The 445,689-nt window shown below is 75.3% G+C and carries 412 protein-coding genes, 6 tRNA genes and 1 pseudogene (2 of these 419 cut by a window edge); 135 read left to right on the top strand and 284 right to left on the bottom strand.

The features are described from left to right. The 3 genes from CSPHI_RS02825 to pgm form a co-directional block, all read right to left on the bottom strand. Positions 1–458: the 5' portion of a DsbA family protein gene (locus CSPHI_RS02825; protein ID WP_075691414.1), read on the bottom strand. 301 nt of this gene lie to the left of the window's left edge; only the first 458 of its 759 coding nucleotides appear in the window; the start codon lies at positions 456–458; its stop codon lies off the left edge, out of view. Positions 459–539: 81 nt separating this feature from the next. Next, positions 540–986 carry a MauE/DoxX family redox-associated membrane protein gene (locus CSPHI_RS02820; RefSeq protein ID WP_075691413.1) on the bottom strand — a complete coding sequence of 149 codons (447 nt, stop codon included), beginning with the start codon at positions 984–986 and terminating at the stop codon, positions 540–542. After that, positions 986–2,644, bottom strand: a complete 1,659-nt coding sequence (gene pgm, locus CSPHI_RS02815; protein ID WP_075691412.1) for a phosphoglucomutase (alpha-D-glucose-1,6-bisphosphate-dependent) — start codon at positions 2,642–2,644, stop codon at positions 986–988. Before pgm ends, CSPHI_RS02820 begins: the two co-directional genes overlap by 1 nt. Positions 2,645–2,815: 171 nt before the next feature. Between pgm and CSPHI_RS02810 the strand changes: the two genes are divergently transcribed. The 3 genes from CSPHI_RS02810 to CSPHI_RS02800 all read left to right on the top strand — a co-directional run bounded on the left by CSPHI_RS02810 (position 2,816) and on the right by CSPHI_RS02800 (position 5,097). Beyond that, a complete protein-coding gene (locus CSPHI_RS02810; protein ID WP_245803336.1) occupies positions 2,816–3,241 on the top strand; it encodes a fluoride efflux transporter FluC in 426 nt (141 codons plus the stop codon). Further along, positions 3,238–3,585, top strand: coding sequence for a CrcB family protein (locus CSPHI_RS02805; RefSeq protein ID WP_075691411.1), 348 nt, complete (start codon positions 3,238–3,240; stop codon positions 3,583–3,585). Before CSPHI_RS02810 ends, CSPHI_RS02805 begins: the two co-directional genes overlap by 4 nt. Before the next feature lie 93 nt (positions 3,586–3,678). Further along, positions 3,679–5,097 carry an alanine/glycine:cation symporter family protein gene (locus CSPHI_RS02800; protein WP_075691410.1) on the top strand — a complete coding sequence of 473 codons (1,419 nt, stop codon included), beginning with the start codon at positions 3,679–3,681 and terminating at the stop codon, positions 5,095–5,097. 80 nt (positions 5,098–5,177) lie between these two features. Here CSPHI_RS02800 and CSPHI_RS02795 read toward each other — a convergent pair whose 3' ends face one another. Then, a complete protein-coding gene (locus CSPHI_RS02795; RefSeq protein WP_075691409.1) occupies positions 5,178–6,206 on the bottom strand; it encodes a YlbL family protein in 1,029 nt (342 codons plus the stop codon). A 96-nt stretch (positions 6,207–6,302) separates the two neighbouring features. On the opposite strand from CSPHI_RS02795, the gene CSPHI_RS02790 reads away from it, so the two are divergent. Next, positions 6,303–7,748, top strand: coding sequence for a zinc-dependent metalloprotease (locus tag CSPHI_RS02790; protein ID WP_075691408.1), 1,446 nt, complete (start codon positions 6,303–6,305; stop codon positions 7,746–7,748). A 20-nt stretch (positions 7,749–7,768) separates the two neighbouring features. Here the strand turns inward: CSPHI_RS02790 and CSPHI_RS02785 are convergent, their stop codons facing one another. Further along, the gene (locus CSPHI_RS02785; protein ID WP_075691407.1) at positions 7,769–8,293 is read right to left on the bottom strand and encodes a M48 metallopeptidase family protein; all 525 of its coding nucleotides are present in this window, start codon (positions 8,291–8,293) and stop codon (positions 7,769–7,771) included. A gap of 97 nt (positions 8,294–8,390) precedes the next feature. On the opposite strand from CSPHI_RS02785, the gene CSPHI_RS02780 reads away from it, so the two are divergent. After that, positions 8,391–9,218: a TOMM precursor leader peptide-binding protein gene (locus CSPHI_RS02780; protein WP_075691406.1), complete on the top strand. Its 828-nt coding sequence runs from the start codon at positions 8,391–8,393 to the stop codon at positions 9,216–9,218. Positions 9,219–9,241: 23 nt separating this feature from the next. Next, complete coding sequence (locus CSPHI_RS02775; RefSeq protein WP_211274677.1) at positions 9,242–10,552, top strand: ABC1 kinase family protein; 1,311 nt, start codon at positions 9,242–9,244, stop codon at positions 10,550–10,552. A gap of 12 nt (positions 10,553–10,564) precedes the next feature. Here the strand turns inward: CSPHI_RS02775 and CSPHI_RS02770 are convergent, their stop codons facing one another. From CSPHI_RS02770 to CSPHI_RS02740, 7 genes are all read right to left on the bottom strand, one after another. Beyond that, positions 10,565–12,634, bottom strand: a complete 2,070-nt coding sequence (locus CSPHI_RS02770; RefSeq protein ID WP_075691404.1) for an ATP-dependent DNA helicase UvrD2 — start codon at positions 12,632–12,634, stop codon at positions 10,565–10,567. Next, positions 12,621–13,694 carry a potassium channel family protein gene (locus tag CSPHI_RS02765; RefSeq protein WP_075691403.1) on the bottom strand — a complete coding sequence of 358 codons (1,074 nt, stop codon included), beginning with the start codon at positions 13,692–13,694 and terminating at the stop codon, positions 12,621–12,623. The genes CSPHI_RS02770 and CSPHI_RS02765 overlap by 14 nt, the downstream gene beginning before the upstream one ends. Before the next feature lie 7 nt (positions 13,695–13,701). Next, positions 13,702–17,073, bottom strand: coding sequence for an ATP-dependent helicase (locus CSPHI_RS02760; RefSeq protein ID WP_075691402.1), 3,372 nt, complete (start codon positions 17,071–17,073; stop codon positions 13,702–13,704). Continuing rightward, positions 17,070–20,255, bottom strand: a complete 3,186-nt coding sequence (locus CSPHI_RS02755) for an ATP-dependent helicase (protein WP_245803335.1) — start codon at positions 20,253–20,255, stop codon at positions 17,070–17,072. Before CSPHI_RS02755 ends, CSPHI_RS02760 begins: the two co-directional genes overlap by 4 nt. A 75-nt stretch (positions 20,256–20,330) precedes the next feature. Continuing rightward, the gene (locus CSPHI_RS02750; RefSeq protein ID WP_075691400.1) at positions 20,331–21,173 is read right to left on the bottom strand and encodes a TIGR02569 family protein; all 843 of its coding nucleotides are present in this window, start codon (positions 21,171–21,173) and stop codon (positions 20,331–20,333) included. A 10-nt stretch (positions 21,174–21,183) separates the two neighbouring features. Next, complete coding sequence (locus CSPHI_RS02745) at positions 21,184–22,026, bottom strand: DUF3152 domain-containing protein (protein ID WP_245803334.1); 843 nt, start codon at positions 22,024–22,026, stop codon at positions 21,184–21,186. Between the two features lie 140 nt (positions 22,027–22,166). Beyond that, on the bottom strand, positions 22,167–22,391 hold the full coding sequence (locus CSPHI_RS02740; protein ID WP_075691399.1) for a DUF3107 domain-containing protein: 225 nt from the start codon (positions 22,389–22,391) through the stop codon (positions 22,167–22,169). Positions 22,392–22,478: 87 nt separating this feature from the next. Between CSPHI_RS02740 and CSPHI_RS02735 the strand changes: the two genes are divergently transcribed. Beyond that, positions 22,479–23,837 carry a DEAD/DEAH box helicase gene (locus CSPHI_RS02735; RefSeq protein ID WP_075691398.1) on the top strand — a complete coding sequence of 453 codons (1,359 nt, stop codon included), beginning with the start codon at positions 22,479–22,481 and terminating at the stop codon, positions 23,835–23,837. Between the two features lie 28 nt (positions 23,838–23,865). Continuing rightward, positions 23,866–25,077: an Rv3212 family protein gene (locus tag CSPHI_RS02730; protein WP_157118462.1), complete on the top strand. Its 1,212-nt coding sequence runs from the start codon at positions 23,866–23,868 to the stop codon at positions 25,075–25,077. 9 nt (positions 25,078–25,086) lie between these two features. Here the strand turns inward: CSPHI_RS02730 and CSPHI_RS02725 are convergent, their stop codons facing one another. After that, positions 25,087–25,506 (bottom strand): hypothetical protein, encoded by a 420-nt coding sequence (locus tag CSPHI_RS02725; RefSeq protein WP_075691397.1) that lies wholly within the window; start codon positions 25,504–25,506, stop codon positions 25,087–25,089. A gap of 45 nt (positions 25,507–25,551) precedes the next feature. Between CSPHI_RS02725 and CSPHI_RS02720 the strand changes: the two genes are divergently transcribed. The 3 genes from CSPHI_RS02720 to CSPHI_RS12755 all read left to right on the top strand — a co-directional run bounded on the left by CSPHI_RS02720 (position 25,552) and on the right by CSPHI_RS12755 (position 27,434). Continuing rightward, the gene (locus tag CSPHI_RS02720) at positions 25,552–26,628 is read left to right on the top strand and encodes a diacylglycerol/lipid kinase family protein (RefSeq protein ID WP_075691396.1); all 1,077 of its coding nucleotides are present in this window, start codon (positions 25,552–25,554) and stop codon (positions 26,626–26,628) included. A 415-nt stretch (positions 26,629–27,043) separates the two neighbouring features. After that, complete coding sequence (locus CSPHI_RS02715; RefSeq protein WP_075691395.1) at positions 27,044–27,307, top strand: WhiB family transcriptional regulator; 264 nt, start codon at positions 27,044–27,046, stop codon at positions 27,305–27,307. Positions 27,308–27,359: 52 nt separating this feature from the next. Continuing rightward, positions 27,360–27,434, top strand: coding sequence for a 50S ribosomal protein bL37 (locus CSPHI_RS12755; RefSeq protein ID WP_096877815.1), 75 nt, complete (start codon positions 27,360–27,362; stop codon positions 27,432–27,434). 111 nt (positions 27,435–27,545) lie between these two features. On the opposite strand, the gene rsrA is transcribed toward CSPHI_RS12755, so the two are convergent. Together rsrA and CSPHI_RS02705 are read right to left on the bottom strand one after the other, a co-directional pair. After that, positions 27,546–27,827 (bottom strand): mycothiol system anti-sigma-R factor, encoded by a 282-nt coding sequence (rsrA, locus tag CSPHI_RS02710; protein WP_084210197.1) that lies wholly within the window; start codon positions 27,825–27,827, stop codon positions 27,546–27,548. Further along, positions 27,824–28,462, bottom strand: a complete 639-nt coding sequence (locus CSPHI_RS02705; RefSeq protein ID WP_075691394.1) for a sigma-70 family RNA polymerase sigma factor — start codon at positions 28,460–28,462, stop codon at positions 27,824–27,826. The genes rsrA and CSPHI_RS02705 overlap by 4 nt, the downstream gene beginning before the upstream one ends. Before the next feature lie 55 nt (positions 28,463–28,517). On the opposite strand from CSPHI_RS02705, the gene CSPHI_RS02700 reads away from it, so the two are divergent. Beyond that, the gene (locus tag CSPHI_RS02700; protein WP_075691393.1) at positions 28,518–29,018 is read left to right on the top strand and encodes a YbaK/EbsC family protein; all 501 of its coding nucleotides are present in this window, start codon (positions 28,518–28,520) and stop codon (positions 29,016–29,018) included. Here the strand turns inward: CSPHI_RS02700 and CSPHI_RS02695 are convergent. After that, a complete protein-coding gene (locus CSPHI_RS02695; RefSeq protein WP_075691392.1) occupies positions 29,008–29,760 on the bottom strand; it encodes an SOS response-associated peptidase in 753 nt (250 codons plus the stop codon). The genes CSPHI_RS02700 and CSPHI_RS02695 overlap by 11 nt on opposite strands. Before the next feature lie 38 nt (positions 29,761–29,798). Here CSPHI_RS02695 and aroA point away from each other — a divergent pair, with 38 nt between their 5' ends. From aroA to CSPHI_RS02680, 3 genes are read left to right on the top strand one after another with little or no spacing between them, the layout of a single operon-like run. After that, positions 29,799–31,172: a 3-phosphoshikimate 1-carboxyvinyltransferase gene (aroA, locus tag CSPHI_RS12220; protein WP_075691391.1), complete on the top strand. Its 1,374-nt coding sequence runs from the start codon at positions 29,799–29,801 to the stop codon at positions 31,170–31,172. Then, positions 31,169–32,185 carry a ribosome small subunit-dependent GTPase A gene (rsgA, locus tag CSPHI_RS12215; RefSeq protein ID WP_075693650.1) on the top strand — a complete coding sequence of 339 codons (1,017 nt, stop codon included), beginning with the start codon at positions 31,169–31,171 and terminating at the stop codon, positions 32,183–32,185. Before aroA ends, rsgA begins: the two co-directional genes overlap by 4 nt. After that, positions 32,172–33,746 (top strand): chloride channel protein, encoded by a 1,575-nt coding sequence (locus CSPHI_RS02680; RefSeq protein WP_075691390.1) that lies wholly within the window; start codon positions 32,172–32,174, stop codon positions 33,744–33,746. Before rsgA ends, CSPHI_RS02680 begins: the two co-directional genes overlap by 14 nt. A gap of 15 nt (positions 33,747–33,761) precedes the next feature. On the opposite strand, the gene CSPHI_RS02675 is transcribed toward CSPHI_RS02680, so the two are convergent. The 4 genes from CSPHI_RS02675 to CSPHI_RS02660 form a co-directional block, all read right to left on the bottom strand. Beyond that, on the bottom strand, positions 33,762–35,072 hold the full coding sequence (locus CSPHI_RS02675) for a fatty acid desaturase family protein (protein ID WP_075691389.1): 1,311 nt from the start codon (positions 35,070–35,072) through the stop codon (positions 33,762–33,764). 78 nt (positions 35,073–35,150) lie between these two features. Further along, positions 35,151–36,209 (bottom strand): ferredoxin reductase, encoded by a 1,059-nt coding sequence (locus CSPHI_RS02670; protein WP_075691388.1) that lies wholly within the window; start codon positions 36,207–36,209, stop codon positions 35,151–35,153. A gap of 106 nt (positions 36,210–36,315) precedes the next feature. After that, on the bottom strand, positions 36,316–36,807 hold the full coding sequence (locus tag CSPHI_RS02665; RefSeq protein WP_075691387.1) for a DUF6912 family protein: 492 nt from the start codon (positions 36,805–36,807) through the stop codon (positions 36,316–36,318). After that, the gene (locus CSPHI_RS02660) at positions 36,807–37,217 is read right to left on the bottom strand and encodes an HAD family hydrolase (protein WP_075691386.1); all 411 of its coding nucleotides are present in this window, start codon (positions 37,215–37,217) and stop codon (positions 36,807–36,809) included. The genes CSPHI_RS02665 and CSPHI_RS02660 overlap by 1 nt, the downstream gene beginning before the upstream one ends. 93 nt (positions 37,218–37,310) lie before the next feature. Here CSPHI_RS02660 and CSPHI_RS02655 point away from each other — a divergent pair, with 93 nt between their 5' ends. Further along, positions 37,311–37,814 (top strand): Rv3235 family protein, encoded by a 504-nt coding sequence (locus tag CSPHI_RS02655; protein ID WP_075691385.1) that lies wholly within the window; start codon positions 37,311–37,313, stop codon positions 37,812–37,814. Positions 37,815–37,839: 25 nt separating this feature from the next. Here the strand turns inward: CSPHI_RS02655 and secA are convergent, their stop codons facing one another. From secA to mtrA, 6 genes are all read right to left on the bottom strand, one after another. After that, positions 37,840–40,545: a preprotein translocase subunit SecA gene (gene secA, locus CSPHI_RS02650; protein ID WP_075693649.1), complete on the bottom strand. Its 2,706-nt coding sequence runs from the start codon at positions 40,543–40,545 to the stop codon at positions 37,840–37,842. A gap of 137 nt (positions 40,546–40,682) precedes the next feature. Next, positions 40,683–41,339 carry a ribosome hibernation-promoting factor, HPF/YfiA family gene (gene hpf / locus CSPHI_RS02645; protein ID WP_075691384.1) on the bottom strand — a complete coding sequence of 219 codons (657 nt, stop codon included), beginning with the start codon at positions 41,337–41,339 and terminating at the stop codon, positions 40,683–40,685. A gap of 153 nt (positions 41,340–41,492) precedes the next feature. Then, on the bottom strand, positions 41,493–42,149 hold the full coding sequence (locus CSPHI_RS02640) for a ComF family protein (RefSeq protein ID WP_075691383.1): 657 nt from the start codon (positions 42,147–42,149) through the stop codon (positions 41,493–41,495). 29 nt (positions 42,150–42,178) lie between these two features. Continuing rightward, entirely contained in the window at positions 42,179–43,939 is a 1,761-nt protein-coding gene (locus CSPHI_RS02635; protein ID WP_084210196.1) for an LpqB family beta-propeller domain-containing protein, read from the bottom strand. Then, entirely contained in the window at positions 43,936–45,540 is a 1,605-nt protein-coding gene (gene mtrB / locus CSPHI_RS02630) for an MtrAB system histidine kinase MtrB (protein ID WP_084210422.1), read from the bottom strand. The genes CSPHI_RS02635 and mtrB overlap by 4 nt, the downstream gene beginning before the upstream one ends. Before the next feature lie 78 nt (positions 45,541–45,618). Next, positions 45,619–46,293, bottom strand: coding sequence for an MtrAB system response regulator MtrA (mtrA, locus tag CSPHI_RS02625; RefSeq protein ID WP_075691381.1), 675 nt, complete (start codon positions 46,291–46,293; stop codon positions 45,619–45,621). Positions 46,294–46,388: 95 nt separating this feature from the next. Here mtrA and CSPHI_RS02620 point away from each other — a divergent pair, with 95 nt between their 5' ends. Further along, positions 46,389–47,147 carry a 6-carboxyhexanoate--CoA ligase gene (locus CSPHI_RS02620; protein ID WP_075691380.1) on the top strand — a complete coding sequence of 253 codons (759 nt, stop codon included), beginning with the start codon at positions 46,389–46,391 and terminating at the stop codon, positions 47,145–47,147. Here CSPHI_RS02620 and CSPHI_RS02615 read toward each other — a convergent pair. From CSPHI_RS02615 to CSPHI_RS02605, 3 genes are all read right to left on the bottom strand, one after another. Next, complete coding sequence (locus CSPHI_RS02615; RefSeq protein ID WP_075691379.1) at positions 47,134–47,769, bottom strand: dTMP kinase; 636 nt, start codon at positions 47,767–47,769, stop codon at positions 47,134–47,136. The genes CSPHI_RS02620 and CSPHI_RS02615 overlap by 14 nt on opposite strands. A gap of 4 nt (positions 47,770–47,773) precedes the next feature. Next, on the bottom strand, positions 47,774–49,213 hold the full coding sequence (gene ahcY, locus CSPHI_RS02610; RefSeq protein ID WP_157118460.1) for an adenosylhomocysteinase: 1,440 nt from the start codon (positions 49,211–49,213) through the stop codon (positions 47,774–47,776). A gap of 79 nt (positions 49,214–49,292) precedes the next feature. Continuing rightward, positions 49,293–49,658: a DUF4259 domain-containing protein gene (locus CSPHI_RS02605; RefSeq protein WP_075691377.1), complete on the bottom strand. Its 366-nt coding sequence runs from the start codon at positions 49,656–49,658 to the stop codon at positions 49,293–49,295. 236 nt (positions 49,659–49,894) lie between these two features. Between CSPHI_RS02605 and CSPHI_RS02600 the strand changes: the two genes are divergently transcribed. After that, positions 49,895–50,539 carry a hypothetical protein gene (locus tag CSPHI_RS02600; RefSeq protein ID WP_075691376.1) on the top strand — a complete coding sequence of 215 codons (645 nt, stop codon included), beginning with the start codon at positions 49,895–49,897 and terminating at the stop codon, positions 50,537–50,539. Positions 50,540–50,561: 22 nt separating this feature from the next. On the opposite strand, the gene manA is transcribed toward CSPHI_RS02600, so the two are convergent. From manA to CSPHI_RS02580, 4 genes are all read right to left on the bottom strand, one after another. Beyond that, positions 50,562–51,743 (bottom strand): mannose-6-phosphate isomerase, class I, encoded by a 1,182-nt coding sequence (gene manA, locus CSPHI_RS02595; protein WP_075691375.1) that lies wholly within the window; start codon positions 51,741–51,743, stop codon positions 50,562–50,564. A 6-nt stretch (positions 51,744–51,749) separates the two neighbouring features. Beyond that, entirely contained in the window at positions 51,750–52,736 is a 987-nt protein-coding gene (locus CSPHI_RS02590) for a hypothetical protein (protein ID WP_075691374.1), read from the bottom strand. 46 nt (positions 52,737–52,782) lie between these two features. Then, complete coding sequence (locus tag CSPHI_RS02585) at positions 52,783–54,162, bottom strand: phosphomannomutase/phosphoglucomutase (protein ID WP_075691373.1); 1,380 nt, start codon at positions 54,160–54,162, stop codon at positions 52,783–52,785. Between the two features lie 98 nt (positions 54,163–54,260). After that, positions 54,261–54,644 carry a DUF3499 domain-containing protein gene (locus tag CSPHI_RS02580; protein ID WP_075691372.1) on the bottom strand — a complete coding sequence of 128 codons (384 nt, stop codon included), beginning with the start codon at positions 54,642–54,644 and terminating at the stop codon, positions 54,261–54,263. Between the two features lie 120 nt (positions 54,645–54,764). Here CSPHI_RS02580 and CSPHI_RS02575 point away from each other — a divergent pair, with 120 nt between their 5' ends. Further along, positions 54,765–55,226 carry a metallopeptidase family protein gene (locus CSPHI_RS02575; RefSeq protein WP_075691371.1) on the top strand — a complete coding sequence of 154 codons (462 nt, stop codon included), beginning with the start codon at positions 54,765–54,767 and terminating at the stop codon, positions 55,224–55,226. A 54-nt stretch (positions 55,227–55,280) separates the two neighbouring features. On the opposite strand, the gene CSPHI_RS02570 is transcribed toward CSPHI_RS02575, so the two are convergent. The 4 genes from CSPHI_RS02570 to rfbD form a co-directional block, all read right to left on the bottom strand. Then, entirely contained in the window at positions 55,281–55,640 is a 360-nt protein-coding gene (locus CSPHI_RS02570) for a WhiB family transcriptional regulator (RefSeq protein WP_075691370.1), read from the bottom strand. Positions 55,641–55,880: 240 nt separating this feature from the next. Continuing rightward, entirely contained in the window at positions 55,881–56,963 is a 1,083-nt protein-coding gene (gene manB, locus CSPHI_RS02565) for a mannose-1-phosphate guanylyltransferase (protein WP_075691369.1), read from the bottom strand. Between the two features lie 33 nt (positions 56,964–56,996). After that, the gene (locus tag CSPHI_RS02560) at positions 56,997–57,896 is read right to left on the bottom strand and encodes a glycosyltransferase family 2 protein (protein ID WP_075691368.1); all 900 of its coding nucleotides are present in this window, start codon (positions 57,894–57,896) and stop codon (positions 56,997–56,999) included. Position 57,897: 1 nt separating this feature from the next. Then, positions 57,898–58,755, bottom strand: a complete 858-nt coding sequence (gene rfbD / locus CSPHI_RS02555) for a dTDP-4-dehydrorhamnose reductase (protein ID WP_075691367.1) — start codon at positions 58,753–58,755, stop codon at positions 57,898–57,900. Between the two features lie 95 nt (positions 58,756–58,850). On the opposite strand from rfbD, the gene CSPHI_RS02550 reads away from it, so the two are divergent. Then, positions 58,851–60,425 (top strand): LCP family protein, encoded by a 1,575-nt coding sequence (locus tag CSPHI_RS02550; protein ID WP_075691366.1) that lies wholly within the window; start codon positions 58,851–58,853, stop codon positions 60,423–60,425. A 12-nt stretch (positions 60,426–60,437) separates the two neighbouring features. On the opposite strand, the gene CSPHI_RS02545 is transcribed toward CSPHI_RS02550, so the two are convergent. The 15 genes from CSPHI_RS02545 to CSPHI_RS12320 all read right to left on the bottom strand — a co-directional run bounded on the left by CSPHI_RS02545 (position 60,438) and on the right by CSPHI_RS12320 (position 78,249). After that, on the bottom strand, positions 60,438–61,295 hold the full coding sequence (locus tag CSPHI_RS02545) for an HpcH/HpaI aldolase/citrate lyase family protein (protein WP_075691365.1): 858 nt from the start codon (positions 61,293–61,295) through the stop codon (positions 60,438–60,440). A gap of 72 nt (positions 61,296–61,367) precedes the next feature. After that, positions 61,368–62,573, bottom strand: a complete 1,206-nt coding sequence (locus CSPHI_RS02540; protein ID WP_075691364.1) for an acetyl-CoA C-acetyltransferase — start codon at positions 62,571–62,573, stop codon at positions 61,368–61,370. Positions 62,574–62,579: 6 nt separating this feature from the next. Continuing rightward, positions 62,580–63,281 (bottom strand): 3-oxoacid CoA-transferase subunit B, encoded by a 702-nt coding sequence (locus CSPHI_RS02535; RefSeq protein WP_075691363.1) that lies wholly within the window; start codon positions 63,279–63,281, stop codon positions 62,580–62,582. Continuing rightward, on the bottom strand, positions 63,278–64,003 hold the full coding sequence (locus CSPHI_RS02530) for a CoA transferase subunit A (RefSeq protein WP_075691362.1): 726 nt from the start codon (positions 64,001–64,003) through the stop codon (positions 63,278–63,280). The genes CSPHI_RS02535 and CSPHI_RS02530 overlap by 4 nt, the downstream gene beginning before the upstream one ends. Positions 64,004–64,009: 6 nt before the next feature. Beyond that, positions 64,010–65,767, bottom strand: a complete 1,758-nt coding sequence (locus tag CSPHI_RS02525; protein WP_084210195.1) for an AMP-binding protein — start codon at positions 65,765–65,767, stop codon at positions 64,010–64,012. Beyond that, positions 65,764–66,624, bottom strand: a complete 861-nt coding sequence (locus CSPHI_RS02520; RefSeq protein ID WP_075691361.1) for an HpcH/HpaI aldolase/citrate lyase family protein — start codon at positions 66,622–66,624, stop codon at positions 65,764–65,766. The genes CSPHI_RS02525 and CSPHI_RS02520 overlap by 4 nt, the downstream gene beginning before the upstream one ends. Next, positions 66,621–67,145: a MaoC family dehydratase gene (locus CSPHI_RS02515; protein WP_075691360.1), complete on the bottom strand. Its 525-nt coding sequence runs from the start codon at positions 67,143–67,145 to the stop codon at positions 66,621–66,623. The genes CSPHI_RS02520 and CSPHI_RS02515 overlap by 4 nt, the downstream gene beginning before the upstream one ends. Continuing rightward, positions 67,142–68,314: an acyl-CoA dehydrogenase family protein gene (locus CSPHI_RS02510; RefSeq protein WP_075691359.1), complete on the bottom strand. Its 1,173-nt coding sequence runs from the start codon at positions 68,312–68,314 to the stop codon at positions 67,142–67,144. The genes CSPHI_RS02515 and CSPHI_RS02510 overlap by 4 nt, the downstream gene beginning before the upstream one ends. 5 nt (positions 68,315–68,319) lie before the next feature. After that, entirely contained in the window at positions 68,320–70,422 is a 2,103-nt protein-coding gene (locus CSPHI_RS02505; protein ID WP_075691358.1) for an acetyl/propionyl/methylcrotonyl-CoA carboxylase subunit alpha, read from the bottom strand. A 12-nt stretch (positions 70,423–70,434) separates the two neighbouring features. Then, positions 70,435–72,045, bottom strand: a complete 1,611-nt coding sequence (locus CSPHI_RS02500; protein ID WP_075691357.1) for a carboxyl transferase domain-containing protein — start codon at positions 72,043–72,045, stop codon at positions 70,435–70,437. Between the two features lie 261 nt (positions 72,046–72,306). Beyond that, positions 72,307–72,894, bottom strand: coding sequence for a TetR/AcrR family transcriptional regulator (locus CSPHI_RS02495; protein ID WP_075691356.1), 588 nt, complete (start codon positions 72,892–72,894; stop codon positions 72,307–72,309). Between the two features lie 21 nt (positions 72,895–72,915). Next, positions 72,916–74,190, bottom strand: coding sequence for a flavin-containing monooxygenase (locus CSPHI_RS02490; protein WP_075691355.1), 1,275 nt, complete (start codon positions 74,188–74,190; stop codon positions 72,916–72,918). Between the two features lie 73 nt (positions 74,191–74,263). Continuing rightward, positions 74,264–75,859, bottom strand: coding sequence for a bifunctional phosphoribosylaminoimidazolecarboxamide formyltransferase/IMP cyclohydrolase (gene purH / locus CSPHI_RS02485; protein WP_075691354.1), 1,596 nt, complete (start codon positions 75,857–75,859; stop codon positions 74,264–74,266). Beyond that, complete coding sequence (gene purN / locus CSPHI_RS02480; protein ID WP_075691353.1) at positions 75,856–76,488, bottom strand: phosphoribosylglycinamide formyltransferase; 633 nt, start codon at positions 76,486–76,488, stop codon at positions 75,856–75,858. The genes purH and purN overlap by 4 nt, the downstream gene beginning before the upstream one ends. Positions 76,489–76,500: 12 nt before the next feature. Continuing rightward, positions 76,501–78,249: a cell division protein PerM gene (locus CSPHI_RS12320; protein WP_075691352.1), complete on the bottom strand. Its 1,749-nt coding sequence runs from the start codon at positions 78,247–78,249 to the stop codon at positions 76,501–76,503. A gap of 324 nt (positions 78,250–78,573) precedes the next feature. On the opposite strand from CSPHI_RS12320, the gene CSPHI_RS12315 reads away from it, so the two are divergent. Beyond that, complete coding sequence (locus tag CSPHI_RS12315; protein WP_075691351.1) at positions 78,574–79,332, top strand: M23 family metallopeptidase; 759 nt, start codon at positions 78,574–78,576, stop codon at positions 79,330–79,332. A gap of 100 nt (positions 79,333–79,432) precedes the next feature. Further along, the gene (locus tag CSPHI_RS02465; protein WP_075691350.1) at positions 79,433–79,945 is read left to right on the top strand and encodes a hotdog fold domain-containing protein; all 513 of its coding nucleotides are present in this window, start codon (positions 79,433–79,435) and stop codon (positions 79,943–79,945) included. Here CSPHI_RS02465 and CSPHI_RS02460 read toward each other — a convergent pair. After that, complete coding sequence (locus tag CSPHI_RS02460) at positions 79,942–82,287, bottom strand: UvrD-helicase domain-containing protein (RefSeq protein WP_084210194.1); 2,346 nt, start codon at positions 82,285–82,287, stop codon at positions 79,942–79,944. The genes CSPHI_RS02465 and CSPHI_RS02460 overlap by 4 nt on opposite strands. Positions 82,288–82,374: 87 nt before the next feature. Here CSPHI_RS02460 and CSPHI_RS02455 point away from each other — a divergent pair, with 87 nt between their 5' ends. After that, a complete protein-coding gene (locus CSPHI_RS02455; RefSeq protein WP_075691349.1) occupies positions 82,375–82,692 on the top strand; it encodes a chorismate mutase in 318 nt (105 codons plus the stop codon). Further along, complete coding sequence (locus tag CSPHI_RS02450; RefSeq protein WP_075691348.1) at positions 82,689–83,996, top strand: MFS transporter; 1,308 nt, start codon at positions 82,689–82,691, stop codon at positions 83,994–83,996. The genes CSPHI_RS02455 and CSPHI_RS02450 overlap by 4 nt, the downstream gene beginning before the upstream one ends. On the opposite strand, the gene CSPHI_RS02445 is transcribed toward CSPHI_RS02450, so the two are convergent. Then, a complete protein-coding gene (locus tag CSPHI_RS02445) occupies positions 83,993–85,471 on the bottom strand; it encodes an NAD-dependent succinate-semialdehyde dehydrogenase (RefSeq protein ID WP_075691347.1) in 1,479 nt (492 codons plus the stop codon). The genes CSPHI_RS02450 and CSPHI_RS02445 overlap by 4 nt on opposite strands. Before the next feature lie 119 nt (positions 85,472–85,590). Between CSPHI_RS02445 and pgi the strand changes: the two genes are divergently transcribed. Together pgi and CSPHI_RS02435 are read left to right on the top strand one after the other, a co-directional pair. After that, complete coding sequence (pgi, locus tag CSPHI_RS02440) at positions 85,591–87,228, top strand: glucose-6-phosphate isomerase (protein WP_075691346.1); 1,638 nt, start codon at positions 85,591–85,593, stop codon at positions 87,226–87,228. 76 nt (positions 87,229–87,304) lie between these two features. Beyond that, entirely contained in the window at positions 87,305–88,546 is a 1,242-nt protein-coding gene (locus tag CSPHI_RS02435; protein WP_245803330.1) for an MFS transporter, read from the top strand. Positions 88,547–88,622: 76 nt separating this feature from the next. Here CSPHI_RS02435 and CSPHI_RS02430 read toward each other — a convergent pair whose 3' ends face one another. Together CSPHI_RS02430 and CSPHI_RS02425 are read right to left on the bottom strand one after the other, a co-directional pair. After that, entirely contained in the window at positions 88,623–89,171 is a 549-nt protein-coding gene (locus CSPHI_RS02430; RefSeq protein ID WP_075691345.1) for a lipoprotein LpqH, read from the bottom strand. Positions 89,172–89,312: 141 nt separating this feature from the next. Then, entirely contained in the window at positions 89,313–89,699 is a 387-nt protein-coding gene (locus CSPHI_RS02425; protein ID WP_075691344.1) for a YccF domain-containing protein, read from the bottom strand. 88 nt (positions 89,700–89,787) lie between these two features. Here CSPHI_RS02425 and CSPHI_RS02420 point away from each other — a divergent pair, with 88 nt between their 5' ends. The 4 genes from CSPHI_RS02420 to CSPHI_RS02405 all read left to right on the top strand — a co-directional run bounded on the left by CSPHI_RS02420 (position 89,788) and on the right by CSPHI_RS02405 (position 92,375). Further along, positions 89,788–90,546: a 3'(2'),5'-bisphosphate nucleotidase CysQ gene (locus CSPHI_RS02420; RefSeq protein ID WP_075691343.1), complete on the top strand. Its 759-nt coding sequence runs from the start codon at positions 89,788–89,790 to the stop codon at positions 90,544–90,546. A gap of 182 nt (positions 90,547–90,728) precedes the next feature. Continuing rightward, positions 90,729–91,547, top strand: coding sequence for a thymidylate synthase (locus tag CSPHI_RS02415; protein ID WP_075691342.1), 819 nt, complete (start codon positions 90,729–90,731; stop codon positions 91,545–91,547). Beyond that, positions 91,544–92,065 carry a dihydrofolate reductase gene (locus tag CSPHI_RS02410; protein ID WP_075691341.1) on the top strand — a complete coding sequence of 174 codons (522 nt, stop codon included), beginning with the start codon at positions 91,544–91,546 and terminating at the stop codon, positions 92,063–92,065. The genes CSPHI_RS02415 and CSPHI_RS02410 overlap by 4 nt, the downstream gene beginning before the upstream one ends. A 28-nt stretch (positions 92,066–92,093) precedes the next feature. Next, the gene (locus tag CSPHI_RS02405; RefSeq protein ID WP_075691340.1) at positions 92,094–92,375 is read left to right on the top strand and encodes a mycoredoxin; all 282 of its coding nucleotides are present in this window, start codon (positions 92,094–92,096) and stop codon (positions 92,373–92,375) included. A gap of 84 nt (positions 92,376–92,459) precedes the next feature. Here CSPHI_RS02405 and CSPHI_RS02400 read toward each other — a convergent pair whose 3' ends face one another. After that, entirely contained in the window at positions 92,460–93,869 is a 1,410-nt protein-coding gene (locus CSPHI_RS02400; protein ID WP_075691339.1) for an NAD(P)H-quinone dehydrogenase, read from the bottom strand. A gap of 83 nt (positions 93,870–93,952) precedes the next feature. Continuing rightward, positions 93,953–95,185: an amidohydrolase gene (locus tag CSPHI_RS02395; RefSeq protein ID WP_075691338.1), complete on the bottom strand. Its 1,233-nt coding sequence runs from the start codon at positions 95,183–95,185 to the stop codon at positions 93,953–93,955. A gap of 60 nt (positions 95,186–95,245) precedes the next feature. Here CSPHI_RS02395 and CSPHI_RS02390 point away from each other — a divergent pair, with 60 nt between their 5' ends. Then, on the top strand, positions 95,246–96,127 hold the full coding sequence (locus tag CSPHI_RS02390) for an N-acetylmuramoyl-L-alanine amidase (protein WP_075691337.1): 882 nt from the start codon (positions 95,246–95,248) through the stop codon (positions 96,125–96,127). Positions 96,128–96,254: 127 nt separating this feature from the next. Beyond that, positions 96,255–96,974: a hypothetical protein gene (locus tag CSPHI_RS02385; protein ID WP_075691336.1), complete on the top strand. Its 720-nt coding sequence runs from the start codon at positions 96,255–96,257 to the stop codon at positions 96,972–96,974. A 10-nt stretch (positions 96,975–96,984) separates the two neighbouring features. On the opposite strand, the gene upp is transcribed toward CSPHI_RS02385, so the two are convergent. Next, entirely contained in the window at positions 96,985–97,620 is a 636-nt protein-coding gene (upp, locus tag CSPHI_RS02380) for a uracil phosphoribosyltransferase (RefSeq protein WP_075691335.1), read from the bottom strand. Between the two features lie 98 nt (positions 97,621–97,718). On the opposite strand from upp, the gene CSPHI_RS12610 reads away from it, so the two are divergent. The 3 genes from CSPHI_RS12610 to CSPHI_RS02365 all read left to right on the top strand — a co-directional run bounded on the left by CSPHI_RS12610 (position 97,719) and on the right by CSPHI_RS02365 (position 100,335). Continuing rightward, a complete protein-coding gene (locus CSPHI_RS12610; protein WP_075691334.1) occupies positions 97,719–98,048 on the top strand; it encodes a hypothetical protein in 330 nt (109 codons plus the stop codon). Further along, on the top strand, positions 98,045–98,998 hold the full coding sequence (locus tag CSPHI_RS02370; RefSeq protein ID WP_075691333.1) for a C40 family peptidase: 954 nt from the start codon (positions 98,045–98,047) through the stop codon (positions 98,996–98,998). The genes CSPHI_RS12610 and CSPHI_RS02370 overlap by 4 nt, the downstream gene beginning before the upstream one ends. Positions 98,999–99,096: 98 nt before the next feature. After that, positions 99,097–100,335: a hypothetical protein gene (locus tag CSPHI_RS02365; protein WP_075691332.1), complete on the top strand. Its 1,239-nt coding sequence runs from the start codon at positions 99,097–99,099 to the stop codon at positions 100,333–100,335. Here CSPHI_RS02365 and CSPHI_RS02360 read toward each other — a convergent pair. The 4 genes from CSPHI_RS02360 to CSPHI_RS02345 form a co-directional block, all read right to left on the bottom strand. Then, positions 100,332–100,895: a hypothetical protein gene (locus CSPHI_RS02360; RefSeq protein ID WP_075691331.1), complete on the bottom strand. Its 564-nt coding sequence runs from the start codon at positions 100,893–100,895 to the stop codon at positions 100,332–100,334. The two genes, CSPHI_RS02365 and CSPHI_RS02360, sit on opposite strands and share 4 nt — an antisense overlap. Before the next feature lie 26 nt (positions 100,896–100,921). After that, positions 100,922–102,205 (bottom strand): hypothetical protein, encoded by a 1,284-nt coding sequence (locus CSPHI_RS02355; protein WP_157118459.1) that lies wholly within the window; start codon positions 102,203–102,205, stop codon positions 100,922–100,924. Then, positions 102,198–102,953: an ABC transporter ATP-binding protein gene (locus tag CSPHI_RS02350; RefSeq protein ID WP_075691329.1), complete on the bottom strand. Its 756-nt coding sequence runs from the start codon at positions 102,951–102,953 to the stop codon at positions 102,198–102,200. The genes CSPHI_RS02355 and CSPHI_RS02350 overlap by 8 nt, the downstream gene beginning before the upstream one ends. Before the next feature lie 314 nt (positions 102,954–103,267). Further along, on the bottom strand, positions 103,268–104,449 hold the full coding sequence (locus CSPHI_RS02345) for an adenosine deaminase (RefSeq protein WP_075691328.1): 1,182 nt from the start codon (positions 104,447–104,449) through the stop codon (positions 103,268–103,270). Positions 104,450–104,522: 73 nt separating this feature from the next. Here CSPHI_RS02345 and CSPHI_RS02340 point away from each other — a divergent pair, with 73 nt between their 5' ends. Further along, positions 104,523–105,866: a D-alanyl-D-alanine carboxypeptidase family protein gene (locus CSPHI_RS02340; protein WP_075691327.1), complete on the top strand. Its 1,344-nt coding sequence runs from the start codon at positions 104,523–104,525 to the stop codon at positions 105,864–105,866. 6 nt (positions 105,867–105,872) lie between these two features. Here the strand turns inward: CSPHI_RS02340 and CSPHI_RS02335 are convergent, their stop codons facing one another. The 5 genes from CSPHI_RS02335 to CSPHI_RS02315 all read right to left on the bottom strand — a co-directional run bounded on the left by CSPHI_RS02335 (position 105,873) and on the right by CSPHI_RS02315 (position 110,802). After that, positions 105,873–106,886 carry a YhjD/YihY/BrkB family envelope integrity protein gene (locus tag CSPHI_RS02335; protein ID WP_075691326.1) on the bottom strand — a complete coding sequence of 338 codons (1,014 nt, stop codon included), beginning with the start codon at positions 106,884–106,886 and terminating at the stop codon, positions 105,873–105,875. 82 nt (positions 106,887–106,968) lie between these two features. Beyond that, positions 106,969–108,024: a tryptophan--tRNA ligase gene (gene trpS, locus CSPHI_RS02330; protein ID WP_075691325.1), complete on the bottom strand. Its 1,056-nt coding sequence runs from the start codon at positions 108,022–108,024 to the stop codon at positions 106,969–106,971. 38 nt (positions 108,025–108,062) lie between these two features. Next, a complete protein-coding gene (locus tag CSPHI_RS02325; protein WP_075691324.1) occupies positions 108,063–108,458 on the bottom strand; it encodes a hypothetical protein in 396 nt (131 codons plus the stop codon). Positions 108,459–108,584: 126 nt separating this feature from the next. After that, positions 108,585–109,535, bottom strand: a complete 951-nt coding sequence (locus CSPHI_RS02320) for an exodeoxyribonuclease III (protein ID WP_075691323.1) — start codon at positions 109,533–109,535, stop codon at positions 108,585–108,587. 10 nt (positions 109,536–109,545) lie between these two features. Next, a complete protein-coding gene (locus tag CSPHI_RS02315) occupies positions 109,546–110,802 on the bottom strand; it encodes an MFS transporter (RefSeq protein ID WP_245803329.1) in 1,257 nt (418 codons plus the stop codon). Between the two features lie 300 nt (positions 110,803–111,102). On the opposite strand from CSPHI_RS02315, the gene CSPHI_RS02310 reads away from it, so the two are divergent. Next, positions 111,103–112,224, top strand: a complete 1,122-nt coding sequence (locus CSPHI_RS02310; RefSeq protein WP_075691322.1) for a hypothetical protein — start codon at positions 111,103–111,105, stop codon at positions 112,222–112,224. 235 nt (positions 112,225–112,459) lie between these two features. Further along, positions 112,460–114,703: an NADP-dependent isocitrate dehydrogenase gene (locus CSPHI_RS02305; protein ID WP_075691321.1), complete on the top strand. Its 2,244-nt coding sequence runs from the start codon at positions 112,460–112,462 to the stop codon at positions 114,701–114,703. 77 nt (positions 114,704–114,780) lie between these two features. On the opposite strand, the gene CSPHI_RS02300 is transcribed toward CSPHI_RS02305, so the two are convergent. Next, positions 114,781–116,355 (bottom strand): inorganic phosphate transporter, encoded by a 1,575-nt coding sequence (locus CSPHI_RS02300; protein WP_075691320.1) that lies wholly within the window; start codon positions 116,353–116,355, stop codon positions 114,781–114,783. Between the two features lie 278 nt (positions 116,356–116,633). Here CSPHI_RS02300 and CSPHI_RS02295 point away from each other — a divergent pair, with 278 nt between their 5' ends. Continuing rightward, positions 116,634–117,980, top strand: a complete 1,347-nt coding sequence (locus CSPHI_RS02295; RefSeq protein ID WP_075691319.1) for an O-acetylhomoserine/O-acetylserine sulfhydrylase — start codon at positions 116,634–116,636, stop codon at positions 117,978–117,980. Between the two features lie 116 nt (positions 117,981–118,096). Continuing rightward, a complete protein-coding gene (locus CSPHI_RS02290; protein ID WP_075691318.1) occupies positions 118,097–119,431 on the top strand; it encodes a PLP-dependent transferase in 1,335 nt (444 codons plus the stop codon). On the opposite strand, the gene CSPHI_RS02285 is transcribed toward CSPHI_RS02290, so the two are convergent. After that, positions 119,428–120,468, bottom strand: coding sequence for an esterase/lipase family protein (locus CSPHI_RS02285; RefSeq protein ID WP_075691317.1), 1,041 nt, complete (start codon positions 120,466–120,468; stop codon positions 119,428–119,430). The genes CSPHI_RS02290 and CSPHI_RS02285 overlap by 4 nt on opposite strands. Before the next feature lie 58 nt (positions 120,469–120,526). Here CSPHI_RS02285 and metX point away from each other — a divergent pair, with 58 nt between their 5' ends. After that, the gene (gene metX / locus CSPHI_RS02280; protein WP_075691316.1) at positions 120,527–121,642 is read left to right on the top strand and encodes a homoserine O-acetyltransferase MetX; all 1,116 of its coding nucleotides are present in this window, start codon (positions 120,527–120,529) and stop codon (positions 121,640–121,642) included. 80 nt (positions 121,643–121,722) lie between these two features. Here metX and CSPHI_RS02275 read toward each other — a convergent pair whose 3' ends face one another. The 3 genes from CSPHI_RS02275 to CSPHI_RS02265 form a co-directional block, all read right to left on the bottom strand. Then, entirely contained in the window at positions 121,723–122,082 is a 360-nt protein-coding gene (locus tag CSPHI_RS02275) for a DUF3017 domain-containing protein (protein WP_075691315.1), read from the bottom strand. A 10-nt stretch (positions 122,083–122,092) separates the two neighbouring features. Next, on the bottom strand, positions 122,093–122,947 hold the full coding sequence (locus CSPHI_RS02270; protein ID WP_075691314.1) for a bifunctional methylenetetrahydrofolate dehydrogenase/methenyltetrahydrofolate cyclohydrolase: 855 nt from the start codon (positions 122,945–122,947) through the stop codon (positions 122,093–122,095). Between the two features lie 469 nt (positions 122,948–123,416). Next, entirely contained in the window at positions 123,417–123,920 is a 504-nt protein-coding gene (locus CSPHI_RS02265; RefSeq protein ID WP_084210193.1) for a tRNA (cytidine(34)-2'-O)-methyltransferase, read from the bottom strand. Between the two features lie 33 nt (positions 123,921–123,953). Between CSPHI_RS02265 and CSPHI_RS02260 the strand changes: the two genes are divergently transcribed. Beyond that, positions 123,954–125,774, top strand: coding sequence for an alpha/beta hydrolase family protein (locus CSPHI_RS02260; RefSeq protein ID WP_075691313.1), 1,821 nt, complete (start codon positions 123,954–123,956; stop codon positions 125,772–125,774). 4 nt (positions 125,775–125,778) lie between these two features. On the opposite strand, the gene CSPHI_RS02255 is transcribed toward CSPHI_RS02260, so the two are convergent. From CSPHI_RS02255 to CSPHI_RS02230, 6 genes are all read right to left on the bottom strand, one after another. Further along, positions 125,779–126,696, bottom strand: a complete 918-nt coding sequence (locus CSPHI_RS02255; RefSeq protein ID WP_075691312.1) for a metal ABC transporter permease — start codon at positions 126,694–126,696, stop codon at positions 125,779–125,781. After that, the gene (locus CSPHI_RS02250; protein ID WP_245803370.1) at positions 126,693–127,556 is read right to left on the bottom strand and encodes a metal ABC transporter permease; all 864 of its coding nucleotides are present in this window, start codon (positions 127,554–127,556) and stop codon (positions 126,693–126,695) included. Before CSPHI_RS02250 ends, CSPHI_RS02255 begins: the two co-directional genes overlap by 4 nt. Before the next feature lie 34 nt (positions 127,557–127,590). After that, entirely contained in the window at positions 127,591–128,433 is an 843-nt protein-coding gene (locus CSPHI_RS02245) for a metal ABC transporter ATP-binding protein (RefSeq protein WP_084210192.1), read from the bottom strand. Positions 128,434–128,598: 165 nt separating this feature from the next. Further along, positions 128,599–129,780, bottom strand: coding sequence for a metal ABC transporter substrate-binding protein (locus CSPHI_RS02240; protein WP_075691311.1), 1,182 nt, complete (start codon positions 129,778–129,780; stop codon positions 128,599–128,601). Between the two features lie 142 nt (positions 129,781–129,922). Further along, positions 129,923–130,615, bottom strand: coding sequence for a CPBP family intramembrane glutamic endopeptidase (locus tag CSPHI_RS02235; protein WP_075691310.1), 693 nt, complete (start codon positions 130,613–130,615; stop codon positions 129,923–129,925). A 73-nt stretch (positions 130,616–130,688) separates the two neighbouring features. Further along, a complete protein-coding gene (locus CSPHI_RS02230; protein WP_075691309.1) occupies positions 130,689–131,054 on the bottom strand; it encodes a phosphoheptose isomerase family protein in 366 nt (121 codons plus the stop codon). On the opposite strand from CSPHI_RS02230, the gene CSPHI_RS02225 reads away from it, so the two are divergent. Further along, positions 131,017–131,220, top strand: a complete 204-nt coding sequence (locus tag CSPHI_RS02225) for a DeoR/GlpR family DNA-binding transcription regulator (protein ID WP_157118456.1) — start codon at positions 131,017–131,019, stop codon at positions 131,218–131,220. The two genes, CSPHI_RS02230 and CSPHI_RS02225, sit on opposite strands and share 38 nt — an antisense overlap. Here CSPHI_RS02225 and CSPHI_RS02220 read toward each other — a convergent pair whose 3' ends face one another. Next, positions 131,221–134,388 carry an error-prone DNA polymerase gene (locus tag CSPHI_RS02220; protein ID WP_075691307.1) on the bottom strand — a complete coding sequence of 1,056 codons (3,168 nt, stop codon included), beginning with the start codon at positions 134,386–134,388 and terminating at the stop codon, positions 131,221–131,223. A 159-nt stretch (positions 134,389–134,547) separates the two neighbouring features. On the opposite strand from CSPHI_RS02220, the gene CSPHI_RS02215 reads away from it, so the two are divergent. The 3 genes from CSPHI_RS02215 to CSPHI_RS02205 are packed head-to-tail and all read left to right on the top strand — an operon-like array spanning position 134,548 to position 137,163. Beyond that, complete coding sequence (locus CSPHI_RS02215; RefSeq protein WP_075691306.1) at positions 134,548–135,438, top strand: MetQ/NlpA family ABC transporter substrate-binding protein; 891 nt, start codon at positions 134,548–134,550, stop codon at positions 135,436–135,438. Next, positions 135,431–136,474 (top strand): methionine ABC transporter ATP-binding protein, encoded by a 1,044-nt coding sequence (locus tag CSPHI_RS02210; RefSeq protein ID WP_075691305.1) that lies wholly within the window; start codon positions 135,431–135,433, stop codon positions 136,472–136,474. The genes CSPHI_RS02215 and CSPHI_RS02210 overlap by 8 nt, the downstream gene beginning before the upstream one ends. Next, the gene (locus tag CSPHI_RS02205; RefSeq protein WP_075691304.1) at positions 136,471–137,163 is read left to right on the top strand and encodes a methionine ABC transporter permease; all 693 of its coding nucleotides are present in this window, start codon (positions 136,471–136,473) and stop codon (positions 137,161–137,163) included. The genes CSPHI_RS02210 and CSPHI_RS02205 overlap by 4 nt, the downstream gene beginning before the upstream one ends. Here CSPHI_RS02205 and CSPHI_RS02200 read toward each other — a convergent pair. Beyond that, positions 137,102–138,109, bottom strand: a complete 1,008-nt coding sequence (locus CSPHI_RS02200; protein WP_075691303.1) for a ferredoxin family protein — start codon at positions 138,107–138,109, stop codon at positions 137,102–137,104. The two genes, CSPHI_RS02205 and CSPHI_RS02200, sit on opposite strands and share 62 nt — an antisense overlap. Positions 138,110–138,217: 108 nt before the next feature. On the opposite strand from CSPHI_RS02200, the gene CSPHI_RS02195 reads away from it, so the two are divergent. After that, positions 138,218–138,931: an AMIN-like domain-containing (lipo)protein gene (locus CSPHI_RS02195; protein ID WP_075691302.1), complete on the top strand. Its 714-nt coding sequence runs from the start codon at positions 138,218–138,220 to the stop codon at positions 138,929–138,931. Here CSPHI_RS02195 and CSPHI_RS02190 read toward each other — a convergent pair. The 7 genes from CSPHI_RS02190 to guaB all read right to left on the bottom strand — a co-directional run bounded on the left by CSPHI_RS02190 (position 138,928) and on the right by guaB (position 147,301). After that, positions 138,928–140,472: a Y-family DNA polymerase gene (locus tag CSPHI_RS02190; protein ID WP_075691301.1), complete on the bottom strand. Its 1,545-nt coding sequence runs from the start codon at positions 140,470–140,472 to the stop codon at positions 138,928–138,930. The genes CSPHI_RS02195 and CSPHI_RS02190 overlap by 4 nt on opposite strands. Then, positions 140,469–141,161 carry a hypothetical protein gene (locus CSPHI_RS02185; RefSeq protein WP_075691300.1) on the bottom strand — a complete coding sequence of 231 codons (693 nt, stop codon included), beginning with the start codon at positions 141,159–141,161 and terminating at the stop codon, positions 140,469–140,471. Before CSPHI_RS02185 ends, CSPHI_RS02190 begins: the two co-directional genes overlap by 4 nt. Positions 141,162–141,278: 117 nt before the next feature. Beyond that, positions 141,279–141,587, bottom strand: a complete 309-nt coding sequence (locus tag CSPHI_RS02180) for an antibiotic biosynthesis monooxygenase family protein (protein WP_075691299.1) — start codon at positions 141,585–141,587, stop codon at positions 141,279–141,281. A gap of 23 nt (positions 141,588–141,610) precedes the next feature. Further along, positions 141,611–143,176 (bottom strand): glutamine-hydrolyzing GMP synthase, encoded by a 1,566-nt coding sequence (gene guaA, locus CSPHI_RS02175; RefSeq protein WP_075691298.1) that lies wholly within the window; start codon positions 143,174–143,176, stop codon positions 141,611–141,613. A 10-nt stretch (positions 143,177–143,186) separates the two neighbouring features. Further along, the gene (locus CSPHI_RS12305; protein WP_075691297.1) at positions 143,187–144,521 is read right to left on the bottom strand and encodes a PAS domain-containing protein; all 1,335 of its coding nucleotides are present in this window, start codon (positions 144,519–144,521) and stop codon (positions 143,187–143,189) included. Between the two features lie 85 nt (positions 144,522–144,606). Continuing rightward, positions 144,607–145,740: a GuaB3 family IMP dehydrogenase-related protein gene (locus tag CSPHI_RS02165; protein ID WP_075691296.1), complete on the bottom strand. Its 1,134-nt coding sequence runs from the start codon at positions 145,738–145,740 to the stop codon at positions 144,607–144,609. Between the two features lie 31 nt (positions 145,741–145,771). Continuing rightward, positions 145,772–147,301: an IMP dehydrogenase gene (gene guaB, locus CSPHI_RS02160; protein ID WP_075691295.1), complete on the bottom strand. Its 1,530-nt coding sequence runs from the start codon at positions 147,299–147,301 to the stop codon at positions 145,772–145,774. Positions 147,302–147,461: 160 nt separating this feature from the next. Here guaB and CSPHI_RS02155 point away from each other — a divergent pair, with 160 nt between their 5' ends. Beyond that, positions 147,462–147,845: a DUF5319 family protein gene (locus CSPHI_RS02155; RefSeq protein WP_084210190.1), complete on the top strand. Its 384-nt coding sequence runs from the start codon at positions 147,462–147,464 to the stop codon at positions 147,843–147,845. A 49-nt stretch (positions 147,846–147,894) separates the two neighbouring features. On the opposite strand, the gene CSPHI_RS02150 is transcribed toward CSPHI_RS02155, so the two are convergent. Beyond that, positions 147,895–148,800, bottom strand: a complete 906-nt coding sequence (locus tag CSPHI_RS02150) for a hypothetical protein (protein WP_075691294.1) — start codon at positions 148,798–148,800, stop codon at positions 147,895–147,897. Beyond that, entirely contained in the window at positions 148,797–149,399 is a 603-nt protein-coding gene (gene shbA, locus CSPHI_RS02145; RefSeq protein ID WP_084210189.1) for an RNA polymerase sigma factor ShbA, read from the bottom strand. The genes CSPHI_RS02150 and shbA overlap by 4 nt, the downstream gene beginning before the upstream one ends. A gap of 197 nt (positions 149,400–149,596) precedes the next feature. Between shbA and CSPHI_RS02140 the strand changes: the two genes are divergently transcribed. After that, positions 149,597–149,932 (top strand): WhiB family transcriptional regulator, encoded by a 336-nt coding sequence (locus CSPHI_RS02140; protein WP_075691292.1) that lies wholly within the window; start codon positions 149,597–149,599, stop codon positions 149,930–149,932. 61 nt (positions 149,933–149,993) lie between these two features. Here CSPHI_RS02140 and groL read toward each other — a convergent pair whose 3' ends face one another. The 3 genes from groL to tsaD form a co-directional block, all read right to left on the bottom strand. After that, positions 149,994–151,595, bottom strand: coding sequence for a chaperonin GroEL (gene groL, locus CSPHI_RS02135; protein WP_075691291.1), 1,602 nt, complete (start codon positions 151,593–151,595; stop codon positions 149,994–149,996). 13 nt (positions 151,596–151,608) lie between these two features. Beyond that, entirely contained in the window at positions 151,609–151,908 is a 300-nt protein-coding gene (gene groES, locus CSPHI_RS02130; protein ID WP_075693630.1) for a co-chaperone GroES, read from the bottom strand. Positions 151,909–152,055: 147 nt separating this feature from the next. Further along, complete coding sequence (tsaD, locus tag CSPHI_RS02125) at positions 152,056–153,135, bottom strand: tRNA (adenosine(37)-N6)-threonylcarbamoyltransferase complex transferase subunit TsaD (RefSeq protein WP_075693628.1); 1,080 nt, start codon at positions 153,133–153,135, stop codon at positions 152,056–152,058. 109 nt (positions 153,136–153,244) lie between these two features. Between tsaD and CSPHI_RS02120 the strand changes: the two genes are divergently transcribed. Beyond that, positions 153,245–153,931, top strand: a complete 687-nt coding sequence (locus CSPHI_RS02120) for a TetR/AcrR family transcriptional regulator (RefSeq protein ID WP_075691290.1) — start codon at positions 153,245–153,247, stop codon at positions 153,929–153,931. Here the strand turns inward: CSPHI_RS02120 and rimI are convergent. Genes rimI through CSPHI_RS02085 form a run of 7 tightly spaced genes read right to left on the bottom strand, consistent with a single transcriptional unit; the run spans position 153,928 to position 160,523 of the window. After that, on the bottom strand, positions 153,928–154,392 hold the full coding sequence (rimI, locus tag CSPHI_RS02115) for a ribosomal protein S18-alanine N-acetyltransferase (RefSeq protein WP_075691289.1): 465 nt from the start codon (positions 154,390–154,392) through the stop codon (positions 153,928–153,930). The two genes, CSPHI_RS02120 and rimI, sit on opposite strands and share 4 nt — an antisense overlap. Then, positions 154,389–155,063 carry a tRNA (adenosine(37)-N6)-threonylcarbamoyltransferase complex dimerization subunit type 1 TsaB gene (gene tsaB / locus CSPHI_RS02110; RefSeq protein ID WP_075691288.1) on the bottom strand — a complete coding sequence of 225 codons (675 nt, stop codon included), beginning with the start codon at positions 155,061–155,063 and terminating at the stop codon, positions 154,389–154,391. The genes rimI and tsaB overlap by 4 nt, the downstream gene beginning before the upstream one ends. Positions 155,064–155,069: 6 nt before the next feature. After that, complete coding sequence (gene tsaE, locus CSPHI_RS02105) at positions 155,070–155,546, bottom strand: tRNA (adenosine(37)-N6)-threonylcarbamoyltransferase complex ATPase subunit type 1 TsaE (RefSeq protein ID WP_075691287.1); 477 nt, start codon at positions 155,544–155,546, stop codon at positions 155,070–155,072. Positions 155,547–155,556: 10 nt separating this feature from the next. Further along, positions 155,557–156,612, bottom strand: a complete 1,056-nt coding sequence (locus CSPHI_RS02100; RefSeq protein ID WP_075691286.1) for an alpha/beta fold hydrolase — start codon at positions 156,610–156,612, stop codon at positions 155,557–155,559. 3 nt (positions 156,613–156,615) lie between these two features. Next, positions 156,616–157,740 carry an alanine racemase gene (alr, locus tag CSPHI_RS02095; RefSeq protein ID WP_245803328.1) on the bottom strand — a complete coding sequence of 375 codons (1,125 nt, stop codon included), beginning with the start codon at positions 157,738–157,740 and terminating at the stop codon, positions 156,616–156,618. 5 nt (positions 157,741–157,745) lie between these two features. Next, positions 157,746–159,329, bottom strand: coding sequence for an ATP-dependent (S)-NAD(P)H-hydrate dehydratase (locus tag CSPHI_RS02090; protein ID WP_075691284.1), 1,584 nt, complete (start codon positions 159,327–159,329; stop codon positions 157,746–157,748). Positions 159,330–159,338: 9 nt separating this feature from the next. After that, positions 159,339–160,523 (bottom strand): MFS transporter, encoded by a 1,185-nt coding sequence (locus CSPHI_RS02085; RefSeq protein WP_075691283.1) that lies wholly within the window; start codon positions 160,521–160,523, stop codon positions 159,339–159,341. A 217-nt stretch (positions 160,524–160,740) separates the two neighbouring features. Here CSPHI_RS02085 and CSPHI_RS02080 point away from each other — a divergent pair, with 217 nt between their 5' ends. From CSPHI_RS02080 to CSPHI_RS02050, 7 genes are all read left to right on the top strand, one after another. Beyond that, on the top strand, positions 160,741–161,571 hold the full coding sequence (locus CSPHI_RS02080) for a MerR family transcriptional regulator (RefSeq protein WP_075691282.1): 831 nt from the start codon (positions 160,741–160,743) through the stop codon (positions 161,569–161,571). Beyond that, positions 161,568–162,446 (top strand): ABC transporter ATP-binding protein, encoded by an 879-nt coding sequence (locus CSPHI_RS02075; RefSeq protein ID WP_075691281.1) that lies wholly within the window; start codon positions 161,568–161,570, stop codon positions 162,444–162,446. The genes CSPHI_RS02080 and CSPHI_RS02075 overlap by 4 nt, the downstream gene beginning before the upstream one ends. After that, a complete protein-coding gene (locus tag CSPHI_RS02070; protein ID WP_075691280.1) occupies positions 162,446–164,050 on the top strand; it encodes a hypothetical protein in 1,605 nt (534 codons plus the stop codon). The genes CSPHI_RS02075 and CSPHI_RS02070 overlap by 1 nt, the downstream gene beginning before the upstream one ends. A 118-nt stretch (positions 164,051–164,168) precedes the next feature. Continuing rightward, positions 164,169–164,819 carry an RDD family protein gene (locus CSPHI_RS02065; protein ID WP_075691279.1) on the top strand — a complete coding sequence of 217 codons (651 nt, stop codon included), beginning with the start codon at positions 164,169–164,171 and terminating at the stop codon, positions 164,817–164,819. A 73-nt stretch (positions 164,820–164,892) separates the two neighbouring features. After that, entirely contained in the window at positions 164,893–165,621 is a 729-nt protein-coding gene (locus tag CSPHI_RS02060; protein ID WP_075691278.1) for a hypothetical protein, read from the top strand. Continuing rightward, positions 165,602–166,171 (top strand): hypothetical protein, encoded by a 570-nt coding sequence (locus CSPHI_RS02055; protein ID WP_157118453.1) that lies wholly within the window; start codon positions 165,602–165,604, stop codon positions 166,169–166,171. Before CSPHI_RS02060 ends, CSPHI_RS02055 begins: the two co-directional genes overlap by 20 nt. Beyond that, the gene (locus CSPHI_RS02050) at positions 166,168–167,889 is read left to right on the top strand and encodes an Hsp70 family protein (RefSeq protein ID WP_075691276.1); all 1,722 of its coding nucleotides are present in this window, start codon (positions 166,168–166,170) and stop codon (positions 167,887–167,889) included. The genes CSPHI_RS02055 and CSPHI_RS02050 overlap by 4 nt, the downstream gene beginning before the upstream one ends. Before the next feature lie 7 nt (positions 167,890–167,896). On the opposite strand, the gene CSPHI_RS02045 is transcribed toward CSPHI_RS02050, so the two are convergent. The 4 genes from CSPHI_RS02045 to CSPHI_RS02030 are packed head-to-tail and all read right to left on the bottom strand — an operon-like array spanning position 167,897 to position 171,965. After that, positions 167,897–169,309: a GTPase gene (locus tag CSPHI_RS02045; RefSeq protein ID WP_075691275.1), complete on the bottom strand. Its 1,413-nt coding sequence runs from the start codon at positions 169,307–169,309 to the stop codon at positions 167,897–167,899. 39 nt (positions 169,310–169,348) lie between these two features. Next, positions 169,349–171,025, bottom strand: a complete 1,677-nt coding sequence (locus CSPHI_RS02040; RefSeq protein WP_075691274.1) for a P-loop NTPase family protein — start codon at positions 171,023–171,025, stop codon at positions 169,349–169,351. Positions 171,026–171,048: 23 nt separating this feature from the next. Next, the gene (locus CSPHI_RS02035) at positions 171,049–171,585 is read right to left on the bottom strand and encodes an RNA polymerase sigma factor (RefSeq protein ID WP_084210420.1); all 537 of its coding nucleotides are present in this window, start codon (positions 171,583–171,585) and stop codon (positions 171,049–171,051) included. Beyond that, the gene (locus CSPHI_RS02030; RefSeq protein WP_157118452.1) at positions 171,585–171,965 is read right to left on the bottom strand and encodes a hypothetical protein; all 381 of its coding nucleotides are present in this window, start codon (positions 171,963–171,965) and stop codon (positions 171,585–171,587) included. Before CSPHI_RS02030 ends, CSPHI_RS02035 begins: the two co-directional genes overlap by 1 nt. A 275-nt stretch (positions 171,966–172,240) precedes the next feature. Between CSPHI_RS02030 and CSPHI_RS02025 the strand changes: the two genes are divergently transcribed. Genes CSPHI_RS02025 through CSPHI_RS01985 form a run of 9 tightly spaced genes read left to right on the top strand, consistent with a single transcriptional unit; the run spans position 172,241 to position 179,561 of the window. After that, complete coding sequence (locus tag CSPHI_RS02025; protein WP_075691271.1) at positions 172,241–172,660, top strand: hypothetical protein; 420 nt, start codon at positions 172,241–172,243, stop codon at positions 172,658–172,660. Positions 172,661–172,692: 32 nt separating this feature from the next. Then, positions 172,693–173,061 (top strand): hypothetical protein, encoded by a 369-nt coding sequence (locus CSPHI_RS02020; RefSeq protein ID WP_075691270.1) that lies wholly within the window; start codon positions 172,693–172,695, stop codon positions 173,059–173,061. A gap of 34 nt (positions 173,062–173,095) precedes the next feature. Beyond that, positions 173,096–174,091 (top strand): RDD family protein, encoded by a 996-nt coding sequence (locus CSPHI_RS02015; RefSeq protein ID WP_157118451.1) that lies wholly within the window; start codon positions 173,096–173,098, stop codon positions 174,089–174,091. 48 nt (positions 174,092–174,139) lie between these two features. Next, a complete protein-coding gene (locus CSPHI_RS02010; RefSeq protein ID WP_075691268.1) occupies positions 174,140–174,817 on the top strand; it encodes a vWA domain-containing protein in 678 nt (225 codons plus the stop codon). A 4-nt stretch (positions 174,818–174,821) separates the two neighbouring features. Further along, a complete protein-coding gene (locus tag CSPHI_RS02005; RefSeq protein WP_075691267.1) occupies positions 174,822–176,024 on the top strand; it encodes a protein phosphatase 2C domain-containing protein in 1,203 nt (400 codons plus the stop codon). Positions 176,025–176,039: 15 nt separating this feature from the next. Further along, on the top strand, positions 176,040–177,338 hold the full coding sequence (locus tag CSPHI_RS11975) for a protein kinase family protein (protein ID WP_157118450.1): 1,299 nt from the start codon (positions 176,040–176,042) through the stop codon (positions 177,336–177,338). 33 nt (positions 177,339–177,371) lie between these two features. Next, on the top strand, positions 177,372–178,859 hold the full coding sequence (locus CSPHI_RS01995) for a protein kinase family protein (protein WP_075691265.1): 1,488 nt from the start codon (positions 177,372–177,374) through the stop codon (positions 178,857–178,859). Further along, positions 178,846–179,031, top strand: a complete 186-nt coding sequence (locus tag CSPHI_RS01990) for a hypothetical protein (protein WP_075691264.1) — start codon at positions 178,846–178,848, stop codon at positions 179,029–179,031. The genes CSPHI_RS01995 and CSPHI_RS01990 overlap by 14 nt, the downstream gene beginning before the upstream one ends. Continuing rightward, positions 179,025–179,561 carry a hypothetical protein gene (locus CSPHI_RS01985; protein ID WP_157118449.1) on the top strand — a complete coding sequence of 179 codons (537 nt, stop codon included), beginning with the start codon at positions 179,025–179,027 and terminating at the stop codon, positions 179,559–179,561. The genes CSPHI_RS01990 and CSPHI_RS01985 overlap by 7 nt, the downstream gene beginning before the upstream one ends. Here CSPHI_RS01985 and CSPHI_RS01980 read toward each other — a convergent pair. From CSPHI_RS01980 to glmS, 4 genes are all read right to left on the bottom strand, one after another. Beyond that, positions 179,503–180,042, bottom strand: coding sequence for an RNA polymerase sigma factor (locus CSPHI_RS01980; protein ID WP_211274674.1), 540 nt, complete (start codon positions 180,040–180,042; stop codon positions 179,503–179,505). The two genes, CSPHI_RS01985 and CSPHI_RS01980, sit on opposite strands and share 59 nt — an antisense overlap. Then, positions 180,039–180,434 (bottom strand): hypothetical protein, encoded by a 396-nt coding sequence (locus CSPHI_RS01975; RefSeq protein ID WP_075691261.1) that lies wholly within the window; start codon positions 180,432–180,434, stop codon positions 180,039–180,041. Before CSPHI_RS01975 ends, CSPHI_RS01980 begins: the two co-directional genes overlap by 4 nt. A 176-nt stretch (positions 180,435–180,610) precedes the next feature. Then, positions 180,611–181,156, bottom strand: a complete 546-nt coding sequence (locus CSPHI_RS01970) for a hypothetical protein (protein WP_157118448.1) — start codon at positions 181,154–181,156, stop codon at positions 180,611–180,613. Positions 181,157–181,296: 140 nt separating this feature from the next. Continuing rightward, the gene (gene glmS / locus CSPHI_RS01965) at positions 181,297–183,171 is read right to left on the bottom strand and encodes a glutamine--fructose-6-phosphate transaminase (isomerizing) (protein ID WP_075693627.1); all 1,875 of its coding nucleotides are present in this window, start codon (positions 183,169–183,171) and stop codon (positions 181,297–181,299) included. A gap of 107 nt (positions 183,172–183,278) precedes the next feature. On the opposite strand from glmS, the gene CSPHI_RS01960 reads away from it, so the two are divergent. Continuing rightward, the gene (locus tag CSPHI_RS01960) at positions 183,279–184,169 is read left to right on the top strand and encodes a dienelactone hydrolase family protein (protein ID WP_342743751.1); all 891 of its coding nucleotides are present in this window, start codon (positions 183,279–183,281) and stop codon (positions 184,167–184,169) included. A 76-nt stretch (positions 184,170–184,245) separates the two neighbouring features. On the opposite strand, the gene CSPHI_RS01955 is transcribed toward CSPHI_RS01960, so the two are convergent. The 3 genes from CSPHI_RS01955 to CSPHI_RS01945 are packed head-to-tail and all read right to left on the bottom strand — an operon-like array spanning position 184,246 to position 186,301. Then, positions 184,246–184,440: a hypothetical protein gene (locus CSPHI_RS01955; protein WP_075691258.1), complete on the bottom strand. Its 195-nt coding sequence runs from the start codon at positions 184,438–184,440 to the stop codon at positions 184,246–184,248. After that, a complete protein-coding gene (locus CSPHI_RS01950) occupies positions 184,437–185,987 on the bottom strand; it encodes a hypothetical protein (protein ID WP_075691257.1) in 1,551 nt (516 codons plus the stop codon). Before CSPHI_RS01950 ends, CSPHI_RS01955 begins: the two co-directional genes overlap by 4 nt. Beyond that, positions 185,987–186,301, bottom strand: a complete 315-nt coding sequence (locus tag CSPHI_RS01945; RefSeq protein ID WP_075691256.1) for a hypothetical protein — start codon at positions 186,299–186,301, stop codon at positions 185,987–185,989. The genes CSPHI_RS01950 and CSPHI_RS01945 overlap by 1 nt, the downstream gene beginning before the upstream one ends. Before the next feature lie 188 nt (positions 186,302–186,489). Here CSPHI_RS01945 and CSPHI_RS01940 point away from each other — a divergent pair, with 188 nt between their 5' ends. Further along, positions 186,490–188,532, top strand: a complete 2,043-nt coding sequence (locus tag CSPHI_RS01940) for an acyltransferase family protein (protein WP_084210186.1) — start codon at positions 186,490–186,492, stop codon at positions 188,530–188,532. Between the two features lie 118 nt (positions 188,533–188,650). Next, complete coding sequence (locus tag CSPHI_RS01935; RefSeq protein ID WP_075691254.1) at positions 188,651–189,091, top strand: hypothetical protein; 441 nt, start codon at positions 188,651–188,653, stop codon at positions 189,089–189,091. A gap of 63 nt (positions 189,092–189,154) precedes the next feature. Here CSPHI_RS01935 and CSPHI_RS01930 read toward each other — a convergent pair whose 3' ends face one another. From CSPHI_RS01930 to glmM, 9 genes are all read right to left on the bottom strand, one after another. After that, entirely contained in the window at positions 189,155–190,360 is a 1,206-nt protein-coding gene (locus CSPHI_RS01930; RefSeq protein WP_075691253.1) for a hydroxymethylglutaryl-CoA synthase, read from the bottom strand. A gap of 145 nt (positions 190,361–190,505) precedes the next feature. Then, positions 190,506–191,579: a hydroxymethylglutaryl-CoA reductase gene (locus CSPHI_RS01925; protein WP_245803327.1), complete on the bottom strand. Its 1,074-nt coding sequence runs from the start codon at positions 191,577–191,579 to the stop codon at positions 190,506–190,508. Positions 191,580–191,596: 17 nt separating this feature from the next. Beyond that, positions 191,597–192,691, bottom strand: coding sequence for a phosphomevalonate kinase (locus CSPHI_RS01920; RefSeq protein ID WP_075691251.1), 1,095 nt, complete (start codon positions 192,689–192,691; stop codon positions 191,597–191,599). Between the two features lies 1 nt (position 192,692). Further along, on the bottom strand, positions 192,693–193,754 hold the full coding sequence (mvaD, locus tag CSPHI_RS01915; RefSeq protein WP_075691250.1) for a diphosphomevalonate decarboxylase: 1,062 nt from the start codon (positions 193,752–193,754) through the stop codon (positions 192,693–192,695). After that, a complete protein-coding gene (gene mvk, locus CSPHI_RS01910; RefSeq protein WP_084210185.1) occupies positions 193,751–194,755 on the bottom strand; it encodes a mevalonate kinase in 1,005 nt (334 codons plus the stop codon). Before mvk ends, mvaD begins: the two co-directional genes overlap by 4 nt. Continuing rightward, complete coding sequence (gene idi, locus CSPHI_RS01905; RefSeq protein WP_075691249.1) at positions 194,752–195,438, bottom strand: isopentenyl-diphosphate Delta-isomerase; 687 nt, start codon at positions 195,436–195,438, stop codon at positions 194,752–194,754. Before idi ends, mvk begins: the two co-directional genes overlap by 4 nt. Before the next feature lie 181 nt (positions 195,439–195,619). Beyond that, on the bottom strand, positions 195,620–196,138 hold the full coding sequence (locus tag CSPHI_RS01900) for a hypothetical protein (RefSeq protein ID WP_075691248.1): 519 nt from the start codon (positions 196,136–196,138) through the stop codon (positions 195,620–195,622). Positions 196,139–196,220: 82 nt separating this feature from the next. Further along, complete coding sequence (locus tag CSPHI_RS01895) at positions 196,221–196,592, bottom strand: hypothetical protein (RefSeq protein ID WP_075691247.1); 372 nt, start codon at positions 196,590–196,592, stop codon at positions 196,221–196,223. A gap of 76 nt (positions 196,593–196,668) precedes the next feature. Continuing rightward, entirely contained in the window at positions 196,669–198,012 is a 1,344-nt protein-coding gene (glmM, locus tag CSPHI_RS01890) for a phosphoglucosamine mutase (protein WP_075691246.1), read from the bottom strand. A 381-nt stretch (positions 198,013–198,393) separates the two neighbouring features. Here glmM and CSPHI_RS01885 point away from each other — a divergent pair, with 381 nt between their 5' ends. Further along, complete coding sequence (locus CSPHI_RS01885) at positions 198,394–198,708, top strand: hypothetical protein (RefSeq protein ID WP_075691245.1); 315 nt, start codon at positions 198,394–198,396, stop codon at positions 198,706–198,708. Between the two features lie 112 nt (positions 198,709–198,820). Beyond that, positions 198,821–200,353 carry a CBS domain-containing protein gene (locus tag CSPHI_RS11970; RefSeq protein WP_211274673.1) on the top strand — a complete coding sequence of 511 codons (1,533 nt, stop codon included), beginning with the start codon at positions 198,821–198,823 and terminating at the stop codon, positions 200,351–200,353. Positions 200,354–200,388: 35 nt separating this feature from the next. Here the strand turns inward: CSPHI_RS11970 and CSPHI_RS01875 are convergent, their stop codons facing one another. Then, entirely contained in the window at positions 200,389–201,330 is a 942-nt protein-coding gene (locus tag CSPHI_RS01875; RefSeq protein WP_075691243.1) for a hypothetical protein, read from the bottom strand. A 62-nt stretch (positions 201,331–201,392) separates the two neighbouring features. On the opposite strand from CSPHI_RS01875, the gene CSPHI_RS01870 reads away from it, so the two are divergent. The 5 genes from CSPHI_RS01870 to CSPHI_RS01850 all read left to right on the top strand — a co-directional run bounded on the left by CSPHI_RS01870 (position 201,393) and on the right by CSPHI_RS01850 (position 208,437). Beyond that, complete coding sequence (locus tag CSPHI_RS01870; protein ID WP_075691242.1) at positions 201,393–203,078, top strand: ABC transporter substrate-binding protein; 1,686 nt, start codon at positions 201,393–201,395, stop codon at positions 203,076–203,078. Between the two features lie 130 nt (positions 203,079–203,208). Next, positions 203,209–204,882: a peptide ABC transporter substrate-binding protein gene (locus CSPHI_RS01865; RefSeq protein ID WP_084210184.1), complete on the top strand. Its 1,674-nt coding sequence runs from the start codon at positions 203,209–203,211 to the stop codon at positions 204,880–204,882. 6 nt (positions 204,883–204,888) lie between these two features. Beyond that, positions 204,889–205,815: an ABC transporter permease gene (locus CSPHI_RS01860; RefSeq protein WP_075691241.1), complete on the top strand. Its 927-nt coding sequence runs from the start codon at positions 204,889–204,891 to the stop codon at positions 205,813–205,815. Continuing rightward, a complete protein-coding gene (locus tag CSPHI_RS01855) occupies positions 205,808–206,758 on the top strand; it encodes an ABC transporter permease (RefSeq protein WP_084210183.1) in 951 nt (316 codons plus the stop codon). The genes CSPHI_RS01860 and CSPHI_RS01855 overlap by 8 nt, the downstream gene beginning before the upstream one ends. Beyond that, complete coding sequence (locus tag CSPHI_RS01850; RefSeq protein WP_075691240.1) at positions 206,755–208,437, top strand: dipeptide ABC transporter ATP-binding protein; 1,683 nt, start codon at positions 206,755–206,757, stop codon at positions 208,435–208,437. The genes CSPHI_RS01855 and CSPHI_RS01850 overlap by 4 nt, the downstream gene beginning before the upstream one ends. 50 nt (positions 208,438–208,487) lie before the next feature. Here CSPHI_RS01850 and CSPHI_RS12605 read toward each other — a convergent pair whose 3' ends face one another. The 7 genes from CSPHI_RS12605 to eccCa all read right to left on the bottom strand — a co-directional run bounded on the left by CSPHI_RS12605 (position 208,488) and on the right by eccCa (position 217,809). After that, positions 208,488–210,416, bottom strand: a complete 1,929-nt coding sequence (locus CSPHI_RS12605) for an acyltransferase family protein (protein WP_075691239.1) — start codon at positions 210,414–210,416, stop codon at positions 208,488–208,490. A gap of 138 nt (positions 210,417–210,554) precedes the next feature. After that, entirely contained in the window at positions 210,555–211,115 is a 561-nt protein-coding gene (rpsI, locus tag CSPHI_RS01840) for a 30S ribosomal protein S9 (protein WP_075691238.1), read from the bottom strand. Beyond that, positions 211,112–211,555: a 50S ribosomal protein L13 gene (gene rplM / locus CSPHI_RS01835; RefSeq protein ID WP_075691237.1), complete on the bottom strand. Its 444-nt coding sequence runs from the start codon at positions 211,553–211,555 to the stop codon at positions 211,112–211,114. The genes rpsI and rplM overlap by 4 nt, the downstream gene beginning before the upstream one ends. A 280-nt stretch (positions 211,556–211,835) precedes the next feature. Next, on the bottom strand, positions 211,836–212,126 hold the full coding sequence (locus CSPHI_RS01830) for a WXG100 family type VII secretion target (RefSeq protein ID WP_075691236.1): 291 nt from the start codon (positions 212,124–212,126) through the stop codon (positions 211,836–211,838). A gap of 43 nt (positions 212,127–212,169) precedes the next feature. Further along, positions 212,170–212,499, bottom strand: coding sequence for a WXG100 family type VII secretion target (locus CSPHI_RS01825; RefSeq protein WP_075691235.1), 330 nt, complete (start codon positions 212,497–212,499; stop codon positions 212,170–212,172). A 133-nt stretch (positions 212,500–212,632) separates the two neighbouring features. Beyond that, positions 212,633–213,970: a type VII secretion-associated protein gene (locus CSPHI_RS01820; protein WP_075691234.1), complete on the bottom strand. Its 1,338-nt coding sequence runs from the start codon at positions 213,968–213,970 to the stop codon at positions 212,633–212,635. Beyond that, positions 213,967–217,809 carry a type VII secretion protein EccCa gene (gene eccCa / locus CSPHI_RS01815; RefSeq protein WP_084210182.1) on the bottom strand — a complete coding sequence of 1,281 codons (3,843 nt, stop codon included), beginning with the start codon at positions 217,807–217,809 and terminating at the stop codon, positions 213,967–213,969. Before eccCa ends, CSPHI_RS01820 begins: the two co-directional genes overlap by 4 nt. A gap of 149 nt (positions 217,810–217,958) precedes the next feature. Between eccCa and eccD the strand changes: the two genes are divergently transcribed. Both eccD and mycP read left to right on the top strand, forming a co-directional pair. Further along, positions 217,959–219,335: a type VII secretion integral membrane protein EccD gene (gene eccD, locus CSPHI_RS01810; protein ID WP_075691233.1), complete on the top strand. Its 1,377-nt coding sequence runs from the start codon at positions 217,959–217,961 to the stop codon at positions 219,333–219,335. Beyond that, positions 219,332–220,588: a type VII secretion-associated serine protease mycosin gene (gene mycP, locus CSPHI_RS01805; RefSeq protein WP_075691232.1), complete on the top strand. Its 1,257-nt coding sequence runs from the start codon at positions 219,332–219,334 to the stop codon at positions 220,586–220,588. Before eccD ends, mycP begins: the two co-directional genes overlap by 4 nt. Here mycP and eccB read toward each other — a convergent pair. Next, positions 220,495–221,823, bottom strand: coding sequence for a type VII secretion protein EccB (eccB, locus tag CSPHI_RS01800; RefSeq protein WP_075691231.1), 1,329 nt, complete (start codon positions 221,821–221,823; stop codon positions 220,495–220,497). The two genes, mycP and eccB, sit on opposite strands and share 94 nt — an antisense overlap. 103 nt (positions 221,824–221,926) lie before the next feature. Between eccB and CSPHI_RS01795 the strand changes: the two genes are divergently transcribed. Next, a complete protein-coding gene (locus CSPHI_RS01795; RefSeq protein WP_075691230.1) occupies positions 221,927–222,862 on the top strand; it encodes a hypothetical protein in 936 nt (311 codons plus the stop codon). A 53-nt stretch (positions 222,863–222,915) separates the two neighbouring features. On the opposite strand, the gene CSPHI_RS01790 is transcribed toward CSPHI_RS01795, so the two are convergent. From CSPHI_RS01790 to CSPHI_RS01725, 14 genes are all read right to left on the bottom strand, one after another. Further along, the gene (locus CSPHI_RS01790) at positions 222,916–223,608 is read right to left on the bottom strand and encodes a hypothetical protein (RefSeq protein WP_075691229.1); all 693 of its coding nucleotides are present in this window, start codon (positions 223,606–223,608) and stop codon (positions 222,916–222,918) included. Positions 223,609–223,684: 76 nt separating this feature from the next. Beyond that, the gene (locus tag CSPHI_RS01785) at positions 223,685–226,015 is read right to left on the bottom strand and encodes a DUF6541 family protein (protein ID WP_075691228.1); all 2,331 of its coding nucleotides are present in this window, start codon (positions 226,013–226,015) and stop codon (positions 223,685–223,687) included. Continuing rightward, positions 226,012–226,866 carry a tRNA pseudouridine(38-40) synthase TruA gene (gene truA / locus CSPHI_RS01780; RefSeq protein WP_245803326.1) on the bottom strand — a complete coding sequence of 285 codons (855 nt, stop codon included), beginning with the start codon at positions 226,864–226,866 and terminating at the stop codon, positions 226,012–226,014. Before truA ends, CSPHI_RS01785 begins: the two co-directional genes overlap by 4 nt. 110 nt (positions 226,867–226,976) lie before the next feature. After that, positions 226,977–227,522, bottom strand: coding sequence for a 50S ribosomal protein L17 (gene rplQ, locus CSPHI_RS01775; RefSeq protein WP_075691227.1), 546 nt, complete (start codon positions 227,520–227,522; stop codon positions 226,977–226,979). A 93-nt stretch (positions 227,523–227,615) separates the two neighbouring features. Further along, a complete protein-coding gene (locus CSPHI_RS01770) occupies positions 227,616–228,626 on the bottom strand; it encodes a DNA-directed RNA polymerase subunit alpha (RefSeq protein ID WP_075691226.1) in 1,011 nt (336 codons plus the stop codon). 116 nt (positions 228,627–228,742) lie between these two features. Next, positions 228,743–229,348: a 30S ribosomal protein S4 gene (gene rpsD, locus CSPHI_RS01765; RefSeq protein WP_075691225.1), complete on the bottom strand. Its 606-nt coding sequence runs from the start codon at positions 229,346–229,348 to the stop codon at positions 228,743–228,745. Positions 229,349–229,369: 21 nt separating this feature from the next. After that, positions 229,370–229,777, bottom strand: coding sequence for a 30S ribosomal protein S11 (gene rpsK, locus CSPHI_RS01760; protein WP_075691224.1), 408 nt, complete (start codon positions 229,775–229,777; stop codon positions 229,370–229,372). A gap of 3 nt (positions 229,778–229,780) precedes the next feature. Then, positions 229,781–230,149 carry a 30S ribosomal protein S13 gene (gene rpsM / locus CSPHI_RS01755; RefSeq protein WP_075691223.1) on the bottom strand — a complete coding sequence of 123 codons (369 nt, stop codon included), beginning with the start codon at positions 230,147–230,149 and terminating at the stop codon, positions 229,781–229,783. 213 nt (positions 230,150–230,362) lie between these two features. Continuing rightward, positions 230,363–230,584, bottom strand: coding sequence for a translation initiation factor IF-1 (infA, locus tag CSPHI_RS01750; protein ID WP_016422077.1), 222 nt, complete (start codon positions 230,582–230,584; stop codon positions 230,363–230,365). A gap of 176 nt (positions 230,585–230,760) precedes the next feature. Beyond that, positions 230,761–231,966: a dicarboxylate/amino acid:cation symporter gene (locus CSPHI_RS01745; protein WP_075691222.1), complete on the bottom strand. Its 1,206-nt coding sequence runs from the start codon at positions 231,964–231,966 to the stop codon at positions 230,761–230,763. Between the two features lie 123 nt (positions 231,967–232,089). Next, entirely contained in the window at positions 232,090–232,887 is a 798-nt protein-coding gene (gene map, locus CSPHI_RS01740) for a type I methionyl aminopeptidase (protein ID WP_075693616.1), read from the bottom strand. 137 nt (positions 232,888–233,024) lie between these two features. After that, positions 233,025–233,579 carry an adenylate kinase gene (locus CSPHI_RS01735; RefSeq protein WP_075691221.1) on the bottom strand — a complete coding sequence of 185 codons (555 nt, stop codon included), beginning with the start codon at positions 233,577–233,579 and terminating at the stop codon, positions 233,025–233,027. Then, entirely contained in the window at positions 233,576–234,895 is a 1,320-nt protein-coding gene (gene secY / locus CSPHI_RS01730) for a preprotein translocase subunit SecY (RefSeq protein WP_425429735.1), read from the bottom strand. The genes CSPHI_RS01735 and secY overlap by 4 nt, the downstream gene beginning before the upstream one ends. Before the next feature lie 183 nt (positions 234,896–235,078). Then, positions 235,079–236,269 carry an MFS transporter gene (locus CSPHI_RS01725; protein WP_169840390.1) on the bottom strand — a complete coding sequence of 397 codons (1,191 nt, stop codon included), beginning with the start codon at positions 236,267–236,269 and terminating at the stop codon, positions 235,079–235,081. A gap of 368 nt (positions 236,270–236,637) precedes the next feature. On the opposite strand from CSPHI_RS01725, the gene CSPHI_RS01720 reads away from it, so the two are divergent. Then, complete coding sequence (locus CSPHI_RS01720) at positions 236,638–237,615, top strand: ABC transporter substrate-binding protein (RefSeq protein WP_169840389.1); 978 nt, start codon at positions 236,638–236,640, stop codon at positions 237,613–237,615. 184 nt (positions 237,616–237,799) lie between these two features. Continuing rightward, positions 237,800–238,588 carry an ABC transporter ATP-binding protein gene (locus tag CSPHI_RS01715; RefSeq protein ID WP_075691218.1) on the top strand — a complete coding sequence of 263 codons (789 nt, stop codon included), beginning with the start codon at positions 237,800–237,802 and terminating at the stop codon, positions 238,586–238,588. Here the strand turns inward: CSPHI_RS01715 and CSPHI_RS01710 are convergent. From CSPHI_RS01710 to CSPHI_RS01695, 4 genes are all read right to left on the bottom strand, one after another. Further along, entirely contained in the window at positions 238,563–240,323 is a 1,761-nt protein-coding gene (locus CSPHI_RS01710; RefSeq protein ID WP_075691217.1) for an ABC transporter ATP-binding protein, read from the bottom strand. The genes CSPHI_RS01715 and CSPHI_RS01710 overlap by 26 nt on opposite strands. After that, positions 240,320–242,089 (bottom strand): ABC transporter ATP-binding protein, encoded by a 1,770-nt coding sequence (locus tag CSPHI_RS01705; RefSeq protein WP_075691216.1) that lies wholly within the window; start codon positions 242,087–242,089, stop codon positions 240,320–240,322. Before CSPHI_RS01705 ends, CSPHI_RS01710 begins: the two co-directional genes overlap by 4 nt. 107 nt (positions 242,090–242,196) lie before the next feature. Next, positions 242,197–243,222, bottom strand: a complete 1,026-nt coding sequence (locus tag CSPHI_RS01700) for a FecCD family ABC transporter permease (RefSeq protein WP_169840388.1) — start codon at positions 243,220–243,222, stop codon at positions 242,197–242,199. Between the two features lie 62 nt (positions 243,223–243,284). Continuing rightward, the gene (locus tag CSPHI_RS01695; RefSeq protein ID WP_075691215.1) at positions 243,285–244,307 is read right to left on the bottom strand and encodes a FecCD family ABC transporter permease; all 1,023 of its coding nucleotides are present in this window, start codon (positions 244,305–244,307) and stop codon (positions 243,285–243,287) included. 255 nt (positions 244,308–244,562) lie between these two features. Here CSPHI_RS01695 and CSPHI_RS01690 point away from each other — a divergent pair, with 255 nt between their 5' ends. Further along, positions 244,563–245,045, top strand: coding sequence for a neocarzinostatin apoprotein domain-containing protein (locus CSPHI_RS01690; RefSeq protein ID WP_075691214.1), 483 nt, complete (start codon positions 244,563–244,565; stop codon positions 245,043–245,045). A 134-nt stretch (positions 245,046–245,179) separates the two neighbouring features. Here the strand turns inward: CSPHI_RS01690 and rplO are convergent, their stop codons facing one another. From rplO to rpsH, 6 genes are read right to left on the bottom strand one after another with little or no spacing between them, the layout of a single operon-like run. After that, entirely contained in the window at positions 245,180–245,626 is a 447-nt protein-coding gene (gene rplO / locus CSPHI_RS01685; protein ID WP_075691213.1) for a 50S ribosomal protein L15, read from the bottom strand. Between the two features lie 6 nt (positions 245,627–245,632). Next, positions 245,633–245,818, bottom strand: coding sequence for a 50S ribosomal protein L30 (gene rpmD, locus CSPHI_RS01680; RefSeq protein ID WP_075691212.1), 186 nt, complete (start codon positions 245,816–245,818; stop codon positions 245,633–245,635). 3 nt (positions 245,819–245,821) lie between these two features. After that, the gene (gene rpsE, locus CSPHI_RS01675; RefSeq protein ID WP_075691211.1) at positions 245,822–246,430 is read right to left on the bottom strand and encodes a 30S ribosomal protein S5; all 609 of its coding nucleotides are present in this window, start codon (positions 246,428–246,430) and stop codon (positions 245,822–245,824) included. 40 nt (positions 246,431–246,470) lie between these two features. Beyond that, positions 246,471–246,869: a 50S ribosomal protein L18 gene (rplR, locus tag CSPHI_RS01670; protein ID WP_075691210.1), complete on the bottom strand. Its 399-nt coding sequence runs from the start codon at positions 246,867–246,869 to the stop codon at positions 246,471–246,473. Beyond that, positions 246,869–247,405: a 50S ribosomal protein L6 gene (rplF, locus tag CSPHI_RS01665; protein WP_075691209.1), complete on the bottom strand. Its 537-nt coding sequence runs from the start codon at positions 247,403–247,405 to the stop codon at positions 246,869–246,871. Before rplF ends, rplR begins: the two co-directional genes overlap by 1 nt. Before the next feature lie 15 nt (positions 247,406–247,420). Next, positions 247,421–247,819 (bottom strand): 30S ribosomal protein S8, encoded by a 399-nt coding sequence (rpsH, locus tag CSPHI_RS01660; protein ID WP_075691208.1) that lies wholly within the window; start codon positions 247,817–247,819, stop codon positions 247,421–247,423. Positions 247,820–248,233: 414 nt separating this feature from the next. Here rpsH and CSPHI_RS01655 point away from each other — a divergent pair, with 414 nt between their 5' ends. Together CSPHI_RS01655 and CSPHI_RS01650 are read left to right on the top strand one after the other, a co-directional pair. Beyond that, complete coding sequence (locus CSPHI_RS01655) at positions 248,234–248,878, top strand: isochorismatase family protein (protein WP_075691207.1); 645 nt, start codon at positions 248,234–248,236, stop codon at positions 248,876–248,878. Beyond that, positions 248,875–249,963 (top strand): isochorismate synthase, encoded by a 1,089-nt coding sequence (locus CSPHI_RS01650; RefSeq protein WP_075691206.1) that lies wholly within the window; start codon positions 248,875–248,877, stop codon positions 249,961–249,963. The genes CSPHI_RS01655 and CSPHI_RS01650 overlap by 4 nt, the downstream gene beginning before the upstream one ends. Positions 249,964–250,040: 77 nt before the next feature. On the opposite strand, the gene CSPHI_RS01645 is transcribed toward CSPHI_RS01650, so the two are convergent. The 3 genes from CSPHI_RS01645 to CSPHI_RS01635 form a co-directional block, all read right to left on the bottom strand. Then, entirely contained in the window at positions 250,041–251,075 is a 1,035-nt protein-coding gene (locus CSPHI_RS01645; RefSeq protein ID WP_075691205.1) for a hypothetical protein, read from the bottom strand. 27 nt (positions 251,076–251,102) lie between these two features. Further along, positions 251,103–251,963 carry an MTB12 C-terminal domain-containing protein gene (locus CSPHI_RS01640; protein ID WP_075691204.1) on the bottom strand — a complete coding sequence of 287 codons (861 nt, stop codon included), beginning with the start codon at positions 251,961–251,963 and terminating at the stop codon, positions 251,103–251,105. Between the two features lie 130 nt (positions 251,964–252,093). Then, positions 252,094–253,071 carry an ABC transporter substrate-binding protein gene (locus tag CSPHI_RS01635; protein WP_075691203.1) on the bottom strand — a complete coding sequence of 326 codons (978 nt, stop codon included), beginning with the start codon at positions 253,069–253,071 and terminating at the stop codon, positions 252,094–252,096. Positions 253,072–253,369: 298 nt separating this feature from the next. Between CSPHI_RS01635 and CSPHI_RS01630 the strand changes: the two genes are divergently transcribed. Next, the gene (locus CSPHI_RS01630; protein ID WP_075691202.1) at positions 253,370–254,083 is read left to right on the top strand and encodes a GNAT family N-acetyltransferase; all 714 of its coding nucleotides are present in this window, start codon (positions 253,370–253,372) and stop codon (positions 254,081–254,083) included. Between the two features lie 32 nt (positions 254,084–254,115). Here the strand turns inward: CSPHI_RS01630 and CSPHI_RS01625 are convergent, their stop codons facing one another. Beyond that, positions 254,116–260,904, bottom strand: coding sequence for a condensation domain-containing protein (locus tag CSPHI_RS01625; RefSeq protein WP_075691201.1), 6,789 nt, complete (start codon positions 260,902–260,904; stop codon positions 254,116–254,118). A 147-nt stretch (positions 260,905–261,051) separates the two neighbouring features. Here CSPHI_RS01625 and CSPHI_RS01620 point away from each other — a divergent pair, with 147 nt between their 5' ends. Continuing rightward, positions 261,052–261,273 (top strand): phosphopantetheine-binding protein, encoded by a 222-nt coding sequence (locus tag CSPHI_RS01620; protein ID WP_084210177.1) that lies wholly within the window; start codon positions 261,052–261,054, stop codon positions 261,271–261,273. 11 nt (positions 261,274–261,284) lie between these two features. On the opposite strand, the gene CSPHI_RS01615 is transcribed toward CSPHI_RS01620, so the two are convergent. After that, entirely contained in the window at positions 261,285–262,898 is a 1,614-nt protein-coding gene (locus CSPHI_RS01615) for an amino acid adenylation domain-containing protein (RefSeq protein ID WP_075691199.1), read from the bottom strand. Between the two features lie 166 nt (positions 262,899–263,064). On the opposite strand from CSPHI_RS01615, the gene CSPHI_RS01610 reads away from it, so the two are divergent. From CSPHI_RS01610 to CSPHI_RS01600, 3 genes are read left to right on the top strand one after another with little or no spacing between them, the layout of a single operon-like run. Continuing rightward, on the top strand, positions 263,065–264,156 hold the full coding sequence (locus tag CSPHI_RS01610; protein ID WP_084210176.1) for a FecCD family ABC transporter permease: 1,092 nt from the start codon (positions 263,065–263,067) through the stop codon (positions 264,154–264,156). Next, entirely contained in the window at positions 264,153–265,229 is a 1,077-nt protein-coding gene (locus CSPHI_RS01605) for a FecCD family ABC transporter permease (protein WP_075691198.1), read from the top strand. The genes CSPHI_RS01610 and CSPHI_RS01605 overlap by 4 nt, the downstream gene beginning before the upstream one ends. After that, a complete protein-coding gene (locus CSPHI_RS01600) occupies positions 265,226–266,071 on the top strand; it encodes an ABC transporter ATP-binding protein (RefSeq protein WP_075691197.1) in 846 nt (281 codons plus the stop codon). Before CSPHI_RS01605 ends, CSPHI_RS01600 begins: the two co-directional genes overlap by 4 nt. Positions 266,072–266,081: 10 nt before the next feature. Here the strand turns inward: CSPHI_RS01600 and CSPHI_RS01595 are convergent, their stop codons facing one another. From CSPHI_RS01595 to CSPHI_RS01585, 3 genes are read right to left on the bottom strand one after another with little or no spacing between them, the layout of a single operon-like run. Beyond that, a complete protein-coding gene (locus tag CSPHI_RS01595) occupies positions 266,082–267,770 on the bottom strand; it encodes a (2,3-dihydroxybenzoyl)adenylate synthase (RefSeq protein WP_075691196.1) in 1,689 nt (562 codons plus the stop codon). Then, a complete protein-coding gene (locus tag CSPHI_RS01590; RefSeq protein ID WP_075691195.1) occupies positions 267,767–268,528 on the bottom strand; it encodes an SDR family oxidoreductase in 762 nt (253 codons plus the stop codon). Before CSPHI_RS01590 ends, CSPHI_RS01595 begins: the two co-directional genes overlap by 4 nt. Continuing rightward, complete coding sequence (locus tag CSPHI_RS01585) at positions 268,525–269,901, bottom strand: SidA/IucD/PvdA family monooxygenase (protein WP_169840387.1); 1,377 nt, start codon at positions 269,899–269,901, stop codon at positions 268,525–268,527. The genes CSPHI_RS01590 and CSPHI_RS01585 overlap by 4 nt, the downstream gene beginning before the upstream one ends. Before the next feature lie 133 nt (positions 269,902–270,034). Between CSPHI_RS01585 and CSPHI_RS01580 the strand changes: the two genes are divergently transcribed. The 5 genes from CSPHI_RS01580 (at position 270,035) to CSPHI_RS01560 (ending at position 275,796) form a co-directional block, all read left to right on the top strand. Next, the gene (locus CSPHI_RS01580; RefSeq protein WP_075691194.1) at positions 270,035–271,867 is read left to right on the top strand and encodes a siderophore-interacting protein; all 1,833 of its coding nucleotides are present in this window, start codon (positions 270,035–270,037) and stop codon (positions 271,865–271,867) included. Between the two features lie 84 nt (positions 271,868–271,951). Next, the gene (locus tag CSPHI_RS01575; RefSeq protein WP_075691193.1) at positions 271,952–272,920 is read left to right on the top strand and encodes an ATP-binding cassette domain-containing protein; all 969 of its coding nucleotides are present in this window, start codon (positions 271,952–271,954) and stop codon (positions 272,918–272,920) included. After that, the gene (locus CSPHI_RS01570; protein WP_084210174.1) at positions 272,920–273,702 is read left to right on the top strand and encodes an ABC transporter permease; all 783 of its coding nucleotides are present in this window, start codon (positions 272,920–272,922) and stop codon (positions 273,700–273,702) included. Before CSPHI_RS01575 ends, CSPHI_RS01570 begins: the two co-directional genes overlap by 1 nt. Further along, entirely contained in the window at positions 273,699–274,499 is an 801-nt protein-coding gene (locus CSPHI_RS01565) for an ABC transporter permease (protein WP_075691192.1), read from the top strand. The genes CSPHI_RS01570 and CSPHI_RS01565 overlap by 4 nt, the downstream gene beginning before the upstream one ends. Positions 274,500–274,587: 88 nt before the next feature. Beyond that, on the top strand, positions 274,588–275,796 hold the full coding sequence (locus CSPHI_RS01560) for an MFS transporter (protein ID WP_075691191.1): 1,209 nt from the start codon (positions 274,588–274,590) through the stop codon (positions 275,794–275,796). A gap of 82 nt (positions 275,797–275,878) precedes the next feature. On the opposite strand, the gene CSPHI_RS01555 is transcribed toward CSPHI_RS01560, so the two are convergent. The 19 genes from CSPHI_RS01555 to rpsJ form a co-directional block, all read right to left on the bottom strand. Next, positions 275,879–276,838: a GDSL-type esterase/lipase family protein gene (locus tag CSPHI_RS01555; protein WP_075691190.1), complete on the bottom strand. Its 960-nt coding sequence runs from the start codon at positions 276,836–276,838 to the stop codon at positions 275,879–275,881. A 376-nt stretch (positions 276,839–277,214) separates the two neighbouring features. Then, entirely contained in the window at positions 277,215–278,021 is an 807-nt protein-coding gene (locus CSPHI_RS01550) for an esterase/lipase family protein (RefSeq protein ID WP_075691189.1), read from the bottom strand. Between the two features lie 170 nt (positions 278,022–278,191). Further along, positions 278,192–278,761 carry a 50S ribosomal protein L5 gene (gene rplE / locus CSPHI_RS01545; protein ID WP_075691188.1) on the bottom strand — a complete coding sequence of 190 codons (570 nt, stop codon included), beginning with the start codon at positions 278,759–278,761 and terminating at the stop codon, positions 278,192–278,194. Between the two features lie 2 nt (positions 278,762–278,763). After that, positions 278,764–279,078: a 50S ribosomal protein L24 gene (gene rplX / locus CSPHI_RS01540; RefSeq protein WP_075691187.1), complete on the bottom strand. Its 315-nt coding sequence runs from the start codon at positions 279,076–279,078 to the stop codon at positions 278,764–278,766. Further along, entirely contained in the window at positions 279,079–279,447 is a 369-nt protein-coding gene (rplN, locus tag CSPHI_RS01535) for a 50S ribosomal protein L14 (protein ID WP_075691186.1), read from the bottom strand. 156 nt (positions 279,448–279,603) lie between these two features. Beyond that, entirely contained in the window at positions 279,604–280,842 is a 1,239-nt protein-coding gene (locus tag CSPHI_RS01530) for an MFS transporter (RefSeq protein WP_075691185.1), read from the bottom strand. A 64-nt stretch (positions 280,843–280,906) separates the two neighbouring features. Continuing rightward, a complete protein-coding gene (locus CSPHI_RS01525; protein WP_075691184.1) occupies positions 280,907–281,428 on the bottom strand; it encodes an NUDIX hydrolase in 522 nt (173 codons plus the stop codon). Between the two features lie 7 nt (positions 281,429–281,435). Beyond that, complete coding sequence (locus CSPHI_RS01520; RefSeq protein ID WP_075691183.1) at positions 281,436–282,110, bottom strand: class I SAM-dependent methyltransferase; 675 nt, start codon at positions 282,108–282,110, stop codon at positions 281,436–281,438. A gap of 101 nt (positions 282,111–282,211) precedes the next feature. Next, positions 282,212–282,490 (bottom strand): 30S ribosomal protein S17, encoded by a 279-nt coding sequence (gene rpsQ, locus CSPHI_RS01515; protein ID WP_075691182.1) that lies wholly within the window; start codon positions 282,488–282,490, stop codon positions 282,212–282,214. Continuing rightward, entirely contained in the window at positions 282,487–282,723 is a 237-nt protein-coding gene (rpmC, locus tag CSPHI_RS01510; protein WP_075691181.1) for a 50S ribosomal protein L29, read from the bottom strand. Before rpmC ends, rpsQ begins: the two co-directional genes overlap by 4 nt. Beyond that, entirely contained in the window at positions 282,723–283,139 is a 417-nt protein-coding gene (gene rplP / locus CSPHI_RS01505) for a 50S ribosomal protein L16 (RefSeq protein ID WP_075691180.1), read from the bottom strand. Before rplP ends, rpmC begins: the two co-directional genes overlap by 1 nt. Positions 283,140–283,143: 4 nt before the next feature. Next, positions 283,144–283,890 (bottom strand): 30S ribosomal protein S3, encoded by a 747-nt coding sequence (gene rpsC, locus CSPHI_RS01500; RefSeq protein ID WP_075691179.1) that lies wholly within the window; start codon positions 283,888–283,890, stop codon positions 283,144–283,146. Further along, positions 283,890–284,252 carry a 50S ribosomal protein L22 gene (rplV, locus tag CSPHI_RS01495; protein WP_075691178.1) on the bottom strand — a complete coding sequence of 121 codons (363 nt, stop codon included), beginning with the start codon at positions 284,250–284,252 and terminating at the stop codon, positions 283,890–283,892. Before rplV ends, rpsC begins: the two co-directional genes overlap by 1 nt. Positions 284,253–284,255: 3 nt before the next feature. Beyond that, on the bottom strand, positions 284,256–284,534 hold the full coding sequence (rpsS, locus tag CSPHI_RS01490; RefSeq protein ID WP_013241207.1) for a 30S ribosomal protein S19: 279 nt from the start codon (positions 284,532–284,534) through the stop codon (positions 284,256–284,258). 14 nt (positions 284,535–284,548) lie between these two features. Then, positions 284,549–285,391, bottom strand: coding sequence for a 50S ribosomal protein L2 (gene rplB / locus CSPHI_RS01485; protein WP_075691177.1), 843 nt, complete (start codon positions 285,389–285,391; stop codon positions 284,549–284,551). 33 nt (positions 285,392–285,424) lie between these two features. After that, entirely contained in the window at positions 285,425–285,730 is a 306-nt protein-coding gene (gene rplW / locus CSPHI_RS01480) for a 50S ribosomal protein L23 (RefSeq protein WP_075691176.1), read from the bottom strand. Continuing rightward, entirely contained in the window at positions 285,730–286,380 is a 651-nt protein-coding gene (rplD, locus tag CSPHI_RS01475; protein ID WP_075691175.1) for a 50S ribosomal protein L4, read from the bottom strand. Before rplD ends, rplW begins: the two co-directional genes overlap by 1 nt. Next, positions 286,377–287,033, bottom strand: a complete 657-nt coding sequence (rplC, locus tag CSPHI_RS01470; protein ID WP_075691174.1) for a 50S ribosomal protein L3 — start codon at positions 287,031–287,033, stop codon at positions 286,377–286,379. Before rplC ends, rplD begins: the two co-directional genes overlap by 4 nt. Positions 287,034–287,063: 30 nt before the next feature. Beyond that, a complete protein-coding gene (rpsJ, locus tag CSPHI_RS01465; RefSeq protein WP_003938093.1) occupies positions 287,064–287,369 on the bottom strand; it encodes a 30S ribosomal protein S10 in 306 nt (101 codons plus the stop codon). Between the two features lie 782 nt (positions 287,370–288,151). On the opposite strand from rpsJ, the gene CSPHI_RS01460 reads away from it, so the two are divergent. From CSPHI_RS01460 to CSPHI_RS01435, 6 genes are read left to right on the top strand one after another with little or no spacing between them, the layout of a single operon-like run. Then, entirely contained in the window at positions 288,152–288,610 is a 459-nt protein-coding gene (locus CSPHI_RS01460; protein WP_075691173.1) for an Asp23/Gls24 family envelope stress response protein, read from the top strand. Between the two features lie 2 nt (positions 288,611–288,612). Then, positions 288,613–288,963, top strand: coding sequence for a hypothetical protein (locus CSPHI_RS01455; RefSeq protein WP_075691172.1), 351 nt, complete (start codon positions 288,613–288,615; stop codon positions 288,961–288,963). Then, the gene (locus tag CSPHI_RS01450; protein ID WP_075691171.1) at positions 288,964–289,143 is read left to right on the top strand and encodes a DUF2273 domain-containing protein; all 180 of its coding nucleotides are present in this window, start codon (positions 288,964–288,966) and stop codon (positions 289,141–289,143) included. A gap of 3 nt (positions 289,144–289,146) precedes the next feature. Then, on the top strand, positions 289,147–290,055 hold the full coding sequence (locus tag CSPHI_RS01445) for an Asp23/Gls24 family envelope stress response protein (RefSeq protein ID WP_075691170.1): 909 nt from the start codon (positions 289,147–289,149) through the stop codon (positions 290,053–290,055). Further along, positions 290,052–290,735 carry a DUF6286 domain-containing protein gene (locus tag CSPHI_RS01440; protein WP_075691169.1) on the top strand — a complete coding sequence of 228 codons (684 nt, stop codon included), beginning with the start codon at positions 290,052–290,054 and terminating at the stop codon, positions 290,733–290,735. Before CSPHI_RS01445 ends, CSPHI_RS01440 begins: the two co-directional genes overlap by 4 nt. Continuing rightward, entirely contained in the window at positions 290,732–291,244 is a 513-nt protein-coding gene (locus CSPHI_RS01435; RefSeq protein ID WP_075691168.1) for a hypothetical protein, read from the top strand. The genes CSPHI_RS01440 and CSPHI_RS01435 overlap by 4 nt, the downstream gene beginning before the upstream one ends. 405 nt (positions 291,245–291,649) lie before the next feature. On the opposite strand, the gene tuf is transcribed toward CSPHI_RS01435, so the two are convergent. From tuf to rpsL, 4 genes are all read right to left on the bottom strand, one after another. Next, positions 291,650–292,840 carry an elongation factor Tu gene (gene tuf, locus CSPHI_RS01430; protein ID WP_075691167.1) on the bottom strand — a complete coding sequence of 397 codons (1,191 nt, stop codon included), beginning with the start codon at positions 292,838–292,840 and terminating at the stop codon, positions 291,650–291,652. 399 nt (positions 292,841–293,239) lie between these two features. Then, positions 293,240–295,372: an elongation factor G gene (gene fusA / locus CSPHI_RS01425; RefSeq protein ID WP_075691166.1), complete on the bottom strand. Its 2,133-nt coding sequence runs from the start codon at positions 295,370–295,372 to the stop codon at positions 293,240–293,242. Positions 295,373–295,558: 186 nt separating this feature from the next. Next, positions 295,559–296,029, bottom strand: coding sequence for a 30S ribosomal protein S7 (gene rpsG / locus CSPHI_RS01420; protein ID WP_075691165.1), 471 nt, complete (start codon positions 296,027–296,029; stop codon positions 295,559–295,561). Positions 296,030–296,032: 3 nt separating this feature from the next. Continuing rightward, positions 296,033–296,404, bottom strand: coding sequence for a 30S ribosomal protein S12 (rpsL, locus tag CSPHI_RS01415; protein ID WP_075691164.1), 372 nt, complete (start codon positions 296,402–296,404; stop codon positions 296,033–296,035). A gap of 359 nt (positions 296,405–296,763) precedes the next feature. Here rpsL and CSPHI_RS01410 point away from each other — a divergent pair, with 359 nt between their 5' ends. Then, positions 296,764–298,179 (top strand): hypothetical protein, encoded by a 1,416-nt coding sequence (locus tag CSPHI_RS01410; protein WP_075691163.1) that lies wholly within the window; start codon positions 296,764–296,766, stop codon positions 298,177–298,179. A gap of 27 nt (positions 298,180–298,206) precedes the next feature. On the opposite strand, the gene CSPHI_RS01405 is transcribed toward CSPHI_RS01410, so the two are convergent. From CSPHI_RS01405 to CSPHI_RS01300, 22 genes are all read right to left on the bottom strand, one after another. Further along, the gene (locus CSPHI_RS01405) at positions 298,207–299,205 is read right to left on the bottom strand and encodes a hypothetical protein (protein WP_075691162.1); all 999 of its coding nucleotides are present in this window, start codon (positions 299,203–299,205) and stop codon (positions 298,207–298,209) included. Next, positions 299,202–300,191 (bottom strand): hypothetical protein, encoded by a 990-nt coding sequence (locus CSPHI_RS01400; RefSeq protein WP_157118442.1) that lies wholly within the window; start codon positions 300,189–300,191, stop codon positions 299,202–299,204. The genes CSPHI_RS01405 and CSPHI_RS01400 overlap by 4 nt, the downstream gene beginning before the upstream one ends. Then, a complete protein-coding gene (locus tag CSPHI_RS01395; protein ID WP_075691160.1) occupies positions 300,188–302,566 on the bottom strand; it encodes a GAP1-N2 domain-containing protein in 2,379 nt (792 codons plus the stop codon). Before CSPHI_RS01395 ends, CSPHI_RS01400 begins: the two co-directional genes overlap by 4 nt. Continuing rightward, the gene (locus CSPHI_RS01390) at positions 302,566–304,773 is read right to left on the bottom strand and encodes a SaeA-related protein (RefSeq protein WP_075691159.1); all 2,208 of its coding nucleotides are present in this window, start codon (positions 304,771–304,773) and stop codon (positions 302,566–302,568) included. Before CSPHI_RS01390 ends, CSPHI_RS01395 begins: the two co-directional genes overlap by 1 nt. Before the next feature lie 43 nt (positions 304,774–304,816). Then, the gene (locus CSPHI_RS01385; protein ID WP_075691158.1) at positions 304,817–307,639 is read right to left on the bottom strand and encodes a hypothetical protein; all 2,823 of its coding nucleotides are present in this window, start codon (positions 307,637–307,639) and stop codon (positions 304,817–304,819) included. Beyond that, entirely contained in the window at positions 307,639–311,277 is a 3,639-nt protein-coding gene (locus CSPHI_RS01380) for a tubulin-like doman-containing protein (RefSeq protein ID WP_075691157.1), read from the bottom strand. Before CSPHI_RS01380 ends, CSPHI_RS01385 begins: the two co-directional genes overlap by 1 nt. A gap of 84 nt (positions 311,278–311,361) precedes the next feature. Next, the gene (locus CSPHI_RS01375; RefSeq protein ID WP_075691156.1) at positions 311,362–313,959 is read right to left on the bottom strand and encodes a vWA domain-containing protein; all 2,598 of its coding nucleotides are present in this window, start codon (positions 313,957–313,959) and stop codon (positions 311,362–311,364) included. Continuing rightward, on the bottom strand, positions 313,959–314,465 hold the full coding sequence (locus CSPHI_RS01370; RefSeq protein WP_084210173.1) for a hypothetical protein: 507 nt from the start codon (positions 314,463–314,465) through the stop codon (positions 313,959–313,961). Before CSPHI_RS01370 ends, CSPHI_RS01375 begins: the two co-directional genes overlap by 1 nt. 183 nt (positions 314,466–314,648) lie before the next feature. Next, on the bottom strand, positions 314,649–318,614 hold the full coding sequence (locus tag CSPHI_RS01365) for a DNA-directed RNA polymerase subunit beta' (RefSeq protein WP_075691155.1): 3,966 nt from the start codon (positions 318,612–318,614) through the stop codon (positions 314,649–314,651). Between the two features lie 117 nt (positions 318,615–318,731). Then, positions 318,732–322,220 carry a DNA-directed RNA polymerase subunit beta gene (gene rpoB / locus CSPHI_RS01360; RefSeq protein WP_075691154.1) on the bottom strand — a complete coding sequence of 1,163 codons (3,489 nt, stop codon included), beginning with the start codon at positions 322,218–322,220 and terminating at the stop codon, positions 318,732–318,734. 358 nt (positions 322,221–322,578) lie between these two features. Next, entirely contained in the window at positions 322,579–323,547 is a 969-nt protein-coding gene (gene pgfA / locus CSPHI_RS01355) for a cell envelope lipid trafficking protein PgfA (protein ID WP_075691153.1), read from the bottom strand. Between the two features lie 171 nt (positions 323,548–323,718). After that, on the bottom strand, positions 323,719–324,105 hold the full coding sequence (gene rplL / locus CSPHI_RS01350; RefSeq protein WP_075691152.1) for a 50S ribosomal protein L7/L12: 387 nt from the start codon (positions 324,103–324,105) through the stop codon (positions 323,719–323,721). A 93-nt stretch (positions 324,106–324,198) separates the two neighbouring features. Continuing rightward, the gene (gene rplJ / locus CSPHI_RS01345; protein WP_075691151.1) at positions 324,199–324,714 is read right to left on the bottom strand and encodes a 50S ribosomal protein L10; all 516 of its coding nucleotides are present in this window, start codon (positions 324,712–324,714) and stop codon (positions 324,199–324,201) included. Positions 324,715–325,010: 296 nt separating this feature from the next. Continuing rightward, entirely contained in the window at positions 325,011–325,727 is a 717-nt protein-coding gene (gene rplA / locus CSPHI_RS01340) for a 50S ribosomal protein L1 (RefSeq protein WP_075691150.1), read from the bottom strand. Positions 325,728–325,857: 130 nt separating this feature from the next. After that, on the bottom strand, positions 325,858–326,292 hold the full coding sequence (gene rplK, locus CSPHI_RS01335; protein ID WP_075691149.1) for a 50S ribosomal protein L11: 435 nt from the start codon (positions 326,290–326,292) through the stop codon (positions 325,858–325,860). Between the two features lie 284 nt (positions 326,293–326,576). After that, on the bottom strand, positions 326,577–327,353 hold the full coding sequence (gene nusG / locus CSPHI_RS01330) for a transcription termination/antitermination protein NusG (RefSeq protein WP_084210419.1): 777 nt from the start codon (positions 327,351–327,353) through the stop codon (positions 326,577–326,579). 185 nt (positions 327,354–327,538) lie between these two features. Beyond that, positions 327,539–327,850 (bottom strand): preprotein translocase subunit SecE, encoded by a 312-nt coding sequence (gene secE, locus CSPHI_RS01325; protein ID WP_075691147.1) that lies wholly within the window; start codon positions 327,848–327,850, stop codon positions 327,539–327,541. A gap of 35 nt (positions 327,851–327,885) precedes the next feature. Continuing rightward, positions 327,886–327,958 (bottom strand) — tRNA-Trp (locus tag CSPHI_RS01320). A gap of 70 nt (positions 327,959–328,028) precedes the next feature. Further along, positions 328,029–328,102 (bottom strand) — tRNA-Met (locus CSPHI_RS01315). Between the two features lie 68 nt (positions 328,103–328,170). Then, positions 328,171–328,243 (bottom strand) — tRNA-Thr (locus CSPHI_RS01310). 230 nt (positions 328,244–328,473) lie between these two features. Next, a tRNA-Tyr gene (locus CSPHI_RS01305) sits at positions 328,474–328,558 on the bottom strand. 110 nt (positions 328,559–328,668) lie between these two features. Continuing rightward, positions 328,669–329,709 (bottom strand): polyprenyl synthetase family protein, encoded by a 1,041-nt coding sequence (locus CSPHI_RS01300; RefSeq protein ID WP_075691146.1) that lies wholly within the window; start codon positions 329,707–329,709, stop codon positions 328,669–328,671. A 109-nt stretch (positions 329,710–329,818) separates the two neighbouring features. Here CSPHI_RS01300 and CSPHI_RS01295 point away from each other — a divergent pair, with 109 nt between their 5' ends. Further along, positions 329,819–331,174, top strand: a complete 1,356-nt coding sequence (locus CSPHI_RS01295) for a geranylgeranyl reductase family protein (RefSeq protein WP_084210171.1) — start codon at positions 329,819–329,821, stop codon at positions 331,172–331,174. 19 nt (positions 331,175–331,193) lie between these two features. Here CSPHI_RS01295 and CSPHI_RS01290 read toward each other — a convergent pair whose 3' ends face one another. From CSPHI_RS01290 to CSPHI_RS01270, 5 genes are read right to left on the bottom strand one after another with little or no spacing between them, the layout of a single operon-like run. Next, positions 331,194–331,883 carry a demethylmenaquinone methyltransferase gene (locus CSPHI_RS01290; protein ID WP_075691145.1) on the bottom strand — a complete coding sequence of 230 codons (690 nt, stop codon included), beginning with the start codon at positions 331,881–331,883 and terminating at the stop codon, positions 331,194–331,196. A gap of 10 nt (positions 331,884–331,893) precedes the next feature. Then, on the bottom strand, positions 331,894–333,081 hold the full coding sequence (locus CSPHI_RS01285) for a glycosyltransferase family 4 protein (protein ID WP_075691144.1): 1,188 nt from the start codon (positions 333,079–333,081) through the stop codon (positions 331,894–331,896). Between the two features lie 48 nt (positions 333,082–333,129). Next, positions 333,130–333,669, bottom strand: a complete 540-nt coding sequence (locus CSPHI_RS01280; RefSeq protein WP_084210170.1) for a DUF3592 domain-containing protein — start codon at positions 333,667–333,669, stop codon at positions 333,130–333,132. Positions 333,670–333,672: 3 nt separating this feature from the next. Beyond that, entirely contained in the window at positions 333,673–335,439 is a 1,767-nt protein-coding gene (gene menD / locus CSPHI_RS01275; protein ID WP_075691143.1) for a 2-succinyl-5-enolpyruvyl-6-hydroxy-3-cyclohexene-1-carboxylic-acid synthase, read from the bottom strand. A 10-nt stretch (positions 335,440–335,449) separates the two neighbouring features. Beyond that, entirely contained in the window at positions 335,450–336,490 is a 1,041-nt protein-coding gene (locus tag CSPHI_RS01270) for an o-succinylbenzoate synthase (protein WP_084210169.1), read from the bottom strand. 37 nt (positions 336,491–336,527) lie between these two features. Between CSPHI_RS01270 and CSPHI_RS01265 the strand changes: the two genes are divergently transcribed. Beyond that, positions 336,528–337,475: a 1,4-dihydroxy-2-naphthoyl-CoA synthase gene (locus CSPHI_RS01265; protein WP_084210168.1), complete on the top strand. Its 948-nt coding sequence runs from the start codon at positions 336,528–336,530 to the stop codon at positions 337,473–337,475. 86 nt (positions 337,476–337,561) lie between these two features. Here the strand turns inward: CSPHI_RS01265 and CSPHI_RS01260 are convergent, their stop codons facing one another. Next, on the bottom strand, positions 337,562–338,458 hold the full coding sequence (locus CSPHI_RS01260; protein WP_075691141.1) for a trypsin-like serine protease: 897 nt from the start codon (positions 338,456–338,458) through the stop codon (positions 337,562–337,564). A gap of 126 nt (positions 338,459–338,584) precedes the next feature. Further along, a complete protein-coding gene (locus CSPHI_RS01255) occupies positions 338,585–339,463 on the bottom strand; it encodes a S1 family peptidase (RefSeq protein ID WP_075691140.1) in 879 nt (292 codons plus the stop codon). 154 nt (positions 339,464–339,617) lie between these two features. Here CSPHI_RS01255 and menE point away from each other — a divergent pair, with 154 nt between their 5' ends. Beyond that, positions 339,618–340,802 carry an o-succinylbenzoate--CoA ligase gene (gene menE / locus CSPHI_RS01250; protein WP_075691139.1) on the top strand — a complete coding sequence of 395 codons (1,185 nt, stop codon included), beginning with the start codon at positions 339,618–339,620 and terminating at the stop codon, positions 340,800–340,802. Next, a complete protein-coding gene (locus CSPHI_RS01245) occupies positions 340,792–341,721 on the top strand; it encodes a 1,4-dihydroxy-2-naphthoate polyprenyltransferase (RefSeq protein ID WP_075691138.1) in 930 nt (309 codons plus the stop codon). The genes menE and CSPHI_RS01245 overlap by 11 nt, the downstream gene beginning before the upstream one ends. A gap of 11 nt (positions 341,722–341,732) precedes the next feature. Here CSPHI_RS01245 and CSPHI_RS01240 read toward each other — a convergent pair whose 3' ends face one another. Next, positions 341,733–342,077 carry a DUF4229 domain-containing protein gene (locus CSPHI_RS01240; RefSeq protein WP_075691137.1) on the bottom strand — a complete coding sequence of 115 codons (345 nt, stop codon included), beginning with the start codon at positions 342,075–342,077 and terminating at the stop codon, positions 341,733–341,735. 42 nt (positions 342,078–342,119) lie between these two features. On the opposite strand from CSPHI_RS01240, the gene CSPHI_RS01235 reads away from it, so the two are divergent. Beyond that, positions 342,120–342,401, top strand: a complete 282-nt coding sequence (locus CSPHI_RS01235) for a hypothetical protein (RefSeq protein WP_075691136.1) — start codon at positions 342,120–342,122, stop codon at positions 342,399–342,401. Here the strand turns inward: CSPHI_RS01235 and rfbA are convergent. The 18 genes from rfbA to CSPHI_RS01145 all read right to left on the bottom strand — a co-directional run bounded on the left by rfbA (position 342,398) and on the right by CSPHI_RS01145 (position 360,976). Then, a complete protein-coding gene (gene rfbA, locus CSPHI_RS01230) occupies positions 342,398–343,273 on the bottom strand; it encodes a glucose-1-phosphate thymidylyltransferase RfbA (RefSeq protein WP_075693599.1) in 876 nt (291 codons plus the stop codon). The two genes, CSPHI_RS01235 and rfbA, sit on opposite strands and share 4 nt — an antisense overlap. After that, the gene (locus CSPHI_RS01225) at positions 343,270–343,917 is read right to left on the bottom strand and encodes a dTDP-4-dehydrorhamnose 3,5-epimerase family protein (RefSeq protein WP_075691135.1); all 648 of its coding nucleotides are present in this window, start codon (positions 343,915–343,917) and stop codon (positions 343,270–343,272) included. The genes rfbA and CSPHI_RS01225 overlap by 4 nt, the downstream gene beginning before the upstream one ends. A 24-nt stretch (positions 343,918–343,941) precedes the next feature. Continuing rightward, entirely contained in the window at positions 343,942–344,949 is a 1,008-nt protein-coding gene (gene rfbB, locus CSPHI_RS01220; protein WP_075691134.1) for a dTDP-glucose 4,6-dehydratase, read from the bottom strand. A gap of 106 nt (positions 344,950–345,055) precedes the next feature. Continuing rightward, positions 345,056–345,427, bottom strand: a complete 372-nt coding sequence (locus tag CSPHI_RS01215; RefSeq protein ID WP_075691133.1) for a hypothetical protein — start codon at positions 345,425–345,427, stop codon at positions 345,056–345,058. After that, complete coding sequence (ccsB, locus tag CSPHI_RS01210) at positions 345,427–346,455, bottom strand: c-type cytochrome biogenesis protein CcsB (RefSeq protein WP_075693597.1); 1,029 nt, start codon at positions 346,453–346,455, stop codon at positions 345,427–345,429. The genes CSPHI_RS01215 and ccsB overlap by 1 nt, the downstream gene beginning before the upstream one ends. Before the next feature lie 120 nt (positions 346,456–346,575). Further along, entirely contained in the window at positions 346,576–348,213 is a 1,638-nt protein-coding gene (resB, locus tag CSPHI_RS01205; protein ID WP_075691132.1) for a cytochrome c biogenesis protein ResB, read from the bottom strand. Positions 348,214–348,277: 64 nt separating this feature from the next. After that, positions 348,278–349,084: a cytochrome c biogenesis CcdA family protein gene (locus tag CSPHI_RS01200; RefSeq protein ID WP_075691131.1), complete on the bottom strand. Its 807-nt coding sequence runs from the start codon at positions 349,082–349,084 to the stop codon at positions 348,278–348,280. Continuing rightward, complete coding sequence (locus CSPHI_RS01195; protein WP_425429731.1) at positions 349,081–349,689, bottom strand: TlpA disulfide reductase family protein; 609 nt, start codon at positions 349,687–349,689, stop codon at positions 349,081–349,083. The genes CSPHI_RS01200 and CSPHI_RS01195 overlap by 4 nt, the downstream gene beginning before the upstream one ends. A gap of 11 nt (positions 349,690–349,700) precedes the next feature. Beyond that, entirely contained in the window at positions 349,701–350,327 is a 627-nt protein-coding gene (locus CSPHI_RS01190; protein WP_075691130.1) for a histidine phosphatase family protein, read from the bottom strand. 1 nt (position 350,328) lies between these two features. Next, positions 350,329–351,663 carry a glutamate-1-semialdehyde 2,1-aminomutase gene (hemL, locus tag CSPHI_RS01185; protein WP_075691129.1) on the bottom strand — a complete coding sequence of 445 codons (1,335 nt, stop codon included), beginning with the start codon at positions 351,661–351,663 and terminating at the stop codon, positions 350,329–350,331. Beyond that, on the bottom strand, positions 351,651–354,275 hold the full coding sequence (locus CSPHI_RS01180; RefSeq protein ID WP_075691128.1) for a heavy metal translocating P-type ATPase: 2,625 nt from the start codon (positions 354,273–354,275) through the stop codon (positions 351,651–351,653). Before CSPHI_RS01180 ends, hemL begins: the two co-directional genes overlap by 13 nt. 3 nt (positions 354,276–354,278) lie before the next feature. After that, complete coding sequence (locus tag CSPHI_RS01175; RefSeq protein WP_157118441.1) at positions 354,279–354,647, bottom strand: hypothetical protein; 369 nt, start codon at positions 354,645–354,647, stop codon at positions 354,279–354,281. After that, entirely contained in the window at positions 354,644–355,255 is a 612-nt protein-coding gene (locus tag CSPHI_RS01170; RefSeq protein WP_075691126.1) for a hypothetical protein, read from the bottom strand. Before CSPHI_RS01170 ends, CSPHI_RS01175 begins: the two co-directional genes overlap by 4 nt. Continuing rightward, complete coding sequence (gene hemB / locus CSPHI_RS01165) at positions 355,252–356,277, bottom strand: porphobilinogen synthase (RefSeq protein ID WP_075691125.1); 1,026 nt, start codon at positions 356,275–356,277, stop codon at positions 355,252–355,254. Before hemB ends, CSPHI_RS01170 begins: the two co-directional genes overlap by 4 nt. 20 nt (positions 356,278–356,297) lie before the next feature. Further along, a complete protein-coding gene (locus CSPHI_RS01160; RefSeq protein WP_075691124.1) occupies positions 356,298–357,962 on the bottom strand; it encodes a bifunctional uroporphyrinogen-III C-methyltransferase/uroporphyrinogen-III synthase in 1,665 nt (554 codons plus the stop codon). A 77-nt stretch (positions 357,963–358,039) separates the two neighbouring features. Then, entirely contained in the window at positions 358,040–358,942 is a 903-nt protein-coding gene (gene hemC, locus CSPHI_RS01155; protein ID WP_075693593.1) for a hydroxymethylbilane synthase, read from the bottom strand. A 28-nt stretch (positions 358,943–358,970) separates the two neighbouring features. Next, complete coding sequence (locus CSPHI_RS01150; RefSeq protein WP_075691123.1) at positions 358,971–360,401, bottom strand: glutamyl-tRNA reductase; 1,431 nt, start codon at positions 360,399–360,401, stop codon at positions 358,971–358,973. 326 nt (positions 360,402–360,727) lie between these two features. Next, complete coding sequence (locus tag CSPHI_RS01145) at positions 360,728–360,976, bottom strand: glutaredoxin family protein (protein ID WP_075691122.1); 249 nt, start codon at positions 360,974–360,976, stop codon at positions 360,728–360,730. A 159-nt stretch (positions 360,977–361,135) separates the two neighbouring features. Here CSPHI_RS01145 and CSPHI_RS01140 point away from each other — a divergent pair, with 159 nt between their 5' ends. After that, positions 361,136–362,269 carry an HAD family hydrolase gene (locus CSPHI_RS01140; protein WP_075691121.1) on the top strand — a complete coding sequence of 378 codons (1,134 nt, stop codon included), beginning with the start codon at positions 361,136–361,138 and terminating at the stop codon, positions 362,267–362,269. A gap of 7 nt (positions 362,270–362,276) precedes the next feature. Here the strand turns inward: CSPHI_RS01140 and CSPHI_RS01135 are convergent, their stop codons facing one another. From CSPHI_RS01135 to CSPHI_RS01110, 6 genes are all read right to left on the bottom strand, one after another. Further along, positions 362,277–363,323, bottom strand: a complete 1,047-nt coding sequence (locus CSPHI_RS01135) for a lysophospholipid acyltransferase family protein (protein WP_075691120.1) — start codon at positions 363,321–363,323, stop codon at positions 362,277–362,279. 79 nt (positions 363,324–363,402) lie between these two features. Continuing rightward, entirely contained in the window at positions 363,403–363,504 is a 102-nt protein-coding gene (locus CSPHI_RS01130; RefSeq protein ID WP_003855542.1) for a 30S ribosomal protein bS22, read from the bottom strand. 173 nt (positions 363,505–363,677) lie between these two features. Further along, the gene (locus tag CSPHI_RS01125; RefSeq protein WP_075691119.1) at positions 363,678–363,869 is read right to left on the bottom strand and encodes a helix-turn-helix domain-containing protein; all 192 of its coding nucleotides are present in this window, start codon (positions 363,867–363,869) and stop codon (positions 363,678–363,680) included. Positions 363,870–364,052: 183 nt separating this feature from the next. Next, on the bottom strand, positions 364,053–364,868 hold the full coding sequence (proC, locus tag CSPHI_RS01120) for a pyrroline-5-carboxylate reductase (protein ID WP_075691118.1): 816 nt from the start codon (positions 364,866–364,868) through the stop codon (positions 364,053–364,055). Positions 364,869–364,942: 74 nt separating this feature from the next. Beyond that, positions 364,943–366,232 (bottom strand): hypothetical protein, encoded by a 1,290-nt coding sequence (locus CSPHI_RS01115; RefSeq protein ID WP_075691117.1) that lies wholly within the window; start codon positions 366,230–366,232, stop codon positions 364,943–364,945. Between the two features lies 1 nt (position 366,233). Then, positions 366,234–367,172, bottom strand: a complete 939-nt coding sequence (locus tag CSPHI_RS01110; protein WP_075691116.1) for a Ppx/GppA family phosphatase — start codon at positions 367,170–367,172, stop codon at positions 366,234–366,236. A gap of 34 nt (positions 367,173–367,206) precedes the next feature. Here CSPHI_RS01110 and CSPHI_RS01105 point away from each other — a divergent pair, with 34 nt between their 5' ends. After that, entirely contained in the window at positions 367,207–368,157 is a 951-nt protein-coding gene (locus CSPHI_RS01105; protein ID WP_075691115.1) for a DUF3109 family protein, read from the top strand. A 20-nt stretch (positions 368,158–368,177) separates the two neighbouring features. Here the strand turns inward: CSPHI_RS01105 and CSPHI_RS01100 are convergent, their stop codons facing one another. The 5 genes from CSPHI_RS01100 to mshA all read right to left on the bottom strand — a co-directional run bounded on the left by CSPHI_RS01100 (position 368,178) and on the right by mshA (position 372,801). Continuing rightward, positions 368,178–368,867: a response regulator transcription factor gene (locus CSPHI_RS01100; protein WP_075691114.1), complete on the bottom strand. Its 690-nt coding sequence runs from the start codon at positions 368,865–368,867 to the stop codon at positions 368,178–368,180. Next, positions 368,864–370,027 carry a sensor histidine kinase gene (locus CSPHI_RS01095; protein ID WP_075691113.1) on the bottom strand — a complete coding sequence of 388 codons (1,164 nt, stop codon included), beginning with the start codon at positions 370,025–370,027 and terminating at the stop codon, positions 368,864–368,866. Before CSPHI_RS01095 ends, CSPHI_RS01100 begins: the two co-directional genes overlap by 4 nt. 79 nt (positions 370,028–370,106) lie before the next feature. After that, complete coding sequence (locus tag CSPHI_RS01090) at positions 370,107–370,853, bottom strand: phosphoglyceromutase (protein ID WP_075691112.1); 747 nt, start codon at positions 370,851–370,853, stop codon at positions 370,107–370,109. Between the two features lie 36 nt (positions 370,854–370,889). Beyond that, complete coding sequence (locus CSPHI_RS01085; RefSeq protein WP_075691111.1) at positions 370,890–371,462, bottom strand: type III secretion system chaperone family protein; 573 nt, start codon at positions 371,460–371,462, stop codon at positions 370,890–370,892. 34 nt (positions 371,463–371,496) lie between these two features. Next, entirely contained in the window at positions 371,497–372,801 is a 1,305-nt protein-coding gene (gene mshA, locus CSPHI_RS01080; RefSeq protein WP_075691110.1) for a D-inositol-3-phosphate glycosyltransferase, read from the bottom strand. Positions 372,802–372,912: 111 nt separating this feature from the next. Here mshA and CSPHI_RS01075 point away from each other — a divergent pair, with 111 nt between their 5' ends. Next, entirely contained in the window at positions 372,913–374,649 is a 1,737-nt protein-coding gene (locus CSPHI_RS01075) for a long-chain-fatty-acid--CoA ligase (protein ID WP_075693592.1), read from the top strand. A 60-nt stretch (positions 374,650–374,709) separates the two neighbouring features. Here the strand turns inward: CSPHI_RS01075 and CSPHI_RS01070 are convergent, their stop codons facing one another. After that, positions 374,710–375,852, bottom strand: a complete 1,143-nt coding sequence (locus CSPHI_RS01070) for a UDP-N-acetylmuramate dehydrogenase (RefSeq protein WP_075691109.1) — start codon at positions 375,850–375,852, stop codon at positions 374,710–374,712. A 23-nt stretch (positions 375,853–375,875) separates the two neighbouring features. Between CSPHI_RS01070 and CSPHI_RS01065 the strand changes: the two genes are divergently transcribed. Both CSPHI_RS01065 and CSPHI_RS01060 read left to right on the top strand, forming a co-directional pair. After that, on the top strand, positions 375,876–376,376 hold the full coding sequence (locus CSPHI_RS01065; RefSeq protein WP_075691108.1) for a DUF2505 domain-containing protein: 501 nt from the start codon (positions 375,876–375,878) through the stop codon (positions 376,374–376,376). Between the two features lie 101 nt (positions 376,377–376,477). Then, positions 376,478–377,296 carry an LmeA family phospholipid-binding protein gene (locus CSPHI_RS01060; RefSeq protein ID WP_075691107.1) on the top strand — a complete coding sequence of 273 codons (819 nt, stop codon included), beginning with the start codon at positions 376,478–376,480 and terminating at the stop codon, positions 377,294–377,296. On the opposite strand, the gene CSPHI_RS01055 is transcribed toward CSPHI_RS01060, so the two are convergent. Then, on the bottom strand, positions 377,281–377,985 hold the full coding sequence (locus CSPHI_RS01055; RefSeq protein ID WP_075691106.1) for a beta/alpha barrel domain-containing protein: 705 nt from the start codon (positions 377,983–377,985) through the stop codon (positions 377,281–377,283). The genes CSPHI_RS01060 and CSPHI_RS01055 overlap by 16 nt on opposite strands. A 37-nt stretch (positions 377,986–378,022) precedes the next feature. On the opposite strand from CSPHI_RS01055, the gene purU reads away from it, so the two are divergent. Next, positions 378,023–378,937, top strand: a complete 915-nt coding sequence (gene purU, locus CSPHI_RS01050; protein WP_075691105.1) for a formyltetrahydrofolate deformylase — start codon at positions 378,023–378,025, stop codon at positions 378,935–378,937. Between the two features lie 25 nt (positions 378,938–378,962). On the opposite strand, the gene CSPHI_RS11965 is transcribed toward purU, so the two are convergent. The 11 genes from CSPHI_RS11965 to CSPHI_RS00995 all read right to left on the bottom strand — a co-directional run bounded on the left by CSPHI_RS11965 (position 378,963) and on the right by CSPHI_RS00995 (position 392,180). Beyond that, on the bottom strand, positions 378,963–379,175 hold the full coding sequence (locus CSPHI_RS11965; RefSeq protein WP_075691104.1) for a hypothetical protein: 213 nt from the start codon (positions 379,173–379,175) through the stop codon (positions 378,963–378,965). A gap of 95 nt (positions 379,176–379,270) precedes the next feature. Beyond that, a complete protein-coding gene (locus CSPHI_RS01040) occupies positions 379,271–379,615 on the bottom strand; it encodes a DUF2516 family protein (protein ID WP_075691103.1) in 345 nt (114 codons plus the stop codon). Beyond that, the gene (locus CSPHI_RS01035) at positions 379,612–380,625 is read right to left on the bottom strand and encodes a hypothetical protein (protein ID WP_075691102.1); all 1,014 of its coding nucleotides are present in this window, start codon (positions 380,623–380,625) and stop codon (positions 379,612–379,614) included. Before CSPHI_RS01035 ends, CSPHI_RS01040 begins: the two co-directional genes overlap by 4 nt. Positions 380,626–380,708: 83 nt before the next feature. Further along, positions 380,709–382,103, bottom strand: a complete 1,395-nt coding sequence (locus tag CSPHI_RS01030) for a DUF445 domain-containing protein (protein ID WP_084210163.1) — start codon at positions 382,101–382,103, stop codon at positions 380,709–380,711. Positions 382,104–382,291: 188 nt separating this feature from the next. Beyond that, positions 382,292–382,678, bottom strand: coding sequence for an LPXTG cell wall anchor domain-containing protein (locus tag CSPHI_RS01025; protein WP_075691101.1), 387 nt, complete (start codon positions 382,676–382,678; stop codon positions 382,292–382,294). A 43-nt stretch (positions 382,679–382,721) separates the two neighbouring features. Then, positions 382,722–383,471: a succinate dehydrogenase/fumarate reductase iron-sulfur subunit gene (locus CSPHI_RS01020; RefSeq protein WP_075691100.1), complete on the bottom strand. Its 750-nt coding sequence runs from the start codon at positions 383,469–383,471 to the stop codon at positions 382,722–382,724. Beyond that, positions 383,471–385,483, bottom strand: coding sequence for a fumarate reductase/succinate dehydrogenase flavoprotein subunit (locus CSPHI_RS01015; protein ID WP_075691099.1), 2,013 nt, complete (start codon positions 385,481–385,483; stop codon positions 383,471–383,473). Before CSPHI_RS01015 ends, CSPHI_RS01020 begins: the two co-directional genes overlap by 1 nt. 19 nt (positions 385,484–385,502) lie before the next feature. Then, entirely contained in the window at positions 385,503–386,315 is an 813-nt protein-coding gene (locus CSPHI_RS01010; protein WP_075691098.1) for a succinate dehydrogenase cytochrome b subunit, read from the bottom strand. A gap of 148 nt (positions 386,316–386,463) precedes the next feature. Continuing rightward, positions 386,464–389,079: a glycoside hydrolase family 65 protein gene (locus tag CSPHI_RS01005; RefSeq protein ID WP_084210162.1), complete on the bottom strand. Its 2,616-nt coding sequence runs from the start codon at positions 389,077–389,079 to the stop codon at positions 386,464–386,466. Continuing rightward, on the bottom strand, positions 389,076–389,786 hold the full coding sequence (locus CSPHI_RS01000) for an HAD family hydrolase (RefSeq protein WP_075691097.1): 711 nt from the start codon (positions 389,784–389,786) through the stop codon (positions 389,076–389,078). Before CSPHI_RS01000 ends, CSPHI_RS01005 begins: the two co-directional genes overlap by 4 nt. A 189-nt stretch (positions 389,787–389,975) precedes the next feature. Next, entirely contained in the window at positions 389,976–392,180 is a 2,205-nt protein-coding gene (locus CSPHI_RS00995) for a malate synthase G (protein ID WP_075691096.1), read from the bottom strand. A gap of 687 nt (positions 392,181–392,867) precedes the next feature. On the opposite strand from CSPHI_RS00995, the gene aceA reads away from it, so the two are divergent. Next, positions 392,868–394,163 carry an isocitrate lyase gene (gene aceA / locus CSPHI_RS00990; protein WP_075691095.1) on the top strand — a complete coding sequence of 432 codons (1,296 nt, stop codon included), beginning with the start codon at positions 392,868–392,870 and terminating at the stop codon, positions 394,161–394,163. A gap of 105 nt (positions 394,164–394,268) precedes the next feature. On the opposite strand, the gene merB is transcribed toward aceA, so the two are convergent. After that, a complete protein-coding gene (merB, locus tag CSPHI_RS00985; RefSeq protein ID WP_075691094.1) occupies positions 394,269–394,841 on the bottom strand; it encodes an organomercurial lyase in 573 nt (190 codons plus the stop codon). A gap of 182 nt (positions 394,842–395,023) precedes the next feature. Here merB and ramB point away from each other — a divergent pair, with 182 nt between their 5' ends. Beyond that, positions 395,024–396,454 (top strand): acetate metabolism transcriptional regulator RamB, encoded by a 1,431-nt coding sequence (gene ramB / locus CSPHI_RS00980; protein ID WP_075691093.1) that lies wholly within the window; start codon positions 395,024–395,026, stop codon positions 396,452–396,454. A gap of 10 nt (positions 396,455–396,464) precedes the next feature. Here ramB and CSPHI_RS00975 read toward each other — a convergent pair whose 3' ends face one another. Then, positions 396,465–396,719 carry a DUF6767 domain-containing protein gene (locus CSPHI_RS00975; RefSeq protein WP_075691092.1) on the bottom strand — a complete coding sequence of 85 codons (255 nt, stop codon included), beginning with the start codon at positions 396,717–396,719 and terminating at the stop codon, positions 396,465–396,467. A 4-nt stretch (positions 396,720–396,723) separates the two neighbouring features. Then, positions 396,724–398,145, bottom strand: coding sequence for a dihydrolipoyl dehydrogenase (gene lpdA / locus CSPHI_RS00970; RefSeq protein ID WP_075691091.1), 1,422 nt, complete (start codon positions 398,143–398,145; stop codon positions 396,724–396,726). Positions 398,146–398,321: 176 nt separating this feature from the next. On the opposite strand from lpdA, the gene CSPHI_RS00965 reads away from it, so the two are divergent. The 9 genes from CSPHI_RS00965 (at position 398,322) to CSPHI_RS00925 (ending at position 407,776) form a co-directional block, all read left to right on the top strand. Continuing rightward, the gene (locus tag CSPHI_RS00965) at positions 398,322–399,428 is read left to right on the top strand and encodes an alpha/beta hydrolase (protein WP_075691090.1); all 1,107 of its coding nucleotides are present in this window, start codon (positions 398,322–398,324) and stop codon (positions 399,426–399,428) included. Positions 399,429–399,513: 85 nt separating this feature from the next. Continuing rightward, positions 399,514–401,595, top strand: coding sequence for a prolyl oligopeptidase family serine peptidase (locus CSPHI_RS00960; RefSeq protein ID WP_075691089.1), 2,082 nt, complete (start codon positions 399,514–399,516; stop codon positions 401,593–401,595). Positions 401,596–401,714: 119 nt separating this feature from the next. Further along, positions 401,715–401,999, top strand: a complete 285-nt coding sequence (locus CSPHI_RS00955) for a hypothetical protein (RefSeq protein WP_075691088.1) — start codon at positions 401,715–401,717, stop codon at positions 401,997–401,999. Positions 402,000–402,045: 46 nt separating this feature from the next. After that, complete coding sequence (locus CSPHI_RS00950) at positions 402,046–403,467, top strand: M1 family metallopeptidase (RefSeq protein WP_075691087.1); 1,422 nt, start codon at positions 402,046–402,048, stop codon at positions 403,465–403,467. Beyond that, complete coding sequence (locus CSPHI_RS00945; RefSeq protein WP_075691086.1) at positions 403,464–404,735, top strand: hypothetical protein; 1,272 nt, start codon at positions 403,464–403,466, stop codon at positions 404,733–404,735. The genes CSPHI_RS00950 and CSPHI_RS00945 overlap by 4 nt, the downstream gene beginning before the upstream one ends. Further along, complete coding sequence (locus tag CSPHI_RS00940; protein WP_245803323.1) at positions 404,720–405,577, top strand: glycosyltransferase; 858 nt, start codon at positions 404,720–404,722, stop codon at positions 405,575–405,577. Before CSPHI_RS00945 ends, CSPHI_RS00940 begins: the two co-directional genes overlap by 16 nt. A 13-nt stretch (positions 405,578–405,590) precedes the next feature. Next, positions 405,591–406,313 carry a glycosyltransferase family 2 protein gene (locus CSPHI_RS00935; RefSeq protein WP_075691085.1) on the top strand — a complete coding sequence of 241 codons (723 nt, stop codon included), beginning with the start codon at positions 405,591–405,593 and terminating at the stop codon, positions 406,311–406,313. Next, the gene (locus tag CSPHI_RS00930) at positions 406,310–406,678 is read left to right on the top strand and encodes a DUF2304 domain-containing protein (RefSeq protein WP_075691084.1); all 369 of its coding nucleotides are present in this window, start codon (positions 406,310–406,312) and stop codon (positions 406,676–406,678) included. The genes CSPHI_RS00935 and CSPHI_RS00930 overlap by 4 nt, the downstream gene beginning before the upstream one ends. 33 nt (positions 406,679–406,711) lie before the next feature. Beyond that, entirely contained in the window at positions 406,712–407,776 is a 1,065-nt protein-coding gene (locus tag CSPHI_RS00925; RefSeq protein WP_084210160.1) for a DsbA family protein, read from the top strand. 17 nt (positions 407,777–407,793) lie between these two features. Here the strand turns inward: CSPHI_RS00925 and CSPHI_RS00920 are convergent, their stop codons facing one another. From CSPHI_RS00920 to CSPHI_RS00905, 4 genes are all read right to left on the bottom strand, one after another. Beyond that, positions 407,794–408,732 (bottom strand): NAD-dependent epimerase/dehydratase family protein, encoded by a 939-nt coding sequence (locus tag CSPHI_RS00920; RefSeq protein ID WP_075691083.1) that lies wholly within the window; start codon positions 408,730–408,732, stop codon positions 407,794–407,796. Between the two features lie 49 nt (positions 408,733–408,781). Then, positions 408,782–410,029 (bottom strand): MFS transporter, encoded by a 1,248-nt coding sequence (locus CSPHI_RS00915; RefSeq protein WP_075691082.1) that lies wholly within the window; start codon positions 410,027–410,029, stop codon positions 408,782–408,784. 97 nt (positions 410,030–410,126) lie between these two features. Next, positions 410,127–410,202 (bottom strand) — tRNA-Thr (locus tag CSPHI_RS00910). 79 nt (positions 410,203–410,281) lie between these two features. After that, complete coding sequence (locus CSPHI_RS00905) at positions 410,282–411,517, bottom strand: DNA polymerase III subunit delta' (RefSeq protein ID WP_075691081.1); 1,236 nt, start codon at positions 411,515–411,517, stop codon at positions 410,282–410,284. Between the two features lie 74 nt (positions 411,518–411,591). Here CSPHI_RS00905 and CSPHI_RS00900 point away from each other — a divergent pair, with 74 nt between their 5' ends. Next, a complete protein-coding gene (locus tag CSPHI_RS00900; RefSeq protein WP_075691080.1) occupies positions 411,592–413,115 on the top strand; it encodes an adenylate/guanylate cyclase domain-containing protein in 1,524 nt (507 codons plus the stop codon). Positions 413,116–413,156: 41 nt separating this feature from the next. Here the strand turns inward: CSPHI_RS00900 and topA are convergent, their stop codons facing one another. Both topA and CSPHI_RS00890 read right to left on the bottom strand, forming a co-directional pair. Further along, positions 413,157–416,129: a type I DNA topoisomerase gene (topA, locus tag CSPHI_RS00895; protein ID WP_075691079.1), complete on the bottom strand. Its 2,973-nt coding sequence runs from the start codon at positions 416,127–416,129 to the stop codon at positions 413,157–413,159. A 456-nt stretch (positions 416,130–416,585) separates the two neighbouring features. Continuing rightward, a complete protein-coding gene (locus tag CSPHI_RS00890; RefSeq protein ID WP_075691078.1) occupies positions 416,586–416,789 on the bottom strand; it encodes a cold-shock protein in 204 nt (67 codons plus the stop codon). A 202-nt stretch (positions 416,790–416,991) separates the two neighbouring features. Between CSPHI_RS00890 and CSPHI_RS00885 the strand changes: the two genes are divergently transcribed. Next, the gene (locus CSPHI_RS00885) at positions 416,992–419,364 is read left to right on the top strand and encodes a Zn-binding domain-containing protein (RefSeq protein ID WP_075691077.1); all 2,373 of its coding nucleotides are present in this window, start codon (positions 416,992–416,994) and stop codon (positions 419,362–419,364) included. 11 nt (positions 419,365–419,375) lie between these two features. Here the strand turns inward: CSPHI_RS00885 and CSPHI_RS11815 are convergent. The 7 genes and pseudogenes from CSPHI_RS11815 to ssd form a co-directional block, all read right to left on the bottom strand. Continuing rightward, a pseudogene (locus tag CSPHI_RS11815) lies at positions 419,376–419,690 on the bottom strand (Rv3654c family TadE-like protein); the annotation flags it as partial. After that, positions 419,687–420,040: a TadE family type IV pilus minor pilin gene (locus CSPHI_RS00875; RefSeq protein ID WP_075691075.1), complete on the bottom strand. Its 354-nt coding sequence runs from the start codon at positions 420,038–420,040 to the stop codon at positions 419,687–419,689. The gene CSPHI_RS00875 and the pseudogene CSPHI_RS11815, both read right to left, overlap by 4 nt. After that, entirely contained in the window at positions 420,037–420,303 is a 267-nt protein-coding gene (locus CSPHI_RS12750) for a DUF4244 domain-containing protein (protein WP_084210159.1), read from the bottom strand. Before CSPHI_RS12750 ends, CSPHI_RS00875 begins: the two co-directional genes overlap by 4 nt. Positions 420,304–420,381: 78 nt before the next feature. Next, on the bottom strand, positions 420,382–420,993 hold the full coding sequence (locus CSPHI_RS00865; protein ID WP_075691074.1) for a type II secretion system F family protein: 612 nt from the start codon (positions 420,991–420,993) through the stop codon (positions 420,382–420,384). Next, the gene (locus CSPHI_RS00860; RefSeq protein ID WP_075693580.1) at positions 420,990–421,760 is read right to left on the bottom strand and encodes a type II secretion system F family protein; all 771 of its coding nucleotides are present in this window, start codon (positions 421,758–421,760) and stop codon (positions 420,990–420,992) included. Before CSPHI_RS00860 ends, CSPHI_RS00865 begins: the two co-directional genes overlap by 4 nt. After that, complete coding sequence (locus CSPHI_RS00855; protein ID WP_075691073.1) at positions 421,757–422,905, bottom strand: TadA family conjugal transfer-associated ATPase; 1,149 nt, start codon at positions 422,903–422,905, stop codon at positions 421,757–421,759. Before CSPHI_RS00855 ends, CSPHI_RS00860 begins: the two co-directional genes overlap by 4 nt. Then, positions 422,902–424,005 (bottom strand): septum site-determining protein Ssd, encoded by a 1,104-nt coding sequence (gene ssd / locus CSPHI_RS00850; RefSeq protein ID WP_169840386.1) that lies wholly within the window; start codon positions 424,003–424,005, stop codon positions 422,902–422,904. Before ssd ends, CSPHI_RS00855 begins: the two co-directional genes overlap by 4 nt. A gap of 314 nt (positions 424,006–424,319) precedes the next feature. Between ssd and CSPHI_RS12600 the strand changes: the two genes are divergently transcribed. After that, the gene (locus tag CSPHI_RS12600; protein ID WP_281248728.1) at positions 424,320–425,171 is read left to right on the top strand and encodes an HAD family hydrolase; all 852 of its coding nucleotides are present in this window, start codon (positions 424,320–424,322) and stop codon (positions 425,169–425,171) included. A gap of 7 nt (positions 425,172–425,178) precedes the next feature. Here CSPHI_RS12600 and CSPHI_RS00840 read toward each other — a convergent pair whose 3' ends face one another. Further along, positions 425,179–425,949, bottom strand: coding sequence for a Fic family protein (locus CSPHI_RS00840; protein ID WP_075691072.1), 771 nt, complete (start codon positions 425,947–425,949; stop codon positions 425,179–425,181). A 135-nt stretch (positions 425,950–426,084) separates the two neighbouring features. Between CSPHI_RS00840 and CSPHI_RS00835 the strand changes: the two genes are divergently transcribed. Together CSPHI_RS00835 and CSPHI_RS00830 are read left to right on the top strand one after the other, a co-directional pair. After that, positions 426,085–426,609, top strand: coding sequence for a phage holin family protein (locus CSPHI_RS00835; protein ID WP_075691071.1), 525 nt, complete (start codon positions 426,085–426,087; stop codon positions 426,607–426,609). Positions 426,610–426,613: 4 nt separating this feature from the next. Then, positions 426,614–427,618: an alpha/beta fold hydrolase gene (locus tag CSPHI_RS00830; protein ID WP_169840385.1), complete on the top strand. Its 1,005-nt coding sequence runs from the start codon at positions 426,614–426,616 to the stop codon at positions 427,616–427,618. Between the two features lie 6 nt (positions 427,619–427,624). Here the strand turns inward: CSPHI_RS00830 and CSPHI_RS00825 are convergent, their stop codons facing one another. The 5 genes from CSPHI_RS00825 to nth form a co-directional block, all read right to left on the bottom strand. Beyond that, positions 427,625–428,461, bottom strand: coding sequence for a class I SAM-dependent methyltransferase (locus CSPHI_RS00825; protein WP_075691070.1), 837 nt, complete (start codon positions 428,459–428,461; stop codon positions 427,625–427,627). 81 nt (positions 428,462–428,542) lie between these two features. Continuing rightward, complete coding sequence (locus CSPHI_RS00820; protein ID WP_075691069.1) at positions 428,543–429,736, bottom strand: MarP family serine protease; 1,194 nt, start codon at positions 429,734–429,736, stop codon at positions 428,543–428,545. Next, positions 429,733–430,434, bottom strand: a complete 702-nt coding sequence (locus CSPHI_RS00815; protein WP_075691068.1) for an NUDIX hydrolase — start codon at positions 430,432–430,434, stop codon at positions 429,733–429,735. Before CSPHI_RS00815 ends, CSPHI_RS00820 begins: the two co-directional genes overlap by 4 nt. Continuing rightward, complete coding sequence (locus CSPHI_RS00810; protein WP_075691067.1) at positions 430,431–431,051, bottom strand: TlpA family protein disulfide reductase; 621 nt, start codon at positions 431,049–431,051, stop codon at positions 430,431–430,433. The genes CSPHI_RS00815 and CSPHI_RS00810 overlap by 4 nt, the downstream gene beginning before the upstream one ends. Beyond that, complete coding sequence (nth, locus tag CSPHI_RS00805; RefSeq protein WP_425429730.1) at positions 431,048–431,959, bottom strand: endonuclease III; 912 nt, start codon at positions 431,957–431,959, stop codon at positions 431,048–431,050. Before nth ends, CSPHI_RS00810 begins: the two co-directional genes overlap by 4 nt. A gap of 244 nt (positions 431,960–432,203) precedes the next feature. On the opposite strand from nth, the gene glxR reads away from it, so the two are divergent. Next, the gene (gene glxR, locus CSPHI_RS00800; protein ID WP_075691066.1) at positions 432,204–432,887 is read left to right on the top strand and encodes a CRP-like cAMP-activated global transcriptional regulator GlxR; all 684 of its coding nucleotides are present in this window, start codon (positions 432,204–432,206) and stop codon (positions 432,885–432,887) included. Positions 432,888–432,927: 40 nt separating this feature from the next. On the opposite strand, the gene CSPHI_RS00795 is transcribed toward glxR, so the two are convergent. From CSPHI_RS00795 to sp36, 3 genes are all read right to left on the bottom strand, one after another. Beyond that, a complete protein-coding gene (locus CSPHI_RS00795) occupies positions 432,928–433,761 on the bottom strand; it encodes an MBL fold metallo-hydrolase (RefSeq protein WP_075691065.1) in 834 nt (277 codons plus the stop codon). Between the two features lie 98 nt (positions 433,762–433,859). Further along, on the bottom strand, positions 433,860–434,321 hold the full coding sequence (locus CSPHI_RS00790) for a RidA family protein (RefSeq protein WP_075691064.1): 462 nt from the start codon (positions 434,319–434,321) through the stop codon (positions 433,860–433,862). A gap of 3 nt (positions 434,322–434,324) precedes the next feature. Then, positions 434,325–434,486 (bottom strand): Sp36 family protein, encoded by a 162-nt coding sequence (gene sp36, locus CSPHI_RS11960; RefSeq protein ID WP_425429729.1) that lies wholly within the window; start codon positions 434,484–434,486, stop codon positions 434,325–434,327. A gap of 67 nt (positions 434,487–434,553) precedes the next feature. Between sp36 and CSPHI_RS00785 the strand changes: the two genes are divergently transcribed. Together CSPHI_RS00785 and CSPHI_RS00780 are read left to right on the top strand one after the other, a co-directional pair. After that, positions 434,554–435,504, top strand: coding sequence for an ArsA-related P-loop ATPase (locus CSPHI_RS00785; RefSeq protein WP_075691063.1), 951 nt, complete (start codon positions 434,554–434,556; stop codon positions 435,502–435,504). Next, on the top strand, positions 435,501–436,517 hold the full coding sequence (locus CSPHI_RS00780) for an ArsA family ATPase (RefSeq protein WP_075691062.1): 1,017 nt from the start codon (positions 435,501–435,503) through the stop codon (positions 436,515–436,517). Before CSPHI_RS00785 ends, CSPHI_RS00780 begins: the two co-directional genes overlap by 4 nt. Before the next feature lie 16 nt (positions 436,518–436,533). On the opposite strand, the gene CSPHI_RS00775 is transcribed toward CSPHI_RS00780, so the two are convergent. After that, positions 436,534–436,914, bottom strand: a complete 381-nt coding sequence (locus CSPHI_RS00775) for a WhiB family transcriptional regulator (protein WP_075691061.1) — start codon at positions 436,912–436,914, stop codon at positions 436,534–436,536. Between the two features lie 453 nt (positions 436,915–437,367). Here CSPHI_RS00775 and CSPHI_RS00770 point away from each other — a divergent pair, with 453 nt between their 5' ends. After that, positions 437,368–439,731: a transglycosylase domain-containing protein gene (locus CSPHI_RS00770; RefSeq protein ID WP_245803322.1), complete on the top strand. Its 2,364-nt coding sequence runs from the start codon at positions 437,368–437,370 to the stop codon at positions 439,729–439,731. On the opposite strand, the gene CSPHI_RS00765 is transcribed toward CSPHI_RS00770, so the two are convergent. Then, positions 439,728–440,189 carry a GatB/YqeY domain-containing protein gene (locus CSPHI_RS00765; RefSeq protein WP_075691060.1) on the bottom strand — a complete coding sequence of 154 codons (462 nt, stop codon included), beginning with the start codon at positions 440,187–440,189 and terminating at the stop codon, positions 439,728–439,730. The two genes, CSPHI_RS00770 and CSPHI_RS00765, sit on opposite strands and share 4 nt — an antisense overlap. A gap of 36 nt (positions 440,190–440,225) precedes the next feature. Here CSPHI_RS00765 and CSPHI_RS00760 point away from each other — a divergent pair, with 36 nt between their 5' ends. Both CSPHI_RS00760 and CSPHI_RS00755 read left to right on the top strand, forming a co-directional pair. After that, complete coding sequence (locus CSPHI_RS00760) at positions 440,226–441,143, top strand: metallophosphoesterase (protein ID WP_075691059.1); 918 nt, start codon at positions 440,226–440,228, stop codon at positions 441,141–441,143. Positions 441,144–441,248: 105 nt separating this feature from the next. Further along, positions 441,249–441,325: transfer RNA gene (locus CSPHI_RS00755), tRNA-Pro, on the top strand. A 52-nt stretch (positions 441,326–441,377) separates the two neighbouring features. Here CSPHI_RS00755 and CSPHI_RS00750 read toward each other — a convergent pair. After that, positions 441,378–443,033, bottom strand: a complete 1,656-nt coding sequence (locus tag CSPHI_RS00750; RefSeq protein WP_075691058.1) for a hypothetical protein — start codon at positions 443,031–443,033, stop codon at positions 441,378–441,380. Positions 443,034–443,307: 274 nt separating this feature from the next. Between CSPHI_RS00750 and CSPHI_RS00745 the strand changes: the two genes are divergently transcribed. Further along, positions 443,308–445,689 carry the 5' portion of a DUF4040 family protein gene (locus CSPHI_RS00745; protein ID WP_075691057.1) on the top strand. It continues 531 nt past the right edge of the window, so the window shows 2,382 of its 2,913 coding nt (coding positions 1–2,382); its start codon is at positions 443,308–443,310; its stop codon lies off the right edge, out of view.

Below are 445,689 nucleotides of genomic sequence, written 5' to 3'. Positions count from 1 at the left end.
TGATCCCGCATCAGCAGGGTGTGGAAGTTCCAGGTCAACGCGGCGTCGCCGGTCTCCGCCAGGCGCCGCATCACCGCGTAGGCGCGGGTCGAGTGGCCCTCGGCGCCGCGGTCCAGGAAGTTCAGGGTGCGGTACTCCACCACCAGGTCGCCGGCCTCCAGGGCGGCGAGCTCATCGGCGTGCCCGGCGGTGGACATGTCCGCGCAGAAGTGGCAGGAGTAGTCCTCGTAGACGGTGGCCACCGGGGCGTCGCCGGCATCGGCGGCGGCGAGCCGGATCACGTCGCCGTCCAGGGCGACGGTGACGTCCGGCTGCTCCTCGGGCAGGCCCTCGATGGGCTGGTTGCGGCCCATGTAGACCACCGCCCCGATCACCACGGCGACGATGGCGACCAGCGCCAGCACGCCGAGGGTGAATCCGGACGTCTTCTCGTTGGGGTTCTTGATCTTCTGGCTCACGCAGGACACGCTACCCGGCCCGCGCCGCGGGCAGGTGGACTTCCGCCGCCCGGCGCACCCGCGGCCGGCGGGTCGGCCGGCTCAGGCGCGGATCGCGAACCGGGCGCAGGGCCGCCACGCCGTCCACGCGGCCATGGCCAGGAAGAGCAGATCCCGGGCGATGGAGCGCAGGTAGGTGCCCGGCCCGGCGGCGGCGTCGTAGCCGCCGCCGCCGAAGCAGCCGCAGTCGATGCTCAGCCCCCGCGCCCAGGCGGAGCCGATGCCGACCAGGAAGCCCAGCACCAGCAGCGCCGAGACCGCGCCGGCGGCCCGCAGGAACACCCCGAGCAGCAGCATCAGGCCGAGCACCAGCTCCAGGGCGGGCAGGCCCACGGCCACCGGGTCCACCAGGGCGGCGGGCAGCAGCTCGTAGGCGGCCACCGCCTGCCGGGAGTCCAGCGGATGGCTCAGCTTCACCGCCCCGGAGTACAGCCACACCCCGGCCAGCCCGAACCGGGCCAGGCAGCCGAGGAGCTCGCGCGGTCCCATCACGAGGCCCCGAGCACGGCGCTGACCAGCTCCTGGGCCTCCGCCTGCACCCGGGCCAGGTGCTCCGGGCCCTGGAAGGACTCCGCGTAGATCTTGTACTTGTCCTCGGTGCCGGAGGGCCGGGCGGCGAACCAGGCCGATTCGGTGGTCACCTTCAGCCCGCCGATCGCGGCCCCGTTGCCGGGGGCCTCGGTGAGCTTGGCGGTGATCGGCTCCCCGGCGAGGGTGTCCGCGGTGACCTGCTCCGGGGACAGCGCCTTGAGCACCGCCTTCTGCTCCCGGGTGGCCTCGGCGTCGGTGCGCGCGTAGGCCGGCGCCCCGAAGCGCTCGGCGAGCTCGGCGTAGCGGGCCGAGGGGCTCTTCCCGGTCACCGCGGTGATCTCCGCGGCGAGCAGGTCCAGGATGATCCCGTCCTTGTCCGTGGACCACACGGTGCCGTCCTGGCGCAGGAAGGAGGCGCCGGCGGACTCCTCCCCGCCGAAGCCGACGGAGCCGTCGAGCAGCCCGGGCACGAACCACTTGAAGCCCACCGGCACCTCCACCAGGCGCCGGCCGAGGTCGGCGACCACCCGGTCGATCATCGAGGAGGACACCAGGGTCTTGCCCACCGCGGTGCCCTCCGCCCAGCCGGGCCGGTGCGCGAAGAGGTAGTCGATGGCCACCGCCAGGTAGTGGTTGGGGTTCATCAGGCCCGCGTCGGGGGTGACGATGCCGTGCCGGTCGGAGTCGGCGTCATTGCCGGTGGCCAGGTCGTAGGCGTCCCGGTTGGCGATGAGCGAGGCCATCGCGTCCGCGGAGGAGCAGTCCATCCGGATCTTGCCGTCGGTGTCCAGGGTCATGAACCGCCAGGTGGGGTCCACCAGGGGGTTGACCACGGTGAGGTCCAGGCCATGGGCCTCGGCGATGGCGCCCCAGTAGTCCACGCTGGCCCCGCCCATCGGGTCGGCGCCGATGCGCAGCCCGGAGGAGCGGATCGCGTCGAGGTCGACGACGTTGGGCAGATCCGCGACGTAGGCGGCGAGGTAGTCGTGCCGGACCACCAGATCCCCGGCGGCGTCCACGGTGGTGCGGCGCACCCCCTCCAGGCCGGCGGCGAGGTACTCGTTGGCGCGGTCGGCGATCCAGTCGGTGGCCCCGGCGTCGGCGGGCCCGCCGGTGGGCGGGTTGTACTTGAAGCCGCCGTCGCGGGGCGGGTTGTGCGAGGGGGTGACCACGATCCCGTCGGCGCGGCGCCGGTCGGCGCCGGCGGGCCCGCCGGGCAGGTCCCGGTTGTGCGCGAGGATGGCGTGGCTCACCGCCGGGGTGGGGGTGTACCGGTCCCGGGCGTCCACCAGGGCGGTGACCCCGTTGCCGGCGAGCACCTCGATGGCGGAGATCATCGCCGGCTCGGACAGGGCGTGGGTGTCCCGGCCGAGGTAGACCGGCCCGGCGATGCCGTGCTCGGCCCGGTAGTCGACGATCGCCTGGGTGGTGGCGTGGATGTGGTCCTCGTTGAAGGCCCGGTCCAGCGCGCTGCCGCGGTGCCCGGAGGTGCCGAAGGCCACCGCCTGGTCGGGGTTCCCGGGCTCGGGGCGCCGGGTGTAGTACGCGGCGACCAGTTCCGCGACGTCGATGAGATCCTCGGGGCGGGCGGGCTGCCCGGCGCGCTCGTGGGCCATGTCTCCTCCTGTGCGCTCCGGGCGTGGGGCGCGGCGGGGAGGCGTCCCGGAGCCGTTGTCGGTGCGTCTCGCGCCCCTGCCCCCAGTGTCCCCCGTTTCCGCCGGTTCCGCATGGCGCCGCCGGAACCGGCCGCCGCGGCCCGGATCGCCCGGGCGTAGGATCCGGTGACCGTGAGGGAATCCATCGGCACCTACCTGCTCGTCGCCGCCGGCGCCGCGGCCGGGGCGGTGGCCCGCGTCGCGGTGGGCCTGCCCTTCCCCGGGGCCGCGGTGGCGGTGACCGTGGTGGTGAACCTGGCCGGCTGCCTGGCCATGGGCTGGCTCACGCCGCTGTCCGCGCGGCACCCCGGCCTGGGCCGGTTCTGGCCCGCGGTGGGCCCCGGGTTCCTGGGCGGGTTCACCACCTTCTCCGCCTTCGCGGTCCTCGCCGCGGTGCAGGCCGGGGACGGCGGCCCGGCCGCCGCGGCGGCGGTGGCCGCCACCGTGCTGGGCTGCCCGGCGGTGAACTACCTGGGCGCCAGGCTCGGCGAGGCCGCGATCGCGCGGGGCGCCCCCCGCCGGCCCGCCGAATCGATGCGCGGGCGGGTGGGGCGATGAGCCCCGCGCTGCTGCTCGCGGTGGCCGCCGGCGCCGCGCTCGGCGGCCCGCTGCGCTACGGGCTGGGCCGGGCCGCGACCCGCCTGGTCGGGTCGGCGCCCCCGGGCACCCTGATCGCCAACCTGCTCGCGGTGGCGGCGCTGGCCTGGGCCGCCGGCGCCCTGGAGGCGGATTCGCCGGGCTACGCGGCCCTCGGGGCGGGCTTCGCCGGGGCGCTGTCGACCTGGTCCACCCTGGCCCAGGAGACGGTGCTCTACCTGCGCGGCCGCTCCGTCCTGGGCGTGGTCTACCCGCTGGTGACCGTCCTGTCCGGACTGGCGCTGGCGGCGCTGCTGCTGCGCTGAGCCCGGGCACCCGGCCCGCCCCCCGCGATCGGGGGTGGCCTGCGGCGGAAACCGGGCGCGAGGCGTATTTCGGGCCGTCGACGGAGGGGTAAGGTGCCCGCCATGGCTGACTTCTTCGCGGACCTCGACTCCTTCGTGTGGAGCCCCTACCTGCTCATCCCGCTGCTGCTCGGCACCGGCCTGTGGCTGACCATCCGGCTCGGGTTCGTGCAGCTGCGCACCCTCGGCCCGGCGCTGCGGCTGGGCCTGCTGGAGCGCTCCGACGACGGCGGGGAGGGCGACATCTCCCAGTACCAGGCGCTGTCCACCGCCCTGGCCGCCACCGTCGGCGTGGGCAACATCGTCGGCGTGGCCACCGCGATCGGCCTCGGCGGGCCGGGGGCGCTGTTCTGGATGTGGGTCACCGGCGCCATCGGCATGGCCTCGAAGTACGCGGAGGCCTTCCTCGGCGTGAAGTACCGGCAGGCCGACGCCGCCGGGGAGCAGTCCGGCGGGCCCCAGTACTACCTGCGCAAGGCCATCCCGAACGGCTTCGGCGCCACCCTGGCGGTGATCTTCGCGGTCTTCGCCGCGATCGCCGCCTTCGGCATCGGCAACCTCACCCAGGCCAACGCGGTGTCCGCGAACCTGGAGAGCGCCTTCGGCCTGGACCCGGTGGCCACCGGGGCGGTGCTCTTCATCGCCACCGGGGCGGTGCTGCTCGGCGGGATCAAGTCCATCGGCCGGGTCACCGCCGCCTTCGTGCCGATGATGATCATCCTGTACATCCTCGCCGCGATCTACGTGCTGGTGGTCAACGCCGGCGATCTGCCGGCCGCCCTCGGCCTGGTGTTCACCGACGCCTTCACCGGCACCTCCGCGGTCGGCGGCTTCGCCGGCTCCGGGATCATCCTGGCGATCCAGATGGGCGTGGCCCGCGGCCTGTTCTCCAACGAGTCCGGCATGGGCTCCGGGGCGATCGCCGCGGCGGCGGCGCGGACCACGCACCCGGTGCGCCAGGGCCTGGTGTCGATGACCCAGACCTTCATCGACACCATCGTGGTGGTCTCCTTCACCGGCCTGGTGATCATCACCACCGGCACCTGGCGGGATGGCAACGAGGACGCCGGGGCGATGACCGCGGAGGCCTTCTCCCGGGGCCTGCCCGGGCACTGGGGCGGCTCCGTGGTGGCGCTGTCGGTGGTGTTCTTCGCCTTCTCCACCATCCTGGGCTGGTCCTACTACGGCGAGCGCGCCCTGGAGTCCCTGGTCGGCCGGCGCGGCACCCTGCCCTACCGGGGCCTGTTCACCGTGGTGGTCTTCGTCGGCGCGACCAGCGAGCTGACCCCGGTGTGGGCCTTCTCCTCCGCGCTGAACGGCCTGATGGCGCTGCCCAACCTGGTGGGCCTGGTGCTGCTCTCCGGCATGATCGCCCGGGAGACCCGCGCCTACCTGGCCTTCGACCCGAAGCTGCGCGCCACCGCGGAGCAGGTGGAGCGCTGGGCGGCGCAGAACGCCGGCGCCGCCGGCTGACCCGGCCGGCCCCTCCCCCGCCCCGGCGCCGCCGCCTCGAGCCGGCCCCGGGGCGGCGCCGATCCGCCGCGCGGGCGGGCTCAGGCCCCGCAGCGCGGGGCGGCCGCGGGATCGGCCAGGGCGGCCAGCGCCCCGTCCAGATCGCGCACCCGCACCAGCGGCATCCGGCCCGCGTCGGCGGTGAGCGCCTCCGCGCAGTTGGCCTCCGGCACCAGGAACAGCTCCGCCCCGGCCTCCCGGGCCGCGGCGATCTTGTGCGTGATCCCGCCGATTTCGCCGACGGTGCCGATCCCGTCGATGGTGCCGGTGCCGGCGATGTGCCGGCCCCCGGTGAGATCGCCGGGGCTGAGCTTGTCCACCAGCGCCAGGGTCATGATGAGCCCGGCGGAGGGCCCGCCGATCCCGGAGACGTTGTAGTCCACCCGCACCCCCTCCCCGGGGCGGGCGGCGATGCCGACGCCCAGGTGACCGCGGGCGGGATCCTCCGGATGCTCGCCGAGGCGCACCGCCAGCTCCCGCTCCGCGCCGTCGCGGGCCACCCGCAGGGTGACCTCCTCGCCGGGGGCGTGGGCGCCGACGGCGTCCTGCAGCTCCCTCGGCCCGGTCACGCCGACGCCGTCCACGGCGAGCACCACGTCGCCCTCCTCCAGCACCCCGGCGGCGGGCCCGTCGTCGAGCACCCGGGCCACGGCGACCTGCACCGGGCGACCCAGGGCGCGCAGCGCCGCGGCGGTGGCGTTGGCCTCCGAATCGGCGAACATCACCTCATTGCGCCGCTCCACCTCCTCGGTGCTCAGCCCCGGCGGGAAGACCACCTCGATCGGCACGATCTGCTGATCCGGGTCCGCCCACATCCCGATCGCCCGGGACAGCGGCAGGTTGTGCGACACCGCCACCGTGGTCATGTCCAGGCGGCCGGCGGAGGGGTCGTCCTCCGCGGTGCCGGAGATCTCGATGGCCGGGGCCCCCTCGACCTCCCCGAGCACGTCGAAGACCGGGCCCGGCCCCTCCGCGGCGAAGGGCACGATGGCGGCGGGCGAGGCGAGCAGCGCGCCGAGGGCCACGATGGGCACGGCGCCGGCGACGAGGGTGCGGATGCGGCGGTTCACGTCAGGCCACGATACCGGCCGGGGCGCTGATCGCCGTCAGCGAGCCGGGATGCACCGGCCCGGTGCCGGGCGCCCCGGGGCCGGTACCCTCGTGGCATGAGCAACCAGGGCTTCGGATTCACCCCCGGCGGGGACGACGATGACGACGATCGGCGCGAGGGGGGCAACCCCTTCGGCTTCTTCGGCTTCCCCATGGGCGGCTTCGGCGCCGCCGGCGGGAAGGGCGGGCAGCCGGATCTGGGCGAGCTCCTCAACCAGTTCGGGCAGATGCTCTCCGGGATGGGCCGGCAGATGGGCGAATCCGAGGGCGGGGTGAACCTGGCGGTGGCCGAGCGGATGGCCCGCCGCGCCCTGGGCGAGCCGGAGCCGGTGCGCGATTCCGAGCGCACCGCGCTCACCGACGCGCTGCGCCTGGTGGAGCTGTGGCTCGACGATGCCACCGCGCTGCCCGCGGGGGCGAACCGGGCGGAGGGCTGGACCCCGGTGCAGTGGCTGGAGCACACCCTGCCCACCTGGCGGCGGCTGGTGGAGCCGGTGGCGCGGCGGATGAGCGACGCCTCCCTGGAGGGCATGCCCGCCGAGGCCCGCCGGATGATGGGGCCGATGCTCGGCATGATGAACCAGATGAACTCGATGAACTTCGGCGTGCAGCTCGGCCAGGCCCTCGCCGAGCTCGCCGGGTCCGCGCTCACCGGCAGCGACCTGGGGCTGCCGCTGTCCGCCACCGGCGCCGCGGTGCTGCTGCCGCGCACCCTGGGCGAGGCCGCCGAGGCCCTGGAGCTGCCCGCCCGGGAGATGATCGTGCACGCCACGGCCCGGGAGGCCGCGCACCAGCGGCTCTACGAGAAGGTGCCGTGGCTGGCGGAGCGGATGATCTCCTCGGTGGAGGAGTACGCCGCCGGGCTGACCATGGACTACTCGCATATCGAGGCCGCCTCCCGGGAGTTCGACGTGGAGGCGCTGCAGGACCCGGCCCGGCTGCAGGAGGCCCTGGGCAAACTGCAGGGCATGGACCTGACCCCCCGGGTGGGCTCGGCCAACGAGCACGCCCGCACCCGCCTGGAGACCCTGCTCGCCCTGGTGGAGGGCTGGGTGGACGTGGTCGTCGGCGAGGCCCTCGGCGAGCGGCTGCCCGGGGCGGCGCAGCTCGACGAGGCCTGGCGGCGCCGCCGGGCCACCGCCGGGGCGGAGCAGGCCCTGAAGAAGGCCACCGGCATCGATCTCGCCGCGCCGAAGACCGCGGAGGCCGCGGAGCTGTGGCGCCGGCTGGGCACGGCGGTGGGCGTGGCCCGCCGGGACGCGGTGTGGGATCACCCGGACTTCCTGCCGGTGGCCGAGGACCTGGACTCCCCGGCCGGGTTCATCGACTCGGTGCTCGGCGGCGGCGCGGACGACGACTTCGACCCGATCGCGGAACTGGAGGAGCAGCTGCGCCGGGAGCGCGCCGAGGGCGATGAGCGGGATCGGGGCGGCCGCACCGGCCGCTCCGGCGAGGACCCCGGCGAGGACGCCGCCGGCTCCGGGGAGGACGCCGCCGACTAGCCCCGCCGGGCGCGGTCCGGTCAGCGGCCGATCCCGCCCCAGCGCTGGTAGGCCTCCAGGTAGCCGCGGGCGCGCTCATGCTGCGGGGCCCGGGAGGCCCAGGCCCAGAACTCCGGGCCGTGGCCGCCCTCGACGAAGGTGTGCGCCAGCTCGTGCACGATCACGTCGTCGAGGACGTAGTCGGGCACCTCCGCCAGCCGGTGCGAGATCCGGATCCGGTTCGGGCCCAGGCTCACCGAGCCCCAGCGCCGGGTCATGTTGCGCACCCAGCGGATCGACTCGAACTCGGGGCGGCCGTCGAGCACCTCCTCGGCCAGCCGCCGGGCCCGGCGCTCCAGGGCCGCGTCGTCGAGCCGGTTCGCGGTGCGCCCGCGCACCCGCTCCACCAGCGCGGTGACCTCCCGGCGCTCCTGCGCCGGGTCGATGTCCGCCGGGGCGAGCACCACCACCTTGCCGCCCTCGGCGCGCGCCTGGTAGGTCCGCCGCCGGCGGCGGGAGCGGCGCACCTCGACATCCGGCCCGTAATCGGGTCGTTGGCGTTCCATGACCCCAGGGTAGACGGGGGCGGGGCCCGGGTGGAGGGATCGGCGCGGATGTGCTTTCGTGGGCCCGGGGCGTGCACCGAGGGGGAAGGGGGGCCCGATGGCCGGGGGCATCCGGATGGTGGCCGGGGCGCAGGTGCTGCTGCGCCCGGGCGGGCGGATCCAGTTCGGGGTGGATCCCCGGCGGGCGCTGGTGCTGCAGCTGCCCGATGCGGTGCCCCCGGGCGGGGTGCTCGCCGCGCTGCTCGCCGATGCGCGCGCCCTGCCCCGCCCGGCGGCGCCCCTGGCCGAGGCGCTGGCCGCCGCCGGGCTCGGCGAGGCCGCGGTGGAGGCGCTGCTGGCGGATCTGCTCCGCGCCGGGCTGGCCCGCCGCGGCGAGGCCCCGGCCTGGCCGCCGGTGAGCGTGCTCGGCCGGGGCCCGCTGCGCGAGCGGCTCGCCGCGGCGGTGGCCGGGCGCGGCGGCCGGGCCATCGCCCGGGCCCCGGGCACCCGCACCATCACCTGGCTGGAGCGCACCCCGCCCGCGCGGGTGGGCCTGGTGCTGCTGGCCGGGATGGAGGTGCCGGAGGAGGCGCTGCTGCGCGCGCTGCGCCGCCGGGGCATCGCGCACCTGTCGGTGCGGCTGCGCGACGGCCGCGGCCTGGTCGGCCCCTACGCCGCCCCCGGTGGCGCCGGCGGCTGCCCGGGCTGCGCGGAGGCCCGCGCCCGGCAGGCGGATCCGGCACGGGAGGTGCTCGCCCTGCAGCTGCGCTCCGCCCAGCCCACCGCCGCCCCGGAGGTCATCGACGCGACGGTGGCCACCGCCCTGGCGCACCTGGGCGCGCCGGCGGCCCTGGCCGGGCTGGCCGCCGAGGTGGATCCGCTGGGCCTGGCGCCGCGGTTGACCCCGGTGCCGGCGCACCCGGGCTGCCCCGTCTGCGCCCGCTGAGCGCCGCGGGCACAATGGCGGCCATGGCAGGAGACGAGGATCGCGCGCTGTCCGGCAATCCGCTGCGGCGCGCGGCGAAGCTGGCCGGGGTGCCGCTGGGCGCGGGGGCGCGCAGCCTGCGCCGCCGGGATCGCTCGGACAACGCGGTGGAGACCGCCCGGCGGCTCACCGAGGTGCTCGGCGAGCTCAAGGGCGGGGCGATGAAGGTGGGCCAGGCGCTGTCCATCTTCGCCCCGATCCTGCCGGAGGAGATCGCCGAGGTGGTCGGGCCGACCCTGACCTCGCTGCAGGCCGAGGCCCCGCCGCTGCCGGCCGCCACGGTGCACAAGGTGCTGGCCCGGCAGCTCGGCGCGGACTGGCGCCGGCGCTTCCGGGAGTTCTCCGATGAGCCGGTGGCGGCGGCCTCCATCGGCCAGGTGCACCGGGCGACCTGGTCGGACGGCGCCGAGGTGGCGGTGAAGATCCAGTACCCGGGCGCGGATCGGGCGATCCGCTCGGATCTGCGGCAGCTGCGGCTGCTGGCCCCGCTGGTGCAGCCGCTGGCCCCGGGCGCGGACATCGCCCGGCTCATCGGCACCATCGCCGAATCGGTGGTCGCGGAACTGGACTACCGGGCCGAGGCGGAGCACCAGCGCGCCTTCCACGCCGCCTTCGGCACCGGGGTGGAGCCGCTGGTGCACGTGCCCCGGGTGCACGCCGCGGCCCCGCGGGTGCTGGTCGGCGAATGGGTCGAGGGCCGACGGCTGTCCGAGGTGATCGGCGGCGACCCGGCGGCGCGCTCCGCGGCCGCCGAGGCGCTCACCGTGTTCGAGTTCGCCTCCCCGCACCTGGCCCGGCGGATGCACACCGACCCGCATCCGGGCAATTTCCTGCTCCGCGCCGACGGCACCCTGGCGGTGATCGACTTCGGGGCGTGCACCCCGCTGCCGGCGGGGCTGCCCCGGCCGCTGGTGGAGCTGGTCGCCGCGGTGGTCGACGGCCGCCGGGAGGATCTGCTGGCCCTGGCCCGGGCGCACGGCTACATCGACGAGCGGCGCACCGGGGGGATCCCCGCCGAGGCGGTGGAGTCCTTCCTCGCCCCCTTCGCCGAACCCCTGGCCCATGACGACTTCGTCTTCACCGTGGCCTGGCTGCGCCGGGTGATGAGCCCCTTCCTGGACCCGACCTCGGCGCAGTCGCGGCTGTCCCGGAAATTCGGGATGCCCCCGGAGTACATGATGATCCACCGGGTGCTCGCCGGGGCGGTGGCGGTGCTCTCCCAGCTGGAGGCCCCGGCACCGTACCGGCAGGTGATCGCCCGCTACTACCCGGAGATCCTGGGCCGGGGCCGCTGAGCCGCCGCCGGGCTACCCGGCGGCGATGAGGGCGAGCAGCGCCTCCCCGAAGCGGGAGGCCTTGACCTCCCCGATGCCGGGCACCGCGAGCAGTTCGCCGACCGTGGCCGGCCGGGCCTCGGCGATGCCCACCAGGGTGGCGTCGGAGAAGATCACGAAGGCGGGCACGGACATCTCCTTGGCGGTCTCCGCCCGCCACGCCCGCAGCCGGTCCACCAGCCCCGGGTCCGCGGTGGAGGGGCAGTCCGCGCAGCGGCCGATGATCCGCTCCGCCGGGGTGGCCAGCGGTTTTCCGCAGTTGCGGCACACCGCCGCGCGCTTCCGGGACCGCGGCTTCGCCGCGGCCGGCTCCGGCAGGCCCAGCCCGTCGAGGAAGCGGGAGCGGCGCCGGGTGCGCCGGCCGCCCTCCTGCCGGGACAGCGCCCAGGACAGCTCCAGGTGCTCCCGGGCGCGGGTCACCCCGACGTAGAGCAGCCGGCGCTCCTCCTCCACGTCCTCGGAGTCCTCCCCCTTGCGCAGCGCCTGCTTGATCGGCAGGGTGCCGTCGACCAGGCCGACCAGGAACACCGCATCCCACTCCAGGCCCTTGGCGGCGTGCAGGCTGGCCAGGGTCACCCCGTGCAGGGTGGGCGGCTGCTTGGCCTCGCTGCGGGTGCGCAGCTGGCCGAGCAGCCCGGTGATGTCCAGCTCCGGGGTGACGTGCACCAGCTCCTCGCAGAGATCGGCCAGCGCGCCGAGGGACTGCCAGCGCTCCCGGGCCTGCGCGCCCTCGGGCTCCTCGGCGGTGAGCCCCAGCGGGGCGAGGGTCTCCCGGACGGTGAGCACCAGCCCGGCGCCGCGGCCGGCCTCGCCCAGATCCCCGCGGCGGGCCACCCGGATGATCGCCGAAATCGCCTCCCGGATCTCCCGGCGCTGGTAGAAGCCCTCCCCGCCGCGCACGTGATAGGGCACCCCCGCCTCGGACAGGGCCTGCTCGAAGACCGCGGACTGGGCGTTGATCCGGTACAGCACCGCGATCTCGTTGGCCGGCACGCCCCCGTCGAGCAGCCGCCGGATCCGGCGGGCGACGACCTTGGCCTCGGTGGGCTCGTCCTCGTATTCGGTGAAGGTCGGCTCCGGGCCGTCCGGGCGCTGGCCGACCAGGCGCAGCCGGGAGCCGGCCAGCCGGCCGCGGGCGGCGTCGATGATGGTGTTGGCCAGGCCCACCACCTGGGGGGTGGAGCGGTAGTCGCGGTGCAGCCGCACCACGGTGGCCCCGGGGAAGCGGGCCGGGAACTCCAGCAGATGCGCGGGACTGGCCCCGGTGAAGGAGTAGATGGTCTGGTTGGGGTCGCCGACCACGGTGAGGTCCTCGCGCTCGCCGAGCCAGGCGTCGAGCACCCGCTGCTGCAGCGGGGTGACGTCCTGGTACTCGTCGACGACGAAGCTGCGGTACTGGGCGCGGAACTCCTCGGCCACCGCCCGGGAGTGCTCCATCGCCCCGGCGGTGTGCAGCAGCAGATCGTCGAAGTCGAGCAGCATCCCCTCCTCCGAGGTCTTCGAGTCCTCGTAGGCCCGGTAGGCCGCGGCGATCCGGTCCGGGTCCGCCGGGGCGGGCCGGCCGCGGTCGGCGATCGCCGCCGGGTAGCCCTCCGGGGTGACCAGGGTGGCCTTGGCCCACTCGATTTCGCCGAGCACGTCGCGGATGGACTCGGTGCCGGAGTCGATCCCGGCGGCCCGGGTGGCCCGGGCGACGAGGGCGAACTTGTTGTCCAGCAGCCGCCAGGGCAGGTCCCCGGCGATCTGCGGCCAGAAGTAGCGCAGCTGGCGCAGCGCCGCGGAGTGGAAGGTGCGGGCCTGCACCCCGGGGGTGCCCATCCGGTGCAGCCGGTCGCGCATCTCCCCGGCGGCGCGGGCGGTGAAGGTCACCGCGAGCACCTTGTTCTGGCTGACCAGCCCGGTGTCGATGAGGTGGTGGATCCGGTGCGTGATGGTGCGGGTCTTGCCGGTGCCGGCCCCGGCGAGGATGCACACCGGGCCCAGCGGGGCGGTCGCCGCGGCGCGCTGCTCCGGGTCCAGCCCGGCCAGTTCAGCGGTCGTCATCCGGATCCAGCTCATCGGCCAGCACGCGGCGCACGTAGAGCAGGCTGTCCCCGGGCTCCACGGACTCGCATTCCGGCGAGTCGATGCGGTACAGCTCCCCGGAGCGCACCACCCCGAGCACGATGTCGGCCAGGTGCCGGGGGTTGGCGCCGACCTCCTCCTCGGTGATGATCCGCTCCGCCACGGAGAAGCCCTCGGTGGGGCTGAGCAGGTCCTCCATCATCTCCACCACGGTGGGGGTGACCGTGGCCAGGCCGAGCATCCGGCCGGCGGTCTCCGAGGAGATCACCACCTGGTCGGCCCCGGACTGCTCCAGCAGGTGCCGGTTCTCCGATTCGCGGACGCTGGCCACGATGGTGGCCCCGGGGGCGAGTTCGCGCACCGAGAGGGTGACCAGCACCGCGGTGTCGTCCTTGTTCGGGGCGACCACCACGGAGCGGGCCCGCTGGATCCCGGCGAGCTTGAGCACGTCGGATTTCGTCGCCGAGCCGTGCACGGTGACCAGGCCCCGGTTGCCGGCCTGGTCGAGCACCCCCTTGTCGGTGTCCACCACCACGATCTGGCCGGGGTCGACGCCGTCGCCGAGCATGGCGGCGACGGCGGAGCGGCCCTTGGTGCCGTAGCCGATGACGACGGTGTGGTTGCGCACGGTTCTCCTCCAACGCTGGATCTGCAGGGTGCGGCGGGATTCCTCGGTGAGCACGGACAGGGTGGTGCCGACCAGGAGGGCCAGGAAGACCACCCGCAGCGGGGTGATCACGAGGATGTTCAGCAGCCGGGCGTGGTCGGTCACCGGGGTGATGTCGCCGTAGCCGGTGGTGGACAGGCTCACCGCGGAATAGTAGAGGCTGTCCAGGAAGGTCAGCGGCTCGGTGTAGGCGTCCCGGTCGGTGTACACCACCAGGGAGGCGGTGAGCAGCAGCACCAGGGCGTAGCTGAGCCGCCGGATGATCAGCCGCCAGGGGCCCTTGCGCACCGGCTCCGGGATCTTGATGATCCCCAGCAGGGCGTGATCGGGCAGGTCGTCGAGCTCGCGCTCCACGCCGAACCGGTTCGTCATCAGCCGCTCAGCCACCGTCCACCCTCTCTTCCGGCCCCGCCCCGTCCGCGCCGCCGGCGGCGCCCGGGCGGGGCGCGCGCAGGGACGTGGCCAACTCTATCCTGTCCGGCAGCCGGTCGGGCTCGACGGTGACGCCCTCGGCGACGTAGTGGAACATCGCGCGCACGTCGCCGGGGTCCACCCGCTCCCCCGCCGCGCGGCGTCGATCCGCCCAGGCCAGGCGGTACACCGCCAGCTGCAGCGCGGCCAGCCGGGCGGCCCGCCCGGTGGGCCGGCGGCCGGTCTTCCAGTCCACCACCGCCCAGCGGCCGCCGATCCGGAACACCGCGTCGATCCGGCCGACCACCCGGCGGCCGCCGATGCCGATGTCGAAGGGCACCTCCACGTACTCCGGCACCCGATCGGCCCACTCCCCGGCCAGGAAGGTCTCCTTCAGCTCCGCCAGGGGGGCGTCGGCGGCCACCGGCACCCCGGCCAGCGCGGCGAGCTCCTCCTCGTCGATCATCGCCGGGGCGCCGAGCCGGTGCTCCAGCCAGGCGTGGAAGGCGGTGCCGCGGCGGGCGAAGCGGTTCGGCCGGTAGGGCACCGGCCGGGCCCGGCGGCGGGCGAAGGCGCCCGGGTCGGCGAGCATCGCCTGCACCTCGGAGGTGGACAGTCGCGCCGGCAGCGGCACCTCCACCACCTCCGCGGCGGCCCGGGCCCGCTCGTCGAGCAGCAGGGTGACCTCGTCGGCCCACACCCGGGAGAGGTCCCGGTCGATGGGCGCTGCCGCCGCGGTCGGCTCCGCCAGGGCGGCGCGGACCAGCTCCGCGGCCTCCCGGGAGCGCCGCGCGGGGTCCCCGTCGCCGGCCGCGGGCTCCGGGGGCCAGGCCAGCCCGGCGGCGTCCGGCAGCGGCAGCGGGTCCGCCCCGGGTTCGCCGACCCAGGGCCCCACCGCCTCGGGGAAGGCCCGCGCCAGGGCGAGCAGCTGCGCGGAGGGCCCGTCCGGGGTCTTGCGGCCCCGGCCCAGCCGTTGGCAGCCGGAGACCAGCAGCCGCCGCCCGGCGCGGGTGAGCGCCACGTAGAACAGCCGCTCCGATTCGGCGGCGAGGACCGCCCGCAGGTCCGCCTTGTGCCCCTCGATGGCCTTGACCAGCTGGCCCTGGTCGGCGGCCCCGGCGGCGTCGAGCACCGGGGTGCCGTCGAGCAGCCCCGGGCCGTCCGCCCCGCCGGCGCCCTCCCCGGCGGCGTCGCCGGTGAGCTCCGGCAGCAGCTTCTCCGGGCGGGTCAGCCAGGATTCCAGGCGCACCCGGTCGTAGACGGTGGCGCACACGTGCGGCACCGCCACCACCTCCCATTCCAGGCCCTTGGCCTTGTGCACGGTCATGATCTCCACCCGGTCCCCGGTGACCCGCACCCGGCCCGGCTCCAGGCCCCGGTCGTGGGCGGCGGCGCGCTCCAGGTGGCCGAGGAAGCCGGGCAGATCCGCCCCGGCCCGGCGGGCGTAGTCCGCGGCGACGTCGGCGAGCCGGTCCAGGTGCACCGGCCCGGCCCCGCCGGCGGCGGCGGCGACCTCCACCCGCAGCCCGAACTCCTCCTCCACGTCGGCGAGCAGATCCGGCAGCGGCTTGCGCAGCGACCAGCGGCGCAGCCGGCCCAGCCGCTCCCCCAGCTCCGCGATCCGGGCGGCGCCCGCCGCGGAGTAGAGCCCGTCGCCGAGGGCCGGGTCGGCCACCGCGTGGCCGAGCCCGGTCGCCGGCGCCCCGGCCTCGGCGACCAGCGCGTCCAGGTCCGCCCCCAGCCGGGCCAGCGGGCCCTCCCCCTCCGTCGCGTCCGCGCCGGCGTCATCGCCGCGCTCCCGGGCCCCGGCGTAGGCGGCGAGCTGCCGGGCCCGGCGGGCCAGGGCGGTGATGTCCTTCGCGCCGAGCCGCCAGCGCGGCCCGGCGAGCAGCCGCAGCATCGCCTCGTCATCGGCCGGGTCGGCGAGCACCCGCAGATGACAGACCAGCTCCACGACCTCGGGCAGCTCCAGCAGCCCGCCGACCCCGCGGATCTCGGCGGCCACGCCGGCGGCGGCCAGCGCCTCGGCGACCGCGGCGCAGTCGGCGTTGCGGCGCACCAGCACCGCCGCGGACAGCGGCCGGCCCGCCGCGCGGGCGGCGGCGGCCTCCTCCGCCATCCGGTCGGCGACCCAGGCCAGCTCCGCGTCCACGTCGGCGTGCAGCGCCAGGTCCACCCGCCCGGCGGGGGCCCCGGGGCGGGCGGTGAGCGGGTCCACGGTGCGCCGCCGGCCCGCGAAGGCCCGGTCGGCGACGAGGTTGGCCGCGGCGAGCACCTCCGGGGGGTTGCGCCAGGAGGTGGTCAGCTGCAGCGTCGGCGCGGGCGGGGCGCCGGGGGCCCGGAAGTCCTCGGGGAAGCCGGCCAGGTTCGTCGCGGTGGCCCCCCGCCAGCCGTAGATCGCCTGCATCGGGTCGCCGACCGCGGTGACCGCGGAGCCGGCGTGCAGGCTGCGCAGCAGCACCCGCTGGGCGTGCGAGGTGTCCTGGTACTCGTCGAGCATCACCACCCGGTGCCGGCGCCGCTCCACCTCCCGGACCTCCGGGACCTCCCGGGCCAGCCGGGCGGCCAGCGCCATCTGCCGGCCGAAGGTGCGCGCCCCGGCGGCGTCGATCCGCCGGTGCAGCTCCTCCACCAGGGGCAGCAGCTCGAGGCGGTCCCGCTGGGCGGCGAGCACCGCGACCAGCTTGGAATGCGGATCGGCCTTCTGCCGGGCCGAGGGCGGGGTCTGCGCCACCAGGTGCAGGAAGGCCCCGGTCTGCGCGCGCACCTCCGCCGGGTCGGCGAGGTGGCCGTCGATGTCGTCGGCCAGCGCCAGCAGCGCCGCGGTGAGCGCGTCCACCCCGCGGCGGCTGTCCAGCCCGGCGCGGTCGCGCACCACCTCCCGGGCCATCGCCCAGCGGGTGGCCTCGTCGAGGATCTCCGCGGCCGGCTCCGCGGGCAGCAGCAGCCCGTGGGCGCGCACCAGCTCCCCGGCGTAGGCGTCGTAGGTGGACACCTCCGGGGCGATCGCGGCGAGCGCGTCGAGCACCGCCGGGTCCGCGGCGGCCCGGAAGGCCCGGGAGGCGGCGAGCTGGCCGAGTCGGCGCCGGATCCGCTGGCCGAGCTCCCGGGCCGCCTTGCGGGTGAAGGTCAGCCCCAGCACCTCCTCGGGGCGGACGTGGCCGTTGGCGACCAGCCACACCACCCGGGCGGCCATGGTCTCGGTCTTGCCCGCCCCGGCCCCGGCGACGACGAGCATCGGGCCCGGGTCGGCGCCGATCACCGCCGCCTGCTGCGCGGTGGGCCGGTGCTCCTGGCCGAGCATCCGGGACAGGGTCACCGGGTCGATGGCGGCGCTCATCGCAGCTGCCCCGTGGTCGGGCAGGCCAGCCGCACCGGGCAGCCCTCGCACCAGGGCCCGGGCAGGGCGGTGGCCCCGGGCCCGCGGGAGGCCTCCGCGGCGGCGAGCACCCGCCCCCGCCAGAGCCCCAGCTGCGCGGGGGTGGGCGCGGACTGCACCCGCACCGTGGGCTCGCCCCCGGAGCGCGGCGCCCGCGGGTGCACCAGCATCGCCCCGCCGGGGCGCAGCCCCTCCCCGGCGACGATCTCGGGGCCGCGGGGGCCCTCGACCAGGGCGCCGCCGGCCAGGGCCAGCTGGTAGACGGCCAATTGGGCGTCCTCCTCCACCTCGGCGGCCGGCGGCGGGTTCGCCCCGGTCTTGATGTCCACCACCACGTAGCCGGAGTCGGCGTCGCCGACCAGCCGGTCGATCCGCCCGGCGAGGGTGACCTCCCCGGTCACCGGCACCCGCACCGGCACCTCCACGCCGACCGCCGCCCCGGCGGCGAACCCGGCCCAGGAGCGCAGCGCGGCGGCCCACTCCTCGGCGAGCACGTCGACCCGCCAGCCGGGTTCGTCGAGCAGCCGGGGCAGCACCGCGCGCAGCTCCTGCTCGCCCTCGGCGGGGTCGACCCCCTCGGCCAGGGCCTGCGCCACCCGGTGGAAGGCGGTGCCGGTGGCCAGGGCGGGGCCGCGGGCGGGCGGCTCCAGCAGGGCGCGCAGCGGGCACCGCAGGATCCGGCCCACCTTCGAGGGGCTGAGCCGCATCGGGCCGGCGAGCACCGGCTCCCCGGTGGAGCGCTCGGCGATCCCCCACCACTGGTCGGGGTGCGCCCCGGGCACCCCGGCGGCGGCGAGCCGGGCCAGCTGGGCGGCGGCCCGGGCGCGCCGGCCCGGGCCCTGGCCGGGGTCGGCGGCGGCGGCGCGCAGCTCCGCGGTGAGCGGCCCCTCGGCGAGCACCCGGGGCACCGCCGGGATGGTCGGCGGCGGTTCCGGGGCGGGCGCGGCCGGCTCCTCCTCCGCGGCGGCCGGGTCGGCGCCGGCCTCCCCCGGCACCGCCAGTTCGCCGAGGAAGCGACTCGGCTCGCCCTCGTCATCGGGGGCGTCCACCGCGGTGACCAGCACGGAGCGGGTGGCCCGGGTAATCGCGACATGGAGCAGCCGGCGCTCCTCGGCGAGCCGGTCGGCGACCCGGGACACCGGGGTGCCCGGGTCGATGCCGTGGTCGAGCAGATCCACCAGCTCCTGCTGGCGCACCACGGAGCCGGTGACGCCCAGCGAGGGCCAGGTCTCCTCCTGCACCCCGGCGACGGCGACCACGGCGAACTCCCGGCCGAGCGCGGCGTGCGCGGAGATCACGCTCACCGCGTCCCGGGCGATGCCGCGCCGGTCCCGGGCCCCGGTGGGCAGCTCCTGCTCGGCGACCTTGGCGACGAAGCCGGCGACGGTCAGCGCCGGCGCCTGCTCCACCAGGTCCCCGGCGAAGTCGAACAGGGTCATCACCGCGTCCAGGTCCCGGTCCGCGGCGGAGCCGGCCGCCCCGCCGCGCAGGGAGCGGGCCATCAGGTGGTCGGCCAGCCCGGAGGCGGCCCACATCTCCCACAGCACCAGCTCCACACCCTGGTCCAGGGCGGCCCGGCCCGCGGCTAGGACCCGCAGCGGCCGCTCCAGCACGGCGCGCTCCCGGGCGCCGAGCCCGGCGAGCAGCTCCGCATCCGCCGCATCGGGCTCCGGGGCGGCCAGCAGCGCGATGATCCGCTCCATGGCCCGGCCGCCCGGGGCCAGCCGGCGCACCCCGCGCACCACCCGGGCCAGGGTCACCGGGTCGGCCTCCCCGAGGGGCCCGGTGAGCAGCGCCTCCCAGGAGCTCTCCGGCAGCGGCTCGACCAGGGCGCGCATCGCCAGCAGCAGCGCGGCGACCATGCGCTGCTCGGCGAGCACCACGTCGGTGGGGTCGACCTGCACCGGCACCCCGGCCCGGGCGAGGCTGCGGTGCGCCGCGGACTCCGCCGCCCCGGAGCGCAGCAGCACCGCCATCTCCCCCCAGGCCACGCCGTCGACGACATGGGCGCGGCGCAGGTAGTCGGCCACCGCGGCGCGTTCGGCGGTGCCGGTGGCGAAGACCGCCACCCGCAGCGCCGGGTCCGCGCCCGGGTCGGCGGCGCGGCCGCGGATCCCGCGCTGCGGGGGGTTGCCGGGCAGCCGGGCGGCCAGCCGGTTCGCCGCGGTCGCGATCGGCGCGGGCAGCCGCCGGGAGCGGTGCAGCACGATGGTGCGCTCCGCCGGGGCGGCGCCGTCCAGGAAGGCCGGGTCGGCGCCGCGGAAGCCCAGCACCGACTGGTCGTGGTCCCCGGTGAGCACCCCCACCCGGGCCCGGGCCAGGATCCGGCGCAGCAGCTCCGCGGACTGCGGGTCCAGGTGCTCGGCGTCGTCGACCAGCAGCACCTGCACGCCGAGCCGGTCCAGCAGCCCGGGATCGGCGTCGATTTCCGCCAGGGCGGCGCTGACCAGCTCCGCGGCGTTGAGATCGGCGGAGCCGAGCAGCCGCACCGCCTGCCGGTAGCGGCGCAGGAACCCGCCCACCGCCGTCCACTCCGGCACCCCGTGGTCCTCGCCGAGGGCGATCAGCCCGGCGGCGTCCAGCCCGCGTTCCTGGGCGCGCAGGATGAGATCGCGGACCTGCCGGGCGAAACCGCGCATGCCCAGCGCCGGGCGCAGCCGGTCCGGCCAGCCGGCGCCGCCGTCGGCCTCCTCCCCGGTGAGCAGATCCCGGATCCAGGCGTCCTGGCGGGCGCCGGGCATCAGCCGCGGCTCGGGTTCGCCGCGGCGCACCATGGCCTCCCGGACCAGGGCGAAGGCCAGGGAGTGCACCGCGCGGACCATGCCCCCGCCGCCGGCGGCGGCCTCCGGCAGCCGGCGGGCGAGATCCTCGCGGAGCCGGTTCGCCGCCTCCTTGGCGGGCGCGGCGATGAGCACCGCGTCCGCGGGCACGCCCGCGGCGACGTGCGCGGCGGCGAGATCGACGAGCAGCGCGGATTTGCCGGTGCCGGGCCCGCCGAGCACCGCCCAGGGCTCCCCGGCGATCTCGAGGCGGCCGTCGCCGGGGAAGAGCGCGGCGAGCGGGCCGTCCCAGCTGCGCGGGGCCGGCCCGCCGGGATCGACCAGGCGGGCCGCCGGCATCCGCACGCCCTCCGCAGCACTCATGGCGACCATGGTGGCACACCCCCGGACGCCCGCCCGCGCCCCCGGGGCGGCGGGGGCCGGGCCGCCCCGGCGGGCCTAGCGGAACCGGGCCTTGACCAGCTCCGCGGCCCGGGTCAGGCCGCGGCCGGCGGCGGGTTCGGCGCCGGGGTGCACGGCATGGGCGAACAGCCGGTAGAGCATGGCGCGCAGCACCAGCTGGTCCCAGTCCGGGAGATGGTCGAAGCGGGCGAGCAGCGCCTCATCGGCGCCGCCGCGGGACAGCGCGTCCACCGCGGCCAGCGCCGGGGTCCAGCCGCGGGGCCGCCAGCAGGGCACCAGGTCCACCACGGTGGGCGCGGCGGCGCCGTCGAAGACGGTGGTGGCCAGCGGATCGGCGTGGCCCACCTGCTCGGCGCCGGCGGCGTCGAGCCCCCCGCGCAGCCCGGTGAGCTCGGCGGCGACGCCGAGGGCCTCCGCGGCATCGGCCCGGGGCACCGCGGCGACGTCGAGCACCCGCTCCAGCTCCCCGGCCGGGTCCTCGGCCCAGGCGGCCCGGTCGCAGACGTCGAAGACCCCCTCGGCGGGCCCGGCGAGGAACCGGGGCCGGGCCAGATCGGCCAGCGCCTCCTCCAGCCGGCACATCGCCACGATCAGCTCATCCGGGCGGGCGGCCGGCGCCCCGGGGGCGTGGTGCCGGGCCTGCCAGCCGCCGATCACGTGCCGGCCGTCGGTGCCGCGCACCGGGCGGGCCACCGCCGCCCCGTCCACGGCGAGCACCTCGCGCACCTTCGCCGACCAGGCGGCGCGCTGCGCGTCGGCGACCCGGGAGAGCACCACGGTGCCGTAGCGCCACCCGTCGTCCCAGGCGGGGCCGGCGGGCTCGGGGGCGCCGAAGGCCCCGAAGGCCTCCAGCACGTGCGGGGGAGGATGCGCCGTCATGGCCCCCAACCTACCGGGGCGCCCGCGCCGCCGGGTACGGCCACCCGTTGGGCCGGCAGGTCGCGCCATCGTCGGGGTAGACCTCATGCGGGGCGAGGTTGTGCAGTTCGGAGTTGTCCAGGCTGAGCGTCTGCTGCATCATCACCGGCGCCAGCTCCCCCTCGGCGGGGCAGGGCCGGTGCGCGGCGTAGCCCAGGGCGTGGCCCACCTCGTGGTTGATCAGGTACTGCCGGTAGGCGCCCAGATCGCCCTCGAAGGGCAGCGCCCCGCGGGTCCACCGGGCCACGTTGACCAGGATCTGGCCGGGCCGGCCGCCGGCCGCGCCGATCCGGCAGCTGGTCTCCACGTCCATCTCCCGGCCGCAGAGCCGCCCGGCGGTGTCCGGGGTGACCAGCCGGATGATGGTGTCCGGGTCCTCGTCGGCGCCGACGTGGCGCAGCGCGAAGGCCGGGTCGGCGGTCCAGCCCCGGGGATCGGAGAGGGTGGCGTCGATGGTGGCGCCGAAGGCGTCGGCCCCGCCGACCGCCCCGGCGTCGAGCACGTCCTCGATCTGCACCGCGTAGCGCAGCGTCTTCTCCCTGCCCTCGCCGGCGGCGGCGCCGGGGGACCCGGCGTCGACGAACTCGCCCGAGCCGCGGGTGGGGTAGTCCGCCCCGGGCGGCAGCTCGCCGACGTCCAGGCCGGATTCGGGATCGGCCGCCGGGGCCGGGCCCGGTTCCGCGGCGGTGCTCCGGGCCGTCCCGCCGGCGCCCATCCCGCCGTCGGTGACGATGTCGAGGAGCACCCAGGCGGTGAGCACCACCAGCAGCGGGATCGCGTAGGCCCGCCAGCCCAGCCGGCGGGCCAGGCGCACCGCCGCCGGCTCCGGGGCGCGCCGCGGCGCGATCGCGGTGCGCCGGGCGCCGCGCGGCGCGGGCCGGCCCCGGTCGGGGCGCGGTCGCCCGCGGGTTCGGCCGGCCCGGCGCGGGCCCTGGGGGTGCATCGGGGGCCGGATCAGGCGATGAAGCCGACCTTGCGGGCGGCGGCCGGGCCGATCCCCACGTAGGCGATCTTCTCCACCCGGGCCAGGTGGGTGCGCCCGGCGCCGTCGCGAAGCTCCAGCACCCCGGAGCCGGCCTCCACGGCGGCGCGGACGCGCTCGCGCACCCCCTCGGCGTCCTCCACGCCGGAGATGGTCAGTTCACGGGGTACGTCGACGAAACCGATGGTGATGTCCATGGCGGCAACTATAACCGGCGTGGCCGGCGGGGCCGGGCAGGCTACGATTGGGCCCGTACCCCGCACCCCACCGAACGGAGAACCCCTGTGGCACCCGAGCCGGGCCCCGCATTCGCCGAACTGGGGGTGGCCGCGGAAATCTGCGACGCCCTCGCCGATCTCGGGATTTCCCGCACCTTCGCCATCCAGGAGCTGACCCTGCCGCTGGCGCTGGACGGCGTGGACATCATCGGCCAGGCCCGCACCGGCATGGGCAAGACCCTCGGCTTCGGGGTGCCCCTGGTGGATCGGCTCTTCGACGACGCCCGGGTGGCCGAGCCGGACGGCACCCCCCGGGCCCTGGTGGTCACCCCCACCCGGGAGCTGGCGCACCAGGTGGCCGGGGATCTCGCCCCGGTGGCCGCCGCGGTGGGCCTGTCCAGCACCGTGATCTACGGCGGCCGGCCCTACGAGGAGCAGATCGAGGCGCTGCGCGCCGGGGTGGACCTGGTGGTCGGCACCCCGGGCCGGCTGATCGATCTGCACGAGCGCGGGGACCTCAACCTCGCCGAGGTGGCGGTGCTGGTGCTCGACGAGGCCGACGAGATGCTGGACCTGGGCTTCCTGCCGGATATCGAGCGGATCCTGCGGGCGGTGCCGGATCGCCGCCAGGTGATGCTGTTCTCCGCGACCATGCCGGGGCCGATCCTCACCCTGGCCCGGACCTTCATGAACCAGCCGGTGCACATCCGCGCCGAGTCCGGGGAGGCGGAGGCCACCATCCACGAGACCACCCGGCAGGTGGTGTTCCAGTCCCACCAGATGGACAAGGTGCCGGTGCTGGCCCGGATCCTGCAGGCCGAGGGCCGGGGCCGGACCATCATCTTCGCGCGCACCAAGCGCTCCACCGCCAGCGTCGCGGAGCGCCTCGGCGAGCGCGGCTTCAAGGCCACCGCGGTGCACGGGGACATGGGCCAGCCGGCCCGGGAGAAGTCGCTGCGCGCCTTCCGCGCCGGGGACGTCGACGTGCTGGTGGCCACCGACGTGGCCGCCCGCGGAATCGACATCGACGATGTCACGCACGTGATCAACTACCAGGTGCCCGAGGACGAGATGACCTACGTGCACCGGATCGGCCGCACCGGCCGGGCCGGGCAGTCGGGGATCGCGGTGACCCTGGTCGGCTACGACGAGGTCTCCCGGTGGAAGATGATCGACGACGCCCTGGGCCTGGGCATCGGGGAGCCGCCGCAGTGGTTCTCCACCTCCCCGGAGCTGCACGAGGCCCTGGACATCCCCGATGACGCCGGCGAGGAGGTCGGCCCGGCCCGCCCGGTGCTCGGCGCGCGCCCGGTGCAGGACCGGGGCGGGCGCCGCGACGGCCGCGGCGGCCGCTCCGGTGGCGGACGGTCCGGCGGTTCCGGCGGCCCCCGCTCCGGCGGCCGGGGCGGCCGGCGCCGCCGCTGAGCGGCCCCGCGCCCACCGGCGAGACCCGATGGATCGCAATCGCGCCGGCGCCGCCGCGATCGCCCTGGCCGTGGCCGCCACCCTCGGCCTGACCTGGTACGACTCCCCCGCCCGGCGGACCGAGCACATCCAGTCCCGGGTGGCGGTGCAGCGCGCCGAGGCCGGCGGCCCCGCGCCGGCGGCCCTGGTGGAGCGCTGGCGCGCCCCTGATGCGGGCCTGGCCCCGGCCGACGGCGGCGCCGGGGCGCTGCTGGCCACCGACGACCGCGGGGTGCGCGCCCTGGACCCGGCCTCCGGGCGGCTGCTGTGGTCCTACGCCCGGGACATCGAGCTGTGCACCGCGATGGTGGCGCAGCGCCGGGCGGTGGCGGTGTTCCGCGGTCCCGCCGGCTGCGGGGAGGTCACCAGCCTGGATCTCGCCGACGGGGCCTACCACGCCACCCGGCGCTCCCTCGCCGCCGGGGAGGTCGCCCCGCTGGGCTCGCCGACCCGCTCCGGGGTGCGCTCGACGCGGCTGGCGGAGCTGTGGCGCGGGGATCTGGTGCGCACCATCGAATTCGGCCGCCCGGAGGCCCCCGCGGAACCGGGGGTGCAGCCGCTGCCGGAGTGCGCCGTCGTCGACGGGGTCACCCGCGAGGACCGGCTCGCGGTGCTCGCCGACTGCTCCGGGCAGACCCGGCTGGTGCTGATGGGCGCCGACCCGGAGTCCTCCCGGGAGCCGGAGCCGGACGCCGATGTCGCGCTGCCGGGGCCGGCTGCGCTGGTGGCGGTGTCCGCCGGTCGGGTGGCCCTGGCCGAGGGCGCCGATCTGGTGCTCCGCGACGACGCCGGCGCGGAGCTGCGCCGCACCCGGCTGGAGGCCCCGGCCGAGCCCGCGGCCCCGGGCCGGGTTCCGGCGCGGCCGGCGACCGCGGAACTCGGCGGGCGCACCCAGTGGTTCGGCGGCGGCGCGCTGGTGGTGCTGGATCAGCCGGGCCTGGTGGAGCGGCTGCGGGTGCCCGGGGCGCTGGGCACCGGGGACCGCCGCGGGGATCGGCTGCTGGTGCCGGTGCCCGGGGGGATCGCGGTGACGGCCTGGGACGGGGCGGTGGAGCGGATCATCCCGGTGGACCGCGGCGCCGACCCGGGGCGGGTGGATCTGCGGGTGTTCGGGGACATGATCGTGGAATGGCGCGCCGGCGCGGTGGTGGGCCTGGCCCCGGCGCCGCCGCCGCGGCGTCCCGCTCCCCCGCCGGCGTAGCCGGCCCGCTCAGGCGCGGTGCTCGGTGGCCGCCCAGTGCACCGCCTTGGGGTTGAACATGCACACCAGCGCCGCCGCCGCGAGCACCGCGGTGAGCGCGCCCCAGGCCACCGCATGCGAGGTGAACATGTAGTAGGCCACGCCGAGCAGGCAGAGGTTGAGCATCACGATCGGCCCGCGCCCCCAGCGGCGCCCGGTGAGCAGCATGATCGCCCCGGCGAGCACGGCGCCGAACATGAGGAAGAACCACAGCGCGGTGCCCCAGCCGGAGATCACCGCCAGCTCATCGCGGTAGCCCTCGGCGTCGCGGACGCCCAGGAAGATCCCGTAGCCGATGCCGGCGAGGCATTCGGCGACCGCGATCCAGGCCCCGACGAGGACGGAGCGGGGGGCGGCGGCGCGGACTGGGGCGGTGCTGGGGGTGCTCACGGCGACTCATCATATCCCCCCGGGGCGCCCCGTAGGGTTGGTGCCGTGCGCGCCCTGATGATCTCCAACCCCAACTCGACCTCGGTGGATGACGCGACGCTGCGCCGGGTGGTGCCGCCGCTGCTGGCGGTGCCGGGGATGCGGCTGCGCTCCCGGTTCACCGCCGCCCCCGGCCACGCCGGGGAGATGGTGCGCGGGCTCACCGCCGCCGAGGTCGACGTGGTGATCGTGGTGGGCGGCGACGGCACCGTCAACGAGGTGATCAACGGCCTGCTCGCCGACGGGGCCCCGGCGGACCCGGGCACGCTGCCGGCGCTGGCGGTGGTGCCGGCCGGCAGCGCGAACGTGCTCGCCGGGGCGCTGGGCATGCCCCGGGAGCCCGGGGCGGCCGCCGAGCGCCTGGCCGGGCTGCTGCACTCCGGCGTGGAGCGCCGGATCACCCTGGGCCGGGCCGGGGACCGCTGGTTCGCGGTGAACGCGGGCCTGGGCATCGACGGGGAGGTGATCCACGCCATGGAGCGGCTGCGCGCCCGCGGGGTGTCCGCGAACCCGGCCCGGTACGCGCCGACGGTGCTCGGCGCCTGGTGGCGGATGCGCCGGGACACCCCCCGGATCCGGTGCACCGTGGACGGGGTGGACCTCGGCGGGGAGCTGCCGGTGGTGGTGGCCTCGAACACGAACCCGTGGACCTTCTTCGGGCAGCTGCCGGTGGTCACCAACCCGGGCACCACCCTGGACTCCGGCCTGGGCGTGTGGGCGGTGCGCTCCATCGCCGGGGTGCGCGGGCTGGCCGCGGTGGCCCGGCTGGTCGGCGGGGTGCCCCGCCGCCATGATCCGCTGCGGGTGGCGGGGCTGGTGCGCTCCGCCGATGACGCCGCCCGGATCACCCTGTCCTCGCCGCGGCCGCTGCGCTTCCAGGTGGACGGCGACTACGCGGGGCTGCGGGATCGGGTGGAGCTGCGCGCCGCCCCGGCGGCGCTGCGCATGGTGGCCCCGCCGCCGGGCCGGGACTTCTCCGCGGAGGGCCGCCGCGGCTCGCGCTGGGCGCATGCCGCGGCGGCGGCGCGGCGCAGCGCCGCGGGCCTGCGCCGGCGGCTGCGGGCCTGGCCGCACCCCGGCTGAGCCCGGTTCACCGTGAGCGGGGCGCCGCCGCCGAAGGCAAACCGGGCCCCCTCGGCGGGGGTGGCCGAGAAGCCCCCGCGGGGCCCCGTTCCGGACATCGGCGGGCCCGGCGGCCCCCGTCCGGGCCGTCGACCTGCGGCGGGGCCCACCTGAGGGTAATCTGTGACCTTGCGCACTTTTTGCCGTTAATCCCTTCACAAGCGGTCCCGGACATGTCATCATCTCCACGGACCGCGAGGGACGGGGCCACGGCCTCCCCCTCGCCCTGCTTTTCGGGGGATCCAGGTGCGTGCGGGTATCCGCCGCGAGTGCCCGCGCCCCCACCCACCCGGCAACCGGACCGACCCCGGTCCGCGCCCACCGCCGCGCGGCGCACGCCGGGTGCCACTCACCCGTGATCTTTCAAGGAGTTTCAATGGATTGGCGTCACAAGGCCGTATGCCGCGAAGAGGACCCCGAGCTGTTCTTCCCGGTCGGCAACTCCGGCCCCGCCCTCGCCCAGATCGCGAAGGCCAAGGTCGTCTGCAACCGCTGCCCGGTGACCTCCCAGTGCCTCGCCTGGGCCCTGGAGACCGGCCAGGATGCCGGCGTGTGGGGCGGCATGTCCGAGGACGAGCGCCGCGCGCTGAAGCGCCGCCACAACCGCGGCCGGACCCGCCGCACCCGCACCACGGTCTAGGCCGTAGTATTCCCGGGAGAGATCCCGACCAGTTCGATTCAAGGAGACCCGCATGAGCAAGCGTGGCCGCAAGCGCAAGGACCGCCGCAAGAAGGGCGCCAACCACGGCAAGCGCCCCAACTCCTGAGCACCGGGAGCTGAGAGACCCGACCCGCCCGCCCCCTCCGGGGCCGGCGGGTCGGCTCATGCGCGCGGCCGGATCGCCCCGCCCGCCCCGCGGGGATCGCCCCGCCGCGGCTCAGCCGCGGAACTCGGCGCGGGTCCAGCTCACCCGGATCCGGGTGGTGATCCGGGTGCGCAGCTCCGCCGGGGCCTGCTCGCAGCAGCACCGGCGCAGCAGCCGCCGGATGGTGGCGTCCTGGCCGATGCCCTCCATGCACTGCGGGCAGGCCTCGATCATGGACTCCAGCTCCCGGCTCTCCACGGGATCGCATTCGCCGTCCAGCAGCGCCTCCACCCGCCGCCGGATCTCCGCGCAGCTCACCCCCGGATGCGTGCAGGGCCCCATGTCCTCGCTCACCTCGCGTCCTTCCCGCCTGCGGCGGCCCGGTCCTCCTCGCGGAGGAAACCGCGATCCCGGGCCACATCGGTCAACGACTCGCGCAGCTTTTTTCTTCCCCGGTGCAGCCGGGACATCACGGTGCCGATGGGGGTGCCCATGATCTCGGCGATCTCCTTGTACGGCAGCCCCTCCACGTCCGCGTAGTAGACGGCCATCCGGTAGTCCTCGGACAGCTCCATCAGGGCCCGCTTGATCTCCTCGTCCGGGAGCAGCTCCAGGGCCTCGGTCTCCGCCGAGCGCAGCCCCGAGGAGTGGTGCGAGGCGGTCTCCGCGATCTGGTGGTCGGTGATGTCGTCGGTGGCGTACTCCGCCGGCCGGCGCTTCGCCCGCCGGTAGTGGTTGATGTAGGCGTTGGTGAGGATCCGGTACAACCAGGCCTTGAGGTTGGTGCCCGGCCGGTAGGAGCCGAAGCCCTGGAAGGCCTTCATGTAGGCCTCCTGCACCAGGTCCTCGGCGTCGGCCGGGTTGCGGGTCATCCGCAGCGCGGCGCCGTAGAGCTGGTCGAGGTACGGCAGCGCCTCCGCCTCGAAGCGCTCCGCGAGTTCCGCGGAGCTCTCCTCGGTGCGCGCCACCCCGGTGGTCCGACTGGTCATGGGGGCCAGTCTAGCCGGGCGGCGCCCCGGCCCGGTCGGGTGCTATCACGGGATCATGGCCCCCCGTCGCCGCGCCCCCGCCCCCGCCACCCCGGCCCTGGCCACCCTCGCCGATGCGGGGGTGCCGCACCGGGTGCACCGCTTCGCCGGCGGCGACCGGGATTTCGGCGCCGCCGCCGCGGCCCGGCTCGCCGAACGCGGCATCGCCGCCGAACGGATCGCCAAGACCCTGGTCATCGAGCTCGCCGGGGCCGGGGAGGCGCTGGCGGTGCTTCCGGTGGCCGCCCGGCTGGCCCCGAAGCGCGCCGCCGCCGCGCTCGGCGCGCGCACCGCGGCCCTGGCCGACCCGGCGGCGGCGAGCCGGGCCACCGGCTACGTGCCCGGCGGGATCTCCCCGCTGGGCGGCCGCCGCCGGCTGCCCGTCGTGGTCGACGAGGCGCTGCTGGCGCAGCCGGTGATCCTGGTCTCCGCGGGCCGGCGGGGCCTGGACGTGGAGCTCGATCCGGCGGAGCTGGTGCGGCTCACCGGCGCGGCGGTGGCGCCGATCACCGCCTGAGCGGCTCCGGGGGCGCGTCCCCGGCCGCGGCGGCGGCGCGGCCGGATTCGGCCGCCGCGGCCGAATCCAGCAGCTCCGGGCCCTCCGTACCCACCCGGCCCACCGCCGGGTCCGCCGGGGTGAGCCGGAGCCCGGGCAGCTCCGCCGGGTCCGCGGGGGCGCGCAGATCCGCGATCTCGTCGGGGGCGCCGCGCAGCCAGCGGGCGCAGTCGCCCGGGGCGAGCACCCGCGGCATCCGGTCATGCAGCCAGCCCAGGTCGCCGACCGCGTCGGTGGTGACGATGGTGGCGGTGTACCAGTCCCGCCAGCGGGTCCACAGCCCGGCGAGGAACAGCGGGCCGCCGGACTCCGGGGCGCAGTACCAGGGCCGGCGGTGCCGCCACTCGTACCAGCCGTCGACCGGCACCAGGCAGCGCGGGCCGCGGTGCGCGTCCCGGAAGGCGGGCTTCTCCGCCAGGGTCTCCCCGCGGGCGTTGAACCAGGGGGTGCGCGGCACCTCCCGCGCCCAGTGCGGGATGAGCCCCCAGCGGGCCCCGATGATCGCCTCCCCCGCCCCGGCCGGCTGCCCGGCCGGGGCGGCCAGCGCCTCGGCGGGCACCACGATCTGCACCGGGTGGGTGGGCGCGACGTTCCACCGCGGCGGGGCGGCGGCGCGCACCTGGGCGCGGCCCAGCCCGGGCAGCGCGGCGATGGCGTCGGCCAGCTCCGCGCCGACGGTGACCGAGACGAAACGACCGCACATGCCCCCATCGTCCCCGATGGCGGCCTCCGTGGGGGACAATGGGGTTCGTGAACCACCCGATCCAGCCCGCACCCTGGCCCGCCCCGCTCGCCGACGGCCCCGTCACGGCGACGGTGGCGGTGCCCGGTTCGAAGTCCATGACCAACCGGGCGCTCATCATCGCCGCCCTGTCCTCCACCGCCTCCGAGATCCACGGGGCGCTGCGCTCCCGGGACACCGATCTGATGGTCAACGCGCTGCGCGCCCTCGGCGTCGGCATCCGGGACGGCTCCCCGGCCACCGGCACCGCCGACCGGATGCTGCAAATCACCCCGCGCCGGCTGCGCGGGGCGGCGGTGGACTGCGGCCTGGCCGGCACCGTGATGCGCTTCATCCCCCCGGTGGCGGCGCTGGCCGAGGGGGCGGTGTTCCTCGACGGCGACGAGGAGGCCCGGGTGCGTCCGATGGGCGCGGTGCTCGACGCGCTGCGCGGGCTCGGCGTGCGCGTCGACGGCGACCGGCTGCCCTGCACCGTGCACGGCGGCGGCACCGTCGGCGGGGCGGTGGAGGTCGACGCCGCCGCCTCCAGCCAGTTCATCTCCGGGCTGCTGCTCGCCGGGGCCCGCTACGAGCGGGGCCTGGAGCTGATGCAGGCCGGCAACGTGCCCTCCCGGCCGCATATCGACATGACCCTGGAGATGCTCCGCGCCGCCGGGGTGGTCGTCGAGGAGCCCCGCCGCGGGGAGTTCCGGATCGCGCACCAGGAGATCCGGGGCCGGCGCTGGGTCATCGAGCCGGACCTGTCCAACGCCACGCCCTTCCTCGCCGCCGCGGCGGCCACCGGCGGCGCGGTCACCGTACCCGGCTGGCCGACCCGCACCACCCAGCCCGGGGACGCGATCCGCCGGATCCTGGTGGCCATGGGCTGCACCGTGGGGTTCACCGGCGACCCCGCCGCCGGGGCCCGGGCGCTCACCGTGCGCGGCCCGGCGGAGCTCGCCGGGGTGGAGCTGGACATGGGCGACATCGGGGAGCTCACCCCCACCGTGGCGGCCCTGGCCGCGCTGGCGGCCACCCCCACCCGGCTCACCGGGATCGCGCATCTGCGCGGCCACGAGACCGACCGGCTGGCCGCCCTGGTCGCCGAGATCAACGGCCTCGGCGGCGACGCCCGGGAACTGCCCGACGGCATCGAGATCCGGCCCGCGGCGCTCCGCGGGGGGCTGTGGCGCTCCTACGCGGATCACCGGATGGCCACCGCCGGGGCGATCCTCGGGCTGCGGGTGGCGGGGGTGCGGGTGGACGACATCGCCACCACCGCGAAGACCCTGCCCGGGTTCGAGATCCGCTGGGCGGAGATGCTCGGCCTCCGCGCCGCCGCGGACCCCGCCGACGGCTCCGGGGACGGGGATGCGGGGGGTGGTTCCCGCTGAGCAGGCGACGCGGCGACTACGACGAATCCGACGTCCGGGTGCGCCCGGGCCGCGGATCGCGGCCGCGCACCAAGGACCGGCCCAGCCACCGCGACGCCCGCTGGGGGATGGTGGTCACCAAGGACCGGGGCCGCTGGGGGGTGGTCCTCGACGACGGGCCCGAGGTGACCTGCATGCGGGCCCGGGAGATGGGCCGCACCACCATCGTGGTCGGCGACCGGGTGGGCGTGGTCGGCGACGTCTCCGGCCGGCCGGGCACCCTGGCCCGGATCGTCCGCCTGGCGGAGCGCGCCAGCGTGCTGCGCCGCACCGCCGACGACGCCGACCCCTACGAGCGGATCGTGGTGGCCAACGCGGATCGGCTGCTCATCGTCTGCGCGGTGGCCGATCCCCCGCCGCGCACCGGGTTCGTGGAGCGCGCCCTGGTCGCCGCCTACGCCGGGGGCCTGTCCCCGGTGCTCGCGCTGACCAAATCCGACCTCGCCGACCCGGCCGCCTTCGCCGCCGAATTCGCCGACCTGGGGGTGCCGGTGCTGCGCTGCGGGATGGCCGACCCGGTCGAGCCGGCGCGCGCGCTCATCGGCGGCGGGATCACCGCCCTCATCGGCCATTCCGGGGTGGGCAAATCCACCCTGGTGAACCGGCTGGTGCCGGATGCCGGCCGGGCCACCGCGGACGTCTCCGGGGTGGGCAAGGGCCGGCACACCTCCACCCAGTCGGTGGCGCTGCGCCTGCCCGGCGCCGCCGGCGGCTGGATCATCGACACCCCGGGCATCCGCTCCTTCGGACTCGCCCACATCACCCCGGACACGGTCATCGGGGCCTTCCCGGATCTGGCGGCGGCGGTGGCCGGCTGCCCGCGCGGCTGCACCCACCTGGGCCCGCCCGCGGATCCGGAATGCGCCCTGGACGCCCTGGCCGGGACGGCGCACCGACGCGCCATGGCCGTACGCGAGCTCATCGCCGCGGTCTCCGCCAACGAGGAATGGGAGATCGGAATTGAACGCGACTGACCGGCACCCGACCGAACCCGACCGGGGCACCGCCGCCCCCGGGAGGCGCGGGGCGCACCTGCCCCGGCCGCACCGACCGCATCCGGGCCCCGATTTCGGCCTGCTCATCCGGCTGTGCCTGATCACCCTGGTGGTGGGGGTGCTCACCGGCCTGGCGGCCGCCGGGCTGGTGTGGCTGCTGCACATCATCGAGGACTTCGTCTACGGCCAGCACGAGGGCGACCTCAAGGTGGTCACGGAGGGCACCACCGCCCTGCAGAGATTCCTGGGCATCACCGTCGCCGGGCTCATCGCCGGGCCCGCCTGGTACCTGGTGCGCCGGATCGGCGACCCCATCGAAAGCGTCGAGGACGGCATGGACGGCGTGCGCATGCCCGCCGCGGAGACCGCGGCGAACGCGGTGCTGCAGATGGCCACCGTCGCCGCCGGGGCCTCGGTGGGCCGGGAGAACGCGCCCCGGGAGCTCGGCGCCATGTTCGCCAACCAGATCACCCGCCGGCTGGGGGTGAACCCGGAGCTGACCCGGGTGCTGGTCGCCGCCGCCGCCGGCGCCGGCCTCGGCGCGATTTACCACATCCCCCTGGCCGGGGCGATCTTCGCCCTGGAGATCCTGCTCACCACGATCACGGTGCGCGCCTGCATGGTGGTGCTGGCCTGCTCCGCGGTGGCCACGGTGACCTCCGGGATCATCGTCGGCACGCGGCCGCTGTACAGCACCATCAACCTCTCCGAGGGCTTCGGCAACCTCGCCGCGGCGATCGTGCTCGGCGTGGTGCTGGGCCTGGTCGGCGTGGCCTTCCGCCGGCTCATCTCGCATGTCCAGGACGCCGCGCCCACCGGCGCCGGGGTGCTCTGGCAGCTGCCCGGGGCGTTCATCCTCGTCGGCCTGATGGCGATCTGGCTGCCGGAGGTGCTCGGCAACGGCCGCAACGCCGCCACCCAGGTGCTGGAGGACAACCCCGCCTGGACCTTCATCGCCGCCCTGGCCGCCGCGAAGCTCATCGCGGTGGCGGTGACCCTGCGCTCCGGGGCGGTCGGCGGCATCCTCACCCCGGGCTTCGCCCTGGGCTCGATGGCCGGCTACCTGCTCGGCGTGGTGCTGCACCCGCTGATGCCGCAGGTGCCGCCGACGGACTTCGCGCTGCTCGGCGCGGCGGCGTTCCTGTCCACCGCGATGGCCGCCCCGCTGTTCGCCCTGGTGGTCACCGTGGAGTTCACCGGGCAGTCCTCCTCGGCCTATCTGGCGCTCTTCCTCGCCGCGGCGACCGCGGCGCTGGCCGCGGAGCTGGTGCGCGGCCGCTCCATGCTGCCGACCACGCTGCCGTGGAACCGGCGCACCGGGGTGCAGGATCGGGACCTCCTCCGCGAGGCCCATGAGTGGGAGCTGGAGTCCGCCGAGTACGAGGCCCATGCCGAGCACGCCGCCCGGGCCGCCGACGCCACCGCCGCCGAGGCCGCCGGGGCGGCCGGGTTCGCCGCGGATCCCGATCCCGGCACCGGGGCGACCCGCGCCGACGGGATGGAGCCGGAGGGTCCGGCGGAGCCGGCCGGCGGGCGCTGAGCCGCCGGAGGCGGGTCAGGCGGCCACGGCCCCCCGGCCGGCGGCCACCGGCGCCGGGGTGCGGGTGGAGCGGCCGGTGTAGGCGGCGATCACCTCGCGCACCCCGGGGCGCAGCCGCTTGAGCAGCCGCAGCCCGGTGCGCAGGCCCCGGCGGGGCCGGGCGGTGGCGTCGAGGGCGGACTCCACCTGCGGGTACTTCGCGAAGGCCCGCTCGGAGCGCACCTCGGGGGCGTTGTCCGGGTCGGCGACCAGGAACCGGTTCGGCAGGGTCAGCTTCAGCAGGGTGCGCTGCACCTGCAGGAACTGCCGCGGGAAGGAGCCGGTGTTGTAGGGCAGGTCGTACTCGTCGCAGATCTCGCGCACCCGCTGCGCCGCCTCGGCGAGCCGGTTGGAGGGCATGTCCGGGTAGAGGTGGTGCTCGATCTGGTAGTTGAGGTTGCCGGAGAGCACCGAGAGCAGGAAGCCGCCGGTGAAGTTGGCGCTGCCCAGCATCTGCCGCAGGTACCACTCCTCGTGGGTCTCGTTGGCGTACTGCTCCTTGGTGAAGGTCTCCGCGTCATCGGGGAAGTGCCCGCAGAAGATCACCGCGTAGGCCCACACCGAGCGGATCAGGTTGGCGTACATGTTGGCCTTGGCGACCTCGCCGAAGCGGGTGCCGGCCAGGGCCGGGAAGAGCAGGTAGTCCTTGGCCACCTGCCGGCCCGACTTGGCGAGGACCTCCATCAGCTGCGGTTTGGCCTCCGCCCACTTCTTCTTCCCGGCGAAGACCCGGCCGAGCTCGACGTCGTAGAAGGCCACCGCCCACTGGAACAACGCGGCGAGCACCACGTTGGTCACCGGCTGCAGCAGGTGGCCGGGCGACCAGGCGCGCTCCCGGGTGACCCGCAGGATGCCGTAGCCGACGTCGTTGTCCATGCCGAGCACGTTGGTGTACTTGTGGTGCACGAAATTGTGCGAGTGCTTCCACCCGGAGGCGGGGCAGGTGTTGTCCCACTCCCAGTAGGCGGAGTGCACCTCGGGGTCGTTCATCCAGTCCCACTGGCCGTGCATGGTGTTGTGCCCGATCTCCAGGTTCTCCAGGATCTTGGCCAGGCTCACCGCGCCGATCCCGCCCCACAGGGCGGCCCTCGACCGCGGGATCAGCATGGCGATCCGGCCGCCGAACTCGAGTCCGCGCTGGACCCGGATCAGGTTCTTGATGTAGCGCACGTCGCGGTGGCCGAGGTCCTCCCGGATCTCGGCGTAGATCCGGTCCAGGCGGGCGCCGATCTCGGCGATGTCGGCGTCGGAGAGGTGCGAGTAGGCGGAGATGTTCGAGATGGCCATGGGGGCTCCTTGCGGGTTGGGGGTGTCGGTGCGGGGTATGCGTGGGCGGAGGCGGGCGGTGCGCGGGGTGGGAGTGGCTCAGGGCTCCAGTTCGACGTCGCCGGCGGGCACGCAGACGCAGACCCGGATCCGCTCCCCGGCCTCGTGGGTGGCGCCGGTGCGCAGGTCCCGGGCGGTGCCGTCGGCGAGCTGGCGCACGCAGGTGGCGCAGATGCCCATCCGGCAGCCGTAGGGCAGCTGGATCCCGGCGCGCTCCCCGGCCTCGAGGATGGTGGTGGCCCCGTCGACCTCGATTTCGCCGCGGCCGGGGAAGACCACCATGCCGCCGGCGGCGTCGGTGGAACCGCGGTCCAGGGCGAAGCGCTCGGTGCGCACCCCCGGCACATGGGCCTCCACGTCGTCGAGCATGGCCGCCGGGCCGCAGGCGTAGACCTGGCGCTCGGCGAGGTCGGGCACCAGCCCCGGCAGGTCCCGGGCGGTGATCCGGCCCTGCCGCCCGGTGAGCCGCAGGACGCGGGTGTACCAGCCGCATTCGCGCGCCATCCCGGCGAGTTCGGCGTCGAAGAGCACGTCGGCGGCGGTGCGCGCGGAGTGCAGGTGCACCACGTCGGGGCCGGCGCCGGGGCCGCCGCCGCCGAAGCGCCCCCGCAGATCCCGGAGCATGGACATCACCGGGGTGATCCCGGAGCCCGCGGTGAGGAAGAGCAGCTTCTCCGGCACCGGCTCGTCGAGGTGGAAGTCGCCGGCGGGCAGCGCCAGCCGGACCACGATCCCGGGCCGGGCGTTGGCCACCAGGTGCCGGGAGAGCCGGCCGTCGTCGATGGCCTTGACGGTGACCGTGAGCAGCCCGTCCGCGGGCTGCGGGGCGCAGGTCAGCGAGTAGGAGCGCCACACGTAGCGGCCGTCGACGCGCACGCCGATGCCGATGTGCTGTCCGGCGCGGAACTCGGCGGGCACCCCCCAGCCGCGGCGGATGACCAGTTCCGCGGTGGTGTCGGTGGGCCGGCGCACCGCGACGATCCGGCCCCGGAATTCGCGGGTGGACCACAGCGGGTTGACCAGGCGGGTGTAGTCGTCGGGCAGCAGCGGCGTGGAGAAGCCCTCCAGGGCGCGCTTGAGTCGATGGGTGAACGACACGGGCAAGGCCCCTTTCCTAAGTTACTGGACCGTAGGTTACGGTGCCGTAGGAAAGACGGCAAAATTATGGGGCCCATGGGGGCCCCTATCGATGGCGTCCGGCGGGTCAGAGCAGCTCCACCAGCAGCGGCAGCTCCTGCGGGGCGTACCAGGCCAGCTCATGCTCCAGGCAGTCGCCGACGGTGAGCTCGGCGTCCTCGTCGCCCAGATCCGCCGCGTCCACGGCGGCCACCGCGGCGGCCACCGCCCCCTCCGCGCCGGCCAGATCCACGTGCACCGCGGCCACCGCATCGGCCGGGATCGGCCCGGCCAGGCGCACCACCGCCTCCCCCATGTCCGGTTCCGCGCTCGCCGGCACGTCCGCGGAGACCACCACCCGGCGCCGGTCGAAGTCCCCGGAGTAGGCGCTGAGCAGCCGCAGCGAGGCCCGGGCGGCCTCGGTGAAGGCGATGTCCGCCAGCTCCTCCTCATCCCCGGAGCGGTAGGCCCCGCGCAGCGCGTCGGTGAGCGCGAAGGCCCACCCCCGCCGGGCGGCGAGCTCGCCGGTGTCGCGCAGCTCGGCGAGCATCCCGAAGGTCGCCGGCACATGCACCCGCACTAGAACTCCCCCTCCAGCTCGAACAGGCCGGTGATCTCCACCACCGCCCGGTCGAACTGCTGGTAGAACACCCCCACCATGCCGCGCTCCACGGCCCCGTGGATGTTCACGATGGAATCGTCGACGAGCACGCAGTCGGCCACCGGCAGCCCCAGCCGCTCGGCGGTGATGTCGAAGATCTCCGGCTCCGGCTTCTCCGCGCCGACCTCCCCGGAGAGCACCACCGCATCGGCCAGCCCGGAGGTCTCGAACTCCCGGATATGGTCCGCCCCGGGCCCGCCGGGGTCATTGGAGAGCACGGCCACGGCGACGCCGTTGCCCTGCGCCGCCCGCAACAGCGCCCGCCAGCGGGCGCGCTCCTCCTCGGGTCCGTCCAGGACGCCGCAGTAGTCAACGATGAGTCCACGCATACCCCCACTGTAACCGGGTCGGGATGCGCGCCGGCGCAGGCGCTGCCACAATGCGCGCACCGGGTCCGGATGACCGATACGGGGGGATGGGGAATGCGCGACGACGCCGCGACACTGCTGCCGGCCGAGGGCTACCGGATGCTGCGCAGGCTGGGCCCGCCGGCCCCGCCGGCGCCGCCGGGGGCGCAGCCGGCCGGGGCGCCGGCGGGCCCCGGGGCCCCGGCCGGGCCCGGCGCGGCCGGGGTCGCCCCCGCGGTGCGGCCCACCCCGCCGCGGTGCCCGCCCGAGCTGCGCCGGGAGCTGGCCCGGCAACTCGCCGCGGCCCTCGACGTGCTCGCCGGCCGGCGGCCGGACGCCACCCTGCGCCGGCTGCGGCTCGGCCCCCAGGTGCGCGGCGGGCTGGCCACCCGGCTGCGCGCCGGCGGGATCCGGGGGGCGGCGCTGCGCAGCCTGCACCCGGATCCGCGCCGCGGCGGGGCGGTGGCCCATTTCGTGGGCACCTGGGAGAGCGAATCCGGGATCCGGGCGCTGGCCGGCCGCGCGGACCGCCCCGGCGGCACCGGGCCGTGGACGATCACCGCCCTCCGGCTCATCTGAGCCGGAGGGCGGCGCGATCGCCGGACTAGCGCCGGCGGCGCCGGCGGCGGGCGGCGCGGTTGCCCGCCCCGCCCTCCACCCGGGCCTCGGCGGCGCCGTCCTCCCCGGGGCCGGAGAGGGTCATCTTCCGCGGCGCCGCCTCCTCGCGCACCCCCTCCGGGGCGAGATCGCGCTCGTCGACCACCCCGTCGTCGTTGAGGTCCGCGGTCTGCTTGGCCTCGGCCTCGCGCAGCTGGGCGCGCACCAGGAACAGCTGCCGCAGCGACTCCTCCTTGATGCCCTCCATCATCGCGGTGAACATGTCGTAGCCCTCCCGCTGGTACTCCACCAGCGGATCGGCCTGGGCCATGGCGCGCAGCCCGATGCCCTCCTTGAGGTAGTCCATCTCGTAGAGGTGCTCCCGCCATTTGCGGTCCATCACGTTGAGGATGGTGTAGCGCTCGATGGCGCGCATCTGCTCCTCGCCGCCGATCGCGGCCACGGAGCGCTCCAGCTCGTCGTACTGGGCGTTGATGTCCTCCTCCACCGCCCGGCGCAGCTGCTCGGCGGGCAGATCCCCGGCGGCGCCGTACTCGGCGGAGTCGACCAGCTCCCGCCAGCCCACCGCCGGGCCGTAGAGGGTGGTCAGCGCGGTCCACAGCTCGTCGAGATCCCAGTCCTCCACGTAGCCGTCGGCGGTGGCGGCGTCGACGTAGGCGCCGACCACCTCGCCCATCATGGCGCGCACCTGGTCGCCGAGGTCCTCCCCGTCGAGGATCCGGCGGCGCTCGGCGTAGATCACCTTGCGCTGCTGGTTCATCACCTCGTCGTACTTGAGCACGTTCTTGCGGATCTCGAAGTTCTGCCCCTCGACCTGGGTCTGCACGCTCTTGATCGAGTTGGTCACCATCTTCGAGTCGATGGGCACGTCATCGGGCACGTTGAGGGTGTTCATCAGCGCCTCCATGCGCTGCCCGTTGAAGCGCACCATCAGCTCATCGCGCATGGACAGGTAGAACCGGGTCTTGCCGGGATCGCCCTGCCGGGCGGTGCGGCCGCGCAGCTGGTTGTCGATCCGGCGCGACTCGTGGCGCTCGGTGCCCAGCACGTAGAGGCCCCCGCAGTCGCGGACCTCGTCGGCCTCCCGCTCCGCGGCGGCGCGCACCCCGGCGATCTCCTCGTCCCAGGCGGCCTCGTAGTCCTCCGGGGTCTCCACCGGGTCCAGGCCGCGGGCGCGCAGGTTGATGTCGGCGATGATGTCCGGGTTGCCGCCGAGCACGATGTCGGTGCCGCGGCCGGCCATGTTCGTGGCCACCGTGACCTGGCCGCGCCGGCCGGCCTGGGCGATGATCTCGGCCTCCTTCTCGTGCTGCTTGGCGTTGAGCACGTTGTGCCGGATCCCGGCGCGCTGCAGCAGCTTCGACAGGTACTCGCTCATCTCCACGCTGGCGGTGCCGACCAGGATCGGCTGCCCGGCGGCGGAGCGCTCCCGGATGTCCTCCACCACCGCGGCGAACTTCGCCTCCTGGGTCTTGTACACCAGGTCCGGCAGGTCCTCGCGCTGGTCGGGCCGGTTCGGCGGGATCGCCATCACGGACAGCCCGTAGGTCTGGTGCAGCTCCGCGGCCTCGGTCTCCGCGGTGCCGGTCATCCCGGCGAGCTTGTCGTAGAGCCGGAAGTAGTTCTGCAGGGTGATCGTGGCCAGGGTCTGGTTCTCGTTCTTGATCTCCACCCCCTCCTTGGCCTCGATCGCCTGGTGCATGCCCTCGTTGTAGCGCCGCCCGGCGAGCACCCGGCCGGTGAACTCGTCGACGATGAGCACCTCGCCGTTGCGGATGATGTAGTCCTTGTCCCGGGTGAACAGCTCCCGGGCCTTGATCGCGTTGTTGAGGTAGCTGACCAGCTGCGAGTTCTCCGCGGCGTAGAGGTTGTCGATGCCCAGCTGGTCCTCGACGTAGGCGACGCCCTCCTCCCGGATGCCGACGGTGCGCTTGCGCTCGTCGACCTCGTAGTGGATGTCCCGGCGCATCCCGGGCACGATCCGGGAGAAGGCCAGGTACCACTGCGGGTCCCCGTCGGCGGGCCCGGAGATGATGAGCGGGGTGCGCGCCTCGTCGATGAGGATGGAGTCCACCTCGTCGACGATGGCGTAGTGGTGGCCGCGCTGCACCAGGTCCTCCAGCCGGTGCGCCATGTTGTCCCGCAGGTAGTCGAAGCCGAACTCGTTGTTGGTGCCGTAGGTGATGTCCGCGGCGTAGGCGACCCGGCGCTGGTCCGGGGTGAGCCCGGAGAGGATCACGTCGGTGGACAGGCCCAGGAAGCGGTGCACCCGGCCCATCCACTCCGCATCGCGCTTGGCCAGGTAGTCGTTGACGGTGACCACGTGCACGCCCTTGCCCTCCAGGGCGTTGAGGTAGGCGGGCAGCACGCAGGTGAGGGTCTTGCCCTCGCCGGTCTTCATCTCCGCGACATTGCCGAAGTGCAGTGCCGCGCCGCCCATCACCTGCACCGGGTAGTGCTTCTGGCCGAGCACCCGCCAGGAGGCCTCCCGGGCGGTGGCGAAGGCCTCCAGCAGCAGATCGTCGAGGCCCTCGCCCTCGCCGATCCGGGTGCGGAACTCCTCGGTCTTCAGGCGCAGCTCCTCGTCGCTGAGCGCAGCGTACTCGTCCTCCAGCGCGATGACGTCGTCGGCGATGGACCTGAGGCGCTTGACCGCGCGGCCTTCGCCGACGCGCAGCAGCTTCGAGAGCATGGACACGGGAGGTGACCCCTTCCGGGAGGCGGATGCTTACAGGTGCCCCAGTATAGGGCCGACCCCCGCCGGGATTTGACCGGCGCGGGGCCGGGGATCGCGGCGGGGGCCGGCGCGGGCCCGCGGGGGCGGCGGGCTCAGGCCTCGGCGCCCTCCTCGGACAGGGCGATGAGCCCGTAGTCGTAGGCGTGCCGGCGGTAGACCACGCTGGGCCGGCCGGTGGCCTCGTCGACGAAGAGGAAGAAGTCGTGGCCGACCAGCTCCATCTCGCTGAGCGCGTCATCGACGCTCATCGGGGTGGCGGGGTGCTCCTTCTCCCGGACCACCCGGCCCGGGGTCACCTCGTCGACGGTGTCGGCGTAGGGGTCGGCCTGCCGCTCCTCGCGCGCCTCCTCGACCAGCGCCGCGGTGGCCTCGCCCACGGAGATCGGCGCCCGGTGCCCGGAGCGGCTGATCTTGCGGCGGGCCTTGACCTTGCGCAGGGACCGGTCCATCTTGCCCAGGGCCGATTCGAGGGCGGCGTAGAAGCTGTCCTCCTTGGCCTCGGCGCGGGCCAGGTGGCCCTTGCCGGTGGCGGTGATCTGGATCCGGTCGGAGCGGTCGGCGCGCCGCGGGTTCGGCTCATGCTGCAGCTCGACGTGGAAGAACGTCAAGGTGGGATCGAGGCGCTCGATCTTGGCCAGCTTGGCCTTGACCCGCTCGGCGAAATGCTCCGGAACCTCCACGTTGCGACCCGTGATGGTCACCTGGGCATTGGGGCTGAGGGCCTCGTTGTTGTCAGCAGGTGTCGACACGTGCTTCCTACCTCCCGGTATGGCCGCCGGAGGCGAAGGGTGGGATTACCCCCGCTCCCGAGGCGGCGTCCTTTCCGGCTCCAGGATACAGGCGGGCGGGGGCACCCGTGCGCGGCCCGCGGGCGCCGGGCGGCCGCCCGGCCACCCCCGGTTTCAGGCCTCCGCGAAGACCAGGGCCGCCGCGGCGGATACCCCCAGCGAGGCCAGCACGAGCGCCGATTCGGCCACCGTCGCCCCGGTGGTGAGCACGTCGTCGACCAGCACCACCGGCCCCGCCGGGGCCGCCGCGCGCGGCCGCGGGCGCACCCGCCCGGAGAGGTTGCGCCGCCGCGCCGCCGCGCCGAGCTCGGCGGAGTCGGCCGCCGCGGCCGCGGTGACCAGCAGCGGGCGCACCGCCAGGCCCGGCACCCGGGCCGCGGCGGTGCGTGCCGCGGCGGCCACCGGATCCCCGCCGCGGCGGCGCGCGGCGGCCGCCCGGGTGGGCGCCGGCACCAGGGTCACCACCCCCATCCGGGGGTCGGGGAGATGTCCGCGCGCGGACAGGTCCAGCAGCCCCGCCGCGAGGGTCGCCCCGATCGCCTCCCGGGCGGCGGCGTCGCCGTGCTCCTTGGCGCGCAGCACCAGCCGGCGGCGCGCCCCGGCGTAGCCGCCGAGGGCCCACACCGACACCGCGGCGGGCACCCGCGGCCGGACCGGGCGCGGGGCGGCGGCGAGCTCCCGCCGGCAGCGCGGGCAGATCCCGGCCTCGCCGGGGCGCCCGCAGCCCGGGCAGGCCCCGGGCACGGCCAGGTCCAGCAGCTCGCGCAGCACCGCGCCCCCCTCCCCCGCCGGCCCCGGGCCTATTCCGCGGTCACCGGGGCGGCCCGGCCGCTGACCTTGGGCACCGGGCGCCAGAACTGCTGGTCGCCCTGGTCGTCGATGAGCTCCATCAGGGCGTTCTCGTCCAGGGCGTAGATCCGGGTGGAGGAGGCCGCGACCACCGCGATCGGGGCGGTCAGGTTCACCTTGGGCAGCATGTAGTTGGAGGACCCGTCCGGCTGCACCCGCCAGATCGGGGCCTCCGCGCCCCAGGCGCCGACCAGGATCGTCGAATCCGGGGCCCAGGCCAGGGACACCGGCACGGTGCCCTCCGGCAGCCGGATCTCCCGGGGGGTGACCAGCGCCCAGGGCGCGCCCTCGTTCTGCACGATGGTGGCCAGCACCAGCCGGCCCTCGATGATCATCGCCGCCTGGGTGCCCATCGGGTCGATCCGCAGCTCGGAGATCTCGCCGGCGAAGGGCTCCAGGGCGCGGATGTCCACCCGCTCCGCGGTGAGCGCCCCGGAGTCGCCGAAGCGGCCCACCCGGCGCACCTGCCCCCCGTCCACGACGGTCCACACCGCCGCCGCCCCGGGCGACCAGCTCGGCCGGGTGAGGGTCTGCCCGGTCAGCGGCCGGGCCGCCCGCTGGCCGGGCCGGCCCAGGTAGAGGGTGGAGCGTTTCGCGGTGGCGCCCTCCCCGCGGGCCACCGCCGCGTAGATTTCCTCCCCGGTGGTGTCGATGCCCATCGCCGCGGACACCAGGTAGGGCTCGCCCGCCCCCCAGGGCGATTCCGCGATTTCCGCGCCGTCCTCGCGGATCGCGTACAGCGCCCCGTTGCCGAGCACCCGCAGCGCGGAACGGTCCGCCGGCCCGCGCTGCGGGTCGAAGGGCTTCAGCTCCGGCGAATCCCGGGTCCAGGCCACCTCCGCCCGATCCAGCACCGGCCGGCCATCGACCTCGATGGTCCAGGGCCCGCGCAGCCCGGCGTCGGCCAGGGTCCACACGGCCTGCGCGGTCAGCAGCAGCTCCAGGTCCGCCCCGGCCACCCCGGCGCCGCGGTAGCGGATCGCCATCCCGGGCCCGGCGTCGATGGCGCCGACCTCGATCGTGGTGGACGCCGGCAGCGGGCTGGTCACCCCCCGGGCCAGCTGCGGCCGCGGGCCCCGGCGCAGCAGGTCCAGCAGCGCGGCGGCGCCGTCGTCGGTGCCCCGGTAGATCCAGCGCCGATCCGGCACCAGGTGGTTGCCGGTGGGGTCCACGAAGTACAGGTTGCGGGCGACGTGGGTGTCCACGAAGGACTGCCGCTCCATGACGATCCCGTCCGGCAGCGCGCTGATCCGCCACTGCCCGGTGCGGTCCCGGACCATCGCGATCTCGCCGCGCCAGGTGCCCTCGGCCTGCTCGTAGGCGCCCCCGTCGCCGAGTTGGCCGACCACGGCGCCGCTGGCGGTGTACACCTCCCGGCCGTCCGGGGCGTCCCCGTCGGAGATCACGTTGACCCCCTCCACGATGAGGCTGCGCCGGCGCGGGTTCCAGCTGCCGGCGATGTCCCCGGTGAGGAAGGCCCGGGCGGCGGCGTAGTCGTCCGCCGGATGCGCCATCGCGGCGATGAAGTCGCGCAGCACCACGTCCGGGGCGGTGTCCGGCCGCGGCTCCGGGATCTCCATGTTCTGGGAGCGCTCCTCGTAGGAGCGCAGCGCCTGCGGGGCGGATTCGGTGGGCATGGTGGTGCAGCCGGCGAAGGCCAGCGCCGCCGCGGCGAGCGCGGCGGTCATCCGGGCGGCGGGTCCGCGGGTCACGGGGTCTGCTCCTCGGCGTCGGCGGCGGGCGGGTCGGCGGGCCCCGGCTCGGCCGGGACGATGGCGGCGGGGGCGGCGGCGTCCTCGCCGGGCGCCGGCGGCGGCGCGTCCGGGGCCACCGCGATGTCCAGGGCCAGCGGCGGCGGGCCGAGCTCCCCGCCGGGGACGGCGGGCAGCAGCAGCCGGAACCGGGAGCCCACCCCGGGCAGGCCGGAGGCCTCCAGCCGGCCGCCGTGCAGGCGCACGTCCTCGGCGGCGATGGCCAGGCCCAGCCCGGTGCCGCCGGTGCGCCGCTCCCGGGAGGGGTCGGCCCGCCAGAAGCGGTTGAACACCAGCTCGGTCTGGGAGGGCTTCAGGCCCACCCCGTGGTCGGTGACGGTGACCGCCACGGTGGACCCGGCGGCGGCCATGTGGATGTCCACCGGCCGGCCCTCGGCGTGGTCGATGGCGTTGGCCAGCAGATTGCGCAGCACCCGCTCGATGCGCCGGGTGTCCACCTCCGCGGGCACCGGGGCGTCCGGCACATGCCGGCGGATCTCCGCCCCGGCGTCCCGGGCGACCACGGACAGCGGGGTCAGCGCGGACTCCAGGGTGCACCGCAGGTCCACCCGCTCCGCGGAGAGCTCGGCGACCCCGGCATCGTGCCGGGAGATCTCCAGCAGATCGCCGAGCAGCATCTCGAAGCGGTCCAGTTCCGCGATCATCAGCTCGGAGGCCCGCCGGGTGGTCGGGTCCAGGTCCTCGGCCCCGTCGGCGATGAGATCGGCGGCCATGCGCACCGTGGTCAGCGGGGTGCGCAGCTCATGGGAGACGTCGGAGGTGAACTGGCGCTGCAGGGAGCCGTACTCCTCCAGCTGCCGGATCTGGGTGGACAGCGACTCGGCCATGAAGTTGAAGCTCACCGCCAGTCGGGCGACCTCGTCCTCGCCCTCCACGGTCATCCGCTCGCGCAGGTGCCCGCCGGCGAAGCGCTCCGCGATCTGCGCGGCCTGCCGCACCGGGGCGGTGACCTGGCTGGCGAAGAACCAGACGATGCCGACCAGCAGCAGCACCATCACCACCGCGGCCCCGGCGAACAGGCCCCGGATGAGGCTCAGCGTGGACTGCTCGGCGGTCAGCGGCATCACCAGGTACAGCTCGAGGCCGGGGATCTCGGAGCTGGTGGGGGTGCCGATGATGAGGGCGGTGTAGGACTCGCCCTCCCCGCGGTAGCTGGCGTACTGGTAGCTGACCTGGTTCTGCTGGATGAACCCGCGCAGTTTGCCGGGGATCTCCGCGGCCACCGGGGAGCTCACCGTCTGCCCGGCCTCGCCGGGGGCGATGAGCACCGGCTCGTAGACCGCGGCGGTGCCGGGCCCGCCGGTGTCGGTGCGGTCCATCAGCGCCTCCCGGCCGACGTTGAGCCGGGCCTGCAGATTGTCCGAGGACCGGGTCGCCAGCTCCTGCTCGACGACGATCCGGGCCCGGTCGATCTCGTCGTTGGCCACGCCGAGCTTCTGCTCCAGCAGCCGCTGGGCGACGATGGAGACCAGGGCGAAGCCGAGCACCCCGACGACCAGGGAGCACACCACGAGCACCGGGATGATGACCCGGGCCTGCATGGAGGTGCGCCACAGCCGGCCCAGGGCGCGCCACCAGGACACCACCCAGTCGCGCAGCGCGCGGATCCCGCGCACGGGCTACTCCCCCGTCTTGTAGCCGACGCCCCGCACGGTGAGCACGATCCGGGGGTTCTCCGGATCGGCCTCGATCTTCGAGCGCAGCCGCTGCACGTGCACGTTGACCAGGCGGGTGTCCGAGGAGTGCCGGTAGCCCCAGACCTTCTCCAGCAGCTGCTCGCGGGTGAACACCTGGCGCGGCTTGGAGGCCAGGGTGCACAGCAGCTCGAACTCCAGGGGGGTCAGCGCGATCTCCTCGCCCTCGCGGGTGACCGCGTGCCCGGGGATGTCGATGTCCAGGTCGCCGACCCGGATCACCTCGGCGGGCTCGTCGGCCTGCCGGCGCAGCCGGGCGCGCACCCGGGCGACCAGCTCCTTGGGCTTGAAGGGCTTGGTGACGTAGTCGTCGGCGCCGGACTCCAGGCCGAGCACCACGTCCACGGTGTCGGTTTTCGCGGTGAGCATGATGATCGGCACCGCGGAGTCCTCGCGGACGGTGCGGCACACGTCCACCCCGCCCATCCCGGGCAGCATCAGGTCGAGCAGGATCAGGTCCGGCTCCTCGCGCGCGGCGGCCTCGACCGCCTCCGCCCCGTCGCCGACGACGACGGTGTCGAAGCCCTCCCGGCCCAGGACCATGGCGAGCATCTCGGAGATTGCGGGGTCGTCGTCGACGACCAGGATTTTCGCGCTCATGCCCCGGATCATAGCCGGGTGCGGCCCCTGGCCCGGGCGCATGCGGGATAGACTGGCCCGCACCCGCCCTTGAACACCGTTCTGGAGAATGCCCGATGCCCGGCCCCGCACCCCGCCCCGGCGCCGCCGCCGACTCCGGCGCCGCCCCCTTCGGCTATTCGCTGCGCATGCGCGCCTCCCGGGCCGGGGCGCACGTCTCCGGGGCGGAGCGGATCGTCGACGCCGCGGCCGCCCCGGCCGCGGCCGCCGCCCTCGTCGCCCGGGCCCTGGGCCATGACCGGGGCGCGCCGGATCGGGTGCGGCTGAGCATGGACGCCCTGGCGGCGCCGCCGCGGCGGCTGCCCGCGCTGCCGCGGGAGGTCGCCGGCACCGCCGACCCGGCGGCCGCGGCCGCCGCCGGGATCGCCGCCCTGGACGCGATCGGGGTGGCCGGGGCCGAGGTGTGGCGGCTGCTCACCACGGTCACCGGGATGCGCGGGGCGATGCTCGTCGACCCGCGGGGGCGCCGCCTGGAGCCGGATCCGGCGCGCGGGGTGCGCGCCTCGGCGATGGACGCGGACACCCCGGCGCCGGCGGCGAAGGATCACCGCCGGGAGGCGCGGATCCTGGCCACCAAGGTCGCCCACGGCCCCGGGGTGCTCGCCGAGGCGTGCATCTCCGACGACCCCGGCTACGTGCACGGCTACGTCGTCGCCGGCGGCCGCTACCTGCGCCTGGATCATGTCAAGGCCCCCGGCGCCACGGTGGCCGGCCGGCCGCTGGGCGCCCGGGTGATCGTGCTCGCCGCCGGCGCCGATCCGGGGGCCCTCATCGACTACCTGGAGCACGCCCCGGTGCTCGTCACCGGTCTGTGAGCGCCGCCAGCACCCGCCGCGCGGACTCCTCCGGGGCGGCGTCGGCGGGCACCCGCACCCAGGGCCCGCCGAAGCCCTCCGCGGCGAGGCGCTCGTAGGCCGCGGCGGTGTCGCGCTGCAGGCGCCGATCCCGCTCGTAGCGGTCCCGGGTGCGCGCCGCGTCCGCAGCCTCCCGGCCCCGGGCGCGGCGCTCGGCGAGCTCCGCGGGCGCGGCGAGGAGCACCGTCAGATCCGGCCGGGGCAGCCCGATCCGGTCGAACTCCAGCTCCGCGATCCGCGCCGGGGTGGCCGCGTCGCCGGTGCGCGCCCAGGTGTAGGCGGCGTTGGAGGCCACCCACCGGTCCAGCAGCACCACGTCATGGTCGGCGGCGAGCCCGGCCACCGCGGCCGCGCGCTCCCGCCGGTCCAGGGCGAAGAGCACCGCCATCGCCCAGGCGGAGTCGGCGAGATCGCCCAGGCCCCCGTGCAGCGCCTCATCGGCGAGATCCGCGGGCAGGGAATCGCCGTAGGCGGGGAAGGCGGCCCGGGCGACGGTGCGCCCGGCCGCGCCCAGCCGGCCGGCCAGGGCGGTGGTGAGGGTGTTCTTGCCGGCCCCGTCGATGCCCTCGATCGCGATCAGCATCGGCCTAGTAGCGGTAGTGCTCGGGCTTGTAGGGCCCGGCGACGTCGACGCCGATGTAGGCGGCCTGCTCCTTGGTCAGCTCGGTCATCTCCCCGCCGAGGGCCTCGACGTGGATCCGGGCGACCTTCTCGTCGAGGATCTTCGGCAGCCGGTGCACCCCGGGGCCGTACTCCGCGCCGCGGGTGAAGAGCTCGATCTGGGCGATGGTCTGGTCGGCGAAGGAGGTGGACATGACGAAGGAGGGGTGCCCGGTGGCGTTGCCCAGGTTCAGCAGCCGCCCCTCGGAGAGCACGATCAGGCTGCGCGTCTCCCCGTCGTCGTGCGGGAAGGAGTACTCGGCGACCTGCGGCTTGATCTCGGTGCGGGTGACGTCGGCGCGGTGGTGCAGCGCGGCCATGTCGATCTCGTTGTCGAAGTGGCCGATGTTGCCCAGCACCGCATGGTCCTTCATCCGCCGCATGTGCTCGAAGGTGATGATGTCCCGGTTGCCGGTGGCGGTGATCACGATGTCCGCCTCCGCGATCGCGGCCTCCACGGTGGTCACGTCGAAGCCGTCCATCAGCGCCTGCAGCGCGTTGATCGGGTCGGCCTCGGTGACCCGCACCCGGGCGCCCTGCCCGGCCAGCGCCTCCGCGCAGCCCTTGCCCACGTCCCCGTAACCGCAGACCAGCACGGTCTTGCCGCCGATCAGCATATCGGTGCCCCGGTTGAGCCCGTCGATCAGGCTGTGCCGGGTGCCGTACTTGTTGTCGAACTTCGACTTGGTCACCGCGTCGTTGACGTTCATCGCGGGGAAGGGCAGCAGCCCCTCCTCGGCGAAGTGGTAGAGCCGGTGCACCCCGGTGGTGGTCTCCTCGGTGACCCCGCGCACCTCCCCCGCGATCCGGCCCCACAGCCCGGGCCGGTCCGCGGCGACCCGGCGCAGCATGTCCAGGAAGGCGACGTACTCGTCGGCGTCGTCCTCCTCCGCCGGGGGCACCAGCCCGGCGGCCTCGAACTGGGCGCCCCGGATCACCGCCATGGTGGCGTCGCCGCCGTCGTCGAGGATCATGTTCGGCAGCCGGTCGCCCCAGTCGAAGACCCGCTCCAGGCACCACCAGTACTCCTCCAGGGTCTCGCCCTTCCAGGCGAAGACGCTCACCCCCGCGGGGGCCTCGGGGGTGCCCTCGCCGACGACGACCGCGGCGGCGGCCTCGTCCTGGGTGGAGTAGATGTTGCAGGAGGCCCAGCGCACCTCGGCGCCGAGGGCGACCAGGGTCTCGATGAGCACCGCGGTCTGCACGGTCATGTGGATGGAGCCGGCGATCCGGGCCCCGGCCAGGGGCCGTTCGGCCCGGTACTCCTCGCGCAGCGCCATCAGCCCGGGCATCTCGTGCTCGGCGAGGCGGATCTGGTGGCGGCCTGCGGCGGCCAGCGAGAGATCGGCGACCTTGTGCTCAATCATCAGCGTGCTTCCCATCGACGTCGGTGCGGACCCGACCAGGGTAGCCCGCCGCACGCGGCCGCGGCCGCCGGGGGCGGCGCTATTCCACGGCCTCCGCGAACTCCCCGGCCATCTCCTGCTCCTCGGCGTCCAGGGCGGGGATGAGCAGCTCGAAGACCTCGGCGGCGGCCTCGCGCAGCTCCTCCGGGCAGTCCCCGATCCCGGCGCGGATGAACGGGTGCTCGTCGACCCGGGTGGCCGCGGAGAACGGCGCCCCGGACCAGATCGCGGCGATGGTGGCCGCGCCCAGCCCGGCGCGGGCCTCCCCCTCGGTGGCCTCGTCGACGGCGAGCAGGCAGGCGTCGCGCAGCGCCGCGGCCTGCTCCTCCGGGTCGAGGGCGTCGATGTCGTCGAGCAGCTCGGCGACGTGATCGTCGGCGAGGATGATCGCGTCCCAGGTGGACATGGAAAACCTCCTGCGGGTCCCTAGGGTGGTGCCGGCCCCGCCGGGGACGTCCCCGGGGGCCTCACCCGGTGTTCTACCCCAGGCCGGCGTGGGGCGGCCACCACCGCCGGATCCGGCGCGCCGCGGGGTGAGGATCGTTCATGCCCCACGCGGATCCGGGCCGGCTGTGCTACCTTTGCCTCACCGTGACTCAATCGTGACAATTCGCGCCCGGCACCGGGCAGGCAGGGGACCCCATGCGCCACCGAGGACGCCTCGCACTCGCCGCGACGCTGCTCGCCGGCTCCACGGCCCTCGCCGCCTGCGAGGGCGGGGCGGAGCCGGCGCCGTCGGAGGGCCGGCTGCCCACCACCCGGGCGGATCTGGACACCGCCGAATCGGTGGCGGAGACCTCCCCGACCGCCCCGGCCCCGGCGGTGGTCGACGGCGACCGGCGCCACGACGACGATCCCCGCTCCGATCCCTTCCTGCCCCCGCATGCGGTGATCCCGGAGCCCGGCGGCGACGCCGCCGGCCCCGGCCGGCCGGTCGCCCCGGTGGACGAGGACGAGGCGGCGGAGCCGGGCACCCCGGCGCTGCCCACCCCGCCGAAGCCGCGCCGGCCGGTGCCGGTGCTGCCGCCCTTCGACTTCGACGGGCCGATCCGGCCCGACCCGGGCAACCCGGAGCGCCCCGAGCCGATGGAGCCGGTCGCCGATCCGAACCCGGAGGCCGCCCCGGGGATCCCGGACCACGGTGGCGAGGGCGATCCGGAGGGCCATATCCCGTCCCCGGACGCCCCGGAGCGGCCCTGGTGGAGCCCCTTCGGCGAGTACGACCCCTCCGGCAGCCTGCGCGGCGGCGACGGCCGGCCGCCGGCCGCACCCACCCCGGCCCGCTGAGGCCCCCTGCGGCCCCGCGGGGCTAGGCCCCCGGTCGGGCCGCCCCGGCCGCGGCGCCGCCGCAGCCGGCGCCCGGGGTGGCGATGAACACCTCGGCGCGGTCCAGGGCGGTCACCCCGGCGGCCTCCGCCGCAGGCAGCCACACCGCCGCCCCGCGGGGCACCTCGGCCCCGCCGATCCGGGCGGCGCCGTCGGTGACCAGCAGAATCGCCGGACCCTGCACCGTGGTGTCCGCGCCCCCGCCGACCTCGGCGACGGTGAGCGCGAACTCCTCGGCGGGCACCGGGTAGCGGCGCAGCGCCCCGATGCGCTCCGGGCGCACCACCGGGTCGGCCACCGGCTCGAAGGAGAGCACCCGCAGCAGCTCCACCACGTCGACGTGCTTGGCGGTGAGCCCGCCGCGCAGCACATTGTCCGAGTTGGCCATGATCTCCACGCCGAGGCCGTCGAGGTAGGCGTGCAGGTTGCCGGCGCCGAGGAAGGCCGCCTCCCCGGGGGCCAGGGTGATCCGGTTGAGCAGCAGCGCGGCGAGCACCCCCGGGTCACCGGGGTAGCGTTCGGCGAGATCGGCGACGGTGCCGGCGACCTCGGCGACCCAGCCCGCCCCGGCGTAGTCCGCGCAGCGCGCCCGCACCGCCTCCACCAGGCCGGCCAGCGCCGTGGCCGGCAGGGTGAGCCAGGTGGTGAACAGCCCGCGCAGCCCGTCGGCCCCGTCGAGCAGCACCGTGTACCGGTCCAGCTCCGGGATGGCGAGCTCGGCGAGCAGCTCCCGGGTGCGCGGCACCGGGCGGAAGCCGGCCAGGGCGTGGAACTCGGTGAGCGCCACGATGAGCTCCGGTTTGTGGTTGCGGTCCCGGTAGTTGCGCTCCGCGGCGGTGCGCGCGATCCCGGCGGCGTCCTCGGCGGCGTAGCCGGCCTCGGCCTGCTCCCGGGTGGGGTGGGCCTGCAGGCTCAGCGGCGCCGCCGCGGCGAGCACCTTCAGCAGGAAGGGCAGCTCCCCGGCGCCGCCGAGCTGGCCGGCCGGGTCGGCGGCGATCACCTGGTCCAGGGGCACCCCGCCGATGGTGGACGGGGCCAGCGGATGGGCCCCGAACCACAGCTCCGCCAGCGGGGACTTCGCCGGGGAGTCCGCCCCCAGCAGTTCCGGGATCCGGGTCCGCGAACCCCAGGGGTAGGCCCGGGCCACGGGCTCGATGCGCTCCATCGGCGGCTAGTCCTCCTCCATCACGTAGGCCGCCGCGGCGGCCAGCCGCACGGCGGTGACGCAGAGCCCGCTGAGCCGGTGCCGCGCCTCCACGTCCGCCGCGGGGCATTCCACCCGCACCCCGGGCAACCGGCCCACCCGGGCGCGCATGGCCCCGAGCCCCTCCGGGGAGGTCACGACGATCGCCTCCAACGGTAGCACCGGGCCCCCGGCGGCCGGGCCGTCGATCCGGGGGTCGTGGAAGAGGTCCGCCTCCGACGGGGCCAGCGCCGGCCAGGCGCGCAGCAGATCCGTCACCTCGGTGGCGTGCGCGGCCGCCCCGGCCTCGAGCAGCCGGGCCGCGCCGAAGCCGGCCACCGCCGCCCACTCGGCGCCGTCCCCGGCGAGCACGATGCGCCGGCCGCGCAGCCGGGAGCCGAGCACCCGGGCCGGGTTCACCGGCTCCCCGCGGTCCGGGGCGCAGGCGGCGGCCTCGGCGTCCGCGGCGTCGGCGACCTCGGCGAGCACCGCGGCCGGGGCCAGATCCACCGCCCCGGCGGCGGTGAGCGCGGCCAGCGCCACGCCCAGGGGCCCGAGCAGGCCGCCCCCGGGGGCGCCGGCCGGTCGGGGCGCGACCGCGCAGTCGGGGCCGGCGGCGGCGCGCACCGGGCCGGCGCCGGGGTCGGCGAGCGCGGTGGCCGCCCCGCGGCGGGCGGCCTCGGCCAGCGCCTCGGCGAGCACCGGATCCCCGGGGTCCTCGCCGAGGCCCACCACCAGGTCCAGGGCGCCGACGAAGCGGGGCAGCCGGTCCGCGGCGAGCACCGGGCAGCGCTCCCCGGCGGCCAGGGCGGCCGCCGCCGCGGCGGCGTGCCGGGCGGGGGCGTCGCGGGTGATGAGCACCGCCGCGCGGGGGGCGGGCAGCCGGTCGAAGACGCCCTCGGCGGCGGCGGAGGCCGCCGCGCGCAGCGCGGCGCCCTCCCCGGCGGCCCGGAGCAGCAGGGTGGTGGTGTCCATGCCCCCAGTGTGCCGCGCCGGCCGCGTCCGCGCCCGGGCGCGGGCCTCAGCCGCGGATGATGCCCAGGACCTCCGCGGTGAGCTCGTCGACCTCGGCGCGGGTGGGCGCCTCCACGTTGAGCCGCAGCAGCGGCTCGGTGTTCGAGGCGCGCACGTTGAACCAGGCCCGCGAATCCGCCAGGTGCACGGTGAGCCCGTCGAGCTCGTCCATGGCCGCGGCCCGGTCGGCGAAGGCCTCGGCGACCGCGGCCCGGCGGGCGGCCTGCTCCCGGGAGTCGGCGAGCCGGGAGTTGATCTCCCCGGACTGCTCGTAGGGGTCGTAGCCGTCCATCAGCTCGGAGAGGGTGCCGCCGGATTCGGCGAGCGCGGCGAGCACGTGCAGCGCGGCGAGCATCCCGGAGTCGGCGTTGTGGAACTCCCGGAAGTAGTAGTGCGCGGAGTGCTCCCCGCCGAAGACCGCGCCGGTGCGGGCCATCTCCGCCTTGATGTAGGAGTGGCCGACCCGGGTGCGCACCGCCCGGCCGCCGCGGTCGGCGATGAGCTCGGGCACCGCCGCGGAGGTGATCAGGTTGTGGATGATGGTGGCCCCGGGTTCGGCGCGCAGGTGCCGGTCCGCGATGAGCGCGCAGATCGCCGAGGGGCTCACCGGCTCCCCGCGCTCGTCGATGACGAAGCAGCGGTCGGCGTCCCCGTCGAAGGCCAGGCCGATGTCCGCGCCCTGGGCGACGGTGAACTCCCGCAGGTCGACGAGGTTCGCCGGCTCCAGGGGGTTGGCCTCGTGATTGGGGAAGGTGCCGTCGAGCTCGAAGTACAGCGGCCGCAGATCCGCGATCGGGCCGAGCACCGCGGGGGCGGTGAGCCCGGCCATGCCGTTGCCGGCGTCCACGGCGACCACCGGGGTGCGCCCGGCGGGGATGTCCACCAGCGATCGCAGATGCCCGGCGTAGTCCTCGAGCAGGTCCCGGCGCACCACCTGGCCGCCGGCGGCGTCGCCGGCGGGCACGCCGGCGACGAGCATGTCCGCGATATCGGCCAGGCCGGTGTCCCGGCCGATCGGGCGGGCCCCGGCGCGGCAGAGCTTGATCCCGTTGTAGGCGGCGGGGTTGTGGCTGGCGGTGAACATGGCCCCGGGCCGGTCCAGGGCGCCGGAGGCGTAGTAGAGCTCGTCGGTGGAGGCCAGTCCGATGAAGTCGACGTCCAGGCCGCGGCCGGCGACCCCGGCGGCGAAGGCCCGGGCCAGCCCCGGCGAGGAGTCGCGCATGTCGTGGCCGACGACCACTCCGGTCGCGCCCTCGGCGGCCATCAGCCGGCCGAAGGCGGCGCCGGCGTCGGCGACGAAGTCCTCGTCGATGCCCTCGCCGACGATGCCCCGGATGTCGTAGGCCTTGACCACCTCGTCGACGGCCGCCCGGCTGCGTGTGCGCACTGCTCGCTCCCGATGAGTCCGCGGGGCCCCCGTCGGGCCCCGATCCAGGAGGTGGAGTCTACCCGGCGCGGGGGCGGCCGGGTGCGCGCCGGTGCCGGCTACTCCGGGTCGGGCACCACCCGCAGATGCGGCCGGCCGGGCCGGCGGGAGGGGTGCCGGGCCGGATCGGCCTCGACCCAGGTGCGCCGGCCCTCCTCGCGCAGCACCAGCCCGGTGGCGTGCCGGCCGGCCTCGCGCACAGCCTCGGCCAGGGCGGTGAGATCGTCGTCGTCCTCGGCCCCGGGCAGGTCGTAGCGCACCAGCTCCCAGCCCCAGGGGGCGGTGATGGAGTGGGCGTGGTGCTCGCAGAGGTCCCAGCTGTGCGGTTCGGCGGCGGCGGCCAGCGGGCCCACCACGGCCGTCTGCTCGGCGTAGGCGTAGGTCAGGGTGGCCACGGCGGGTTTGCCGCAGCCCGGACGGCAGCAACGACGGAATCGACTCACGCCCGAAAGCCTAGACCCAAACTTGACCTTTAGGTAGTGCCGGGCCGGATCCCCTCCCCCGCCGGCGCCGCCGAGCGCGCCTCGACCGCACCGCCGCCCCGGCCGCCTAGCATCGCCCCCATGCACACCCGACGCCGCCACGACGCCCGCGGCCGCGGCCTGCGCGGGCCGCTGCTGCCCCCGGAGACCCCGCGCTGGCGCAGCCGGGCGGAGGCCTTCGACCAGGCGGTGCTCGACGCCTACGCCCCGATCGAGGAGCGCTGGCGGGCCAACCTCACCCACCTGGACATCGCGGTGGACACGGTGCCGCGGATGCACCTGGACCCGGCGGCGCTGCTGCCGGAGGAGATCGCCTCCGACGGGCCGGTGCCGCTGGGCCGGCTCATCCCCGCCGGGGTGGACGAGCGGGGCCGGCCCACCCGGCCGCGGATCGTGATCTTCCGCCGCCCGGTGGAGCTGCGCGCCCTGGGCCCGGCCGAGACCGAGGATCTGCTCGCCCGGATCCTGGTGCAGCTGGTCGCGGTGCACCTGAACATGCCCCCGGAGGAGATCGACCCCCGCTGGGAGCGCTGGGCGGACTAGCCCCGGATCCGGCACGACCCCGGCCGCGTGAGGCGGTGCCGGGGTCGGCGGCGGCTAGCCGAGGCGCTTCTTCAGCCGGCGGCGCTCGCGCTCGGAGAGCCCGCCCCAGATGCCGAAGCGCTCGTCATTGGCCAGGGCGAACTCCAGGCACTCGTCGCGCACCCCGCAGGCCCGGCAGATCCGCTTCGCCTCCCGGGTGGAGCCGCCCTTCTCCGGGAAGAAGGCCTCCGGATCGGTCTGCGCGCACAGCGCCTGCTCCTGCCAGTCCTGCTCCACGGCCTCGAAAAGCCCCGGCAGATCGCCGCTCCAGTCGGCCAGGGGCCGGATATGGTCCACGGCGGCCGCATCGCCCACGAGATCCCCCAGATCCATCTCACGCCCGGAGGCGCGGCCGAACACGCTGGACTCGTCCATCCACCCGGCCTCCCATCGGCGTCATCGCTTGAAAAACACTCGCCGGGCCACACCCGGCGATTGCGGAGGTTCCGCAATCACATGATTGTGATTACACACGTGGCACCCATGGTTGGTCAAGCCCGAAAACAAAACGGGCGACCGGGAACCGTCCCATCCGGCGGGAACGGCCCCGTGATCCCCCCGCTTTGGGGATCAATGCCACCTTGAGGGTCCGGGCGCGGCGGCGAACGCCGGTCGTCACACGTCGGTGGAGAAGCGCACGCCCCCGTCCGGGATCGCCACCCCGGGCCACACCCGGGCCCCGCCGATGAACTCGCAGCGCGCCCCGATGTCCGCGCCCTCGCCGATCACCGCGTCCCGGATCACCGCCCGCGGGCCGATGGTGGCGCCCTCGGCGATGATGGAGCGCTCCACCACCGCCCCGGCGCCGATCCGCACCCCGTCGAAGACCACGGTCTGATCCAGCCGCGCCCCGGCGCCGATCTCCGCGCCGCGGCCGACCACGGAGCCGCCGTAGAGCAGCGCCCCGCCGCCCACCGAGGCGGACTCGTCGACCAGGGCCTCGCCATGCCGGCCGGCCAGCAGCGGGCTGGGCGCGATCCCGCGCACCAGATCCGAGGAGCCGCGCACGAAATCCGCCGGGGTGCCCATGTCCCGCCAGTAGGAGTGGTCCACGTGGCCGTGCACCGCGGCGCCGCGCTCCAGCAGCGCCGGGAAGATCTCCCGCTCCACCGAGATCGCCCGGCCCTCCGGGATCGCCTCGATCACCTCGCGGCGGAAGACGTAGCAGCCGGCGTTGATCTGGTCGGTGGGCGGATCCTGGGTCTTCTCCAGGAACTCCAGCACCCGGCCGTCGGCGTCGGTGGGCACGCAGCCGTAGGCGCGCGGATCGGCCACCCGCACCAGGTGCAGGGTGACGTCCGCGGCCGCCGATTCGTGGGTGTCCAGGATGGCGCCCAGGTCGGTGCCGCCGAGCACGTCGCCGTTGAAGACCATCACCGTGTCATGGCGCAGCGCGGAGGCGATGTTGCGGATCGCGCCGCCGGTGCCCAGCGGCTCCGACTCCACCACGTAGTCGATCTCCAGGCCCAGCTCCGAGCCGTCGCCGAAATGCTCCTCGAAGACCTCCGCCCGGTAGGAGGTGCCCAGCACCACGTGGGTGAGCCCGGCATCGCGGATCCGGGCCAGCAGATGGGTGAGGAAGGGCGCGCCCGCGGTGGGCAGCATCGGCTTCGGGGTGCCCACGGTCAGCGGGCGCAGCCGGGTGCCCTTGCCGCCGACCAGGATCACCGCGTCGGCCCGGGCCTCGGTTCCTGCCATTGCTCCACCTCCTGCGCGTCCGGACCTCGGACGTCACCCATCATTCCTACGCCGCGCCCGGGCCAGGACGGCGGAGGCGCGCAGGGCCAGCCCGGCGCGCAGCGCCGCGCGCAGCGGGGCCCGCCACCACCCGGGCAGCCGATCGGCGAGGAAGCGGTAGGCGGAGTCGTGGTGCGCGCGCACGGTGCGCTCCCGGTGCCGGGTGGCGCTGTGCCCCTGGGCGTGCCGGATCTCCGCGGCCGGGCAGTACACGTTGCGCCAGCCCGCCCGACCCAGCCGATCCCCGAGATCGACGTCCTCGAAGTACATGAAGTAGCGCTCGTCGAAGCCGCCGACGGCGTCGAAGGCCGCCCAGTCCAGCAGCAGGCAGGAGCCGGAGAGCCAGCCGGCGTCGCGCTCCCGGGAATGGTCCGCCTCCGCCCGGTAGCGGGCCGACCACGGGTTGCCCGGCCAGATCCCGGAGAGCAGGGCGTGCCCGGTGCCGGAGCGCAGTTCCGGCACCGCCCGCGCCGAGGGGTACACGCCCCCGTCCGGCTCCCGGATGAGCGGGCCCACCGCCGCCGCCCGGGGGTTGCGCCGGGCGCACTCGTCGAGCGCGGCCAGCGCCCCGGGGGCGAAGACCACGTCCGGGTTGACCAGCAGCACCCGGTCGCCCCGGATCCGCCCGGCGTCGCGCATCCGGGCCAGTTCCGCGATCCCGCGGTTGGCGGCGGCGCCGTAGCCGATGTTGCCGCCGGTGGGCAGCAGGCGCACGTTCGGCCGGGCCGCGGCGGCGGCCTCCGGGGCGCCGTCGACGGAGCCGTTGTCGGCCAGCACGGTCACCGTGTCCGCCGGCAGCGAGTCCAGCAGCGCGGCCAGATGCGGCCCGGGCGAGTAGGTGACGGTGACCACGCCGAGGGGGAGGCGTTCTTGGGCGGTGCTCACCCCGTCCACCCTAGGGCAGCGCCCGGGCCAGCCCGTCCCGCCACCCCGGCAGCGGGTCCAGCCCGGCCGCGGTCCAGGAGGACCCGTCGAGCACCGACCACGCCGGCCGCGGCGCCGGCCGCGGGAACTCCGCGGTGGTGCACGGCCGCACCCGGTCCGGGTCCGCGCCGATCCGCTCGAACACCGCCCGGGCCAGGCCGTACCAGGTGGTCGCCCCCGTCCCGGTGCAGTGCACCGTGCCCCGGGCGGCGCCCCGGGCGGCGCGCAGCAGCCCGGCGGCGAGATCCCGGACGTAGGTGGGGTTGCCGTGCTGATCGGCGACCACCCGCACCGGGGCGTCCCCGGCGGCCAGGCGCACCATGGTGGAGACGAAGTCGCGCTCCCGGCCGTTGAACACCCAGGCGGTGCGCACCACCAGATGATCCGCGGCCGCGGCGCGCACCGCGCGCTCCCCGGCGAGCTTGGAGGCCCCGTACACGGTGTCCGGGGCGGTGGGCGCGTCCACCGGCAGCGGGGCCCGGCCCGCCCGCTCCGCCGGGGCGCCCGCCGCGGCGGCGCCGCCGAAGACGTAGTCGGTGGAGACGTGCACCAGCCGGGTGCCGGCCGCGGCGCAGGCCCGGGCCAGGTGCGCCGCCCCGTCCCGGTTCACCGCCCAGGCGGCGGCCGGGTCCGCCTCGGCGGCGTCGACGTCGGTGTACGCGGCGCAGTTGATCACCGCCGCCGCGGCCGCGATCCCGGGGTGCGCGGCCACCGCCGCGGCATCGCGCAGGTCCAGCTCGGCGCGGGTGAGCCCGGGCACCCCGAGGTCGGCCAGGGCACGGCCCAGCTGCCCGCCCGCGCCCACGCACAGGATCCCGGAATGCGGCATCTGAGGGCCCCTTTCACTAAACTCGGTTCGTTGACGGAGGCCGCCCAAGCCTATCCGCCGCGAACCCGCCCGGTCACCGAAGGAGAGCATCACCCGTGAGCGCGAAGCCCCGCAGGGCCCGGCACGCCCGGGCGATCCAGGCTCCGCCGACCCGGGCCCGCGACATCTCGCAGGCCCTGCCGGCGACCCTGCGCGCGGCGCTCATCCTCGTCTCCACGCTGTGCGTGCTGGTCTCCGGGGTGGGCTGGACCACCTTCGGCCGGGTCACCGGGGGGCTGAGCTCCGGGGGCAACTTCTCCCTCGGCGCCGGCCGCGACGGGGCCACCGACATCCTGCTGGTCGGCTCCGACTCCCGGGCCGACGCCCAGGGCAACCCGCTGACCCCGGAGGAGATCGAGCTGCTCCGCGCCGGTGACGAGGCGGTGACCAACACGGACACGATCATGGTGATCCGGGTGCCCGACGACGGCACCTCGGCCACCGCGATCTCCATCCCCCGGGACACCTACGTGAAGACCCCGGCGCTGGGCAACATCAAGATCAACGGGGTCTACGGCCAGTCCAAGGAGAACCGGCAGGAGCAGCTCGCCGCCGCCGGGGAGCCCCCGGAGCAGATCGAGCGCAAGTCCACCGAGGCCGGCCGGCAGGCGCTCATCGACGCGATCGCGGATCTCACCGGGATCACCGTGGACCACTACGCCGAGGTCGGCCTGCTCGGCTTCGTGCTGCTCACCGACGCCGTCGGCGGGGTGGAGGTGTGCCTCAACGCCCCGGTCTACGACGAGTTCTCCGGGGCGGACTTCACCGCCGGCCGGCAGACCCTCGGCGGCGCCGACGCGCTGAGCTTCGTCCGGCAGCGGCACGGCCTGCCCCGCGGCGACCTGGACCGGATCACCCGGCAGCAGGCCTTCATGGCCTCCTTCGTGAACAAGCTGCTCTCCGCGGGCACCCTGTCCAACCCGGCCCGGCTCGGCGAGCTCGGCGCCGCGGTGCGCCGCTCGGTGGTGCTCGACGACGAATGGGACGTGATGGGCTTCGCCACCCAGATGCAGGGGCTCACCGGCGGCAACGTGGTCTTCGACACCATCCCGGTGACCAGCATCGACGGCGTCGGCGACCATGGCGAGTCGGTGGTCACCGTGGACAAGGGCCAGGTGCACCGCTACTTCGACAAGCTGCTCGGCCAGGACGCGGAGGAGACCACCTCCGCCGACGCCCCGGAGGAGCCGGGGGTGCCGCATGAGGACGTGACGGTGAGCGTGTACAACGCCACCTTCACCGACGGGCTGGCCTCCCGGGTGGCGGAGCTGCTGCGCCGCGGCGGCGTCGGCATCGGCGACGTCACCAACGCCGAGTACTCCGGGGTGACCATGAGCCAGGTCAACGCCTACGACACCGCGGACCCGGCGGCGCGCCGGATCGCCGAGCAGCTCGGCGATCTGCCGGTGGTGCACGATCCCTCGCTGGCCCGCGGGGAGGTCTCGGTGACCCTCGCCGGGGACTACGACGGCCCCGGGCTCTACGCCGATGAGGCGCCCACCGAGGAGCCGGCCCCGCCGACGCCGGCGGCCGACGCCGGCGACGTGGTCGGCCAGGAGGGCCCCGCCCCCGAGGAGCCGGTCGGCGAGCAGATCGACGCCGGCGGCGACGGGCCCATGTGCGTCAACTGACCCCCGCCGCGCTCAGCCGGCCATCCCGGCGGCGCGGGCCCGGGCCACGGTGATCCGGGCCTGGGCCACCACCGGCGCGTCCACCATCGCCCCGTCCACGGTGAAGGCGCCCACCGCCGCCCCGGCGGCGTCCAGGATCCGCCGGGCCCGGGCCAGCTGCGCCGCGCTCGGCGCATAGGCCCGGCGCACCGCGGCGGCGGTGGCCGGGTGGATGCAGGCCACCGCGGCGAACCCGCAGCCGGCGGCGTCCCGGGCCTCGGCGTACTGGCCCTCCGGATCGGAGAAGTCCGCCCACACCGCGTCGATCGCCGGGATCCCGGCGGCCGCGGCGTGCACCAGGGTCCACGTGCGGGCCAGCCGCTGCGGGTCCCGGTAGGCGCCGGGGGCGGGCTCCCCGGGGCCGCGGCGCGAGGAGTCCCCGCCCAGGCCGGCGGCGAGGTCGTCGGCGCCCCAGTACAGGGCCACCACATCCGGGTGCGCCGCGATCGCGGCGAGGTTGAGCAGCGCCGCCGGGGTCTCCACCAGGGCGATCACCTTCAGCCCGGCCAGCTCCGCGGGCACCTCGGCGCCCAGCTTCGGCACGATCACGGTGTCGAAGGGGCTCTCCCGCACCATCGCCAGATCCCCGGCGAAGGTGGGCTCCCCCGGGCCGGTGATCCGCACGATGACCCGCGCCGGGTCCAGGCCGGCCGCGTCGGCGGCGCCGGCCACCGCGGCCCGCTTGGCCGCCGGATCCGCGCTCGCCGCGCCGTCCTCCAGGTCGAGGATCACCGCGTCCGCGCGGGCGGCGGCCTTGGCGAAGCGATCCGGGCGGTCGGCGGGCGCGAAGAGCAGCGCCGGCCCGGGCGGGCTCCAGCGGGGTTCGGTCATGGGCCCAGGGTATCGCCGCGGACGCGACCGCACCCGCCGCGCGGGCGGCGCGGCGGGTGCGGGTGGTCGCGGCTAGTCGCGGTAGAGCAGCAGGGCGTCGCCCTGGCCGCCGCCACCGCACAGGCTCACCCCGGCCCGGCCGGCGCCGCGGCGGGCCAGCTCCATCGCGGCGGTGAGCGTCAGCCGCGCCCCGGAGCAGCCGATGGGGTGGCCCAGGGCGATCGCCCCGCCGTGGATGTTGCACTTCTCCAGGGGGTAGTCCAGATCCCGCAGGGACTTCACGGCCACCGCGCCGAAGGCCTCGTTGATCTCGATGAAGTCCAGGTCCGCGGCCGCCCAGCCGGCGAGCCGCAACGCGGCGAGCAGGGAGTCCGCGGGCTGGGCGTGCAGGGAGTTGTCCGGCCCGGCGGTCTGCCCGGCCTTGCCGACCACCGCCAGGTGGTCCAGGCCGCGCTCCCGGGCGAAGCGGCGGCTGGCCAGCACCAGCGCCGCGGCGCCGTCGGAGATCGGCGAGGAGTTGCCGGCGGTGATGGAGCCGCCGCCGACGAAGGCCGGGCGCAGCTTCGCCAGGGTCTCCACGGTGGTGTCCGGGCGGATCCCCTGGTCGGCGTCCACGGTGACCGGGTCGCCGCGGCGCTGCGGCACCTCGATGGGGGCGATCTCCTCGGCGAAGACGCCCGCCTCCTGGGCGGCGGCGGCGCGGACGTGCGAGGCCGCGGCGACCTCGTCCTGGTCGGTGCGGGAGATCCCGAGATCGCCCAGCGGGCCCTCGGTGAGCTCGCCCATGGTGCAGCAGTCGAAGGAGTCGACCAGGCCATCGCGCTGCAGGGAGTCCTCCAGGGCCAGCGACCCGTAGGCCCTGCCCTTGCGCACCCCGCGGGCGACGTGCGGGGCGTTGGTCATCGACTCCTGGCCGCCGGCGACGACCACCTCGGCCTCGCCGAGCCGGATCATGCGGGCGGCGTGGATCACCGCGTCCAGCCCGGAGAGGCAGACCTTGTTGACGATTTCGGCGGTGACCCGCCAGGGCAGCCCGGCCTTCACCGCGGCCTGCCGGGCCGGGTTCTGCCCGGCGCCGGCGAGGATCACCTGGCCGAGGACGACCCGCTCCACGTCCTCGGGGGCGATCCCGGCGCGCTCCACGGCCGCGCGGATGGCGTGCGCGCCGAGTTCGGGGGCCTCCAGCGCGGCCAGCTGGCCGAGCATCTTGCCCTGGGGGGTGCGGGCGCCGGCGAGGATGACGACATCATCGTCGGCGGCGGTGGGGAACTCGCTCATCTGCTGTTACTCCTGTGTTCTGGGTGTTCGCTCGTCGAGTTCGACGACGTAGGCCGCCTCCGTGGCGGCCTCCACGTCGGCGAGGGTGACGCCGGGGGCCAGGCGCCGCAGGACGAGTCGATCATCGGCGACGTCGAAGCTGGCGAGGTCGGTGATGATCCTGTCCACAACCTTGGCACCGGTGAGGGGCAGCCCGCAGGCTTTCACCAATTTCGGCGCGCCGTCGCGGGTGAGGTGCTCGGTGAGCACCACCACCCGCGGCGTGCCCGCCACCAGGTCCATCGCCCCGCCCATGCCCTTGACCATGGCGCCGGGGATCATCCAGTTGGCCAGGTCCCCGCATTCGGAGACCTGCATCGCCCCCAGCACCGCGGTCTGGACGTGCCCGCCGCGGATCATGGCGAAGGACTCGGCGGAGTCGAACACCGCCGCGCCGTCGACGAGGGTGACGGTCTGCTTGCCGGCGTTGATCAGGTCCGCGTCGACCTCCCCCTCCCGCGGGAAGGGGCCCATGCCGAGGATCCCGTTCTCGCTCTGCAGCACCACCCGCACCCCCTCCGGGATGTGGTTGGCGACGAGGGTGGGGATGCCGATGCCGAGGTTGACGTAGTCGCCGTCGCGCAGTTCCGCGGCGGCGATCGCGGCCATCTCCTCCCGGGTCCAGCCGCGGCGGCCCGCGGGGGCGCCGGTGCGGTCGGCGGCGTTCATCGGCCCTCCCCTCCCCCGGCGACGGCGGCGTCCCGGGTGGTTCGCTTCTCGATCGGCTTGACCCGCTCGGCGGCGACGACGACGTGGTCGACGAGCACCCCGGGGGTCATCACCTGGTCCGGGTCGATCCCGCCGAGTTCCACGAGGCGCTCCACCTCGGCGACGGTGACCCGCCCGGCGGCGGCGCAGCCGGGGTTGAAGTTGCGGGCGGTGCGGCGGTACACGAGGTTGCCGTCGACGTCCCCGACGTGGGCGTGCACCAGGGCCAGGTCGGCGACGATGCCGTGCTCCAGGACGCATTCCCGGCCGTCGAAGACCTCGGTGCGCTTGCCCTCGGCGACGACGGTGCCGGCGCCGGTGGGGGTGTAGAAGGCGGGGATCCCGGCGCCGCCGGCGCGCAGCCGCTCGGCGAGGGTGCCCTGGGGGGTGAACTCCACCGCCACCTCCCCCTCCAGGTACTGCCGGGCGAATTCCCGGTTCTCGCCGACGTAGCTGGCGATCACCCGGGACACCTGCCGGTTCTCCAGCAGGATGCCCAGGCCCATCCCGTCCACGCCCATGTTGTTGCTCACCACGGTGAGATCGCGCACCCCGGTGTCCCGGAGCGCCTCGACGAGGTCGAAGGGCACCCCGCAGAGGCCGAAGCCGCCGACGGCGACGGTCATGGAGTCCCGGGCCAGCTCCGCGATCAGCGCCCGGGCGTCGTCATGGGTTTTGCGCATCGCCGATCACACCCACCCCAGCACCCGCGGGGCCATCTCCCGCAGCTCGACCTTTCGCACCTTGCCGGAGGCGGTCATCGGGTACTCGTCGACGACGTGCACGTAGCGGGGGATCTTGTGCCGGGAGAGCTTGCCCCGGGAGAACTCCGCGATCTCGTCGACGGTGAGGTCGGCGACGCCGTCGTGCAGGATCACCCAGGCCATGATCTCCTCCCCGTAGCGGTCGTCGGGCACCCCGATCACCTGGGCGTCCACGATCGCGGGGTGGGTGAAGAGGAACTCCTCGATCTCCCGGGGGTAGATGTTCTCCCCGCCGCGGATCAGCATGTCCTTGATCCGGCCGGTGATGGAGACGTAGCCGTCCTCGTCCATCACCCCGAGGTCGCCGGTGTGCATCCAGCCCTCGGCGTCGATGGCCTCGGCGGTCTTCTCCGGGTGCGCCCAGTACTCCTTCATCACCGAGTAGCCGCGCACCACCACCTCGCCCTGCCGCCCGCGCGGCAGCGCCGCCCCGGTGTCCTCGTCGACGATCGCCAGCTCCAGGTGCGGCAGCACCTGGCCGACGGTGGCGACCCGCTTGTCCACCGGGTCGGCGGCGCGGGTCTGCAGGCTCACCGGGGAGGTCTCGGTCATGCCGTAGCAGATCGCCACCTCGCCCATGTTCAGCCGGTCCATCACCTCCCGCATCGTCTTCGAGGGGCAGGAGGTGCCGGCCATGATCCCGGTGCGCAGGCAGGACAGGTCGTAGGGGCTGCCGTAGGCCTCGTGGTCCTCCTGCTCCTCCAGGGCCTGGATGAACATGGTGGGCACCCCGTACAGGGCGGTCGCCCGGGCGGAGTGCACCGCCATCAGGGTCTCCCGGGCCTTGAAGGTCGGCGCCGGGATCACCACGCAGGCGCCGTGGGAGAGCACGTTGATGGTGCCCAGCACCATGCCGAAGGTGTGGAAGAAGGGCACCGGCAGGCAGACCCGGTCCTCCTCGGTGTAGCCGAGCAGCTCGCCGACGAAGTAGGCGTTGTTGAGGATGTTGCGGTGGGTGAGCGTGGCCCCCTTGGGGAAGCCGGTGGTGCCCGAGGTGAACTGGATGTTCACCGGATCCCCCGGCCGCTGCCCGGCGATGAGCCCGGAGAGGTCGTCGACCTCGGCGTGCACGAACTCGAACCACTGCGGGGAGCCGAAGTAGAACACGTCGCGCACCGCCACCCCGCGCTGCTTGCGGGCCTCGGTGAGCATGGTCCGGTAGTCGGAGTCCTTGAACCGGCGGGCGGCGAAGACGCAGGACACGCCGACCTTCTCCAGCACGTAGTTGAGCTCGTGCTGGCGGTAGGCGGGGTTGATGTTGACCAGGATCAGGCCCAGGTGGTGGCAGGCGTACTGCACCACGATCCACTCCCAGCGGTTGGTGGACCAGATGCCCACCCGATCGCCGGGGCGGTAGCCGGCCCGGGACAGGGCCGAGGCCAGGGCGAGCACCTTGCGGTAGAGCTGCTCGTAGGTGAGGGTCTTGTCGGCGTAGACGTCGATGATGGCGTAGCGGTCGGGGTGCCGCTCCACCATCCGGCGCAGGTTCTCGCCGAGGGTCTCCTCGCGCAGCGGGGCGGCGCCGGCGGCGACGTCGGCGCCGAAGACGTGGGACAGGGCGGCGCCGTCGGCGTCGACGACGGTGCGCCCGTAGGAGGTGGCGCGGGTCGGCGGGTTCGCGTCGGCGGCGGGGCCGGGCACGGTGGCCGCGTCCGCGGCGGGGACGGGGGCGGTGGTGGTCATGATCGGTCTCCTCGGGGTAGGCGCCGGACGATGGCCTCGGCCTGGCGGATGAGCGGTGCGTCGACCATGGCGCCCTCGAAGCGGAAGGCGCCGGGGTGCGCCGCGGCGGCGGCGATGAGCCGGCGGGCCCAGTCGGCGCGCTCGGCGGTGGGCAGGTAGGCGTCCCGGATGACGTCGACCTGGTCGGGGTGGATGCAGCAGGTGGCGGCGAAGCCCAGGGCGACGGCGTCCCGGGCCTCCGCGCGCAGCCCGGCGGCGTCGCCGATGTCCAGGTGCACCGCGTCGAGGGCGGCGACGCCGGCCGCCGCGGCGGCCAGCCGCACCCGGGCGCGGGCGTGCCGGGGGATGTCCCGGTAGGAGCCGTCGGCGTGCCGGGAGTCGGTGCCGCCGAGCCCGGCGACGAGGTCCTCGGCGCCCCAGAACAGGGCGACCGCGCCCTCGGCGGCGGCGATCCGCTCGGCGGCGAGCACCCCGGCGGGGGTCTCCGCCAGGGCGATCACCCGGTACCCGCCGGGCGGGGCGCCCTCGGCGCGGGCGACCGCGGCGACCTGCCCGGCGGACTCCGCCTTGGGCAGCATCACCAGCTCGATCGGCCCGCCGGCGAGGGCGGCGAGATCCGCGGCCTGCTCCCCGGAGTCGGCGGGGGTGATCCGGACGATGGTGCGCCCGGGGTCGAGCTCGCCCGCGGCGGCGGCCGCGCGCAGCCGGGCCCGGGCCCGCTCCCGGTGCTCCGGGCGGCAGCCGTCCTCCAGGTCGATGATCACCGCGTCGGCGCGTTCGGCGGCGCGGGCCCAGCGGTCGGGGCGGTCGGCGGGGACGAAGAGGATCGCCGGGCCGGGCGGGATCCAGGCGCTCATCGCCCCTCCCCCCGCGGATCGGGGCGCATCCGGACCAGGGTGGCCCGGCGCGCCCGGCACACCACCGTCCCATCCTGGTTGCGGCCGAGGTGCTCCAGCTCCACCACGCCCTGGCCGGGCCGGGAGGCGCTGGGCCGGGCGTCCCGGCAGAGCGTCTCCGCGTAGAGGGTGTCCCCGTGGTGCAGCGGATGCGGGAAGGACACCTCGGTGAAGCCGAGGTTGGCGACGATGGTGCCCAGGGTGAGCTGGGCGACGGAGAGCCCGACCACGGTGGACAGGGTCCACATGGAGTTCACCAGCCGGCGGCCGCCGAAGCCGTCCTGGGCGGCGGCCCAGTGCGCGTCCAGGTGCAGCGGCTGGGTGTTCATGGTCAGGGTGGTGAACACCACCTCATCGGCCTCGGTGACGGTGCGGCCGGGCCGGTGCAGGTAGCGGGTGCCGGGGGTGAACTCCTCCAGCCACAGGCCGCGCTGCTCCACCACGGGGCCGTCCCCGGCGGCCGGGGTCGCCCGGGCGCTCATCGGGCGCCGCCCAGGCCGAGGGAGCGGGCGATCAGCATCAGCTGCACCTCCGTGGTGCCCTCCCCGATCTCCAGGATCTTGGAGTCGCGGTAGTGCCGGGCCACCCGGTACTCGTTCATGAAGCCGTAGCCGCCGTGGATCTGGGTGGCGTCGCGGGCGTTGTCCATCGCCGCCTCGGCGGCGACCAGCTTGGCGATGGAGGCCTCCCTGCGGAAGTCCCGCCCGGCGACCATCTTCGCCGCGGCGTCCAGCCACGCCACCCGGGCGGCGTGCGCCCGCGCCTCCATCCGGGCGATGGTGAAGGAGATCGCCTGGTACTCGGCGATCGCCCGGCCCATGGAGGTGCGCTCCCGGGCGTAGCGCACCGACTCCTCCACGCAGCCGCGGGCGACGCCGGTGGCCAGGGCGGCGATCGCCACCCGGCCCTCGGCGAGGGTGGACAGGAAGTTGGCGAAGCCGCGGCCGCGCTCGCCGAGCAGGTTGCCCTCCGGCACCCGGGCCCCGGTGAAGGTCAGGGGGTGGGTGTCCGAGGCGTTCCAGCCGACCTTGTCGTAGGCGGGCTCCACGGTGAAGCCGGGGGTGCCGGAGGGCACGATGATGGTGGAGATCTCCTTCGACCCGTCCTCCCGGGCGCCGGTGACCGCGGTAACGGTGACCAGGCTGGTGATGTCGGTGCCGGAGTTGGTGATGAACTGCTTGGCCCCGTCGATCACCCACTCCCCGCCGTCGAGGCGGGCGGTGGTGCGGGTCGCCCCCGCGTCGGAGCCGGCGTCGGGTTCGGTGAGCCCGAACCCGGCCAGGGCGCGGCCGGCGAGCAGGTCCGGCAGCCAGGTCCCCTTCTGCTCCTCGGTGCCGAAGCGGTGGATCGGCATCGCGCCGAGGCCCACCCCGGCCTCCAGGGTGATCGCCAGGGACTGGTCCACCCGGGCGATCTCCTCCAGGGCGATGCCGAAGGAGAGGTAGTCCCCGCCCATGCCGCCGTGCTCCTCGGGGAAGGGCAGGCCGAACAGGCCCATCTCGCCCATCCGGGCGACGATGCCCAGGTCGAGGGTGTGCGTGCGGTCGTTCTCGGCGGCGACGGGGTCGATCACCTCGTCGGCGAATCGCCGGACCTCCTCGCGGAGGTCCCGGTACTCGTCGGGCAGGTCGCTGATCGGGATGGCGCTCATGGGGGTCACTCCTGTGCGTCGGGGCGGCTTTCCGGGGATCCGGGGCCGGGGTCGGGGGTCGGTCGGGGGTCGGGGTCGGGGTCGATCCGGGCCAGGGCGGCGTCGCCGGCGACCTGGTCCCCGGGGGCGGCGAGCAGGGTGACCACCCCGGCGTGCGGGGCGCGCAGGGTGTGCTCCATCTTCATCGCCTCCACCACCACCACCGGGTCGCCCTCGGCGACGGCGTCGCCGTCGGCGACCGCGGCGGCGATCAGGGTGCCGGGCATCGGCGCGCGCAGCACCGCGTCGGCGTCGCCGGCGCCGCCGGCGGCGGCGCGCACCACCGGGCGGTGCACCAGGGCCCAGGCCCCGGGGTCGCCGGCGACGATGACGTCCCCGCCGGCGGCGTCGACCCGCCAGTGCCGGGCGAGGCCGTCGACGTCGACGCGGAGCAGCTCCCCGTCGCGGTGCGCGGCCACCGCGTACCGGCGCGGCGGGGCCGGGTCGGCGTCGTCGGCGGCGGCGCCGTCGAGCCCCGGCACCCGGGCGCCGACGACGACCTCGGCGGCGCCGGGGGCCCCGGTGATCCCGATCAGGGTCGCCGCGCCGCCGGCGGCGCCGGCGGCGCCCAGGCGCAGCCGCTGCGCGGCCGCGCCGCCGGGGCGCCAGGCGTCGGGCACCCGCCAGGGCGAGGCCGCCGCGGCGGGCCACCGGGCGAGCAGCCAGTCCATCGCCGCGGCGATCAGCGCCTCGTCCGGGGCGGGCCGGCGGCGGTGCCCGCCGGCGATCCGCTCCAGCAGCCCGGTGTCCAGCCGGCCGGCGGCGACGTCCGGGTCGGCGAGGAGGTGGCGCAGGAAGTCGACGTTGACGCCGACGCCGGCGACCACGGTGCCGGCCAGGGCCCGGTCGAGGCGGTCCAGGGCCTCGGCGCGGTCCGCGCCGTGGGCGATGATCTTCATCAGCATCGGGTCGTAGAGGCTGGTCACCTCGACCCCGTCGGCGATCCCGGAGTCCACCCGGATCCCGGGCCCGGCCGGGGCCACCACCCGGCGGATCCGGCCGCCGGTGGGCAGGAACCCGGCCCCGGGGTCCTCCGCGTAGACCCGGGCCTCCACGGCGTGGCCGTCGAGGCGCACCTGCTCCTGGGTCAGCGGCAGCGGCTCCCCCCGGGCCACCGCCAGCTGCGCGGCGACGAGGTCGACGCCGGTGATCTCCTCGGTCACCGGGTGCTCCACCTGCAGCCGGGTGTTCATCTCCATGAAGTAGAAGGCGTCCGGCTCCGCGGCGGGCACGATGAACTCGACGGTGCCGGCGCCGACGTAGCCCACGGAGCGGGCCGCGTCGCAGGCGGCGGCGCCGATCCGCTCCCGGGTGGCGGCGTCGAGCAGCGGGCTGGGCGCCTCCTCCACCACCTTCTGGTGCCGGCGCTGCAGGGAGCACTCCCGCTCCCCGAGGTGGATCACCGACCCGTGCGCGTCGGCGAGCACCTGCACCTCGATATGCCGGGGGGTGTCCACGAAGCGCTCCAGGAACAGGGTGTCGTCGCCGAAGGCGCCGGCGGCCTCGCGGCGGGCCGCGGCCAGCGCCCCGGGCAGCTCCGCGGGGTCCTCGACGCGGTGCATGCCCTTGCCGCCGCCGCCGGCGGAGGGCTTGATCAGCACCGGGAAGCCGATGTCCGCGGCGGCGGCGAGGAGCGCCGCGTCGTCGAGGCCGGGCCGGGAGATCCCGGGCACCGTGGGCACCCCGCGGGCCTCCACCGCGGCGCGGGCGGAGATCTTGTCGCCCATGGTCTCGATCGCCTCCGGCGGCGGGCCGATGAAGGCGATCCCGGCGGCGGCGCAGGCGCGGGCGAAGGCGGCGTTCTCGGCGAGGAAGCCGTAGCCGGGGTGGATCGCCTCCGCGCCGGTGCGCCGGGCGGCGTCGATCACCCGGTCGATGTCCAGGTAGGACTGCCGCGCCGGGGCGGGGCCGAGCCGCACCGCGGCATCGGCGGCGCGCACGTGCGGGGCGTCGGCGTCGGCGTCGGAGTACACCGCCACCGCGCGCACCCCCTGGTCGCGGAGGGTGCCGATGACGCGGCAGGCGATTTCGCCGCGGTTGGCGACGAGGACGGTGCTGATGTGGTCCATGGGTGGCGTCTCCTACATCCGGAACAGGCCGAAGCCGGGGTGGTCGGCGCCGGGCGGGGGCGCCCCGCCGGCGACGTCGAGGGCCATGCCGAGCAGGCGGCGGGTGTCGGCGGGGTCGATCACCCCGTCGTCCCAGAGCCGGGCGGTGGAGTAGTAGCAGCCGGACTGGCGCTCGAACTGCTCCCGGATGGGGGCCTCGAAGGCCTCCCGCTCCTCCTCGGTGAAGGTGCCGCCGGCGCGCTCGACCTGGGCGGCGCGCACCGTGGACAGGGTCATCGCCGCCTGCGGGCCGCCCATCACCGCGACCCGGGCGTTGGGCCACAGCCAGAGGAAGCGGGGCGAGTAGGAGCGGCCGCACATGGAGTAGTTGCCGGCGCCGAAGGCCCCGCCGATGACGACGGTGAGCTTCGGCACCCGGGTGGTGGCCACGGCGGTGACCATCTTCGCCCCGTGCTTGGCGATGCCGCCGGCCTCGTACTCCCGGCCGACCATGAAGCCGGTGGTGTTCTGCAGGAAGATCAGGGGGATCCCGCGGGCGTCGCAGAGCTCGATGAAGTGGGCGCCCTTCACCGCGGACTCGCCGAGCAGGATGCCGTTGTTGGCGACGATCCCGACCCGGTGGCCGTGGATCCGGGCGAAGGCGGTGACCAGGGTGGTGCCGTACTCGGCCTTGAACTCCTCGTAGGCGCCGCCGTCGACGAGGATCCCGATCACCTCCCGGACGTCGTAGGGGGTCTTCGGGTCCACCGGCACCACCGAGTACAGGTCGCGCTGGTCCCGGGCGGGCTCCGCCGGCTCGGCGACGTCCCAGGCGGGGGCGCGGTCCGGCGGGAGGGTGGCGACGATGCCGCGGATCCTCGCCAGGGCCTCGGCGTCGTCGGCGGCGAGGTGGTCGGCGACCCCGGAGACGCGGGCGTGCAGGGCGCCGCCGCCGAGCTCCTCGGGGGTGACGTCCTCCCCGGTGGCGGCCTTCACCAGGGGCGGGCCGGCGAGGAAGATGGTGCCCTGCCCGGCGACGATCACGTTCTCGTCGCTCATCGCGGGCACGTAGGCGCCGCCGGCGGTGCAGGAGCCGAGCACCGCGGAGATCTGGGGGATGCCGCGGGCGGACATGTTCGCCTGGTTGTAGAAGATCCGCCCGAAGTGGTCCCGGTCCGGGAAGACCTCGTCCTGGTTGAGCAGCATCGCCCCGCCGGAGTCGACGAGGTAGATGCACGGCAGGTGGTTCTCCGCGGCGATCTCCTGGGCGCGCAGGTGCTTCTTCACCGTCATCGGGTAGTAGGTGCCGCCGGAGACGGTGGCGTCGTTGGCGACCACCATGCAGCGGCGGCCGGCGACGAGGCCGATCCCGGCGACCACCCCGGCGGCGGGGACCTTCCCGCCGTACATGCCGTCGGCGGCCAGCGGGGCGATCTCCAGGAAGGGGCTGCCCGGGTCGAGCAGCTCGTCGATGCGCTGCCGGGGCAGCAGCTTGCCGCGGGCGATGTGCCGGGCGCGGGCGCGCTCGCCGCCGCCGGCGGCGGCGCGCCGGAGGCGCCCGCGCAGGTCGGCGGCGAGTTCGCGGTGCCGGGTGCGGTCGTCGGGGGCGGCGGTCGGCGGGGGCGCCGTGGAGGGCTGGGCCATGTGCGGGTCTCCGGGGGTGCGGGCGGCGGGGCGGGCGCGGGGCGCCGGACCGGTGCCGGGTGAACTGTTAATGGAAATTAACTTGTGCCCCGGAGACTACTGTGCGCACGAACACGTATCAAGGCCGAAAGTGATCTGGATCACCCCCTTAGCCGGATGCGGGCGCGCCGCGGCGCCCCGGCCCAGCGCAAACGTGAATCACCGCTAACTGAATCGGGGGTGGCGTTACCGCCCCACGGCCCCGCCCCCCACGGCGGCCCGCTACCCGGCGTCGATCACGGCCAGCGCCAGCGCCATCGCCTGCGCCCGGACCAGCTCCGGGCCCTCCCGCCGGATGATGTGCCGGGAGGAGTTGATCAGCCCCGCGATGAGCTGGGTGCGCACCCGCGCGGTGCGGGCGTCCAGATCCGGGCGCACCCGGCGCAGCACCTCCACCCACATCTCCAGGTAGGTGCGCTGCAGGGAGCGCACCTTCTCCCGGGGCCCCGGTGCCAGATGGCCGATCTCGCGCTCCTGCACCCGGATCCGATCCGGTTCGCTCACCGCGAACTCGACGTGGTGGGCGAGCAGCTCCCGCAGCGTGCGGCCGTCGTCCCAGCCGGCGCGCGCCGCCTCCGCGAGCACCGCCCGCGCCCCGTCGACGAGCCGCACCGAGACGTCCACCAGGATCTGCGCCAGCAGCTCCTCCTTCCCCCCGACGTAGCGGTACAGCCCCGGCCCGGAGATCCCCACCGCCGCGCCCACGTCCTCCAGGCGGGTGCCGCGGAAGCCGCGTTCGGCGATGATCCCCGCCGCCGCGGCGATGATCTCGGCGTGACGGCGGGTGCGCTGCTCGGCTCGGGTGCCCATGGGGACGCAGGGTAGACCGGATCAGGGCGCCGTGGCGGCCAGCTCGGCGTCGAGGGCGTCGATCAGGGCGTGCGAATCGGCGTAGCCGCGGTGCCGGTCGGAGTCGACGAAGCGCAGCCCCCCGGTGAGATCCGGGGTGGCGGTGGCCGCCCGGCGGTGGAAGTCGTCGGCGCGGGCGGTGCCCGCGGCGCCGATCACCCGGGCGATGATCTCCGCCTGCCGGTCGATGATCCCGAAGGCCCCGGAGTTGGTCTCGATCATCCCCGGCGCCCACAGCCCCGGGTGGCCCCGGTGCGCGAAGCGCAGGTACAGCCCGCTCATCGCGTCATCGCCGCCGAAGAGCCCCCGGGCGTAGGGGATGCAGTGCCGGTAGCCGGTGCAGGCCAGCACCAGGTCGTAGTCGCCGGTGGTGCCGTCGACGAAGCGCACCGCGGACCCCTCGAAGGCGGCGACGTCGGGGCGCACCGCGATATCGCCGTGCCGGAGATGGTGGATCAGCTGGTCGTTGAGCACCGGATGCGCCTCGAAGACCCGGTGATCCGGCTTCGGGATGCCCAGCCGGCGCAGATCCCCGAAATGCAGCCGCAGGTAGGCCTGGGTGATCAGCTGCTCCAGGCGGACCGGCAGCCGGGGCCCGGCGACGGTGAAGTCGTCGCTGGGCCGGCCCAGGATGTGCTTGGGGATGAACCAGTAGCCGCGGCGCATGCTGATCTCCGCATGCGCCGCCGCCTGCGCCGCATCGCAGGCGATGTCCGCCCCGGAGTTGCCGGCGCCGATGATGAGCACCCGGCGGCCGCGCAGCTCGTCGATGGAGCGGTAGCTCGACGAATGCCGGTACTCCCCCGCGAACTCGCCCGGGATCTCCGGCAGCACCGGCTCGGCGAGGGTGCCGGAGGCGCAGATCACGTGATCGTGGATCCGGGTCGACCCGTCGTCGAAGCTGACCCGGTAGCCGTGGTCCACCGGCTCGATCCCGGTGACCGCCACACCGAAGCGGATCCGCTCCCCCACCCCGGTGTCCGCGGCGAAGTCGCGCAGGTAGTCGTGGATGACGGTGCGCGAGGGGTAGTCCGCGGCATCGGCCGGGAAGGGCCGGTCCGGGTAGCCGGAGTGGCGGGTGGAGGAGATGAAGTGCGCGGACTCGTACATGGGGGTGTACGGGTTGTCGATGTCCCACAGCCCGCCGACGCCGGAATGGCGCTCGACGTGGTCGTAGCCGATGCCCGCGGCGGCGAGCTTGGCGGCGGCGGCGAGCCCCGAGGGGCCCGCGCCGATGATGAGGATGCTCGGTTCCATGGGGAAAGGATAGGGGCATCCCGGCGGCGCCGCCCCGGCCCCGGGGGATTCACCCCCGGCCGGGGCCCGGCCGCTAGTGCGCGAAGTGCCGGGCGCCGGTGAGGTACATGGTCACCCCGGCGCGCTCCGCGGCGGCGACCACCTCGGCGTCGCGGATCGAGCCGCCGGGCTGCACCACCGCGCGCACCCCCGCCTCGGCGAGCACCTCGAAACCGTCGGCGAAGGGGAAGAAGGCGTCCGAGGCGGCCACCGCCCCGCGGGCCCGCTCCGCCTCCCCGCCCAGGGTGTTCGCCCGCTGCACCGCCAGCTTCGCCGCGTCCACCCGGTTGACCTGGCCCATGCCCACGCCCACGGTGCCGCCCTCGCGGGCCAGCAGGATCGCGTTGGACTTCACCGCGCGCACGGTGCGCCAGGCGAAGACCAGATCCGCCAGGGTCGCCTCGTCCGCGGGCTCCCCGCAGGCCAGGGTCCAGTTCGCGGGATCATCGCCCTCGGCGTGCAGTTCATCGCGCTCCTGCAGCAGCATCCCCCCGGAGACCTCGCGCATCTCCACCGCGGCCCGGGTCGGCGGCTCCGCGACGAGGATCCGGATGTTCTTCTTCCGGGAGAGCACCTCCACCGCGCCCTCGGCGTAGCCGGGGGCGACGATCACCTCGGTGAAGATCTCGGAGACCTGCTCGGCCATCTCCTTCGACACCTCCCGGTTGACCGCGATCACCCCGCCGAAGGCGCTCACCGGGTCGCAGGCGTGCGCCGCCCGGTGCGCGGCGGCGATGGACTCGTCGGACACCGCGATCCCGCAGGGGTTGGCGTGCTTGATGATCGCCACGCAGGGCCGGTCGTGGTCCCAGGCCGCCCGCCAGGCCGCGTCGGAGTCGGTGTAGTTGTTGTAGCTCATCTCCTTGCCGTGCAGCTGCTCGGCGCGGGCCAGCCCGGACCCGCCGGGGGCGAGGTACAGCGCGGCGCGCTGGTGCGGGTTCTCCCCGTAGCGCAGCGTCGCGGCCCGCTCCCAGGTGCGGCCCACCCACTCCGGGAACCGCGCCGCGGCCGGGTCGTCCGCCCCGGCGGCGCCGGCCTGCTCGCCGAGCCAGCCGGCCACCGCCACGTCATAGGCGGCGGTGTGCCGGAAGGCGTCCAGGGCCAGCCGGGTGCGCTCGGCGCGGGTGAACCCACCGGCGGCCACCGCGCGGGCGACCTCGCCGTAGCGGGCCGGGTCGACGACCACCGCCACCGAGGGGTGGTTCTTCGCCGCGGCGCGCACCATGGACGGCCCGCCGATGTCGATCTGCTCCACGCACTCGTCGAAGCCGGCGCCGGAGGCCACCGTGTCGGTGAAGGGGTAGAGGTTCACCACCACCAGCTGGAAGGGCGCCACCCCGAGCTCGTCGAGCTGGGCGAGGTGGTCCTCCTTGCGGGTGTCGGCGAGGATGCCCGCGTGCACCCGGGGATGCAGGGTCTTCACCCGGCCCTCGAGGCATTCCGGGAACCCGGTGAGCTCCTCCACCCCGGTCACCGGCACCCCGGCCTCGGCGATCCGGGCCGCGGTGGAGCCGGTGGAGACGATCTCCACCCCCGCCCCGTGCAGCGCCCGGGCCAGCTCCTCCAGCCCGGTCTTGTCGTAGACGCTGATGAGCGCCCGGGTGATGGCCTTGCGATCGCCGTTGGTCATTGAATCCTCGCCTTTCGTCCGTCCCGCGTGTAACCGCGATGCGCGATGGTGGTGAGCACGTCGGCGAGCAGCAGCCGCTCGACCTGCTTGATGCGTTCGTGCAGGGTGTCGACCGTGTCATCCTCCGCCACGGTGACGGCGCGCTGGGCCAGGATCGGCCCGGTGTCCACGCCGGAGTCGACGATGTGCACGGTGGTCCCCGTGACCTTCACCCCGTGCGCCAGGGCGTCGGGCACCGCATGCGCCCCCGGGAAGGAGGGCAGCAGGGCCGGGTGGGTGTTGAGGATCCGGTCCCCGAAGGCGGCGATGAACCCCTCCCCCAGGATCCGCATGAAGCCGGCGGAGACGACGAGGTCCGGGTGGCGCCCGGCGACGGCGTCGCGCAGCCTGCGGTCCCATCCGGCCCGGTCGGCGCGCGCGGCGTCGTCGAAGGCGACGACGAAGGCGTCCAGCCCGGCGGCGCGGGCCCGCGCCACGGCCGGGCACTCCCGGTCCGAGCCGACCGCGACGACCTCGACCACCGCGGGGTCGAGCAGGTCGAGCAGCGACTGCAGCAGCGTCCCCGCGCCCGATGCGAGCACGACGACGCGGAGCGGGAGCCTGCGGGGGGTTTCGGTCACGGCGGGCATTCTACCCGCCGCTCACCGCCGCGCCGGGCCCGAGGGGTCCTCCCCCGCCGCCGGGTCCGGGCCCTCCGCGGGCTCCGCGACCTCCCCGGCGTCGCCGTCCCCGGCCGCATCCGGCGCCCCGGCGCCGGCCTCGTCCCGGTCCTCCCCGTCCGCGGGCTCCGGTCCCGCCACGGGCGCCGCGGCCTCCCCGGCGGCACCGGCATCGGCCTCCCCGGCCTCCCCGGCCCCGGCCTCGTCCTCCCCGTCCCCGGCGGATTCCTCCGCCCCGGGCCCCGCATCCGGGTCCGCGCCGGCATCGGCATCGGCGGCGGGCTCGGCGCCCCGGTCCCCGGCCTCGTCCGCATCCCCGGCGGCGTCCACGGCCGCCCCGTCGGCACCGTCCCGGTCCACCGCCGGATCCCCGGCGTCCTCACCGGCCCCCTCCCCGGGGGTCCCGGCGTCCGCATCGGCCCCGTCGGCGTCGTCGTCCGCGGCGGCCGGCGCCGATCCGCCGGGGCGCGCCGGCGGCCAGCCGGATTCGGCGAGCACCACCACGGCCGCGGGCAGCGCCACCCAGGCGGAGACCAGGATCCCGGTCATCCCGGGCACCGCCCCGGAATGGCCGTACTGGCCGAGGATGCCGCCGGTGAGCCAGGCCAGCGCGGCGGCGCCGAGCCCGGCCGCGGCGGCGGCCCCGACGGCCACCGGGTAGGGCGCCTCCGGGCGCTCCCGGCGCAGCATCCGGCGGGTGCGCCAGACCACCACCGCCGGCACCACGGCCAGCAGGAGCGGCGCCGCCGGGTGCGCGGACTGGGGCATCGCCGCCAGCGGGGGCAGCGGCGGCAGGCTGCCCGGGATCACCGCGAACAGCCCGGCTTCGGCGACGCCGACGGTGGCGGGCGCCCCGACCAGCACGGCCAACCCGCCGACCGCGATATTGGGCAGGTAGGCCGCCGACAGCGCGGTCAGGCCCGCGATCTCCCCGGCGCCGGCGGTGATCCGGTAGGCCTCGGCGACGGCCCCGTGGTGCCAGGCCATGGCGGCGAGCGCGGCGAGCGCGCCGGCGGCCCACAGCCAGCGGAGCAGATCGGCGGCCAGGCGCAGCGAGGCCACCGGCCACTCCGGCAGGGCTCGCCGGCGCAACAGGGCGGTGAGCAGCCCGGGGCCCAGCCCGAGGGCCAGGGCGAGCAGGCGCAGCAGCAGCGCCCCGGCCAGGGCGTGGATCAGGTTCGGCGGGGCCACCGGGAGCACCTTGGCGGCGTCGAAGAGCATCAGCCAGGCCACCGCGGTCAGCGCCGCCGGGACGCCCAGGGCGACCGCGGCGAGCACCCGGATGTCGCGCACCGACACCGGCCCCGCGACCTCCCGGCGGATCCGCCAGGCCGCGAGGGCGACCAGGGCCATCCCGGGCAGCGCGGGCACCAGGCCGAGCACCGCGTCGTCGAGGACCACCGGGGCCATCATGAGCAGCATCCACAGGGTGGCCACGGTCGCCGGCAGCGGGGTGACCCCGGCGTCGGCGACGGTGACCCCGATGAGCGCGATGGTGGCGATCAGCAGCACCGCCACCCCGTCCACGGCGGCGATGGTCAGGCCGAAGCGGCGCAGCCGGCCTGCCGGCGTCGGCGCGGCCGGGGCGGGCCGGGGATCCCCGGCCGGCGGGGCGGAGGCCCGGGCCGCGGGGGCGGGCCGGGTCCCGCGGGCGCGTCCGCGGCCGCGGCGGCGGGCGCCCTCCGGTTCCGCGGCCCGGCCGCCGGGTCCCCTACGCGCCCTCTCGCCCACCTGGTGGCCCCCTTTCCCGGAAGTCAACGGCCCGCCGGCGCCGGTTGCGCCGGCCGTCTTCCCGGCAAGGGTATACGAGGCGCGGCCGCCCCCGAACGGGGCGCGCGGGAGGATCCCCCAAGTCACACCAGCCCCACCGGCCACGCCGGTTACGCGCATATCGCACCGGCGGCCGCGGCGTTACATCGATCCGCGGAAACGGGTTGCCCCCGGGTAATCCGTTCGTTATCGTGGCTTGCCGTAGATAACGACGCGATTACGACCCGCCCGCCGGGCCGGTTGCGCCGGCCCCCGTCCCCCCTTCCCCCAGCAGCGAGGTGTTCAGTGCGAAACAGCGTGCGCAGCCGCGGCGGCGCCCACCGCAAGCGGACCCGATCCACCGTCGGACGCATCGCGCTCGCCACCGCCGCCTCCGCGGCGGTCAGCACCGCGACCGCCGGCGCGGCTGCGGCGCAGCCCGCCGAGGACGCCGAGATCCGCGCCGACGACGCCGCCCGCGAGGACGCCGCCGCCGCGCCGGCCGGCGCCGACGCCGAGGCGCGCATCCTGGCCGGCCCGCACCCCGGGGCCGGGGCGGACACCCCCACCGTGGTCTCCGTGCGGGACCACCGGCCCGCCGTGGATCTCGCCGCGCAGCTGGCCACCGCCCTGCAGTACAACTACGAGCGGGTGCAGCGCGATCTCGCCGAGCGCGCCCCGCTGTTCTCCCGCCCCACCGAGGGCGTGCTCACCTCCGGCTTCGGCGGCCGGTGGGGCGCCATGCACAACGGCATCGACATCGCCAACGTGATGAACACCCCGATCATGTCCGTGCTGCCCGGCGAGGTCATCGACGCCGGCCCCGCCCAGGGCTTCGGCCAGTGGGTGCGGGTGCTGCACGACGACGGGGCGATCTCCGTCTACGGGCACATCGAGTCCATCTACGTCACCGTCGGCGAGCGGGTGCAGGCCGGCCAGGTCATCGCCGGGATGGGCAACCGGGGCTTCTCCACCGGCACCCACCTGCACTTCGAGATCCACCCCGACGGGGTCACCCCGGTGGATCCGCTGGCCTGGCTCGCCGCCTACGGGATCATCTACTAGGCCCGCGCCCGGCCCCGGCCACCCCCGTGGCCACCCCCGCCGCCCCCGGCTCGGCCGGGTCCGCCCCCGGCATCGCCGCGGGGCGGTTAGCTTTCACCCCATGACCGACGTGAACCAGCCGCCGCCCACCCGGACCCTGGCGCTGTGGCGCCGCCTCTCCCGGGTGCCGCTCATCGGCACCCGGCTCTTCTCCGCCGGGATCTGCCTGGCCGCCCCCTACTTCGGCTCCGTGCTGCCCCATGTGCTGGAGATGGCCCCGGGCCGCGCGGTGGTGCGCGCCCCGAAATGGTGGGGGGTGCGCAACCACATCGGCACCTTCCACGCGATCGCCGGCTGCAATGTCGCCGAGACCGCGATGGGCATGCTCTGCGAGGCCTCCGTGCCGGCCACCCACCGCTGGGTGCCCAAGGCCATGGACGTGCGCTACGTGACCATCTCCCGCGGCGGGCTCACCGGCACCGCCACCGCGGAGCTGCCCGACTTCGCCGGGATCACCGCCGGCACCGGCGGGGTGGACCTGCCGGTGACCATCGAATTGCGCGATGCGGAGGGCACCGTGGTGCAGGAGGTGGTGATCACCTGCTGGGTGACCGCCCGGCGGACGGGGGCCTAGAGCTTCTCCATCGGCAGCCCGCCGAGCAGCATCAGCCGCACCTTGCCCGCGGAGCCGAAGTCGATGGTCGCGGTCTCCCGGGGGCCCGCCCCGTCCACGGAGAGCACCGTGCCCAGGCCGTACTTGTCGTGCACCACCCGGTCCCCGGCGGCCAGCTGCAGCTCCCGGTTGCGCGCCGTCCCGCCGGAGCGGCCGGCGCCCCGGCGGGCGGCGCCGCCGCGGCCGAAGGCCGCGCCCGGGGCGGCGGCGCCGAAACCGCCCCCGGTGGATTCGTCGGTCCACTCCACCAGCTCCTCCGGGATCTCGCCGAGGAAGCGCGAGGGCGGGTTGGACTGCGGGGCGCCCCAGGCCGAGCGGGTGCGCGCCCGGGTGAGGTGCAGCATCCGGCGGGCCCGGGTGATCCCGACATAGGCCAGCCGGCGCTCCTCGGCGAGCTCCCCCGGGTCGCCCAGGGCGCGCAGATGCGGGAACTGGCCGTCCTCCCAGCCGGTGACGAACACCACCGGGAACTCCAGGCCCTTGGCGGTGTGCAGGGTCATCAGGGTGACCACCCCCCGGTCGTCATCGGGGATCTGGTCGGCGTCGGCGACCAGGGAGACCCGCTCCAGGAAGGCCTCCGGGCTGCCCGGCTCCGGCTCGCCCTCCCCGGCGGCCGGCGCGTCCTCGCCGAGGGCGGCGGCCAGCTCCGCCTCCGCGGCGAACTCCCGGGCCACCGAGACCAGCTCGTTGAGGTTGTCCAGCCGGGTGGCGTCCTGGGGATCCGAGGAGGCCTCCAGCTCGGCGCGGTAGCCGGTGGCCTCCAGGATCGCCGGCACCAGCTCCCCGACGTCCCCGCCGCCGACCTCGGCGATTGTCCCCAGCAGCCCCAGGAAGCGCCCGATCGCGGCGCGGCCGCGGGCCGGCACCATCGGCACCCGATCCTCGGCGGCGTCGCGCAGCGCCGCGCCGAAGGAGATCCCCGCGTCCTCGGCGTGCAGCGCCACCGCGGCGACCGCCTTGTCCCCGATCCCGCGCCGCGGCACGTTGATGATCCGGCGCATCGCCACATCGTCGTCCGGGTTCACCAGCACCCGCAGGTAGGCGACGATGTCGCGCACCTCCCGGCGCTCGTAGAAGCGGGTCCCGCCGACCACCGTGTAGGGCAGGCCCAGGCGCAGGAAGACGTCCTCCAGGGCGCGGGAGGCGTTGTTGGTGCGGTAGAACACCGCCACATCGGAGTAGCGGAACCGCCCCGACTCGACCAGCTCGTCGATCCGGTTGGCGATCCAGCGCGCCTCGTCATGCTCGTTGTCGCCGACGAAGCCGCGGATCGGCTCACCCTCCCCGAGATCCGACCAGAGCCGCTTCTCCCGGCGGCCCTCGTTGCGCGCGATCACCCGGTTCGCCGCGGAGAGGATGGTCTGCGTGGAGCGGTAGTTCTGCTCCAGCAGGATCGTCTCCGCCTCCGGGTAGTCCTGCTCGAACTCCTCGATATTGCGGATGGTCGCCCCGCGGAAGGCGTAGATGGACTGGTCCGAATCGCCCACCACGCACAGTTCGCTGGCCCCGGCGCCGGTGCCGACCAGGGCGGACACCAGCGCGTACTGGGCGTGGTTGGTGTCCTGGTACTCGTCGACCAGGACATGCCGGAAGCGGCGCCGGTAGTACTCGGCGACCTGCGGGTGCTCCCGGAAGATGCGCACCGTCTCCCCGATCAGATCGTCGAAGTCCACCGCGTTGGCCGCGCGCAGCCGGCGGGAGTACTCCGCGTACACCCGGGCGACCACCTCGTCGAAGGGGTTGCGGGTGGCCTCCGCCTCGGCCGCCGCCCGCTCGGCGTCCACCAGCTCGTTCTTCAGGTTGGAGATCCGGTTGGCCAGCACCCGGCCGGTGAAGCGGCGGGTGTCCAGGTCCATGTCCCGGGCGATCATGGACAGCAGCCGGCGGGAGTCGTCGGCGTCGTAGATGGAGAAGTTGGAGTTCAGCCCCGGCACCAGGGCGTGCTGCATGCGCAGGATCCGCACGCAGGTGGCGTGGAAGGTGGCCACCCACATCCGGCCCGCCTCCGGGCCGACCAGGGCGGCGACCCGCTCCCGCATCTCCGCGGCCGCCTTGTTGGTGAAGGTGATCGCCAGGATCTGCCCCGGGTGCACCCCGCCGGCGATGAGATGCGCGATCCGCCGGGTGAGCACGGCGGTCTTGCCGGAGCCCGCCCCGGCGACGATGAGCAGCGGGGAGCCGCGGTGCAGCACCGCGGCGCGCTGCTGCGGGTTCAGCCCGGCCAGCAGGTCACCGGGGTCGCCGAAGGCGTCGGGGGTGCGGGGGCGGTCGTCTCCGGCGGGTGCGGGTGCTGCATGATCCATGATGGCCGCCAGCCTAGCGGGGCCCCGGACGCCCGGCGCGCCCCCGGCCCGCCCGCGCCGCGGCGGCGACTCGGGCATGATGGGCCCATGAACGAGGACACCGGCCACGTCATCGACGCCTTCGAGGTGCGCACCCCCACCGGCACCGACGATCCGCTGAGCTCGGAGGAGATCGAGCGCTACCGGGCGGAGATCAACCGCCTGGACGCGATCATCATCGACGCGGCCCGGCGGCGGGCGGAGGTCTCCCGGGCGGTGGGCCGGACCCGGATGGGCTCCGGGGGCACCCGCCTGGTGCACACCCGGGAGGTGCAGATCATCAACCAGTTCCGCGATGAGCTGGGCGCGGAGGGCCCGGCGATCGCCTCGGCGCTGCTCCGGATGGGCCGGGGGCGGCTGGGATGAGCGCCGCGCCGCCGCGGGGCCGGGTCGCCGCCTGGGCCGCCTGGGACTGGGGTTCGGCGGCGTTCAACGCGGTCATCGTCACCTTCATCTACTCCGTCTACCTCGTCGACGGGGTCGGCGCGGAGGTGCCGGGGGCCTCGGCGAAGTACTCCTGGGCGATGGGCGCCGCGGGCCTGGCGATCGCCGCCCTGGCCCCGGTCACCGGCCGGCGGGCGGATCTGCTGGGCCGGCGGCGGGCCTCGCTGGGCGCCTGGACCCTGGCCACGGTGGCGCTGATGGCGGCGCTGGCCGTGGTGCGCCCGGAGGCGGGCTGGTTCTGGCCGGGGGTGGGCCTGCTCGCGGTGGCCACGGTGACCTTCCAGTTCGCGGAGGTGTCCTATTTCGCGATGCTCAAGCAGGTCTCCACCCCGGCCACGGTGGGCCGGGTGTCCGGGATCGGCTGGGCGGCCGGCTACGTCGGCGGGATCGTGCTGCTGCTGGGCTGCTACCTCGGCTTCATCGCCGGGGAGGGCCCGGCCCGGGGGCTGCTCGGGGTGCCCGCCGCCGATGGCTGGAGCGTCCGGCTGGTGGCCCTGGTCGCCGCCGGCTGGTTCCTGCTCGCCGCGCTGCCCGCGATGACCCGGGTGCCGGAGATCGAGCCCGCCCCGGACGCCGCCGCCGCGCCCCGGCCGGGCCCGGCGGCGCTGGCCGCGGCCTACCGCGGGATCGCCGCGGAACTGCGCGGGCTGTGGCGCGAGGACCGCCGGCTGGTGCGCTTCCTGATCGCCTCCGCGGTGTTCCGGGACGGCCTCGCCGGGGTGTTCACCTTCGGCGCCATCCTGGCGGTGCGGGTCTACGGCATCGACGCCGCGGACGTGCTGCTGTTCGGGGTGGCCGCGAACGTGGTCGCCGCCGTCGGGTCGGTGGCCGCCGGCGTCGCCGACGACCGGCTGGGCCCGCGGCCGGTGATCCTGGGCTCCCTGGGCGCGATGTGCCTGGTCTCGGTGGGGCTGCTGGCCGCCTCCGGCCCGGTCGCCTTCTGGGTGCTGGGCCTGGCGCTCTGCCTCTTCGTCGGCCCCGCCCAGGCGGCGTCGCGCTCCTACCTCACCCGGCTCACCCCGGCGGGCCGGGAGGGCCAGATGTTCGGGCTCTACGCCACCGTGGGCCGGGCGGTGAGCTGGCTGACCCCGCTGGCCTTCGGCGCCTTCGTCGCGGTCTTCCACGCCGACCGGGCCGGGGTGGCCGGGATCCTGCTGGTGCTGGCGGCCGGGATGGCGCTGATGGCCCGGGTGCCCAACGTCACCGCCGCCGGGGCCGCGGGCTAACCCTCCAGGGAGATGAGCTTGGTCTCCAGGAACTCGTCGATCCCGGTGGGCCCGCCCTCCCGGCCCAGCCCGGACTGCTTCACCCCGCCGAAGGGGGCGGAGGCGTCGGAGAGCCCGCCCTTGTTCACCGCCACCATGCCCGCCTCGATCCGCTCCGCGGCGTCCAGGGCGGTGCCCAGGTTCTCGCTGAACAGGTAGGCGGCCAGGCCGAAGGCGGTGTCGTTGGCCATCGCGATCGCCTCGTCGACCTCCCGGAAGGAGCGCACCGCGACCACGGGGCCGAAGATCTCCTCGGCGACGATGTCGGCGTCGGCCGGCACCCGGTCGAGCACCGTGGCGGGCACGAAGTAGCCGCCGGCGGACTCCCCGGACACCCCGCCGCAGCGCAGCCGGGCGCCCCGGTCGACGGCGTCGGCGACCAGCCGGTCCACGGTGTCGCGCTGCTCGGCCAGGGCCAGCGGGCCCAGGTCGGTGTCCGGATCGGTGCCCGGGCCCACGGTGAGCTCGCCGAACATGGCGGCCACCCGCTCGGCGAACTCCCCGGCGAGGGACTCGTGCACGATGAACCGGTTCGGGGCGATGCACACCTGGCCGCCGTTGCGCAGTTTGGCGCCCTTGACCGCGGCGACCGCCTTGTCCAGGTCCGCGTCCGCGAAGACCACGAAGGGGGCGTTGCCGCCGAGCTCCAGGGAGACCTTCATCGAGGACCCGGCCGCCCTCGCGGCGAGCATCTGGCCGACCTCGGTGGAGCCGGTGAAGGTGAACTTGCGCAGCCGGGGGTCGTCCAGCAGCGCGGAGACGTCGCCGGCGTGGGCCGCGGGCAGCACCGAGAGCACCCCGGCGGGCACCCCGGCCTCGTCGAGCAGCCCCGCCAGGTGCAGCATGGTCAGCGGGGTCTTCGAGGCGGGTTTGACGATGATCGGGCAGCCGGCGGCCAGGGCGGGGGCGATTTTTCGGGTGCCCATCGCGAGCGGGAAGTTCCACGGGGTGATCGCCAGCGCCGGGCCCACCGGCTGGCGCAGCACCGCCAGCCGGGAGGATCCGTCCGGGGAGCGCCGGTAGTCGCCGGTGATCCGCACCGCCTCCTCGGCGAACCAGCGGAAGAACTCGGCGCCGTAGGCGACCTCGGCGGCGGAGTCCGGCAGCGCCCGGCCCATCTCCAGGGACTGCAGGGCGGTGAGCTTCGCCGCGTCGCGGCGGATCAGCCCGAAGGCGCGGCGCAGGATCTCGGAGCGCTCCCGCGGGGGCGTCGCCGCCCAGTCCGCCTGGGCGGCCACCGCGGCGTCGAGGGCGGCGCGGGCGTCGGCCTCGCCCGCCGAGGCGACCTCGGTGAGCACCTCGTCGGTGGCCGGGTCGCGCACCGCCAGGGTGGCGCCGTCGGCGGCGTCGCGGAAGCGGCCGCCGAGGTACAGGCCGCGGGGCACGCCGTCGAGGATCTCGTCATGGGTCATCCGGGGCATCGTGGTGTCGCTCATGCACCCCAGTGTGGCCCCGCATCCGCCGGCTGTCCACGCCCGCCCCGCCGCGGCGGCGGGGCGGCGGCGACGCCGTTACCCTGGGGGTGGACCAACCGCCCACGTACCCGGGAGCACGCATGACCTTCGACATCACCACCACCGACGCCTGGGCCGCCCTGGCCGGGCGGGCCGAGGAGATCCGGGGCACCACCCTGCGCGAGCTCTTCGCCGCGGACCCGGATCGCGCCGGCCGGCTCACCCTGGACGCCGCCGGGCTGCACGCGGACCTCTCCAAGAACCTCGTCGACGGCGACACCCTCGCCGCCCTACTCGAGCTGGCCCGCGCCGCCGACGTCGCCGGCGCCCGGGACGCGATGTTCGCCGGGGAGCGGATCAACTCCACCGAGGACCGCTCGGTGCTGCACACCGCGCTGCGGCTGCCGGTGACCGCGGAGCTCACCGTGGCCGGGCAGGACGTCGCCGCCGACGTGCACGAGGTGCTCGGCCGGATGCGCGACTTCGCCCGGGCGCTGCGCTCCGGGGAGTGGCTGGGGCACACCGGGCACACCATCAAGACGGTGGTGAACATCGGCATCGGCGGCTCCGATCTGGGCCCGGCGATGGTCACCCGGGCGCTACGCACCTACGTCACCGCCGGGATCGAGGCCCGCTTCGTCTCCAACGTGGACCCCTCCGATCTGCAGTCCGTGCTCGACGAGGTCGACCCCGAGTCCACCCTGTTCATCATCGCCTCGAAGACCTTCACCACCCAGGAGACCCTGGCCAACGCGCATGCCGCCCGGCGCTGGCTGGTGGACCGGCTCGGCGATGAGGCGGCGGTGGCCAAGCACTTCGTGGCGGTGTCCACCAACGCGGAGCAGGTCGCCGAGTTCGGCATCGACCCGGCGAACATGTTCGGCTTCTGGGACTGGGTGGGCGGCCGCTACTCGGTGGACTCGGCGATCGGGCTGTCCATCATGGCCGCGGTGGGCCCGCAGGACTTCATGCGCCTGCTGGAGGGCTTCCACGCCATGGACGAGCATTTCCGCACCGCCCCGGCGGAGCGCAACCTGCCGCTGCTGATGGGCCTGCTCGGCGTCTGGTACGCCGACTTCCTCGGCGCCCAGTCCCATGCGGTGCTGCCCTACAGCCAGGACCTGGCCCGCTTCCCCGCCTACCTGCAGCAGCTCACCATGGAGTCCAACGGCAAGTCGGTGCGCCGCGACGGCGCGGCGGTGACCTGCGACACCGGGGAGATCTACTGGGGCGAGCCGGGCACCAACGGCCAGCACGCCTTCTTCCAGCTGCTGCACCAGGGCACCCGGCTGGTGCCCGCGGACTTCATCGGCTTCGCCCGGCCCCGCCAGGATCTGCCCACCGCCGACGGCACCGACTCCATGCACGATCTGCTGATGGCGAACTTCCTCGCCCAGACCAAGGTGCTCGCCTTCGGCAAGACGGCCGAGGAGATCCGCGCCGAGGGGGTGGCCGAGGAGCTGGTCGCGCACAAGGTGATGCCCGGCAACCGGCCCACCACCACGATCCTCGCCGAGGAGCTCACCCCGGCCGCGCTGGGCGCGCTCATCGCCCTCTACGAGCACATCACCTTCGTGCAGGGCGTGATCTGGGGGATCAACTCCTTCGACCAGTGGGGCGTGGAGCTGGGCAAGAAGCAGGCCGGGGATCTGCTGCCGGCGGTCACCGGGGCCGCCGCGGCCGATTCCGGGGACGCCTCCACCGACGCGCTGCTCGGCTGGTACCGGGCGAACCGCTGAGCCCGCGCCGCCGGCCGCCGGCCGGCGGCGCAACCCCCGCGCGCACCCGGTGGTGAGCCGACGTTACCGTGGTCCGGTGACGAAGAGGAGAATCCGCCTGCTGGCCTTCGCCGGCATCGTGCTCACCGCCCTGAACATGCGCGCGGCGGTCACCGGGCTGCCCCCGCTGATCGGCCGGATGGCCCCCGACCTGGGCCTGTCCCCCGGGTTCGTCGGCGCCCTGGGCATGCTGCCCACGGCCATGTTCGCCGCCAGCGCCTTCGCCACCCCGCCGCTGCTGCGCCGGCTGCGGCTGCCGCACGCCCTGTTCGCGATGATGGCCGCCACCGCCGCCGGGCAGCTGCTGCGGGTCGCCGGCCCCTCCACCGCGGCGCTGGTGGCCGGCTCCCTGGTGGCCCTGTTCGCGATCGGGGTGACCAACACGGTGGCCCCGCTGGCGGTGCGCGCCTACTTCCCGGAGGCGGTGCCGCGGATGTCCACCGCCTACATGCTGGCCATGCAGACCGGGATGATGGCCGCCCCGCTGGCCGCGGAGCCGATCGCCGCCGCCGCCGGCAGCTGGCGGGTGTCCCTGGCCTCCTGGGCGCTGCTCGCCCTCGCCGCGGCGCTGCCCTGGATCCCGTTGCTGCGCGCCGGCGCGGACTCCATCGCCGCCGCCGGCCGGGATGGCCGGGCGCCCGCGGCGGCGCGCGCGGCCGCCGGCGCCGCGGACCAGGTGCCGGAGCACCGCTCCCCGGTGGGCCTGGGCCTGCTGGCCATGTTCGGCTGCACCAGCCTGTCCACCTACGCGCTGATGATGTTCATCCCCCGGGTGATCGAGTCGGCGGGGATGTCCGCGGCCACCGGCGGGGCGATGCTGTCCTGGTGGTCGGCGCTCGGTGCGCTCATCGCGGTGCTGGGCCCCTGGGCGCTGGGCCGGCTGCGCGATCCCTACCCGCTGCTCGCCGGATTCCTGCTCGTCTACTGCATCGGCAACGCGGGGCTGTTCCTGGCCCCGGCGGCCGCGCCCTGGCTGTGGGTGACCCTGTCCGGGCTGGGCCCGATCTCCTTCCCGATGGCGCTGACCCTGATCAACCTGCGGGCGCGCACCGCCGCCGGGGCGCGGGCGCTGTCCGCCTTCGCCCAGGGCGGCGGCTACACCCTGGCCTGCGCCGGGCCGCTGCTCACCGGGATGCTGCATGAGGCCACCGCCGGCTGGGCGGCGCCGCTGGTGCTGCTGCTGGCGGCCACCGCGGTGGTCGCCGTCGGCGGCCGCGCGGCCACCCGGGAGCGGTTCGTGGAGGACACCCTGCCCGCCGCCGGGCCGCGCCGGGGCTAGCGCCCCCGGAATACGCCGGCGGCGCCCCGGACGGGATCGCCGTCCGGGGCGCCGCGCGGGATGCGGGGAGGCGCCGCTAGTTCAGCGGGCAGACCACCTGGGCCTCGATGTCGTCGGTGGTGTCATCGTCGTTGACGCCGGTGCCGACGATGCGCCAGGTGTCGCCGTCCCGGGAGACGTTGGCGGCCTCGGCGTTGTCGTCGTCGATCTCCATGTCGATCTCGCGGACCTCGACGCTGAGCTCGTCCAGGCGCGGGGCGGTGTCCGCGTCCTTGATCTCGATCTCCAGCTTGCCGGTGTCGTCGTCCTCGCCGGCCTTGATCTTCAGGGTGTCGTCGTCGCGGTCGTACTCGCAGCGCACCGGGGTGAAGTCGCCGTCGACGTCGGTGCCGGCGATCTTGACGGTGGCCGCGTCCTGCCCGATCGGGGCGGCGGAGGTGGTGGTGGTCGCGTCGTCGTCGACCTCGGTGGTGACCTGGTCGTCGCCGGTGAGCGCCTCGGAGGCCTTGGTCGCCTCGGGGGCGTCGGTGACCACGGTCTGGTCATTGTCGTCGCCGCAGGCGGCCAGGCCCAGGGCCAGGCCGGGGATGGCGAGCAGGGCGACGGTGCGGGTGCGCAGGGACATGGGTGCGGCTCCTTCTGCCGTTCGTCGTCGGCGACGCGCTGCGGCGCCGCCCGCCGCGCATCGGACGCGGCGTCGCAGATCAACGGTAATCGCAATTAACCAGAAAGGCAACGACATGCACCCCCGACCCGGGGGCCCGGCCTAGAGCAGTCCGCCGGAGGAGGCCACGATCCGCTTGCCGAAGGGGAAGCAGGTCACCGGGATCATCTTCACGTTCGCCACCGCCAGCGGGATGCCGATGATGGTCACCGCCTGCGCCGCCGCGGTGGCCAGGTGCCCGATCGCCAGCCACAGCCCGGCGACGAGGAACCAGACCAGGTTCATCGCCCCGGTGAGCAGCCCCCCGCGGCCGGCGTCGACCACCTCCCGGCCGAAGGGCCACAGCGCGTAGGCGGCCATCCGGAAGGAGGCCACCCCGGCCGGGGCGGTGACCACCAGCAGGCAGGCCAGCAGCCCGAAGAACAGGTAGCCCAGGGACAGCCAGAGGCCCCCGGTGATGAGCCAGAGCAGGTTCAGGATCGTCCTCATGCCCCCAGGATAACGGTGGTCCGGAACCGCGGCCGGGGTCCGCGGCCCGCCGCGACGGGGCGCGCGCCGAAGACCTATCATCGGGGGCATGTCAGCTTACGTAGACGATGCCATCCTGGCGCTGCGCCTGGCCCAGGGCACCAGCGAGATCCTCAAGGGCGTGCGCAACGTCGGCCTGCTGCGCGGGCGGGTGCTCGGGGACTCCGGCGACGCCCTCGCCCAGGAGTGGATCGGCAAGGTGCTCGAACAGCACCGCCCCGATGACGCGATGCTCTCCGAGGAGGCCGCCGACCGCCTGGAGCGCCTCGACTGCGACCGGGTGTGGATCATCGACCCCCTGGACGGCACCCGCGAATTCGCCGGCGGCCGCCAGGACTGGGCGGTGCACATCGCCCTGGTGGAGGACCACCAGCCGGTGCACGCCGCGGTGGGCCTGCCGGATCTGGGCCGGGTATTCCACACCGGGGAGGCCAAGGCGGTGCTCGGGCCCATGTCCGGCCGGATCGTGGTCTCCCGCACCCGCCCGCCGGCGCTGGCCGGCTTCGTCGCCGAGCGCCTCGGCCGGGAGGTCGCCCAGATGGGCTCGGCGGGGGCGAAGGCGATGCACGTGCTGCTCGGCGACTACGACGCCTACATCCACTCCGGCGGCCAGTACGAGTGGGACTCCGCCGCCCCGGTGGGCGTGTGCCGCGCCGCCGGGCTGCACGTCTCCCGCCTGGACGGCTCCGCGCACTCCTACAACAACGCAGACCCCTTCATGCCGGACACCCTGATCTGCCGGCCCGAGATCGCCGACGACATCCTCGCCGCGATCGCGGACTGGCGCGAGGAGCACCCGGAGGACTGACCCCTCCCCGCACCCCGCGGACCCGCCCGGGGCCCGGGCGGGGACGGCGCCGCCCGGGGCCGCCCCCTGGGCCCGCGGGCCCCCGACGAATAGTGAATATGGATAACCCGAGGTCCCGGGGACGCCGGCCACGGCCCCGCCGGGTTCGCCGCCGCGGCCCGGCCGCGGCTACCCTGGGCCGCATGAGCCAGAGCACCGACGGCGCCATCGCCACCCCCTACGAGGACCTGCTCCGGGAGATCCTCGACCACGGCGCGGTGAAGTCCGACCGCACCGGCACCGGCACCCGCAGCCTCTTCGGCCGGCAGCTGCGCTACGACCTCTCCGCCGGCTTCCCCCTGATCACCACCAAGAAGGTGCACCTGAAGTCGATCATCTGGGAGCTGCTGTGGTTCCTGCGGGGCAGCTCGGACAACACCTGGCTCAACGAGCGCGGGGTCACCATCTGGGACGAGTGGGCCGGCCCGGACGGCGACCTGGGCCCCATCTACGGGGTGCAGTGGCGCTCCTGGCCCACCGCCGACGGCGGCACCGTGGACCAGATCTCCCGCGCCCTCGAGCTGCTGCGCCACGACCCCGACTCGCGGCGGATCGTGGTCAGCGCCTGGAACGTCGGCCAGCTCGACGAGATGGCGCTGCCGCCCTGCCACCTGCTCTTCCAGTTCCACGTCGCCGAGGGCCGGCTGAGCTGCCAGCTCTACCAGCGCAGCGCGGACATGTTCCTCGGCGTGCCCTTCAACATCGCCTCCTACTCCCTGCTCACGCACATGATGGCGCAGCAGGCGGGCCTGGAGCCGGGCGAGTTCATCTGGACCGGCGGGGACTGCCACATCTACGACAACCACGTCGAGCAGTGCGCACTGCAGCTCAGCCGGGCCCCGCGGCCCTACCCGCGGCTGCGGCTGGCGAAGGCGCCGAGCCTGTTCGACTACGACTTCGCCGACGTCGAGGTCATCGGCTACGACCCGCATCCGCCGATCCGGGCGCAGGTGGCGGTATGAGCGCCCCCGCCCGCCCGGCGCGGCTGGGCATGATCTGGGCGCAGAGCCCGGACGGGGTGATCGGCGACGGGACCGCCATGCCCTGGCACCTGCCGGAGGACCTGGCCCATTTCAAGGCCACCACCCTCGGCGCCCCGGTGATCATGGGCCGGCGCACCTGGGACAGCCTGAACCCCCGGTTCCGGCCGCTGCCCGGACGGCGCAACATCGTGCTCAGCCGCACCACGGCCGACTTCCCCGGCGCCGAGCACGCCGCGGACCTGGACGCCGCACTGGCCCTGGTCGCCGACGCCCCGGTGGCCTGGATCATCGGCGGCGGCCGGGTGTACCGGGAGGGCCTGGCCCTCGCCGACGAATGCGTGGTCACCGAGGTCGACGCGCACCCGGCGGTGGACACCCCGGTCACCGCCCCGGACCTGCGGGACTGGGCGCCGGCCGAGCGCGGCGACTGGCGCACCGCCGCATCCGGGCCGCGCTACCGCGTCACCCGGTGGCGTCCGCGCGCCGGCCGGGAATAGCCGCGGCCCCGGCGGCGTTGCCCGGGACATGTCAACCAGCCCCGACGCCCCCGCGACCGACGAACACGTGACCATCTACGCCACCAGCTGGTGCCCCTTCTGCGCCAAGCTCATCACCGCCCTGCGCTCACGCGGGGTGCCCTTCACCGCCTGGGACGTGGAGAAGCACCCGGATCTCGCCGAATGGGTCGAATCCGTCAACGGCGGCGACCGGATCGTGCCCACCGTGCGCTACTCCGACGGCGGGCACGCCACCAACCCCTCGGCCGTCGAGGTCGAGCGGAAGTACAAGGAGCTCGCCGGCTCCTGAGCCGGCCCCCGACCCCGAACCCCACGCGCCCGCGACCGCGGCCGCCGGATGCCCCGGCCGCCGCGGTCGCGGGCGCGGTGTCCGCTAATCCAGGTCGTCGTGCGCCATCAGCTGCCGGGCGGCCTCGGTGATGGAGCCGGACAGCGAGGGGTAGACGGAGAAGGAGCCGGCCAGGTCGGCGACGGTGAGCTGGTTGGACACGCACACCGCGATCGGCAGGATCAGCTCCGAGGCGGTCGGCGCGACCACCACCCCGCCGATGATCATCCCCGAGTTGCGCCGGCAGAACAGCTTCACGAAGCCGTGCCGCAGGGAGCGCATCTTCGCCCGCGGGTTGCCGGTGAGCGGGAACACCTCGATCCGGGCGGAGACCTCCCCGTCCTCGATCTGCTTCTGGCTCACCCCCACCGTGGCGATCTCGGGGCGGGTGAACACCGCCGAGGCCACCGTCTTCAGCCGGATCGGCTGCACCCCCTCGCCGAGGGCGTGGTACATCGCGATCCGGCCCTGCATCGCCGCGACCGAGGCCAGCGGGAACAGGTCCGTGCAGTCCCCGGCGGCGTACACCCCGGGCACCGAGGTGCGCGAGACCCGGTCGACCTTGATGTGCCCGGAGCGGGTCAGCTCCACCCCGATGTTCTCCAGGCCCACCCCCCGGGTGTTCGGGATGGAGCCCACGGTCATCAGGGCATGCGAGCCGAGGATCTCCCGGCCGTCGGAGGTGACCACCCGCACCCCGCCGTCCCCGGTGCGCTCCACCCGGTCGCAGCGGGCGTTCTTCACCACGTCCACGCCGCGCTCGAAGAGCACCGCCTCCAGGGCGTCGGCGGCGTCGGCGTCCTCATGCGGCAGGATCCGGTCCCGGGAGGCGACCATGGTCACCTTCACCCCGAGCTCCGTGAAGGAGGACACGAACTCGGCGCCGGTGACGCCGGAGCCGACCACGATGAGGTGCTCCGGCAGCTCCTCCAGATCGTAGATCTGCCGCCAGGTGAGGATCCGCTCCCCGTCCGGCAGCGCCCCGGGCAGGATCCGCGGGGAGGCGCCGGTGGCCAGCAGCACCAGATCGCATTCCAGGGTCTCCTCGCCGCCCTCCTCCAGCTCCACGGTGACGTAGTGGGTGACCCGGCCCGGCTCCTGGTCGTCGAGCCGGCCGCGACCGCGCAGCATCCGGATGCCCTCCCGCTCCATCTGCGCGCGGACGTCCTCCGACTGCGACTCCGCCAGATCCCGCACCCGGTCGTTGACCGCGGTGAAGTCGATGTGCCGGGCGGAGAAGTCCGGGCGCAGCCCCATCTCGTCGGCCCGGCGCATATCCGTGCGCACCCCGGTGGCGGCGATGAACGCCTTCGAGGGCACGCAGTCGAAGAGCACCGAGGACCCGCCCATGCCGGCCTCCTCGACGATGGTGACCTCCGCCCCGTACTTCGCGCCGACCAGGGCCGCCTCGTACCCGGCGGGGCCGCCGCCGACAATCACGATCTTCTTCGCCACGGATCCTCCACATCCTCGTCCTCGCCCGGTGCGGGGGACCCGCCGCCGGGGCACACGTGGGCCCCAGTCTAGGTCAGCGCCGGCTACCGGCGCTCACCGGCGGCGGCGCACCGGTCGCCGCCTTCCGCCCCGTAGCGGGCCACGATCCCGGCGAACAGGCGCACCCCCACCCCCAGGCAGCGCTCGTCGACGACCAGATCGTCGCGGTGCAGATCATGCTTCTCCCCGGACCCGGACCAGCAGCCCAGCCGGGCCATGGACCCGGGCACGTGCTCCAGGTACCAGCCGAAGTCCTCGCCCCCGGAGGACTGCGGGGCCTCGATCACCGCCTGCGGGTCCACCCGGCCGACGGTCTCCGCGATGAGCGCGGTGCAGTAGTCGTCGTTGATCACCGGCGGCACCCCGCGGACGTAGTGCAGGCTGTGCGTCACCCCGGTGGGCGCCAGGATCGCCGCGATCAGCTCGCGCACCAGCGGCTCCAGCTTCCGCCAGGTGCCGATGTCGGCGGTGCGCACCGTGGCCATCGCCGACCCGTGGGTGGGGATCGCGTTGGCCGCGTAGCCGGCGTTGACCGCCCCGAACACCGCCACGGTGCCGGTGCGCGGATCCACCAGCCGGGACAGCAGCCCGGGCAGCTGGGTGACCAGGGCGCCCAGGGCGTAGGTGACGTCCGCGGTGAGATGCGGCCGGGCGCTGTGCCCGCCCGGGCCCTCCACCTTCACCTCCAGGGTGTCCCCGGCGGAGGTGATCGCCCCGGTGCGCACCCCGATATGGCCCACCCGCAGCTTCGGCTCGCAGTGCACCGCGAAGATCCGGGACACCCCCTCCAGGGCGCCGGCCTCGATCACGTCCGGGGCGCCGCCCTCCATCACCTCCTCGGCGGGCTGGAAGATGAAGCGCAACGGCACCGGCACCCCGCCCCGGGTGCGGTCGTACTCGGCCATCGCCAGCGCGGTGCCCAGGGTGATCGCGGTGTGGAAGTCGTGGCCGCAGGCGTGCATCACCCCCTCGTTGACGCTGGCGCAGTCCAGCCCGGTGGCCTCGGCGATGGGTAGCGCGTCCATGTCCCCGCGGAAGGCCAGCCGGCCCACCGGGTCCCCGGACTCGTCGACCCGGTCCGCGCCGACATCCACCATCAGCCCGGTGTTCGGGAAGGGCCGGGGGCGCAGGCCCGCGGCGGTGAGCTTCTCCGCGACGAAGGCGGTGGTGGCCCGCTCCATGTGGGACAGCTCCGGATGGGCGTGCAGATGCCGCCGCCACCGCTGCAGCTCCTCGCCGTTGCGCCGCCACCAGTCGCCGATGAAGTCCTCGATCACGTCCCCCACCTTAGGGCCCGCATACCCCGCCGTGCGCCGGGTCATGCCATGATCCCGGTCATGAGCATCACCCGAACCCGCCGCACCGCGGCGGCCGTCCTCGCCGCGGGCCTGCTCGCCCTCGGCGGCTGCACCATCGGCGACGTCGACGGCGCGGGCGACCCGGTGGCCCCGGCGGCCTCCGAGGGCCCCGCCGCCGACGCCCCGGACCCCACCCCGGGCGCCGGGGCGCCGGAGAAGTCCACCCCCGCCCCCGCCCCCGGCGGCGCCGCCGCGGCCCCCCGCGCCGGCACCCTCGCCGGCCGGCTGATCTACCTCGATCCCGGCCATGCGGGCACCCCGCCGCCGGCCGAGGAGATGGTCACCGACGGCCGCGGCGGGGTCAAGCAGTGCAACACCACCGGCACCGCCGCCGATGACGGCTGGCCGGAGCACACCTTCAACTGGGAGCTCGCCGGGCGGCTGCGCGCCCTGCTGGAGGACGCCGGGGCGGAGGTGCGGCTCACCCGCGCCGACGACGTCGGCCGGGCGCCCTGCATCGACGAGCGCGCCCGCACCGAGAACGACTCCGGGGCGGATGCGGTGATCTCCATCCACGCCGACGGCAACGGCGAGGGCGCCCGCGGCTTCCACGTCTCGCATATCGCCGACCCGCTGCCCGGCAACCTGCCCGCGGAATCCGCCGCGCTGGCCGGGGCGATCCGGGACGCGATGCTCGAGGCCGGATTCACCGCCTCCAACTACCTCGGCGCCGGGGGCATCCACCCCCGCGCCGATCTCACCGGGCTGAACCTGTCCACCCGGCCGAAGGTGCTCGTCGAATTCGGCAACATGCGCGACTCCGCCGACATCGCCCTGCTGCGCTCCGCGGAGGGCCAGGACCGGCTCGCCGCGGCGGTCGCCGCGGCGGTCGCCGCGGGGATCGCCGCCTACCTCGGCTGAGTCCCCGGGGCCGCCCCGCCCACCCGGGGGGAAACCCCGCCGGGGATGCGCCGGCGGCAACTACGATGGGCGTTCAGCGACCATGACGGCGGTGCGGCGCCAGGCGCCGCGGGAAGGACGATCGGCGATGAGCGCACCCTGGCCGGGCGGGGACCGGCCCCGGGGCACCCCGGGGGACGGCCACGGCGGATACGACAACGGCGGCTGGGCGCAGCCCGGCGCCGGCGGGGGCGAGTGGGGGCCGACCGCCGCCTGGCCCGCGGCGCAGCCCGCGCCGGCGCCGGCCCGCGGCGGCAACACCGGGCTCATCGCCGCGATCGCGGTGGTGGCCACCCTGCTGGTGATCACCGTCATCGGCGCCGCGGTGCTGCTCACCCGGGGTGGGGACGAGGACCGGGTCGCCGAGGTCGGCCAGGCCGCCGGGGACCGGACGATCGGCGCCGACCGGGGCCCGGAGCCCACCGGGCCGGGGCCGGCCACGGTCACCGAGACCGTCCGGGAGACCGCCACCGCGGCCCCGGACGGCGACTCCGGCGGGGAGGGCCGCTACCGGGGCGGGGCGAACCAGTACGGGGTGGGCCTGAACACCTACAAGCAGTGCTCCGCCGAGGGGGTGCGCTGGGTGGGCACCGGGCACTCCACCACCAGCTGCCCCTTCGCCACCAACGTGGGCCGGGAGCTGTCCGGCACCACGGTGCGGGAGGGCTCGCGCACCACGGTGCGCGCGTACAGCCCGACCACCGGCAAAACCTACGACATGGCCTGCCGCAAGGCCCAGGACTCCGAGTACGACTACCTGTGGAAGTGCACCGGCGGGGTGCACGCCGTGGTGTACGTCTACCCCTGAGCCGGCCGGCTCACAGGTCGATGTTGCGGGGGCCGTAGAGCCGGTCCCCGGCATCGCCCAGGCCCGGCACGATGTAGGCGTCCTCGTCGAGGGCGGGGTCGATCGTGGCGGTGACCAGCCGGGCGGCCAGCCCGGACCCGGCCAGCGCGTCCACCCCCGGCTGCGCGGAGACCATGCACACCGCGGTGACGTCCCGCGCGCCCCGATCGGCGAGCAGCCGCAGCGCGTGCAGCAGGGAGCCGCCGGTGGCCAGCATCGGGTCCACCAGGAACACCCGGCGGTCGGAGAGGTCCTCCGGCAGCGCCTCCAGGTAGGGCACCGGCCGGTGGGTCTCCTCGTCCCGGGCCAGGCCGATGAAGCCGACCTGGGCGTCGGGGATCATGGACAGCGCCGGGTCGATCATGCCCAGCCCGGCGCGGATGATCGGGATGATGATCGGGGGGTTGGCCAGCCGGTGGCCGACGGCCACGTCGACGGGCGTGGCCACCTCGAAGGACTCCAGGGGCAGGTCCCGGGAGGCCTCGTAGACGAGCATCGCGCCGAGATCGGCGAGGGCGGCGCGGAAGCCGTCGTTGCCGGTGCGGGCGTCGCGCATGATGGTCAGTCGGGCTGCGGCCAGGGGGTGGTCGACGACGGTGATCTCCATGGGGCCGAATCTACCCGCGGCGCCGGAGCCCGGCCCGGCTGCGGCCGGGATCCGGGGCATGCGGGAACCCGCCGCCCGGCCGGCGGCGTCTAAGGGGCATGGAGCACAGCACCCGCACCCCCGCCGGCGAGGCCCTCGACCTCGACCCCGCCGGGCTGCGCGCCGCCGCGGCCCGGCTGCGCGGCCTCGCCGCCGCTCCCCCGCCGCCGGCCCCGCCACCGCAGGCCGCGGCGGGGCCGCCCTGCGTGACCGCCTTCCTCGCCGCCGCCGGGGCCGCCGCGCTCGCCCAGGAGCGGCGCGGCGACCGGCTGGGCGCCTACGCCGCGGCCGCCGCCGGCGCCCTGGAGGCCACCGCGGCCGCCGCCGGCGGGCAGGACGCCGCCGCGGCCCGGGCGCTGCGCCGGCTGCACCCGGGGGCCCGGCCGTGATCGGCGCGATCGCGCCCCCGGCCCCGCTCACCGGGCTGCTCGCCGCCCTCGCCGGGGCGGGCGGGGCCGCACCCGGCGGATTCGGCGCGCCCGCGGATCCGGGGGCCTGGCCGGCGGCGGCCGCCGCCGTCGCCGGGGCCCTCGGCGGCTCCGCCGGGGCGGCCGCGGCCCGCTCCCTGGGCGCCGCCGCCGAGGCCGCCGGGGTGGTGCACGCCGACGCCGCCGAGGCCGAGCGGGCGGTGGCCGAGGGCCTCGCCGCGATCGCGGACGCCGCCGGGGAGCTCGGCGGGGCGCTGCACGGGTTCCTGCGCCGGGCGGCCCCGGCGCTGGCCGGCGCCGCCGGGCCGGCGGGGTCGCCGGCCGCCGCCCCCGCGCTGGCCGCCGCCGGGGTCGCCGCCCTGGTCGCCGCGGCGGCCGCCCTGGCCCGGCTGGAGTCCCGGCTGGCCGGACCCACCGGTCGACTGTCCGGGATCGCGGCCCGGGAGCCCGCCATCCCGCCGGCGCCCGGTCCGGGCCCGGTGTCCACGGCCCCCGCCGCCGCACCGGCCCCGCCGGCCCGGCCGGCGGCCGCCCCGCCACCGGCGGCCGGGGCCGGGGCGCCCACCCCGCAGGCCGCGGCGGCGGTGCGGCATGCGCTGGGCCAGGTCGGCGTGCCCTACCGGTGGGGCGCGGAAAGCCCCGGGGAGGCCTTCGACTGCTCGGGGCTGACCCACTGGGCCTACGGCGAGGCCGGGGTGGACATCCCGCGCACCGCCGCAGCGCAGGCGGTGGGCCGCCCAGTCGGCCCCGGGGAGCTGCTGCCCGGGGATCTGGTGGTCTGGGAGGGCCATGTCGCGATGGTCGTCGACGAGGGCCGGATGGTGGAGGCCGGGGACCCGGTGGGGGTGCACCCGATCCGCACCTCGAACCTGGGCATGGCCTTCCTCGGGTTCTGGCGGCCCACCGGCTGAGCGGCGCGGGAGCCGCCCCGGCCCCGGATGCGCCGGGTATCCTGTGCGGGGTCCCCCGGCGGACCCGGCATACGCATCCGACCACGAACGAGGTACCCATGGCACGCCACGGCATCGTCCCCATCGAGCTCGAGCTCACCGGGGGCACGGCCTACACCCTTTTCGCCCCCGGCTGGCGGGAGGGCAACGCCGAATGGCAGGCGCTGCTCGGCGCCGGCGAGGACGTCTACCTCTTCGACTCCCCCGGGGAGCTGCTCGCCTTCCTGGAGTCCGGGGCGGCGCACGACTTCACCGCACACCCGCAGTGGCGCCGCTTCGCCGAGGGCCTGCCCGGCACCGCCGTCGTCGAGGGCCGGGACCGCCACGACCTGGTGGGCCTGCCGGACGTGCTGTGCGGGCCGCCGGATCTGGCGCATGTGCGGAAGGCCGACGGGATCCTGTCCATCGCCCGCTCCATCGGGGCGATCTGCGCGCTGGCGAAGACCAACCGGATGTTCGCCACCAACTCGGTGCTCGCCGCCACCGCCGCCGGCCCGGACCAGTTCCACGGCGGCGGCCGGGAGCAGTGGTCCGCCATCGGCCGGGTGATCCTGGCCAACTGGGACGGGGTGGTCGACGAGATCGACGCCCTACACGGGGCGGCCCCCGAGGTGGACCCGGCCGCGGCCGAGGACGCCGCCGCCCGGCTCACCGCCGCCGGGGAGGAGATCGAGCGCCGCCGCGCCGAGGAGGCCCGCCGCCGGGAGGCCGAGAAGGGCGATGCGGAACCGGCCGGCGACCCCTACGACGCCACCGTGTGGTCGCGCGCCGGGATCGACCCGGTGAAGATCTCCATCGCCGGGCGCAACCTGTACACCCTGCGCTGCTACCTCGACCGGCGGCCGGTGTTCCTCGGCCGGATGGGCGAGATCCACACCTTCGCCAACGGCCGCACGCTGGTGCGCTGGCTGCTCGAGCACGACGACCACGATCTGGCGGTGACGGCCACCTGGTCGGAGATCATCACCGCCGCCAACGCCGGCGAGCTGGAGCTGACCGTGCACGCCGACAACGAGTACTCCTTCGCCGGGCTGGCCGAGGACATCGCCGCCGGGCCCGCGAAGGTCGACCCCGCCCAGCTGGGCCGGGCCTACGAGCTGCTCGCCGACGCCGCGGACTGGGCCGGCGATGACGCGGTCAACGAGGTCCTCGCCGGCAACCAGCAGCTGCAGTGGTTCCTCAACCACATCCTGGACCCGTCCTCCAATGACGAGCCGGTGCCGCCCTACGAGGAGGAGGCCGCCGGCTGGCGCCGCCTGGAGAAGGGCCTCACCGACCGCTTCACCACGAAGATCTAGCCGGCGCCGCGGCGCAGGTGTGCCGCCACCCCGGCGGCCAGCACCAGCAGATCCACCACCGGCGCCCACACCGGCCGGCCGGCGCCGAGGCCATCGCCCAGCACCGCCACGACCGCGGGGAACCAGCCCCCGGCCGCCAGCGCACCGGCCACCGCCGCGGCGACCGGGATCGCCCACGCCGGCCCCGCCGGGCCGAAGCCCAGCAGCAGCACCCCGACGCCCAGGCCCAGCCACCCGACGGTCATCACCACGAAGGACGCCGGCACCCCGCGGACGAGGAGCACCGCCCACGGGACCGCCGCCACCACAGCGGCGACGGCGAGCACCACCGCCCGCGGCAGCACCGTGGACCCCGCGGTGACCGCCTCCTCATAATCCCGGGACCACCGCGACCGCAGCAGCAGCCCCACCGCGACGACCTCCAGCAACGGCAGGAACGCACCGACCCGCACCTGCGGCTCCACCCACAGTCCGAACGGATGCGGCAACGGCGATCCGCCGATCAGGGCCATCCCCACCGCCACCGGCTGGAGCAGCAGGAACTCCGGCCACCTGCGCAACCGCGGATACGGCCCCCACGCCGGGGTCACCACGGCGTCTCCGGGGCGGCCCCCGCACCGCAGTCGGCGAGGTCGGCGAGGAGCCCGCGCATCCCCGCGACCACCTCCCCCTCGTCATGCTCGGCGAGCCACCGAATGATGGCCTCCTGACCCGGCATCCCCAGATTCCCCGCTGGGGCATCGGGGAAGTACAGCTCCTGGGCGACGAACCCGAAGGCCGGCAGCACCCCCATGTACAGCGGACCGTCTGCGGTGGTGCAGCCCAGCACGGTCTCCTCGCCGAGCGTGCGGGTCACCGCATCATCCACCAGATAGGACGTCGCGACATCGGGGGTGGCGATGTAGTCGGCGACCCCCACCGGCTCCTCCGGCAGCACCCGCTCCAGGCCCTCGGCGGCGATCAGCCCCTCCGGCATTGGCACGCCGATGGCCCGCAGATACTCCGCCACCTCCGGCCACCGGGCGTCCAGGGCCGCGATCTGCGCACGGTGCTCGGGCCATCCGCACACCCGGACGCCCCCGGCCTCGGCGGTGCACTCCGGCGCATCCGGCATCGGCCGCGGCACCAACCGGCCCGCATCGGCCGGCCCCCGCGCGGTCACCGCGGACACCGCCACCAGCGCCGGCACCGCCACCACGACGGTGACCACGCGGGCGGCGGCCCCGCCGCGCCGCAGCAGCGACCAGACCGCCCATGTCGCAATCGCCCCCGCAATCACCCAGGAGCCCACCAGGGCGGCGGTATCCGGCAGGTACCGGACGAAATTATCGCTCGAGGTCCACCCGAATAACGCCATCGGCGCCCACGTGATCCCGGCCGGGCGGTTGGCCAGCACCAGCAGCCCGACCGCGCCGACGAAGGCGATCACCCCGGCCAGGGCCGGTTGCCGATACCGCCAGGCGCCGGCCGCGGCGCCGGCCGCGGCCGCGGCCACCACCCACAGCACCGAGGACACCACGATCCACCACGGGATCGCTCCCCCCACCGGGGCACGGTACAGCCGGAGCAGCACGCCCGCGGCACCCACCCCGCCGAGCAGCAGCGTCATCGTGGCCGCCGGCTCGACCAGGGCCAACACCGCCCGGGCACGGCCGGCCGCGGACGCCCCCAGGTAGCGGTGATCGACCTGGGCGGCGTTCCAGGCCGCGGCCACCGCCGCGCAGATCCCGGCGGCTCCGGCCAGGTACCGCAGCTGCTCCATCGCGAGCGGCCAGAAGCCCACCACGTAGTCGGGGGCCCCGAGCGCGAATCCGAGCGGCACCAGCGGCGCGGCGCAGATCAGCGCCCGGATCCGCGCCGGACTAGGCATCGGGATCACCGCCGAGGGCCACGAAGGCCTCGTCGATGCCGCCATGGCGGCGCACCAGGGTCTCCGGGGCCGCATCCTCCACGATGCCGCCGCCGGAGAGGAACAGCACCCGATCCGCGCCCGCGGCATCGGCGGCCAGATGCGTGCTGAACAGCACGGTCATCCCCGATTCCGCGCCCCGGGCGAGGATCTCCATGATCCGGCGCCGGTTGGCCGGATCCAGCCCCGCGGTCGGCTCGTCGAGCAGCACCACCCGGGGCCGGTGCACGATCCCGGCGGCGATCACCGCCCGGCGCCGCAGGCCCCCGGAGAGCTCGCCGAGGCGCCGGTCGGCCCGATCCTCCAGCCCCACGAGGGCCAACGCCGCCGCCACCGCCTCCCCGACCTCCGGGCGGGCCATCCCCCGCAGGCGGGCGACCATCCCCACGGCGGCCCCAACCCGCTGGGCGGGATCGAAGGGGAACTCCTGCGGAACCCACCCGAGATCCCGCCGGATCCGCCGCCGGGTCCCCGGGGCGACCGCGACTCCGCCGATCCGCACCGTGCCGGACAGCCGGCCCGGGGGCGGCTGGGTGGCCAGGATGCCCATCAACGTCGACTTGCCCGCCCCGTTCTCCCCCAGCAACGCCACCAGGCCCCCGTCGACGGCGAAACCGACGTCGACGAGGACCGGGTCACGGCGCGGGTAGGCGAAGCGGATCCCCTCGCAGACCAGGTTCAGCGGCCCGCCCCGTTCGCAGTGCGGCATCGTCGCATCGGCGCGCCCTCCATCCCTCCTGGCCGGCGGCTTGCGCCGGACCGTGGCCGGCACGGCTCCCCGAGGGGCGGTTCCGATGGCGGAACCCCGGGGGTGCGCCCCGGCCGCGCTGAGGCAATGCTGCCCTCATGGCCACCCCCGGGCAACCCCGGGGACATTCGCCCCGGCGCGCGGCGGAAGCGCTCCGGCAGGGCCCGCTACCCGCCTCACCACCGGATACCGTGGATCCGGCGGACGCCCCGAACGCGGATCATCGAGCCGACTCTCACCCCCCCCCCGCCCGGGGGAACCTGCCCGCCGGCGGGCTACTCCCCGCCGAGGGACTCCAGGTCCTCGTCGGCGTCGATCTCGCCGTCGTTGTCCCGGTCGGTGAGCCGCAGGTACTCAGGGTAGATCCGGGTGTCCAGGATCCGCTCCCTGGTGGGCAGGTCGATGAACGCGTTCTCGATGGCGTTGCAGGTCAGCTGGAACAGCTCGGTGTAGCCGTAGTCGAACTCGTCGACCAGCAGCATCATCTCCCGGGTCATCGAGGTGCCGTAGAGCAGCCGCTTGTCGGTGTTCACGGTGCAGGTGAAGCCGAGGTCGTCGAGCAGCGGGAAGGGGTGGTCGGAGATGTCGTCGACCACCCCGGAGCACAGGTTGGCGGTGGGGCACAGCTCCAGGGGGATCCGCAGATCCCGGATGTGCCCGGAGAGGAACTGCAGCTCCACCCCGTCCAGGGAGGCGGCGAAGTCCTCGTAGATGCGCACCCCGTGCCCGATCCGGTTCGCCCCGGCGATCACCGCCTCCCGGATGGAGCCCACCCCGGCGTCCTCCCCGGCGTGCACCGTGGAGGCGGTGAGCTTGCGGCGCAGCAGATCGAAGGCCGCCTGGTGCGCCGAGGGCGGGTTGCCCTCCTCCGGGCCGCACAGGTCGAAGGCCACCACGTAAGGGTGGTCGGCGTTCTCCGGGACGTTGTCCGCCACCAGCCGGGCGATCTCCTCGGTGCGGCCGCCCTCGCGGCGGGCGGAGACGATGAGCCGGGCGGTGATCGGGTGGCCGGCCTCGGCGGCCTCGGCTTCCCCGGCGCGCAGGCCCGCCACCGCGGCATCGACCACCTGCTGCGGGTCCAGCCCGCCGTGCAGGTGCAGCTCCGGGGCGATCCGCAGCTCCGCGTAGACCACGTTGTCCCCGGCCAGATCGGCCACCGCCTCCCGGGCCAGCCGGGTCACCGCCGCGGCGGTGCCGGTGAGCGCCCGGACGTGGCCGAGCGCCTCGGCGACGTGCGCCCGGCAGCCGGAGCCGGCCCGGGCCATGAACCAGTCCGCCAGCTCCCCGGGATCGGCGGCGGGCAGATCCGGGTAGCCGGCCTCCGCGGCGAGCTCGATGAGCGTCGCCGGCCGGGCCCCGCCGTCGAGGTGGTCGTGCAGGACCACCTTGGGCAGCCCGGCGACCACCGCGGGATTCGGCCGCCGCCCGGCGTCACGGGCATCCAGGTCGTTGTCCATGATGGGTACCGTAGCCGAGCCCGTCGGCGGGGTCATGTCCGCCTCGGCGCCCGGCGGGTGCGACAATCCGGGGATGTTCGCCGCATCCTCGCCCCTGCCCCGGACCGCCCCCGCCGGCCGCCGCGCCCTGGCCCTGGCCGCCGCCGCGCTGCTGCTGCCCGCCGCCGACGCCTGGGCCCAGCCCGCCCCGGGGCCCGCCGACGAGACCGGGATCCCGGCCGGCGCGGACGCCGCCACGGAGGAGGCCGACGGGGACGCGGGCCCCTTCCCCGGGGTGCGCGACACCTCCGGCTGCCCGCACCGCAGCACCCCGCCGAAGGCGGTGACCACCTCCGAGGCCCCCGCCCCGGACGGGGCGCCGGCGCCGCTGCCGGTGCCCGCCGACCCGGTCGGCGGCCCCCGGATGGCCGGCTGCGGGGTGATCGCCGGGGAGGGGTTCGCCGTGCCCGCGGAGCTCGACGCCAGCGCCTGGGCGGTGGTGGACCTGGGCGAGGGGACGATCCTGGCGGCGAAGGACCCGCACGGCCGGTACCGGCCCGCCTCGGTGATCAAGGTGCTGCTCGCCCAGGTGGCCCTGCGCGAGCTGGACCTGGACCGGACGGTGACCGCCACCGCCGCCGACGAGGCCGCCGAGGGCTCCCGGGCGGGCCTGGTGGCCGGGGTGGACTACCCGGTGCGGCAGCTGCTGCTGGGGCTGCTGATGAACTCCGGCAACGACTGCGGCCGGGCCCTGGAACGCACCCTGGGCGGATCCGCGGCGGCGCTGGACAAGGTCAACGCGCTGGCCGCGGAGCTCGGCGCCACGGACACCCGGGTGCGCGACGTCACCGGCCTGGACGCCGCCGGGCAGTCCACCTCCGCGGTGGACCTGGCGCTGTTCCTGCGCGCCGGCTTCGCCGACGACCGCTACCGGGAGCTCTCCGCGACCCGGCTCACCGAGATGCCCGGCGACGGCGCCGATCTGCCCGGGTTCACCATGTCCAACGACAACCAGCTGCTCGCCTCCGGGTTCGACGGCGCCCTGGGCGGCAAGACCGGCTACACCGACGACGCCCGGCACACCTTCGCCGGGGTCGCCGAACGCGGCGGCCGCCGGCTGGGCGTGGTGCTGCTGGACTCCCCCGCCGCGCAGGCCCGCCCGTGGCAGCAGGCCGCGGCGCTGCTGGAGGCCGGGTTCGCCGCCCCGGGGGCCCGGGTCGGCGATCTCGACGAGCGCGCCGCGGCGGCCGCGCCGGAGCCGGATCCGGCGGCGCGGCAGTGGGCCCGGGACCATGAGCGCGCCCGGGAGGCCTCGGCGGCCTCGGCCGCGGATCGGGCCGGGGCCCGGGCCGGGCTCATCGCCCTGGGCATCGGCGCGGTGCTGGGCCTGGCCGGGGTGCTGACCTTCCGGGCCGGCTCCCGGCGGCGCCGGCGCTGACCCGGGTCAGCGGCGCAGCAGGCCCCGGCGCACCCCGGCGTCGCCGCGGATGTTGATGATCGCCGGCGGCGGGGCGTCGACCGGCTGCATCTCCAGGGCGGCCTCGGTGGTCGCCGCCCAGGCCGAGGAGTACATGGTGATCCGCCACACCAGGTAGAGCACCACCATCACGCCGATGATCGGGCCGAAGGCGGCGCCGGCCGGGTTGGACAGGGCGTTGGAGAAGAACACCGACCCGAGCTGCTTGACCAGCTCCAGGCCGATCGCGCCGATGATCGCGCCCTTGGCGGTGGAGCCCAGCGGCACCTCGCCGCGGGGCAGCGCGGTGAGCATCCAGAAGAACAGCACCCAGTTGGCGAGCAGGCCCAGCGCCAGGGCGACCAGGAAGCTCACCACCCCGATCCCGGGCACCCCGCCCAGGCCGATCTTGTCCAGGATCACGGCGGTGAGCCCGGAGGAGCCGACCGCGGTGATCGCGAAGGTGACGAAGATCATGGCCAGCAGGCCCAGCAGGCGGACCAGGTCGCGCAGTTTGCCGGTGACGAAGTTGTCCGCCTTCATCGGCCGCTTCCACAGCGCGGTGATCGCCATCCGCAGGTTCGACATCCAGGTCAGCCCGGACCACAGGGCGGTCAGGAAGCCGATGGACAGCACCGACTTGCGCTGCTCGATGGCGGTGTCCAGGATGCCGTTGAGGGTGGCGCCCATGTCATCGCCGGCGGATTCGGTGAGCTGATCGGAGATGGTGCCGAGCAGCTCCTGGTTGCCGGCCAGCACGAAGCCGAGCACGCCGAAGACCATCATCAGGATCGGGAAGATGGACAGCACCGAGAAGTAGGTCACGCCCGCGGAGAAGTGGTTGCCGCCCTCCCCGGCGTAGCGCTCCTGCATCCGCATCACATGGTCGAACCAGCCCCACTTGGCGCGCAGCTTGTCCACGAACCCGGGGTCGTCCTCGGCGACCCGCTCGATGCCGTATCGGTCGGTGTTGGCCGTGTCAGGCCGGGTGGAGGTGGCCACGGGCTCCCCTGTTCCTCGTCTGCGGTCGGTGTGCTCGGCAATCACTCTAGGGCACCGGGGCCGGCGCCGGGCGCGGCGGGCGCTAGCGGCCCCGCCCGGCCGCGGGCAGGAAGCCCACCCGGTCGTAGACGTCGGCCAGGGTCGCCGCGGCGACCTGGCGGGCCTTCGCCGCCCCGGCGGCGAGGATCCGCTCCAGCTCGGCCGGATCGTCCATCAGCTCCGCGTAGCGGGCCCGCAGCGGGGTGGTGAAGGCCTCCAGCGCCTCGGCGGTGTCGGTCTTCAGCGCCCCGTAGCCGGCGCCGGAGCCCTGGTAGCCGGCGACGATCTCGTCGACCCCGCGGCCGGTGAGCGCGGACTGGATGACCAGCAGGTTGGACACCCCCGGCTTGGCCTCCGGGTCGTAGCGGATCTCCCCGTCGTTGTCGGTGACCGCGGAGCGGATCCGCTTCGCGGAGACCTTCGGCTCATCGAGCAGGTTGACGATGCCCTTGGGGTTCGACCCCGACTTGCTCATCTTCGAGGTGGGGTCCTGCAGGTCGTAGATCTTCGCCGCCCCGGCCGGGATGAAGCCCTCCGGCACCACGAAGGTGCGCTTGTACCGGCTGTTGAAGCGCTGCGCCAGGGTGCGGGTGAGCTCCAGGTGCTGGCGCTGGTCCTCGCCCACCGGCACCAGCTGCGGGCGGTAGATGAGGATGTCCGCGGCCATCAGCATCGGGTAGGCGAACAGGCCCGCGGAGGTGTGCTCGCTGCCGCGCTTGGCGGACTTGTCCTTGAACTGGGTCATCCGGGAGGCCTCGCCGAAGCCGGTGAGGCAGGTCAGCACCCAGGCCAGCTCCGCGTGCTCGGGCACGTGCGACTGCACGAACAGCACGGACTTCCCCGGGTCGATGCCCAGGGCGAGCAGCTGGGCGGCCCCGGCGATGGTGCGCCGGCGCAGCTCCTTCGGATCCTGGTCCACGGTGATGGCGTGCAGATCCGGGATGAAGTAGTAGGCGTCGTAGTCGTCCTGCAGCCCGATCCACTGCTGCACCGCGCCCAGGTAGTTGCCCAGGTGGTAGGAGTCCGCGGTGGGCTGGATGCCGGAGAGCACCCGCCGGCGGGGGCCCTGGTGGTCGGTGCTGGTCTGCTGCTCGGTCATGGCACTGGATGGTAGTCCGCCGCCGCCGGGCGGCGGGCTCAGGGTCGGCGGCGCCGGGCGGCCCCGCCGGCGATGAGCCGCACCGTGGCGATCGCCGCGGCGGCGGACTCCTCCGGGTAGAGCGCGCGCACCAGGGCGATGGCCGGGCGCACCCCGTGCTCGCCGAGCACCCGGCGGACCCGGTCGCGTTCCCCGGCGGTGAGCTCCACCGGGGCCACCGGGGGCCGCCGGCGCAGCGCGGCCAGGCCCACCAGGGCCAGGCCGAGGAGGCAGACCAGCGCCACCGGCCAGGGCCAGCGGTAGACCACGGTCCAGATCAGCACGGCGAGCAGCGCCCCGGTGATGATGATCCCGGCGATGCGCGGGCCCTTGGCGCGGCGGCCCTCCAGGGCGTCGTCCAGCGCCAGCAGGCGCTGCATCTCCTCGTCGTTCATGGCCACATCATCCTAGCCCGCACCCGGTGCGGCGCGGGACTCCGTCCCGCCCCTGCTCGCCGGCCGCCCGGGCCGTTTCACGGCGCCGGGCCGGCACCCCTGGCAGCGGGCCCCGGCGGCGCCGGCCTACTCGTAGACCGCGACCACCGGGGCGTGGTCGGTCCACCGCTCGTCATAGGCCTCCGGCCGGTCCACGTGCGCGGACACCGCCCGGGCGAGCATCGGCGCGGTGGCGGCCTGGTAGTCGATCCGCCAGCCGGCGTCGGTGTCGAAGGCCCGGCCCCGGTAGGTCCACCAGGAGAAGGGCCCCTCCGCCTCCGGGTGCAGCCGGCGGGCCACGTCGAACCAGGCCGGGTCGGCGGCCGGCTCCGGCGGGGTCCAGGCGGTGCCGTCGGAGAAGGCCCCGTCGGCGAGCTCCCGTTCGCTCGCCTCGGCGAGGCTGGGCTGCGCGGACTCGTCCGGCCAGGTGCCGAACACGGAGTTCATCCAGGCCCGCTCCTGGGGCAGGAACCCGGACTTGCGGCGGTTGGTGCGCCAGTTGCGCAGGTCCTGCTCCCGGTGGCAGATGTTCCAGTCCCCGCCGATCACCGCGTGCAGGCCCTCCCGGGCGCCGAGCTCGGCCAGGTGCGCGCCGAAGGCGTCGAGGAAGCGGTACTTCTCGTCCTGCTTCCCGCTCAGCGCCGCCCCGGAGGGCAGGTACAGGCTGGCCACCCGCACCTCGGCGCCGAGCCCGGAGTCCGCCGCCGGCACGGTGGCCGCGAGATAGCGCCCGGCGTCGGCGAATTCGCCGTCGTCGAAGCCGACGGTGACCCCGGTCAGCGGGGTGCGGGAGAGGATCGCCACCCCGGCGCGGCCCTTGGCCCGGTGGTTCTCCGCCTCGTAGAGGTGCCAGCCCTCGTCCAGGGCCGGGGCCAGCGCGGCCCGGGCCTGGTCCGCGGTGGCCCGCACCTCCTGCAGCAGCACCACGTCGGCGCCGGTGCGCCGCAACCAGGCCAGCATGCCGGGGTTGCGCTCATTGCGCCGCTTGACCGCGGCGCGGATTCCGTTGACGTTGACCGTGGCGATGGACAGGCTCATGCGCTACAGGCTAGCGGGCCCCGGCGCGGGCGCGCAGGGCGTGCGCCACCGCCCACACCACCATCGCGGTGACCGCCAGGCCCACCCCGGCCAGGGCCGGCGCCCGGTAGCCGAAGCCGGCGGCGATGACCGCCCCGCCCAGCGCCGCCCCGCCGGCGTTGGCCATGTTCAGGGCGGCCTGGTTCAGCGCGGCGGCGAGGGTCTGCGCCCGGCCGGCGACGTCCATCAGGCGGGTCTGCAGGCTGGGCACCAGGGTGGAGCCGAACATGCCGATCAGCCCGAAGTTGAGGATCGCCGCCGGCGCCCACAGCGCGGTCCAGTGGAAGGCCAGCAGCACCGCGGCGATCGCGACGAAGGACCACAGGATCCCCCACTCGTTGTTGCGGTCGGAGACCACCCCGCCGAGCCAGGTGCCCGCGATCATGCCGATCCCGTAGGCCATCAGCACCAGCCACATCAGGTGCTCGGGGAAACCGGCGACCTCGGTCATGGTCCAGGTGATGTAGGTGTACACGGCGAACATGCCGCCGAAGCCGACGGTGCCCATCGCCACGGTGAACCACACCTGCGGGGTGGCCAGGGCGCCGAGCTCGTCGGCGGGCCGGGTCGGCGCCATCCGGGTCATATGCGGCACCGCGAACCACAGCGCGGTGCACGCCGCCGCACCGATCGCGGCGACCAGGGCGAAGGCGGCGCGCCAGCCCAGGGCGTGGCCGAGCACCTGGGTGGCGGGCACCCCCAGCACGGTGGCCACGGACAGGCCCATCCCGGACAGGGCGACGGCCTTGCCGCGTTTGCCGGGCTCCGCCAGGGAGGCCGCCACCAGGGCGGAGACGGAGAAGTAGGCCCCGTGCGGCAGCCCGGCGATGAACCGGGCGGCCATCACCGCGCCGAAGGAGCCCAGGGTGCCGGCCCATACGGTGGCGGCGTTGCCCACGGTGAACGCGCCCATCAGCAACAGGAGCATCCGACGCCGCGGCACCGCCCCGGTGACCACGGTGATGAGCGGGGCGCCGACGACCACGCCGAGGGCGTACATGGAGATGACCGCCCCGGACTCGGCCTCGGTGCGGCCGAAGTCGGCGGCGATGTAGGGCAGCAGGCCCATGGCGGAGAATTCGGTGACGCCGATGCCGAAGGCGCCCACGGACAGCGCCAGCATCACCAGCCGGCGGCGGCCGGCGGAGATCTCGTCCTGGGCGGGCAGCGGGCGGCGGGCGGGCAGCCGCCCGCGGACGCCGCGGCGATCATGTCGGGTCATCGTCATGGTCATGATTCCTCCTGGGTCAGGAAGGGGGTGGAGCACACGCGCGGTGGGCGCGAAGCCGGTGACTCTACTCCCGCTCCGCGCGGGCGCAAACTCCTGTGCGCGGACTCACTTCCCCTGGTCAGACGGGTCACGCGGGGCGGTGGCGGGGATCACCGCGCGGGGGCCGCGGTCGCCGGCGTCACCGTCGGCGCACCCCCGCCCGGGGCGGCTGCGCGCCATGCGCCGCCGCGGGGGCCGGCCGGCGGCTAACCTCTGCGGAGCGGGGGAGAACCCCCGGTTCGACCAAGGAGGAGCGATTTGACCGCGCACTATGACCTGTACGAGGCCCTGGGGCTGGACCGGGGCGCCGACTGCGCCACCCTCGGCGCCGAGATCAACTCCCGGCTGCAGGGCCTGCACGCCCGCGGGGTGCCCGCCGAGGCCCCGGAGGTGCAGCAGCTGCTCGCCGCCGGATCGATCCTCGGGGAGGAGGGCCGCCGCGGGAGCTACGACGCCCGGCTCGGCGACGAGTCCGCCCCGACGATGGACATCCCGGCGCTGCGCGCCCTGGCCGCCACCGGCTCCTTCCCCGATGAGGAGGAGACCGTGGCCGGCTCCCGGCCGGCCGGCGCCCCCTCCCCCGCCGACGAGTCCGGCACCGCGGTCTTCGGTGCCGCCGCCGACGCCGGCCCGCGGCCGGGTGCCCCGACGCCGCCGCCGACCCCGCAGCAGGCCGCCTACCCGGCCCAGCCCGCGCAGCCGCAGCCGGCCTTCCAGGCCACCCCGCAGCCGCAGCAGCCCGGGGGCTACGCACCCGCCTACGCCGGCCCGGTCGCCCCGGCGGCGCCGAGCGCGCTGTCCCGGCTGCTCGCCCCGGTGCCCACCGCGGGCCGGGTGCTGCTCGGCGCGGCCGCCACCATCGTCGTGGTCGGCGCCCTGGGCCTGATCGGCGTGCTCATCGCGGTGCTCTCCGCGCTCTCCGACTCCGGCTCCGATTCCCTCGTCGATGAGCTGTACTCGGGGATCGGCCAGGTCATCGTCGCCGTGATCGCCTGGCCGCTGGCCGCCCTGTTCCTGCTCGCGGTGGTGATCGGCACCGGGATCCTGGCCCGCGCCCTCGGCGAGCGCACCCCGCTGACCCGGCCCGCGGTGGCGGCCCCGGCGATCGGGCTGGCCCTCGCCGCCCTGGTGCCCTGCCTGCTCCGCTTCTCCGGCTGGCTGCTCACCGCCGGGCTGCTGCTGCTGATCGCCTCCGTGGTGGTCGCCGTGCTCTCCTTCGTCGGCGACTCCGGCGCCTGGCTCGCCGGTCGCCCGGTGGCGCCCCGCCCGGCGCCCGCCCCGGCCCCGGCCCCGTACGGCGGCCCCGGCCAGCCGGGCGGGTTCGGCGGCCCCGGCGCCGCCGGCCCGGGCACCCCGGCCGGCCCCCAGTGGACGAACTGAGTCCCGCCGCATCCCCGCGCAGGGCGCCCCGCCAATCGGCGGGGCGCCCTGCGCCGTCCCGGCCCCGGAAACCTCGATGGTGATGAAGGTAACACCGGTGACCTGGGGCACATTCGCGGCCCCGGGGCGCCGGCGGCCGGGCTCCCGACCTGAGCCCCCACCCGAATTGGGTTATCGTGGATCCAACACGTTTCCGCAATCAACGAAGCATGCTTCCGCTAGGAGTTCGACACACATGGCCAAGATCATCTGGACCAGGACCGATGAGGCGCCCCTGCTCGCGACCTACTCGCTGAAGCCGATCGTGGAGGCCTTCGCCGCCACCGCCGGCATCGACGTGGAGACCCGCGACATCTCCCTCGCCGGGCGCATCATCGCCCAGTTCTCGGATCGCCTCCCCGAGGAGCAGCGCATCGCCGATCATCTCGCGGAGCTCGGCGAGCTGGTGAAGGAGCCGGACGCCAACATCATCAAGCTGCCGAACATCTCCGCCTCCGTCCCCCAGATCAAGCGGGCCGTCGCCGAGCTGCAGGAGAAGGGCTACGACATCCCGAAGTACCTCTCCCAGCCGGAGAGCGAGGAGGAGATCGCCGACCGCAAGCGCTTCGACAAGGTCAAGGGCTCCGCGGTCAACCCGGTGCTGCGCGAGGGCAACTCCGACCGGCGCGCCCCGGAGGCGGTGAAGAACTTCGCCCGCAAGCACCCGCACCGGATGGGCGAATGGTCCGCGGACTCGAAGACCCAGGTCGCGACGATGAGCTCCAATGACTTCCGGCACAACGAGAAGTCCGTGGTGATGCCCGCCGACGACACCATCACCTACCTGCTGGAGACCGACGAGGGCCACGAGATCGTCCTGAAGAAGGACATGCCGGTGCTCGCCGGCGAGGTCATCGACGGCACCGGGATCAACGTGCAGATCCTGTCCAGCTTCCTGAAGAGCCAGATCCGGCGGGCGAAGAAGAAGGACCTGCTGTTCTCGGTGCACCTGAAGGCCACCATGATGAAGGTCTCCGACCCGCTGATCTTCGGCGAGGTGGTCAAGGCCTTCTTCCCCTCCGTCTACCCCAAGTACGAGGACAAGCTCGCCGCGGTGAACCTCACCCCCGACTACGGCATCGGCGCCATCCTGGACGGGCTGCACAAGCTCGACGTGGCCACCGCCGCCGCGGTGAAGGCCGCCATCGAGCGGGACCTGGCCAACGGCCCCCGGCTGTACATGGTCAACTCCGACAAGGGCATCTCCAACCTGCACGTGCCCTCCGACGTGATCGTGGACGCCTCCATGCCGGCGCTGATCCGCAACGGCGGCAAGGGCTGGGGCCCGGAGGGCGAGGAGGCCGACACCCTGGCGGTGATCCCGGACTCCTCCTACGCCGGCGTCTACCAGGCCGTGATCGACGACTGCAAGGCCCACGGCGCCTACGACCCGACCACCATGGGCTCGGTGCCCAATGTCGGCCTGATGGCGCAGAAGGCCGAGGAGTACGGCTCCCACGACAAGACCTTCCAGATCCCGGAGAACGGGGTGCTGCAGGTGGTCAACTCCGCCGGGGACATCCTCATCGAGCACCACGTGGCCAAGGGCGACATCTGGCGCTCCTGCCAGACCAAGGACGCCCCCATCCGGGACTGGGTGAAGCTGGCGGTCAACCGCGCCCGCGCCACCGGCGACCCGGCGGTGTTCTGGCTGGACCCGACCCGCGCCCATGACGCGAACCTGATCGACAAGGTCACCGAGTACCTCGGCGAGCACGACACCGAGGGCCTGGACATCCGGATCATGGACCCGGTGGCGGCGACGAAGTTCTCCGTGGAGCGGATCCGGCAGGGCAAGGACACCATCTCGGTGACCGGCAACGTGCTGCGCGACTACCTCACCGACCTGTTCCCGATCATGGAGCTGGGCACCTCGGCGAAGATGCTCTCCGTGGTCCCGCTGATGGCCGGCGGCGGCCTGTTCGAGACCGGCGCGGGCGGCTCCGCGCCGAAGCACGTGCAGCAGGTGCTGGAGGAGAACCACCTGCGCTGGGATTCCCTCGGCGAGTTCCTCGCCCTGGCCGAGTCGCTGCGCTACGCCGACGACCACACCTCCCCCGAGGCCGGCGCCGGCGGGGCCGGGGCGGGCCTAGTGCTCGCCGACGCCCTGGACCGGGCCACCTCCACCCTGCTGGAGAACGGCAAGTCGCCCTCCCGCAAGGTCAACGAGATCGACAACCGCGGCTCGCACTTCTACCTGGCCCTGTACTGGGCCCGGGAGCTCGCCACGCAGGAGGAGGATCCGGAGCTGGCGAAGGTCTTCGCCCCGATCGCCGAGGCGCTGGCCGAGAACGAGGAGAGGATCTCCGCCGAGCTGCTCGAGGTGCAGGGCTCCCCGGCGGACCTCGGCGGGTACTTCCTGCCCGACGAGGACAAGACCACCGCGGTGATGCGCCCCTCGGCGACCTTCAACGAGATCATCGACGGGATGCGCGCCTAGGCGCCGCGACCCGCGCCGCCCCCGCCCCTTCCGGGGCGGGGGCGTCGTCGTCTCCGGGGCGGATGCGCCGGCGGGGCTCAGCCGAAGATCAGGCGCAGCACCAGCACGCAGGCCGAGGACACCGCGGCGGCGGCCGGCAGGGTGACCACCCAGGCCATCGCGATGGGCTTCATCAGCCCCCAGTTCGCGGCCCGGTTGACGATGCCCACGCCGAGCACCGCGCCGATCAGGATATGCGTCGAGGACACCGGCAGGCTCATCACGGAGGCGGCCATGACCACCCCGGCGGCGGCCAGCTCGGCGGCGAAGCCGGAGGCCGGGTGCATCTCGGTGAGCCCGTGGCCGACGGTCTCGATGACGTAGCGGCCGATGAACCACAGCCCGCAGACCAGGATCACGCCCATCGCCAGCAGCGCCTCCGGCGGCACCGGGGCCTCGGCGTTGATGTCCCCGGTGTGCAGCACGTCGAGCACCGCGGAGAAGGGCCCGATCGCGTTGGCGATGTCGTTGGAGCCGTGGCTGAAGGCGAAGGCGGCGGCGGTGAACACCTGCATCCAGGAGAACAGCAGGTAGGTGGAGTACTTCAGGTTCTGCCGCTTGAGCAGCCGGGCGAAGATGAAGGTGACCAGCCAGACGATGGCGCCGATCATGGCCAGGATGATGAAGTTGCCCGCGTTGGAGACGTTGAGGTGCAGGTTCTTCAGGCCCTTGAACAGCAGCATCGCCCCGATCACGACCGCGCCGAAGGCGGCCACCAGCGGCACCCAGGTCTCCAGGGCGCGGTTGGCGTCGATCTCCTCGGCCTCGGCGTTGAGCCGGTGCAGCTGCCGGTGGTAGTCCGCCTCGTCGTAGTCGTCGACCGCGACGGTGGCGGAGTAGGAGTTCTGCTGCAGTTCGCCGAGCCGCTCGAAGCGGTTCTGGTGCGCGGTGATGATGGTGCGCCGGCGCTCCTCGATATGCCGCAGGCGGGCGTCGGCCTCCTCGTTGTAGACGATGATGTAGCGCTTGATCGCCCCGTAGAGCACCCAGGCGACGAGGCCACCGAGCACCGGGGAGAGCACCCAGGAGGCGGCGATTTCGCCGATCCCGCCCCACTGCACCATCTCCAGGCCGCCGGTGCCGGTGGCCAGGCCGAGGGTGAGCGCGGCGCCGACGATGCCGCCGATGATGGAGTGCGTGGTGGACACCGGCCAGCCCAGCCGGGTCGCGGCGAGCAGCCAGATCGCGGCGCCGAGCAGCGAGGACATCATGATGAAGGCGAAGTCCATGGGCGGCAGCGCCACCGCGTCGAGGTCCACGATCCCGGAGCGCACCGTGTCGGTGACCTCCCCGCCGGCGAGCACCGCCCCGCCGACCTCGAAGATCGCGGCGATGATCAGGGCCTGCTTCATGGACAGGGTGCCGGCGCCGACGGAGGTGCCGAAGGAGTTGGCCACGTCGTTGCCGCCGATGTTGAAGGCCATGAAGAAGCCGAAGGCGATGGTGGTCAGCAGGATCGGCATGCTGGCGCCCTCCGGCATCCGGTCCGTGGACCAGATGATGAAGGCGACCAGGGTGCCCGCGGCGAGCACGCCGAAGGAGAGGTGCCAGGCGATGTCCGTGGGGGCCTTGGCCCCGGGGCCGGGTCGGGTCTGGACCGTCGTGCCGTTCACGTTGTTCTTGCCCTCTCTTGCCGCCGTCTTCGCGGATGCGCCCGGATCGTCGGTCCGCGGGGTATCCGCAGGCGGGCGGCCGCATGCGGGGTCCCCGGGTACCGAGGATACGACGCACGCGCCCGCTTCCCGGAATCACCACCCACGGCCAACCGACAGCTCTGTTCGGGAGTCTTCGCCACCATGCCCTAAAACCCTGATGTGCTGGGGACTTGCGATAGACCAAGCGGTTCATTAATCTTGCGAGCCAACACCCCGACGACGTAAAGGACCCCACCATGACCACCCGCTACGACAACTCCGACGCCGCCGGCTGGGACCTGGCCACCCGGGCCATCCACGTGGGCCAGGCCCCCGATGCGCAGACCGGCTCGCGCAACCTGCCCATCTACAACACCTCCTCCTACGTCTTCGACAGCGCCGAGCACGCCGCCGCCCGCTTCGGCCTGGCCGACCCGGGCCCCATCTACACCCGGCTGACCAACCCCACCGTGGACGCGGTGGAGCAGCGCCTGGCGAACCTGGAGGGCGGCGTGGCCGCGGTGCTCTTCGCCTCCGGGCAGGCCGCGGAGACCGCCGCGATCCTCACCCTGGCCCGGGCCGGGGACCACATCGTGACCTCCCCGCGGCTCTACGGCGGCACCGAGACCCTGTTCAAGGTGACCCTGCCCCGGCTGGGCATCGAGGCCACCTTCGTGGAGGACCCCGACGACCCGGAGTCCTGGCAGGCCGCGGTGCGGGACAACACGGTCGGCTTCTACGCCGAGTCGATCGCCAACCCGCAGGCGGACATCCTCGACGTGCCGGTCATCGCCGAGGTGGCGCACCGCAACTCCGTGCCGCTCATCGTGGACAACACGGTGGCCACCGCCGCGCTGCTGCGCCCCCTGGAGCTCGGCGCGGACGTGGTGGTGTGCTCCACCACCAAGTACCTCACCGGCAACGGCTCCGCGCTCGGCGGGGTGATCGTCGACGGCGGCCGCTTCGACTGGACCGCCACCCGCGACGGCCGGGACCTCTTCCCCAACTTCACCGAACCCGACGAGGCCTACCACGGGCTGCGCTTCGCCGAGCTCGGCGCGCCGGCCTTCGCGCTGCGCGCCCGGGCCGGGATCCTGCGCGACACCGGGGCCGCGCCGGCGCCCTTCAACGCCTGGGTGCTCGCCCAGGGCCTGGACACCCTGGCCCTGCGCATCGAGCGGCACAACGCCAATGCGCGGGCCGTCGCGGAGCACCTCGCCGGCCGGGCCGGGGTGGCCAAGGTCAACTACGCCGGCCTGCCCGACTCCCCCTGGCACGCGACCAAGGAGAAGCTGGGCCTGGCCGGGGCCGGGGCGGTGCTCTCCTTCGATCTCGCCGCCGGCGCGGACGAGTCCGAGGAGCAGGTGCGGGCCCGGGCCTGGGCCTTCATCGACGCGCTGAAGCTGCACTCCAACGTCGCCAACATCGGCGACGTGCGCTCCCTGGTCATCCACCCGGCGACCACCACGCACTCCCAGTCCGATGCACACGGCCTGGCCCGGGCCGGGATCTCCCAGGCCACGGTGCGCCTGGCGGTGGGCATCGAGGCCGCCGCGGACATCATCGCCGACCTGGAGGGCGCCTTCGCCGCGGTGGGCCTCTAGGCGCCCGCCCGGCCCCGGCGGCCGCCCCGGAAACGGGGTGGCCGCCGGCGCCGCGGCTACCATCACTGGGCACGGGCCGCCGACCGCGGCGGCGCACGCATGCACCAGGAGGGGCGATGACCACCCGATACGACAATTCCGAGGCGGCCGCGTGGGGCTTCGGCACCCGCGCGATCCACGCCGGCCAGCCCGTGGACTCCGACCACGGCTCCCGCAACCTGCCGATCCACATGTCCACCGCGTACGTCTTCGACGACTGCCGCACCGGCGCGGCCCGGTTCGACCTCTCCGAACCGGGCTACATCTACACCCGGCTGAACAACCCCACCGTCGCCGCGGTGGAGGAGCGCTTCCTGGCCCTGGAGGGCGGGGCGCACGCGGTGCTCTTCGCCTCCGGGATGGCCGCGGAGACCGCCGCGATCCTCAACCTGGCCCGGGCCGGGGACCATGTCGTGGCCTCGCCGCGGCTCTACGGCGGCACCGACACCCTGTTCTCGGTGACCCTGCCCCGGATGGGCGTCTCCGTCGGCTACGTCGCCGACCCCGACGACCCGGAGTCCTGGGCGGCGGCGGTGCGCCCGAACACCCGGGCCTTCTTCGCCGAGTCGATCGCCAACCCGCAGGCCGACGTGCTCGACGTGCCGATGGTCGCCGAGGTCGCGCATGCGCACCGGGTGCCGCTCATCGTGGACAACACCATCCCCACCGCCTGGGGGATGCGCCCGCTGGAGCTGGGCGCGGACATCGTGATCGCCTCGACCACGAAGTTCTACACCGGCAACGGCTCCGCCCTGGGCGGCATCCTGGTCGACGGCGGCGGCTTCGACTGGTCCGCCACCCGCGAGGGCGAGCCGGTGTTCCCCGACTTCGTCACCCCGGACCCGGCCTACCACGGGCTGCGCTACGCCGATTTCGGCGAGGCCGCCTACGGGCTCAAGGCCCGGGTGGGCCTGCTGCGCGACACCGGGGCGGCGCCGAGCCCCTTCAACGCCTGGCTCATCGCCCAGGGCCTGGACACCCTGCCGCTGCGGATGCGCCGGCACAACGACAGCGCCCAGGTCGTCGCCGAGCACCTCGCCGCGCACCCGAAGGTCGCCCGGGTCGCCTACCCGGGCCTGCCCGACTCGCCCTGGTACGGGGTCAAGGAGCGGCTCGGCCTGCCCGGGGCGGGCGCGGTGCTCGCCTTCGATCTCGCCGGCGCCGGGGACGCGGCGGCGGACCGGGAGCGCGCCTGGGCCTTCATCGACGCGCTGAAGCTGCACTCCAACGTGGCCAACATCGGCGACGTGCGCTCCCTGGTGGTGCATCCGGCCTCGACCACGCACTCCCAGTGCAGCCCGGAGCAGAACGCCGGGGCCGGGGTCACCCAGGCCACCATCCGGCTCTCGGTGGGCCTGGAGGAGGTCGAGGACATCATCGCCGACCTGGACGGGGCCTTCGCCGCGATCTAGGCCGCCCCGGAGGAGCCGAAGAGGTCCCAGGCCGGCACCGGGTCGACCAGGTCGTCCTCGTCCACCGCCCAGTCACCCGCGCAGGCCGGCGGGGCCTGTTCCCCGGGCCCCCGCTCCAGGCCCCACACCAGCAGCGACACCGCCGCCGGGTCGATGGTCATCCGGTCATGCGGGATCTCCCGGGCCACTCCCCCGCAGGCGGCGTGCACCTCCAGGTTGACCAGGTCCACGCCCGGGGCGGCCTCGAGGAAGCCCGACTCCGGCGGGGTCACCGTGGTGTCGTCGGCGGTGACCAGCACCGTGTACCGGATCGGCGCCACCGTGTCCGGAAGGCGGTCCAGTTCGGCGGTGAAACCGGAGCGGTCCAGCTGCTGCAGCGCCGCAGTGCCGGTGACCAGGGCCGCGGCCTCGGGCACCGGGCCGAACATGGACCACAGCAGCGCGGACATGCCCCGCATATCGGTGCCGTGCTGGGAACCGGCGGCGACCACCATCCGGGACACCCGCCCCGCCCCGCCGAGCTCGTTGACGTAGTACTTCAGCAGCGCCCCGGCCTGGGAGTGGCCGACCACCGCCACCCGGGGCGCCCCGGTGGCCGCGCGCACCTCCTCGATGAAGGCGGCGACCTCCCCGGCGGCGGCGCGGATGTCGCCGTTGCCGTGCACCCAGGGCCGCAGCGGGGCGCCCAGCGCGCTCACCGGCTCCCGGCCGAAGTTCGTGGTCCACACGCAGTGCCCGCGCCCGCGCAGCGCATCGGCGAGATAGGCCCAGCGGGCCTGGTTGGACCAGGTGCCGTGCAGCAGCACCACCGGCTCCGGATGCGCCGGGTCGGGCACGCAGGCCGGGTCGTTGACCCCCGGCGGGGGCGCGGCGGCGCGCAGCGCCGGGTCATCGGGGTTGCCCGGCACCCGGCCCAGGGCCGCCGGGTCGGCCGGGTCCAGGTGCACGGTGGCCGCGGCGGCGGGGGCCGCCGGGGCCAGGACGAGGGTGAGCGCCGCGGCCAGGGCCGCGGCGGCGCGTCGATGCGGCCGGTTCATGTGCCCAGCATAATCGGCCCCCGCCCGCCGCGGCTGCGGACCGAGTAGTCTAGTCCGCATGCACCCCGCTCAGCTGCCCCCGGAGGGCCGGCCCGGCTCCGTCGCCGTCGGCGACGTGGTCACCGAGGCCGGCGCCGTCATCGCCGACGTCACGGTCGCCTTCGAGCGCTGGGGCCGGCTCAACGCGGAACGGGACAACGTGATCCTGCTGGAGCACGCCCTCACCGGGGACGCGCACGCCTGCGGCCCGGCCGGGGAGGATCACCCCACCCCCGGCTGGTGGAACGGCATGATCGGCTCCGGCCGGGCCCTGGACACCGACCGGTACTGCATCATCTGCACCAACGTGATCGGCGGCTGCCGGGGCACCACCGGGCCCGGCTCCCCGCACCCCGACGGCGGCGCCTGGGGCTCCCGCTTCCCGGCGATCTCGGTGCGCGACACGGTCACCGTGGAGCGCGCCGCGCTGCGCGCCCTGGGCGTGACCCGGCTGGCGGCGGTGATCGGCGGCTCCCTCGGCGGGGCCCGGGCCCTGGAATGGTCCCTGATGCACCCCGAGGAGGTGGACCGGGCCCTGGTGCTGTGCGTCGGCGCCCGGGCCAGCGCCTGGCAGATCGGCATCCAGTCCGCCCAGATCCAGTTCATCGAATCCGACCCGGACTGGCTGGGCGGGGACTACCACGGCACCGGGCGCACCCCGGACCGGGGCCTGGGCTTCGCCCGCCGGGTGGCCCACCTGACCTACCGGGGCGAACTCGAGCTCGACGACCGCTTCGGCGCCGCCGCCCAGCCCGGGGAGGACCCGCTGGGCCCGATGCGCACCGCGGACCGCTTCCAGGTGGAGAGCTACCTCGACCACCAGGCGGACAAGCTCGCCGCCCGCTTCGACGCGGGCAGCTACGTCACCCTCACCGACACCCTGAACCGGCACGACATCGGCCGCGGCCGCGGCGGGCTGAACGACGCCCTGGCCGCCTCCACGGTGCCCACCATGGTCGCCGGGGTGGACACCGACATCCTCTACCCCTTCCACCAGCAGGAGCACCTGGCCCGCAACCTGGGCAACTGCCTGGGGCTGCGCCGGATCGACTCGCCCACCGGCCATGACGGCTTCCTCACCGAATTCGACCAGGTGGAGGACATCGTGCTGGAGTTCCTCGACGCCGGGCGATGAGCGCCCCGGCATTCGGCCGGATCGCCTCCCGGGAACCTCGGGGATCCCGATGCCGCGGCGGCGGCCGCGGCGCTCGCCGGCTAGCTGCCCAGGGCGTCCACGCTGGCGGCGAGGAAGACCATCGACCCGCCGAGGAAGAGCCCGAAGACCAGGTCGAAGGTGCGCGAGCGCACCGAGAACACCCCGATCATGGAATCCGGCAGGTACTGGCGCAGCAGCGCCAAGTACATCATGGTCAGCCCGAGGGTGAAGGTGGCCCGCCGCCAGCGCTCCAGGCCGAGGAACACCCCGAAGGCGCCGAAGCCGGCGCAGAGCAGGCCGATCAGCGCCAGCTGGATCCGCCGGTCCCAGTGCGCGCCGCGGGCGCGCGGGGGGCTGTGCGGGTTGGCCAGCGGGTCCGGCAGCTCCCCCGGGTCCGCGCGGCGGGCGATCTCCCTCATCCGGATCGGCTCAGATCCCGGCGAGCCGTTCGGCGCGCTCGACGACGTTGCGCACCAGGAAGGCCCGGGTCAGCGGGCCCACCCCGCCCGGGTTCGGGGACACGTGCCCGGCGACCTCCCACACCCCGGGGTGCACGTCCCCGGCGAGCTTGCCCTCGACCCGGGAGACGCCCACGTCGAGCACCGCCGCGCCCTCCTTGACCATGTCCGGGGTGAGCATATGCGGCACCCCCGCCGCCGCGATCACGACATCCGCGGCGCGGGTCTCCGCGGCCAGGTCCCGGGTGCCGGTGTGGCAGAGGGTGACCGTGGCGTTCTCGCTGCGCCGGGTGAGCATCAGCCCGATCGGGCGGCCCACGGTGACCCCGCGGCCGATCACGCACACCTTCGCCCCGGCCAGCTCCACCCCGTAGCGGCGCAGCAGGTGGATGCACCCGTTCGGGGTGCACGGCAGCGGGGCGGGCTCGTTGAGCACCAGCTTGCCCAGGTTCACCGGGTGCAGGCCGTCGGCGTCCTTGTCCGGGTCGATGAGGCCCAGGATCCGGTTCTCGTCGAGGTGGCCGGGCAGCGGCAGCTGCACGATGTAGCCGGTGCACCCCGGATCCGCGTTGAGCTCGGCGATGACCTGCTCCAGCTCCTCCTGGGTGGTCTCCGCCGGCAGGTCCCGGCGGATGGAGCGGATGCCGACCTGCTCGCAGTCGCGGTGCTTCATCTTCACGTAGGAGTGGCTGCCCGGGTCATCGCCGACCAGCACGGTGGCCAGGCCCGGGGTCACCCCCGCCTCGGCCAGCTTCGCCACGCGGGCGGCGAGATCCTCGAAGATCTCGCCTCGGTACAGGTTGCCGTCCAGCTTCGTCGCGGTCATGGCCCCCAGTATGTCAGGTGGCGCACCCGCCCCGGGCCGGGACGGGCCCGCCCCGGCACTCGGCCACGGCGTCCCGGAAGGCCACTGGAAACCTACTGGAAAGCCCCTTTCCACTGGATCACCCCTCGTGACCAGGCGCTTTTCCGCTACTGGAAAGCTACTGGAAAATTTTCCAGTAGCCCCACCGGCACACCCCGCACCGCAAAGGCCGACCGCCCGGACCCCGGCCCCCACCGGCGGACCCCGGGTGACCAGGCGCGTTCCCGGCACCGGGGCGCCGTCGGGGGCTCCCCCGGACACCCCGGGGCATCACGGCGGCGGCACGCCCACCGCACCCCCTCGGGACCACTGGAAACCTACTGGAAAGCCTCTTTCCACTGGGGCACCCCATGTGACCAGGTGCTTTTCCGGTACTGGAAAGCTACTGGAAAATTTTCCAGTAGCCCCACCGACCCCGGAGGCGCGCCGCTCACACCCCGCCCGGGAAACCCAGCTGCCGCCACGCCTCGTAGGCGGCCACCGCCGCGGAGTTGGACAGGTTCATCGACCGCCGGCCGGGCAGCATCGGGATCCGCACCTGCCCGATGATTCGGGGATCGGCCAGGGTCGCCTCGTCCAGCCCGGTGGTCTCGGTGCCGAAGAGCAGCACGTCCCCCTCCCGGTAGGCGATGTCGACGTGCCGGGTGCCCGCGGTGGTGGTGAAGGCGAACACCCGGGCCGCCGGATCCGCCGCCAGGATCGCCGACAGCGCCTCGTCCAGGCCGGCGTGCACCCGCACCTCGGCGAGATCGTGGTAGTCCAGCCCGGCGCGGCGCAGGTGCCGGTCGGCCAGATCGAAGCCCAGCGGCCCGGCCAGGTGCAGCATGGCGCCCACCCCGGCACACATCCGGATCGCGTTGCCGGTGTTCGGCGGGATGCGCGGGCGGTCGAAGACGATGTGCAGCGGGGGCGGGGCGGCGGGCGGGATCGGCACCGTCCCAGGATACGGCCCCTAGAATCGCCGGGTATGCGCCAGACCTACGGTTCCTCCCTCGCCCCCGACGGCGGGTCCATCGCCTACCTGGTCCGCGACGGCGGCTACCCGCGGGCGGTGGTGGCCCGGCTCGGCGCGGACGGGGTGTCCGCGGAGCGGGCGATCCCGCTGCCGGTGGACGGTCCGGTGACCCGGCTGGCCCATTCCCCGGACGGGGCGTGGCTGGCCTGCGAGGTCGCCCCGCGCGGCTCGGAGCGGCTGGAGACCTGGCTGGTGTCCACCTGCGCCGGGGCGGGCCCGGCCCGGCAGCTGCGGATGGAGGGCGATGTGCGCGCCTCCCTGGTCACCTGGGACGGGGCGACCGTGGCGATGGACGTGGTCACCGGGGCGGCGGTGGCCGAGGCCCGGCTGGTGGACCCGGCCACCGGGGGCGCCCGGGTGCTGGACCGGCGCACCGACGCCCGGCTGGTGGACGCGCATTTGGGGCACGCCCTGATGCGGGTGGGCCCGCGCGGCTCCCGGGAGCTGCTGCTGGTCAGCCCGGACGGGCGCTGGCTGCCGCTGCTGCCCCCGGATCCGGGGGCGATGACCGAGGAGGGGGTGATCCTGCCCGGCGCCCCGGACGAGGATCTGGCGGTGCTGCTGATCACCGACCATGGCGGGGATCGGCGCCGGGTGCTGCGGGTGGGGGTGCGCGGGGAGGCCACCGAGGTGGTGGAGCTGCTCGCCGCCGCGGACGCCGACGTCGACGAGCTGGCGGTGAGCGAGGACGGCGGCGCGGCGGCGGTGCTGTGGAACACCGGCGGGGTGTCCTCCCTGGAGGTGCTCACCCTGGGCGCCCGGCAGTCGGTGCGCGCCCGGCGCGGGGTGGAGCTGGCCGGGATGGTCGCCGCGGGACTGTCCATCAGCGCCGACGGCTCGGTGCTGGCGGTGACCGTGGAGGGCCCCGGGCTGCCCCCGGCGGTGGAGGTGCTGCGCACCGGCTCCGGGCGGCTGGAGCCGCTGGACCCGGACCGCTCCGCCGGGCTGGTGCGCCTCTCCCGGGCCGACGACGCCCCGGAGCTGGTGCGCTTCACCGCCCGGGACGGCCTGGAGCTCTCCGGCTGGGTGTACCACGACGAACGCGGCGACGAGGGGCCGCGGCCGACCTACATCCACCTGCACGGCGGCCCGGAGCGGCAGGCCCGGCCCGGCCACCACGACATCCTGGCCACCCTGGTGGACTCCGGGATCACCGTGTTCACGCCGAATATCCGGGGCTCCTCGGGGGCGGGCCGGGCCTTCCAGCACGCCGACGACCGCTACGGCCGCTTCGCCGCGATCAAGGACGTGGTCGATGCCGCGGCCTTCCTGGTCGACGCGGGCATCGCCGATCCCCGCCGGCTGGCGGTGGGCGGGCGCAGCTACGGCGGCTACCTGGCGCTGCTCGCCGCGGCCCTGGAGCCGGGGATCTTCCGGGCGGTGGTGGACGCCTGCGGGATGACCAGCTTCGCCAGCTACTTCGAGTCCACGGAGCCGTGGCTGGCCTCGGCGGCGTACCCGAAGTACGGCTACCCGATGCACGACGCGGAGCTGCTGGAGGCGATCTCCCCGCTCACCCACGCCCCGGATCTGCGGGCCCCGGTGCTGTTCATCCACGGCGCCGCCGACGGCGCGGTGCCGCCGGCGGAGTCGGATCGGATGCGCCGGGCGCTGCTGGAGCTGGGCCGCACCGCGGAGCTGCTGCTGCTGCCCGACGAGGGCCACCAGTTCGTCAAACCGCGCTCCCGGCGCCGGATCGCCGGGGAGCTGCTGCGCTTCCTCGGCGAGCACGGGATGCTCGCCGAGGCGGCGCGGCTGCGCCGCTTCGACTGAGCGGCTAGACCCGCGCCGCCTCCTCGGCCGGCTGCTCGGCCGCCACCCCGGGGCGGCGGGCCGGCAGCAGCTTGCGCAGCCCCGCCACGGCCACGTAGAACACCCCGGCGACCAGGGCGATCATGCCGCCGGAGGACATGCCCAGGATCACGCCGAGCCACAGCCCGGTCACCGAGATGAGCATCCCCGCGACGGGGGCGAGCAGCACCAGGGTGCGCCAGGAGCGCAGCATCGGGGCCAGCGCCGCCGCGGGGGCGGCGATGAGCGCCACCGGCAGGATGGTGCCCACCGCGGGGATGAGCACCACCACGGCGGCGACGATGAGCACCAGGATCACCCCGGAGGCGGCGCCGCCGGACATGCCGGTGGCCCGGTAGCCGGAGCCGTCGAAGGCGTAGAACACCAGCCGGCGCCCGGCCACGGCGGTGACCAGCACGGCGAGCGCCAGCACCACCCCCGCCGAGATCACGTCGGTGCGGTTGACGCTGAGGATGGACCCGGCCAGGAAGCCCTCGATCTTCAGCGGCAGCGGCTGGAACCACTTCGCCAGGAAGTAGCCGAGGGCGAAGCCGAGGGTGAGCACGATCCCCGCCGCGGCCTGGGAGGACTGGCCGGGCACCTTGGCGATGAGGTGCATCAGCCAGGCCATCGGCAGGCAGGCCAGGGCGGCGCCGACGAAGAGGCTCAGCGAGAGCACGGTGTGCCGATCGCCGACCCCGGCGAGCAGGTGCCCGGCGGCGACCACCCCGAGCACCGCCCCGGGGAAGGTGGCGTGGGTGACCGATTCGGTGAAGAAGATCCGCTGGTTGAGCACGGCCAGGCAGCCGACCAGGCCGCCGAGCGCGCCGATCAGGATCGCCTCGGCCAGCGGCAGCCCGAGGATGGTCCAGATCCCGACGCTGAAATCGGTGTCCGGGGTCATGCCGGCGCCCCCTTCCGGCGCAGCCAGGCCCCGATGGGCAGCAGCACCACGTAGACGGCGATCACGGCCAGCGCCACCGCGGCCTGCGGGGACACCGGCCGCGGGGTGTCCGCGGTCATCGCGAGCATGCCCAGGTAGCCGCCGGCGACGCCCACCGCGATGGCGATCGGGATCATCACCCCGATCCGGTTGGCGATGAGCCGGCCGGCGGCGCCCGGCACCACCAGGTAGCCGACCACGAGCAGCACGCCCACCGCGGAGGAGGAGGCCACCACCACCGCGGCGATCGCGGCGTTGGCGAGGAAGTCCACCAGGGTGCCGTTGACGCCCAGGGCCTGCGCCCCGTCCCGGTCGAAGGCCCGGAAGACCTGCACCCGCCAGGATGCGGCGATCACCGCCAGGGCGACCAGGCAGACCAGGATGGACTCCACCAGCCGGCGGTCGGAGACCTCCAGCAGGCGGCCGAACATGAGCGCCTCCAGCTGGCCGGACATGTCGCCCTTCCACAGGCTGAGCACGATGCCGAAGGAGAAGAAGCTGGTGAGCACCACGGCGGTACCGGCCTCGTTGACGCCATGCGCCCGGCCCAGGGCGGTCAGCGCCACGGCCACGATGACCGCGACGATCGCCGCCCCGGGCACGATCTTCTCGATCCCGCCGTAGACGGCGCCGGCGACGATGCCGGGGAAGACCGAGTGCACCATCGCCTCGGCGTTGAACTCCATGCAGCGCAGGTTGACGATCACCCCGACCAGGCCGGCGGCCACGCCGAGGAACATGAGCATGACGAAGGGGCGGAACAGGAACGGGGCCCCGGCCACGGTCTGCAGCCCGGGTACGTCGGCGAGCAGCAGGCGCAGCCCGTCGATGCCCGCCATGAGGGGATCGACGACGCTATCCGGCATGCGGCTCCTCCTCCAGGCCGGTGCCGATGAGCGCGTCCGCGCTGCGCCCGCCGTAGGCCTCGGCGACCAGCTCGGGGACCAGCACCTCCGCCCGCGGCCCGAAGCCGATCTGGCGGTTGGCCAGCAGCAGCACCTTCTCGCAGGTCTCGTTGGCCAGGCCGATGTCGTGGGTGGACACCACCACCGCCACGCCCTCGGCCTTCAGGGAGCGGATGATCCCGACCAGGGCGATCCGGTTGGGCTCGTCGAGGCCGTTGAAGGGCTCGTCGAGGAGGATCAGCTCGGGTTCGGCGACGATGGAGCGGGCGACCAGCACCCGCTGCTTCTGCCCGCCGGAGAGGTCCCCGAAGCGCATCGAGGCCCGGGAGGCCATGTCCACCCGCTCCAGGGCGGCGGTGACCCGGCGGCGCCGGGCGGCGCCGAGGGGCTTCAGCCACCCGGTCTCCGCGATGAGGCCCATCTCCACCACCTGGCGCACCGTGATCGGGAAGGTGGGGTCGAGATCGGCGATCTGCGGCACGTAGCCGATGGCGCCCTTGCGCACCTTGCCGACCTCCCGGCCGAGCACCCGCATCTCCCCGGTGACGGTGACGGTGCGCAGCACCCCGCGCAGCAGGGTGGTCTTGCCGGAGCCGTTGGGGCCGATGAGGGCCAGCGCCTCGCCGCGCTGCACGGTGCCGGTGACCCCGGCGAGGGCGGGCGGGCCGCCGTAGCTGAAGGCGGCGTCGTCGAAGACGAGGGCGGGGCCGGCGTCGGCGGCGCCCCGGCGGGGGCGGCGGGTGGTGTCGTCGGTGGTGGGGATGGCTGCGCTTCCTTGACGTGTGTAGAACATCGCGATGTCCTGTGTTCCTTCGGTGGGTGGGGCCCCGCACCCGGGGTGAAAGCGGTTTTCGTTTCCGTTTGCCCCCGGACGCGCCCGCGGCCCCGGGGCGCGCGGGGCGCGCTCCGGGGCCGGGGGCGGCGGGGGCGTGGCGCCCCCGCCCGCGGCGGGTGCCGGCTAGGCGACGTCGGAGTCCCGGATCGACTCGGGCAGCTCCGCGATGGTGCCGCCCCAGGCGTTGGCCAGGGCCTTGACGTTGTGGATGATCGACTTGATGTAGGTCTCGCCCTCGGAGCCCTCCGGGCCCAGGGAGTCGCCGTACATCGCGTCATCGCCGATGATGGCCTTCACCCCGGCGGCGCGGGCGATGGCCTCGATGGACTTGGAGTTGTTGGAGTTCTCGGCGAACAGCGCCACCGCCCCGGACTCCTTGACCTGCTCGGCCGCCTCCCGGATGTGGTCGGCGGTGGCGTCCTGCTGGGCGGAGAAGTCCGACAGCGCGGTGCCGATGAAGTCGATGTCGTAGCGGTTGGAGAAGTAGCCGAAGGCGTCATGGGAGGTGAACAGCACCCGGTTCCCCTCCGGCACCGACTCCAGGGTCTCCTTCGCCCAGGCGTCCAGATCGTCGAGCTCGTCCTCGTAGCGGTCCACGTGCCGGTCGAAGAGCTCCGCGTTGTCCGGGGCGATCTTCTTCAGCGCCTCGCCGATGTTGTGCACCTGCACCTTGGCGAAGGCCGGGGAGGTCCACACATGCGGGTCGAAGCGGAACTCCGGGGCCTCGCCCGGGTTCGGCGGCGGGAAGGGCCACGGCTCCACGTCGACCTTCTCGTCGCCGCGGTAGACCTCGTAGGGCAGCTCCGCCTCGATGGACTCCTGCTTCTCCGGGTCATCGACCTCCACCGAGGACAGCACCCCGGAGGTCACGCCCATGATCCCGCTGAAACCGGAGGACTCCACCGCGGAGTCGAGGAAGTTCTCCAGGTCCACCCCGGAGACCAGGAACAGGTCCGCGTCGGAGAGCGCCTGCATCTGCTGCGGGGTCATCTCGTGCTCGTGGGCGGAGGCGTTCGGCGCGAGCAGGCAGGTCAGCTCCAGGGAGGTGGCCGCATCCGCCGGATCCGCGCCGGCGGTGGACACGTCGCCCTCGGAGTCGTGCTTGGTGAAGGCGAGCTCGGCGTCGGCGGACTCGTCGACCGCGATCTGGGTGACGTAGTCGCAGATCTGCGTGGTGGTCGCGACCACGGTCACCGCATCATCGCCGGCGGGTCCGGCGGCGGCGCCGTCATCGCCGGAGCAGGCGCCCAGCGCCAGGGCGAGCGCGGCCGTGGCCGCGAAGGCAGCCGTTCGGGTGTTCTTCACAAAATCCCCTTACCTGCGCATTCACGCATTCATTGTGCCTTACCGAAATCTTTTTTCATTGCGACCCTAGCGCAATGTTGGTCGCCACGTAAAACCGGATCCGCACCCCGCCGACAACCGGGGAAAACGCGCCGCTTCCGGCTCAGCCGAGGGCCAGGATCGCCGCCACCACGATGGTGTTGTTGAACATGTGCAGCGCCAACGGGGCCCACAGCGAGCGCTGCACCCGGGCGAGCACCGCGGTGGCCACGCCGAGCGCGCCGATGATGAGCACCGCCTCCGGCAGCACATGGGCCGCGCCGAAGACCGCCGCGGAGGCGGCCACCGCGACCCCCACCCCCCACCGCCGCTCCAGCCAGCCGTAGAGCAGCCGGCGGAACACGATCTCCTCCAGCGCCGGGATCACGAGGGTCATCAGCAGCACCAGCGAGACCAGCGCCGCGGGCTCGCCCACCGCCGTGCGCACCGCCTCGGCATCGGCCTCCGCCGGGCCCGGCGGCCGCGGCCCGAGCAGCGCCTGCGCCAGCGGGGCCGCGACCAGCATCATCGCCACCCAGGCCAGGGGCACCTGCCAGAGCAGCCGCCAGGGCCGGCGCGGGGCGGTGAAGCCCAGGTCCGCGGCGGTGAACCCGCGCAGCCGCAGCGCCAGCCAGACCAGCAGCACCTGCAGCGCCCCGCCGGCGGGCACCAGCCAGGCCCCGGCGCCGGCGTGCACCAGCAGCAGCCCCAGGCCGACCATGGCCGCCCCCGCGGCGAGGAAGGCGACCAGGCCGGCGGCCACGTCGCCGCCGCGCACGGGTCGGGCGAAGGTGGGCTGCTCCGGGGGCGCGAACATCACCCCACGGTAGCGCCGCGCCCCGCCGGCCGCGCGCCGCGGCCGGCGGGGCGCCGCCGGCGGGGTCCCCCGATCAGAGGTAGAAGATGCGGTCCGCGTTGGCCGCCATGTGCCGGGCGTTCCACTCCTTGCCGCCGTCGAGGTTGGCGGCGAGGAACACCGGCGGCTCGATGCCCCGGCCGGCGAGCTCGTCGATGATCGCCGCGGACAGCGAGTGCAGGATCGCGGTGGAGGTCACCCCGGAGGCGGGGGTGAACCTCTGCGGCAGGCCCTCCCGGGAGAGCACCGCGTCACCGGGGTCGACGTGGTTGTCCAGCAGGATGTCGGCGTGGTCGAGCAGCTTGGTGCCGTCGGGCACCCGGGAGCCCACCGCGTCGGTGTACTTCCGGGAGGTCAGCCCGATGACCAGGATGCCGCGGGCGCGGGCCTCCCGGGCCACCCGTGCGGTGATCGTCGCCGACTCCACCAAGTTCGGCCGCCGCTCCTTCTCCTCGGTCGGCGGGGTGGACGTGCTGGACACGATCATCACCGACGACGGGCTCAGCGAGGAGTGGCGGGCCGCCCTGGAGGCCCGCGGCTACCGGCTCCTCATCGCCGAGGCCTGATCAGCGGAAGTCCCGGCTGCGCCCGGCGATCACGGGCGAGTCGGTGAGCTCGCGCAGCGGGGTAAGCCGGTCGGCGACCACGGTCACCGCCCCGGAGGCGTTCCGCGCCCGGCCGCGCACCGCCAGCGCCCGCTCCACGGTGCCCACCGCGCGGAAGCGCCGCCACAGCCCCGGGGAGCACAGCACGTTGACCAGCCCGGTCTCGTCCTCCAGGCAGAGGAAGACCACCCCGCCGGCGGTGCCCGGGCGCTGCCGGTGGGTCACCGCCCCGGCGACCAGCACCCGGGCCCCGTCGGCGAGATCCGGCAGCCCCGCGGCGGGGGTCACCCCGGCGGCGGCCAGCTCGGCGCGCAACGCGGCCAGCGGATGCTCCCCCGGGGTGACCCCGGTGCCGGCGAGATCCGCGGCAGCCAACTCGAAACCGCTCATCCCGGGCAGCGCCGGGGCGTCCGCCGCGGTGAGCCCGGGCAGCATCCCGGCGTGCTCGGTGGCCGCCACCCCGGCCGCCCACAGCGCCCGGCGCCGGTCCAGGCCCAGGCAGTCCAGCGCCCCGGCCCGGGCCAGCGCCTCCACCGCGGCCACGCCGAGATCGGCCCGGCGCGCCAGATCCGCGACATCGCGGAAGGCGCCGCCGTCCTCCCGGGCGGCGACCACCCGCCACGCGGCGGCCTCGCCGAGGCCGCGCACCGAGCCCAGGCCGAGCCGGATCCGCCCGCCCGGGCAGTCCGGGGCGACGCCCGAGTCGTTGACGCTGACCCCATCGCAGCCCACCCCGTGCCGGCGGGCGTCGGCGACCAGGGTCTGCGGGGAGTAGAAGCCCATCGGCTGGGCGCGCAGCAGCGCCACGCAGAACTCCGCCGGGTAGTGCAGCTTGAACCAGGCGGAGAAGTACACCAGGGAGGCGAAGGACTGGGCGTGGGATTCGGGGAAGCCGTAGGCGGCGAAGGCGACGATCTTCTCCCAGAGCCGGTCCGCGGCCGCGCTCGTGATCCCGTTGGCGCTGGCCAGCCCCTCGTGGAAGCGGTCCCGCAGCGCGGCCATCGCCGCCGCGGAGCGCTTGGCGCCCATCGCCCGGCGCAGCGCATCGGCCTCGGCTCCGGTGAACCCGGCCGCGTCGACGGCGATCTGCATCAGCTGCTCCTGGAACAGCGGGATGCCCAGGGTCTTGCCCAGGGCGCGCTCCAGCACCGGATGCTCGTAGGCCACCGGCTCCTCCCCATTGCGGCGGCGCAGGTAGGGGTGCACGCTGCCGCCCTGGATCGGCCCGGGCCGGATCAGCGCCACCTGCACCACCAGGTCGAAGAAGCGCCGCGGGCGCAGCCGGGGCAGGGTGGCCAGCTGGGCCCGGGACTCCACCTGGAACACCCCGATCGCGTCGGCCCGGCAGAGCATGTCGTAGACCGCGGGTTCGGCGACGTCGATGGCGTGCAGATCCACCCGGCGGCCGTGGTGCTCGGCGACCAGGTCGATGCAGTGGTGCAGCGCCTCGAGCATGCCCAGGCCGAGCAGATCGAACTTCACCAGCCCGGCGGCGGCGCAGTCGTCCTTGTCCCACTGCACCACGGAGCGGTCCCGCATCCGCGCCCACTCCACCGGCACCACATCGGACACCGGCCGATCGCAGATCACCATGCCCCCGGAGTGGATGCCCAGGTGCCGGGGGCTGCCGCGCAGCCCCTCGGCGAGCTCGGCGACCGCCGCGGGCGGTTCCGCGCGGCCGTGCACCCAGGCGTCCACCAGGCCCGGCGGATGCCCCAGGGCGCGGGCGGCGTCGCGCAGCGCGCCGCGCCGGCGGTAGGTGATCACGTTGGCCACCTGGGCGGCGTTGTCCCGGCCGTAGCGGCGGTAGACGTACTGGATGACCTCCTCGCGGCGCCCGGACTCGATGTCCAGGTCGATGTCCGGGGGCCCGTCGCGCTCCGGGGAGAGGAAGCGCTCGAAGAGCAGCCCGGCGGCGACCGGGTCGACGTTGGTGATGCCCAGGGCGAAGCAGACCGCGGAATTCGCCGCGGAGCCGCGGCCCTGGGCGAGGATGCCCTCCCGGCGGCAGAAGGCGACGATGTCATGCACGATCAGGAAGTACCCGGGGAAGCCCAGGTCGGCGATCACCGCCAGCTCCCGGTCGATCTGGGCCAGCGCCGCCGGGTCGCCCCGGTAGCGGCGGGCCGCCCCGGCCAGGGTCAGCTCGCGCAGCACCTCCGCCTCGTCCCGGCCGTCCGGATCCGCCCAGGCCGGCAGCCGGGGGGCGATGAGATCGAGGGTGAAGGCGCATTCCGCGGCGACCTCGGCGGTGGCCGCGGCCACCCCGGGCAGCCGCGCGGCGGCCGCGGCCAGCTCCGCCGGGGAGCGCAGCCAGCTCCCCCCGGCCGGCGGCAGCCGGGCGATGTGCTCGTCGAGGCTCTCCCGGGCGCGCAGCGCCGCCTTCGCCCCGGCCACCCGCGCCTGGCCGGGGCCGGCGGCGGTGGCCGCGGAGCAGAGCACCCGGCGCAGCCCCAGCCGGTCCGCGGCGGCGGCGAGGGCGGCGTCGGCGTCCGCGGCCTCGGGGGTCAGCGTGAGCCGGTGCTCGCAGGCGACGTGCTCGGCGCCGAAGGCGTCGACCAGCTCCCCGAGGCGGGGCAGCCAGGCGGCGTCGGCGAGCACCTGCCAGTGCCCGCCGGCGGCGGCGGCCAGCTCCGCCGGCGGCGGATAGGCCACCACGTCCTTGTCCCGATCCGCCAGATGCGCCGCGGTGAGCGCCCGGCTGAGCCGCCGGTAGCCCTCCGGGCCGCGGGCGAGCACGGTCAGCGGGGCATGCGGCAGGCCCAGTTCGGCGCCGATCACGGTGGCCAGGCCCGCCTCGGCGGCGGCCTCGGCGAAGCGGGGCACCCCGTAGAGGCCGTCCCGGTCGGCGATGCCCAGGGTGGTCAGGCCCAGCCGGACCGCCTCGGCGACCAGCAGCTCCGGCTCCGAGGCGCCGATCAGGAAGGACCGGGAGCTGCGGCAGTGCAGCTCCACCGGCAGCCCCCGCCCCGCCCCGGCCGGGGGCGGGGCCGGGGCCGGCGCGGGCGCGGGCGCGGGCGCGCGCATCCCGTTGACGCCCCAGCCGGGCTCGATCCGCCCGGCGGGGGCGCCGGAGAGGATCCGCTCGATCCGCGACCAGGGCAGGGCGCGGGGGGTGTCGTCGCTCATGCCCGGCAGGCTACCGCCGCCCCGGACCGCCGGGCAAACGCATGTTCGATTAACGTCGCGGTTTCGCGTGGCCGGGCCGCGCTGCTACTGTGGGAACCCGAAAGAGACAGCTCGGTCTACTAACGGCGCCGGGCGCACCGACCTGAAGGACGAACCACCATGAATCTGCGACGCATCGGCGCCGTGGGCGCGGCCCTGGCCATCACCGCCGCCGGCCTCGTCGGCTGCGGGGCCGACGGCCGGGAGGCCCTCGGCGAGGGCGACCCGATCCGGATCGGCACCACCGACCGGGAGAAGGAGGCGTGGTCGGTGTTCGAGGCCAAGGCCGCCGACGCCGGCATCGAGCTCGACATCGTCGAATTCGCCGAGTACCCGCCGGTGAACACCGCCCTGTCCGAGGGGCAGCTCGACGTCAACCTCTTCCAGCACATCAAGTACCTGGCGGAGTACAACGTCGGCGCCGACGACGACCTGGTGCCGATCGGCGCCACCGAGATCGTGCCGCTGGCGCTGTTCTGGAAGGGCGGCGACGACGTCGCCGACATCCCGGAGGGCACCGAGGTGGCGATCCCCAACGACTCCACCAACCGGGGCCGGGCGATCAACATGCTCGCCTCCGCCGGGCTGCTCGCCCTCGACGGCGAGCACGCCAACCCCACCCCCCTGGACATCGACGAGGACGCCTCCCGGGTGCGGGTCACCCCGGTCGACGCCGCGCAGACCACCCTGGCCTACGGGGAGGGCAAGCCGGCGGTGATCAACAACACCTTCCTGGAGCGCGCCGGGATCGACCCGAACAGCGCCATCCACCAGGACGACCCCTCCGATCCGGCCGCGGAGCCGTACATCAACGTCTTCGTGACCACCCCGGAGAACGCCGGCAACGAGGACCTGGCCACCCTGGTGCGGCTCTGGCACGACCCGGAGGTGCTCGCCGCGGTGGACCGCGACTCCCGCGGCACCTCGGTGCCGGTGGACCGCCCCGCCGAGGAGCTGCAGGCCATCCTGGAGCGCGCCGAGGACGACGCCCGCGCCGCCGACGATGAGTGATCCCCGCGGCGGCGCCACCGTGCGCCTCGAGGGCGTGGGCAAGGTCTTCGACGGCGCCGTCGCCCTCGCCGACGTCGACCTGGAGGTGGCCGCCGGGGAGATCCTCGGCGTGATCGGCTACTCCGGGGCGGGCAAGTCCACCCTGGTGCGGCTCATCAACGGCCTGGAGCGGCCCAGCTCCGGCCGGGTGCTGCTCGACGGGGTGGACATCGCCGGGATGCGCGAACGCGAGCTGCGCGCGATCCGCCGCGAGATCGGCATGATCTTCCAGCAGTTCAACCTGTTCTCCTCGCGCACCGTCGCCGGCAACGTGGCCTACCCCCTGGAGCTGGCCGGGATGGGCCGGGCGGCCCGCCGCGAGCGGGTCGCCGAGCTGCTCGACTTCGTCGGCCTCGGCGACCGCGGCGACGCCTGGCCGGAGCAGCTCTCCGGCGGGCAGAAGCAGCGGGTGGGCATCGCCCGCGCGCTGGCCACCGACCCCCGGCTGCTGCTCGCCGACGAGGCGACCTCCGCCCTGGACCCGGAGACCACCGCCGGGGTGCTCGATCTGCTGCGCCGGGTGAACCGGGACCTGGGGGTGACCATCGTGCTGATCACCCACGAGATGAGCGTGGTGCGCGCGATCGCCGACCGGGTGGCGGTGATGGACGGCGGCCGGGTGGTCGAATCCGGCCCGGTGCACGACATCTTCGCCGCCCCGGTCACCGGCACCGCCCGCCGCTTCACCGCCACCGCCCTGCGGGACCGCCCGGAGGGCCGGGAGCTCGACTCCGCCCGCGAGCACGCCGGCGACGGCGCCCTGGTCACCGTGCGGATCGACGATTCGACCCCGCTGAGCCGGCTCATCGCCGACGCCGACGCCCGCGGGCTCACCGTCTCCGTGGCGCACGGCTCGGTCACCAACGTGCAGGCGCACGCCTTCGGCCGGCTCACCCTGCTGCTCACCGCCCCCGGCGGCGCGGCCCCCGACCCGGGCGCGGTGGACGCCCTCGTCGGGGACTGGTCCGCCCGCACCGAGACGGAGGTCACCCGATGATCGACCAGGCGACGACGCTGCTGGCCGCCGGCACCGACTGGGCGCAGCTGCGCCCCCGCATGATCGGCGCCTTCGGCGAGACCCTGTGGATGGTCTCCCTGACCATGCTGGTCGGCGGGCTGGCCGGGCTGATCATGGGCGTGGCCCTGTTCACCACCCGGCGCTCCGGGATCCTGCCCTCCGGCCCGGTGAACACCGTGCTGAACCTGCTGGTGAACCTGGTCCGGCCGATCCCCTTCATCATCCTGGTCACCGCGATGGGCCCGATCACGAAGAACGCGGTGGGCTCCACCATCGGCACCGAGGCGGCGATCTTCGTCATGTCCGTGGCCGCCTCCTTCGCGGTGGCCCGGCTGGTGGAGCAGAACCTGGTCTCCGTGGATCCGGGGATCATCGAGGCGGCCCGGGCGATGGGCGCCTCGCCCTGGCGGATCATCCGGGACGTGATCGTCCCGGAGGCCCTGGGGCCGCTGATCCTGGGCTACACCTTCGCCTTCATCGCGGTGGTGGACATGTCCGCGATGGCCGGCTACATCGGCGGCGGCGGGCTCGGCGACTTCGCCATCGTCTACGGCTACCGGGCCTTCGACTGGAACGTCACCCTGGTGACCACCCTGGTCATCGTGCTCATCGTGCAGGCCGCCCAGATCCTGGGCAATCTGCTGGCCCGGCGGGTGATGCGCCGATAGCCGGCAGCGGGCGCGCCCCGGCCGCGGCCCAGCCGCGCTGCACCGCCGGGGCGTCCCCGCAGCTGCCGAGCACCCCGGGGGTCGCCACCTCCTCCAGCGGCACCGCGTAGCGCCGCCCGGAGCGCAGCCGCACCACCGGGGCGGCCGGGGACTCGTTGACGGTGAGCACGTCGTCGAGGCCCCAGGCCCCGGCGGCCTCCCGGGCGGCGAGCTCGGCGACCTGGCCGCGCGGGCCCCACAGCCCCCGGCCCCGGCAGCCGGTGCGGTCCAGCCGGTGCTCCGCGGCGGCGCGCAGCATCGCGTCCGCCTCGGCCACGCTCATCCGCCCGTAGGAGTAGTTCCACGGCAGCAGCAGCATGGTCGGCGCGAAGCGGTGCCCCTTGGCGTGCGAGGTCTCCCACACCCGATCCCCGTGCACGTTGTGCAGCGCCCGCGCCATCGGCCGGCCCTTCACCGCGCAGCAGCGGTCCCGTTTGCCGTGGGTGCACACCAGCAGCAGCGGCTGGCCCACCCGGTGCGCCCCGGGGGTGGCCCGGCCCAGCCGGATGTCCAGCCCGGGCAGCTGCTCCGGGCCGGCGACGATGAGCCGCTCCAGCCGGGCCCCGCCGGGCTGATCCGGCGGGCAGTGCGCGATGTAGAGGCGGCGCCCGGCGGAGTCGTCCTGGCCGGCGCGGCCGGGCCGGCGGATGAACTGCAGTTCGGCATCGCGTTCCCCGAGCCAGTCGCGGATCCGGGCGGTGAGCCCGGGCCCGAGCGCGTCGCCGTCGAGGATGTCCCGGCCCCAGCCGCGGGTGTGCTCCAGGGCGAGCAGCAGCCGGGCCCGTTTCGCGGTGCCCGGCAGCGGCTCCCCGGCCACGTCGGAGCAGCCCGCCGGGGCCGGCCGGCGGCCCGGCCGGCGCGGATCGCGCCCCGCCGGGGCGCAGCCCCGGTCCACCGCATCGTCCATGCAGGCCATCCTAACAACGCTCATCCCGGCGCCCGCCCCCGGTATCACTTCCGCAACATTCGCCCCGTGCGTTGGTTCTTCGGGGGCGCTCCAATTACGGTCGGGGGTATGACGTCACCCAGCACCCGACGCCTCCTCCGCGCCGGCCTCGCCCTCCCGGCGGCCGCCCTGCTGGCCCTCGCCGCCGGCTGCGGCCCCGATGACGAGTCCCAGGACGTGCGCTCCGCGGTATCCTTCCGCGATGCCCGGACCACCTCCGAGACCCCCGCCGCCGACGGCGGGGCGGACGACGCCGGCACCACCACGACCACCTCGACGACCACCGAGACCGCCACCGCGACGACCACCCTCGACCCCGAGGAGCCCGGGTCCGGGGAGGACCGGGAGTTCGGGCTGTCCACCCGCGCCGAGCGCGCCGACGGCTACGACCTGGGCATCGCCGATGTCCGGATCGGCGCCCACGAGGGCTATGACCGGGTGGTCGTGGAACTGGTCGGCGACGGCGACGCCGGCTGGAACGTCCGCTACGAGGACAGCCCCGCCCAGCCCGGCTCCGGGCTGCCGGTGAGCCACCCCGGGGATCAGGCCCTGGTGCTCGACGTCACCGGCACCGGCTACCCCTTCGAGCTGGACATCGAGGATCTCACCGTCGGCGAGGTGCACCCGCGCAGCACCGCCGCGATCGTGGAGGTCGCCGGCTACGGCATGTTCGAGGGCCAGACCCAGTACGTGATCTCGCTCAAGGGCGAGAAGCGGCCCTTCCGGGTGTTCCGGCTGTCCTCCCCGCAGCGGATCGTCATCGACGTGGAGACCGCCGACTAGCGGTAGGCGCCCTCCACCCGCCACCGGCCGGCGTGCCCGATGAGCAGATAGGCCTCCGGGCCCCCGCGACCGTCGACGACCACCTGCATCCGGGCTGCCCGGCGGGCCAGCTCCGGATCCCACCAGCGCTCGTCCACCGGCCAGGGCCCCGCCCAGGAGGCCACCGGCAGCCGCCGGGTGCCGCGCACCAGGGTCGCCGGGGCCGCGGTGGCCGCGCCCCGGCCGGTGACCGCCACATCCCGCCCCGCCGCGTCGAGCAGCCGCACCCGCGCCGCCGGATGCGCCACCGGCGGCGACGGCGCCGGCACCGCCCCCGGCCAGGGCCCGGGCGGGGCCGCCGGGGGGCGCTCCCCCACCGGCACCAGGGCCACCCGCTCCCCCGGGCCGCGGCCCCCGACCGGCACCGGGCGGGCCACCGCGGCGGTGCCGAGCAGCCCCTGCACCCGGGCGGCGGCCGCCCCGGCGCGCTCGGCCGCGGCATCCGGGCCGCCCCACAGCGCCGCCCGGCTCGCCCCGGCGGGGGCGGCGTCCACCGGGTCCAGGGTGAGCCGCGTGATCCCGGCCCCGCCGCCGCCGGCCAACCAGCCGTCGAGCTGCCAGCGCACCCGGTCCGCGGTGGCCCGCTCGGTGAGCGGCTCCGCGCAGCGCCACACCCGGCGCAGCGCGGCGCCGTCGGTGAAGTCCACCGCCACCGCCAGCCGGTCGCAGGCCAGGCCGCGGCCCCGCAGCTCCGCATGCAGCCGGGCGGCCAGGGAGCGGGCCAGGAAGGCCGCCTCGTCCACCCGGGTGACCGGCTCCTCCGGGACGTGCCGCACCGCGAGATCCCGCGGCGGCGGGGTGGGCGCCGGGGCCCGGCCGGCGTCTCCGCGGGCCACCCGGTGCCAGCGGGCCCCGGCGGCGCCGAAGCGGCCGGCGACGTCCGCGGCGGGCAGCTCCGCCAGCTCGCCGAGAGTGCGCAGGCCCAGCTCCGCCCAGGTGCGGCCCAGTTCGGCGGGGAAGCCCAGGGACTCCTCCGCGGCGAGCTCGGCCAGGGACACGGTGCGCAGGAAGGCCCCGGTGCGCCCCGGCGGCACCAGCGCCCCGCGGCGGGCGGCGAGCACCGCGGCCACCAGATCATCGGCCGCGCCGAGCCGCGCCTCCGCCCCGGCCAGCGCCGCGGCGTCGGCGAGCAGCTCCCCGGCCCGCTCCTCCCCGCCGTGGTAGCGGGCCACCCCGGCGGCGGCCACCGCGACCAGGCCGGGGCGCAGCGCCTCCACCGCGGCGGCGACCTCGCCGAGGGCGGCGAGCACCGGTTCGAAGCAGGCGGCCTCGCGCACCGGATCCGCCTCGGCCAGGCGCAACCCCGGGCACAGCGCCTGCGCCCGGCGCCGGGCCATCCCGCGGCGCACCCCGGCGGCCCGGGCCGCCCCGGAGCAGGCCGCCACCCGGCCACCGGCGAGCACCGCCGCCGGGGCCAGGGCCTCCGCCGGATCGCCGCCGGCGGCCAGCCGGGCGGCCTGCACCGGCCAGTCCGGCAGCCAGATGACCAGGGTGCGGCTCATCGCGCCACGCGCAGCCGGGCCGGCGCCGCCTCCTCCACGGTGGCCGGCCCGCCGCCGACCAGCCAGTGCACCCGGCGCTCCGGCCGGCCCGCCGGGGCGGCGTGCACCAGATGCCGCACCGCCCGGATCCGCCCCGCCCCGGCGGCCGGGCCCTCCACCGCGAGCACCCGCGAGCCCAGCCGGGCCACCGATCCCGGCCAGGCCGGCCCGAGCTGCACCAGGGCCGCGCCCGGGTCGCGCAGCCGGGCGCGCAGCCGGCGCCGGGCCGCCGCCGGCGGCGGCGCGCCGAGATCCGCGACGAGCAGGTCCACCCCCTCGGCGAGCGTCCCCAGCACCATGAGCGGATCCGCGCCGGGATCGGGCACCAGCAGCAGCCGGTCCAGGTCCCCGCCGCGTTCGGCGACCACCGCGGGCAGCAGCCCCGGCACCCCGGCCACCGCGGCGTGCCCGCCGGCGGCGGTGACCGCGGCGAGCAGCGCGCACAGCAGGGTGCCGGGGGCGTCCAACGTGCTGATTTCCCCCCGGATGAGGGTGCCGGCGAGGATCCCGGAGAGCTCCGGAGGCGTCGGCAGGGCGCGCGCGGCCGGCGCGGCGGGGTGCGCGGCGGGGCCGATCCGGCCCATCGCCCGGCGCAGCCGGCCGATCGCGGCCTCGCGATCCAGCCCGCCGAGATCGGGGACCGCGGCCATCACCGCGCCCCCGGGCGGGCCATCGCGAATCCGTCGAACACGCTTTCCATGATCGAAATCGTATTCGACTGAACCGGGGTCCGGCAACGGCCCCGGTCATCGGGTCATGCGGCCGGCTCAGCCCTTCCCGGGCACGTCCATGACCACCTCGAACTCCAGGAGGTTGGCCTTGTCCACCACGGAGGCGCCGTAGTCGCCCTTATGCGCCTTGCGGGCCTCCCCGTCGCGCCAGGCGACGTAGGACTCCTCGTCCGCCCACTCCGTGAACACGAAGTAGCGGTCCTCGCCGGCGACCGGGCGCAGCAGCTTGAAGCCGAGGAAGCCGGGCTGGCCGTCGACCACGCCGGCGCGGCCGGCGAAGCGGCGCTCCACCTCCGGGCCGGCCTCGGGGGGCAGGGACAGGGCGTTGATCTTCACGATGCTCATGACCCGAGCCTAGCCTTGCCCGGCTACTCCCATTCGATGGTTCCCGGCGGCTTCGAGGTGACGTCGAGCACCACCCGGTTGACCTCCGGCACCTCGTTGGTGATCCGGGTGGAGATCCGCTCCAGCACCTCGTAGGGGATCCGGGTCCAGTCCGCGGTCATCGCGTCCTCGGAGGACACCGGGCGCAGCACGATGGGGTGCCCGTAGGTGCGCCCGTCGCCCTGCACCCCCACCGAGCGCACGTCGGCGAGCAGCACCACCGGGCACTGCCACACCTGCTCGTCCAGCCCGGCGGCGGTGAGCTCCGCCCGGGCGATCGCGTCGGCCCGGCGCAGCGTGTCCAGCCGCCCCTCGTCCACCGCGCCGATGATCCGGATGCCCAGGCCGGGCCCCGGGAAGGGCTGCCGGGCGACGATCTCCTCGGGCAGGCCGAGTTCCCGGCCCACCGCGCGCACCTCGTCCTTGAACAGCAGGCGCAGCGGCTCCACCAGGGTGAACTCCACGTCATCGGGCAGCCCGCCGACGTTGTGGTGGCTCTTGATGTTCGCGGTGCCGGCGCCGCCGCCGGACTCCACCACATCCGGGTACAGGGTGCCCTGCACCAGGAAGTCCACGGTCTCCCCGGCCGGCGCCCCGTCCAGGGCCCGGGCCACCGCGCGCTCGAAGGCGCGGATGAACTCCCGGCCGATGATCTTGCGCTTGGTCTCCGGGTCGGTGACCCCGGCCAGCGCGTCGAGGAAGGTGTCCGCCTCGTGCAGGGTGATCAGCCGCGCCCCGGTGGCGGCGACGAAATCGTCCTCCACCTGCTCGCGCTCCCCGGCGCGCAGCAGCCCGTGGTCGACGAAGACGCAGGTGAGCCGGTCGCCGATGGCGCGCTGCACCAGGGCGGCGGCGACGGCCGAATCCACGCCCCCGGACAGCCCGCAGATCGCCCGTCCGGCGCCGACCTGCTCCCGGACCTGCTCGATGAGCTCCTCGGCGATGTTCGCCGCGGTCCAGGTGCGCTCCAGTCCGGCGATGTCGTCGAGGAAGCGGGTGAGCACGTCCTGGCCGTGCGGGGAGTGCCGCACCTCCGGGTGGTACTGCACCCCGGCCATCCGGCGCTCGGCGCATTCGAAGGCGGCCACCGGGGCGCCGGCGGTGCGGGCGGTGACGGTGAAGCCCTCCGGGGCGGCGGTGACCGCGTCGCCGTGGCTCATCCACACCTCGTGCTCGGCGGGGGCCCCGGCGTGCAGGGCGCCGCCCTCGGCGTGCAGCGTGGTGCGCCCGTACTCGCGCTCCCCGGTGGCCTCCACCACCCCGCCCAGGGCGCGGGTCATCGCCTGGAAGCCGTAGCAGATGCCCAGCACCGGCACGCCCAGCTCCAGCACCTCCGGGTCCAGCGCCGGGGCGTCCGGGGAGTACACCGAGGCCGGGCCCCCGGAGAGGATCAGGGCCGCCGGGTGCTTCGCGGCGATTTCCGCGGCGCTGGCGGTGTGCGGGATGACCTCGGAGTAGACGTTCGCCTCGCGCACGCGGCGGGCGATGAGCTGCGCGTACTGGGCGCCGAAGTCGAGGACGAGGACGGGGTGCTTCACCTGGTCGGACACGAGGAGCACTCTAGCAGCCGGCGCGGACCGCCCCGCCGAGCTCCCCGACCGCGGCGGTGAGCTCCTCGAAGCCGATCCCGGAGTCCCCGCCGAGATCGGCGCTGAGCGCCACCAGCCGGCCGATCGCCTCATCGGAGCGGGTCACCGCCTCGCGCACGTCGGCGACCAGATCGCCGGCGCCCTCGGCCAGCGCCTCCGGGCGGGTGTCCGCCAGCCAGGAGCCGACCAGCTCCCGGGGCACCTCCAGCAGATGCGCCAGGGAGGCGGAGCGGTCCGCCACCCGGGCGGCCAGCCGGCGCCGCCGGGACACCGACCGGCGCATCTCGGAGAGCCCGTCGTCGAGGGCCTGCAGCAGCATCCGGGTGGATTCCGCCCGGTCCTCCTCCGCGGCGGCGAAGCGGGCCACCATCAGCGCATGCAGCCGGCCCAGCGCGATCCGGAAGCGCACCCGCCGGGTGAGCTCGTCGAGTTCGGCGAGCCGGGCGTCGAGATCGGCAACCCGGTCGCCGACCACGTCGTGGATGTGCGTCCACACCTGCAGCGGGGCCAGCAGCAGGGTGCGCGCCGGCCCGTCCAGGTCCAGGGCGTCCATCCGCGCGGACACCGCCATGATGGCCTCGTTCTGCCGCTCCAGCTGGGCGGAGGCCTCCTTGAGCCGGTCCAGTTGGGCGGCGAGGTGCTCCTGGGCGGCCATGAACCCGTCCAGGGCCCGGTAGACCCGCACCGCCGCCGCGGCGGTCGGGTTCGCCGCCGCCAGCCCGGCCACGTCCAGCCCGGAGCCGGCCTCCCAGGCGGCGACCTCCGCCGGCAGCAGCGACCACATCAGCTCCGGGTAGCCGGACAGGCCCATCCCGGCGAGCAGCTCGCCGAGCCGGGCCGCGCCCGCGACGGCGGCGTCGCGCCGGTTCGCGCCGGCCTCCCGGGCGGCGGCCTCGGCCTCGTTCATCTCCCGGTACACCCCGGCGACCTCGGCGAAGGAGCCGGTGCACGGCCGGGAGCGCACGGAGAGGAAGCCCCCGGCGGGCAGCGGGGTGACCGTGGCCAGCACATCGTAGGCGGAGCCGTCGGCGGCCCGGTTGCGCACGTAGCCGACGAAGGGCTCGCCGGCGCCGAGGGTGTCCCACATGGCGCGGAAGGCGCCGCCGGGCATGTCCGGGTGCCGGATGATGTTGTGCGCCGCCCCGTCCAGCTCCTCGCGGGGGTGCCGGGACAGCCGCACGAAGACCTCGTTGGCGTCGGTGATCACCCCGCGGGCGTCGGTGGTGGAGAAGAACAGATCGTCGGGGCCCACCTCATGGCGCGGCCCCTCCGCCGCGGTGCGGGCGATGCGGGGAGCTTCAGGCATGCGGACAAACATAGCCGCCGGCGGGCCCGGCACCCGCCGCCGAAGGCCCGGATCCCCCGCCGCGGGGGTGATCCGGGCACGGTGTTCAGAGCAGGCCCAGGTCCACCCTCTGGAAGGACTTCACGTCGGTGAAACCGCATTTCGCCATGGACCGGCGCAGTCCGCCGACGATGTTCGCGCAGCCCATCGGATCGGCCACCGGGCCGAAGAGCACCTGCTCCAGGCTGGGCGCGGCGCCCGGTTCCGCGGCGGCGGCGGTGGGCTCGACCAGGCCGCGCGGGAACTTCGGGTGCGCCGCCGCCGAGGGCCAGCACCAGCCCCGCCCGGGCGCCTCCGCGGCGGCGGCCAGCGGCTCGGCCAGGGCCACCGCGTCCGCCCCGCAGGCGATCGCCTTGGCCACGTCGCCGGCGGTGCGCAGCGCCCCGTCGGCGATCACGTGCACGTAGCGGCCGCCGGTCTCGTCCAGGTAGTCCCGGCGGGCCGCGGCGGCGTCGGCGATCGCGGTGGCCATCGGCACCTCGATGCCGAGGGCCTCCGGGGTGGTGGTCGGCCCGGTGCCGACGATCACCCCGGCGGCGCCGGTGCGCATCAGGTGCAGCGCGGTGCGGTAGTCCACCGCCCCGCCGACGATCACCGGCACGTCCAGGTCCCCGATGAACTCGCCCAGGTCCAGCGGCTCGGCCTCCCCGGAGACGTGCTGCGCGGAGATCAGGGTGCCCTGCACGATGAGCAGGTCGATGCCCGCGGCGACCAGGCCGGGGGTGAGCTCCCGGGCCCGCTGCGGGCTGACCCGCACCGCGGTGACCGCGCCGGTGTCCCGGATCCCGCGCACCCGCCGGGCGAGCAGCTCCGGGTCCACGGGGGCGGCGTGCAGCCGCTGCAGCACCGCGTTCGCCCCGCCCGGGGCGGCCGGGTCCACCGCGGCGGCGAGCACCTCCCCGATCCGCTCGGGCACGTCCTCGTGCCGGGCCCACAGGCCCTCGGCGTTGAGCACCGCCAGCCCGCCGAGGCGGGAGAACTCGGCCGCCGAATCCGGGCCGACCACCGCGTCGGTGGGGTGCGTCATCACCGGGATCCGGAAATCGTAGGCGTCGATCCGCCAGGAGACGTCCACGTCCTGGGAGGAGCGGGTGCGCCGGGAGGGCACGATGGCCACCTGGTCCAGCCCGTAGGTGCGGCGGGCCTCGCGGCCATGTCCGATTTCAACGACGTCGCGCATGCGTTCGCCTGCTTCCTTGTTCGGTGGGGGTCTAGCGCTGGTAGTAGTTCGGCGCCTCGACGGTCATCTGGATGTCGTGCGGGTGGGATTCGCGCAGGCCCGCGGCGGTGATCCGCACGAAGCGGGCGTCCTGCAGCCGCTCCACGGTGGGCGAGCCGGTGTAGCCCATCGCCGCGCGCAGCCCGCCGACCAGCTGGTGCAGGATCACGTCCAGGTGGCCGCGGAAGGGCACCCGGCCCTCGATGCCCTCCGGCACCAGCTTCTCCTCGCTGAGCACGTCGGCCTGGAAGTAGCGGTCCTTGGAGAAGGAGCGCTTCTCCCCGGTGAGCCCGCGGCCCTGCATCGCGCCGAGGGAGCCCATGCCCCGGTACATCTTGTACTGCTTGCCGTTGACCACCACGGTCTCGCCCGGCGCCTCCGCGGTGCCGGCGAGCAGGGAGCCCAGCATCACCGTGGACGCCCCGGCGGCCAGCGCCTTGGCGATGTCCCCGGAGAACTGCATGCCCCCGTCGGCGATGATCGGCACCCCCGCGGGCCGGGCCACCGCGGCGGCCTCCATGATCGCGGTGATCTGGGGGGCGCCGACCCCGGCGACCACCCGGGTGGTGCAGATCGAGCCCGGGCCGATGCCGACCTTGATCGCGTCCGCGCCGGCGTCGATCATCGCCTGCGCCGCGGCCCGGGTGGCCAGGTTGCCGCCGATCACCTGCACCGTGTCCCCGAAGGAGCGCTTGACCTTGGCGACCATCTCCAGCACCCCGGAGTTGTGCGCGTGCGCGGTGTCCACCACCAGCACGTCCACCCCGGCGTCGACCAGCGCCCCGGCCCGGTTCCAGGAGTCCTCCCCGGTGCCGATCCCGGCGCCGACCAGCAGCCGGCCGGAGCCGTCCTTCGCCGCGTCCGGGTACTGGTCCTGCTTGACGAAGTCCTTCACCGTGATGAGCCCGGTGAGCCGGCCCTCGCCGTCGACGATCGGCAGCTTCTCCACCTTGTTGCCGCGCAGCAGGTTCAGCGCCGCCTCCGCGGAGACGCCCTGCTCGGCGACGACCAGCGGCATCGGGGTCATCACCTCGGCGACCCGGCGGTTGACGTCGGTCTCGAAGCGCATGTCCCGGTTGGTGCAGATGCCCACCAGGATCCCCTCGTCGTCGACCACCGGCAGCCCGGAGATCCGGTAGCGGGCGCACATCGCGTCCACCTCGCCGATGGTGTCTTCCGGGGAGCAGGTCACCGGGTCGGTGACCATGCCCGCCTCGGAGCGCTTGACGTTCTCCACCTGCTGGGCCTGCGCCTCCACGGAGAGGTTGCGGTGCAGTACGCCCATCCCGCCCTGCCGGGCCATCGCGATCGCCATCCGGGATTCGGTGACGGTGTCCATCGCCGCGGAGATGATCGGGGTGTTCAGCCGGATCTCCCGGGTCAGCTGGGAGGAGGTGTCCACCGCGGAGGGGATCACGTCCGAGGCGTCCGGCAGCAGCAGGACGTCGTCGAAGGTGAGCCCGATGAGCGGGATCTTGCCGGCGTCGTCGCCGCCGAGGCTGATTCCGGTGGGGTCTGTCATGGGATGGGATCCTCCTGGTCGCGGTGGCGGCGGCGATCGGGGCGCGGGGGCGCCCGGGGCGCCGCTGGTGCCTCAAGCGTAATCGCTGCGGATGCGGATCGGGCAGCCGGGGCGCGGCACCGGGGCGGGCGGGCCGCCCCGGGGCGCTAGGGTATGGGGCGTGAGCGACCATTTCTGGCACTCGATGCCCAAGGATCCCTTCGAGGACGACCCGGACGACCCCTCCCGCCTGATCGGCGACGAGGCGGAGTTCGAGCCCCTCGACGAACGGGAGCGCCTCGAGGTCATCGAGGATCTCGCCGCGGTGCGCGCCTTCCGCCGGATCATGTCCCCGGCGGGGTTCCTGGGGGTGTCCATGCTCTGCGAGGACTGCGGGGAGCCGCATTTCTACGCCTGGGACGTGCTGGAGGCGCATTACCTCACCCTGCTGTCCGACCGGCCCTCCCCGGTGCATGAGCCGGAGTTCGCCCCGGACGAGGACCGCTACGCGCCCTGGGACTACTGCGCCGGCTACGTCGACGGCCGGCTGGGCCGCCGGGCCTGAACCGCCAACGACGCCCCCGCGGCCGGCCGCGGGGGCGTCGGGGGCGATTCTAGCGGGGGCCGGTGATCGGCTCCCCGGCGCGCTGCACCGCGTCGGCGGCGTCGGCCATGGTCGGCGCGGCGACCGCCGCGGCCGCGGCGGTGGGGGTCTCCGGGCCCTGCAGCGGGGTGGAGGTGGTGGTGGTCGGCTCCGCGGGCTCGTCCCCCTCGGCCGGCCCGGTCTCCTCCGCCGGGGTCTCGGTGACGGTTTCGGTGCTGGTCTCCACCACGGTCTCGGTGACCGTCTCCGGCGGGGCGGTCTCGGTGACCACGGAGGTGGTGCCGTCGCGGACCACGGTGGTGGTCACCCGCACGGTGCGCACCCGCTCCCGGGAGCGCTCCATGCGCTGCTCCAGATCGGCGCGGTCCTCGGCGCGAACCTCCTCCAGCAGCCGGCGGGCGTGCTCGAGCAGGCGCTCGGCGGATTCCACGTCGCCCTTCTCCGCGGCCGCGTCGGCCTCGTTCAGGGTGGCGGCCAGGCGCACGGAGACCTCCTGGTCGCCCATCGCGGCCTCCCGCAGCGGCCACAGCGCGCCGCCGGGGGCGGCGGTCTGCACCAGGCCGGCGCCGCCGACCAGCACCACCGCGGCCGCGGCGGCGCCGAGCAGCGCGGAGCCGACCCGGCCGGGCAGCAGCCGGCGGCGCAGCGGCACCACCCCGGGGACGGGTTCGGGCTCGGGGTCGGCGGCCCGGCCGAAGTCGGCGGGCAGCGGCGGCGGGGCGGGCAGGTCGGCGTCCACCGCGGCGCGCAGATCCACCAGCAGCTCCGCGATCGCGGCATCGGTGCCGCAGGCCCCGGAGCCGACCGCCTCGTCGTCGCCGGCGGCGATCGCGTCGAGGAAGGCGTCGTCGGCGGCGATCTCCTCGAAGGCCGGGGCCGCGCCGGCACCGTCGTGCGTGCTGGGTCGATTGGTCACCGCGGCACCTCCGCTTCCTCTTCCAGTATGGCGCGCATCTTGGCCAGGGCCCGGTGCTGGGCGACGCGCACGGCTCCCGCCGTCGCGCCGACGATGGCGCCGGTCTCCTCGGCGCTGTACCCCCCGAAAACCCGGAGGATGATGATGTCGCGCGCCCTTTCACCCAATGCATCGAGCAGCCGTCGCACTTCGTTACCGCCGTCCATGGTGAGCACCCGCTGCAGCGGATCCGCCTCCGGGTCGGGCGCCTCGGGCACCTCCGCCACCGCGTGGCTGAGGTCGCGGCCCCCGTTGCGGCGGGCGTCGGCGACCTTGTGCGAGGCGATCCCGTAGACGAAGGCCATGAAGGGCCGGCCCCGGTCCTCGTAGCGCGGCAGGGCCGCGATCACGGCCAGCGAGATCTCCTGGGCGACGTCCTCCGGGGAGACCACCCCGTCGGCGCCGAGGCGCAGCCGGCAGTACCGCACCACCTGGGGGTGCACCGCGGCGAGGATCCGCTGCGCGGCATCGCGATCGCCGGCGGCGGCGGCCGGCACCAGCGTGCCGTAGTCCACCTCGTCCGCCATCCGTCGCTCCCCTTTCCAGCGCGCCTGCCGCATGCGATGCTACGTGCCGTGGGCGGGCGCGCCCGGCCGCGGCGGGGAACCACGCTACCGCCCCGGGGCCCGATCGCCGTAGTTTCCGCCGAAGGTATCCCCCCGGTCGCCCGCGCGTAACCCGCCGGACACCCGGCTGCGGCACACTGGGCGCAGCGCCGGGGGACGCCGGCAACACGCGAGACGAGGAGCCAACGGGGATGAGCCAGTTCGACCACCTGCCGGGACCGAACGCGGATCTGTGGCATTGGCAGCTGCGCGGCGCCTGCCGGGGGGAGGATTCCTCGGTGTTCTTCCACCCGGAGGGCGAGCGGGGCCGGGCCCGGGCGCTGCGCGAGGCCCGGGCGAAGGAGATCTGCGGCACCTGCCCGGTGCTGGAGCAGTGCCGGGCGCATGCGCTGCGGGTCGGCGAGCCCTACGGGATCTGGGGCGGGATGAGCGAGGCGGAGCGGCTGGCGCAGCTGCGCGCCGGCTCCCCGGCGGCGCGCTCGCGCACCGCCCGGCCGCCGCGGCCGCGCACCCCCGCCGGCCCCTGACGCGCCGCGGCGCCCCGCCATCGTCGATGGCGGGGCGCCGCTGGGTCGGGGGGAACCCGCCCTAGTGGGCGTGGTCCTCCTCGGCCTCCTCGGGCTTGTCCACGACGCTGACCTCGGTGGTCAGCACCATGCGGGCCACGGAGGCGGCGTTGACCACCGCGGAGTGGGTGACCTTCACCGGGTCGATCACCCCGGCGCCGATGAGGTCGCCGTACTCGCCGGTGGCGGCGTTGTAGCCGGAGCCGTTGGGCAGTTCGGCGATGTGGTGCACCACCACCTGGCCGTCCACCCCGGCGTTGGCGGCGATCCAGTAGGCCGGGCGCTTGAGCGCCTTGGCCAGGGAGCGCACCCCGATCGCCTCATCGCCGGTGAACTCCCCGGCGAAGTCCTCCAGCTCGGCGGCGATGTGCACCAGCACGGAGCCGCCGCCGGCGATGACGCCCTCCTGCACCGCGGCGCGCGCGGCGTTGATGGCGTCCTCGACGCGCAGCTTGCGCTCGTTGACCTCGGTCTCGGTGGCGGCGCCGACCTTGACCACGGCGACCCCGCCGGAGAGCTTGCCGAGGCGCTCCTCCAGCTTCTCCTTGTCCCAGGAGGAGTCGCAGCGCTCGATCTCGGCGCGCAGCTGGGCGCGGCGGGCCTCGATGTCCTCGGCGGAGCCGGCGCCGTCGACGATCACGGTCTCGTCCTTGCTGATCGCGATCCGGCGGGCGGAGCCGAGCACCTCCAGGCCGACGTCCTTGAGGAGCATCCCGGTGTCCGCGGTGACCACGGTGGCGGCGGTGACCACGGCGAGATCGTCCATGAAGGCCTTGCGGCGGTCCCCGAAGTAGGGGGCCTTGACCGCGGCGACCTTGAGGGTCTTGCGCATGGCGTTGATGACCAGGGCGGACAGCGCCTCGCCCTCGATGTCCTCGGCCATGATCAGGGTGGGCTTGCCGGATTCGGCGATCTTCTCCAGCAGCGGCAGGAAGTCCGGCAGGGAGGAGATCTTCTCGCGCACCAGCAGCACCCGGGCGTCCTCCAGCACGGCCTGCTGGGCGTCGACGTCGGTGACGAAGTAGGGCGAGAGGAAGCCCTTGTTGAAGGAGATGCCCTCGGTGACGGAGAGCTCGTCGGACAGGGACTGGGACTCCTCCACGGAGACCACGCCGTCCTTGCCGACCTTGTCCATGGCGCCGGCGACCATCTCGCCGATCTCCTCGTCCCGGGAGCTGACCGTGGCGACCTGGGCGATCGCCGCGGAGCCGGCCACCGGGGTGGCCTTGGCCTGGAGCAGCTCCACGGCCTTCTCCGCCGCGGCGGCGATGCCGCGGTTGAGCGCCACCGGGTTGGCCCCGGCGGCGACGTTGCGCAGCCCCTCGTGGATGAGGGCCTGCGCGAGCAGGGTGGCGGTGGTGGTGCCGTCGCCGGCGACGTCGTTGGTCTTCACCGCCACGGACTTCACCAGCTGGGCGCCGAGGTTCTCGAAGGGCTCCTCGACGTCGATGTCCCGGGCGATGGTGACGCCGTCGTTGGTGACCGCCGGCCCGCCGAAGGCCTTGTCCAGGACCACGTTGCGGCCCTTGGGGCCGAGGGTGACCTTGACCGCGTCGGCGAGGGTGTCCACGCCGCGCTTGAGGCCCTCGCGGGCCTCCTCGTTGAAGGCGATGAGCTTGGCCATATGGGGTCCCGCCCTACTTCTCGACGATGGCGAGGATGTCGCGCTGGGAGAGGATCAGGTACTCCTCGCCCGCGTACTTGATCTCGGTGCCGCCGTAGCGGGAGAAGATCACGGTGTCGCCCTCGGCGACGTCCATGGCGACCCGCTCGCCCTTGTCGTTGAAGCGGCCCGGGCCGGCGGCGATGACGGTGGCCTCCTGCGGCTTCTCCTTGGCGGAGTCCGGGATGACCAGGCCGGAGGCGGTGGTCGCCTCGGCCTCGTTGATCTGGACGAGGAGCTTGTCCTCGAGGGGCTTGATGTTGACGTTCGCCACGATGGTTTCCTCCATGTGTTGGATGGGTCCGTGCCGGTTGCACCGCCCGGGGGCAGCCGCCGTCGCGGGTGGACGACTGCGGGCCGGACAACCTCATTGGCACTCTACAGCCGCAAGTGCCAACACTCAACGTCCCCGGCTGCCAACTCAGCCCGCGGCCGCGGTGAGCAGCGGGGTCTCCACCTCCAGGCCGGGATCGGTGGGGCAGCCGTAGCCGGACTCCGCCGCGCCCGCGGCGATGAGATGCGCGGCGAGCACCCCGATCATGGTGCCGTTGTCGGTGCACAGCCGCGGCGGCGGCACATGCAGCGCCAGCCCCGCCGCCGCGCAGCGCGCCGCGGCCAGCTCCCGCAGCCGGGAGTTCGCGGCCACGCCCCCGCCGAGCAGCAGCACCCCCGCGCCGACCTCGACGGCGGCGCGCACCGCCTTGGCGGTGAGCACATCGCACACCGCCTCCTGGAAGGAGGCGCACACGTCGGCGACGTCGAGCTCCCGGCCCTCCCGCTCGGCGGCCTCCACCTCGCGGGCCACCGCGGTCTTCAGCCCCGAGAAGGAGAAGTCGAGGGCGGCGTCGCCGGGGCGGGACAGCGCCCGCGGGAAGGCGAAGGCCGCCGGATCCCCGGCCGCGGCGAGGCGGTCGATCACCGGCCCGCCCGGGTAGCCCAGGCCCAGCAGCCGGGCCACCTTGTCGTAGGCCTCCCCGGCGGCGTCGTCGAGGGTGCCGCCCAGCTCGACCATCGGCGCGCCCACCCCGCGCACGTGCAGCAGCTGGGTGTGCCCCCCGGAGACCAGCAGCGCCACCGCCTGGTCGAGCCCGGCGGCGGCCTCGCCGAGCGCGTCCACCGCGACATGGCCGCCGAGGTGGTTCACCCCGTAGAAGGGCACCCCCCAGGCCGCGGCGTAGGCCTTCGCCCCGGAGGCGCCGACCAGCAGCGCCCCGGCCAGGCCCGGGCCCACCGTGGCGGCCACCGCGTCCGGGCGGTCGATGCCGGCCTGCGCCAGCGCCTCCCGGGTCACCGGCACCAGGGCCTCCAGATGCGCCCGGGAGGCGATCTCCGGCACCACCCCGCCGAAGCGGGCGTGCTCGGCCATGGAGGAGGCCACCGCCTCGCCGAGCACCCGCACCCGCGGCGCCGGATCCCCGCCGGGCAGGGTCGGATCCCAGTCGGCGCGCACCACCGCGGCGCCGGTTTCGTCGCAGCTGGATTCGATGGCCAGGATGTCCATGGTGCGGCGGGGCGCGGCGGTGCTCATGGCCGCGGATCCTACCGCGCGCCGCCCCCGCGTCCGGGGCCGGGTGATGGCGCCGCCGGGGCGGGCGACCTATGATTTCGGCATGTCCCCCTCCATGCCCAGGCACGGCCGCCGACCTGGCCCGAAGCCGACCTTCAACCTGCACGACGCCATCGACGCCGCCCTCGAGGACGGCATCCGCGACTTCACCATCGGCGGCGTCGCCAAGCGCCTGGGCGTCGCCCCCTCGGCCATCTACCGGGTGGTCTCCGACCGGGAGGGGCTCGTCGGGGCCGCGATCAGCCGGATCTTCGCGCACTACCGGCAGTGCGAGGAGGATCTGCCCTGGCCGGAGCAGATCCGCTTCCACGTGGAGCAGCTGTGGCGGATCTGCGAGGACCACGAGGGCCTGGCCATGGTGCTGCTCACCACCGACGTCTACCCCCATGTGCATGAGGCGGTGGCCAAGGCGGTGGCCCGGCTGGTCCGGGCCGGGCTGCAGGTCAACCAGGCGCTGTTCCTGGTAGACGTGATCTTCGAGATGACCATGGTCACCGCGGTGACCTACGCCCCGGTGAAGAAGCGCACCGCGCACCATGTGCGCAACGCCCTGGTCAGCGAGGAGTTCCCGGCGGCGGCGCCGAGCCTCGCCGGGGATGCGCGCACCCAGCTCAACCAGAAGATCGAGTACGTCATCATGGCCATGGAGCGGGGCCTGATGGAGCCGGCGGTGGCCCGGGAGCGGGAGCTCTCCGGCCGCGGCCCCGCCGAGGCGGCGCCGGCGGACTAGCCGGCCGGCGCCCGGCGCATGGTCCAGGCGTCCGGACCGCCGGGGCCGTAGTAGCCCCGGCGGCGGCCCAGCCGGGTGAAGCCCAGGGACTCGTAGAGCCCGATCGCGGGGGCATTGCCCACCCGCACCTCCAGGAAGACCTCCCCCGGGGCCTCGTCGGCGGCGGCGAGCAGCCCCTCCATCAGCCGCCGGCCCAGCCCCGCCCCGCGCAGCGCCGGGGCGACCGCGATGGTGTGGATCTCGTATTCGGGGGCGGCCGCCGGCCCGCGCCGCGCGATCCCGGCGTAGGCCAGCACCCGGGTCGGCTCCGCCTCGTCGAGCACCCCCAGGTAGAGGTTGCCCGGATGCGCCAGCTCCGCGGCGAAGGCCGCCTCCGACCAGGGCGACTCGCCGGCGAAGACCTCCGCCTCCAGGGCCGCGCAGCCGGCCGCCGCGGCCGGGTCGAGCCGCCGGATCCTCATGCGCCGCCCCGGTGCACCAGGGCCGGCGAGGCCGGCCGCGGCGCCGGGGGCGTCGCATCCGGCCGGCGCAGGTACAGCGGGGTCGGCGGGGCATCCGGGGCCGTGGCCAGGTCCGCGGCGGCGACCAGGCCGGCCGCGGTGGGTGCGGCCGGGGCCACCGGGGCCGCCCAGCCATGGGCGGCGGCGACCGCCGCGGCGTGCTCGGCGGAGCCGACCAGGACCTCCGGGGCCCCGCCGGGCACCGCACCGGGGGCGCACACCCCGGGTCCGTCCACGAGCTCCCCGTCCCGGTAGCGGGCGTGGTAGACCTCCCGGCGGCGGGCGTCCGCGATGACCAGCGCCTCCCCGGCGGCCGGGGCCATCGCGTCCGGGGTGCGCACCCCGTGCAGCGGCAGGCCCAGGGCATCGGCGAAGGCGGCGGCGGTGGCCATGCCCACCCGCAGCCCGGTGAAGGGGCCCGGGCCCCGGCCGACCACCACCGCATCGAGATCCGCCCGGTCCAGGCCCGCCTCCGCGAGGCACTCCAGGATGAGCGGCACCGCGACCTCGTTGTGCGCCCGGGCGCCGGGGCGGTGCCGTTCGGCGAGGGTGCGCGGGGCGGCGCCGGGATCGGCGGCGACCACCCCGACCACGATCCGGTCGGTGGCGGTGTCGATGGCGAGCACGATCATGGGCACTCAGCCTACGCCGACCAGGCGCCAGGTCACCTCGCGGGAGCCGTCCGCCGCGGAGCGGTCGATGGCCACCTCCAGGCGCTCCTCGGCCAGCGCCTCGGCGAGCCCGCCGCCCCATTCGGCGACCACCGCCGCCCCCGCCAGGTCGGTGTCCAGGTCGAGGGCGTCCAGGCCCCCGGCGAGATCCCCGCCGGCGTCGAGCAGCCGGTAGAGGTCCGCGTGCACCAGGCGCACCCCGCCCGGGGCGGCCGGCCGGTGCTCCCGGGCGATCACGAAGGTCGGCGAGGTCACCCGGCCGCGCACCCCCATCCCGGCGGCGATGCCCTGGGCGAGGGTGGTCTTGCCGGCGCCCAGCGGCCCGTCCAGCAGCACCAGGTCCCCGGGGCGCAGGGCCGCGCCGAGCTCCGCGCCGAGGGCGCGCATCGCCTCGGCGTCGGCCACCGTGCGCCGGCCCCGGGCCGGGAAGATCCGCTCGTCCATGGCCCCGATGCTAGGCCACCCCGGGCACCCGCCGGAGCATCGCCGCCACCGCGGCGTCGACGAGGTCGGGGCGCTCCAGCTGCACCATATGGCCCACCCCCGGCGCGCGCACCAGCTCCGCGCCCGGCCAGGCCGCGGCCAGCTCCCGCGCCCGGGCGTAGGGGATCATCAGGTCCCGGTCCCCGGCGACGATGGTGGCGGGCACCCCGGCGGCGGCCAGCGCCGCCGCCCCGGGGGTCTCGTCGTGGTTCCGCAGGGTGGCGAAGAAGCGCAGGATGGTGCCGGAGTCGGTGGCGTCGATCATCTCCTCGTTGAGTGCCACCACCGCCGGGGCGACCGCCTGGTCGCCGAAGGAGCCGCCGCGCACCACCGGGGCGGCGAGCGCCCCGGTGAGCAGCCGCAGCCGGCCGAGCAGCTCCGGGCGCACCGCGGCGGCGCGCACCGCCGCCGCGCCCACCGGGTTGAGCAGCATCCCCGGGATCCCGCCGCGGTCCAGCCCGGCCGCGGCGGTGGCCACCAGCACCGCCCCGGCCAGCCGGGGCACCAGCTGCGGGGCGACCCGGCCGAGGGCCAGCACGGTCATCCCGCCCATGGAGTGGCCCACCGCGACCACCGGCCCGGCCGGGGCGCGCGCGGCGATGACCGCCGCCAGATCCGCGGCGGTGCGGCCGATGGTGCAGGAGCCGGCAGGGGGCGCGCCGGAGCCGCCGTGGCCGCGCTGGTCCCAGAGCACCAGCCGCACCCGGTCGCCGAACTCCGCCCGCAGCCGGCGCGCCTGCAGGCACCAGGAGTCCATCCGCTGGCAGTAGCCGTGGCTGAGCACCACGGTCACCGGGGCGGTCGGCGGGCCCGCCTCGTGCACCGCCAGCGGCGTCCCGTCGCCGGCGTCGATCACGCCCGCCCAGTCCGGTTCCGGCAGCGCCAGCGCCGCGCCGGCGCCGGCGGCGCCCCGGGTGAGCGCCCGCTCGCGCAGGCCGAGCACCCCGGCGCCGGCGGCGGTGGCCAGGGCGGCGGCCCCGCCGAGCGCGGTCCACCCCGGGGGCCGGCGGCGCGGGCGCGGCGGCATCGGCTACTCCCCCGCCACCCGCCGGGTCACCCGGCCATGCGGCATGGTCACGATCTCGTAGTTGATGGTGCCCAGCGCGGCGGCGAGCTCATCGGCGGTGGGCCCGCCGGCGGCGCCGTCGCCGAAGATCACCGCGGTGTCCCCGGGGCGCACCGCCTCGTCGACCTCGATGATGAACTGGTCCATGCACACCCGGCCCACCTGCCGGTAGCGCCGGCCGCCGATGGCCACCGAGAACCGCCCGGCCAGGGCCCGGGGCAGCCCGTCGGCGTAGCCGTAGGGCACCACCGCCACCCGGGTGTCGGACTCGGCGGTCCAGGTGCGCCCGTAGCTCACCGCCTCCCCGGCGGGCACGTCCTTGACCAGCAGCACCCGGGCGCTGAGGGTCATCGCCGGGGTGAGCCCGTGCTCGCGGCCGGGGGCGGGCTCCAGCCCGTAGCAGGCGATCCCGGGGCGCACCATGTCGAAGGCGAGATCCGGGCGCAGCAGCGCGGCGGCGGAGTTCGCGGCATGGTTCACCGGGCAGGCCACCCCCTGCCCGCGCAGCCGGCCGATCGCCTCCCGGAACCGGTCGGCCTGCAGGTCCAGGCTGGGGTGCTCCGGTTCATCGGCGCAGGCGAAGTGGGTCATCGCCCCGGTGATCGCCACCGCCCCGGTGCGGTGCGCCTCGGCCAGGGCCGGCACCGCGGCGTCGAGGTCCCCGGCGACCACGGAGAACCCGGAGCGGTTCATCCCGGTGTCCACCTTCACGGTCACCTCGGGGGTCGCCCCGGCGGCGCGGCCGGCGGCGGCCGCGGCGGCGAGGTGCTCGGTGGTGGGCACCGCCAGCTGCACCCCGGCGGCCACCGCCGCGGCGACGTCCTGGTCCGGGGACCAGATCCAGGCCAGCAGGGGCGCGTCGATCCCGGCCGCGCGCAGCGCCCGGGCCTCGGCGAGGGTGGCCACGCCCAGCTGGTCGGCGCCGCCGGCCAGGGCCGCCCGGGCGGCGGTGACCGCCCCGTGCCCGTAGCCGTCGGCCTTGACCACCGCCATCAGCCGGGGCGCCCCGGAGATCTCCCGGATCCGGGTCACGTTGGCGGTGATCGCGGCGGGGTCGATGACGGCGGTGAGCAGATCCGGGGTCGGCATGGCGCTCATTGTGCCATCGCGGCGCGGCCCCGGGCGGCGACCGCGGCGGTGGCCTCGCGTAGCGCCGCGGCGATCCCGCCCGCGGAGGCGGGGGCCTCCCCGGCGGGGGTGCGGGCGGCGAGTTTCGCGGCCACGGCGTGGATCACCGCCGCGGCGGGCAGTGTCCCGGGGTCCCCGGTCCGGGCTAGATGCGCCCCGGCCAGGCCGGTGAGCACGTCCCCGGAGCCGGGGGTGGCCGCCCAGGAGGAGCCGGCCCGCACCACGGTGGCCGCGCCCCCGGGCGCGGCGATCACCGTGGCCCACCCCTTGAGCAGCACCGTGGACCCGGTGGCGGCGGCCAGCGCCGCCGCCGCCGCGATCCGGCCCTCCTCCGGGTCCGGGATGCCGTGGCCCTCCGCCCGCAGCGCCGCGGCGAGCCGGCGGAACTCCCCGGCGTGCGGGGTGAGCACGCCGACCCGGCCCCGGTCGGCGCGGGCCCGCCAGGCGGCGCGGAGCCCCGGTTCCGCGGCGAGGATGCTCACCGCGTCGGCGTCGGCGAGCACCGGCTCGGCCCGGTCGAGGAGCGCGGCGAGTTCGGCGACCGCCGCCGGGCCGGTGCCCCGGCCCGGGCCCACTGCCCAGGCCCGCACCCGCCCGCAGGAGGCCAGGTCGGGGTGCCCGACCACCTCGGGGCGATCCCGGATCACCTCGGCGCGCACCGGCCCGACGACCCGCACCATCGCCGGGGTGGCGGCCACCGCGGCGCGGGCGGCGAGCACCCCGGCCCCGGGGTAGGCCTCGCTGCCGGCGAGCAGCCCGAGCACGCCCCCGGAGTACTTGTCCTCCTCCGGCCCGGGCTCCAGGTCGGGCAGCGGCACCGGGTCGGCCAGGGCCTCGATGAGGACCGCCGGGGCGGCGTCGTCGGCGACGCGCACCCCGGCCAGCGACTCGGCCAGGCCCATCGCGGGCCGGCCCCCGGCGGCCGCCAGGGCGATATCGGCGAGGATCACCCGCCCGCAGGCCGGGGCCAGCGCATGGGCCCGGCGCAGTCCGCCGAAGGTGATCGTCGCCGCGGCGGTGACGTGCCCGGGCAGGTCCCCGGCGCCGGCGGCGGCGACCCCGGTGTCCGCGGCCACCCCGGAGGGGATGTCCACGGCCAGCACCGGCGCCCCCGCCGCCGCGAGCCCGGCGACCAGGCGGGCGGCGGGTTCGCGCAGCGCCCCGGCCCCGCCGATGCCGACCACCCCGTCCACGGCGAGATCCACCTCCTGCAGATCGGCGCCGGTGAGCTCCCCGGCGGGCCGGAGCCGGCCGCCGGCGGCCGCCAGGGCCGCGGCGGCCCGCGGCTGCGGGGCCTCGGTGAGCAGCGCCGCGGTGACCCGGGCCCCGGCGGCGGCGAGCGCGGCCCCGGCGTAGAGGGCGTCACCGCCGTTGCCCCCGGAGCCGACCAGCAGCAGCACCCGGGCCCCGGGCACGGGGTCGAGCATCCCGGCCGCGGCGGCGGCGACCTCCGCGGCGGCGGCGCGCATCAGCTCATCGGGGTGGTGCTGCGCGGCGAGCAGCGGGGCCTCGCCGCGGCGGATCTGGTCGACGGTGTGCAGGGGCCTCATGCCCCCAGGCTAGGCGCGGCGGCGGGTGCCGAGGGCGGCCAGCGCCCCGGCGAGGACCATCCCGGCCGCGGCGACGGCCAGGATCGCCGCCGGGCCGCCGGCGCCGAGCGCCCCCGGCGCCCCGGGCAGCCCGGCGTGGACGAGCCCGCCGGCGGCGGAGCCGGCGGCGATGCCCACGTTGAAGGCCGCCGAGTTCAGCCCCGAGGCGGGTTCGGCGAGCTCCCCGGCGGCGCCGAGCACCCAGCCCTGGGAGATGACGCTCACCGCCCCGCCGAAGGCGCCCCAGGCGGCCATCGCCGCGGCCGCGGCGAGCGGGCCGTGCCCGGCGGCGAGCAGGCCCATGCCCAGCAGCAGCCCCGGCGGCAGCACGAGCACCGCCAGCCGCCGGGAGCGGCGCAGCAGCGGCCCGGCGGCGAAGTTGCCGGCGATCCCGGCGGCGCCGAAGACCAGCAGCATCGCGCCCACCCCGGTGACGTCCACCCCGGCGAGCTCCTGCAGGATCGGCGAGGCGTAGGTGTAGGCGGTGAAGTGGGCGGTGACCAGCACCAGGGTGAACACCACCCCGAAGCGCACCCCGGGCAGCGCCCAGGCCCGCGCGGCCCCGCCGCCGGCCGGGGCCGGCGCCGCCCCGGCCGGCACCAGGGCGAGCACGGCGGCGGCGACCAGGGCGGCGAAGCCGGCCGCGGCGGCGAAGGCGCCCCGCCAGCCCAGCCAGGCGCCCAACCAGGTGGTCAACGGCACCCCCAGCACCACCGCCGCCGCCGAACCGGAGAAGGCCGTCGCCAGCGCCCGGGGCACGTCCCCGGGGGCGGCGATCCGGGCCACGGTGGCGCCCAGCAGCGCCCAGAACACCCCGATCGCGAAACCGACGATGACCCGGGAGGCGAGGAAGGTCGCCGCACCCGGGGCCAGCGCGGAGGCGGCGGCGCTGGCCGCGGCGGCGGCCAGCGCCCCGGCGAGCACCAGCCGCCGGTCGGCGCGGCCGGCCAGCCGGGGGGTCACCGCCGCGGTGGCCCCGGCGAGCAGCCCGGGCACGGTGACACCCAGGCCCACCACCCCCTCGGCGACCCCCAACCCGGAGGAGACCAGGGTGAGCACTCCGATCGGCAGCTGCTCCAGGGTGGTCATGGTGAAGATGCCCACGCCGAGCGCGGCCACCGCCGCCCAGGGGGTGCGCGCCGCCGGCTCGCCCATGCTGTCCTCCTCCCTCCGCCGGGGATGCGGCCCCGGCGCCGGCGGGGAATGGTAGCCGGTGCCGCCCACCGGCCCCGGCGCGGGTGGCGCCGCTGCCCCGCCCGGGCGCCCCCGGCGGCCGGCGCCCCCGCGGGCGCACCCCCGGCGGGTACCCCCGGCCGGGGTTTTCCGCCGCACCCCTTGCGTGTGACGCCGCGTCACGGTCGACGATGGGCGCATGAGGGTAGCCGAACTCGCGGAGCTGGCCGGGGTGAGCGTGCGCACCATCCGGCACTATCACGCGATCGGCCTGCTGGCGGTGCCGGGGCGGGTCGGGGCCTGGCGGGACTACGGCCTCGACGACGCCGAGCGGCTGCTGCGGATCCGGGCCCTGGCGGAGGCCGGGGTGCCGCTGGCCGAGATCGGCGAGCTGCTCGCCGCCGCCGACGCCGGCGGCGGCCTGCCCCGGCACCGGATCGACGCCGCCCTGGCCGCGGTCTCCGAGCGGATCGCGGACCTGGAGCACCACCGGGACCGGCTGCTGGCGCTGCGCGCCGCCGCGGAGGCCGGGGCGGAGGGGCCGGAGCCGCTGCGCGCCGCCTACGACCGGCTCTTCGCCGCCGCCGCGGACGACCCCCGGATCACCGCCGCGCTGGCCCGGGAACGCCGGCTGTCCCTGCTGCTGCTGCAGCTGGGCCTGGTGGACCCGGGCTGGGTCGCCGATCTCGCCGCCGGGATGGACGAGGCCGCCACCGACGCGACCATCCGGATCTACCGGCGGCTCACCGACCTGGCCGAACCGGGCTGGACCGATGACCAGATCACCGCCTTCGTCGCCGACTCCCGCGCGGTGCTCACCCGCTTCGGACCGGATGCCGCGGCCGCGGCGGTGCGCTGGTGGGCGGACACCCGGCTGGCCCGGGCGCTGGCCTTCGCCGCCTTCCCGCATCCGGGGCAGCGGCTGGCCATCCGGCGGCTGCTCGACGGGATCGCCGCGGACGCCGCCCGGGCCGAGCCCGGTCCCAAGGAGCCCGCGCAGCCACCGGACGACAGGGAAGGGACCCCATGACCGACCACGCCACCGCGGCCATCGAAATCCGCGGCCTGACCAAGACCTTCGGGTCGACCACCGCCGTCGACGGGTTGGACCTCGCCGTCCGCCCCGGCAGCGTGCACGGCTTCCTCGGCCCCAACGGGGCCGGCAAATCCACCACCATCCGGGCGCTGCTGGGGCTGATCCGCCCCGACGCCGGGGAGATCCGGGTGCTCGGCCACGACCCGGTGGCCGATCCGGCGGCGGCGACCCGCCGGGTGGCCTACGTGCCCGGGGACGTCGCCCTGTGGCCGCGGCTGACCGGGGCGGAGACCCTGGCCACCCTGGCCCGGCTGCGCGGCGGCGGCGACCGCGGCGGCGATGACCCGGCCCGGCGCGCCGAGCTCGTCGAGCGCTTCGACCTGGATCCGGCGAAGAAGGTGCGGGAGTACTCCAAGGGCAACCGGCAGAAGGTGGCCCTGATCGCCGCCTTCGCCGCGGACGTCGACGCCCTGGTCCTCGACGAGCCCACCTCCGGGCTGGATCCGCTGATGGAGCGGGTCTTCGCCGACTGCGTGGCCGAGGCCACCGCCCGGGGGGTGGCGGTGCTGCTGAGCAGCCACATCCTCTCCGAGGTGCAGGCGCTGGCCGATGAGGTGACCATCATCCGCGCCGGGGCGGTGGTGCAGTCCGGGCCGCTGGCCGAGCTCACCGCGCTGCGCGGGGCCCGGGTGACCGCCACCCTGCCGGACGGGGCCGGCGTCGACGAGCTGGTCGACCATGCCGCGGTGCCGGCTCGGCTGCGCGAGCTGCTCGACGCCGGGGCGACGGACCTCGGCTGCACCCCGCCGGCGCTGGCCGACGTCTTCCTCGCCCACTACTCCGGGGCCGATGAGGGGGGTGCGCGCTGATGGGCGCGCTGCTGCGGCATCAGCTGCGGGTGCACCGGGGCTTCCTGGTGGGCTGGCTGGTGGGGCTGGCCGCCTTCACCGCGATGGGCGCCCCCGCCTACTACGCCACCTACCCGGACCCGGCGCAGATGCGGATCGCCGCCGAGGCGGTGCACGACCAGGATCTGATGCGCTTCATGTACGGCCGGATGGGGGACTACTCCATCGGCGCGTTCAGCACCTGGGAGATCGGCGCCTGGGTGGGGGTGCTCGCCGCGGTGATGGCGGTGCTGCTGGCGGTGCGGGTGGGCCGCGGCGCGGAGGAGGCCGGCCACGCGGAGACCCTCGGCGCCCTGGGGCTGGGCCCCCGGACCCGGATCGGCGCCCAGGCCGCCGTGCTGCTGCTCGCCGCCGCGGGGCTGGCCGCGGCCTGCACCCTGGTGATGCTCGCGGTGGGCGTGCACGTGCCGGATCTGCCGGCGGGCTCCTCCGCCCTGTTCGGGGTGGCCATGGGGCTCACCGCCGCCGCCTTCGGCGCCGCCGGGCTGCTGCTCGGCCAGGTTGCGGGCACCGCCCGCGGGGCCCGGTTGGCCGGGCTCGGCCTGGTCGGGGTGGTCTACCTCGCCCGCGGCGCCGCCGACGTCGCCGGCGGGGGCGTCCGGGAGATCGCCCTGTGGCTGCTGCCGCTGTCCTGGCGGGACAATCTCGGCGCCTTCTCCGCCAACCGGTGGTGGCCGGCGCCGATCCTGCTCGCCGGGGCCCTGGTGGTGCTCGCCGCGGCCGCCGCGCTGGCCCGGCGCCGGGATCTCGGCGCCACCTGGCCGGCGCGCGCCCGCCGGGACCGGGACGTGGACCCGGCGGCCGTGCCCGGGCGCTCCCTGGGCGCGCTGGTCCGGCATGACGAGCGCGGGGCGGTGCTCGGCTGGGCCCTGGCGGTGCTCGCCCTGGCCTGGTTCGGCGCCGGCTTCGCCGCCGATGCGGAGCAGCTGCTCACCGAATCGGAGGCCACCGCGGAGCTGATGGAGTCCTTCGCCGGCGGCGGCGACGGCCCCGCCGAGGTCTTCGTCAACCTGATGGGCGCCCGCATCGGGCTGCTGCTGGCCTGCGCCGGGGTGCAGGTGGCGCTCGGGGTCCGCCGCGAGGAGCGCGCCGGCCGGCTCGCCCACGCCCTGGCCGCCGGGGTGCCCCGGCCCCGGGCGCCGCTGGCCTTCGCCGCCGTCGCCGCCGCCGCGGTGGCCGCGATGGGCCTGGCCGGCGGGGCGCTGTCCGCGGTCACCGCCTGGCGGGTGGTGGACGCGGACCTGGCGGGCACCGCCTTCTGGTCCATCGCCGGCCTGGTGCCGGCCGCCCTGGTCTTCGCCGGGCTGGCCGCGCTGCTGGCCGGGGCCGCCCCGACGTGGACCTGGCTGGCCTGGGTGGCGGTGGCGGTCGCCGGCACCCTCGGCTTCTTCGGGGAGCTGCTCAAGGTGCCCGGGTGGGTCATGGACCTCTCCCCCCTGGAGCACCCGGTGCGCGGCCTGGACGGGGCGATGCACTACGGCGCCGGCGCGGTGCTGCTGCTCATCGCCGTGGCCCTGGTCGCCGGCGGGGCGGCGCTGATCCGCCACCGGGATCTCATCGGGTAGGGAATCGCCGGGAACATCCCGGCCCCCGGCGCCGTCCCATCAACGACCGGCGCCGGGGACCCTGCGGCCCCGCGCCCGGTCCCCCAGTATCCGGCAACCGCAGCAGGAGGATCCGACGATGACCGCCCCCACCCCGAACCCCGGCCAGCCCGGCGGCAACCCGTACTTCGCGGATGCGCCGCGGGTGGTGCGCCGCGCCGATGTCGGCGGTCACGCCAACCCCGGCTACGCGGCGCCGGCCGCGCCCCGCGGCCCCGAGCTGCCCGGCTACGGCGGCCACCCCGCACCCGCGGATCCGGCGATGGCCGGCGCGGTGGGCGCCGGCGGCGGGAAACGGCTCCTGGCCTACTTCCTCGACGGCCTCATCATCGGCATCCCGGGCGCCATCGTGCTCATGCTGCTCATCGGCGTAATGGGGTCCGGGGCGGCAACCGCGGAGGACGAGGAGCTCATCGGGATGATCGTCGGGGGCATCGGGGGCATCCTCGTGGGAATCGCCGTCGCCCTCTACAAGATCCTCATGGAGGCCTCCTCCGGGCAGACCCTGGGCAAGAGGATCGCGAAAATCCGGGTCGTCCGCGTCGACGGGGCACCGATGGACGTCGGCAGCGCCGTCAAGCGCAACTGGTGGGTCCTGCTCGCTGCGGTGCCCGTCCTCGGCTACCTCTCGACCCCGATCGGGCTGGGCGTGCTCATCACCGCCAGCAGCCAGCCGGGGCTGCAGGCCTTCACGGACAAGGCGGCCGGGACCATGGTGGTGCGCGACTGAGCCGGTCCCCCCGGACGGGACGACCGGATAGGATCAGGTGGCCCCGTCCCCCAGCGCAGGAGCCCCGATCCCGATGAGCGACGACCCCGGACCGCGCCCGGATCGGATCCCGCTGCGGCGGGGCCGCCCCGCGGCCGAGGAGGAGCACCGCCCGGCACGCCGCCGCGGGATCCTCCGCCTCGGCATCGCGGGTGCGGCGCTGCTGGTGATCCTCGGCGTCGCGGGGTACGCCCTATGGGGCGGTGGGGAGGACGCCCCCGCGTCCGCCCCACTGCCCTTCACCGACGCGGAGGGCGACTTCGACTGCCGGGCGATCTTCGACCGGATGAGCGTGGCGCAGATGCTCGACCTGCGCCTGGACCCCAACCCGGGGGATCGGATGACGATCCCCGGCGAGCGGCCGAAGGGGGCCCGGCTGTGCATGGCGCACTACCTCACCCGGGACGTCGGCGCCGAGGTCTCCGGGATCGGCGTGCTCACCGCCCCCGCCTGCGGGGACGACGGGGTGGTGGACCGGCGCCCGGGGCCGTCCGGCTGGACGCTGCACCGCCGGGAGACGCCGCCCGACCCGGCCGGCGGGGTCGCCGGCGGGATGCAGTTCTCCGCCGAATACGACGGCGGGGAGCGCGGCTGCCTGCTGCTGGCCCGGTTCCTGGACCGGCCCGGGCTGGACTGGGATTCCCCGGTGCTGGAAACCGACCTCGGCGGCTACCCCTTCGCCGAGGAGGTGCCGATGGGCCTGACCACCCTGGAGCTGATGACCGAGATCGCGGAGGTGGCCCATGACGCCGGCCTGGACTAGGGCCGCGGCGGCGGTGCTCGCCGCGGGGCTGTTCGCCCCGGCGGGCTGCGCCGGCGAGGACGCGACGGCGCCGCTGCCCGCCGGCGCCCCGGACTGCTCCCGGGTGTACCGCGAGTTCACCGGCGTCGACCTGGATCAGCTGCAGCTGACGGTGCCCTTCGAACCCGATGAGCCCGGCTACGTCACCGGCGGGGAGGGCGGGGGCCGCTGGGTGCGCTGCCGGATCGGCGGCCCCGGGGCCGTGCAGCGGCAGGAGGTGCTCTCCCTCGCCTCCGCGGAGGCCGATCCGGAGGTGGCCCGGGACATCGCCGCCGCGCCCCTGGGGGAGCCCGATCTGCCCGGCTGGACCGGGCGGTGGCGGCTGGACGGGGACGTCGACGCGCTGCGGCCGGTCAACCAGGGCGAGCCCTCCTGGCGGGCGGCCCGCTGCACCGGGGACGGCTGCCTGGTGGTCATCTCCTACGACCCCGCGGGCCCGGACCAGGCCCGGCGCGCCGCGCTGCCCCTGGTGCGCGCCCTGGACGGGGCGCTGTTCGGGGAGGATTCGTGAACTGGTCCCTGGCCATCGACCTGGGCACCTCGAATACGGTCGCCGCGGCGCGCACCCCGGATGGCGACCTGCTGGTGCCGCTCGGCGCGCACGGCCCCGCGATGCCCTCGGCGGTGTTCCGCGGCGCGGACAGCGACTACGCCGGCGAACTCGCCCTGGCCCACGCCGGCGACCCGGACGGCACCCTGCACCCGGCGCCGAAGCGCCTGGTCGGCGAACTGCCGCCGGAGGAGGCCGCGGAGGTGCTGGCCCTGGTGCTCGCCGAGGCGCTCGCCCGGGCCCGGGCCGCGCACGGCCCGGAGGGCCCGGCGCGGCTGGCGCTGACCCACCCCGAGGCGTGGTCGGCGCGATCGCGCGGGGTCCTCGCCGAGGCGGCGCAGCGCGCCGGCGTCCCGGCGGCGGACATCGTGCTGGTGCCGGAGCCGCGGGCCGCGGCGGCGCACTACGCCCATCCCGGCCCGGGTGCGCAGGATCTGCTCATCGTCGACGTCGGCGGCGGCACCACGGACACCGCGGTGGTGCGGGTGGGCGCCGACTCCGGGCGGGTGCTCGCCGCGCACGGGGACTCCACCCTGGGCGGGCGCGCCCTGGACGCCCGCCTGGCCCGCCTGGTGCTGGGCCGGCTGGACGCCGCGGATCCGGCGCTGCGGCGCCGGCTCGGCGCGGACCCGGGTTTCCGGGAATCGGCGCGCCGGGCCCGGGAGCGGCTCTCCGCCGAACCGGACGCCCGGGTCCGGCTGCCGGAGTCGGCCACCGCGGCCGATGCCGGGCTCCCCGCGGAGGTGCTGGTCACCGCCGCGGAGTACGAGGAGGCGGTGGCGGCCGACATCGACCGGGTGGTGGCCCTGGCCCGGCACAGCCTGGAGGCGGCGCAGGTGCCGGCGGCCACGGTGCGCCTGCACCTCACCGGCGGGGTGTCCGCCACCCCGGCGCTGGTGCGGGCGCTGTCCGACCTGGCCCCGGTCGCCGAGGTCGCCGATCCGCTCACCGCGGTGTGCCTCGGGGCGCTGAACTGGCTGGATGAGCCCACCGCGGCGGCCGAACCCCCGGCGGAGGAACCGGCCCCGGCGACCGCGGTGGCCCGGCGCCGCGCCCGGCGCCGGGGGCGGATCGCCGCGGCGGCCGCGGCCGTGCTGGCCCTCGGCGCAGCCGGCCTCTGGGCCCTCGACCGGGACGCCGGGCCGGGCGGGCCCGCCGGGGATCGCCCGGCGGCGGTGGACCGGCCCGATTTCCTCGGCCCCGTGCGCCCGCTGAGCCCACCGGCGGACTCTCCCGTCTTCGACTCCGCCGGGGACCTGGACTGCCGGGGCCTGGTGGTCGCCGCCGGGGCGGAACTGGCCGAACTCGGCTACCCGGGACCGGACCAGGGCGATATCGGGGGGTTCGGGGGCAACACCCGGTGCTCCCTGGATCTGGACGCCGGGCGGGTGGAGCTGCGCACCTACACCCCCCGCGCCCTCGGCGCCTGGCACGGCACGCTCCCGGACACCCGGCTGCCCGCCCCGGCGGAGTCGGCGGCCGACCCCGGCCCGGCGCGCTGGCACCATCTGCCCGGGGACCCGGCGAATCCCGCCTCGGCGCCGGAGTACCTCGCCTACGTCTCCGGGCACGGCTGGGTGGTGGTCTCCCCCGCCTACGCCGGCTCCGGCACCGCCGATCCCGCGGTGTGGGCGGCGACGGCGCAGGTGGCCCTGGCCGTCGACGCGCACCTGGGCTAGGCCCGGCTCAGCCGAGGACCGCGGTGTCCGGGATCTCCCCGCGGGCGGCCGCGCCCGCCCGGGTGAGCACCCCGCGCAGCACCGACAGCGCCTCCTCCTCCGCCGGGGAGGGGAAGCCGGCGAGGATCCCGCCCAGTTCCCGGCCCCGCGCCGCCAATCCGGCGAGCACCTCCCCGGCGTCGGCGGCGTAGCCCACCCCCGCGAGATCGGCGAGGCAGTCGGCGTGGATGGCGGTGCGCACCAGGGCCGCGGTGTCCGCGGCGAGCTCATCGGCCTCCAGGACGGGCAGGGTGCGGTAGAGGTCGATCCGCCAGCGCATCGGGGCCTCGTCCCGGGCGTGCAGGCCGGCGCGGGCGGCCGCCGGGTCCGCGGCCCGGTAGGCCAGCGCCCGGGCGGCGTCGAGGATCTTCGCCGCCCGGTTCAGCCGGGCCGCGAACGCCCCGGCGCCGAGCAGGCGGCCGCGCAGATCCGCGATCCCGGAGCGCTCCCGGAGCAGATCCGCCAGCGGGGCGGCCCCGCCGGCGGCGGCCCCGGCCCCGGCGAGCGCCCCGTGGGCGCCGAGCCGGGACAGCAGCGCCACCCGCTGCGCCGGCTCCGGCAGCGCGGCGGTGGGCGCCTCCGATTCCAGGGCGCGCAGCGCGTCCCGCCGGTCCAGCCCGGACAGCCGGGCCGCGGTCGCGGCGAGCGCCTCGTCCACGCCGCCGGCGTCGACGGTTTCGGCCAGCAGCCCGGAGACCGCGTGCACCGAGCCGAGCAGATCCGGGTGCGCCCCGGCGATCCGGGTGGCCTCCGCCCGGGCGGCGGCGACGGGGTCGGCCCCGCCGAAGGCGCCGGCGCCGAACTCGTCGGCCCGGGAGAGCACCCCCACCGTGGCCGGGGAGCCGAAGCCGAGCCCGCGCAGCAGCGCGACCTCGTCGGCGCGCAGCAGGGAGTCGAAGACGTACACCGCGGCGTCCACGCTCGCCGGACCGGCCGGATCGGCCTCCCGGTGCAGGCCGCCGGCCCGGTCGACCAGGCCGCGGTTGCGGAAGTCGAGCGTGCCCAGGCCCGGGGTGTCCACCAGGGAGAGGTTGCGCAGCGCCGCGGAGGACAGCCGGCGCAGGCAGATCCCGGACCCCGGCCCCCCGGCGCCGGCGGCGGGCCAGTCCAGCTCCTCCCGGCGCTCCGGCAGGCCCTCGGCGTAGACGGTGACCTCATCGGTGCACTCCAGCACCGCGACCTCGGCGACCCGCCGCCGCAGCAGGGCGTTCACCAGGGTGGATTTGCCGGCCTTGGCCCGGCCGAGGATGAGGTAGCGCGGCGGGGCGGCCATCGCCGCGGCCAGCCGGTCCAGTTCCCCGGCCAGGTCGGGGGCGGCGGCGCGGAGATCGCCGAGCACCCCTGCGACGTGGTCGACGACGGCATCGGGGCTGAGGCTCACCGGGACGATCCTAGCGGCGATCACGGCCCCGCCCCCGCGCTACCGGGCCCCGGCCCCGGTGAGCAGGCCGTCGATCCGGGCGAGCTCCCCGGCCAGCCAGTCCGCGCGCAGCGCCGCGGCATCGGCGGCGCGCTCCGCGGCGGCCGCGCCGGCGCGCTGCTCGGCGCGGGCGGCGCGCACCCGCTCGGCGGCCTCCGCCACGGCGCGCTCCAGCCCGTCGGCGAAGCCGTTGAGCACCAGCGGCTGGATCCGGTTGTGCACCAGATCCAGGTCCCGCCCCACCTGGCGGCGCAGCGTGGCGGTGGCCTCCCGGAACCAGGTGCGCAGCTCCTTACCGCCCCGGCGGGCCGCCCGGTGGTAGACGTTGACCGCCAGCCACACCCCGGCGACCGCGGCGAAGGGCACCGCGCCCACTCCCCCGGAGGCGGCGATCGCCCCGCCCACCCCGGGCAGCAGGGTGGCCACGTGGGTGAGGCTGAAGCCGCCGGCGACGGTGATGGTGACCAGGCCCGGATCGAGCACATCGCGCAACCGCGGATCGGCGCGTTCGGCGGCCTCCACCTCGCAGTCGATCCGGTCCACCGCGGTGAGGACCGCCGCCCAGTCCCCGGTGCCGTCGGTGAGCTCCAGGAAGGCCGCGCGGGTGCGGCGCAGCAGGGTGCCCAGGGCGTCCTCGACCACCTCGCCGAGCTCCGCCCGGATCTCGGCGAGGATCTCCTCGCGCCGCCGGGCCAGGGTGCGCGGCGGGGTGTCCCGGAAGCGGGCGTCCCACCGCTCCCGGGCGGCGGCGAGGCCCCGATCCAGTTCGGCGAGGGCCTCGATCCGGGCCCCGGACAGTTCCGCGGCGAGCAGCTGCCGGCGCCGCCGGCCATCGGCCTGCAGCTCCGTGAGCTCGCGCTCCCGGGCCGCGAGGCGGTCCGCGGCGTCCCGGCCCCCGGCGGCGGCCAGCTCCCGGGCGATGGCGAGTTCCTCGGCGGCGAGCACCCGGGCGTGCCGCAGCGCCGCCAGGTGCGCCCCGGCGCCGGCGTAGTCGGCGAGCGCCTCCCGCAGCGCGCCGATCCCGGAGTCCGCGGCGATGGCCGCGGCCCGCTCCGGATCCGGGTCCCCGGCGGCGGCGAGGGCCCGCAGCGCGGACACCGCGTGCACCGGCACCGCGGTGCCGGCGGCCTCCTCGATGAGTCGGCGGTCCTCGGCGAGGATCTCCCGCCAGCCCAGCAGGTTCTTGTCCTTCTTCGTCACCGCGACGAGCACGGTGCCGCGTTCGCGCACCGCCTCGGCGATGAGCCCGGCTTCCGCGGCCGTGATCGGGGCGAGGGCGTCGAGCACCACGAGCACCGCGGCGGCCTCGCGGGGCAGCCGGGGCCGCGCCCCGCCGCCGGGGTCGCCGGCGGCGCCGAAGCCGGGGAGGTCGAGCAGGCTCAGCGGGGGCAGCAGCCCGGTCTCCGCGGCGACCACGCCGGCGGCCAGCTCCGGCGGGGCGGCCCCGGGCGGCACCGCGAGCACCCGCCGGACGCACCCGGGTTCCGCCGCCGGCAGCGGCGCCCCGACCAGGGCGTCCACCAGGGTGGAGGCCCCGCGGCCGGCCTCGCCGATGACGGCCACGGTGCGCGGGCCCCGGGCCTCGGCGAGGGTGCCGCGCAGCGCGGCGGCGGCGCCGGGCCGGCCCTCCCGATCCAGGTAGGTCAGCAGATGCTCCAGCGGCGCGGTCTCGGTCATGGGCTGCTCCTGCACCGCGCGGCTCAGCCGTCCCCGGCCGCGGCGAGGAGATCGCGCATCTGCGCCCGCGCCCGGTTGAGCCGGCTCTTCACCGTCTGCACCCCGATGCCCTGCGCCTCGGCGATCTCCTTGTACGTCAGCCCGGACCACTCCCGCAGCAGCAGCGCCTCCCGGAACTCCGGGCTCAGCTGGGCCAGCGCCGCGTGCACCCGGTCCCCGTCGGCGACCCGGTCGCCGATGTCGGTGGTCGGGGCGGCCACCTCGGCGCCGGCATTGTCGTCGAGCACCTCGCGGCGGCGCCGGATGAGGTCGATGCAGGCGTTCACCGCGATCCGGTGCAGCCAGGTGGAGAACCGCGATCGGCCGTTGAAGCGGCCGATGTGCTGCCAGGCGGCGGTGATCGCCTCCTGCATCGCGTCCTGCGCGTCATGGTGATTGCGGGTGTAGGACAGGCACACGCCCCAGATCTGGTCCTGGGCGGCGGCGACCAGCTCGGCGAAGGCGCGGCCGTCGCCGCCCTGCGCCGCGGTGAGCAGGCTCGCCTCGCGGCCCCGATCCATCACGGCGCCCATTCGGCACCCCCGTCCAGGTCATCGTCGCCCTCGGGCAGGTCGGGGTCCTCGTCCGGATCCTCGTCCGGATCCCCGTCAACGCCGGTGGCCCCGGCGACGGCGTCGACGTCGGCGGGATCCAGCAGGTCCGGGAGATCCGGCCCATCGCCGCCATCGTCGGGGAAGGCTCCCCCGCCGTCGTCGGGGTCATCGTCGGGGATCAGATCCGGGTTCACCGGCGGGGTGTGCGGATCGAGGGCGACCTCGATCATCCGCGCCACCATGTCCTCCGGCGCCGGCCCGTAGACCTCCACCGGATCCGGCAGCACCCGATCCTCCCCGGCGTCCTCCCAGGGCATCGGCCCGGGGGGACCCGGTCGTTCGCTCATGTCCTCACGCTCCTCATCGACTCGGCCGGGCGGGGGTGGCCTCCGTGGCCACCGCCCACTGTAGTGACGGGCCGGCGCTCCCGGATGTTCCCGCCGGCCGTGGGCGGGATGTCCCGGGGGTGCCGCACGGCTCCCGTTTTCCCCGTCATGAACTGGGGTTACCGGATTGCCGACGCCATCTCGGCAACCGCATCGGGAACATTTGGGTCGCGCCGCCGTCCTATGGGTGCCAGATGCCGCGGAGACAGCCGCCGCGGCGGGAGGAAGGAGAACCCATGGACCGCACCCGGCGCATCCTCGTCGCCGCCATCGCCGCCGCGCTGCCCGCGCTCGTCGCCTGCGATGGGCCGCTGCCGGGACTGGAGCCGGAGACCGTCACCGAGACCAGCACGTTGCCCCCGGTGACCGAGACCGAGACCACGACGACCACGACCACCGAGGACCGGCCGAACCCGACCACCACCTCGACCACGCGGACGCGCACCACCACCGCCACGCCGACCCGCACCCAGCAGCCCACCCGCACGCACCACCCGGATCCCGGGGTGCCGGACATGGAGACCGCCGTGATGGGCCCCTACGCATCGTGGGCGGCCTGCGAGGACGCCCGGGCGAATTGGCCGGTGGCCTCCGAACCCTGCGCCCCCGGCGATGACGGCCGGTACTACTTCCGCGGCCAACGCCAGGCCGCCTGAGCCCCCGACGCCCCGAACCGACAAGGACCCCGATGAACCAGCAGCACACCCCCGCCACCGGCCGGCCGCCCCGCGGCGGCCACCGCACCGGCCCACTCGCCCGGCGAGCGGCGCCGGCCCCGGCGCCCGCCCCGCGCGGCCACGCCGCCGGCTCCATCGACTACGACGCGCACGGCAACGCGATCATCGCCACCCGGGACTGGAACGCCCCCGGGATCCTGATCAGCGTCCTCGTGCTGGTGGGCTTCATCGCCGCCCTCGTCTTCACGGCGTACGGGGTGCGCAGCTGGGGTGATGGCCTGCTGCCCGCGAAGGTGGCCCTGAAGTACCTCGGGGCCGCCGTGCTGTGCCTGGCCCCCGCCGTCGCCTGGATCGCCTTCCTGATCCGCGACGACCGTTGACCACCCGCCGACCACGACCGACCAAGGACCGATGATGAACGAACCGAACAGGTTCCGCTTCCAGGAACCCGAGGACAACCAGGTGCGGCGCACCGTCTCCGCGAAACGGCGCCGGCCGGACCCGGTGGCGGCCCGGCCCGCGCCGGCGCAGCAGCCCCCGGCCGGGCAGCCGAATCCGGTGGCCGCCGCACCGGCGGAGCCGCCGGCCCGACCGCCGCGGCAGGGGCAGCCGGAGCGGCCCCCGGTGCGTTCGGCGGTTCTGCCGCCGGCGCGGACCGTGTCGCGGCGCACCACGGCCCCGGCGCCGACCTCGGTGCCGGAGACCCCGGTGCCGCAGGTCCCGGCGGCCGACACCACCCCGACGCCCCAGGCACCCGCGATGCCGGAGACCCCGGCCGCCCAGGCCGCCCCGGCGCCCGCGGTGCCGGAGGCCCCGCAGCCCGCCACCGCGCCGGATGCGCCCACCGGACCCGCGGGAACCGGGGAGCACCCGGCCCCGGCCGACCCGGGATGGGCGGTGCCGGCGGAGCCCGCCGCCCCGGCGGGGGTGCCGGAGACGCCGGCGGCCCCGGCCGGCGCGGAGGAGGAGCTGTGGATCCCCGAGGCCGGGGATCCCTTCCCGGAGCCGGCTCCCGCGCCGGACCCGGCGACCCCGCCGGCCCCGCCGGATCAGGTCACCGCGCCGATCCCGGCCACGCCCGACACGGCCGGGCGGGTGCCCGCCGGCAGGCGGATCGGGGCGATGGCCCTGGATCTGCTCATCGTCGGCGTCCCCGCGTTCTTCATCGCGCTGTTCCTGCTCGCCAACCCGATTCTCCAGTGGAAGCTCGAGCACCCCGAGTTCGTCTTCGAGCACCGGACGCTGAGCAACATCGCCGAAATCGCCCTCCCCGCCCTGGTCGCCCTGGCCATCGCCGCGGCCGTGGCCCTGGCGCTGAAGGCGTGGACCGGCCGCAGCATCGGCGGAAAACTGCTCGACCTGCCCCCGGACGAGGGCGCGGCACCGGCCGCGCAGCCGCCCGCGGCCTGAGCGCCCCCACCACCCATCCACGAACCACAGGACAAGGACCGAATCACCATGGACAACCTCGAGCCCAAGGGCAACATCCTCCCCATCTACTTCGTCGCCGACGAGTCGGGATCGATGGGCCCGGACATCGACCACCTCAACCAGGGCCTGATGTCGCTGCTGGAGGAGATCCAGCTGCAGCCCTTCGCCGCCTCCAACGTGCGCTTCTCGATCATCGGCTTCGACGAGGAGGCGCGGCTGTACCTCACCAACGCCGACCTGCGCTACATCGACACCATGCCCACCCTGGTGGCGCGCACCACCACCTACTTCTCCACCGCCTTCGAGCTGCTCACCCTGCAGATCCCCGATGACATCGCGGCGCTGAAGGCGGAGGGCTACCGGGTGAACCGCCCGGCGGTGTTCCTGCTCACCGACGGCTACCCGATGCCGGACGACCCCTGGCAGCAGGCGCTGCAGGCGCTGATGGCGCTGCCGGGGCACCCGAACATCCTGGCCTTCGGCATCGGCGACGCGGATCCGGCGACCATCGCGGAGATGGCCAGCCGGCAGAACTTCGCCTTCAAGGCGGCCGAGGGCGCGGACACCGGCAAGATGCTCGCCGAGTTCATGTCCAGCCTCACCCAGTCGGTGATCTCCTCCGGGTCCGCGGTGGCCAACGGCCAGCCGCAGCTGCTGCCGGAGATCCCGGACGACTTCCTGTCCATCGACGTGGACGAGGTCTAGGCCGATGCGACGCTCCAGGAACCACCCCCGCGCAGGCGGTCCGGCGCCGTCCTCCGCGGAGCGCGCGCCCCGGTTCTTCGACCGGCTGCGCCTGACCCACCGCCGCACGATCATCATCGCCGCCGCGGATCTGCCCGCCGGCCCGGCGAGCCCGCTGCCGCCGGCGCGGGCCGCGGACCCGGTCGAGGCGCCCGCGCAGCCGCCGATGCGCGCCCATGCCGCGCCCCCGGCCGCCCCGGCGCCGGATCCGGCCCAGGTGCCGGAGGCCCCGGAGCCGTGGTCCCCGGCCGCGGAACCGGAGCCGCCCGCCGCCGGGCCGCGGCCGCGGGCGGTGCCGGACACCACCTGGCTGGAGCCGCTCGCCGCCGGCGAACCCGGCGCGGAGATCCTGCCCGTGGCGGTACCGACGGAGTTCGGCTCCGGCCGGCGGGTGCCGGACACCCTCCTCGACGGCTGGTCCACCGACTCCCTCACCGTGCGGGCGGCCTCCATCCGGGGCCGGATGCACCGCTACAACGGCGCACCCCGCCAGGACGCGGTGGCGCTGCTCGCCGCCGACGACGGGGCCACCCTGTACCTGGCGGTCGCCGACGGGGTCTCCGCGGCGCGGTTCAGCCACCGCGGCGCCGAGGCCGCGGCCCGCTACGCGGTGGGCTGGCTGGCGAAGTGCTGGACCCCGGAGGCCGAGGTGGACTGGTCCTCGCTGGCCAAGGGGGCCGCCTGGCAGGTGCAGTCCCTCGCCGAGCCGGACAAGGGCGCCCAGCCCACCGATTTCGCGACCACCCTGGTCTGCGCCGCGGTGCGCCGGCGGGGGGATCGGCTGGTCGGCAGCGTGTTCTCCGTGGGCGACTCCGGCTCCTGGGTGCTCTCCGCCGGCCCGCTGCGGCTGCTGGAGGGAGGCAAGGCGGCGGTCGCCGAGGGCGAGGTCGCCACCTCCGCGGTGCGCCCGCTGCCCTATCCCCCGGCGTCCCTGGATGTGGCGGATTTCGAGGTCGCTGCCGACGAGGTGCTGCTCATCGGCACCGACGGCATCGGCGACCCGATCGGCGGCGGGGGCGGCCCGCTGACGGACCTGCTCCGGGAGCGCCTGGTGGGCCGGCTGCCCACGGTGCTGGAGTTCGGCCATGTCACGGATTTCTCGAAGGCCGGTTTCGATGACGACCGCACCCTGGTGGCCGTGTGGCCCTGCGGTGCGAAGGAGAGGTAGACGATGATCCAGGATGTGCAGCGGGCGAGTCTGCCCCAGTCGATGCCGCGTCTGGGCGATGGCGGGGAGGGCGTGGTCTACGCCCTCGACGCCGCCCACCGGTACGAGGGCCGGCCCTGCGCCTACAAGGAGTACAAGCCGCAGGCCACCATCCACGAGGCCCATCTGCGCGCCATGGTGGCCTTCCTCGGCAAGCTCAACGACCGCCAGCGCGACTGGCTGCTGCAGCGCACCGCCTGGCCCACCCGCATCGTCGTCGACGGCGGCCGGGTCACCGGCATCATCATGCCGCTCATCCCGGAGGCCTTCTTCGGCGACTTCAGCGTCGGCCAGAGCGTCCGCCGCAGCCAGAAGGAGGTGCAACTGCTGCTCAACGACCCCGCCTTCATCGCCAAACGCGGTATCGCCCTCGACGAGGACGCCAAGTACGCCTTCCTCGCCGACTTCGCCGACACCCTGCGGGTGCTCCACGGCGCCGGCATCGTCATCGGCGACCTCTCCGCCCGCAACATCCTGTTCAACATCGGCGGCACCCCGGCCAGCTTCCTCATCGACTGCGATTCGATGCACATGCCCACCGGCGACAACCCGGCCCTGGTGCAGACCCCCGGCTGGGAGGCCCCGCAGGCCGAGGCCAAGGCGACCACCGCCACCGACCTGTACAAGTTCGGCCTGCTCGCCACCAGGATGCTGCTCGGCGAGCAGAGCACCCGCGACGCCACGCGCCTGACCAACGCGGTGCCCATCCAGATCCGCTCCCTGGCCCGGCGGGCCCTGAACCCGCAACCCGGGGCGCGCCCCACCGCCGCCGAATGGTGCCAGGGGCTGCGGGCCATTCCCCGGGTGGGCAATGCCCCCGCCGGTGCCGCGCCCCACGCCCGGACCGCCCGCCCCGCCCCGGCACCATCCCCCGCGCCCGGATACGGCGCTCAGCCGGCCGTGAACCAGCGGCCGGTCGAACAGGCCATCCCGGTCGAACAGGCCCCCGCGGCGGCGCCGGCGATGAAGGTGCAGCAGCGGGCCGTGCCGGCCGAGGTGCCCCAAAACCCCGTCGTCCCGGCGCAGGCGCCGGAGCCGACCGAACCGTACCGGACGGTTCAGGCCAAACCCCAGTATTCCACCGGAGTCAAATTAGTGGGCTTTTTAATTTACGCCTTCATCTGGATTGCAGCATTCGGTGCAGTCACCCTCTGCGCGTGGCTTTTCGGCACAGTCGGAGCGATAGCCGCAGGCATAATCGCAGGCGGAATCATCAGCGTCATCTTCGACCGGATGGCAAAAATTCAAATACCGGACGTCGGCACGCAGCAATAAAGCCCCCATCCCCCATTTTCAGGAGATACACCGATGTTCGAAGATATCCGGCGGGCGAGCCTGCCCGAGTCGATGCCGCGTCTGGGCGATGGCGGAGAGGGCATCGTCTACGCCCTCGACGCCGCCCACCGGTACGAGGGCCGGCCCTGCGCCTACAAGGAGTACAAGCCCCACGCCACCATCCACGAGGCGGACCTGCGGGCGATGGTGGCCTTCCTCGGCAAGCTCAACGAGGACCAGCGGGACTGGCTGCTGCGCCGCGCCGCCTGGCCCACCCGCATCGTCGTCGATGACGCCGGAGCGGTCACCGGGTTCATCATGCCGCTCATCCCGGAGGCCTTCTTCGGCGACTTCAGCGTCGGCCAGAACGTCCGCCGCAGCCAGAAGGAGGTGCAGCTGCTGCTCAACGACCCCGCCTTCATCGCCAAACGCGGCATCGCCCTCGACGAGGGCGCGAAGTACGCCTTCCTCGCCGATGTCGCGGACATGCTCAGGGTGCTCCACGGCGCTGGCATCGTCATCGGAGACCTCTCCGCCCGCAACATCCTGTTCAACATCGGCGGCACCCCGGCCAGCTTCCTCATCGACTGCGACTCCATGCGCATGCCGGAGGGCGACAACCCGGCCCTGGTGCAGACCCCCGGCTGGGAGGCCCCGCAGGCCGAGACCGAGGCGACCATCGCCACCGACCTGTACAAGCTGGGTCTTCTCGTGCTGCGCCTCCTGACCGGGCAGCAGATGACCCGGGACACCGCCCTGCCGGCGCCCGGGGTCCCGATGGGGTTGCATCTGCTCCTCACGCGGGCGATCGACGGCTCCCCCGGGGACCGCCCCGGCGCCGGCGAATGGTGCCACGAGCTCCGGGCGGTGCTGCGGGAGTCGCGCACCACGGTGCGCGACGCGGGTCCGGGACGCGGCACCGCGGACCCGTCGGCGATACCGACGGCCGAGCACGACGCCCTGTCCGGGATGCGGGTGCACCGCCGGATCGCGGCGCCGGGGCGCACGGCACCCGCGCCCCGCGCCCGCGGCCCGGAGACCCCGGCGCCGGCGCAGTGGGCGGCGCCGGCCACGGGCCACCGCCCGCCGGCAATCGACTTGCGGGGGCGCTGGGATGAGTGGCTCATTCTGCCCGGCGCCGTCGTCGCCTATACGGTGCTACTCCTCATTTACAACGAATACCTGGCATACCACTTCGGATATAACGCCCTGCTGGCATTCCATCTCGTCATCATCCCCGCAATCGCATACGCGGCGGCGAAGGCGCTGCTGGAGCACCGGATCCGGGGAAAGACGAACACGCCACCGGACACGATACGGGACGCCCTATTCGCCCCTGGCTCCCGGGCCGAATGGATCCCCCTCGCGGCGTACATCGCATTATTGTTTATCGTCTCCCTGGAAGGTTTCGGGGGACTGGCGATGTTGCTCGTCTTCTTCCTAACCCTGCTGGCCCTGTACCTGCTGATGGACAGACGGCTGCGCCCGAAGCGGAGGGAGCCCGTCGATGCCGGGATGTGAGGACGACGCCACCGGAATCCCGGTGCTGCCGGGCGGCCCCACTGCCCCGCCGACGCTGCCCGATCCCTGCCCGGAGGGGCTGCTGCGGGAGGTGCTCTTCGCCATCTTCGGCCCCGACGGCCGCGGCCGCCGGCGGGTGGGGCCCTCGACGGGGGGTGGGCCCCGGTGCTGAGCGGCGCCGATGATGCCGCGGTGCTGCGGCGGGTCTTCCGCCGGGCCGCCAAGGACGGCAAGGATGCCCTGTGGACCTGCGCCCTGATCTGCGCCGCGGACCGGGACCGGGCGCGGCTGGTGCTGGCCCACTCCCTCGCCGAGGCCTGGCGCCGCTGCCTCGACGAGCACCGCGACGCCCCCGTGGACATCGCCCGGATCCGGACGCTGCAGTTCACCGTGGTCGCGGAGACCGGGCTGCGGATGGCGCCGCTGGTGGGGGCCACCGCCGCGGCCCCCTCGGAGGAGCCCCTGCTGGACTCCATCCGGCGGCTGCACGCCGCACTCGAACCCCGGGAGATCGCCGCATTGGCTCTCGCCGACTACTCCCCCGTGCCGGAGGCCGACATCGCCGCGCTGGCGGGCGTGCCGGCACCCGGGTTCGCCGGCTGGATCACCGGGGTGCGGGTGCGCGCGAACGGCGCCGGCCCGGTCACGGGCCCGCCAGACCCCGGCGCATCATCGAGCGGGCCCGGAACAGCCGGGACTTGATGGTCTGCACCGGCACCTGCTGATGCTCGGCGAGCTCCCGGTAGCTCAACCCGCCGATCTCGAAGAGCACCAGCGCCTCCCGGAAGTCATCCGGCAGCCCGGCCAGCGCCCGCTGCACCGCATCCCCGTCGGCGACCCGGTCGCCGATGCTGCTGCCCGGGGCGGGCAGCTCCCATTCGGACTGGTCCTCCGGCACCACCCGGCGGCGCCGGCGGACGATGTCGATGGACACGTTCGCCGCGATCCGGTGCAGCCAGGTGGAGAACCGCGAGCGGCCGTCGAAGGCCCCGATATGCTGCCAGGCCGCGGTGAGCGCCTCCTGCAGCGCATCCTCGGCGTCGTGGTGGTTGCCGGTGATGGACATGCAGGTGGCGAAAATCTGGGTGCGGGCCCGCCGGGCCAGTTCCGCGAAGGCCACCGCATCCCGCGCCCGCGCCCGGGCGACCAGATCCGCCTCCGCGGCGGCCGGCGCCGGGCTCACCACGGCACTGCCCCATCGGGATCATCGTCCCCCTCCGCCGGCTCCGCCCCCGCGGCGGCTTCCCCGTCGAGGTCCCCCTCGGGATCCTCCGGGGCTCCCCCGGCCGGCTCCGGCGGATCCGGGTCCCCGGCGACCACCCCCGGGACCGGATCCCCGGCATCGGCGCCGTCCCCGGGATCCCCATCCGCACCGGGGTGCGCGGCGTCATGCTCCCCGGTGCCCGGGACGAGGACGGGATCCGCCGGCGGCGCGGCCGGATCCATCGCGGCGGTGAGGATCCGGTCGAACTCCTCATCCGAGATCCCGCCGAAGGCCGCCGGATCCTCCGGAAGCACCCGGTCCCCCGGGTCCGGCTCCCAGGGCAGGCGGCCGGAATCGCCCGCGCCGCTCATCCGGTCCGACCGCGCATCGGCATGCACCGTCCCATCCGCGGTTCCGCTGCGCCGGCGCCCTGGGCCGGCGCGGACCCGCCACGACTACCCGGACAGCATAACGAACCGGCCGTGCGCCCCGGTCCTGCGACGGGGATCGGGGCGGACGGGCCGGCGGTCGGGCCGTGGCGGCTTCCCTAGAGGAAGGGCTTCGTCGGCTCCACCTGCCCGGTGCAGTAGCTCAACCGGGGTTCGCAGGCAACATGCCCGCCTTTCCGGCAGGCCTGACTGGCCTCGTACCGGGCATCCAGGGTCGTGTCCCGGAACTCCCCGTAATAGGGGCCCGAGTTCAGATCCGTCAGGGTGGTCCCGCGCACCACGAAGAGGCAGGTGTCCTCGCTCGCCGAGGCCCAGAAGGGCGAATCCTCCCGGGCGCCGACGGCGGCCAGGGCGGTCTCCTGGTCGGGCTGATTGCGGCTGAAGCTCAGCTGGTCCCGCTCGTCGATGGCCACCGCCCACCAGCCGGAGGGATCCCCCACCCCCGGTGCCCCGAGTTCCCCGGTCCCCGGGGTGGAGGCGTAGGGCGCCTCCTCGGTGGGCTGCGCGCCGTACCAGGCGTCCGGGTCCGGCGCGGCCGCGGAGTCCTCCCCGAAACCCGGCGGCAGGCAGCCGCCGAGCAGCGCCGCGGGCACCACCACCGCGGCCACCGCCGCGCTCCGCCATGACCGATTCCGTCCCGCCATCATCGGGCCCCTTCCCTCTCCCGGCGGCGGGGCCGATCCCCGCCGCGCCGTTCACCCCTTGGATGGGCGGGCGGGCCGGAATGTTCCCGGCGGATCGGGCGCACCCCCGCCGTGCGGCGGGGGTGCGGGGCGGTGGCGGGTTACTCGACGGTGACGGACTTGGCGAGGTTGCGCGGCTTGTCGATGTCCTCGTTGCCGCACTGCCGGGCGATCTCCGCGGCGAGGAACTGCAGCGGCACCGTGGACAGCAGTGGCTGGGTCAGGGTGGCGGTCTCCGGGATCTCGATCAGGTAGTTGGCGTAGGGCCGCACCGACTCATCGCCCTCCTCGGCGATGACGATGGTCTTCGCCCCGCGGGCCCGGATCTCCTGGATGTTGGAGACGATCTTGGAGTGCAGCACCGCCCGCCCCTTCGGCGAGGGCACGATCACCACCACCGGCAGATCCTCCTCGATGAGCGCGATCGGGCCGTGCTTGAGCTCTCCGGCGGGGAAGCCCTCGGCGTGGATGTAGGCCAGCTCCTTGAGCTTCAGCGCCCCCTCCAGGGCCACCGGGAAGCCGACGTGGCGGCCCAGGAAGAGCATGGTGGGGATGGCGCCGAGCTCCCGGGCGATGGCGAGGAACTCCTCGCCGCGCTCCAACAGGGCGGCGATCTTGTCCGGCACCGCCTCCAGCTCCGCGTACTCCCGGGTGACCTCGTCGGGGTACTTGGTGCCCCGGGCCTGGGCCAGGGCCAGGCCGACGATGTAGTTCGCCGCCACCTGGGCGAGGAAGGACTTCGTCGCGGCGACCCCGATCTCCGGGCCGGCGTGGGTGTAGAGCACCGCATCGGACTCCCGCGGGATCTGGGCGCCGTTGGTGTTGCACACCGCCAGCACCCGGGCGCCCTGGCTCTTCGCGTGCCGCACCGCCTCCAGGGTGTCCGCGGTCTCCCCGGACTGGGAGATCGCCACCACCAGGGTCTGCCGGTCCAGCACCGGGTCCCGGTAGCGGAACTCGGAGGCGACCTCGATCTCCACCGGGATGCGCACCCAGTGCTCGATGGCGTACTTCGCCAACAGCCCGGAGTGGTAGGCGGTGCCGCAGGCGACCACGAACACCTTCTGGATGTCGCGCAGGTCCTGATCGGTCATCCGCTGCTCGTCGAGCACGATCCGGCCGTCGATGAAGTGCCCGGCGAGGGTGTCGCGCACCGCGGCGGGCTGCTCGTGGATCTCCTTGATCATGAAGGAGTCGTAGCCGCCCTTCTCCGCGGCCTCCAGATCCCAGTCGATGGTGAAGGGCCGGCCCTCGGCGGGGGAGCCGTCGAAGCCCATCAGCTTGTAGCCCTCGGCGTCGATGACCACCACGGTGTCCTGGCCGAGCTCCACCGCCTCCTTGGTGTAGGCGATGAAGGCGGCGACGTCGCTGCCCAGGTACATCCCGTCCGCGCCGACGCCCACCATCAGCGGGGTGGATCGCCGGGCGGCGATGATCCGGTCCGGGTGGTCGGCGTGGGTGAACAGCAGGGTGAAGGCCCCGTCCAGGCGGTTGAGCACGGCCAGCGCGGAGGCCTCGAAATCACCGGCGGTGGACCCGCCGTCGGAGCCGTCGTAGGCCCGGGCGAGCAGGTGCGCGGCGACCTCGGAGTCGGTCTCCGAGGCCAGCTCCACCCCGGCGTCCTCCAGCTCCGCGCGCAGCGGGGCGAAGTTCTCGATGATCCCGTTGTGCACGATGGCGACCTTGCCGTCGTAGGAGACGTGCGGGTGCGCGTTGGCGTCGGTGGGCCGGCCGTGGGTGGCCCAGCGGGTGTGCCCGATGGAGGTGGTGCCGGCGAAGCGCTCCCGGCCCACCGCGTCCAGCTCGTTCTCCAGGTTCGCGAGCTTGCCGGCCTTCTTCTCCACGTGCACGCCGCCGGCCCCGTCGAGCACCGCGATGCCCGCCGAGTCGTAGCCGCGGTACTCCATCCGCTGCAGCGCCGCCACGGCGATCCCCAGCGCCGGCCGGCGCCCAACGTAACCCACGATTCCGCACATGCACATCAGGATAACCATCCCGGCGGCCCGGCCGATAGCCGAACGCGCCCGCCCCGCGGGTGCCCGTGCGCCCACGGGGCGTCGGCCGAGCCGATATGCTGGCATCCGTGGCTAACCTCAAGAAGCTCGTGTCCTCCCTGTCCAAGCGCGGCCCGCACCGGGTGCTCGTCGGCGATCTCGCCTACGCGGGCCTGCCGGGCGCGGTGTACGCGCCCGCCGAGGGAAAGAACCTGCCGGCCATCGCCTTCGGCCATGACTGGCGGGCCCCGGTGGAGCACTACCACGCCACCCTGCGCCACCTCGCCTCCTGGGGCATCGCGGTGGCCGCCCCCGCCACGGAGAACGGCGTCGTCGCCGATCACCGGGGCCTGGCCGCGGATCTGGAGTCCTCGCTGCAGATCCTCGCCGGGGTGCGCCTGGGCGCCGGCGAGGTGACCGTGCACCCGAAGAAGATCGGCTTCGCCGGCCACGGCATGGGCGCCGGGGCCGCGGTGCTCGCCGCCACCGGCCGGGAGCACTGCGCCGGGGTGGCCTGCGTCTACCCGGCGGACACCGCCCCGCCCTCGGCGGCCGCGGCCACCAACGTGCACTGCCCGGGCCTCATCCTCGCCCCCGGCGAGGACCAGTGGCTGGACCGGGGCAACCCGCGCCGGCTGGGCGTGAACTGGGCCGGGGACCTGGTCTACCGGGAGGTGGACAAGGCCACCCAGGGCGGGTTCTCGGAGACCCCGCTGAGCCGCCGCCTGCTGGGCCTGGGCTCCTCCTCCACCAAGGACCGGGAGCTGGCCCTGGCGCTGCTCACCGGCTGGGTGCTCGCCGTAATCGGCGGGGAGAAGGAGTACAAGGACTTCGGCGACCAGGACGCCTCCATCAAGGGCACCACGAACCGCAGCCGGCAGTGGCTGCGCGACCAGCTCCCCGAAACCGAGATCGTGGTGGTCCCCGGCGCCGAGCGCCGCGACGAGGACCCGGGCCGGGAGCACCCGAAGAAGGACTGAGCCACCACCCCGGGGACACCGTGGAGCACCCCGCGCCGGACGCCCGGCGCGGGGTGCGCGCGTTCCCGGGACCGGTTCAGCCGCCGCGCAGCACCCCGGCGACCCCGCCCCGGCGCGGGCCGGCCGGGGCCATCGGCTCCGCCGCGGGGGTGGCCTTGCCCCGGCGCAGCCGGTCCAGGTGCCCGGCGAGGCGGGATTCGGCCCGGTCCGCGGTGGCCCGGTAGCGCGCCATCGCCTCCCGGCACCGCGCCGCGTCGGGCTCGCCGCTCATGACCACGCCCCCGCGGTGGGCGCATGCACCCCATCGTCATCCGGCGCCTCCGCCGGTGGCGTAGGCGCCGGGTCCGGCTCGGGCTCGGGCTCGTCCGCGTCCCCGACCGGGTCCGCGATGCCCATATGCTCCAGCTTCCCCGCCGGGGGCGGCGGCTCCGGCACCGAGGAGTAGTCGGGTTCGGGCTCCGGCGCAGGTTCCAGTTCCGGATCCGGTTCGGGCTCGGGTTCAGGTTCGGGCTCCGGCTCGGGGTCGGGTTCGGGCTCCGGCGCAGTTTCCGGTTCGGGCTCGGGTTCCGGTTCCGGCTCGGGTTCCGTCGGGCAGTCCGCCTCGGGCATGGACAGGTCCAGCAGACCGTGGCCGTCGATCCGCGCATCGGCGGACACGGACGCATCCGGACCGGCGGCAGCGGGCGCCTCGGGCGCCTCCGGGCGCTCCGGGCAGTCCGGGACCCCGTCGAAATCGGCGACCGCATCGGCCACGGCATCGGCGACCACCGCGATTCCGCCGGCCGCGGCGGCGGCCACCCCGCCGAGGAGCCCGGCGGTGGCGTCCACGCAATCGCGGATCGGGCACTCGTCCTCCCCCGCCGTCGGGGCATCGGGTTCCCCGACTCCGCCCGGCGCGGGCGGCACCCCATCCGCCGGCTCCCCGGGTTCGGTCGGCGGCGGTGCCGCGGGGGCGGCCGGGACCGCCGGCGCATCGGGCGGTGCCGGGACCGCCGCCGGGGCGATCGGCGGAAGGGGCCCGGGCGCGGGGGCCGCGGTCGCGGGGGTGGTGGCCACGGGCGCGACCGAGGGGGCGGGTGCCGGCGCCGGTACGGCGGCGGGGGCCGGTGCGGGGGCGGGGTGGCCGGCGGCCGCCGGCGGGCACGGCGGCGGGGCGCAGGCCGGGGACACGGGCCCCGGGTCCGCCGCCACCACCTCCGGGCAGGGCCGCACCGGTTCCTCGCACAGCGCGGACTCGGCCTGCTCCGCGGCATGGTCCAGCAGCTCGCACAGGCACTCGTCCCGGGCGTCGATGATCTCCCGGAGGGCGTCGAGCAGCTCCCCCATCAGCTCCCGCACCGCCGCACCATCCCCGCCGATCCCGGCGAGGGCGGCGGCGATGGACTCCACCAGGGACCGCATCCGGGAGTCGGCGTCCTCCAGCAGCTCCCGGCCGAGCCGCCCGACCTCCCCGAGATCCCGGCCCTTGAGCGCGGCGATGAGCCGCTGCACCCCCTCGCGGAGCAGCTCCTCGCCCAGCACCCGGGCGATGGCGCGGGCCGCGCCCCCGGCCAGGGGCGCCAGCGCGGGCAGCGCCGCCGGGCTCAGCCGCCCCTCGGCGACCCCCGGGGGCACCCCGCGCCCGGCGGCGGCCAGTCCCCCGGCGACCTCGGCGAAGGCGGCCTCGTCGAAGCCGTCCGCGGCGGCGGAGGCGGCGACCAGGGCGGGCACCCGGGCGGTGAGGCCGGCTGGCGCGCCCCCGGCGGCGGCCAGGGCCTCGCCGCGGCGGGCCAGCGCCGGCAGCCCGGACAGGCCCCGGGCGGTGAAGGGGGCGCCCATCACGGCTCCCCCGCCCCGCCGGCCAGCCGGGATGCGGCGCCGGCGTCCACCACCGCCAGCTGGTCCAGCTGCCGGCGCACCCCCTCCGGGTACTCGGCCAGCCGGCAGGCGTTGACCCGGCCCCGGTCGCGCAGCCGCTCCACCGCGGCGGCGATCCGCGCCCCGCGGGCGCCGAACCCGGCGCCGGCCGCGCCCGGGGCGAAGCCCGGCACCCCGGCCCAGGCGGCGGCCCCGCGCTCGGCGTGGCCGGCCACCTGGTGGGCCAGCCGATCGCCGGCCCCGGCCGGCAGCCGGCATCCGGCTGAGTCGTCCATGTCGCCTCTCCCCCTCCGTCTCCTCCGGGCCCGGGTCCCGCCCCGGCGCCCATGTCCTCCCCTTAGACGCCGCCCGCCCCGCCGCCGGTTCCCCGCCCCGGCGGGAACATCCCGTCCCGCCCGCGCGTCCCACCCCCGGGCCGTGCGCCCGCCCGACCGTCCGCGCCACCCGGAAAGGTGACCCGCCCATGCCCAGACCCGTGGATCCGACCACCGCCTACGTGCCCGCCCTGGACGGGGTGCGCGCCATCGCCGTCATCGCCGTGGTCGGCTACCACCTGCATGCCGGCTGGGCGCCCGGCGGACTGCTCGGGGTGGCCGTGTTCTTCACCCTCTCCGGGTACCTGATCACCGCGAACCTGCTGCGCAGCCGGTACCGCACCGGCGGTTGGGGGCTGCCGGGGTTCTGGTTCCGGCGCTTCCGGCGGCTGGTGCCCGCGGTGGTCCTCACCGTGGCCACGGTGGTTCTGGTGGAGGCGCTCACCGGCCCCGGCGACCTCGGGGCGCGCCTCGGCGAGGCCCTCAGCAGCCTGCTCTACGTCAACAACTGGCACGTGATCGCCGCCGAGGGCTCCTACTTCGACCAGTTCGCCGGGCCGGGGCCGCTGGACCACATGTGGTCGCTGTCCATCGAGGAGCAGTTCTACCTGGTGTGGCCGCTGGTGCTCGCCGGCATGGCCGCGGCCGCCGCCCCGCTGGGCCCGCGGGGCCGGCGGCGGGCCGCGCTCGCCGGCACCGGGCTCCTCGCCGCGGCCTCCTTCGCCTGGATGGCGCACCTGGCCGCCGCCGGGGCGGACGCCACCCGGATCTACGAGGGCACCGACACCCGCGCCGGGGGCCTGCTGGCCGGGGCGGCGCTGGCCATCACCCTGGTCCGCCCCGAGGGGGTGCGCACCCCGCCGCCCCGGGTCGCCGGGGCGCTCGCCGGCGCCGGGGTGCTGGTGCTGCTGGGGCTCATCGCCGGCCTGCCGGATCATTCCCCGGTGCTGTTCCGCGGCGGCCTGGTGGCGGTGTCCGCGGCCACCATGGCGGCGGTGGCCGGGGCCCTGCACCGCGGGGGCGGCGTCTCCCGGCTGCTCGGCTGCGCCCCGCTGCGCTGGTTGGGCGAACGCTCCTACGGCATCTACCTGTGGCATCTGCCGGTGACCGTGCACCTGCCCGCCACGCTGGGCGGGCCCGCGCATGGGCTGGCGGTGTTCGCCCTGTCCACGGCCCTGGCCGCGGCCTCGTGGACCCTGGTGGAGGACCCGATCCGGCGCCATGGGGTGCTCGGGCCGCTGCGGGCGCGCCGGGAGGCGCGCCGGGCCGCCCGGACAACCGGCGCGGAGCCGCCGGCCGCACCCCGGCCGGTGCTCGCCGCGGCGGCGGTGTCCCTGGCCGGGGTGGTGGTCCTGGGGGTGCCCCCGGCGCTGCAGGGCGCCGACGCGGTCCGGACCGGCGCCCCGGATCCGGCGATGAGCGTGCCGGAGCGGCCGCTGGCCGGGGCGGCCGCCGCGGAGGGGCCGGTGCGGACCTCCTGCGACACGGTGGTGCACATCGGCGACTCCACCAGCATCGGCATGTTCGCCGACGCCCAGCTGCCCGCCCCGGAGGACAATGCGGCGCTGCGCTACGCCGAGGCCGGCGCCGAGGAGGTGGTGACCTCCGTGTTCGGGGCCCGGGCCACCGCGGAGGGCTGGCGGGACTACCCCTCCGCGGTGGCCTCGGTCGCCGAGCTGAAGGCCGGCGGGGTCGGCGGCGAGGGGGTGTGCTGGGTGATCGCCACCGGGGTCAACGACGCGGCGAATGAGGCGGTGGGCCACGGCTACCCCTTCGCCGACCGGATCGGGGCGATGCTCGACGTGCTCGACGGGGACCGGGTGCTGTGGGCGACCGCCACCACCGCCCGCGACTACGGGCCCTGGGACGTGGCGAACATGGTCCCGTTCAACCGGGCGCTGCGGGCCGCCCAGGGGGATCACCCGAACCTGGTGATCTACGACTGGGCGGCCGATGCGCTCCCGGAGTGGTTCCTGGAGGGGGATCTGGTGCACTACAACGCGATCGGCAACGCCGAGCGCGCCGCCCGCTTCGCCGAGGCGGTGGCCCTGGCCTGGCCGGCCGGCGGGCGCACCCCGCGGGACCGGGAGGTCGACACCGCCGACCGGGAAATCCGGATCCCCTCCCGCGAGGCCGCGGAGGAGGCCGCCGCGCTGGAGGAGGACCTGACGCGGGCGGATCCCACGAACTGAGCCGCGCGGGGATCCCCGGCCGGCCCGGGGCGGCGCCGGGAACAAAACCGCGCCCGGGACGTCCGAACGGTGACCCGACCGGGGCGCCCCGCCCCGGCCCAGCCGGAAAGGAAACCCCATGACCACCACCACCGCCGATCCCGACACCGCCGACGCCGGACCCGGCCGCGGCGCCCGGCTGCGCGCCGCACTCGCCGGGGTGGGCCTCGCCGCCGGGATCCTCGCCGGCGCCGCCGTGGTGGACGCGCCCTCCGCCGCGGCCGCCACCGCCGACTCCCATGTCGCCCTGGTCTACTCCGATGTCCTGCGCACCTACGCAACCGGTTTCGGACCGGATCCGCGGACCGCGGTGGACAACGCCCGCAGAACCGTCCGGGACGGCAACGCCCGTTGGCTGGCCTGGCAGGAACGCGGCTGCGTGGCCCTGGCCCAGAACCACCTCCGGGACGGCTGGGCGCACGGCGAATCGAGGTCCCGGGTCCGCCAGGCGGCGCGGGACCACGCCGGGGCGGGCGCCACGGTCACCCTGTGGGGCTGCGCCGCCGGGCACCGCGCCTGAGCAGGCGACGGGGCGCCCCTGCCCGGTATCCCCGGGCGGGGGCGCCCTCGCGTACGCGGGCCGCTAGTCCGCGCGGCGGACGTAGCGGCGCTTGTCGCCCTCCACCCCGGTGAAGCTGAACGGGCCGGTGCCGCGGCGCAGCCCCTCGCCGATGTTGGAGTGGTTGCCCTGGTCCTCGATCACCCGGGTCTGCATGGCGTAGTAGTCCGCGTCGCCGAGCCGGATCCGCTCGGCGAGGATCCGCTCATGCTCCTCGGCGTGCAGCATCTCCTCGTAACCCTCGACAATCCGGCCGGTGAGGAACTCGGCGACGCAGCCGGAGCCGTAGGAGATGATGGCCACCCGGGCGCCGGCGAGATCCGGCCGGGTGTCCAGCAGGGAGAGCAGCCCGAAGTAGGTGGAGGCGGTGTAGGAGTTGCCGATCCGGCGGTTGTAGCCGGTGGTGGGGGCGATGATCTCCTCGGCGCGGGCCTTGTCCATGTCCAGGCCGAAGCGCTCGGAGAGCATCAGGTGCGCCTTGGAGGCCATCTTGGTGAAGGGCTGGTGGTAGCAGAACCAGTCGATCTCGTCGAAGGCGGCGCCGCCGCGCTCCCGGTAGTCGGCGAAGGCCCCGGCGACGGCGTCGATGTAGGCGCCGATCGACAGCTTGCCCTCCACCAGGGCCTGGGTGCGGTAGTTGGGCCGCCAGAAGTCCATCACATCGGAGGTGTGCACCCCGTTGGCGGCGTCGAGCCGGAGGATCCGCGGGTTGGCGGCGACGGTGAAGGCCACCGCCCCGGCGCCCTGGGTGGGCTCGGCGGCGGAGTCCAGGTCGTAGCGGGCGATGTCGGAGGCGATCACCAGCACCCGCTCGGCGGGGTTCCGGGCGACCAGGGCGGCGGCGAACTGCAGGGCCGCGGTGGCCGAGTAGCAGGCCTGCTTGAGCTCCACGGTGCGCACCGTGTCCGGCAGCCCGAGCAGGGCGTGCACGTACACCCCGGCGGACTTGGACTGGTCGATGCCGGTCTCGGTGGCGAAGAGCAGGGTGCGGATGCCCTCGGCTCCGCCGCGCTCGATGAGCGGGGCGGCCGCGGCGGCGGCCATGGTCACCGGGTCCTCGTCGGGGGCGACCACGCTCATCTGCTCCTGGCCGAGGCCCTTGTGGTACTTGGCGGGCTCGGCGCCGAGGCGGGGGGCGATATCGGCGAGGTCGACCCGGTAGGAGCCGGTGGCGAAGGAGATGTCGTCGATGCCGACGGGTACGCCAGCGGCCTGGGTGGGAACGTTCATCTGCTCAATCCAATCTCAACGCTTCGCCCGGCGTGGGCCGCCGGCCGTCCATATGCACTAGGGAGACTCTACCGCCGGGCCGGGGCGGCCTCGGCCGGTTCCCCGGACAATCCCGCATCCGCCCCGGCCGACCGGCCCGGAGGGCTCAGGCGCCGCCGGCGCGTTCGATGCCGACGTGGGTGGCCATCAGCTCGCCCGGGTTGGTCTGCGCCGCGAGCAGCGATAGTTCACCACACCATACTACGGCGGCGCAGCAGGCGGCGAGGCGCCGGGCGTTGTCCCCGGGCTCCCGCTCCGCCCGGCAGCCCAACCGGTCCAGGTTGGCCTCCACGAAGTCCAGGCCCTTGCCATTGCCCACGGAGCCGACGATCAGGTTCGGCAGGGTGCAGGAGAAGCGCACCGCCCCGTCGACGTCCTCGACCTGGGTGATGCCCTGGGAGCCCTCCACGATGTTCGCCGCGTCCTGGCCGGTGGCCAGGTAGAAGCCGAGCAGCATGTTCGCGTAGTGCGCGTTGGCGGAGCGCAGCGAGCCGGCGAGGATGGAGCCGATCAGGTTCTTCCGCTCGTTGAGCTCCACCAGGCGGGTCGCGGTGGTGCGCAGCCGCTCCCGGACCACCTGCTCGGGGATCACCGCCTCGGCGATGATGTGCTTGCCGCGGCCGAGGATCCCGTTGACCGCGGAGACCTTCTTGTCGGTGCAGTAGTTCGCGGAGATGGAGCCGTAGCCCAGCTCCGGGTGCACCCCCATCAGGTGGGTCATCAGGTTCTCCGCCGCCAGGGTGGCCATGTTGTGCCCGGAGGCGTCGCCGGAGGTGAACTCGAAGCGCAGCACCAGCAGCCGGCCGGCGATCTCCGAGTTGACCTCGATGAGCCTGGCGAAGCGGGAGGACCGGCCCACCACCTCCTGCAGCGCGGGCAGCTCGGCGCGGATGAGGTCGCGCACCCGCACCGCCTCGGCGGCGCTGTCCAGGGTGAACAGCACCGAGCGGGTCATCCGCTCGTCGACCAGGGTGCAGGTCACCCCGCCGTCGATCAGCCGGGTGATCTTCGCCCCGCGGCCGCAGGAGGGCCACAGCGGGGTCTCGTAGGTGGCCAGCGGCACCTTGAGCTCGTCGTCCATCACGTTGCCGGAGATCCGGACCGGGCCCACCCAGCTCAGCGGGATCGCCGCATGGTCCTGCTCGTGCTCGCTCATCGTCGGTCCTTCCTCATCGTGCATCCCCCTCCCCCGGAATTCTATTGGCCCGCCGCCCGCGGCGGGCAGGGCGCCGCGTCCAGGGCCGTGATCCCGGCGGCCGCCCAGTCCGCGCGCAGCGCGGCGGCCGCGGCCGGATCCGGTGCGCCGAGGGCGATCCCGCAGTCCCCGCCGCCGGCCCCGGAGCTCTTCGCCGCCCACCCGCGGGACTCCGCGAGGTCGGCGAGGCGGGCCAGCGCCGGGGTCTCGATCACGATCCCGCGCTCGGCGGCGTAGCCGGCGAGCAGCACCCGGGCCCGCCGGATCGGCGCGGCCGCGGCGGCGGCGTCCCCGGCGCCCAGCGCCGCCCAGAGCCCCTCGGCGACCGCGCCCATCGCCGCCGGGAAATCCGCCGTGGCCGCGGCGCCGGCGCGGCGGCCGGCGGCGGCGAGCTGCGCCCCGGTGGCCGCCGGGGAGCCGGTCCAGCCCACCGCCAGGTCGACGCCGGCCGGCCAGGCCATGGTCTCCAGCACCAGCCCCGGCCAGGGCCGGTCCAGCGCATCCGGATCCGGGTCGGCGGGGGGTTCCGGGCGGGCGTAGCGCACCACCCCGCCGAGCGCGGCGCAGGCCAGGTCCCCGGCGGAGCCGGCCGCCCCGGCGCGCCGGGTCGCCAGCACCCCCGCCCGGTAGAGCTCCCCGGGGGCCGGGTCCAGCCCGTGCGCGCGGGCGACGGCCTGGATCACCGCGATGGTCACCGCCCCGGAGGAGCCGAGCCCGTATTTGCGCCCGGTGGCGGCGTCGTCGAGCCCGGAGGAGATCTCCAGCCGCAGCGGGCGGGCGCCCGCCCCGGCGCGGGCGGCGAGCCCATGGCCCACGGCCAGCGCCGCGGCGACCAGGTCATCGGCCCAGCCGGGGGCGTCGACCGCCCCGCCGGCGCCGAGCCGGTAGCGCCGGTGGGCGGCGAACTGGGCGGAGCGCACCTCGCCGGCGTCCCCGGCGGCCGGGTACGCGGCGGCGGTGAGGTAGCGGTCCACGCCGAGGATCACCGCGGTGGTGCCCGGGGTCATCACCGCGTACTCCCCGGCGAGGTAGAGCTTGCCGCAGCCGGCGCCGAAGCCGAGCGCGCCGGCCGGCGCGGCCGGCCAGGGCCGGGCCATCTCAGGCGCCCCCGCCGGCCGGCGACGTCAGCCGCGCCCCGGGCCCGTGCCCGGAGACCAGCACGTCGATGCCCGGGAAGGCCCCCCGGACGGCGGCGGCGACCGCCTCGGCGTCCGCCGGGGCGCAGAGCACCTTCACGTTCGGCCCGGCGTCCATGGTCGCCCAGGCGCCGAGGCCCTCGGCGCGCAGGCGCTCCACCAGGTCCAGGGCGGCGATGGTCGCCGGGGCGAAGTAGCGCACCGGGGGTATGGCGCCGAGCATCGTGGCGTGCATGCGCAGCGCATTGGATTCGGCGAGCTCGCCGATCCGGGGCAGGTCCGCCGCGGCGATCGCCTCCTTCATCGCGGCCAGCTCCCGCGGGGTGGACTCCACCCAGGCGGGGAAGGAGGGGGAGGTCGCCACGGTGCGCCGCATCGCCTCCCGGGAGTCGATCTTCTTCCGCCCGGGGCTGAGCACCGCCACCACCAGGGCGAGCCGCACCCCGGAGTCCGGCAGCGGCACCGCATGGCTGGCGGCGTCCTCGGCGCCGGCCCCGGGCAGCCACTCCACCAGGGAGCCGAAGATGGAGCGGCAGGCCGAGCCGGAGCCGCGGCGGGCCAGGGCGGAGGCCTGCGCCCCGGTGAGCGGCAGGCCGTAGGCGGCGGCCGCGGCGAGGGTGAGCGCGGCGAAACCGGAGGCGGAGGAGGCCAGCCCCGCCCCGGTGGGGATCTCGTTGACCGAGTCCACCCGGGCCCTGGGCAGGTCGGCCGGGTCCGCCCCGGCGGCCGCGGCGGCGCGGGCGCGCACCAGGTCCAGGAACCGGCTGACCCGGCCGAGCTCCGTGGCCGACATCGGCTCCCCGCCGAGCAGGCCCGCATCGGCGGCGAGGGACCCGTCGGGGGTGACCGTGGTGGTGGTGGGCGCGATGCCCAGGGTCAGGGAGAGGCTGCCGGTGGCGGGCAGCTGCAGCGCCTCATCGCGTTTGCCCCAGTACTTGATGAGGGCGATGTTCGGGTGCGCCCTCGCGGTCGCCGGGCGCGGCGCGGCACCGCCGGGCACCAGGATCTCCCCGGGCGCGTTCATCGGGCCCCCTCCCCGGCGGTGGGCTCGACCTCGACGACCCAGGAGGCCACCGCATTGGCCTCGGTCATGGCGTGGCTGAGCCGTTCCGCGGCGGCGGCGGAGTCGGCGAGGGCGAGCACGCAGCCGCCGCAGCCGGCGCCGGTGATCTTCACCCCGCGGGCCCCGCCGGCGCGTGCCGCGGCGACCAGCTCGTCGATCGCGTCATGGCCCACGCCCAGCTCCACCAGGGCGTCATGGGCCCGGTCCAGGCAGGGCCCGAGCCGGCCGACGTCGCCGGCGGCGAGCAGCCGCTCCGCCTCCCCGGTCATCCGGGCGAGCAGGTCCAGAAGTTCGGCGCCGCGGCCGGGGTGCGCGTCGACGAAGCCGCGCACCCGGGCCACCGCGTCGGAGGTGGAGCCGCGCACCCCGGTGTCGCCGAGCACCAGCCACATCGGCGCGCCGACCGCCAGCGGCCGGGTCGCCCCGGCGTGGAAGAGGATCGGGGTGCGCGCCCGGGTGGCGGTGGCGTCCAGCCCGGAGGGGTTGCCGTGCGCGACCCGCTCGGCGGCCTGCACCAGCTCGAAGCGCTCCGCCTCGGTGAGCTCCCCGCCGGCGAAGCGGCGCACCGCCTCGATCACGGCGTGCGCCACCGCCGCGGAGCCGCCCAGGCCCGCCGCCGGGGGGATCCCGGTGCGCAGCCGGATCAGCACATCGGCCTCGGGCAGCCCGAAGGCGCGCAGCGCCACCCGGGCGGCCTCCCCGATGGGGGCGATCCGGGCGGGCAGCTCGTCGATGGCGAGGATGGAGCCGTCGATGCCGAAGCGGATCGGGCCGGTCTCCGCGCTCACCCGGGCGACGGTGCGCAGGCTGGTCACCGGGATCGCGATGGCGGGGTGCCCGTAGACCACGGAATGCTCGCCGATGAGGATGGCCTTGGCGTGGGCCTCACCGAGGGCGACGCCGGATTCGGCGGACAGCCCCGGTTCCCCGGCCGCGCCGGCGGGGGGATCGACCTTGGTCACCGGGCATCACCGGCATCATCGGCGATGGCGGCGTCGTCATGGCGGAGCACCACGTCGACCTCGCCGAGGGGTCCGCCGGGCCCGTCCACCCCGGCCACCCCGGCCGGGTCGAAGCCCCAGCGGGCGAAGCGCTCCGCGCCGATCGCCCACACGTGGTTGAACCAGCTGGTGAAGGGCTCCTCGGCGCGCAGCGCCGCCAGCTCCCGGGGGGTGACCAGCACCGTCTCCGCGACCTCCGCCGGGTCCGGGTCGAGCTTGGCGGCGTCCACCCGGCCGGCGAAGACGTGGTTGTACTCGTGCTCGTAGAGCCCGGTGCGCTCATCGGCCACCTGGTAGATGACCACGCCCAGTTCGGCGAGCTCGGTGGGCGCCACCCCCAGCTCCTCCCGGGCGCGGCGGCGCACCGCATCCGCCGGGGCCTCCCCGGCGTGCGGATGCGAGCAGGTGGCGTTGGTGAGCAGCAGCGGGGAGTGGTACTTCGCGGCCGCCCGGCGCTGCAGCAGCATCCGGCCGGCCTCGTCGAAGAGGAACAGGGAGAACGCCCGGTGCAGGATGCCCGGCGGCCGGTGCGCCTCGAGTTTGCCGATGGTGCCCGTGGCGCGGCCGGAGCGGTCGACGGTCTCGACCTGGATCTCGGCCTCGCCCGGGGCGAAGCGCCCGCTGAAGTCGGCTGTGTCGGGCATCTGCCACCTCTTCATTCCACTGGGTTCACGGGGTGTCGGCATGGGCCGCGGGGCCCGGCGGGGCCCGGCGGCGGCTGCGCCGCCGACCCGGCCTGACCCCCCGAGTGTACGGGGGCGGCGCGCCGGCGCGACCGAAGCGTCGGAGAACCCGTTGCGGACACCCCGTCGCGGTCCGGGCCGCTCAGCCCAGGCGGCGCAGCGCGTAGTAGTGCCAGCCGTCGGACATCTCGAAGCACCCGGTGTAGTCCTCGGCGGCGCCGCCGGTGTGGTCGGAGTAGGCGATCTGCTCGCAGTTGGTGGAGGTGCCGGTGCCGTAGGGCCCCTCGGTGGTCCACTGGTAGCCGGCCGGGGCGGCGTAGGGCGCGCTGGGCCACTGCTCGGCTGGGGCGTACTCCGGTTCCGCGGTGATCGTGGCCGTGGTGGTCGCGGTGGTCGTCGACGTGGTCGTCGACGTGCTGGGCTCCGGTGTGCTGGACCGGTAGTCGTCGAGCGTCGCCAGATCGTCCTCCAGGCTCCAGGTGTGCTCGGCGACGGTCGGCGTGGTGTAGCCCGGGGCGGGCCCGCCGTCGTCGAGCTCCTCGGCCAGGTCGGCGAGCATCGAGGGGCTGCAGCCGACCAGCCCGGCGGCGAGCATCCCGCCGGCGGCCAGCGCGGCGGCGCCGCGGCGGAGGCGGCCGGTTCGGGGGGTGGGTGCGGTCATGGCGGGGTCCTCTCCCTCGGGGGCGTCTCGCCGGTGGGACGGGGCGGGGGGCCGCTTTGTTCCCGGGGCGCCCGCCGCCCCCTCAGTCCCGGCGCAGCGCGAGGTAGTACCAGCCGTCGTCGGCGGCGAAGCACTCGGTCCTGTCCACCGGCGGTTCGAATTGCGGGACGCCCCCGAGCCCGTCCACCTCGAGGCGCCGCACCTCCATGCACTTATCCCGACTGTCATAGGGGCCCATGTCGGTCCACTCCGTCCCCGCGGGGGCGACGTAGGGGGCGGTGAACTCGCCCACCGCGAGCGGATCCATGGCCGCGGGGGCGTCCAGGGCGTCGAGTTCCGTCATCATCGCCCCCGGCATGCAGCCGGGCAGGGCCAGCGCCAGCGCGGCGGCGGCGAGCAGGCCGGCGCGGGTGCGTCGGATGGCGGCGGGGGCGGGATCCTTCGGGCGGCCCATCGCGGGCCTCCTCTCCATCGGGGATGTGGGTCGCCGATGGGACGGGCCGCGGGGCCCGGGTGTTCCCGCGGGCCGCTCAGACGGCGGCGACCACCGCGGCCAGGTGGCCGGCGATCCGCCGGGCGGTCTCCGCGTCGGCGGCCTCCACCATCACCCGGAACAGCTCCTCGGTGCCGGAGGGGCGCAGCAGCACCCGGCCGGTCTCCCCCAGCTCCGCCTCCGCCTCGGCGACCGCGGCGGTGACCTCCGGGGAGTCGGCGATGGCCGCCTTGTCCGCGACGGGGACGTTGATGAGCGTCTGCGGCAGCACGGTCATCACCGCGGCGAGCTCCGCCAGGGTTTTGCCGGTGCCGGCCATCCGGGCCATCAGGTTGAGGCCGGTGAGCGTGCCGTCGCCGGTGGTGGCGAAGTCCGGGATCACCACGTGCCCGGACTGCTCCCCGCCGAGGGAGTAGCCGCCGGCGGCGAGATCGGCGAGCACGTAGCGGTCGCCGACCCGGGTGGTGCGCATCTCGATGCCGTGCTCGCGCATCGCCAGGCGCAGCCCCAGGTTGGACATCACGGTGGCGACCAGGGTGTTGTGGTGCAGCAGCCCGTCCTCCTTCATCGCTACCGCCAGGATGGCCATGATCTGGTCGCCGTCGATGACGTTGCCGGAGCTGTCCACCGCCAGGCAGCGGTCCGCGTCGCCGTCATGGGCCAGGCCCAGGTCCGCGCCGTGCTCCAGCACCGCCTTCTGCAGCACGTCGATGTGCGTGGAGCCGCAGGAGTCGTTGATGTTGTAGGAGTCCGGGCTGTTGTGGATGGCCACCACGTCCGCGCCGGCGGCGGCGTAGGCCAGGGGCGCCGCATCCGAGGCCGCCCCGTTGGCGCAGTCCACCACCACCCGGATCCCGTCGAGCTTGCGCGGCACCGCCCGGGAGAGGTGGAACAGGTACCGGTCCAGGGCGTCCGGGGCCTCCTCGATGATCCGGCCCACGCCCGCCCCGGTGGGCCCGGTGTCCTCCAGCAGATCCAGCTCCCGCTCGATCTCCTTCTCCACCGCGTCATCGAGCTTGGTGCCGCCGGCGGCGAAGAACTTGATCCCGTTGTCCGGCATCGGGTTGTGGCTGGCGGAGATCATCACGCCCAGCTCGGCGCCGTAGTCGTCGGTGAGGAAGGCCACGCCCGGGGTGGGCAGCACGCCCACCCGCAGCACGTCCACGCCCTTGGAGGCCAGGCCGGCGGACAGCGCCGCGGCGAGCATCTCCCCGGAGACCCGGGGGTCGCGGCCGACCACGGCCAGCGGCCGGCGCTTGGCGGGGTTGGAGTCGCGGGTGAGCACGGTGGCCGCCGCCGCACCCAGCCGCATGGCCAGGGGGGCGGTGAGGGTGCGGTTCGCGAGTCCGCGGACGCCGTCGGTTCCGAAGAGGCGGGGCATGGGCGGTTCTCCTGGGTCGGGGGCGGGGTGCTGCTGTCGGCCCATTGTGCCACCCCGGCCGCCCGCCGGCGGCGCCCCCGGCGCGACGCGGGTGCGACGTTCACCACCGGGGCCGGCGACGGGGGGGTGCGATCACCCCCGCAAATACGACAGTTCGGGACGAAACTGCATCACCCGATGCGCGGCGAACAGGCTCTTCGGCGCTTCCACGACCCCGGATCCGATGAGTTCGATCCCGAACTGAGCGCCCCTCATCCGGCGCGAAAAACGTCAGGACGATGACCGGAGCACTTCGTTAGCCTCAGATTCATGATCGTGACGTCCCATTTCAGAACGGTCGCCCGGGCAGATCCCGCCTCCCCGACTGTGATGCTGACGCCCTTGTCCTGCGTAGCACCCGAAGCCCCGGGACCGGAGACGGTCACCGAGACCACCACCGCGACCGAGACGGACACCACCACCGAGACGACCACGGTCACGGACACCCCGGACCCGACCACGCGCAGCAGCTCCAGCTCAGGCTCCGGCACCAACTCCGCCATCCCCACCGGCTTCACCGGCCCGCCCGGCTCCCAGCCCACCCCGATGCCGGACAAGCGGATCTCGCACTGCGCCGGCTCCGCCGGGGAGCCGGGGACCACCTACTTCACCGACGACACCACCGGCTGGACCACCTACTGCGCCGAGCGCAGCTAAACAACGTAAATGCCAAATAACTACACCACCTGTGAGACTAATTATGACCTAAGTGGTAAATACACAAATACAAAGTCTACAAAACGGAGGAATACAAATGACAAGAGCATGGATGGTGCGAGCTGGCGCCGAGGGCGACCGCGAGGAAAGAGCCTTCAACGAAGACCGCTCATACGCTGGCTGGCCCGGAACCCCTGATTTTTCAGAGGCGACAACAAAATCTGATATCAGTAAAATACTCAAGGATAGCTACGGTAGCGATATTACACGTTCAGCCCGAGCCAACTGGACGGGGCAGCTGTGGAGATTCGTAACGCAAATTGAGATAGGCGACTTCATCGTAATGCCCCTGAAGCTCGAACCGGGCCAGGTCGCAATCGGTCGCGTAATAGGCAATTATGAGTTTGACGAGGAAGAACAAGACGGCTTCAGACATAGCCGTGAAGTCGACTGGGGTACTGAAAAGTATGACCGCGACGAGTTCTGCGATGACATCCGAGGCACACTCGGCTCATTCTTGACCGTATGCGAGATAGCGCAACCGCATGTAATAACTCGCCTGGAGTCCATGATCGACACTGGCGTAGACCCCGGATACGACGAATCAGACGATGAGGAAGATCCCGTCGCACTGCTATCAACCCTTGTCGACTCTAGCGAGGGCGATGTTCTAAAAATTTCGATCCGGGATATCCTAGGCTACTGGGGATACTACCGCCGAAACGCGCGGATCGTCGAAGAAATTACCAGCGCCTTAGTGGATGGCGGGCTCTTCGTAAAACCTTCAATATCCGATGGCGCTATTGATTCAGTCGTGGCCATCACCCCTATCGAAAATCGAGGTGGTGAGCAAGAAGCTCCCGAAGAGCGGCCTGACGATGTCGAACAAGCTGATATGAGCACTATCCTCACGCTGGAAGGAGGAGTCAAATACGTTATTGGGACTATGCCGAGCGCGCAGTGCGAAGTAACTGTGACAACGACGGACGAAGAACTGGCTCAGGCGGTCACTAAAATGGTCATCAATGATTACTCACAGCTTCCAGTAGTGGATGACGAGAACCACTTACTTGGTGCCATTACTTGGCCGCAGATCTCTCTTGGCCTAATTGCGGGAACCCCCAAAACGGTTGGAGAGGTTTGCCAGACGGCACCGAGTGTAACAAGTCAAGATGAACTGCTGTCAAAGATTGACACGATTCACTACGAGGGCTTTGTCGTGGTCTGCGATAGAGAAAACAGGGTTACAGGAATTGTAACTAGCAGTGACCTCGCGTCGCGATTCCGCGAAGACTACGGGCCAATTGCCCTCCTCGACGAAATCGAGAGGAGGCTGCGTCACAGGTTTGAAGAAAAGACCACCATTGACGAAATGCGGAGGCTAGGTGTACGGGTAGGGAGAGAGGGATACTCCCTGGGCAATTACGCTAAGGCTATGAGTATTGAAGACTGTTGGGATATAGTAGGCTGGCCAGCTTTGGATCGGAAGACCGTTGCCGACCTGATGGAAGAGGTTAGACTGATCAGGAACTCCTTGATGCACTTCTCCCCCGACCCGTTACAGAAGGACCAGGTCGCGAAGATAGAGAAGGCTGTCAGACTCTTCAGGCGCACCATCCCGATAACTGTTATGAGAGAGGTATAAGCAGCTCTATTGCGTCTACGCAACTTCGATATAACTCAGAACAGCCGCCGGCCCTTCTGCCGCAGCCGCAGCACCGGGTTGGTGGCCTTCGGGCCCAGGGCCAGGGTGCGCCCGGCGATGAGCCGGGCCACCCGCAGATCGTCCTCGGTGGCGTCGGCCACCGGCTCCCCGACCACGGCCCGCCAGCCGGTCTCCGCGGTGGGCTCCCGCATGGGGCGCACCACCCCGGCGTCGGGGTCGATGAGCGCGCCCGCGGTGGCCCAGAACCGGCGCCGGCCGGCGTCCTCCCGGGCGGGCCGCCAGGAGTCCTCCGGAACCCGGAACACGTAGGGGCACCAGCCGTACCGGGAGGGCACCAGGTAGCGGGCGCCCGGGGTGAGCGGCCAGTAGCCGCGGCCCGATGACCACACGTCCTCGGGCCCGTCGGCCAGGGACATCCCGATCCGGAACCGGGGGTAGCCGGAGTGGCCGTGCGGTCGGGCCGGCACGGTGAACTCCCCGCCCCGGTCGGAGTCGAGGTAGCGGCTGGCCAGCCAGGACTCGTCCCGGGCCACCGTCGCCGGCGGGGCCGGGGCATCGGCGGGCACCTTCTCCGCCACCTCGGGGCCGAGGAAGGTCACCGGGCCCATCCGCAGCAGGTAGACGGTGTGCGCCTCCGGGAGCAGATCGTGGATCTCCCTGCGGGATGGGGCGCGCCCGGCGGCGATGTCGGCGAGCACCCGGCGGGCGAGGTGCATCTCGGCCCGGTGGAAACCCGAGGGGGCCTCCTCCAGCCCGGCGAGCTGGGCCAGCACCAGCAGCTCCAGCAGGTCCGTGGGCTCCACCGAGCCCTCCAGGGCGGCCGGGTCCGGCACCCCGCCGGGGGCGGGCACGTCCTGCCCGGCGAGCCGGGCGATGCGGCGCAGCAGCTCCGGGGTCAGGGCGGTGCGGTTGTTGAGTCCGTGCACCTCGGCGGCGGTGACATGGGCGTCCGGCATGGCCCCGAGCCTACGCAGCGCGGATCGGCCACGGGTGAACGCAATCCGTTTAGGCTGGGCTCATGCCCGACGTTCGCACCGGCGCGCCCGCCCCCCGGCGGCGCGCGCGGCCGCCGGCCGCCATCCGATCCCTGGTCCACCTGCTCACCGCGCTGGCCCTGCTCATCGGGATCGCCGGGGTGGGCGGCTGCGCCGTCGCCGGGGGCGACACCCCGGCGGCGGACGCCCCGATCCGGGTGGCCATGCCCGACCCGGAGGGCCCGCTGTACCCCTCGGCGACGTATTCGCTGGGCTCCATCATCGCGGTGCACCGGATCTTCGCCGGCCTGGTGGCCCATGACCCGGACGGCGGGGCCTACCTCGACGACGCGGAATCCGTGGAGCCGGACGAGGGGTTCCGGACCTGGACGATCACCCTGCGCGAGGGGCTGTCCTTCGCCGACGGGGAGCCGGTGACCGCGGACTCCTACATCCGGGCCTGGGAGGACGCCGCCTACGGGCCGAACAACCGGGTGCACGCAGGCTACTTCTCCGACATCGACGGCTTCGAGCGGATGCGCGCGGACGCCCCCGGCGGCCCGGCGCGGCATCTGCGCGGCCTGGAGCGCGTCGACGAGCGCACCTTCCGGGTGCACCTGACCCGGCCCCTGGCCGCTTTCCGGGATCGGCTGGCGGCGGTGGGCTTCAAACCGCTGCCGGCGGCCGCCCTGGCCGACCCGGAGGGCTTCGGGGAGCATCCGGTGGGCAACGGGCCCTACCGCATCGACGGGGAGCACGGCTGGGAGCGGCACCGGGTGCTGCGGCTGCGCCCCAACCCGAGCTACCGCGGGCCGAACGCCCCGGAGAACGCCGGGCTGGACCTGGTCTTCGGCGCCGACCCGGAGACCGCCTGGGCGGATCTGCTGGCCGGCACCATCGACGTGGCGACGGAGCCGCCGGCCGACGCCGCCGGGGAAGCCCCGGGCGGGTTCGCCGACGCCGCCGGCTACACCCACCAGGCGCTGGCGATCCCGATGGACGCCCCGCATTTCCGCGGCGCGGAGGGCCGGCTGCGCCGGGCGGCGATCTCCCTGGCCATCGACCGGGCGGGGATCTGCGCGACCCTGCTGGACGGGCTCGCCGACCCGGCGGCGGGGCCCGCGGCGGGTCCGGCGCTGGGCGGCCGGCCCGCCCCGGGGGCGGAGGTGCTGCGCCATGACCCGGGGCGGGCCCGCCGGCTGTGGGCCCGGGCGGAGGCGATCTCGGAGTTCACCGGGACCCTGCCGCTGGCCTACGCCGCAGGCGATTCCCGGAACCCCGCGGCGGCCCGGATGACCGCGGTGGCCGACGGGCTGCGCGGGACCCTCGGGGTGGACGCGCGCCCGGAGCCCTACCCGAGCACGGCGGCGCTCACCGAGGCGCTGCTGGCCGGGGAGATCCGGGGCCCGGTGCTGCGCGCGATGGCCCCGGCGCTGCCGGTGGCCTGGGAGTACTACGAGCCGGCCTACGCCACCGGCGGGTCCTTCAACCGGGTGGGCTTCTCCGATCCGGAGGTCGACGCCGCACTGGCGGAGGCCGCCGCCGGCGATCCGGATGCCGCGGCGACGGCGCTGGACCGGATCGCCGGGCGGCTGCTGGCGGAGCTGCCCGACATCCCGCTGTGGGATCTGCGCGAGCGGCTGGCCTGGGGCCCGGGGGTCGCCGGCGTGACGGTCGGCTGGGACGGGTTCCCCGTCTTCCACCGGCTGCGCCGGCCCGAGGCCGGCTGAGCCCGGAGCGGATCCTCCCGCGAGGGTGGGCCGGGTCATATCCGGCGATCCCGGTGACATGGCGCACCCCGATGGCCTATACCCTGGGTGACGATGATTCAGCCCTGAAAAAGACGAAGGAGCCCGCATCATGCCGGAACCCCGGCGCACCCGGCCGCCGCGACCATGGCCGCCCCGCCCCCGCCCCGCCGGCGCCCGCCGGGTGCTCGCCGCGCTGCTCGCGGTGCTGCTGCCGGCCGCCGCGCTGGTCTCCTGCACCGCCGAGCGGCGGGACGCCGGGCCCGGGGTGATCATCGCCTACGGCAGCGAACCGCAGAACCCCCTGGTGACCACGAACACCAACGAATCCGGCGGCGGGGACATCCTGCAGAACCTCTACGCCGGGCTGGTGCGCTACGCCCCGGACGGGTCGATCATCAACGACCACGCCGAATCCATCGAGGCCAATGACGACGGGACCGAGTTCCGGTTCCGGCTCAAGCCCGGCTGGACCTTCACCAACGGCGAACCGGTGACCGCGCACTCCTACGTGGACGCCTGGAACTACGGCGCCTACGGGCCGAACACCCAGTTCCAGCAGTCCTTCTTCGATCTCATCGAGGGCTACGACGAGGTCTCCCCCGCCGATTCGGAGGTCGCCGAGCTGCGCGGCCTGGAGGTCGTCGACGATCTGGAGTTCATCGTCCGGCTGAACCGGCCGGAGGCGACCTTCCCGCTGCGGCTGGGCCACGCCACCTACATGCCGCTGCCCCAGGTGGCCTTCGAGGACATGGCGGCCTTCGGGGAGCACCCGATCGGCAACGGGCCGTACATGCTCGCCGAGGGCGACGCCTGGCTGCACAACAACTCGCTGACCACGGTGGCCAACCCGGATTTCGCCGGGGAGCACAAGCCGCGGAACAACGGCATCCTGTTCCGCTTCTACTCGGACCCGGACACCGCCTACGCGGATCTGCTCTCCGGGCGGCTGGACACCATCGGCAGCACGGTGCCGCCGACGGCGATGGCCAGCTTCGAGACCGATTTCCCGGAGTCGTCCTACAACGGGCCGACCGCCTCCTCCCAGGCGTTCATCATCCCGGAGTGGCTGCCGCATTTCGCCGGGGAGGAGGGGCGGCTGCGCCGGGCGGCGATTTCGCTGTCCATCGACCGCGGGCTGATCACCGACAAGATCTTCTTCGGCACCCGCACCCCGGCGGTGGAGTTCACCGCGCTGACCCTCGGCGACGTGGACGCCGACGTGCCCGGCAACGAGGTGCTCGGCCATGACCCGGAGCGGGCGCGGCGGCTGTGGGCCGAGGCCGATGCGATCTCCGCCTGGGACGGCGTGTTCGAGATCTCCTACAACGCCGACGGCGGGCACCAGCCCTGGGTGGAGGCGGTGGCCAACATGGTGCACGACACCCTGGGCATCGAGGCCCACGGCCGGGCCTACCCGACCTTCAAGCAGCTGCGCGACGAGGTCAGCGGCCGCAGCATCGACACCGCCTTCCGCTCCGGCTGGCTGGGCGACTGGCCCAGCGTGAACAACTTCCTGGAACCGCTCTACGGCTCCGGCGGGGCCTCCAATGACGGCGACTACGCCAACCCGGAGTTCGATGCGCTGCTGGACCGGGCCGCCGCCGCCCCGGACACCGGGGCCGCCGCGGCGGCCTACCGCGACGCCCAGGCGATCCTGATGCGCGATCTGCCCGCCATCCCGCTGTGGTACCCCAACGCCTCCGTGGCGTGGAACCCGGAGCTGCGCGGGGTGGAGATCATGTGGAACGCCTACCCCGACTACCGCGTCATCGAGAAGGACTGATCGCCCATGCCCTGGTACATCGGACGACGCGTGCTGCAGATGGTGCCGGTCTTCTTCGGCGCCACCCTGCTCATCTACGCCATGGTCTTCGCCATGCCCGGCGACCCGATCGCCGCGCTGGCCGGGGACAAGCCGCTGCCCCCGGAGCAGGTGGCGGCGCTGCGCGCCCAGTACCACCTGGACGACCCCTTCCTGGTGCAGTACTGGGAGTACCTCAAGGGGGTGTTCACCCTGGATCTGGGCGACACCTTCTCCGGGCGCTCGGTGGCCGACGAGATCGCCCTGGCCTTCCCCGTGACCTTCAAGCTGGCGCTGATGGCGATCCTCATCGAGACGGTGCTCGGCATCGGCATCGGGGTGGCCGCCGGGATGCGCAAGGGCGGCCTGTTCGACTCCACCGTGCTGGTGGCCTCCCTGCTGGTCATCGCCACCCCCACCTTCGTGCTGGGCTTCGTCGCCCGGTACCTGTTCGGGGTGCGCTGGGGGGTGGTCTCGCCCACCGTGGGCGGTGACGCCACGGTGGCGAAGCTGCTGCTGCCGGCCTTCGTGCTGGGCCTGGTGTCGGTGGCCTACGTGCTGCGGCTGACCCGCTCCGAGGTGGCCGCCAACCGGCACGCCGACTTCGTGCGCACCGCCCGGGCCAAGGGCCTGCCCTCCCGGGAGGTCACCGGCCGGCACATCCTGCGCAACTCCCTCATCCCGGTGGTGACCTTCATCGGCGCCGATCTGGCGGCCCTGATGGGCGGCGCGATCGTCACCGAGGGCATCTTCAACATCCCCGGCATCGGCGGCCTGGTCTTCCACGCCGTGCAGATCGGGGAGGCGCCCACCGTGGTCAGCGTGGTCACCATCCTGGTGATCCTGTACATGGCCGCCAACCTGCTCATCGACCTGCTCTACGCCGCCCTCGACCCCAGGATCCGCTATGCCTGAGCCTTCGCGCGACCGCTACGTCGCCCCCATCGACGACCGCGACGCCGAGATCGCCGCGCAGCGCGCCGGCCTCGCCGCCCCCGACGACGCCCCGCCCGCCGGGATGTGGGCCACCGCCTGGCGGGATCTGCGCCGCCGCCCGCTGTTCTGGGTCTCCGCGGCGATCATCGCCCTGGTGGTGGCCGTCGCCGCCGCCCCGGGGCTGTTCACCAGCACCGACCCCACCGCCGGGAACCTGATGGACTCGCTGTCCCCGGCCCGCCCCGGGCACCCGATGGGCTTCACCCAGCAGGGCTACGACGTCTACGCCCGGGTGATCCACGGGGCGCGGGCCTCGGTGGTCACCGGGATCGGGGTCACCGCCCTGGTCACCGCGGTCGGGGTGCTCATCGGCGCCACCGCGGGCTTCGTCGGCGGCTGGGTGGACGCGGTGCTCTCCCGGCTCACCGACGTGTTCTTCGCGATCCCGCTGATCCTCGCCGGGATCGTGCTCATGCAGCTGTTCACCGACCGCTCCACCGGCTCGGTGATCCTGGTGCTCGCCGCCTTCGGCTGGCCGCAGATGGCCCGGGTGGTGCGCGGCGCGGTGCTCACCGTGAAGAACGAGGAGTACGTGCTCGCCGCCCGCGCCCTGGGGCTCTCCCGGCCGGGGGTGCTGTTCCGGCATGTGCTGCCGAACTGCCTGGCCCCGGTGATCGTCATGGCGACGACCTCGCTGGGCATCTACATCGTCGCCGAGGCGACCCTGTCGTATCTCGGCATCGGCCTGCCGCCGACCACCGTCAGCTGGGGCAATGACATCTCCGTGGCCCAGCAGGTGCTGCGCCAGGCCCCGCACAACCTCTTCTGGCCGGCCGCCGCGCTGGCCCTGACCGTGCTGGGATTCATCCTCATGGGCGACGCCCTGAAGGACTCCCTCGACCCGAAGGAGCGCCGCCGATGAGCGCCACCGCCGCATCCGCATCCGCCGCCGGGGCCGGCCCGCTGCTGGAGATCACCGACCTGGCGATCGCCTTCCCCGCCGAACGCGGGAAGGGCGGCACCGAGGTGGTGCACGGGGTGGACCTCATCGTGCACGCCGGGGAGACCGTCGCCATCGTCGGCGAATCCGGCTCCGGCAAATCCACCGTGGTGCACGCCGCGATGGGCCTGCTGCCCGCCGGCGGCCGGGTCACCGGCGGCCGCATCGTCTTCGACGGGGTCGACGTCACCGGCTACGGCGACCGCGAGTTCGAGTCCATCCGGGGCACCGGGATCGGCCTGGTGCCGCAGGACCCGATGACCAACCTCAACCCGGTGTGGACCGTCGGCGCCCAGATCCGGGAGTCCCTGCGGGCGAACAACATCGCCGCCGGCTCCGCGGCGCACGCCCGGGCCGCGGAGCTGCTGGAGGAGGCCGGGCTGGAGGACGCCGCCCGCCGCCAGGACCAGTACCCGCACCAGTTCTCCGGGGGCATGCGCCAGCGCGCCCTGATCGCGATGGGCCTGGCCGCCCGGCCGAAGCTGCTCATCGCCGATGAGCCGACCTCCGCCCTGGACGTCACCGTGGCCAAGCGGATCCTGGACCACCTGGGCACCCTCACCCGGGAGCTCGGCACCGCGGTGCTGCTGATCACCCACGACCTGGGACTGGCCGCCGACCGGGCGGACCGGCTGGTGGTGATGGAGCGCGGCCGGGTGGTGGAGGCCGGCCCGGCCGCCGAGGTGCTCGCCGACCCCCGGCACCCCTACACCCGCCGGCTCATCGCGGCGGCGCCCTCGCTGGCGGCCCGCCGCGGCGACCGGGTGGCCACCACGCCCACCCGCCCGGACGCGGAATGCCGGGAGATGCTCGTCGCCGAGGGCCTGCGCCGGGAGTTCACCGTGCCCGGGGACCGGCCCTGGCGGAAGGACTCCTTCACCGCCGTGGACGGGGTCGGCTTCACCCTGCGGCAGGGCCGCACCATCGGCATCGTCGGCGAATCCGGCTCCGGCAAGTCCACGGTGGCGAACATGGCCCTGGGCCTGCTGGCGCCCACCGCGGGGCGGGTGCTCTTCGACGGGGAGCCGGTGCACGGCCGGGACCGGCGGGCGGAGCTGGCGCTGCGCCGCCGGATCCAGCCGATCTTCCAGAACCCCTACGCCACCCTGGACCCGATGCGCTCAGTGCACGCCGCGGTCGAGGAGCCGCTGCGGATCCACAAAATCGGGGACCGGGCCGAACGGGAGGCCCGGGTGGCGGAGCTGCTGGACCGGGTGGCGCTGCCCCGGGCGATGGGCCGGCGCTTCCCCGGGGAGCTCTCCGGCGGGCAGCGGCAGCGGGTGGCGATCGCCCGCGCCCTGGCGCTGAACCCGGAGGTGGTGGTCTGCGATGAGGCGGTCAGCGCCCTGGACGTGATCGTGCAGGCCCAGGTTCTGGAGCTGCTCGCGGAACTGCAGGAGGAGCTGGACCTGGCCTACCTCTTCATCACCCACGATCTGGCGGTGGTGCGCCAGGTCGCCGATGAGGTGATCGTGATGGAGGCCGGCCGGGTGGTGGAGCACCGCCCCACCGACGAGCTCTTCGAGGATCCCCGGGAGGACTACACCCGGCGGCTGCTGGAGGCCATCCCCGGCGCCGCCGCCGGGCGGCTGCTCGGCTGATCCCCTCCCCCGGCGCCGGACCCCGCGGCCGGTGCCGGGGCGGGGGCGCATCAGGTGCCGCAGACCCCGGGGATCTCCTTGTCATCCTCGGCCCACTGGTCCAGGGCCCGGCGGATCGCGGCGACGTAGGCCACCGCCCCCGGCGGGGTGGGGTGCACCAGGTCCGCGCGCAGCCGGTCGCGGTCCGCCTTCGCGGCATGGCACCAGTCCGCGACGTAGACGTTGTCCCGGGCCCGGGCCGCGGCGAGCACCTCCGCCTCCGCCTCCGGCATGTACCAGCGGTCCCCGTAGGGCAGCACCAGCACCACCACCCGGTCCTCGCCGAGGGAGTCCAGGATCCGGTCCAGCAGATCCTCGCCCGCCCCGGCGGCCGGGCCGTTGGTGCCGAAGCCGAGCACCACGAAGGGGTCCAGGGTGCCGGCGGCCTCCATCCCCTCGAGGATCGGCGGCACCGCATCCCAGTGCCGGGACACCGCCCCGTCGACGTAGATGCCCGGCCACTCCTCGCGCAGCGCCTCCGCGGTGGCCAGCAGCACCGAATCCCCGATCGCGGTGATCCGATCGCCCTCGGGGAGCTCCCGGTGCTCGGTGACCGCGGCGTCCTCGGCGGCCTCCGCGCGATCCCGCGTCGCCGCCGCCGCGGCGAGATCCGCCTCCAACCGGGTCTGCTGCGGGGCGGTCGCGATGGCCACCGCGGCCGCCGCGGCCAGCGCCACCCCGGTCGCCGGCACCCCCAGGCGCAGCCGTGGCGCGGCGGCGGCGAGCTCGGCGGCCACCGCCCGGTAGCCGCGGCGCCGGATCGGGGTCTCCACCCACCGGTAGGACCAGTGCGCCGCCGGCAGCGACACCGCCAGGGCGAGCAGCCCCGGCAGGGCGGGCACCTCCCGGGCGGGGGTGCGCGCCAGCACCGCGGAGATGAGCACCATCGCCGGCCAGTGCCACAGGTACAGGCTGAAGGAGCGCTCCCCCAGCCAGCGCATCACCGCGGTGCCGAACAGCGCCGGCACCGGCCCGGCGCCGCGCACCACGGACAGCAGCACCGCCGCGGTGGCCGCCGAGGCGGCCGCCAGCCCGCCCCGGTAGGTGATGTCCGCGGTGTCCGCCAGCAGCACGAACAAGACGGCGAGCACCCCGAGGCCGGCCACCCCGGCGACCGCGGCGGCGGCCCGCCCGCGCAGCGGGCCCCGGTCCTGCGGCCAGGAGTCCGCCACCGGGGAGGGCGCCCCGGTGGTCAGCGCGAAGGCCAGGGCGGCCCCGAGGAGCAGCCCGAAGGCGTGCGTGTCGGTGCCGTAGTACACCCGGGTGGGATCCTCGCCGGGGAGGTGCAGCCGGGCCATCCAGGCCGCGCTCGCCGCGGCCCCGGCCAGGGCCAGCGCCACCGGGGCGCGCCCGAAGCGCCCGTCCGGGCGGTCCACCCGGCGCCGCCCCCGGCCGCGACGGCGGCGCAGCAGGAGGTAGCCGCCGGCGACCAGCGGGGGCCAGAGGATGTAGAACTGCTCCTCCACCGCCAGCGACCAGTAGTGCGCGAAGACCTGCACCCCCTGGTCGGCGAAGTAGGACTGGGCGGAGGCGATCTGGGTCCAGTTGTTGACGAAGGCCAGGGTGCCGGCGAACTGCAGGCCCAGGCCCACCGCCGGATCCCCGCCGACCGCCCCCGCGGCGGCGGTGCCGGCCACCAGCACCAGCACCGCGGCGGGCAGGATCCGGCGCACCCGGCGCACCCAGAACCGGGGCAGGTCGATGCGGCCGGTGGTGGCGTGCTCCCGGATCAGCAGGGAGGTGATCAGGAACCCGGAGAGCACGAAGAACACGTCCACGCCCAGGTAGCCGCCGGGCAGCACCGGCCGGAAGAAGTGGTAGGCGACCACCGCGGCCACCGCCAGGCCGCGCAGCCCGTCGATGGCGGGGACCCGCCGGATCCGGCCCGGCCGGGGGGCCGCGGCGGCGGGGGCGTCCTGGGCTGCGGCGGTGGTGCTCATGCGCGCTCCGGGGCTGCTCGGCGGCGGTGGTCGGGTGAGATGAATCTAGCACCGGGGCGGGGATCGGCGACGCCCCGCACGCCGGCCGCGCGGGGCGCGGGGCATGCGGGGCGTCGGGCCCGGGCCGGTGCGGGCGGTTTAGCGCTTGGAGTACTGCGGGGCGCGGCGGGCCTTGTGCAGGCCGGCCTTCTTGCGCTCCACGGCGCGGGCGTCGCGGGTGAGGAACCCGGCCTTCTTCAGCACGCCGCGCTCCTCCGGGTTGTACTCGTTGAGGGCGCGGGCGATGGCCAGGCGCAGCGCGCCGGCCTGGCCGGAGGGGCCGCCGCCGTGGATCCGGGCGCGGATGTCGAACTGATCCTGCCGCTCCACCAGCACCAGCGGATCCTTGATCTCCTGCTGGTGCAGCTTGTTCGGGAAGTAGTCCTCCAGCTCGCGGCCGTTGCACTCGATCTTGCCGGTGCCGGCGGTGAGGATCACCCGGGCGACGGCGCGCTTGCGCCGGCCCACGGTCTGGATCGGGTTCTCCAGGGTGGCGGGCTGCACCTCGACCACGGCCTCCTCGGCGGGGGCCTCCTCGGCGACCACGTCGCCGATGGTGGCGGTGAAGCCCTCGGTGGCGGAGGCCGCGGCGGCCTGCACGTCGTCGAAGGTGGCCTCGCCGGCCTCGACCTGGTTCTCGGTGTTCTCGGGGTTCGTCACTGGGCCACCGCCTTGATCTCGTAGTTCTCGGGGTTCTTGGAGCCGTGCGGGTGCTCGGCGCCGGCGTAGACGTGCAGCTTCTTGACGGAGGCGCGGGAGAGCTTGGTGTGCGGCATCATGCCCTCGATCGCCTCGGCGACGACCCGCTCCGGGTGCACCTCGAGGGAGCGGCCCAGGGTCATGGACTTCAGACCACCCGGGAAGCCCGAGTGGCGGTAGCGCATCTCGCGGTCCCGCTTGTTGGAGGAGATGGCCACCTTGTCGGCGTTGATGATGACCACGTGGTCACCGCAGTCGACGTTGGGGGCGTAGTAGGCCTTGCCCTTGCCGCGCAGCAGATTGGCGGCGTGGGTGGCCAGACGGCCGAGGCGCACGTCGGTGGCGTCGATGACGTACCACTTGCGCTCGATGTCACCGTCCTTGGGGTGGAAAGTAGTCACAGATGACTCCTTGCTTCTCGAAAGCGACTGCCGGCCGGCGTGCGCGCCCTCCCGCCCCGGCGGCCGGTGGGGACCCGGGGAGGCATGCCGCCCGGCGCCGCGACCGGGTGAGCCGGCCGGCGGCGCGGGACGCGCGCACACAGGTCGACGACTTTACCGTCCGTCGGCCCTTCCCGCCAAACCACGTCCCCGCACGTGGCGCCCCCTGCCGGCCGGGTGCCACGCGGGCGGCCGCGCCCACCCCCGGGGCCGGGGGCGGGCGCGGCGGGCGGCGTCCGGTTCAGGCCCAGCTGGCCGCGGCCTGCCGGTTGATGTCGGCCATCCGGTCATTGCCCTCGCCCACGGTGCGGGCGATGGCCTCCAGGATCATGTTCAGCTCCGCGGCGGCGGCGTCCCAGCGCGCCTGGGCCTCCTCGTAGGCGGCCGCGGAATCGCCCTGCCAGGTGGCGGTCATCGGCCGGATCCGGGCCTTGAGCTCCTCCAGCAGCCCCTGGATCCGCCCGGAGGTGCCCCGGATGTCGTCGACGGCGGCGGCGATCCCGCCGAACTGGTAGCGGATGGTGTCGGTCATTGTTCCTCCCCTTGGTCGATGGTGCTGCGGCGCCGGCGGGCGCTCACAGGTTGAGCAGGCCCGCGCCGCCGGCGGCGACCCGGTGCAGATCCCCCACCGCGGCGTCCTCGCCGGCGTCGAAGGAGCGCGAATTGGCCCGGATCGTCTCGGAGATGTCCCCCAGCGCCCCGGAGAGCCGCACCGCGGCCTGGTCCCAGCGCAGCATCAGCTCGTCGAAGGCGTGCTTGGCCTGGCCCTGCCAGGACCCGGCGAGGCCGTCCACGGTGCCGCGCAGCCGGCCCAGCTCGCCCTGGACCTCCGCGTTGACCCCGTCGACCTGGGCGGCCGTGGTCATCATGGTGCTGGATTCGGTGGTGAACAGTGCGTTGCTCACGCGTTCCCCCCTTCCTTCCCGGGCCCCCCGGGGACCCGTGTCGACGGCGGCCCGCCTGTTCGGGCCGCCACCCCTTGGACGCCGCCGGCGCCGCCCCGGTTCCCGGTGAGCCGGGAAAACCACCGGCCGCCGCTCAGGGGGCCGGCTCCGCCCCGGACACCGCGGCCTCGCAGACGGGCCGGATCTGCGGCACGGTGCCGCCGCGGAACTGGCAGCCCACGCTGAGCTGCACCCCGTCGACGAGACGGTGCCGCCACAGCACCACGGTGCCGTCACCGGGGCGCTCCTCGAGGACCACCCGCGCCGCCGGGCCCGCCCCGTCCAGGCGCACCCGGCCCAGGGCGGGATCCGCGGCGGCGCGGGCGCGCAGCGCCTCGGCCAGCCCGGCCGGGTCGAGATCGGCGGCCACCCCGCCGGCGGTGAGCAGGATCCGCATCGGCCCCCCGTCATGGGCGACGAGCAGCCCGGGCACCGCCCCGGGGACCTCCCGCCAGCCGGCGGGCAGCGTCACCGCCACCCCCGCCCCGGCCAGGCGCACCGGGGCGGGCTCCGCCGCCGGCGGCGCGGGGCGGGCCGGCGCCGCGGTCCCGGCGGGGGCGCGGGCGTCCGGCTGCGGTGGCGTCGCCTCGGGGGCCAGGGCGACCGCGGCGGCGATGAGCGCCGCCGCGGCCAGCCCGGCGAGCGCCGGCGGCACCACCCGCGCCAGGGCCGCCCGGCGCGACCGACCGACCGCCCGCCCGCGCCGCACCCGGGCGCGCAGCCGGGCGATGCCCAACTCGTCCCCGGGGTCGGCGGCCTCCCCGGGATCCGCCTCCGCCACGGCCCCCGGATCCCCGGGATCCGCCGGCGCGGGTTCCCCCGGAACCCCCGGCCCGGCGGGTTCGGGGGCCTCCCCGGGCGGCGGCGTCGGCCCGGTGCGCCGGGCGCCCTCGGCGAGCAGCGGCACCGGCACCGTGAACGTCACCGCCCCGCGGCGGCGCAGATCCTCCACCAGGCGGTGCCCGGGTTCGGCGGCGATGATGAACTCCAGGGCCGATTCCCCGGCGGCGTCGGCCTCGGCCGGTCCGGCGCCGGGGCGGCTGACGTCCACGCCCACCGCGTCGAGCACCACGTCCACCACCGCCCCGTCGCGGTGCAGCAGCCGGCAGTCCCCGCCGCGGCCGGGGTAGTCCAGCTCCACCAGGCAGAGCCGGTCGCGCTCCACCTCCACCAGCACGCTGCGCGGCGACAGCGGCGGCTCCAGGCCGGTGAGCGCCTCCGCCAGGGGGCACAGCCGCGGATCCGCGCCGGCGTCGAGCAACCGGCGGGCGAGCAGCTCCCGGCGCCGGGCGCCCCAGTAGGAGGGCACGATCACCAGCTCCGGCGCGCCGTGCCCGGCGAGGAAGGCGGCGATCCGGGCGGCGTCCCCCTCCGGCGGGCCGGCCTCGGGGCCCCAGCAGTGCAGCACCGGCCCGCCGGCCCCGCCGGTCACGGCGCCGCCCCCGGCCCCGGCCCGGTCCCGGGCACCGCGATCTGCACCACCCGGGCGGGCCGGCCGTGCCGCACCCAGCGGCCCCGCCCCGGGGGCCGGGCGTCCGGGGTGACGCCGAGGACCGGCCCGTCCTCCCTGGTGCCGTCGAGCACCAGGGCGGTGGCCGCCTGGTCGCGCACCCCGCCGAGCACGGGCTCGTGCAGCGCCCGGATCGCCCCGCCGATCCGGCGGGCCAGCACCAGGTGCAGCCCGATGTCCGCGGCATGCGGGATGAACTCCGCCAGCGGGGCCAGCGGGTTCGCCCCGAACCCGGTGACCAGGTCCAGGTCGTCGGCGACGACCGCCACCTCCGGGCCGCTCCACCAGTCCCGGGCGGCGAGCCGCTCCGGGGTGATGTCCGGCCCGGGCAGCCGGGAGCGCAGCGCCTCGGCGAGTTCGGCGGCCATCGGCCCGGCCAGCGCCGCCGAGCCCGCGTAGCCGGCGAGCCGGTCGGCGGGCACCGCGCCGAGCAGGCCCCGGCGGTAGTCCACCACCAGCAGCCGCAGCCCGGGCCGGGTGCGCAGCAGCCCGTCGACGATGGTGCGCAGCGCCGTGGTGCGCCCGGAGCCGGCGGCGCCGAGGATGATCAGGTGCCGGTCCACCGCCGGGTCGAAGGACACCGGGGCCAGGCCCTCCTCGTCGAGGCCCACCGGCACCGGCCCGCCGGGGACCGCCGCGGGCAGCTCCGCCAGCGGCAGCCGGGCGGGCAGCAGCTGCAGCGCGGCCACGTCGGCGTCGCCGCGGTCCCGGCAGCGGGCGGCGACCCGGTCGGTGTCCGCCGGGGCGGTCTCCGCCAGCAGCATCGCCAGCCCGCCCTCGGCCAGGCCCCGGCCCGGGGCCTGCGGCACCGCCGCGGCGGCCCGGCGGTCGTGGATGGAGTCCAGGGCCTCGGCCTGGCGCAGCTCCACCCGGGTGCCCAGCAGATCCCGCACCGCCGGGCGCAGCTGGGTCCACCGGTGCGCGCCGAGGGCGACGTGCACCCCCGCCGCCAGGCCGCCGGCGATGATCCGGCCGATGGTGTCGGCCAGCTCCGGATGCTCCTCCGCCAGCGCCGGGTAGCCGTCCACGAGCAGCAGCACATCGCCCACCCCGGCGGCGCGGGCCTGCCCGGCGCTGTGGAAGCCGCGGTCGCGGTGCAGCCGCTCCCGGGCGGCGAGCTCCCCGGCGACCTCGGCGATGGTGCGGCCGAGGCGCTCGGCGTCGCCGCGGTGCGCCACCGAGGCGACATGCGGCAGCCGCTCCAGGTCCGCCAGCCCGCCGGCGCCGTAGTCCACCACCAGGATGCGCAGCCCCGCCGCCGGGGTGGTCTCCGCCAGGGCCAGGGCGAGGGTGCGCAGCGCGGTGGTCTTCCCGGAACGCGGCGCCCCGACCACCGCGACATGGCCCCCGGCGCCGCGCAGGTCCACCCGCAGCGGGTCCTGGCGCTGCCGCAGCGGATTGTCGATCACCCCGATCCCGGCGGTGAGCGGCTCCGCCGGGCCCTCCCCCGGGGGCACCGCGGCCAGCGGGATCGCCGCCGGCAGCGGCGGCAACCACACCTGGTGCGCCCGCCGGCCCGGGTAGCGCACCGCGGCCACGGTCGCCGAGAGCACGCTGGGCCGCCCCGGCGGGGCGGGCGTGCCCGGGGCCGGGGCGGCCGGTGCGCCCGGGTCGGCGTCCGGCCCCGCGGCGGGGTCGGCCTCGGCGGTGAAGGCGCGCACCAGCGGCCCCCGCGGGAGGGCCGGGTCGGCCGCCCCGGCGGCGGCCGCCGGCGCCGCCGGGGCCCCGGAGACGTAGGCGGCGCGGAAGCGCCGCGGCGGGTCCGCGTCGGTCTTGAGGAACCCGGAGCCGGGCCGGGCCGGCAGATGGTGCGCATCCGGCACCCCGAGCACGGTGCGCGACTCCGCGGCGGAGAAGGTCTTCAACCCGATCCGGTAGGACAGGTGGCTGTCCAGGCCGCGCAGCCGGCCCTCCTCCAGCCGCTGCGAGGCCAGCAGCAGGTGCATGTGCAGGCTGCGGCCCAACCGGCCCACGGCGACGAAGAGGTCCGCGAACTCGGGGCGGTGGCCGAGCAGCTCGGAGAACTCGTCGACCACGATGAGCAGCGCCGGCAGCGGCTCCAGGTCCCCGCGCCCGGCGCGGCGGGCGGCCTCGTAGTCGGCGACGCCCTGGAAATTGCCGGCGGCGCGCAGCAGCTCCTGGCGCCGGGTCATCTCCCCGGTGATCGCCTCGCGCATCCGGTCCACCAGCACCAGCTCCTCGGCGAGGTTGGTGATCACCGCGGAGACGTGCGGCAGCGCCTCCAGGCCGAGGAAGGTCGCCCCGCCCTTGAAGTCCACCAGCACCAGGTTCAGCTGCTCCGGGGGGTGCGTGGCCGCCAGGGCGAGCACCGCGGTGCGCAGCAGCTCGGATTTCCCGGATCCGGTGGCCCCGATGCACAGCCCATGCGGGCCGACCCCGCCCTCGGCGGCCTCCTTGAGGTCCAGGTGCACCAGCTCCCCGGCCGGGTCCACCCCGACCGGTACCCGCAGCCGGTCCGCGCCGGACCGGGGTTCGGCGGTGATCCGCCCCGGCGGCGGGTCCAGGCCGAGGGCGGCGAGCACCGGATCCCGGCCGGTGGCGCCGGCGGCCCCGGCGGGCCGGGCGCCGCGGCCGCACAGCCCGCGGGCCAGGGCCGCCGCGGCCGCCGGGCCGAGCGAGTCGGCGGCGGCGAAGTCCTCGTCGCCGCCGGCGGTGGCCGCCACCAGCCGGCCCCCGGCGACGGTGAGGGCCAGCCCGCCGGCGACCGCGGCATCCCACAGCGGGCCCTCCCCGGCGGCGGCCTGCAGCACCACCAGCCCGGGTGCCCCGGCGGCGGCCGCGGCGGCGTCCTGGCCCAGCGGGCCGTCCACGATGAGCGCGGTGAGCCCCGGGCCGCCCCGATCCGGCCCGTCCCCGGCGAGCAGCCGGGCGGCGCGGTGCGGGTCGTGGTGCGGCAGCCATTTCAGCCAGTCCCATTCCGGCGGCGCCCCGGCGGCGGCGATGGCCAGGTCCGCGGGGGCGTGGAAGGTCGCCAGCTGGGCGACCACGGCGCGCACCAGGCCGCGCGCGGCCCCGGGTTCGCCGGCGACGGCGAGCACCGGGAAGTCCGGCAGGTGCACCGCCACCGGCAGCCCCGGCACCGTCCGGGAGGCCCGGATGATCCGGCGCAGCGCCACCGCGCCGACCGGGTCCAGGGTGTCCGGGGCGGCGATTTTCGGGGCCACCACGGGGGTGGCCGGCCGCTGCACGCCCAGGCCCACCCGGGCCTGGCCGAAGGCCGTCGACCCGGGGGCGCGCTCCCACAGCCGGGCGGTGCCGGCCAGCGCCCACAGGTCCCCCGGGTCGGGGTGGATCGCCCGGGCGTGCGCGTGCTGCGCGGCCACCGCGGCGGCCACCGCCCGGCGGATGCTCACCAGGTGCCGCTGGTAGTCGCGGCGGGCCGCGTCCAGGTCGGCGCCGCCGCGGGCGCCGCCGGCGAGCATGCCCAGGGTGGAGACCACCATGAGCACCGGGAAGAGCAGGGTCACCGGGTTACGGCCCGCCCCGGAGAGGACCAGCACGGCGACCATGCCGACCACCGCGACCAGCATCACCAGCGGCAGCAGCAGCCGGATCAGCGGGATCCGGCCCGGCCGGGGCGCCTCCGGGGGCGCCTCGGGCCGGATCTCGCCGGGGATCGGCTGCGGGATCGCCGGCGGCGGCGCCGCGGGCCGCCCGCCCGGCGCGGTCGCCGCCGCGCCGCCGGCGGGGCCCGTGCGGGCCCCGGCGCTCCCCCCGTCTCGACCGGCCGCATCGGCCATCGTCGCCTCCCCCTCGAATTCCCCCGGTGGACGTCGCCGTCAGCATAGGCCAGCATATGGGGGCGCGCCCGCCGGACGGGGGCGCGCGGGGGATGCCCCGGGCGCGGCCGCCCGCGCCGGGGCCGCGATGAGGGGGAGGTTCGGCCGCGATGATCGATCGGGGGCTGCGGGTGCGCGTGGACGTGCTCGCCGGGGAGGGGGGCCGCTGGTGCGCCGATGTGCTGCTGCCGGCGGAGGTGCCGGTGGCGGATCTGCTGCCGGAGCTGGTGGCCTCGGCGACCGGGGCCGGGGCCGCCGGCGCCCCGGCGGGGGCCTGCTGGCGGCTGCGGCTGCCCTCGGGGGCGGTGGCCGACCCGGAGCGGGGCCTGGCCGCGGCGGGGGTGCGCGACGGGGATCGGCTCACCCTGGCCGATGATCCGGGCCCGGCCCCGCCGCCGCTGGTGGTCGACGCCGCGGATCTGCTCGCCGCCGGCGCCGCCGCCCCCGCGGACGCGGCCCTGGCCCGGGCGGTGGCCCTGGCGGGGCTGGTCCCGGTGCTGGCCGGGGTGCTGGCGCTCTCCCGGGGCGCGCCGGGGCCGGCGGCCGCGGGGGCCGGGCTGCTCTGCGCGGTGCTGGCCCTGGGCCTGGCCGCGGCGCTGGCCCGCGGGGCGGGGCCGGCGACCGCGGCGACGGTGGCGGCGCAGACCGTCGCCGCCGCCGGGACGGCCGGGGTGGCGCTGGCCGCGCCGGGCCCGGCCAGCGGGGCGGGACCGGCCTGGCCCGCCCCGGCGGGGCTGGCCCTCGGCCTGGCCGCGGCAACCGGGGCGCTGGCCGCCGCCGCGGGGCGGGGGCGCCCGGGCTCGGCCGCGGCGGTGCAGGCGGTGGCCGCCGCGGCGGGCTGCGCGGCGCTGCTCGCCGGGGCCGCCGCCGGGCTCCTCGCCTGGTCGGGGTCGGTGCCGGTGACCGCCGCGGCACTGGTCGCGCTGGCGGCCCTGGCGCTGCTGGCCGCCCCGGCGGCCGCGGTGGCCGCCGCCCGGGTGCGGGTGCCGGCGGTGCCGGCGGCCGGGGAGCCCTTCCCGGAGGAGGAGCCGCGCACCGACCCGGGTCCGGCCCGGCGGGCCGGGGCGCTGCTGGACGGGGCCGCGGCCGCCTCCGCGGCGGCCCTCGCCGCCGCGGGCGCGGTGGTGCTCGCCGGGCGGACCGACGGCTGGGCGCTGGGCCTGGCCGGCGCCGCGGCGGCGCTGCTGCTGCTGCAGTGCCGGGGGCATGCGCGGGCGGTGCCCTCGGCGGCCGCCGGCCTGGCCGGGGCGGCGCTGGTCGCCGCCGCGGCGGTGGCGCTGTGGGGCGCCGGGCATCCGGTGGCCGCGGGGCTGCTCGCCGCCCCGCTGCCGGCGGCGACCCTGCTGCCGGCGCTGCCCGCCGAGCGGGTGGCCCCGCCCACCCGACGGCTGCTGGAGCTGGTGGAGGCGGTGGCGATCGCGGTGCTGCCGGTGCTCGCCGCGGTGGTCGCGGGCCTGCCCGCGGCACTGCAGGGGCTGCTGCCATGATCCGGTGGGGGGCGGTGGCCGCGGCGGCCGCGGCGGTGCTGCTCCTCGCCGCGGCCGGGCCGGGGGCGGTGGCGCGGGCCGACTGCGCGGGCACCGCGCTGGCGGACCCGGTGGCGGCGGATCGGGCGGGCCCGGCGGAGGCCCGGCTGCGCTGGCGGCGGGCCTGGCCGCTGGCCGACGGCACCGGGGTGACGGTGGCGGTGATCGACACCGGGGTCGCCGATCATCCGCGGCTGGGCGGGGTGCTGGCGGGGGCGGATTTCACCGGGGGCGGGGACCCGCTGGCCGACTGCGAGGCGCACGGCACCTTCGTCGCCGGGCGGATCGCCGCCCGGCCGGGGCCGGACCGGTTCTCCGGGGTGGCCCCCGGGGCGCGGATCCTCTCCATCCGGCAGACCACCGGGGATGTCGGGGATCTGGGCACCCTGGCCGAGGCGGTGGATGCGGCGGTGGCCGCCGGCGCCCGGGTGCTCAACGTCTCCCTGACCGCCTGCGCGGAGCCGGGCCGGCGGCCCGCGGGGGTGGCCGCGGTGGCCGCCGCGGTGGAGCGCGCGGAGCGCGCCGGGGCGGTGATCGTGGCCGCGGCGGGCAACGCCGGCGGGGACTGCCCGGCCGGGTCAGTGGCCTGGCCCGCGGCGATTCCGGGGGTGCTCGCGGTCACCGCGATCGACCCGCCCGCCGGCCCCGCCGCGGCGGCGCAGTGGGCGCTGCGCGGGGACTGGGTGGATCTCGCCGCCCCCGGCGGGCCGCTGCTCGGCCCGGATCCGCGCGGGGCGGGCCTGGCGGACCGCCGGGTGGTGGGCGGGCGCGCCGATCCGGTGCTGGGCACCAGCTTCGCCGCCCCGGTGGTCTCCGGGGCGGCGGCGCTGCTGCTCTCCCGCAACCCCGGGCTGCGCCCCGCCGAGGTGCGCCGCCGGCTCATCGACACCGCCGCCCCGGTGCCGGGGGCCTCCGGGATCGGCGCCGGGGTGGTGGACCCGGTGGCCGCGCTGAGCTGGCCGGAGCCGCCGGTTCCGGCGGACCCGGCCCCGGTGCCGGCGCCCGCCCCGCCGGCCCCGGCGGATCCGGGCCCGGCGGCCCGGGTGCGCGCCGCGGCCGCCGCCCTGGCGGCGATGGCGGCGCTGGCGGCGCCCCTGGCGCTGCTGGCCGCCCGCGCGGCTCAGCCGGTGGCCCGGGCCGCGGCGCCGCTGAGCTCCGGGCCCTCCGGCAGCCCGGCGAGCATCGCCCAGGGCAGCGGCCCCGGTCCGGGGTAGCCCAGGGCGGCGGCCGCGGCCGGCCCGGCCACCCGGTGCCGGATCCCGGTGGCGGAGATGAGCTGGATCCCCGCCCCGGTCACCGCGGCCACCGTCGCCGCCGGCCCGAGGTAGCCGTCCACCGCCGGGCCGGGCCCGTCCGCGCCCGGCAGGGCCACCGCGGCATCGGCGCGCAGCCGGCCGGCGGCGGGGGCGCGCAGGCGCACCGCGGCCCCGTCCGCCCCGGCGGCCCCGGCGCAGAGCCACCCGGCGGCGGGCAGCCAGTCCGGGATCGTCGCCGGCAGGGAGCCCCGGTCCACCCGGGGCGCCACCGGCACCCGGGCCAGGGCGCGGGCGTCGGCCTCGGCGACCCCGGCCACCGCGGCCAGCGCCGCCGCCGGCACCGGGTCCACCTCGGCGGCGCCGGCGGCCACGGCGACCAGGTTGCGCCCCTCGACCCGCACCACCGCGCCCACCCGGTCGAAGGGGGCGGCCCGGCCGGTGGGCGCGCCGAGGCGGCCCACCTCGGGCAGCGCCACCGGGGCCCGCTCCGGCAGGGCGCGCAGCAGCGCCGGGGACACCGGGCGCACCTCGGCCGCGCCCAGGCCCAGCGCCCGGGCGAGCACCGGGTCGGCCGGGTCCACCCGGGCCCGGGAGCCCTCGGCGAGCAGCCAGTGCCGGCGGCCGTCGAAGGCCAGCGCCGCGGACCCCGCCGGCGCGGCCCGCCCGGCGGGGCCGAGGCGGACCAGGGTGCGCCGCAGCCGGGGCGCGTCCTCCCCCGCCCCGGCGGCGGCGTGATCGCACACCCCCGCCGCGGCCGGGGTGGGCGCCGGGTCCCCGGCGGGCACGTCCGGGGCCCCGGGGATCCCGATCGCGGGCCCGGCCGGCCAGCGGCCCAGGGCCGTCGCGGGGATCCGGGCCGGGGTCTCGGCCCGGCCCAGGGCCAGCCGGGCGGAGGCCAGGTTCGCCGCCGGGTGCACCCGCCCGTCGAGGCGGACGTGGATCGCCCCGGTGCCGCGCACCAGCAGCACCGCGGCGTCATCGGCGGCGCCGGCGGCGGGCCGGAACAGGCCGAGCACCAGGGAGCCGGCGGCGAGCAGCGCCAGCAGCACCGCCGACGCCGCCTGCGCCCGGGCCCGGGTGCGCAGCGGATCGTGGAGCATCCGGGCGTCGGCGCGCACCAGGGCGTGCTGCACCTGGCGCACCAGGAATCGGTGCCCGCTGACCTGCGCGGGCGTGGTCGGTGTGCGCGGCATGGCCGCTCCCCCCGTCGACGGCTGTTGCCGGGCAGCCTAATCCGCCGGCTGCTAGCCTGCGCGGCGAAGGCGCCGCGGGGGCGGCGCGGGGAGGGGGGCCGCGATGGACGCCGGTGCCGGGATCGCCTTCGGCATGGTCGCCCTGGCGGCGGGCGCCGGCGCCGCCGCGGGGGCGCGGCCGGGCCGCCGCGGGGCCGGGGCCGATGCGGGGCTGCGCCTGCTGCCCGGGGCGGCCGGGGCGCTGCCCACGGCGGAGCTGCTGGCGGCGGCGGCGCAGTCGCCCACCCCGGTGGAGGCGGTGCGGCTGCACCGCACCCGCCCGGCCGGGGTGGGCGAATTCGCGCACGTCTACCGCACCCAGGCCACCCGGCTGGGTGAGCGGGCGGGCACCTGGACGGCGCTGACCCTCACCGCGGCGGAGCCGGCCGCCGCCGGCGCCTGGTTCGCGCACCGGCTGGGCCTGCTCGGGCTGCGCGCCCGCCCCCTGGACGCCGCGGAGCTGGCCGCCGCGGCGGCGGCGCCGCCGGAGCTGATCCTGGCCCGGGCCGGCGGGGCGCACCGGCGCCGCCCGCTGCGGCTGCGCCCCGGGCGGGCCAGCCCGGCGGTGCCGGCGGCCCCGGCGCAGCTGCTGGGTGTCGACGACCGGGGCGCCCCGGCGGCGCTGGCGCTGCCCGGGCTCGCCGGGCTCACCGTGCTCGGCGACCCGGCCCGGGCGGTGCCGCTCATCGGGGCCTGCCTGGTGACCGGGGCGGCGGTGGGCATCCGCACCACCCGGCCGCCGCGGTTCGCCGCGGCGGTGGGCCTCGGCGCCCGGCTGGTCGGCGCCCGCGCCCCGGCGGAGCTGGATGCGCTGGTGCACGACGGGGCGCCGCCCGGGCCGCCGGCGCCGGGGGCGCCGACCCCGGTGCGGCTGCTGGATCCGGGGGCCGCGGCGCGGCCGGGCACGGCGGCCCATCCGGTGCTGGAGCTGCGCGAGCGCACCTGGCGGCTCGACGCCGGGGCCGGGGTGCGGGTGATCCGGCCGCTGCAGCTGGGCTGAGCGCGCCGCGGCCCCGCCCCGGGCGATGGCCGTCGGGGCGGGGCCGGGTGGGGTCAGTCGCCGAAGAGCTCGCCCAGGGCGTCGCCGAGCGGGCCGCCGCCGGCGTCCTCCCCCTCGGCGCCGTCCTCCGCGGCGGGGTCGGCCGGCGCCTCCGGGTCCTCCGCGGCGGGCTCGGCCGGCTCCGGCACGGTGGCGCCGGTGACCTGGCCGTCCCGGATGGCGGCGGTGCCCTGCGGGCCGGTGCAGGTCACCGCGGAGGGGCCCTCGGCGGTGCAGGTGTAGCCGTAGGCGGTGAGCGCCTCCCCGGCGTTGAGGGTGCGCGGGGCGTAGGAGCCGCCGGGGAAGGTCAGCGACTGGAAGAGGATCCCCTCGGGGGTGAAGGACACCGCGTTGGCGGGGGTGGGCCGCCCGTCCGGGCCCTCCACCATCGGCGGGTCCGTGAACTCCCCGCCGCAGCTGAGGTAGCGGCCGTCGCCGATCTCGTTGTAGTAGCAGGTGGTCGTCCCGTCGGCGAGCACGAAGATCCGGGCGTTCGGCCCGTCCGGGGGCGTGAAATCGGCCTCATCCACGGCGATGATGCTGCGGCTGGTCGGCGAGGGGTCGATCTTCTCGGTCTGCTCCGCGGTGGTGGTCGTGGTGGGCTCCGCGGTGGCGGGGGGCGGTGCGGGGGCGTCCTCGCCGGTGCCGCAGCCGGCGAGCAGGGCGGCGGCGGCGAGGCCGGCGAGGAGGGCGAGGGGGCTGCGCATACCCGTGGACTGTACGCGGTTTCCCCGCCGCCGTGGCGCGCACCCGGCCGGTCGGGGGGAGTCCCCCGCGGCCGGTTCAGCGCTTCGGGGCCCGGATCTCCCGGGGCGCCCCGGCGGGCACCGGCGGCCGCGGCGCCAGCGGCGGCCGGGCCTCCCCCGGCGGCGGCGCGACCAGCGGATTCGTCACCGGGTCGGTGCCCGGCTGGAAGACGTAGGGGAGATCCGCATCCGGGTCCCCGGGTTTCGCCAGGCCCATCAGCGCCCGGGTGGGCAGCGGCGCCAGCGGTTCGGGGGACTGCGCCCGCAGCCGGGCGATCGCCTCGGCGCCGACGACCCGGTTCACCGCGACGATGCCCACCTCGTGATCCTTGTACACCGGGGTGGCGCCCGGGGCCCACCACACCCCGTCGAGCATCGGCCACACGTAGTCGGCGTCCTCCCAGAAGTTCGGCGGGGAGATGTAGATGAAGGCCACGTCGAGCTTCGCCAGGGCCTCGTCGACCCCGTTGATCGCCCAGGGGTCGCCCTCCACCCCGGCGCCGATCTTGTCGGCGTGCCAGAACACCGCGTTGGTGGCGGACTCCTGGGGCACATCCGGCCACAGGTAGTGCCGGAACACCGAGGACTGCCCGGTGATCGGGTAGATCCACGCCGAGCCCTCGTTGGGGTTGACGAACACCGAATGCGCCCGCGCCTCCGGTTGGGCGGCCAACCAGGCGAAGGCGCGCAGATCGCGCTCCCCGACCACCCGGCCGTCGTAGCCGACGTCGATGGCGAAGTCCCGGGCCCCGGCGGTGCGGCCCACCGCCCAGGCCCCGGCCGCCGTCGCCCCGGCCAGGGCGAGCACCGTGGCCAGGGCGATCCGGGCGCGGCCGCCGGGCCCGGCGACGGCGGAGACCGTCAGCGCCCCGGCCACCCCGCAGCCGGCGGCGAGCAGGTAGGCCACCGGCATCACCAGCCGGTGCGGGGTGGCGTAGTGCAGCTCCGTGTAGGCGGAGAGCACCGCGCCGATGCCGCCGTCGAAGGGGCGCAGCCCGTGCACGGTGCAGGTCACCAGCAGCGCCCAGGACAGCGGCGCCCACGCCGCCCGGCCCCGGATCGCGGCCAGGGCCAGCCCGGCCAGGCCCACGGCGAGCAGCGGCACCACCGGGTGCAGCTCCAGGGCGTGCCGGGTGAGCATCAGGGCGCCCTGCCGCCACGCCTCGGCCCGGTCGACGTCCACGGTGGCGTCGTAGCCGATGATCTCGGACTCCTGCCCGGCGGCGCCGAGCACCGCCCACTGCGGGAGCAGCGCCGCCGCGGCGAGCAGCGCCGGGGCCGCCAGCAGCAGGGCGTCGCGCACCCGGGCGACCACCGGGCCGCGGTCCCGGCCCGCGCCGGCGGCCGGGCGCCACAGCCGCAGGGCGAGCCAGTGCATCGTGACCAGCAGCGCCACCGTGGACGCCGCCGCCGGATGCGTCATCGCCGCCCCGGCGAAGGCCATCGCCGCCGCCGGGATCCGGCGGGGCGCATCGGGAACGGTGACCAGCAGCGCGAACACCGTCATGGCCAGGGCGATCGCCACCTGGTAGGGCCAGGCGCCCACCCCGAAGCCGATCGGGTGCAGCACCGGGGCGGCGACCGCGGCCACCGCGGCCAGGCCGGCAGCCACCCCGGCGGCCCGGTGCGGGGCCGCCTCCGGCCGGGAGAGCATCCGCCAGGCCAGGGCGGCGGCGGCCAGCGGGGTGAGCAGCGCGGGCAGGCCCAGCCCGGCGATGGTGGCCGCGTCCACCACCGGGGTGCCGGTGAGTTGGGCGGCCGGGGCGACCAGGGCGTGCCAGGCGGTGGGGTAGAACATCGGCCGGGCGGTCTCCGCGTTCTGCAGCGGGCCCATCATGGTCGGCGAGGCCACCCCGTCGTCGATGATGTGCCGCAGCACCGAGGCATGCCAGTTGGCGTCCCACAGCTGCGGCACCGACCCGGGCCCGGCGACCCGGGTGAACCGGGTCCAGGCGGGCACCCAGAGCAGGGCCGCGCCGGCGGCCACCCCGAGGGCGGCGGGCCCGGCCTGCCGGGCCACCGGCCCGGGGCGCCACGCCGGGCGGGCCCGGCGCCGGGGCCGGCGGTCCACCGCGACCCCGGCGCCCCGCCAGCGGCGGGCGGCGGCCCGCGCCGCGGCGGCGGCGAGGATGAGCGCCGCCGCGGTCGCCCCCGCGGTGGCCGGGCGGTAGCCCACCCCGGCCAGGCCGAGCAGCCAGGCGGCCACCCCGGCCAGGGCCAGGGAGCCCGCCGGGGCGCTCGCCGCCGACCAGGCCCGGCCCAGGCCCAGGGCCCGGCCGAGCAGGAACCCGGGGACGAGGGTGAGCGCCAGGAGCACGAGGAGCATGGTCGGCGCCCCGGCGAAGGCGGGCAGCGGGTAGCCGGTCATCGCGGCCCCTCCCCCGGCAGTGCGCGCAGGCCCCGGGTGGCGGCGGCCCGTTCGGCGAGCTCCGCCTCCGGCGGGTAGTCCACGCCGACCAGGGTGAGCCCCCGGGCGGGGGCGACCGGCACCCGCGGGGAGCGGGCCCGCTCCCCGAGCAGTTCGGCGGTGAAGCCGCGGGCCCGGCGGCCCTCGGCGGTGGCCAGGCAGGCGCCGACCAGGGAGCGCACCATGGACCAGCAGAAGGCGTCGGCGACCACCTCCGCCTCGTAGAGCGCGGGCTCCTCCGCGGTGGAGGCGTCCCGCCAGCGGAAGACCTGCAGATCCCGGATGGTGGTGGAATGCGGCCGGGGCCGGCAGAAGGCGGCGAAGTCGTGCAGGCCGACGAGCACCTCGGCGGCGGCGTCGAGCAGCGCCGGGTCCACCGGCCGGCGGTGGTGCGCGGTGTCCCGGGCCCGGGTGGGCAGCGGCCCCGCCGGGTCGCAGCTGACCCGGTAGCGGTAGCGCCGGCGCAGCGCGGAGAAGCGCGCGTCGAAGCCCGCCGGGGCCGCGGCGCAGCCGCGCACGGTGACGTCGGCGGGCAGCAGCCGGGCCAGCCGGCGCACCAGCCGGGCCGGGTCCCCGCCGAGGGAGCGCTGGTCCAGCGCGGCGGCGGGCACGTCCACGTGGGCGACCTGCCCGGAGGCGTGCACCCCGGCGTCGGTGCGCCCGGCGACGGTGAGCCGGACCGGGGTGCGCAGCACCAGGGCGAGGGCCTCCTCCACGGTGGCCTGCACGGTGCGCAGGCCCTGGCCGGGTTGGGCGGCCCAGCCGTGGAAGTCGGTGCCGTCGTAGGCGAGGTCGAGGCGCAGGCGGATCACGTCCACAGGGTACCGGGATCGCCGAGGGGCCCCGCCCCGGAATCCGCGTCGGATCCCGGGGCGGGGCCCCTCGGGCGCCATGGCCGCCGGCGGGGCCGGCGGCGCCGGCGCTACTTCTCCTCGGCCTCGCCGGCGTCGGCGGCGGCCTCCTCGGCCTCCTCGGCCTCGGCGACGGCCTCGGCGTCGGTGGCCTCCTCGGCCTCGACCTCGGGGGCGTCCTCGGCCTCGGCGGGCTCCTCGGCCTGGGCGGCCTTGGAGGCGGCGGCGCGGGTGGCGCGGGTGGCCTCGGTGCTCACGGTCTCCTCGTCGACCAGGGCGATGAGCGAGATCGGGGCGTTGTCGCCCTTGCGGTTACCCAGCTTGATGATCCGGGTGTAGCCGCCGTCGCGGTCGGCGAACTTCGGGCCGACCACGTCGAAGAGCTGCTGCACGGCGAAGTTGTCGTTGAGCAGCTTCGCGGCGTTGCGGCGATCCGCCAGGGTGCCGCGCTTGGCCTTGGTGATCAGCTTCTCCGCGTAGGGGCGCAGCAGCTTGGCCTTGGTGTCGGTGGTCTTGATCTGGCCGTGCTCGAACAGCTGCTTGGCCAGGTTGGCCAGGATCTTCCGCTGATGGGAGGCGGAACCGCCGAGACGGGCGCCCTTCTTGGGCTTGGGCATGGTATCTCCTCGTTGTGTATGAAGTCGCGGCCGCGGCGCCGGCGGCGTGGCCGGCGGGATCGCGCCGCGGTAGAGCTCGGGGCGGCCCCGCGGCTACTCGGCGTAGCCCTCGTCCTCCGCCGCGGACCACTCCGGGCCCTCGGTGAACTCGGCGGCGGCGGCCGGGTCGAAGCTGTCCGGGGAATCCTTCAGGGACAGGCCCAGCTCGGCCAGCTTCTCCTTGACCTCGGTGATCGACTTGTCGCCGAAGTTGCGGATGTCCAGCAGATCCGACTCGGTCTTCGCGGCCAGCTGGCCGACGGTGTCGATCTGCTCGCGCTTGAGGCAGTTGTAGGAGCGCATGGAGAACTCCAGATCCTCGATGGGGGTGGAGAACGCGGCGACGTCCTCCGCCTCCAGCGGGTTCGGGCCGATCTCGATGCCCTCCGCCTGGTCGTTGAGCTCCCGGGCCAGGCCGAACAGCTCCACCAGGGTCTTGCCGGCCGAGGCCATGGCGTCGCGGGCGGTGATGGAGTTCTTCGTCTCCACGTCGATGATCAGCTTGTCGAAGTCGGTGCGCTGGGACACGCGGGTGGCCTCGACCTTGTAGCTGACCTTCAGCACCGGGGAGTAGATCTGGTCGACCGGGATCCGGCCGATCTCGTCGGAGCGCACATCGGCGGGCACGTAGCCGCGGCCGCGCTCGACGACCATCTCGATCTCCAGCCGGCCCTGCTCGTTGAGGGTGGCCAGGTGGTGATCCGGGTTGTGGATCTCCACCCCGGCCGGGCACTCGATGTCGGCGGCGGTCACCGCGCCGGCGCCCTCGCGGCGCAGGTACACGGTGGCCGGCTCGTCGAAGTCGGAGCTCAGCACCAGGCCCTTGATGTTGAGGATGATGTCGGAGACGTCCTCCTTCACCCCGGTGATGGTGGTGAACTCGTGCAGCACCCCCTCGATGCGGATGCTGGTCACCGCCGCGCCCGGGATGGACGACAGCAGGGTGCGCCGCAGCGAGTTGCCGAGGGTGTAGCCGAACCCGGGCTCCAGCGGCTCGATGATGAACCGGGAGCGCGAGGAGTCGATGTAGTCCTCGGTGAGGACCGGGCGTTGGGAGATGAGCATTCGGGAAATCCTCCAGTTGGCGACCGCTATATGACGCCGTAGGGAACGAATCTGCGGGGCGGGCCCCGGATGGGGGCACGGCCGCGGCCGGGGCGGGCCCCGGCCGCGGGCTGGTCCTACTTGGAGTAGAACTCGACGATGAGCTGCTCCTGCAGCGGCACGTCGATCTGGGCGCGCTCGGGCAGCTGGTGCACGAGGATGCGCAGGGTCTCGGGGACGACCTGCAGCCAGGCCGGGACGACGGCGTCGACCAGGCCCTCCTGGGCCTCCTCGAACCAGTTCATCTTCTTCGACTTATCGCGCACGTCGATGATGTCGTACTGGGCGACCTGGTAGGAGGGCACGGTGACCTTGCGGCCGTTGACCGTGAAGTGGCCGTGCGAGACCAGCTGCCGGGCCTGCCGGCGGGTCTTCGCCAGGCCGGCGCGGTAGACGACGTTGTCCAGCCGGGACTCCAGCAGGATCATCAGGTTGTCGCCGGTCTTGCCGGGGCGGCGGTTGGCCTCGGCGTAGTAGCGGCGGAACTGCTTCTCCATCACGCCGTAGGTGAAGCGGGCCTTCTGCTTCTCCTGCAGCTGGATGAGGTACTCGGATTCCTTGATCCGGGCGCGGCCGGCCTGCCCCGGGGGGTAGGGGCGGCGCTCGAAGCTCATGTCGCCGCCGACGAGATCGACTCGGAGGCGACGGGACTTGCGGGTTGCGGGACCGGTGTAACGGGCCATGTCTTCTTCCTGACCTTCCTCTTAGACGCGACGACGCTTCGGCGGACGGCAGCCGTTGTGCGGCTGCGGGGTCACGTCGGAGATCGAGCTGACCTCGAGGCCGGCGGCCTGGAGGGAGCGGATGGCGGTCTCGCGGCCCGAACCCGGGCCCTTGACGAACACGTCGACCTTCTTCATGCCGTGCTCCTGCGCCTTGCGGGCGGCGTTCTCGGCCGCCATCTGCGCGGCGAAGGGGGTCGACTTGCGCGAGCCCTTGAACCCCACGTGCCCGGAGGACGCCCAGGAGATGACGGCGCCCTTCGGGTCCGTGATGGACACGATGGTGTTGTTGAAGGTGGACTTGATGTAGGCGTGGCCCTGGGCCACGTTCTTCTTCGCGACGCGGCGGCCGGTGCGGCGGCTGCGTGCGGCGGGCTTCTGAGCTGCCATGTCTTACTTCTTCTTTCCGGCGATCGTCTTCTTCGGACCCTTGCGCGTGCGGGCGTTGGTCTTGGTGCGCTGGCCGCGCACCGGCAGGCCGCGGCGGTGCCGCAGGCCCTGGTAGCAGCCGATCTCGATCTTGCGTCGGATATCGGCCTGGACCTGGCGGCGGAGGTCGCCCTCGACCTTCCAGGAGGACTCGATGGCCTCGCGCAGCGCGGAGACCTGCTCATCGGTCAGATCGTCGGTGCGGAGATCCGGGGAGATCCCGGTCTTCTCCAGCAGCTCGGCGGCACGGGCGGGCCCGATGCCGTAGATGTAGGTGAGAGCGACCTCCATGCGCTTGTAGCGCGGCAGGTCGACTCCAGCAAGGCGTGCCATGCGGCAGTTTCCTTCCGGTTGGTGCGGTGGTTTCCCCCACTGCCTTCCCCGCCGGCTCCGTCGGCTCCCGGTCGGTCGCCGGGACGGACGGTATCCATTGGCGGGGCTCCGGCCACCGTTGCCGGAGGTGAACTCACGCGGGGAACCCGTGCGGGCCGGCCGCGTCGCGGCCGACCCGGGTTCCCCGCGCCAGGACGGTGGGGGTGCGGTGTCTTACTTGTAGCGGTACACGATTCGCCCGCGTTCCAGGTCGTACGGCGACAGCTCGACGACGACCCGGTCCTCGGGGAGGATGCGGATGTAGTGCTGGCGCATTTTCCCGCTGATGTGGGCGAGCACCTTGTGCCCGTTGTCCAGCTCAACACGGAACATCGCGTTCGGCAGGGGCTCGACGACGCGGCCCTCGACCTCGATGGCGCCTTCCTTCTTAGCCATATCCTCCACGTTTCCCCGGCCGTGCCGGCCGGTTGGGCGATCAGTTGCTGCCGGCGGGGGAGACACTGCTCCCTCACCATCGGCTCATCTTACACGCGACCTGGGCCTTCCCCAAACGGCCGCCGCGCGGACGCGCGCGCCGGGGTTCCCGCCGCGGCGGGCGCCCCGGCGCCGGCTCAGGCGGTGGCGTCCGCGGGCAGCCGCTCCCCGCGCACGTCGCCGCGGGCGAAGCGGTTGATCACCAGCGCGATCGCCCCGTCGCCGGTGACGTTGCAGGCGGTGCCGAAGGAGTCGATGGCGATGTAGGCGGCGATCATCAGCGCCACCTGGCCGTCGTCGAAGCCGAGCTGGGACTGCAGCAGCCCCACCGCGGCCATGATCGCCCCGCCGGGCACCCCGGGGGCGGCGACCATCATGATGCCGAGCAGCAGCACGAAGCCGATGGCGGCGCCGGCGGAGACCCCGCCGGTGGTCATGTGCAGCACCGCGAAGGCGAAGAGGCCGATCTTCATCATGGAGCCGGACAGGTGCACCGTGGCGCACAGCGGGATGACGAAGCCGGCGACGTTCTCCGCGATCCCGTTGGCCCGGGCGCAGCGCAGGGTCACCGGGATGGTCGCCGCCGAGGAGGAGGTGCCCAGGGCGGTGAAGTAGGCGGGCAGCATGTTGCGCACCGCGGTGAGCGGGTTGCGCCGGGCGATGGCCCCGGCGGCGGCGTACTGCAGCACCAGCACCACCAGGGTCATCCCGATGGCCAGCAGCAGCACCTTGAGGAACATGGACAGGGTGAGCCGCAGGTTGCCGTTCATGCCCATGGCCAGGAAGATGCCGAAGATGTAGATGGGCAGCAGCGGGATGATGAAGCGCTCGATCACCTTCATGATCACCTGGCGCAGCTCCTCGGCCCCGGATTTCAGGGTGGGGGTGCCGATCGCGGCCATCGCGATGCCGATGGTGAAGGCCAGCAGCAGGGCGCTCATCACCTCGAAGGGGGCGGGCATCTCCACCGCGAAATAGGGCTGCAGGGCGCCCTCGTCGATGTCCACCGCCTCGGCGAGGGCCTCGGCGCGCAGCAGCGTGGGGTACACCGCGGCGGCCACCGCGTAGGCGATGAACCCGGAGATGATGGTGGAGGCGTAGGCGATGCCCACGGTGGCGCCGAGCCATTTGCCGGCGCCCCGGCCCAGCCCGGCGATCGCGGGGGTGATGAGCGCGAAGATCAGCACCGGGACGAAGAAGCCCAGGAAGTTGCCGAACAGCCCGTTGAAGGTGACGAACACCCGGGCGGCCCAGTCCGGCAGGAAGAGGCTGCAGACGATGCCGGCGAGGATCGCGACGATGATGCGGAACAGCAGCGAGGAGGTCAGGCGCTTGGCGTGCACGGGGATCCCCGTTTCTTGGTCGGCGGTGGGGGGTTGGCCATCGCGTCCAGCATATTCGACGCGGCCCCGGCGCCGGGGGGCGATCCCGGGGTGACCGCCGCCGCGGGCGCGGGCGCCGCCGGTTCAGGGCCGCATGGTGAGTATCCGGGGCCCATGGTCGGTGGCCGCGACGGTGTGCTCCCAGTGCGCCGCCGGGGAGCCGTCGGCGGAGACCACGGTCCAGCCGTCGGCGAGCTCCTCGGTGTCGGTCTCCCCGCCGAGGATCAGCATCGGCTCGATGGCCAGCACCGAGCCCTCCACGATCCGCTCCCCGCGGCCCGGGGCGCCCTCGTTGGGCAGGAACGGGTCCATGTGCATCTCCCGGCCGATGCCGTGGCCGCCGTAGCCGTCGACGATGCCCAGCCGGATCCCGTGCCGGCGCTCCGCCTGCCGGGTGGCCACCTCCAGGGCGTGGCTGACGTCGGTGAGCCGGTTGCCGGGGATCATCGCCGCGATGCCCGCGGCGAGCACCTCCTTGGTGGCCGAGTTGAGCTTGCCGATATGCGGGGCGAGCCTGCCCACCCCGAAGGAGATGGCGGAGTCGCCGTGCCAGCCGTCGACGATGGCGCCGCAGTCGATGGAGACCAGGTCGCCCTCCTCCAGCACCGTCTCCGCGGAGGGGATGCCGTGCACCACCACCTCGTTGACGGAGGCGCAGACGGAGGCCGGGAAGCCCTCGTAGCCGAGGAAGGAGGGGGTCCCGCCGGCGCCGGTGATGGTCTCCCGGGCCAGCTCGTCGAGCTCGGCGGTGCTCACCCCGGGGGCCGCGGCGGCGCGCACCGCGGCGAGGGTGCGGCCGACCAGGACGCCGGCGGCCTCCATGGCGTCGAGTTCGCCGGGGGTGCGGGCGTGGATGGTCTTGGCGGTGCGTCGGAACCTGATCACGGGCGGACACGATACCCCCGCCGCGGCCGGCGGCGCCATGGGGGCGGCGCGCCCGCGGGGAGCCCGGATCGGCGCGGCGCCCCGCGGCCGGGGGCCGGGGGCGCCGGATGCGGGGCGCGCCGGGGGGCGGCGCCTCAGCGGGCCTCGCCGATGGCGGCCATGGTGCGCTCGTTGATCTCCTCGACCGGGCCCTCCGCGGTGATCACGATGAGCTTGTCCCGGTAGTGGTCCAGCAGCGGCGCGGTCTCCTTGGCGTAGACGGCGAGCCGGTTGCGGATGACCTCCTCGGTGTCGTCGGCGCGGCCGCGGGAGAGCATCCGGTCCACGACCACGTCCTCGGAGACGTCGAACTGGATCACCGCGTCGAGGCGCTGGTCGAGCCCGTCCAGGATCCGGGCGAGCTCCTCCGCCTGGGGCACGGTGCGCGGGAAGCCGTCGAGCAGGAAGCCGCCGGCGGCGTCGTCCTCGGCGAGGCGGGACTCCACCATGCGCACGGTGACGTCGTCGGGCACCAGGTCGCCGGCGTCGATGTAGGACTTCGCCTCCAGGCCCAGCGGGGTGCCCTCGCCGATGTTGGCGCGGAACAGGTCGCCGGTGGAGATGTGCGGCACGCCGAGCTTCTCGGAGAGCAGGCCGGCCTGGGTGCCCTTCCCGGCCCCGGGGGGCCCGAGGAGAATGAGTCGCGTCACTTCAAAAACCCTTCGTAGTTGCGTTGCATCATCTGGCTCTCGATCTGCTTCACCGTGGTGAGGGCCACGCTGACCAGGATCAGCAGGGCCGTGCCGCCGAACATGCCGCCGCCGGAGCTGCCGGTGGCGCCGCCGACGCCGAGGTCGAGGGCGAGGTTGGGGACCACGGCGATAAGTCCAAGGTACAACGAACCGACGGTCAACAGTCGGGTTATCACGTAGCCCAGGTACTCCGCGGTGGGCCGGCCCGGCCGGTAGCCGGGGATGAAGCCGCCGTACTTCTTCATGTTCTCCGCCTGGTCGTTCGGGTCGTACTGCACGGAGACGTAGAAGAAGGAGAAGAACACGATGAGCAGGAAGAAGCCCAGGATGTACTGCCAGCTGGAGGGGTTCTGCAGGTACTGGATGACATTGCGCTGCCACCAGTTGTCCAGGTTCGGGTTCTGCTGGCCGGAGAGCACGATCTGGGTGATCAGCACCGGCACGTAGATGAGCGAGGAGGCGAAGATCACCGGGATCACGCCGGCCTGGTTGACCTTCAGCGGCAGGTAGGTGGAGGTGCCCCCGTACTGCCGGCGGCCGACCATCCGCTTGGCGTACTGCACCGGGATCCGGCGCTGGCCCTGCTCGATGAAGATCACCGCGATGATGAGCAGCAGCACCACGGTCATCACGATGGCGAAGACCAGCCCGCCGGACTGCTGCAGCACCTGCGCCCCGGAGGCGGGCATCTGCGCGGCGATGCCGGCGAAGATGAGCAGGGACATGCCGTTGCCCACCCCCCGGTCGGTGATGAGCTCGCCGAACCACATCACCAGCACCGCGCCGGCGGTGAGCACGACCACCATCACCGCCATGTCCCAGATCCCGGCCCCGGGCACCAGCAGCGACTGGCCGCCGCCGAGCAGCGCCCCGCGGTCGGCCATGGCCACGATGCCCGCGGACTGCAGCAGTGCCAGCGCCACGGTGAGGTACCGGGTGTACTGGGTCATCTTCGCCTGCCCGGTCTGGCCCTCCTTCTTCAGCTGCTCGAAATGCGGGATGACCACGGTGAGCAGCTGCACGATGATGGAGGAGGTGATGTAGGGCATGATGCCGATGCCGAACACGGCGATCTGCAGCAGCGCCCCGCCGGAGAACAGGTTGATCAGGTTGTAGACGCTGGACTGGTCCTGGGTGACCGCGTCCAGCCGCGCGCTGACCAGGTTGTAGTCGACGCCGGGGGTCGGGATCTGCGCGCCGATGCGGTAGAGGATGACCATGCCCAGGGTGAACAGGATCTTCTTCCGCAGGTCGGGGTCGCGCAGCGCCGCCAGGAATCCGGTGGGCACGTGCATCCTCCTGGTGCGTGGCCGGCCGGCCCGGGGCGCGGGATGCCCCGGACGACTGCCACGCAGGTTAGGTAACGGTCGTATGACGGTGCGAGTCTACCAGCGCCCCCGCCCCGCGCCCGATCCCTCCCCGGCGAGGGCGCCCCGGGGCGGGCCGGGCGCACCGGCCTATCCCCCGCCGGCGGGCCCGGCCGGGGCCGGCTCGGGGGCCCCGCGGAAGGCGGCCCGCAGCAGGGCCAGGCCGATGCCGGCGAGCACCGCCCCGGCCACCGGCAGCACCCCCACCGGGCCGATGGTGAGCAGCAGCCCGCCGAGCGCCGCCCCGGCGGCCACGCCCACCGCGCCCAGGGAGCTGTTCAGCGCCAGCGCCTGGGTGGCCAGGGGCCCGGCCAACTGGTGCAGCCGCACCTGGATCGCCGGGGCGGACCAGTGCGTGAAGACGCCCCAGGCCAGCACCAGCGGGATGAAGGCCGGCAGCCCCACCGGGCGGGCCCACCAGGCGGCGGCGAAGCCGAGCAGCACCAGGACGTAGGCGCCCAGGCCGGTCACGATGGTCCGGTCCGGGCCGATCCGGTCGCTGACCGCCCCGCCGAGCAGGGTGCCCGCCGTGGCGCAGATCCCGAAGACGGCGAACAGGGCCGGCCGCAGATCCGCCCGGCCCAGGGTCTGCTCCAGGTAGGGGGCGATGTAGGTGACCAGGGTCAGCGCGCCGGCGACGGCCACCGCCGCGCCGAGCAGGGCCAGGGAGATCCGGCGCCCGGCGAGCACCGCCAACTGCTCGCGCAGCGGCGTCGCCGGCGGGGTCGGCGGCGCCGGCAGGGTGAGCGCGAGCACCACCAGGGCCACCGCGCCCAGGGCGGCCATCGCCGCGAAGGCGGCGTGCCAGCCGCCGCGGGCGGCCAGCCAGGTGCCGCAGGGCACGCCGACGGCGATGGACACCGTCGCCGCGGTGGACAGCACCGCCAGGTTGCGGCCCCGCCGCTCCTCGGGGGAGAGATCCGCGACCGCGGCGAAGATGGCGGGCACCGCGGCGGCGGCCGCCGCCGCGGAGGCCACCCGCAGCAGCATCGCCGCCGCGTAATGGTCCACCAGGGTCATCGCCGCGTTGGCGGCGATGAAGGCGCCCAGCGCCGCCGGCAGCAGCCGGCGGCGCGGGGTGCGCGCGAAGACCACCGCGGCCACCGGGGTGGCCACCGCCATGGTCAGCGAGAACACGGTGACCAGCTGGCCGGCGGCGGCCTCGCCCACTCCCAGCCCGGCGCTGACCTCCGGCAGCAGCCCGGCGACGATGTAGTCGTCGATGAAGAAGGCGAGCAGCGCCAGGCAGGGCCCGGCCAGCCACCACGACGATCCGGGCAACGGGTCTGCGCTCCCGGTGGCGGTGACCGCCGGCCGCGTACCAGTTTCCGCGTCGGCTGCGGAAGCACCCTTCTCCTTCATTACCGCGCTCCGTTCCCTAGTCCTCCGCGACCCCACCGAGGTCACTGCGGGGCCCCACCCTAATCAACCCAAGGCTCGCCTCACAACCGATGTCTGTGCTTGGACCGGGCTCGACTCGAGGGTCAGCGAAACGCGAAACCCTAGTCACGCACCGCCCCCACACCCGATAGCGCACCACAATATGAGCCTTGCCTTACATTTTGAGCATAGGGTCGGTAACCTATCTGCGCGGAGTGATATCCGCTCCGCAACCATCCCCGACCCAGAGGAAATCTCTCATGACCCGAATGCTTTCCCGCATGGCCTTGGCGGCCACCACCGCCACCGCCCTGATCCTCACCGGCTGCTCCGGCGAGGACGAATCGAACGGGGCCGCGGCCGAGAACGAGACCCGCACCGTAACCCACGAGGTGGGTGAGGCCACGGTGCCGGTGACGCCCGCCAAGCTCGTCGCCTTCGACGAGAACGCCGGCATCGCCGCCCTCGCCGCCGGGCTGGAGCCCGCCATCGTCTACACCTCGTCCTCCGACGAGGGCACCGCCGGCATCCTCGAGGCCGCCGGGGTCGAACTCCGGGAGGCCGGTGCCGTGGAGCTGCCGCCGCTGGAGGAGGTCGAGTCGCTGGAGCCCGACATGCTGCTGGGCACCGGCCCAGAGGGGCCGACCGGCATGGAATTCGACAAGCTCTCCGAAATCGCCCCCACCGTGGTGCTCCCGATCACGGGGACCTGGCGTGAGCTGACCGAGAAGAACGGCGAGCTCCTCGGCGCCGACGAGGGACGCATCGAACGGCAGATCGCTGCTATCGAGAAGCGCCTGGAGGCGGCATCCGGCGATGCCGGAGACCGTACGCTCTCCCTGCTCGGCAACACCTTCGGCTCGATGAACTTCACCATGCCGCCGAGTGCGCCCAGCTCGACTCTGATCGCGGACGCCGGATTCGATCGCCCCGAGTTCCAGAAGAAGGACGCCGACACCGCGTGGGTGGATCTGTCCCCGGAGCTGATCCCGGAGCAGGACGCAGACCTGATCGTGCTGCCCGAGGGGACCTTCTACACCCCGGATTCGCTGCTCGAGCTGCCCACCGCCAAGGAGCTCACCGGCGAGCAGATCCGCCCGCTCGGTGAGCTGTGGTTCGTCTCGACCCCCTTCTCCTTCTTCGGCACCGCCGTCGACCTGGAGGCGATCGCCAAGGGCGAGGAGACCACCACCACGGAGACCATCGGCGACCTCTGGGAGACCTTCCTCTCCGAAATCGAGGGCTAATCCGGCTACTCCGGTTAACCCTGCGCGGGCCCCAACACAACGAGGTGCTTCGGGGCTCGCGCCATGGCGTCTGCCGGCCCGCCCAAGAACCCGGCACCCAGGGACGCAAACGGCGGAAGGCTAGTGATAACGCCCGCCTCGCCTTATGAGGCTCTGGGCCCGATCATCGATGAGGAGAACGACCATGCCCGAACTCGGGCTCCACGCGAACCACGTGGGGGTCACCTACGGGGACGCGGCGATCCTGCCCGATGTGACGGCGACCTTCCCCGCAGGCCGACTCACTGCGGTGGTGGGGCCGAACGGCTGCGGAAAATCCACGCTGCTGAAGGTCTGCAGCAGGCTGCTGCCGGCGAGGACCGGGCGGGTGCTCCTGAACGGGGAGGACATCCATCGACTCCCCACTCGGCGGGTGGCGCAGCTGCTGGGCATGCTCCCGCAGTCCCCCATCGCACCGGAGGGCCTGCTGGTCCGGGATCTGGTGGCCCTGGGCAGGCATCCCCACCATTCGGTGACACGGCAATGGTCGAGCGCGGACGATGCCGCCATCGCCGATGCCCTGATGCTCACGCACCTGGGTGAGCTCGCCGGAATCCCGGTCGATGAGCTCTCCGGGGGACAGCGTCAGCGGGCGTGGATCGCGATGGCCCTGGCGCAGGACACCCCCACGCTGCTCCTGGACGAGCCCACGACCTACCTCGATCTCGCCACCTGCATCGAGGTGCTCGAGCTCATCGTCACGTTGAGCCGCGACCGCGGGAAGACCGTCGTCGTCGTCCTCCATGATCTGCTGCTCACCGCGCGCTACGCCGACGAGGTCCTGGTCATGCATGAGGGGCGCATCGTGGCCCAGGGGCATCCACGGGAGGTCTTCACCGTGGAGCTGCTGCGTCGGGTATTCGGCCTCGAGGCCGCGCTCCTCGATGACCCGGCCGGCGATCGGCCCCTCATCGTCCCGCTCGGCCGCGCCTGACCGTCCGCGGCCCCGCGCCGCCGATGCTCCAACCCGCCGCGGACTCCGCGGACTCGAGGAACCGCCGGTACACGGCGCTGCTCTCCCGCAGGGTCGCGTCATCGCCGATGGCGTCGACGCCCCCCTCCCCGTCGAGCACGATGAACCGGTCGCAGTGCCGTAGGGCCGAGGACCGATGGGCGACCATGATCACCGTGCGGTCGCGGGCCAGTTCGGCGATGCCATCGAGGATGAACTGCTCGTTGAATGCGTCAAGGGACGCCGTCGCCTCGTCGAGAAGCACGATGGGCGCGTCCTTGAGCAATGCGCGTGCGATGGAGATGCGCTGGCGCTCGCCTCCGGAGAGCATCCGTCCCCCCTCCCCCACGGGCGCGTCGAAGCCCCCGTCGAGCCGTGCGGCGATCTCGTCCACCCCGGCGGCGTGGGCGGCGGCCAGGATCTCCGCCTCGGCCGCGTCAGGCCGGCCGACGGCGATATTGTCCCGCAGCGTCCCCTCGAACAGGTACACGTCCTGGAACACCACCGACAGCTGCCCCATCAGCGTCTCCGGGTCGTAGTCGCGGACATCATGGCCGGCTATCCGCACCGAACCGCCGTCGACGTCCATGAACCTCGCCATCAGCTTCAGCGCGGTGGTCTTTCCGCAACCGGAGGGGCCGATGATGCCGACGACCTCACCGGGGGCGACGCGGAAATCGATCCCCTCCAGGATCGGCTCCCCCGGGCGGTAGCCGAAGCTCACGTCACGGAATTCGACGGTTCCCGCCGCCTCGGGCGCGGCGGATTCGACGGGTTCCGGTAATGAGGGGGCGTCGAGGATTTCACGTACCCTGCGAAGCTGGCTGGCGGAGACCCGCAGTGCGCTGGAGAGCCCGACGAGCTCGGTGATGGGGCCGGTGAACCTGGCGGCCAGGGCGATGACGGCGAAGGCCGTCGGCCCATCGATCCGGTTTCCCGAGAAGCCGTGCACCGCGAGCACGATGACCGCGGAAAGCGTCGCCTGCACGAGCACTCCGCCGAGGACGGCGGCGACCGTGGCGCGTCCGCCAGCGCCTCGGTTGGCGCGCAGTTCCCCGTCCAGGGAGTCCGCGACCGGGGCGAAGGACCGGGCGTCGACCCCGGCCGAGCGCAGCACCGGCTGGTGCCGGGCGAAATCGAGCACCGCCTCCTGCACCGCGAGTTGCCGGGCGTGGATGGCTCTTTCACCGGAGTCGATCACCGACGTCGCCCAGCGGGCGGCGCCCCAGACCACCAGTGCGCCGATCACGAGGGCGGCCGCCAGCCCGGGATCGGCGAAGCACACGACAATCGCCACCGTGGCCGTCGCCGCGAAGGTCGACAGCACCGGGGACAGCAGATGTGCCACGGACATGCCGACAACGGTGGTCCCGGAGATCATGGTGTCCGCCACGGAGGCCGCCCGCTCCCTGGTGCACCACTCCAGGGGGACCTCCACCAGGGCGTCGGCCGCTCGGCGGTGCATTCCCGCGACGATCTCCAACGAGGCCGCGTTCATCGCAAGGGTCTGCACATAATGCAGCACCGCCGCCGCCGCGACCACGCCGGCCAACACCGCCAGCCACCCCCCGGCAGTGCCGTCATCGGCGGCGAGTGATCGAGCCAGCGGGAGCAACAGCCCCATGGCCGCCCCGGAGAGCACCCCGTAGATCACCGCGGCGAGCAGATACGCCGTCAGCCGCCGGCTCCCGACGATCCCGAACAGTTCCCGAATCATCGAAGTCCCTCCTCCTGGCCGGTGGTCGACCTATGCCAAAGATCCGCGTAGATGCCCCCCGCCGCGAGGAGCTCGTCATGGGTACCCGCTTCGGCGACACCGCCGCCGTCGAGGACCACGATCCGATCGCAGTCGACCACGGTGCGCAGCCGATGCGCGATGAGGATCACCGTGGCGTCATCGGTGAGCTCACCGAGGGCGGCCTGCACGCGGGCCTCGGAATCGGGGTCGGCGAAGGAGGTCGCCTCGTCCAGGACGACCACCGGGGCGTCGCGCAGGATCGCCCGCGCAACCGCAATCCGCTGCCGCTGCCCCCCGGAGAGCCCGTGGTCGCTGGTGACGAGAGTGTCGAAGCCCTCCGGAAGCGCGAGGACGTCCTCCGCGACCTGGGCGCGACGGGCCGCCTCCAGGACCTCGTCATCACCGGCAGCAGGTCGGCCAAGCCGGATGTTGTCCGCGATGGACATGCCCACCAAGCCGGTGTCCTGCAGCACGAACGAAACCGTGTCGTATAGCTGACGCGGCGGGATCTCCCGGACGTCGACACCGCCGATCCGGACCTGCCCCCGCACCGGATCATCGAACCGTGCGACGAGGCCCGCCACCGTGGATTTCCCGGCCCCGGAAGCCCCCACCAGTGCGGTGGTGCTTCCTGCGGGGAACCCGAGCGAAAGCCCCCGAACGGCCAAGTCACCGTCTCCGTAGGCATAATCGACGTCGACGAGCTCGATACCCGCATCGGGGAGCTCGACCTCCTCGGTCGCCGCGGGCAGTCCCGGGGTATCCAGGATGCCCGCGATCCGCTCGGCGGCGGCCTCCGCCTGGCGCCTGAATTGCGCGCTGAACCCCAGGGAGACGACGGTCGAGGGAATCACCATGGCGATCAACGCAGCCGCGATCACCTCCACCGGACCACACCAGCCGGCCCCAATGAACCAGAACCCGATCCCCAGGGTGAGCAGAAGGATGACCGGGGCTGAGAGCAGCACCCCGGCCAAGGCCGAACCCCGGGTCAGGGTCCGCGCCCAGGTCCCGTAGGTGTCCTGGTAGTCCTCGGCCGCCCCGATGAACTTCTCGTGCGCCGTCCTCCGCGTACCGAACACCTTCACCACGGCGATGCCGTGGACGAATTCGGTGATGGCCGCACTCATCCGACCAAGCGCAGCGGCGATTTCCTCCATGACCGAGCCGGCATTGCGCATCGCGATCCAGGACAGCAGACCGTAGGCGACCAACGGCAGGGCCGCCACGATCGCCAACCTCCAGTCGAGGAGGACGCACCAGGCCAATCCGGCTATCGGAGTGACCACCCCGGCAACCTGCTCGACTTTCGCATGTGCCACCAGAAAATGCAGTTCAGCGACGTCATCGCTGACCGCCCGGCGAACGGTGCCGGACGGGGTCGCGGTGAACCAGCGCAGCGGAACCCGGGAGAGCGCGTCGACGATCCGCCATCTGAGGTGATGCTGCAGTCGGGCGTCCGCGTCATGGGATATCGCCAAGGCCGCGGCCTCCGCGACCACCCGGAGGATCAGAGCCCCGACCACGGTCGCGACCACAGCCCCTCCTGGCGAGCGTCCTTCGAGCAGGCTGCCCCCGATCAGCCCAATCAGGGCCAGTGGCGCGATGGCCGCCACCGAGGCGACGGCCTGCAGCGCGGCCGCGGCACGGAGTGAACCCGATACCGGACGGGTCAACTCGGCGAGCGTGGCCGCAGACGCCCTGGCCGACTGCCCGGTACTCTCATCGGGATTCTTCTCCAACATCGACCTTCCTCCACGACCTTCCGTCTCGACACTCGACAGTTTGAAATTTATGCAACCCTAACCTATTTTCCCGATGGTGTACAGGGCCGGCTTCAGCCGGCGTCGGGTTACGTCGAATGCTGCAGCCGAAGCAAGAGCCAGAAGAAATACCCGCCCCCGAGGATCATCGTCACGACTCCGGCGGGAAGCTCGATCGCACCCAGACGGGCGAGGGTGTCCGCGGCGAGCAACAGCATCGCGCCGACCGCGGCGGTGCAGCCCAGCACCAGGCCGGGTGATCGAGTGATGCCCCGGGCGATATGCGGTGCGGTCAAGGCGACGAACATCACCGGGCCCACCACGGAGGTGACCACCGCCGTCACGGCCACGCCGAGGAAGACGAAGAGCACCCGATGCCGCGTCACCGGACTGCCGATGGCCACTGCGAGGTCATCGTGACAGCGCAGCGCAGCCCCGACGTGCGCGGCCCAGGGGCAGATGAGCGCGGCGAGGACGAGGCAGCACGTGACGAACACCGCGTCCGGGGGCCGCATCCCATTCAATGTGCCAAAGCTCCAGGAGGTCATCGACGAGGCGTAGTTCACGTCGGTCTTCATAATGATGAACGCGTTCAAAGCGGTGAGCGTGGCGCTCACCGCGATGCCGATCACCACCAGACGATGCGACATTCCACCGGACCGCACCCGGGCCAGTCCAAGGACCAGGGCGGCGCACGCCAGGCCACCCGCGAAGGCGCCTACCGCGGGTACGTAGTCCCCGAGATACAGCCGGACGGCGCCGATCCGAAGCTCCCGACCGGCGGTAGGGGGTAGAAGCAGAGTTGCCAGCAGAGCGCCGGTGTACGCCCCGGTATTGAACCCGATGATGTCCGGGCTACCCAGCGGGTTCCGGGTGAGCACCTGGAACAGTGCACCACCGAGCGCCAGCAGGGCGCCACCGGCCACCGCGACGCCGATGCGCGGAATTCGCCATTTCATGACCGCATCCATGCCGCCTACCGGTTCCCCCGATGTCATCGCACGCCAAAAATCCCCCAAGCCGGCACTGGCTGGCCCCACACCCACGCTCATACCGGCGAGGACGATTAGAGCGAGAACCAGGCCCCAGAACACCGCGATATCCCGAATCCGCATCCGCACGCTACAGGTACCGAACCTCAGCACAATGGGGCCGACCCCGGCCCTACCGCGGGTCATCATCGAACCCCACTTCGCAGGGCGAGCATCACGAGCAACGGGCCCCCCAGGAAAGCGACCATGAGCCCGGCGGGCATTTCCGCAGGCTGGACGATCAGACGTCCTATGACATCGGCCGCCAGGAGTAGTACCGGCCCCCCGATCACCGCGGCAGGCATCATCCGGCGCGGATCCGGGCCCACGAGAGTTCTGGCCAGGTGCGCCATCAGCAATCCGAGGAAGGCCACGGGGCCCGCTGCCGCCGTCGCGCCGCCGGCGAGCAGGGCTACCGAAGCCACCACGAGCAGCCGGGTACGTCGAACGCGAACCCCCAGGGCCACGGCTGAATCCTCGCCCAGCTGCAACGCAGCCAGGGCACGAGTGCTCGCCAAAGCCAGAGCGAGTCCCGCCGCAACCACAACTCCGGTGACCCCAATGACCTCCACGCCCCTGCCGTCCAACGCACCCACGACCCAACCCCGCATCAGATCGAATGCGCGGGGGACAATGAGCGTCATCGCCGTGGTGATCCCCGTGAGAATCGCGGTGATCGCAACCCCGACGAGCAACAACTGCACCGGGGACAAGGATCCCAGCCAGACCACCAGGCCGGATACGAGGAACGCCCCCGCCAGCGCCCACCACACCTGGTGTAGAGGATCCGAGATGCCCGCTGCCGCCGCACAGGCGACGGCGCAGGAGGCCCCGGCGTTGACGCCAAGCAACCCCGGGTCGGCGAGTGGATTGCGAATAAGCGCCTGCAAGCAAACCCCTGCGGCGGCCAGCGCCACTCCGGCCAACACCGCGATAACGGTCCGCGGCAGGCGCATCTCACGCACGATCAGCTGCCCCGGCTCCCCAGGGGAGCCATTGACCATGGCACGCACGGCGACCGAAGGTGGCACCGGGGCTGCACCGAGCATCAGACTCAGCAGAACCGCGGTAGCCAGGAGCATCAGCAGAACCCCCAACACCCGGACAAGGCGGCGATCCGGGGCACCAATCGGTCGCGAAACCGGGTGTGCGCGTATCAGATCGCTCATCGCCTACCCTCCACAACGCCCATCCCGAAGGACGGTCAGGGACATAGTCGCAGAATCCGCAGCCTTCTGACCGGCTTCGCCGAAGACTAGGTCGTGCACAGACCCACCTCCCTCGAGTTCGGTTGTGCTGGGCGCGCCCCGGTCGCCGCACGTCCCCCGATCCCCGGCCAGAGCGGAGACCACCTCATCCACGTCTCCTCTGGCAGTATCGAACAGATGGCTAGCCTCGCCTAAGATACATGCTATTCTCCGGCCATGCACGCAAGACACCGACTTCGATTCGCCGGGGCTGCACTCGCGTTCATGCCCGTGCTGACAGTCGCTGCCTGCTCCACCGGAGGCAGCGCCGAGGAACCGGTCACCGCTACTGCACCAGGTGGCATCACCCTGACCGTCGAACGCGCGGAGGGTCTTGCAGAAGGCGATGAGATCGACGTCAGCGCCACCGGACTCGACCCGGAATCCGGCTATTACCTCGGGCTTTGCCGTGCGGAGATGACACCGGGCAAACCCTGCGCCGAATGCGCGGGACGCCAGGACGGCAGCACCCAGAAGTGGTTCCGCAACAACGGCGCCCCGGAGGGCATCTCCGCGGACGGAACGATCTCCTCGACTCTCACGGTCAGCACGAGCGGGCGTTCCGTTGACTGCACGTCAGACGCCTGCGTGATCAAGCTCTTCGGTGACCATGTCGAGGGCTTCGGCGACATCGTGGAGATCCCCGTCGAGGTGGAGTAACCGCCACTCCGACGGGAAATCCCCTTCCCCAGACACGCGGCGGGAAAGGGGGCCCGGGATCGGCGAACCCGCCCGACCCCCGAGGGGGTGGGCGGGTTCGCCTGCGTCGCGCGGGGCGCGTCGCCGGGGCCCGATCAGGCCTCGGTGACGCTGCCGCCGGCGGCCTCGATCTTGGACTTCGCGGAGCCCGAGAACTTGGTGGCGGTGACCTTGACGGCGACGTCGATGTCGCCGTTGCCGAGGATCTTCACCGGCTGCTTCGGGCGCACCGCGCCCTTGGCGACCAGGTCGGCGATGGTGACCTCGCCGCCCTCCGGGAAGAGGCGGGCCAGATCCGCGACGTTGACCACCTGGAAGGTGACCTTGCGCGGGTTCTTGAAGCCCTTGAGCTTCGGCAGCCGCATGTGCAGCGGCATCTGGCCGCCCTCGAAGGAGGCGGGCACCTGCTTGCGGGCCTTGGTGCCCTTGGTGCCGCGGCCGGCGGTCTTGCCCTTGGAGGCCTCGCCGCGGCCGACCCGGGTCTTGTCCTTGCGGGAACCCGGGGCCGGGGCGAGATCGTGCAGCTTGATGGGATCAGTCATTGTTACCTACTCCCCCGCCGTCTCTTCGACCTCGACCATGTGCCGCACGGCCTGGATCAGGCCGCGCACGTCCGGGGTGTCCGGGCGCACGACGGTCTGGTGCCGGCGCTTGAGGCCGAGGGTGCGCAGCGAGTCCTTGTGCTTCTGCTTGGTGCCCGCGGTGCCGCGGACCTGGGTGATCTTCAGAGCCATGGGTTACGCCCCCTGTCCTGCGGCGCGGGCGCGCAGCATACCGGCCGGCGCGACCTCCTCGAGGGTCTTGCCGCGGCGGGCCGCGACCTCCTCGGGGCGCACCAGCTGCTTGAGCGCGTCCACGGTGGCGTGGACGACGTTGATCGCGTTGTCGGAGCCCAGGGACTTCGACAGCACGTCCTGCAGGCCGGCGCACTCCAGCACCGGCCGCACCGCGCCACCGGCGATGACGCCGGTACCGGGGGCGGCGGGGCGCAGCATGACCACGCCCGCGGCCGCCTCGCCCTGCACCGGGTGGGTGATGGTGCCGGCGATCATGGGCACCCGGAAGAAGTTCTTGCGGGCCTCCTCGGCGCCCTTCTGGATCGCGGCCGGCACCTCCTTGGCCTTGCCGTAGCCGACGCCGACCATGCCCTGGCCGTCGCCGACGATGACGAGGGCGGTGAAGCTGAAGCGGCGCCCGCCCTTCACGACCTTGGACACGCGGTTGATGGTGACGACGCGCTCGAGGTACTGGTTGCGCTCGTCCTGCTGGCGGCGGTTGTCCCGGCCGCCGCCGCGGCGGTTGTTGTTGCCGGCGGAGCCACGTCCGCCATCGCGCTGTTCCGACATCACGCGTTCCTTCCGTTGGACTTCTCGTTGCGGGTCATCATTAGAACTTCAGCCCGCCTTCGCGGGCGGCGTCGGCCAGTGCGGCGACGCGGCCGTGGTACTGGTAGCCGCCACGGTCGAAGACGACCTGCTCGATGCCGGCCTCCTTGGCGCGGGCGGCGATCAGCTCGCCCACCTTGGCGCCGCGGGCCTTCTTGTCGCCCTCGATGCCGCGGAGGTCCGGCTCGACGGTGGAGGCCGCCGCCAGGGTGCGGCCGGCCTGGTCGTCGATGATCTGCGCGGAGATGTGCCGCGAGGAGCGGTGCACCACCAGACGCGGGGTCTCGGCGGTGCCGTGCACGCGCTTGCGCAGCCGGGCATGCCGGCGGGTGCGCGCGACGCGGCGACGCGTGGAGATGTCCTTGCCGACCGGGAGTCGCTTGGATTCGTTGTTGCTCATTACTTACCCGTCTTTCCGACCTTGCGGCGGATCTGCTCGCCCTCGTAGCGGATGCCCTTGCCCTTGTAGGGGTCGTTCTTCCGCAGACGACGGATGTTGGCGGCGATCTGCCCGACCTGCTGCTTGTCGATGCCCGAGATGGACAGCTTGGTGGTGCCGTCGACCTCGAAGGTGATGCCCTCGGGGGCCTCGATCAGGACGGGGTGGGAGTAGCCCAGGGCGAACTCGAGGTCATTGCCCTTCTTCTGCACGCGGTAGCCCACGCCGAAGATCTCCATCTTGATCTGGTAGCCCTCGGTGACGCCGACCACGAGGTTGTTGATCAGCGACCGGGACAGGCCGTGCAGGGCGCGGCTCTTCCGGGCGTCGTCCGGGCGGGCGACCACGATCTGGCCGTCCTCCACGGAGGCGCTGATCGGCGCCGGGATGGTGGTGGCCAGCTCGCCCTTGGGGCCCTTGACGGTGACGGTCCGGCCGTCGACGGCGACGTCGACCTTGTCCGGGATTGCGATGGGATTCTTGCCGATACGCGACATGTTCCTCGGTCCCCCTTACCAGACGTAGGCGAGGACTTCCCCGCCCACCTTCTTCTCGTGAGCCTGACGGTCGGTGAGCAGGCCCTGGGACGTGGAGATGATGGCCACGCCCAGGCCGCCGAGGACCTTCGGCAGGTTGGTGGACTTGGCGTACACGCGCAGGCCCGGCTTGGACACGCGCCGGACGCCGGCGATGGAGCGCTCGCGGGACGGGCCGTACTTGAGGGTGAGGCTCAGGGTCTTGCCGACCTTGGCGTCCTCGACGACGTAGTCCTCGATGTAGCCCTCCTGCTTGAGGATCTCGGCGATGTTCGCCTTGAGCTTCGAGGAGGGCATCGACACGGTGTCGTGGAACGCGTTGTTCGCGTTGCGCACGCGCGACAGCATGTCGGCGATGGGATCAGTCATGGTCATGGTGTGTGACCGTCTTCCTTTCTCGCCGCGGTTCCCGGCCCACCTCGCGCGCCGTCACCGGCGCGGCTGGCGTGATCCACCCGATTTGCGGGCTGCTCGGCGCCGCCGCGGTTCAGTAGCCGCGGCGGCTCGCCACCCTGTACGAGCGGGACGCTGTGAGGCGGGGGGCCTTCAGCAAAGTTGACGTGTGGTTGGCCGCCCCGCGCGCCGGCCGGCCCCATGCCCGGGGCATGCGTGACCGATCGTCCGTGCGGAACGGACCGTTCGAGGCTAGCAGGTCGTCCCCACCAGTCAAAATCCCCGCCGGGGCCGCCCCGCGGCACCCCGCCGGGGGCGGGCTTGCCAGGTGAGCCTGCGCTAAATAGCATTGCCTGGGTCGGGGCCGTCCCGGCCGCTGAGGAAAGAGACCCGCCCATGGCGATTCCGCCGATCCCGCCCTACCCCATCCCCGAGGCCGAAGCGCCGCCCGCGGTGCCCTGGACCCCGGATCCGGGCCGCGCCGCGCTGCTCGTGCACGATATGCAGAACTACTTCATCGACCCCTACGACCGGGCCGCGGAGCCGATGGCCACGACGGTGCCGAATATCCGGGCGCTGGTCGACGCCGCGGACGCCGCCGGGGCGCCGGTGTACTACTCGGCGCAGCCGCCGGCGCAGGCCCCCGCCCGGCGGGGGCTGCTCGCCGAGTTCTGGGGCGACGGGCTGCAGACCGAGCGCGATGCCGCGATCATCGCCGAGCTGGCCCCGGGGCCGGGCCATGAGGTGATCGTGAAATGGCGCTACTCCGCGCTCACCCGCACGGACCTGCTGCCCGCGCTGCGCTTCGCCGGCCGGGATCAGCTGCTCATCACCGGGGTGTACGGGCACATGGGCTGCCAGATGACCGCCGCGGACGCGTTCATGAACGACATCCGGGCCTTCCTGGTGCGCGACGCGATCGCGGACTTCTCCGCCGCGGAGCACCGGACCACCGTGGACTGGGTGGCCCGGCGCTGCGGCCGGGTGCTCGACACCGCGGAGGCGCTGGCCGCCCTCGCCGCGCCCGGCGCCGCCCGATGAGCGCCGCGGCACCCGCCTCGGCGCCGAGCTTCGTGCTCGCCGACGCCGCCGGGGTGGTCACCGGCCATGGGGTGGCCGGCCGGTTCGACGAGGTGCCCGGGGCGTTGGCGGCGCTGGCCGCGGATCCGGAGGCGATGGTGGTCGGGGCCCTGCCCTTCCACGCCGCGGAGCCGCCCCGGCTGTTCCGGCCCGCCCGGTTCCGCCGCTCCGGCACCCGGGCCCCGGCCCGGGCCGGGGTCTGGCCGGCGGTGGTGGCCGAGGAGGTGCACCCGGATCCGGCGGCGCACGCCGGACGGGTGCGCGCCGCGCTGGCGGACATCGACCGGGGCCGCTTCGACAAGATCGTGCTCTCCCGGACGCTGCGGGCCCGGCTGGCCGCCCCGGCGGACCCGGTGGCGCTGCTGGACCGTTTCCTCGCCGCCTCCGCCACCGGGGACGGGCACCTGCTGCGCCTGGACGACTCCGCCGAGCCCGCCCACCTGGTCGGCTCCAGCCCGGAGCTGCTGCTCGGCAAACGCGGTGCGCTGGTGGTCTCCCATCCCCTGGCCGGCACCGTGCCCCGGCAGCCGGACCCGGTGGCGGACGAGGCTGCGGCGCGGGGGCTGCTCGCCTCGGCGAAGAACATCGCCGAGCACCAGTGGGTGGTCGACGAGATCGCCCGGGTGCTGCGGCCCTGGTGCACCCGCCTGGAGGTGCCCGCCCCGGCGCTGACCCGCACCTCGCACACCTGGCATCTGGGCACCCGGATCACCGGCACCCTGCGGGATCGGCGCACCCCGGCGCTGGCCCTGGCCGCCGCGCTGCACCCCACCCCGGCGGTGTGCGGGCACCCCACCGAGGCGGTGCGCGCGGTGCTCGCCGCCGAGGAGCCGGACCGGGGCTTCTACACCGGGGCGGTGGGCTGGTCGGACGGCTCCGGCGACGGCCGCTGGCGGGTGGTGATCCGCTCCGCGCGGCTGCGCGGCCGGGAGGTCATCGCGCACGCCGGCGGCGGGATCGTGGCCGGTTCGGATCCGGCCGAGGAGGTCGCCGAGACCGAGGCGAAGCTGGGCCCGGTGCGCGCCGCGCTGGGCCTGCCCGGCTAGGCCCGCCCCCGGCGCACGCGGACGGCGCCCGCGGCACCCGATGCCGGGTGCGGCGGGCGCCGTCGGCGCCGGCGGGATCAGCCGCAGAGGGCCAGGGAGCGGCCGTGCAGCCGGTCGATGGTCCCCTGGGTGATGCCGCCGGTGGCGACGAGATCGGCGATGAGCTCCTGGAGCATCCCGGCGCCGGCCAGGGCGTCCTGGTCGAGCACCAGGGACACCGGCAGCAGGCCGCCGGGGCCCTTGCCCTCGCCGGGGGCGGGCAGCCCCGGCAGGCCGGGGCCGCCCTCGCCGCCGCCCGGGGCGATCGGCACCCCGAGATCGCCGATGCAGCGGGCGATGGTCTCGAAATCGGGCAGCGCGTTCATCCCGGGCAGCAGCCCCTCCGGGTCGGGGGCGCCCCCGCCGGGGGCGCCGCCCGGGGCGCCGCCGGCACCGGGCTTGCCGGGCAGGCCGGGCACGGCGGGCATGCCGCCGGGGCCGCCGTCGGGGCCGCCGTCGCCGCCGGGCTTGCCCCCGCCGATGGAGCCGATCAGCCCGGAGATGAGGTCGATGGCGGCGGCGAGATCCGGCAGACCGGCGTTTCCGCCGGGCTGGTCCGGGCCGCCGGCGCCATCGGCCGGGGGCCGGGCCGGGGAGCCGGGCCGCCGGCTGCCGGAGGTGCCGCCGGGCCGGGTCGCCGAACCCCGCTTCTTCGGCGCGGCCGCGGAGCCGCGCGTGCGCGGGGCCGCGGATTTCCGCTGGGCTCCTCCACCCGAGCGGGTGCGCGAGGAGGAGCCCGCGCGGGCGCCCTCCCGGCTGCCGCCGCGGCCCCGGGCGGCCTGGGCGGCGCCGCCCCCGGAAGCCTCGGTGGCGTTCATCCGCTGCTCCCACAGGGCCACCGCGCGGGGCCGGGGCTCACCCGGCCCCTTCGCCGCCACCCCGACGGCGCCGACGGTGACCACCATGGCGGAGACCACCGCGGCGACGCCGACGGACATCAGCACCGCGGCCCAGGCGATCCCGGACTTCCGGCTGCCGCGGGCCCCGCGGGCCTCCTCGCGTGCGGCGCGGCGCTCCGCGCGCCGGCGGCGGCGGGCCTCCCGGCGGGTCTCGCTCGCTTCGTGCTCGGTCATCTCATTCTCCCTTGGTTGACGGGTCGCCTAGGTGCGGCATTCCACGCGGGCCTGCTCGGCCAGGTCGCAGAGGCTCTCGTTGGACAGGCGCCAGCCGGCGTCGATGTCGAGGTAGTAGATGGGGAAGGGCTTGGTGCCCATCCCGGACAGGGTCAGGGTCAGGTCCGCGTAGAGCGCGTCACCGTCGATGTAGACGCTGTCGTAGTCCAGCTCCCAGCTGTAGAACAGCTTGGCGGCCTCGAAGCGGGCCTGGATGTCGCGGACCGTGGGCACCCCGCCGGCGCCGGCCTCCAGGTATTCGGCGATGGTGGCGTCGGCGGTGCCCTGGTTCATCAGCAGGTGCATGTTGTCGTCGACCTCCACCGGCCCCCAGTCCGGTGCGAGCGCCTGATTCGCTCCGTCATCGGCGGAGCCGCCGTCGTCGACGTAGCCGGCGTCGCCGCCGTCGTCCACCGCATCCGGATCCTCCGCGGCGTCGACCCCGTCCAGGGTGGCCCCGGAGCCGGCGCGGCCCGCGTCCCCGGAGCGGGTGGCCCCGGAGCCGGCGCGGCCCGCGGTGCGCGACTCCCCGGATCGGGTGCCGTGGTCGGCGGCCGTGGTCGATCCGGAGCCGGAGGAGACCGGCTTGGCGTCCGCGGCGAGCAGCTGCTCGTACATCGCGATCGTGGCGTCCTTGTCCTCCGAATCGCCGCTGCGCAGCGCCCACACCACCCCGAGGGTGGTGATCAGCGCGGCGACCAGCAGCGAGGCGCCGGCGGCGGCGAGCACCGTCGGCCAGTGCACGCCCTCGCCCGAGCGCGTGCCCTCCTCGGGGTAGTCCTCCTCCGCCGGGGCGAAGTCGCCCCCGTAGGCGGGGTCGTAGTCCTCGTCAAAGCCCTTGTCGGTCATTCGGTGCTGCTCCCTTGCGCGGCCGGCCCCGCGGGCCGGCCTGGTCGGTTCATGGCGCCCGGGGCGTCCCGGGGGCTTTCGGTGGTCTGGGTCATGCGGTGGCCGCGCCGGATGCCGGCGGGCGGCCCGGTCAGGTGTTGGCCACCTTCTCCAGGACGGGGGTGAGCTTCTCCAGGGCCCAGCGCCGGTTCAGCGGCGAGGGCACGTTCAGCGCCGCGGAAATCGGCTCGTTGTGCTCCACGGCGGTGCCGCGGGCGACCTCCGGCAGCTCGTCGTAGCCGGGGACCTTGCGCACCGCGTCCATCCCGTCCGCGGCGAAGAGCACCAGCAGGTCGGCGGTGAGGTCCTCGATGTTCTCCGGGGAGATCGCCACCCGGCCGAGGGTGGCCTCCAGCTCGCCTTCGGCGAACTTCCGCGGCAGGCCCATGCCCAGATCCGCGAAGAAGTCGTTGGAGGGGTTCGCCGGGTCGGCGATGGCGTAGAACTGCCCGCCGCGGTGCTGGGCCACCAGGGCGGTCTTGTCCGCCAACCCGGGCAGCCGCCGCTGGACCTCCTCGAAGGCCGCGGTATCGGCCTCGATGATCTCCATGGCCTTGCGCTCCTCGCCGAAGATCCGGCCCAGGGCGACCAGCTGCGGCTTCCAGCCCAGGCCCTCCCCGTCCACGCCCATGCCGCCGAGCACCGGGGCGATCGGCTTCATCATGTCGTAGATGGGCTGGGAGACCCGGTAGGAGTCGCCGACGATGATGTCCGGCTCCAGATCCGCGATCTCCTCCACCGGCACCGCGGTGACGTCCGCGGAGTCGATCCGGGGCACGTCGGCGAGCTTGTCCTTCTTCCACTCCGCGGATTCGTCGTCCGGGCGGGTGACCACCGCGTCCGGGGTGATCCCCAGGGCGAGCAGGTTGTCCACCCCGGTGCCGATGGCGACGACCTTCTTCGGCTTGTACGGGTACTGGTCGGTGCCCCAGGCGTGGGTGACGGTGATCTCCTCGCCCCCGCCGCCGGTGACGTTGTCGACCACCGAGCAGGCCGGGAGCGCGAGCAGCGCCGCGATCATCATGAGCAGGGCCGTGCTGAAGCGGCGGATGTGACGGGATCCCGTCATTCTCGAAGCCTTCCTGTGGAAACATGCTGGCTGCGGGAAGCCTAGCAAAGATAGGCCCGCCTGATCTATCCCCGTGCAGAACCCACCCCACCTGCGATGACCCGGCCCCGGCGGCGAACGGCGTTGCCCGGGGGCCGGCCGGCCGCCCCCGGACGGGGCCCCGCCCCGGGCGCGCAGGGCGCCGCCGGGCCCGGTCCGGTTCGGGGGCGGGCCCCGGACGGGGGCGGCCGCCCCGATCAGGGTAGGCTCAACTCGCCCGCGCCGCCCGGCGCGGACGTCATCGGGAGAAAGGGCCGCCATGCCGCAGGCCGCCGGACCGTACGCCGCACTGCCCGGGGAGTTCGCCAACCCGGACCTGCCCCGGGAGCGCACCGACGCCGACGCGGCGTTCCGCGCCGCCGGGGCTCCCCCGGTGCCCCCGCTGGCCGGGGAATACCACCTGGCCCGGATCGAGGACGACAGCCCGCATATCGCCACCGTCGCGGAGTGGATGAACCGCCCGCATCTGGCGCGGGCCTGGGAGTTCGCCAACCCGGAATCCTGGTGGGCCCGGCGGATCCGGGCGCAGAACGCGGGCACCTACTCGGTGCCGGTGCTGCTCACCATCGCCGGTGAACCGGCCGCCTACCTGGAGCTGTACCGGCCGGGCCGGGATGTGGTGGGCCTGACCTACCGGGCCCGCCCGCATGACATCGGGGTGCACATCGGCTTCGGGGATCCGGCCGCCACCGGCCATGGCCGGGCGGGGCTGATGCTGGCCACCGGGCTGACCCAGGCGATGGAGATGGAGCCCGAGTTCGAGCGGGTGGTCTTCGACCCGGACTGGCGCAACCGGGCGGCCCGGAAGGTGGCCCTGCGCGCGGGCAGCTTCGACGGCGGCTGGCACCGGCTGCCCGGGCGCACCTTCCACCTGCTGATCCTGCGCAAGGACCCGGGGGAGATCCCGGAGGTGCGCCCGGCTCTGCTCCTCGAGGCCACCCCCGGGGAGGCCCCCGCACCCCTCGGGGGCTGACCCGGCCGCGGCCGGCCGCGGCCGGGCGCGGCCTAGGGCCGCAGCCCGGCGAGGAAGGCGGCGACCTGGGCGGCGCCGTCCTCCCCGACCAGTCCGGCGTGGTCGAGGTCCAGCCGGGTCGCGTGCACCGCGGTGATCCCGGGCTCCCCCCGCCAGGCGGCGATGGGGTCCCAGCCGTCCGCGGCCGGGGCGCCCGGGGAGGGCCGGGTGGCCGCCACCACGGCGACCTCCCCCTCGTAGCGCACCGGGGTCGCGGTGCGCAGCAGCCGCCCGCAGTAGAGCAGGTTGCCGGCGATGTCCACCCCGGCGGCGGCCGCCCGGGCCGCCGCCGCGGGCGGGATCCCGGCCACCGCGGCGATCTCCGCGGCGGGCAGTTCGCCGGCCTCCGCGGCGGCCAGCCGCTCGCGCAGCTCCGCATCGGGTTCGCCCACCCCCGGCCCGTGCCCGCAGGGGTAGGCGTCGAGCACCCCGAGGAAATCCACCTCGGCGCCGGCGGCCTGCAGCCGGGCGGCCATGGCGTGGGCCACCTGGCCGCCGAAGGAGTAGCCGAGCAGCCGGTAGGGCCCCTCGGGCAGTTCCCGGCGCAGCGCCTCGACGTAGCGCTCGGCCAGGCCCGCCAGGTCGGGGACCTCCGGCCGGGGGGCGGGCAGCGAGATCCCGGCCACCGGGGTGGGCCAGGGCAGTGTCGCGGCCAGCGGGGTGAAGGGCAGCGCCACCCCGCCGGCGGGGTGCACGCACACCAGGGGCGCGCCGAAGCCGCCGCGCAGCGGGGCGAGCAGCCGGGCGCCGGCGCCATCGCCGCCGAGCCGGGCGGCGATCTCCCGGGGGGAGCCGCCCTCGACGATCTGCACCACGGTGAGCTCCGGCAGCCTCGGCCGCAGCCGGCCGAGCAGCCGCATCGCGGCCAGGGAGTCGCCGCCGATGGTGAAGAAGTTGTCGCCCGCCGCGACCGGCCGGCCGAGCAGCCCGGCCATCGCCTCGGCGATGGTGTCCGCGATCGCCCCCCGATCCGGCTCCCCCGCCGCGGCGTCCGCGGTCGGGGCGGCCTCCGCGACCGGGGCGGCCGGGGCGGGTTCGGGGGCGGCGCCGGGGGTGGCCACCTCGGGGTCGCCGAGCAGCGGGCCCGTCGGGGCGGCCGGATCGGCGACCAGGGCGGTCAGCGCCCGGGCGAGCCGGCCGGCCAGGGCCACCGCCACCCGCGGGGAGATCAGCTCCGGCTCATGGGCCACGCCCAGGCCGGCGTCCTCGCCGGGCGGGGCGACCACCGCGAGGGGCACCTCCGCCCGGCCGGAGGTGAGCACCCGGCCCACCCGGGGCGATTCGGCGGCCGGGTCGGCGTCCGGGTCCCCGTCCGCCACCGGGTGGTTGTCGTGCACCACCACCGAGTCGAACAGCGGGCCCACCCCGCCGGCGGCCTCCGCCTCGGGCAGCGCGGTGGCCTGCAGCCCGGCCAGCTCCCGGCCCATCCCGGCGGCGTCCGCGGCGAGCTCCGCCAGGGTCGCCGCGGGGTCGACCCGCAGCCGCATCGGCAGGGTGGTGATGAACATGCCCACGGTGGCCTCCACCCCGGGCAGCGCCGGGTCCCGGCCGGCGAGGGTGACCCCGAAGACCACGTCGCGCAGGCCCAGCGCCCCGGCCAGGGCCACCGCCCAGGCGGCCTGCACCAGGGTCGCCGGGGTCAGGCCCAGCTCCCGGGCCCGCTCCGGCAGCGCCGCGGCGGTGGCCGCCGGCAGCGGCACCGGCAGCACCGTGGCGGTGCCCGCCGGGGCGGCCTCGGCGATCCGGGCGGCCACCTCCGCCCGGTCCGGCGCGTCGGCCGGCCAGTCCAGGTCCGCCAGCGCCGCGGGCGCCTCCCCCGCCTCCGGCGGGGCGGCGACGCTGAGCAGGGTGCCCCCGGGCAGGTCGGCGAGCAGCCGGGACCAGCGGGCCCGGTCCGCCGCGGCGTCCCGGGCGGCGATCCGGGCGACGTGGTCGGCGAAGTCCGCCGGCCGCGCCGGCTGCGGGTCCCGGCCGTGGTAGAGCTCCAGCAGATCGCGCAGCAGCACCGGGGTGGACCAGCCGTCGGTGAGCAGATGGTGGTTGCCCAGCACCAGCCGGGAGCGTTCCCCGGGCAGCAGCACCAGGGTGGCCGCCAGCAGCGGCGGGGCGGTGACGTCGATGTCCCGGGCGGCGTAGTCGCGCTGCACCGCCGCGGCGGCGGCCAGGCCGGCCTCCTCGGGCAGGTCCCGCAGGTCCAGGGTGCGCCAGGGCGGCGCCGCCCGCCGCGGGATGAGGTGCAGCGGCCCGCCGGGGGCCTCCGGGTCGAAGCCGGCGCGCAGCACCGGGTGCCGGCGCATGAGCGCCGCGAAGGCGGCGCGCAGCCGCCCCGGGTCCACGGGCCCGTGCAGGTCGATCCCGGCGGCGACCACGTAGCCGCCGCCGGGGCCGGCGGCGGTGCGCCGGGCGAGCAGCGCCCGCTGCATGGGGGTGGTGCCGAAGGCGTCGGCCAGCGGGCCCAGCCGGGCCTCGTGGGCGTCGATCCGGTCCTGGTCGAGCAGCCCGCGCAGATCCGCCGGGGAGGCCCCGGGGCACAGCCGGGCGGCGGCGGCCAGGACGCCCAGGGACCGCGCCACCGCCTCCGCCAGGGCGCGGGCCGGCTCCGGGTCGAGCCCGGCGACGAGTACCCGGCCGGTGGGCCGGGCCGCGCCGGGCCCCGGCAGCACCACCGTGATCCGGGCCATCCCGGCCGGCCCGGGGGCCTCGGCCACCGGTTCGTCGATGACCTCCACCGTCACCGCCGCGGGCCCGGCGTCCCCGGGGCCGGCGAGCAGCCGCTCCTTGGTGTCCAGCAGCACCCGCCGGGCCCGGTCCGGGTCATCGGCCCGGGCGGTCGGCGCCGGCTCCGCCGCGGGCAGCACCCGGGGCGCGGCCAGCGCGCCGAGCACCCCGGCCGCCCACGGCGGGCGCACCGCCACCTGCACCGGGTGCGCCCCGGCCAGCCGGGCCGCGGCGGCGCAGCAGGCCCGCGGATCGCAGCGGTAGGCCTCGGCGATGGGGCCGCCGGCGGCCGCGGCGGCGGCCACCGCCGGGGGCAGCTCGACCGCCGCCACCGCCCCGGCGCCCCCGCCGTCGCCGCCGGCCGCCGGATCGGGCCGCCGCGGGGCCGCGCCGGCGGCGGCCACCGCGGCACCGCGCCAGGTCGGCCGCGCGTCCACCGGATCCACCGCCGCACCGGCGACCAGCCGGGCGCGCAGCCGGCGCAGCAGCATGGCGAAGGACTCCGCGTCGAGGGCGGCGGGGTGCGCGGCCACCGCGATCCGGCGCCCGTCGGCGGCGCGGGCCAGCCGCCACATCCGGCCCCGCCCCGGGTCCACCCCGGCCCGGGCGAGGGCGAGCAGTTCCCCCGGGCCCGCCCCGGCGGGGGCCTGGTCCACGCAGCCGGCGCCGATCCGCTCCGCCGCGGCGGCCGGGGTGCGCGGCACCAGCAGCTCCCCGGGCGCCCCGGCGGGGCCGGCGGCGATAGCGCGCAGCGCCCCGTAGGAGGCGACGAGGTCCCCGGCGGCGGCGGCCAGCGCCCGGGCGGGCACCGGCCGGTCCGGCTCCACCAGGGTGGTCCAACATCCGCCGGCGCCGACGCGCGCCGGGTCGGCCGGCACCCGGCCCAGGGGCCCGGCGGCGCCGGGGCCCGGGTCCGCACCGGCCGCGGCGCCGGGGCCGGGCAGCCGGGCGGCGAGCTCGGCCAGGGGGGCGGGACCCAGCAGCTCCGCGGCGTCCAGCCGGCGCCCGGCGCGGGCGCAGGCCGCGGCCACCCGCAGGGCGGCGATGGAGTCCCCGCCGCCGGAGATGAAGTCCAGGTCCAGGCGCACCCGGTCCGGGTCGACGCCGAGCACCGCGCCGATTTCCGCGGCGAGGAAGCGCCCCGCCTCATCCCGCGGCCCGGCGGCGGGGTCCCCGGCCGCGGCGGCGACCAGGGCGGCCACCGCCCGCCGGTCCGTTTTGCCCTGGGCGGTCACCGGCAGCCGGTCCACCACCGCGATCCCGCCGGGCACCAGCCAGGCCGGGGCGTGGCGGGCGAGGTCCGCGGTCACCCGGCGGGCCAGCGCGGCCGCCGCCGCGGGCGCGGCATCGGCCGGATCCGCCGGGCGCACCGCGGCGACGAGGCGGGTCGCCCCGCCGGCGGCGTCCGCGGCCGCGGCGGCGTCGGCGACCCCGGGCGCGCCGCGCAGCAGCGCCTCCACCTCGCCGGGCTCCACCCGGTGCCCGCGCACCTCCAGCTGGTCGTCCAGGCGGCCGCCGAAGACCCAGCCGCGGCCCGGCTCCCGGCGCACCCGGTCCCCGGTGCGGTAGGCGGGCGCCGCCGCCCCGCCGGCGGTCTCCAGGACGCCGAAGGCGGCGGCGTCCGCGCCGAGGTAGCCGGCGGCGATCTGCGGCCCGGCGAGCACCAGCTCCCCCCACTCCCCCGGCGGCACCTCCGCCCCGTCGAGGTCCACCGCCGCCGCGGTCATCCCGGGCACCGGCTCGCCCAGGTGCACCGGGCCGGGGCGGACCCGGGCGGCGAGCGCGTCCACGGTGGCCTCGGTGGGCCCGTAGAGGTTCCAGGCGGCGACCCCGGCGGCGGCCAGCCGGTCCCACAGGTCCTGCGGCATCGGCTCCCCGCCGCAGAGGATCGCGGCCAGGTCCGGGCAGCGCTCCAGCAGGCCCAGCTCCAGCAGCGGGGCGAGCAGCGAGGGGGTGGCGTCGAGGATCCCGATCCCGGCGGCGGCGAGCCGGCCGGCGCAGGCGGCGGGGGCGAGCAGCAGCGCCTCGGGCAGCAGGTGCACCCGGGCCCCGGCGAAGAGCCAGGCGAGCTGGTCGATGGCGGCGTCGAAGTGCAGCGGGGCGGTGTGCCCCACCGCGGGCGCCGTCCCGGCGGGCAGGGCGGCGAGCACCTCGGGGTGCAGTCCGGCGGCGTGCCCGGCGAGCAGCGCGGCCAGCGCCCGGTGCGGCACCCGCACCCCCTTCGGGGTGCCCGTGGACCCGGAGGTGAACATCAGGTAGGCGATCTCCTCCGGATCCGGGTCCGGCCAGTCCCGGGGCCCGGCGGCCGCCGGGTCCGGGTGCCGCGCCCCGGCCAGGGCGGCGTCGTCGAGGACCAGCGCCGGGTCGGCGGCGGCGAGCACCGCGTCGGTGCGCGCGCCCCCGCCCGGGTCGGCGACCACCGCGGTGCGCCCGGCGTGCAGGCAGGCCAGCAGGGCGATCACCTGCTCCGCGGAGCGCCGGGCGGTCACCGCGACCACCGCCCCCCGCGGTGCGCCGGCGCGCACCCGGCGGGCCAGGGCGCGCACCGCGGCGAGCAGCTCCGCCGCGCTCATCCGCAGCTCCGCCCCGGAGCCGTCGGCGGCCTCGACGACCAGGGCGGCGCGCCCCGGGTCGCCCCCGGCGAGGGCGTCGATCCGCTCCGCCGCCGAGGGCGCCGGCGAACCGGCCGGCTTACCCGGCGCCGCGGCCCGCCACCGGGCCCCGGTCCCGGCGCCGAGGGCGCCCACCGGGGCCGCCGGGTCGGCGCAGGCGCCGTCCAGGATCGCCCGGATCCGGTCCAGCCGGCCGGCCGCCAGCTCCGGCGGGGTGTTGCGGGGATCGTGCTCGAAGGCCAGGTCCACGGAACCGTCCGGGGCCGGGGCGACCACCAGCACCAGATCCTCGGGCGGGCCGCCGGCGACGTTGCGCAGCCGGGCGGCCGGGCCGCCGAAGTCGAAGCGGGCGTCGAAGGCCTTCACGTTGGCGCCCATCCCGTGCAGCAGCGCCGCGGCCTCCGGGCGGCCGGCGGCCCGGGCCAGCGCGGAGCCGGGGAAGCGGCTGTGCGGGCGGATCGCGGCCAGTTCCGCCCGGATCGCCGCGGCGAGCTCCACCAGGGGCGCCTCCGGGTCCACCGGCACCGTCAGCGGCAGCATGTTCACCAGCATCAGCGGGGTGCGCAGCGCCGCCGGGGTGGTGCGCGCCAGCATCGGCATCGCGATGGTCACCTCCGGTTGCCCGGTGATCCGGCGCAGCAGCGCCGCATGGGCGGCGAGCACCAGGTCGGTCCAGCCCACCCGGTGCGCCCGGGCGAGCTCGGTGAGCCGCCCCCGGGCCGCGGGGTCGAGGGTGCGCACCGTGGTCATCGCCGCGGCCCCGTCGCCGACCTGGTCCTCCCGGCCGGCGGCGACCGGCGCCGCGGCCAGCCGGCCCACCCAGAACCGCCGGTCCGCGGCATGCTCGGCGCCGGCGGCGTAGGCCCGGTCGGCGGCGACCAGGTCGGCGATCGGCGCGAACCGGGGCGGCCGCGGGGCGGTGCCGGCGACCAGGGCCCGGTGGTGCTCGGCGATCCGGCGGGTGAGCAGATGCGCGGAGTAGCCGTCCACGGCGACGTGGTGGTAGAGCTGCACGCACCACAGCTCGTCCTCGGCCAGCCGGAGCAGCCGGTACCGGCTCAGCGGCACCCCGGCCAGGTCCGCGGTGGCCTCGGCGAGCCCGGCGCGTTCGGCGTCCACCACCGCCGCGGCCAGCGCCCGCGGGTCCGGGGCCGCGCGCAGGTCCACCGGCTCCGGGGCCGGGGGCGGCTCCGGGGCGACCTCCTGGGTCCACGCCCCGTCCCGCTCGCGCAGCCGCAGCCGGAGCACCTCCGCCTCCGCGGCGGTGGCCGCCACCGCGGCGGCCACCCGGTCCGGGTCGATCCCGGCCCCGGTGAGCTCCAGGACCTCGCCGACGATGTAGTGGCCGGGGTGCCCGGCCAGCCCGCAGGCGTCCACGATGGCCTGCTGGGCGGCGGTCAGCGGCAGCGCCACGGCATCGGGGCGGACGGTGTGCTCGGGGTGCTGCGCCATCGGGTGCGGGCCCTCTCCTTCGGGGGCGCCGCGGCCGGCGCGGCGCGGTTCCGGCGCCCCCGGCGGACGCCGGCGGCGACTGCTTAGGCTACCATCCCGGCATTAGGCGACCCTGCCCGACCGCGGGCCGAGGAAAGGATGATCGCGATGGCCGATCTCATCGACGAGGTGCGCGCCCGGGTGGCGGCGCTGCTGGATCTGGATCCCGGGGAGGTGGCCGAGGACGCGCATCTGCCGGACCTGGGCCTGGACTCGGTGCAGCTGATGGAGATCGAGACCATGCTGCGCGACGCCGGGGCGGACGTGGACGTCGCCGATCTCGCCGAGGAGCAGACCCTGGCCGCCTGGCGGGCGCTGCTCGCCCACTGAGCCGGCCCGGGTCAGGGCAGCCGGGCCCGGTCCAGTTTGCCGTTGGCGCCCAGGGGCAGCTCCGGCAGCCGGACCAGCTCCGCGGGCACCATGTACCCGGGCACCCGCTCGGCCATCGCGGCCAGCAGGGCGGCGTCCTCGCCGGCGGAGTCGTCGACCACCACGTAGCCGACCAGCCGGCGGGCGGCGTCGCCGCGCACCGCGGCCGCGGCGGCGCGCACCCCGTCCAGGGCGCGCAGCACCGCCTCCACCTCGCCGAGCTCCACCCGGTGCCCGCGGATCTTCACCTGGTCCCCGATCCGGCCGAGGAACTGCAGCTGGCCGCGGTCGTTCCAGCGCACCAGGTCCCCGGTGCGGTACATCCGGCCGCCGTCCCACTCCGGGTTCGGGGAGGCCACGAAGGCCTCCGCGGTGAGCTCGGGGCGGCGGAAGTAGCCCAGGGCGAGCTGCTCCCCGGCCAGGTGCAACTGCCCGGGCTCGCCATCGGGCACCTCCGCATCGTCCTCGTCGAGCACGTAGCAGACCACGTTGTCCTCCGGGTAGCCGATGAGGTGATCGCCCTCGCGCAGCTCCACCCCCTCGCCGAACTCGATCCAGGTCACGTCCATCGCCGCCTCGGAGGGCCCGTAGAGCCCCCACACCCGGCAGCCGATCTCCTCCCGGGCCCGGGCCACCAGGTCCGCGGGCACCGCCTCCCCGCCGAGGATCAGCTCCCGGATCCCGGCGAAGACGGTCGCCGGCATGCCCAGCCCGTCGAGCACGTCGAAGATCACCCGCAGCAGGCTGGGCACCAGGGACAGCACGGTCACCCGGTGCTCGAGCACCATGCGCAGGAAGGTCTCCAGGTCATCGGTGCGCCAGTCCGCCGGGGGCGCCACCACGGTGCCGCCGGTGGCCAGCGGGATGAGGATCTCGCCGACGCCCACGTCGAAGCCCACCGGGGCCTTCTGCAGGGCGCGCACCTCCCCGGAGTCCATCGCCCGGGCCATGGTCTGCAGATGGGCGGCCACCGCCCGGTGCCCGTTGACCACGCCCTTGGGCCGGCCGGTGGTGCCGGAGGTGTAGATGAGGTACACCGGGTCGTCCCCGGCCGGGTCGGCGCCGAAATCGCCCTCGGCCACCGGGCCGGCGGCGTCGGCGTCGAGGCGGGCGAGCACCGCCGGGTCGGCGGCGTCGAGCACCGGCACCGCGATCCCCTCCGGGGCGGCGGCCCCGCCGACCAGCACCACCGCCGCCGGGTCCGCGTCGGCGCAGATGAACCGGATCCGCTCGGCCGGGTAGTCCGCGTCCACCGGCACGTACACCCCGCCGGCGAGGATCAGGCCCACCGCCAGCTCGCACAGTTCCGGGCAGCGCCGGGCGAGCACCACCACCCGGTCGCCGGGGCGCACCCCGGAGGCGGCCAGCCAGCGGGCCACCGCCCCGGTGCGCGCGGCGAAGCCGGCGTAGGTCAGCCGCACCCCGTCGCCGACCACCGCCTCCCGGTCCGGGTGCGCCGCGGCGGCGGACCGGAACATCGCGGCGACGTTGCCGGGCGCCACCGGGTAGGAGGGGCCCCGGCGGCGGTCGTCATGGGCCACCCCGCCATGGACGGCGGGGTCGGCGGGGGTGGGCGCGGCGCTCATCGGCGGGGCTCTCCTCGGGGTCGTCGGGGCGGCGCCGGGCGGCGCCGCCGCCGGGGATCTGGCGTTTGGCTTCCCTCAGCATGCGTGCGTTGGCTATCGTAGCCCCCGGTTCCACCGATTCCGCACCCCCGACCCCCGCCGTCCACCCGAAGGATCCGCCCGCCCGATGAGCTCCCCCGCCGCCCCCGCCCCGGCCGAGCCGGCCGCCGCCGGGGCCCCGCCCGCCGGCGCGGCCCGCGGCCGCCGCCTGGTCGGGCTGGTGCTGCTGCTGGCGGCCACCGCCGCGGTCGCCGCGGCCTCGATGGCCTTCGGCGCCCGGGACATCCCGCTGCCGGAGGTGGCCCGCGCGCTGCCCGAGGTGTGGGCGGCGGTGACCGGCGCGGCGGCGGACCCGGCGGATCCGACGGTGCGGGTGCTCGCCGGGCTGCGCTTCCCGCGCACCCTGGTCGGCCTGGTCGTCGGCTCCTGCCTGGGCGTGGCCGGGGGGCTCATCCAGGGCCACACCCGCAATCCGCTGGCCGATCCCGGCATCATCGGGATCTCCGCCGGTGCGGCGCTGGCGGTGGTGGTGGGCTTCGCCTTCTTCGGGGTGGTCGCCCCGATGACCACCGCGGTGAGCGCCTTCGCCGGCGCGATCGCGGCCACCGCCCTGGTGTTCGGGTTGACCTCGGTGGGCGCCGGCCGGAGCAACCCGCTGATGCTGATCATCGCCGGGGCGGCGCTGACCGCGGTGCTCACCGCCTGCACCACCGCCCTGGTGCTCACCAGCGAGGCGAACCTGGACCGGATGCGCTTCTGGACGGTGGGCTCGCTCACCGGCCGCGACCTGTCGGTGTTCTTCGCCGCGCTGCCCTTCGCCCTGGTCGGCATCGCCGCGGCCTTCGCCACCGCGCCCACCCTCAACGCGCTGAACCTGGGCGATGACGTCGCCGGGGCGCTGGGCATCGACGTGGCCCGGGCCCGGGCGATCGGGATGGGGCTGATCGCGATCCTGGCGGGGGCGGCGACCGCCGCGGCCGGCCCGATCGGCTTCGTCGGCCTGGTGGTGCCGCATCTGGTGCGGCCCGTCACCGGCCCGGATCACCGCTGGCTGCTGCCGTATGCGGCCCTGGCCGGGGCGACCCTGACCCTGGGCGCGGACGTGGTCGGCCGGCTGGTGCTGCCCTCCGGGGAGCTGCAGGTGGGCATCGTGCTCGCCCTGGTCGGCGCGCCGTTCTTCCTGTACCTGCTGCAGCGCGACAAGGTGGTGCGGCTGTGAGCGCCCCGACCCGCCGCGACCCCGCGGCGCTGTCCGCCCCGGTGGCGGTGGGCCCCTTCCGGGTGCCGCGGCGGCCCCGCAACCTGCTGGCCTGCCTGGCCCTGGCCGCGGCGGCCTTCGCCCTCTTCGTCGCCTCCCTGGCCCTGGGCGACTACCCCCTGGGCCCCGGGGAGGTGCTGCGCATCCTCTTCGTCCGGGCCACCCCGGTGGAGTTCCACATCATCTTCGGCTGGCGGATGCCGCGGGCCCTGGCCGGGCTGGCCGTGGGCATGGCCCTCGGCGTGGCCGGGGCGATCACCCAGTCCATCGCCCGCAACCCGCTGGCCAGCCCGGATGTGCTGGGCATCACCTCGGGGGCGTCGGCCTTCGCGGTGACCGTGATCGGCTTCGCCGGCTTCGGCGGGGTCGCCGCCACCCTCGGCGGGTTCGGGGTGCCGCTGGCGGCGCTGGCCGGGGCGGCGGCGACCACGGTGCTGGTGTACCTGCTGGCCTGGCGGCGCGGCAGCGACCCGTTCCGGCTGGTGCTCACCGGGGTGATCGTCACCGCCCTGTTCCAGGCCTACATCCAGTGGCTGATCACCTCCGCGGAGATCCGCGACGCCGCCCAGGCCCAGTTCTGGCTCACCGGCTCCCTGGCCGGGGCCACCTGGTCGCGCACCGTGCCCGCGCTGCTCATCGTGGCGCTGCTCGCCCCGGCGATCCCGCTGCTCTCGCACCGGCTGCGCCCGCTGCCGCTGACCGATGACGCCGCCGCCGCGCTCGGCGCGGATCTGCTGCGCTCCCGGCGGGCGCTGCTCGGCGTGGCGATCGCGCTGGCCGCGCTGGCGGTGGCCGCCGCCGGGCCGATCGGCTTCGTCTCCTTCGTCGCCCCGCAGCTGGCGCTGCGCCTGGCCGGGGCGGCCACCCCGCCGCTGACCGCCTCCGCGCTCACCGGGGCGGTGCTGCTCACCGGCGCGGACCTGTTCTCCCGGGTGGTGCTGCCCGCGGAGCTGCCGGTGGGCCTGGTCACCGCCGCCTTCGGCGGCGTGTTCCTCATCGCCCTGCTCGTGAAACTCAACAGGAGGCCCGGATGACCGGCACCGATTCCCGCACCGAGCGCACTACCGCGGAACGGTCCCCCGGGGCCGCCCCGGCGCTGGCCGCCGCCGGACTGCACGCCGGCTACGGCGGGGCGCCGGTGCTCGCCGGCCTGGACGTGACCATCCCGGCCGGGGCGGTGACCTCGGTCATCGGCCCCAACGGGTGCGGCAAATCCACCCTGCTGCGCTGCCTGGCCGGGCTGCTGGATCCGATGTCCGGGGAGGTGGCGGTGGCCGGCCGGCCGATCGGCGGCTACCGGCGGCGGGAGCTGGCCCGGCATATCGCCGTGCTGCCGCAGATGCCCACCGCCCCGGAGGGGATGCTGGTCGGCGATCTGGTGGCCCTGGGCCGGCATCCGCACCAGTCCTGGCTGCGCCAGTGGACCGCCGACGACGCCGGCCGGGTGGGCCGGGCCCTGGAGCTGACCAACGTCGCCGGTTACGCGGACCGGCCGCTGGACTCGCTGTCCGGGGGGCAGCGGCAGCGCGCCTGGCTGGCCATGGCCCTGGCCCAGGACGCGGAGGTGCTGCTGCTCGACGAGCCGACCACCTACCTGGACATCGCGCACGCGATCGACATCCTCAACCTGGTCGCGGGCCTGCCCGGGCGCACCGGCACCACGGTGGCGATGGTGCTGCACGATCTGAACCTGGCGATCCGCTACTCGGATCATCTGGTGGTGCTCGGCGAGGGCGCGGTCGCCGCGGTCGGCGCCCCGGAGGAGGTGATCACCGCGGAGCTGCTCGCCGAGGTATTCCGGCTCTCCGCGGTGGTGGTGGAGGATCCGCAGACCGGCGGGCCGCTGGTGGTGCCCACCGCGCCCCCGGCGCGCTGAGCCCGCCGGCTCAGCCGGCGCCGGCCCCGCCGAGTTCCGCGGCGAGGCGCTCGCGCAGCTCCCGGCGGGAGATCTTGCCCACCCCGGTGGTGGGCAGCGCCTCGCGCTGCACCACCCGGTCCGGCACCTTGTAGGCGGCCACCCCGCGGGCGCGCACGAAGGCGCGCACCTCGGCGGGGTCCAGCTCCCGGTCGGCGACCAGCACCGCGCAGGACTTCTCGCCCAGGCCCGGGTCCGGCACCGCGACCACCACCGCGTCGAGGATCCCCGGATGGGCGATCAGGTGGTTCTCCACCTCCTCGGCGGCGAACTTCTCCCCGCCCCGGTTGACCTGGTCCTTCACCCGGCCCTCGACCACCAGGTGGCCGCCGGGCAGCCGGCGCACCACGTCCCCGCTGGCGTAGAAGCCCTCCTCGTCGAAGGAGCCCGGGTCCGCCCCGCCGAGGTAGCCGCGGATGGTGTACGGCCCGCGGGTGGTCAGCCGCCCCGGCTCCCCCTCGGCGACCTCGGCGCCGTCCTCGTCGAGGATCCGGATCTCGTCGGCGGCGGAGATCGGCCGGCCCTGGGTGGTCAGCGCCAGCTCCGGGGGATCGGTGTCCCGGGTGTAGTTCACCAGCCCCTCGGCCATGCCGAAGACCTGCTGCAGCCGGCAGCCGAAGGCGGCGGTGAGCCGGCGGGCGGCGGATTCGGTGAACTTCGCCCCGCCGACCTGGATCACCCGCAGGCTGGACACGTCCGCCCCGGAGCCGTCCAGGGCGGCGATCCAGGCCATCGCCAGCGGCGGCACCAGGGCCACGTCGGTGACCCGGTGCCGCTCCACCAGCTCCAGGCAGCGCCGCGGGGAGGTCGTGGGGGCCAGGATCACCTCCCCGCCGGCCCAGAGCACCCCGAGGATGCCCGGGGAGCTCATCGTGAAATTGTGCGCCGCGGGCAGCACCGCCAGCATCCGGGTGCCGGGCCCGCAGCCGCAGATCCCCGCCGAGGCGCGGATCGAGTAGTGGTAGGCGGCGTGGGTGCGCGGGATGAGCTTCGGGGTGCCGGTGGTGCCCCCGGAGAGCTGGATGAGCGCCAGGTCCTCCGGGTCCGCCGGCGCCGGGGGCCCGGCGGCGGCCGCGGCGGCGGCCCGCGCCGCCGGGTCGGCGAGGTCCGCCAGGTCCGCGAGCCGGGCGTGCCCGCCGCCGTCGGCGTCGACGACCACGGTCACCGGGGCCTCCGCCCCGGCGGCGCGGGCGTCCGCGATGAGCTCGTCGGCGAGGCCCCGGTGGTCGCAGCCGGCGACCCGGCCGGCGGTGACGTAGCCGCGGGCCCGGGCGATCCGGCGGAACTGGGTGAGCTCGCTGCGCCGGTGCGCGGGCAGCGCGAACACCGGGATCGCCCCGATCCGGAACAGCCCGAGCACCACCGCCACGTACTCCACGATGTTCGGCAGCTGCACGATCACCGCGTCCCCGGCGCCGATCCCGGCCCGGGCCAGGCCCGCCCCGGTCGCCGCGGCGGCCTCGGCGAGCTCGGCGTGGCTCCAGGTCACCGGCGCCCCGGCGTGGTCCACCCCGGACACCGCGGGGGCGGCGCCGTGCACGTGCGCGCCCCGGTCGGCGAAATCGGCGAAGACGTCCCCGGTCCAGTACCCGGCGGCGCGGTAGCGGGCCGCGAACTCCTCCGGGTAGGCGGGCCCGTCGAGCAGCGGATGCGGGCTCATGGGGTGCACCCCCCGTCGGCGACCAGCACCTGGCCGGTGATCTGGCGGGCGGCGTCGGAGAGCAGGAAGGCCGCGGCGGCGGCGATGTCGCCGGGGTCGGCGATCCGGCCCAGCGGGATGCCCAGCCGGTACCGGGCGGGGTCCCCGGCCACCGCCGCGGCCGCCGCGTCCGGGCCGCCGAAGGCGGCCTGCATGGGGGTGTCGGTGGCCCCGGGGGCCACCACGTTGACCCGGATGCCCTCGGCGCCCCATTCCAGGGCGGCGACCCGGGCGAGCATATGCGCCGCCGCCTTGGAGGCGCTGTAGGCGCCCATCCCGACCCGGGGGGTGCTCCCGGCGTTGGAGCCGATCACCACCACCGAGCCGCCGCCGGCGGCGGCCAGGTGCGGGTGCAGGGCGGCCAGGGTGGCCGCGACCCCGCCGGCGTTGACCGCCAGGGCGCGGGCCAGCTCCGCCGGGTCCGCCTCGGCGAGCCCGCCCAGGGCGAGCACCCCGGCGCAGTGCACCGCCCCGGTGAACCCGCCGAGCTCCCCGGCGGCGTCCAGGGCGGCGGCCACGGCACCGGGTTCGGCGACGTCGGCGACGGCGGTGCGGCAGGCCCCGGCCTCGATCGCGGCGGCGATCGGGGCCTCGTCGGCGAGCCGCGCCACGGCGGCGGCGTCGCGGTCCAGCAGCAGCAGCCGGTGCCGTCCGATCAGGGCCAGGGCGGTGGCCCGGCCGATCCCGGAGGCGGCGCCGGTGATCAGGGTGGCGCTCATGCCGGCGCCCCCGCCCCGAGGGCCGGCGCGGTCTCGGCCTCGGCGGCCAGTCCGGTGAGCACCCGGTCGGACAGGGCGCCCAGGCAGCTGAGGTTGGCGAATCCGGGGCCCTGCCGGAATCCGGCGAGGGCGGGCAGGAACAGCCGGGGCCGCATCCCGGCGACGGAGAGATCCCGGTCGATGACCTGCTCCACCGCCTCGGGGGAGGTTCCGCCGGCGGCGTCGGCGAGGGCCTCCCGGGCGGCGGGGGTGAAGTAGCGCAGGAACCACAGCGGCGGGTTGCCGCGGGCGTCGACGACGTAGTCCACCCGGATCACGGAGTCCTCCGCGACCGGTCCGCCGCCCTCGCCGGGGCGGGCCCGGGCGACCATCAGCTGCACCCCGTCCGGTTCCGGCACCGCGGTGCGCACCCATCCGGTGACGTGGTCGAAGCGCAGATCGGATTCGATGGCGGTCATCATCGCCGCGGAGTACACCCCCCGGTCGGTGCGGCGCAGGATGTCCCGGCGGTGCGCCGCGGACAGCGCGGTCCACCGCTCCGGCTCGGAGTACAGGCGGTTCTCGAAGCGGTTCTCCCCGCGGGTGAAGATCGCCGGGTCCGGGGAGATCACGGTCACCCCGGCGGCGCCGACCCGCAGCAGCTGCGCCACCGTGTTCGCCGACCCCTCGCCGCTGCCGATCACGGCGACCTCGGCGCCGCCGAAGACCGGCTCCATGTGGGTCACCGACCAGAAGGAGGCCTGGGAGTACACCCGGGGCGCCATCGCGATCACGGTGGACGCCGGGCCGGGTCCGGTGGGCAGCAGCGCCCGGGCCCGGTGCACCCGCTCCACCCCGTCGGCGCCGCGGGCGGTGACCGCCCAGCCCGCCCCCGATTCGGCCACCCCGGCGCGGATCACCCGGCCGATGCGCACCTGCGCCCCGGCCCGGTCGGCGACCCAGCGCAGGTAGCGGGCCCAGGTGGCGTGGGTGGGGGCGGGCCGGCCGCGGTCCACCCAGGCGGCGTAGTCCCCGGCGGCGATGAGGAACCGGGTCCAGCTCCACTGCGCCAGGTGCCCGTCCACCGCGGCGGAGGCCGCCCCGGCGCCGGCGGTGGCGTAGGGGAAGCCGACGTCCTTCTCCGGGGCGGTGCCCAGCAGCAGGTTGCCGTTGGTCCAGCCCCCGGGGCGCTCCCAGTGCGCGCCGACGGAGCGGGCCTCCAGGATCCGGATCCGGGGCGCGGGCAGGCCCGTGGCGCGCAGCGCGGCGGCGCGGGCGGCCAGCGCCACCGCCTTCGGTCCGGCGCCGATGACGAGCAGGTCGACGGGATCCCCGTCGGCGGCGGTGGTGGTGGCGGGGTCGGCCGGGGCGGACCCGGCGGCGCTATCGGTCACCCTGGTCACCCTATCCGAGGTGAGGCTTGCCCTACAACAGGGTGCTCGCGAGGGTCGCGGACGGGCCCCGACCGGAGCCGATCTGCGCTATGTTCTGCCTTATCTGAATGAGTGAGCGTTGGGAAAGGCGACGATGGCGGTTTCGAGCAGGACCACGGACATTTACCCGATCAGCCTCCGCGAGCTGGAGGTGCTGCGGGTGGAGGATCTCACCCCGGGGATGCGCCGGATCATCTTCGGCGGGCCCGGGCTGGGCGCGGTCACCATCGACGGGGTGCCGATGCCGGCGCTGGTCAGCGACGGCTTCGACGATGACATGCGCCTGATCTTCCCGGACCCGGAGACCGGGGCCCGGCCCTATCCCCCGCCGGTGGGCGACGGCTCCCTGGACTGGACCGCGGAGGTCAACGAGCTGTTCCGGGTGTACACGGTGCGCTGGTTCGACCCGGGCGCCGGGGCGCACGGGGAGCTGGCCGTGGACTTCGTGGTGCACCCCGGCGGCCTGGCCGCGGAGTGGGCGCTGGCCGCCGAACCCGGGGACGCGGTGTGGGCGGCCGGGCCGAAGGCCTGCCGGAGCCTGCCGGTGCACCGGGACTGGCTGCTGCTGCTCGGCGACGAGACCGCGCTGCCGGCGATCGGCCGGGCCCTGGCGGAACTGCCCGCGGGCTACCCCTGCCGGGCGGTGGTGGAGGTCGCCGAGGCCGGGCACGTGCAGGAGCTGGACTCCCCCGGCGCGGCGGAGGTGACCTGGGCCGTGCGCGAGCGGGGGGAGTCCCTGGCGGCGGCCGCCGGGGCGCTGGACTGGCCGGCCGGGGACCCCTACGTGTGGGTGGCCGGGGAGGCCGGCAAGCTCAAGCCGCTGCGCAAGCTGGTCAAGGAGCGGGGGGTGGACCGGGCGGACGTGGAGTTCACCGGCTACTGGCGGGAGACCGCCGCCCCGGCCGCGGCCGGCGGGGCGGGCGGCGCCGCGCCGTGGGCCGACTCCAGCTTCTCCGCGCTGCAGCGGCTGCACGATCTCGCCGACGTCGCCCCCGGGTTCGCGATCCGCGCCGGGGTGGCCCTCGGCGTCTTCGCCGCCGTCGACGATCTCGACGAGCCCACCCTGGGCGCGGTCGCCGGGGCCTGCGGGGTGGCCCCGGATCCGCTGCTGCGGCTGCTGCGCTACCTCGCCTCCCTCGACGCGATCACCCTCGGCGAGGCGCCCGGCGCGGATCCGGCGGCGACCCCGGTGGGGCTGGGCCCGATCGGCGCGGAGCTCACCGACCCGGGCTCCTTCGCGGTGCGCACCCTCTCCGGGGCGGGCTGGGACCGGCTGATGGGCCTGGTGAACCTGGAGGCGGCGCTGCGCGGCGGCGCCCCGGTACCGGTGGGCGCCACCGGGCGGACCTGGGCGGAGCATCTCGAGGCGCACCCGGAGGTGGCCCGGGACGTCTCCGACCTGGCCATGATGCGGGCGATGTGGGTGGCCCCGGCGGTGCCGGAGACGCTGCCGGAGCCGGTGCGCGCCGGGGAGGCAACGGTGGCCGTGGCCGGCCCGGGGGCGGCAGTCTACGCCTCGGAGATCGCCCGGCTGGCCCCCGCGGCCCAGGTGCGGCTGCTCGGCGACGGCGATGCCGCGGCGGCCGCGGCCGCCGGGGAGCGGGTCACCGCGGTGGCCTGGTCCCCGGGGCAGCCGGCCGGCGCGGGGCATGCCCTGGTGATCGATCCCTTCGGCGTCACCGGCGACGCGGCCGGCCTACTCGGCGGGCTGGGCTGCCCGGTCACCGTGATCACCAAGCTGCTGGAACCCACCGGCCGGGCGGAGGACCACGACTACGCCGAGGACCTGGCCCGGCTCGCCCTGGAGGGCACCCGCAGCCCCGCCCCCGCGGATCTGGACGCCGCCGCCGCGGCCGCCGGCCTGACCGTGGCGGGGTCCCGCCCGGTGGGCTGGGGGGTGATGCTCGCCGAACTGCGCCCGGCCTGACCCGGCCGAGGCACGCGCCCCACCCCCCCGGCATGCCCCGGCCGGCGCCAGCCCCGCCCGGCCAGCCGCACCGAAAGGAACCCCATGACAGGCAGCGCCGCCGGCGCGGACATCACCGTCGCCGGCCTGGTCAAGCATTTCGGGGAGGTCCGCGCCCTCGACGGGGTGGACTTCCGGGTGGACTCCGGCACCGTGCTGGGGCTGCTCGGCCCCAACGGCTCCGGGAAGACCACCATCGTGTCCATCCTGTCCACCCTGGTGCGCCCGGACGCCGGGGAGATCCGGATCGCCGGCCGGGACCCGGTGGCGGATCCGGGGGGCGTGCGCGAGGTGATCTCGCTGACCGGGCAGTACGCCGCCCTCGACGAGCGGCAGACGGTCCGGGAGAACCTGGTGCTCTTCGGCCGGCTCACCGGACTGGACAAGGCCCGGGCGAGGGCGCGGGCCCCGGAGATGGCGGAGATGCTGGATCTGGGCGGGTTCCTGGACCGGCCCACCGGGTCGCTGTCCGGGGGGATGCGCCGCCGCGCGGACATCGCCGCGGCGCTGGTCACCCGGCCCCGGGTGCTCTTCCTCGATGAGCCGACCACCGGCCTGGACCCGCGCAGCCGGGCGGCGGTGTGGGATGCGGTGCGGGCGCTGCGCGGCGCCGGGGTGACCGTGCTGCTCACCACCCAGTACCTGGAGGAGGCGGATCAGCTCGCGGACCGGATCGTGATGCTCGGCGGCGGCCGGGTGGTCGCCGAGGGCACCCCGGTGCAGCTGAAGGAGGCCACCGGGGAGCGGATCGTGGAGATCCGGGCCGCGGCGGCGGATCCGGCCCCGCTGCTGGACCTGCTCCCCGGGGCGCATCTCGCCGAGGGCGGCCGGGTGCGGGTGCCCGCTCCGCGGGGCACCGCGGATCTCGCCGGGATCGCCGCCCGGGTCGCCGACTCCGGGATCGCGGTGCACGACATCGGGCTGCGCCAGCCCACCCTGGACGAGGTCTTCCTGCAGCTCACCGGGGAACCGGCCGCGCCCGCCGGGGACGCGGCCGCGGGGGAGGCGGGCTGATGGGCGCGGACCTGTTCCCCGCGGACGTGGCCCGCCGGCCGGTGGGCTGGGCGGCCGCCTGGCCGCCGCTGGCCCGCGGCGCCACCGGCCGCGGCATCCGGGAGGGCGATCTGGTGGGCGCGACCCTCGCCCCGGTGCTGTTCTTCCTGTGCTTCCACCTGCCGCTGCACGAGTCGATGCCGGACTACGCGGACTTCCTGCTGCCGGTGGTGCTGGTGCAGTCCGCGATCTTCGCCGCGATCCTGGCGGCCCAGAACGCGGGCTCCGATGCGGGCGCCGCGGTGCAGGACCGGCTGCTCTCGCTGCCCATCCCGCGGCTCGCCCCGGCGGTGGGCCGATTGTCCGCGATGGGCCTGCGCGCCGCGGTGTCGGTGGCCTCCGGGCTGGGCCTGGCCACGCTCTTCGGTTTCGGCTTCGCCGGCGGCGCCGGGGCCACCGCGGCCTTCCTGCTCACCCCGGTGCTGCTCGCCCTGGTGCTGTCCATGCTCACCGACGCCCTGGGCCAGGTGGTCCGGGACCGCGACACCGTGGGCCAGTTCCTCATGATCCCGCAGCTGCTGCTGGTGATGATGTCCACCGGGGTGGTGCCGGAGGCCGGCTTCCCGGAGTGGATCCGGCCCTTCGTGCGCAATCAGCCGGTCTCCCAGTACGTGGCCGTGATGCGCGGCTGGCGCGCCGGGGATCCGGTGGAGCCGCTGCCCGCGGTCCTGTGGACCCTGGCGCTGGCGGCGGCCGGGGTGGCCGCCCTGGTGGCGGCCGGCCGACGGGAGGCCCGGCGATGAACGCGGGCTTCCCCGAGGATCGGCGGGCGGTGGCCCTGGCGCCGGCCGTGGCCGCGTTGGCCGGGGCGCTGCTGCGCTCCTGGTCCCGCAATGCGCCGATGGCGGTGCAGGCCGTGGTCTTCCCCGCCTTCCTGCTCTTCGTCTTCGACACCGTGCTCGGCGCCACCGTCTCCCGGATGGGCGGCGGGGACTCCATCGAGGGCACCGCGGCGCTCATCGCCCTGGTCTCGGTGATGCAGGGTTCCCTGGTCGCCGCGGTGTTCGTCACCCGGGACCGGGACTCCGGGCTGCTGGACCGGCAGTGGACGCTGCCGCTGCCGCGCGGGGCCTACCTGGGCTCCCGGGTGCTCGCCGAGTTCCTCCGCGGCCTGGCCTCCACGGTGGTGCTGCTGCTGGTGGCGGTGGCCCTGGGCCTGCGCTTCGGCGGTGGCCCGGTCCCGCTCATCGCCGCGGTGACCCTGGCCGCGGGATTCGGCGTGGCCTGCTCCATGTTCGTGCTCGCCCTGTCCGCGCGCACCGACGAGAAGACGGTGCTCATGGTCTTCGGCGCGGTGTTCCTGCTGGCGCTGTTCTTCAACACCGGCTTCGCCCCCGCGGATGCCTACCCGGGCTGGCTGCGCCCGGTGGTGGAGCACCAGCCGATGTCGCCGGCGATCGAGGCGATGCGCGCCTTCTTCCGCGGTGAGGTCGACGGCGCCGCCACGGCCACCGCGGTGGCCTGGTGCGCCGGGCTGATCCTGATCTTCGGCTGGTGGGCGAACCGCTCCCTGGCCTCGGTGATCGGCGCCCGCCGCTGAGGCGCCCGCCCCTCCCCTCCCCCGACTCCGCCCCACCCGCAGCCGGCCGGCCCGCATCCCCCGATCCCGACACCCCGAGGAGCATCCGATGGCATCCCCGACCCCGCGGGAGACCCGCGACCCCGTGCGCCGGCCCTGGACGGTGGGCGCGATCTGCGCCGCCGCGGTGGCCTTCGACGGCTATGACGTGGTGGTCTACGGCGCCACCCTGACCTCCCTGCGCGAGGAGTGGGGCCTCACCCCGGGCCAGGCCGGCCTGGTCGGCTCCGCGGCCCTGGCCGGCATGCTCGCCGGGGCGCTGGCGGTGGGCGCGGTCTCCGCCCGGCTGGGCCGGCGGCGCACCTTCATCGCCGCGGTGGCCTGGTTCTCCGCGCTGATGGTCGCCTGCGCGGCGGCGCCCTCGGCGATGGTCTTCACCGCGCTGCGGGTCGCCGCCGGGGTGGGCCTGGGCGCGGTGCTGCCGCTGGCCGCGGCGATGACCGTGGAGCACGCCCCGGCGGCCCGCCGCAACCTCGCCTACGTCGCCATGCAGACCGGATTCCCGGTGGGCGGGTTGGCCGCCGCCCTCACCGCGATGGCGGTGCTGCCCGATCGGTCCTGGCATCTGCTCTACCTGGTGGCCGGGCTGCCGCTGCTCACCGTGGTGCCGGCGGCCCTGGCCGGGCTGCCGGAGTCGGCGGAGGAGCCCGCCGCCGGGGCCCGGGGCCGGGCCGGGCTGGCGCTGCTCTTCGCCCCGGGCACCCGGGCGGCGACGCTGCTGTTCTGGGCGATGAGCTTCTGCTCGCTGCTCTTCGTCTACGGGGCGAACACCTGGCTGCCGGCGCTGATGCACGACGCCGGGGCCACGGTGACCCGCTCCCTGGGCTTCCTGCTGAGCTTCAACGCCGGGGCGGTGCTCGGCGGGCTGCTCGCCGGGGCGGCCGCGGACCGGTGGGGGTCCCGGCCGGTGGTGGCGGCGTCCTTCCTGCTCGGCGCGGCGGGGGTGGCCGCCTTCGCCTACGCCGACTCCCCGGCGGCGCTGCTCGCCCTGGCCGCGCTCACCGGCTACGGGGCGGTGGCCACGCAGACCCTGATCAACGGCTGGGTGACCCGGCACTACCCCGCGGCGGCGCGCACCACCGGCATCGGCTGGTCGCTGGGCGTGGGCCGGCTGGGCGCCATCGCCGGCCCGGCGGTGACCGGGTTCATCGTCGCCGCCACCGGCGGCGGGCGGGCGGCCTTCCTGCTCTTCGCCGCCCTGGCGGTGCTCGGGGCCGGTTTCGCCGCGGCGGTCACCGCCCGGCCGCACACCGGCTGAGCCCCGGACACGGCGAAACCCCGCCCCCACCATGCGGTGGGTGCGGGGTTGTCGCGTGTCGCCGGCGGTGGCCGGAAGCCGTTTAGCGCAGGCCGTTGGCGACGATCTTGCCCATGGCGATCTCGCCCTTGACGGTCGGGTGGTTCGGCATCGGGCCCATCTCCGGGTCCTGGAAGCCGACGACCCAGCGGTCATTCGGGTTCGGGTTGCAGGAGCCGTGGCCGATGGTGGCCTCGTAGACGTCGATGAAGTTCAGGCCGTTGGCCTCCGCGGCGTGCTTGATGTTGTCGCGGAAGGCCTCCTGGACCTTGGTGCCGCCCGGGGCCGGGATCGGGTTCACCGTGCCGCCGACGTTGACCAGGCAGAGCTTGTCGTCGGTGGCGTACTCCGGGTAGGACAGCAGCGTGACGCGGGCGCCCGGGGCGGCCTGGGCGACGCGGTCCCGGATGTCCTTGACCAGGTTGCGGAACAGGGTCTCGTTGGGCACCGGCTGGCCGGTGAACTCGCCGGCCACGTCCACCCACTGCAGGGCGTCCATGCCGCCGTACATGAGCACCACGTCCTGGGTGCCCGGGCCGATGTCGCCGTAGGCGATGGCGGACTCCAGGTAGGCCTTCATCTGGACCAGCGGGGCGCCGCCGGTGCCGTTGCAGGACCAGTCGCCGATGGACTTGCCCAGCTCCTTGGCCGCGATCTTGGGCCAGTTCTCCATGTCGGTGGCGCAGTTGGCGACCCAGGGGGTCTGCCCGGCCTCCAGGCCGCGGGGGCCGCCCTTGCCGGCGTTGGCGGTGAAGGAGTCGCCGAAGGCGACGATCTCCTTGGCGCCGCCCGCGGCGGGGGCGGTGATCCCGGGCAGGCCGGGGATGTCCATGCCGGGGGCCGGGGCACCCGGGGCGGGGGCCGGCGCCGGGGCGCCGGGGGCGGGCATCGGGAACTCGGGCAGGGCGGGCTGCGCGGCGGCGGCGCCCGCGCCCAGGCCGAGGCCCAGGACGGTTGCGGCGGCCACGGCGGCGGTGCGCATCGTGGTGGTAAACGGCTTCATAGTTAAACGAGAATCGTCCACCCCCGGACCGTTGTCAAGTCGAAACATGGGAAAGGCGTGCCGCCCTCCCCCATCAAACCCCCACGACAACCACCCCAGGCGCCACTCCAGACCCTCCCGTTACGGTTGCACCGGCCCCTCCGGAGCAGGTTTATAACGGTTGGATAACCCCTTTGACCAGGAAGCGACGCCCGCGGCGCACCCGCCGCACCCCCTCGCGGAGACCCGCGGCGACCGGGCCGACCGGCACGCGCCGCCGGGGGCACCCGGGCCGGCGGGGCACGCCGCGGGCGGCCGCCGGGGCGGGCGCCCCGGCGGCCGCGCCGACCGCATCCCCTCGCCGGATCCGCCGGAGCCGGGGGCCGCGCGGCCGGGGCTAGGCGTTCCCCCGGACCCGACGGCGCCGCCAGGGGAAGGAGCTCTTGAAGTCCACCGGGCCGCCGCGCAGCGCCGAGGCGACCCCGGTCTGCATGGCGCGCATCTGGTCCATGGTGGCGTGCAGGATCGGCTCCCCGGGCAACTGCCGCTGCACCATGAGGTTCTCGTAGTCGCCGGGGCCGTCCATCCAGTTGATGGTCCACGGCGCGGCGTCGATCTCGAACATGGTGGTGATGTTGACGTAGCGGATCCCGGGCAGCGCCTCGGTGGGCGTGTTCAGCTCGGTGATCTCCGGGCCGCCCTTGGCCATCTCGTGGATGGCGTCGCCCTCCGGGCCCCAGCCGTGCTTGATCAGCCAGCTCTGCCAGGGGCTGCCCTTGATGATCCCGTCCATGTTGACCATGGTCCGCACGTGCCGCGCACCGTCGAACTGCTTCAGCCAGTACCGGGCGACCAGCCCGCCCTGGGAGAAGGTCACCACGTCGACCCGCTCCGCCCCGGTGCGCTCCAGCACGCCCTCGACGAACCCCGGCAGCCGCGCGGAGTTGCCGCGCACCGTGCGGTACGGGTTGGTCTCCGGCCGGCCGGGCACCAGCACCAGGAAGACGTGCACGTCGAAGCCCTCCCGGCGCAGCGCGTTCGCGAAGCGCTCGGCCATCCAGGACGGTTCCCAGGAGCCCGCGACGTAGACCACCGGCAGCTTCTCCTGGGGGCCGTGGTCGCGGCCCTGCGGCCCGAGATCCCGGGAGGTCCACCAGAACCACCCCCCGAGCAGGGCCAGGCCGAGGATCCGGGACGTCCGCATGCGCATCTCCTCCGTCGATCGGGCGCGGCCCGGGCGAGCCGGCCGCGTTCGCCGGTGATGTTAGGCTCACCTGACCGCGACCGCAATGGGCCCGGGGAGACGCCGCCGGCCCCGGCGCCCCCATGGCGGGGGCGGCGGGGCCGGCGGATGCAGCGGGGACCGGGCGGGGCCTAGTCCCTGTGCTGGGCGGTCTTGAAGGGGAAGCCGAGCTCGCGCAGCAGCGCGCGGCCCTCCTCGTTGTTCGTGGCGGTGGTCACCACGGTGATGTCCATGCCGCGGGGCCGATCCATCTTGTCGATGTCGATCTCGTAGAACATGGACTGCTCGGACAGGCCGAAGGTGTAGTTGCCGTGGCCGTCGAACTGCTGATCCGACAGGCCGCGGAAGTCGCGGATTCGGGGCAGCGCCACGGTGAGCAGCCGATCCAGGAACTCCCACATGCGGTCGCCGCGCAGCGTGACGCGGGCGCCGATCGGCATGCCCTCGCGCAGCTTGAAGTTGGCGATCGACTTGCGGGCGCGCCGCAGCTGCGGCTTCTGGCCGGTGATCAGGGTCAGGTCGTTGAGCGCGCCGTTGATCTGCTTGGAGTCGCGGGCGGCCTCGCCGACGCCCATGTTGACGACGACCTTGGTGATCCCCGGGACCTGCATGATGTTCTCGAACTCGAACTGCTTCTGCAGGTTGTCCCGGATCTCGGAGCGGTAGCGCGCCTTCAGGCGGGGGGTGTAGTTATCGCTCATGATCAGATGTCCTTCCCGGTGCGGCGGGAGATGCGAACCTTCTTGCCCTCGTCGTCGAAGCGGTACCCGACGCGGGTCGGGGTGCCGTCGGCGTCGACGAGCATGACGTTCGAGACGTGGATCGGGGCCTCCTGGGTGACGATGCCACCGGAGGACGCGCCGCGCTCCGCCGCGGAGTTGGCGACGTGCTTCTTGATGCGGTTGACGCCCTCGACGAGGACCTTGTCCCGGCTCGGGTAGGCCTCGATGACGGTGCCCTTGGCGCCCTTGTCGGGGCCCGAGATGACCAGGACGGTATCGCCCTTGCGGATCTTCACCTAAATCACCTCCGGGGCGAGGGACACGATCTTCATGAACTTCTTGTCGCGCAGCTCACGGGCGACCGGCCCGAAGATGCGGGTGCCGCGCGGCTCGCCGTCCGGCTTGATCAGCACGGCGGCGTTCTCGTCGAACGAGATGTAGGACCCGTCGGGGCGGCGGGTCTCCTTCTTGGCGCGGACGATGACGGCCTTGACGATCTCGCCGGACTTGACGTTGCCGCCCGGGGTCGCCTCCTTCACGGTGGCCACGATGACATCGCCGATGCCGGCGAAGCGTCGGGTCGAGCCGCCGAGCACGCGGACGCACAGGATCTCCCTGGCGCCGGTGTTGTCGGCGACCCGCAGACGCGATTCCTGCTGAATCACTGCGGTTCTCCTTGACCTGGATCTTCTTCTGTGCGCCGGATTTCCGTCCCGGGCGCACGCGGTCTGCGTCGCCGCCGCATCCCGCGGCGGGCAACCCGCGCATTATCGCATGCGCCACCCCGCGGGGCCAAACCCGCCCCCGGGGCGCCCGGGGGCTCAGTCGGCCCGGCGGGGTTCGGCGATCCCGCGCAGCCCGTAGAGCGCGGCGGCCCCGGCGACCAGGGAGAGCGCCGCCAGCCAGGGCACGAAGCCCGCCCAGCCGGCGCCCTCGAAGACGTGCCCGGACACCCAGCCGATCACCGAGGAGCCGGCGTAGTAGGAGAACAGGTACATCGAGGACGCCTCCGCCCGGTCGGCGCGGGCGACCAGGCCCACCGCCGAGGAGGACAGCGAATGGGCCACGAAGAAGGCCCCGGTGAACAGGGCCACCCCGGCCAGCAGGGCGCCCAGGTGGGGCAGCGCGGTCAGCGCCAGCCCGGCGCAGGCGGCGGCCACCGAGACGGCGATCAGCCGGCGCCGCCCGGTGCGCCGGGCCCAGCCGCCGGCCCGGGCGGAGCCGAAGGTGCCCGCGAGGTAGAGCAGGAAGACGAACCCGGCCAGCGCCGGGGACAGCCCGAACCGGTCGGAGAGCCGGAAGCCGAGGTAGTTGTAGAGGCTGACGAAGGCGCCCATGAAGAGGAAGGCGAGCACGTAGAGCCCCAGCAGGCGGGGATCCCGCAGATGCCGGGCGATGGCGGCGCCCTCCCCGGCGAGGGTGAGCGATTTCGGGGCGAAGCGGCGCTGCCGGGGCAGCAGCCGCCAGGTCGCCAGGGCGAAGGCGAAGGCCACCGCCGCCGAGGCGGCCAGCGCCACCCGCCAGCCGGCGAACTCCAGCACCACCGAGGGGATGATCCGGCCGAGGAGCCCGCCGACGGTGGTGCCGGAGATGTACAGGCCCATCACGGTGGGCACATGCTCCTGGTGCACCTCCTCGGCGACGTAGGTCATCGCCACCGCGGGCACCCCGGCGACGAGCAGCCCCTGCAGCCCGCGCAGCAGGATCACCGCGGGCGCGCCGGGGGCGAGCGCCACCAGGAAGCCCAGGGCGGTGGCGCTCACCGCGGCGGCGAGCAGCACCGGGCGGCGGCCGAAGCGCTCGGAGAGCACCGACACCGGCACCACCGCCACCGCGAGCGCCCCGGTGGTCGCGGAGACGGTGAGCGCCGCGGTGGCCGGGTCCACGCGCAGCTCGTCGACGAAGACCGGCAGCAGCGCCTGGGTGCAGTACAGCGCCTGGAAACTGGCCAGGCCCGCGAACAGGACCGCGACCAGGGCCCGGCGGTAGCCGGGATCGCCCGGCCGCAGGCCCTCGGCGGCGGTCCGGGCGGGGCCGCGCCCGAAATCGGAATTGCTCATGCCCCCATGGTGTACCGCGTGCATCGGCGCCGCCACGGCACCCCCTGTTTTCGGCGCCCGGCGCTCAGCGGCGCCGGTCCCCGCCGAAGACCACCCCGGGGCCGGTCCGCCCGGCGGCGTCGGCGGCCCGCCGCTCCAGGGCGAGGTCGAGGAACTCGCCGAAACGCGGCGCCATCGCCGGCAGCCGGTCCACTGGGCACCAGCGGGCCTCGGTGTTCTCCCCGTCCGCCGGATGCGGTTCGGCCTCCGGATCCGCCGGGTCGGCGAGCAGGCAGTGGTCGAGGTAGAGCGCCTCATCGCCGTTGGGGTAGGTCACCGGGCCGACGGTGCGCACCGAGAGCAGCGCCCGGGCGCGCACCGCCAGCCCGGTCTCCTCCCGGGTCTCCCGTTCCGCGGCCCGGTCCGGCTCCTCCCCGGGATCCACGATCCCGGTCACCGGGGTCCAGGCGCCGGTGTCCGCGCGGCGCACGATGAGCAGCTCCGGGCCGGCGGCGCCCTCGCGCAGCACCAGCACGGTGCAGCCGATGAGCCACAGCCGGGCGTGCCCGATATGCCGGCGCAGCTCGAGGATGAACTCCGGGGTCATCGCCGCCTCACCAGCTGCCCTCGGCGAAGGCGTCGCCGCCGGCGGCCTCCCCGGCCCCGTCGGGATCCGCCTCCGCGGCGACGAGCTCGGCGACGAGGAACCCGGAGCCCGGCTCGAAGGGCCGCAGATCCCAGGAGGCGAAGCGCTGCCGCAGGACCAGGCCCGCGGCCCGGGCGTCCGCGGCGAATTCGGCGAAGCCCCAGCCCCGGCCGGCGCCGAAGCCGAGCACCGCCCGGCCCCCGGGGCCGAGGACCTCCCGGAAGCCGGCGAGCACCCGGTGCCGGTCCGCGGCGTCGATGAAGGTGAGCACGTTGCCGGCGGCCAGCAGCAGATCGAAGCCGCCGGGCACCCCGGCCTCGGCGAGCACCGCGGGCAGCTCGGCGAGATCGCCGACCAGCCACCGCGCCCCCGGGTGCCGGTTGCGGGCCACGCCCACCAGGTAGGGGTCGATGTCCACGCCGACGACCTCGTGGCCCAGGTCGGCGAGGTGCCCGCCGAGCCGGCCCTGGCCGCAGCCGGCGTCCAGGATCCGGGCCCCGCGCGGGGCCATCGCGTCCACCAGCCGGGCCTCGCCGAGGATGTCCCGGCCGCTGCGCGCGAACTCGTCCCAGCGGCGGGCGTAACGGCGGGAGTGGTCGGGGTCGTCGGCCAGGATCTCGGCCCAGGTGCGCTGCGTGCTCATGGCCCCAGTATGCCGGGCGGGCGCCGGGGACGCGGACGCGCCCCGGCGCCCCGCGGAATGCGGGGTGCCGGGGCGCGTGCGGTGCGGGGGCGCCGGGGAGGCTACTTGGCCTTCTCGACGATCTCCAGGAGGCGGAAGTGCTTGTCCTTGGACAGCGGCCGGGTCTCCTCGATCCGGACGCGGTCGCCCACGCCGGCCTCCTCGTTCTCGTCATGCGCCTTCACCCGGGAGTTGGTGCGCATGATCTTGCCGTAGAGGGCGTGCTGCTTGCGGTCCTCGAGCTCGACCACGATGGTCTTCTGCATCTTGTCGGACACGACGTACCCGGTGCGGACCTTGCGGCGCCCGGCCTCGGTGTTGTTCATGTTCTCCTCGCTCATGCGGCATCACCGTCGGTGGGGGCGGCGGACAGCCCGAGCTCGCGCTCGCGCATCACGGTGTAGATGCGCGCGATGTCCTTGCGGACCACGCGCAGCCGGCGGTTGTTGGTCAGCTGGCCGGTGGCCATCTGGAAGCGGAGGTTGAACAGCTCCTCCTTGCACTCCTTGAGCTTGGCGGCCAGGTCGTCGGCGCCGAGCGAGCGGAGCTCGTGGGCGGGAATACCGTTCGACATCAGTACTGATCCTCCTTCCGGACAATCCGGGTCTTGCAGGGCAGCTTCGCCGCCGCGCGGTTGAGCGCCTCGAAGGCCGTCTTCTCGTCCGGGTAGGACATCTCGAACATGATCCGGCCCGGCTTGACGTTGGCGACCCACTTCTCGACGGGGCCCTTGCCGGAGCCCATGCGCACGCCGAGCGGCTTCTGGGTCAGCGGACGATCCGGGAAGATCTGGATCCAGACCTTGCCGCCGCGCTTGACGTGGCGGTTGATGGCGATACGGGCGGCCTCGATCTGGCGGTTGGTGATGTACGCCGGCTCGAGGGCCTGCAGGCCGTAGTCGCCGAAGGTCACGCGGTTGCCGCCCTTGGACAGGCCCGAACGGGTCGGGCGGTGCTGGCGGCGGTACTTGACGCGCTTGGGGATGAGCATGCGCCTAGCCCTCCTTCTTCTCGGACGCGCGCTGGCGGCGCTGGCCGCCGCGACGCGGGCCGCCGCGGCGATCGCCGCGCCGGTTGCGGTCGTTGGCCGCGTACTTGTCGGACTCGCGCTTGCCGCCGATCACGTCGCCCTTGTAGATCCACACCTTCACGCCGATCCGGCCGAAGGTGGTGTGGGCCTCGTGGGTGCCGTAGTCGATCTCGGCGCGCAGGGTGTGCAGCGGCACGCGACCCTCGTGGTAGCGCTCGGTGCGGCCCATCTCGGCGCCGCCGAGGCGACCGGAGCAGACCACCTTGATGCCCTTGACCTGCGGCTGGCGCATGGCGGACTGGATGGCCTTGCGCATCGCGCGGCGGAAGGCGACGCGGTTGGCCAGCTGCTCGGCGATGGACTGGGCGACCAGCTTGGCGTCGGCGTCGATGTTCTTGACCTCGAGGATGTTCAGCTGCACCTGCTTGCCGGTGAGCTTCTCCAGCTTCGCGCGGATCTTGTCCGCCTCGGCGCCGCGGCGGCCGATCACGATGCCCGGCCGGGCGGTGTGGATGTCGACGCGGACCCGGTCCCGGGTGCGCTCGATGACCACGTTGGAGATGCCGGCGCGCTCCAGGCCGGTGGACAGCAGATCGCGGATCTTGATGTCCTCGGCGAGGTAGTCGGCGTACTGCTTGTCGGCGTACCAGCGGGACCGCCAATCGGAGGAGATTCCCAGCCGGAGGCCGTGCGGATGGATCTTCTGGCCCACTACTGAGCACCTTCCTTCTGGCTCTCGACGACCACGGTGATGTGGCTGGTGCGCTTCCGGACGTGGAAGGCGCGGCCCTGCGCGCGGGGCCGGAACCGCTTCATGGTCGGCCCCTCGTCCGCCCAGCACTGGGTGATGACCAGGCTGCGCGGGTCGAGGCCGGCGTTGTTCTCGGCGTTGGCCGCCGCGGAGGCGACGATCTTGGAGATCTGCTCGGAGGCGCCCTGCGGGGCGTACTCCAGCTTGGCCAGGGCCGCGTCGACGGACTCGCCGCGGATGGTGTCCAGCACGCGGCGGGCCTTCATCGGGGTGGTCCGGACGAAGCGCGCCGTGGCGCGGGCGGAGGTGACGTTGTCGCCCATGGCTTATCGACGTCCCTTCTTGTCGTCCTTGATATGACCCTTGAAGGTCTTGGTCGGGGCGAATTCGCCCAGCTTGTGGCCGACCATCGAGTCGTCCACGAACACCGGCACATGCTTCCGGCCGTCATGGACGGCGAAGGTGTGGCCGATGAAGTCGGGGAGAATCGTGGAGCGGCGGGACCAGGTCTTGATGACCTGCTTGGTGCCCTTCTCGTTCTGAGCGTCCACCTTCGCAAGGAGGTGCTCATCGACGAACGGGCCCTTCTTCAGGCTGCGTGGCATTCTCTGTTACCTCCTTAACGCTTCTTGTTCTTGCCGCTGCGGCGGCGGCGGACGATCATCGGGTCGCTGGGCCGGTTCGGCCGGCGGGTGCGACCCTCCAGCTGGCCCCAGGGGGACACCGGGTGGCGGCCGCCGGAGGTCTTGCCCTCGCCGCCGCCGTGCGGGTGGTCCACCGGGTTCATGACCACGCCGCGCACGGTCGGGCGCCAGCCCTTCCAGCGCATGCGGCCGGCCTTGCCCCAGCGGATGTTGATCTGGTCCTGGTTGCCGACCTCGCCGATGGTGGCGCGGCAGCGCGCGTCCACGCGGCGGATCTCGGAGGAGGGCATGCGCAGCACCGCGTACTTGCCCTCCTTGCCCAGGAGCTGGATGGACGCGCCCGCGGAGCGGGCGAGCTGCGCCCCGGCGCCCGGCTTGAGCTCCACGCAGTGGATGGTGGTGCCGGTGGGGATGTTGCGCAGCGGCAGGTTGTTGCCGACCTTGATGTCGGCGTTCGGCCCGGCCTCGACGACGGTGCCCTGGGTCAGGCCCTTCGGCGCCACGATGTAGCGCTTCTCCCCGTCGGCGTAGTGCAGCAGCGCGATGTTCGCGGTGCGGTTCGGGTCGTACTCGATGTGCGCGACCTTGGCGGCGATGCCGTCCTTGTCATTGCGACGGAAGTCGATGACGCGGTAGCGGCGCTTGTGCCCGCCGCCCTTGTGCCGGGTGGTGATGTGGCCGTGCACGTTGCGGCCGCCGGTCTTCGACAGCGGGCGCAGCAGGCTCTTCTCGGGAGTGGAGCGAGTGATCTCGCTGAACTCGGAGACGGAGCTCTGGCGGCGGCCCGGCGTAGTCGGCTTGTACTTGCGAATAGCCATGTTGCTCTTCCTTTAACTTCCTCGTCGACTCGCCTAGGCGGTCGAACCGCCGAAGATGTCGATGGGATCGCTGCCGGCCGCGAGAGTCACGTAGGCGCGCTTGGTGGCCTTGCGGCGACCGTAGCCGGTGCGGGAGCGCTTGAGCTTGCCCTCACGGTTGACGGTGTTGACGCCGGCGACCTTCACGCCGAAGATCTCCTGGACCGCGATCTTGATCTGGGTCTTGTTCGCGTCGGGGGAGACCAGGAACGTGTACACGTTCTGCTCCATGAGCCCGTAGGACTTCTCCGACACGACCGGGGCGATGATGACGTCCCGGGGATCCGCGATGGTGGCCATTACTTCTCCTCCTCCGAACCGGTGGTCCGGGCGATGAAGTCGGTGAGCGCCTGCACGGCGAACACCACGTCATCGGCCTTGAGCACGTCGTAGGTGTTGAGCTGGTCCTGGGGCAGGATGTGCACGCCCGGCAGGTTGCGGGCGCTCTTCCGGGAGGCCACGTCCTCGCGGGGCAGCACCACCAGCACATTGCGCCGGTCGGTGAGCTTGCCCAGCAGGCCGCGGGCGGCCTTGGTGGACGGGGTCTGCCCGGAGACGAGCTCCTCGACGACGTGGATGCGGTCGTGGCGCGCCCGGTCGGACAGGGCCCCGCGCAGCGCGGCGGCCTTCATCTTCTTCGGGGTGCGCTGGGAGTAGTCGCGCGGGATGCGCCCGTGCACCACGCCGCCGCCGGTCCAGTGCGGGGCCCGGATGGAGCCCTGGCGGGCCCGGCCGGTGCCCTTCTGGCGCCACGGCTTGCGGCCGCCGCCGCGGACCTCGCCGCGGGTCTTGGTCTTGTGCGTGCCCTGGCGGGCCGCGGCCAGCTGGGCGACGACGACCTGGTGCAGCAGGGCCTTGGACACCTCGACGTCGAACACCTCGGCCGGCAGGTCGACGGAGCCGTTGACCTCACCGGAGGCGGTGTGGACGTCCAACTTCAGGTTCGTCATGCGTGAGCACCACCCTTCACAGCGGTCTTGACGACCAGGAGGCCGCCGCGGACGCCCGGCACCGCGCCCTTGATGAGCAGCAGGTTGGCGTCGGCGTCGATCTTCTGGATCTTGAGGTTCTGGGTCGTGACCCGGTCATTGCCCATCCGGCCGGCCATCCGCTTGCCCTTGAACACGCGGGCCGGGGTGGCGCAGGCGCCGATGCCGCCGACCCGGCGGTGCGCGGCCTGGTTGCCGTGGGAGGCGCCCTGGCCGGCGAAGCCGTGCCGCTTCATGGCGCCGGCGAAGCCCTTGCCCTTGGAGGTGCCGGTGACGTCGACGTACTCGATGTCGCCGAAGACGTCCACGCCCACGGTCTGGCCGACCTCGTAGGAGGAGGCGTCCGGGGTGCGGATCTCGGCCACGTGCCGGCGGGGGGTGACCCCGGCCTTCTTGAAGTGGCCGGCGCCGGGCTTGTTCACCCGGCGCGGGTCGATCTCGCCGAAGGCGATCTGGACGGCGTCGTAGCCGTCGGTTTCCTGGGTGCGCACCTGGGTCACCACGCAGGGCCCGGCCTCGACGACGGTCACCGGGACGACCCGGTTGTCCTCGTCGAAGACCTGGGTCATGCCGAGCTTGGTGCCCAGGATGCCCTTGATCTCGTTTTCACTCATAGTCTAAGTCTCCGCTGCCGTAGTCCAGGCTCACTGAATGTTCACGTCGACGCTGGCCGGCAGGTCGATGCGCATGAGCGCGTCCACCGTCTTCGGCGTCGGGTCGAGGATGTCGATGAGACGCTTGTGGGTGCGCATCTCGAAGTGCTCGCGCGAGTCCTTGTACTTGTGCGGCGAGCGGATGACGCAGTACACGTTCTTCTCGGTGGGCAACGGCACCGGCCCGACCACGCGGGCACCCGTGCGGGTGACCGTCTCGACGATCTTGCGCGCAGACGCGTCGATCGCCTCGTGGTCGTAGGCCTTCAGCCTGATGCGGATCTTCTGTCCCGCCACGCTTGTCCTCTCCTCGGTCACACGCCCCCTCGGGCGGTTTCCTGTTCCTTCTCGGCCCCGGTCGCCGGCGACCGGGATCCCCAGCGCCAGAGCCGATGGCTTGTCTTCCTCGAGTGTCCGGGCCACCTCGGGCGACCCGGCGCAAGTACAGCGCCTGGTCGCCGCCGTGGCCGCCGGCGCGGGTGATCCGCGTCGGGAACCGGTGACTCGCCGGGAGGGACTCCCCCGCGTGGGGGCTTCCTCGCCTGCTGCCGCTGTTCTCTTGCCATGGCCCCCGGTCCCCGCAGCCGGGCGTGTCGCGCACCCCGCGGCGTCGGTGACCGGGCCCATCCCCCGTATCCGGGAAATCGGCTCGATGGTCCATGCTCGCCTCGCCAGCGGCATCGCACGCGCTCGGCCGGTCGCCGGTTCCCTTCGGGCCTGACGGTCGTGAGGCGCTGATGCCGTGTCAAAGCAACCCGTGTATTAAAGCACGCCGCGCCGCCGCGGACAAATCCGCACCCGGCCCCGGCCCGCACCGCGCCGGGGCGGCCCCGGCGCACCGCCCGCCGGGGCCGCGCGCCGCCGGGCCCGGGCTCGCCGATCCGGACCCTATTGCGTATGTGCGCAAGCGAATCAGTCCCCGTCAGCGGTCCTGAACCACCGTCTGCTTTCCACCCCGCGCGGCACCCCCGCCGCCCCATCATGCCAGGCCCGGGGCCCGGCCCGCCCGGCGAACGGGCCAGATTTGGGGTAGAACTTGAATACACATCGTTTACCTATCCTGCGAAGGAGCATCCCGCATGAGCGAGAAGAAGGACCAGGCCGCCGAGAACAAGGCCATCGCCACCCGCGATGAGCAGGCCGCCGGCGGCCCCGGCCGCACCATCATCGAGGACACCGTGGTGACCACCATCGCCGCGATCGCCGCCCGCGAGGTCTCCGGGGTCTACGACATGGGCTCCGGCGGCGCCATCAGCGAGGCCGTGCGCAACCGGATCCCCGGCTCCACCATGGCCCAGCAGCACGGCGTGTCCACCGAGGTCGGGGAGACCCAGGCCGCCGTGGACATCTCCCTCGTCGCCGAGTACGGGGTGGCCATCCACGAGCTGGCCGCCGCGGTGCGCCGCAACGTGATCGTGTCCATCGAGCGGATGACCGGTCTGGAGGTCACCGAGGTCAACGTCACCGTGCACGACATCAACCTGGACGACGGGGACTCCTCCGAGGAGGAGGACGACCGCCCCGCCCGGGTGAACTGATCATGGCCGGCACCGGCCCCGCCCCGCTCACCGCCGACCAGGCCGAGGCCGTCGCCGCGGCGATCACCGCCCTGGACCCGGTCGCCGGGCTGGACGGCGGCCGCTTCGGGGAGGTCGCGCTGCTCTTCCCGGGCCGCCGGGTCACCGGGCTGCGCGAGGCCGGCGGCCGGCTGGCCGCGCACGTCCGGCTGCGGGTCGCCGGCCCCGGGGACGGGGATCTGCGCCCGCGCCTGGACGAGGTGCGCGCCGCCGCCCGCGGCGCGCTCGGCCCCGGCGACGACCGGCCCATCGACGTCGTGCTCGCGGACGTCACCGGCGGCGAGGGCCGCCCCGACAACGACGGAGGAAAGTAAATGGACAACCTGAGACTCGGCATCCTCGCCGGCCTGCTGCTGGCGCTGGTCTCCCTCATCGGCGGCTTCGGCGGCTTCGTCCTGGCCGTGGTCTTCGCCGCGGTCGGCGCCGCGATCGGCGCCCAGGCCGACGGGGTCATCGACTTCCGCGCGCTCTGGCGCGACGCCGGACGGGACTGACCCGTGGCGGAGGTCCAAGCCCACACCCCCGGCCCCGGCCGCACCGCCGTGGACGCCCGGGCCCTGGAGCGGATCGCGCTGGCCGCGATCGGCGCCGTGCCCGGCACCCTCGGCGACGCCGGCGGGGGCCTGAGCAAGCTCACCGGGCGCAGCCTGCCCCGCGTCGACATCGGCGTGGACGCCTCCGGCACCGTGGTCACCGTGGACGCGGAGATCGCGGTGGCCTGGCCCGCCCCGGTCGGGGCGGTCGCCGCCCGGGTGCGCGACACCATCATCACCTGGTTCGCCGAGGCCGCCGGGGTCACCGCGAACAGCGTGGACGTCCGGGTCGCCGAGGCGCACCCGGATCCGGCCCGGCGCCGCGTCGGCGCCGCCGAGCTGGCCGGCTTCGACGCCGCCCCCGGCTTCGCCGGCCCGGCCGCGCCGGCCCGGCCCGCCCCGGCCCGGCCGAAGGCGACCCGCACCACCCCGGTGCGGGCCATCGCCGCCCCGCCGCCGCCGGCGGTGCGCGGCATCGCCGCCCCGGCCGGCCTGGACGGGTGGACCCCGGCCACCCCGGCCGCGCCGCGGCCGCGCCGGGTCACCGCCCCGGAGCGGCCCCGGGTGGTGCCGGTGCGCGCCCCGGCCGCACCCCGGATGCGCCCGGTGGCCGCCCCGCCGCCGGTGCGCCCGCGGCCGGTGGCCGCGCCCCCGGAGCTGCGCCCGGTGACCCCGACCATGCCCCTGGAGCCCCGGCCCCTGGTGCCCCGGGCGCCGCGGCCGGTGCGCCTGGCCCGGCCCCGGGTCGCCCCGGCCCGGGTGCGCCGGGTGAGCGCCCCGCCGCCGCCGCGGCCGGTCCCGCCCCGGGTGATCCCGGGCCGGGTGCCGCCCGCGGCCCGCCGGGCCGATACGACGCAGGAGGAGAGGCCATGACCGGATCGACCCCGGAACCCGTCCGGGACCCCGCGGCCGGAGCCCTCGCGGAGCCCGCGGAGACCTCCGCGCCGCCCGCGCAGGCGGCGGACGCCGCACCCGCGCCCGCGGGCGGGGACGCCCCCGCCGGCGAGCGCGCCGAGGGCTCGGCGCTGCCCCCGAAGGCCGCGCCCGCGGCCCGGCCCGCCACGGTGCTGCTCGCCCTCGGGCTGCTCGCCCTGGCCGGCGCCGCGATCCACGATCTGCTGGTGCGCGCCGGCGACGTCGACGGCCCCGAATGGCTGGCCTGGGCGATCGAGCGGATCCGCGCGGTGGAGTGGCAGGACCTGGTGCTGCCCACGGCGATCATCGCCGGGGTGGTGGGCCTGGTGCTCATCATCATCGCGGTGAAGCCGCGGCGGGTCACCCACCTGCCGATGCCCGGCTTCTCCGGCTGGATCCGGCCCGCGGACGTCGCCCGGCGCACCACCATGCGCGCCCGGCGGGCGCCCGGGGTGCTGGAGGCCTCCTCGGCGGTGTCCGCGAAATCGGTCACCGTCAAGGTGCGCTACGCCGGGGCGGACGCCGCGGCCGCGGAGAACGCCATCCGGCAGGCGGTGGCCGCGGAGCTCGCGGCGCTGCTCGCCGATCCCCCGAGCCCGACGATCCGCCTGGAGCGGAGCAAGGAGGCCCAGCGATGAGCCGTTCCGCGAACATCATCGACCGCGTCATCATCGGCGTGCTCGGCCTGGCCCTCCTCGGCGGCGGGGTCGCCGCCTACCTCACCGGCGCCGCCCCGGATCTGCCGGAGTCGCTGCCGGTGACCCCGGCGACCTGGGTGCTGGTGCTCATCGCGGCGCTGGCCATCCTCATCGCGCTCTGGCTGATCGTGGCCAATCTGCGCCGGGATCGGCCGGACGCCGTGGTGGACGCCTCCTCGGACGCCACCGGCACGCTCACCTACCGCCCGGCGGTCATCGCCGACGCGGTCGCCGAGCAGCTCGCCGACGCGCCCGGGGTGCGCCGGGCCACCGCCCGCGCCGAGGTCGTGGCGGGCACGCCCACCCTCACCGTGCGCGGGGACATCCGCCGCTCCGCGGACGCCGCCCCGGTGACCGCGGCCTGCCGCCGGCTGGAGGAGGACGTCCGCGCCGGGGTGGACCCGGATATCGCGGTGCGTTTCCTGCTGCACGTCGACTCCGACGGCTGAGCCCGTCGCAGGGCCCCGCGGGCCCCGATGCGCCGTGCGCGCATCGGGGCCCTCGGCGATCCGGGGCCTGCCCGCGCAGGCCCCCGCCGCGCGCCCCGCGCCCCCTCCCCGGTGCGGGCCGTCCCCCGCCTTAGGGGGCCGACGGGGTGCGCGGGGAGGCGGCGGGGGTCCCCTCTCCCCCGGCCCCCGGGGGCACACGGCCCCTGCGGGACCCGTGGGTGCGTCGGGTCCCGCCTGCGCCGCGCCCGGGGCGGGCGGTCCGGGCCCGCCGGCCGGCCCGGGGCCTGCGGGACCGCTCCCCCGCCACCGCACCCCGGACATACGAGGACCACCCGGCCCCTGCGGGGGACCGGGTGGTCTCGGTGCGGGCCGGCGGGCGGCCCGGTCAACGCGCGGGGACGGACCCTACTTGTTGATCTTGGTGACGCGGCCGGCGCCGACGGTGCGGCCACCCTCGCGGATGGCGAAGCGCAGGCCCTCGTCCATCGCGACCGGCTGGATCAGGGTGACGGACATGTCGACGTTGTCGCCGGGCATGACCATCTCGGTGCCCTCCGGCAGCTTCACGACGCCGGTGACGTCGGTGGTCCGGAAGTAGAACTGCGGGCGGTAGTTGTCGAAGAACGGGGTGTGCCGGCCGCCCTCGTCCTTGGACAGGATGTACACGGAGCCCTCGAACTCGGTGTGCGGGGTGTACGCGCCCGGCTTGGCGATGATCTGGCCGCGCTCGATGTCCTCGCGCTTGATGCCGCGCAGCAGCAGACCGCAGTTGTCGCCGGCCTCGGCGGAGTCCAGCAGCTTGCGGAACATCTCGATGCCGGTGACGGTGGTCTTCTGGGACTTCTCGCGGATGCCCAGGATCTCGACCTCGTCGTTGACGTTCAGGGTGCCGCGCTCCACGCGACCGGTGGCGACGGTGCCGCGGCCGGTGATGGTGAAGATGTCCTCGATCGGCATCAGGAACGGCTTGTCGGTCTCGCGGACCGGATCCGGGATCTTCTCGTCGCAGGCGTTCATCAGCTCGACGATGGACTTGGTCCACTCCGGGTCGCCCTCCAGCGCCTTCAGCGCGGAGATGTGCACGATCGGGGCGTCCTCGTCGTAGTCCTGCTCGGCGAGGAGCTCGCGGACCTCCATCTCGACGAGCTCGATGATCTCCTCGTCATCCACCATGTCGCACTTGTTCAGCGCGACCAGGATGTAGGGGACGCCGACCTGGCGGGCCAGCAGCACGTGCTCGCGGGTCTGCGGCATCGGGCCGTCGGTGGCGGCGACCACCAGGATCGCGCCGTCCATCTGGGCGGCGCCGGTGATCATGTTCTTGATGTAGTCGGCGTGACCCGGGGCGTCGACGTGGGCGTAGTGCCGCTTATCGGTCTGGTACTCCACGTGGGACACGTTGATGGTGATGCCACGCTCCTTCTCCTCCGGCGCCTTGTCGATGGCGTCGAAGGCGAAGGCCTGGTTGAGCTCCGGGAACTCCTCCGCCAGAACCTTGGTGATGGCGGCGGTGGTGGTGGTCTTGCCATGGTCGACGTGACCGATGGTGCCGATGTTGACGTGCGGCTTCGTACGCTCGAACTTCGCCTTCGCCACTGTTGGTCCTCCTGGACGTTAAGGTGGCCACGACTTTCGTAGCCACAGAATGTTGCGGTCGCCCGCGCGACTGACGCCCCGCGACCATAGGGTCTTCCCCGGCCTGGCGGCCGGGCGGGGATGCGGTGGGTACGCGGACAGCGGTATTTCACTGTGCCAGTTACCCCATACTAGGGGCCGGGCCGGTCCTTGACAAACCGCCCGGCGCCCGTGGACGGGCTGCGGGGACGACTCGCGCCGTCCCGTCGGCCGGGTAACGGCCGGCGTGGGCACCGTCCCATGGCGGGACGGGGCGGTGCCCAGCGGACCGTCACCCGCCCCGGCGCACCGGCCGGGGTGGGTGGGGTGCGCCCCGCCGCCGCCGGCCGGGACCGGCGGGGGCGGGTGCGCGGCGGCGCGCTAGGCGCCGGTGCGCTCGGCGATGATCTCCTGCGCCACGGAGGAGGGGACCTCCGCGTAGGAGTCGAAGATCATCGTGTAGTTGGCGCGGCCCTGCGTCTTGGAGCGCAGGTCGCCGACGTAGCCGAACATCTCCGACAGCGGCACCAGGGCCTTGACGGCCTTGACGCCGGTGCGGTCCTCCATGGAGTTGACCTGGCCGCGGCGGGCGTTGATGTCGCCGATGACCTCGCCCATGTACTCCTCGGGGGTGATCACCTCGACGGCCATCATCGGCTCCAGCAGCACCGGCTTGGCCTTCTGCACGGCCTCCTTCAGGGCCATCGACCCGGCGACCTTGAAGGCCATCTCCGAGGAGTCGACCTCGTGGTACTGGCCGTCGAGCAGGGTGGCCTTGATGTTCACCAGCGGGTAGCCGGCGAGGGTGCCGTACTGCATGGCGTCCTGGATGCCGGCGTCGACGGAGGGGATGTACTCCTTCGGCACGCGGCCGCCGGTGACCTCGTTGGCGAAGAGGTAGGTCGTCGAGGCGCCCTCCTCGACCTCCTCGGCGCTCGGGGTGTAGGGCTCCAGGGCGATGATCACCTTCGCGAACTGGCCGGAGCCGCCGGTCTGCTTCTTGTGGGTGTACTCGAACTTCTCCACCGGCTTGCGGATGGTCTCGCGGTAGGCGACCTGCGGGGCGCCCACGTTGGCCTCCACCTTGAACTCGCGCTTCATCCGGTCCACCAGCACGTCGAGGTGCAGCTCGCCCATGCCGCCGATGACGGTCTGGCCGGTCTCCTCGTCCAGGCGGACGGTGAAGGTCGGGTCCTCCTCGGCGAGCCGCTGGATGGCGGTGCCGAGCTTCTCCTGGTCGGCCTTCGACTTCGGCTCGATGGCCACCGAGATCACCGGATCCGGGAAGGTCATCGACTCCAGCACCACCGGGGCGTCCTGGGCGCACAGGGTGTCGCCGGTGGTGGTGTCCTTCAGCCCGATGAACGCGTAGATGTTGCCGGCGACGGCCTCGTCGACCGGGTTCTCCTTGTTCGCGTGCATCTGGAAGAGCTTGCCGACGCGCTCCTTCTTGTCCTTGGTGGAGTTGAGCACCTGGGCGCCCGGCTCCACGCGGCCGGAGTAGACGCGCACGAAGGTCAGCTTGCCGAAGAACGGGTGCGCGGCGATCTTGAAGGCCAGGGCCGAGAAGGGCTCGTCCTTGGAGGGCTTGCGGTTCATGTCGACGGACTCGTCGCCCATCTTGTGCCCGTGCACCTCGCCGACGTCCAGCGGGGTCGGCAGGAAGTCGACCACGGCGTCGAGCAGCGGCTGCACGCCCTTGTTCTTGTAGGCGGTGCCGCAGTACACCGGGTAGATCTCGGAGTTGATGGTCATCCGGCGGATGGCGCCCTTGATCTCGTCGAGGGTCAGCTCCTCCCCGCCGAAGTACTTGTCCATCAGCTCCTCATCGGACTCCGCGACGGTCTCGATGAGCTTCTCGCGGTACTCCGCGGCCTTGTCGGCCAGCTCCGCGGGGATCTCCTCCACGGTGGCGTCGGTGCCGATCTCGGTCTTGCCGGGCCACATCAGGGCCTTCATCTGCAGCAGGTCGATGACCCCGTCGAAGTCGTCCTCGGCGCCGATCGGCAGCTGCATGACCAGCGGCTTGGCGCCCAGGCGGTCCACGATGGTGCCCACGGTGTACTCGAAGTCGGCGCCGAGCTTGTCCATCTTGTTGACGAAGCAGATGCGCGGCACGTCGTACTTCTGCGCCTGCCGCCAGACCTGCTCGGACTGCGGCTCCACGCCCTCCTTGCCGTCGAACACGGCCACCGCGCCGTCGAGCACGCGCAGCGAACGCTCCACCTCGACGGTGAAGTCGACGTGGCCCGGGGTGTCGATGATGTTGATCTGGTTGTCGTTCCAGAAGCAGGTCACCGCGGCGGAGGTGATGGTGATGCCGCGCTCCTTCTCCTGCTCCATCCAGTCGGTGGTCGAGGCACCGTCATGGGTCTCGCCGACCTTGCGGTTGATGCCCGTGTAGTACAGGATCCGCTCGGTCGTGGTGGTCTTGCCGGCGTCGATGTGCGCCATGATGCCGATGTTGCGGACCTTGTTCAGGTCCTTCTTGACGGGAAGTGCACCTTCAGCCACTGTTTTCCCCACTCATTTCAGGTCGTTCGGCGGTCCGTCCGGCTCTCGCCGGGACCACCTGCTTTGCGTTGCTTGTCTCATGGTGCCACCGCGGGGCGGTGACGGCGCGGTGAAGCGCGTCTGGCCGGCCGGCCGGACGCCGCCGATTCGACCCTCGGCGGGCCGCAACGGCGCCTTCCGGCGGCACTACCAGCGGTAGTGCGCGAAGGCGCGGTTGGCCTCGGCCATCTTGTGCGTGTCCTCGCGGCGCTTCACGGAGGCGCCCAGGCCGTTGGAGGCGTCCAGGATCTCGTTGGCGAGCCGCTCGATCATGGTGTTCTCGCGCCGCTGGCGGGAGAACATCAGCAGCCAGCGCAGGGCCAGCGTGGTGGAGCGGCCCGGGCGGACCTCGACGGGCACCTGGTAGGTGGCGCCGCCGACGCGCCGGGAGCGCACCTCGAGGGCGGGCTTGACGTTCTCGATGGCCCGCTTGAGGGTCAGCACCGGGTCGGTGCCGGTCTTCTCGCGGGTGATCTCCAGGGCGCCGTAGACGATCCGCTCGGCGGTGGACTTCTTGCCGTCCACCAGCACCTTGTTGATGAGCTGGGTCACCAGCGGGGAGCCGTAGACCGGGTCGTTGACGATGGGACGCTTCGGGGCGGGACCCTTACGAGGCATGGTTTACTTCTCCTTCTTCGCGCCGTAGCGGGAGCGGGCCTGCTTGCGGTCCTTGACGCCCTGGGTGTCCAGGGAGCCGCGGACGATCTTGTAGCGGACGCCCGGGAGGTCCTTCACGCGGCCGCCGCGGACGAGCACCATGGAGTGCTCCTGCAGGTTGTGGCCCTCACCCGGGATGTACGCGGAGACCTCGATGCCGGAGGTCAGCCGCACGCGGGCGACCTTCCGCAGCGCCGAGTTCGGCTTCTTCGGGGTGGTGGTGTACACGCGGGTGCACACGCCGCGGCGCTGGGGGGACCCCTTCAGCGCGGCGGTGGAGGTCGCCGCCTTCTTGTCGTGGCGGCCCTTGCGGACCAGCTGCTGGATAGTGGGCATGAACCGTCTTTCTGTTGGTCTGGCGACAGCGGCGGGGTGCTCCCGTCGCGCGGCGCGCAAGTTTGCTGCTTCTGCGTTTCGTGACTGCGCGACATCCGGCGGCGCCGCCGGGCCGGGGCCCGTGGCCGTCTCCGCCCGAACCATCCGCGAACCCGGTGGACCGGGCGCATTCTGAACGCGCGAAACCCAGTCAGCCGCTCTCGCTGGCCTACCGGGTGATGTCTGTTGCTCCCATACTCACTTGGGACTAGTAGGGCAGAGTACCGCAGCCTGCGACGATCCCCCAAACGCGCAGGTCGCGGCGAGGGGCCCGCCGCGGCCGGCGCGGGGGCGGGCGGCCCATCGGCTACTCTGCGGGTGTGAGCGCGACGACCCGGATCCCGGAGCCCGACCCGGCCGCGGACGCGGCCCGGGCGGCGCTGGCGGAGGCCGAATCGGCCGGTTTCGACCCGGCCGCGCCGGATCGCGCCGCGGCCGCCTACGCCCGGGCGGCGGGGCTGCTGCAGCCCGCCGGGGCGCTGCCCGATGACCGGGGGGCGCTGGAACTGCTGCGCCGGGCCCTGGAGGGGCTGGCCGTGGAGCGCGCCGGACTGGGCGAGCCCGGCCCCGCCCGGGAGGCCCGGCACCGCGCCGCGGTGGCCGCGCTGCTCGCCGATGATCCCCTCGCCCGGGCCCGGAACCTGGAGATCGCCGCCGATCTCGGGGAGCAGGCCGGCGACGCCGCCGGCGCCGCCGCGGATCTGCGCGCCGCCGCGGCCGCCTTCGCCGCCCGCGGGCTGGCCGAGCGCGCCGCCGGCTGCGCCGGCCGCGCCGGGGCGCTCGACCCCGCCGGGGCCGGGGCCCCCTCCCCCGCCGCCGCGGACCGGCCCGCCCCGGAGGAGGCGGACCCGCCGCCGGCCGCACCGCCCGAGGACGACCCGGCCGGCCCCGATCCGGATGCCGCGGACCCGGCGGGGGCCGACCCGGGGGCCGCCGCGGACGCCGCTCCGGGCTGGCCGGGCCGGCTGGCGCTGGCCAAGCGCCTGCTGCGCGAGGGCGACCCGGTCGCGGCGCAGCGGATCTGCGAGCAGGCGATCGAGGCCGACGGCCGCCGCGGCGGCCCCGACCCGGTGCAGCTCGGCGATGCGCACCTGGGCCTGGTCGCCGCCCGGATGCGGGCCGGGCTGGACATCCGGGAGGCCGCGATCGACGCGGCGAACGCGCTGCCGCATCTGCGGCCCGCCCGGTTGCGCGCCCGGCTCTCCGTGGAGCTGGCCCGGCTGCTGGCCCCGGAGCAGGCCGCCTGGCGGGTGCGCCGGCAGCTGCTCGCCGCCGCCGCCGAGGACTCCGCCGCCGAGGGCGACCGGGCCGGGTCGGTCCGGGCCCGGCTGCGGCTGGCCGCGGAGAAGGCCGCGGCCGGGGAGCTCGCCGCCGCGCACGACGACTTCGATGATCTGGTCACCGAGGCCTACCGGCTGCGCGATCTGGAGCTCTACGCCGAGGCGGTGCTGCACCTGGGCCGGTCCTGGGCCCGGGCGGGCCGGCTGCCGGAGGCGGTCGCCCAGTTCGACCGGGTGCTGGCGAACTTCGCCCTGGAGGGCATCGACTCCCCCGCCGAGCGGCTGCGCTTCGGCCGGCTGCTGCTGGAGAAGGCCCGGGCGCTGGCGGTGCTGGACCCGGCCGCGACCGGCCCGGATTCGGCGGCGGCGCTGGCCCGGCGGGCGCGGGCGCTGTTCCGGGAGCAGGAGGAGCCGGCCCTGGTCGCCGAGGCCGACCGGGTCCTCGACGAGCTCTGACCCCCGGCGCCGGCGCGCCGGCGGGGATCAGAACAGGCCCCGGGAGCCCAGCAGCCACCGGATCGGATCCAGGCAGCGGTAGGGGGCGATGCCCCGGCGGTCCAGGTGCGCCCCCTGCGGGGAGGCGCCCAACGCCGAGGTGGCGAAATGCCGGAACGGCGCCCCCGCCCGGGCGTAGCGCTCATCGAGGGTGTGCACCAGGTCCGCGGCGTCCAGGCGCAGCAGCATGGAGCGGATCTCCCGGTCCAGCAGCACCGAGTCCGCCGCATCGTGGTCCAGCCCGGTGTCCCGGCGGTAGGCGGCGCCGTGGTTGCCCATGATCCGGGCCCATTCGGAGTCCGGCACCCGCTCCAGGGCCTGCAGGGTGTCGAACTTGGACAGCGCCACCGCCAGCCGGGGCCGGTGCCCGTCGAGCACGGTGAGCAGGTTGCGCAGCACCCGCAGCGGGTCCCCGCCGGGTTCCTGGGCGGGCACCAGCCCGGAGAGGTAGCTGCGGATCTGCGGCACCTTCAGCGGGTCGAAGAGGAAGAGCACCTCATCGGCGTAGCGGAAGAAGGACAGCTGCCCCGGGTCGGCGGGCAGCTGCTCCAGGTCCTCCCCGGCGACGTCGCGCACCACCAGGTGCCAGGGCCGGCGCTCCCCGTCGACCTCCCAGGTGCCGAGGCTGAAGATCAGCGGCTCCCGCTGGTAGGCGTCCTCCGCGGCCATCCGCGGGGTCGGCGCCATCAGGCCCATCTCCTCGAACAGGGGCCGCTCGTAATGCTCCCGGTAGCAGCGCTCGGTGTAGTCGTCGACCGGGGCGAGCACCCGGCCATGGGCCTCGGCGAGCTGCTCCAGCTGCTTCACCAGCACCGCGATGTAGAGGCTCTTGCCGGAGGCGCGCGCCCCGGCCATGGCCACGCACAGGGTGCCGGAGCCGGCCCAGCCGGCGGGCAGCTCCCGCCCGGCGTGCTCGCTGCGGGCGGCCCCCGGGTCGGCCAGCGGCCGGAAGGTCCACGGGCAGCGGGTCAGGATCGGCGGGGTCATCGCGCCACCCCCGCCCCCGGCGCGGCGTCGGCGGCCGCGCCCGCGGCCGCCGCCGCGGCGATCGCGGCCACCGCGGCATCGGCGGCGGCCACCCGCCCGGCGTCCAGATCCGCGGCCAGCGCCTCGTCCACGGCGAGCACCGCCGGCGCCGCCCCCGGGGCGGCGGCGACCCGGGCCGGGTCCGCGCCGAGCACCAGGGCCACCGCCGGGGGCCCCTCCGGGTCGAGCGCCGGGGCGGCGTCGGCGAGCACCAGGGTCAGCTCCCCGGGATCCCGGCCGATGGCGCCGACCCCGCCGACCCGGGCGGCCCCGGCGGCCACCGCCGCGGCGATCTCCCCGGCGAGGCGGTCCACCGGCACCTCCCGCACCCCGGCGGGGTCGTGCAGGCGCACCGCGGCGATCCCCTCGGCGGCCCCGGCGGCGCCGATCACCACCGCCGCGGCGGCCGGCAGCAGCGCCGGCAGCCGGGGATCGGACATGGAGGCGGAGCAGTCCAGGTGCAGCCGCACCGCGCGCACCCCGCGGAGATCCGCCCGGCCGGCGTCGATCGCCGAGCGCAGCCCGGCGCGCACCGTCGCCGCCGGGCCCTCCAGCCGGCCGGAGCCGGCCGCCGCGGCGCGGATCCGCAGCTCCCCGCCGCGGCGGGTGATGGTGCCGGCGAGCACCTCCCCGCGGCCGTCCAGGGTGAGCCGGGGCAGCTCCACCGCCTCCGCGGCGGCGCTGCCCGGCCGGCCCCGGCCGAGCACCACCTGGGCGGCGCAGCCGGGCCCGAAGTCCCCGCCGCCGGCCGGGCGCAGCAGGATCTCCGCGGCCCCGGCGACGTCGATCACCGCCACCGTCGCCGGATCCACCCGGTTGGCGGTGGCCGCGCCCCGGATCTCCAGTTCGACGCCGCCGGTGCGGCCCAGCGGATGGGCCCGCACCCGGATCATCGCGCCGGCGGGCAGGGTGGCGTCCTGGCCCTCGGCGAGGGACTGCATGGTCATCCTTGGCTCCTGTTCCTCAGCTGCGCCGCGGCCCCGCCGCGGCGCCGGGCGATCCGCTCATGGGCGGCCAGGGTGCGCCGGGTCAGCCGGCACCGCCCGGCCGGGCCCGCCCCGGTGGCCGCGGGAACCGCGGCCGGCTCCGGGCCGCCGTACTCCAGCAGCAGCCGGCCGCCCCGGCCGGCCAGCCGGGCCAGCTCCTCCCGGCCCATCCAGTCCACCCGCCACCAGGGCAGGGTGTCCACCAGCTCGGCGTCGCCGCCGCGCAGCAGATGCAGCGCCGCGGAGACCAGCACCATCTCCTGGGCCTCCCGGACCAGGGGGTCGGCGCCGTCGCGGGGCAGCCGGAGCACCTCGCCGAGCAGGCAGTGCCATTGCGGGGCGCCGCCGGCGAGATCCACCAGCTCCGGGTCCGCGGGCAGCCCCGGCCCGGCGGCATCGAGGATGGCCACCAGCAGCCAGTCCGGGATCGCGGGCTGCTCGGCGAGGGCGGGCGCCGGCTCCGCGGGGTCCGCCTCCCCCGGGTCGGGCCCGGGGTCGCCGAACCACCCGTCCGGCTCCCCCGGCGGCGCCGCATCCGGGGCGGGCACCCCGGTGATCCGGGGGTCCAGCAGCGCCCGGGTCCCCGGGTCCAGCTCCGCCGCCGCGGCGGCCGCCACCCGGGGCAGGGCGGGCCCGGTCGCGTCGGCGCCGAGCTCCGCCAGGGCGCGCACCAGGCAATTCAGCCCGAAGGCGACCACCGGGGCGGTGAACTCCGGGGCCCCGGCGAGGAAGGGGTTCGCCCCGCCCGGGCCGGTCCCCGCCGAGGACCAGGGGTCCGCCGGGGCGGTCGCGCCGCCCCGCCGGGGCGGGGCGGTCACCGGGGTGCCGGCGCGCAGTTCGCCGAGCACCCAGGCGCCGATCAGCGCCCCCTGCGGGCCGGGCACCGCGAAATCGGCGGCGTCCGGCGCCACCCCGGCCGGCGGGGTGGGCAGCAGTTCCGCGGTGCGCTCCGGGATGCCCAGCCAGCGGGCCGGGCCGACCGGCAGCCCGGTGCCGGAGGCGATCGCCTCGGCGAGCTCCGGGGTGCCCGCCACCGCCTCGCGCAGCAGCCGGCGCAGCCGCGGACCGGGCCGCGGCGGCGGGCCCCCGGCCCCCGGGGCCAGGGCCAGCGCCGCGGCGCCGGAGTCGCGCAGCGCGCCCACGGTGCGCGCCGCCTCCGGGGAGCCGGGGCGCAGCGCCCCGGCGGCGGCCAGCGGCTCCAGCCGGGCGAGCAGCCCCGCCGGATCCGCGTCCGCCCCGGCCAGGGCCGCGTCCAGCAGCACCGGGCCGGCCGGGGCGATGAGGCCCTCCGCGGCGGCCGGCCGCGGGCCGGCGCCGAGCAGCGCGGCCAGGGGGCCGGCGACCGCGGCGGCGCGCTCCGGGTCGGCCAGCGCCGCCAGCGCCAGGAACCACGCCGGGTCCGCCCCGGCGGGGGTGTCCTGCCGGCCGCGGCTGAGCGCGGCGGCCTCCGCCGGCCCCGCGCACAGCTCGTCGACGAGGGCGGACCAGGCGGAGGCGGGCACCTCGGCGCCGTCGGCGAGCACCGTGGGCCGGCCGCCGTGCACCCCGGGCCGCGGCGGGTCGGCGACGTCGACCAGGCGCACCCCGGGCACCGCCGCGGCGGCCGCGGCGTCCCCCGGCGGCACCCGGGTCAGCCGGATCCCGTGGCGCACCGCGTCGGCCAGGCCGGCGGCGCGCTCCAGGGTGGAGAAGGTCAGCTCCCGGGCCGCCCGCGGCGAGGTGCACAGGTGCACCGCGGCGATCCACATCGCCGCCTCCTCCTCCGGGCAGGCCAGCGCCACCGCCTCCCCGTGGGCGAGCAGGTCCAGCAGCACCCGCAGCACCTCCCGGCGGTCCACCGCCGCGGGGGCGAAGATCCAGGGCCACAGCGCCGCCGGGTCGGCCAGCGGCCCCGGCTCGGGGGCGCCCTCCGGGGCCCGGGCGGCGTTGACCTCGGCGGCGCCGAAGGGCAGCCGCAGCGAGGGGCTGAACAGCAGGTCCGTGGGCCGGGCGGGGCGGGGGTCGCCCTCCCGGAACACGTGCACCTGGGTGAACACGTTGCCGGCGCGGCCGGTGCCGTCCTCCCCGGCGGGCGAGGAGAACCAGAACACCCGGTCCCCGCCGGGCCAGGGCGCCGCGGTCCACGCCATCCGCCGCTCCAGGGCGGCGACCTCCTCGGCGGAGGGGTAGCGGGGCACCGGCCGGATGCCGGGCGGCCGGGTGGGGATCCGCCCGCACAGCAGCCGGGCCTCCTCGGCGCCGAGGCCCCCGGCGCGCTGGCCCACCCGCCAGCCGCCGCCGGCGCCGGGCTCGCCCGGTGCGGCGAAGGAGGCGTAGGTGAGCAGTCCGACGTCCATCAGGACCTCCAGTTCTCCGGCGGCAGGTGCATCGTGTCCACCGCGGCGTCGTCGACGAGGATCCGGCGCGGCCCGGCCGCGGCCGCCGCCGCCGGGTCCGCCCCGGCCGCGGCGGGCCCGCCCGTGTCGCCGTCGAGGATGAAGGGGCGCAGCCACTGGCCGGGCCGCAGCCGGGAAAGCTCCCCCGCGGCGACCAGCCAGGCGGGGCCCGCGGCGGCGGCGTCGTAGCCGCCGGCGAGGGCGTCCGGGGCGAGCACGATCCCCGGCTCGGCCAGTGCCCGGCCGGTGCCGGCCTCCACCGGGGTGGTGCGCAGCACCCCCGCCCCGGCCTCGGCGGCGTCCTCCGGGCACAGCGGCAGCCGGGTGGGGTGGTGCACCAGCTGGAACCGGGGCGGATTGCGGTCCTCGGCGCCGGAGCACCAGAGCCGCAGCAGCAGCCCCCGCGGGTCCGGCTCCAGCCGCCACCGGTAGGTGCGCAGCCCCCGGTAGGCCAGCACGGTGGGCTCCGCGGCGGTCTCCCGCCCGGCGTAGATGCTGCGCGGGGTGAGCGTCACCGTGGCCCCGAAGGGGTCCAGGCGCAGCCGGATCCCGCCGGCCCGGCGGTAGCCGGCCTCGTCGAGCTCCCCGCGGAAGACCCGGTCGGCGGCGTCCGCGGCGCCCAGGGGCGCGGTCTCCACCTTCACCATCGCCGCCCCCGCCGGCCAGGCGAAGGTGATGAGCTGCCCGGCGCCGCGTTCGGCGAGTGCGGCGTCCCGGATCGGGGCGACCCGCTGCAGCACCCGGGTCACCCCCACCGCGGCCCGGCCGTCGACCACGGTCACCGGGGTGAGGTGCACCTCGTCGAGGCCGGCGGGCCACATCACCCGCTCATCGCGCTGGGCGCCCTCCGGGCCCGGGGCGTAGCTGCCCACCAGGTTCGCCGGGGCCAGGGCCGGATCCCGGGCCAGGGCCTCCTCCGGCACCTGCTCGAAGGACAGGTCCGGGGCGGGCGAGCGGTCCCCGAGGTAGATCCGCACCACCCCGGCGGCCGGGGCGTACCAGCTCAGCGCGATCCGGTCGTCCCCGCCGGCGTCGGTGAAGCGCTCGCACAGCTGCAGCTCCACGGCGGCGAGCTCCGCGGGCACGTGCACCTCGGCGACCCGGCCGCCGGCGGCGGCGACCACCCGGCGGCCCCGGAACTCCACCTCGGGCACCAGCCGGTAGCGCATCGCCGCCCCGCGCACCGGGGCCCGGTGCTCGAAACCGCGGGCGGTGACGCCCTCGGCGAGCAGGTTGCCGGGCACCTCCAGGGGGCCGGGGTCGGCGGCGGGGGCGGCGTAGACCCGGATCCCGGCGTAGCCGGGCACCGTCGCCCAGGTGCCCTCCACCACGCCCTGGGAGACCCGGGTGACGAACCCGGGCACCGGGGCCACCGCGATGTCCTCGCCGACCAGCCGGGGCTGCGCGTCGAGGGCGGCGCGCAGGTCCGCCCCGGCGTTGAGCCACACCTGGTAGTGCCGGAAGGCCACCCCCTCGCGCTCCGCCTCCACGTAGCCGTGGCCGACGGTGGTCAGCGCCAGCGGGCCCTCGTCCGGGTTCGGCCGGGCCTCCCCGTCGGCGGCGATCACCCGGTAGATCCGCACCGGCTCCGCCACCCCGGGCGGGTCCGCCCAGGTCAGCTCGATCCGGGCGCCGCCGGCGACCGGGCGGCGGCGCACCCGCACCTCGCCGATCGGCTCGGCGGCCCCGCCGAGGTACTGGGCGAAGTGCTCCCCGGTGGCGGGCAGCGCATCGGCCGGGTCCATCACCGCGGCATCGGCGGCGCCGCCGGCGGTGAGCTCGTCGAATTCGGCGACCACCGGGTTCACCGGCCGGGCCGGGTCCGGGGCCGCCGCCGCGGGCGCCGGGGCGGCCTCCCCGGCCGGCGGCTCCGCGGCGGCCTCCGCGGGCGGCTCCGCCGGGCGGCGGGCGGTGAACCCCGCCGGCGCGGGGGCCGGGGCGGGATCGGGCTCGGGCCCCCCCGCCGGGTCCGCGGCGCCGGCCGCGGGCTCGGCGGGCCCGCCGACCAGGCGACGGCGGATTTCCGCGGCGAGGTGCCGGTGCCGGGTGGGCAGCATCCGCCGGATGGTGCCCTCGTCCGGCTCCCCCTCCCGGATGATGGCGCGCAGGATGTACTCCGGCACCTGCGCGATCTCGCGGGTCAGCCCCTCGGCCTCGCCCATCGGCATCCGCCTCTCCCTTCCGCGCCGCCGGGTGGCACCCGGCGGCGGCCTACATCAGATCCTCGCCGAACTCCGGCAGCGCCGGGCCGGATCCGCCGGGGCGGCGGTGCCGGCCCCCGCCCGGCGGCGCCCCCGGTGCGGCGGAGCCGGGCGGCTCCGGCGGCCAGGGCCGCTCGAGCACCGCCCGCGCCGACTCCGCCGCGGCCGGGTCGGCGGGCTCGGCGGCGGCCGCCTCGGCCAACCAGGCCGCGTCGGCGACCCGGCCGTAGTGCACCAGGGTGAGGGTGCGCCCCAGGGTGCCCGCGGCGCCCTCGCCGGGGCCGCGGAACACGCCGCCGACCGCGGGGTCGACCTCGGTGCCGCCCCGGTTGACGCCTTGCGCGGCCAGCGCCGCCGGGGTGAACCGGGGCGCCGCGCCGGCGGCGCCGCCGTCCAGCCCGGCGAGCAGGTCCGCGCTGCCCCGGATCCGCTCCTCCCCGTCCTCCCAGCTGCGCAGCCGGGCGAGCAGCGGCCCGGCCGCCGCGGAGTCGGCGAGGGCGGCGATCGCCGGGGCCCAGGCCGCCTCCGCGGCCCCGCCGCGGGGCAGGTCCGCGGCGACCGCGCCCCGGGCGAGCCGGTCCAGGGGGGAGGCGCTGCCCGCCCCGGCCTGGCCGTAGAGCTGCCCGGGCTCCGGCACCCGGTCCCCGGACCGCTCCGCGGCCTCCCGGGCGGCGGTGAGCAGCCGGTCCACGGCGGCGTCCGCCCAGGCCGGGGGGAAGAGCCGGTCCCGCAGCGCGGACACCGCCCGGCCCAGCTCCGCCTCCTCGGCCACCGCCTCGGCGATCACCGCGGCCCGGGGCATCCCGGCCTCCGGGATCCGGGTGCCGCGCACCCGGGCGGGGTCGGCGCCGAAGGGCGCGGCGAGCGCCCGGCCGAGGATCGCCGACCACGCCTGGTGCTGGCCGTAGGCCAGCCCGGCGCGCTCCACATGGGCCACCGCGGAGACCAGGTCGCGGACCGCGGCCTCCTCCTCCGCGGCGATCCGGCGGGCGGCGGCGGCGCGTTCGAGGACCCCGCGCTGGGCGCGGGCGAACACCGCGAACCCGGCGCCGAGGGCGGCCAGGGTGGTCACCGCGATGGCGAGCAGCCCGCGCCCCCAGGACAGGGCCGGGCCCCAGTCGGCCAGCCGCGCCCCCGGGGCGATGCCGCAGACGATGAGGTAGATCAGCGCCGCCTGCAGCAGCGCCCAGCCGAGGGTGAGCCGGCGCAGGGTGCGCACCAGCCGGTCCCCGGCGGCCGGGTCCGGCTCCCCGAGCCCGGCGCGTTCGGCGCGGATCCGGTGCAGCCGCTCCCCGGCGGCGGCGGCCCGGTCCCGGGACTCCTCGACGAAGCCGGCGATCGCCTCCCCGGTGCGCCAGGCGAAGCTCGCCGAGCGGGCGGCCCGCCAGGTGCGGAAGTCCTCCCGCAGCCGGGCCACGGAGCGGTCCGTGGTCTGCCGCACCGCCAGATCCAGGGCCTCCCCGTAGGCGCGGGCCCCGTAGGGGTCGAAGGGGGCGATCCGGGTGCCGCCCAGGGAGTCGCCGAGCAGCGCGGTGAGCGTGGGATGCGCCCCGTCGAAGGAGTCGGCGACGTCAGGGACGGCCAGCGCGGGCCGGCTGAGCACCATCGGGTTGCCGTAGTGGTCCCGCGCCGCCGGGGCCTCGGCCCGGTCCGCGCCGTCGACGAGGCCCAGGGCCACCCCGGTCCAGCCACGCCATAGGGTGGCCAGCGCCGGGGGCGGGCCCACCGGCGCGGCCGGGTCGCGGTCCAGCCGCTCGCGCAGCGCCGCGGAGGCCCCGGTGAGTTCGGCGATGCCCTCCCGGCGGCGGATCCCGGAGTGATCGCCGCAGACCACCTCCACATCGGAGTCGGCCCCGTAGAGCGCGGCCTGCACCGCCCGGGCCAGGGTGGACTGGACCACGTGCACCTGGGCGGCGTACCAGGTGCGGGGGGTGCCGAGCACGCAGCGGGCGAAGAAGGCGAGGAAGCGGCGCAGCGCCCGCACCGCCCCGATCCGGGCGGGCGGGGCCGGCGGGGGCGGGGCGGGGGCGGGCACCAGGCGGGCCCGGGCCCGGTCCGCGAAGGCCCCGGCGGCGCGGGCCACCAGGTCCCCGTCATCGCCGCCGGCGACCACCCGGGCGCCACCGGGCAGCCGCGGCTGCGGGGTGGCCGCGCGCACGTCCAGGGCGCGGCGGCGCAGCCGGTCCTCCAGGTCGGCGACGTCGATCCGGCGGTGGTGCACCCGCACCAGGCGCAGCCGGCCGGGCCCGCCGCCGCCGACCGGGCCATCGGGGCCGTCCAGCAGCGGGACCCCGGCCGCGTCCGCCCACAGCCCGGCCAGCCCGGCCACCGCCGGGGCGGCGTAGCGGGCCAGCGCCGCCGGGCCGTCGGCGCGGTGCTGCTCCAGCACCGCGTCGCCGGGGGCGTCGGAGTCCTCCGGGGACAGCGCCAGCATCGTCCAGCCGGGCATCGCCGCCGGCGCCGCGGCGGGCAGCGGCAGCCGGGGCAGCACCAGGTGCACCCGGTGCGCGGCGGCCGGGCCGACCCGGTCCACCGCGTCGGTCCACGCCGCGGTCGCCGCCGCGTCCAGGGTGGACCCGGCCGCGTCCGGCTCGTCCAGGGCGATGAGCAGCACCCGCCCGGCGGCCCCGCGCAGCGCGTCGGCCACCCCGAGGTCGCGGGTCACCGGGTGCCCGGCGGTGATCTCGGTGAGCCGGCCGGCGCGGGCCGCCGCCGGGGTGGCCGGCGCCCACAGCACCCGGTGCACCAGGCCGAGGGCGGCCAGGTCGACGAGGTTGCCGCGGATCGCCTCCGGCCCGGGCCCGGCGCCGAGCAGGATCACCGTGTCCGCCATCAGATGACGCCCCCGCCGAGATCCGGCAGCTGCGGTGCGGTGTCCAGGTCATCGGCGGGGCTGGTCCACGGCGCCGCCGCCGGCTCGGCGGGGTTCTCCGCCAGCGCCTGGGCCTCGTCGAGGCGGCCGAGCAGCTCCGCGGCGACCTCGTCGACGTCGGCGGCGAGATCCCGGTACAGCGGCATCCGGGAGGCCGCCCGACGGTCGGTGACGTGGGCGAAGGGCCGGTCCTCCGCGGCGGCGCCGGGCAGCGCCGCGGAGCCGCGGCGGGGCAGGAACAGCGCCGCCTTCTCCCGGGCCCCGGCCAGCGCCTCCGCCAGGTGCCGGCGGCGCTCGCCGATCCCGGCGGCCCCGGCCGCGCCGATCCGGGTGCCGCCGTGGGCGGGGTCGTCGCCCTCGGCCAGCCACTGCGCCAGCGCCCGGGTCGCCGGATGCTGCACCGCCCCGGTGGTGGGGCCCTGGTCGCCGTCGTCGTAGAGCCCGCGCAGCAGCCGGTAGGGGCGCAGCGAATCCCCCGGCGCCCCGCCGGGCGGGGCGGTCTGCACCATGGCGTAGGCCAGCAGCACCGACTCGATCACCGCGGGCATCCAGTCCAGGGCGGTGCGGAAGTCCTTCGGCGGGGTGAGCATCGGGTGCGGGAAGGGCACCCAGGTGCGCGCCCGGTCGTCGTGGATATGCGCCGAGGCCTCCGCCCGGCCCCGGTCGGCGATGTGGATCCGCCCGGTGACCACGCCGATCAGCCAGCCGCCGACCATCGCCCGGCGCTCCTCCTCGGTGAGCGGCAGCGCCGCCGGCAGCGGCCGGGCCCGGCGCAGCTGCCAGAAGCCCTGCACCGCCCCGGCGCGGGCCGCCCAATCCTCGGCGATATGCGGGAACAGGGAGCTGAACACCACCGGGGAGTAGTTCGGGTAGGAGCCGAACACGTCGATCGCGAACACCCGCCGGTCGGTGGTGCAGGCCGCCTCGAAGGTGCCCAGGGTGGCGGCGTCGCGGTACCGGTCGCCGACCAGGATGGCCTCCAGCTCCTCCTTCGCCCCGGTGCCCTCGAAGGGGATCTCGGAGAAGTTGAAGTGGTACTCCTCCGCCCCCTGGCCGCCGTAGACCAGGCCGAGCATCTCGGTGCTCACCGCGGCCAGTGGCCGGGCCAGGCGCAGCGCCCGGGTGAAGGCGGAGCGCAGCCGGGCCACCCGCTCGGCGTGCTCGGCGCGGCTCTCCGCCGCCGCCGGGGACAGGTAGGTGCGCAGGTCCACGTCGATGAAGTCGCTGAAGGGCTTCGCGGGCCGGGCGATCCAGGCCCGGGTGCGCGCCATCAGCTCCGCGGGGCGCAGCCGCACCCGGAAGACCGCCGGGCGGGCCTCCCGGTCGGCGCCGCCGCGGGGGGCGGCGGCGAGGTGCCGGGACACCCAGCCGGCCCGGTTGCCGCCGGCCTCCCCGGTGGTCGGGGGGCACAGCGTGTCCGCCGGGGCGGGGGACCCGCCCTGGGTGTCCCAGCGCCCGGCGAGGATCTCGGCGGCCGCCGCCGCGGAGGCCTGGTCGGCGGCGCGCAGCTGCGGGTCGCCGGCGGCCATGGTGGCCAGCAGATGGGCCTCGTAGTCCGCGGCGAAGCGATCCACGTCGGTGATCACGATCTCGTTGGCGGAGCCGGCGAAGCGCTCGTCGATCCGCTCATCGGCGTCCGCGGGCCAGGCGGTGGGCTCCTCGGTGGCCACGTCGGCGAGGTGCACCGCGGCATCGCGGATCTGCCCGGCGCGCTCCAGGTCCCGGTGCGCCGACTCCAGCTCCCGGCGCAGCCGGACCAGCACCTCGGCGCGGAAGTCGGCCAGCGCCGGCTGCAGCCGGGCGGCCACCAGGCCGAGGTGGTGGGCGGCGAACTGGGCGCGGTAGACCTCGGCGACCTGGTCGGCGATCTGCTCCGCGGACTTCACCGTGCCGCGGCCGCCGAGCGGCTGCAGCAGCGATTCCAGCTGCGGCGGGGCGGCCACCGGGTCCCGGCCGCGCAGCCCGTCGACGTGGGCGCGCAGCGCCGGGGCGAGCCGCTCCTGGATGAGCTCGCCGACCCGGTCGATGAGCTCCTCGGCGTAGGGCAGGCCCAGGGCGGCGATGGCGGCCTCCACCTCGCCGATCACCGCGTCGGTGAAGTGGTCGGCGAAATCGCGGGCGATGGCGTAGGCCTCCTCGCCGAGGCGCTCGGCCAGCGGCGCCCCGGCATCGCGGATCCGGGTGCGCACCAGCGCGGCCCAGTCCGCCGAGCGCATCCCCTCCCCCGGCGGCAGCTGCCCGCGCAACCAGGCCGCGGCGGCGTCCCCGGCGGCGGCGGAGTGGTTGCCGAAGAGCCAGCCCAGCCAGGCGCCGACCTGCTCGGGGCCGAAGCCGGCGGCGAGATCCCGGGGCAGCCCCATCCGGTGCAGCGTCCCGGGCAGCCGCTCCCGCAGCCGCCGGTCCAGCTGCTCCTTGCCGGTGGATTCCTCGGCGGGGTCGACGTGCCCGGCGAGCAGCCGGTCGAAGGCGGTGCGGGCCAGCCGCTGCGCGGCGTACTCGGCGTAGCGGTCCCGGCCCATGGACAGCTGGGCGTAGCCCATGGAGCCCCAGGGCACGTCATCCCAGCGCACCTGCTCCGGGGAGGCCCAGCCCAGGATGGACCGGTCGCCGACCCGGGAGCCGGTGTTGGCCAGGGTGTAGGACTTGAAGTCGCCGGAGGCCTTCTCCGAGCTCATCAGGGCGGCCAGCGCCCGGGCCAGGCCGCGGAACACCGCGGTGGGGGTGCCGTCGCCGAAGCGGGAGCGGGTGCCGCCCATCCGGGCGCCGATCGGGAACAGCCGGCCGAAGGTGGTGTCCTGCGGGGCCCCGGCCAGGCCCATGGCGCGCATCAGGGCCACGTCGTGGCCGGCGCCGGCGCCGGTCTGCGCGGCGAAGGCCTCGCCGAACATGGCCAGCGAATTCGCCCACGCCCCGGGCATCCGGTCCTCGGGAATCGCCTCGAAGACCTCCGGGGTGAGCATGAACACCGCGGTGTGCGCGGGTTTGACCAGCGGCATCGCGGAGAGCAGGCGGGCGACGTCGAAGGCCATGGAGGCCCCGGAGCCGCCGGCCATGGAGCCGATGATGAGCACCACCGGCTGATCGTCGGCGGAGTCGGAGTGCCGGCCGGTGATCCGGTGGTTGAGCTCGTTGAGCTCGATGGTGGTCTCCACCAGGTTGAGCCGGTCGATGGCGGCGCGCAGGCCCTCGTGGATGGTCTCCAGGTGCTGGATGGTGAGCATCCGGCCGATCGCCCGGTACTGCCCGGCGCCGTCGCTGATCGGGGTGTTCAGGTGCTCCGGGTCCCGGGGCGCCCAGGTGGCGATTTCGCCGAGCGCCCCGCTGCGGGCCAGCTGGTGGCTGAGCCCGGCGTCGAAGCGGTTGTAGTGCAGCCGGTTGCCGATGGGGATGTACCGGCCCCCGGCCTGGGCGACGTTGGCCAGCCCGTCGGGGCCCGGCTCCGGTTCCAGGGGGACGTCGATGGTGACGAACTGCCATGCCGCGGGCAGTTCGGCGCGCTCCGGGTCGACCCGGCGCAGATGCGCCAGGAGCTGGTCGATCATGTAGGCCTGGGTTTTCGCGCCGGAGCCGCCGCAGCCGACCACGAGGTACTTCTGCATGACAATCCTTCCCTTCACCGTGATCCAGTATCGCCCACGCCCGGCCCCCGCGTGCGGGGGGCCGTCGGCGGGGGCGGGGCCGGCTCAGCCATCGCGGGGGCCGTCGCCGAAGGGCCCGAATCCCCCGCGGTAGGGGGAGCCGCCGTCGCCGAACACCGGCCCGTCCGGGCCGCCGAAGGAGCCGCCGCCGGCCTCCCCGGGGCCGCCGCCGGGCACCGGGCCGCCGGGGGCCGCCGGGTGCTCCGGCGCGGCGGGCCCGCCCGGCGGCGGGGCGCCGGCCTCCTCGGCCAGGGCGCGCACCCGGGCCGGGCCGTCGCGGCGCACCGCGGCGACGATCCCGGCGAGCCGGGCCCGGGTCACCCGCTCATCCAGGGCCAGCACCACGGTCGCGGCATCCGGGTCCCCGCCCCCGCCGAGGACGAACCAGCGGTCCTGCACCGCCGGGGGCAGTTCCGCGGCGCCGCCGCGGCGGCGGCCGTCATCGGAGATGGAGGGGGCGGCGGCGACCACCGCCCGCGGCGGGGTGACCGGGTTCCAGCCCACCCGCACCGCCACCCGGATCCCGGCGAGATCGATGGACCGGCCCCGGGAGGTGGTGCGCGGGGCGGCGAGCACCTCGTCATGGTCCACGTCGAATTCGCCGCCGCGGTCCGCGCGCAGCAGCACCCCGCCGTCCAGGCGCACCGGCAGCCGCAGCGCGAGCACCCCGGGCCGGGCCGGGATCCGGCCGACCAGGTACTTCATCAGGTACACCACCGCGGCCGGGATGAGCAGGGCCAGCAGCAGCGCCGCGACCAGGGCCAGGCCGAAGGCGGCGGCGTCCACCGGGGCGCTCATCGAGCCGCGCACCGGCACCGCCACGGTGTCCTCCGCCCCGGATTCGGCGTCGGCGACGCCCACCGGCAGCGCGACGGCGTCGAAGGTGCGGTCCACCGGGTCGGCGACCTCGGCCTCGAGGCGGATCACCCCGGTCTCGCCGGGGGCGAGCTCCAGGGGGTCCGCGGCGTCGTGGTCGGCGGCGTAGGAGACCACGGCATCGCCGACGGCGAACTCGCCGGGGGCCACCCAGGCCTTCCCCGGACCGGTGACCGGGATCTCGGCGGCGCCGGCGCCGCCGCGCAGCTCCAGGGTCACCGACCCGGGCAGCTTCGGGGCGGTCGGCGCGGCGATGGAGGCCTCCCGCGCGTAGGTCAGGGGGCTCAGCTCGGTGCCGGGGGCGTCCCCGGCGGCGGCGGTGGTGATGGTCGCCGCCATCCGCAGGGTGCCCGCCAGGCGGCCGGTCACCGCGTCGAGGGGCACCTCCGCCGTCCCGGAGCGGATGTCCAGGTCCGCGGCCAGCGGCACCGGGGCGGAGCCGTCGGCGGGGAGGAGCTCGGCGCGCAGCCGGGCGTCCCCGGCGAAGGCCCGGGCGGCGCCGTCCGGGCCGGCCAGGCGCACCGGCAGCCGGTCCCCGGTGGACAGGCTCAGCGGCCCCCGCCCCGGGGCCCCGGGCAGGTCGATGCGCAGCCCGGGCAGGATCGACAGGGACACCCGGTAGCTCTCCGCGCCGGCGTCCCCGGCGGCCCGGCGGTAGCCGAAGGCCCAGCGCCCGGCGAAGCCCTCCCCGGCGCGCTCCATGCTCACGTCCACCATCCCGGGCAGCGCCGGGTTGGCCCGGGTGGTCACCCGCGCCCCGCCGATGGCGGTATCGCCCTCGACGAGGTCCACCGGCTCCCCGCCGGGCGGGGTGAGGGTGGGCACCAGGGCCCCGGCGGGGGTGCGCCGGTCGGGTTGGGCGGACAGCTCCACCGGGGCGACGGTGTCGTCGAGGGTGAAGGCGAAGGGCTCGTCGATGGGCACGGCCTCCCGGGAGCGGCCCGCCCCGGCGGGGATCATCGCCCGGAAGGCGGCGAAGAGCCCGGCGGCATCGGCGGCCGGCAGATGGGCGCCGTTCGCCGGCTGCGCCGAGCACTCCCCCTCAGAGATCCGGCGCAGGTCGGCGTCGGTCTCCGCGCCGAGGCCGATGGTGAACAGGCGCACCCCGCCGGCGCGCAGCCGGGCCACCGGGCCGCCGGCGGCGCACACCGGGTCCATCGGCGACCCCCAGCTGGAGGAGGTGGGCTTGCCGTCGGAGAAGAACAGCACCGCCCGGCACTCGTCGCCGATCCCCTCGAATTCGGCGAAGGCCCCGTCGAGGCCCTCCTCGTAATTCGTGTAGGACCCGTCGGCGCGGTCGGCGAAGCGCCCGATCTCCTCGTCGAGGGTGCTGCCGCCGCCGTCGACGCCGAGCGGGGTGAAATCCCCGCGGCGGACGTAGCCGTCGGCGAAACCGGCCAGGGCCACGTCGATCTCCGCCCCGGAGCGCTGCGCGTACCGGGCCATCCGGCCGGCGAAGTCCCGCGCCGCGGCCACCCGCAGCGCCTCCGGGTCGGTGGCCGGCTCATCGTCGAAGCCGACCAGGGAGGCCGACTCGTCCATGACGATGAGCACCGAGGCCGCCGAGGCGCCGGCGATGCAGCCGGCGAAATCGCGGACCGCGGCATGGCCCTGGTCCCCGGCGGCGGCGCGCTCCGGGGCGGGCGCGGCGGGCTCCTGGGCGGCGGCCGGGCCGGCCCCCGGCCAGGCCGCGGCGAGGGCGAGCAGCGCCGCGGCGAGCAGCGCCGGCATCCGCCGCGCCCGGGCGGGCGGGCGCCCGGCGGCCATCAGAGCACCCCCGTCTTGGAGACCCACAGCGCGATCTCGATCGCGGTGGCCGCCACGGTGAGCAGCCCGCCGGCGGCGGCCACCCGGTAGAGCAGGGTCTGCGCGGGGGTGGAGACGTAGGGCCCGGCCGCCTGGCGGCGGGTGTCGGCCACCAGATGGGCGCCGAGCAGCACGAAGGTGCCGATCCCGCCGAGCGCCCAGCCGGGCAGCGCCAGCGCCGGCCAGGCCGGGTCGGTGGGCGCGGCGGTCAGCGGCGCGGCGATGGCCAGGGCGAGCCCGGCCACGGCGGCCGCGGTGGCCGCGAGCACCCAGGGCCAGGGCCCGGTGCGCAGCCGGAGGGGGCCGGGGTCGGCGGCCAGCGGGGCGCCGGCGCCGGGCCCGGCGGCGGCGAAGCCCCCGGCGGGGGCGCCGAATCCGCCGGCCGGGGCGGCCGCGCCGCCGCCGTAGCCGCCGGGGCCGGGGCCCCGGTAGGCCCCCGCCTCCGCATGTCCCTGATGCTCCGCCACCGTGCCGCGCCTCCTCTTCTGCCGCCCCCGAACGGGGTCATGGGGCCAACCCTAGGGCACCGCGCGGCGCGGCGGCGGCGACTCCCCCGGGCGCGGCCCGCACCCGGGGTGCGCCGCGGGCCCGGCCGCCGCGCGGGATGCGCGGCGACCGGGCCCGGGGGGGGCTCCGCCGGGTGGGGCGGATCAGCGGTCGTAGGGGATGTCGTCCAGCGGCACCGCCCGGCCGACCGGCTCGGGGTAGGTGTCCTCGTCGCCGTAGAAGCCCTCCCCGTAGGAGGTGAACGGTGCCGCGGCCTGGCGGGCGGCCTCCTCGGTCGGCTCCACCGCGATATTGCGGTAGCGGGCGATGCCCGTGCCGGCCGGGATCAGCTTGCCGATGATCACGTTCTCCTTCAGCCCGATGAGCTTGTCGGAGCGCTTGTTGATCGCCGCGTCGGTGAGCACCCGGGTGGTCTCCTGGAAGGAGGCCGCGGACAGCCACGAGTCGGTGGCCAGGGAGGCCTTGGTGATGCCCATGATCTCCTGGCGCATCTGGGCCCCGCGGCCGCCGGCCTTGATCGCCTCCCGGGAGGCGTTCTTCGCCTCCGCGTGCTCCACCAGGGAGCCGGGCAGGAACTCGGTGTCCCCGGCGTCGATCACGGTGACCCGGCGCATCATCTGGCGCACGATGACCTCGATGTGCTTGTCGTGGATGGCCACGCCCTGGTCCCGGTACACCGACTGCACCTCCTCGATGAGGTGGCGCTGCACCCCGATCGCGCCGCGGGTGGCGAGCACCTCGTGCGGATCGGCGGCGCCCTTGGTGAGCTGGAAGCCGCGCTCGATGTGGTCGCCCTCGCGGATGGTGCGGGTGCGCCCGTCGACGGTGATCTCGGACAGGCCCTGCCGCTTGGAGAGCTTGTCGTAGACCACCTCGTCGGAGCCGTCGTCGGGGACGATGGTCACGGTGAAGAAGTGATCGTCCTCGCCGACCCGGATCCGCCCGGTGGCGGAGGCCAGCGGGGCGACGTTCTTCGGCACCCGGGCCTCGAAGAGCTCCTGCACCCGGGGCAGGCCGCCGGTGATGTCGCCGCCGACGCCGCCCTGGTGGAAGGTGCGCATGGTCAGCTGGGTGCCGGGCTCGCCGATGGACTGGGCGGCGACGATGCCCACGGCCTCGCCGATGTCCACCATCTTGCCGGTGGCCATGGAGCGGCCGTAGCACTTGGCGCACACCCCGGTGGCGGTGGTGCACTTGAGCACCGAGCGCACCTTGACCTTCGCCACGCCGCGGGAGATCAGCAGATCGATGTCCGCGTCGTGCAGGTCGGTCTCCTTGGGCAGGATGACCTCCCCGTCCTCGTCGACGACGTCGACGGCCAGGTAGCGGGCCATCGCCGCGGTCTCCACGTAGGGGCTGCGGCGCAGCCGGCCGGTGGGCTCCCCGGAGGCGTCGAGCACCCGCTCGGCGATGGTGATCTCCACCCCGTCGCTGGTGCCGCAGTCCTCCTCCCGGACGATCACGTCCTGGGCCACGTCGACCAGGCGGCGGGTCAGGTAGCCGGAGTCGGCGGTGCGCAGCGCGGTGTCCGCCAGGCCCTTGCGGGAGCCGTGCGAGTTGTTGAAGTACTCCAGCACCGACAGGCCCTCCCGGAAGGAGGTCTTGATCGGGCGGGTGATGTACTCGCCGCGCGGGTTGGTGACCATGCCCTTCATCCCGGCGAGGGAGTGGATCTGGCCCATGTTGCCCGCCGCGCCGGACTTCACGATCATCGGGATCGGGTTGTCGTCGGGGTAGAGCGCCTCCACCTTCTCGCCGACCTCGGCGGTGGCGGCCTTCCACAGGTTGACCAGGGACTCGTGCCGCTCCGCCTTGGACAGCTTGCCGCGGCGGAACTTCTTCTCCACCGTGTTGGCCTTCTGCTCGTAGGCGTCGAGGATCTCGCGCTTGTCGGGCAGCACCAGCACATCGGACATGGCGATGGTGACCCCGGAGCGGGTCGCCCAGTAGAAGCCGGCGTCCTTGAGCTTGTCCACGGTCTGCGCCACCGTGATCATCGGGTACTTCGCGGCGAGGTCGTTGATGATCGCGGCCTGCGGCTTCTTCGCCATCACGCCCTCGACGTAGGGGTAGTTCCAGGGCAGCAGGTCGTTGAAGATGACCCGGCCCAGGGTGGTGCGGGTGGTCCACACCTGGCCCTTGACCCAGCCGTCGGGGAACTGCTCGGCCTCCACCTCCGCCGGCGGGCGCAGGTGGGAGATCCGCACCTTGATCGGCGACTGCAGGCCGATCACGCCGCGGTCGAGGGCCATGATCGCCTCCGCCGGGGTGGCGTAGACGCCCTGCTCCGGGCCCTGCTCATCGGCGGGCTGGTAGGAGCCGGGCAGCTCGGGCTTCTCCAGGGTGAGGAAGTACAGCCCGGTGACCATGTCCAGCCGGGGCATCGCCAGCGGCTTGCCGGAGGCCGGGGAGAGGATGTTGTTCGAGGACAGCATGAGGATCCGGGCCTCGGCCTGGGCCTCCGCGGACAGCGGCAGGTGCACCGCCATCTGGTCGCCGTCGAAGTCGGCGTTGAAGGCCTCGCAGGCCAGCGGGTGCAGCTGGATGGCCTTGCCCTCCACCAGCACCGGCTCGAAGGCCTGGATGCCCAGCCGGTGCAGGGTGGGCGCGCGGTTGAGCAGCACCGGGTGCCCGGTGATCACGTCATCGAGGACGTCCCACACCTCGGGCCGCTGCCGCTCCACCATGCGCTTGGCGGACTTGATGTTCTGCGCGTAGCTCTTGGCCACCAGCTCCTTCATCACGAAGGGCTTGAACAGCTCCAGGGCCATCAGCTTCGGCAGACCGCACTGGTGCAGCTTCAGCTGGGGGCCGACGATGATGACGGAGCGGCCGGAGTAGTCCACGCGCTTGCCCAGCAGGTTCTGCCGGAACCGGCCCTGCTTGCCCTTGAGCAGATCGGACAGCGACTTCAGCGGGCGGTTGCCGGGCCCGGTGACCGGGCGGCCGCGCCGGCCGTTGTCGAAGAGCGCGTCCACGGACTCCTGCAGCATCCGCTTCTCGTTGTTGACGATGATCTCGGGCGCGCCGAGGTCGATCATCCGCTTCAGCCGGTTGTTGCGGTTGATCACCCGCCGGTACAGGTCGTTGAGATCGGAGGTGGCGAAGCGGCCGCCGTCGAGCTGCACCATGGGGCGCAGCTCCGGGGGGATCACCGGGATGCAGTCGAGCACCATCGCCGCCGGGTCGTTGCCGGACTGCAGGAAGGCGGCGACGACCTTGAGGCGCTTGAGCGCCCGGAGCTTCTTCTGCCCCTTGCCGTCGCGGATCACCGAGCGCAGCTCCTCGGCCTCGGCGGCGAGGTCGAAGTTGCGGATCAAGGTCTGGATCGCCTCGGCGCCCATCCCGCCGGTGAAGTACTCGTCGTAGCGGTCCACCAGCTCGGTGTAGATGCCCTCGTCGACGATCATCTGCTTGGGCTCGAGCTTCTCGAAGGTGTCCCAGATCTCCTGCAGCCGGTCCAGCTCGCGCTCGGCGCGCTCCCGGATGTGCCGCATCTCCCGGTCCGCGGCGTTCTGCACCTTCTTCCGGGCGTCGGCCTTGGCGCCGGCGGCCTCCAGCTCGGCGAGGTCCTCCTCGAGGGTGGCCGCCCGCTCCGCGATCTCCTGGTCCCGGTCGTCCTCGACCATCTTGCGGTCGACGAGCATATCGGCGCGCAGGGTCTCCAGATCGGCGTGCCGGGCCTCCTCGTCCACGCTGGTGATGATGTTGGCGGCGAAGTAGATGATCTTCTCCAGATCCTTCGGCGCCAGGTCGAGCAGGTAGCCCAGCCGGGAGGGCACGCCCTTGAAGTACCAGATGTGGGTCACCGGGGCGGCGAGCTCGATATGGCCCATCCGCTCGCGGCGCACCTTGGACTTGGTCACCTCGACGCCGCAGCGCTCGCAGATGATGCCCTTGAAGCGGACCCGCTTGTACTTGCCGCAGGCGCACTCCCAGTCCCGGGTGGGGCCGAAGATGCGCTCGCAGAACAGCCCGTCCTTCTCCGGCTTCAGGGTGCGGTAGTTGATGGTCTCGGGCTTCTTCACCTCGCCGCGCGACCAGCGGCGGATGTCGTCGGCGGTGGCGAGGCCGATGCGAAGCTCGTCGAAGTTGTTGACGTCGAGCACCTGTGTAATCCCTTTCCCCCCGCGCCGGCGCGTTGCCCGCGGCGGGGGATGTCGTGCGTGACTGTTCGTGTTCTTCCGTGTGCTCGGCGCGGCGGCGGGCCGCGCCGGGACCCCGCGCTAGGCGGAGTCGGCGTCGGCCCGCTCGTCGCGGGACAGGTTGATGCCCAGGGAGGCGGTGGCGTGGTCGAGCTCGTCGTCGTCGGTGGAGCCCAGCTCCACCGGCACCCCGTCCGCGGAGAGCACCTCCACGTTGAGGCACAGCGACTGCAGCTCCTTGAGCAGCACCTTGAACGACTCCGGGATCCCGGGATCCGGGATGTTGTCGCCCTTGACGATGGCCTCGTAGACCTTCACCCGGCCCACCACGTCATCGGATTTGATGGTGAGCAGCTCCTGGAGGGTGTAGGCGGCGCCGTAGGCCTGCATCGCCCACACCTCCATCTCGCCGAAGCGCTGCCCGCCGAACTGGGCCTTGCCGCCCAGCGGCTGCTGGGTGATCATCGAGTACGGCCCGGTGGAGCGGGCGTGGATCTTCTCGTCCACCAGGTGGTGCAGCTTGAGCATGTACATGTAGCCCACGGACACCGGGAAGGGGAACTCCTCGCCGGAGCGGCCGTCGAAGAGGGTGGCCTTGCCGTCGGCGTTGACCAGCACGTCGCCGTCCCGGTCCGGGCGGGAGGAGGCGAGCAGGCCGGCCAGCTCGTCGTTCTCCGCGCCGTCGAAGACGGGGGTGGCGACCAGCGAGTCCGCCGGCACGTCGCGCAGCTCCTCGGGCAGCCGCCGGGCCCACTCCGGGTCGCCCTCGATGGCCCAGCCGGACTTGGCCAGCCAGCCCAGGTGCACCTCCAGGACCTGCCCGATGTTCATCCGGCGGGGTACGCCGTGGGTGTTCAGGATGATGTCCACGGGGGTGCCGTCGGGCAGGAAGGGCATGTCCTCGGCGGGCAGGATCTTGCCGATCACGCCCTTGTTGCCGTGCCGGCCGGCCATCTTGTCGCCGTCCTGGATCTTGCGCTTCTGGGCGACGTAGACCCGGATCATCTCGTTGACGCCGGGGGCCAGGTCGTCATCGTCCTCGCGGGAGAACACGCGCACCCCGATCACCTTGCCGGATTCGCCGTGCGGCACCCGCATGGAGGTGTCGCGCACCTCGCGGGACTTCTCGCCGAAGATGGCGCGCAGCAGCCGCTCCTCCGGGGTCAGCTCGGTCTCGCCCTTGGGGGTGACCTTGCCGACCAGGATGTCGCCGTCGCGCACGTCCGCGCCGATCCGGACGATGCCGCGCTCGTCGAGGTCGCGGAGCATGTCCTCGCCGACGTTGGGGATCTCGCGGGTGATCTCCTCCGGGCCCAGCTTGGTGTCCCGGGCGTCGATCTCGTGCTCCTCGATGTGGATCGAGGTGAGGATGTCCTCCTCCACCATCCGCTGGTTGAGGATGATCGCGTCCTCGTAGTTGTGCCCCTCCCAGGGCATGAACGCGACCAGCAGGTTGCGGCCGAGGCTCATCTCGCCGTTGGCGGTGCCGGGGCCGTCGGCGAGCACCTGGCCGGCCTCCACCCGGTCCCCGATGTCCACCAGGGGCCGCTGGTTGTAGCAGGTGCCCTGGTTGGTGCGCTCGAACTTGCGCAGCATGAAGGTGTGCCGGGCGCCCTCGTCGTCCATCACCGTGATGAAGTCCGCGGAGACGGTCTCCACCACCCCGGCGACCGGGGCGATGATCACGTCGCCGGCGTCGTAGGCGGCGCGCAGCTCCATGCCGGTGCCCACGTAGGGGGCCTCGGCGCGCAGCAGCGGCACCGCCTGGCGCTGCATGTTCGCGCCCATCAGGGCGCGGTTGGCGTCGTCGTGCTCGAGGAAGGGGATCATGGCGGTGGCCACGGAGACCATCTGCCGCGGGGAGACGTCCATGTAGTCGACCTCCTCGGCGCGCACCCGCTCCACGTCGCCGCCCTTGATCCGCACCGAGAGCATCTCGTCGCGGAACCGGCCGTGCTCGTCGATCGGGGTGTTCGCCTGGGCGACGATGTAGCGGTCCTCCTCATCGGCGGTGAGGTAGTCCACCTCATCGGTGATCTGCCCGTCGACGACCCGCCGGTAGGGGGTCTCGATGAAGCCGAAGGGGTTCACCCGGGCGTAGACCGACAGGGAGCCGATGAGGCCGATGTTCGGCCCCTCCGGGGTCTCGATCGGGCACATCCGGCCGTAGTGCGAGGGGTGCACGTCGCGGACCTCCAGGCCCGCGCGCTCCCGGGACAGCCCGCCGGGGCCGAGCGCGGAGAGGCGGCGCTTGTGGGTGAGCCCGGACAGGGAGTTGTTCTGGTCCATGAACTGGGACAGCTGCGAGGTGCCGAAGAATTCCCGGATCGCCGCGGAGACGGGCCGGACGTTGATCAGGGTGGTCGGCTGGATGGACTCCACGTCCTGGGTGGTCATCCGCTCCCGGACGACCCGCTCCATCCGGGACAGGCCCACCCGGACCTGGTTCTGGATCAGCTCGCCGACGGTGCGCAGGCGGCGGTTGCCGAAGTGGTCGATGTCGTCGACCTCCACCGGCACCTCCACCCCGTCCGGGGAGGTCATGGTCTTCTCGCCCTCGTGCAGGCGCACCAGGTACTCGATGGTGGTGGCGATGTCCTGCTCGGTGAGGGTCATCTCGCCCACCCCGGCCTCGCCCAGGCCGAGCTTGCGGTTGACCTTGTACCGGCCGACCTTGGCCAGGTCGTAGCGCTTCGGCTTGAAGAAGTTGTTCTCCAGCAGGGCCAGCGCGGACTCCCGCGTCGGCGGCTCGCCCGGGCGCTGCTTGCGGTAGATCTCCAGCAGCGCCTCATCGGTGTTGGCGACCCCGTCGTTGTCCAGGGTGGCCATCATGATCTCGGAGAAGCCGAAGCGCTCCCGGATCTCCGCCTCGGTCCAGCCGAAGGCCTTCAGCAGCACGGTCACCGGCTGCCGGCGCTTGCGGTCGATGCGCACGCCGACGGTGTCCCGCTTGTCGACGTCGAACTCCAGCCACGCGCCGCGCGAGGGGATGATCTTCACGGAGTGCAGGGGGCGCTCGGTGGACTTGTCGATGGACTCGTCGAAGTACACGCCCGGGGAGCGCACGAGCTGGGAGACCACGACGCGCTCGGTGCCGTTGACGATGAAGGTGCCCTTGTCCGTCATCATCGGGAAATCCCCGATGAACACGGTCTGGCTCTTGATCTCGCCGGTCTCCCGGTTGGTGAACTCGGCGGTGACGTACAGCGGCGCCGAGTAGTTGATGTCCTTGTCCTTGCATTCGTCCACCGTGTTCTTCACGGAGTCGAACCAGGGGTCGGACAGGGTCAGCGACATCTTCTGGGAGTAGTCCTCGATCGGCGAGAGCTCGTCGAGGATGTCCTCCAGGCCGCTGGTGACGAGGGACTCGTCGCCGAGCTCCTCGGCGCGGCGGGCGCGCCACTGCGGGGTGCCGACGAGCCACGCGAAGGATTCGCGCTGCAGATCGAGAAGCCCCGGAACGGGAATCGGCTCACTGATCTTCGCGAACGAGTACCTCTTCGAAGCTCCGGGGATTCCGGGCACTGCCTTGGTCTGGCGGGAGACTGCCAAGATGCGTCCTTCCAGCACCTCACGCGGACGGGCCGCCCGCGCTCGGCGAGCCCCCGTACCGCTTGGTTTTAAGCGTTTGGTCTGCCGGAACGGCGATGGGCGCAGCGCACCGCGACCGTCCCGGACCCGGGGGCCCGATGCGGTCGGGGCGAATTTGGAGACACTACGACACACCTAATTCCAGCGCAACAGCTCATGCTATATCACGGCGCGCGCGGTGTCCACCCGGCACCCGGCCGGCGGCGCGGGGCAGCGTCGATCGGGGCCGCTTCCGCAGGCGCGGGGGCCCTGGCCCGGCGCACCGGCGCCGGGCGGGGTCGGGTGCGGCCGCCGCGGGGGCGCCGGGCGGAGTGCGCCGGTGACGGGGTGTGCCGTGCTACCGCTCCGCGCCGGTCCCGCGGGCCGCGCCGGGGCGCAGCGCCCCGAACAGCCCGACGGCCGCCAAGATAGCACCGATCACGGCCAGCGCGATGCCCCAGGGGCGCGGGGCGGGCGTGTCGGCCACCGCCACCGCCTGGCGCAGCTGCGCCTCGGCGTCGCCGCGGGGCATCTCCCCGGTGAAGTCCATGGCCACCGCCACCGTCTCACCGGACTCGTCCACCCAGCGGGCGTCGAGGTCCTCGGCCAGGTCCACGATGAGCCCGGTGACCGGCTCCACCCACCAGTCCCGGGTGCCGGAGTACTCCAGGTGCACCGGCCGGCCGTCGAGCACCCCGTCGGTGAACATGCCCTGGTAGCGGGTGGCCACGTCCACCTCCGCGATCTCCTGCCGGTAGTGCAGCACCCGGTGGCCCTGCCGCTCCTCGGCGGCGACGAAGCCGGCGGTGATCGGCCCGCGCAGCACCTCGTCGAAGACGGGGTAGTCCCGCTCCTCGGCGCCGGCCGGGAACTTCGCCCAGCTGCCGCCCATGTCCACCTTCTCCCGGATGTCCAGGGGCTGGTCGTTGAGGGTGGCCGGGCCGGTGGGCAGCCCGGTGAGCCGGTCCACGGTGAGGGTCCACACGTTGGCGGTGACCAGCCCGCCCAGCGGATCGGCGGCGGCCTCCGGGCCCTCCCGGGTCATGGAGGTGCCCACCCGCAGGGAGACGGTGTCCTCGTCGGCGGGTTCGATGAACTCGGCGTGGAACTGCCGGCGCACCGGGGAGCGCACCTCCTCGACCTCGCCGTCCTCGCCCAGCCGGGCGGTGACCGCGTCCTCGGCGTGCAGCCGCAGGGTGGTGTCCGGCAGGTTCAGCGGCACCCGGGGCTCGGCGTCGAGCAGCCGGGGCAGGGCCAGCCCGGCGACGATGAGCGCCGCGCCCAGGCCGAGCAGGAGGACGGAGACGATCCGGGAACGGGGAAGCATACCCTGAATCCTACCCGGGGCCGCCGGCGGGGCCCGAATCCGGGCCGGGCCCGGGAGGGGCCCCGGACATGCGGAAAACCCCCGCCGGCCGGGGCCCCGTGCGGGGCGCCCGGTCGGGCGGGGGTGTCCGGTGCGCGGCCGCGCCGGCGGCGCGGCGGGCGGCGGTCGACCCTACTTGAGGGAGACGGTGGCGCCGGCCTCCTCGAGCTTGGCCTTGGCGGCCTCGGCGTCGTCCTTGTTGGCGCCCTCGACGATGGCCTTCGGGGCGGACTCGACGAGCTCCTTGGCCTCCTTCAGGCCCAGGCCGGAGACGATCTCGCGGACGGCCTTGATGACGCCGATCTTCTTGGCGCCGGCGTCCTCGAGCACGACGTCGAACTCGTCCTTCTCCTCGGCGGCGGCGGCCTCGCCGCCGGCGGCGCCGGCGGCGGCCACGGCGACCGGGGCGGCGGCGGTGACGTCGAACTCCTCCTCGAACGCCTTCTTGAACTCGGTCAGCTCAACGAGGGTCATCTCCTTGAACGCCTCGAGCAGCTCCTCGGTGGTGTACTTCGCCATGATGGTTCTCCTTGCGGGTGTGTCTTCTGCGGGGGCCGCCCCGGGGCGGGGCGGGCCTGGTGTCTTCGGGGGTGCTGGGGCCGGGGGCCTCGGCTACTTCTTCTCCTCCAGCGCCGCGGCGAGCCGGGCGACGGAGGAGGTGGGCGCGTCGAGGAGCCCGGCGACATTCGCCAGAACGCCGTTGAACCCGCCGGCGATCTTCGCCAGCGTGGTCTCGCGGTTGTCCATGTCCGCCAGGGCGCGGAACTGCTCGGCGTCGATCGCCGAGCCGTCCACGTAGCCGCCCTTGATGACGAGCGCCTTGTGCTCGTCGGCGAACTTCTTGATCGCCTTCGCCGCGTCGACCGACTCGCCCTTGATGAAGGCGACCGCGGTCGGGCCGGTGAGGTGCTCGTCGAGCCCCTCCACCGCCGCCTCGGCGGCGGCGAGCTTGATCATGGTGTTCTTGGCGACGGAGTACTTCACGTCCGCGCCGAGCGCGCGACGCAGCTGGGTGATCTCGTCGACCGACAGGCCGCGGTACTCGGTGAGCACCACGTTGTTGTTGGACTCGTCGAAGTCCTGCTTCAGGGCCGCGACCGCGGCCTCCTTGGCGGGGGTGACTGCCATGGGTACTCTCGCCTCCTTCCTTCGGTGTCGTGGTTCCGCCGCGAGGGCCCGGAGACGACGAGAGCGCCCCGACGCGGGGGGCGTCGGGGCGCGCATGTCACGGCGTGCCCCCAAGTGCTCCCTGCGCGGGCCGCCAGCGTGGTCGCTGGGCCTTCGCCCCGGGTGCCCGGGGAACCGGCGGTCTTCGGTGAAACTTGAGGTTATCGGGGAGGTCGCCCTCCCCGGTCAAACTTCAACCGGGGACTCTACGCCCCCGGCGGCCCCGGCGGCAAATCGCCGCCGGGGCGCGGGCGGAGCTAGGCCTCGGCCTCGCCGAGGTAGTTCTTGATCACGGTGGTGTCCACCGGGATGCCCGGGCCGTTGGTGGCCGAGACGGTGATCTTCTTCAGGTACTTGCCCTTCGAGGCGGAGGGCTTCAGGCGCATCAGCTCGTCGATCAGGGCGCCGTAGTTCTCGGCGAGCTGCTCGGCGGTGAAGGACGCCTTGCCGATGAGGGCGTGCAGGTTGGCGGCCTTGTCCACCCGGAAGGAGATCTTGCCGCCCTTGATGTCGGTGACGGCCTTGGCCACGTCGGTGGTCACGGTGCCGGTCTTCGGGTTCGGCATCAGCCCGCGCGGGCCGAGCACCCGGGCGACCCGGCCGACCTTGGCCATCTGGTCGGGGGTGGCGATGGCGGCGTCGAAATCGGTCCAGCCGCCCTGGATCTTCTCGATCAGCTCATCGGTGCCGACCAGGTCCGCCCCGGCCTCCTCGGCCTTGGTGGCGTTCTCGCCGGCGGCGAAGACCACCACGCGCACGGTCTTGCCGGTGCCGTTGGGCAGCGACACGGTGCCGCGCACCAGCTGGTCGGCCTTGCGCGGGTCCACGCCGAGGCGGATCGCCACGTCGATGGAGGCGTCGTGGTTCTTCGAGGAGGTCTCCTTCGCCAGGCCGGCGGCCTCGAGCGGGGAGTAGATGCGCCCGGCGTCGATCTTCTCGAGCGCGGCCTTGTAGGCCTTGGAGTTCTTGCTCATGTCACGTTCCAATCACGTACTTGGAGGTGTGGTGCGGGCCGTAGCTGGCTCTCCCACAATGGTCTGTGTGCTGTCGCCGGGGCCGCGGTCGGGCTCCGGCGGGTGCGCCGTCCGGCGCGGTCGGGGCCGCTCAGGCCCCGGTGACCTCGATGCCCATGGAGCGGGCGGTGCCGGCGATGATCTTCGCCCCGGCCTCGACGTCGTTGGCGTTGAGGTCGGGCTTCTTCTGCTCGGCGATCTCGCGGCACTGGTCCATGGTCACGGAGCCGACCTTGTCGGTGTGCGGCACACCGGAGCCCTTCTTCACGCCGGCGGCCTTGAGCAGCAGCTTCGCCGCGGGCGGGGTCTTGAGCTTGAAGTCGAAGGAACGGTCCTCGTAGACGTTGATCTCCACGGGGATGACGTCGCCGCGCTGGTTCTCGGTGGCGGCGTTGTACGCCTTGCAGAACTCCATGATGTTGACGCCGTGGGCGCCGAGGGCCGGGCCGACCGGCGGCGCCGGGTTGGCCTGGCCGGCCTGGATCTGCAGCTTGATGACTGCCTGAAGCTTCTTCTTGGGGGCCATGTTCTTCCTGATTCCTCGTTGTCTTCACCGCGGGGGCCGTGGCGTCCGCCGGGTACGGCCGGCGGGGCGCCCCGCGGTGCGGAGAAGGTGGCGCATGCCCCGGAACGCGACCCGGCCGGCGACCGGCCCCCGGTGACTTTCGGGGACCGGGCGGACGCGGCCGGGCGGGTCGTCCCGTCGCCCGGGCCGGCCCCGCGGGGCCGCCGGAGGCGGGCATGCACGATCGGACAGTGTACGCCGACGACGGCCCGGCGCCCAAACGGGCGGCCGGGCCGGGGCGGGGCTCAGTCGAGCTTCTCGACCTCGTCGAGGCCCAGCTCCACCGGGGTCTCCCGGCCGAAGATGGACACCAGGGCCTTGATCCGGCCGGCGGCGGGGTCGATGTCGGAGATGGTGGCCGCCACCGAGGCGAAGGGCCCGGAGAGGATGGTCACCGACTCGCCGACCTCGTAGTCCACCTTGACCTGGGTCTCCTCCGCCTTCGGGGCCACCGCCACCGCGGTGCCCTCGGCGTCGCCGGCGGCGGCGACGGTCTCCTTGGGCATGAGGAACTTCGCCACCTCCCGGATCTTGACCTGGGTGGGCTGGCCCTCGGAGCCGACGAAGGAGGTCACCCCGGGGGTGTCCCGGACCACGGACCAGGAGGGGTCGTCGAGCTCCATGCGCACCAGCACGTAGCCGGGCAGCAGCTTGCGCTTGACGATCTTGCGCTTGCCGTCCTTGAGCTCCTCGACCTCCTCGATGGGCACCACGACCTCGTGGATCTGCTCGTCGACGCCCATGGTCTGGGCGCGCATCTCCAGGTTGGTCTTCACCTTGTTCTCGTAGCCCGAGTAGCACTGGATGATGTACCAGTCGCCCTTGCGCCGCTTGAGCTCCCGGGAGAACTCGCGCAGCCGGCGGCGGTACTCCTGCTCCGGGTCGACCTCCTCGGCCGGCTCCGCGGCGGCGTCGGCCTCGGCCGCGGCGGGCTCGGGGGCGGGGTCGGCGGCGCCGGGGGCCTCGGCCTCCTGCTGGGGGGTGTACGCCTCGGAGGCGGCCTCGATGAGCGCCTCGCCCATGGATCCGGCCGGGGCGCCGTCGCCGCCGGCGTCGGAGAAGATGTTGTTCCCGTCGTTCAAGGGGCTGCCTTTCCTTCGCTGCTGGGCCCTTCCCCGTGCCGGGGCGGGCCAAAAATCAATCCCGCCTACCGTTCGACGGTGGCGGGATGGTGGTGCACTGGGGGCGAGTATACCCCAGCGGGGGCTCAGGACCCGAATACCGCGGAGACGCCGAGCCCGGCGAGGGTGTCCACGCCCCACACCAGGGCGAGGGTGAAGATGAGGAAGGCCATCACCACGATGGTGTAGACGAGCATCTGCCGGCCGGTGGGCCAGATCACCTTGCGCAGCTCGGCGAGGACCTGCTTGATGAAGGTCACCGGGTTGGCGCGGGCGGCGGGGGCGTCCTCGGCGCGGCGGGCGGGTCGGCCCGCGGCGGGAGTGGCGACGCCCGCCATCTGGCGCTTGCCGGCGGGGCGCTGGGCCTCCGCGGCGGGGCTCTGGTTGTGCTCGGCCACGTTTCTCCTCGCGCTGCTCTCCGGTGGGGGTGTTGCAGGGGCGACAGGACTTGAACCTGCAACCTGCGGTTTTGGAGACCGCTGCTCTGCCAATTGAGCTACGCCCCTTCGCCCGCGCGACGGCGGGCGGTTCCCAACCCTAGCACGGGGCCGGTCAGGGTGGTGACCAGGTCACCAGTAGCGATGGGGGGGATCGAACCCCCGACCTCACGATTATGAGTCGTGCGCTCTCACCATCTGAGCTACATCGCCCCGGTTCCGTCGTCCGGCCCCGGGCCACCCGCCTTCCGGCCGGCGGCCGGGGCCGCACAAAAGAACTGAGCCCCCTGACAGAATCGAACTGTCGACCTTTTCCTTACCATGGAAACGCTCTGCCGACTGAGCTAAGGGGGCGCGGCCTCCGGGCGAACCGGGTGAACCCGGCCCGCCGTTGAAGCCTCCGAAAGATTAACCAACGCGGACCCGGTTCGGCAAATCGGCTGTTCACCACGGCTTTCCCGCCCCGTTTCCGCCGCCGGCGCCCGCCGCCGCGGCAGCCGCGCCGGTGCGGCCGGCCTCCCCCGCCCCGGGCACGGGAACGGCCGGCGCCCCGCGGAATGGTCTTCCGCGGGGCGCCGGCCGGATGGTGCCAGATGATGGATTCGAACCAACGAAGGCAATGCCGACGGATTTACAATCCGCTCCCTTTGGCCGCTCGGGCAATCTGGCGTGCACCGCATGCGGTGCGTCCCACATGCTACACCAGGGCGCCGCGGGGAAGGCAAATCCCCAGGCCGGGCGGGAGAACGCCCCCGGGCGCCGGCATCGGCGGCGCGGGCTCAGCCGACCCGGCGCACCGTGTACCCGGCGAGGTGGCGCAGCGCCTCCTTGGCCGGGATGTCCGGCAGCTCCGCGATCGCCTCCTCGGCGCGGGCCAGGTAGCCGCGCACATCGGCCATCGCCCGCTCCGCCCCGCCGGAGCGGGCGAGCAGATCGAGGGCCTCCGCGACCAGGGCGTCGTCGGTGACCGGACCGTCGAGGATCTCGCGCAGCCGGTCCGCCGCCGGGCCCTCCTCGCGCAGCGCGTAGAGCACCGGCAGGGTGAACACGCCCTCCCGCAGATCGGTGCCCGGGGTTTTGCCGGATTCGTCCGGATCGGAGGAGATGTCGATGATGTCGTCGACGATCTGGAAGACCAGGCCCACGTTCTCCCCGTAGGCCGCGAGCGCCTCGATGACCTCCTCCCCGGCCCCGGAGTGCAGGGCGCCGAGGTAGCCGGCGGAGGCGATCAGCACCCCGGTCTTCTCCCGGATCACCCGCAGGTAGTGCGCCACCGGGTCCTCCCCGGCGGGGCAGCCGGTGGATTCGCGCATCTGCCCGGTGACGAGGTCCCGGAAGGTGCGCGCGAAATGCAGCACCGTGTCCGAGCCGAGCTGGGCGAGCAGATGGGAGGCGGAGGAGAACAGGTAGTCCCCGGCGAGGATGGCCACCGAATTGTCCCAGCGGGCGTTGGCCGAGGGCGCCCCGCGGCGCAGCTCCGCCTCGTCCATCACGTCATCGTGGTACAGCGTCGCCAGGTGGGTCAGCTCCACCACGGTGGCCGCGGTGGTGACCTCCGGGGCCTCCGGGCGGGGCCCGAACTGCGCGGCGAGCAGGGCGAACATCGGCCGGAAGCGCTTGCCCCCGGCGGCCGCGAGGTGGGTGACCTGCTCGACGAGGAAGTCCTCGCCGCGGCGCAGCTCGGACAGCAGCAGCTCCTCGCAGCGGCGCATCCCGGCGGTGATGTCGGCCTCCAGCCCGGCATCGCCCAGGTCGACGCTGGAGATCACGGCACCGGCGGTGCGCTGGGCGTCCTTCGCGGTGCTGCCGCCGATACGCATATGGACTCCTGCCTCGTTCGTCGACCGGGATTCGTGCTGAATATACCGTAATCGACGCCGCCCGAGGTTCCCCAGGCGGGGCGGTGCGGGCGTCGGATAGCCTGGGCCAATGACCCTCTCCGCCGACTCCCCCGGGGCCCCCGGACCCGCCGCGACCACCGCCTCCGCCAGCGCCGCCGGAGCCGGCCCCGCCCCGGTGCCGGCCGGGGTGGACCTGCTCATCGTCGGCGGCGGCCCGGCCGGGTCCACCGCCGCGGCCTACGCCGCCGCCGCCGGGCTGGAGGTCGCCGTCGCCGACGCCCGCGCCTTCCCCCGGGACAAGACCTGCGGGGACGGGCTCACCCCCCGGGCCCTGGCGGAGCTGGACCGGCTGGGCCTGGCCGGGGCGGTCACCGGCCGGGTGGTCAACCGGGGCCTGCGGCTGCACGGCTTCGGCGGTTCGGTGACCGCCCCCTGGCCGGCCGGCGGCGCCTTCCCCGCCACCGGCTCGGCGATGCCGCGGGCCGAGTTCGACCGGCTGCTGCTGGACCACGCCGCCGCGGCCGGGGCCCGGATCCTGGACGGCCATGAGGTGGTGGACCTGGTGCGGCCGAGCCTGCGCCGGGTCAGCCATGCGCTGCTGCGGGGCCCGGACGGGGAGGTGCGCCGGGTGGCGGTGGACCGGCTGCTCGTCGCCGACGGGGTGCGCTCCCCGGTGGGCCGGCTGCTCGGCCGGGTGTGGCACCGCGACCACGTCTTCGGGGTCGCGGCCCGGTCCTACTGCGCCACCGGCCGCGCCGAGGAGTGGATCCACTCCCATCTGGAGCTCACCGACGCCGAGGGGCGGACCCTGCCCGGCTACGGCTGGATCTTCCCGCTCGGCGCGGACGGCGGCGGCGGGCAGCGGGTGAACCTGGGCTGCGGGGCGCTGGCCACCGCGGGCCGGCCGGCGCGGGCGAACGTGAAGAAGCTGCTGCGCCACTACGCGGGGCGGGTGCGCGCGGAATGGGGGCTGGGCGAACCGGAGCGGGTGACCTCGGCGCTGCTGCCGATGGGCGGGGCGGTCAGCGGGGTCGCCGGGGTGAACTGGGCGCTGATCGGCGATGCCGCGGCCCTGGTCAACCCGCTCAACGGGGAGGGCATCGACTACGCCATGGAATCGGCCCGGCTGGCGGTGCACCGGATGCTCGCCGCCCCCGGGGACCCGGACGGGCTCACCCACGCCTGGCCGGCGCTGCTGCGGGAGCACTACGGGGAGTCGTTCTCCCTGGCCCGGCGGCTGGCCGGGCTGCTCACCCGGCCCGGGTTCCTGCCCGCGGCGGGCCCGCTGACCCTGGGCGCGCCCTGGGCGGGGCCGCTGATGGGCGCCGCCGCCCGGCTGATGGGCAACCTGGTCACCGAGGCGGACCGGGATCTGGTGGCGCGCACCTGGCGGGCCGCCGGCCGGCTCTCCGCGGCGGCGGAGTCCCGCCCGCCCTGGGCCTGACCCGGGCGCGCGGGGCGGCTCAGCCGGGTTTCACCGCCGAGTGCATGGCGGCGATGCCGCCGGTGAGGTTCTGCCAGCCGCAGTCCGCCCAGCCGGCGGCGGTGATGATCCGGGCGAGCTCCTCCTGGTCCGGCCAGGCCCGGATGGATTCGGCGAGGTAGACGTAGGCCTCGGGATTGGAGGCCGCGGCCCGGGCCACCGCGGGCAGGGCGGCGAGCACCACGTCCTTGTACACCCGGGCGAGCAGCCGGTTGCCGGGGGTGGAGAACTCGGCGACGGTGAGCCGGCCGCCCGGTTTGGTCACCCGGGCCAGTTCGCGCAGGCCCGCCTCCGGGTCCTGGATGTTGCGCAGCCCCCAGGTGATGGTCACCGCGTCGAAGACCCCGTCCGCGAAGGGCAGCGCCATCCCGTCCCCGCAGACCTTCGGCACCTCCCGGTGCGCCCCGGCGTGCAGCATCCCCCGGGAGAAGTCGCAGGCCACGCACCAGGCCCCGCCGGCGGCGAGGGCGGCGGTGGAGATCGCGGTGCCCGCGGCGAGGTCGAGCACCCGCTCCCCGGGCAGCGGGTCCAGGCGGCGGGTCACCCGGCGCCGCCAGTAGGCGTCCAGGCCGCCGGTCATGATGGTGTTGGTGAGGTCGTACCGCGCGCCGACGGCGTCGAACATCGACGACACCTCGGTGGGGTTCTTGTCCAGGTCTGCCCGTGCCACGCTGGCCAGGCTACACGGCGGCCCCCCGGCGCCCGGCGCGCGCGCCCGCCGCCGCGGGGGCGCCCGCCCCGGCCACCGCGGCGTAGTGGTCGAGCAGTTCCGCGCACACCGCCGGCCAGCCGCGCCCGGCCACCGCGGCCCGGCAGGTCCGGCGCAGCGCCGCCGCGGCCGCGGGGTCGCCCGCGGCCGGGGCGGTCCACCGGGCCACCGCCGCGGGCAGGTGCTCCTCGAAACCGTCGACGGGGAGCAGCTCCCCGTCCACGCCCGGCGCCACCAGGTCCCGCGGGCCCCCGGCGTCGGGGGCGATCACCGGCACCCCGCTGGCGTGCGCCTCCTGCACGGTCTGGCAGAAGGTCTCGTGCCGGCCGGTGTGCACGAAAAGGTCCAGGCTGGCCATCGCCGCGGCGAGCGCCGTGCCGCGCAGCTCCCCGGTGAACACCGCCCCGGGCAGCCGGCGGGCCAGCTCCCCGCGCTCCGGGCCGTCGCCGACGATGACCAGGCGCAGCCGGCCGGCGGCCGCCGGGCCGGCCAGGGCGGCCAGCCGGTGCACCGACTTCTCCGCGGCCAGCCGGCCCACGTAGCCGACGATCGGCGCACCGGCCGGGCTCCACGCGGCGCGCAGCGCCGGATCCCGGCGGTCGGGGTGGAAGCGCCCCAGATCCACGCCCCGGCCCCAGCGGTGGATCCGGCGCACCCCGTGCGCGGCGAGGTCCGCCACGGTGGGGCTGGAGGGCGCCAGGGTGCGGGCGCACAGGTTGTGCACGGTGCGGGTCCACGCCCAGGCGGCCTCGGACAGGGCGGTGAGCCGGTAGTCGTGGGCGAAGCCGGCGACATCGGTCTGGTACACCGCCACCGCGGGGATGCGCAGCGCCCGGGCGGCCACCGCCCCGGCCCCGCCGAGCACGAAGGGGCTGGCCAGGTGCACCACATCGGGGCGGAAGGCGCGCAGCTCCCGGGTGAGCGTGGGATTGGGCACCCCGATCGGCAGCGAGTCGATGAGCGGCATCATCACCGTGGGCACCCGGGCGATCCGGAAGCCCCGGTAGCGGGGGATCTCCTCCTGGTGCTCCCGGCCGCCGGGGGCGATCACCAGCGCCCGGTGGCCGTGCTCGGCGAGGTGGTCGAGCACCCGGAGCACGGAATTGGTCACGCCGTTGATGTTCGGCAGGAAGGACTCCGCCACGATCGCCACGCGCATGCGCCCAGGGTGGCACATCCGCGCCGATCCCGCGCGTCGGGCGCGCCCCTACCCCGTTCCGCCGGCGGCGGCGCGCCGGCTGGCCCGCACCGACCACCACCAGGGCCCGGCGGCGAGCGCCGCCCCGGCGGCGAACACGCTGGCCGCCGGCACCACCGCCAGGGTCCACCGCCGGCCGGCGACGCGCACCCGGTCCGGGTCGGCGCGGTCGAACTCCACCCGCACCCGCTGGCCCTCGGCCAGGCCCACCGGGAAGAGCACCCCGGTCGGCGGGGAGCGGTACTCGCCCTCGTGGTCGGTGAACTCCACGCTGGTGCGCAGCAGGCTGACGCTGCGCACCACCGCCACCGCCCGGCCGGTGTCCGCCTCGATGGCCCGGCCGTCGGCGAAGGCGCCGAAGACCAGCCCGGTGCAGGACACCCCCAGCCCGAGCAGCAGCAGCAGGATGAGCTGGCGGGCCCGCCGGGGCCAGTCCACCCCGGGCACGGCCAGCCGGGGCCGGCGGGCGCCGCCGCGCGGCCGCCGCCGGCGCCGCCGCCGGGGCGCGGCCGGGTCGGGGGCGGGGGCGTCCTGCGCGGCGGCGGCCATCGGCTACTCCCCCGCCCCGTCCGCCGCGGCGGCGCCGGCGCCGGTGCGCCGGGCCAGTTCGGCGTGCAGATCGCGGCGGCCGGCCCGGTCGGCGCGGAACTCCAGCACCCGGATGCCGTCGACGTCGGTGTCCGGGTGCAGTTCGGCGACCAGCTCGCCGAGATCGTCGAGGCGCCGGTGCGCCACCCCGTAGGCGGTGCACAGGGCGGCGATGTCCACGTCCTGGGGGGTGGCGAAGATCCGCTCGAACCCGGCGCGCAGCCCCGGCGCCCCGGCCTCCAGGGTCTCGAAGATCGCCCCGCCGGAGTCGTTGGCCACCACGATGGTGAGGTTGCCGGGCCGGGGCTCCCCGGCGGGGATGTTCAGCCCGGCGGCGTCGTGCAGGAAGGTGAGATCGCCCATCAGGGCCAGGGTGCGCGGGGGCCGGGTGTCGTGCGGGTGCGCCCGGTCCCGGGCCAGGGCCAGGCCGACGGCGGTGGCCACGGTGCCGTCGATGCCGGCGGCGCCGCGGCCGGCGTGCACGTCCACCCCGGGGAAGGGCAGGCCGGTCAGGGAGCAGTCCCGCACCGGGGAGGAGGAGCCGAGCACCAGCAGATCCCCGGTGCGCAGGGAGTCGGTCACCGCGGCGGCGACGTGCAGCCCGCCGGGGGCGGCGGCGCCGGCCGCCAGGGTGTCGCGCACCGCCTCGGCGGCGATCTCGGAGGCGGCGGCGCAGGTGCGCAGCCACCGCCGGTCCGGTTCTCCGCGCACCTCGACCGCGGCGGTGGTGCGCCGGGCGTTGGCGGCGACGTCCGGGTAGTCCGCGATCCCGGGCAGCCCGCCGCCGGTGACCACGGTGACGTCGATGCCCGGGTCCGCCAGCAGCGCCGCCACCGGCCGGTGCAGGGTGGGCCGGCCGAGCACGATGAGCTGCTCCGGGCGGGGGTCGGCGACCCCGGCGGCGCCGAGCAGCGGCCCGGCGCCGAGCAGCCCGGCGGCCAGCGGGTGCACGGGGACGTCCGGGGCCGGCGCCCCGGGTTCGGCGATGGTGGGCACCCCGGCCAGGGCGGGCGCCGGCCGGGCCCCGGCCCCGGCGATGACCAGGGTGCGCCGGCTCAGGTCCACGGTGGCGGTGGCCGCCGGCCGGGCCGGGGGCTGCAGATGGCGCACCTCGGTCCAGGTGGCCCCGCCGGGCCGGCCCGGGGCGATGGCCGCGGGCAGATCCGCCGCCGGCACCAGCGGCTCCGCCAGGCGCACGTTGAGGTGCCCGGCCCCGCCGAGGCCGGGGGCGCGCATCGCCGCGGCGACCCGGTCCACCAGGGCGCGCAGCCGGGCCTGCCCGGCGGCGTCCAGGCCGGCGGTGGCGTCGACGTCGCGGTGCACCGCGGAGGCGTCGGCGAAGAGCCGGTCCTGCACGATGGTCTGGTTCGCCCCGGTGCCCCGGTGGCCGGCGGGCCGGTCCGCGGTGAGCGCCAGCAGCGGGATCGCGGAGAAGGTGGCCTCCACCATCGCCGGGGCGAGGTTGGCCACCGCGGTACCGGAGGTGGTGAGCACCGGGGTGACCCGGCCGGTGCCGGCGGCCAGGCCCAGCGCCAGGAAGGCCGCGGAGCGCTCGTCGAGGCGCACATGCAGCCGCAGCCGGCCGGCGGCCTCGGCGCGGAGGAGCTCGCGGGCCAGCGGCGCCGAGCGGGAGCCGGGGCAGAGCACGGCCTCGCGCACCCCGGCGCGGATGAGCTCGTCGACGATGACCGCCGCGGCGACCGCGGCCGGGGCGCTGGTGGTGTCGGGCATGGTGCTCAGGCTAGTTCAGCGCGCCCGCGGCGACGCATTCGCGCACCCGGGAAAACCACCGGTCCCGCACCGCGGCCGGGGCGGCCAGCGCCGCCAGCCGGTCCGGATCCGGGGTCACCGGGACGGCCGCCAGGGTGCCGTCGACGATCTCGCGGGGGGCGGCGACGTCGGCGGCGTAGAGGCTGCCGGTGGCCAGGCCCGCGGGCACCGGCTCCGGCAGCGCCGCGGCCGCGGCCAGGCCGGCGTACATGCCCACCGCCGATTCCAGGGCGCTGGACACGGTGACCGTGAGCCCGCGCGCGGCGAGCCGCCCGGCCAGCGCCACCAGCGCCCGGGGCCCGCCGAGGGGGGCGGCCTTGACCACCGCGGCGTCGGCGGCGCGGGCCCGCACCACCGCCCAGGGGTCGGCGGCGCGCCGGATCGACTCGTCGGCGGCGATCCGCAGCGGCAGCCCGGCGGCGCGCACCCGGCGGCGCACCTCGGCGAGTTCGGCGACCGTGGCGCAGGGCTGCTCCAGGTAGTCCAGGGGGCCGTCGGCGGTGAGCGCCCGGGCCGCGGCGAGGGCCCCGGCGACGTCGTAGGCGCCGTTGGCGTCGCAGCGCACCGCCGCGCCCGGGGCGGCGGCGCGCACCGCGGCGACCCGCGCCACGTCCTCGGCGAGGCCGCTCTCCCCCGCGATCTTCACCTTCACCGTGGTGCAGCCCGGGTAGCGGGCGAGCACCTCCGGCACCTCGCCGGGGGCCACGGCGGGCACGGTGGCGTTGACCGGCACCCGCTCCCGGAGCATCGGCGGCGGGCCGGTCCAGCCCATCTCCACGCAGCTGGCCAGCCAGCGGCCTGCCTCCGCCGGCGGGTACTCGGGGAAGGCGGAGAACTCCGCCCAGCCGGCGGGGCCCTCGACCAGCAGCACCTCCCGGACCTCGATCCCGCGGAAGCGGGTGCGCAGCGGCAGCAGCAGCACCCGGGCGCGCTCCAGGATCTCCTCCGCCCCGGGGGCGGGGGCCGCCGGGCGCGGGTCGGGGTGATCGGGGGTTCGCGGCTGGCCGTCCATGGCCGCCAGGATAGGCGCGGGAACTACCCTGGCGTCCATGAGCGACAACCCCTTCCGCCCCGACCAGTGGCGCGAGGTGCCCGGGTTCGGGGACCTCACCGACATCACCTACCACCGCCATGTCGGCGATTCCCGCGCCGACGGGATCGTCCGGGTGGCCTTCGATCGCCCGGAGGTGCGCAACGCCTTCCGGCCGCACACCGTCGACGAGCTGCACCGGGTGCTCGACCACGCCCGGCGCAGCCCCGATGTGGGCGTGGTGCTGCTCACCGGCAACGGGCCCTCCCCGAAGGACGGCGGCTGGGCCTTCTGCTCCGGCGGGGACCAGCGGATCCGGGGCCGCTCCGGCTACCAGTACGCCACCGCCCACGACGCCGACGTCGCCGCCGCCGACGAGTCCTCTGTGGACGCGGCCCGGGCGAAGGCGGAGGGCGGCCGGCTGCACATCCTGGAGGTGCAGCGGCTCATCCGCACCATGCCGAAGGTGGTGATCGCCGTGGTCGGCGGCTGGGCCGCCGGCGGGGGCCATTCCCTGCACGTGGTCTGCGATCTGACCATCGCCTCCCGGCAGCACGCCCGGTTCAAGCAGACCGACGCGGACGTGGGCAGCTTCGACGCCGGCTACGGCTCGGCCTACCTGGCCCGCCAGGTGGGCCAGAAGTTCGCCCGGGAGATCTTCTTCCTGGGCCGGTCCTATGACGCGGAGACCATGCACCGGATGGGCGCGGTCAACGAGGTCGCCGAGCACGCGGAGCTGGAGGAGGTCGCGGTGGAGTGGGCGCGGGCGATCAACGGCAAGTCGCCGACCGCGCAGCGGATGCTGAAATTCGCCTTCAACCTGGTCGACGACGGGCTGATGGGCCAGCAGGTCTTCGCCGGGGAGGCCACCCGGCTGGCGTACATGACCGATGAGGCGGTGGAAGGCAAGGAGGCCTTCCTGGAGAAGCGGGAACCCCGCTGGGAGGACTTCCCCTTCTACTACTGACCCCGCCCGCGGGCGCAACCGACGACGGGGCCCCGCCCCCGGCCCATGGCCGGCGGCGGGGCCCCGTCCTGCGCGGGGTCGGGGCCTCAGCCCCGGGGGGCGGCGCCGATCGCGTCGACGAGATCCGAGGGGCCCACCGGCAGTTCGCCGATGTGGTCCGCCGGGTTCAGCCCGCCCGGGGTGAACTGCTTGATGCTGGGCAGCGGCACCGGGATGATCGCGGACCCGGCCGGCGGCACCTCGACCTGGGCGGCCGGGGCGGTCGGGTTGGTCGCGATGACCGAGGCGATCCAGCCGGCCTGCGGCGCGGTCTGCGCGTGCAGGTAGTAGCCGGTGAGCACCGGCGGCACCGCGGGCAGCTCGGTGATCGCCATGGACAGCACGCCGGCGACCTTGCCGCCGACGAACAGCGGCCCGCCGGAGTCGCCCTGCTGCAGCAGGGTGGGCAGCTCGGTGCGGGTGATGTAGGCCGCGCCGTCGTTGAACTCGGGCTCGTCCTGGTAGCCGGTGACGGTGGCCGGGGCGACCGGCAGATCGCCGGTGGCGCCCTGGCCCAGCCCGGACCAGCCGTAGACGGTGGCCGCGGCGCCGCGCGGGGCGACCGCCCCGGAGACGGCCGGGTAGTGCGCCAGGTTCATCGGGGTGGTCACGTGCACCAGGGCGAGATCCCCGCTGGCGGGGGTGCGCCAGGCGTTGATCATGTGGGTGCGCACATCGGCGCCCTGGCCGACCAGCACCGCGCCGGCCGGGGAGGGGGAGTCCTCGATGCAGTGGTGCGCGGTGAGCACCCACTGCGGGGCCACGGCGGTGCCGGTGCACTGGGCGAAGGCGCCCTCCTGGTCGGTGGCGATCTGCAGCCGGACCACGGCGTCGGCGTCGGGGCCCTCGGCCCAGCCGGCGAAGGCCAGCGCGCCGGCGGGGGCGGCGGCGAGGGCGAGGGAGGCGGCGGCGGCCGCGGCGGTGGCGGCGATTCTGCGGAGCATGCGGTCAACTTCCGTTCGGGGTGCGTGCCGCCGGATGCGGCGGGTCACGGGGACTATCGTCGGCCACCCTAACGCGTTACGCGCGGGTGGGGCGGGGCCGGGCCCGGGCGGGCCCGGCCCCGGGGCTCAGCGGGCAGGCAGCAGCCGGTCGGAGCCGAGGGAGCCGAAGGATCCGGCGATGGCGTCGAGGCCGGGCAGCGGCATCGGGAACACCGCGGACCCGGACCCGCCGGGGGCGCCGGGCACGCCCGGGGCGTCGGGGGCGGGGCCGGCCGGGTCGGTGGCCAGCACGGAGCGGATCCAGTCCAGCTGGGTGGACACCGCGGCATGGACGTAGAGCCCGGTGAGCTCCGGGGGGATCGGCGGGGTGAAGGACACGCCCATGGACAGCACGCCGACGAGCTCCCCCCCGGCGAGGATCGGCCCGCCGGAGTCGCCCTCCTGCAGGGAGGCCGGGAAATCGGACTTGGTCAGGTAGGCCAGGTCCCCGCCGTAGTCGGCCTGCTCCCCGGTGTCGCGCACGGTGAGCCCGGTGCGCGGCAGCCGGCCCAGCGCGCCCTGGCCGAGGGAGGACCAGCCGTAGCCGAGGACCTGGTCGCCCTCGGCGAGGGCCGCCCCGGACACCGGCACCGCGGCCACGCCCAGGTCGGAGGTGACGTGCACCAGGGCGAGGTCCCCGGCGGGGGCGAGGGCCCAGTCGTTGACCCGGGCGACGGTGACGTCGGCGCCCTGGCCGATGAGCACCGCCCCGGCGGCGACCGGGGACTCCTCGACGCAGTGCCGGGCGGTGAGCACCCAGCGCGCGCCGACGGCGGTGCCGGTGCATTCGGCGTAGGCGCCCTCCTCGCCGGCGGGCAGCTGCAGCCGCACCACGGCCGCCGCCGCGGCGTCGTCCGCGGGGGCGAAGGGGGCCAGGACGAGGGCGCCGGCCTCGGCGGCGGCGCCCGCCGCGAGGGCCGCGGCGAGTGCGGCGCCGGCGGCGGCGGAGGTGGTTCGACGGAGCATGGGGGTCCCTTCCTCGGAATGATCACGGTAGGTAAGACGGGCCTATCCTAAGTCGGATCCCCATCGGCGCACCCCCGCCGCCGCCCCCGCCGGGGCCCCGGCGCCGCCCGCCCGGGCACCGCCGCGGGCGGCGCCGGCGGTAGGCTGGCCGGCCATGGAGTCGACTGCGCCGTTGGAGGCCCTGCCGATGCCGCGCGGGGCGGCGGTGCTGGATCTGCTGCCCCGGCTGGAGCGGGCCCTGGCCGGCGGCGCCCCGGTGCTGCCGGTGCCCGCCGCGGACCCGCACCGGGCGGCGCTGCTGCGCCGCACCCAGCGCGCCGGGGCGCCCGCCCCGGCCGATGTCGCGGTGGTGGCCTGCACCTCCGGGTCCACCGGGGCGCCGAAGGGGGCGCTGCTGGGCTGCGCGAACCTCGCCGCCAGCGCGGAGGCCACGCACGCCCGGCTCGGCGGGCCGGGCCGCTGGCTGCTGGCCACCCCCGCCGATCACGTCGCCGGGCTGCAGGTGCTGCTGCGCAGCATCCGGGCCGGGTACGCCCCGGCGGTGCTGGATCCGGCCGGCGGCTTCGACCCGACCCGGCTGGCCGCGGCGATCCGGTCGATGGCCGGCCCCCGCCGCTACCTCTCCCTGGTGCCGCTGCAGCTGGCCGCCGCCCTGGCGGAGCCGGCGGCCGCGGCGGCGTTGGCGGAGCTGGACGCGGTGCTGGTCGGCGGGCAGGCCACCGACCCGGCGGTGCTCGCCGCCGCCCGGACCGCCGGGATCCCGGCGGTGACCACCTACGGCTCCTCGGAGACCTGCGGCGGGGTGGTCTACGACGGCCGCCCCCTGGCCGGGGTGCGGGTCACCGTCGAGGAGGGCCGGCTGACCCTGGCCGGGCCGATGGTGGCCCGCGGCTACCGGAACCTCGACTCGCCGGATCTGCGCGGGGGCGTGTTCCGCACCGCCGACGCCGGGGAGATCGGCGCCGATGGGGCGGTGCGGGTGCTCGGCCGGGTCGACGACATGATCCTCTCCGGGGGGCTGAAGCACCATCCCCGGGCGATCGAGGAGGCGATCGCCGCCGCCGAGGGGGTGGCCGCGGTGGCGGTGGCCGGGGTGCCGGACGCCCGGCTGGGCCAGGCGGTGGCGGCGCTGGTGGTGCCGGCGGACCCGGCCCGGGCCGCCGGCGGCCGGGTGGATCCGGCGCTGGCCGCGTCGATCGCCGCCGCCGCGGCCCGGCTGGGCCGGCACGCCCGGCCCCGGGTGCTCGCCGCCGCCGCGGCGCTGCCGACCCTCGCCTCGGGCAAGGTGGACCGGCGCGCGGTCGCCCGGCTGCTCGCCGCGGCCGCCGATGGGGGATGATGGGCCGGTGACCGAGGGAACCCGCACCGCCACCGCAGCCGACTGGCTGGAGGCCGCCCGCCCGCACACCTGGGCCAACGCCTTCGCCCCCGTCCTGGCCGGCACCGCCGCCGCCATGCTCGGCGACGGCGCCCGCCCCGGCCGGGCCGTCCTCGCCGGGATCGTCGCCTGGGCGCTCATCATCGGCGTGAACTACGCCAACGACTACTCCGACGGCATCCGGGGCACCGACGACGACCGGTCCGGGCCGCTGCGGATCACCGGCTCCGGGCTGGTCGCCCCGGGGCGGGTGAAGGCCGCCGCCTTCGCCGCCTTCGGCCTCGCCGCGGTGGCCGGGTGCGCGCTGGCGGCGCTGGCGGCCTGGTGGCTCATCCCGCTGGGCGCGGTGTGCATCCTCGCCGCCTGGTTCTACACCGGGGGCCGCCGCCCCTACGGCTACCGGGGCCTCGGCGAGGCGGCGGTGTTCGTCTTCTTCGGCCTGGTCGCGGTCTGCGGCACCGAATTCGTGCAGGCCGGCCGGGTGAGCCCGGCGGGTCTGGTCGCCGCGGTGGCGGTGGGCGCGATCTCGGCCTCGGTGAACCTGGTGAACAACCTGCGGGACATCCCCTCCGACGCCGCGGCCGGCAAACGCACCCTGGCGGTGGCCCTCGGCGACGCCGGCACCCGCCGGCTGTGGCCGGTGCTCGCCGCCGCCCCGCTGGCCGCAGCCCCGGTGCTGGCGGTGCTGGGCACCTGGTGGGCGCTGGGCTGCCTGGCGGTGGCCCCGGCGCTGGCCCGGGCGGCCCGGCCGGTGCTGCGCGGCGCCGGCGGCGCGGCGCTCATCCCGGTGCTCGGCGGGGTGGGCCGGGCGATGCTCGCCTGGTCGGCGCTGCTGCTCACCGCGGCGGCGCTGCACCAGGCGCTCCCGCTGCCGGCCTGAGCCGCGCGGGGCTACTCCAGTTCGCGTTCGGCGAGTTCGGCGCGCACGTAGGCCTGGTGCGCCCGGCGCTGCTCGGCCCATTCGGCCATGCCCTCATTGGCCTCGGCGCGCATCCGCGGGAACACGAACACCGCGGCGGGCATGGCGATGATGAGGGCCAGCACGAACAGCACCGGCACCGGCACCGCGGCGCCGATCAGCATGGACACCACCAGCAGCACCCCGGTGAGGATGGCCAGCAGCACCAGGCGGGCGACGGCGTAGCGGAACACGTCCCGCAGCGCGCGGCCGCGGGTGGCGCGCACCCGGCGGGAGCCGCCGGCCGGCGCCGAGGAATGGTCTGCGTCGATGCTCACGCGGCCAGTCTACGTATCCTGGATCCGGCGAGGAGGTGCCAGGTGGGTCGACTGCTCATCATCGTGTTGATCATCGCGGCGATCGTGCTGCTGTGGCGGGCCTTCGGGCCCGGTGCCGCGGGCCGGTCCGGGCTGGTCCGGGTGCCGGTGCCGCGGCCGATCCCGGGCCGCGGCCCGGCGCGGCCGCCCGCGCCGCGGGGCCCGGACGACGACGAGGATTTCCTGTGGCGGCTGGAGAAGGAGGCCTTCGAGCGCCGCCGCCGGGCCGAGCGGGAGCAGGAGCGCCGCCGCGGGGAGGGCGGGGCCGCCGGCGACGGGGGCTAGGCCCCGCGACCGCGCTCCAGCAGGCCGAGCAGGTAATCGCCGTAGCCGGAGGCGCGCAGCTCCCGGCCCGCGGCGGCCAGCTCCGCGTCGTCGAGGTAGCCCATCCGCCAGGCGACCTCCTCGGGGCAGCCGATCTTCAGCCCCTGCCGGCTCTCGATGGCCCGGACGAAGTCCCCGGCGGCCATCAGGGTGTCCACGGTGCCGGTGTCCAGCCAGGCGGTGCCGCGGGGCAGGATCTCCACCCGCAGCCGGCCCTGCTCCAGGTAGGCCCGGTTGACGTCGGTGATCTCCAGCTCCCCCCGGGCCGAGGGGGTCAGCCCCGCGGCGATGTCCACGACGTCCGGGCCGTAGAAGTACAGCCCGGGCACCGCGAAATCGGAGCGGGGCCGGGTCGGCTTCTCCTGGATGGCGGTGGCCCGGCCCTCGGCGTCGAAGTCCACCACCCCGTAGGCGGAGGGGTCGGCGACCCGGTAGGCGAAGATCGCGCCGCCGTCGACGTCGCGGAAGCGGCGCAGCCGGGTGCCCAGGCCCGGGCCGTAGAAGATGTTGTCGCCGAGCACCAGGGCCACCGGCTCATCGCCGATGTGCCCGGCGCCGAGCAGGAAGGCCTCCGCCAGCCCGCGGGGGGCCTCCTGCACCGCGTAGCTGAGCCGCACCCCGAAGCGGGAGCCGTCGCCGAGCAGCCGCCGGAACTGGGCGGCGTCCACCGGGGTGGTGATGATCAGGATCTCCCGGATCCCGGCGAGCATCAGGGTGGACAGCGGGTAGTAGATCATCGGCTTGTCGTAGACCGGCACCAGCTGCTTGCTCAGCCCGTCGGTGATCGGGCGCAGCCGGGAGCCGGTGCCCCCGGCCAGGATGATCCCCCTCATCGGCCGGCCTCCCCGTTCGCCGCCGCCCACAGGTCCCGCAGCTCCGCCTCCGCGGCGCGGCAGTCGGCGTAGTCCGGCAGCGACTCCCGGACCTCCGCCAGGGCGGGGGCGGCCCGGTCCTTGTCCGAGAGGATCGGCTCCCGGCCCTCCAGCAGCGCCGGCAGGTCCAGGCCCAGCGCCGGGTCGGCCATGGACACCGCGTGCTCGGCGGCGGGGTCCCAGGCGGCGCTGGTCAGGTAGCACACCACCGAGCCCTCCGCCCGGGCGGCGAAGCCGTGGCCGACGCCCACCGGCAGGTAGAGCACCCGGCGGTCGACGTCGTCGAGTTCGACCACGAGATGCTCCAGGAAGGTCGGCGAACCGCGGCGCAGGTCCACCACCACGTCGGCGACCCGGCCGGCGGGGCAGCACACCAGCTTCGCCTGGCCGGGCGGCACATCGGCGTAGTGCAGCCCGCGCAGCACCCCGGCGGCGGAGACGCTCATGTTCGCCTGCTCCGGGATGAGCGGGTGGCCCAGCGCCTCGGCGAAGGCGTCGGCCTTGAACCACTCGTGGAAGGAGCCGCGCGCGTCGCCGTGGATCACGGGCTCGAAGAGGTGGACGCCGTCGATGTCCAGGGGCCGGTAGCTGCCGCGGGTGCTCATGGGCCCAGGGTACCGGCCGCCGGCTCAGCCCAGGGTCCGCTCCCGGCGCCGGTAGCGGGCCTCCGCGGCCGCGGCCGCGGGCCGCCACCAGTCCTCGTGGGCCCGGTACCAGGCCACCGTCTCCGCCAGCCCGGCGCGCAGGTCCGGGTGCCGCGGCGCCCAGCCCAGGGCCCGGGTGGAGGCCGGGTCGATGGCGTAGCGGCGGTCGTGGCCGGGCCGGTCGGTGACCCGGTCGAAGTCGCCGCGGTCCCGGCCGAAGCACTCCAGCAGATCGCCGACCACGTCGACGTTGGCGCGCTCGCCCTCGGCGCCGATGAGGTAGGTCCGCCCCGGTTCGCCCCGGTCGAGCACCGCCCACACCGCGTCATTGTGGTCGTCGACGTGGATCCAGTCGCGCACATTCGCCCCGTCCCCGTACACCCGGGGCCGGCGGCCGTCGATGAGCCCGCAGATCTGGCGGGGGATGAGCTTCTCCGGGTGCTGCCGGGGCCCGTAGTTGTTGGAGCAGTTGGAGATGGTCGCGGCCAGCCCGTGGGAGCGCTCCCAGGCCCGCACGAAATGGTCCGCGGCCGCCTTGGAGGCCGAGTAGGGGCTGGACGGGCGGTAGGGGGTCTCCGGGGTGAACCGGGCCGGGTCGTCGAGGGCCAGGTCCCCGTAGACCTCGTCGGTGGAGACGTGGTGCAGCCGCACCCCGTGCCGGGTGCAGGCCCGGGCCACGGTGACGGTGCCGGTGATGTTGGTGCCGATGAAGGGGTCGGCGTCGAGCAGCGAGTTGTCGTTGTGGGATTCCGCGGCGAAGTGCACCACCGCGTCCACCCGGGCGACCAGCCGGTCCACCAGCTCGGCGTCGCGCACATCGCCGCGGACGACCTCGCACAGCTCCGCCCCGCGCTCGTCGCGCAGGTTGTCCGGGTGCGCGGCGTAGGTGAAGGCGTCGAGCACCACCGGGGTGACCGAGTCCCGGGTGGCCAGGGTGCGGCGGACGAAGTTGGAGCCGATGAAGCCGGCTCCGCCGGTGACCAGGATGCGCATGCCCCCACCCTATCGGCCGGGCGCCCCGCCCCCGTCGGGCTCGTCGGGGCCGCCCGCCCCCGGGCGGGGCGGCTACCCGGGGGCGGCGGGCGCCGCCCGGGGCGGTTCAGCGCCGGGCATCGGCGGTGCGGGGCCGCGGCGCGGTCTCCCGCAGCCGCCAGCCGACGACCACGTGCAGCACCAGCACCAGGAACCCGCCGAAGAAGAGCAGCACCGCGGTCGCGTCCCAGCCGTGGCCGAAGCCCAGGCGCCAGTCGACGATGGTGAGCACCGCGCCGAGGGCGAGCAGCGCGGTGGCGGCGACCCGGGCGCCGCGGGTGGCCAGGTGGCGCACCCACTCCTCGGGCAGCAGCGCGGAGAGCGCGAAGAGCACCCCGAGGCCGATGGTGGGCTCGCCGAGCCCGCCGGGGGCCATCAGGGTGAACAGCACCCCGACGGCGATCAGGAAGGCGGCGAGGGTGAAGGTGGACCGGCCCATCAGTTCAGCCCCGCGTAGGAGTGCAGGCCGGACACCACCATGTTCACGAAGAACAGGTTGAACACCATGGTGGCGAAGGCGACCACGTTGACCCAGGCGGCCATGTGGTTGCGCCAGCCGGAGGTGGCCCGGGCGTGCAGGTAGCCGGCGTAGAGGATCCAGGTGACGAAGGAGACCGTCTCCTTCGGGTCCCAGCCCCAGAACCGGCCCCAGGCGGCCTCGGCCCAGATGGCGCCGAAGATGACGCCGAGCCCGAAGATCGGGAAGGCCCAGATGGCGGTGCGGTAGGCGATGGTGTCCAGGGCGCGGGCGCTGGGCAGCGGGCGGGCCAGCGCGCCCAGCCGGCCGGTCTCCCGGCCGCGGGGCTGGCGCATCCGCACCAGGTAGAGCACCGAGGCGACCCCGGAGATGAGGAAGATCGAGGCCCCGGCGACGACGGTGGAGACGTGGATCGGGAACCAGAAGGACTGCAGCGCCGGCTGCACCGGCTGGGAGGCGGCGTAGAGCTTGGTGCCGCCGTAGAACATCAGCCCCAGCACCGGGGTGATCAGGAAGGGCCAGAACACCCGCAGCTCCGGCCGGCGCAGCACCCCGGCGGCGACGACCATGGCGATGAGCGTGAAGATCGCGATGTACTCGTAGAGGTTGCCCCAGGGGAAGCGGTGCGCGGAGAGCCCGCGCAGCACCACCGAGGCCAGGTGCACCGCCACGCCCAGGTACATGGCCATCTCGGCGATGCCGCCGAGCCGGTCGGCGGTCGCCGCGCGGCGGTCCACCCCGGCGGCGTCGGGGCCGGTGCCGCGGCCCTCCACGGGGCCGGCGGGCCGGGCCGGGGGCTCGGCGGCGCCGCCGACCCGGACCAGCGCATCCGGGCGGGCGCCGGCCTCGGCGAGCTCGGCGCGCGCCTCCAGCACCGCCTTCTGCCGGGTGTAGAAGGCGATGAAGAGCACCAGGGCCACCGCGTAGACCACGAACGAGGTCTTGAACGCGAGGTCCGAGGCATCCGCGAGCGTGTGGTTGACGGGCATATGCACTCCGCAGGTGAAGGTGTGGGCGGCGATCCCCGCCAACGGTAGTCCGCCCGCTCAGCCAACCCAAAGCGCGGGCCCACCCGGCGCCCCGGGAGGGGCCGGCCGCGTGGCCCGGGCTCAGTCCTCCGCCGGCTCCGGGCGGCCCAGCACGGCCCGGACGAACTCGTCGAACTCGTCGCCCCAGCCGGCCCGGTCGGTGCGGGCCAGGCCGCCGAACTCCACCCGGGTGCGGCCGGGGCCGAGCTCGACCAGGCGCACCCACAGCCGGCGGCGCTTCACCGCCAGGGAGACCACCAGCCCGGCGAGCATGGCCATCGCGGAGCCGAGCACGAACCCCTGGGTGGGGTCGTGGGCCACCTGCAGGTTGACGAACTCCTTGGCGCCGAGGAACTCCAGGCGCAGCCCCCCGTCGAGCTCCACGGATTCGCCGGCGGCGAGGTTGACCCGGGAGATCTTCTCCAGCTGCCCGGAGTGCATCAGGGAGCGGTCCAGGCTGAACAGGTCCTGGTTGCGGCCGCTGTCCAGGCCGGCGTCGCCGCGGTAGACGTCGATGGCCACCGCCGGGTCCTTCATCTGCGGATGGGCGGAGCTGAGCAGCTCCCCGGTCTCCCCGCCCCAGGCGGCGGTGGGCGCGAAGAGGCCCTCGATGGCGATCTGGTGCTGCCGGCGCTCGTAGAGGTCCGGGTACATCCCGGGCGGCGGGTCGAAGCGCAGCGCCCCGGAGGAGAGGAAGAAGGTGGGGTCATCCGGGCGGAACTGCACGATCCCGGTGCGCGACTCCCCGTTCGGCCAGGTCACCCGGAAGGCGGGGGCGAAGCCGTGGCCCTGCAGGTACACCCGGTCCCCGGCCAGGCGCAGCGGGTGGTTGACCTCCAGTTCGCCCTCGGTCCACTCCGCCACCGGGCGGCGGATGTCCGCCGCCCCGGCGTAGCGGATCTCCGAGCGGAACATCTTCGCCTGCCCGTTGGGCAGGTAGTCGGCGACGAAGTCGCGCACCTGCACGCAGAAGGGGTGCAGCCCGGTGCCGTCGAAGAGGTTGCCGTAGCGCAGCGAGTCGTAGTTCGCCCCGGCGGTGTTGCAGAAGGGCTGGTTGACCGCCCCGGCGACCGCCTCGTCGGCGATCTCCGCCCCGGTGTCGGTGATCCGGATCACCTGGCCCTCGTAGTAGGTCAGCCGGCCCAGGGCGACGGTGACCAGCAGCGCCACCAGGCCCAGGTGGAAGACCAGGTTGCCGGCCTCGCGCAGGTAGCCGCGTTCGGCGGAGATGGACCGGGACCCGGCCCGGTCGTCCTCGGCGGGGGTGTCCGCGACATGCCAGCCGCGCAGCCGGCCGAGCACCTCCCCGGCGATCTCGTCGACGCCGCGGTCGAGGTCCCCGGCGTCGTGCAGCGGCAGCCGGTCGAGGTTGCGCGGGGCCCGGGCCGGCGGGGTGCGCATCGCCCGCCAGTGCTCGGCGGAGCGCGGCAGGATGCAGCCGACCAGGGAGACGAAGAGCAGCACGTAGATGGCGGTGAACCACACCGAGGAGAACACGTCGAACAGCTGCAGCCGGTCGAAGATCTCGGCCATCCGCCCGTTGTTCGCCAGGTACTCGATGACCTTGGCCTTGTTCAGGGAGCGCTGCGGCAGCAGCGCCCCCGGGATCGCCGCGAAGGCCAGCAGGAACAGCAGGATCAGGGCGGTGCGCATGGAGGTCAGCCAGCGCCAGGCCGCGCGCGCGGGGCGCATGAGCTTCGCTCGGGTGGGGGCTGCCATGGGGGTCGCGCCTTTCTCGGTCAGGGGTGCGGGTCCCGCCCGCCGGGCGGGGTGTCGGCGGGGGCTAGATGGGGGTGGCCGCGTCGCTGATGAACCGGGACTGCACCCAGGATACGAACCCGTCCCAGGTGCCGGTGAGCAGGGCGAGGCCGATGAGGATGAGCATCGCCCCGCCGGCGAACTGGATCGCCCGGGAGTGCCGGCGCAGCCAGGCCACCCCGCGCATCGCGGAGGCCGAGCCCAGGGCGACCAGCACGAAGGGCAGGCCGAGCCCGGCGCAGTAGGCGATGATGAGCGCCACCCCCCGGGCGGCGGTCCACCCGGTGGTGCCGGCGGCGACGCTCATGATGCCCATCAGGGTGGGCCCCAGGCAGGGCGTCCAGCCCAGGGCGAAGACCCCGCCGAGCACCGGGGCGCCCACCCAGGTGGCGAGTTTGCGGGGCGCCAGGCGGGTGTCGCGCTGCAGGGCGGGGATGAAGCCGAGGAAGGCCAGGCCCATCACGATGGTGACCGCCCCGCCGCCGAGGGTGAGCGCGCGCTGGCTGACCCGCAGTGCGGAGATCATGCCGAACACGGAGGCCGAGCCGAGCACGAAGACGAGGGTGAACCCGGCGACGAAGAGCCCGGCGGCCCCGGCGGCGCGCACCCGGGCCCCGGCGCGGCGGCCACCCGGGGCGTCCTCGGCGCCGGCGGCGCCGGCGATCCCGGTGAGGTAGGAGACGTAGCCGGGCACCAGGGGGATGACGCAGGGGCTGGCGAAGGACACCAGCCCGGCGGCGGCGGCGGCGAGCAGGGCCAGCAGCAGCGGCCCGGAGGCCGCGGCATCGGCGAAGGCGGCGCCGAGATCGCCGCCGGCGGCGAGGGCGCTCACGGCTCCTCCGCGGCGATCTTCCGCACCAGCTCGGTGAGCTCCCGGTCGTCGACGCCCTTGAGCAGCACCGCCGCGGGGCGGTGCCGCCGGTCCAGGATCACGGTGGTGGGGATCACCGAGGCGGGGATCCCGCCGAGGGCGGCGGCGTTGATGAAGGGCGGGTCGTAGATGGAGGGGTAGCTCAGCCCGTTATCGGCCATGAAGTCCCGGGGGGCGGTGATCACGTCATCGCGGACGTTGATGCCGAGCACGGTGCCGATGCCCTCCCCCCGCATCCACTCGTGCACCCGCTGCAGATCATCGCTCTCCGCCCGGCAGGGGGCGCACCACTGGCCCCAGGCGTTGAGCACCACGATCTGGCCGGCGAAGTCGGCCAGCCGGATCTCCTCCGATTCATCGCGCAGGTCGGGGCCGTAGACCTCGCCGACCGGGGCGCGTTCGGCGGGCGGGTACTCGATGACCGTCTGCCCCCCGGGGGAGACGAACTCGAACTGGCCGCCGATGGCCACCGCGTCATGGCCGGCGGTGGCGTCCTCCCCGCAGCCGGCCAGGCCCAGGGCGAGGGCGGCCGCCGCGGCGAGGGCGAGGGGGGTGCGCATGTCCATGGTGGTCGAACCTATACCCCGGCGGCCGGTTCGGCGTAGCGGACCCCGTCCAGGCGCTCCCCGGTGAACAGCAGGGAGGTCACCGAGGCCAGCTCGCACTGCCGCCGGGCCGGGTTATGCGCCAGCCGCAGCCCCCGGGCGCGGCGGGCGGCGGCGACCACGCACAGCTGGTGGGTGACCAGCACCGCCTCCCGGCCCGCCGCGGCGGCGCGGGCCTCGGCGATGACCGCCCCGATCCGGTCCGCGATCGCGGTGTAGGGCTCCCCCCAGCTGGGCACACCCGGGCGGCGCAGCAGCGGCCAGTGCCGGGGGTGCCACAGATCGGAGCGCGGGCCCCGGACGTGCAGGCCCTCGAAGTCGTTGCCGGCCTCGATGAGGTCCCCGCGCACCCGCTGCGCGCAGCCGGTGACCTCGGCGATGGGTTCGGCGGTCTGCCGGGTGCGCAGCATCGGGGAGACGTAGAGCGCGGCGACGTCGTGCCCGGCGAAGGAGGCGGCGGTGGCCGCCGCCTGCGCCCGGCCGCGGGCGGAGAGCCGGTACCCGGGCAGCCGGCCGTAGAGGATCCGGTCCGGGTTGTGCACCTCGCCATGCCGGACCAGGTGCACGATGGTGCGCGGGGCGTCCCCGCCGGCGGCCATCTCAGGCCCCCGGGACGGCCGCGGCGGCGGCCTCGGCGGCGGGCCCGGCGGCGGCCTCGATGATCCGGAAGTCCTCCTCGGTGAGCGCCGAGGAGACGAACCAGGATTCGAAGCAGCTCGGCGGGGCGTAGACCCCGTGCTCGAGCAGGGCGTGGAAGAAGGCCGGGTAGCGGAAGGTCTCCGCGGCCTGCATGTCCGCGAAGTTCCGCCCCTCCCCCTCGGCGAAGCGGGGGGAGAGCATGGTCGCGGCGCGCTGGATGTGGTGCGCCACCCCTGCGGCGGCCAGCGCCCCGGAGAGGATCCGGTCCAGCCGGTCGGCGTTGGCGGCGACCCTCTCGTAGACCGCGTCATCGGCGGCGCGCAGGCTGGCCAGCCCGGCGGCGACGGCCACCGGGTTCCCGGACAGGGTGCCGGCCTGGTACACCGGCCCGTTCGGGGCGAGGCGCTCCATGATCTCGGCGCGCCCGCCGAAGGCGGCCGCGGGCAGCCCGCCGGAGACCACCTTGCCGAAGGTGACCAGGTCCGCGGCGACCCCGTCGACGCCGTACCAGCCGGTGCGGGAGGCCCGGAAGCCGGTCATCACCTCGTCGAGGATGAGCAGCGCGCCATGGTCGTGGGCGAGCTCGAGCAGCGCGGCGTTGAAGCCCGGCGCGGGGGCGACCACGCCCATGTTCCCGGCGGCGGCCTCGGCGATGACGCAGGCCACCTCCCCGGGGTGCGCCTCGAAGGCGGCGCGGACGGCGTCGAGGTCGTTGTAGGGCACCACGATGGTGTCCGCCGCGGCCGCCCCGGTCACCCCGGGCGAATCGGGCAGGCCGAAGGTGGCCACCCCGGAGCCGGCGGCGGCGAGCAGCGCGTCGACGTGGCCGTGGTAGCAGCCCGCGAACTTGATGATCTTGGACCGGCCGGTGGCGCCGCGGGCCAGCCGCACCGCGGACATGGTGGCCTCGGTGCCGGAGTTGACCAGGCGCACCTCCTCGGCGGAGGAGCGGGCGATGATCTCCTCGGCCAGCTCCACCTCCCCGGTGGTGGGGGTGCCGAAGGACAGGCCCCGGCCGGCGGCCTCGCGCACCGCGGCGACCACCTCGGGGTGGGCGTGCCCCATCAGCATCGGCCCCCAGGAGCACACCAGGTCGACGTACTCGTTGCCGTCGACGTCGGTGAGCCGGGAGCCGGCGGCGGAGGCGATGAAGCGGGGCACCCCGCCGACGGAGCCGAAGGCGCGCACCGGGGAGTTCACCCCGCCGGGGGTGACCCGGCGGGCGTGGTCGAACCAGTCGGCGGAGGCGGCGGTGGGCTGGGCGGCGGTGTCTGCGGTGTCGGTCACGGCCACCATCGTAGGGAAGGCCCGCCCAGGTGGGCCAGCCTGGGCCGGCGCATCCAGCGGGAGCGCCATTCGATGAGCAGCCCGGAGGCGACCATGAGCACCGCCGCCATCAGCGGGTGCAGCAGGCCGACCAGGGCCAGCAGCAGCGCCGCGGCGTTGTAGATCCAGGCGATCATGATGTTGGAGTCCATGATCCGGCGGATCTGCCGGGCCAGCCCGATCGCCTCGGCGACCCCGGTGACCCGGGAGCGCAGCGAGACCACGTCCACCGCGTCGAGCTCCAGCCCGCCGGCGGCGTCGGCCTCGTTCATCAGCATGCCCACGTCGGCGACCCGCAGCGACTCCACCACGTCGGGGCCGCCGACCATGACCACCGCCTCCCCGCCGGTGCGCACCGCGCGCACCGCCCCGGGTTTGCCGGCGGGCACCACCCCGGCGACCACCCGGGAGATGCCCAGCCGGTCGGCGAAGCGGCGGGCCACCGGGTAGGCGTCCCGGGTGACCATGATGGTGGTCACCCCCATCTCCTCCAGCCGGTCCACGCCCTCGACCGCGTCGGGCTTGATGTCCTCGGCGACGGTGATCACCCCGCGCACCCGGCCCCGCCAGCTGACCACCAGCGGAGCGCCCCCGGCGAGGGCGGCCACCGCCATCCGCTCGTCGAGTTCGGTGAGCTCCCGGGGCCGCCACAGCCGGGCCTCCACGCTGCGGGTCTCCCGGGTGCCGTCCTCGGCGCGCACCGGGATCTCGATCTGCCCGGTGAAGGCGCCGTCGGCGGCGATCCCGGCGTGGCCGACCTCGATCCAGTGCGGCACGTCCTCGCCGCCGGCGCCGGAGTCGCGGGCCTGCCGGCAGGCCCGGGTGATCGCGTTGGAGATGGGGTGGTCGGATTCCATCACCAGCGCCCCGGCGACCCGCAGCACCAGCTCCGCGTTCTCCCCCTCCGCGGGGGCCACCGCGACGACGTGCATCTCCCCCTCGGTGAGGGTGCCCACCCGGTTGAACAGCACCGCGTCCACGTCGGCGAGGGTGCGCACCGTGTCCGCGTTGCGCAGCAGCAGCCCGTGCCCGGCGCCGGTGAGGATGCCCAGCCGCAGCACGATGGAGGTGGACATGGCCAGCGCCACCGGGGCGACGCAGGAGAGCATGGCCAGGGCCACGGAGAAGGCCCCGCCGGGGGTGCCGGTGACCAGCCACCACACCCCGAAGGCGACCAGGGCCAGGCCCAGGGTGACCGGCACCAGGGTGGAGGCGGCCCGGATCGCGGTCTGGTGGGCGGCGTCCTCCTCCCGGATCGCCCGGCGCACCCAGCGCAGCAGGGTCGCCGCCCGGGTCTTCGAGCCGGTGCGGGCGACCCGGATCTTCAGAGTGGCGCCGTGGTTGACGCTGCCCGCCCACACCCGGGAGCCCACCTTGACCTCCACCGGCTCCGGGGGGCCGTCGACGATGGCGGCGTCCACGGGGGAGGAGCCGCCGATGACGGAGCCGTCCACCGGGATCACCTGCCCGGGCGGCACCAGCAGGTCCTCGCCGATGTTGAGTTCGGCGATCGGCACCCGGCGCTTCACCGGGGTGGCCGAGGGCCCGGTTTTGCGCACCACGGTGACCAGCCGGTCGGAGGGGATCCGCAGTTTGCGGATCAGGGCCCCGGAGCGCACCCGGTTGTAGCGGGTGAGCAGCCGGCCGCCGAGCAGCAGCACGGTCACGCCGCAGGCGACGTCGAAGTACAGTTCCGCGGGCGCGGCCGGGTCGTAGTTGAAGGCGAACCAGGTCGGGGCGGTGGTGAAGCCCAGGTGCCGGGGGGCGCCGAAGCCCAGCTCCGCCATGGACCAGCCCCAGGACAGCAGGATCGCGACATCGCTGGCCCCGTCCAGGGCGGACATCCGGCGGCGCAGCGCCCCGGCCATCGCCCGGTGGAAGGGCCAGGCCCCCCACAGCACCACCACGGTGGAGAGCGCGGCGACGAGGAACTGCCAGCCGGGGAACTGCCAGGCCTCGTTGAGGCTCAGCGCGATCACCGGCACGGCGAGCACCAGGGAGACCCAGAAGCGCAGCCGGGTGACCAGCTCCCGGGCGGTGAAGAGCACCTCCCCGTCCCCGGCGGCCTCGCGCAGCGCCGCCTCCTGGCGGCGGGCCCGGGCCTCGGCGAGCTGCTGGGCGGCCGCGGGCACCGCGGGCCGGCGCCGGGGCCGGGTGTCCAGCCGGGTGGCGCGGCGGCGCAGCGAGGAGCGGGTGAGCCCGGCGTCGATGCCGATCTCGGCGAGCACGTCGATGAGCTGGTCCGGGGTGACGTCATCGGGGGCGGTGATCCAGGCCCGGCCGGTGTGGTACACCACGGTGGCGATCACCCCGGGGATGGACTGCAGCGCCTCCTCCGCGTCGGCGGCGTCGGTGACCTCGTCGAGGCCGTAGAGCACCATGCCGAAGGAGGTGCGCGCGATCCCGGTGCGCCGGGCCAGGCGCTGCCCGGCGCTCTCCTCCTCCGCGGAGGAGCGGGAGGAGCGGATCTTCGCCGCGGCGGCCTTGGCCTCCTGGATGGCGATGGTCACCCGGTCGTCGATTTCGTCGAGTTCGCGCACCCGCGCGTCGAGTTCGGGCACCCCGGTGGATTCGCGTTCCATCCCCTACCTCCTGGTTCCGGTGCCGGCGACGGCGAGGCCGTAGCGGCCGAGGGCGAGCGGGACGAGCGGCAGCCCGGCCACCGGCCGCACCGCCCCGGAGATCATGCCGAGCACCGCGGCGAGGGCGTAGAGCGCCAGCGCGGCGGTGAACCAGCGGCGCGGTCCCGCCCGCCCCGCCCGGGGCAGGAAGGCGATGGTGGCCGCGGCGGCGAGGATCCCGGCGCCGCCGACGATCCGGATGTCCCGGGCCACCGCGGCGGGGGCGGCGCCGAGATCGCCGGCGAGGAGCACCGTGGACGCCGCCAGCGCCGCCCAGGCGCCGAGCAGCAGCATCGGCCGCCACCAGCCGGCCCCGCCACCGGGGGCGCTCATCGCGCGCTCCCCCCGTCATCGCCGCGGTCCGGGCCGGCGCCGCCGGCGGGCCGGTCCCGCTCCCCCTCGCCCCCGCGCCGGCCCCGGTCGCCGGTGCACCAGCCGCGGGCGGCGGCGGTGGAGGCCAGCACCAGCCCCGCGGCGGCGGCGCAGGCCGAGGCGATGGCCAGGCCCCCGTCGAGGAAGCGCAGCCAGTCCGGCACCGCCGGGGCGGGCAGCTCCCCCTCCGCGCCGAGCAGCAGCAGGGCGGCCTGCAGCACCAGGAAGACGCTGCCGGCGATGAGCACGGTGCGCGCCCAGGCCGCGCCGCGGGCCATCCGGGACACCGCGAAGGCGAAGAAGGCGCAGAAGACCAGGGTGGTGGCGAGGGAGAGCACGGCCGCGGAGCGGGCCGCGGCGATGAGCTCGGCGGGGCCGATCCCGGCGAACCACTCCCCCAGCAGGCCCTGCTCGCGCACCCGGGCGGCCACCGCCGCCGGATCGGCCAGGCCCACCCAGGCGGTGGTCGCCGCCCCGGCGGCCTGCAGCGCGCAGGTGGCCAGCCAGGCCTGCCGGGCGCCGCCGATCTCCTCCGGCGCCCGCGCCGGCCGCCCGGCGGCGCCGCTCACCGGTCCCCCCGCAGCCGCCGGGCCAGCTCCACCGCGGCGTAGGTGAGCACCTGGTCGGCGCCGGCGCGGCGGATGGCCAGCACCGACTCGGCGAGGGCGGCGTCCCGGTCGATCCAGCCGCGCTCCCCGGCGGCGCAGATCATCGCGTACTCCCCGGAGACCTGGTAGGCGGCCACCGGCACCGGGGAGGCGTCGGCGACCTCGCGCAGCACGTCGAGGTAGGCCATGGCGGGTTTGACCATGACGAAGTCGGCGCCCTCGGCGACGTCGAGCTCCGCCTCCAGCAGCGCCTCCCGGCGGTTGGCCGGGTCCTGCTGGTAGGTGCGCCGGTCGCCGCGCAGGCTGGAGCCGACCGCCTCCCGGAAGGGCCCGTAGAAGGCGGAGGCGAATTTCGCGGAGTAGGCCATGATCGCGGTGTCGGTGTGGCCGCCGGCGTCGAGGGCGTCCCGGATCGCCTCGACCTGGCCGTCCATCATCCCGGAGGGGCTGACCACGTGCGCCCCGGCCTCGGCCTGGGCCAGCGCCATCCGCCGGTAGTTGACCAGGGTGGCGTCATTGTCCACCACGGTGCCGCCGCGGGAGTCGCGCAGCACCCCGCAGTGGCCGTGGTCGGTGAACTCGTCGAGGCAGGTGTCGGCCATCAGCACCACCGCATCGCCGAATTCGCGGCGCAGCCGGGCCAGGGCCCGGTTGAGCACCCCCTCCGGGTCCCAGGAGGCGGAGCCCTCGGCGTCCTTGTCCCCGGGGCGGGGCACCCCGAAGAGGTCCACGCAGGGCACCCCGGCCTCGACGGCCTCGGCGACCGCGGCGACGAGGGAGTCCATGGTGTGCTGCACCACCCCGGGCAGCGAGGAGATGGGCCTGGGCTCGTCGATGCCGTCGGCGACGAACATGGGCAGGATCAGGTGCCGGGGCTCCAGGGAGGTCTCCGCGGTCATCCGGCGCAGCACCGGGGTGGCGCGCAGCCGGCGCGGCCGGCGCACCGGGGCGGGGGCGGGGTCTGCGGTGGCGAAGTCGTTCATGGCCCCCACGATACGGCCCGTCAGCGGCCCGCGGCCTTGCGCCGGCGCTTCTTCCGCGGCGGGGGCAGCTGCCCGGCGGCGCGCAGCGCGGCGACGTGCTCGGCGAGCGCGTCGACCAGGTCGACCACCCCGGCGCGCTCCGGCTGCACGTCCACGCGCAGCCCGTATTCGCGGGCGGTGGCCGCCGCCATCGGCCCGATGCAGGCGATGATGGTGCGGGCATGCGGTTTGCCGGCGATGCCGATGAGGTTCTTCACCGTGGACCCGGAGGTGAAGCACACCGCGTCGAAGCCGCCGGTCTTGATCATGTCCCGGATGTCGGCGCTGGGCGGGGCGGCGCGCACGGTGCGGTAGGCGGTGACGTCGTCGACCTGCCAGCCGAGCTCCTGCAGGCCCTCCACCAGCACGTCGGTGCCGATGTCGGCCCGGGGCAGCAGCACCCGGTCCACCGGGTCCATGCCCTCGATGAACTCGGGGAAGACGTCGACGATGCCGGCGGCGTTCTGCCGGGACTCGTCGGGCAGCAGCTCCGGGACGATGCCGAGCTCCCGGATCGCCTCGGCGGTCTTGTGCCCGACCGCGGCGATCCGGATCCCGGCGAAGCTGCGCGCGTCCAGGCCGAATTCGGTGAACTTCTCCCATACCGCGGTCACCGCGTTCACGGAGGTGAACACCACCCACTGGTAGTCGCCGTCCACCAGGCCCTTGATCGCGCGCTCCATCTGGGCGGGGCTGCGCGGCGGCTCGATGGAGATGGTCGGCACCTCCACCGGGATCGCGCCATGCGCGGCCAGCCGGGCGCTCATCGGCCCGGCCTGGCCCTTGGCCCGGGGCACCAGCACGTTCCAGCCGTAGAGGGCCCGGTTCTCCCACCAGGAGTACTTGGAGCGGCCGTCCACGCCCTTGCCCAGGGTGACCACCAGGGGCCCGGAGAGGTCCCCGTCGAGCTGGGCGAGGGTGCCCAGGGTGACGTCGTAGGTGCGCTGCAGCCGGGTGGTGCCGTTGACGGTCACCGAGGCGGGCAGGCTCGCCGGCAGCCCCCGGGCGGAGAGCTCGCCGACGATGGCGCCGAGATCGTCGGCGACGGCCTGCAGCACCAGCGGCTGCGGGGCGGCGGCCAGCTCATCCCAGTCCACGTCGGCCCGGCCCAGGTCGGTTTCGGTGTAGGTGGAGCCCAGCGCGATCCCGGCGAAGGCGGGCACCGTGGAGGGCACGCTCATCCCGGGCACGATCTGGAACTCCACGCTGCACCGGCTCACCGCGGTGATCTCGGCGAGCACCCGGTCGTCGGTGAGCGGGTTGCCGGCGACCAGCCGGATCACGTCATGGCCGCGGCGGGCCTCGGCGACCAGCTCCCGGCTCATCTCCCGGGGGTCGGCCAGCGGGGCGCGCAGCTCCGCGGCGGTGGGCGGGGCCGGCCGCGGGGGCTTGCGCCGGACCCCGGCGGCCCGGGTGTCCTCGCACAGCCGCCGGTAGGCCTCCTCGGCGGCCTCGATCTTCTCCTCGGGCACGGGCAGCTCGGCGGCGACCAGGTCGCGCACCCCGGGCAGCACGGCGTCGTCGACGTAGGCGACGGATGTGGTGGTCAGCACCTCGCGGGCGCGCAGGGTCAGCAGATCCGGGTTACCGGGGCCTGCGCCGACGAACAGGATGCGCCCAGCGGGCGTGGTGCGGGCGGTGCTCATGTGTCGGTGTCTGCTTCTCTATCGGTTCTTCGGGATGGGGTCGTGGGGGCGGCGGGGCCGGCGGGCCGGGGCGGGGCTCACCGCAGGGTGTCGCCCATGATCTCGTGGGCGCCGGCCGCCAGCAGCGCCCCGGCGACCTCCCGGCCCAGATCGCGGGGCCGATCCGGGTCGCCGGCGGCGGCGCGCACCAGGCGGCGCCCGCCGTCCAGGCCGAACACTCCGGCGGTGAGGTGCAGCACCCCGCCGGTGAGGGTGGCGTGCGCCCCGACCGGGGCGGTGCAGCCGGCCTGCAGCACCTCCAGGATGGTGCGTTCGGCGATGGCGCGCACCCGGGTGGGCCGGTGGTCCACCCGGCGCAGCGCCAGCGCCAGCTCCACGTCATCGGCCCGGCATTCCACGGCCAGGGCGCCCTGGGCGGGGGCGGGCATAAGCTCGGTGACGTCCAGGGACTGGGCGGCCATCGCCAGCCGGCCGGTGCGGGCCAGCCCGGCGCGGGCCAGGATCACCGCGTCGAGGTCCTCGCGCACCCGGGACATCCGGGTCTCGATGTTGCCGCGCAGCGGCCGGATCTCCAGGTCCGGGCGCAGCGCCCGCAGCTGGGCGACCCGCCGCGGCGCGGAGGTGCCCACCTTCGCCCCGGCGGGCAGTTCCGCGAGGGTGGCCCCGGTGCGCGAGACCAGCACCTCCCGGGGGTCCTCCCGGGCCGGCACCGCGGCGAGGACCAGGTCCTCCTCCTCGGCGGTGGGCAGGTCCTTGAAGGAGTGCACCGCGATATCGCACACCCCGGTACGCAGCGCATGGCGCAGCGCCTGGGTGAACACGCCGATGCCGATCTTCTCCACCGGGTCATGCCGGTTGTGGTCCCCGGCGGTCTTCACGATGGTCAGCTCCGCGGGGTGCCCGTTGCGGGTCAGCGCGTCGCGGACGTGCCCGGACTGGGTGGTCGCCAGCTCCGAGCCGCGGGTGCCGATCCGGATCACCTGCCCGGATTCGCCGGGGCGGGCGGTCTCAGCCACGGGTTCCTCCTGTTCCGGGGCGCAGCATGGCGCCGTAGTCGTGTGCGGTGAATCCGCCCATCCGGTCGCCGACCATCAGATCGGCGGGGATGTCGGTGTCCCCGTAGAGCCCGCCGGGGGTCTCCAGGGGCAGGTCGAAGAGCCGCTGCAGGGCGGCGGCGTAGGAGGCGCCGCCGGGGGCGGAGGAGAGCTTCTTCACCTGCACGGTGGGCACGTGCAGCAGCTTGTCCACCACCCGGCGCACGGTGCGGGCGACCTCCGCGCGCTCCCGCTCGGTGAGCCCCGGGGTCTTCGCCTCCAGGCGGATCAGCTCCGCGGAGACCACGTCCCCGGCGCGTTCGCGCAGCGCCTTGACGGTGGGCGCGACCTCCAGGGCGCGCTGGTCGCGCAGGTAGGCGTCGAGTTCGGCGTCCACGATGGCGCGGGCGGCGGCCTCGTCATCGCGGCCCAGCCGGTGCGTGGCGCTGAGCTGGAGGTGCTCGATGTCCAGCAGCGCCACCCCGGGGATCTCGCCGACCCCGTCGGCGACGTCGCGGGGCATGGAGAGGTCCACCACGGCCAGCGGCGCCCCGCCGCGGCGGCGCATCGCCGCGGCGACGTCGGCCCGGGAGACCACCGGGGACACCGCCCCGGTGGCGGTGACCAGGATGTCCGCGGCGTCGATGGCCGCGGCGTAGTCGGCCAGGGCGATCGCCTCGGCGGGCACCCCGGCCTCGATGGAGTGCCGGGCCAGCGCCTCGGCGCGGCCCAGGCTGCGGTTGGCCACGGTGATCCGGGAGATCCCGGCCCGGCCCAGGTGGGTGGCGGCGAGGGAGCTCATCGCCCCGGCGCCGAGCACCAGGGCGCTCCGCCCGGCCAGGGGCGCCGCCGAGCGGGCCCGGTCCTCGTCGACCAGGGCCCGGATCGCCTCGTCCACGGCGACGGAGACCATGGACGCCCCGGCGTCGTCGATGCTGGTCTCGGCGTGCACCCGCTTGCCGGTGTGCAGGGCGCGCTGGGCGAGATCGTGGATGGTGCGGCCGGTGGTGCCGCAGTCGTCGGCCAGGGTGTAGGCGGCGCGCAGCTGGCCCAGGATCTGCTGCTCCCCGATCACCATGGAGTCCAGGCCGGAGGCCACGGAGAGCATGTGCTCGGCGGCGCCCTCGGCGTAGCGGACGTAGAGGTGCGGGGTGAGCTCGTCGACGTCGAAGCCGGTGCGGCCGACGATTTCGCGCATCACCGCGGACAGGCCCGCGTGGAAGCCCCGGCAGGCCACGTAGTACTCGACCCGGTTGCAGGTCGACAGCAGCATCGCCTCGGCGACGGCGTCCTCGGCGAGGAGCCGGGCGAGGGTGCCGGGGCAGTCCCCCTCGGCCACGGTGACCCGCTCGAGCATGGGCACCGGGGCGGATCTATGCGACATCCCGACGAGCAGAACACTCACGGAGCTACCACCGCTATCCGTTCCTTCAAAGCCCGCGCACGTGACTGTGGGCGGGCGGGTTTTCCGTGACTGCCGGCGGAACCGCGACCCGGTGCGGATGGGTGAACCGCCATGCCCTATCGTCGGGGGCGAGGATCGTGGGCCCGCTGCAGTCCGGGCTGGCTCCCATCCACGCTAGTGGTGCCCGGGCGCATTCCACAAACGCGCGCGCACCCCCCGCCGCCGCCCGGCACCCGCCGCGACCACCACCGCACCCCCGCCCGGGGCCCCGCCGATGCGCGGATCGGCCCCGCCGCGCGCGCCGATCGCGCAGCCGCCGCCGCGGTTCAGCCGCGGGCGCCCCGGATCGCCTCGACGAGCTCCTCGTCGTCGATCTCCCAGCAGGCGATCTCCTCGTCCTCGACGAGCACCACCGGCACCCGGTCGCCGAACTCCACCGCCTCGGCGCCGTCGCCGGCGTCGACGTCGCGGATCTCCAGCCGGGCGGCCTCGGCGGCGACCACCGGGCGGATCTGCGCCGCCACCCGATCGCAGGAGCCGCAGCCGGCCCGGGTCAGCAGGGTCACCGTGATCATCGCGGAGGCTCCTTCCCCTATCCCGCATCCCGCGCGCGGGAACCCGCGCCGGGGCGCATCCTACCCGGTGGGCGCGGCCGGCCCGCGCCCGCCGGGCGCGGCGGGCGCGACGGGCCTACCATGAACCGCAGCCTCACCCGGCAGCCGAAAGGACCCCGCGTGCCCCACCCCGATCCCGTGCCCACCGGCGCGATCCTCAACGATCTGGTGCCCTCCCACGGCGCGGTGCGCAATTTCCTGGAGAACGTGGCGCTGCGCCCGCTGGGCCCGGAATCGCAGCGGGCCGCCGGCGAGGCCGCGGCGCTGGCCGCCCTCGGCGCGTACTACGACGTCGCCGGGGAGGAGCTGGCCGCCGGGTACCGCTCGGTGGCCGGGGCGCGGGCCGCCGCCGGGGAGGCCCCGGCCCCGGCGGATCCGGCGATCCCGCCGGATCCGGGGGCGGCGGCCTTCTTCGACGTGGACAACACCCTCATCCAGGGCGCCTCGATCGTGCTCTTCGGGGCGGGACTGGCCCGGCGCGGCTTCTTCGCCCCCGGCGACATCGCCTCCATGGCCTGGAAGCAGCTGAAGTTCCGGATCTCCGGCACGGAGAACCCCCGGGACGTGGCGGCCGGCCGGGAGCAGGCCCTGGAGTTCATCCGGGGCCACCGGGTCAGCGAGGTCGTCGCCCTGGCGGAGGAGATCTTCGAGGAGTCGATGGGCGAGCGGATCTACGACGGCACCCGGGAGCTGGCGGATCTGCACCTGGCCGCGGGACAGGAGGTGTGGCTGGTCACCGCCACCCCGGTGCAGCTGGCCCAGATCATCGCCCGCCGGCACGGGTTCACCGGGGCGCTGGGCACCGTCGCCGAGGTCGACGAGCGGGGCCTGTTCACCGGCCGGCTGGTCGGCGACATCCTGCACGGGCCGGGCAAGAAGCACGCGGTGGCGGCGCTGGCGGCCTCCCGGGGCCTGGATCTCGCCCGGTGCACCGCCTACTCCGACTCCGCCAACGATCTGCCGATGCTGACCATGGTGGGCACCGCGGTGGCGGTGAACCCGGATCGGCGGCTGCGCCGGGCCGCCCGGGAGCGGGGCTGGCCGGTGCGCGACTACCGGCGGCTGCGCCGCACCGCCACCGCCGCCCTGGATCACGGCCCCCGGCTGGTGCGGCGGGCCCGGGCGGCGGCGGCCACCCCGGCCGGGGCGGTGGCCGCCGCCGGGGCCGCCGGGGTCGCCGGAGCGGGGGTGCTCGGCGCGGCGCTCGCCGCGGGCCGGGCGGACCGGCGGCGCGGGCGCGGCCCGGGCCGGTGAGCCCGGCTCAGTAGAAGGCGCTGGGCCGGGTGCGCAGCCGCTCCAGGAGCCGGTCCTGGATCCGGGAGCGCACCTCCTCGGTGAGGCCGAGCACGCTCACCGGGTCGGCGGCCAGCTCCGCGCCGCGCGGCCCGGGGGCGTTGGCCCCCGGCTCCATCACCCGCTCCCGGTGCGCCGCCGCCCAGGTGCGGGCGTCCACCGGCTCGAGGACGTCGATCCGCCATTTCGAGGGCAGCGGCACCGCGCCGAGGGCGCCCAGCCAGGGGAAGAAGGGGGTGATCGGCACATAGGGCACGCCGAGCCCGCGGGCGGTGGCCAGCACCAGGTCCCGCAGCATGGCCACCAGCGCGGCGCGGCGCTTGCGGCCGTCCTCGCCGAGCAGGAACCCGGGCAGCCGGGCCGGCGGGGTGCGCGTGGAGTCGGCGAGCAGGTCCCCGACCCCGAGCACCAGGGCCTCCAGGGCCTCGTCGATGCCGGCGGCGCCGGCGGCGCGCACCCCGCCGACGCGGTCCACCGCGTCCCCGCCGAGCAGTTCGGCGCCGCGGAACAGCGCCCCGAGCTGCGGGTAGATCTCCTCCGCCCCGGTCACCGCGACCGGCACGATGGGCGCGTCATGGCGCAGCGCGAGGGCGGCGAAGCCGCCGCGGCCAAAGCGCTGCAGCTCATAGCGGCGGGAGTACGGCTTGCCCAGGCCCCGGTAGCCCTCCGGGTAGTCGCCGACCAGCCAGCCGGCGCGCAGCAGGGCGTGCGCGTTGGCGGGGTCGGCGCGCACCGCGCCGAGCCGGCCGGCCAGCTCGGCGACCGGGCCGACCGCCCAGGCGACGTCCCCGGCGAGCAGCCGGGTCCACCGCCCGGTGGCCCGGTGCACCGCCACCTGGGTCATCAGCGCGTCCACCGGCAGATTGCCGGAGTGGTTGCCCACCAGCAGCGCCCCGCCGGTGCGCGGGATCCGCTCCGCGCCGGTGACCTCGACCCGGAACCAGGAGTCGTAGAGGGGCGCGAGGCCGGGCAGCCACGCCGCCTCGACGAAGTCCATGTCCGGGCCGTCGCTCATGCGCCCGACCCTACCGCGCCCCGGGAACGCGAACGCCCGCCCCGCGGGCTGCGGGACGGGCGGGCGATGCTCGCCGGGGCTACTTGCCGAGCTTCCGGCGCTGCACCCGGGTGCGGCGGAGCATCTTGCGGTGCTTCTTCTTCGACATGCGCTTGCGGCGCTTCTTGATGACGGAACCCATCGGGGCGTCCTCGCTTCCTTCGTCGTCGTATGCGTGCGGCCCGCGCCCGCGGGCGGGGGTCCGCACGCGGGCCGGGGGCGGCCCGTCGCACGGCGTCGGCCGGGCGCGCGCAATGGGCCAATCATAGCGGGGCGGGGCGGGCGCCGGTCAAACGGCCCGCGCCCGGGTGCCGCTCAGCCGGCCTGGTAGGAGGAGGACTCCAGGTACTCCGCGACGGCCTTCTCATGGACCCGGAAGGAGCGGCCCACGCGCACCGCCGGCAGTTCGCCGGAGTGCACCAGCCGGTAGACGGTCATCTTGGACACGCGCATGATGTCCGCGACCTCCGCGACCGTGAGAAACGTGCCGTTATCGCTGTTCGCCATTATCCATTCCCTTCGCGCACGCTCCGCGCCGCAGGCTTCCCCTCCTGCGGTGATGTGACACGCGCGTGCGTTCCCCACCTTAGCGTTAACGATGGGGCAAATGCGATACGAGAGGGGAAAGGGGTCGAAGTTGCCCGAGTGACCTCCGCGGACCGGGCCGCGGGGCCCCCTGCGGGGGTGGCCTCAGTCGGCCCGGCCCAGCTGCGCGGAACGGTCGTGGCAGGCCTGCATCGCCGCGTACACCGCCCCGCGCAGCCCCGCCTCGTCCAGGGCCCGGGTGGCGTGCACGGTGGTGCCGCCCGGGGAGGACACGTCCGCGCGCAGCCGCACCGGGTCCGCCCCCGGCCGGGAGAGCATCTCCGCGGCGCCGGCCATGGTCTCCGCGGCCAGCCGCAGCGACTGCTCCCGGGTCAGCCCCAGGCTCACCCCGCCATCGCACATGGCCTCCACGAACTGGAAGAAGTAGGCCGGCCCGGACCCGGAGATGGCGGTCACCGCGTCCAGCTGCGCCTCGGTGACCCGCTCCACGACGCCGACCTGCTCGAGCAGCCCGGCGACCAGGTCGAGCACCTCGGCGGTGGCGTAGCGCCCCGGCGCGATCGCGGCGACGCCCCGGCCGACCAGCATCGGGGTGTTCGGCATCACCCGCACCACCGGGGTGCCGGCGCCCACCGCCGGCTCCAGGGTGGCCAGGGTGATCCCGGCGGCCATGGACACCACCACCGGGTTGCCGTCGGAGTCGTCGAGGGTGTCCGCGATCTCCTCCAGCACCCCGACCACCTGGTGCGGTTTGACGCAGAGGAAGACCACGTCGGCGTTCTCCACCGCATGGGGGGCGTCCTCGGCGGCGACCACGCCGAAGTCCCCGCGCAGCCGGGCGATGGCCTCCTGCGCCGGGTCCGCGACGCTCACCCGGTCCGGGGCGTGCCCGCCGTCGATGAGGCCGCCGATGAGGGCGGTGCCGATTTTGCCGCCGCCGATTACCGCTATCCGTGTCATAGGGCGCCATAGTGCCAAAGAGCGCCCCCGCACGCGAGGGCGGGGGCGCTTTTCGCGGCGGCGGGGCCGCCGGCTCAGAGCAGGGTGAGCACGTAGGGCCCGAAGGTCAGGGCCAGGCCGACGATCCCGGCGAGCACCGGGGTGAACCGGTCCCGGCGCCGGCGCAGCGCATTGGCCAGGGCGACCATCCCGATCACCACCGCGGCGGCGATGAGCGCCACCGCGATCGGCGGCATCGCGGTCCACAGGAAGCTGAACACCAGGAAGAGGAAGGCCCCGGCGATGAGGCCCACGATGACCTGCACGATGAGCAGGGCGATGCTCAGCGAGTTGTCCTCCAGCTCCACCGGCTCGGCGCGATCGGCCTTCGTCGCCTTCGTCGCCTTCACCGGGGCGGCGGACGTGGTCGCCTCCCCGTCCGCCTCGACGCCCGGGGTGCGCGCGGCGGCGACCCCGGCGTCCGGGTCGGGGCGCTCCTCGCGCACCGGGGCCTCGGCCGCGGCGCGGCCGAGCGGCGCGGAGCCGCCGGCGAAGGCCCGGGCCTCCGGGACCTCCTCGGCCTCGGGGGCCTCGGGGGCCTCCGGGCGGGCCGGGGGGTAGTCGGCGTCATCGCGGATCACCGGCTGCACGTCGGTGCGCGCATCGGCGGGGGTGGCCGGCTCCGGCTCCTCCGGGGCCTCCGGGGCCTCGGGGGCGGCCGGCGCCGCCGGCCGGTGCGCGGCGAAGGAGGGCACCGCGGGCTCGCCCGGGGCCGCGTCCGCCGCGGCCGGGGTCGGGGTCGGGGCGGGGGGCTCGCCGAGGGCCTCGCGGGCCAGCGGGCCCGGCTCGGCCACCGGGGTGGAGGCGGTGTCCGCGTCATGCAGCGCGGTGAAGGTGAAGGTGATCTCCTCGCCGCCGGGGGCGGCGAGCACCGGCTCCGGGGCAACCGGGATCGCCTCGGGCACGCCGATGTCGGGGGTCCGCTCCCCCGCCGCGGGGGCGGCCGGGGCCGCGGGCGCGGCCGCGGCGGGCGGTTCCGCGGGGGCGGCCTCGGCGACCGGCGCGGGCTCGGGTGCGGGTTCGGGTTCGGCCGGTTCCGCGGGGGCGGCCGGCTCGGGCGCGGGTGCGGGCGCGGGTGCGGGCTCGGCGGGCTCCGGGGCCGGTGCCGCGGGCGCGGGCTGCTCGGCCTCCGGTTCGGGGGCGGCGTGCGCGGCCCGGCGCGGGCCCTCGGCCTCGACCCGGCGGTGCTTGCCGGTGAGGTCGGCCACCGAGATGCCGCCCTCCTCCAGGCTGCGCCGGCGGCGCCGGCGCCGGCCGTCGGTCGGCTCGGCCTCGCGGCCGGCGCGGGCCAGCAGCTCGGCGACGGTGAGCTTCTCTTCGCTCATCTCATCCCTTCCCGTCGAGATCGCCGTCCAGGCGGCGGAGGATGATCCCCTCCCGCAGTGCCCAGGGGCAGATCTCCACTTGTTCCAGGCCCAATGATCGCATACTCGCCTCGGCGACAAGGGCACCGGCGACGATCTGGTGCGAGCGGTTCGCGCTCACGCCCTCCAGTTCGGCCCGGTCCGCGGCGGTCATCCGGGAGATGAAGGCGATGAGCTGCCGCAGGCCGGGGGCGGTGAGGGTGCGCCGCACCCGGGGGCCCGCGGAGCTCGGCGCGGCGCCGGTGAGCCGCGCCAGGGTGCGGAAGGTCTTGGAGGTGGCCACGGCGAGATCCGCCTCGCCGAGCGCGCGCAGGTGCTTCGCCGGGGCGACCAGCTCGGCGTCGATGTAGTCGCGCAGCAGCGCGATCTTCTTCCGGTCCGGCGGATCGGTGTCGAACCACTCGTGGGTGAGCCGGCCGGCGCCGAGCAGCAGCGAATACGCCGCCTCCGGGTCCTCGTCCTCCCCGGAGGTCAGCTCCAGGGAGCCGCCGCCGATGTCCAGGTTGATGATCCGGCCGGCGGACCAGCCGTACCAGCGGCGCACCGCGAGGAAGGTCAGCCGCGCCTCGTCCTCCCCGGAGAGGATCTCCAGCCGGATCCCGGTCTCCCGCTCCACGTGGTCGAGCACCGCCTCCCCGTTGGCGGCGTCGCGCACCGCCGAGGTGGCGAAGGAGATCATCTCCTCGCATTTCATCCGGTCGACCAGCTGCCGGGCCTCGCCCACGTAGCCGGTGAGCTTGTCGATGCCCTTCCGGGAGAGGTTGCCCTCCCGGTCCAGGTACTCGACCAGCTTCATCGTCGACTTGCTGTCGCTCATCGGGGTGGGGTGGCCACCGCGTCGAGCATCGACCATGACGAGATGCACGGTATTGCTGCCAACGTCCAAGACACCTAAGCGCACGGTGACCAACTTAGACGGTCTACGGTGGCACGGTGTGAATCCACCCCAGCCCGCTCCCGGCCGCGGCGGCCGCCCCTCCGCCGCGGAAATCGCCGAGGACCACCCCCGGGAATGGTTCGAGTTCGCCGATCCGGCGGATCCGGAGCACCTGATCTCCTGCGACGTGACCTGGCTGCTCTCCCACTACCGGTGCGCCTTCGGCACCGACGCCTGCCCGGGCATCGACCCGGGCCGGGCCGACGCCGGCTGCTGCATCCACGGCGCCTTCCTCTGCGACGCCGAGGACCGCGACCGGGTGGTCCGGGTGGTCGCCGCGATGGAGGACGACCCCCGGCCGCCGGCGGCGCCGGGCGACCCCGGCGGCTGGTGGCAGCACCGGCCCGGGGCGGTCGCCGACTGGTTCGCCGAGGTCGCCGCGGGACCGGCGGAGCCCCTGGAGCCCTGGCTGGAATGGGATGAGCTGGAGAACGAGGAGGGGGAGATGGAGCCGGCGCTGCGCACCGCCACCGTCGGCGGGGCCTGCGTCTTCGCCAACCGAGCGGACTGGCCGGGCGGCCGCGGCTGCGCCCTGCACCAGTGGGCGGAGGCCCATGGCGTGGACCATGTGGCGGCCAAGCCGGACGTGTGCTGGCAGGTGCCGCTGCGCCGGCTGCAGGACTGGGAGACCCGCCCGGACGGGGTGGAGATCCTGCGCACCGTGATCACCGAGTACGACCGGCGGGCCTGGGGCGGCGGCGCCGAATTCGACTGGTGGTGCACCGGCGCCCCGGCCACCCACGGCGGGGGCGTGCCGCTGTGGCGCAGCTCCGAGCGGGAGCTGCGCGAGCTCATCGGCGACGACTGCTTCGAGGTGCTCGCCGCGCATCTGCGGGCCCGGGAGGCCGCCGCCGCGGGGCGCGCCTTCGGGCCCTCGGGCTACCCGCTGCTGGCGGTGCACCCGGCGACCCGGGCGGCGGTGGAGGGCCTGGACCCCGGCGCGGTGTAGCCCGCCGGCGCCCCGCGGGCTCAGGGCTCGAACTTGTAGCCCAGGCCGCGCACGGTGACCAGGTGCACCGGCTCCGAGGGGGTCGGCTCGATTTTGGCGCGCAGCCGCTTGACGTGCACGTCCAGGGTCTTGGTGTCGCCGTGGTAGTCGGGGCCCCACACCCGGTCGATGAGCTGGCCGCGGGTGAGCACCCGGCCGGCGTTGCGCAGCAGGTACTCCAGCAGGTCGAACTCCTTCAGCGGCATCGGGGTATCCACCCCGTCCACGGTGACCACATGGGCCTCCACGTCCATCACCACCCGGCCCCCGTCGAGCACGTCGGCGGCCCCCTCGCCGGCGTCGGCCTCGGCGGCGCCGCGGCGCAGCACCGCCCGGATCCGGGCGATCAGCTCCCGGGAGCTGTACGGCTTGGTGACGTAGTCGTCGGCGCCGATCTCCAGGCCCACCACCTTGTCGATCTCGCTGTCCCGGGCGGTGACCATGATCACCGGCACCGAGCTGCGCTGGCGCAGCGTGGTGCACACCTCGGTGCCGCCCATCCCGGGCAGCATCAGGTCCAGCAGCACGATGTCCGGGGCGCGGGCGTCGACCTCGGCGAGCGCGGTCGGCCCGTCGGCGGCGATCCGCACGGTGAAGCCCTCCTTCTCCAGGAGGAAGGCCAGCGGCTCGGCGAGGGCGGCTTCGTCTTCGACGATGAGGACGTCGGTCACTGCGGGTGTCCTTCCTCCCGGGGCGCGGGAAGCTCGATGGTGAAGGTGGATCCGGTGCCCGGTCTGCTCCACACCTTAACGGCCCCGCCGTGGTTGGCGGCGACGTGCTTGACGATCGCCAGGCCCAGACCGGTGCCGCCGGTGGCCCGGGAGCGGGCCTTGTCCACCCGGAAGAAGCGCTCGAAGATCCGCTCCTGATCGGCCAGGGAGATCCCGATCCCCCGGTCGGTGACCCGGATCGCGACCGTCTCCGGATCCGGGCGGGCGCAGCTGACCGTGACCGGGGTGGCCTCCGGGGAGTAGTTCACCGCATTGGAGATCAGGTTCGCCACCGCGGTGACCAGCAGCGCCCGGTCCCCGCGCACCCGCAGATCCGCGGCGCAGTCCCAGGTCAGCGGGATCCCGGCGTCCTCGGCGGGGACCCGGGCCCGGTGCACCGCCTCCTCGATGATCCGGCGCACCGGCAGCTCCTCCAGATCCGGCGGGGCCTCGGCGCCCTGCAGCTTGGACAGCGCGATGAGCTCGGTGATCATCGTGGAGAGCCGGTCCGCCTCCCGGGTCAGGCTGGCCCCGAAGCGCGCCACCGCCTCCGGGTCGCCCTTGGCCTGCACCAGGGCCTCCACCAGCAGGCCCAGCGCGCCGACCGGGGTCTTCAGCTCATGGGAGACGTTGGCGACGAAGTCCCGGCGGGCGGACTCCATGCGCACCAGCTCCGATTCGTCGGTGCCGTAGAGCACCACGAAGCGGTCGTCGGCGACGGTGAGCGGGGCCACCGCGCAGCGCACGCAGGTGTCCGCCGCCCCGGCCCGCCGCGGCGGGATGACCAGGTTCACCGTCTGCGGCTCCCCGGTGTCGAGCACCCGCAGCGCGGTGTCGCGCACCCGCCGGTGCGGGGTGCGCTCATGCACCAGGCCCAGCGCATGGGCCGCCGGGTTGGACAGGATCACGTCCTCGCTGATGTCGAGCACCACGATCCCGGTGGGCGCCCCGCGCACGCACAGGTGCAGCACCTGGCCGATGGTGCTCACCCGCTCCGCCCGCTCCGGCACCCGGGCGGCGGCGACCCGGGCGGCGCGGCGGCGGCGCAGCGCGGCGGCGCCGCCGATCCCGCCGGCGGCGGCGGCCGCGCCCGCGGCGGCGGCGGCGAGGAGCTCGATCACGGGTAAACCATAACGCCCGCGCCCCGGCCCCGCCGGGTGCGGCGGGGCCGGGGCGCGGGCGCGCGGGGGCGGCCGCGGGCTACTTGCCGCCCTGGGCGGCCACCGCGGCGGCGCCGGCGGCGGCGGCCTCCGGGTCGAGGTAGTCGCCGCCCGGGTTGGTCACCGCCCCGGAGTCGTCGATCTTGTAGACCAGCGGGATGCCGGTGGGGATGTTCAGCCCGGCGATGTCCTCGTCGGAGATCCCGTCGAGGTGCTTGACCAGGGCGCGCAGCGAGTTGCCGTGCGCGGCGACGAGCACGGTCTCCCCGCGCTTCAGCCGCGGCAGGATCTCCGCCTCGTAGTAGGGGATGAACCGCTTGACCACGTCGAGCAGGCACTCGGTGCGCGGCACCTCGTCCAGGGCCGCGTAGCGCGGGTCATCGTGCTGGGAGTACTCGGAGTCGTCGGCGAGCTCCGGCGGCGGGGTGTCGTAGGAGCGGCGCCAGCTCATGAACTGGTCCTCGCCGTACTTCTCCTTGGTCTCGGCCTTGTTCAGGCCCTGCAGGGCGCCGTAGTGGCGCTCGTTGAGGCGCCAGTCCCGCACCACCGGGATCCACAGCCGGTCGGCGACGTCGAGGGCCAGGTGCGCGGTGTTGATGGCGCGGCGCAGCAGCGAGGTGTACAGCACCTCGGGCTTCAGCCCGGCCTCCACCAGCAGCTCACCGGCGCGGACGGCCTCCGCCCGGCCCTTGTCGGTCAGCGGCACGTCCACCCAGCCGGTGAACTGGTTGGACGCGTTCCACGCGCTTTGGCCATGACGGAGGAGAATCAGGTTTCCGGTGCTCATACCGCCTATTGTGCCCGAAATCGTCCCCGCGCGCCGCTACTCGGGCAGCGGCGCCCCGCCGCCATGCGCCCGACCTGCGCCGCCGCCCGGCCCCGCATCCCCGGCATCCCCGGCGGCGTCGTCGTCGATGAGGTGCCGGAAGGCGGCGAGGTTGGCCAGGGACTCGCCCCGATCCACCCGCCAGGCCCACTCCCGGCGGATCGAGGAGGCGAAGCCGCGCTCCAGGATCAGGTTGAAGTCCCCGTCCGCGGCCTCCAGCACCTGGCCCAGCAGCCGGTCCAGGTCCTCGTCGGCGAGCCTCGCGGGCAGCTGCCCGACCAGGTAGATGTCCCCGCGGGCGTCCACGGCGTAGCCGACGCCGAACATCCGGCCGTTGCGGCGCAGCAGCAGCCGGTGCACCTCCTCGGCGTTCTCCTCGGGGCGCCGGCAGACGAAGGCCTCCACCCGCAGCGAATCCCGGCCGGGCACCAGGCCCACCACGGTCTTCAGCTTCCGGGTGCCCGGCAGGGTGACCACCGCCGCCGGGTCGGCGAGGGTGTGCTCCACCCCCATCCGGGTCAGCTGGGCGGACAGCTCCGCCAGGGCGTCCTCGGGCCGGTCGGGGCTCATCGGGGCTCCTCTCCCGCGGCGCGCCGGGACCGCGTCAGATCCGGCCGCCGCCGTGTCGGGGGCAGTCGCCGCCGCAGGCGGCGCGGTCGGCGATGGCCCGATTGTAGACCCCCAGCAGGGCCTCGGCGGTGGCCCGCCAGGAGAACCCGGCGGCGTGCGCCGGCGCCGCGGCGGCCATCTCCAGGCGGCGGGCGTCATCGTCGAGCAGGCCGCCGATGGCGTCCGCCCAGCGGGCCGGATCATGGCCCTCGACCAGCAGCCCGGTGACCCCGTCGGCCACCGCCACCGCCAGGCCCCCGACCTTCGCGGCGACCACCGGGGTGCCTGCGGCCTGGGCCTCCATGGCGACCAGGCCGAAGGATTCGTTGTGGCTGGGCACCGCCACCACGTCCGCGGCCCGGTACAGCGAGACCAGCTCCCCGGGCGGCCGGGGCGGCAGGAACCTCGCGTGCGCGCCCAGGCCCAGCTCCGCGGCGAGGTCCAGGAACTCGTCGGGCCGGTCCAGGCCGGTGCCCGAGGGCCCGCCGCAGATGAGCGTGCCCAGCGGCCGGCAGGGGTCCCGGCGCAGCAGCTCGGCGGTGGCGCGCAGCAGCACCTGGGGGCCCTTGAGCCGCTGCAGCCGGCCGACGAAGAGCACGATGTCCGCGTGCAGCGGGATGCCCAGCTCCCGGCGGGCGCGTTCGGTGGCCCGATCCGAGCCCGGCGAGTACATCTCCACGTCCACCCCCGGCGGGATCACCTCGATCCGGGTCGCGTCGGCGTCGTAGTGGTCGACCAGGGCGGCGCGCTCCTCCTCGGTGTTGACCACCATGGAGTCGGCGTTGTCGGCGATCTGCTGCTCGCAGATCCGGCGCGACTCCGGCTCCGCCCGGTCGCCCTCGGCCAGGGCCTGGTTCTTCACCGCGCCCAGGGTGTGCGCGGTGTGCACCAGCGGCACCCGCCACAGGTCCCGGAGCAACCAGCCGACCTGCCCGGAGAGCCAGTAGTGGGAGTGGATCACGTCGTAGGCCAGCCCCTCCCGGCGGGCGAAGGCGAGCACCCCGCCGGCGAAGGCGGCCAGCTGGGTGGGCAGCTCCGCCTTCGCCAGGCCCTCGTAGGGCCCGGCGACGACGTTGATGATCCGCATATTCGGCGCGTACTCCACCACCTCGCCCTGGCTGGGCCGGGTGGCCCGGGTGTAGACGTCCACCCGCGCGCCGGCGCGGGCCAGCTCCAGGCAGGTGTGCAGGATGTAGACGTTCATGCCCCCGGCGTCGCCGGTGCCGGGCTGCTCCAGGGGCGAGGTGTGCATGGACAGCACGGCGACGCGCGGCGCCGTGGGTGGGGTGGTGGGGGCCATTCCCCCAGCCTGCCCCGCATCCCCCGGCCCGACAACCTACGCGCGCGTAGGATGGCCCACGATTCCGCGACCCCGTACCCGAAGGCACCAGGAGACGAACCGATGTCCGAGATGTCCGACGCCGACCGCATCTGGCTGCGGCACTACCCGGAATGGACCCCGCCCCACCTCGACTACGGCGACACCACCCTGGTGGACCTGTACCGGGACGCGGTGCGCACCTGGCCGGACCGGCCGATGCTCACCTTCTTCGGCCGCAGCCGCACCTTCGCCGAGGTCGACGCCCAGGTCCGGCATGCCGCGGGCGTGCTGCGCTCCCTGGGCGTGGGCCAGGGCGACCGGGTGGCGCTGGTGATGCCGAACTGCCCGCAGCATGTGGTGGCCTATCTCGCGGTGCTCAACCTGGGCGCCACCGTGGTGGAGCACAACCCGCTCTACACCGCCCGGGAGCTGCGCGGGCCCTTCGCCGACCATGGCGCGAAAATCGCGATCTGCTGGGACAAGACCGCCCCGGTGCTCGACGAGGTGGCCAGGACCACCCCCCTGGAGACCATCCTGCCGATCAACATGATCGACGACATGCCCTGGGCGCTGCGCACCGCGCTGCGGCTGCCCTTCGGCAAGCTCAAGGCCACCCGCGCCGAGCTGGGCAGCCCCGACCCGCGCACCCGGCCGGGCGTCTTCGCCGGGGACGCCGATCCGGCGAAGACCCCGCCGATGCCGGAACCGGACCGGCCGGTGGCCGCCGATGACGTGGCGGTCATCATGTACACCTCCGGCACCACCGGCGCCCCCAAGGGCGCCCAGCTCACCCACGGCAACCTGGTCGCCAACGTGATGCAGGGCAAGGCCTGGGTGCCGGGCCTGGGCGAGCAGCGCGAGATCGCGCTGGCGGTGCTGCCCATGTTCCACGCCTACGGGCTGACCATCGTCACCAACGTGAGCGTCTACGTCGGCGCGGAGCTGGTGCTGGTGCCGGCGGCGAAGATGGACCTGATCATGAAGGTGATGAAGCGCAACCGGCCCACCTGGGTGCCCGGGGTGCCCACCCTCTACGAGAAGATCATCGAGGAGGCGGAGAGCCGCGGGGACAGCCTGGAGGGCATCCGCTTCGCCTTCTGCGGGGCCTCCACGCTGCCGGTGCGCACCGTGGACAAGTGGGAGCGGCTCACCGGCGGCAAGCTGGTGGAGGGCTACGGCCTCACCGAGACCTCCCCGATCATCGTGGGCAACACCATGGACGGCAACCGCCGGCCCGGCTACGTGGGCGTGCCCTTCCCGGACACCGACGTCAAGATCGTGGACCCGGAGGATCCCGCCCGGGAGCTGCCGCATGGCGAGGAGGGCGAGATCGTGGTCACCGGGCCGCAGGTCTTCGCCGGCTACCTCAACCTGCCGGAGGAGACCGCCGCCTCCTTCACCCCGGACGGGTTCTACCGCACCGGGGACGTCGGGGTGATGGAGCCGGACGGGTTCATCCGGCTGGTCGCCCGGATCAAGGAGGTGATCATCACCGGCGGGTTCAACGTCTACCCCGCCGAGGTGGAGGAGGTGCTCACCGACCATCCGGGCATCGTGGACGCCGCGGTGGTGGGCCTGCCCCTGGCGGACGGCTCCGAGCTGGTGGTCGCCGCGATCACGATCGGGGACTACGCCCGGCTGGACACCTCCGAGTACCGCAACCACTGCCGGGACAACCTCACCCGGTACAAGGTGCCGAAGGCGTACTTCCACCTCGATGAGCTGCCCCGGGACCAGATGGGCAAGGTGCGCCGCCGGGATGTGCGCGATGTGCTGGTCGAGCGCCTCGCCGCGGAGGGCAAGACCGCCGACGATCTGCGCCGCTGACCCCCGCGCCCCCGCGCCCGCCCCGGGCGCGGGGGCGCGTGGCGTGCGCGGTCGCGGCGGTCAGTCCCCGTCGATGGCCACGCCCACCCACACCGGCTCCGGGTGCAGCCGCACCCCGAAGGCGGCGGCCACCCCGTCGCGCACCTCCCGGGCCAGGGCCACCAGGTCCGCGGTGCGCGCGGCGCCCCGGTTGGTCAGCGCCAGGGTGTGCTTGGTGGACAGCCGCACCGGGGCGCCCTCGCCGGGGTAGCCGCGGCCGAAGCCGGCGCGCTCGATGAGCCAGGCCGCGGACAGCTTCACCCGCCCCGCCCTCGCCGGGTGCGCGGGCATCGCCGCGGCCGCCTCCGCCCCGCAGCGCGCCGCCACCGCGGCGCGCACCTCACCGAGCGCCGCGGCGTCGATCACCGGGTTGGTGAAGAAGGAGCCCGCCGACCAGGTGTCGTGATCCGCCGGGTCGAGCACCATGCCCTTGCCCCGGCGCAGCGCCAGCACCTCCCGGCGCACCTCGGCCACCGGGCGGCGGGCCCGGCCGGCGGCGGCCTCGTCGGCGGCCACGCCCAGCCGCCGGGCCAGCTCCCCATAGCGCAGCGGGGCGGACAGCCCGTCGCCGGTGAGCCGCAGCCGCACCGCGAGCACCACCGCCCGGGCGGTGTGCTTGAGGTTGGAGCTGCGGTAGCCCAGCTCCAGGGCCGCCGGCGGGGTCCAGGCGACCTCCCCGGTGGCCCGGTCCAGCAGCAGCGCCTCGGCGAGCACGGAGGAGATCTCCACCCCGTAGGCGCCGACGTTCTGCACCGGGGTGGCCCCGGCGGATCCGGGGATCCCGGAGAGGCATTCCACGCCCCCGGCGCCGGCGGCCACCGCCTGCGCGACCACCCGGTCCCACTCCGCCCCGGCCTCGGCCTCCACCAGGAACCCGTCGCCCTCGGCGCGGACCTCCACCCGGTCGGCGTCGATCACCACGGCGACGAGATCGCCGGGGTCGTCGGCGACCACCAGGTTGGAGCCGCCGCCGACGATGAGCGCCGGCACCCGCCGGGAATCGAGTTCGCGCACCACCGCGACCACCGCGTCCAGGCTGCCGCAGCGCACCGTCGCCGCGGGGGCACCCCCGAGGCGCAGGGTCGTGAGCTGCGAGAACGGCAGATCGCGGATAATTTTCGTTTCCGATATGGCGGAAATCCGGTGAAGGGCTGTCTCGGGCACGTCCCCCACGTTAGTATCGCGGCATGGCTAACCACGCAGACATCGACGTCACCCTCGACAATTCCCCGGCGAAGGTCCACCAGGCCCTGGCCTCCAACGAGTACTGGACCTACCTCGCGGAGAACCTCTCCGACCCCGCCGGGGAGGTCGTCTCCTTCGACGCCTCCGGCGACAACGTCGAGGTGGAACTCAACCAGAAGATGCCCACCGACGCGCTGCCGGACGCGGTGAAGTCCATGGTCAAGTCCGATCTCACCGTCAACCGCCGGATCACCTGGGGCCCGCTGAGCGGCGACGCCGCCTCCGCCACGGTCAACGCCGAGGTGAAGGGCTTCCCGGTGTCCTTCACCGGCACCCAGGACCTCACCGCCTCCGGCGAGGGCGCCGCCCTGGCCACCGGGGTGGACGTGGTGGTCAACGTGCCCATGATGGGCGCCATGCTCGAGCCGAAGGTCGCCGAGGCGGTCAAGGCCATCTTCGAGCGCGAGGCGAAGCTGCTCGACGAGTACGCCGGCCGCAACTAGACCCGGCGCCCCGCCCCTCCCCCGGCGCCCGCCGCCCGGCCCCCATGGCCGGCGCGGCGGGCGCCGCGGCATGGCCGGGGCGGCTCCGTAGACTGGGCGGGGTGCATGCGAAGAACAAGACCCGCCCCGGCCGCGCCGCCGGAATCCTGATCGGACTGCTCGTGGTGGTGGCGCTCATCGCCGCGGCCGCCGAAATCGGCGCCCGCGCCTGGGTGTCCCACCAGATCGACGAGGGCTTCCGGCAGGCGATGGCCGAGGAGTCGGTGACCGCCCCGGAGGACCCGGAGACCTCCTTCGGCGCCGCCCCGCTGCTGCCCGGGCTGCTCTCCCGCAGCATCGGCCGCGCCGAGATCCGCGCCCCGCGCACCCTGCTCATCGAGGACCCCCTCGGCGAACGGGGCGCGCCGGTGGTGCGCGGCACCCCGGCGGCCCGGGTGCTGCTCACCGACCTCGACGTCTCCGACGCGGCCGATCCGGTGGCCGGCGGGGTGGAGATCACCGCGAGCGTGCCCGCGGATCTGATCCTCGCCGAGGCGAACCTGGCCACCCGGCCGGCCGGGGATTCCCTGCTGGAGCGGATGGCCGCCGATCTCACCCGGATGACGAAGGTCACCCCGGACCCCGCCCGCGGGGTGCTGGTCTGCGAATTCGGCGGCGGGCTGGCCTCCGCCGACGTCACCCCGGTCGCCCGCGGCGGGGCGGTGGAGGCCGAGGTCTCCGGGGGCGCCCTGGCCGGGATCGACGCCGACGCGGTGATCGCGGCCCTGGCCGACGCGGCCGTGTCCGGGCCGGTGGCCCAGATCGGCGGCGGGCTCACCGTCACCGGGATCCGGGTGGTCCCCGGCGGCCTCGAGGTGGATCTGGCCGGCTCGGGGGTGCGCCTGTCCGAGCTGCGCGGAATCGACTACGCCACCAGGTAGCCCGGCCCCTCCTGCACCACATGCGCCCCGGCGGCGAGCAGCTCCGCCGCCGCCGGCGCCCCGGCGACCGGCCCGCGGCCGCCCTCGCGCACCGCGATGAGGCCCACCCGGCCGCCGGCCCCGGCCTCGGCCACCGCCCGGGCGAGGATGCGCAGCTGGGCCGGCCCGCCCACCCCCGCCGGATGCCAGCCGGTGGCCGTGGCCAGGGCGTCCGCCCCGCCGGCGACCGCCGCGGCCGCCACCGCGGCCAGGGCCTCCCCGGCCGCCGCCCCGCCGGTGAGCAGCCCGGTCTCCAGTACCACGGTGAGCTGCACCGGGGCGGCGACGGCCTCCCGCAGCGCCACGGTCTGGGCGAGCACCGCGTTCGCGTCCCCGGCGGCGGTGGCCGCCGGATCCGCCACGAAGGCCACGTCACCGGCGCCGCGGTCGGCGGCCAGCCGGGCCTCCGCGGCGGTGACCAGCAGATCGGAGCGGCCCAGCGGGAACCCGGCCACCGCGCCGAGCCGCGGGGCGGGGTCGGCGCCGGCGGCGCGCAGCGCCGCGGCGACGGGGCCCAGCGCCGCGGTGGGCACCCGCACCCCGGCGCAGCCGGCCGCGGCGGCGCGTGCCGCGGCGGCGGCGAGGTCCGCGGCGGGCGCGGCGGGGTCGAGCAGGGCGAGATCGACGCGATCGGGGGGCGCGGGGTTCATGGGCACCCAGCCTAATCCGCGGACTACACTGCGGGGAATGACCGCATCGCCCCTGGCGCAGCCCGCGCTCGCGCCCCAGGAACACCAGTACATCCTCACCCTCGGATGCCCGGATTCCACGGGCATCGTCGCGAAGCTCTCCGGTTTCCTCGCCGGCATCGGCGCCTGGATCACCGAGGCGCACTTCTTCTCCGACCCGGAGTCCGGCTGGTTCTTCACCCGGCAGGCGGTGCGCGCCGAGCCCCTGGAGATGACCCGGGAGGAGGTCGTCGAGGCGCTGCGCCCCCTGGTCGAGGAGCTCGGCGAGGAGGGCAAGCCGGTGAGCTGGCGGGTCACCGACAACGCGGTGCGCAAGAAGGCGGTGATCCTGGTGTCCAAGGAGGGCCACTGCCTGCAGGACCTGCTCGGCCGGGTGGATCAGAACGACTACCCGATGGAGGTGTGCGCGGTGATCGGCAACCACCGCAACCTGGAGCCGCTGGCCGCCGCGCACGGCATCCCCTTCCACCACGTGCCCTTCCCCCCGGACGCGGTGGGCAAGCGCCGCGCCTTCGACGAGGTCGCCGAGCTGGTCAACGCCCATGATCCGGATGCGGTGGTGCTGGCCCGGTTCATGCAGATCCTGCCGCCGGATCTGTGCGAGATGTGGGAGGGCCGGGCGATCAACATCCACCACAGCTTCCTGCCCTCCTTCATGGGCGCCCGCCCCTACCACCAGGCCCATCAGCGGGGGGTGAAGCTCATCGGGGCGACCTGCCACTACGCCACCCAGGATCTGGACGATGGCCCGATCATCGAGCAGGACGTGATCCGGGTCTCGCACAAGGACACCCCGCGGGATATGCAGCGGGAGGGCCGGGACGCGGAGAAGCAGGTGCTCGCCCGGGGGCTGCGCTGGCATCTGGAGGACCGGGTGCAGGTCTACGGCAACCGCACCGTGGTCTTCGACTAGGCCCGCCCCCGGCCCGCGCGGCGGGCTACCGCACCCCGCGGGCCGCCCAGCGGGCGGCGAAGAAGGCGGCGGCCGCCGCCAGCACCACGGTGAGGATCAGCTCCACCTGGCCGAGGTTCGCGGAGAACACCCCGCCCAGCACCGGCAGCACCAGGGCGGGCAGCCCGAAGAACACCACCAGGAACACGCTGGCGAACACCAGCCGCCGCCGGGTTCCGGAATCGTCGTCGGCGCTCATCGGGCACCGGTCCTTCCCTGATCGACATCATGGACGGACCCGAGGATAACGGCCCCCCCCGACCGGACAAGGGGATCGCCGGCGGCCCCGGGGCCTCAGCCCTGGGCGTTGGCCAGCAGATCCTTGATCTGGGGGCGCACGTCGAGCCAGTAGATGCCGGTGATCACCAGGGAGGCGATCACCGGGATGCCCAGCATCAGCCAGCCGATCCAGGGGAAGATCAGGAAGATCGAGCAGCCGGCGAGCAGGCCCGCCCAGGTGCCGCGGGGCTTGCGGTCGGCGGCGGTGAAGGCGTCGGGGCGGGTGCGCAGCACCAGCACCACGCCGATGAGCGCCATGATGCCGACCACCATGGGCACCAGCATCCGGAAGAACAGCTCGATCCAGGCCGGCAGGACCATCAGCAGGTCCCCGCCGGGCGGCAGCAGCGGCAGCGTCACCGGGCGTCCTCCCCCGCGGCCCCGGCGGCGCCGGGCTCCTCGTCGACGTCGACGTCGATCACCTCGACCACCTCGACCTCCTCGGCCTCCCCGGTCCCGGCGGCGGCGTCGGCGGCCCGGGCGGCGCGGGCGGCCGCGTCCGCGGCCCCGGCCTCGGCCTGGGCGCGCAGCGCGCCGAGCAGCGCCTCGGTGACGTCCGCGGCCTGGCGCAGGGCGTCCTGCACCTGCTCGGTGACGCCCTCGTCGTCCATCCGGCGGCGCAGTTGCTCCCCGGCCTCGCGCAGCGGCCGGGTGGCCTCCCGGGCGAGCTCCTCGACATTGCCGGCCAGCCGCTCCGCCCCGGCGGCGTCGCCGGTGCGGGCCGAGCGCAGCAGCCCGGCGATGCCCAGCGGATCCACGATCCGGCCGAAGCCGCCGCCGGCTCCGCGGCGGGCGCGGTCCCGGTGCGCCCCGCCGGGGGCCTCGGCGGCGTCGCCCGCGGCCGGTCCGCCGGGGATGGTCTCCTGCACCACGCGCTCGCCGCGCTCGGCGAGATCCCGGTAGAGCCGGGAGGCGGTCTCCAGGTAGCTGTCCGCGACCTCCCGGAGCTGCTCCGGGCGGAGCCTGGCCAGGCGCTCGGCGACGTCGTCGGGCAGCGCGTCGGCCTTCGCGAAGGCGGCGTCGCCGCGTTCCCGGGTGGCGTCCAGGGCCTCGTCGAAGGCCTCCTGGGCGGCGGACACGGCCCGCCGGAAGGCGTCCCGGGACTGCTCGCCGAGCCGGCCGGCGCCGGCGGCGGCGCGCTCCCGGGCGTCCTTGGCGGCCTCCTCGGAGCGCACCCGCTCCCCGATCTCGCCGAGCAGCTCCACGGTGCGCGCCCCGGCGCCGATCCAGGCGTAGAAGCCGGTGGTCACCAGGTCCAGGGCGCCGCGGGCGCCGGCCTCCCGGCCGGCGGCCCCGCCGGCGGCGTCCTCGCCGGTCCCGGGCGCCTCATGGGCGCCGGCGTCGTCTCGGAAGTCTTCGCGGTCGGTCATGGCCCCTCCTCGGGTCGGCGCCGGCGGCGCATGGGTGGTCGAACGCACCCCACCTTACGCGGGGCCGCCGCCGGGCCGCCCGCTCAGCCGCCGAAGAGCAGCGTGGAGGCGGTGTAGATCGCCAGCCCGGCCAGGGAGCCCACCACGGTGCCGTTGACCCGGATGAACTGCAGGTCCCGGCCCACCATGAGCTCGATCTTGGAGGAGGCCTCGTCGGCGTCCCAGCGCTCCACGGTCTCGGAGATGATGGAGGTGACCTCCCCGCCGTAGTTCACCGCGATGAAGTGCACCGCCGACTCGATCCGGCGGTCGATGGCGGCGCGCAGCTCCCCCTCCGCGCGCAGCCGCGCCCCGTAGGCCGCGGCGGCCTCGGCGATTTTGCGGCGCAGCAGCGACTCCGGGTCCCGGGCGGCGGCCACCACCGCCGTCGCGGTGGCCGCCCAGATCCGCTCCGGGGCGGCGGTCACCGGCCGGGAGTCCATCAGCTCCGCCTTGAGCTCCTCCACCCGCGCCATGGTCTCCGGGTCCTCCTGCAGATCCCGGGCCAGCCGGGCCAGGAAGCGCCGGATCGCGGCCCGGGCCTCGTGCTCGGGGTCCAGGCGCACCCCCCGGGCGAAGTCCACCAGCTCCCGGTGCACCCGCTCCCCGATGAGGTCGTTGACGAAGGCCGGGGCCCAGGAGGGGGCGCGTTCGCCGAGCACCCGGTCGATGAGCGGCCCGGCGCCGATCGCCTTGCGGTGCAGCCAGTCCGCGAGCTGCTGGATCACCGGCTCGGTGCGGCCCTCCTCGATGAGCTGGGCCAGGGCCCGGCCGGCGGGCGGGCCCCAGGCGGGTTCGGCGAGCCGGTCGATGAGCCCGGTGCGGATGATGAGCTCCGCGTCGGCGGGGTCCATCGCCTCCAGGGCGTTGCCGAGGAAGCGGCCCACCTCGGCGCTGACCTGCTCGGGGTGGCCGGGTTCGGTGAGCCAGTCGCCCACCCGCTCCGGGATGTCGGCCTGGCGCACCTTGTCCACGATGAGCGCCGGGTTGAGGAAGTTGGCGCCGACGAAATCGGCCAGGGCCGCGCCCACCTGGTCCTTCTTCCGGCGGATGATCGCGGTGTGCGGGATGGGGATGCCCATCGGGTGCCGGAACAGGGCGGTGACCGCGAACCAGTCGGCGAGGGCGCCGACCATGCCGGCCTCCGCGGCGGCGCGCACGTAACCCACCCAGGCCTCGGGCCGGGCCCCGGCGGCGTGCGCGGAGGCCTCCGCCCAACGGCAGCCGAGGTAGATGAGCGTCGCCGCGACCAGCAGCCCGGTGGCGAAGGCCTTGGATCGGCGCAGTTCGGCGCGTTTGCGGGCCTCGTTCTCCGGGGAGGGCCCGGGCACCGGCAGGGTGCCGTCGGCGCGGGGCGCCGGGTCCGCGGCGCCGGCCCCGTCCGGGGGGTCGGCGGGGGCGGCGGGCGCGGCGGGATCGGGCTGGGCGTGTCGGGCCATGGGCCCCATTATCGCCGCCGGGGCGCCCCGGTCGCGCGGGGGCCCGCCGCCCGGGCGCGTCCCCCCGGAAAAGGGGGGGACCGGCGGATGCGGCGGGGCCCCGCCGCCGGCCGCGGTCGCGCGGTCGGGGGCGGGGCCCCTGGAGGTGCCGGCCGGCGGCGTGCGCCGCCCGACGAGCGGGGGCGGGCCTAGTGGTGGCCGCCGTAGGTGCGCAGGTACTCCTTGTAGTTCTTGCGCCCCTTCTTGATGAGCAGCACGCCGATGGTGACCATCAGCAGGGCGCCGATCAGGCCGCCCCAGAGGAACCACAGGGAGTTGAAGTCGGCGCCGGCGCCGACGACCTGGCCCTGCATGTCGATGTAGCCCTGGTTGTGCGAGGTGTGGGTGCCGAAGATGGTCACCGCGAGGCCGAAGACGAAGGTTCCCCAGAAGGGCAGCGAGCTCAGGATGCAGCCCATGCCGATCCAGGTGACGCTACGGTGCAGGGACGAGTACTCGGCGTTCATGCTCTGCGGCACGTATCCCTCGACGAAGTGCTCCTCGCCCGGGTACCGCTCAGCGACCTTGCTGGCCATATTTTCAGTCCTTCCTTGGGAACCGACTCAGTGAATTCTCAGCCTAGTCGTCTTTGCCCCGGAATGCCGAACGCGCCCGCTCCTTGGAGATGGAGGCGACGGCGGTCAGCGGGATGCCGGCCGGGCAGACCTCGGCGCACTCGCCGAACAGCGAGCAGGGGCCGAAGGTGGTCTCCAGCTGGTCCACCATCTTCCGGGCGCGCAGCCCGCGCTCCTGCTTGCCCATCGGCAGCAGCGACAGGTGCACCAGCTTCGCGCCGGTGAACAGGTGCGCCGCGCCGTTGGGGCAGGCCGCGACGCAGGCGCCGCAGCCGATGCAGGCCGCGTGGTCGAGGGCGAGCTCGGCGGTCTCGTGGTTGACGTGCAGGGTGTCCGCGTCCGGGGCGGTGCCGGCGGCCACGGAGACGTAGCCGCCCTTCTCCATCACCCGGTCCAGGGCGGAGCGGTCCACCACCATGTCCCGGATCACCGGGTAGGCGGCGGAGCGCATCGGCTCGATCTTCAGCGAATCGCCGTCGTCGAACTGGTGCAGCCGCTGCTGGCAGGCCGGGGTGTTCTTGCCCGGGCCATGCGGGCGCCCGTTGACGTTGAGCCCGCAGGTGCCGCAGATGCCCTCACGGCAGTCGGAGGCGAAGGCGAAGGGCTCCTTGCCCGCCTCCACGTACTTGGAGTTGACGTGGTCAAGCAGCTCCAGGATGGACATCTCCGGGACCGCGTCGTCAACGTCGACGGTCTCGAAGTGCCCCTCCGTCTGCGGGCCGGCCTGACGCCAGATCTCAAGATGCAGTTTCATTACTTGTAGTTCCTTGTCATGAGCGGGACGGCCTCGAAGCTGAGGGGTTCGGCGTGGCGGATGAACTCATGCGACTTCAGGTCCCAGGCGGGGCCGTTGTCGCCGCGCTGCCAGGCGGAGACGAAGCACCAGTTGGCGTCGTCGCGCTCGGCCTCGCCCTCCTCGTCGATGTGATCGTCGCGGTAGTGCGCGCCGCAGGACTCGTCCCGGTCCAGGGCGTCGACGCACATGAGCTCACCCAGGTCGAGGTAGTCCGCGACCCGGTTGGCGTACTCCAGCTGCTGGTTCATCTCGTCGGGGTTGCCCGGGATGAACAGGTCCGCCCAGAACTCCTCGCGCAGCTTGCGGATGTTCTGCAGGCCCTCGGCGAGGTCCTTGGTGTTGCGGGCCACGCCGCACACCCGGTACAGCTCCTCGCCGAGCTGGCGGTGGAAGTACTCGGCGCCGTGGCTGCCGCCGATGGACATCAGCTTGTCCAGGCGGGTGCGCACCCGCTCCACGGCCTCCAGGGCCTCGGGGGCGTCCTCGGGCAGCCGGTCGGTGCCCAGCAGCGGGCCGAGGTAGTTCGGCACCGAGAAGGGCAGCGTGAACCAGCCGTCCACGGAGGCCGAGAGCAGCGAGTTCGCGCCCAGCCGGTTGGCGCCGTGGTAGGTCCAGGAGCACTCCCCGCCGGTGAACAGGCCGGGGATGGAGGTCATCTGGTCGAAGTCGCTCCACAGCCCGCCCATGGTGAAGTGGCAGGTCGGGGCGATGCGCATCGGCACCTCGTAGGCGTCGTCGCCGATGGCCTCCTCGTACATCTGGATGAGGTTGGAGTAGCGCTCCTTGATGGTGTCCTTGCCCAGCTCCCGGATCGCGTCCAGCAGGTCCAGGTACACCGAGTTCTTCAGCGGGCCGACGCCGTAGCCGGCGTTGATCTGCTGCGCGTTGGCGCGGGAGGCCACGTCGCGGGGCACCAGGTTGCCGAAGGCCGGGTAGCGGCGCTCCAGGAAGTAGTCCCGCTCGTCCTCGGGGATGTCGTTGGCCGGGCGGTCGTCGCCCTTCTTCTTCGGGGTCCAGATCCGCGCGTCGTTGCGCAGCGACTCCGACATGAGGATGGTCTTGGACTGCCAGTACGCGTTCACCGGCAGGCCGGTGGGGTGGAACTGGATGAACGACGGGGAGGCGAAGTAGGCGCCCTGGTCGTAGGCCCGCATGATCGCCGAGGCGTTGGAGTTCTTCGCCAGGGTGGACATGTGGTACACGTTGCCGTACCCGCCGGTGCCCAGCACCACCGCATGCGCGGTGTGCACGGTGAGCTCGCCGGTGATCAGGTTGCGCATCACCGCGCCCTGGCAGCGGCCGTCGGCGACGATGATGTCCACCATCTCGTTGTGGGTGAACAGCTCCACGTTGCCCAGGCCCACCTGGCGCTGCAGCGCCGAGGAGGTGGACAGCTGCAGCTGCTGCCCGGTCTGGCCGCGGGTGTAGTAGGTGCGGGAGACCTGCACGCCGCCGAAGGAGCGGGTGGCCAGGGCGCCGCCGTACTCGCGGGCGAAGGGGGCGCCGATCGCGTTGAGGTGGTCGATGACGCGCACCGACTCGTCGGCCAGCCGCCAGCAGTCGTTCTCCCGGCAGCGGAAGTCGCCGCCCTTGACGGTGTCCTTGACGTGCCGGTAGGCGCCGTCGTTGTCCACCTTCTTGCCGCGGGCGGAGTTCACGCCGCCCTGGGCGGCGATGGAGTGCGCCCGGCGCGGGGCGTCATGGTAGGTGAACGCCTTCACGTCGTAGCCCAGCTCGCCGAGGGCGGCGGCGGCCGCGCCGGCGGCCAGGCCGGTGCCGATGACCAGGATCCGGAACTTCTTCCGGTTCAGCGGCGAGACGAGGTTGTAGTGGTCCTTCTGGTAGTTCCAGTGCTCGCGCTGGGAGACCTTGTCGCCGGGGCTGTTGTCCCCGATGACGTCGCCGATCTTGACGCCCTCCACGCACGAGGCCGGGGCCTGGAACTCCTTGATGAGTGCTTCTGCAGTCATTGCTTTTCTTTCCTTCGCCCTAGCTGACCAGGCCGGTCAGCACGGCGACCGGGATCGAGATGTTGCCGACCACCACGAGGAGCGGGATCAGGCCGGACAGGAACAGCAGCACCTTGCGCCAGCGGTGCCCGGTGATGCCCAGGTCGCTGGTCGCGGTCCACAGCCCGTGGGACAGGTGCATCAGCAGCGCGAGCTGCGCGATGATGTACCAGATGGCCACCGCGGGGCGGGAGAAGGAGCGGATGACGTTGCCGTAGGCGCCGCCGTGCTCCGCGCTCGCCAGCGCCGCCGCCGCGGCCTCCGGGTTCATGGAGCTGATCGTCTCTGCGTCGAGATGCCCGAACGGCTGCGGGGCGATGGGCTGGACGCCCAGGGTCAGATCCATGATGTGGAAGATGATGAAGGCCAGCAGCACCACGCCGGTGACGATCATGGAGCGGGCGGTGAAGGTGTTCCAGTTGGACACCATCCCCTGGCGGCGGAACTTGCCGCGGGAGCGCCGGGCCCGGCCGTGCAGGGCGAAGGCCCCGTACACGTGCAGGATGAGCGCGACCAGCAGGACGATCCGGAAGATCCAGAGCACGCCCTCGGTCGGCACGGCCGGCGCACCGACCGAGCGCAGGAACACGGCGTAGGCGTTGAAGTGCTCCTCGTTGAGGAAGATCTTCAGGTTGCCCACCATGTGGACGATGACGAACAGGCCGAAGAGGACGCCCGTCACGGCCATGATGAGCTTCAGGGCCCAGGACGGGAATTTCGGCTGCTCACGCAGTGGTTTGGTCGTGATTTTGCCGTGAGCGAGCGCTTCACGGTCGGAACTCGTAACAGTCATGGCACCTCCAGTGTCACTTTCACCTTAATTTCCACGGGGGCGGAACACCATTTCGCCCCCATATTGGTGAGAGTCTCGGCTTCGTCCGCGCACGTCAGGCGATATTTTAAACAGGCTAGGCGATCCTAATGGACAAAGGCGGCACGTCTCATGTATTGGCCATGTCCGCACCCTCCCCGGGGCCGGAATCGGCACCGATCACGATGGTCAGCGGCTCCCGATCCACCACCACCTCGCGGCCGGCCACGGTCACCGGGCCGATGGCGTGGTCACCCTCCTCCAGGGCCACCTCCACGGTGCGCCGGCGCACGGTGACCCGGATCCGGCAGCCGTGGATGGTCAGCCGGTAGGTCAGCCCGCTCCAGTCCTCCGGCAGCCGGGGGTCGATGGTGAACCGGCCGCCGTGGTCCCGGAAGCCGCCGAAGCCGTACACCAGGGACTGCCACACCCCGCCGGCGGAGGCGACGTGCACCCCGTCGGCGGTGTTGCCGTGCAGATCCGCCAGGTCCACGTACAGGCCCCGGATGAAGAAGTCCATGGCCTGCCGGCCGTAGCCCAGCTCCGCGGCGATGATCGACTGCACCACCGCGGACAAGGTGGAGTCCCCGGTGGTCAGCGGGTCGTAGTAGTCGTAGTCGGCGCGCTTCTGCTCCTCGGTGAAGCGGTGGCCCTGCAGGAACAGGGCGAGCACCACGTCGGCCTGCTTGATGATCTGGTGCCGGTAGATGGTCAGCGGGTGGTAGTGCAGCAGCAGCGGCCGCTTCGGCCCGGTCTCCGGGTCGTCGAGCTTCCACCGCTTGCGCAGCAGGAACTGGTCGTCCTGGGGGTGGATGCCGAGGTTCTCGTCGAAGGGGATGTACATCCGGTCGGCGGCCTCCCGCCACTCCCGGACCTCCTCCTCCTCGAGGGCGTGCCGGCGCACCATCGCCTCGAACTCCTGGGGCCGCTCCGCGCGCATCTGCTCCACCACGTCCGCGGCGGCGCGCAGGTTGAACTGCGCCATCACGTTCGTGTACAGGTTGTTGTTCACCACGGTGTTGTACTCGTCCGGGCCGGTCACCGAGTGGATCTGGAAGCCGGAGCGGTCCCGGGTGAAGAAGCCCAGGGAGAGCCAGAACCGGGCGGTGTCGATGAGCAGATCCAGGCCCTCGTCGAGCAGGAAATCGACGTCGCCGGAGGCGTGCACGTACTTCATCAGCGCGTACACGATGTCCGCGTCGATGTGGTACTGGGCGGTGCCCGCGGCGTAGTAGGCGGAGGACTCCTGGCCGTTGATGGTGCGCCAGGGGAACAGCGCCCCGTCGTGGGCGAGTTCGTCGGCGCGGGCCCGGGCCGCCTCCAGCATGTTCCGGCGGAAGCGCAGCGCGCTGCGCGCGAAGGCCGGGGAGGTGTAGGCCAGGAAGGGCAGCACGTAGATCTCGGTGTCCCAGAAGTAGTGCCCGCCGTAGCCGGTGCCGGTCATCCCCTTCGCCGGGATGCCCTGCACCTCGGCGCGGGCGGAGGCCTGCAGCAGCTGGAAGATGTTCCAGCGCACCGCCTGCTGCAGCTCCGGCTGGTCGTGGATCACCACGTCGGAGCGCTCCCAGAACCGCTCCAGCCATTCGCGCTGGTTGTCCTGCAGGGCGCGCAGGCCCACCCGGCGGGCCCGGTTCAGGGTGCGGCTGCACCGGAAGGCCAGCTCCTCGCCGCCGACGTGCCGGGAGGAGTGGTAGGCGACCAGCTTCTCCAGGCGCAGCACGGTGCCCGCCGGGGCGTTGACCTGGTACACCATCGAGGCGGTGTCCTCCTCGGTGAGCTGCTCGGTGCCCACATGGGGCGCCGGCTCGCCCTCCGGGACGGTCACGGTGAGCTCATTGGCCATGGCGCAGCCCACGGTCATCCCGGAGCCGGCGCAGCGGAAGGCCAGGGTGGCCCGGCCCGGCTCCGACTCGGTCTGGAAGATCGGCAGCAGCACCCGCTCCTCCAGGGTCTCCGCCCGGCGCGGGTCGAGCTCCTTGCCCTGGGCGGTGGCCGGGTCGCAGTACTCGTCCTCCCCGTCCTGCCGGTTGAGCAGCTGGGAGGAGATGGTCACCGCCGCCGGGGAGTCCAGCAGCTCCACCTCCAGGGAGAGCACCGCCAGGTGCTTCTCCTGCAGGGAGACCATCCGGTCCGAGGTGACCCGGATCCGCTTGCCGCCGGGGGTGCGCCAGATGAAGCGGCGGCGCAGCACCCCCTCCCGGAAGTCCAGGCAGCGCTCGTAGTCGACCACCTCGGCGCTGGCCAGGCGCAGCGGCTCATCGTCGACGTAGAGCCGCATCGGCTTCGCGTCCGGGGCGTTGACGATGGTCTGGCCCTCCCGGGCCAGCCCGTAGGCGTCCTCGGCGTGCCGGATTGGCCAGGTCTCGTGCAGCCCGTTGACGAAGGTGCCGTGCTCGGCGGAGTCCCGGCCCTCCGGGGGGTTGCCGCGCATGCCCAGGTAGCCGTTGGACAGGGCGAAGAGGGTCTCCGAGACCCCCAGCGGGATGCCCTCCGGGCGGGACTCGATGAGCCGCCACTCGTCCACCGGCATCGTCGCCCGGTCCAGCAGCGACTCCGCGTCGATGCCGTGGTGGTGCACGTCGGCCCGGGAGACCGGGAAGTCCCGGCGGGCCCGGCGGCGGGCCGCCGAGGTCGCCGAGACCCGCTCCCCGCCGGCGCGGTCCGGCTCCGGGGCGGGGGCGGTGTCCGCGGTGGCGGGGCCCTCGGCCAGGCCGGTGCCGGCGGCGGGGGTGCGCTCCGGGTTCATCGGATGAGCTCCGCCAGGTCGGCGACCACCCGGTCCGCGCCGGCGGCGGCCAGCGCCGCCGCCCCGGCGCCCCGGTCCACGCCGATGACCTCCCCGAAACCGCCGGCGTGGCCGGCGGCGACCCCGCTGACCGCGTCCTCGACCACGGTGGCCGCCGCCGGGTCCACGCCCAGCTCGGCCGCGGCGCGCAGGTAGGTGTCCGGGGCGGGTTTGCCGGCCAGGCCCAGCGCATGGGCGCGGGTGCCGTCGAGCACCACCGCGAAGCGCTCCGCCAGCCCGGCGGCGGCGAGCACCGCATGGGTGTTGCGGGAGGAGCTGACCACCGCCACCGCCGGGGGCTCCGGCAGCGCGGCGAGGTGGTCGAGGTAGGCCACCGACCCCGGGTAGGGGTCCACCCCGGCGGCGATCCGCTCGCCGAACATGGCGTTCTTGCGCTCCCCCAGCCCGGCGACGGTGTCCGGCCCCGGGCCCTCGGCCGGGTCGCCCTCGGGCAGTTCGATGCCCCGGTCGGCGAGCAGGGCGCGGATGCCCTCGTCGCGGCGGCGGCCGTCGAGGTGGGCGAAGTAGTCCGCGGGCGTCCACGGCGCCGCCCCCCGGGCGGCCAGGAAGGCGCCGAACATGTCCCCCCAGGCGGCCTGGTGGTAGTCGGCGGTGGGGGTGAGCACCCCGTCCAGGTCGAACAGCACGGCGCGGCGGCTGGGGCCCATGCGCACTCCTTTTCATCACGCTGGCTCGGCCCGCCCGATGATTCGGCGGGCCGCGGTCTCCCCCACCCTATCGATCCGCGGGTGCGGGCAGACGGCGAGCCGCCGCCGGCCGGGCCCCGGGGGCGGGGTCCGGCCGGCGGCGGCGCGGGTGCGCGGCGCGGCCCCCGCGGGGGCCGCGCCGGCGGGCGGCTAGCCCTGGTCGATGCCCTCGCGGGCCTTGAACTCCAGGCGGCGCCGGTGCAGGATCGGCTCGGTGTAGCCGGAGGGCTGGGCGGTGCCCTCCAGGATGAGCTCGCGGGCGGCCTGCCAGCCGATGGAGCGGTCGAAGTCCTCGCACATCGGCAGGTAGTTGTCGTCGCCGGCGTTCTGCCGGTCGACCACCGCGGCCATCCGCTTCAGCGAGTCGATGACCTGGTCCTCGGTGATCACCCCGTGGGTGAGCCAGTTGGCCAGGGTCTGCGAGGAGATCCGCAGGGTGGCGCGGTCCTCCATCAGGTCCACGTCGTTGATGTCGGGGACCTTGGAGCAGCCCACGCCCTGCTCCACCCAGCGGATCACGTAGCCGAGGATGGACTGGCAGTTGTTGTCCAGCTCGTTGCGGCGCTCCTCATCGGACCAGTCCGCGCCCGGCTCGCCGACCTTCGCGGCGTCCACCGGGATGGTGAGCAGGTCGTCGAAGGTCTCCCGGCGGCCGTCGGTCATCAGCTTGTCCTGGACCTCGAAGACGTCCACCTCGTGGTAGTGGGTGGCGTGCAGCACCGCGCCGGTGGGCGAGGGCACCCAGGCGGTGGAGGCGCCCTGCTTGGGCTGGCCGATCTTCTGCTCCAGCAGCTCGGCCATCTGCTCGGTCATCGCCCACATGCCCTTGCCGATCTGGGCCTTGCCCTGCAGGCCGTGCGCCAGGCCGGCGTCGACGTTGTTGTCCTCGTAGGCGAGCATCCACGGCGCGGTCTTCTGCACCGCCTTGCGGTACATCGGGCCGGCCTGCATGGAGGTGTGGATCTCGTCGCCGGTGCGGTCCATGAACCCGGTGTTGATGAACACCACCCGGTCCGGGATCTGGGCGATGCAGGCGTCCAGGTTCACCGAGGTGCGCCGCTCCTCGTCCATCAGGCCCACCTTGAGGGTGTGCCGGTCCAGGCCGAGCAGGTCCTCCACCGCGCCGAAGAGGTCGTCGGTGAAGGCGACCTCGTCGGGGCCGTGCTGCTTGGGCTTGACGATGTAGATGGAGCCGGTGCGGGAGTTGCGCCGCTGGTTGTCCTCGGCCAGGCCGGGGATGGCGCACACCGAGGTCAGCACCGCGTCCATGATGCCCTCGAAGATCTCCGCCCCGGACTCGTCCAGGATGGCGGGGTTGCGCATCAGGTGGCCGACGTTGCGCACCAGGTTCAGGGAGCGGCCGTGCAGCCGCACGTCATTGCCCTCGAGATCGGTGTAGTGCCGGTCGTCGTTGACGGCGCGCTTGGCGGGCTTGCCGTTCTTGACGATGTCGACCTCCAGGTCGCCGACGTTGAGGCCCAGCCAGTTGGAGTAGCCGAGCACCTTGTCCGCGGCGTCGACCGCGGCGACGGAGTCCTCCAGGTCCATGATGTTGGTGACCGCGGCCTCCAGCACGATGTCCTTCACCCCGGCCTTGTCGGTCTTGCCGATCGGCGAGTCGGGGTCGATGAGCAGCTGGATGTGCAGCCCGTTGTGCTTGAAGTAGTAGGAGTCCGGGGCGCCGGCGTCGCCGGTGTAGCCGACCAGGGCGCCGGGCTCGCGCAGGCCCACGGGGGAGCCGTCGACGGTGGCGGTGAAGCGGCCGTCGGTGATCGCGTAGCCGGTGGCGTCGGCGTGGCTGCCCTCCAGCAGCGGCAGCGCCGTGTCCAGGAAGTCCCGGCCCCAGGCGATCACCCGGTCGCCGCGGACCTTGTTGTAGCCGCCGGACTTCTCCGCGCCGCCGTCCTCGGGGATCGCGTTGGTGCCGTAGAGGGCGTCGTAGAGCGAGCCCCAGCGCGCGTTGGCGGCGTTGATCGCGAAGCGGGCGTTGAGCACCGGCACCACCAGCTGCGGGCCGGCGGTGGAGGTGATCTCCTCGTCGACGTTGGCGGTGTTCACGGTGAACTCGCCCGGATCCTCGGCGAGGTAGCCGATCTCCTTGAGGAAGGAGACGTAGGCGTCGTGATCCTGCGGGCCGGGGTGCTCCCGGTACCAGTCGTCGAGCTTGGCCTGCAGCTCATCGCGGGTGGCCAGCAGCTCCTCGTTGCGGGGGGTGAACTTCGCGACGATCTCGCCGAACCCCTGCCAGAAGGCGTCCTTGTCCCCGATGCCGGCCGTGGGCAGGGCGGTGTCGTTGACGAAGTCGTACAGGACCTTGGCGACCTGCAGGCCGCCGACGGTGATGCGTTCGGTCATTTTGCTCCTTCATGAGAGGTGTTCGTCGACGCGGGGTTAGGCGCGTCGCGCGCCGGCCGGGTGCGGGCCGCGCGGCGGGTGGGGCGGGGTCGCGGTCGGGCGTCGCGTGGGCGCCGGGGCCGCCACCGGAAACGCACCCGTTGGATCCACCATATGTGATCCGCGTCTCGGCCGTGGTGGCCCGGCGTCCGGCTCCCCCCGCCGGGGCGGGCCTGCCGGGGCCGATCCGGGCCCCCACCCCCCGCCACCCCCGACCCATGCGCGGCCGGCGGCGCCGCCCCGGTGGAGCGGCCATCGCCGACCCCCGCCATTCGGGGGTGGACGGCGGCCGCCCTGCTAACCCCGCATAGCCCCTGGTGACCCCGTGATTCGCGTCTACCTGCGGGTTTGCGCAACCTGCGGGGGCGATAGGCAATCTTTGCAAACTTCGCTAATCCGGGCGCGCGAAGAACAACGCTTCACAGGGGGCGAACCTTGACCTGGCCGCGGATCTCGCCCATCATGTGAAGTAGGGCACGCACCACAGCCCCCGTCGCGGAGGCCCTCCGCGGTCCGCCCGCCGGACCGGAGACGGCCCGCCGCGGGGCCCGGTGCGCGCCTCCCCGGATACCGGGGTTCGCCATGCGTATTCGCGCCGGCTTGCCCGGATCCGCCACCGAAGTCGGAACGAAGGAAGTGACAACGGATATGTCGAATGTCGGCAAGGCCCGTACCGCCCAGGAAATCCAGAAGGACTGGGACGAGAATCCCCGCTGGAAGGGCATCACCCGCAACTACACCGCCGAGCAGGTCGCCGAGCTGCAGGGCACCGTGGTCGAGGAGCACACCCTCGCCCGCCGTGGCGCCGAGAAGCTGTGGGAGGGCGTCAACGTCGACGATGACTCCTACATCAACTCCCTGGGCGCGCTGACCGGCAACATGGCCGTGCAGCAGGCCCGCGCCGGCCTGAAGGCCGTCTACCTCTCCGGCTGGCAGGTCGCCGGCGACGCCAACCTCTCCGGGCACACCTACCCGGACCAGTCGCTGTACCCGGCCAACTCCGTTCCGGCCGTCGTGCGCCGCATCAACAACGCGCTGCTGCGCGCCGACGAGATCGCCCGCATCGAGGGCGACGACTCCGTCGAGAACTGGCTGCTGCCGATCGTCGCCGACGGCGAGGCCGGCTTCGGTGGCGCGCTGAACGTCTACGAGCTGCAGAAGGCCATGATCCAGGCCGGCGCGGCCGGCACCCACTGGGAGGACCAGCTGGCCTCCGAGAAGAAGTGCGGCCACCTCGGCGGCAAGGTGCTGATCCCGACCCAGCAGCACATCCGCACCCTGACCTCGGCCCGCCTCGCGGCGGACGTGGCCAACGTGCCCACCGTGATCATCGCGCGCACCGACGCCGAGGCCGCGACCCTCATCACCTCCGACGTCGATGAGCGGGACCAGAAGTTCATCGAGGGCGAGCGCACCGCCGAGGGCTACTACCACGTCAAGAACGGCCTGGAGCCCTGCATCGAGCGCGCCAAGTCCTACGCCCCGTACGCCGACCTCATCTGGATGGAGACCGGCACCCCGGATCTGGAGCTGGCCAAGAAGTTCGCCGAGGGCGTCCGCGAGGAGTTCCCGGACCAGCTGCTGGCCTACAACTGCTCCCCCTCCTTCAACTGGTCCGCGCACCTGGAGAAGGACGAGATCGCCAAGTTCCAGAACGAGCTGGGCAAGATGGGCTTCAAGTTCCAGTTCATCACCCTGGCCGGCTTCCACGCCCTGAACTACGGCATGTTCGACCTGGCCTACGGCTACGCCCGCGAGCAGATGTCCGCCTTCGTGGACCTGCAGAACCGCGAGTTCGCCGCCGCCAAGGAGCGCGGCTTCACCGCCGTGAAGCACCAGCGCGAGGTCGGCGCCGGCTACTTCGACCGGATCGCCACCACCGTGGACCCGCTGTCCTCCACCACCGCCCTGAAGGGCTCCACCGAGGAGGGCCAGTTCCACTAGTCCGGCGCCCGGCGGGCCCGCCCGCCGCAGCCTGACGTGGCAGTGACCACGCCGGGGCCCCCGCGACCATCCGGTCGCGGGGGCCCCGGCCGATCCGGGGGCCGCTCAGCCCAGGCCGAGCCGGTCGGCGACGCCGACGGCGACCGCGGCGGCGGCCGGCACGTCCAGCCAGGCCAGATCCGCCCCCGGGGCGGGTACCGCCCACAGCCGGGCCCGGCAGCAGAACTCGGCGCGCAGCCCGGCGCCGGGGGTGAACCGGGCCGGCAGGGAGACCCGGTCGGCCGGGTCGTGCTCGAGCACCCGCCCGCCGTCGACGACGAAGCCGACGCCGGCGCCGGCGGCCGGGCAGGTCGACTCCAGGCGCACCGGGCCGTCCAGCAGGATCCCGGCGAGCAGGGCGTCGAAGACGCACCAGGCCCAGCAGGCGCCGCCGCGGTGGCGGATCCGGTGCGCGGTGGGTTCGCCGCCGAGCAGGCTGGCCCGGATCCGGCCCGCCCCGTCCACCGCCGCCGGGATCCCGGCGAGCTCGGCGAGCTCCCCCGGGGGGACCGGGGCGCCGCCGGCGGCGAGCCGGCGCACCAGGGCGGTCCACGCCGCGGCCCGGCGCGGCCGGCCGCGGAAGCCGAATGCGGCGTCCAGCCGATCCGCGAGCAGATCCGCGAGCGGCCCCGGATCCATCGCGGGACCTGCGTCTTCTGGATCGGGTACCGGCCCCCGGGGGCGGATCCCGGGGGCGGGGCGCGGCGGCGGCGGGGTGATCTGCGGGATGCTCATGCGGGCAGCTTAACGCACATTGTTTTCATTAGTACGGTCGGTTATCGGTTCATCACCTTCGGGGTCCCTCGATTACCCTGGGGGCCATGGGCAAGACCTACGTGGGCTCCCGGCTGCGCCAGCTCCGCCGGGAGCGCGACATGAGCCAGGCGGCGCTGGCCAAGGCCCTGGGTCTGTCGGCCAGCTACGTCAACCAGATCGAGCATGACGTGCGCCCGCTCACCGTGCCGGTGCTGCTCCGGGTCACCGAGACCTTCGGGGTGGACCCCACCTTCTTCTCCCGGGACGACGACTCCCGGCTGCTCGCCGAGATGCAGGACGTGGCCCTGGACCGGGAGATCCTCCCCGAGGGCGTGGACCTGCAGGAGATCTCCGACATGGTGCGCAACCACCCCCGGATCGCCCGGGCCATGGTCGACGTGCACCGCCGCTACCGCAACGTCACCGACAAGCTCTCCCTGGCCACCGAGGGCCGCAACCTCGGCGGGGAGGTGACCACCGCGGCGGTGGCCGTCGCCCAGGCGCTGACCATGCCCCATGAGGAGGTCCGGGACTACTTCTACGCCCGGCAGAACCACATCGACGCCGTGGACCGGCCCGCCGAGGCGCTGGCCGCCGAACTCGGCCTGGACGCCGACGACGCCGACGCGGAGCGGATCCTCGCCGAGCGGCTCACCGCCGCGCACGGGGTGCGCATCGAGCACCGCGCCGATCTCGGCGATGTGCAGCACCACCTGGACCCGGGCACCGGGGTGCTGGTGCTGGCCCGGCACTTGAGCCCCGGCCAGCGCGCCTTCCGGATGGCCACCGAACTGGGCTACCTGGAGCAGGGCGACGCGATCGCCGCCTCGGTGGCGGAGGGCCACTTCACCTCCGAGCAGTCCCGGGCGCTGGCGCTGCGCGGGGTGGCCACCTACTTCGCCGCCGCGCTGATGCTGCCCTACGAGGCCTTCCACGCCTCCGCGGAGCGGGAGCGCTACGACATCGAGCTGCTCTCCCGCCGGCACGGGGTGGGCTACGAGACGATCTGCCACCGGCTGTCCACCATGCAGCGCACCGGGCTGCGCGGGGTGCCCTTCACCTTCGTGCGGGTGGACCGGGCCGGCAACATGTCCAAGCGGCAGTCGGCCACCGGGTTCCACTTCACCAACTCCGGCGGCACCTGCCCGCTGTGGAACGTCTACGAGACCTTCTCCTACCCGGGCAAGATCATGCGCCAGCTCGCGGAGATGCCCGATGGCCGGCACTACCTGTGGATCTCGCGCACGGTGCGCCACCACACCGGCCGCTGGGGCACCCCCGGCAAGACCTTCGCCATCGGCCTGGGCTGCGAGGCCCGGCACGCCGGGCGCACCGTCTACGGCGACGGCCTGGATCTGGCGGATCTCTCCGCGGCCACCCCGATCGGCGCCGGCTGCCGGGTGTGCTCCCGGGACGACTGCCCGCAGCGCGCCTTCCCCCCGATCCACCGGGACATCGACGTGGACATGCACCGCTCCACGGTCGCGCCCTACTGAGCGCCCGGGCTCAGCGGCGCCGGCCGGCGGCCCGGTGGGCGCGGTTCATCTCCCGCATCCGCTCCCGCAGCTCCGGATCCTCGCGCACCAGCTGCACCAGCTGGCAGTCCTCCGGGCCGGAGGTGCCGGGCTGGCAGGCGGTGCAGGGCTCGCCGTAGCGGATCGGGCATTTCGCCTGCGGGATCCGCCGTCGGGCGCGGCGGGGGCGATCGGCGGCGCCGCCGGCGTCGGAGCCGGCGGCGTCGCGGGGTACCTCGGCGACCATCGGGTCAGAGGTTGATCATATGCCCGAGGATGCCCTCGGCGGCCTCCTTCATGGCCTCCGACATGGTCGGGTGGATATGCGTGGTGCGGCCGATTTCGGCGGCGGTGAGCTCGTACTTCTGCGCCAGCACCAGCTGGGGCATCAGCTCGGAGACGTTCGCGCCGACCATGTGCCCGCCGATCAGCTCCCCGTACTCGGCGTCCGCGATGAGCTTGACGAAGCCGGCCGGCTCGGCCAGGCCCTGCGCCTTGCCGTTGGCGGAGAAGGGGAAGGTGGCGACCGTGATCTCGCGGCCGTTGTCCTCCGCCCACTGCCGGGCCTGCTCCTCGGTGCGCCCGAAGGAGGCGACCTGCGGGTTGCAGAAGGTCGCCCGCGGCATGTTCACGTAGGCGTCCCCGGCCAGGGGCTCGGTCTCCTCCCCGGCCATGTGCTCGGCGGCGATCACGCCCTGGGTTTCCGCGACATGCGCCAGCTGCAGCTTCATGGTGACGTCGCCGATGGCGTAGATGCCGTCGACGTTGGTGCGCAGGTACTCGTCGACGAGCACCTCCCCGCGCTCGCCGAGTTCCACCCCGGCGGCGTCCAGGCCGATGCCCTCGGTGCGCGGGGCGAAGCCGATGGACACCAGCACCCGGTCCACGGTGAGGGTGCGCTCCTCGCCGCCGTCCTTGGGCTCGATGCGCACCTCCACGCTGTCCCCGTGATCCTCGATGGCGGTGGTCTTGTGCCCGGTGAGCAGGGTGACCCCGAGCTTCTTGTACTCCTTGGCGATCACCTTGGACACGTCGGCGTCCTCATTGGGCAGCACCCGGTCCAGGAACTCCACGATGGTGACGTCCACGCCGTAGTTGGCGAGCACGTAGGCGAACTCCATGCCGATCGCGCCGGCGCCGACGATGACCATCGAATCCGGCAGGTCGGCGGAGAGGATCTGCTCCTCGTAGGAGACGATGTTGCCGCCGAGCTCCACCCCCGGCAGGGAGCGCACCACCGAGCCGGTGGCGATGATCGCCTTGTCGAAGGTCAGCTCGGCGCCGTCGTCCGCGCCCCCGCTGACCCGGATCGTCTTCGGCCCGGTGAACTCCCCCCGGCCGTCGACCTCGGTGATCTTGTTCTTCTTCATCAGGTAGTGCACGCCCTTGACGATGCCCTCGCTGACCTTGCGGGAGCGGGCGTGCGCGGCGCCGAAGTCGAAGGAGACGTCGCCGGAGATGCCGAAGGTCTTCGCCTCGTGGTTGAAGGTGTACGCCAGCTCGGCGTTCTTCAGCAGCGACTTCGAGGGGATGCAGCCCACGTTGAGGCAGACCCCGCCCCAATAGCGCTGCTCCACGACGGCCGTCTTCAGCCCCAGCTGGGAGGCGCGGATGGCGGCGACGTACCCTCCGGGGCCCGCGCCGAGGACTACGAGATCATAATGTTCAGCCACGTCGCCGAGAATACGCGGATCGGCGCGGCCCCGCCGCGCCCGCACCCCGCGGGCCGGGGCGCCTGTGGCCCCCGTGACTGGTGGGACTACCCTCGGAACCGGGGCCGGGCCTGTCGGATCCCCCGGATCTGCGCTAAGGTCACCCCTAATCGCCCCCGTTGACCAGGAGAGCCCCCATGCGCCTGCGCCGCACCCGCATCACCGCCGCCGCCCTGGCCGTGGCCGCGATGGCCGCCCCGACCGCCGCGGGCGCCTCCCCGCTGCCCGCCCCGGCGCTCTCCGAGGTGCCCACCGCGGCGGTGGCCGCCACCGAGCACACGGTGCCCACCCGGGAGGCGGTGGTCGGGGTGAAGGAGAACCCGAACGCCAACCCCGAATGGCGCGGGCTCATCGCCGGCCGGGACAACGTGCACGAGGTGTGGGCGCATTCGCCCTCGATGCGGCGCAACGTGCCCATGGTGTGGATCCACCCCGCCGGGGCGGAGCCCACCGCGCCGCGGCCCACCCTGTACGTGCTCAACGGCGCCGACGGCGGCGAGGGCAAGGCCTCCTGGCTCTACCAGTCCGACATCCTGGACTTCTTCTCGGACAAGGACGTCAACGTCATCGTGATCCAGGCCGGGAAGTACTCCTACTACACCGACTGGGTGAACCAGGGCACCGAGCTCGGCGCCCAGTACTGGGAGACCTTCCTCACCCGGGAGCTGCCCGGGCCGCTGGAGCGCCGGATCGGCGCCGCCGGCCGCGACCGCGGGCTGATCGGCATGTCCATGTCCGGCACCAGCTCCCTGCTCTTCGCCGAGCACCACCCGGGCCTCTACGCCGCGGTGGGCAGCTTCTCCGGCTGCGCCTCCACCTCCGACGACGTCTCCGCCTCCTTCATCGACCTGGTCCTGGACCGGGCCAACGCCACCGGCGAGGACATGTGGGGCCCGCGCCCCTCGGAGCTGTGGACCGCCAACGACGCCCTGCTCGGCGTGGAGTCCCTCGGCGACACCCCCGCCTACATCTCCAACGGCTCCGGGCTGTGGGGCGCCGCCGAGTTCCCCGGGCAGCCGGACCTCAACGCCGAGATCGCGCTCACCGCGCAGCGCACCGCCGGCTCGGTGATCGAGGCCGCGACGAACCTGTGCACCCGCAACCTGAAGGCCCGGATGGACGCCGCCGGCGTCGGCGGCAACGTGATCTGGGACTTCGGCAACGTCGGCACCCACTCCTGGAGCTACTGGCAGGAGGATCTGCACCAGTCCTGGGAGCAGCTCTTCTCCCGCGTGCTGCGCTGAGCCGGGCGCCGGCCCCGCGCCGGCCGGAGCGGAAAACCCGTCCCCGCCCACACGCCGGCCGGGCCGTGCCATAGCCTGGTGAGCCATGAGCGACCGCACCGCACCCGCCGACCGCCCCGACGCACCCGCCGGCCCCGCCCCCGGCTGGCTCGACGAGGTCACCGGGGACCGCGCCCTGGACTGGGCCCGGGAATGGTCGGACCGCACCGACCGGCGCTACGCCGGGCCGGGCCGGGGGGAGCTGCAGGAGCGGATCCGCGCCGCCCTGGACGCCGATGACCGGATCCCGGTGCCGGTGCGCCGCGGCGAACGGCTCTACAACTACTGGGTCGACGCCGAGCACCCGCGCGGGATCTGGCGGCGCACCACCCTGGAGTCCTTCGCCGCCGGGGCGGGGGATCCGGCGGCCACGGCATGGGAGACCGTGCTGGACCTGGACGCGCTGGCCGCGGCCGAGGGCGAGAACTGGGTGTGGAAGGGCGCCACCGTGCTGCGCCCCGACCACGACCGGGCCCTGGTGCACCTCTCCCGGGGCGGGGCGGACGCCACCGTGATCCGGGAATTCGACCTCGTCGCCCGCGAATTCGTCGCCGAGGGGGCCTTCACCCTGCCGGAGGCGAAATCCGAGGTGTCCTGGGCCGGCCGGGACGCGCTGCTGGTCGGCACCGACCTCGGCCCGGGCAGCCTCACCGACTCCGGCTACCCCCGGCAGGTGCGCCGCTGGCGCCGCGGCACCGCCCTGGCGGAGGCGGAGGTGCTCTTCGCCGGGCACGCCGACGACGTCGCCGTGGCCGGCTGGCACGACCCCACCGAGGGCTTCGAGCGGACCTTCGTGGAACGCGCCCTGGACTTCTACCGCTCCCGCCGCTTCGTCGAGGTCGACGGGGGGCTGCAGATCATCGAGGCCCCGGAGGACTGCCGGGTCTCGGTGCACCGGGAGCATCTGCTGCTCGCCCCGCGCACCGCCTGCCACGGCATCCCCGCCGGCGGCCTGGGCGTGGCCCGGCTCAAGGACTGGCTGGCCGGGGACCGCTCGGGGACCGTGCTCTTCCGCCCCGACGGGCGCACCTCCCTGCAATCCACCGCCTGGACCCGCGGGCACCTGGTGCTCACCCTGCTGCGCGATGTCGCCACCGTGCTGGAGACCCGCCGGATCGGCGACTGGGCGCCCGGGGAGATCCCCGGGCTGCCCGCCGACGCCACGGTCGGGGTGCTGGGCACCTCCCCCACCCGCGATGAGGAGATCTGGCTGCTCGCGGCGAACCCGCTGACCCCGGCGACCCTGCTGCGCGGGGAGGTCGGCGCCGGGGCCCCGACCCCGCTGCGCCGCGCCCCGGCCCGCTTCGACGCCGGCGGGATGGGCACCCGCCAGCACTGGGCCACCTCCGCCGACGGCACCCGGATCCCCTACCGGGTGACCGGCCGGCTCGACGGCACCCCGCGGCCCACCCTGGTGCACGCCTACGGCGGCTTCGAGGTGTCCCTGGTGCCCGGCTACTCCGCGGTCACCGGGATCGCCTGGCTGGCCCGCGGCGGGCTGGCGGTGCAGGCCAACCTGCGCGGCGGCGGGGAATTCGGCCCCGAGTGGCACTCCCGGGCGGTGAAGCGGAACCGGCCGCGGGTGTTCGAGGACCACCGGGCGGTGCTCGCCGACCTGATCGCCCGCGGCTACGCCACCCCGGAGCTGCTCGGGGTGCGCGGCGGCTCCAACGGGGGCCTGCTCACCGCGGTGGCGCTGACCTCCTACCCGGAGCTGCTCGGCGCGGTGGTCTCCCAGGTGCCGCTGGCGGATATGCTGCGCTACCACCGGCTCTCCGCCGGGGCGAGCTGGATGGCCGAGTACGGCGACCCGGACGATCCCGCGGAGCGGGAGGTGATCGCCTCCTACTCCCCGGTGCAGCGGGTCGTCGCGGCCGCCGAGCGGCGCTACCCCCCGGCGCTGGTGACCACCTCCACCCGCGATGACCGGGTGCACCCCGCGCATGCCCGCACCCTGGCCTGGGCGCTGGCCGCCGCCGACCAGGAGGTGGACTACTGGGAGAACGTGGAGGGCGGGCACGGCGGCGCGGCGGACAACGCCCAGGCCGCCTTCGCCGAGGCGCTCATCCACGCCTGGCTGTGGGACCGGCTGGGGCCGATGCCGGGGGAGGCCCCCGACCAGGGGTGAGCGAAGGTCACGCTCGGGCGACGAACCCCCGCCGGGCGCTGCCGGCGACCGCCGCGCACCCACAATGGGAGCACCCGACCCCCGGTGCCGCCGGCACCCGACCAGGAAGGCCCGACCCGATGTCCACCGCCGTCCCCGCCCCCGCCGCCACCGGCCCCCGGCGCCCGATCCTGCTCGCCGCCGCCGTCCTCGCCGCGCTGGCCGTCCTCGCCACGGTGGCGCTGCCCCCGCTCGGCCTCGTCGCCCTCGGCGATCTGCTCCTCCCCGTCGGGATCGCCGGCGTCGTCGCCGCCGCGCTCGGCGCGGTGGGCCGCAGCCGCGCCCACCTGGCCGCCGGGATCGCCGCCGCGGCGTTCCCGCTGCTGTGCTTCCCCATCGTGGTGCGGCTCTTCGGCTTCGTCTAGATCCGCGCCGCGCCGCCGGCGCCCGGCGCGGCTATATGGTGGACGGGTGAGCACCGGCCCCGCCCCCGTCAACCCGTACACCGGAATCCCCTTCAACCTGGGCTTCCGGGTGGAGCACTACGCCCTGGACCTGGACTACCGGGTGGTGCCGAACCGGCTGCGCGCCACCGCCGAGCTCACCATCGAGGTCAACGCGCACATCGACCGGCTCACCCTGGACTTCGCCGGGGCGCTGCGGGTCACCGAGGTCACCGCCGCCCCGGAGACCGCGGCGAGCGCCCTGGCGGTGGCGAAATGGCGCCATTCCGGGCGCAAGCTCCGGGTCACCTTCGACCGGGAGCTCGCCCCGGAGCAGCGGCTCATCCTGCGGGTGCGCTACGCCGGCACCCCCGGCCCGGTGGACTCGCCCTGGGGGGAGCTGGGCTGGGAGGAGCTGGAGGAGGGCTCCCTGGTCGCCAACCAGCCGATCGGGGCGGCCGGCTGGTTCCCCTGCGATGACGACCCGGAGGTCAAGGCCAGCTACGAGATCGCGGTGACCTGCGACGCCCCCTTCGAGGTGGTCGCCTCCGGGCGCCGGGTGGACGCGCCCCGCCCGGTGGGCGGCTCCCGGCGCCGGCACGAGTTCGCCGCCGCCGAACCGATGGCCTCCTACCTGGCCACGGTGCAGGTGGGCCGGTTCCGCCCGGTGCCGCTGGACTGCGCCACGGCGCCGGTGACCGCCTGGTGCCCGCCGGAGCTGGCCGGGCGGGTGCGCCACGACTTCCGGGACCAGGGCCGGATGCTGGACTTCTTCGCCGGGTTCTTCGGCGACTACCCCTTCGCCGACTACCGGGTGGTGGTCGTCGCCGATGAGCTGGAGATCCCCCTGGAGGCCCAGGGGATGGCGATTTTCGGGGCGAACCACGCCGCCGGCGACGACCGGTGGAACCGGCTCATCGCCCATGAGCTGGCGCACCAGTGGTTCGGCAACTCGGTGGGGCTCTCCCAGTGGCGCGACATCTGGCTCAACGAGGGCTTCGCCTGCTACGCGGAATGGCTGTGGGCGGAGCACGACGGGCGGGCCACCGCCGATGAGCTGGCCCGCCGGCACCACGCGGAGCTGGCGGACAAGCCCCGGGACCTGGTGATCGCCGACCCGGGCCCGGAGCTGATGTTCGACGACCGGCTGTACAAGCGCGGGGCGCTGACCCTGCACGCGCTGCGGCTGCTGCTCGGCGACGCCGCCTTCGGGGAGCTGGTGCGCCGGTGGACCACCGCGAACCGGCACAGCGTGGTCGACGCGGTGGATTTCCGGGCCCTGGCCAACCGGGTGTGCCGGGAGCACGGGGTGACCACCTCGCATCTCGACGCCCTGTTCGAGGCCTGGCTGAACCGGGCGGCGCTGCCGCCCTTCCCCGCCGACCCGGCCGCGCCCGGGGTGGACCCGCATGCGGTGATGGCCGGCGGGGACGCCGGGGGCGGCGCATGAGGTGGCTGACCCTGGCGACGGTCATCGCCGCGGCGGGCAGTTTCGCGGTGCTGCTGCTGTCCGCGTGGACCCTGGGCACCGCGGTGAACCTGCAGTTCGCCGCGTACTGGGGGCTGTTCTTCGCCTGCACCGGGGTGCTCGGCGGGCTGATGCAGGAGACCACCCGGGCGGTCGGCGCCGCCGGGCGCGCCACCGCGGCGCATCCGGGGCGAACCGCCGCGGCCGGCCGCGGCGCCCGGCCGATCCTGGTGGCCGCGGCGGTGGCCGCGGTCACCGCCGCGGTGTTCGGGCTCACCGGCCCGCTCTGGCTGCCCCTGGTCGTCGAGGAGCACCTCGGCGCCGCGGTGGCGCTGATGGCGCTCGGCCTGGGCTCCTACGCGATGCAGGCGGCGGTGTCCGGGCTGCTCGCCGCCGCCGGGCTGTGGGGCCAGTACGCGGCGCTCATCATCGTGGACATCCTGGTGCGGGTGGCGCTGGCCGCGGTGGCCTTCCAGCGCGGCTGGGGCCTGATCGCCTTCCTGGTGATCACGGTCATCGGGGCGGCGAGCTGGCTGCCCCTGGCCGCGGCGAGCCCCGCCACCCGGGCGGCGCTCACCGCCCGCGCCGATGTCGGCCCGCGCCGCTTCACCGCCCTGATGGCCACCGCGATGGTCGCCTCCGGGGCCTCGGCGCTGCTGGTCACCGGCTTCGCCACGCTGGTCAAGCTCGCCGATGATCTCGGCGCCGGCGGCACCGGCCCGCTCGGCGTCCCGGACCCGGCGGTGGCCGCGGTCACCGCCGCGGGCATCGCCTACGCGGTGAGCCTGACCCGGGCGCCGCTGCTGATCCCCCTGGAGAAGTTCCAGAACGCGATCATCGTGCACTTCGTGCGCGCCGAGGGCGCCCCCCTGGCCGCCCTGGCCCGGCCCCTGGCCGCCCTGGTCGCCTTCGGGGTGGCCGGGGCCTGCCTGGCCTGGCCGGTGGGGCCGTGGATCCTGCGGGTGCTGCCCGGCGACTACATGATCCCGGGGGCGGGCCTGTTCGCGCTCACCCTGGGCGCGACCTCCACCGCGGTGCTCATGGTCACCGGCTCGGTGATGCTGGCCACCAGCCACCACCGCGCCTACCTGGCGGGCTGGGTGCTGGCCACCGCGGTGGCCTGCGCGCTGCTGCTCGCCCCGGGCGCGCTGCTGTGGCGCACCGCCGCGGCGGTGATCGCCGCCCCGCTCCTCGGGGTGGCCCTGCATCTGCGGATCCTGGCGAAGGAGGCGACGTGGCCGGCGGGGTGACCTGGCTGATGACCGTGTACGCGGGCACCGCGGCGGCGCACCTGGACGCCGCCCTGGCCAGCCTGTGGGCGCAGACCCGGCCCGCGGCGGCCGCGGTGCTCGTCGCCGACGGCCCGCTCACCGCCGCCCAGGAGGCGGTGCTCGCCACGCATGCCGCGGCGCACCCGGAGCTGCGCCTGATCCGGCTGCCGGTCAACCGGGGCGCCGGGCCGGCCTCCGCGGCGGGCCTGGCGGAGGTGGCCACCGAATGGGTGGCCCGGCTCGACGCCGACGACATCGCCGCCCCGGAGCGGCTGGCCCGGCAGCTGCCGTACGCCGAGGCCCGCGGCCTGGACGTGGCCGGCACCGCCCTGGCCGAGTTCGACGATGCCGCGGTGGCCGCCGGGGCCAGCCCGGGCCGCGCCCTGCTGGGGGTGCGCCGGCTGCCCGCCGGGCATGACCGGATCGCCGCCTACGCGCGGTGGAACTCCCCGGTGAACCACCCCTCGGCGCTGCTGCGGGTGGCCGCGGTGCGCGCCGCCGGCGGCTACCGGGACCGGCCGATGATGGAGGACTACGACCTGTGGGCGCGGATGCTGGCCCGCGGCGCCCGCTTCGGCAACATGGCCGAGCCGCTGACCCTGTTCCGCGGCGGCGACGCGGCCCTGGCCCGGCGCGTCGGCGCGGGCATGGTCGCCGCGGAGCGCCGGATGCAGGCCACCCTGGTCGCCGAGGGGCTCGTCTCCCGGCCCCGGGCGGCGCTGAACCTGCTGCTGCGCACCGGCTACCGGCTGCTGCCCGCCGCGGCGCTGCGCCGGGTCAACCGGCTGCTGTTCCACCGGCGCCGCGGGGCCGCCACGTAGGATCGGGGGCACGATGAACGATCCCGCCGAGCCCGTCGAACCGACCCCGGACAACCGGGACACCTGGCTCATCGTGCCCTGCTTCAACGAGGCGGAGGTGATCCGCGGGGTGCTGGAGCGGGCCCGGCGGACCTTCCCGAACATCGTCGCCGTGGACGATGGCTCCGCCGACGGCTCGCACCGGGAGATCCACGCCGCCGGGGCGCATCTGGTGCGCCACCCGGTGAACCTGGGCCAGGGCGCGGCGATCCAGACCGGGGTGGAGTACGCCCGGCGCCGCCCGGGCGCGCGGTACTTCGTCACCTTCGACGCCGACGGCCAGCACCAGGTCGCCGATGTGGCGGCGATGGTGGCCCGGCTGCGCGCCGAACCGGTGGACATCATCGTGGGCACCCGCTTCGGCGACCCGGCGCACCGGGCCCGGGTGCCGCGGCTGAAGCGGCTGGTGCTGCGCACCGCCGCGGCGATGTCCCCGGCCTCCCGGCGGCTGGGCCTGACCGACGCGCACAACGGGCTGCGCGCCTTCAACCGGCGGGTGGCCTGCGCGCTGAACCTGCGCATGAACGGGATGAGCCACGCCGGGGAGTTCGTCTCCCTGATGCACCGCCACGGCTGGCGCACCGCGGAGCAGCCGGTGGAGATCCTCTACACCGAGTACTCCATGGCCAAGGGCCAGTCCCTGCTCAACGGGGTGAACATCCTCGCCGACGGGATCATCTCCAGGAGACTGCCGTGACCGGGGCGACCGTCTTCCAGGTGCTGCTGCTGGCCGCGGTGCTGGTGCTGATGACCTACTTCCTGGCCAACCGGCGCAAGGCCCGGGCCAAGGCGGGGGTGAAGCTGGGCTTCGTGGTGTTCATCGCCTTCGGGATCTGGGCGGTGCTGCGCCCCGACGATCTCACCGTGGTGGCCAACCTGGTCGGCGTGAACCGGGGCACCGATCTGCTGCTCTACCTGGTCACCGTGGCCTTCGTGTTCGTCACGGTGAGCTCCTACATCCGCTTCCGGGAGCTGGAGCTGCGCTACGCCCGGCTGGCCCGGGCGGTGGCGCTGCAGGCCGCGGTCGCCCCGGAGGAGGAGCTGCCCCGCGACGGGGTGTGAGCCGCCCGGGGCCGGTGCGGCACAATGGCGCCCATGAGCCATCCCGACGATCCCCGCGATCCCAGCGACCCCCGCGACCCCCGCGAGCCGGCCGAGCCCGCCGCGCGGCCGGCCGAGCCCGCCGAGCCCGCCGAGCCGGCGCCCGTCCCCGACGGGGCGGCCCCGACCGCGCCCGCGGACGCCGCGGACGCCGACGGCGCCGCCGATCCGGGGGCCGCGGCCACCGGGGCGGGCACCGGGGCGGACGCCGCCGACACCGGATCCGGGATCGGCGCGCAGCTGCGCGCGGTGCCCGCCCTGGTGTGGGCGGTGGTCGGCGCCCTGCTGCTGGTGTGCACCGGGATCGGCTACCTGGTCGGGGTGCAGACCGCCGGCCCGGCCGGCGGGGAGGAGGGCGTGAACTACGCCGCCGCCACCCCGGGCCGCGGCCAGGCCGCCCCGGTGGCGGCGGAGGACGGCTCCTTCGACGCCACCGTCCACGGCCCCCGCGGGGGCGAGCCGATCACCGGCCCGGAGGACATCGACCGGATCCACCGCCGGGATCCGCGGGACCCCTTCGCCCTCGGGGCGGTGGACGCGCCCGTGGTGGTCTCGGTGTTCTCCGATTTCGAATGCCCCTTCTGCGCGGTGTTCGCCAACGAGACCGAGCCGCGGATCATCGAGACCTACGTGGAGCGCGGCCTGGTCCGCCTGGAGTGGAACGACCTGGCGCTGCAGGGCGAGAAGTCCGAGGCCGCCGCCCAGGCCGGCCGGGCCGCGGCGGCGCAGGGCCGCTTCGCCGAGTTCCAGGCCGAGATCTTCGACGCCGCCGCCAAACGCGGCCGGGGCCACCCCGAGTTCGAGGAGTCCGACCTGGTGGAGATCGCCGAGGCCGCCGGGGTCGGCGACCTCGACGCCTTCCGGCGGGACCTGGCGGAGGGCGTCTACGCCGAGCCGGTGCGCGAGGCCAGCCAGTGGGGCGCCAGCCTCGGCCTGTCCGCCACCCCCACCATCGTGGTCGGCGATCGGGTGATCTCCGGGGCGCAGCCCTGGGAGGCGTTCCGCTTCGCCATCGAGACCGCGCTGCTCAAGGCCCGGATGGGCGACGAGGGCCGGTAGCCGGCGCCGGCGCCGGCTCAGTCCCGGAAATAGGCCACGGTGCGGGCCACGCCCTCGGCGAGCTCCACCCGCGGGGCCCAGCCGAGCAGCTCCCGGGCCAGCTGCGCGTCCAGGGCGCTGCGGGGCACGTCGCCCAGCCGGGCCGGGGCGAGCTCCGGCTCATCGGCGGCGCCGGCGGCCTCGGCGACCAGGGTGTGCAGCCGCCGGTCGGAGGTCTCCACCCCGGTGCCGATGTTCAGCCGCATCCCCCCGGCGACCTCCCCGGCGGCGCGGACGAAGGCGTCCACCACATCGCCGACGTAGACGTAGTCGCGGGTGTTGGAGCCGTCCCCGAACACCCGGGTGGGCCGGCCGGCGAGCAGCCGGCCCGCGAAGATGGCGACCACCCCGGCCTCGCCATGCGGGTCCTGCCGGGGCCCGTACACGTTCGCCGGGGCGATGTGCGTGCAGTCCAGCCCGTAGAGGTGCCGGAACACGTTGAGGTAGCTCTCCCCCGCCAGCTTCGCCGCCGCGTAGGGGCTCATCGGGTTGACCGGGGTCGCCTCGGACACCGGCAGCGCCTCCGGGGCGCCGTAGACCGAGCCCCCGGAGGAGGTGTGCACGATCTTGCGCACCCCATGGCGCCGGGCCGCCTCCGCCAGGCGCACCGTGGCCAGCACGTTGAGCTCCGCGTCGGCGACCGGGTCGGCCACCGAGGCGCGCACGTCGACCTGCGCGGCGAGGTGGAAGATCACCTCCGGGCGGACCCGGCCCACCAGGGCGTCCAGATCCGCCTCCCGCAGATCCGCGACCACCAGCTCCAGCCGGTCCCCGGCCGCCGCGGCGGCGCCGGCGAGGTTCGCCTCCCGGCCCCGGGAGAGATCGTCGACGGCGACCACCGAATGCCCCTCGGCGATGAGCCGATCGACGAGATGGGATCCGATGAAGCCGGCGCCGCCGGTGACCATGGTCTGCATGGGCACAGACTAGGGCCCGGCCCCGGCCGTCGCCACCGGAATCGCCGGCCTAGTCGGCGCCGGCGGTCGGCAGATGGCGGCGGGAATTGGCCGCCACCACCGCCATCGTCGCCGCCGCGATGACCAGCCCGGCGCCGAGCATCACCGGGTAGGTCAGCCACTCCCGGCTCGCCGAGGCCTTGGTCAGGATCGCAGGGAAGGCGAAGCCGATGTAGGTCAGGCAGTAGAAGATGCCGGTCAGCCCCGCCAGATCCCGGGGCCCGGCGATCCGCTGCACCTCGTTGAGCCCGGTGAACATGGTCAGGCCGTAGCCCATGCCCAGCACCAGGGCGGCGACCACCGCCGCCGGGATGGACGGGTGCGCCGCCATCCACGCGGCCAGGCCCATCCCGGCGATCACGATGCCCAGGGCGACCAGGGTGCCGCGGGCGGAGCGGTCCGAGGCGATGGCCGGGCCCACCTGCTGGATGGCGAAGCCGAAGAGCAGGGCGAAGAAGGTGATGAGCGCGGAGAAGAACACCGGCCGGCCCACCTGGCCCTGCATCAGGGAGGGGATGATCGCGTAGGCCACCCCGGCGGCGCCGAACACCCAGGGCGCCGCCGGGGCGGCGATGAGCAGGAACCGGGGATGGGCCACCGAGGGGGTGCGCAGCGCGGCGAGCACCGCGGCCCGGTCCCGGCCGGCCGGGGACTGCCGGGTCTCCGGCACCGGCAGCAGCGCCAGGATGAGCGGCAGGGTGAGCAGGATGTGCAGCAGATAGGGCAGCTGCCCGGGCAGCGGCGCGAACTGGGCGAGGGTGCCGGCCACCCCGGCGCCGACGCCGAAGCCGGAGGTCAGCGCCATGGACTGGCGTTTGGCCCCGGAGGTGGCCTTCGCGGAGGGGTCGAAGCGGGCGGTGGAGAGCTCCTTGACCCAGGAGCCGCCCACGGCCATCGCCACGCCCACCCCCGCCCCGGAGAGCCACCGGCCGGCGAGCAGCAGCGGGCCGGTGGTCTCGCCGAGGGCGATGAGCACCGAGCCGAGGATGGACAGCACCGGGGCGGAGATCATCACCGGTTTGCGGCCGAAGCCGTCCGACAGCGGCCCGGAGATCAGCAGCGCCGGGGCGATGCCGAGGGCGTAGACGAGCAGCAGCAGGTCCACGAAGACCAGGTTCAGCTCCCCCTCGAGCCGGTACATCACCATCAGCGGGGTGAACTGGTTGCCGCCCCAGGCGACGGCGAAGACGGTGAGGGCCACCGGCAGCCAGTACCGCCGGGCCGGCGCGGCCGCGCGCGCATCTTTCGTGGGTGACATGGCGCACACTCTACGATGGCGCCGCGGCGGCCGGGCCCGGCACCCCGGATCGCCCCCGCCCCGCCGCCGGCGGGGCCGGTGACGGGGCGGGGGCGGGTGGAGCCGCCTGCGAGAATCGAACTCGCGACCTTTTCATTACGAGTGAAGCGCTCTACCGACTGAGCTAAGGCGGCGCGGCCGGGCGGGATCGCCGCCCGGGCACGTGCAGGATGCTACCGCAGAGCCCGGGGCGGCCAAAAACCGCCGGCCGGCTCAGCGCACGCCGACCCGGCCCAGCCGCTGCAGGGAGCCGACCAGGGCGGTGAGGATCACCGTGGGCCGCACCTGCACCGGCTGCCCCCGGGCCGCGGTGACCGCGTCGATGCAGTGCAGCAGGGCCTCCGGGGGCAGCCGCCGGGCCAGGTCCGCGGCGGTGCGCGCCCGGTCCGGCACCAGCGGGGCGGATCCGGCGCCGAGGGCGGCGGTGAGCGCGTCCCGGTACAGCATGGCGATATCGGTCAGCGCCTGGTCCAGCAGATCCCGGCCCATCCGGTCCCGCCGGCGCTTCTGCTGCTCCTCCAGCTCCTTGAACAGGTGCTTCGTGCCCCGGGTGGCGGCCTGGGCGCCGCGGCCGCGGGCCCCGATGCCCAGGGACTCCCCCAGTTCGGAGAGCTCCCGCTCCTCGAGTTCGGCGAAATGCCGCTTCGGCAGATCGGCGGCCAGCTCCCCCATGTCCCGGGCCCGCAGATAGCCCCCGGAGGGGTCGAACACCGCCTCCACCAGGTCCAGGGCCCGGCCCCGCCAGGCGCGGGTGTCCTCGTCGAGCAGCAGCCCCCGGGCCCGGCCGATATGGCCGGCGGACACCGCGGCGGCCCAGTCCACCTGCTCGGCGGGCAACTCCGGCTGCTCGGCGCGCAGCAGCCCGGCGATGTCCGCCACCGCGGGGGTGGGCAGGTGCACATGCCGGCAGCGCGAGCGCAGGGTCACCGAGAAGTCCGCCGGATCGGTGCTCGGCGCGCAGAAGACGATGATGGTGCGCTCCGGGGGCTCCTCCACCACCTTCAGCAGGGCATTGGCGCACCTGTCCTCCCCGCCGCGGGTGTGCAGCCGGTCGGCGTCCTCGACCACCGCGACCCGCCAGGCCGCCGTGGTGGGCCGCCGGTAGAGCCAGGGGATCACCTCGCCCCGGATATACGGCAGCAGGAACTGGTTGGCGTCCGTGGTCACCCGGAGCAGCTCCGCATGGGTGCCCGCCAGGGCGGTGCGGCAGCCCTCGCAGCGCCCGCAGCCGGGGTCGTCCGGGTCGGTGCACAGCAGGGCGGCGGCGAAGGCGTAGGCGGCGGTGGAGCGCCCCGACCCGGGTGGGCCGGTGAAGAGCCAGGAGTGGGTCAGCGCCCCCGCCGGCGCCGCCCCGGCGAGCCGGCCCCGGGCGTCGAGCACCGCGGCGCGGAGCCGATCGCGCACCCCCGCGGCGGCGGGGACCCGGCTGAGCACGGCGGTGGAGTCCATGCGGCCCAGCCTAGCGCCGGCGGGGTCGGTGAACCCGCGGAACCGGTTCCGCCGGGGCGGATATGGTGGACGGCATGCGCAGACTGTGGAGATACCTCCTGTGGATCCGGCGGACGCCGTGGCCGGCGTACGCCGCCGGGATCTTCCTGTGCAACCTCGGCGGCGCCCTGGGCGTGGGCCTCTTCCTCACCCTGCTGCCCCTGGAGGGGCTCACCGGCTTCGTGGAGCTGCCCGCGCCGATCGTGGCGGGGCTCACCGGCTACATCATCGTCGCGGTGGTCGCCGGCATCGCCACCACCTACGTGCTCTTCCGGCGGGTGCTCATCTGGCAGCGGCACCGGGACCGGATCCGGCCGGCCTCGGTGCGCAGGCTGGTGCTGCGGATCCCCGTCTACCAGGCGATCCTGGGGGCGGTGATCTGGATGATCGGGGTGATCGCCTTCGGCGCGATCGCCACCGCCCAGGATCCCCGGCTCGGCGCGGTGGTGGCGATCACCTCCGGCCTGGGCGGGGCGATCGTGGCGTTGATGACCTACTTCATCGCCGAGCGGCTGGTGCGCCCGGTGGCCACCGAGGTGCTCACCCGGCAGATGCCGGAGGAGTCCCTGGAGCCGCCGGTGTCCCAGCGGCTGCTGCTGACCTGGCTGCTCACCTCCGGGGTGCCCGCGGTGGGCATCCTGCTGGTGCTCATCGCCCAGGACCGGGGCTTCTTCACCGACGACGGCGCGGACGTGATCCCGGCGATCACGGTGCTGGCCTCGGTGGCGGTGATCACCGGGGTGGTGGGCACCATGCTGATGTCGATGTCCATCGTGGACCCGATCCGGGACCTCACCGAGGCGGTGAACCGGGTGCGCCGCGGGGACACCGAGATCCGGGTGCCGATCTACGACGGCTCCGAGATGGGGGTGCTGCAGGCCGGGTTCAACGAGATGATGCGCGGGCTGCGGGAACGGCAGCGGGTGCGCGATCTCTTCGGCCGCTACGTCGGCGCGGAGGTGGCCCGCAAGGCCCTGGAGGAGAAGCCCACCCTCGGCGGGGAGGACCGCCTGGTGGCGGTGCTCTTCGTGGACGTGATCGGCTCCACGAAGTTCGCGGTGGACAATCCCCCGGAGACGGTGGTGCGCGAGCTCAACGCCTTCTTCGAGCATGTCGTGGACTGCGTGCACCGCAACCGCGGGATCATCAACAAGTTCCAGGGCGATGCCGCCCTCGCCGTCTTCGGCGCCCCGCTGCCGCTGGACGACGCCGCCGGGCACGCCCTCGCCGCGGCCCGGGAGCTGCGCCAGGAGCTGCGCGATCTGACCCTCTCCGCGGGAATCGGGGTCGCCGCCGGCCATGTCGTGGCCGGGCACATCGGCGCCCGGGACCGTTTCGAGTACACCGTGATCGGCGATGCGGTGAACCAGGCCGCCCGGCTGACCGAACTGGCCAAGGACACCCCGGGCGGGGTGCTGGCCACCGCGGCGACGGTGCGCCGCGCCCATGATGACGAGCAGGCCCGGTGGACCTCGCTGAAGTCGGTGGAGCTGCGCGGGCGCAAGCACATGACCCAGCTGGCCCGGCCGATCCGGCCCACCCTGGCCGACCGCAGCTGACCCGCCCCGCCCCGGGCGGGGACGGCCGGGTGCGGCGCGGCTCAGCCGCGGGGCCGGCGGCCCACGGTGCGCTTGGTCAGGGTCGGCGCCCCGGAGGAGCGGGTCGCCTTCTTCGCGGCCTTCTTCGCCGGCTTCTTCGCGGTCTTCTTGGCCGCCTTCTTCGCGGGCCGCTTCGCGGTCTTCTTCGCCGGGTTCGCCGCGTCCTTGGCCCGGCGCTCGGAGAGCAGCTCGCAGGCCCGGGCGTCGGTGATCGTCTCCGGGGTGTCGCCCTTGCGCAGGGAGGCGTTGGTCTCCCCGTCGGTGACGTAGGGGCCGAAGCGGCCGTCCTTGACCGACATCGGCCGGCCGGAGACGTCGTTGTCGCCGAGCTGCTTCAGCGGCGGCTTCGCCGCCGCCCGGCCCCGGCGCTTCGGCTCGGCGTAGATCCGCCGGGCCTCCTCCAGGGTGATCGTGAACAGCTGCTCCTCCTCCGCCAGGGAGCGCGAGTCGGTGCCCTTGCGCAGATAGGGGCCGTAGCGGCCGTTCTGCGCGGTGATCAGCTCCCCGTCGGCGGGGTCCACCCCGACCTCCCGGGGCAGGGAGAGCAGCCGCAGCGCGTCCTCCAGGGTCACCGTGTCCGGCTCCATGGAGGCGAACAGGGAGGCGGTCTTGGGCTTGAGGGTCTCCTCGATGATCTCGGCGGTGCGCTTCTCCTTCTGCTTCGCCGCGGTCTTCGTGGCCCAGTTCTTCGCCCGCTTGCCCTCCGCGGCCCGCTGCGCGTCCTCGGCGGCGCGCTCCTCGGCGATGATCGCCTCCGCCTTCGCCTCGACGCCCTCGCGCTCGGCCTCGGTGACCAGCTCGGTGACGTAGGGGCCGTAGCGGCCGTCCCGGGCCACCACCATCCGCCCGTTGGCGGGGTTGACGCCCAGCTCCCGGCCGCCCGGCGGCATCGCGAGCAGCTTCTCCGCGGTCTCCGGGGTCAGCTCGTCGGGGGTCAGCGACTCCGGCAGGTTCGCCCGCTGCACCAGGTCCGCGCCGTCCTCCCCGGCGCCGGGGCGCACCCGCTCCAGGTAGGGGCCGAAGCGGCCGACCCGCACCACCACCGGGTTGCCCTCGGCGTCGTCGAAGACGTGCAGCGAATTGACCCGGCGGGCGTCGATCGCCTCCAGGTTGACGTCGATGACGTTCTTCAGCCCGCCCCGGTCGGCGACGGTGTCCCCGCCGCCGCCGGCGTCCTCGGCGCCGAAGTAGAAGGCCTCCAGCCAGCGGGTGCGGTCCTCGTCGCCGGCGGCGATCTGGTCCAGCTCGTCCTCCATGGTGGAGGTGAAGTCGTAGTCCACCAGGTCCGCGAAGTTCTGCTCCAGCAGCCCGGTGACCGCGAAGGCCACCCAGGAGGGCACCAGGGCGTTGCCCCGCGGGTAGACGTAGCCGCGGTCCTGGATGGTCTTGATGATGGAGGCGTAGGTCGAGGGCCGGCCGATGCCCAGCTCCTCCATCTTCTTCACCAGGGAGGCCTCGGTGTAACGGGCCGGCGGGGTGGTCGCGTGCCCCTCGGCGGCGGCCTCCGCGGCGGTGAGCCCGTCGCCCTCGGCCAGCCGCGGCAGCCGGCGTTCCGCGTTGTCCGCGACGTTGCGCCCGTCGCCGGTCTCGCTGTCCTCCACGTAGGCCTTGAGGAAGCCGGGGAAGACGATGGTGCGCCCGGTGGCGGCGAACTCCACCGCGTTGCCGGCGGCCTCCCCGCCGACGGTGACCTTCATCGAGGTGCCGCGGGCGTCGGCCATCTGGGAGGCCACGGTGCGCCGCCAGATGAGCTCGTAGACCTTGAACTCCTCGGCGTCGAGCACCCCGGCGAGCTCCCCGGGGGTGGCGAAGCGCTCCCCGGCGGGCCGGATCGCCTCATGGGCCTCCTGGGAGTTCTTCACCTTGCGCTGGTACTGCCGGGGGGTGTCGTGCACGTACTCGGCGCCGTAGAGCTCCCGGGCCTGGGCGCGGGCGGCGTCGATCCCGGAGCGGGACAGGGTGGTGGAGTCGGTGCGCATGTAGGTGATGTGCCCGTTCTCGTAGAGCCGCTGGGCCACCCGCATGGTGCGCTCGGAGGTGTAGTGCAGCTTCCGCCCGGCCTCCTGCTGCAGGGTGGAGGTCATGAACGGCGGGTAGGGCCGCCGGGTGTAGGGCTTCTCCTCCACCTTGGCGACCTCGAAGGCGCCGCCGCGCACCGCCTCGGCCAGGGTGGTCGCCGCGGACTCGTCGAGCACCACCACGCCGGAGGGCTTCTTCAGCCGGCCCCGGTCGTCGAAGTCGCGGCCGGCGGCAACCCGGTCGCCGTTGACCGCGGAGATCCGGGCCTCGAAGCGGCGCGGTCCGCCGGCGGCGTCGCCGGCGCCGGCGTCGAAGACCGCGGTGATGTCGTGGTAGCCGGCGGGGATGAAGGCCATCCGCTCGCGTTCGCGCTCCACGATCACCCGGGTGGCCACGGACTGCACGCGGCCGGCGGACAGCCGCGGCATGACCTTCTTCCACAGCACCGGGGAGACCTCGTAGCCGTAGAGCCGGTCCAGGATCCGGCGGGCCTCCTGGGCGTCGACGAGGTTCTCGTCGAGCTCCCGGGTGTTCGCCGCGGCCTCCAGGATGGCGGGTTTGGTGATCTCGTGGAAGACCATCCGGCGCACCGGGACCTTCGGCTTGAGCACCTCCAGCAGATGCCAGGCGATCGCCTCGCCCTCCCGGTCCGGGTCGGTGGCCAGGTAGAGCTCGTCGACCTCCTTGAGCAGGCGCCTCAGCTCCGCGACCTTCTTCTTCTTGTCCGGGCTGACCACGTAGAGGGCGGAGAAGCCGTCGTCGACGTTGACGCCCAGCCGGGCCCACTTCTCGTTCTTGTACTTCGCCGGCACATCCGCCGCGCCCCGGGGCAGATCCCGGATATGGCCCACCGAGGCCTCGACGATGTAGTCGGGGCCCAGATAGGGCGCGATCTTGCGGGCCTTCGTCGCCGACTCCACGATCACGAGGCGTTTGCTGCCCTTGTTGTCTGCCACCTGGTATCTGCCCTACGACTTTCAAGGTCACGCGGTCCACGCCAGGCGGATCCGCCGATGGAACGCTCGCCATCTCCGCGCCGGCCGCCCCGGTGGTTGCCGGGGACTTCTCCGGCACCCGCCCCGCCGCCGGGCGGTGCCATCGGCGGCGGTGTCGGACGCCTACGTGGATACGGTACACATTCGCGCGCCCGCCACCGCAACACCGGCGCGGGGCAGGTGCACCCCGGGCACGGCAAAGGCCCCTCCTCCGGGCGGGAACCGCCGTCGGGGGTGGGGCCTCCCCGGTCGTCACCGGGGCTCTATCGTCGGCCGCCGGGGGCGGCCGGTGCTATTCAGGTACCGGGAGCGGCGCCGTGGGCGCCGGGCTCCTCCTATCGTCGCGGGGTCACGTCACCCGCGGGTCCGCCGATCTCAGGCGGACGGTCGTGCCATGGAGTTCGCGTCCGGTCGAGCCTAGAGCGGCTGGACGTTCAGGGCCTGCGGGCCCTTCTGGCCCTCGCCGACCTCGAACTCGACCTGCTGGTTCTCCTCGAGGGACTTGAAGCCGGAGCCCTGGATCTCGCTGTAGTGAACGAAGACGTCATTGCCGCCGTCGGACGGAGCGATGAAGCCGAAGCCCTTCTCCGAGTTGAACCACTTGACGGTGCCCTGTGCCATTAAAATACTGCTCCTTGATTGGAAAATGTAGAAACGCGGGCCACCGTCCCCGTATGGGCCGGCGGTGCGTTGAGGTAAGCATGCCACGCGGCGGGCCGTTTCGCGCGGCGGACTCCGGATCGCGGGGCGCCCGGCCGGCCCGATACCCTCGGGGCGGGCCGCGGCCGTGGGCGCCGGAGGGGCCCGGGAGGGAGGCCCGCCGATGACCGGATTCGGCCGCGAACTGCTCGCCGCGGCGGGCGCCGGAGCCGATCCGGCGCGGCTCACCCACGTCGCCGATCTGCCCGCCCGGCCGGGGCGCACCGCCGACTGGCCGGAGTGGGCGCCGGCGCCGCTGATCGCCGCGCTCGCCGCCCGGGGCATCGAAAAACCCTGGTCACATCAGTGCGCCACCGCGGAGGCGGCCCATGCCGGGCGGCATGTGGTGGTCGCCACCGGCACCGCCAGCGGCAAATCCCTCGGCTATCTGCTGCCGGTGCTCACCGCCCTGGCCGCCGAACCGCGGGCCTGCGCGCTGTACCTGTCGCCGACGAAGGCGCTCGGCGCGGATCAGCTCGCCGGCGCCCGGGGGCTGGCCGCCGCGGCCGCCCCGGATGCGGGGGTGGCCGCCTACGACGGGGATACCCCCGCCGAGGCCCGCCGGGTGGTGCGCGACGCGGCCCGGTGGGTGTTCACCAACCCGGACATGCTCCATCTGGGCATCCTCGGCCACCATGAGCGCTGGGCCCGGCTGCTGCGCGGGCTGCGCTTCGTCATCGTCGACGAATGCCACGCCTACCGGGGCGTGTTCGGGGCGAATGTGGCGCTCACCCTGCGCCGGCTGCTCCGCCTGGCCCGGGCGCTGGGCGCGGATCCGGTGGTGGTGGCGGCCTCGGCGACCTCCGCCGACCCCGGCGGGCACCTGGCGGCGCTCATCGGGGAGCCCGCGGAGGCGGTCACCGCCGACGGCGCCCCGGCCGGGGAGCGCACCATCGCGCTGTGGGAGCCGGCGGTGGTCGACGCCGCCGGCGGGGAGCACGGCGCCCCGGTGCGCCGCGGCGCCGGGGCCGAGGCCGCGGAGCTGATGGCCCGGCTGGTCGCCGAGGGGGCGCGCACCCTGACCTTCGCCCGCTCCCGGCACGGCGCCGAGTCCATTGCGCTGGCCGTGCGCGAGCGTCTCGCCGAGGCCGGGCGGCCGGATCTCGCCGGGCGGGTGGAGGCCTATCGGGCCGGCTACCTCGCCGAGGAGCGCCGCGGCATCGAGGCCCGGCTGGACTCCGGGGAGCTGGTCGGGGTGGCCGCCACCAACGCCCTGGAGCTGGGCATCGACGTCGGCGGCCTGGACGCGGTGGTGCAGGCCGGCTTCCCCGGCACCGTGGCCAGCTTCCGGCAGCAGGCGGGCCGGGCCGGCCGACGCGGCCAGGGCTGCCTGGTGGTGCTCATCGCCCGCGATGATCCGATGGACTCCTATCTGGTGCACCATCCGGAGGCGCTGCTGGGGCGGCCGGTGGAGCGCACCGTGTTCGACCCCGCCAACCCGCACGTGCTGCGCGGGCACCTCTACTGCGCCGCCGCGGAGCGGCCGCTGACCGGGGAGGAGCTGGCGGCCTGGGGCGCGGCGGAGGTGGCCGCGGCGATGGTCGCCGAGGGCTCGCTGCGCCGCCGCGGCGGCCGCTGGTTCCCGGTGGACCGACCCACCCGGGAGGGCGGCCCGGAGCTGGCCGGGGCGCATGCCCGGGTGTGGCTGCGCGGCGGGGGCGAGGCGGAGGTGGCGATCGTCGACGCCACCGACGGCCGGCTGCTCGGCACCGTCGACGCCGCCCGGGCGAAGACCCAGGTGCACCGGGGCGCGGTGCACCTGCACCGGGGGGAGAGCTTCGTCGTCGACGAGCTGGACCTGGACTCCGGGCTGGCCCTGGTGCACCCGGAGCGGCCCGCCTGGTCCACCTTCGCCCGCTCCGACACCGCGCTGCGGGTGCTCGGCACCGTCGAGGCTGTGGATCTGCCCGGCGGGGCGGGGGCGCGGCTGTGCGAGGTGGAGGTGGAGCGCCGGGTCACCTCCTACCTGCGCCGGCTGCCCGGCGGGGAGGTGCTGGACACGGTGCCCCTGGACTATCCCCCGGAGGTGCTCACCACCCGGGCGGTGGCCTGGACCCTGCGGGAGGCCACCCTGACCCGCTGGGGGGTGGACCGGGAGCGGCTGCCCGGGGCGCTGCACGCCGCGGAGCATGCCGCGATCGGGATGCTGCCGCTGGTGGCGACCTGCGACCGGTGGGACATCGGCGGGGTGTCCACCGCCCTGCACCTGGACACCGGGCTGCCCACCGTGTTCGTCTACGACGGGCACGCCGGCGGGGCCGGGTTCGCCGAACGCGGCTACCGGGCGCTGGGCCGTTGGCTGGCCGCCACCCGGGATCAGGTCGCCGGCTGCCCCTGCGAGACCGGCTGCCCGGCGTGCATCCAGTCCCCGAAATGCGGCAACGGCAATGAGCCGCTGGACAAGGCCGGGGCGCTGCGGGTGCTCGACGGCCTGGCCGGGGCGGCCGCGGCCGCGGGCTTCGGCCTCGAGGACGGGGCGGCGGACCCGGCCGGCTGAGCCGCCGGCCCGGCGCGGGCGGACCCGGCGCGCCCGGCGACGGCGGCGGATGCGGCCACGTCCTCGCCGATCCGGCGGCAGCCGGTGAGCCGGGCCCGGTTGGCCCGGGCGATCCGCGCCGCGACGGCGCAGGGATCGGCCTCCCCGGCCTGCGCCGCCGCGGCGGCGGCCACCGCCGCCAGTTCCGCGGCGACCTGGGCGCGGCGCCGGTCCACCAGGGCGCCGCCCGCCCCGAGCAGGGTCAGCGCCAGGGCGCACACCGCGGCGATGAGCAGCGCGGCGCCCACCGTGGTGGAGCCGGCCTGCCCGGGCGGGGCGGGCCTCATCCGGGCAGCCCGAGGGCCGTCTCGTCGAGGGCCACGGCCTCGGCGGTGACGTCGAGCAGCGGCAGCTGCACGGTGACCCGGGCGGTGACCAGCCCGCCGGCGCGGGTGGTCTCCGCCCGGGCCCGCCGGTCCAGCCGGCCGGGCAGCTCCGCGGCGAGCTCCTCCTGGCCGCGGGCGGCGGCCCGGGCGACCTGGCCGGCGAGATCGGCGGCCGCCAGCTGCGCGGCCACCGCCCCGGCCCCGCCGAGGGCCACCGGCAGCACCGCGCACAGCGCGGCGATGCCGAAGGCGGTCTCCACGGTGGCCTGCCCGGACTGGTCGCCGAGCGGCCCGGCCGGCCGGCGGCTCATCGGGTGCTCAGCGCCCGCTCGATGATGCCGGTGAGCGCCTGGGTGATCTCCCCGCCGGTGACCACCGTGTAGAGCAGCGCCCCGAAGGCCGCCGCCGCGACGGTCCCGATGGCGTATTCCACGGTGGACATGCCCCGCTCATCGGCGAGCACGGCGCGCAGCCGGGCCGCCGGGCGCGCCGCCGGCGGCGGTGGCGGTGGCGGTGGCGGCGCCGCGCCGGGGCGGCGGGCGGGCGTGGACGGGGTGGCGAATGCCGCGGTCATGATGGTGTCCCTTCTCCTTGATGGGTCGGTGCGGTCGGTGTCGCTGCGCCGGCGCCGGCGGCGCCCGGGGGCGGGGGCTCATGGCGCGCCGCCGAGCAGCGGGGCGGCCAGCCCGGCCACCACCGGGATGAGCCCGAGGGCGATGAAGGCGGGCAGGAAGCACAGGGCCAGGGGCCCGGCGATGAGCACCCCGGCGCGTTCCGCGGCGGCCTCGGCCCGGTCCGCGGCCCGGCCCCGGTGCCGGGCGGCGAGCTCCTCCAGGCCGGCGGCGAGGGCCCCGCCGGAGTCCGCGGAGCGCCGGGCCAGGGCGGCGACCCCGGCGTAGTCGCCGGCCTCGGCCAGCGCCGCCCAGGGGTCCTCGGCGCCGAGGGCCAGCCGGGCGGCGGCCGTGGCCAGCGGCCGGTCCCCGGTGGCGGCGGCGACCGCGGCCGCCGCGGTGGCCGGGGGCAGCCCGGCGCGCAGGCAGGCGGCGAGCAGCTCCAGGGTGCGGGCCGCGCCGAGCAGCCGGGCCCCGTCCGGGGCGGGTTCCCCGGCCAGGCCGCGCACCCGGGCCGCCCACCGCCCGGCGCGGGCGGCGATCCCCGGCGGCGGCCCCGGGCGGGGCCGGGCCAGCCCCGGCAGCCGCCCCGGGTGGGCCGGCCGGGCGGCCAGGGCCGCGGCGGCGGCGAGCAGCAGCAGCGCGATGGTCATCGCGGCTCCCGGGCGCCGTCGAGGATCCGCCCCGACCAGACCACCCCGGCGCAGCCGAGGCCCACCCCGGTAAGCAGCACCGCGGAGCCCCAGCCGGCGGTGAGGAAGCCCACCGGGTCCGCGCCGAGTCCGGCGCCCATGGCCAGCCCGGCCGCCGGCAGCGCCGCCAGGATCGCGATCGTGGTGCGCGGCCCGGCCAGGGCGGCGGCCACCCGGGAGCGGTGCGCGGCCCGGCCGGCGGCGTCGGCGCGCACCCCCTCGGCGATCTCCGCCAGGGGCAGCCCGTGGGCCTCGGCGAGCGCCCAGGCCGCGGCGAGGCCGCGCAGCCCCGGGAGCCCGGCGGCTGCCAGTTCGGCGGCCGCGGAGCCGCCGAGCCGGGCCCGGGCCGCGGCGCGGGCCACCGCCGCCCCCACCGGCCCGGGGATCCCCTCCGCGGCGGCGGCCAGGGCGGCCGGGGCGGGGGCGCCGGCGCGCAGGCCCGCGGCCAGCGCCTCGGCCACCGCGGCGAGGTCGGCGAGCTCGGCCTCCCGGCGCCGGCGGCGCCGGATCCCGCGGAGCACGTGCACCGCGGTGGCCGCGATGAGCATCGCCGCCAGCGCCACCGGGGCGCCCGCGGCGAGGGTGGCCGCCGCGGCCGGCGGCGCCCACCAGCCCGCCGGGGGCCGGCGCCGGGCCGGGGCGGTGCCGAGCCGGGCCACCGGCCGGGGCGCGGGCCAGGCCAGGGCGGCCCCGGCGAGCAGCAGCAGACCGGGGGCGGGGCCGTTCACGGCAGCTCCGCCCAGGCCGGGCCGGGGCCGGCGCCGGCGGTCCACGCCGGGCGCACCCGCAGTCCGCCGGCGGACCGCTCGGGCAGCCCGATGGCGGCGAGCTCCCGGCGGCCGCCGCGCCGCCGCACCGCCAGGATCACCCGCACCGCCGCGGCGACCTGGGCCTCCAGGGCCGCCCGGTCCAGGCCGCCGAGCGCGCCCAGGGCGGCCAGCCGGGCCGGGGCCTCGGCGATGCCGTTGGCGTGCAGGGTGCCCGCGCCGCCCTCGTGCCCGGTGTTCAGGGCGGCGAGCAGATCCACCACCTCCGCGCCCCGGACCTCGCCGACGACCACCCGGTCCGGGCGCATCCGCAGCGCCTGCCGGAGCAGTTCGGCGCGGTCGATGGCCCCGGCGCCCTCCACGTTCGCCGCCCGGGTGAGCAGGTGCACCACATGGGGGTGCGCCGGGGCGAGCTCCGGGGTGTCCTCGATGCACAGGATCCGCTCCGCCGGGTCCGCCTCGGCGAGCAGCGCCGCCAGCAGGGTGGTCTTGCCCGCGCCGGTGCCGCCGACGATGAGCAGGGAGGCCCGGGCGGCGACCAGCCGGCGCAGCGCGGCGACCGCCTCCGGGGGCGCGAACCCGGCCGCGGCGAGCTCGGCCAGGCCCCGCCGGGCCCGGTGCAGCACCCGCAGGCTGAGCTGGGTGGCCCCGGCCGCCGGCGGGGAGAGCGCCGCGTGCACCCGCACCCCGGCGCCGCCGATCCCGCCGGGCAGGTGCGCGTCCGCGAAGGGCCGGGCGTCGTCCAGGCGGCGGCCGCAGGCCCCGGCCAGGCGCACCGCCAGGGCGCGCACCTCCGCATCGGAGGCGAAGGACACCCCGGCCGGCTCCATCCCGGCGCCCCGGTCCAGCCACACCCGGTCCGGGGCGGTGACCACCACGTCGGTGACCCCGGGCAGCCGCAGCAGCGGGTCCAGCGGCCCCGCCCCGGCGAGCTCCCCGCGCAGCCGGCGCAGCAGGCGCAGCAGCGCCGCGTCCCCGATCACCCCGCCGGTCTCCGCGCGCACCGCCGCGGCGAGATCCGCGGTGGCGGTCGCCGCGGCCGGATCATCGGCCAGCCGGCGGCGCACCCGGGCCAGCAGCTCCGCCTCCCCCGCCGGCGCGCTCACCGGGCGCCCCCGCGGCGGGCGGCGGGCCGGTCCACCGCGGCGAGCACCGGCTCCACCGCGTCGACCAGCCGGACCAGGCTGCGGTCCAGCCCGACGGCCTCGATTTCCGCGGCCAGGCCCCGGATCCGGGGCAGCCGGGCGAGCACCGGCAGCCCGGTGGCGTACTCCACGTCCGCGGCGGCCACCCCGCCGGGGGCAGGCCCGCACAGCACCGCCGCCGGGTCCGCGCCGAGGCCGCGCAGCCGGCGGGCCTGCCGGGCGGCGGCCGCGACCCCGCGCACCGTGGGCGGCACCGCCACGACCACCAGATCCGCCCGGGCGGCGGCGACCTCCACCACCGCCCCGGTGCGGGGCAGGTCCACCACCGCGGCCCCGCCGTCGGCGAGCAGCGCGTCCACCACCGCGGCCAGCGCCGCCGGGGCCACCGCCCAGTCCGCCCCGTCCCGGCTGCGCGGGCCGGTGAGCACCGCCGGGCCGCCGGTGGACCAGTCGTGCCCGGGCAGCGCGGCGAGCAGCGGGGCGGCCTCCATCCGGCCCTCCCCGGCGCGCAGCTCCGGCCAGCGCAGCCCGGGCAGGTGCTCCACCCCGAGCAGCAGGTCCGCGCCCCCGGAGAGCTCGTCGGCGTCGATCAGCGCGGTGGGCGCCGATTCCGCGCAGTGCAGGGCGCAGGCCGCGGCGAGCACGCTGGCCCCGGCCCCGCCGACCGCGCCGATGCACGCCAGGGCGACCCCGGCGCCGGCGGCCGGGGCCCCGGGCCGGCCGAGCCGGCGGACCAGCTCCGCGCCCTCGGCGGGCAGCGCCAGCGCGTCCTCGGCGCCGGCGGCCAGGGCGGCGCGCAGATCCGGCTCCGCGCCGTCGGCGTGCACCAGGAACACCCGCTCCCGGCGGATCCCGGGCCCGCGGTCGGCGACCCCGGCGGCGGCGCCGGCGTCGAGCAGGATCGCCGCGGCCCGGCGCCACGCCGCCCCGGCCGGATCCGGCTCCGGTTCGGCGAGCGCGGCGTAGCCGCCGGCGGCGGCGACCGCGGCGGCCTCCTGGGCCAGGTCCGGGTCGGCGACGGCGATGAGGATCTCCTGCGCGGCGGGGTCTGCGGGGCTCATGGCCGCCGATGGTGGCCCGCCGCCGCGCCGGCCGCGCGCACCGCACCCGCGCGGGGCCGCCGGGTGTGGACCGGCCGCGGAGTGTGGACGCGGCCGGGGTGCGCGCATAGCGACGCCCCGCGCTGGGGGGGGATTAGCGCGGGGCGTCTGTAACCCGGCCTCGGGGGGGTGTGCCGGGGGCGGCCGCACGGTATATCGGGGCCAGCCACACACAGTATGGCACAGCGGCCCGGCGCTGCCAAGCCCGAACCCGGTTTTTCCGCGCACCCCGCGGCAGCCGTCATGATCGGCCCCGGCTGACTAGGATCGGAGGGGTGGAAGCGCAGGATCGGGCCGGCCCGCCCGCCGCGGCCGGGGACGCCGCGGCCGGGGCCGGCGCGCCCGCCCGGCGGCCCCGGGTGGCGGCCTTCTTCGACCTGGACAAGACCATCATCGCGCGCAGCTCCGCCTACGCCTTCGGCCGGCCCTTCATGGAGTCCGGGATGCTCACCACCGGCGGGGTGGTGCAGATGGCCCTGGCCCAGGCGATGTACCTGTCCACCGGCCATGACGCCGATCAGCTGGAGTCCGCCCGGGATCAGCTCGCCGCGATGGTCACCGGCTGGCGGGCCGCCGACGTGCGCCGGATCGCCGGGGAGTCCCTGCACCGGGTGATCTCCCCCTACGTCTACGCCGAGGCGGTGGACCTGATCCGGCACCACCGCACCCTGGGCCATGACGTGGTGGTGATCTCCGCCTCCGCCCGGGAGATCGTGGAGCCCATCGTCGCCGCCATCGGGGTGGTCGACCCGGCCGACGTGATCGCCACCGATCTGGAGGTCGTCGACGGGGTGTACACCGGCGGGGTGACCTTCTTCTGCCGGGGCGCGAACAAGTCGGGGGCGCTGCGCGGGCTCGCCGAGCGCCGCGGCTACGACCTGGACCGCTGCTGGGCCTACTCGGATTCGGCCACCGATGAGCCGATGCTGGCGGCGGTGGGCCATCCGGTGGCGGTGAACCCGGACCGGGCGCTGCGCCGGATCGCCGCGGACCGGGGCTGGCCGGTGCGGGTGTTCCGCAACCCGGTGCCGCTCTTCGGCGGCCGGCGCCGGGCCGGGGTGGCCGGGGCCGCCGCGGCGGCGGCCCTGCTGGCCGGGTCGGTGGCGCTGCTGCGCCGGCGCGGCTGAGGCCGGTTCACACCGCCTCGGCGATGGACCGGGCCTCCGCGGCCCCGGCGGCCAGGCCCTCCAGGTGCAGCAGCAGGAAGGCGCGCACCCCCTCCGGGGAGCCCCCGGCGAATCCGCGGGCGGCCTCGGCGTAGGCGCGGCGGCGCTTCGACCAGCGCGACTCCGGCACCCCCAGCCCCCGCGGGTCCACCCCGCCGGCGACCGTGGCCAGCCGGGAGGCCGCCCGGGCGATGATCCCGTTGTCCGCGGCGAAGGGCCGCAGCGCGAGCAGTTCCCCGTGCACCACCCCGGAGAGCACCGCCGGCGGGACCGCGCTGCCGCCGGCGACGAGTTCGCCGAGCAGGTGCAGCCGGCGCTCCTTCATCGCGGCGGACAGCCGCCCGTCGCCCACCGGCCGGCCGGCGTCGCGGTCCCCGCCGGAGTCGCCCCCGGCGAGCACCGCGAACCGGGCGAGCACCTGCAGCGGGGCCCGCCGCCAGGTGCGGGCGGTCTCCCCGATCGCCTCCGGGGACAGCGGGTCGGCCACCCGCAGCGCCGCGGCGAGCAGCGGGTCGGAGACGATCCCGTCGGCCGGGATGGCCGGGTCCGCCCCGGCCAGCCAGGCCGAGGCCCGCGCCCCGCGCAGCACCGCCTCGGCCCCGGTGATCGACCATTTGCGCAGGTTCACCTTGTGCCGGTGCACCGCGGCGAGGGCGTCGGCGGCCTCCGCGGCGGCCTCGGCGACGCCGTCGAGGTCCATCAGCGGGCCGAGCGGATCGGGGCGGGCGGCGGGGTCCATGGGGCCCCACGATAGGCGCCCGGCCCGGTCCATTTCACCCCGATCCCGCCGGTGCCCGTGGCGGCGGGGCCGGTGGCGGGTATCATCGCATGGAGTCAACGGCACGCCCGCCAACGAAAACCCAGGAGGACGCACGTGAGCAGCGACGAGAACAAGGGTCTATTCACCGACGGCGACAGCGAGCTGTCGCCGCGGGTGAGCGCCATCCCGCTGTCGGACGTGGACACCCACGCCCGGGGCACCGCCGGGATCGGCACCCTGGTGCAGGACGCCAGCCAGCAGATCTCCTCCCTGGTGCGCTCCGAGATGGAGCTGGCCAAGGCGGAGCTGGCCCAGGAGGCGAAGAAGGGCGCGATGGGCGGCGGGTTCTTCGCCGTCGCCGGGGTCATCGCCCTGTACTCCACCTTCTTCCTCTTCCTCTTCCTCTCCGCCCTCATCGCGGAGTGGCTGCCCCTGTGGGCCGGGTTCCTGATCACCTTCGTGCTGATGCTGGTCATCGCCGGGGTGTTCGCGCTGCTGGGCCTGAAGAAGGTCAAGAAGGTGGGCGCGCCGAAGAAGACCATCGCCAGCGTGCAGGATCTCAAGCAGGTCATCCCGGGCAAGGACGGCTCCGCCAAGGGCGTCGCCCACCGCGACGACGAGCCGGGCCTCTACACCTAGCCCGGTGCACCCCGGCACCGCGGGTCACCGCCCCGCCCCGCGGGTGGAGGAGCTGCTGGCCGCCGGCCCCTGGACGCACCGGCAGGTGCACACCCGGGGCCAGCGCCTGCACGTCGCCGACTGCGGGGATCCCGCCGATCCGCTGATCCTCCTGTTGCACGGCGCCACCGGCGGCTGGTTCGACTGGCGGGCCCAGCTGCCCGCCCTCGCCGCCGCCGGCCATCATGCGGTCGCCGCCTCGCTGCGCGGCTGGGGCACCTCCGACCGCACCCCCTCCGGCTACCGCGCCGACGTCGCCGCCGATGACATGGCCGGGCTGATCCGGGCCCTCGGCCACGACCGGGCCCTGGTCATCGGGCATGGCCTGGGCGGGGTGCTCGCCTGGACCATGGCCGCCCGGCATCCCGGGCTGCTGCGCGGGGTGGCCGTCCTCGCCGCCCCGCACCCGCTGCTCTGGTCCGGCACCCGGCTGCTCGCCGCGGCCCCCCGGCACCGCTTCGCCCGCCGGGCGCTGCACCTGGCCCGGATCCTGGCGCTGCCCGGCCCCCGGCCCCGCGGCGCGGCGGCGGATCCGGCGGCGGCGGCGCTGGCCCTGGCCGGGCCCGCCTTCCGCTCCTCCCCCGGGTTCGCCGAGGCGCTCCGGCTGCACCGGGCCAGTCTGGCGCTGGGCGCCCGCCGCCCCGCCGCCCGGCACATCGCCTGGCTGGTGGGCCTGCGCGCCGGGGGCCGGCGGGCCTGGGTGCACCGGCTGCAGGAGGCCGGGCACGTGGCCCGCTCCATCGGCGGGGTGCCCCCGATCCGGATCCTCGGCGGGGCGGTGGACCCGGTGGCCCCGCCGGCGCTGCTCCGCGCCGCGGCCCGGCTGGCGGTCTCCGCCGATGACGGCGGTGTCGTGCGGGAACCGGCGATCCTCGCCGGGGTGGGCCATTTCCCGCAGCTGGAGGCCCCCGCGGAGGTCACCGCGGAGCTGCTCGCCTTCGCCGCGGAATGCGGCCGCCGGCCCCGCTAGCGGGGCTCAGCCGGCCTCGCCGCGGAAGATGATGAGCCCGGTGCGGGTATGCCGGCGCACCGGGATGAGCTCCCCATGCCGGCTGCGCAGCGGCTCCAGCACCTCGCGCAGGCCGGTCCCGGCCCGGCGGGCGGCCTCCTCGAAGCGGCCCGCGTAGCGGGCCAGCAGGTCCTCGAAGGCGTAGCCGCGCTCCACGATGGTCTCCGGCTCCTCCACCACGCAGCCCACCCCGCGGGCGGCGAGGTGGCGCACCACGTCGGAGACGAAGGCGGGGTCGTTGTGCGGGTCCGGGTGGTCGGCGAGGCCCAGCACGTCGCGGATGTGCCCGGCGACGTCATCGCCGTCGCGGGTGATCTGGTTGACCGCGACCAGGCCCCGGGAGGCGGCGGCGAGCTTGTCCAGGGCGGCGGGCTCGCGCAGCGCCGGCACCATGGAGGCGAAGACCAGGTCGAAGGCGCCCGCCCAGCCCAGCCCGGCGAGGTCCGCGGCGGCCCAGTCCGCCCGCACCAGGTCCACGTTGGCCAGGCCGCGGGCGGCGGCGCGCTCCGCGGCGGCGGCGAGCATCCCCGGGGAGACGTCGGTGAGGGTGACGTGCTCCGCGGCCGCCGCCATGGCCAGCCCGTAGCGGCCCGCCCCGGCGCCGACGTCGAGCACCCGGGCCCCGGCGAGATCGGCGTGCCGGGCCACCCGGGAGAGCACGCAGCCGACGAGCACCCCGTCATCGGCGTCCTGGGAGCGGGCGAAGCCCTCGGCGCGGGCGTCCCAGTACCCGGCGGCGGCCGCCCCGCGGGGCCCCGGATCGATGCCCCCGAAGGTGCCGGCGCGCTGTCCCGCCTCGGCCATGGCCTCCGCCCTCCTTCGCCTCCCCCGGTGCGTGGGCCGCGCCGGGGCGGGGTTCAGCCTAGTCTCCCCCGCCGGGGCGGTTCAGTGCGCCACGCACTCCATGGTGTCCACCGGGTCGACCGCGCCGCCGGCGGCGCCGAGGTGGGCGGTGGCCTCGGCGGCGGTGAGCGCGTAGCCGCGTTCGGCGACCCCGATCCCGGCGCCGAAGATCACGCCGAGCACGGTGCCGTCCGGGGCGAGCAGCGGCCCGCCGGAGTTGCCCTGGCGCACATCGGCGCGCAGCACGTAGGCCTCCCGCTCGATCCGGCCGGCGGAGTAGATGTCCGGGCCGCGGATCCGCAGCCGGTCCTCCACCCGGGCCGGGGTGGCGGTGAAGGGCCCGGATTCGGGGAAGCCGAGCACCACCGCGTCCGCGCCCGGCCCCACCGGCTCCGCGGCCCAGCGCAGCGCGGGCAGCGGCAGGTCCGTCGAGCGCAGCACCGCGACGTCCTCCTCCGGGTCGAAGTGCACCACCGCCGCGTCGTAGGTGCCGGCGACGGTGTCCAGGCGCACCGTGTCCACCCCGGCGACGACATGGGCGTTGGTGACCACCAGCCCGGGGGCGGCGACGAAACCGGTGCCCTGCAGCAGCCGGCTGCACTGGGGGGCCTCGCCGAGCACCCGCACCACCGAATGCCGCACCAGGTCCACCACCGCCGGGTCCACCGCCGCCGGGTCCGCGGGCCCGGCGGAGGCCGGCTCCGGGTCCTGGAAGGGCACCACCGCCGGGCGCATCCCGGCCACGTCGAGGCGGCGCACCAGCAGCGCGGGCACCTCGGTGAGCCGGGCCGGGGCGACCTCGTCGACGGCGCCGAGCACCCGGGAGCCGCGGATCGCGTCGCCCACCGCCCCGGGCACCGTGGCGGCCATCGGGATGGCGATCATCCAGGCCACCAGCAGGGCGGTGACCGCCTGCAGCACGGCGCCGAAGCCGGAGTCCAGGCCCACCGCCACCGGGGAGCGGATCGCGTTGCGCGCGGATTGGCCGGCCACGGAGCCCACCGCGTTGCCGAGCACCACCATGAGCACGATGAGGGCCAGGCCCACGGTGAGCTTGAGCGCCTGGCGTTCGGCGAGATCCATCGCCTCCGGGGCGAGGGCGAAGCCGACCACCCCGCCGGCGACCACGCCGACGATGGACAGCGCGGAGGCCACCGCCCCCTGCCGCCAGCCCACCGCCATCGCGGCGAGGGCGATGAGCCCCAGGGCGAGATCGAGCAACAGCGCGGGGCTCATCGCAGCCGGCCCCCCAGGCCGAAGGACTCCCGGTTGGCGGAGGCCGCCAGGGTGCGGCGCAGATCGTGCACCGGGCCATCATCCCACGGACGGGCCCAGCCGGCGTGGTCGAGCAGATGCGCGAGCACCCCGGCGGTGAAGCCCCACACCACGTAGTCGCCGACCCGGAAGGCCGGCCCGGACCAGCCGGCGAAGCCGACCCGCAGCCGGTTGGCGGGCTCGACCAGCTCGTCCACGGCGACGGTGAGCACCTCGTCGGTCTCCGCGGGGTCCACCGCGCGCAGCGGGCCGGGGACGCGCCAGTAGGCCAGCACCGGGCGCACCGCGAAACCGGTGCGCCGGATCCCGATCCGGTCGAGCACCCGCAGCGGGTCCACCCCGGAGGGGTCCAGCCCGGTCTCCTCGGCGGCCTCGCGCAGCGCGGTGTGCACCGGGCCCTCGTCGCCGGGGTCGGCCTTGCCGCCGGGGAAGGCCATCTGCCCGGCGTGCCGGCGCAGCCGCGGGGAGCGGTGGGTGAGCACCACGGAGGCGTCCGCGGGCCGGGTGGCCGCGTCCGGGTCCCCGCCGAGGAGCACCAGCACCGCCGATTCCCGGGGGTTGGCGATGCGCCCGGGCAGGGTGGAGGAGTCCCGGCGCAGCTGCGCCGGGTCCCCGCCGGGGGCGTCGATGAGCGGCGCCAGCCAGCGCGGGGCGCTCATCCCAGGGCCCCCGCCACCGCGGCCGCCAGTTCGCCGGGGTCGGCGAAGACCCGGGGCAGCACCGCGCGCACCGCGCCGTCGGCGTCGAGCACCACGGTCACCGGCTGCACCCGGGGCAGGCCGAGCGCGGGCCCGGCCACGTCGGCGCCGTCGTGGTAGGAGGGCAGCGCGATCCCGGCGTCGCGGAGCAGGGCGGCGCCGCGGGCGGCGGAGACCGCCTGGTGCACCCCGACCACGGTCACCTCCGGATGCGCCCGGGCGTAGGCGTCGAACACCGGCAGCTCCTCCCGGCAGGGCGCGCAGGAGGGGGACCAGAAGTTCAGCACCGCGGGCGCCCCGGCCAGGGCCGCGCCGAGGTCGATCCCGCCCTGGTCGGCGCCCAGGCAGGGCAGCCGCACCCCGGCCAGGGCCGCCCCCGCCGGGGCGGCGGCGCCGGGGTCCGGGGCGGGGCAGTCCGGGCGTTCGGCCACCGGCTGCGCCGGCGGCGGGGCCGACTGCTCGGCCGGGGGCACCACGGTGCGGCCCACGGCGAACCAGATCAGCGCGATGGTGCCGAGCACCGCCACCGCGGCGGCGGCGATGAGCCAGCCCCGGCCGGGGCCCCGGTCGGCGCTCATGGGGCCCCCTCCCCGGCGGCCGGGTGCCCCGGCCCATCCGGCTCCTCGCCGAGGCCGGCCATGGCCAGCAGATGCGCCCGGTCGGCGGATTTCACCAGTGTCGCGGCGACCTCCGGGTCCTCCGGGCCGGCGAGCCCGAAGGCGGGGCAGTCCCCGGCGAGGAAGCAGGCCCCGCAGGCCGCGCGGCGGGAATGGCACACCCGGCGGCCGTGGAAGATCAGCCGGTGCGAGAACCAGGTCCATTCGGGGCGCTCGATGATGTCCATCAGCTCCCGCTCCACCCGCACCGGGTCCTCCTGCTCGGTCAGGCCCAGCCGGCGCACCAGCCGGCCGAAGTGGGTGTCCACGGTCAGCCCGGGCACCCCGAAGGCGTTGCCGAGCACCACGTTCGCGGTCTTGCGGCCCACCCCGGGCAGGGCCACCAGGTCCTCCAGCCGGCCGGGCACCTCCCCCCCGTGGTCCTCGACCACCCCGCGGGCGAAGCCGAGCAGGTTGTTCGCCTTGGCCCGGTAGAACCCGGTGGAGCGGATCACCTGCTCCAGTTCGGCGCGCTCCGCCCCGGCGAGGGCGGCGGCATCGGGCCAGCGGCGGAACAGCTCCGGGGTGACCATGTTCACCCGGGCGTCGGTGCACTGGGCGGAGAGGATGGTGGCCACCGCCAGCTCGAAGGGATCCCGGAAGTCCAGTTCGCAGTGCGCGTCCGGGTAGGCCGCGGCGAGGGTGCGGTTGATCCGCCGGGCCCGGCGCACCATGCCCAGCCGGGTCTCCCGGCCGTGCAGGGCCGGGTGCGCGCCCGGCCGGCGGCGGCGCCGCGGGGTGAGCGAGCCGGCCGGCGGCGCCGGCGGCGCCGGCGGCGCCGCCGCGGCGGTCGGCTGGCCGGGGTCGGCCGGGGAGGAGGGCATGGCCATATCGTAGCGCCCCGCCGGGACGGCGCACCGCCGCCGCGGGCCGGGGCCCGGCGGGCCCGGAAAGTGACGCAAATAACGCGCCGAGGGGGTGGGTTCTGTAGCATTGCAAGGGTGACGTACGCCGGGTCCCCCGGTTGGCGAACACCGTGAGCCGCTAAGGTCGTGGCCGGGTCCCGCCACCGACGGGGCCCGACGAATGCGGTTCCACCGAGGCACCCGCAGAGGCAGAATTGGAGCAGGACCAGTGGACGATGTACAGGAGATTCTCTCTCGCGCAGGCGTGTTCCAGGGGATCGACCCGGACGCGGTGAGCAATCTGCTCGGCGAGTTGGAGACGGTCCGCTTCCCCCGCGGCACCACCATCTTCAACGAGGGCGAGCCCGGCGACCGCCTCTACATCATCATCGACGGCAAGGTGAAGCTGGCCCGGCACTCCGCCGACGGCCGGGAGAACCTGCTCACCATCATGGGCCCCTCGGACATGTTCGGCGAGCTGTCCATCTTCGATCCCGGCCCGCGCACCTCCTCGGCGGTGTGCGTCACCGAGGTCAACGCCGCCTCCATGAACTCGGATCTGCTCAACCGGTGGGTGGACGCGCACCCGGGCATCTCCTCCCAGCTGCTGCGGATGCTCGCCCGCCGGCTGCGCCGCACCAACAACTCCCTGGCGGACCTGATCTTCACCGATGTGCCGGGCCGGGTGGCCAAGGCGCTGCTCGGGCTGGCGAACCGCTTCGGCCAGCAGGAGGGCGGCAATCTGCGGGTCACCCACGATCTCACCCAGGAGGAGATCGCCCAGCTGGTGGGCGCCTCCCGGGAGACGGTGAACAAGGCCCTGGCCGAGTTCGCGCACCGCGGCTGGATCCGGATCGAGGGCAAGTCGGTGCTCATCACCGACGCCGAGCGCCTGGCCAAGCGCGCCCGCTAGGCCCCCGCCCCCGCCGGGGCCGGCCCCGGGCCGCCCCGGCTCAGCCGGCCTCGGGGATCTCCCCGTGCTCGCGCAGGTAGCGCAACGCCACCCGGGTGGACTGCTCCGCGGCATGCCGCAGCGCCGGGTCCACGTCGGTGTAGATCTCGTCGACGATCCGGTTCACCGAGGCGTCCGGGCCGAGGGTGGCCAGGGCCTCGCGCACCTGGGTCAGCCGCTGCTCCCGGCGCTCGATGTACTTGCGGGTCATCACCGTGATGTCCGGCAGGTCCTCGCCGTGGCCGGGCAGCAGCCGCACCCCCCGGCCGCGCTCGTCGAGCAGCCGCAGGGTGGCCATGTACTTGCCCAGGTCCCCGTCGGTCTCCGAGATCATGGTGGTGTGCCGGCCGGCGATGGTGTCGCCGGTCAGGATCCCCTCCACGTCCTCATCCCCGCCGTCGCCGGTGTGCACGAAGAAGCACACCGAGTCCGCGGTGTGCCCGGGGGTGGCCACCACCTCCACCTGCGGGGTGACCCCGTCGACGATGACCCGCTCGCCATCGGCCAGCGGCTCCGCGCCGAGGGTGCAGTAGGTCTTGTCGAAGGCGCGCACCGGGGCGCCGGTGATCTGCCGGAACCGGTGCGCCCCGTCGGCGTGGTCGCCATGCCGGTGGGTGAGCAGGATCACCGCCACCTCCCCGGCGTTGCGGTGCAGCACGTTGAGGTGGCCCTCGTCCTCCGGGCCGGGGTCGACGACGATGCTGCGGGAATCGCCCTCGGCCCGGATGATGTAGGAATTGGTGCCCTCCAGCGAGCTGTAGCTCGGGTTGGCGCACAGGACGACGCCCACCGACGGGCTGATGGGACGCAACTGGCTGTAGGCGGGATGCTCCATGCGGCCCATCCTACGTCCCCGCACCCGAACCGGGCCCCGGCCACCCGGGCCGCCGCCCGCCCCGCGCGCCCATCCGGGGGTGGGGCCGCCGGGGCGGCTCAGTCCCGCAGCCGGACCACCAGCTCGATCTCCACCGGGGAGTTCAGCGGCAGCTCGGCGACGCCCACCGCGGAGCGGGCGTGCGCCCCGGCCTCGCCGAAGATCTCGCCGAGCAGCTCGGAGGCGCCGTTGACCACGCCCGGCTGGGCGTGGAAGCCCGGCGCGGAGGCGACGAAGCCGGTGACCCGCACCACCCGGGCGATCCGGTCCAGGCCCGCGGCGGCGTCGACGGCGGCCAGGGCGTTGAGGGTGGCGGTGCGCGCCAGGGCGTAGGCCTCGGCGGGGTCGACCTCGGCGCCGACGTGGCCGACGGCGGGCAGCGCCCCGTCCACGAAGGGCAGCTGCCCGGAGGTGTGCACCAGGCCGCCGTCGACGATGGCCGGCACGTAGGCGGCGACCGGGGCGGCGACGGCGGGCAGCTCGATGCCCAGTTCGGCGAGGCGGGCGGTCCAGGTGGCCATGGGCTAGTCCTCCAGGGGGCGCTTGAGGTAGGCGACGTGCTGCTCCCCGGTGGGCCCGGGCAGCACGGAGACGAGCTCCCAGCCGTCGACGCCCCAGCTGTCGAGGATCTGCTTGGTCGCGTGCGTGAGCAGCGGCACGGTCGAGTACTCCCATTTGGTGGTCATGGGCACACGATAACGCCCCGCGGCGGATCCCGTCCGGCGTGGCCGCGGGGCGGCTACGGTGGGTGCCGTGGAGGATGAGGGCGAGGCGGCCGCGGGGACGGTCCTGCACGTGGTCACCGGCAAGGGCGGGGCCGGCAAATCCACCGTCGCCGCCGCCCTGGCCCTGGGCCTGGCCGCCGGCGGCCGCCGGGTGCTCCTGGTCGACGTGGAGGCCCGGCACTCCGCCGCGGCCCCGCTGGGCCTGGCCCGGCTGCCGGAGTCCCCGGCGCGGATCGCCCGCGCCGCCGGCGGCGGGGAGGTGCACGGCTGCGCCACCCCCGCCGAGGCCGCCCTGGCCGACTACCTCGCGGTAAACGCCCCGCGGGCCGCCGCGGCGGCCGCCCGCCGGCTGGGGGTCGCCGAATTCGCCGCCTCCATCGCCCCCGGCCTGGCCGATGTGCTGCTCTCCGGGATGCTCGTGGAGCACGCCCGCGGCGGCGGCTACCACGCGGTGGTCGCCGACGCCCCGCCCACCGGCCGGGTGGCCCGCTTCCTCGACGTCACCGCCACCCTGTCCCGGATCGCCGCCGCCGGCCCGGTGCACCGGCAGGCCGCGGGCACCGCCGGCTACCTGCGCTCCCCGGCGACCCGGGTGCACCTGGTGGCCCTGGCCGAGCCGCTGCCGGTGGCGGAGTCCCTGGAGGCGCTGGCCGAGCTGCGCGCCGCCGGGCTGACCCCGGGCATGGTGGCGCTGAACCGGATGCTGCCGGCGGATCTGGTCGCCGCCGCGGCGGCCGCGGACGGCGGCGGGCCGGACCTCATCGCGGCCGCGGCCGACGCCCTCGGCGCCCCGGCGGCGGAGGCGCTGGCCGGCGAGCTCGCCGACGTCGCCGCGCGGGCCGCGGTGCAGCGGGCCGGCCGGGCGGAGCTGGCCGCGGGCTTCGCCGGGGAGATCGTGGAGCTGCCCGCCCTGGCCGGCGGGGTGCGCGTGGCCGGGCTCTACGAGCTGGCCGGGCCCCTGGCGGAGGCCGCCCGATGAGCGCCCGGGTGCTGGTCCTCGCCGGGGCCGGCGGGGTGGGCAAGACCACCGTCGCCGCGGCCGCCGCGGTGGGCCTGGCCGATGCCGGGGCGCGCACCGCGGTGCTCACCGTGGACCCGGCCCGCCGGCTCGCCCAGGCGCTGGGGGTGGCCGGGCTGGGCGGCCGGCCCGCCCCGGTGCCGGCGGTGCCCGGGCTGGACGCGGCGATGCTGGACCAGGACGAGCGCTTCCGGGAGCTGCTCGCCCGCTCCGGGTCCGCGGAGCTGGCCGGCAACCCGGTGGCGCTGGCGGTGGCCCGCGGCTTCGGCGGGCTGCAGGAGTACCTGGCGATGGATCTGCTCGGCGAACTGCACGCCGCCGGCGGCTATGACGCGATCGTGGTGGACACCCCGCCGGCGGGCTCCGCCCTGGACTTCCTGGATTCGGCGGACCGGATGGCCCGGCTCACCGGGCATCCGCTGATGCGGCTGCTCACCGGCTCCTCCGCGGTGCTCGGCGCCGGGGTGGGGCTGCTCGGCCGGGTGGTGGGCGGGCGCACCCTGGCCGAGGCCGCGGACTTCGCCCGGGCGGTGTCCCCGGTCACCGAGGAGGTGCTGGACCGCTCCCGGGCGATGCGGGCGGTCCTCGCCGAACGCGGGGAGGTGGCCCTGGTGGCCGCCCCCGCCGCGGAGCCGCTGCGCAGCGCCGCCCGGATGGCCGCCGCCCTGGCCGAGCAGGGCCTGCCGCCGCGGGCGCTGGTGGTCAACCGCACCCACCCGGTGCCCGCGGCGCTGGCCGGGGTGCGCCCGCCGGAGCGGCTCACCGGGGCGGACCCGGTCGCGTGGGCGGGGCTGCGGGAGGTGCATGCGGCGCGGGTGGCGCTGGCCGCGGCGGAGGCCCGGCAGGTGGCGCGGGCGCGGCGCCGGCTGCCCGGGCCGGAGCTGCTGGAGCTGGCCTCGGTGCGCGGCGGGGTGGCCGGCGCCGCGGAGCTGCGGCTGCTCGCCGGCCGGCTGGCCCCGCTGCTCGCCGGCTGAGCGGCGGGAGGGGGCCTCAGCCGGCGCGGCCGGCGCGCCGGCGCGGGGCCGCGGGGCGGGCCTGCTGGGCGTGCTGCGCGGCGTAGAAGTCCGCCCAGCTGGTGATCTCGGGGTGCTCGCGCAGCAGGGCGCGGCGCTGCCGTTCGGTCATCCCGCCCCACACCCCGAACTCCACCCGGTTGTCCAGGGCGTCCGCCCGGCACTGCAGCACCACCGGGCAGTGCCGGCAGATCACCGCGGCCTGCCGCTGCGCGGCGCCGCGCACGAAGAGCTCATCGGGGTCGATGTCCCGGCATTTGGCGTGGGTGATCCACTCCTGGCGGTCCCGGAAGCTCTCCGGCCCGAGCTCGCGAGCCGTCCCCGACGCGACGGTGTCCGGGGAGAGGGTGGCGGTCATGGACGTTCCTCCTGTGGAGCCGTGGTCATCGTTCTCGCGGGGCGGGGGCCTCCCCCGGCACCGCGTCCCCGGGGCGCCGAATCGGGCACCCGCGGGGCCGTGGCCGTGGTTTCCGGCGGCCGGTCCTCGACGGCAATGGCTGTAAGTGTAATCACACAAATTTAGCATTGTCGACTGCATCACATTCTGGGGGTACGCATGCCCGGGACCGCCCGCTCCGGCTAGGGGGCCGGATCCGGGCGGGTGCGCCGCCCGCCGCAGGCCACCGGGGGCCGCCGCCGGGTGCGACATGGGCATATCCGCGCCCGCCGGCGGGCGCACCCGCCGCTCCCCCGGGCGGCGTCCCCGCCCGCCCCGGACGGGGGTGGCCGGGGGCGGCCGACGGGGCCGGGGGTGGGCCCCGGCCGCCCGCGCGCCCCGGCGGCCGCGGGCCCGCCCGCTAGGCTGAGGCCCGTGAATCAGGTACGGCATCTCATGGCGCTGCTCGCCGCCACCGCCCTGGCGGGCCTCCTCATGGCCAGCGCCTTGTTCCCGGTGGCCGGCCTGGCCGGGCATCTGCTGACCCGCACCGCCGATGCGATGGCCGACTCCTCCCGCTCCCTGAGCTCCGGGGACGCCCCCCAGGTGAGCACCATCCTGGACGCCGCCGGGGAGCCGATCGCCTGGCTCTACGAGCAGCGCCGGCACCCGGTGCCCCCGGAGGAGATCAGCGCCCCGATGAAGGACGCCATCGTCGCCATCGAGGATCGCCGCTTCTGGGAGCATTCCGGGGTGGACTGGCAGGGCACCGCCCGCGCCGCCCTGGCCAACCTCACCGCCGGCGCGGTGCGCCAGGGCGCCTCCACCATCGAGCAGCAGTTCGTGAAGAACCACGCCCTGCTGGTGGAGGCGCGCACCGACGCGGAGCGCCGCCAGGCGGTGGCCACCGACTACGGCCGCAAACTGCGCGAGATCCGGATCGCCCAGGACCTCGACGAGACCATGACCAAGGACGAGGTGCTCACCGGCTACCTCAACCTGGTGCCCTTCGGCAACGGCGCCTTCGGGGTGGAGGCCGCCGCCCGCACCTACTTCGGGATCGGCGCCGCCGAGCTGGACCTGGCCCAGGCGGCGCTGCTCGCCGGGATGGTGCAGCAGTCCTCCGGCCTGGACCCCTACGCCAACCCGGACGGCGCCCTGGCCCGGCGCACCGCGGTGCTCGACGCGATGGTGGACGTCGGGGTGGCCGACCCGGCCGCCGCCGCCGCGGCGAAGGACGCGCCCCTGGGCATCCTGCCGGAGCCGGCCCGGCTGCCGCAGGGCTGCATCGCCGCCGGCGACCGGGGCTTCTTCTGCGATTACGTGGTGGACTGGCTGGGCCGGCACGGGGTGGACGCGCAGCGCCTGGCCCGCGGCGGCTACACGGTGCGCACCACCCTCGACCCCGGGGTGCAGGACGCCGCCCGGGCGGCGCTGACCGCCCAGGCGGACCCGGCCGCGCCCGGGGTGGCGGAGGTGCTCAACGTCGTCGAGCCCGGCGCGGACAGCCGCCGGGTGCTGGCGATGGCCTCCTCCCGGGACTACGGCCTGGACGCGGGGGCGGCGCAGACCGTGCAGCCGCAGCCCTGGGCGATGCTCGGCAACGGCGCCGGGTCCATCCACAAGATCTTCGCCGCCACCGCCGCCATCGAACGCGGCATGGGCACCGAGGCGAAGATGGCGGTGCCCCGGCGCTACGAGGCCTCCGGGCTCGGCGAGGGCGGCGCCGAGGACTGCCCGCCGGGCAAGTACTGCGTGGAGAACTCCGGGGAGTACCGGCCGCAGATGAGCCTCACCGAGGCCCTGGCGCATTCCCCGAACACCGCCTTCGTGATGCTCGCCGAGCAGGTCGGGGTGCCCGCGGTGGTCGATGCCGCGGTGCGGCTGGGCATGCGCTACTACGCGGAGCCGGGCAGCTTCGACGGCGACGCCAGCGTCGCCGACTACGTCTCCGACAACACCCTGGGCTCCTTCGTGCTCGGCCCCACCCCGGCCAGCGACCTGGAGCTGGCCAATGTCGGCGCCACCCTGGCCAGCGACGGCCGCTGGTGCGAGCCCAGCCCGGTGGAGTCCATCGTGGACCGCGCCGGGGCCGAGGTGCCCCTGGACACGGTGCCCTGCGAGGACGCGGTGGAACCGGGGGTGGCCCGGGCGATGGCGCGGGCGCTGAGCCGGGACACCGTGGAGGGCACCGCCAAGGAGGCCGCGGCGGCGGCGGGCTGGTCCGGGGACATGGCCGCCAAGACCGGCACCACCGAATCCCACCAGTCCGCGGCCTTCCTCGGCTTCACCCGGGGCCTGTCCGCGGCCACCTACGTCTACAACGACTCCACCACCACCGCGGGCCTGTGCACCTCCCCGCTGCGCCAGTGCGGCGACGGCGATCTCTACGGCGGCAAGGAGCCGGCCCGGACCTGGTTCGCCGCGATCGGCCCGGTCATCGACCGCTTCGGCGGGCCGGGCCTGCCGGAGATGGATCCGCGCTACAAGGGCAACACCGCCGAGGTGCCGGACGTGATCGGGCGCACCGAGGGCGACGCCCGCCGGATCCTGGAGGAGGCCGGGTTCCGGGTGACCTCCCGCTGGGCGGCGGGCACCGGCAAACCCCGCGGCCGGGTCACCGGGATCGCCAACCGGGACAGCGTGCTCGAGGGTGGCCTGGTGGATCTGGAGATCTCCGACGGCTCCCGGCCGCGGCCGCGGCCGAAGCCCCCGGAGCGGGACCGCCGGGACGACCGCGGGCGGGCGCCGAACTTCATCGACGTGCCCGGCCTGGGCCGGGTGCCGCTGCCGGGCTAGCCGCGGGCCAGGCGGGCCTTGACCGCCTCGGAGAGCCGCCGGCCCTCCACCGCCCCGCCGGCGCGGTCCTTGGCCTCCCGCATCACCGGGCCCATGTCCTTCATGGTCGGCTCCCCGCCGCAGACCTCGGCGACCACCGCGTCGACCAGCTCGGCCAGCTCGGCGTCGTCCAGCTGCGCCGGCTGGTAGCGGGCGAACACCGCCGCCTCGGCCTCCTCCCGCTCCGCCAGCTCCGGGCGGCCGGCGTCGCGGTAGGTGGCGGCGGATTCGCGGCGCCGCTTGACCTCCCGCTCGATGACCCGGAGCACCTCCGCGTCGTCGAGCTCATGCTTGGCGCCGGAGACCTCCTCGGTCTGGATGGCGGCCTTGAGCATCCGCAACGCGGAGAGGGTCCCCTTGTCGCGGGCCTTCATGGCCCCCTTCATGTCGGCGAGGATCTGATCCTTGAGTGCGCTCATGCCGGACAGGGTACGCGGTGCGCTACGTTGACGGGCATGAGCGAATCGAGCCTGCCGCGCACCATCGGCCGCGCCACCGCCGCGGCCGCCGGGCTGGGGGCGGCCACCGCCGTCTACGCCAACCGGGTGGAGCTGAACAGCTTCCGGCTGCACCGGGTGCGCCTGCCCCGGCTGCCCGGCGGGGCCGGGGCCGCGCCGGGCCCGGGCAGGCCGCTGCGGATCCTGCACATCTCGGATCTGCACATGACCCCCGGGCAGCGGCGCAAGCAGCGCTGGGTGGCGGATCTGGCCCGGCTGCGCCCGGACCTGGTGGTCAACACCGGGGACAACCTCGGCGCGATGGACGCGGTGCCGGCGGTGCTGCGCGCCCTGGGCCCGCTGCTGGAGTTCCCGGGGGTGTTCGTCTTCGGCACCAACGACTACTTCGCGCCGCGGCCGGTGAACCCGCTGACCTACCTCACCGGGCGCAAACGGCGGCCCTCCGAGGTGGAGCTGCCCTGGCGGGGCATGCGGGCGGCGTTCATCGAGCACGGCTGGCGCGACGCCACCCACCGGCGCCTGGAGTTCACCGCCGGGGACTGGCGGCTGGCGGTCACCGGGGTCGATGATCCGCATCACGGGCTCGATGATCATGCGGCGGTGGCGGGGCCGCCGAACCCGGACGCGGATCTGGCGATCGCGCTGACCCACTCCCCGGAGCCGCATGTGCTCGACGCCTTCGCCGCGGACGGCTACCGGCTGGCGATGGCCGGGCACACCCACGGCGGGCAGGTGTGCCTGCCCGGCGGCCGGGCCCTGGTCACCAACTGCGGCCTGGACGCCTCCCGGGTGGCGGGGCTGTCCCGGTGGACCGAGTCGATGGCGCTGCACGTCTCCAACGGGCTGGGCACCTCCCCCTACGCCCCGGTGCGGCTGTTCTGCCCGCCCAGCGCCACCCTGCTCGAGGTGGTCTAGGCCCGCCCCGGCGCACCCTGGGGTTTTGCCTTTCCCGGCGGCGGAGGTCTAATGTGTTCAACGTTGCCGAGACGCGACGCGGCCCCGTGCCGCGGCGAGTCGCACCGGGGTATGGCGCAGCTTGGTAGCGCGCTTCGTTCGGGACGAAGAGGCCGTGGGTTCAAATCCCGCTACCCCGACCACGAGAACGCCGCCGACCATCAGGTCGGCGGCGTTTCCGCGTCCCCCGCCCCCTCAGCCGCGCCGGTGCCGGCCCGGGTCCGCACCCCCGGATTCCGGCTCCGGGTCGGCGATGGCGGGCAGCTCGGTGGTGGGCGCGTCAGCGTCGGTCCCGGCCGGATCCGGATCGCCCTCCCCCGCCGCGGCGGGCTCCCCCGCGGCGGGCGCCGCGGCCGGCATCGCCACCGTCGGCGCGGGCTCCGGCGCGGGCGCCGCGGGAGCGCCGGCGGGCTCGACCGGGGTGCGCAGCAGGCGCAGCCCCACGGCGCCGAGGGCGGCCACCGCGGCGGTCACCGCCGCCCCGGCCAGCCACACCGCGTCCGGCCCGGAGCCGGTGATCGCGGCCAGCGCGGCCACCGCATGCTGCAGCGGCCCGGCCGCGGCGGCCACCCGCCAGACGGTCCCGGCCGGCTGCGCGGCCACCGCCCCGCCGGCGTCGGCGGCCGCGGCGTAGACCTGGTCGGGGCCGCCGCGCCAGACCACCGCGACCACCACCGCCTGGGCGAGCAGCCCGGCCAGCAGCGCCGCCCGCCCGGCGAGGGCGCCCAGGGCGCGCACCAGCACCCCGGCGACCACGGCGGAGGCGGCCGCGGCGAGGGCGAGCACGCCCACGGCGAGGATCGCCGCCGGGGTGCTGCCCGGCGCGGCCGGGGCGAGCAGCGCCACGGCGCCGAGGGCGGTGGCCGCCGCCCAGGCGAGCAGCCCGCGGCCGGCGCCGGGGCCGGGCCGGCCGGGGGCGCCGGCCCACAGCCAGGGCACCGCGGCGACGGCGCCGGCCAGCAGCGCGGCGAGGTAGGGCACCGCCCAGTCCGGGGTGGCCGGGGCGGCCGGCTCCGGGGCGGGGTCGCCGGCGCCGCCCATCCCGGCGGCGCGCATCTGCTCCGCGGTGGGCGCCGGCATGGTGCGCTGCGCCTTGTCCAGGGCGGCGCCGATGTTGCCGGACATGCCGGCCAGCCGCTCCTGGCCGCCGCGCAGCTGCGCGATCCCGTCGGCCAGCCGCCGGGAGCCGTCGGCGGCCTCGGCCACCCCGGAGGCGTAGGGCCCGGCGACCTCGTCGGCCATGGACCGGGCCCCGTCCCGGGCCCGGCCCAGTTCACCGTCCAGGGCGGCGAAGTCCACCGCGGAGAGCTGGCGCTCCAGGGACTCGATATCGGCCAGCGCGTCCTCGGCCGCCGGGTCGTCGACCCCCTCCAGGGACTCCCGGGCCCGGGCCGCGGCGACCTGCACCTGCCCGGCGGCCACCGCCGCCAGGCTCAGCCCCCCGGTGGCCGCGTCCAGGCCATCGGCCAGGCCCCGGGCGCCCTCCCCGATCTCCGCGGTGCCGGCGCGGATCGCGCCCATCCCGTCGGCGAGCCGGCCGGCGCCGTCGTCGAGTTCGCCGACCCCCTCGCCGGCCTCGACGAGGGCGGCGTCGAGGAACCCGGCCGCGGCGGCGGCCTCGGCCAGCGCCCGGCGCGCCTCCTGCACCCGGGCGACGTCGATCGGCGGCGGGGCGGCCTCGGCGGCCGATCCGGCCGGCCAGGGCACGTGCAGCGGGCGGGCCCCGCCGGCGGCGAGCACCCCGGCCAGGGCCAGCGGCAGCGCCACCAGCAGCACGGCGATGAGCCGCGGCAGCGCCCCCGGGGCGCTGCGGCGGGCGGGGGATGCGGGGGTCCGGGCGCGCGGGCTCATGGCGCCCAGGCTAGCCCGCGCCCACCCGCGCAATGGGGTGCCCCGCCGCGTCCCGGCCGCGCGAATCCGGCCTCCCGCGCCAGGCACCGGGTGAGCGTCGGTGAGCGGATGCCCGATTGCTACTGTGGGAACCGAAGTGCGGGGCCCGCGTCCCCGGGCTCCGCGGGGGACCGCGCCCACCCCGGGCCGCGGACCGCGCTTGGCCGGTGGGCGCGCGGCCGGGGAAGGACCCCCTTGTTCGCCGAACACGCCCGCTCGCCCTGGAAAGCGAACCATGGCCCTGACCCTCCTCAGCGTCCCCGCCCTGGTCGCCTGCGCCCTCCTCCTCACCCCGCTGCTCGTCCGGGTCCTGGACCGGCACGCCGGCTGGCCGCTGACCGCGTTCTTCGCCGTCGCCGCGGTGCAGCTGGCCCGGCTCGCCCCGGACGTCTTCGCCGGCGCGCACCCGGCCTGGCGGGCGGAGTGGGCCGGCGGCATGCTGCCCGGCGGCGCGGGCGTCGACTTCGCCCTGCGGCTCGATCCGCTGTCCTTCGTCTTCGCCATGCTGGCGCTGGTGATCGGCTCGGTGGTGTTCATCTACTCCACCGCCTACCTGCCGGCCCGCTCCGGCACGATGAGCTTCTACGTGCTGATGACCGGGTTCATGCTGGCGGTGCTGCTGCTGGTGCTCGCCGATGACGTGGTGCTGCTCTTCGTCGGCTGGGAGCTGGTCTCCCTGGCCTCCTTCATGCTGATCGCCCGCTCCGGGCCGGGCGGCGAGGATGGGGCGATGCGCACCCTGCTGCTCACCTTCACCGGCGGGCTGCTGCTGCTCGCCGGCCTGGGCGCGGCGGTGTGGGCCACCGGCACCACCGACCTGGGCGCGCTGCTGGCCGACCCGGTGTGGCGGGACCGTCCCGGGTTCACCGCGGCGGTGGCGCTGCTGGTGGCCTTCGCCGGCTTCTCCAAGGCCGCCCAGTTCCCCTTCCACCCCTGGCTGCCGGAGGCGATGGCCGCGGCCACCCCGGTGTCGGCCTTCCTGCACGCCGCGGCGGTGGTCAAGGCCGGCGTCTACCTGCTGCTGCGCTTCGCCACCGCCTTCCACGCCACCCCGGCCTGGCAGGTGACCCTGATCGTGGTGGGCATGGGCACCGCGGTGGCCACCGCGGTGTTCGCCATCCAGCAGGACGACATCAAGCGGCTCACCGCCTACTCCACGGTCTCCCAGCTGGGCTGGATCGTGGCCACCATCGGGGTGGGCACCCATTTCGCGATCGTCGCGGCGGTGGTGCACACCATCGCGCACGCCATGTTCAAGTCCTCCCTGTTCATGCTCGCCGGGGTGGTGGACCACCAGACCGGCACCCGCTCGATGAGCCGGCTGGGCCCGCTGTGGCGGCGGATGCCGTGGACCTTCGGCTCGATGGCCCTGGGCGCGGCCTCCATGGCGGCGGTGCCGCCGATGCTGGGCTTCCTGTCCAAGGAGGGCATGCTGGAGGCCTTCACCGAGGCCCCGCTGGGCGCCGGCGGCACCGTGGCGCTGCTGCTGTGCGCCGCCTTCGGCGCCCTGGCCACCTTCACCTACTCCGCCCGGCTGGTGCTGGGCGTGTTCTTCGATGGCCCCCGGGACGTCTCCGAGGTGCGGGAGGCCCCGGTGGCGCTGTGGCTGCCCGCGGCGCTGCCCGGGGTGGCCTCGCTGCCCGCGGCCTTCGCCGCCGGGGCGCTGGACCGGCCCCTGGACGCGGTGGCGCGCACCGTGCGCGGCGGGGACTACGCCGGCACCCACCTGGCGCTGTGGCACGGGGTGGGGGTGCCGCTGATGATCTCGGCGGCGGTGCTCGCCGCCGGGGTGGTGGTCGTGATCGGCCGCCGCGCCCTGCACGAGGCGCTGCTGGAGCGCACCCTGGCGCCCTTCACCGGGGTGCAGGCGATCCACGCCGGCACCACCGCCGCGGCCCGGGTGGGCCGGGCCCTCGGCGCCCCGGCGCTGTCCCATGCGCCCAGCCGGCACCTGGCCCCGCTGCTGGTGCTGGTGGTGGGCTACGCCGCCGCGGTGACCGTGGCCCCGGGCCTGGGCGGGGCGCCGGCGGCGCCGAAGCTCGCCGGGATCGACCACCTCACCGACCTGATCCCGCTGTCCGTGGTGGTGATCGGCACCCTGGCCACGATCCGGGCGCGCAACCGGCTGCAGGCCGCGGTGCTGCTCGGGGTCACCGGCACCGGGGTGACCCTGCAGGTGCTGCTGCTCGGCGCCCCGGACGTGGCGCTGACCCAGTTCATGGTGGAGATCCTCACCGTGGTGCTGATGATGCTGGTGCTGCGGCACCAGCCGCGGGCCTTCACCGGCACCTCCGGGGCCCGCCGGGCCGCCGGGACGCTGGTCGGCCTGGGCGTGGGCGTGGCCACCTTCGGGGCGGTGTGGAGCCTCACCGGGCGCCGGCCGAAACCGGAGCTGGCCGCCTGGTACCTGGAGCACGGCCCGGAGGTCACCGGGGAGGGCAACGTGGTGAACACCATCCTGGTGGAGTTCCGCGCCTTCGACACCATGGGCGAGCTGGCGGTGCTGGGCATGGCCGGGATCGCGATGGCCGCGGTGGTGGCCTCCATGCCGCGCTGGCCGCATCACCGGATCATGCCGGGCCCGCTGCCCGAGGCGCGGCTGAACTCGCTGTCCCTG

Origin of the sequence: Corynebacterium sphenisci DSM 44792 (assembly GCF_001941505.1) — a bacterium.
GTDB classification, from domain to species: domain Bacteria; phylum Actinomycetota; class Actinomycetes; order Mycobacteriales; family Mycobacteriaceae; genus Corynebacterium; species Corynebacterium sphenisci.
The sequence above is the reverse complement of the archived record's forward strand: the minus strand, read 5'-3'. Positions and strand labels throughout refer to the sequence as shown.

What these genes read in the sequence shown, in the direction of transcription:
- CSPHI_RS02750 (WP_075691400.1), bottom strand. Translation starts at nt 21,173, where the DNA reads ATGACGGCGCATCCTCCCCCGCACGTGCTGGAGGCCTTCGGGGCCTTC.
- CSPHI_RS02020 (WP_075691270.1), top strand. Translation starts at nt 172,693, where the DNA reads ATGAACCAGCAGCACACCCCCGCCACCGGCCGGCCGCCCCGCGGCGGC.
- CSPHI_RS02780 (WP_075691406.1), top strand. Translation starts at nt 8,391, where the DNA reads ATGGCCGGGGGCATCCGGATGGTGGCCGGGGCGCAGGTGCTGCTGCGC.
- rpsH (WP_075691208.1), bottom strand. Translation starts at nt 247,819, where the DNA reads ATGACCATGACTGATCCCATCGCCGACATGCTGTCGCGCGTGCGCAAC.
- CSPHI_RS02195 (WP_075691302.1), top strand. Translation starts at nt 138,218, where the DNA reads ATGACGTCACCCAGCACCCGACGCCTCCTCCGCGCCGGCCTCGCCCTC.
- rpsD (WP_075691225.1), bottom strand. Translation starts at nt 229,348, where the DNA reads ATGGCCCGTTACACCGGTCCCGCAACCCGCAAGTCCCGTCGCCTCCGA.
- rfbA (WP_075693599.1), bottom strand. Translation starts at nt 343,273, where the DNA reads ATGAGGGGGATCATCCTGGCCGGGGGCACCGGCTCCCGGCTGCGCCCG.
- rpsQ (WP_075691182.1), bottom strand. Translation starts at nt 282,490, where the DNA reads ATGAGCGAGGAGAACATGAACAACACCGAGGCCGGGCGCCGCAAGGTC.
- CSPHI_RS02500 (WP_075691357.1), bottom strand. Translation starts at nt 72,045, where the DNA reads ATGGCCCAGCCCTCCACGGCGCCCCCGCCGACCGCCGCCCCCGACGAC.
- CSPHI_RS02345 (WP_075691328.1), bottom strand. Translation starts at nt 104,449, where the DNA reads ATGGACAACGACCTGGATGCCCGTGACGCCGGGCGGCGGCCGAATCCC.
- rplJ (WP_075691151.1), bottom strand. Translation starts at nt 324,714, where the DNA reads ATGGCAGTCACCCCCGCCAAGGAGGCCGCGGTCGCGGCCCTGAAGCAG.
- metX (WP_075691316.1), top strand. Translation starts at nt 120,527, where the DNA reads ATGCACCCCGCTCAGCTGCCCCCGGAGGGCCGGCCCGGCTCCGTCGCC.
- ccsB (WP_075693597.1), bottom strand. Translation starts at nt 346,455, where the DNA reads ATGCCCGTCAACCACACGCTCGCGGATGCCTCGGACCTCGCGTTCAAG.
- CSPHI_RS01005 (WP_084210162.1), bottom strand. Translation starts at nt 389,079, where the DNA reads ATGAACCCGGAGCGCACCCCCGCCGCCGGCACCGGCCTGGCCGAGGGC.
- CSPHI_RS01935 (WP_075691254.1), top strand. Translation starts at nt 188,651, where the DNA reads ATGACCACCACCACCGCCGATCCCGACACCGCCGACGCCGGACCCGGC.
- CSPHI_RS02675 (WP_075691389.1), bottom strand. Translation starts at nt 35,072, where the DNA reads ATGGCCATCTCGAACATCTCCGCCTACTCGCACCTCTCCGACGCCGAC.
- menD (WP_075691143.1), bottom strand. Translation starts at nt 335,439, where the DNA reads ATGCCCGACACCACCAGCGCCCCGGCCGCGGTCGCCGCGGCGGTCATC.
- manA (WP_075691375.1), bottom strand. Translation starts at nt 51,743, where the DNA reads ATGGAGCGCATCGAGCCCGTGGCCCGGGCCTACCCCTGGGGTTCGCGG.
- CSPHI_RS02805 (WP_075691411.1), top strand. Translation starts at nt 3,238, where the DNA reads ATGAGCCCCGCGCTGCTGCTCGCGGTGGCCGCCGGCGCCGCGCTCGGC.
- CSPHI_RS12610 (WP_075691334.1), top strand. Translation starts at nt 97,719, where the DNA reads ATGGAGCACAGCACCCGCACCCCCGCCGGCGAGGCCCTCGACCTCGAC.
- CSPHI_RS02785 (WP_075691407.1), bottom strand. Translation starts at nt 8,293, where the DNA reads ATGGAACGCCAACGACCCGATTACGGGCCGGATGTCGAGGTGCGCCGC.
- CSPHI_RS02185 (WP_075691300.1), bottom strand. Translation starts at nt 141,161, where the DNA reads ATGGCCGCGGTCCCCGATCTCGGCGGGCTGGATCGCGAGGCCGCGATC.
- CSPHI_RS01865 (WP_084210184.1), top strand. Translation starts at nt 203,209, where the DNA reads ATGCCGGAACCCCGGCGCACCCGGCCGCCGCGACCATGGCCGCCCCGC.
- CSPHI_RS01115 (WP_075691117.1), bottom strand. Translation starts at nt 366,232, where the DNA reads ATGAGCGAAGAGAAGCTCACCGTCGCCGAGCTGCTGGCCCGCGCCGGC.
- CSPHI_RS01460 (WP_075691173.1), top strand. Translation starts at nt 288,152, where the DNA reads ATGAGCGAGAAGAAGGACCAGGCCGCCGAGAACAAGGCCATCGCCACC.
- CSPHI_RS01215 (WP_075691133.1), bottom strand. Translation starts at nt 345,427, where the DNA reads ATGGGCCGGTCCACCTTCACCCTCGCCGCCTTCCTGATCGCCGTCGGG.
- rimI (WP_075691289.1), bottom strand. Translation starts at nt 154,392, where the DNA reads ATGAGGATCCGGCGGCTCGACCCGGCCGCGGCGGCCGGCTGCGCGGCC.
- CSPHI_RS01870 (WP_075691242.1), top strand. Translation starts at nt 201,393, where the DNA reads ATGCCCGACGTTCGCACCGGCGCGCCCGCCCCCCGGCGGCGCGCGCGG.
- CSPHI_RS01560 (WP_075691191.1), top strand. Translation starts at nt 274,588, where the DNA reads ATGGCATCCCCGACCCCGCGGGAGACCCGCGACCCCGTGCGCCGGCCC.
- aroA (WP_075691391.1), top strand. Translation starts at nt 29,799, where the DNA reads ATGGGGTTCGTGAACCACCCGATCCAGCCCGCACCCTGGCCCGCCCCG.
- merB (WP_075691094.1), bottom strand. Translation starts at nt 394,841, where the DNA reads ATGGATCCGGGGCCGCTCGCGGATCTGCTCGCGGATCGGCTGGACGCC.
- CSPHI_RS01975 (WP_075691261.1), bottom strand. Translation starts at nt 180,434, where the DNA reads ATGAGCGGCGCGGGCGATTCCGGCCGCCTGCCCTGGGAGCCGGACCCG.
- tsaD (WP_075693628.1), bottom strand. Translation starts at nt 153,135, where the DNA reads ATGGACATCCTGGCCATCGAATCCAGCTGCGACGAAACCGGCGCCGCG.
- CSPHI_RS02025 (WP_075691271.1), top strand. Translation starts at nt 172,241, where the DNA reads ATGGACCGCACCCGGCGCATCCTCGTCGCCGCCATCGCCGCCGCGCTG.
- CSPHI_RS02225 (WP_157118456.1), top strand. Translation starts at nt 131,017, where the DNA reads ATGACCAGGATGCCGCGGGCGCGGGCCTCCCGGGCCACCCGTGCGGTG.
- CSPHI_RS00915 (WP_075691082.1), bottom strand. Translation starts at nt 410,029, where the DNA reads ATGTCACCCACGAAAGATGCGCGCGCGGCCGCGCCGGCCCGGCGGTAC.
- CSPHI_RS00925 (WP_084210160.1), top strand. Translation starts at nt 406,712, where the DNA reads ATGAGCCATCCCGACGATCCCCGCGATCCCAGCGACCCCCGCGACCCC.
- CSPHI_RS02220 (WP_075691307.1), bottom strand. Translation starts at nt 134,388, where the DNA reads ATGAGCGACGACACCCCCCGCGCCCTGCCCTGGTCGCGGATCGAGCGG.
- rpsE (WP_075691211.1), bottom strand. Translation starts at nt 246,430, where the DNA reads ATGTCGGAACAGCGCGATGGCGGACGTGGCTCCGCCGGCAACAACAAC.
- CSPHI_RS02775 (WP_211274677.1), top strand. Translation starts at nt 9,242, where the DNA reads ATGGCAGGAGACGAGGATCGCGCGCTGTCCGGCAATCCGCTGCGGCGC.
- eccB (WP_075691231.1), bottom strand. Translation starts at nt 221,823, where the DNA reads ATGCCGCGCACACCGACCACGCCCGCGCAGGTCAGCGGGCACCGATTC.
- CSPHI_RS02295 (WP_075691319.1), top strand. Translation starts at nt 116,634, where the DNA reads ATGACCACCCGCTACGACAACTCCGACGCCGCCGGCTGGGACCTGGCC.
- CSPHI_RS01925 (WP_245803327.1), bottom strand. Translation starts at nt 191,579, where the DNA reads ATGCACGATGAGGAAGGACCGACGATGAGCGAGCACGAGCAGGACCAT.
- CSPHI_RS00775 (WP_075691061.1), bottom strand. Translation starts at nt 436,914, where the DNA reads ATGACCGCCACCCTCTCCCCGGACACCGTCGCGTCGGGGACGGCTCGC.
- CSPHI_RS00815 (WP_075691068.1), bottom strand. Translation starts at nt 430,434, where the DNA reads ATGAGCGCCCCGCGCTGGCTGGCGCCGCTCATCGACGCCCCCGGCGGG.
- CSPHI_RS02390 (WP_075691337.1), top strand. Translation starts at nt 95,246, where the DNA reads ATGAGCATCACCCGAACCCGCCGCACCGCGGCGGCCGTCCTCGCCGCG.
- CSPHI_RS01055 (WP_075691106.1), bottom strand. Translation starts at nt 377,985, where the DNA reads ATGAACCCCGCGCCCCCCGATCGCGTCGATCTCGCCCTGCTCGACCCC.
- CSPHI_RS01260 (WP_075691141.1), bottom strand. Translation starts at nt 338,458, where the DNA reads ATGCTCCGCAGAATCGCCGCCACCGCCGCGGCCGCCGCCGCCTCCCTC.
- CSPHI_RS01195 (WP_425429731.1), bottom strand. Translation starts at nt 349,689, where the DNA reads ATGGACATGCGCACCCCCCTCGCCCTCGCCGCGGCGGCCGCCCTCGCC.
- CSPHI_RS02590 (WP_075691374.1), bottom strand. Translation starts at nt 52,736, where the DNA reads ATGGACACCACCACCCTGCTGCTCCGGGCCGCCGGGGAGGGCGCCGCG.
- rpsK (WP_075691224.1), bottom strand. Translation starts at nt 229,777, where the DNA reads ATGGCAGCTCAGAAGCCCGCCGCACGCAGCCGCCGCACCGGCCGCCGC.
- mvaD (WP_075691250.1), bottom strand. Translation starts at nt 193,754, where the DNA reads ATGAACGCGCCCGGGGAGATCCTGGTGCCCGGCGGTGCCGCGCCGCGC.
- CSPHI_RS11965 (WP_075691104.1), bottom strand. Translation starts at nt 379,175, where the DNA reads ATGAGCGCCGACGACGATTCCGGAACCCGGCGGCGGCTGGTGTTCGCC.
- CSPHI_RS00820 (WP_075691069.1), bottom strand. Translation starts at nt 429,736, where the DNA reads ATGAGCCCCGCGCTGTTGCTCGATCTCGCCCTGGGGCTCATCGCCCTC.
- CSPHI_RS01025 (WP_075691101.1), bottom strand. Translation starts at nt 382,678, where the DNA reads ATGGCCAGCAAGGTCGCTGAGCGGTACCCGGGCGAGGAGCACTTCGTC.
- CSPHI_RS02120 (WP_075691290.1), top strand. Translation starts at nt 153,245, where the DNA reads ATGTCCCCCTCCATGCCCAGGCACGGCCGCCGACCTGGCCCGAAGCCG.
- CSPHI_RS02460 (WP_084210194.1), bottom strand. Translation starts at nt 82,287, where the DNA reads ATGGATCATGCAGCACCCGCACCCGCCGGAGACGACCGCCCCCGCACC.
- CSPHI_RS01440 (WP_075691169.1), top strand. Translation starts at nt 290,052, where the DNA reads ATGACCGGATCGACCCCGGAACCCGTCCGGGACCCCGCGGCCGGAGCC.
- CSPHI_RS02605 (WP_075691377.1), bottom strand. Translation starts at nt 49,658, where the DNA reads ATGTCCACCTGGGACGCGATCATCCTCGCCGACGATCACGTCGCCGAG.
- CSPHI_RS01860 (WP_075691241.1), top strand. Translation starts at nt 204,889, where the DNA reads ATGCCCTGGTACATCGGACGACGCGTGCTGCAGATGGTGCCGGTCTTC.
- CSPHI_RS02290 (WP_075691318.1), top strand. Translation starts at nt 118,097, where the DNA reads ATGACCACCCGATACGACAATTCCGAGGCGGCCGCGTGGGGCTTCGGC.
- CSPHI_RS02655 (WP_075691385.1), top strand. Translation starts at nt 37,311, where the DNA reads ATGCGCGACGACGCCGCGACACTGCTGCCGGCCGAGGGCTACCGGATG.
- CSPHI_RS01190 (WP_075691130.1), bottom strand. Translation starts at nt 350,327, where the DNA reads ATGGCCGCCGGCGGGGACGCCCCGCGCACCATCGTGCACCTGGTCCGG.
- pgi (WP_075691346.1), top strand. Translation starts at nt 85,591, where the DNA reads ATGACCTTCGACATCACCACCACCGACGCCTGGGCCGCCCTGGCCGGG.
- rpsM (WP_075691223.1), bottom strand. Translation starts at nt 230,149, where the DNA reads ATGGCACGCCTTGCTGGAGTCGACCTGCCGCGCTACAAGCGCATGGAG.
- CSPHI_RS01645 (WP_075691205.1), bottom strand. Translation starts at nt 251,075, where the DNA reads ATGACCGAGCACGAAGCGAGCGAGACCCGCCGGGAGGCCCGCCGCCGC.
- rplV (WP_075691178.1), bottom strand. Translation starts at nt 284,252, where the DNA reads ATGGGCGACAACGTCACCTCCGCCCGCGCCACGGCGCGCTTCGTCCGG.
- secA (WP_075693649.1), bottom strand. Translation starts at nt 40,545, where the DNA reads ATGCTCTCGAAGCTGCTGCGCGTCGGCGAAGGCCGCGCGGTCAAGCGC.
- CSPHI_RS02205 (WP_075691304.1), top strand. Translation starts at nt 136,471, where the DNA reads ATGATCGACCAGGCGACGACGCTGCTGGCCGCCGGCACCGACTGGGCG.
- CSPHI_RS01015 (WP_075691099.1), bottom strand. Translation starts at nt 385,483, where the DNA reads ATGACTGCAGAAGCACTCATCAAGGAGTTCCAGGCCCCGGCCTCGTGC.
- CSPHI_RS00795 (WP_075691065.1), bottom strand. Translation starts at nt 433,761, where the DNA reads ATGGAGCATCCCGCCTACAGCCAGTTGCGTCCCATCAGCCCGTCGGTG.
- CSPHI_RS01695 (WP_075691215.1), bottom strand. Translation starts at nt 244,307, where the DNA reads ATGAGCGATCTGATACGCGCACACCCGGTTTCGCGACCGATTGGTGCC.
- CSPHI_RS01030 (WP_084210163.1), bottom strand. Translation starts at nt 382,103, where the DNA reads ATGGCCCGACACGCCCAGCCCGATCCCGCCGCGCCCGCCGCCCCCGCC.
- CSPHI_RS01035 (WP_075691102.1), bottom strand. Translation starts at nt 380,625, where the DNA reads ATGACCGACCGCGAAGACTTCCGAGACGACGCCGGCGCCCATGAGGCG.
- CSPHI_RS01830 (WP_075691236.1), bottom strand. Translation starts at nt 212,126, where the DNA reads ATGACCGACACCATCCGCTACCAGTTCGGCGGGATCGCCGCCGCCGTC.
- CSPHI_RS01630 (WP_075691202.1), top strand. Translation starts at nt 253,370, where the DNA reads ATGCCGCAGGCCGCCGGACCGTACGCCGCACTGCCCGGGGAGTTCGCC.
- CSPHI_RS01575 (WP_075691193.1), top strand. Translation starts at nt 271,952, where the DNA reads ATGACAGGCAGCGCCGCCGGCGCGGACATCACCGTCGCCGGCCTGGTC.
- rpsS (WP_013241207.1), bottom strand. Translation starts at nt 284,534, where the DNA reads ATGCCACGCAGCCTGAAGAAGGGCCCGTTCGTCGATGAGCACCTCCTT.
- resB (WP_075691132.1), bottom strand. Translation starts at nt 348,213, where the DNA reads ATGGCAGCCCCCACCCGAGCGAAGCTCATGCGCCCCGCGCGCGCGGCC.
- CSPHI_RS02445 (WP_075691347.1), bottom strand. Translation starts at nt 85,471, where the DNA reads ATGAGCGACACCACGATGCCCCGGATGACCCATGACGAGATCCTCGAC.
- tsaE (WP_075691287.1), bottom strand. Translation starts at nt 155,546, where the DNA reads ATGGACGAGCGGATCTTCCCGGCCCGGGGCCGGCGCACGGTGGCCGAC.
- CSPHI_RS00920 (WP_075691083.1), bottom strand. Translation starts at nt 408,732, where the DNA reads ATGCAGACCATGGTCACCGGCGGCGCCGGCTTCATCGGATCCCATCTC.
- CSPHI_RS00790 (WP_075691064.1), bottom strand. Translation starts at nt 434,321, where the DNA reads ATGGCCACCTGGACCGCCCGCCTCGCCGAACTGGGCATCGAGCTGCCC.
- CSPHI_RS01090 (WP_075691112.1), bottom strand. Translation starts at nt 370,853, where the DNA reads ATGAGCACCGGAAACCTGATTCTCCTCCGTCATGGCCAAAGCGCGTGG.
- CSPHI_RS02505 (WP_075691358.1), bottom strand. Translation starts at nt 70,422, where the DNA reads ATGGACCACATCAGCACCGTCCTCGTCGCCAACCGCGGCGAAATCGCC.
- rpsG (WP_075691165.1), bottom strand. Translation starts at nt 296,029, where the DNA reads ATGCCTCGTAAGGGTCCCGCCCCGAAGCGTCCCATCGTCAACGACCCG.
- manB (WP_075691369.1), bottom strand. Translation starts at nt 56,963, where the DNA reads ATGGCAGGAACCGAGGCCCGGGCCGACGCGGTGATCCTGGTCGGCGGC.
- CSPHI_RS01435 (WP_075691168.1), top strand. Translation starts at nt 290,732, where the DNA reads ATGAGCCGTTCCGCGAACATCATCGACCGCGTCATCATCGGCGTGCTC.
- CSPHI_RS01600 (WP_075691197.1), top strand. Translation starts at nt 265,226, where the DNA reads ATGACCGGCACCGATTCCCGCACCGAGCGCACTACCGCGGAACGGTCC.
- CSPHI_RS02515 (WP_075691360.1), bottom strand. Translation starts at nt 67,145, where the DNA reads ATGAGCGCCCGGGCGACCCCGGCCGCCGGGGACGGCCCCGTGGTGGAG.
- CSPHI_RS02005 (WP_075691267.1), top strand. Translation starts at nt 174,822, where the DNA reads ATGCGACGCTCCAGGAACCACCCCCGCGCAGGCGGTCCGGCGCCGTCC.
- rplQ (WP_075691227.1), bottom strand. Translation starts at nt 227,522, where the DNA reads ATGCCCAAGCCCAAGAAGGGCGCCCGTCTCGGCGGTTCCGCCTCCCAT.
- CSPHI_RS00840 (WP_075691072.1), bottom strand. Translation starts at nt 425,949, where the DNA reads ATGGACCCCGCCGCCCGCCCCGATCCGCTCGGCCCGCTGATGGACCTC.
- rfbD (WP_075691367.1), bottom strand. Translation starts at nt 58,755, where the DNA reads ATGCCGCATTCCGGGATCCTGTGCGTGGGCGCGGGCGGGCAGCTGGGC.
- CSPHI_RS01555 (WP_075691190.1), bottom strand. Translation starts at nt 276,838, where the DNA reads ATGAAGCCGTTTACCACCACGATGCGCACCGCCGCCGTGGCCGCCGCA.
- CSPHI_RS02285 (WP_075691317.1), bottom strand. Translation starts at nt 120,468, where the DNA reads ATGAACCGGCCGCATCGACGCGCCGCCGCGGCCCTGGCCGCGGCGCTC.
- glmS (WP_075693627.1), bottom strand. Translation starts at nt 183,171, where the DNA reads ATGTGCGGAATCGTGGGTTACGTTGGGCGCCGGCCGGCGCTGGGGATC.
- CSPHI_RS02730 (WP_157118462.1), top strand. Translation starts at nt 23,866, where the DNA reads ATGGATCGCAATCGCGCCGGCGCCGCCGCGATCGCCCTGGCCGTGGCC.
- rplK (WP_075691149.1), bottom strand. Translation starts at nt 326,292, where the DNA reads ATGGCCCCCAAGAAGAAGCTTCAGGCAGTCATCAAGCTGCAGATCCAG.
- eccD (WP_075691233.1), top strand. Translation starts at nt 217,959, where the DNA reads ATGATCGATCGGGGGCTGCGGGTGCGCGTGGACGTGCTCGCCGGGGAG.
- CSPHI_RS00760 (WP_075691059.1), top strand. Translation starts at nt 440,226, where the DNA reads ATGAGCGAATCGAGCCTGCCGCGCACCATCGGCCGCGCCACCGCCGCG.
- CSPHI_RS01900 (WP_075691248.1), bottom strand. Translation starts at nt 196,138, where the DNA reads ATGACCGCACCCACCCCCCGAACCGGCCGCCTCCGCCGCGGCGCCGCC.
- CSPHI_RS01180 (WP_075691128.1), bottom strand. Translation starts at nt 354,275, where the DNA reads ATGGAACGCGAATCCACCGGGGTGCCCGAACTCGACGCGCGGGTGCGC.
- CSPHI_RS02530 (WP_075691362.1), bottom strand. Translation starts at nt 64,003, where the DNA reads ATGCGCAAAACCCATGACGACGCCCGGGCGCTGATCGCGGAGCTGGCC.
- CSPHI_RS02770 (WP_075691404.1), bottom strand. Translation starts at nt 12,634, where the DNA reads ATGACGACCGCTGAACTGGCCGGGCTGGACCCGGAGCAGCGCGCCGCG.
- rpmD (WP_075691212.1), bottom strand. Translation starts at nt 245,818, where the DNA reads ATGGCTCTGAAGATCACCCAGGTCCGCGGCACCGCGGGCACCAAGCAG.
- guaB (WP_075691295.1), bottom strand. Translation starts at nt 147,301, where the DNA reads ATGACAGACCCCACCGGAATCAGCCTCGGCGGCGACGACGCCGGCAAG.
- CSPHI_RS00875 (WP_075691075.1), bottom strand. Translation starts at nt 420,040, where the DNA reads ATGAGCCGCCGGCCGGCCGGGCCGCTCGGCGACCAGTCCGGGCAGGCC.
- CSPHI_RS01385 (WP_075691158.1), bottom strand. Translation starts at nt 307,639, where the DNA reads ATGGCGGACACGGTGATCCTGCTCGGCGCCGGGCCCGGGCCGGAGGCG.
- CSPHI_RS01790 (WP_075691229.1), bottom strand. Translation starts at nt 223,608, where the DNA reads ATGCGCAGCCCCCTCGCCCTCCTCGCCGGCCTCGCCGCCGCCGCCCTG.
- nusG (WP_084210419.1), bottom strand. Translation starts at nt 327,353, where the DNA reads ATGGGCGAGGCGCTCATCGAGGCCGCCTCCGAGGCGTACACCCCCCAG.
- nth (WP_425429730.1), bottom strand. Translation starts at nt 431,959, where the DNA reads ATGGCCATGCCCTCCTCCCCGGCCGACCCCGGCCAGCCGACCGCCGCG.
- ahcY (WP_157118460.1), bottom strand. Translation starts at nt 49,213, where the DNA reads ATGATTGAGCACAAGGTCGCCGATCTCTCGCTGGCCGCCGCAGGCCGC.
- CSPHI_RS01450 (WP_075691171.1), top strand. Translation starts at nt 288,964, where the DNA reads ATGGACAACCTGAGACTCGGCATCCTCGCCGGCCTGCTGCTGGCGCTG.
- CSPHI_RS02100 (WP_075691286.1), bottom strand. Translation starts at nt 156,612, where the DNA reads ATGCCGCCGCGCCCGCGCCGCCGGCCCCCGGGGTGGACCGCGCTCGGC.
- ramB (WP_075691093.1), top strand. Translation starts at nt 395,024, where the DNA reads ATGGGCAAGACCTACGTGGGCTCCCGGCTGCGCCAGCTCCGCCGGGAG.
- CSPHI_RS00945 (WP_075691086.1), top strand. Translation starts at nt 403,464, where the DNA reads ATGAGGTGGCTGACCCTGGCGACGGTCATCGCCGCGGCGGGCAGTTTC.
- CSPHI_RS12750 (WP_084210159.1), bottom strand. Translation starts at nt 420,303, where the DNA reads ATGACCGCGGCATTCGCCACCCCGTCCACGCCCGCCCGCCGCCCCGGC.
- CSPHI_RS01940 (WP_084210186.1), top strand. Translation starts at nt 186,490, where the DNA reads ATGCCCAGACCCGTGGATCCGACCACCGCCTACGTGCCCGCCCTGGAC.
- aceA (WP_075691095.1), top strand. Translation starts at nt 392,868, where the DNA reads ATGTCGAATGTCGGCAAGGCCCGTACCGCCCAGGAAATCCAGAAGGAC.
- CSPHI_RS01590 (WP_075691195.1), bottom strand. Translation starts at nt 268,528, where the DNA reads ATGAGCGCCACCCTGATCACCGGCGCCGCCTCCGGGATCGGCCGGGCC.
- CSPHI_RS01655 (WP_075691207.1), top strand. Translation starts at nt 248,234, where the DNA reads ATGGCGATTCCGCCGATCCCGCCCTACCCCATCCCCGAGGCCGAAGCG.
- CSPHI_RS02030 (WP_157118452.1), bottom strand. Translation starts at nt 171,965, where the DNA reads ATGAGCGAACGACCGGGTCCCCCCGGGCCGATGCCCTGGGAGGACGCC.
- CSPHI_RS01145 (WP_075691122.1), bottom strand. Translation starts at nt 360,976, where the DNA reads ATGATCACGGTGACCCTGCTGACCCGGGCCGGCTGCGGCTCCTGCGAT.
- CSPHI_RS01085 (WP_075691111.1), bottom strand. Translation starts at nt 371,462, where the DNA reads ATGAGCCCCGACCGGCCCGAGGACGCCCTGGCGGAGCTGTCCGCCCAG.
- CSPHI_RS02340 (WP_075691327.1), top strand. Translation starts at nt 104,523, where the DNA reads ATGTTCGCCGCATCCTCGCCCCTGCCCCGGACCGCCCCCGCCGGCCGC.
- CSPHI_RS01570 (WP_084210174.1), top strand. Translation starts at nt 272,920, where the DNA reads ATGGGCGCGGACCTGTTCCCCGCGGACGTGGCCCGCCGGCCGGTGGGC.
- CSPHI_RS01565 (WP_075691192.1), top strand. Translation starts at nt 273,699, where the DNA reads ATGAACGCGGGCTTCCCCGAGGATCGGCGGGCGGTGGCCCTGGCGCCG.
- proC (WP_075691118.1), bottom strand. Translation starts at nt 364,868, where the DNA reads ATGACACGGATAGCGGTAATCGGCGGCGGCAAAATCGGCACCGCCCTC.
- CSPHI_RS02065 (WP_075691279.1), top strand. Translation starts at nt 164,169, where the DNA reads ATGACCGCCCCCACCCCGAACCCCGGCCAGCCCGGCGGCAACCCGTAC.
- CSPHI_RS02450 (WP_075691348.1), top strand. Translation starts at nt 82,689, where the DNA reads ATGAGCGCCGCGCCGCCGCGGGGCCGGGTCGCCGCCTGGGCCGCCTGG.
- CSPHI_RS01270 (WP_084210169.1), bottom strand. Translation starts at nt 336,490, where the DNA reads ATGGACGGCCAGCCGCGAACCCCCGATCACCCCGACCCGCGCCCGGCG.
- CSPHI_RS01010 (WP_075691098.1), bottom strand. Translation starts at nt 386,315, where the DNA reads ATGACTGTTACGAGTTCCGACCGTGAAGCGCTCGCTCACGGCAAAATC.
- CSPHI_RS01950 (WP_075691257.1), bottom strand. Translation starts at nt 185,987, where the DNA reads ATGGGCGCCCCCTTCACCGCCCGGGGCCTGTCCGGGCTGCCGGCGCTG.
- shbA (WP_084210189.1), bottom strand. Translation starts at nt 149,399, where the DNA reads ATGCGGCAGGCGCGCTGGAAAGGGGAGCGACGGATGGCGGACGAGGTG.
- CSPHI_RS01265 (WP_084210168.1), top strand. Translation starts at nt 336,528, where the DNA reads ATGAGCGACAACCCCTTCCGCCCCGACCAGTGGCGCGAGGTGCCCGGG.
- CSPHI_RS01530 (WP_075691185.1), bottom strand. Translation starts at nt 280,842, where the DNA reads ATGAGCAATTCCGATTTCGGGCGCGGCCCCGCCCGGACCGCCGCCGAG.
- CSPHI_RS02350 (WP_075691329.1), bottom strand. Translation starts at nt 102,953, where the DNA reads ATGCCGCACTGCGAACGGGGCGGGCCGCTGAACCTGGTCTGCGAGGGG.
- CSPHI_RS02525 (WP_084210195.1), bottom strand. Translation starts at nt 65,767, where the DNA reads ATGACCACCACCGCCCCCGTCCCCGCCGCGGACGCGGCCACCGTGCCC.
- CSPHI_RS02430 (WP_075691345.1), bottom strand. Translation starts at nt 89,171, where the DNA reads ATGTCCCTGCGCACCCGCACCGTCGCCCTGCTCGCCATCCCCGGCCTG.
- CSPHI_RS01650 (WP_075691206.1), top strand. Translation starts at nt 248,875, where the DNA reads ATGAGCGCCGCGGCACCCGCCTCGGCGCCGAGCTTCGTGCTCGCCGAC.
- CSPHI_RS01930 (WP_075691253.1), bottom strand. Translation starts at nt 190,360, where the DNA reads ATGAACGTTCCCACCCAGGCCGCTGGCGTACCCGTCGGCATCGACGAC.
- CSPHI_RS02190 (WP_075691301.1), bottom strand. Translation starts at nt 140,472, where the DNA reads ATGAGCCGCACCCTGGTCATCTGGCTGCCGGACTGGCCGGTGCAGGCC.
- CSPHI_RS00935 (WP_075691085.1), top strand. Translation starts at nt 405,591, where the DNA reads ATGAACGATCCCGCCGAGCCCGTCGAACCGACCCCGGACAACCGGGAC.
- CSPHI_RS02140 (WP_075691292.1), top strand. Translation starts at nt 149,597, where the DNA reads ATGAGCCAGTTCGACCACCTGCCGGGACCGAACGCGGATCTGTGGCAT.
- CSPHI_RS02455 (WP_075691349.1), top strand. Translation starts at nt 82,375, where the DNA reads ATGAACGAGGACACCGGCCACGTCATCGACGCCTTCGAGGTGCGCACC.
- idi (WP_075691249.1), bottom strand. Translation starts at nt 195,438, where the DNA reads ATGCCCGACACAGCCGACTTCAGCGGGCGCTTCGCCCCGGGCGAGGCC.
- CSPHI_RS02715 (WP_075691395.1), top strand. Translation starts at nt 27,044, where the DNA reads ATGGATTGGCGTCACAAGGCCGTATGCCGCGAAGAGGACCCCGAGCTG.
- CSPHI_RS01130 (WP_003855542.1), bottom strand. Translation starts at nt 363,504, where the DNA reads ATGGGTTCCGTCATCAAGAAGCGCCGCAAGCGCATGTCGAAGAAGAAG.
- rplL (WP_075691152.1), bottom strand. Translation starts at nt 324,105, where the DNA reads ATGGCGAAGTACACCACCGAGGAGCTGCTCGAGGCGTTCAAGGAGATG.
- CSPHI_RS02075 (WP_075691281.1), top strand. Translation starts at nt 161,568, where the DNA reads ATGACCGACCACGCCACCGCGGCCATCGAAATCCGCGGCCTGACCAAG.
- CSPHI_RS02090 (WP_075691284.1), bottom strand. Translation starts at nt 159,329, where the DNA reads ATGAGGCCCCTGCACACCGTCGACCAGATCCGCCGCGGCGAGGCCCCG.
- CSPHI_RS01285 (WP_075691144.1), bottom strand. Translation starts at nt 333,081, where the DNA reads ATGCGCGTGGCGATCGTGGCGGAGTCCTTCCTGCCGAACATCAACGGC.
- CSPHI_RS02575 (WP_075691371.1), top strand. Translation starts at nt 54,765, where the DNA reads ATGCACACCCGACGCCGCCACGACGCCCGCGGCCGCGGCCTGCGCGGG.
- rplF (WP_075691209.1), bottom strand. Translation starts at nt 247,405, where the DNA reads ATGTCGCGTATCGGCAAGAATCCCATCGCAATCCCGGACAAGGTCGAC.
- CSPHI_RS01850 (WP_075691240.1), top strand. Translation starts at nt 206,755, where the DNA reads ATGAGCGCCACCGCCGCATCCGCATCCGCCGCCGGGGCCGGCCCGCTG.
- CSPHI_RS01300 (WP_075691146.1), bottom strand. Translation starts at nt 329,709, where the DNA reads ATGCGTATCGGCGGCAGCACCGCGAAGGACGCCCAGCGCACCGCCGGT.
- CSPHI_RS02740 (WP_075691399.1), bottom strand. Translation starts at nt 22,391, where the DNA reads ATGGACATCACCATCGGTTTCGTCGACGTACCCCGTGAACTGACCATC.
- CSPHI_RS02465 (WP_075691350.1), top strand. Translation starts at nt 79,433, where the DNA reads ATGACCGACGTGAACCAGCCGCCGCCCACCCGGACCCTGGCGCTGTGG.
- CSPHI_RS01550 (WP_075691189.1), bottom strand. Translation starts at nt 278,021, where the DNA reads ATGCGGACGTCCCGGATCCTCGGCCTGGCCCTGCTCGGGGGGTGGTTC.
- mtrA (WP_075691381.1), bottom strand. Translation starts at nt 46,293, where the DNA reads ATGAGCGCGAAAATCCTGGTCGTCGACGACGACCCCGCAATCTCCGAG.
- CSPHI_RS01135 (WP_075691120.1), bottom strand. Translation starts at nt 363,323, where the DNA reads ATGAGCGACGGCCCGGACATGGACTTCGTCGAGGCGGCGTGGCTGCCC.
- CSPHI_RS01625 (WP_075691201.1), bottom strand. Translation starts at nt 260,904, where the DNA reads ATGGCGCAGCACCCCGAGCACACCGTCCGCCCCGATGCCGTGGCGCTG.
- CSPHI_RS00905 (WP_075691081.1), bottom strand. Translation starts at nt 411,517, where the DNA reads ATGGACTCCACCGCCGTGCTCAGCCGGGTCCCCGCCGCCGCGGGGGTG.
- CSPHI_RS01990 (WP_075691264.1), top strand. Translation starts at nt 178,846, where the DNA reads ATGCCGGGATGTGAGGACGACGCCACCGGAATCCCGGTGCTGCCGGGC.
- CSPHI_RS00900 (WP_075691080.1), top strand. Translation starts at nt 411,592, where the DNA reads ATGCGCAGACTGTGGAGATACCTCCTGTGGATCCGGCGGACGCCGTGG.
- CSPHI_RS01405 (WP_075691162.1), bottom strand. Translation starts at nt 299,205, where the DNA reads ATGACCCCGCCGATCCTGACCCGCTGCCCGTGGACCTTCCGGCCGCTG.
- rpmC (WP_075691181.1), bottom strand. Translation starts at nt 282,723, where the DNA reads ATGTCGAACGGTATTCCCGCCCACGAGCTCCGCTCGCTCGGCGCCGAC.
- trpS (WP_075691325.1), bottom strand. Translation starts at nt 108,024, where the DNA reads ATGACCGAGCAGCAGACCAGCACCGACCACCAGGGCCCCCGCCGGCGG.
- CSPHI_RS02535 (WP_075691363.1), bottom strand. Translation starts at nt 63,281, where the DNA reads ATGAACGCCGCCGACCGCACCGGCGCCCCCGCGGGCCGCCGCGGCTGG.
- CSPHI_RS00975 (WP_075691092.1), bottom strand. Translation starts at nt 396,719, where the DNA reads ATGGTCGCCGAGGTACCCCGCGACGCCGCCGGCTCCGACGCCGGCGGC.
- CSPHI_RS01700 (WP_169840388.1), bottom strand. Translation starts at nt 243,222, where the DNA reads ATGCGGATTCGGGATATCGCGGTGTTCTGGGGCCTGGTTCTCGCTCTA.
- upp (WP_075691335.1), bottom strand. Translation starts at nt 97,620, where the DNA reads ATGGAGATCACCGTCGTCGACCACCCCCTGGCCGCAGCCCGACTGACC.
- CSPHI_RS01795 (WP_075691230.1), top strand. Translation starts at nt 221,927, where the DNA reads ATGGACGCCGGTGCCGGGATCGCCTTCGGCATGGTCGCCCTGGCGGCG.
- CSPHI_RS02570 (WP_075691370.1), bottom strand. Translation starts at nt 55,640, where the DNA reads ATGGACGAGTCCAGCGTGTTCGGCCGCGCCTCCGGGCGTGAGATGGAT.
- CSPHI_RS02210 (WP_075691305.1), top strand. Translation starts at nt 135,431, where the DNA reads ATGAGTGATCCCCGCGGCGGCGCCACCGTGCGCCTCGAGGGCGTGGGC.
- CSPHI_RS11970 (WP_211274673.1), top strand. Translation starts at nt 198,821, where the DNA reads ATGGTGCGAGCTGGCGCCGAGGGCGACCGCGAGGAAAGAGCCTTCAAC.
- CSPHI_RS01295 (WP_084210171.1), top strand. Translation starts at nt 329,819, where the DNA reads ATGACCCTCTCCGCCGACTCCCCCGGGGCCCCCGGACCCGCCGCGACC.
- rplA (WP_075691150.1), bottom strand. Translation starts at nt 325,727, where the DNA reads ATGAGCAAGAACTCCAAGGCCTACAAGGCCGCGCTCGAGAAGATCGAC.
- groL (WP_075691291.1), bottom strand. Translation starts at nt 151,595, where the DNA reads ATGGCCAAGCTCATCGCCTTCAACGAGGAGGCCCGCGAGGGCCTCAAG.
- CSPHI_RS01280 (WP_084210170.1), bottom strand. Translation starts at nt 333,669, where the DNA reads ATGGCCGCCGCCGCGCAGGACGCCCCCGCCCCCGACCCGGCCGCGCCC.
- CSPHI_RS01610 (WP_084210176.1), top strand. Translation starts at nt 263,065, where the DNA reads ATGAGCTCCCCCGCCGCCCCCGCCCCGGCCGAGCCGGCCGCCGCCGGG.
- CSPHI_RS01710 (WP_075691217.1), bottom strand. Translation starts at nt 240,323, where the DNA reads ATGATTCGGGAACTGTTCGGGATCGTCGGGAGCCGGCGGCTGACGGCG.
- CSPHI_RS00995 (WP_075691096.1), bottom strand. Translation starts at nt 392,180, where the DNA reads ATGACCGAACGCATCACCGTCGGCGGCCTGCAGGTCGCCAAGGTCCTG.
- CSPHI_RS02495 (WP_075691356.1), bottom strand. Translation starts at nt 72,894, where the DNA reads ATGGGCACCCGAGCCGAGCAGCGCACCCGCCGTCACGCCGAGATCATC.
- CSPHI_RS02615 (WP_075691379.1), bottom strand. Translation starts at nt 47,769, where the DNA reads ATGCTGATCGCGATCGAGGGCATCGACGGGGCCGGCAAGAACACCCTC.
- CSPHI_RS01255 (WP_075691140.1), bottom strand. Translation starts at nt 339,463, where the DNA reads ATGCTCCGTCGAACCACCTCCGCCGCCGCCGGCGCCGCACTCGCCGCG.
- CSPHI_RS02055 (WP_157118453.1), top strand. Translation starts at nt 165,602, where the DNA reads ATGACGCCGGCCTGGACTAGGGCCGCGGCGGCGGTGCTCGCCGCGGGG.
- CSPHI_RS02415 (WP_075691342.1), top strand. Translation starts at nt 90,729, where the DNA reads ATGAGCCAGAGCACCGACGGCGCCATCGCCACCCCCTACGAGGACCTG.
- CSPHI_RS02765 (WP_075691403.1), bottom strand. Translation starts at nt 13,694, where the DNA reads ATGACGAACCGGTTCGGCGTGGAGCGCGAGCTCGACGACCTGCCCGAT.
- CSPHI_RS01000 (WP_075691097.1), bottom strand. Translation starts at nt 389,786, where the DNA reads ATGGGCCCCAGCCGCCGCGCCGTGCTGTTCGACCTGGACGGGGTGCTC.
- CSPHI_RS00765 (WP_075691060.1), bottom strand. Translation starts at nt 440,189, where the DNA reads ATGAGCGCACTCAAGGATCAGATCCTCGCCGACATGAAGGGGGCCATG.
- CSPHI_RS01400 (WP_157118442.1), bottom strand. Translation starts at nt 300,191, where the DNA reads ATGACCATGCAGTCCCTCGCCGAGGGCCAGGACGCCACCCTGCCCGCC.
- CSPHI_RS01635 (WP_075691203.1), bottom strand. Translation starts at nt 253,071, where the DNA reads ATGACGGGATCCCGTCACATCCGCCGCTTCAGCACGGCCCTGCTCATG.
- CSPHI_RS01525 (WP_075691184.1), bottom strand. Translation starts at nt 281,428, where the DNA reads ATGACCCCGGAGTTCATCCTCGAGCTGCGCCGGCATATCGGGCACGCC.
- CSPHI_RS02385 (WP_075691336.1), top strand. Translation starts at nt 96,255, where the DNA reads ATGAGCGCACCCTGGCCGGGCGGGGACCGGCCCCGGGGCACCCCGGGG.
- CSPHI_RS00890 (WP_075691078.1), bottom strand. Translation starts at nt 416,789, where the DNA reads ATGGCACAGGGCACCGTCAAGTGGTTCAACTCGGAGAAGGGCTTCGGC.
- CSPHI_RS00825 (WP_075691070.1), bottom strand. Translation starts at nt 428,461, where the DNA reads ATGGCCGAGGCGGGACAGCGCGCCGGCACCTTCGGGGGCATCGATCCG.
- CSPHI_RS01020 (WP_075691100.1), bottom strand. Translation starts at nt 383,471, where the DNA reads ATGAAACTGCATCTTGAGATCTGGCGTCAGGCCGGCCCGCAGACGGAG.
- CSPHI_RS02235 (WP_075691310.1), bottom strand. Translation starts at nt 130,615, where the DNA reads ATGTTCGCGCCCCCGGAGCAGCCCACCTTCGCCCGACCCGTGCGCGGC.
- CSPHI_RS01125 (WP_075691119.1), bottom strand. Translation starts at nt 363,869, where the DNA reads ATGGCGAACAGCGATAACGGCACGTTTCTCACGGTCGCGGAGGTCGCG.
- CSPHI_RS02755 (WP_245803335.1), bottom strand. Translation starts at nt 20,255, where the DNA reads ATGAGTGCTGCGGAGGGCGTGCGGATGCCGGCGGCCCGCCTGGTCGAT.
- menE (WP_075691139.1), top strand. Translation starts at nt 339,618, where the DNA reads ATGGAGTCGACTGCGCCGTTGGAGGCCCTGCCGATGCCGCGCGGGGCG.
- CSPHI_RS01920 (WP_075691251.1), bottom strand. Translation starts at nt 192,691, where the DNA reads ATGGCCCGGCCCTGGCCGGCCGCGCCGGCCGGCGCGCTCGGCTTCGGC.
- CSPHI_RS02320 (WP_075691323.1), bottom strand. Translation starts at nt 109,535, where the DNA reads ATGAGCCTGTCCATCGCCACGGTCAACGTCAACGGAATCCGCGCCGCG.
- purH (WP_075691354.1), bottom strand. Translation starts at nt 75,859, where the DNA reads ATGACCAACGGCGATCGCAAGGCCATCACCCGGGCGCTCATCAGCGTC.
- CSPHI_RS01175 (WP_157118441.1), bottom strand. Translation starts at nt 354,647, where the DNA reads ATGAGCGCCCCCGGTGGCGGGGCCGGCTGGTGGCGGCCGATGCTGCTG.
- CSPHI_RS01955 (WP_075691258.1), bottom strand. Translation starts at nt 184,440, where the DNA reads ATGAGCGGCGAGCCCGACGCGGCGCGGTGCCGGGAGGCGATGGCGCGC.
- CSPHI_RS01580 (WP_075691194.1), top strand. Translation starts at nt 270,035, where the DNA reads ATGGCGGTTTCGAGCAGGACCACGGACATTTACCCGATCAGCCTCCGC.
- CSPHI_RS02260 (WP_075691313.1), top strand. Translation starts at nt 123,954, where the DNA reads ATGCGCCAGACCTACGGTTCCTCCCTCGCCCCCGACGGCGGGTCCATC.
- CSPHI_RS02790 (WP_075691408.1), top strand. Translation starts at nt 6,303, where the DNA reads ATGAGCAACCAGGGCTTCGGATTCACCCCCGGCGGGGACGACGATGAC.
- CSPHI_RS02040 (WP_075691274.1), bottom strand. Translation starts at nt 171,025, where the DNA reads ATGACCGAGACCGCGCCGCTGGAGCATCTGCTGACCTACCTGGATCGG.
- CSPHI_RS01785 (WP_075691228.1), bottom strand. Translation starts at nt 226,015, where the DNA reads ATGACCGGCTACCCGCTGCCCGCCTTCGCCGGGGCGCCGACCATGCTC.
- CSPHI_RS01225 (WP_075691135.1), bottom strand. Translation starts at nt 343,917, where the DNA reads ATGAGCACCCGCGGCAGCTACCGGCCCCTGGACATCGACGGCGTCCAC.
- CSPHI_RS12305 (WP_075691297.1), bottom strand. Translation starts at nt 144,521, where the DNA reads ATGCCTGAAGCTCCCCGCATCGCCCGCACCGCGGCGGAGGGGCCGCGC.
- glmM (WP_075691246.1), bottom strand. Translation starts at nt 198,012, where the DNA reads ATGCCCCGCCTCTTCGGAACCGACGGCGTCCGCGGACTCGCGAACCGC.
- ssd (WP_169840386.1), bottom strand. Translation starts at nt 424,005, where the DNA reads ATGAGCCCCGCAGACCCCGCCGCGCAGGAGATCCTCATCGCCGTCGCC.
- rplR (WP_075691210.1), bottom strand. Translation starts at nt 246,869, where the DNA reads ATGAGCAACAACGAATCCAAGCGACTCCCGGTCGGCAAGGACATCTCC.
- CSPHI_RS02760 (WP_075691402.1), bottom strand. Translation starts at nt 17,073, where the DNA reads ATGAGCGCCGCCATCGACCCGGTGACCCTGTCCCGGATGCTCGGCCAG.
- purN (WP_075691353.1), bottom strand. Translation starts at nt 76,488, where the DNA reads ATGCCCGCCGTGACCGAAACCCCCCGCAGGCTCCCGCTCCGCGTCGTC.
- CSPHI_RS01970 (WP_157118448.1), bottom strand. Translation starts at nt 181,156, where the DNA reads ATGGCGGGACGGAATCGGTCATGGCGGAGCGCGGCGGTGGCCGCGGTG.
- CSPHI_RS01895 (WP_075691247.1), bottom strand. Translation starts at nt 196,592, where the DNA reads ATGGGCCGCCCGAAGGATCCCGCCCCCGCCGCCATCCGACGCACCCGC.
- CSPHI_RS02275 (WP_075691315.1), bottom strand. Translation starts at nt 122,082, where the DNA reads ATGAGGGAGATCGCCCGCCGCGCGGACCCGGGGGAGCTGCCGGACCCG.
- CSPHI_RS01715 (WP_075691218.1), top strand. Translation starts at nt 237,800, where the DNA reads ATGCCCGAACTCGGGCTCCACGCGAACCACGTGGGGGTCACCTACGGG.
- CSPHI_RS01945 (WP_075691256.1), bottom strand. Translation starts at nt 186,301, where the DNA reads ATGGACGACTCAGCCGGATGCCGGCTGCCGGCCGGGGCCGGCGATCGG.
- rplB (WP_075691177.1), bottom strand. Translation starts at nt 285,391, where the DNA reads ATGGCTATTCGCAAGTACAAGCCGACTACGCCGGGCCGCCGCCAGAGC.
- CSPHI_RS01875 (WP_075691243.1), bottom strand. Translation starts at nt 201,330, where the DNA reads ATGCCGGACGCCCATGTCACCGCCGCCGAGGTGCACGGACTCAACAAC.
- CSPHI_RS01075 (WP_075693592.1), top strand. Translation starts at nt 372,913, where the DNA reads ATGTCCGACGCCGACCGCATCTGGCTGCGGCACTACCCGGAATGGACC.
- CSPHI_RS02270 (WP_075691314.1), bottom strand. Translation starts at nt 122,947, where the DNA reads ATGACCGCGACGAAGCTGGACGGCAACCTGTACCGAGGCGAGATCTTC.
- CSPHI_RS00865 (WP_075691074.1), bottom strand. Translation starts at nt 420,993, where the DNA reads ATGACCATCGCGCTGCTGCTGCTCGCCGCCGCCGCGGCCCTGGCCGCC.
- CSPHI_RS02165 (WP_075691296.1), bottom strand. Translation starts at nt 145,740, where the DNA reads ATGCGCGACGTCGTTGAAATCGGACATGGCCGCGAGGCCCGCCGCACC.
- CSPHI_RS01995 (WP_075691265.1), top strand. Translation starts at nt 177,372, where the DNA reads ATGTTCGAAGATATCCGGCGGGCGAGCCTGCCCGAGTCGATGCCGCGT.
- CSPHI_RS02705 (WP_075691394.1), bottom strand. Translation starts at nt 28,462, where the DNA reads ATGACCAGTCGGACCACCGGGGTGGCGCGCACCGAGGAGAGCTCCGCG.
- CSPHI_RS01720 (WP_169840389.1), top strand. Translation starts at nt 236,638, where the DNA reads ATGCTTTCCCGCATGGCCTTGGCGGCCACCACCGCCACCGCCCTGATC.
- rfbB (WP_075691134.1), bottom strand. Translation starts at nt 344,949, where the DNA reads ATGCGCATCCTGGTCACCGGCGGAGCCGGCTTCATCGGCTCCAACTTC.
- CSPHI_RS00885 (WP_075691077.1), top strand. Translation starts at nt 416,992, where the DNA reads ATGACCGGATTCGGCCGCGAACTGCTCGCCGCGGCGGGCGCCGGAGCC.
- CSPHI_RS02035 (WP_084210420.1), bottom strand. Translation starts at nt 171,585, where the DNA reads ATGGATCGGGGCCGCGAGGCGAGCCTGCTCACCGCGGCGCAGGGCGGC.
- CSPHI_RS02085 (WP_075691283.1), bottom strand. Translation starts at nt 160,523, where the DNA reads ATGGGCGAGCCGGCGGCGCGCACCCCCTGGGCGGCGGTGGCCGCGCTC.
- CSPHI_RS01595 (WP_075691196.1), bottom strand. Translation starts at nt 267,770, where the DNA reads ATGAGCCCGCATCCGCTGCTCGACGGGCCCGCCTACCCGGAGGAGTTC.
- CSPHI_RS02520 (WP_075691361.1), bottom strand. Translation starts at nt 66,624, where the DNA reads ATGAGCGCCTGGATCCCGCCCGGCCCGGCGATCCTCTTCGTCCCCGCC.
- mycP (WP_075691232.1), top strand. Translation starts at nt 219,332, where the DNA reads ATGATCCGGTGGGGGGCGGTGGCCGCGGCGGCCGCGGCGGTGCTGCTC.
- hemB (WP_075691125.1), bottom strand. Translation starts at nt 356,277, where the DNA reads ATGAACGACTTCGCCACCGCAGACCCCGCCCCCGCCCCGGTGCGCCGG.
- CSPHI_RS02070 (WP_075691280.1), top strand. Translation starts at nt 162,446, where the DNA reads ATGGGCGCGCTGCTGCGGCATCAGCTGCGGGTGCACCGGGGCTTCCTG.
- CSPHI_RS01855 (WP_084210183.1), top strand. Translation starts at nt 205,808, where the DNA reads ATGCCTGAGCCTTCGCGCGACCGCTACGTCGCCCCCATCGACGACCGC.
- CSPHI_RS00810 (WP_075691067.1), bottom strand. Translation starts at nt 431,051, where the DNA reads ATGAGCGCCGACCGGGGCCCCGGCCGGGGCTGGCTCATCGCCGCCGCC.
- CSPHI_RS02620 (WP_075691380.1), top strand. Translation starts at nt 46,389, where the DNA reads ATGCCCGGCCCCGCACCCCGCCCCGGCGCCGCCGCCGACTCCGGCGCC.
- infA (WP_016422077.1), bottom strand. Translation starts at nt 230,584, where the DNA reads ATGGCTAAGAAGGAAGGCGCCATCGAGGTCGAGGGCCGCGTCGTCGAG.
- rplE (WP_075691188.1), bottom strand. Translation starts at nt 278,761, where the DNA reads ATGAGCGATAACTACACCCCCCGCCTGAAGGCGCGCTACCGCTCCGAG.
- CSPHI_RS02200 (WP_075691303.1), bottom strand. Translation starts at nt 138,109, where the DNA reads ATGGACGATGCGGTGGACCGGGGCTGCGCCCCGGCGGGGCGCGATCCG.
- CSPHI_RS02315 (WP_245803329.1), bottom strand. Translation starts at nt 110,802, where the DNA reads ATGACGATGACCCGACATGATCGCCGCGGCGTCCGCGGGCGGCTGCCC.
- CSPHI_RS02215 (WP_075691306.1), top strand. Translation starts at nt 134,548, where the DNA reads ATGAATCTGCGACGCATCGGCGCCGTGGGCGCGGCCCTGGCCATCACC.
- CSPHI_RS02820 (WP_075691413.1), bottom strand. Translation starts at nt 986, where the DNA reads ATGGGACCGCGCGAGCTCCTCGGCTGCCTGGCCCGGTTCGGGCTGGCC.
- CSPHI_RS02510 (WP_075691359.1), bottom strand. Translation starts at nt 68,314, where the DNA reads ATGAGCGCCATCCCGATCAGCGACCTGCCCGACGAGTACCGGGACCTC.
- CSPHI_RS02255 (WP_075691312.1), bottom strand. Translation starts at nt 126,696, where the DNA reads ATGACCCCGGACACCGATTTCAGCGTCGGGATCTGGACCATCCTCGGG.
- CSPHI_RS01245 (WP_075691138.1), top strand. Translation starts at nt 340,792, where the DNA reads ATGGGGGATGATGGGCCGGTGACCGAGGGAACCCGCACCGCCACCGCA.
- rplW (WP_075691176.1), bottom strand. Translation starts at nt 285,730, where the DNA reads ATGGCCACCATCGCGGATCCCCGGGACGTCATCATCGCCCCGGTCGTG.
- CSPHI_RS02540 (WP_075691364.1), bottom strand. Translation starts at nt 62,573, where the DNA reads ATGAGCGAGTTCCCCACCGCCGCCGACGATGATGTCGTCATCCTCGCC.
- CSPHI_RS02365 (WP_075691332.1), top strand. Translation starts at nt 99,097, where the DNA reads ATGGCACGCCACGGCATCGTCCCCATCGAGCTCGAGCTCACCGGGGGC.
- CSPHI_RS02355 (WP_157118459.1), bottom strand. Translation starts at nt 102,205, where the DNA reads ATGCCTAGTCCGGCGCGGATCCGGGCGCTGATCTGCGCCGCGCCGCTG.
- CSPHI_RS02545 (WP_075691365.1), bottom strand. Translation starts at nt 61,295, where the DNA reads ATGACCGAACCCCGCTGGAGCCCGCCCGGGCCGGCGCTGCTCTTCGCG.
- CSPHI_RS02080 (WP_075691282.1), top strand. Translation starts at nt 160,741, where the DNA reads ATGAGGGTAGCCGAACTCGCGGAGCTGGCCGGGGTGAGCGTGCGCACC.
- CSPHI_RS02695 (WP_075691392.1), bottom strand. Translation starts at nt 29,760, where the DNA reads ATGTGCGGTCGTTTCGTCTCGGTCACCGTCGGCGCGGAGCTGGCCGAC.
- CSPHI_RS00965 (WP_075691090.1), top strand. Translation starts at nt 398,322, where the DNA reads ATGCGCCTGCGCCGCACCCGCATCACCGCCGCCGCCCTGGCCGTGGCC.
- rplC (WP_075691174.1), bottom strand. Translation starts at nt 287,033, where the DNA reads ATGAGTGAAAACGAGATCAAGGGCATCCTGGGCACCAAGCTCGGCATG.
- CSPHI_RS02420 (WP_075691343.1), top strand. Translation starts at nt 89,788, where the DNA reads ATGTCAGCTTACGTAGACGATGCCATCCTGGCGCTGCGCCTGGCCCAG.
- rplD (WP_075691175.1), bottom strand. Translation starts at nt 286,380, where the DNA reads ATGACGAACCTGAAGTTGGACGTCCACACCGCCTCCGGTGAGGTCAAC.
- CSPHI_RS01705 (WP_075691216.1), bottom strand. Translation starts at nt 242,089, where the DNA reads ATGTTGGAGAAGAATCCCGATGAGAGTACCGGGCAGTCGGCCAGGGCG.
- rplP (WP_075691180.1), bottom strand. Translation starts at nt 283,139, where the DNA reads ATGCTCATCCCCAAGCGCGTCAAGTACCGCCGCCAGCACCGCCCGACC.
- CSPHI_RS02425 (WP_075691344.1), bottom strand. Translation starts at nt 89,699, where the DNA reads ATGAGGACGATCCTGAACCTGCTCTGGCTCATCACCGGGGGCCTCTGG.
- CSPHI_RS02245 (WP_084210192.1), bottom strand. Translation starts at nt 128,433, where the DNA reads ATGTTCTACACACGTCAAGGAAGCGCAGCCATCCCCACCACCGACGAC.
- CSPHI_RS01375 (WP_075691156.1), bottom strand. Translation starts at nt 313,959, where the DNA reads ATGGCCGCCGGGCGCCCGCCCGCCCGGGCGCGGCGGATGCCGGCGCTG.
- CSPHI_RS00780 (WP_075691062.1), top strand. Translation starts at nt 435,501, where the DNA reads ATGAGCGCCCGGGTGCTGGTCCTCGCCGGGGCCGGCGGGGTGGGCAAG.
- purU (WP_075691105.1), top strand. Translation starts at nt 378,023, where the DNA reads ATGACCGCATCGCCCCTGGCGCAGCCCGCGCTCGCGCCCCAGGAACAC.
- CSPHI_RS02060 (WP_075691278.1), top strand. Translation starts at nt 164,893, where the DNA reads ATGAGCGACGACCCCGGACCGCGCCCGGATCGGATCCCGCTGCGGCGG.
- CSPHI_RS01640 (WP_075691204.1), bottom strand. Translation starts at nt 251,963, where the DNA reads ATGACCGACAAGGGCTTTGACGAGGACTACGACCCCGCCTACGGGGGC.
- CSPHI_RS00955 (WP_075691088.1), top strand. Translation starts at nt 401,715, where the DNA reads ATGTCCACCGCCGTCCCCGCCCCCGCCGCCACCGGCCCCCGGCGCCCG.
- alr (WP_245803328.1), bottom strand. Translation starts at nt 157,740, where the DNA reads ATGCCGACCCCGGATCTGCTCACCGCCGTCATCGACCCCGCCGCGATC.
- CSPHI_RS02405 (WP_075691340.1), top strand. Translation starts at nt 92,094, where the DNA reads ATGTCAACCAGCCCCGACGCCCCCGCGACCGACGAACACGTGACCATC.
- CSPHI_RS02660 (WP_075691386.1), bottom strand. Translation starts at nt 37,217, where the DNA reads ATGCGTGGACTCATCGTTGACTACTGCGGCGTCCTGGACGGACCCGAG.
- tsaB (WP_075691288.1), bottom strand. Translation starts at nt 155,063, where the DNA reads ATGATCGTGCTCGCCATCGACACCGCCACCGACCGGATCGTGGTCGGG.
- CSPHI_RS01390 (WP_075691159.1), bottom strand. Translation starts at nt 304,773, where the DNA reads ATGCCGATGGGCGAGGCCGAGGGGCTGACCCGCGAGATCGCGCAGGTG.
- sp36 (WP_425429729.1), bottom strand. Translation starts at nt 434,486, where the DNA reads ATGACCACCAAATGGGAGTACTCGACCGTGCCGCTGCTCACGCACGCG.
- CSPHI_RS12605 (WP_075691239.1), bottom strand. Translation starts at nt 210,416, where the DNA reads ATGAGCACCACCGCCGCAGCCCAGGACGCCCCCGCCGCCGCGGCCCCC.
- mshA (WP_075691110.1), bottom strand. Translation starts at nt 372,801, where the DNA reads ATGGCCCCCACCACCCCACCCACGGCGCCGCGCGTCGCCGTGCTGTCC.
- CSPHI_RS01160 (WP_075691124.1), bottom strand. Translation starts at nt 357,962, where the DNA reads ATGAGCACCGCCCGCACCACGCCCGCTGGGCGCATCCTGTTCGTCGGC.
- mtrB (WP_084210422.1), bottom strand. Translation starts at nt 45,540, where the DNA reads ATGCAGGCCCGGGTCATCATCCCGGTGCTCGTGGTGTGCTCCCTGGTC.
- CSPHI_RS02490 (WP_075691355.1), bottom strand. Translation starts at nt 74,190, where the DNA reads ATGGAACCGAGCATCCTCATCATCGGCGCGGGCCCCTCGGGGCTCGCC.
- CSPHI_RS02410 (WP_075691341.1), top strand. Translation starts at nt 91,544, where the DNA reads ATGAGCGCCCCCGCCCGCCCGGCGCGGCTGGGCATGATCTGGGCGCAG.
- pgfA (WP_075691153.1), bottom strand. Translation starts at nt 323,547, where the DNA reads ATGCTTCCCCGTTCCCGGATCGTCTCCGTCCTCCTGCTCGGCCTGGGC.
- CSPHI_RS02015 (WP_157118451.1), top strand. Translation starts at nt 173,096, where the DNA reads ATGAACGAACCGAACAGGTTCCGCTTCCAGGAACCCGAGGACAACCAG.
- CSPHI_RS01620 (WP_084210177.1), top strand. Translation starts at nt 261,052, where the DNA reads ATGGCCGATCTCATCGACGAGGTGCGCGCCCGGGTGGCGGCGCTGCTG.
- CSPHI_RS02325 (WP_075691324.1), bottom strand. Translation starts at nt 108,458, where the DNA reads ATGAACGACGAGGAGATGCAGCGCCTGCTGGCGCTGGACGACGCCCTG.
- pgm (WP_075691412.1), bottom strand. Translation starts at nt 2,644, where the DNA reads ATGGCCCACGAGCGCGCCGGGCAGCCCGCCCGCCCCGAGGATCTCATC.
- CSPHI_RS01395 (WP_075691160.1), bottom strand. Translation starts at nt 302,566, where the DNA reads ATGGACGTCGGACTGCTCACCTACGCCTCCTTCGCCGCACCGGGCGAG.
- CSPHI_RS01690 (WP_075691214.1), top strand. Translation starts at nt 244,563, where the DNA reads ATGCACGCAAGACACCGACTTCGATTCGCCGGGGCTGCACTCGCGTTC.
- CSPHI_RS02180 (WP_075691299.1), bottom strand. Translation starts at nt 141,587, where the DNA reads ATGAGCATCGTGAAGATCAACGCCCTGTCCCTGCCCCCCGAGGCCGGC.
- CSPHI_RS02010 (WP_075691268.1), top strand. Translation starts at nt 174,140, where the DNA reads ATGGACAACCTCGAGCCCAAGGGCAACATCCTCCCCATCTACTTCGTC.
- rplO (WP_075691213.1), bottom strand. Translation starts at nt 245,626, where the DNA reads ATGACTGATCCCATCAAGCTGCACGATCTCGCCCCGGCCCCGGGTTCC.
- CSPHI_RS02700 (WP_075691393.1), top strand. Translation starts at nt 28,518, where the DNA reads ATGGCCCCCCGTCGCCGCGCCCCCGCCCCCGCCACCCCGGCCCTGGCC.
- CSPHI_RS01065 (WP_075691108.1), top strand. Translation starts at nt 375,876, where the DNA reads ATGGCTAACCACGCAGACATCGACGTCACCCTCGACAATTCCCCGGCG.
- rpsL (WP_075691164.1), bottom strand. Translation starts at nt 296,404, where the DNA reads ATGCCCACTATCCAGCAGCTGGTCCGCAAGGGCCGCCACGACAAGAAG.
- CSPHI_RS01615 (WP_075691199.1), bottom strand. Translation starts at nt 262,898, where the DNA reads ATGAGCGCCGCGCCCACCCCCGCCGACCCCGCCGTCCATGGCGGGGTG.
- CSPHI_RS02305 (WP_075691321.1), top strand. Translation starts at nt 112,460, where the DNA reads ATGGCCAAGATCATCTGGACCAGGACCGATGAGGCGCCCCTGCTCGCG.
- CSPHI_RS01455 (WP_075691172.1), top strand. Translation starts at nt 288,613, where the DNA reads ATGGCCGGCACCGGCCCCGCCCCGCTCACCGCCGACCAGGCCGAGGCC.
- CSPHI_RS01380 (WP_075691157.1), bottom strand. Translation starts at nt 311,277, where the DNA reads ATGCAGAAGTACCTCGTGGTCGGCTGCGGCGGCTCCGGCGCGAAAACC.
- eccCa (WP_084210182.1), bottom strand. Translation starts at nt 217,809, where the DNA reads ATGGCCGATGCGGCCGGTCGAGACGGGGGGAGCGCCGGGGCCCGCACG.
- CSPHI_RS00750 (WP_075691058.1), bottom strand. Translation starts at nt 443,033, where the DNA reads ATGAGCCCGCGCGCCCGGACCCCCGCATCCCCCGCCCGCCGCAGCGCC.
- CSPHI_RS01520 (WP_075691183.1), bottom strand. Translation starts at nt 282,110, where the DNA reads ATGAGCACGCAGCGCACCTGGGCCGAGATCCTGGCCGACGACCCCGAC.
- CSPHI_RS02600 (WP_075691376.1), top strand. Translation starts at nt 49,895, where the DNA reads ATGCGCCACCGAGGACGCCTCGCACTCGCCGCGACGCTGCTCGCCGGC.
- CSPHI_RS01770 (WP_075691226.1), bottom strand. Translation starts at nt 228,626, where the DNA reads ATGCTCATCTCCCAACGCCCGGTCCTCACCGAGGACTACATCGACTCC.
- CSPHI_RS00960 (WP_075691089.1), top strand. Translation starts at nt 399,514, where the DNA reads ATGAGCGACCGCACCGCACCCGCCGACCGCCCCGACGCACCCGCCGGC.
- hemL (WP_075691129.1), bottom strand. Translation starts at nt 351,663, where the DNA reads ATGGTGGCCGTGACCGACACCGCAGACACCGCCGCCCAGCCCACCGCC.